The organism is Pseudomonas beijingensis (assembly GCF_030687295.1).
GTDB lineage: Bacteria > Pseudomonadota > Gammaproteobacteria > Pseudomonadales > Pseudomonadaceae > Aquipseudomonas > Aquipseudomonas beijingensis.
This window is the reverse complement of sequence record NZ_CP117425.1, coordinates 5,602,068-6,063,440: the sequence shown is the minus strand read 5'-3', so window position 1 is coordinate 6,063,440 and position 461,373 is coordinate 5,602,068. Positions and strand designations below refer to the sequence as shown.

Annotated in this window: 384 protein-coding genes, 7 tRNA genes, 3 rRNA genes, 28 pseudogenes and 1 riboswitch (2 of these 423 running past the window's edge); of the genes and pseudogenes, 235 read left to right on the top strand and 187 right to left on the bottom strand. The window is 60.8% G+C overall.

Annotation, left to right across the window (positions count from 1 at the left end; all coding sequences use genetic code 11):
* Both PSH84_RS26995 and PSH84_RS26990 read right to left on the bottom strand, forming a co-directional pair.
* On the bottom strand, nucleotides 1–546 hold the beginning of the coding sequence (locus tag PSH84_RS26995; RefSeq protein WP_122567428.1) for a GTPase/DUF3482 domain-containing protein. The gene continues 828 nt to the left of window position 1, outside the view; only the first 546 of its 1,374 coding nucleotides appear in the window; its start codon is at nucleotides 544–546; its stop codon lies beyond the left edge, outside the window.
* Nucleotides 539–1,910: pseudogene (locus PSH84_RS26990) on the bottom strand (DUF2868 domain-containing protein). Before PSH84_RS26990 ends, PSH84_RS26995 begins: the two are co-directional and overlap by 8 nt.
* 86 nt (nucleotides 1,911–1,996) lie before the next feature.
* Between PSH84_RS26990 and PSH84_RS26985 the strand changes: the two are divergent.
* The gene (locus PSH84_RS26985; RefSeq protein WP_305468766.1) at nucleotides 1,997–2,509 is read left to right on the top strand and encodes a dihydrofolate reductase; all 513 of its coding nucleotides are present in this window, start codon (nucleotides 1,997–1,999) and stop codon (nucleotides 2,507–2,509) included.
* A gap of 118 nt (nucleotides 2,510–2,627) precedes the next feature.
* On the opposite strand, the gene PSH84_RS26980 is transcribed toward PSH84_RS26985, so the two are convergent.
* Nucleotides 2,628–4,019 (bottom strand): L-cystine transporter, encoded by a 1,392-nt coding sequence (locus PSH84_RS26980; protein WP_305468765.1) that lies wholly within the window; start codon nucleotides 4,017–4,019, stop codon nucleotides 2,628–2,630.
* A 242-nt stretch (nucleotides 4,020–4,261) separates the two neighbouring features.
* Here PSH84_RS26980 and PSH84_RS26975 point away from each other — a divergent pair, with 242 nt between their 5' ends.
* On the top strand, nucleotides 4,262–5,317 hold the full coding sequence (locus PSH84_RS26975) for an HAD family hydrolase (RefSeq protein WP_305468764.1): 1,056 nt from the start codon (nucleotides 4,262–4,264) through the stop codon (nucleotides 5,315–5,317).
* 238 nt (nucleotides 5,318–5,555) lie between these two features.
* Here the strand turns inward: PSH84_RS26975 and ilvD are convergent, their stop codons facing one another.
* From ilvD to PSH84_RS26955, 4 genes are all read right to left on the bottom strand, one after another.
* Nucleotides 5,556–7,397 (bottom strand): dihydroxy-acid dehydratase, encoded by a 1,842-nt coding sequence (ilvD, locus tag PSH84_RS26970; protein WP_122567423.1) that lies wholly within the window; start codon nucleotides 7,395–7,397, stop codon nucleotides 5,556–5,558.
* A gap of 268 nt (nucleotides 7,398–7,665) precedes the next feature.
* The gene (locus tag PSH84_RS26965) at nucleotides 7,666–8,871 is read right to left on the bottom strand and encodes an MFS transporter (RefSeq protein WP_305468763.1); all 1,206 of its coding nucleotides are present in this window, start codon (nucleotides 8,869–8,871) and stop codon (nucleotides 7,666–7,668) included.
* Between the two features lie 208 nt (nucleotides 8,872–9,079).
* Entirely contained in the window at nucleotides 9,080–10,276 is a 1,197-nt protein-coding gene (locus PSH84_RS26960; RefSeq protein ID WP_003206543.1) for a class I SAM-dependent rRNA methyltransferase, read from the bottom strand.
* 288 nt (nucleotides 10,277–10,564) lie between these two features.
* On the bottom strand, nucleotides 10,565–11,104 hold the full coding sequence (locus PSH84_RS26955) for a type 1 glutamine amidotransferase domain-containing protein (protein WP_305468762.1): 540 nt from the start codon (nucleotides 11,102–11,104) through the stop codon (nucleotides 10,565–10,567).
* A 233-nt stretch (nucleotides 11,105–11,337) separates the two neighbouring features.
* Between PSH84_RS26955 and PSH84_RS26950 the strand changes: the two genes are divergently transcribed.
* The 3 genes and pseudogenes from PSH84_RS26950 (at nucleotide 11,338) to PSH84_RS26940 (ending at nucleotide 13,373) form a co-directional block, all read left to right on the top strand.
* Nucleotides 11,338–12,153 (top strand): HDOD domain-containing protein, encoded by an 816-nt coding sequence (locus PSH84_RS26950; RefSeq protein WP_305483200.1) that lies wholly within the window; start codon nucleotides 11,338–11,340, stop codon nucleotides 12,151–12,153.
* 30 nt (nucleotides 12,154–12,183) lie between these two features.
* Nucleotides 12,184–12,998, top strand: a pseudogene (gene mutM, locus PSH84_RS26945) (bifunctional DNA-formamidopyrimidine glycosylase/DNA-(apurinic or apyrimidinic site) lyase).
* Nucleotides 12,999–13,052: 54 nt separating this feature from the next.
* Entirely contained in the window at nucleotides 13,053–13,373 is a 321-nt protein-coding gene (locus PSH84_RS26940) for a multidrug transporter (RefSeq protein WP_122567418.1), read from the top strand.
* A gap of 147 nt (nucleotides 13,374–13,520) precedes the next feature.
* Here the strand turns inward: PSH84_RS26940 and PSH84_RS26935 are convergent, their stop codons facing one another.
* From PSH84_RS26935 to PSH84_RS26915, 5 genes are all read right to left on the bottom strand, one after another.
* Nucleotides 13,521–13,772 carry a YfhL family 4Fe-4S dicluster ferredoxin gene (locus tag PSH84_RS26935; RefSeq protein WP_003206534.1) on the bottom strand — a complete coding sequence of 84 codons (252 nt, stop codon included), beginning with the start codon at nucleotides 13,770–13,772 and terminating at the stop codon, nucleotides 13,521–13,523.
* A gap of 133 nt (nucleotides 13,773–13,905) precedes the next feature.
* On the bottom strand, nucleotides 13,906–14,385 hold the full coding sequence (gene coaD, locus PSH84_RS26930; RefSeq protein ID WP_003177462.1) for a pantetheine-phosphate adenylyltransferase: 480 nt from the start codon (nucleotides 14,383–14,385) through the stop codon (nucleotides 13,906–13,908).
* A gap of 330 nt (nucleotides 14,386–14,715) precedes the next feature.
* Nucleotides 14,716–16,311: a GMC family oxidoreductase gene (locus PSH84_RS26925; protein WP_305468761.1), complete on the bottom strand. Its 1,596-nt coding sequence runs from the start codon at nucleotides 16,309–16,311 to the stop codon at nucleotides 14,716–14,718.
* Nucleotides 16,312–16,461: 150 nt separating this feature from the next.
* Nucleotides 16,462–17,007: a twin-arginine translocation pathway signal protein gene (locus tag PSH84_RS26920; RefSeq protein ID WP_122567416.1), complete on the bottom strand. Its 546-nt coding sequence runs from the start codon at nucleotides 17,005–17,007 to the stop codon at nucleotides 16,462–16,464.
* Between the two features lie 27 nt (nucleotides 17,008–17,034).
* On the bottom strand, nucleotides 17,035–18,465 hold the full coding sequence (locus PSH84_RS26915) for a coniferyl aldehyde dehydrogenase (protein WP_305468760.1): 1,431 nt from the start codon (nucleotides 18,463–18,465) through the stop codon (nucleotides 17,035–17,037).
* Nucleotides 18,466–18,613: 148 nt separating this feature from the next.
* Between PSH84_RS26915 and PSH84_RS26910 the strand changes: the two genes are divergently transcribed.
* Complete coding sequence (locus PSH84_RS26910) at nucleotides 18,614–19,285, top strand: TetR/AcrR family transcriptional regulator (protein WP_122567414.1); 672 nt, start codon at nucleotides 18,614–18,616, stop codon at nucleotides 19,283–19,285.
* 32 nt (nucleotides 19,286–19,317) lie between these two features.
* Nucleotides 19,318–20,172 carry a sulfurtransferase gene (locus PSH84_RS26905; RefSeq protein ID WP_305468759.1) on the top strand — a complete coding sequence of 285 codons (855 nt, stop codon included), beginning with the start codon at nucleotides 19,318–19,320 and terminating at the stop codon, nucleotides 20,170–20,172.
* 268 nt (nucleotides 20,173–20,440) lie between these two features.
* On the opposite strand, the gene PSH84_RS26900 is transcribed toward PSH84_RS26905, so the two are convergent.
* The 4 genes from PSH84_RS26900 to PSH84_RS26885 are packed head-to-tail and all read right to left on the bottom strand — an operon-like array spanning nucleotide 20,441 to nucleotide 24,920.
* On the bottom strand, nucleotides 20,441–21,439 hold the full coding sequence (locus tag PSH84_RS26900) for a hydrolase (RefSeq protein ID WP_122567813.1): 999 nt from the start codon (nucleotides 21,437–21,439) through the stop codon (nucleotides 20,441–20,443).
* 31 nt (nucleotides 21,440–21,470) lie between these two features.
* Entirely contained in the window at nucleotides 21,471–22,082 is a 612-nt protein-coding gene (gene rsmD, locus PSH84_RS26895; protein ID WP_122567412.1) for a 16S rRNA (guanine(966)-N(2))-methyltransferase RsmD, read from the bottom strand.
* Complete coding sequence (locus tag PSH84_RS26890) at nucleotides 22,082–23,572, bottom strand: M16 family metallopeptidase (RefSeq protein ID WP_305468758.1); 1,491 nt, start codon at nucleotides 23,570–23,572, stop codon at nucleotides 22,082–22,084. The genes rsmD and PSH84_RS26890 overlap by 1 nt, the downstream gene beginning before the upstream one ends.
* Nucleotides 23,565–24,920, bottom strand: a complete 1,356-nt coding sequence (locus PSH84_RS26885; protein ID WP_122567410.1) for a M16 family metallopeptidase — start codon at nucleotides 24,918–24,920, stop codon at nucleotides 23,565–23,567. The genes PSH84_RS26890 and PSH84_RS26885 overlap by 8 nt, the downstream gene beginning before the upstream one ends.
* Before the next feature lie 344 nt (nucleotides 24,921–25,264).
* Here PSH84_RS26885 and ftsY point away from each other — a divergent pair, with 344 nt between their 5' ends.
* The 4 genes from ftsY to rpoH all read left to right on the top strand — a co-directional run bounded on the left by ftsY (nucleotide 25,265) and on the right by rpoH (nucleotide 29,349).
* On the top strand, nucleotides 25,265–26,695 hold the full coding sequence (gene ftsY, locus PSH84_RS26880; protein WP_305468757.1) for a signal recognition particle-docking protein FtsY: 1,431 nt from the start codon (nucleotides 25,265–25,267) through the stop codon (nucleotides 26,693–26,695).
* On the top strand, nucleotides 26,692–27,363 hold the full coding sequence (ftsE, locus tag PSH84_RS26875; RefSeq protein WP_003177474.1) for a cell division ATP-binding protein FtsE: 672 nt from the start codon (nucleotides 26,692–26,694) through the stop codon (nucleotides 27,361–27,363). The genes ftsY and ftsE overlap by 4 nt, the downstream gene beginning before the upstream one ends.
* Nucleotides 27,360–28,382, top strand: a complete 1,023-nt coding sequence (gene ftsX / locus PSH84_RS26870) for a permease-like cell division protein FtsX (RefSeq protein ID WP_122567408.1) — start codon at nucleotides 27,360–27,362, stop codon at nucleotides 28,380–28,382. Before ftsE ends, ftsX begins: the two co-directional genes overlap by 4 nt.
* Nucleotides 28,383–28,494: 112 nt before the next feature.
* On the top strand, nucleotides 28,495–29,349 hold the full coding sequence (gene rpoH / locus PSH84_RS26865) for an RNA polymerase sigma factor RpoH (RefSeq protein ID WP_003177476.1): 855 nt from the start codon (nucleotides 28,495–28,497) through the stop codon (nucleotides 29,347–29,349).
* Nucleotides 29,350–29,548: 199 nt separating this feature from the next.
* Here rpoH and mtgA read toward each other — a convergent pair whose 3' ends face one another.
* Nucleotides 29,549–30,271: a monofunctional biosynthetic peptidoglycan transglycosylase gene (mtgA, locus tag PSH84_RS26860; RefSeq protein ID WP_122567407.1), complete on the bottom strand. Its 723-nt coding sequence runs from the start codon at nucleotides 30,269–30,271 to the stop codon at nucleotides 29,549–29,551.
* A 72-nt stretch (nucleotides 30,272–30,343) separates the two neighbouring features.
* On the opposite strand from mtgA, the pseudogene PSH84_RS26855 reads away from it, so the two are divergent.
* The 4 genes and pseudogenes from PSH84_RS26855 (at nucleotide 30,344) to trmB (ending at nucleotide 32,594) form a co-directional block, all read left to right on the top strand.
* Nucleotides 30,344–30,716, top strand: a pseudogene (locus PSH84_RS26855) (DUF423 domain-containing protein).
* 90 nt (nucleotides 30,717–30,806) lie between these two features.
* A pseudogene (gene thiS / locus PSH84_RS26850) lies at nucleotides 30,807–31,008 on the top strand (sulfur carrier protein ThiS).
* A gap of 54 nt (nucleotides 31,009–31,062) precedes the next feature.
* Entirely contained in the window at nucleotides 31,063–31,857 is a 795-nt protein-coding gene (locus tag PSH84_RS26845; protein WP_060740195.1) for a thiazole synthase, read from the top strand.
* A 9-nt stretch (nucleotides 31,858–31,866) separates the two neighbouring features.
* Nucleotides 31,867–32,594, top strand: a pseudogene (gene trmB / locus PSH84_RS26840) (tRNA (guanosine(46)-N7)-methyltransferase TrmB).
* 144 nt (nucleotides 32,595–32,738) lie between these two features.
* Here trmB and PSH84_RS26835 read toward each other — a convergent pair.
* The 9 genes from PSH84_RS26835 to PSH84_RS26795 all read right to left on the bottom strand — a co-directional run bounded on the left by PSH84_RS26835 (nucleotide 32,739) and on the right by PSH84_RS26795 (nucleotide 39,456).
* On the bottom strand, nucleotides 32,739–33,062 hold the full coding sequence (locus PSH84_RS26835) for a DUF3392 domain-containing protein (protein ID WP_014340681.1): 324 nt from the start codon (nucleotides 33,060–33,062) through the stop codon (nucleotides 32,739–32,741).
* Nucleotides 33,063–33,080: 18 nt separating this feature from the next.
* Nucleotides 33,081–34,280, bottom strand: a complete 1,200-nt coding sequence (gene hemW, locus PSH84_RS26830; RefSeq protein WP_305468755.1) for a radical SAM family heme chaperone HemW — start codon at nucleotides 34,278–34,280, stop codon at nucleotides 33,081–33,083.
* The gene (gene rdgB / locus PSH84_RS26825) at nucleotides 34,277–34,873 is read right to left on the bottom strand and encodes an RdgB/HAM1 family non-canonical purine NTP pyrophosphatase (protein ID WP_122567404.1); all 597 of its coding nucleotides are present in this window, start codon (nucleotides 34,871–34,873) and stop codon (nucleotides 34,277–34,279) included. The genes hemW and rdgB overlap by 4 nt, the downstream gene beginning before the upstream one ends.
* Nucleotides 34,870–35,304, bottom strand: a complete 435-nt coding sequence (locus tag PSH84_RS26820; RefSeq protein WP_305468754.1) for a DUF4426 domain-containing protein — start codon at nucleotides 35,302–35,304, stop codon at nucleotides 34,870–34,872. The genes rdgB and PSH84_RS26820 overlap by 4 nt, the downstream gene beginning before the upstream one ends.
* 26 nt (nucleotides 35,305–35,330) lie before the next feature.
* On the bottom strand, nucleotides 35,331–35,951 hold the full coding sequence (gene metW, locus PSH84_RS26815; RefSeq protein WP_305468753.1) for a methionine biosynthesis protein MetW: 621 nt from the start codon (nucleotides 35,949–35,951) through the stop codon (nucleotides 35,331–35,333).
* 7 nt (nucleotides 35,952–35,958) lie between these two features.
* Nucleotides 35,959–37,098 carry a homoserine O-succinyltransferase MetX gene (gene metX / locus PSH84_RS26810; protein WP_095962437.1) on the bottom strand — a complete coding sequence of 380 codons (1,140 nt, stop codon included), beginning with the start codon at nucleotides 37,096–37,098 and terminating at the stop codon, nucleotides 35,959–35,961.
* 216 nt (nucleotides 37,099–37,314) lie between these two features.
* A complete protein-coding gene (locus PSH84_RS26805) occupies nucleotides 37,315–37,905 on the bottom strand; it encodes a YggT family protein (protein WP_305482034.1) in 591 nt (196 codons plus the stop codon).
* A gap of 10 nt (nucleotides 37,906–37,915) precedes the next feature.
* The gene (proC, locus tag PSH84_RS26800) at nucleotides 37,916–38,734 is read right to left on the bottom strand and encodes a pyrroline-5-carboxylate reductase (protein ID WP_122567399.1); all 819 of its coding nucleotides are present in this window, start codon (nucleotides 38,732–38,734) and stop codon (nucleotides 37,916–37,918) included.
* 35 nt (nucleotides 38,735–38,769) lie between these two features.
* Nucleotides 38,770–39,456 carry a YggS family pyridoxal phosphate-dependent enzyme gene (locus PSH84_RS26795; RefSeq protein ID WP_122567398.1) on the bottom strand — a complete coding sequence of 229 codons (687 nt, stop codon included), beginning with the start codon at nucleotides 39,454–39,456 and terminating at the stop codon, nucleotides 38,770–38,772.
* A 53-nt stretch (nucleotides 39,457–39,509) separates the two neighbouring features.
* On the opposite strand from PSH84_RS26795, the pseudogene PSH84_RS26790 reads away from it, so the two are divergent.
* A pseudogene (locus tag PSH84_RS26790) lies at nucleotides 39,510–40,545 on the top strand (type IV pilus twitching motility protein PilT).
* A 150-nt stretch (nucleotides 40,546–40,695) separates the two neighbouring features.
* Here the strand turns inward: PSH84_RS26790 and PSH84_RS26785 are convergent.
* A complete protein-coding gene (locus PSH84_RS26785) occupies nucleotides 40,696–41,307 on the bottom strand; it encodes a C40 family peptidase (protein WP_122567396.1) in 612 nt (203 codons plus the stop codon).
* A 250-nt stretch (nucleotides 41,308–41,557) separates the two neighbouring features.
* On the opposite strand from PSH84_RS26785, the gene PSH84_RS26780 reads away from it, so the two are divergent.
* Nucleotides 41,558–41,986, top strand: coding sequence for an NINE protein (locus tag PSH84_RS26780; protein ID WP_305468752.1), 429 nt, complete (start codon nucleotides 41,558–41,560; stop codon nucleotides 41,984–41,986).
* A 124-nt stretch (nucleotides 41,987–42,110) separates the two neighbouring features.
* On the opposite strand, the pseudogene PSH84_RS26775 reads toward PSH84_RS26780, so the two are convergent.
* From PSH84_RS26775 to gshB, 7 genes and pseudogenes are all read right to left on the bottom strand, one after another.
* Nucleotides 42,111–43,380: pseudogene (locus PSH84_RS26775) on the bottom strand (dihydroorotase).
* Nucleotides 43,377–44,381: an aspartate carbamoyltransferase catalytic subunit gene (locus PSH84_RS26770; protein WP_003177495.1), complete on the bottom strand. Its 1,005-nt coding sequence runs from the start codon at nucleotides 44,379–44,381 to the stop codon at nucleotides 43,377–43,379. The pseudogene PSH84_RS26775 and the gene PSH84_RS26770 overlap by 4 nt, the downstream one beginning before the upstream one ends.
* Before the next feature lie 24 nt (nucleotides 44,382–44,405).
* The gene (gene pyrR / locus PSH84_RS26765) at nucleotides 44,406–44,912 is read right to left on the bottom strand and encodes a bifunctional pyr operon transcriptional regulator/uracil phosphoribosyltransferase PyrR (protein ID WP_305468751.1); all 507 of its coding nucleotides are present in this window, start codon (nucleotides 44,910–44,912) and stop codon (nucleotides 44,406–44,408) included.
* Nucleotides 44,913–44,997: 85 nt separating this feature from the next.
* Complete coding sequence (gene ruvX / locus PSH84_RS26760; RefSeq protein ID WP_039590497.1) at nucleotides 44,998–45,435, bottom strand: Holliday junction resolvase RuvX; 438 nt, start codon at nucleotides 45,433–45,435, stop codon at nucleotides 44,998–45,000.
* Entirely contained in the window at nucleotides 45,435–46,004 is a 570-nt protein-coding gene (locus tag PSH84_RS26755; protein WP_018609528.1) for a YqgE/AlgH family protein, read from the bottom strand. The genes ruvX and PSH84_RS26755 overlap by 1 nt, the downstream gene beginning before the upstream one ends.
* 214 nt (nucleotides 46,005–46,218) lie before the next feature.
* Nucleotides 46,219–47,115, bottom strand: coding sequence for an energy transducer TonB (locus PSH84_RS26750; protein WP_122567390.1), 897 nt, complete (start codon nucleotides 47,113–47,115; stop codon nucleotides 46,219–46,221).
* A gap of 76 nt (nucleotides 47,116–47,191) precedes the next feature.
* On the bottom strand, nucleotides 47,192–48,145 hold the full coding sequence (gene gshB / locus PSH84_RS26745; RefSeq protein WP_053188919.1) for a glutathione synthase: 954 nt from the start codon (nucleotides 48,143–48,145) through the stop codon (nucleotides 47,192–47,194).
* A gap of 224 nt (nucleotides 48,146–48,369) precedes the next feature.
* On the opposite strand from gshB, the gene pilG reads away from it, so the two are divergent.
* The 16 genes and pseudogenes from pilG (at nucleotide 48,370) to madM (ending at nucleotide 67,335) form a co-directional block, all read left to right on the top strand.
* Nucleotides 48,370–48,798 carry a twitching motility response regulator PilG gene (gene pilG, locus PSH84_RS26740; protein WP_122567389.1) on the top strand — a complete coding sequence of 143 codons (429 nt, stop codon included), beginning with the start codon at nucleotides 48,370–48,372 and terminating at the stop codon, nucleotides 48,796–48,798.
* 45 nt (nucleotides 48,799–48,843) lie between these two features.
* Nucleotides 48,844–49,209 carry a twitching motility response regulator PilH gene (gene pilH / locus PSH84_RS26735; protein WP_003206465.1) on the top strand — a complete coding sequence of 122 codons (366 nt, stop codon included), beginning with the start codon at nucleotides 48,844–48,846 and terminating at the stop codon, nucleotides 49,207–49,209.
* 10 nt (nucleotides 49,210–49,219) lie between these two features.
* Entirely contained in the window at nucleotides 49,220–49,759 is a 540-nt protein-coding gene (locus tag PSH84_RS26730) for a chemotaxis protein CheW (RefSeq protein ID WP_122567388.1), read from the top strand.
* A 205-nt stretch (nucleotides 49,760–49,964) separates the two neighbouring features.
* Nucleotides 49,965–52,026 (top strand): annotated as a pseudogene (locus PSH84_RS26725) (methyl-accepting chemotaxis protein).
* A gap of 186 nt (nucleotides 52,027–52,212) precedes the next feature.
* A pseudogene (locus PSH84_RS26720) lies at nucleotides 52,213–58,156 on the top strand (Hpt domain-containing protein).
* Nucleotides 58,149–58,619: a chemotaxis protein CheW gene (locus PSH84_RS26715; RefSeq protein WP_305468749.1), complete on the top strand. Its 471-nt coding sequence runs from the start codon at nucleotides 58,149–58,151 to the stop codon at nucleotides 58,617–58,619. The pseudogene PSH84_RS26720 and the gene PSH84_RS26715 overlap by 8 nt, the downstream one beginning before the upstream one ends.
* Nucleotides 58,620–59,006: 387 nt before the next feature.
* Nucleotides 59,007–59,636: a nucleotidyltransferase domain-containing protein gene (locus PSH84_RS26710; protein ID WP_305468748.1), complete on the top strand. Its 630-nt coding sequence runs from the start codon at nucleotides 59,007–59,009 to the stop codon at nucleotides 59,634–59,636.
* Between the two features lie 439 nt (nucleotides 59,637–60,075).
* A complete protein-coding gene (gene mdcA / locus PSH84_RS26705) occupies nucleotides 60,076–61,746 on the top strand; it encodes a malonate decarboxylase subunit alpha (RefSeq protein ID WP_122567382.1) in 1,671 nt (556 codons plus the stop codon).
* The gene (locus PSH84_RS26700; protein ID WP_305482033.1) at nucleotides 61,747–62,628 is read left to right on the top strand and encodes a triphosphoribosyl-dephospho-CoA synthase; all 882 of its coding nucleotides are present in this window, start codon (nucleotides 61,747–61,749) and stop codon (nucleotides 62,626–62,628) included. It begins immediately after the preceding gene.
* Nucleotides 62,628–62,927 carry a malonate decarboxylase subunit delta gene (locus PSH84_RS26695; protein ID WP_003206454.1) on the top strand — a complete coding sequence of 100 codons (300 nt, stop codon included), beginning with the start codon at nucleotides 62,628–62,630 and terminating at the stop codon, nucleotides 62,925–62,927. The genes PSH84_RS26700 and PSH84_RS26695 overlap by 1 nt, the downstream gene beginning before the upstream one ends.
* On the top strand, nucleotides 62,920–63,771 hold the full coding sequence (locus tag PSH84_RS26690) for a biotin-independent malonate decarboxylase subunit beta (RefSeq protein WP_305468746.1): 852 nt from the start codon (nucleotides 62,920–62,922) through the stop codon (nucleotides 63,769–63,771). The genes PSH84_RS26695 and PSH84_RS26690 overlap by 8 nt, the downstream gene beginning before the upstream one ends.
* Nucleotides 63,768–64,571 (top strand): biotin-independent malonate decarboxylase subunit gamma, encoded by an 804-nt coding sequence (mdcE, locus tag PSH84_RS26685; protein ID WP_305468745.1) that lies wholly within the window; start codon nucleotides 63,768–63,770, stop codon nucleotides 64,569–64,571. The genes PSH84_RS26690 and mdcE overlap by 4 nt, the downstream gene beginning before the upstream one ends.
* Nucleotides 64,565–65,188: a malonate decarboxylase holo-ACP synthase gene (locus PSH84_RS26680; RefSeq protein WP_305482032.1), complete on the top strand. Its 624-nt coding sequence runs from the start codon at nucleotides 64,565–64,567 to the stop codon at nucleotides 65,186–65,188. Before mdcE ends, PSH84_RS26680 begins: the two co-directional genes overlap by 7 nt.
* A complete protein-coding gene (mdcH, locus tag PSH84_RS26675) occupies nucleotides 65,185–66,105 on the top strand; it encodes a malonate decarboxylase subunit epsilon (RefSeq protein WP_305482031.1) in 921 nt (306 codons plus the stop codon). Before PSH84_RS26680 ends, mdcH begins: the two co-directional genes overlap by 4 nt.
* 67 nt (nucleotides 66,106–66,172) lie before the next feature.
* Nucleotides 66,173–66,565: a malonate transporter subunit MadL gene (gene madL / locus PSH84_RS26670; RefSeq protein ID WP_122567376.1), complete on the top strand. Its 393-nt coding sequence runs from the start codon at nucleotides 66,173–66,175 to the stop codon at nucleotides 66,563–66,565.
* A 5-nt stretch (nucleotides 66,566–66,570) separates the two neighbouring features.
* Nucleotides 66,571–67,335 (top strand): malonate transporter subunit MadM, encoded by a 765-nt coding sequence (gene madM, locus PSH84_RS26665; protein WP_122567811.1) that lies wholly within the window; start codon nucleotides 66,571–66,573, stop codon nucleotides 67,333–67,335.
* Nucleotides 67,336–67,447: 112 nt separating this feature from the next.
* Here madM and PSH84_RS26660 read toward each other — a convergent pair whose 3' ends face one another.
* Nucleotides 67,448–68,362, bottom strand: a complete 915-nt coding sequence (locus PSH84_RS26660) for a LysR family transcriptional regulator (RefSeq protein WP_122567375.1) — start codon at nucleotides 68,360–68,362, stop codon at nucleotides 67,448–67,450.
* Nucleotides 68,363–68,635: 273 nt separating this feature from the next.
* Between PSH84_RS26660 and trhA the strand changes: the two genes are divergently transcribed.
* Nucleotides 68,636–69,253 (top strand): PAQR family membrane homeostasis protein TrhA, encoded by a 618-nt coding sequence (gene trhA, locus PSH84_RS26655; protein ID WP_305482030.1) that lies wholly within the window; start codon nucleotides 68,636–68,638, stop codon nucleotides 69,251–69,253.
* 136 nt (nucleotides 69,254–69,389) lie between these two features.
* On the opposite strand, the gene PSH84_RS26650 is transcribed toward trhA, so the two are convergent.
* Complete coding sequence (locus tag PSH84_RS26650; RefSeq protein ID WP_122567373.1) at nucleotides 69,390–70,109, bottom strand: 16S rRNA (uracil(1498)-N(3))-methyltransferase; 720 nt, start codon at nucleotides 70,107–70,109, stop codon at nucleotides 69,390–69,392.
* A gap of 130 nt (nucleotides 70,110–70,239) precedes the next feature.
* On the bottom strand, nucleotides 70,240–71,646 hold the full coding sequence (locus tag PSH84_RS26645) for an adenosylmethionine--8-amino-7-oxononanoate transaminase (protein ID WP_305482029.1): 1,407 nt from the start codon (nucleotides 71,644–71,646) through the stop codon (nucleotides 70,240–70,242).
* Between the two features lie 246 nt (nucleotides 71,647–71,892).
* On the opposite strand from PSH84_RS26645, the gene PSH84_RS26640 reads away from it, so the two are divergent.
* The 3 genes from PSH84_RS26640 to PSH84_RS26630 all read left to right on the top strand — a co-directional run bounded on the left by PSH84_RS26640 (nucleotide 71,893) and on the right by PSH84_RS26630 (nucleotide 75,119).
* A complete protein-coding gene (locus tag PSH84_RS26640; RefSeq protein WP_305482028.1) occupies nucleotides 71,893–73,650 on the top strand; it encodes a flavin monoamine oxidase family protein in 1,758 nt (585 codons plus the stop codon).
* A 288-nt stretch (nucleotides 73,651–73,938) separates the two neighbouring features.
* Complete coding sequence (locus PSH84_RS26635) at nucleotides 73,939–74,490, top strand: cytochrome b (RefSeq protein ID WP_060740229.1); 552 nt, start codon at nucleotides 73,939–73,941, stop codon at nucleotides 74,488–74,490.
* Nucleotides 74,491–74,522: 32 nt separating this feature from the next.
* The gene (locus tag PSH84_RS26630) at nucleotides 74,523–75,119 is read left to right on the top strand and encodes a YceI family protein (RefSeq protein WP_025215936.1); all 597 of its coding nucleotides are present in this window, start codon (nucleotides 74,523–74,525) and stop codon (nucleotides 75,117–75,119) included.
* Nucleotides 75,120–75,371: 252 nt separating this feature from the next.
* Here PSH84_RS26630 and rhlE2 read toward each other — a convergent pair whose 3' ends face one another.
* The 4 genes and pseudogenes from rhlE2 to ahcY form a co-directional block, all read right to left on the bottom strand.
* Nucleotides 75,372–77,240: an RNA helicase RhlE2 gene (rhlE2, locus tag PSH84_RS26625; RefSeq protein ID WP_092204931.1), complete on the bottom strand. Its 1,869-nt coding sequence runs from the start codon at nucleotides 77,238–77,240 to the stop codon at nucleotides 75,372–75,374.
* 234 nt (nucleotides 77,241–77,474) lie between these two features.
* A pseudogene (locus PSH84_RS26620) lies at nucleotides 77,475–78,282 on the bottom strand (substrate-binding periplasmic protein); the annotation flags it as partial.
* Nucleotides 78,283–78,475: 193 nt separating this feature from the next.
* Nucleotides 78,476–79,321, bottom strand: coding sequence for a methylenetetrahydrofolate reductase [NAD(P)H] (gene metF, locus PSH84_RS26615; RefSeq protein WP_305482024.1), 846 nt, complete (start codon nucleotides 79,319–79,321; stop codon nucleotides 78,476–78,478).
* 180 nt (nucleotides 79,322–79,501) lie between these two features.
* Entirely contained in the window at nucleotides 79,502–80,911 is a 1,410-nt protein-coding gene (gene ahcY / locus PSH84_RS26610; protein WP_122566560.1) for an adenosylhomocysteinase, read from the bottom strand.
* A 23-nt stretch (nucleotides 80,912–80,934) separates the two neighbouring features.
* Nucleotides 80,935–81,041, bottom strand: a riboswitch (S-adenosyl-L-homocysteine riboswitch).
* Nucleotides 81,042–81,232: 191 nt separating this feature from the next.
* On the opposite strand from ahcY, the gene PSH84_RS26605 reads away from it, so the two are divergent.
* Together PSH84_RS26605 and PSH84_RS26600 are read left to right on the top strand one after the other, a co-directional pair.
* A complete protein-coding gene (locus PSH84_RS26605) occupies nucleotides 81,233–81,634 on the top strand; it encodes an acyl-CoA thioesterase (protein WP_305482023.1) in 402 nt (133 codons plus the stop codon).
* Between the two features lie 250 nt (nucleotides 81,635–81,884).
* Nucleotides 81,885–82,769, top strand: a pseudogene (locus PSH84_RS26600) (formate/nitrite transporter family protein).
* A gap of 55 nt (nucleotides 82,770–82,824) precedes the next feature.
* Here PSH84_RS26600 and PSH84_RS26595 read toward each other — a convergent pair.
* Nucleotides 82,825–83,985, bottom strand: a complete 1,161-nt coding sequence (locus PSH84_RS26595; protein ID WP_305482021.1) for an MFS transporter — start codon at nucleotides 83,983–83,985, stop codon at nucleotides 82,825–82,827.
* 209 nt (nucleotides 83,986–84,194) lie between these two features.
* On the opposite strand from PSH84_RS26595, the gene PSH84_RS26590 reads away from it, so the two are divergent.
* Both PSH84_RS26590 and PSH84_RS26585 read left to right on the top strand, forming a co-directional pair.
* Nucleotides 84,195–85,028, top strand: coding sequence for an EamA family transporter (locus PSH84_RS26590; RefSeq protein WP_305482020.1), 834 nt, complete (start codon nucleotides 84,195–84,197; stop codon nucleotides 85,026–85,028).
* Between the two features lie 52 nt (nucleotides 85,029–85,080).
* Nucleotides 85,081–85,464, top strand: a complete 384-nt coding sequence (locus tag PSH84_RS26585) for an MAPEG family protein (protein ID WP_122566564.1) — start codon at nucleotides 85,081–85,083, stop codon at nucleotides 85,462–85,464.
* A gap of 153 nt (nucleotides 85,465–85,617) precedes the next feature.
* On the opposite strand, the gene mltA is transcribed toward PSH84_RS26585, so the two are convergent.
* On the bottom strand, nucleotides 85,618–86,805 hold the full coding sequence (mltA, locus tag PSH84_RS26580; protein WP_305482019.1) for a murein transglycosylase A: 1,188 nt from the start codon (nucleotides 86,803–86,805) through the stop codon (nucleotides 85,618–85,620).
* Nucleotides 86,806–86,930: 125 nt separating this feature from the next.
* Between mltA and PSH84_RS26575 the strand changes: the two genes are divergently transcribed.
* Nucleotides 86,931–87,380, top strand: a complete 450-nt coding sequence (locus PSH84_RS26575; RefSeq protein ID WP_122566566.1) for a c-type cytochrome — start codon at nucleotides 86,931–86,933, stop codon at nucleotides 87,378–87,380.
* 54 nt (nucleotides 87,381–87,434) lie between these two features.
* On the opposite strand, the gene PSH84_RS26570 is transcribed toward PSH84_RS26575, so the two are convergent.
* Nucleotides 87,435–87,830: a DUF1090 domain-containing protein gene (locus PSH84_RS26570; protein ID WP_122566567.1), complete on the bottom strand. Its 396-nt coding sequence runs from the start codon at nucleotides 87,828–87,830 to the stop codon at nucleotides 87,435–87,437.
* Between the two features lie 92 nt (nucleotides 87,831–87,922).
* Nucleotides 87,923–89,596, bottom strand: coding sequence for an NAD-dependent DNA ligase LigB (gene ligB / locus PSH84_RS26565; protein WP_122566568.1), 1,674 nt, complete (start codon nucleotides 89,594–89,596; stop codon nucleotides 87,923–87,925).
* 206 nt (nucleotides 89,597–89,802) lie between these two features.
* On the opposite strand from ligB, the gene PSH84_RS26560 reads away from it, so the two are divergent.
* A complete protein-coding gene (locus PSH84_RS26560) occupies nucleotides 89,803–90,423 on the top strand; it encodes a LysE family translocator (RefSeq protein WP_305482018.1) in 621 nt (206 codons plus the stop codon).
* Between the two features lie 210 nt (nucleotides 90,424–90,633).
* Here PSH84_RS26560 and metK read toward each other — a convergent pair whose 3' ends face one another.
* Both metK and PSH84_RS26550 read right to left on the bottom strand, forming a co-directional pair.
* Nucleotides 90,634–91,824 (bottom strand): methionine adenosyltransferase, encoded by a 1,191-nt coding sequence (gene metK / locus PSH84_RS26555; protein WP_003177547.1) that lies wholly within the window; start codon nucleotides 91,822–91,824, stop codon nucleotides 90,634–90,636.
* Between the two features lie 19 nt (nucleotides 91,825–91,843).
* Entirely contained in the window at nucleotides 91,844–92,839 is a 996-nt protein-coding gene (locus PSH84_RS26550) for an ArsR/SmtB family transcription factor (protein ID WP_305482017.1), read from the bottom strand.
* Between the two features lie 309 nt (nucleotides 92,840–93,148).
* Between PSH84_RS26550 and tkt the strand changes: the two genes are divergently transcribed.
* From tkt to fba, 6 genes and pseudogenes are all read left to right on the top strand, one after another.
* The gene (gene tkt, locus PSH84_RS26545; RefSeq protein WP_305468736.1) at nucleotides 93,149–95,146 is read left to right on the top strand and encodes a transketolase; all 1,998 of its coding nucleotides are present in this window, start codon (nucleotides 93,149–93,151) and stop codon (nucleotides 95,144–95,146) included.
* A 149-nt stretch (nucleotides 95,147–95,295) separates the two neighbouring features.
* The gene (gene epd / locus PSH84_RS26540) at nucleotides 95,296–96,351 is read left to right on the top strand and encodes an erythrose-4-phosphate dehydrogenase (protein WP_122566572.1); all 1,056 of its coding nucleotides are present in this window, start codon (nucleotides 95,296–95,298) and stop codon (nucleotides 96,349–96,351) included.
* Nucleotides 96,352–96,375: 24 nt separating this feature from the next.
* Nucleotides 96,376–97,541, top strand: a pseudogene (locus PSH84_RS26535) (phosphoglycerate kinase).
* A 31-nt stretch (nucleotides 97,542–97,572) separates the two neighbouring features.
* The gene (locus PSH84_RS26530; RefSeq protein ID WP_122566574.1) at nucleotides 97,573–97,797 is read left to right on the top strand and encodes a hypothetical protein; all 225 of its coding nucleotides are present in this window, start codon (nucleotides 97,573–97,575) and stop codon (nucleotides 97,795–97,797) included.
* A 56-nt stretch (nucleotides 97,798–97,853) separates the two neighbouring features.
* The gene (locus PSH84_RS26525) at nucleotides 97,854–98,189 is read left to right on the top strand and encodes an MliC family protein (protein WP_305482016.1); all 336 of its coding nucleotides are present in this window, start codon (nucleotides 97,854–97,856) and stop codon (nucleotides 98,187–98,189) included.
* A gap of 273 nt (nucleotides 98,190–98,462) precedes the next feature.
* Nucleotides 98,463–99,527 (top strand): class II fructose-bisphosphate aldolase, encoded by a 1,065-nt coding sequence (gene fba / locus PSH84_RS26520; RefSeq protein ID WP_003177554.1) that lies wholly within the window; start codon nucleotides 98,463–98,465, stop codon nucleotides 99,525–99,527.
* A gap of 352 nt (nucleotides 99,528–99,879) precedes the next feature.
* On the opposite strand, the gene PSH84_RS26515 is transcribed toward fba, so the two are convergent.
* The 5 genes from PSH84_RS26515 to PSH84_RS26495 all read right to left on the bottom strand — a co-directional run bounded on the left by PSH84_RS26515 (nucleotide 99,880) and on the right by PSH84_RS26495 (nucleotide 103,614).
* Nucleotides 99,880–100,053 carry a type II toxin-antitoxin system RelE/ParE family toxin gene (locus PSH84_RS26515; RefSeq protein ID WP_305482015.1) on the bottom strand — a complete coding sequence of 58 codons (174 nt, stop codon included), beginning with the start codon at nucleotides 100,051–100,053 and terminating at the stop codon, nucleotides 99,880–99,882.
* Nucleotides 100,054–100,332 carry a ribbon-helix-helix domain-containing protein gene (locus PSH84_RS26510; RefSeq protein WP_305468735.1) on the bottom strand — a complete coding sequence of 93 codons (279 nt, stop codon included), beginning with the start codon at nucleotides 100,330–100,332 and terminating at the stop codon, nucleotides 100,054–100,056.
* 894 nt (nucleotides 100,333–101,226) lie between these two features.
* A complete protein-coding gene (locus PSH84_RS26505; protein WP_122566580.1) occupies nucleotides 101,227–101,511 on the bottom strand; it encodes a fructose-bisphosphate aldolase in 285 nt (94 codons plus the stop codon).
* A gap of 459 nt (nucleotides 101,512–101,970) precedes the next feature.
* Nucleotides 101,971–102,639 carry a polysaccharide lyase family 7 protein gene (locus tag PSH84_RS26500; protein ID WP_122566581.1) on the bottom strand — a complete coding sequence of 223 codons (669 nt, stop codon included), beginning with the start codon at nucleotides 102,637–102,639 and terminating at the stop codon, nucleotides 101,971–101,973.
* 306 nt (nucleotides 102,640–102,945) lie between these two features.
* The gene (locus tag PSH84_RS26495) at nucleotides 102,946–103,614 is read right to left on the bottom strand and encodes a polysaccharide lyase family 7 protein (protein ID WP_122566582.1); all 669 of its coding nucleotides are present in this window, start codon (nucleotides 103,612–103,614) and stop codon (nucleotides 102,946–102,948) included.
* Nucleotides 103,615–103,935: 321 nt separating this feature from the next.
* On the opposite strand from PSH84_RS26495, the gene PSH84_RS26490 reads away from it, so the two are divergent.
* From PSH84_RS26490 to PSH84_RS26480, 3 genes are read left to right on the top strand one after another with little or no spacing between them, the layout of a single operon-like run.
* Complete coding sequence (locus PSH84_RS26490; RefSeq protein WP_305468734.1) at nucleotides 103,936–106,059, top strand: putative bifunctional diguanylate cyclase/phosphodiesterase; 2,124 nt, start codon at nucleotides 103,936–103,938, stop codon at nucleotides 106,057–106,059.
* 42 nt (nucleotides 106,060–106,101) lie between these two features.
* The gene (locus PSH84_RS26485) at nucleotides 106,102–106,605 is read left to right on the top strand and encodes a M48 metallopeptidase family protein (RefSeq protein WP_305482013.1); all 504 of its coding nucleotides are present in this window, start codon (nucleotides 106,102–106,104) and stop codon (nucleotides 106,603–106,605) included.
* 4 nt (nucleotides 106,606–106,609) lie between these two features.
* Nucleotides 106,610–106,906: a winged helix-turn-helix domain-containing protein gene (locus PSH84_RS26480; RefSeq protein WP_122566585.1), complete on the top strand. Its 297-nt coding sequence runs from the start codon at nucleotides 106,610–106,612 to the stop codon at nucleotides 106,904–106,906.
* A gap of 105 nt (nucleotides 106,907–107,011) precedes the next feature.
* Here PSH84_RS26480 and PSH84_RS26475 read toward each other — a convergent pair whose 3' ends face one another.
* On the bottom strand, nucleotides 107,012–107,464 hold the full coding sequence (locus PSH84_RS26475) for a GNAT family N-acetyltransferase (protein ID WP_122566586.1): 453 nt from the start codon (nucleotides 107,462–107,464) through the stop codon (nucleotides 107,012–107,014).
* A gap of 260 nt (nucleotides 107,465–107,724) precedes the next feature.
* Here PSH84_RS26475 and PSH84_RS26470 point away from each other — a divergent pair, with 260 nt between their 5' ends.
* The gene (locus tag PSH84_RS26470; RefSeq protein WP_122566587.1) at nucleotides 107,725–108,462 is read left to right on the top strand and encodes a substrate-binding periplasmic protein; all 738 of its coding nucleotides are present in this window, start codon (nucleotides 107,725–107,727) and stop codon (nucleotides 108,460–108,462) included.
* Between the two features lie 134 nt (nucleotides 108,463–108,596).
* Here PSH84_RS26470 and yccS read toward each other — a convergent pair whose 3' ends face one another.
* The 9 genes and pseudogenes from yccS to betI form a co-directional block, all read right to left on the bottom strand.
* Nucleotides 108,597–110,780, bottom strand: coding sequence for a YccS family putative transporter (yccS, locus tag PSH84_RS26465; protein WP_305482012.1), 2,184 nt, complete (start codon nucleotides 110,778–110,780; stop codon nucleotides 108,597–108,599).
* Nucleotides 110,781–110,973: 193 nt separating this feature from the next.
* Nucleotides 110,974–112,153, bottom strand: a pseudogene (locus PSH84_RS26460) (BaiN/RdsA family NAD(P)/FAD-dependent oxidoreductase).
* A gap of 185 nt (nucleotides 112,154–112,338) precedes the next feature.
* A pseudogene (dbpA, locus tag PSH84_RS26455) lies at nucleotides 112,339–113,702 on the bottom strand (ATP-dependent RNA helicase DbpA).
* Nucleotides 113,703–113,953: 251 nt separating this feature from the next.
* Nucleotides 113,954–115,381, bottom strand: coding sequence for a multidrug transporter subunit MdtD (mdtD, locus tag PSH84_RS26450; protein ID WP_305482011.1), 1,428 nt, complete (start codon nucleotides 115,379–115,381; stop codon nucleotides 113,954–113,956).
* Nucleotides 115,382–115,582: 201 nt separating this feature from the next.
* Nucleotides 115,583–116,920: a TldD/PmbA family protein gene (locus PSH84_RS26445; protein ID WP_305482009.1), complete on the bottom strand. Its 1,338-nt coding sequence runs from the start codon at nucleotides 116,918–116,920 to the stop codon at nucleotides 115,583–115,585.
* Nucleotides 116,920–118,362 carry a TldD/PmbA family protein gene (locus PSH84_RS26440; protein ID WP_305482007.1) on the bottom strand — a complete coding sequence of 481 codons (1,443 nt, stop codon included), beginning with the start codon at nucleotides 118,360–118,362 and terminating at the stop codon, nucleotides 116,920–116,922. The genes PSH84_RS26445 and PSH84_RS26440 overlap by 1 nt, the downstream gene beginning before the upstream one ends.
* 367 nt (nucleotides 118,363–118,729) lie before the next feature.
* Complete coding sequence (gene betA / locus PSH84_RS26435; RefSeq protein ID WP_305468730.1) at nucleotides 118,730–120,433, bottom strand: choline dehydrogenase; 1,704 nt, start codon at nucleotides 120,431–120,433, stop codon at nucleotides 118,730–118,732.
* Between the two features lie 201 nt (nucleotides 120,434–120,634).
* Complete coding sequence (gene betB / locus PSH84_RS26430) at nucleotides 120,635–122,107, bottom strand: betaine-aldehyde dehydrogenase (protein WP_305482006.1); 1,473 nt, start codon at nucleotides 122,105–122,107, stop codon at nucleotides 120,635–120,637.
* A 79-nt stretch (nucleotides 122,108–122,186) separates the two neighbouring features.
* A complete protein-coding gene (gene betI, locus PSH84_RS26425; RefSeq protein WP_122566596.1) occupies nucleotides 122,187–122,807 on the bottom strand; it encodes a transcriptional regulator BetI in 621 nt (206 codons plus the stop codon).
* Between the two features lie 365 nt (nucleotides 122,808–123,172).
* Between betI and PSH84_RS26420 the strand changes: the two genes are divergently transcribed.
* Nucleotides 123,173–124,708 (top strand): BCCT family transporter, encoded by a 1,536-nt coding sequence (locus PSH84_RS26420; RefSeq protein ID WP_305483199.1) that lies wholly within the window; start codon nucleotides 123,173–123,175, stop codon nucleotides 124,706–124,708.
* A gap of 249 nt (nucleotides 124,709–124,957) precedes the next feature.
* Here the strand turns inward: PSH84_RS26420 and choV are convergent, their stop codons facing one another.
* The 3 genes from choV to PSH84_RS26405 form a co-directional block, all read right to left on the bottom strand.
* Nucleotides 124,958–126,136 carry a choline ABC transporter ATP-binding protein gene (gene choV / locus PSH84_RS26415; RefSeq protein ID WP_122566597.1) on the bottom strand — a complete coding sequence of 393 codons (1,179 nt, stop codon included), beginning with the start codon at nucleotides 126,134–126,136 and terminating at the stop codon, nucleotides 124,958–124,960.
* The gene (choW, locus tag PSH84_RS26410) at nucleotides 126,133–126,978 is read right to left on the bottom strand and encodes a choline ABC transporter permease subunit (RefSeq protein WP_014340605.1); all 846 of its coding nucleotides are present in this window, start codon (nucleotides 126,976–126,978) and stop codon (nucleotides 126,133–126,135) included. Before choW ends, choV begins: the two co-directional genes overlap by 4 nt.
* Before the next feature lie 71 nt (nucleotides 126,979–127,049).
* Entirely contained in the window at nucleotides 127,050–127,997 is a 948-nt protein-coding gene (locus tag PSH84_RS26405; RefSeq protein ID WP_122566598.1) for a choline ABC transporter substrate-binding protein, read from the bottom strand.
* Nucleotides 127,998–128,422: 425 nt separating this feature from the next.
* On the opposite strand from PSH84_RS26405, the gene PSH84_RS26400 reads away from it, so the two are divergent.
* The gene (locus PSH84_RS26400; protein ID WP_122566599.1) at nucleotides 128,423–129,799 is read left to right on the top strand and encodes an L-serine ammonia-lyase; all 1,377 of its coding nucleotides are present in this window, start codon (nucleotides 128,423–128,425) and stop codon (nucleotides 129,797–129,799) included.
* Between the two features lie 574 nt (nucleotides 129,800–130,373).
* Nucleotides 130,374–131,477 (top strand): choline metabolism transcriptional regulator GbdR, encoded by a 1,104-nt coding sequence (gbdR, locus tag PSH84_RS26395; protein WP_060740272.1) that lies wholly within the window; start codon nucleotides 130,374–130,376, stop codon nucleotides 131,475–131,477.
* 144 nt (nucleotides 131,478–131,621) lie between these two features.
* Here the strand turns inward: gbdR and PSH84_RS26390 are convergent, their stop codons facing one another.
* The 7 genes from PSH84_RS26390 to PSH84_RS26360 form a co-directional block, all read right to left on the bottom strand.
* Entirely contained in the window at nucleotides 131,622–131,786 is a 165-nt protein-coding gene (locus PSH84_RS26390) for a hypothetical protein (protein WP_305483205.1), read from the bottom strand.
* A gap of 215 nt (nucleotides 131,787–132,001) precedes the next feature.
* The gene (locus tag PSH84_RS26385) at nucleotides 132,002–132,265 is read right to left on the bottom strand and encodes a hypothetical protein (protein ID WP_122566600.1); all 264 of its coding nucleotides are present in this window, start codon (nucleotides 132,263–132,265) and stop codon (nucleotides 132,002–132,004) included.
* A gap of 382 nt (nucleotides 132,266–132,647) precedes the next feature.
* Entirely contained in the window at nucleotides 132,648–133,811 is a 1,164-nt protein-coding gene (locus PSH84_RS26380; RefSeq protein WP_122566601.1) for a gamma-butyrobetaine dioxygenase, read from the bottom strand.
* 19 nt (nucleotides 133,812–133,830) lie between these two features.
* On the bottom strand, nucleotides 133,831–134,307 hold the full coding sequence (locus tag PSH84_RS26375) for a thioesterase family protein (RefSeq protein ID WP_122566602.1): 477 nt from the start codon (nucleotides 134,305–134,307) through the stop codon (nucleotides 133,831–133,833).
* 167 nt (nucleotides 134,308–134,474) lie between these two features.
* Nucleotides 134,475–135,440 carry an L-carnitine dehydrogenase gene (locus PSH84_RS26370; protein ID WP_305482005.1) on the bottom strand — a complete coding sequence of 322 codons (966 nt, stop codon included), beginning with the start codon at nucleotides 135,438–135,440 and terminating at the stop codon, nucleotides 134,475–134,477.
* Nucleotides 135,441–135,599: 159 nt separating this feature from the next.
* Nucleotides 135,600–136,487, bottom strand: a complete 888-nt coding sequence (gene cdhC / locus PSH84_RS26365; RefSeq protein WP_305482004.1) for a 3-dehydrocarnitine:acetyl-CoA trimethylamine transferase CdhC — start codon at nucleotides 136,485–136,487, stop codon at nucleotides 135,600–135,602.
* A gap of 71 nt (nucleotides 136,488–136,558) precedes the next feature.
* The gene (locus PSH84_RS26360) at nucleotides 136,559–137,503 is read right to left on the bottom strand and encodes a choline ABC transporter substrate-binding protein (protein ID WP_122566604.1); all 945 of its coding nucleotides are present in this window, start codon (nucleotides 137,501–137,503) and stop codon (nucleotides 136,559–136,561) included.
* Nucleotides 137,504–137,723: 220 nt separating this feature from the next.
* Between PSH84_RS26360 and PSH84_RS26355 the strand changes: the two genes are divergently transcribed.
* The 3 genes from PSH84_RS26355 (at nucleotide 137,724) to PSH84_RS26345 (ending at nucleotide 141,327) form a co-directional block, all read left to right on the top strand.
* Nucleotides 137,724–138,671: a GlxA family transcriptional regulator gene (locus tag PSH84_RS26355; RefSeq protein WP_122566605.1), complete on the top strand. Its 948-nt coding sequence runs from the start codon at nucleotides 137,724–137,726 to the stop codon at nucleotides 138,669–138,671.
* Nucleotides 138,672–138,854: 183 nt separating this feature from the next.
* The gene (locus PSH84_RS26350) at nucleotides 138,855–140,024 is read left to right on the top strand and encodes an alginate lyase family protein (protein ID WP_305482003.1); all 1,170 of its coding nucleotides are present in this window, start codon (nucleotides 138,855–138,857) and stop codon (nucleotides 140,022–140,024) included.
* A gap of 118 nt (nucleotides 140,025–140,142) precedes the next feature.
* Nucleotides 140,143–141,327, top strand: a complete 1,185-nt coding sequence (locus PSH84_RS26345; protein ID WP_122566607.1) for an ATP-binding protein — start codon at nucleotides 140,143–140,145, stop codon at nucleotides 141,325–141,327.
* Nucleotides 141,328–141,496: 169 nt separating this feature from the next.
* On the opposite strand, the gene PSH84_RS26340 is transcribed toward PSH84_RS26345, so the two are convergent.
* The 3 genes and pseudogenes from PSH84_RS26340 to PSH84_RS26330 all read right to left on the bottom strand — a co-directional run bounded on the left by PSH84_RS26340 (nucleotide 141,497) and on the right by PSH84_RS26330 (nucleotide 142,588).
* Nucleotides 141,497–141,913 (bottom strand): DUF3010 family protein, encoded by a 417-nt coding sequence (locus tag PSH84_RS26340; protein ID WP_122566608.1) that lies wholly within the window; start codon nucleotides 141,911–141,913, stop codon nucleotides 141,497–141,499.
* A 32-nt stretch (nucleotides 141,914–141,945) separates the two neighbouring features.
* A pseudogene (locus tag PSH84_RS26335) lies at nucleotides 141,946–142,174 on the bottom strand (helix-turn-helix domain-containing protein); the annotation flags it as partial.
* A gap of 12 nt (nucleotides 142,175–142,186) precedes the next feature.
* Nucleotides 142,187–142,588, bottom strand: a complete 402-nt coding sequence (locus PSH84_RS26330) for a lysozyme inhibitor LprI family protein (protein ID WP_305471284.1) — start codon at nucleotides 142,586–142,588, stop codon at nucleotides 142,187–142,189.
* Between the two features lie 235 nt (nucleotides 142,589–142,823).
* On the opposite strand from PSH84_RS26330, the gene PSH84_RS26325 reads away from it, so the two are divergent.
* The 10 genes and pseudogenes from PSH84_RS26325 (at nucleotide 142,824) to PSH84_RS26280 (ending at nucleotide 159,282) form a co-directional block, all read left to right on the top strand.
* Nucleotides 142,824–143,801: a dipeptidase gene (locus PSH84_RS26325; protein WP_005792153.1), complete on the top strand. Its 978-nt coding sequence runs from the start codon at nucleotides 142,824–142,826 to the stop codon at nucleotides 143,799–143,801.
* Between the two features lie 79 nt (nucleotides 143,802–143,880).
* Complete coding sequence (locus tag PSH84_RS26320; protein WP_092146299.1) at nucleotides 143,881–144,411, top strand: 4-vinyl reductase; 531 nt, start codon at nucleotides 143,881–143,883, stop codon at nucleotides 144,409–144,411.
* A gap of 15 nt (nucleotides 144,412–144,426) precedes the next feature.
* Entirely contained in the window at nucleotides 144,427–146,487 is a 2,061-nt protein-coding gene (gene dgcA / locus PSH84_RS26315; RefSeq protein ID WP_305468722.1) for a dimethylglycine demethylation protein DgcA, read from the top strand.
* Nucleotides 146,488–146,650: 163 nt separating this feature from the next.
* Nucleotides 146,651–148,600, top strand: coding sequence for a dimethylglycine demethylation protein DgcB (gene dgcB / locus PSH84_RS26310; protein ID WP_305468721.1), 1,950 nt, complete (start codon nucleotides 146,651–146,653; stop codon nucleotides 148,598–148,600).
* The gene (gene etfA, locus PSH84_RS26305) at nucleotides 148,600–149,820 is read left to right on the top strand and encodes an electron transfer flavoprotein subunit alpha (RefSeq protein ID WP_305468720.1); all 1,221 of its coding nucleotides are present in this window, start codon (nucleotides 148,600–148,602) and stop codon (nucleotides 149,818–149,820) included. The genes dgcB and etfA overlap by 1 nt, the downstream gene beginning before the upstream one ends.
* 15 nt (nucleotides 149,821–149,835) lie before the next feature.
* Nucleotides 149,836–150,605: pseudogene (etfB, locus tag PSH84_RS26300) on the top strand (electron transfer flavoprotein subunit beta).
* Between the two features lie 197 nt (nucleotides 150,606–150,802).
* A complete protein-coding gene (locus PSH84_RS26295) occupies nucleotides 150,803–151,369 on the top strand; it encodes a GNAT family N-acetyltransferase (RefSeq protein ID WP_305482002.1) in 567 nt (188 codons plus the stop codon).
* Between the two features lie 1,154 nt (nucleotides 151,370–152,523).
* Entirely contained in the window at nucleotides 152,524–155,976 is a 3,453-nt protein-coding gene (locus PSH84_RS26290; RefSeq protein ID WP_305482001.1) for a GMC oxidoreductase, read from the top strand.
* A 165-nt stretch (nucleotides 155,977–156,141) separates the two neighbouring features.
* Nucleotides 156,142–158,010: a c-type cytochrome gene (locus PSH84_RS26285; RefSeq protein WP_305482000.1), complete on the top strand. Its 1,869-nt coding sequence runs from the start codon at nucleotides 156,142–156,144 to the stop codon at nucleotides 158,008–158,010.
* 27 nt (nucleotides 158,011–158,037) lie between these two features.
* Nucleotides 158,038–159,282, top strand: coding sequence for a metallophosphoesterase (locus tag PSH84_RS26280; RefSeq protein WP_122566618.1), 1,245 nt, complete (start codon nucleotides 158,038–158,040; stop codon nucleotides 159,280–159,282).
* A gap of 103 nt (nucleotides 159,283–159,385) precedes the next feature.
* Here PSH84_RS26280 and gbca read toward each other — a convergent pair whose 3' ends face one another.
* Entirely contained in the window at nucleotides 159,386–160,678 is a 1,293-nt protein-coding gene (gene gbca / locus PSH84_RS26275) for a glycine betaine monooxygenase oxygenase subunit (protein WP_122566619.1), read from the bottom strand.
* A 284-nt stretch (nucleotides 160,679–160,962) separates the two neighbouring features.
* On the opposite strand from gbca, the gene gbcB reads away from it, so the two are divergent.
* Nucleotides 160,963–162,063 (top strand): glycine betaine monooxygenase reductase subunit, encoded by a 1,101-nt coding sequence (gene gbcB / locus PSH84_RS26270; protein ID WP_122566620.1) that lies wholly within the window; start codon nucleotides 160,963–160,965, stop codon nucleotides 162,061–162,063.
* A gap of 219 nt (nucleotides 162,064–162,282) precedes the next feature.
* Here the strand turns inward: gbcB and PSH84_RS26265 are convergent, their stop codons facing one another.
* Nucleotides 162,283–163,323: a threonine aldolase family protein gene (locus PSH84_RS26265; RefSeq protein WP_305481999.1), complete on the bottom strand. Its 1,041-nt coding sequence runs from the start codon at nucleotides 163,321–163,323 to the stop codon at nucleotides 162,283–162,285.
* Between the two features lie 275 nt (nucleotides 163,324–163,598).
* Between PSH84_RS26265 and PSH84_RS26260 the strand changes: the two genes are divergently transcribed.
* The 8 genes from PSH84_RS26260 (at nucleotide 163,599) to fdhA (ending at nucleotide 173,707) form a co-directional block, all read left to right on the top strand.
* Nucleotides 163,599–164,303 carry a TraX family protein gene (locus PSH84_RS26260; protein ID WP_305481998.1) on the top strand — a complete coding sequence of 235 codons (705 nt, stop codon included), beginning with the start codon at nucleotides 163,599–163,601 and terminating at the stop codon, nucleotides 164,301–164,303.
* 316 nt (nucleotides 164,304–164,619) lie between these two features.
* Nucleotides 164,620–165,873 (top strand): serine hydroxymethyltransferase, encoded by a 1,254-nt coding sequence (glyA, locus tag PSH84_RS26255; RefSeq protein WP_003206308.1) that lies wholly within the window; start codon nucleotides 164,620–164,622, stop codon nucleotides 165,871–165,873.
* A gap of 21 nt (nucleotides 165,874–165,894) precedes the next feature.
* Nucleotides 165,895–167,145, top strand: a complete 1,251-nt coding sequence (locus PSH84_RS26250) for a sarcosine oxidase subunit beta (protein ID WP_003177603.1) — start codon at nucleotides 165,895–165,897, stop codon at nucleotides 167,143–167,145.
* A gap of 14 nt (nucleotides 167,146–167,159) precedes the next feature.
* Nucleotides 167,160–167,489: a sarcosine oxidase subunit delta gene (locus PSH84_RS26245; protein ID WP_122566624.1), complete on the top strand. Its 330-nt coding sequence runs from the start codon at nucleotides 167,160–167,162 to the stop codon at nucleotides 167,487–167,489.
* The gene (locus PSH84_RS26240) at nucleotides 167,486–170,503 is read left to right on the top strand and encodes a sarcosine oxidase subunit alpha (protein WP_305468716.1); all 3,018 of its coding nucleotides are present in this window, start codon (nucleotides 167,486–167,488) and stop codon (nucleotides 170,501–170,503) included. The genes PSH84_RS26245 and PSH84_RS26240 overlap by 4 nt, the downstream gene beginning before the upstream one ends.
* Before the next feature lie 160 nt (nucleotides 170,504–170,663).
* Nucleotides 170,664–171,296 carry a sarcosine oxidase subunit gamma gene (locus PSH84_RS26235; protein WP_122566626.1) on the top strand — a complete coding sequence of 211 codons (633 nt, stop codon included), beginning with the start codon at nucleotides 170,664–170,666 and terminating at the stop codon, nucleotides 171,294–171,296.
* Nucleotides 171,297–171,478: 182 nt separating this feature from the next.
* Nucleotides 171,479–172,336, top strand: coding sequence for a formyltetrahydrofolate deformylase (gene purU / locus PSH84_RS26230; protein WP_060740301.1), 858 nt, complete (start codon nucleotides 171,479–171,481; stop codon nucleotides 172,334–172,336).
* 171 nt (nucleotides 172,337–172,507) lie between these two features.
* A complete protein-coding gene (gene fdhA / locus PSH84_RS26225; protein ID WP_122566627.1) occupies nucleotides 172,508–173,707 on the top strand; it encodes a formaldehyde dehydrogenase, glutathione-independent in 1,200 nt (399 codons plus the stop codon).
* A 98-nt stretch (nucleotides 173,708–173,805) separates the two neighbouring features.
* Here fdhA and PSH84_RS26220 read toward each other — a convergent pair whose 3' ends face one another.
* The 6 genes from PSH84_RS26220 to PSH84_RS26195 form a co-directional block, all read right to left on the bottom strand.
* Nucleotides 173,806–174,834 (bottom strand): RHS repeat-associated core domain-containing protein, encoded by a 1,029-nt coding sequence (locus PSH84_RS26220; protein ID WP_305481997.1) that lies wholly within the window; start codon nucleotides 174,832–174,834, stop codon nucleotides 173,806–173,808.
* Nucleotides 174,835–174,955: 121 nt separating this feature from the next.
* Nucleotides 174,956–175,966 (bottom strand): RHS repeat-associated core domain-containing protein, encoded by a 1,011-nt coding sequence (locus tag PSH84_RS26215; RefSeq protein ID WP_305481996.1) that lies wholly within the window; start codon nucleotides 175,964–175,966, stop codon nucleotides 174,956–174,958.
* A 28-nt stretch (nucleotides 175,967–175,994) separates the two neighbouring features.
* Complete coding sequence (locus PSH84_RS26210) at nucleotides 175,995–176,207, bottom strand: cold-shock protein (protein ID WP_122566629.1); 213 nt, start codon at nucleotides 176,205–176,207, stop codon at nucleotides 175,995–175,997.
* A 191-nt stretch (nucleotides 176,208–176,398) separates the two neighbouring features.
* A complete protein-coding gene (locus tag PSH84_RS26205) occupies nucleotides 176,399–176,671 on the bottom strand; it encodes a hypothetical protein (protein ID WP_305481995.1) in 273 nt (90 codons plus the stop codon).
* Between the two features lie 306 nt (nucleotides 176,672–176,977).
* On the bottom strand, nucleotides 176,978–177,553 hold the full coding sequence (locus tag PSH84_RS26200; protein WP_305468713.1) for a hypothetical protein: 576 nt from the start codon (nucleotides 177,551–177,553) through the stop codon (nucleotides 176,978–176,980).
* A 106-nt stretch (nucleotides 177,554–177,659) separates the two neighbouring features.
* Nucleotides 177,660–178,079, bottom strand: a complete 420-nt coding sequence (locus PSH84_RS26195) for a DUF3757 domain-containing protein (protein ID WP_305468712.1) — start codon at nucleotides 178,077–178,079, stop codon at nucleotides 177,660–177,662.
* A 300-nt stretch (nucleotides 178,080–178,379) separates the two neighbouring features.
* On the opposite strand from PSH84_RS26195, the gene PSH84_RS26190 reads away from it, so the two are divergent.
* Nucleotides 178,380–178,955, top strand: a complete 576-nt coding sequence (locus PSH84_RS26190; RefSeq protein WP_305468711.1) for a DUF2780 domain-containing protein — start codon at nucleotides 178,380–178,382, stop codon at nucleotides 178,953–178,955.
* Nucleotides 178,956–178,990: 35 nt separating this feature from the next.
* Here PSH84_RS26190 and PSH84_RS26185 read toward each other — a convergent pair whose 3' ends face one another.
* The 4 genes from PSH84_RS26185 to yihG form a co-directional block, all read right to left on the bottom strand.
* On the bottom strand, nucleotides 178,991–179,386 hold the full coding sequence (locus tag PSH84_RS26185) for a DUF3757 domain-containing protein (protein ID WP_305468710.1): 396 nt from the start codon (nucleotides 179,384–179,386) through the stop codon (nucleotides 178,991–178,993).
* A gap of 247 nt (nucleotides 179,387–179,633) precedes the next feature.
* Nucleotides 179,634–180,623 (bottom strand): RHS repeat-associated core domain-containing protein, encoded by a 990-nt coding sequence (locus tag PSH84_RS26180; RefSeq protein ID WP_305468709.1) that lies wholly within the window; start codon nucleotides 180,621–180,623, stop codon nucleotides 179,634–179,636.
* A 150-nt stretch (nucleotides 180,624–180,773) separates the two neighbouring features.
* Nucleotides 180,774–181,784 carry an RHS repeat-associated core domain-containing protein gene (locus PSH84_RS26175; RefSeq protein WP_305468708.1) on the bottom strand — a complete coding sequence of 337 codons (1,011 nt, stop codon included), beginning with the start codon at nucleotides 181,782–181,784 and terminating at the stop codon, nucleotides 180,774–180,776.
* 79 nt (nucleotides 181,785–181,863) lie between these two features.
* Nucleotides 181,864–182,757: a 1-acylglycerol-3-phosphate O-acyltransferase, YihG family gene (yihG, locus tag PSH84_RS26170; RefSeq protein WP_305468707.1), complete on the bottom strand. Its 894-nt coding sequence runs from the start codon at nucleotides 182,755–182,757 to the stop codon at nucleotides 181,864–181,866.
* Between the two features lie 356 nt (nucleotides 182,758–183,113).
* On the opposite strand from yihG, the gene rloA2 reads away from it, so the two are divergent.
* A complete protein-coding gene (rloA2, locus tag PSH84_RS26165) occupies nucleotides 183,114–183,620 on the top strand; it encodes a retropepsin-like aspartic peptidase RloA2 (protein ID WP_122566636.1) in 507 nt (168 codons plus the stop codon).
* 129 nt (nucleotides 183,621–183,749) lie between these two features.
* On the opposite strand, the gene PSH84_RS26160 is transcribed toward rloA2, so the two are convergent.
* Complete coding sequence (locus PSH84_RS26160) at nucleotides 183,750–184,823, bottom strand: RHS repeat-associated core domain-containing protein (RefSeq protein ID WP_305468706.1); 1,074 nt, start codon at nucleotides 184,821–184,823, stop codon at nucleotides 183,750–183,752.
* A gap of 179 nt (nucleotides 184,824–185,002) precedes the next feature.
* Between PSH84_RS26160 and creB the strand changes: the two genes are divergently transcribed.
* From creB to creD, 3 genes are all read left to right on the top strand, one after another.
* Nucleotides 185,003–185,683 carry a two-component system response regulator CreB gene (gene creB / locus PSH84_RS26155; RefSeq protein ID WP_305468705.1) on the top strand — a complete coding sequence of 227 codons (681 nt, stop codon included), beginning with the start codon at nucleotides 185,003–185,005 and terminating at the stop codon, nucleotides 185,681–185,683.
* Nucleotides 185,683–187,101: a two-component system sensor histidine kinase CreC gene (creC, locus tag PSH84_RS26150; RefSeq protein WP_122566639.1), complete on the top strand. Its 1,419-nt coding sequence runs from the start codon at nucleotides 185,683–185,685 to the stop codon at nucleotides 187,099–187,101. The genes creB and creC overlap by 1 nt, the downstream gene beginning before the upstream one ends.
* A gap of 226 nt (nucleotides 187,102–187,327) precedes the next feature.
* On the top strand, nucleotides 187,328–188,701 hold the full coding sequence (gene creD, locus PSH84_RS26145) for a cell envelope integrity protein CreD (protein ID WP_122566640.1): 1,374 nt from the start codon (nucleotides 187,328–187,330) through the stop codon (nucleotides 188,699–188,701).
* A gap of 261 nt (nucleotides 188,702–188,962) precedes the next feature.
* Here the strand turns inward: creD and PSH84_RS26140 are convergent, their stop codons facing one another.
* The 8 genes from PSH84_RS26140 to PSH84_RS26105 all read right to left on the bottom strand — a co-directional run bounded on the left by PSH84_RS26140 (nucleotide 188,963) and on the right by PSH84_RS26105 (nucleotide 198,377).
* The gene (locus tag PSH84_RS26140; protein WP_305468704.1) at nucleotides 188,963–189,592 is read right to left on the bottom strand and encodes a glutathione S-transferase family protein; all 630 of its coding nucleotides are present in this window, start codon (nucleotides 189,590–189,592) and stop codon (nucleotides 188,963–188,965) included.
* 196 nt (nucleotides 189,593–189,788) lie between these two features.
* A complete protein-coding gene (locus PSH84_RS26135; RefSeq protein ID WP_305468703.1) occupies nucleotides 189,789–189,968 on the bottom strand; it encodes a hypothetical protein in 180 nt (59 codons plus the stop codon).
* Nucleotides 189,965–191,095, bottom strand: coding sequence for a PepSY-associated TM helix domain-containing protein (locus tag PSH84_RS26130; RefSeq protein WP_305468702.1), 1,131 nt, complete (start codon nucleotides 191,093–191,095; stop codon nucleotides 189,965–189,967). Before PSH84_RS26130 ends, PSH84_RS26135 begins: the two co-directional genes overlap by 4 nt.
* A gap of 217 nt (nucleotides 191,096–191,312) precedes the next feature.
* On the bottom strand, nucleotides 191,313–193,751 hold the full coding sequence (locus PSH84_RS26125; RefSeq protein ID WP_305468701.1) for a TonB-dependent siderophore receptor: 2,439 nt from the start codon (nucleotides 193,749–193,751) through the stop codon (nucleotides 191,313–191,315).
* Between the two features lie 229 nt (nucleotides 193,752–193,980).
* On the bottom strand, nucleotides 193,981–194,955 hold the full coding sequence (locus PSH84_RS26120) for a FecR family protein (protein ID WP_305468700.1): 975 nt from the start codon (nucleotides 194,953–194,955) through the stop codon (nucleotides 193,981–193,983).
* Entirely contained in the window at nucleotides 194,952–195,470 is a 519-nt protein-coding gene (locus tag PSH84_RS26115) for an RNA polymerase sigma factor (RefSeq protein WP_305468699.1), read from the bottom strand. Before PSH84_RS26115 ends, PSH84_RS26120 begins: the two co-directional genes overlap by 4 nt.
* A gap of 262 nt (nucleotides 195,471–195,732) precedes the next feature.
* Complete coding sequence (locus tag PSH84_RS26110) at nucleotides 195,733–196,440, bottom strand: 3'-5' exonuclease (protein ID WP_305468698.1); 708 nt, start codon at nucleotides 196,438–196,440, stop codon at nucleotides 195,733–195,735.
* Nucleotides 196,437–198,377, bottom strand: coding sequence for a putative nucleotidyltransferase substrate binding domain-containing protein (locus tag PSH84_RS26105; protein WP_122566649.1), 1,941 nt, complete (start codon nucleotides 198,375–198,377; stop codon nucleotides 196,437–196,439). Before PSH84_RS26105 ends, PSH84_RS26110 begins: the two co-directional genes overlap by 4 nt.
* Before the next feature lie 251 nt (nucleotides 198,378–198,628).
* Between PSH84_RS26105 and PSH84_RS26100 the strand changes: the two genes are divergently transcribed.
* Complete coding sequence (locus tag PSH84_RS26100; RefSeq protein ID WP_122566650.1) at nucleotides 198,629–199,075, top strand: response regulator; 447 nt, start codon at nucleotides 198,629–198,631, stop codon at nucleotides 199,073–199,075.
* A gap of 250 nt (nucleotides 199,076–199,325) precedes the next feature.
* Nucleotides 199,326–200,548 (top strand): IS3 family transposase gene (locus tag PSH84_RS26095; protein WP_122568800.1). Its coding sequence is split into 2 segments (ribosomal slippage): nucleotides 199,326–199,677 and nucleotides 199,677–200,548, totalling 1,224 coding nucleotides; the frame shifts between segments, so codons are not numbered across the junction.
* A 52-nt stretch (nucleotides 200,549–200,600) separates the two neighbouring features.
* Here PSH84_RS26095 and PSH84_RS26090 read toward each other — a convergent pair.
* A complete protein-coding gene (locus PSH84_RS26090; protein ID WP_305481994.1) occupies nucleotides 200,601–202,778 on the bottom strand; it encodes a malate synthase G in 2,178 nt (725 codons plus the stop codon).
* Between the two features lie 549 nt (nucleotides 202,779–203,327).
* Between PSH84_RS26090 and PSH84_RS26085 the strand changes: the two genes are divergently transcribed.
* On the top strand, nucleotides 203,328–203,846 hold the full coding sequence (locus tag PSH84_RS26085) for a glycine cleavage system transcriptional repressor (protein ID WP_305481993.1): 519 nt from the start codon (nucleotides 203,328–203,330) through the stop codon (nucleotides 203,844–203,846).
* Nucleotides 203,847–204,063: 217 nt separating this feature from the next.
* Here PSH84_RS26085 and rarD read toward each other — a convergent pair whose 3' ends face one another.
* The 5 genes from rarD to PSH84_RS26060 all read right to left on the bottom strand — a co-directional run bounded on the left by rarD (nucleotide 204,064) and on the right by PSH84_RS26060 (nucleotide 209,842).
* Nucleotides 204,064–204,951 carry an EamA family transporter RarD gene (rarD, locus tag PSH84_RS26080; protein WP_122566653.1) on the bottom strand — a complete coding sequence of 296 codons (888 nt, stop codon included), beginning with the start codon at nucleotides 204,949–204,951 and terminating at the stop codon, nucleotides 204,064–204,066.
* Nucleotides 204,952–205,169: 218 nt separating this feature from the next.
* Nucleotides 205,170–206,144 carry a serine/threonine protein kinase gene (locus PSH84_RS26075; RefSeq protein ID WP_122566654.1) on the bottom strand — a complete coding sequence of 325 codons (975 nt, stop codon included), beginning with the start codon at nucleotides 206,142–206,144 and terminating at the stop codon, nucleotides 205,170–205,172.
* A gap of 172 nt (nucleotides 206,145–206,316) precedes the next feature.
* A complete protein-coding gene (locus PSH84_RS26070) occupies nucleotides 206,317–208,212 on the bottom strand; it encodes a PhoX family protein (RefSeq protein WP_163006762.1) in 1,896 nt (631 codons plus the stop codon).
* Between the two features lie 67 nt (nucleotides 208,213–208,279).
* Nucleotides 208,280–209,044, bottom strand: a complete 765-nt coding sequence (locus PSH84_RS26065) for a TOBE domain-containing protein (RefSeq protein WP_305481991.1) — start codon at nucleotides 209,042–209,044, stop codon at nucleotides 208,280–208,282.
* A gap of 57 nt (nucleotides 209,045–209,101) precedes the next feature.
* Entirely contained in the window at nucleotides 209,102–209,842 is a 741-nt protein-coding gene (locus PSH84_RS26060) for a ComF family protein (protein WP_305481990.1), read from the bottom strand.
* 90 nt (nucleotides 209,843–209,932) lie between these two features.
* Between PSH84_RS26060 and bioB the strand changes: the two genes are divergently transcribed.
* The 11 genes from bioB to PSH84_RS26005 all read left to right on the top strand — a co-directional run bounded on the left by bioB (nucleotide 209,933) and on the right by PSH84_RS26005 (nucleotide 223,147).
* A complete protein-coding gene (gene bioB / locus PSH84_RS26055) occupies nucleotides 209,933–210,988 on the top strand; it encodes a biotin synthase BioB (RefSeq protein ID WP_014340550.1) in 1,056 nt (351 codons plus the stop codon).
* 179 nt (nucleotides 210,989–211,167) lie between these two features.
* Entirely contained in the window at nucleotides 211,168–212,346 is a 1,179-nt protein-coding gene (gene bioF, locus PSH84_RS26050; RefSeq protein WP_305481988.1) for an 8-amino-7-oxononanoate synthase, read from the top strand.
* Nucleotides 212,339–213,070, top strand: a complete 732-nt coding sequence (locus PSH84_RS26045) for an alpha/beta fold hydrolase (RefSeq protein ID WP_122566659.1) — start codon at nucleotides 212,339–212,341, stop codon at nucleotides 213,068–213,070. The genes bioF and PSH84_RS26045 overlap by 8 nt, the downstream gene beginning before the upstream one ends.
* Nucleotides 213,063–213,875 carry a malonyl-ACP O-methyltransferase BioC gene (bioC, locus tag PSH84_RS26040; RefSeq protein ID WP_305481987.1) on the top strand — a complete coding sequence of 271 codons (813 nt, stop codon included), beginning with the start codon at nucleotides 213,063–213,065 and terminating at the stop codon, nucleotides 213,873–213,875. Before PSH84_RS26045 ends, bioC begins: the two co-directional genes overlap by 8 nt.
* Complete coding sequence (gene bioD / locus PSH84_RS26035; protein WP_305481986.1) at nucleotides 213,872–214,552, top strand: dethiobiotin synthase; 681 nt, start codon at nucleotides 213,872–213,874, stop codon at nucleotides 214,550–214,552. The genes bioC and bioD overlap by 4 nt, the downstream gene beginning before the upstream one ends.
* Nucleotides 214,553–214,671: 119 nt before the next feature.
* The gene (locus PSH84_RS26030) at nucleotides 214,672–214,968 is read left to right on the top strand and encodes a pyrroloquinoline quinone biosynthesis protein PqqE (RefSeq protein ID WP_122566662.1); all 297 of its coding nucleotides are present in this window, start codon (nucleotides 214,672–214,674) and stop codon (nucleotides 214,966–214,968) included.
* Nucleotides 214,969–215,245: 277 nt separating this feature from the next.
* Nucleotides 215,246–217,051 (top strand): phenylacyl-CoA dehydrogenase, encoded by a 1,806-nt coding sequence (locus PSH84_RS26025; protein ID WP_305468691.1) that lies wholly within the window; start codon nucleotides 215,246–215,248, stop codon nucleotides 217,049–217,051.
* A gap of 376 nt (nucleotides 217,052–217,427) precedes the next feature.
* On the top strand, nucleotides 217,428–218,717 hold the full coding sequence (locus PSH84_RS26020) for a GGDEF domain-containing protein (protein ID WP_060740334.1): 1,290 nt from the start codon (nucleotides 217,428–217,430) through the stop codon (nucleotides 218,715–218,717).
* 91 nt (nucleotides 218,718–218,808) lie between these two features.
* Complete coding sequence (locus tag PSH84_RS26015; RefSeq protein ID WP_305481984.1) at nucleotides 218,809–220,605, top strand: acyl-CoA dehydrogenase C-terminal domain-containing protein; 1,797 nt, start codon at nucleotides 218,809–218,811, stop codon at nucleotides 220,603–220,605.
* 259 nt (nucleotides 220,606–220,864) lie between these two features.
* Nucleotides 220,865–222,643 carry an acyl-CoA dehydrogenase C-terminal domain-containing protein gene (locus tag PSH84_RS26010; protein WP_122566664.1) on the top strand — a complete coding sequence of 593 codons (1,779 nt, stop codon included), beginning with the start codon at nucleotides 220,865–220,867 and terminating at the stop codon, nucleotides 222,641–222,643.
* A gap of 345 nt (nucleotides 222,644–222,988) precedes the next feature.
* Complete coding sequence (locus PSH84_RS26005; protein WP_038436734.1) at nucleotides 222,989–223,147, top strand: YqaE/Pmp3 family membrane protein; 159 nt, start codon at nucleotides 222,989–222,991, stop codon at nucleotides 223,145–223,147.
* Nucleotides 223,148–223,274: 127 nt separating this feature from the next.
* Here the strand turns inward: PSH84_RS26005 and PSH84_RS26000 are convergent, their stop codons facing one another.
* The 16 genes and pseudogenes from PSH84_RS26000 to rpsU all read right to left on the bottom strand — a co-directional run bounded on the left by PSH84_RS26000 (nucleotide 223,275) and on the right by rpsU (nucleotide 245,498).
* Nucleotides 223,275–225,104 (bottom strand): alpha/beta hydrolase family protein, encoded by a 1,830-nt coding sequence (locus PSH84_RS26000; protein ID WP_305468688.1) that lies wholly within the window; start codon nucleotides 225,102–225,104, stop codon nucleotides 223,275–223,277.
* Nucleotides 225,070–226,239, bottom strand: coding sequence for a pyrroloquinoline quinone biosynthesis protein PqqE (gene pqqE, locus PSH84_RS25995; RefSeq protein WP_305468687.1), 1,170 nt, complete (start codon nucleotides 226,237–226,239; stop codon nucleotides 225,070–225,072). Before pqqE ends, PSH84_RS26000 begins: the two co-directional genes overlap by 35 nt.
* Nucleotides 226,211–226,486: a pyrroloquinoline quinone biosynthesis peptide chaperone PqqD gene (pqqD, locus tag PSH84_RS25990; protein ID WP_122566667.1), complete on the bottom strand. Its 276-nt coding sequence runs from the start codon at nucleotides 226,484–226,486 to the stop codon at nucleotides 226,211–226,213. The genes pqqE and pqqD overlap by 29 nt, the downstream gene beginning before the upstream one ends.
* Nucleotides 226,483–227,235, bottom strand: a complete 753-nt coding sequence (pqqC, locus tag PSH84_RS25985; protein ID WP_305468686.1) for a pyrroloquinoline-quinone synthase PqqC — start codon at nucleotides 227,233–227,235, stop codon at nucleotides 226,483–226,485. The genes pqqD and pqqC overlap by 4 nt, the downstream gene beginning before the upstream one ends.
* A gap of 212 nt (nucleotides 227,236–227,447) precedes the next feature.
* A complete protein-coding gene (pqqB, locus tag PSH84_RS25980) occupies nucleotides 227,448–228,359 on the bottom strand; it encodes a pyrroloquinoline quinone biosynthesis protein PqqB (protein ID WP_122566669.1) in 912 nt (303 codons plus the stop codon).
* Nucleotides 228,360–228,440: 81 nt separating this feature from the next.
* Complete coding sequence (pqqA, locus tag PSH84_RS25975; RefSeq protein ID WP_003177660.1) at nucleotides 228,441–228,515, bottom strand: pyrroloquinoline quinone precursor peptide PqqA; 75 nt, start codon at nucleotides 228,513–228,515, stop codon at nucleotides 228,441–228,443.
* A gap of 170 nt (nucleotides 228,516–228,685) precedes the next feature.
* Nucleotides 228,686–231,119, bottom strand: a pseudogene (pqqF, locus tag PSH84_RS25970) (pyrroloquinoline quinone biosynthesis protein PqqF).
* A 62-nt stretch (nucleotides 231,120–231,181) separates the two neighbouring features.
* Nucleotides 231,182–231,976, bottom strand: coding sequence for a carbon-nitrogen hydrolase family protein (locus tag PSH84_RS25965; protein WP_122566671.1), 795 nt, complete (start codon nucleotides 231,974–231,976; stop codon nucleotides 231,182–231,184).
* A gap of 12 nt (nucleotides 231,977–231,988) precedes the next feature.
* Entirely contained in the window at nucleotides 231,989–233,671 is a 1,683-nt protein-coding gene (locus tag PSH84_RS25960; RefSeq protein WP_305481983.1) for a flavin monoamine oxidase family protein, read from the bottom strand.
* Nucleotides 233,672–233,944: 273 nt separating this feature from the next.
* Nucleotides 233,945–234,406 carry an Lrp/AsnC family transcriptional regulator gene (locus PSH84_RS25955; RefSeq protein WP_053125954.1) on the bottom strand — a complete coding sequence of 154 codons (462 nt, stop codon included), beginning with the start codon at nucleotides 234,404–234,406 and terminating at the stop codon, nucleotides 233,945–233,947.
* Between the two features lie 36 nt (nucleotides 234,407–234,442).
* The gene (locus PSH84_RS25950) at nucleotides 234,443–236,893 is read right to left on the bottom strand and encodes a hypothetical protein (RefSeq protein WP_439800570.1); all 2,451 of its coding nucleotides are present in this window, start codon (nucleotides 236,891–236,893) and stop codon (nucleotides 234,443–234,445) included.
* A gap of 72 nt (nucleotides 236,894–236,965) precedes the next feature.
* Nucleotides 236,966–237,042, bottom strand: a tRNA-Ile gene (locus PSH84_RS25945).
* Between the two features lie 15 nt (nucleotides 237,043–237,057).
* Nucleotides 237,058–240,803 (bottom strand): annotated as a pseudogene (locus PSH84_RS25940) (EAL domain-containing protein).
* Between the two features lie 126 nt (nucleotides 240,804–240,929).
* Entirely contained in the window at nucleotides 240,930–242,777 is a 1,848-nt protein-coding gene (rpoD, locus tag PSH84_RS25935) for an RNA polymerase sigma factor RpoD (RefSeq protein WP_122566674.1), read from the bottom strand.
* A 67-nt stretch (nucleotides 242,778–242,844) separates the two neighbouring features.
* Nucleotides 242,845–244,803 (bottom strand): DNA primase, encoded by a 1,959-nt coding sequence (dnaG, locus tag PSH84_RS25930; RefSeq protein ID WP_018607333.1) that lies wholly within the window; start codon nucleotides 244,801–244,803, stop codon nucleotides 242,845–242,847.
* 479 nt (nucleotides 244,804–245,282) lie between these two features.
* Nucleotides 245,283–245,498, bottom strand: a complete 216-nt coding sequence (gene rpsU, locus PSH84_RS25925) for a 30S ribosomal protein S21 (protein ID WP_002551877.1) — start codon at nucleotides 245,496–245,498, stop codon at nucleotides 245,283–245,285.
* A 199-nt stretch (nucleotides 245,499–245,697) separates the two neighbouring features.
* Between rpsU and tsaD the strand changes: the two genes are divergently transcribed.
* Nucleotides 245,698–246,723: a tRNA (adenosine(37)-N6)-threonylcarbamoyltransferase complex transferase subunit TsaD gene (gene tsaD / locus PSH84_RS25920; RefSeq protein ID WP_305468674.1), complete on the top strand. Its 1,026-nt coding sequence runs from the start codon at nucleotides 245,698–245,700 to the stop codon at nucleotides 246,721–246,723.
* 8 nt (nucleotides 246,724–246,731) lie between these two features.
* Here the strand turns inward: tsaD and plsY are convergent, their stop codons facing one another.
* Nucleotides 246,732–247,301: a glycerol-3-phosphate 1-O-acyltransferase PlsY gene (plsY, locus tag PSH84_RS25915; protein ID WP_003206189.1), complete on the bottom strand. Its 570-nt coding sequence runs from the start codon at nucleotides 247,299–247,301 to the stop codon at nucleotides 246,732–246,734.
* 74 nt (nucleotides 247,302–247,375) lie between these two features.
* On the opposite strand from plsY, the gene folB reads away from it, so the two are divergent.
* Together folB and folK are read left to right on the top strand one after the other, a co-directional pair.
* Nucleotides 247,376–247,729 carry a dihydroneopterin aldolase gene (gene folB / locus PSH84_RS25910; RefSeq protein WP_305468673.1) on the top strand — a complete coding sequence of 118 codons (354 nt, stop codon included), beginning with the start codon at nucleotides 247,376–247,378 and terminating at the stop codon, nucleotides 247,727–247,729.
* Nucleotides 247,720–248,238, top strand: coding sequence for a 2-amino-4-hydroxy-6-hydroxymethyldihydropteridine diphosphokinase (gene folK, locus PSH84_RS25905; protein WP_122566677.1), 519 nt, complete (start codon nucleotides 247,720–247,722; stop codon nucleotides 248,236–248,238). Before folB ends, folK begins: the two co-directional genes overlap by 10 nt.
* Nucleotides 248,239–248,390: 152 nt before the next feature.
* On the opposite strand, the gene PSH84_RS25900 is transcribed toward folK, so the two are convergent.
* The 11 genes and pseudogenes from PSH84_RS25900 to PSH84_RS25850 form a co-directional block, all read right to left on the bottom strand.
* Nucleotides 248,391–249,617, bottom strand: a complete 1,227-nt coding sequence (locus PSH84_RS25900; protein ID WP_305468672.1) for a multifunctional CCA addition/repair protein — start codon at nucleotides 249,615–249,617, stop codon at nucleotides 248,391–248,393.
* 63 nt (nucleotides 249,618–249,680) lie between these two features.
* Nucleotides 249,681–251,246 carry a SpoVR family protein gene (locus PSH84_RS25895; RefSeq protein WP_122566679.1) on the bottom strand — a complete coding sequence of 522 codons (1,566 nt, stop codon included), beginning with the start codon at nucleotides 251,244–251,246 and terminating at the stop codon, nucleotides 249,681–249,683.
* On the bottom strand, nucleotides 251,243–252,514 hold the full coding sequence (locus PSH84_RS25890) for a YeaH/YhbH family protein (protein WP_122566680.1): 1,272 nt from the start codon (nucleotides 252,512–252,514) through the stop codon (nucleotides 251,243–251,245). The genes PSH84_RS25895 and PSH84_RS25890 overlap by 4 nt, the downstream gene beginning before the upstream one ends.
* Before the next feature lie 113 nt (nucleotides 252,515–252,627).
* The gene (locus tag PSH84_RS25885; RefSeq protein ID WP_018607229.1) at nucleotides 252,628–254,550 is read right to left on the bottom strand and encodes a PrkA family serine protein kinase; all 1,923 of its coding nucleotides are present in this window, start codon (nucleotides 254,548–254,550) and stop codon (nucleotides 252,628–252,630) included.
* A gap of 299 nt (nucleotides 254,551–254,849) precedes the next feature.
* Nucleotides 254,850–255,179, bottom strand: coding sequence for a thiosulfate sulfurtransferase GlpE (glpE, locus tag PSH84_RS25880; RefSeq protein ID WP_122566681.1), 330 nt, complete (start codon nucleotides 255,177–255,179; stop codon nucleotides 254,850–254,852).
* Nucleotides 255,180–255,211: 32 nt separating this feature from the next.
* Nucleotides 255,212–256,089: pseudogene (locus PSH84_RS25875) on the bottom strand (symmetrical bis(5'-nucleosyl)-tetraphosphatase).
* Nucleotides 256,089–256,469: a Co2+/Mg2+ efflux facilitator ApaG/CorD gene (apaG, locus tag PSH84_RS25870; protein WP_122566683.1), complete on the bottom strand. Its 381-nt coding sequence runs from the start codon at nucleotides 256,467–256,469 to the stop codon at nucleotides 256,089–256,091. The pseudogene PSH84_RS25875 and the gene apaG overlap by 1 nt, the downstream one beginning before the upstream one ends.
* Nucleotides 256,470–256,585: 116 nt before the next feature.
* Complete coding sequence (rsmA, locus tag PSH84_RS25865; protein ID WP_122566684.1) at nucleotides 256,586–257,404, bottom strand: 16S rRNA (adenine(1518)-N(6)/adenine(1519)-N(6))-dimethyltransferase RsmA; 819 nt, start codon at nucleotides 257,402–257,404, stop codon at nucleotides 256,586–256,588.
* On the bottom strand, nucleotides 257,401–258,390 hold the full coding sequence (pdxA, locus tag PSH84_RS25860; RefSeq protein ID WP_122566685.1) for a 4-hydroxythreonine-4-phosphate dehydrogenase PdxA: 990 nt from the start codon (nucleotides 258,388–258,390) through the stop codon (nucleotides 257,401–257,403). The genes rsmA and pdxA overlap by 4 nt, the downstream gene beginning before the upstream one ends.
* A complete protein-coding gene (surA, locus tag PSH84_RS25855) occupies nucleotides 258,387–259,703 on the bottom strand; it encodes a peptidylprolyl isomerase SurA (protein ID WP_156334343.1) in 1,317 nt (438 codons plus the stop codon). The genes pdxA and surA overlap by 4 nt, the downstream gene beginning before the upstream one ends.
* Complete coding sequence (locus PSH84_RS25850) at nucleotides 259,684–262,482, bottom strand: LPS-assembly protein LptD (RefSeq protein ID WP_305468670.1); 2,799 nt, start codon at nucleotides 262,480–262,482, stop codon at nucleotides 259,684–259,686. The genes surA and PSH84_RS25850 overlap by 20 nt, the downstream gene beginning before the upstream one ends.
* A gap of 130 nt (nucleotides 262,483–262,612) precedes the next feature.
* Between PSH84_RS25850 and PSH84_RS25845 the strand changes: the two genes are divergently transcribed.
* Genes PSH84_RS25845 through PSH84_RS25835 form a run of 3 tightly spaced genes read left to right on the top strand, consistent with a single transcriptional unit; the run spans nucleotide 262,613 to nucleotide 265,075 of the window.
* Entirely contained in the window at nucleotides 262,613–263,638 is a 1,026-nt protein-coding gene (locus PSH84_RS25845; protein WP_305468669.1) for an aminoglycoside phosphotransferase family protein, read from the top strand.
* Nucleotides 263,635–264,306 (top strand): N-acetylmuramate alpha-1-phosphate uridylyltransferase MurU, encoded by a 672-nt coding sequence (gene murU / locus PSH84_RS25840; RefSeq protein ID WP_122566688.1) that lies wholly within the window; start codon nucleotides 263,635–263,637, stop codon nucleotides 264,304–264,306. Before PSH84_RS25845 ends, murU begins: the two co-directional genes overlap by 4 nt.
* 1 nt (nucleotide 264,307) lies before the next feature.
* Entirely contained in the window at nucleotides 264,308–265,075 is a 768-nt protein-coding gene (locus PSH84_RS25835) for a TerB family tellurite resistance protein (RefSeq protein WP_122566689.1), read from the top strand.
* 78 nt (nucleotides 265,076–265,153) lie between these two features.
* Here the strand turns inward: PSH84_RS25835 and PSH84_RS25830 are convergent, their stop codons facing one another.
* Nucleotides 265,154–266,146, bottom strand: a complete 993-nt coding sequence (locus PSH84_RS25830; RefSeq protein ID WP_305468668.1) for an alpha/beta hydrolase family protein — start codon at nucleotides 266,144–266,146, stop codon at nucleotides 265,154–265,156.
* A gap of 74 nt (nucleotides 266,147–266,220) precedes the next feature.
* Between PSH84_RS25830 and PSH84_RS25825 the strand changes: the two genes are divergently transcribed.
* The 10 genes from PSH84_RS25825 to trpE all read left to right on the top strand — a co-directional run bounded on the left by PSH84_RS25825 (nucleotide 266,221) and on the right by trpE (nucleotide 278,687).
* A complete protein-coding gene (locus tag PSH84_RS25825) occupies nucleotides 266,221–268,617 on the top strand; it encodes a PAS domain-containing sensor histidine kinase (protein ID WP_122566691.1) in 2,397 nt (798 codons plus the stop codon).
* A gap of 206 nt (nucleotides 268,618–268,823) precedes the next feature.
* Nucleotides 268,824–269,453: a response regulator gene (locus PSH84_RS25820; protein WP_122566692.1), complete on the top strand. Its 630-nt coding sequence runs from the start codon at nucleotides 268,824–268,826 to the stop codon at nucleotides 269,451–269,453.
* A 256-nt stretch (nucleotides 269,454–269,709) separates the two neighbouring features.
* Entirely contained in the window at nucleotides 269,710–270,834 is a 1,125-nt protein-coding gene (locus tag PSH84_RS25815; RefSeq protein ID WP_305481981.1) for an ABC transporter ATP-binding protein, read from the top strand.
* Between the two features lie 49 nt (nucleotides 270,835–270,883).
* Entirely contained in the window at nucleotides 270,884–271,927 is a 1,044-nt protein-coding gene (locus PSH84_RS25810; protein ID WP_122566694.1) for an ABC transporter substrate-binding protein, read from the top strand.
* Between the two features lie 202 nt (nucleotides 271,928–272,129).
* Nucleotides 272,130–273,377, top strand: a complete 1,248-nt coding sequence (locus PSH84_RS25805; RefSeq protein WP_122566695.1) for an ABC transporter permease — start codon at nucleotides 272,130–272,132, stop codon at nucleotides 273,375–273,377.
* 13 nt (nucleotides 273,378–273,390) lie between these two features.
* Nucleotides 273,391–274,215, top strand: a complete 825-nt coding sequence (locus PSH84_RS25800) for an ABC transporter permease (RefSeq protein ID WP_122566696.1) — start codon at nucleotides 273,391–273,393, stop codon at nucleotides 274,213–274,215.
* 203 nt (nucleotides 274,216–274,418) lie between these two features.
* Nucleotides 274,419–275,567: an iron-containing alcohol dehydrogenase gene (locus tag PSH84_RS25795; RefSeq protein WP_122566697.1), complete on the top strand. Its 1,149-nt coding sequence runs from the start codon at nucleotides 274,419–274,421 to the stop codon at nucleotides 275,565–275,567.
* Nucleotides 275,568–275,645: 78 nt separating this feature from the next.
* The gene (rpe, locus tag PSH84_RS25790) at nucleotides 275,646–276,320 is read left to right on the top strand and encodes a ribulose-phosphate 3-epimerase (RefSeq protein WP_122566698.1); all 675 of its coding nucleotides are present in this window, start codon (nucleotides 275,646–275,648) and stop codon (nucleotides 276,318–276,320) included.
* Nucleotides 276,317–277,135: a phosphoglycolate phosphatase gene (locus tag PSH84_RS25785; RefSeq protein ID WP_122566699.1), complete on the top strand. Its 819-nt coding sequence runs from the start codon at nucleotides 276,317–276,319 to the stop codon at nucleotides 277,133–277,135. Before rpe ends, PSH84_RS25785 begins: the two co-directional genes overlap by 4 nt.
* Before the next feature lie 70 nt (nucleotides 277,136–277,205).
* Nucleotides 277,206–278,687, top strand: coding sequence for an anthranilate synthase component I (gene trpE / locus PSH84_RS25780; protein WP_305468667.1), 1,482 nt, complete (start codon nucleotides 277,206–277,208; stop codon nucleotides 278,685–278,687).
* Nucleotides 278,688–278,862: 175 nt separating this feature from the next.
* On the opposite strand, the gene estP is transcribed toward trpE, so the two are convergent.
* On the bottom strand, nucleotides 278,863–280,770 hold the full coding sequence (gene estP / locus PSH84_RS25775; protein ID WP_305468666.1) for an esterase EstP: 1,908 nt from the start codon (nucleotides 280,768–280,770) through the stop codon (nucleotides 278,863–278,865).
* Between the two features lie 410 nt (nucleotides 280,771–281,180).
* Between estP and PSH84_RS25770 the strand changes: the two genes are divergently transcribed.
* Genes PSH84_RS25770 through PSH84_RS25755 form a run of 4 tightly spaced genes read left to right on the top strand, consistent with a single transcriptional unit; the run spans nucleotide 281,181 to nucleotide 284,371 of the window.
* The gene (locus PSH84_RS25770) at nucleotides 281,181–281,774 is read left to right on the top strand and encodes an aminodeoxychorismate/anthranilate synthase component II (RefSeq protein ID WP_018928869.1); all 594 of its coding nucleotides are present in this window, start codon (nucleotides 281,181–281,183) and stop codon (nucleotides 281,772–281,774) included.
* A gap of 9 nt (nucleotides 281,775–281,783) precedes the next feature.
* Nucleotides 281,784–282,833, top strand: coding sequence for an anthranilate phosphoribosyltransferase (gene trpD / locus PSH84_RS25765; RefSeq protein ID WP_122566702.1), 1,050 nt, complete (start codon nucleotides 281,784–281,786; stop codon nucleotides 282,831–282,833).
* Nucleotides 282,830–283,666 (top strand): indole-3-glycerol phosphate synthase TrpC, encoded by an 837-nt coding sequence (trpC, locus tag PSH84_RS25760; protein WP_122566703.1) that lies wholly within the window; start codon nucleotides 282,830–282,832, stop codon nucleotides 283,664–283,666. The genes trpD and trpC overlap by 4 nt, the downstream gene beginning before the upstream one ends.
* A gap of 3 nt (nucleotides 283,667–283,669) precedes the next feature.
* Nucleotides 283,670–284,371, top strand: coding sequence for a lipoate--protein ligase family protein (locus tag PSH84_RS25755; protein ID WP_122566704.1), 702 nt, complete (start codon nucleotides 283,670–283,672; stop codon nucleotides 284,369–284,371).
* Here PSH84_RS25755 and crp read toward each other — a convergent pair.
* Nucleotides 284,368–285,012, bottom strand: a complete 645-nt coding sequence (crp, locus tag PSH84_RS25750) for a cAMP-activated global transcriptional regulator CRP (RefSeq protein WP_122566705.1) — start codon at nucleotides 285,010–285,012, stop codon at nucleotides 284,368–284,370. The two genes, PSH84_RS25755 and crp, sit on opposite strands and share 4 nt — an antisense overlap.
* Before the next feature lie 233 nt (nucleotides 285,013–285,245).
* Between crp and PSH84_RS25745 the strand changes: the two genes are divergently transcribed.
* Nucleotides 285,246–285,668, top strand: a complete 423-nt coding sequence (locus PSH84_RS25745; RefSeq protein WP_305468665.1) for an OsmC family protein — start codon at nucleotides 285,246–285,248, stop codon at nucleotides 285,666–285,668.
* Between the two features lie 124 nt (nucleotides 285,669–285,792).
* Here PSH84_RS25745 and coq7 read toward each other — a convergent pair whose 3' ends face one another.
* The 6 genes from coq7 to hemJ all read right to left on the bottom strand — a co-directional run bounded on the left by coq7 (nucleotide 285,793) and on the right by hemJ (nucleotide 290,239).
* Nucleotides 285,793–286,440 carry a 2-polyprenyl-3-methyl-6-methoxy-1,4-benzoquinone monooxygenase gene (gene coq7, locus PSH84_RS25740; protein WP_060740380.1) on the bottom strand — a complete coding sequence of 216 codons (648 nt, stop codon included), beginning with the start codon at nucleotides 286,438–286,440 and terminating at the stop codon, nucleotides 285,793–285,795.
* Between the two features lie 75 nt (nucleotides 286,441–286,515).
* Nucleotides 286,516–286,854 carry a histidine triad nucleotide-binding protein gene (locus PSH84_RS25735; RefSeq protein ID WP_003206124.1) on the bottom strand — a complete coding sequence of 113 codons (339 nt, stop codon included), beginning with the start codon at nucleotides 286,852–286,854 and terminating at the stop codon, nucleotides 286,516–286,518.
* Between the two features lie 82 nt (nucleotides 286,855–286,936).
* Nucleotides 286,937–287,725: an SDR family NAD(P)-dependent oxidoreductase gene (locus PSH84_RS25730; RefSeq protein ID WP_122566706.1), complete on the bottom strand. Its 789-nt coding sequence runs from the start codon at nucleotides 287,723–287,725 to the stop codon at nucleotides 286,937–286,939.
* 62 nt (nucleotides 287,726–287,787) lie between these two features.
* The gene (locus PSH84_RS25725) at nucleotides 287,788–288,753 is read right to left on the bottom strand and encodes a DUF805 domain-containing protein (RefSeq protein WP_122566707.1); all 966 of its coding nucleotides are present in this window, start codon (nucleotides 288,751–288,753) and stop codon (nucleotides 287,788–287,790) included.
* Nucleotides 288,754–288,803: 50 nt separating this feature from the next.
* Entirely contained in the window at nucleotides 288,804–289,772 is a 969-nt protein-coding gene (locus PSH84_RS25720; RefSeq protein ID WP_305468664.1) for an NAD(P)H-dependent flavin oxidoreductase, read from the bottom strand.
* A gap of 35 nt (nucleotides 289,773–289,807) precedes the next feature.
* The gene (gene hemJ, locus PSH84_RS25715; RefSeq protein ID WP_122566709.1) at nucleotides 289,808–290,239 is read right to left on the bottom strand and encodes a protoporphyrinogen oxidase HemJ; all 432 of its coding nucleotides are present in this window, start codon (nucleotides 290,237–290,239) and stop codon (nucleotides 289,808–289,810) included.
* A 134-nt stretch (nucleotides 290,240–290,373) separates the two neighbouring features.
* Here hemJ and argC point away from each other — a divergent pair, with 134 nt between their 5' ends.
* Nucleotides 290,374–291,408 (top strand): N-acetyl-gamma-glutamyl-phosphate reductase, encoded by a 1,035-nt coding sequence (gene argC / locus PSH84_RS25710; protein WP_305468663.1) that lies wholly within the window; start codon nucleotides 290,374–290,376, stop codon nucleotides 291,406–291,408.
* Nucleotides 291,409–291,513: 105 nt separating this feature from the next.
* Nucleotides 291,514–291,864 (top strand): iron-sulfur cluster insertion protein ErpA, encoded by a 351-nt coding sequence (gene erpA / locus PSH84_RS25705; protein WP_003206114.1) that lies wholly within the window; start codon nucleotides 291,514–291,516, stop codon nucleotides 291,862–291,864.
* Nucleotides 291,865–291,930: 66 nt separating this feature from the next.
* Here the strand turns inward: erpA and PSH84_RS25700 are convergent, their stop codons facing one another.
* Entirely contained in the window at nucleotides 291,931–293,022 is a 1,092-nt protein-coding gene (locus PSH84_RS25700; protein ID WP_122566711.1) for an anhydro-N-acetylmuramic acid kinase, read from the bottom strand.
* Between the two features lie 3 nt (nucleotides 293,023–293,025).
* Nucleotides 293,026–294,444 (bottom strand): peptidoglycan DD-metalloendopeptidase family protein, encoded by a 1,419-nt coding sequence (locus PSH84_RS25695; protein ID WP_305483198.1) that lies wholly within the window; start codon nucleotides 294,442–294,444, stop codon nucleotides 293,026–293,028.
* Nucleotides 294,445–294,656: 212 nt separating this feature from the next.
* Here PSH84_RS25695 and tyrS point away from each other — a divergent pair.
* From tyrS to bfr, 56 genes and pseudogenes are all read left to right on the top strand, one after another.
* Nucleotides 294,657–295,857, top strand: a pseudogene (tyrS, locus tag PSH84_RS25690) (tyrosine--tRNA ligase).
* Between the two features lie 549 nt (nucleotides 295,858–296,406).
* Nucleotides 296,407–297,941, top strand: a 16S ribosomal RNA gene (locus PSH84_RS25685).
* Between the two features lie 81 nt (nucleotides 297,942–298,022).
* A tRNA-Ile gene (locus PSH84_RS25680) sits at nucleotides 298,023–298,099 on the top strand.
* Nucleotides 298,100–298,129: 30 nt separating this feature from the next.
* Nucleotides 298,130–298,205 (top strand) — tRNA-Ala (locus PSH84_RS25675).
* Between the two features lie 241 nt (nucleotides 298,206–298,446).
* Nucleotides 298,447–301,332: ribosomal RNA gene (locus tag PSH84_RS25670) — 23S ribosomal RNA — on the top strand.
* Nucleotides 301,333–301,500: 168 nt separating this feature from the next.
* Nucleotides 301,501–301,616 (top strand): 5S ribosomal RNA (gene rrf, locus PSH84_RS25665).
* The 16S, 23S and 5S rRNA genes sit together here with 2 tRNA genes alongside, the layout of an rRNA operon.
* Nucleotides 301,617–301,749: 133 nt before the next feature.
* A complete protein-coding gene (gene birA / locus PSH84_RS25660) occupies nucleotides 301,750–302,706 on the top strand; it encodes a bifunctional biotin--[acetyl-CoA-carboxylase] ligase/biotin operon repressor BirA (protein ID WP_305468661.1) in 957 nt (318 codons plus the stop codon).
* Nucleotides 302,696–303,445: a pantothenate kinase gene (locus PSH84_RS25655; RefSeq protein WP_305468660.1), complete on the top strand. Its 750-nt coding sequence runs from the start codon at nucleotides 302,696–302,698 to the stop codon at nucleotides 303,443–303,445. The genes birA and PSH84_RS25655 overlap by 11 nt, the downstream gene beginning before the upstream one ends.
* Nucleotides 303,446–303,452: 7 nt before the next feature.
* Nucleotides 303,453–303,908: a hypothetical protein gene (locus tag PSH84_RS25650; RefSeq protein WP_305468659.1), complete on the top strand. Its 456-nt coding sequence runs from the start codon at nucleotides 303,453–303,455 to the stop codon at nucleotides 303,906–303,908.
* A gap of 142 nt (nucleotides 303,909–304,050) precedes the next feature.
* Nucleotides 304,051–304,135, top strand: a tRNA-Tyr gene (locus tag PSH84_RS25645).
* Nucleotides 304,136–304,159: 24 nt separating this feature from the next.
* Nucleotides 304,160–304,233, top strand: a tRNA-Gly gene (locus PSH84_RS25640).
* Nucleotides 304,234–304,259: 26 nt separating this feature from the next.
* Nucleotides 304,260–304,335, top strand: a tRNA-Thr gene (locus PSH84_RS25635).
* A gap of 84 nt (nucleotides 304,336–304,419) precedes the next feature.
* Nucleotides 304,420–305,613, top strand: coding sequence for an elongation factor Tu (gene tuf / locus PSH84_RS25630; RefSeq protein WP_003186103.1), 1,194 nt, complete (start codon nucleotides 304,420–304,422; stop codon nucleotides 305,611–305,613).
* 53 nt (nucleotides 305,614–305,666) lie between these two features.
* Nucleotides 305,667–305,742, top strand: a tRNA-Trp gene (locus PSH84_RS25625).
* 45 nt (nucleotides 305,743–305,787) lie between these two features.
* Entirely contained in the window at nucleotides 305,788–306,156 is a 369-nt protein-coding gene (secE, locus tag PSH84_RS25620; RefSeq protein ID WP_003206102.1) for a preprotein translocase subunit SecE, read from the top strand.
* Nucleotides 306,157–306,165: 9 nt separating this feature from the next.
* A complete protein-coding gene (gene nusG / locus PSH84_RS25615) occupies nucleotides 306,166–306,699 on the top strand; it encodes a transcription termination/antitermination protein NusG (protein ID WP_003186097.1) in 534 nt (177 codons plus the stop codon).
* Between the two features lie 117 nt (nucleotides 306,700–306,816).
* Entirely contained in the window at nucleotides 306,817–307,248 is a 432-nt protein-coding gene (gene rplK / locus PSH84_RS25610) for a 50S ribosomal protein L11 (protein WP_003176435.1), read from the top strand.
* The gene (gene rplA, locus PSH84_RS25605) at nucleotides 307,248–307,943 is read left to right on the top strand and encodes a 50S ribosomal protein L1 (RefSeq protein ID WP_003186095.1); all 696 of its coding nucleotides are present in this window, start codon (nucleotides 307,248–307,250) and stop codon (nucleotides 307,941–307,943) included. Before rplK ends, rplA begins: the two co-directional genes overlap by 1 nt.
* 198 nt (nucleotides 307,944–308,141) lie before the next feature.
* Nucleotides 308,142–308,642 (top strand): 50S ribosomal protein L10, encoded by a 501-nt coding sequence (rplJ, locus tag PSH84_RS25600; RefSeq protein ID WP_122566146.1) that lies wholly within the window; start codon nucleotides 308,142–308,144, stop codon nucleotides 308,640–308,642.
* Nucleotides 308,643–308,721: 79 nt separating this feature from the next.
* Nucleotides 308,722–309,088 (top strand): annotated as a pseudogene (rplL, locus tag PSH84_RS25595) (50S ribosomal protein L7/L12).
* Nucleotides 309,089–309,308: 220 nt separating this feature from the next.
* On the top strand, nucleotides 309,309–313,382 hold the full coding sequence (rpoB, locus tag PSH84_RS25590) for a DNA-directed RNA polymerase subunit beta (RefSeq protein WP_053125867.1): 4,074 nt from the start codon (nucleotides 309,309–309,311) through the stop codon (nucleotides 313,380–313,382).
* A gap of 64 nt (nucleotides 313,383–313,446) precedes the next feature.
* Nucleotides 313,447–317,647, top strand: a pseudogene (gene rpoC / locus PSH84_RS25585) (DNA-directed RNA polymerase subunit beta').
* A 216-nt stretch (nucleotides 317,648–317,863) separates the two neighbouring features.
* The gene (gene rpsL, locus PSH84_RS25580; RefSeq protein WP_003186084.1) at nucleotides 317,864–318,235 is read left to right on the top strand and encodes a 30S ribosomal protein S12; all 372 of its coding nucleotides are present in this window, start codon (nucleotides 317,864–317,866) and stop codon (nucleotides 318,233–318,235) included.
* Nucleotides 318,236–318,337: 102 nt separating this feature from the next.
* Nucleotides 318,338–318,808 carry a 30S ribosomal protein S7 gene (gene rpsG, locus PSH84_RS25575; protein ID WP_003186074.1) on the top strand — a complete coding sequence of 157 codons (471 nt, stop codon included), beginning with the start codon at nucleotides 318,338–318,340 and terminating at the stop codon, nucleotides 318,806–318,808.
* A 30-nt stretch (nucleotides 318,809–318,838) separates the two neighbouring features.
* Nucleotides 318,839–320,944 carry an elongation factor G gene (gene fusA, locus PSH84_RS25570; protein ID WP_014340475.1) on the top strand — a complete coding sequence of 702 codons (2,106 nt, stop codon included), beginning with the start codon at nucleotides 318,839–318,841 and terminating at the stop codon, nucleotides 320,942–320,944.
* Nucleotides 320,945–320,974: 30 nt separating this feature from the next.
* On the top strand, nucleotides 320,975–322,168 hold the full coding sequence (gene tuf / locus PSH84_RS25565) for an elongation factor Tu (protein ID WP_003186071.1): 1,194 nt from the start codon (nucleotides 320,975–320,977) through the stop codon (nucleotides 322,166–322,168).
* A 156-nt stretch (nucleotides 322,169–322,324) separates the two neighbouring features.
* Nucleotides 322,325–322,636: a 30S ribosomal protein S10 gene (gene rpsJ, locus PSH84_RS25560; RefSeq protein WP_003186070.1), complete on the top strand. Its 312-nt coding sequence runs from the start codon at nucleotides 322,325–322,327 to the stop codon at nucleotides 322,634–322,636.
* A gap of 80 nt (nucleotides 322,637–322,716) precedes the next feature.
* Complete coding sequence (gene rplC, locus PSH84_RS25555) at nucleotides 322,717–323,352, top strand: 50S ribosomal protein L3 (RefSeq protein WP_003186059.1); 636 nt, start codon at nucleotides 322,717–322,719, stop codon at nucleotides 323,350–323,352.
* 12 nt (nucleotides 323,353–323,364) lie between these two features.
* On the top strand, nucleotides 323,365–323,967 hold the full coding sequence (gene rplD, locus PSH84_RS25550) for a 50S ribosomal protein L4 (RefSeq protein WP_003186057.1): 603 nt from the start codon (nucleotides 323,365–323,367) through the stop codon (nucleotides 323,965–323,967).
* Nucleotides 323,964–324,263: a 50S ribosomal protein L23 gene (rplW, locus tag PSH84_RS25545; protein WP_002555488.1), complete on the top strand. Its 300-nt coding sequence runs from the start codon at nucleotides 323,964–323,966 to the stop codon at nucleotides 324,261–324,263. Before rplD ends, rplW begins: the two co-directional genes overlap by 4 nt.
* A 14-nt stretch (nucleotides 324,264–324,277) precedes the next feature.
* Complete coding sequence (gene rplB, locus PSH84_RS25540) at nucleotides 324,278–325,102, top strand: 50S ribosomal protein L2 (protein ID WP_003186055.1); 825 nt, start codon at nucleotides 324,278–324,280, stop codon at nucleotides 325,100–325,102.
* A 16-nt stretch (nucleotides 325,103–325,118) separates the two neighbouring features.
* Nucleotides 325,119–325,394, top strand: coding sequence for a 30S ribosomal protein S19 (rpsS, locus tag PSH84_RS25535; protein ID WP_002555486.1), 276 nt, complete (start codon nucleotides 325,119–325,121; stop codon nucleotides 325,392–325,394).
* Between the two features lie 11 nt (nucleotides 325,395–325,405).
* Complete coding sequence (rplV, locus tag PSH84_RS25530; RefSeq protein WP_003103908.1) at nucleotides 325,406–325,738, top strand: 50S ribosomal protein L22; 333 nt, start codon at nucleotides 325,406–325,408, stop codon at nucleotides 325,736–325,738.
* 13 nt (nucleotides 325,739–325,751) lie between these two features.
* Nucleotides 325,752–326,438, top strand: a complete 687-nt coding sequence (gene rpsC, locus PSH84_RS25525; RefSeq protein WP_003176422.1) for a 30S ribosomal protein S3 — start codon at nucleotides 325,752–325,754, stop codon at nucleotides 326,436–326,438.
* 12 nt (nucleotides 326,439–326,450) lie between these two features.
* Entirely contained in the window at nucleotides 326,451–326,864 is a 414-nt protein-coding gene (gene rplP, locus PSH84_RS25520) for a 50S ribosomal protein L16 (RefSeq protein ID WP_003186052.1), read from the top strand.
* Nucleotides 326,864–327,055, top strand: coding sequence for a 50S ribosomal protein L29 (gene rpmC / locus PSH84_RS25515; protein WP_002555481.1), 192 nt, complete (start codon nucleotides 326,864–326,866; stop codon nucleotides 327,053–327,055). The genes rplP and rpmC overlap by 1 nt, the downstream gene beginning before the upstream one ends.
* 2 nt (nucleotides 327,056–327,057) lie before the next feature.
* Nucleotides 327,058–327,324, top strand: a complete 267-nt coding sequence (gene rpsQ / locus PSH84_RS25510; RefSeq protein WP_003194644.1) for a 30S ribosomal protein S17 — start codon at nucleotides 327,058–327,060, stop codon at nucleotides 327,322–327,324.
* A gap of 23 nt (nucleotides 327,325–327,347) precedes the next feature.
* Nucleotides 327,348–327,716: a 50S ribosomal protein L14 gene (gene rplN, locus PSH84_RS25505; protein ID WP_002555479.1), complete on the top strand. Its 369-nt coding sequence runs from the start codon at nucleotides 327,348–327,350 to the stop codon at nucleotides 327,714–327,716.
* 11 nt (nucleotides 327,717–327,727) lie between these two features.
* The gene (gene rplX / locus PSH84_RS25500; RefSeq protein ID WP_003186046.1) at nucleotides 327,728–328,042 is read left to right on the top strand and encodes a 50S ribosomal protein L24; all 315 of its coding nucleotides are present in this window, start codon (nucleotides 327,728–327,730) and stop codon (nucleotides 328,040–328,042) included.
* 20 nt (nucleotides 328,043–328,062) lie between these two features.
* Complete coding sequence (gene rplE / locus PSH84_RS25495; protein WP_003186044.1) at nucleotides 328,063–328,602, top strand: 50S ribosomal protein L5; 540 nt, start codon at nucleotides 328,063–328,065, stop codon at nucleotides 328,600–328,602.
* 13 nt (nucleotides 328,603–328,615) lie between these two features.
* Entirely contained in the window at nucleotides 328,616–328,921 is a 306-nt protein-coding gene (gene rpsN / locus PSH84_RS25490; RefSeq protein WP_003186042.1) for a 30S ribosomal protein S14, read from the top strand.
* Between the two features lie 210 nt (nucleotides 328,922–329,131).
* Nucleotides 329,132–329,524, top strand: coding sequence for a 30S ribosomal protein S8 (gene rpsH / locus PSH84_RS25485; RefSeq protein WP_003186040.1), 393 nt, complete (start codon nucleotides 329,132–329,134; stop codon nucleotides 329,522–329,524).
* 12 nt (nucleotides 329,525–329,536) lie between these two features.
* Entirely contained in the window at nucleotides 329,537–330,070 is a 534-nt protein-coding gene (gene rplF, locus PSH84_RS25480; protein WP_003186039.1) for a 50S ribosomal protein L6, read from the top strand.
* Nucleotides 330,071–330,080: 10 nt separating this feature from the next.
* The gene (gene rplR, locus PSH84_RS25475) at nucleotides 330,081–330,431 is read left to right on the top strand and encodes a 50S ribosomal protein L18 (RefSeq protein ID WP_003186037.1); all 351 of its coding nucleotides are present in this window, start codon (nucleotides 330,081–330,083) and stop codon (nucleotides 330,429–330,431) included.
* 3 nt (nucleotides 330,432–330,434) lie between these two features.
* A complete protein-coding gene (gene rpsE / locus PSH84_RS25470; protein WP_003186035.1) occupies nucleotides 330,435–330,935 on the top strand; it encodes a 30S ribosomal protein S5 in 501 nt (166 codons plus the stop codon).
* Between the two features lie 2 nt (nucleotides 330,936–330,937).
* Nucleotides 330,938–331,114: a 50S ribosomal protein L30 gene (gene rpmD, locus PSH84_RS25465; RefSeq protein WP_003186033.1), complete on the top strand. Its 177-nt coding sequence runs from the start codon at nucleotides 330,938–330,940 to the stop codon at nucleotides 331,112–331,114.
* A gap of 3 nt (nucleotides 331,115–331,117) precedes the next feature.
* The gene (gene rplO / locus PSH84_RS25460; RefSeq protein ID WP_305468658.1) at nucleotides 331,118–331,555 is read left to right on the top strand and encodes a 50S ribosomal protein L15; all 438 of its coding nucleotides are present in this window, start codon (nucleotides 331,118–331,120) and stop codon (nucleotides 331,553–331,555) included.
* Nucleotides 331,556–332,884: a preprotein translocase subunit SecY gene (gene secY, locus PSH84_RS25455; protein WP_305481979.1), complete on the top strand. Its 1,329-nt coding sequence runs from the start codon at nucleotides 331,556–331,558 to the stop codon at nucleotides 332,882–332,884.
* 30 nt (nucleotides 332,885–332,914) lie between these two features.
* Nucleotides 332,915–333,031, top strand: a complete 117-nt coding sequence (gene rpmJ, locus PSH84_RS25450) for a 50S ribosomal protein L36 (protein WP_002555468.1) — start codon at nucleotides 332,915–332,917, stop codon at nucleotides 333,029–333,031.
* A gap of 130 nt (nucleotides 333,032–333,161) precedes the next feature.
* On the top strand, nucleotides 333,162–333,518 hold the full coding sequence (gene rpsM, locus PSH84_RS25445; RefSeq protein ID WP_003186020.1) for a 30S ribosomal protein S13: 357 nt from the start codon (nucleotides 333,162–333,164) through the stop codon (nucleotides 333,516–333,518).
* A gap of 30 nt (nucleotides 333,519–333,548) precedes the next feature.
* Complete coding sequence (gene rpsK / locus PSH84_RS25440; RefSeq protein WP_002555466.1) at nucleotides 333,549–333,938, top strand: 30S ribosomal protein S11; 390 nt, start codon at nucleotides 333,549–333,551, stop codon at nucleotides 333,936–333,938.
* An 18-nt stretch (nucleotides 333,939–333,956) separates the two neighbouring features.
* Nucleotides 333,957–334,577 carry a 30S ribosomal protein S4 gene (rpsD, locus tag PSH84_RS25435; RefSeq protein WP_003176404.1) on the top strand — a complete coding sequence of 207 codons (621 nt, stop codon included), beginning with the start codon at nucleotides 333,957–333,959 and terminating at the stop codon, nucleotides 334,575–334,577.
* A 22-nt stretch (nucleotides 334,578–334,599) separates the two neighbouring features.
* Nucleotides 334,600–335,601, top strand: a complete 1,002-nt coding sequence (locus PSH84_RS25430; RefSeq protein ID WP_003186012.1) for a DNA-directed RNA polymerase subunit alpha — start codon at nucleotides 334,600–334,602, stop codon at nucleotides 335,599–335,601.
* Between the two features lie 42 nt (nucleotides 335,602–335,643).
* A complete protein-coding gene (gene rplQ, locus PSH84_RS25425; RefSeq protein ID WP_003186009.1) occupies nucleotides 335,644–336,030 on the top strand; it encodes a 50S ribosomal protein L17 in 387 nt (128 codons plus the stop codon).
* Nucleotides 336,031–336,253: 223 nt separating this feature from the next.
* A pseudogene (locus PSH84_RS25420) lies at nucleotides 336,254–337,703 on the top strand (catalase).
* 158 nt (nucleotides 337,704–337,861) lie between these two features.
* On the top strand, nucleotides 337,862–338,326 hold the full coding sequence (gene bfr / locus PSH84_RS25415; protein ID WP_014340470.1) for a bacterioferritin: 465 nt from the start codon (nucleotides 337,862–337,864) through the stop codon (nucleotides 338,324–338,326).
* Between the two features lie 161 nt (nucleotides 338,327–338,487).
* On the opposite strand, the pseudogene uvrA reads toward bfr, so the two are convergent.
* A pseudogene (gene uvrA, locus PSH84_RS25410) lies at nucleotides 338,488–341,323 on the bottom strand (excinuclease ABC subunit UvrA).
* Nucleotides 341,324–341,502: 179 nt separating this feature from the next.
* On the opposite strand from uvrA, the gene PSH84_RS25405 reads away from it, so the two are divergent.
* Complete coding sequence (locus tag PSH84_RS25405) at nucleotides 341,503–342,900, top strand: MFS transporter (protein ID WP_122566149.1); 1,398 nt, start codon at nucleotides 341,503–341,505, stop codon at nucleotides 342,898–342,900.
* A gap of 9 nt (nucleotides 342,901–342,909) precedes the next feature.
* Nucleotides 342,910–343,437, top strand: a complete 528-nt coding sequence (locus PSH84_RS25400) for a single-stranded DNA-binding protein (protein WP_305481978.1) — start codon at nucleotides 342,910–342,912, stop codon at nucleotides 343,435–343,437.
* Nucleotides 343,438–343,637: 200 nt separating this feature from the next.
* Here the strand turns inward: PSH84_RS25400 and PSH84_RS25395 are convergent, their stop codons facing one another.
* The gene (locus tag PSH84_RS25395) at nucleotides 343,638–344,705 is read right to left on the bottom strand and encodes a LacI family DNA-binding transcriptional regulator (RefSeq protein ID WP_305481977.1); all 1,068 of its coding nucleotides are present in this window, start codon (nucleotides 344,703–344,705) and stop codon (nucleotides 343,638–343,640) included.
* A gap of 209 nt (nucleotides 344,706–344,914) precedes the next feature.
* Here PSH84_RS25395 and PSH84_RS25390 point away from each other — a divergent pair, with 209 nt between their 5' ends.
* The gene (locus PSH84_RS25390; protein ID WP_122566152.1) at nucleotides 344,915–346,231 is read left to right on the top strand and encodes an MFS transporter; all 1,317 of its coding nucleotides are present in this window, start codon (nucleotides 344,915–344,917) and stop codon (nucleotides 346,229–346,231) included.
* A complete protein-coding gene (locus PSH84_RS25385; RefSeq protein WP_305481976.1) occupies nucleotides 346,228–348,612 on the top strand; it encodes a glycoside hydrolase family 31 protein in 2,385 nt (794 codons plus the stop codon). The genes PSH84_RS25390 and PSH84_RS25385 overlap by 4 nt, the downstream gene beginning before the upstream one ends.
* Nucleotides 348,613–348,718: 106 nt before the next feature.
* On the opposite strand, the gene PSH84_RS25380 is transcribed toward PSH84_RS25385, so the two are convergent.
* Both PSH84_RS25380 and PSH84_RS25375 read right to left on the bottom strand, forming a co-directional pair.
* A complete protein-coding gene (locus PSH84_RS25380) occupies nucleotides 348,719–349,342 on the bottom strand; it encodes a hypothetical protein (RefSeq protein WP_305481975.1) in 624 nt (207 codons plus the stop codon).
* 149 nt (nucleotides 349,343–349,491) lie between these two features.
* Nucleotides 349,492–350,046, bottom strand: coding sequence for a cysteine hydrolase family protein (locus PSH84_RS25375; RefSeq protein ID WP_122566155.1), 555 nt, complete (start codon nucleotides 350,044–350,046; stop codon nucleotides 349,492–349,494).
* A gap of 98 nt (nucleotides 350,047–350,144) precedes the next feature.
* Between PSH84_RS25375 and PSH84_RS25370 the strand changes: the two genes are divergently transcribed.
* The 3 genes from PSH84_RS25370 to PSH84_RS25360 all read left to right on the top strand — a co-directional run bounded on the left by PSH84_RS25370 (nucleotide 350,145) and on the right by PSH84_RS25360 (nucleotide 353,318).
* Nucleotides 350,145–351,143: a GlxA family transcriptional regulator gene (locus tag PSH84_RS25370; protein WP_122566156.1), complete on the top strand. Its 999-nt coding sequence runs from the start codon at nucleotides 350,145–350,147 to the stop codon at nucleotides 351,141–351,143.
* 323 nt (nucleotides 351,144–351,466) lie between these two features.
* A complete protein-coding gene (locus PSH84_RS25365; protein ID WP_305481973.1) occupies nucleotides 351,467–352,570 on the top strand; it encodes a DUF3182 family protein in 1,104 nt (367 codons plus the stop codon).
* Entirely contained in the window at nucleotides 352,560–353,318 is a 759-nt protein-coding gene (locus PSH84_RS25360; protein WP_122566158.1) for an alpha/beta hydrolase family protein, read from the top strand. Before PSH84_RS25365 ends, PSH84_RS25360 begins: the two co-directional genes overlap by 11 nt.
* A gap of 136 nt (nucleotides 353,319–353,454) precedes the next feature.
* Here PSH84_RS25360 and PSH84_RS25355 read toward each other — a convergent pair whose 3' ends face one another.
* The 4 genes from PSH84_RS25355 to PSH84_RS25340 are packed head-to-tail and all read right to left on the bottom strand — an operon-like array spanning nucleotide 353,455 to nucleotide 357,470.
* Nucleotides 353,455–354,456, bottom strand: a complete 1,002-nt coding sequence (locus PSH84_RS25355) for a lysylphosphatidylglycerol synthase domain-containing protein (protein WP_122566159.1) — start codon at nucleotides 354,454–354,456, stop codon at nucleotides 353,455–353,457.
* Nucleotides 354,443–355,741 carry a cardiolipin synthase ClsB gene (clsB, locus tag PSH84_RS25350; RefSeq protein ID WP_122566160.1) on the bottom strand — a complete coding sequence of 433 codons (1,299 nt, stop codon included), beginning with the start codon at nucleotides 355,739–355,741 and terminating at the stop codon, nucleotides 354,443–354,445. Before clsB ends, PSH84_RS25355 begins: the two co-directional genes overlap by 14 nt.
* A complete protein-coding gene (locus PSH84_RS25345) occupies nucleotides 355,738–356,547 on the bottom strand; it encodes an endonuclease/exonuclease/phosphatase family protein (protein WP_305481972.1) in 810 nt (269 codons plus the stop codon). Before PSH84_RS25345 ends, clsB begins: the two co-directional genes overlap by 4 nt.
* Complete coding sequence (locus tag PSH84_RS25340; protein WP_305481971.1) at nucleotides 356,544–357,470, bottom strand: DUF72 domain-containing protein; 927 nt, start codon at nucleotides 357,468–357,470, stop codon at nucleotides 356,544–356,546. The genes PSH84_RS25345 and PSH84_RS25340 overlap by 4 nt, the downstream gene beginning before the upstream one ends.
* A gap of 295 nt (nucleotides 357,471–357,765) precedes the next feature.
* Between PSH84_RS25340 and PSH84_RS25335 the strand changes: the two genes are divergently transcribed.
* Complete coding sequence (locus PSH84_RS25335; RefSeq protein WP_305481970.1) at nucleotides 357,766–359,853, top strand: mechanosensitive ion channel family protein; 2,088 nt, start codon at nucleotides 357,766–357,768, stop codon at nucleotides 359,851–359,853.
* Between the two features lie 126 nt (nucleotides 359,854–359,979).
* Here PSH84_RS25335 and PSH84_RS25330 read toward each other — a convergent pair whose 3' ends face one another.
* Nucleotides 359,980–364,293, bottom strand: coding sequence for a DEAD/DEAH box helicase (locus PSH84_RS25330; protein WP_305481969.1), 4,314 nt, complete (start codon nucleotides 364,291–364,293; stop codon nucleotides 359,980–359,982).
* A gap of 292 nt (nucleotides 364,294–364,585) precedes the next feature.
* On the opposite strand from PSH84_RS25330, the gene PSH84_RS25325 reads away from it, so the two are divergent.
* Together PSH84_RS25325 and pgnE are read left to right on the top strand one after the other, a co-directional pair.
* Nucleotides 364,586–365,470, top strand: a complete 885-nt coding sequence (locus PSH84_RS25325; RefSeq protein ID WP_122566165.1) for a sugar nucleotide-binding protein — start codon at nucleotides 364,586–364,588, stop codon at nucleotides 365,468–365,470.
* The gene (gene pgnE, locus PSH84_RS25320; protein WP_305481968.1) at nucleotides 365,463–366,392 is read left to right on the top strand and encodes a UDP-N-acetylglucosamine epimerase PgnE; all 930 of its coding nucleotides are present in this window, start codon (nucleotides 365,463–365,465) and stop codon (nucleotides 366,390–366,392) included. Before PSH84_RS25325 ends, pgnE begins: the two co-directional genes overlap by 8 nt.
* Nucleotides 366,393–366,528: 136 nt before the next feature.
* Here pgnE and PSH84_RS25315 read toward each other — a convergent pair whose 3' ends face one another.
* The 5 genes from PSH84_RS25315 to PSH84_RS25295 form a co-directional block, all read right to left on the bottom strand.
* Entirely contained in the window at nucleotides 366,529–367,227 is a 699-nt protein-coding gene (locus PSH84_RS25315; RefSeq protein WP_122566167.1) for an OmpW/AlkL family protein, read from the bottom strand.
* Between the two features lie 257 nt (nucleotides 367,228–367,484).
* Entirely contained in the window at nucleotides 367,485–368,003 is a 519-nt protein-coding gene (locus tag PSH84_RS25310) for a DUF3299 domain-containing protein (RefSeq protein ID WP_305468648.1), read from the bottom strand.
* 11 nt (nucleotides 368,004–368,014) lie between these two features.
* Entirely contained in the window at nucleotides 368,015–369,280 is a 1,266-nt protein-coding gene (locus tag PSH84_RS25305) for an ABC transporter permease (protein WP_053125828.1), read from the bottom strand.
* Nucleotide 369,281: 1 nt separating this feature from the next.
* Entirely contained in the window at nucleotides 369,282–369,992 is a 711-nt protein-coding gene (locus PSH84_RS25300) for an ABC transporter ATP-binding protein (protein WP_122566169.1), read from the bottom strand.
* A gap of 156 nt (nucleotides 369,993–370,148) precedes the next feature.
* Nucleotides 370,149–370,724, bottom strand: coding sequence for a DUF2796 domain-containing protein (locus PSH84_RS25295; protein WP_122566170.1), 576 nt, complete (start codon nucleotides 370,722–370,724; stop codon nucleotides 370,149–370,151).
* A gap of 120 nt (nucleotides 370,725–370,844) precedes the next feature.
* On the opposite strand from PSH84_RS25295, the gene PSH84_RS25290 reads away from it, so the two are divergent.
* A complete protein-coding gene (locus PSH84_RS25290) occupies nucleotides 370,845–371,207 on the top strand; it encodes a hypothetical protein (RefSeq protein WP_305481967.1) in 363 nt (120 codons plus the stop codon).
* 101 nt (nucleotides 371,208–371,308) lie between these two features.
* Here PSH84_RS25290 and trxA read toward each other — a convergent pair whose 3' ends face one another.
* The 3 genes from trxA to PSH84_RS25275 form a co-directional block, all read right to left on the bottom strand.
* Nucleotides 371,309–372,181 carry a thioredoxin gene (trxA, locus tag PSH84_RS25285; RefSeq protein WP_122566172.1) on the bottom strand — a complete coding sequence of 291 codons (873 nt, stop codon included), beginning with the start codon at nucleotides 372,179–372,181 and terminating at the stop codon, nucleotides 371,309–371,311.
* 201 nt (nucleotides 372,182–372,382) lie between these two features.
* Nucleotides 372,383–373,036: a class I SAM-dependent methyltransferase gene (locus tag PSH84_RS25280; RefSeq protein ID WP_305468647.1), complete on the bottom strand. Its 654-nt coding sequence runs from the start codon at nucleotides 373,034–373,036 to the stop codon at nucleotides 372,383–372,385.
* Complete coding sequence (locus PSH84_RS25275; RefSeq protein ID WP_305468646.1) at nucleotides 373,033–373,497, bottom strand: YbaY family lipoprotein; 465 nt, start codon at nucleotides 373,495–373,497, stop codon at nucleotides 373,033–373,035. Before PSH84_RS25275 ends, PSH84_RS25280 begins: the two co-directional genes overlap by 4 nt.
* Before the next feature lie 127 nt (nucleotides 373,498–373,624).
* Between PSH84_RS25275 and nrdR the strand changes: the two genes are divergently transcribed.
* The 12 genes from nrdR to PSH84_RS25215 all read left to right on the top strand — a co-directional run bounded on the left by nrdR (nucleotide 373,625) and on the right by PSH84_RS25215 (nucleotide 382,478).
* Entirely contained in the window at nucleotides 373,625–374,089 is a 465-nt protein-coding gene (gene nrdR, locus PSH84_RS25270) for a transcriptional regulator NrdR (protein ID WP_163006734.1), read from the top strand.
* A complete protein-coding gene (ribD, locus tag PSH84_RS25265; RefSeq protein ID WP_305481966.1) occupies nucleotides 374,086–375,219 on the top strand; it encodes a bifunctional diaminohydroxyphosphoribosylaminopyrimidine deaminase/5-amino-6-(5-phosphoribosylamino)uracil reductase RibD in 1,134 nt (377 codons plus the stop codon). Before nrdR ends, ribD begins: the two co-directional genes overlap by 4 nt.
* A 46-nt stretch (nucleotides 375,220–375,265) precedes the next feature.
* Nucleotides 375,266–375,940, top strand: coding sequence for a riboflavin synthase (locus tag PSH84_RS25260; RefSeq protein ID WP_122566175.1), 675 nt, complete (start codon nucleotides 375,266–375,268; stop codon nucleotides 375,938–375,940).
* A gap of 16 nt (nucleotides 375,941–375,956) precedes the next feature.
* On the top strand, nucleotides 375,957–377,048 hold the full coding sequence (gene ribBA, locus PSH84_RS25255; RefSeq protein ID WP_122566176.1) for a bifunctional 3,4-dihydroxy-2-butanone-4-phosphate synthase/GTP cyclohydrolase II: 1,092 nt from the start codon (nucleotides 375,957–375,959) through the stop codon (nucleotides 377,046–377,048).
* A gap of 274 nt (nucleotides 377,049–377,322) precedes the next feature.
* Nucleotides 377,323–377,799 carry a 6,7-dimethyl-8-ribityllumazine synthase gene (gene ribH / locus PSH84_RS25250; protein WP_003206025.1) on the top strand — a complete coding sequence of 159 codons (477 nt, stop codon included), beginning with the start codon at nucleotides 377,323–377,325 and terminating at the stop codon, nucleotides 377,797–377,799.
* Complete coding sequence (gene nusB, locus PSH84_RS25245) at nucleotides 377,796–378,296, top strand: transcription antitermination factor NusB (RefSeq protein WP_047229742.1); 501 nt, start codon at nucleotides 377,796–377,798, stop codon at nucleotides 378,294–378,296. Before ribH ends, nusB begins: the two co-directional genes overlap by 4 nt.
* A gap of 18 nt (nucleotides 378,297–378,314) precedes the next feature.
* Entirely contained in the window at nucleotides 378,315–379,280 is a 966-nt protein-coding gene (gene thiL / locus PSH84_RS25240; protein WP_305481965.1) for a thiamine-phosphate kinase, read from the top strand.
* A complete protein-coding gene (locus PSH84_RS25235) occupies nucleotides 379,277–379,780 on the top strand; it encodes a phosphatidylglycerophosphatase A family protein (protein ID WP_122566178.1) in 504 nt (167 codons plus the stop codon). The genes thiL and PSH84_RS25235 overlap by 4 nt, the downstream gene beginning before the upstream one ends.
* Before the next feature lie 11 nt (nucleotides 379,781–379,791).
* Nucleotides 379,792–380,550: a substrate-binding periplasmic protein gene (locus PSH84_RS25230; protein WP_305481964.1), complete on the top strand. Its 759-nt coding sequence runs from the start codon at nucleotides 379,792–379,794 to the stop codon at nucleotides 380,548–380,550.
* A 109-nt stretch (nucleotides 380,551–380,659) separates the two neighbouring features.
* On the top strand, nucleotides 380,660–381,277 hold the full coding sequence (gene ribA, locus PSH84_RS25225; protein ID WP_014340439.1) for a GTP cyclohydrolase II: 618 nt from the start codon (nucleotides 380,660–380,662) through the stop codon (nucleotides 381,275–381,277).
* Complete coding sequence (locus PSH84_RS25220; protein ID WP_305468642.1) at nucleotides 381,274–381,693, top strand: MFS transporter; 420 nt, start codon at nucleotides 381,274–381,276, stop codon at nucleotides 381,691–381,693. The genes ribA and PSH84_RS25220 overlap by 4 nt, the downstream gene beginning before the upstream one ends.
* A complete protein-coding gene (locus PSH84_RS25215; protein ID WP_439800543.1) occupies nucleotides 381,693–382,478 on the top strand; it encodes a cobalamin-binding protein in 786 nt (261 codons plus the stop codon). The genes PSH84_RS25220 and PSH84_RS25215 overlap by 1 nt, the downstream gene beginning before the upstream one ends.
* Nucleotides 382,479–382,586: 108 nt before the next feature.
* Here PSH84_RS25215 and PSH84_RS25210 read toward each other — a convergent pair whose 3' ends face one another.
* The 5 genes from PSH84_RS25210 to PSH84_RS25190 all read right to left on the bottom strand — a co-directional run bounded on the left by PSH84_RS25210 (nucleotide 382,587) and on the right by PSH84_RS25190 (nucleotide 389,133).
* Nucleotides 382,587–384,467 carry a TonB-dependent receptor domain-containing protein gene (locus PSH84_RS25210; protein ID WP_305481963.1) on the bottom strand — a complete coding sequence of 627 codons (1,881 nt, stop codon included), beginning with the start codon at nucleotides 384,465–384,467 and terminating at the stop codon, nucleotides 382,587–382,589.
* A 144-nt stretch (nucleotides 384,468–384,611) separates the two neighbouring features.
* On the bottom strand, nucleotides 384,612–386,510 hold the full coding sequence (gene dxs, locus PSH84_RS25205; RefSeq protein WP_305481962.1) for a 1-deoxy-D-xylulose-5-phosphate synthase: 1,899 nt from the start codon (nucleotides 386,508–386,510) through the stop codon (nucleotides 384,612–384,614).
* 114 nt (nucleotides 386,511–386,624) lie between these two features.
* Complete coding sequence (ispA, locus tag PSH84_RS25200; RefSeq protein ID WP_122566184.1) at nucleotides 386,625–387,512, bottom strand: (2E,6E)-farnesyl diphosphate synthase; 888 nt, start codon at nucleotides 387,510–387,512, stop codon at nucleotides 386,625–386,627.
* Complete coding sequence (locus PSH84_RS25195) at nucleotides 387,509–387,751, bottom strand: exodeoxyribonuclease VII small subunit (protein ID WP_003185917.1); 243 nt, start codon at nucleotides 387,749–387,751, stop codon at nucleotides 387,509–387,511. Before PSH84_RS25195 ends, ispA begins: the two co-directional genes overlap by 4 nt.
* A 245-nt stretch (nucleotides 387,752–387,996) precedes the next feature.
* Nucleotides 387,997–389,133 carry a Fic family protein gene (locus PSH84_RS25190; RefSeq protein ID WP_305468638.1) on the bottom strand — a complete coding sequence of 379 codons (1,137 nt, stop codon included), beginning with the start codon at nucleotides 389,131–389,133 and terminating at the stop codon, nucleotides 387,997–387,999.
* Between the two features lie 269 nt (nucleotides 389,134–389,402).
* Between PSH84_RS25190 and PSH84_RS25185 the strand changes: the two genes are divergently transcribed.
* The 13 genes and pseudogenes from PSH84_RS25185 (at nucleotide 389,403) to PSH84_RS25125 (ending at nucleotide 405,798) form a co-directional block, all read left to right on the top strand.
* Nucleotides 389,403–390,191, top strand: a complete 789-nt coding sequence (locus tag PSH84_RS25185) for a YfaP family protein (RefSeq protein ID WP_305481961.1) — start codon at nucleotides 389,403–389,405, stop codon at nucleotides 390,189–390,191.
* 35 nt (nucleotides 390,192–390,226) lie between these two features.
* Nucleotides 390,227–391,936, top strand: coding sequence for a DUF2138 domain-containing protein (locus PSH84_RS25180; protein ID WP_122566185.1), 1,710 nt, complete (start codon nucleotides 390,227–390,229; stop codon nucleotides 391,934–391,936).
* Entirely contained in the window at nucleotides 391,921–392,580 is a 660-nt protein-coding gene (locus PSH84_RS25175; RefSeq protein ID WP_122566186.1) for a DUF1175 domain-containing protein, read from the top strand. Before PSH84_RS25180 ends, PSH84_RS25175 begins: the two co-directional genes overlap by 16 nt.
* A pseudogene (locus PSH84_RS25170) lies at nucleotides 392,577–397,146 on the top strand (alpha-2-macroglobulin family protein). The gene PSH84_RS25175 and the pseudogene PSH84_RS25170 overlap by 4 nt, the downstream one beginning before the upstream one ends.
* A 1-nt stretch (nucleotide 397,147) precedes the next feature.
* On the top strand, nucleotides 397,148–398,767 hold the full coding sequence (locus PSH84_RS25165) for a DUF2300 domain-containing protein (RefSeq protein ID WP_305481960.1): 1,620 nt from the start codon (nucleotides 397,148–397,150) through the stop codon (nucleotides 398,765–398,767).
* 3 nt (nucleotides 398,768–398,770) lie between these two features.
* Entirely contained in the window at nucleotides 398,771–399,604 is an 834-nt protein-coding gene (locus PSH84_RS25160) for a YfaP family protein (RefSeq protein ID WP_305468636.1), read from the top strand.
* Nucleotides 399,605–400,141: 537 nt separating this feature from the next.
* Nucleotides 400,142–400,723 (top strand): YjfI family protein, encoded by a 582-nt coding sequence (locus tag PSH84_RS25155; protein ID WP_003205989.1) that lies wholly within the window; start codon nucleotides 400,142–400,144, stop codon nucleotides 400,721–400,723.
* 22 nt (nucleotides 400,724–400,745) lie between these two features.
* Nucleotides 400,746–401,444: a PspA/IM30 family protein gene (locus tag PSH84_RS25150; protein WP_122566190.1), complete on the top strand. Its 699-nt coding sequence runs from the start codon at nucleotides 400,746–400,748 to the stop codon at nucleotides 401,442–401,444.
* Nucleotides 401,445–401,779: 335 nt separating this feature from the next.
* Nucleotides 401,780–402,814, top strand: a complete 1,035-nt coding sequence (locus tag PSH84_RS25145) for an ion channel (RefSeq protein WP_305481959.1) — start codon at nucleotides 401,780–401,782, stop codon at nucleotides 402,812–402,814.
* A complete protein-coding gene (locus PSH84_RS25140) occupies nucleotides 402,801–403,463 on the top strand; it encodes a DUF2491 family protein (RefSeq protein ID WP_122566192.1) in 663 nt (220 codons plus the stop codon). Before PSH84_RS25145 ends, PSH84_RS25140 begins: the two co-directional genes overlap by 14 nt.
* A 15-nt stretch (nucleotides 403,464–403,478) precedes the next feature.
* Entirely contained in the window at nucleotides 403,479–403,907 is a 429-nt protein-coding gene (locus PSH84_RS25135) for a DUF350 domain-containing protein (protein ID WP_014340424.1), read from the top strand.
* 19 nt (nucleotides 403,908–403,926) lie between these two features.
* Nucleotides 403,927–404,628 (top strand): DUF1190 domain-containing protein, encoded by a 702-nt coding sequence (locus PSH84_RS25130; protein ID WP_122566193.1) that lies wholly within the window; start codon nucleotides 403,927–403,929, stop codon nucleotides 404,626–404,628.
* Between the two features lie 12 nt (nucleotides 404,629–404,640).
* Nucleotides 404,641–405,798 (top strand): glutathionylspermidine synthase family protein, encoded by a 1,158-nt coding sequence (locus PSH84_RS25125; RefSeq protein ID WP_305468634.1) that lies wholly within the window; start codon nucleotides 404,641–404,643, stop codon nucleotides 405,796–405,798.
* Nucleotides 405,799–406,018: 220 nt separating this feature from the next.
* On the opposite strand, the gene PSH84_RS25120 is transcribed toward PSH84_RS25125, so the two are convergent.
* From PSH84_RS25120 to PSH84_RS25095, 6 genes are all read right to left on the bottom strand, one after another.
* Nucleotides 406,019–406,951, bottom strand: a complete 933-nt coding sequence (locus PSH84_RS25120; protein ID WP_122566195.1) for a phosphatidate cytidylyltransferase — start codon at nucleotides 406,949–406,951, stop codon at nucleotides 406,019–406,021.
* Between the two features lies 1 nt (nucleotide 406,952).
* On the bottom strand, nucleotides 406,953–407,573 hold the full coding sequence (locus PSH84_RS25115) for a lysophospholipid acyltransferase family protein (RefSeq protein WP_122566196.1): 621 nt from the start codon (nucleotides 407,571–407,573) through the stop codon (nucleotides 406,953–406,955).
* Between the two features lie 95 nt (nucleotides 407,574–407,668).
* A complete protein-coding gene (locus PSH84_RS25110) occupies nucleotides 407,669–408,124 on the bottom strand; it encodes a hypothetical protein (RefSeq protein WP_122566197.1) in 456 nt (151 codons plus the stop codon).
* A complete protein-coding gene (locus PSH84_RS25105) occupies nucleotides 408,114–409,457 on the bottom strand; it encodes a phosphatase PAP2/dual specificity phosphatase family protein (protein WP_305481958.1) in 1,344 nt (447 codons plus the stop codon). The genes PSH84_RS25110 and PSH84_RS25105 overlap by 11 nt, the downstream gene beginning before the upstream one ends.
* A complete protein-coding gene (locus PSH84_RS25100) occupies nucleotides 409,457–411,214 on the bottom strand; it encodes a bifunctional alpha/beta hydrolase/class I SAM-dependent methyltransferase (protein WP_305468632.1) in 1,758 nt (585 codons plus the stop codon). The genes PSH84_RS25105 and PSH84_RS25100 overlap by 1 nt, the downstream gene beginning before the upstream one ends.
* Before the next feature lie 11 nt (nucleotides 411,215–411,225).
* The gene (locus PSH84_RS25095) at nucleotides 411,226–411,849 is read right to left on the bottom strand and encodes a CDP-alcohol phosphatidyltransferase family protein (protein ID WP_122566200.1); all 624 of its coding nucleotides are present in this window, start codon (nucleotides 411,847–411,849) and stop codon (nucleotides 411,226–411,228) included.
* 474 nt (nucleotides 411,850–412,323) lie between these two features.
* Here PSH84_RS25095 and PSH84_RS25090 point away from each other — a divergent pair, with 474 nt between their 5' ends.
* The 15 genes and pseudogenes from PSH84_RS25090 to PSH84_RS25025 all read left to right on the top strand — a co-directional run.
* Nucleotides 412,324–413,577, top strand: coding sequence for a cystathionine gamma-synthase family protein (locus PSH84_RS25090; protein WP_305468631.1), 1,254 nt, complete (start codon nucleotides 412,324–412,326; stop codon nucleotides 413,575–413,577).
* A 135-nt stretch (nucleotides 413,578–413,712) separates the two neighbouring features.
* The gene (locus PSH84_RS25085; protein ID WP_305468630.1) at nucleotides 413,713–415,143 is read left to right on the top strand and encodes an amino acid permease; all 1,431 of its coding nucleotides are present in this window, start codon (nucleotides 413,713–413,715) and stop codon (nucleotides 415,141–415,143) included.
* A 58-nt stretch (nucleotides 415,144–415,201) separates the two neighbouring features.
* Nucleotides 415,202–416,086, top strand: a complete 885-nt coding sequence (locus PSH84_RS25080; RefSeq protein ID WP_305481957.1) for a LysR substrate-binding domain-containing protein — start codon at nucleotides 415,202–415,204, stop codon at nucleotides 416,084–416,086.
* Nucleotides 416,087–416,117: 31 nt separating this feature from the next.
* Nucleotides 416,118–417,482 (top strand): threonine synthase, encoded by a 1,365-nt coding sequence (gene thrC, locus PSH84_RS25075; protein WP_305468628.1) that lies wholly within the window; start codon nucleotides 416,118–416,120, stop codon nucleotides 417,480–417,482.
* Nucleotides 417,483–417,493: 11 nt separating this feature from the next.
* Nucleotides 417,494–417,931, top strand: coding sequence for an Lrp/AsnC family transcriptional regulator (locus PSH84_RS25070; protein WP_305468627.1), 438 nt, complete (start codon nucleotides 417,494–417,496; stop codon nucleotides 417,929–417,931).
* Nucleotides 417,932–419,340: 1,409 nt separating this feature from the next.
* Nucleotides 419,341–420,399 (top strand): homoserine dehydrogenase, encoded by a 1,059-nt coding sequence (locus PSH84_RS25065; protein WP_122565011.1) that lies wholly within the window; start codon nucleotides 419,341–419,343, stop codon nucleotides 420,397–420,399.
* Complete coding sequence (locus tag PSH84_RS25060; RefSeq protein WP_305468626.1) at nucleotides 420,396–421,808, top strand: aldehyde dehydrogenase family protein; 1,413 nt, start codon at nucleotides 420,396–420,398, stop codon at nucleotides 421,806–421,808. Before PSH84_RS25065 ends, PSH84_RS25060 begins: the two co-directional genes overlap by 4 nt.
* A gap of 226 nt (nucleotides 421,809–422,034) precedes the next feature.
* Nucleotides 422,035–423,027, top strand: a complete 993-nt coding sequence (locus PSH84_RS25055; protein WP_305468625.1) for a hypothetical protein — start codon at nucleotides 422,035–422,037, stop codon at nucleotides 423,025–423,027.
* A 621-nt stretch (nucleotides 423,028–423,648) separates the two neighbouring features.
* On the top strand, nucleotides 423,649–424,923 hold the full coding sequence (locus PSH84_RS25050) for a glycoside hydrolase family 68 protein (protein WP_305468624.1): 1,275 nt from the start codon (nucleotides 423,649–423,651) through the stop codon (nucleotides 424,921–424,923).
* A 595-nt stretch (nucleotides 424,924–425,518) separates the two neighbouring features.
* Nucleotides 425,519–425,878 carry a DUF6124 family protein gene (locus PSH84_RS25045; RefSeq protein WP_095963463.1) on the top strand — a complete coding sequence of 120 codons (360 nt, stop codon included), beginning with the start codon at nucleotides 425,519–425,521 and terminating at the stop codon, nucleotides 425,876–425,878.
* Between the two features lie 381 nt (nucleotides 425,879–426,259).
* Nucleotides 426,260–427,273 carry a restriction endonuclease gene (locus PSH84_RS25040; RefSeq protein ID WP_439800542.1) on the top strand — a complete coding sequence of 338 codons (1,014 nt, stop codon included), beginning with the start codon at nucleotides 426,260–426,262 and terminating at the stop codon, nucleotides 427,271–427,273.
* 202 nt (nucleotides 427,274–427,475) lie between these two features.
* Nucleotides 427,476–428,048 (top strand): hypothetical protein, encoded by a 573-nt coding sequence (locus tag PSH84_RS25035; RefSeq protein ID WP_134925985.1) that lies wholly within the window; start codon nucleotides 427,476–427,478, stop codon nucleotides 428,046–428,048.
* 417 nt (nucleotides 428,049–428,465) lie between these two features.
* A complete protein-coding gene (locus PSH84_RS29140) occupies nucleotides 428,466–428,753 on the top strand; it encodes a DUF6124 family protein (protein ID WP_432421837.1) in 288 nt (95 codons plus the stop codon).
* 163 nt (nucleotides 428,754–428,916) lie between these two features.
* The gene (locus PSH84_RS25030; protein WP_305481956.1) at nucleotides 428,917–433,812 is read left to right on the top strand and encodes a DEAD/DEAH box helicase; all 4,896 of its coding nucleotides are present in this window, start codon (nucleotides 428,917–428,919) and stop codon (nucleotides 433,810–433,812) included.
* Between the two features lie 509 nt (nucleotides 433,813–434,321).
* Nucleotides 434,322–434,519: pseudogene (locus PSH84_RS25025) on the top strand (transposase domain-containing protein); the annotation flags it as partial.
* Nucleotides 434,520–434,593: 74 nt separating this feature from the next.
* Here PSH84_RS25025 and PSH84_RS25020 read toward each other — a convergent pair.
* The 13 genes from PSH84_RS25020 to exaC all read right to left on the bottom strand — a co-directional run bounded on the left by PSH84_RS25020 (nucleotide 434,594) and on the right by exaC (nucleotide 448,396).
* On the bottom strand, nucleotides 434,594–435,679 hold the full coding sequence (locus PSH84_RS25020; protein WP_305468623.1) for an HNH endonuclease: 1,086 nt from the start codon (nucleotides 435,677–435,679) through the stop codon (nucleotides 434,594–434,596).
* A complete protein-coding gene (locus PSH84_RS25015) occupies nucleotides 435,663–436,394 on the bottom strand; it encodes an OmpA family protein (protein ID WP_134925983.1) in 732 nt (243 codons plus the stop codon). Before PSH84_RS25015 ends, PSH84_RS25020 begins: the two co-directional genes overlap by 17 nt.
* Nucleotides 436,394–437,986, bottom strand: a complete 1,593-nt coding sequence (locus PSH84_RS25010) for a hypothetical protein (protein WP_245150875.1) — start codon at nucleotides 437,984–437,986, stop codon at nucleotides 436,394–436,396. The genes PSH84_RS25015 and PSH84_RS25010 overlap by 1 nt, the downstream gene beginning before the upstream one ends.
* A 66-nt stretch (nucleotides 437,987–438,052) precedes the next feature.
* Entirely contained in the window at nucleotides 438,053–438,265 is a 213-nt protein-coding gene (locus PSH84_RS28835) for a hypothetical protein (RefSeq protein ID WP_348529659.1), read from the bottom strand.
* Between the two features lie 690 nt (nucleotides 438,266–438,955).
* On the bottom strand, nucleotides 438,956–439,687 hold the full coding sequence (locus PSH84_RS25000) for a LexA family transcriptional regulator (protein ID WP_305468622.1): 732 nt from the start codon (nucleotides 439,685–439,687) through the stop codon (nucleotides 438,956–438,958).
* A gap of 195 nt (nucleotides 439,688–439,882) precedes the next feature.
* Nucleotides 439,883–440,410, bottom strand: coding sequence for an inorganic diphosphatase (gene ppa / locus PSH84_RS24995; protein ID WP_003205933.1), 528 nt, complete (start codon nucleotides 440,408–440,410; stop codon nucleotides 439,883–439,885).
* Nucleotides 440,411–440,521: 111 nt separating this feature from the next.
* Nucleotides 440,522–441,334: a M90 family metallopeptidase gene (locus PSH84_RS24990; RefSeq protein WP_305481955.1), complete on the bottom strand. Its 813-nt coding sequence runs from the start codon at nucleotides 441,332–441,334 to the stop codon at nucleotides 440,522–440,524.
* Between the two features lie 5 nt (nucleotides 441,335–441,339).
* Complete coding sequence (locus PSH84_RS24985; protein WP_305481954.1) at nucleotides 441,340–441,996, bottom strand: DedA family protein; 657 nt, start codon at nucleotides 441,994–441,996, stop codon at nucleotides 441,340–441,342.
* Between the two features lie 336 nt (nucleotides 441,997–442,332).
* A complete protein-coding gene (locus PSH84_RS24980) occupies nucleotides 442,333–442,794 on the bottom strand; it encodes a GNAT family N-acetyltransferase (protein ID WP_060740460.1) in 462 nt (153 codons plus the stop codon).
* Nucleotides 442,795–442,901: 107 nt separating this feature from the next.
* Complete coding sequence (eutC, locus tag PSH84_RS24975; protein ID WP_305468619.1) at nucleotides 442,902–443,726, bottom strand: ethanolamine ammonia-lyase subunit EutC; 825 nt, start codon at nucleotides 443,724–443,726, stop codon at nucleotides 442,902–442,904.
* An 11-nt stretch (nucleotides 443,727–443,737) separates the two neighbouring features.
* On the bottom strand, nucleotides 443,738–445,132 hold the full coding sequence (locus PSH84_RS24970; protein ID WP_305468618.1) for an ethanolamine ammonia-lyase subunit EutB: 1,395 nt from the start codon (nucleotides 445,130–445,132) through the stop codon (nucleotides 443,738–443,740).
* A gap of 57 nt (nucleotides 445,133–445,189) precedes the next feature.
* Nucleotides 445,190–446,638, bottom strand: a complete 1,449-nt coding sequence (gene eat / locus PSH84_RS24965) for an ethanolamine permease (RefSeq protein ID WP_305468617.1) — start codon at nucleotides 446,636–446,638, stop codon at nucleotides 445,190–445,192.
* Between the two features lie 237 nt (nucleotides 446,639–446,875).
* Entirely contained in the window at nucleotides 446,876–448,396 is a 1,521-nt protein-coding gene (exaC, locus tag PSH84_RS24960; RefSeq protein WP_305468616.1) for an acetaldehyde dehydrogenase ExaC, read from the bottom strand.
* 451 nt (nucleotides 448,397–448,847) lie between these two features.
* Between exaC and PSH84_RS24955 the strand changes: the two genes are divergently transcribed.
* From PSH84_RS24955 to PSH84_RS24940, 4 genes and pseudogenes are all read left to right on the top strand, one after another.
* Nucleotides 448,848–450,752 carry a sigma-54-dependent Fis family transcriptional regulator gene (locus PSH84_RS24955; protein WP_305481953.1) on the top strand — a complete coding sequence of 635 codons (1,905 nt, stop codon included), beginning with the start codon at nucleotides 448,848–448,850 and terminating at the stop codon, nucleotides 450,750–450,752.
* 346 nt (nucleotides 450,753–451,098) lie between these two features.
* A pseudogene (mpl, locus tag PSH84_RS24950) lies at nucleotides 451,099–452,449 on the top strand (UDP-N-acetylmuramate:L-alanyl-gamma-D-glutamyl-meso-diaminopimelate ligase).
* Nucleotides 452,446–453,079 (top strand): annotated as a pseudogene (ubiX, locus tag PSH84_RS24945) (flavin prenyltransferase UbiX). The pseudogenes mpl and ubiX overlap by 4 nt, the downstream one beginning before the upstream one ends.
* Entirely contained in the window at nucleotides 453,072–453,356 is a 285-nt protein-coding gene (locus PSH84_RS24940; protein ID WP_305468614.1) for a YceK/YidQ family lipoprotein, read from the top strand. The pseudogene ubiX and the gene PSH84_RS24940 overlap by 8 nt, the downstream one beginning before the upstream one ends.
* A 296-nt stretch (nucleotides 453,357–453,652) precedes the next feature.
* Here the strand turns inward: PSH84_RS24940 and PSH84_RS24935 are convergent, their stop codons facing one another.
* The 3 genes from PSH84_RS24935 to PSH84_RS24925 form a co-directional block, all read right to left on the bottom strand.
* Nucleotides 453,653–454,294: an oxidoreductase gene (locus PSH84_RS24935; protein WP_122565034.1), complete on the bottom strand. Its 642-nt coding sequence runs from the start codon at nucleotides 454,292–454,294 to the stop codon at nucleotides 453,653–453,655.
* Between the two features lie 27 nt (nucleotides 454,295–454,321).
* On the bottom strand, nucleotides 454,322–456,040 hold the full coding sequence (locus tag PSH84_RS24930) for a C13 family peptidase (RefSeq protein WP_305468613.1): 1,719 nt from the start codon (nucleotides 456,038–456,040) through the stop codon (nucleotides 454,322–454,324).
* A 102-nt stretch (nucleotides 456,041–456,142) separates the two neighbouring features.
* A complete protein-coding gene (locus PSH84_RS24925; RefSeq protein WP_122565036.1) occupies nucleotides 456,143–456,598 on the bottom strand; it encodes a MaoC family dehydratase in 456 nt (151 codons plus the stop codon).
* Between the two features lie 349 nt (nucleotides 456,599–456,947).
* Here PSH84_RS24925 and PSH84_RS24920 point away from each other — a divergent pair, with 349 nt between their 5' ends.
* Genes PSH84_RS24920 through PSH84_RS24910 form a run of 3 tightly spaced genes read left to right on the top strand, consistent with a single transcriptional unit; the run spans nucleotide 456,948 to nucleotide 458,627 of the window.
* Complete coding sequence (locus PSH84_RS24920) at nucleotides 456,948–457,313, top strand: CidA/LrgA family protein (RefSeq protein WP_053125681.1); 366 nt, start codon at nucleotides 456,948–456,950, stop codon at nucleotides 457,311–457,313.
* Nucleotides 457,310–458,026, top strand: a complete 717-nt coding sequence (locus PSH84_RS24915; RefSeq protein WP_092444060.1) for an LrgB family protein — start codon at nucleotides 457,310–457,312, stop codon at nucleotides 458,024–458,026. Before PSH84_RS24920 ends, PSH84_RS24915 begins: the two co-directional genes overlap by 4 nt.
* A gap of 10 nt (nucleotides 458,027–458,036) precedes the next feature.
* Nucleotides 458,037–458,627 (top strand): LON peptidase substrate-binding domain-containing protein, encoded by a 591-nt coding sequence (locus PSH84_RS24910; protein WP_122565037.1) that lies wholly within the window; start codon nucleotides 458,037–458,039, stop codon nucleotides 458,625–458,627.
* A 197-nt stretch (nucleotides 458,628–458,824) separates the two neighbouring features.
* On the opposite strand, the gene PSH84_RS24905 is transcribed toward PSH84_RS24910, so the two are convergent.
* Together PSH84_RS24905 and PSH84_RS24900 are read right to left on the bottom strand one after the other, a co-directional pair.
* Nucleotides 458,825–460,141, bottom strand: coding sequence for a bifunctional DedA family/phosphatase PAP2 family protein (locus PSH84_RS24905; protein ID WP_122565038.1), 1,317 nt, complete (start codon nucleotides 460,139–460,141; stop codon nucleotides 458,825–458,827).
* A 331-nt stretch (nucleotides 460,142–460,472) separates the two neighbouring features.
* Nucleotides 460,473–461,150 (bottom strand): DNA-3-methyladenine glycosylase, encoded by a 678-nt coding sequence (locus tag PSH84_RS24900; RefSeq protein WP_053125673.1) that lies wholly within the window; start codon nucleotides 461,148–461,150, stop codon nucleotides 460,473–460,475.
* 196 nt (nucleotides 461,151–461,346) lie between these two features.
* Between PSH84_RS24900 and PSH84_RS24895 the strand changes: the two genes are divergently transcribed.
* Nucleotides 461,347–461,373 carry the 5' end (the start) of a glutamate-5-semialdehyde dehydrogenase gene (locus tag PSH84_RS24895; protein WP_122565040.1) on the top strand. It continues 1,245 nt past the right edge of the window, so the window shows 27 of its 1,272 coding nt (coding positions 1–27); it begins with the start codon at nucleotides 461,347–461,349; the stop codon falls past the right edge of the window.

Here is a 461,373-nt window from a genome sequence, read left to right as displayed (position 1 = left end):
AAACCGCACCAGGGCGTGCAACCCCAATCGCGCCAGGGCTTCGCGCCAGTCGGGCTCGCGATGGTGGGCGCTGCTGACGAAATTCAACACCGGCAGCAGCGGTTTGCCGCAACTGGCGAGGACTTCCAATTCATCGCGGTACTTGGCCAGCACCGGCTCCCGGGCATCGATCACATACAGCCCGGCGTCGCTGGCGAGCAGTTGCCGCAGCACCTTGGCTTCCTGTTCGAAGCGTTGCCGTGCCTCGCTGCCCTCGAGGAAGCGGGCCAGGCGCGCCGGGCCGTCGAGGCGTTCGCCAGGGCGCTCCAGGCGCTCGAGGTAATCGAGCAGGGCGATGGCGTCTTCCAGGCCCGGCGTATCGTACAGTTCCAGCAGCGCTTCGCCGTCCACCGACAGGCGCGCACCCTCGACATGCCGGGTGGTGCTCGGGCGGTGGGACACTTCGCCGAAGCCGACGTCGCGGGTCAAGGTTCGCAACAGCGAGGTCTTGCCCACGTTGGTGTGGCCGACCACGGCCAACTTCAGCGGTTTCAGGGGCTCAGTCATGGCCGGTCTCCAGCCAGTTCAAGGGCATGCAGTCGGCGAAGGGCAGTTGCAACTGCTGCAGCGCGTTGTGCCAGTCGCTCAGGCGCTCGGCATCCAGCGCTTCGCCGGGCGGCGCTTGCAACAGCCAGACGCGGGTAGCGCTGGCGCTGCGGGCCAGCTCGGCGATCAGCGCCAGGCTGCCACGGTCCGGTGATCGGCGGGGGTCGCAGGCTATCGCCAGCCGCGCCGGGGGAAAGCGCGACAGTTGTTCGAGGAGTTTGTGACGCGACTCGCGGCTGTCGAGGATGCCAGCACTTTTCACGGTTTCGGGCAGTTTGGGCGGCCAGGGCCGATCGTCCAGTTCGATCGCCACCAGCAGCGCGCCGTCGCTGTCCATTGCACTGACGGCGCTTTCAATGGGATGCAATTGTGCGGGGGGTGCGGCGTCGTTGACGCCCAGGCGTTCGCTGCTGGGCATCAGTCGTTCGCGCAGTTGAGCGTAGCCCGGCAGGTTCAAGTCCAGACGCAGCGTGGTCCGGGCCACGTTGCCAGCGCCACAGGCACAGCAGCGCCAGGCACAGGCGCGGCACCACGCCATAGACCAGCAGCACGCCCACCAGCCAGGCGGCCCAGGCCTGGCGGGCGCTCTCGATGTTCAGGGCGCCGTCGCCGCTGGCGCGGATCATCTCCTCGGTCGGCACGCTGAAACCCAACAGGGCGGGCAGTGCACCAAGCGCCTGGGTCATGGCGACGAAGGTCTGGCCGCCGAGAATCGTGGTTTCCCAGACGAAGCCGTAGCGCCGGGTCGCCATCAGCATCAGGACAATGACCAGCGCGCTGAGCATCGCCAGCAGCCACAAACCGTTGACCAACGCGCCGAGGACCCAGCGATTGAGCTTGTGCCGTTGCAACAACAGCAGCAGGGCCGGTGCCAGTTGGGCGGCCTTGGCATCGCGGGCGAGTTTTTCGCTGAGCCACAGCCACAGGCGTCCCAGTGCGGCACCTTGCTCACCGGCAAAGATCAGGCCCAGGGCCCAAGAGATGAGCAGGATCAGGTTCAACCCCAACAGACTGCCCAAGGCCCAGAACACATTGACCGGTGTTTGCCCGTCGCCGAGGGCGGCAAAGCCCAGCCCAGCGCCGCTGATGACGGCGAGCAGCGCCAACGTTACCAGCGCCAGGCGTGCCCCTTGCAGCCAATGGCGCAGGGCTTGGGTGAGGCCATCGCGTTCGGCCAGCCAGCGAGCGCGGTGGCCGATGCGGGTGGAGAGATCGCCGCCTGCCGCACGGGCCAGGCGATTGGCTTCCTGGTCTTCGAGCGGGCCGGCATGCTCTTCACGCAGGCGGATCGTCTCGGTCAACCAGAGGTTCTGCAGTTCTGTCACGGGGGCTTCCGTTGCTCGAATGAGGGTTGAGCATAACCGCTGTGATGCCTGTCGGGGTACGCCGGGCCTCTGGTATCCTCGCGACCATGAACAAAACTCTCCCCCTAAGCCTGATCGCAGCCCTCGGTGAAAACCGTGTGATCGGCGTCGACAACAGCATGCCCTGGCACCTGCCGGGGGATTTCAAATACTTCAAGGCCACCACCTTGGGCAAGCCGATCATCATGGGGCGCAAGACCTGGGATTCCCTCGGTCGACCGCTGCCGGGGCGCTTGAACATCGTGGTCAGCCGTCAGCCGGACTTGGTGCTGGACGGCGCGGAAGTGTTTTCCACCCTGGAAGCCGCGGTGGCGCGGGCCCAGGCGTGGGCTCTGGAGCAGGGCGTCGACGAGCTGATGTTGATCGGCGGCGCCCAACTGTACGCCCAGGCCTTGGAGCAGGCGGATCGACTGTACCTGACCCGCGTGGCGCTGAGTCCGGAAGGGGACGCGTGGTTTCCAGAATTCGATTCGAGCCAGTGGAAGCTGGTGTCGAACCAGCCGAACCCGGCTGAAGGGGACAAGCCGGCCTACAGCTTTGAGGTGTGGGAAAAACTGTAAGCCCTGTGGGAGCTATGCCTGTGGGAGCAAGGCTTGCCCGCGATCCGGGCGCCTCGATCCATGGAAGACCGCGTCGCTTTCATCGCGGGCAAGCCTTGCTCCCACAGGTATCAGGCAATCAAGCGTGCACCAACTCCCCATGCTCGTCGGCATCGAGCAACGCCTTGTCGGTCTGCTGCATCACCTGGCTGGTAATCGCCCCGGCGGTGATCGAGCCGCTGACGTTCAACGCCGTACGCCCCATGTCGATCAGCGGCTCGACGGAAATCAGCAAGGCAACCAGCGCGACCGGCAAGCCCATGGCCGGCAGCACGATCAGCGCGGCGAACGTCGCGCCGCCACCGACCCCGGCCACTCCGGCCGAACTCAACGTAACGATCGCCACCAGCGTTGCGATCCAGACCGGATCAAGCGGGCTGATGCCCACGGTCGGCGCGACCATCACCGCCAGCATGGCCGGATAAAGACCGGCGCAACCGTTCTGGCCGATGGTGGCGCCGAACGAGGCGCTGAAGCTGGCAATCGCCCGTGGAATGCCGAGACGACTGGTCTGGGCTTCGATGCTCAACGGGATGGTGGCGGCGCTGGAGCGGCTGGTGAAGGCGAAGGTCAGCACCGGCCAGATCTTGCGGAAGAAGCGCAACGGGTTAATCCCCGCAGCGGACACCAACAGGCCGTGGACCACGAACATCAGGCCCAGCCCGAGGTACGACACCACGACAAAACTGCCGAGCTTGATGATGTCCTGGAGGTTGGAGCCGGCCACCACCTTGGTCATCAGCGCCAGCACACCGTACGGCGTCAGCTTCATCACCAGGCGCACCAGGCGCGTCACCCAGCTTTGCAGGGTGTCGATGGCGTTGATCACTTTCTGGCCTTTTTCCGCGTCATCCTTGAGCAACTGCAACGCCGCGACCCCGAGGAGCGCGGCGAAGATCACCACGCTGATGATCGACGTCGGCTTGGCCCGCGCCAGGTCGGCAAAGGGGTTCTGCGGAATGAACGAAAGCAGCAATTGCGGGATGTTCAGGTCCGCGACCTTGCCGGCGTAGTCGCTCTGGATCACTTGCAGGCGCGCCAGTTCCTGGGTGCCGGCCACCAGGCCTTCGGCGGTGAGGCCGAACAGGTTGGTCAGGCCGATGCCGATCAGCGCGGCGATGGCGGTGGTGAACAGCAGCGTGCCAATGGTCAGGAAGCTGATCTTGCCCAGGGACGAGGCGTTATGCAGGCGAGCCACGGCGCTGAGGATCGAGGCGAAGACCAGCGGGATCACGATCATTTGCAGCAACTGCACGTAGCCGTTGCCCACCAGGTCGAACCAGCCGATGGAGGCCTTGAGCACCGGGTTGCCGGCGCCATAAATCGTGTGCAGGGCGATGCCGAACACCACGCCCAGCACCAGTGCCAGTAGCACCTTCTTGGCCAGGCTCCAGGTGCGGTGACGGGTTTGCGCCAGGCCATACAGCAAGGCGAGGAACACCAGCAGGTTGAGGATCAGCGGCAGATTCATCAAAAGAGACTCCGATAAGACGTGCCAGTCGCCCGAAGCTGCGACTGTGAGTCGGGAAGCCTAACAGCCTGATAACTAATGAATTAATACTAAAAACGCATGTAGATTGTCGTTTATGGAATAAGGACTTGGCGTTTGCGGGTATGCCGCTGGCGTTATCAGAACGCAAGCAGTCGCGGCTGGGCGAGGACTGTCATACGCATTTGTTAGCGTCGAGTTCTTTGAACCTGGGAGAAATGCCGATGAAGCTCGCACCTCGTTTTCTCGCTGTCGCCTTGAGTCTTGGTCTTGCCGGCCAGGTGCTCGCCACCGAGCTCAAGCACTGGCCGGCGGAACAGGCCAAGGCCCTGGACGCGATGATCGCGGCCAACGCCAACAAGGGTAACTACGCGGTATTCGACATGGACAACACCAGTTACCGCTACGACCTTGAGGAATCGTTGCTGCCGTTCATGGAGAACAAGGGCCTCATCACTCGGGAAAGCCTGGACCCGTCCTTGAAGCTGATGCCGTTCAAGGACACGGCCGACCACAAGGAAAGCCTGTTCAGTTATTACTATCGCCTGTGCGAAGTGGATGACATGGTCTGTTATCCGTGGGTGGCCCAGGTGTTTTCTGGCTTTACGCTCAAGGAGCTCAAGGGCTATGTCGATGAGCTGATGGCGTCCGGCAAGCCGGTGCCGACTACCTATTACGATGGTGACAAGGTGGTCCAGTACAACGTCAACCCGCCGAAAATCTTCACCGGCCAGGCCGAGCTGTACAACAAGCTGATGGAAAACGGCATCGAGGTCTATGTCATGACCGCCGCTTCCGAAGAGCTGGTACGCATGGTCGCCTCGGACCCGAAATACGGCTACAACCTCAAGCCGCAGAACGTGATCGGCGTGACCACGCTGCTCAAGGACCGCAAGACCGGCGAGCTGACCACCGCCCGTAAGCAGATCACCGCGGGTAAATATGACGAGAAGGCCAACCTTGGCCTGGAGTACACACCTTATCTGTGGACCCCGGCGACCTGGATGGCCGGCAAGCACGCGGCGATCCTGACGTACATCGACGAATGGAAAAAACCGGTGCTGGTGGCGGGTGACACACCGAGCAGTGACGGCTACATGCTGTTCCACGATGTGGACGTGGCCAAGGGCGGTATTCACCTGTGGGTCAACCGCAAGGACAAATACATGAACCAGATCAACGGCATGATGGCCAAGCACGCCGCGGCCCAGGCCAAGGAAGGTCTGCCGGTGACGGCGGACAAGAACTGGGTGATCGTCAAGCCCGAAGACATTCAATAAGACCCACGACCTTCTGTGGGAGCGAGCTTGCTCGCGATAGCGATGGTTCAGTAACGCCTTTGCTGGCTGACACACCGCCATCGCGAGCAAGCTCGCTCCCACAGGAGTACCAGGGACTTGAAAATAGGTGAACCCGTGGCTAGGGAGCTTGCTCCCTCGCCACAAAGGATCACTGGGTTTCATGGCATCAAAAAAAGCCCCGCACTTGGCGGGGCATTTTTATTGCGGCTAACGACGCTTACAGGCCGTCAAGCATCGCCTTGTTACGCACCGCGCCCTTGTCGGCGCTGGTGGCGAGCAGGGCGTAGGCCTTGAGGGCCGTGGTGACTTTGCGCGGACGCACTTCCACCGGTTTCCAGCCCTTGTTGTCCTGTTCGATGCGGCGCCCGGCCAGTTCTTCGTCGCTGATCAACAGGTTGATCGAGCGGTTCGGAATGTCGATCAGGACCTTGTCGCCATCGCGCACCAGGCCGATGGCACCGCCAGCCGCCGCTTCCGGCGAAGCGTGGCCGATGGACAGGCCCGAGGTGCCGCCGGAGAACCGACCATCGGTCAGCAAGGCGCAGGCTTTGCCCAGGCCTTTGGACTTCAGGTAGGACGTCGGGTAGAGCATTTCCTGCATGCCCGGGCCGCCTTTCGGACCTTCGTAGCGAATGATCACGATGTCGCCGGCCTTCACTTCGTCAGCGAGGATGCCGCGCACGGCGCTGTCCTGGCTTTCGAAAATCTTCGCGTTGCCTTCGAACACGTGGATCGACTCGTCGACGCCGGCGGTCTTCACCACGCAGCCATCCAGGGCGATGTTGCCGTACAGCACGGCCAGGCCGCCTTCCTTGGAATACGCGTGCTCGACGCTGCGGATGCAGCCGTTTTCACGGTCGTCGTCCAGGGTTTCCCAACGGGTCGACTGGCTGAACGCGGTTTGCGTCGGGATACCTGCCGGACCGGCCTTGAAGAAGTGATGCACGGCCTCGTCGGTGGTCTGGGTGATGTCCCACTTGGCAATGCCTTCGGCCATGGTCTTGCTGTGCACGGTCGGCAGGTCGGTGTGCAACAGGCCGCCACGGGCCAGGGAGCCGAGGATGCTGAAGATCCCGCCGGCACGGTGCACGTCTTCCATGTGGTACTTCTGGATGTTCGGCGCGACCTTGCACAGTTGCGGCACATGACGGGACAGGCGGTCGATGTCGCGCAGGTCGAAATCGATCTCGGCTTCCTGGGCCGCCGCCAGCAAGTGCAGGATGGTGTTGGTGGAACCGCCCATGGCGATGTCCAGGGTCATGGCGTTTTCGAACGCCTTGAAGTTGGCGATGTTGCGCGGCAACACCGACTCGTCGTTCTCGCCGTAGTAGCGCTTGCACAGCTCGACGATGGTCCGGCCGGCTTGCAGGAACAACTGCTCGCGGTCGCTGTGGGTGGCAAGGGTCGAACCGTTGCCCGGCAGGGCCAGGCCCAGGGCTTCGGTCAGGCAGTTCATCGAGTTGGCGGTGAACATGCCGGAGCACGAACCGCAGGTCGGGCAGGCGCTGCGCTCGTACTCGGCAACCTTCTCGTCAGAAGCGCTGGAGTCGGCGGCGATCACCATGGCATCGACCAGGTCGAGGCCGTGGCTGGCGAGCTTGGTCTTGCCGGCTTCCATCGGGCCGCCGGAGACGAAGATCACCGGGATGTTCAGGCGCAGGGCGGCCATGAGCATGCCCGGGGTGATCTTGTCGCAGTTGGAAATGCACACGATGGCGTCGGCGCAGTGGGCGTTGACCATGTATTCGACGGAGTCGGCGATGATCTCGCGGCTCGGCAGCGAATAAAGCATGCCGTCGTGGCCCATGGCGATGCCGTCGTCCACGGCGATGGTGTTGAATTCCTTGGCCACGCCGCCGGCGCGTTCGATTTCCCGGGCAACCAGTTGACCGAGGTCCTTGAGGTGGACGTGGCCCGGTACGAACTGGGTGAAGGAGTTGGCAATGGCGATGATCGGCTTCTTGAAGTCGTCATCCTTCATCCCCGTGGCGCGCCACAAGGCACGGGCGCCGGCCATGTTGCGGCCATGGGTGGATGTTTTCGAGCGGTAATCAGGCATGGAGCACTCCGGGCGGCTAATCAGGTACTTATCAGGTATCAATGGGGAAGTGAGCTTCTGTCGACGTCTGGAGCACCCGGGTTTGGCCGTGTGTCCGGAAGTGGCCGATGACTTTGCAGGATCGCTGCGCGCCTCGGCATGAGCTCATAAACCCGCCGGGGATGAATGGCGATGAATGCCACGATTCTACACCGCTGGCGCCAGGATGAAATGACGCAAAGCGCTGATCGCACGCCAATGTCGTGCGCGGGATGACGACTGGCAGGGTTCAGCCGGCCAACAGCCCCCTGTTACGCTGCCGGAGCAGGGCATTGAGTGCCAGCCCCAGCAGGCTAAGCAGGACCAGGCAGAGGGCCAGGGTCAGCTGTAAGTCCAGCGGGGTAAGGCTGATCACGGCACTGGTCAGCCCGCCGACAATAAAGATCAGTACGCTACCGGCCGAAGCGGACGTACCGGCCTGCGCCGGAAATAGCGTCATGGCTTGGTTGTTGGCTGCCGCCCGGGCAATGGTCGTTCCGGCGGTGCACACGATCATGGGCACTAACAGAGTGGTGACTGACAAGCCCAGGTGATTGGCGAGCCCCAGCATCAGGAGACCTGCGGCGAGGATCAGGCCCAGCCCCGTGATGATTTGCGCCTGTGGGTCGATTCGATTGCTCAGCACGGACGCCACCGCGCCCCCACCGATATAGGCCAGCCCATAGCCCAGCAGTACCAGCGAAAAAGCCTCGGGTGATAAGTGCAACTGGTCGATCAGCACCAGGGGGGAAATGACGATGAACGAAAAATGGCAGGAAAAAGCCAGCGCCGAGGTTAACCAATAAGCGATGAAACTGAAGTCACCGAAGACCTTTCGATAGGATGCGATGATATTGAAACGCCTGGATTGACTGCCGGACGGGGAGCGTTCAAGCAAATGACAGGCGCTTGCGAATACGCCAATTGCCAGGGCAATGAACACCAGGAAGCTGCCGCGCCAGCCCATCCAGCTTTGCAGCCCGGTGCCAGCCAGAGGCGAAACGGAAATGAAAATCCCCCCGCAGGTGACCAGCAAGACTCGCAATCGCTGCTGTTCTTGTCCGGTGAACAGGTCTTGGATCAGCGCTTGGGACAGCACGAAACAACCGCACCCCAAGGCCTGGACGACACGGAAGAAGAGAAAGGACCAGTAACTGTCGGCGAGTACGCAACCTGTTGCTCCAACCGCTGAAACGGCGATCCCGATCAACAGCAGGTTTTTTCGTCCCATAACGTCGGAAAGCGGACCGATCAGCAGTTGCGAAAGGGCGATGCCCACCGCGAACAGGCTGACGGACAGGGCAATGTCCGGCGATGGACGTTCAAAATACTCGGACAGGGCGGGGAACGAGGGCAGCACGACATCGATTGGAAAGACGCCGAGCAATGTCAGCGTCAACAACAAGCCGACGGTGGCCGGTTTGCGGGCAGCCAGGCGGTTTTGCGGATCAGTCATGAGGCGTTCCAAGACGTACCTGAGGGGGCACTTTCAATCCTAATGCGTCATGTCCGCCAGTCACGGGGAGATTGAGTAGGACGGTTCTGGTAATTTCGTGGGGTGGCTCCTACAGACTTATTCAGACGCGCAAAAAAAATCGCAGCCAAGGCTGCGATCAGGTTGTCAGTCGGGGGGCTCAGCGCTACGGCACCGGCCCCGCTCGGCCTTAGCTGTTGGGCAACAACCGGCAGGTGATGCTCTTGATGTAGCGGGTTTCGGCAATGGCCGGGTGTACCGGATGGTCTGGCCCCTGGCCGCCGCGTTCGAGCAGTTGGATGTTGCGGTCCAGATGACGGGCGCTGGTCAGCAGGATGTTTTGCAGGTCGTCTTCGGGCAGGTGCATCGAGCACGACGCGCTGACCAGGATGCCGTCCTTGCTGAGCAGGCGCATGGCTTGCTCGTTGAGGCGGCGATAGGCGCCTTCGCCGTTCTTCAGGTCTTTCTTGCGCTTGATGAAGGCCGGTGGGTCGGCCACGATCACGTCGAAACGTTCTTCGCTGGCCTTGAGCTCCTTCAAGGCCTCGAACACGTCGCCTTCGATGCAGGTCAGCTTCTCGGCGAAGCCGTTCAACGCGGCGTTGCGCTCGACACCGTCGAGGGCGAAGGCCGAGGCGTCGACGCAGAACACTTCACTGGCGCCGAACGCCGCGGCTTGTACGCCCCAGCCGCCAATGTAGCTGAACAGGTCCAGTACGCGCTTGCCCTTGGCGTACGGGGCCAGGCGTGCGCGGTTCATGCGGTGATCGTAGAACCAGCCGGTTTTCTGGCCTTCCATGACTGGCGCTTCGAACTTCACGCCGTTCTCTTCCAGGGCCACCCATTCCGGCACCAGGCCGAACACGGTCTCGACGTAGCGGTTCAGGCCTTCGGCGTCACGGGCCGCGGAGTCGTTCTTGAACAGGATGCCGCTGGGCTTGAGCACCTGGGTCAGGGCGGCGATCACGTCGTCCTTGTGGGCTTCCATGGTGGCCGAAGCGATCTGCACCACCAGGATGTCGCCGAAGCGGTCGACCACCAGGCCTGGCAACAGGTCGGAGTCGCCGTAGACCAGGCGATAGAACGGCTTGTCGAACAGCCGCTCGCGCAGGGACAACGCCACGTTGAGGCGATGCACCAGCAGTGACTTGTCCAGCGGCAGCTTCACGTCGCGGGACAGCAGGCGGGCGCAGATCAGGTTGTTGGGGCTCATCGCGACGATGCCCAGCGGCTTGCCGCCGGCGGCTTCGAGGATGGCCTGGTCGCCGGCCTTGAAGCCGTGCAGGGGCGTGGCGGCCACATCGATTTCGTTGCTGTAGACCCACAGGTGGCCGGCGCGCAGGCGACGGTCGGCGTTGGCTTTGAGGCGCAGGCTAGGCAGGGACATGACGTCGCTCCGGAAAAAAGAGCGGGAGTATACCGTGTTGAAGTGTACGGCGGGTTTGAAGGGCGATGAAACGTGGAGGCGTGCCCTGTCGGCAATCCGACACGGAACCTGTGGCGAGGGGATTTATCCCCGCTGGGCTGCGAAGCAGCCCTAAAATCCGGGAGCGCGATGCATTGGCCTGACCGAGCCAGCTATTTGGGGACCGCTTCGCGCTCCAGCGGGGATAAATCCCCTCGCCACAGGTACATCGTGTTCCCGGCTCGACAGTTTGGCAGTGGCCTCAAGTTATCAAGCGGACAACGCGCTGATCAACTCGCGGTTGAACGCCGGGATGTCATCGGGTTGGCGGCTGCTGATCAACGTGCCGTCCTTGACCACTTCCTTATCGACCCAGTTCGCGCCGGCGTTGACCAGGTCATCCTTGAGGGTCTTGTAGCTGGTCATGGTCTTGCCCTTGACCAGCCCGCTCGACGCCAGCAACCAGCCGCCATGGCAAATCACCGCAATGGGCTTGCCCGCCGCCTCGAAGCCCTTGACCAGTTTCTGGGCGTCGGGGTCGATGCGGATGGTGTCGGAGTTCTGCACGCCACCGGGCAGCACCACGGCGTCGTACTGCTCGACATTGGCGGCCTTGAAGGTCAGGTCGATCGGGAAGTCGTCGGCCGGCTGATCATGGTTCCAGCCTTTGACCTGGCCTTCGCGGGCCGAAATGATGTCCACCTTGACGCCGGCCTGTTCCAGCGCCTGCTGGGGGCCGGTCAGTTCGGCTTGTTCAAAACCGTCGGTCACCAGGATGGCGACACGTTTGTTGTTCAGGGAGCCTGGCATGAAAAAATCTCCTCAAGCTGAGTGGCTGGGTTGCCGATTCAAGCCTGTAGGCAGGCTTGGCTGTCGGCCCTGTAAAGTCCGAAGCCGATGCCTGGATGAAAGTTCCGCCGATCTACCCGGCGGTATATCGGATCCATCTTTCAGGGTTAGAATCCCCGCCTGACCCAGAGTGTGTACTCATGTCCAAAGAACTTTCCGCCGAACAGATCCAACAGTCCCTGCAAGGGATCAGTGTGCCGCCCCAGCCGCAGATCATGGTGGATCTGCAGATGGAGCAGTACATGCCCGACCCGGACCTGGAGACCATCGCCAAGTTGATCTCCCAGGACCCGGGTCTCTCGGGGGCCTTGCTCAAGATCGTCAACTCGCCGTATTACGGCCTGCGCAACAAGATCACCTCGATCCAGCGCGCGGTGAACCTGCTGGGCAGCCGTTCGATCATCAACCTGATCAATGCGCAGTCGATCAAGGGCGAGCTGCACGACGACGCCATCGTGACCCTGAACCGCTTCTGGGATACGGCCCAGGACGTGGCGATGACCTGCCTGACCCTGGCCAAGCGTGTCGGCCTGGAGAACGGTGACGAAGCCTATGCCTTGGGGTTGTTCCACGATTGCGGCGTGCCGTTGATGCTCAAGCAGTTCCCCAACTACATGAGCGTGCTGGAAGAGGCCTACGCCAATGCCAGCGCCGAGTGCCGGTTGGTGGACACCGAGAACCGCGTGTTCAACACCAACCATGCGGTGGTCGGCTACTACACCTCCAAATCCTGGCGCCTGCCGGATCACGTCAGCCAGGCCATCGCCAACCACCACAACGCCCTGGCGGTGTTCAGCGACGACTCTTCACGCAACAACAGCCAGTTGAAAAACCTGCTGGCGATCCTGAAGATGTCCGAGAACATCTGTGCGTCCCACCGGGTGCTCGGCAATCAGGCCGAAGACCATGAGTGGGATAGCGTCGGCAGCCTGGTGCTCGACTACATCGGTTTGTCGGAATACGACTTCCAGACCCAGAAACAGGAAATTCGCGACCTCGCCTCTCGTTGAGTGCGCGGCGTCGCCTGACGCGAGAACCCCATGCCAGAACTGCCGGAAGTCGAAACCACCCGTCGCGGTATCGCGCCCCACCTTGAAGGCCAGCGGGTCAGTCGCGTGGTGGTCCGCGACCGCCGCCTGCGCTGGCCAATCCCGGAAGATCTCGACGTGCGGCTCTCGGGCCAGCGCATCGTGCAGGTGGAGCGGCGGGCCAAGTACCTGTTGATCAATGCCGAGGTCGGCACGTTGATCAGCCATCTGGGTATGTCCGGCAACCTGCGCCTGGTGGAGGTTGGCATGCCGGCCCTCAAGCACGAGCACGTGGACATCGAGCTGGAGTCCGGCCTGGCCTTGCGCTACACCGACCCTCGGCGTTTCGGCGCGATGCTCTGGAGCCTCGACCCACTCAATCACGAGTTGCTGATTCGCCTCGGCCCCGAGCCGTTGACCGATCTGTTCGATGGCGAACGGTTGTTCCAGCTTTCGCCGGGGGCGCTCCATGGCGGTCAAGCCGTTCATCATGGACAACGCGGTGGTGGTGGGCGTGGGCAATATCTACGCAACCGAGGCGCTGTTCGCCGCCGGGATCGACCCGCGCCGGGCCGCGGGGGGCATTTCCCGGGCGCGTTACCTGAAGCTGGCGATCGAGATCAAGCGCATCCTCGCCCATGCCATCGAGCGCGGCGGCACCACGTTGCGGGATTTCATCGGTGGGGACGGCCAGCCCCGGCTATTTCCAGCAGGAGCTGTTCGTCTACGGCCGGGGCGGGGAGTTGTGCAAGGTCTGTGGCACGGGGCTGCGGGAAATCCGCCTGGGCCAGCGCGCGAGTGTCTGGTGTCCACGCTGCCAGAGCTGATGCGTCCGACGGTCTATAGTCAGTAGTCAACTGCTTTAGCCGAAGGATCGCCCGATGAAACCTCTTCGACCTGTCGTTCTAGCGCTGCTGCTGAGTATCGGTTTGCCTGCCCTGGCAAGCAGCGGCAGCGGCGACCCGCGCTACACCATCCAGAATCCGCCGGCTTTTGCCATGATCGGTGATCTGCTGATCGCTCGCCCACTGCTGCTCGCCGCCACGGTGATCGGGGCTGGGGCGTTCGTGGTGTCGTTGCCCTTTACCGCGCTGGGTGGCGGGGTCGGTGATGCGGGGAAGGCGTTGGTGGTGGACCCGGCGAAGGCCACGTTCGTGCGGTGCCTGGGGTGTGTGGGGGAGGGGTTTGAGCGGCAGGAGTGACAGTTGGTTTTGGGGTGTGGCTGATGGCCTCATCGCGAGCAAGCTCGCTCCCACAGGGATCTGCTGTGTCTACACCATTGGGGGCTGAAGCAAATCCCTTGTGGGAGCGAGCTTGCTCGCGATGGGGCCAGCAGGGCCGCCCAAAATTCAAGCCTTGCCAGTGATCTTGCGATATTTCGCCATCAACTGCTCTTCCGTCTCCGGATGAGCCTCGTCCAGCGGGATGCAATCGACCGGGCAAACCTGCTGGCACTGGGGTTCGTCGTAATGGCCGACGCACTGGGTGCACAGGTTCGGGTCGATGACGTAGATCTCCTCGCCTTGGGAAATGGCCTCGTTCGGGCATTCGGGTTCGCAGACGTCGCAATTGATGCAGTCGTCGGTGATGATCAGGGACATGCAGGCTCCTGCCGGGGCGTTTGGCCCGGGCATCTGAAAACGTATGGGCGCAATTGTGCCGCATTGGCGAGCGCAGTGCACGCGGGCGCGATGGACTGCGTAGCGCTGCGAGGTGGCTCGCAGCGCCAGCCGGTTATTTCTTGAAGCGCAGGGTCAGCGCATCGGCCACGGCCGGGTGGACGAACTTGGTGATATCACCGCCCAACGCCGCGATTTCCCGTACCAGGGTCGAGGAAATGAAGGAGTAGCGCTCCGACGGCGTCAAGAACAGGCTCTCGACGTCCGGTGCCAGTTGGCGGTTCATGTTGGCCAGTTGGAACTCGTACTCGAAGTCCGAGACCGCACGCAGGCCGCGCAGGAACACATTGGCGTTCTTTTCCTTGGCAAAGTGGGCCAAAAGCGTCGAGAAACCGACCACTTCCACGTTGGGCAGGTGTTTGGTGACCTCGCGGGCCAGTTCCACACGTTGCTCCAGCGGGAACAGCGGGTTCTTCTTCGGGCTGGCGGCGACGGCAATGATCACATGGTCGAACAGGCGCGCGGCGCGTTCGACCAGATCGCCATGGCCCTTGGTAATAGGGTCGAAGGTACCTGGGTACAACACTCGGTTCATCGCGTCGTCCTGGCGGGAGTCCGTTGGGGAGTCGGATGGTATCGCAGCCTTCTCGGTCGGCCAAGTCGGCTGTTGGATAAGAAAGCACTATAGACGCTGCGAATAGTCCAGATATCCATGCAATGTTGCGCACCTAAGTAAGCAGATGAATCTGTGGCGAGGGGATTTATCCCCGCTGGGCTGCGAAGCGGCCCTGAACCCAGCCACTGCAGTGTGCCAGGCTGGTTGCATTCAGCCTTTTTGGGGCCGCTGCGCAGCCCAGCGGGGATAAATCCCCTCGCCACAATGATTCAAACCATCCTTTAATTTAAGTGAATAGCCTTGGGATATTCATGGCGTTTTCAGGCGTTCGGCCAGGGCCGTCGCCAATTGTGCGGTCAGCCCATACACCGATAATTGCGGGTTGGCGCCGATGCTGGTGGGGAACAGCGAGCCGTCATGGATCGACAGGTTGCCCAATTGGTGATGGCGGCCCAGGCTGTCGGTGACGGCGGTTTTCGGGTCCTCACCCATGGCGCAGCCACCCATCACGTGGGCACTGCCCAGGCGCGTGCGGTACAAGGCCAGGTCGAGCCCGTCGATCAGCGTGCGGGCTTCGGCCAGGGTCTTCACGTAGCGGGCGTCGTTGTGCAGGGGCATCACTGCCTTGGCGCCGCCGGCAAACTGGATCTCGGCCATGCTGTGGAAGGCCCGGCGCAAGCCGTCCCAGGTATACGGCGAAACGGGGTAGTCGAGCACGGGCGTGCCGTCGCTGCGTAACTCGACGCGACCGCCGGGGCTGTCTGGGTGAAAACCGTCGCGCAACAGCGCGAGCATGGCGTGGGTGTGGGGCAGTCGGGACATGTGCAAGGCGTTCTCGGGGCCGAACCCACCCAATAACGTGGTCGCGAGGGCCGGGTGCAAGGGTGGGACTTCGAGCTTGTAGGACATCTTGCCGGTGATCCCGTCCTGCCATTGGAAGTGATCCGAATAAATCGATTGCGGCGCACCGTAGAACGGGTTGATGACCTCGTCGAATTGCCCTGCGGACATGTTCACCAAGTGCAGGAAAGTGCGCTTGCCCAAGCGTTCGTGCGGGTCTGGCGCCGCGGAGCGCAACAGCAGGCCCGGGCTGTTGATGCCGCCGCCCGCCAGCACGTAGTGCCGCGCCTTGATGGTGATACGCCGCCCGGTCGGCACCACGCAACGCTCGTCCATGGCCTGGCACTCGATGCCTACGACGGCATCGTTTTTGATCGTCAGGCGCTCGGCCCGCGCCAGGTAAAGCAGCGCGCCACCCTTGTCCAACGTGGCCGGGATGGTGGTGACCAGCATCGACTGCTTGGCGTTGGTCGGGCAGCCCATGCCGCAATAACCCAGGTTCCAGCAGCCGCGGACGTTGCGCGGGATGACGTGCCAGGCGTAGCCCAATTGTTCACAGCCTTTGCGGATCACGTCATTGTTGGCGTTGGGCGGGACGAACCACGGCGCCACGCCCAGGCGTTGTTCCATCTGCGTAAACCAAGGCGCCATCTCGACGCGGCCGTGGCCCTTGACGTTGTGCTCGGCGGCCCAGTGGTCGAGGGTCTGGTCGGGGGGGCGGAAGCTGGAGGTCCAATTGATCAGCGTCGTGCCACCGACCGCCCGGCCCTGGAGAATGGTGATGGCGCCGTCCTTGCTCATGCGCCCGAGGCCTTCCTGGTACAGGCTGCTGTAGGCCTGGTCTTCGAGCAGCTTGAAGTCATGGCTGGTCTTAAGCGGCCCTTCCTCGATCAGCAACACGCGGTAGCCGGCAGCACTGAGAATTTCCGCCGTGGTGCCGCCACCGGCACCGCTGCCGACGATGGCCACGTCGGCTTCCAGGGTCAGATCTTCGGTCAGCTGCGCGCCGTTGTAGGTGGTCCAGCCACGAGCGAGGCCTTCGCGGAAGGGATCGGGTAGGGGCATGTTCAGGGCTCTCTTATTGTTATGAGATTGCGATAGGCCCTTTGTGGGAGCGAGCTTGCTCGCGATAGCGGTGTGTCAGTCAATCGATAGGTGGCTGATGCGACGCTATCGCGAGCAAGCTCGCTCCCACAGGGGGTCGGGGTCTGGCTTTCAGACCGTTGGCGGTCCTGGATACCCGCAATGCGCCCAGGCTTCGGATTGGGTGTACCAGGCCATCATCACCAATTGCAGCAACGAACTGTGGCCTTGTCGCAGCAGGTCCAGCGAACTGTTTTCCCACCGGTCGAGGAACTGGCGGATGTCATCGGCACTGGCATTTTCCCACGCCCCCCAAACCCCGGTCAGGGGGCCACGGGTCACGCCCAGCGTAAGCACATCGAACAGCTGATGCGTGAGCTTGAGCATGGCGGGGGACAAGTGGGCCAGGCTTCTGTCCAGGCTGCCCAGGGTCGCGTCAATGGCGGCAGGGAGCTGCCCGATGGCCATTGCACCGTCCAGCATCACGGGGATGACGGCGCGTAAAAACGCCAGGTCGCTGTCGCGCAGTGCCGCCAGGCCGTTGGCCGGTTGGCTAGGCGAGCAACCGCTCAGGCTGGCGCCCAGCCCGACGGTGGCCAGGAAGGCGCTGGCGCCGAGGCTGAATTTCAGCAGGCCGCGCCGTGACAGCGCGGGGGTATCAGTGAGGCTGGGGTTCATTGTTGTGATTACCCGGCAAGAGACGCGTCAGCGGACAAACAGCTTCTGGATCAGCTTCTGCAAGGGCTTGCCGTAGGGCGGATAAATCAGCTTCGCCGCGTTGAATCGCTGTTTGGTCAGCACGCCCTTGGCCTTGCTGAAGGTCAGGAAACCCTCATGCCCATGGTAATGCCCCATTCCCGAGGGCCCGATGCCGCCGAACGGCATGTCATCCTGGGCGACGTGCAACAGCGTGTCGTTCAGGCAGACGCCGCCGGAATGGGTTTCGTGGAGCACACGATGCTGTTCGGCCTTGTTGTAGCCGAAGTAGTAGAGCGCCAGCGGGCGGGGGCGCTGATTGATGTAGGCAAACGCCTGGTCCAGATTGTCATAAGGAACGATGGGCAGCAGCGGGCCGAAGATCTCGTCCTGCATGACGGTCATCTCATCGTTGACGTTGAGCAGCAGACTATGGGCCATGCGGCGGCCCTGGCCTTGTTCGAACAGCTCGATCAGCAACGCGCCCTTGCCGGTGGCGTCGCTGATGTAGCCGTTGAGCCGCGCCAGTTGTCGTTCGTTGATGATGGCGGTGTAGTCCGGGTTGTTCGCCAGGGTCGGATAAAACCCGCGGACCGCCTCGCGATACGCCTCGACGAACTCGCCGACGCGGTTCTGCGGCACCAGCACGTAGTCCGGGGCGACACAGGTTTGCCCGGCATTCAGGGTTTTGCCGAAGGCAATGCGTTCGGCGGCGTCCTTGATGGGGACATCGACCGACACGATGGCCGGCGATTTCCCACCCAGCTCCAGGGTGACCGGGGTCAGGTTTTCGGCAGCGGCGCGCATGACATGTTTGCCAATGCTGGTGGCACCGGTGAACAACAGGTGATCGAAGGGCAGCTTGGAAAACGCCATGCCCACCTCTGCCTCGCCGAGCACCACGCACACCAGGTCTTGGGGGAAGACACGGGCCAGCAATTGCTTGAGCAGCAAGCCGGTCGCCGGTGTCGATTCGCTGAGCTTGAGCATCACCCGGTTGCCGGCCGCCAATGCCCCGACCAGTGGCCCGATGGCCAGGAATAGCGGGTAGTTCCACGGCACGATGACCCCGACGACGCCCAACGGCTGATAGATCACCTTGGCTGAGGCCGGTTGAAAGGCCATGCCTACCTTGCGTCGGGAGGGTTTCATCCAGCCTTGGAGATGGCGGCTGGCGTAATGGATGCCGTGCAGGCTCGGCATCAGTTCGGCCAACAGGGTTTCGTCGGCGCTGCGGTGGCTGAAATCCTGGCTGATGGCGTCGATCAAGGCTTGTCGTTCGTTGCTCAATACCTCGCGCAGTGCCTTGAGCCATTGTCGGCGCTGTTCGGCCGGTGGCATCGGGTGGGCAGCGTAGGCCTGGCGCTGGGCATCGAAGAGCGACCGCAGCTCCTCCAGTTGTTGTTGAGACTCGTGCAGGTAGGCAACGTCGGCAGGCATCGTCAGGCACCGGATATTATTAGAATGGGTGTTTTCTAGAGCTTATACTCTAGAAAGTCAATGACATCCGCAACGGCTGTGGGTTTTTCCTGTGACCGATAGGTCGTAAGATGCCGATCAATGCCTTCGTCGAATTAAAGCCCAAACCATGGCCCCACGAATGAAAACCAGCGAGCGCATCGTGCAAAACAGCCTCGAGCTGTTCAACCAACAGGGTGAGCGCAGCGTCAGCACCAATCACATCGCCGCCCACATGGACATGTCCCCGGGCAATCTCTATTACCACTTCCCCAACAAGCAGGCGATCATCGCCGTGCTGTTCAGTGAATACGAGAATCTGGTGGACAGCTTCCTGCGTCCGCCCCAGGGCCGGGCGGCCACGGTGGATGACAAGCGCTTCTACCTGCAGGAACTGTTGGCGGCCATGTGGCGTTACCGCTTCCTGCACCGGGACCTGGAGCATCTGCTCGACAGCGATCCGGACCTTGCGGCCCGCTATCGGCGGTTTTCCCAGCGCTGCCTGATCCACGGCACCGCGATCTACGAGGGCTTTGTTGCCGCCGGCATCCTGAAGATGGACCGGGTGCAGATCGAGTCCCTGACCCTCAACGCCTGGATCATCCTCACGTCCTGGGTGCGGTTTCTGTGCACCACGCGGGAAAATTTCAGCCACCTGAGTGAGCAGGCCATCAAGCGCGGCGTCTATCAGGTGCTGGTGCTGGAAGCCGGTTTCGTGACCGACCAGGCCCGCGAGGCGGTGGATGCGCTGTTCAATGAATATTACGTCCCACTGGCCCAGACCCTGGAGGAAGGGCAGTAGGACCGACCCCGACTCAGCCACAGGAGCTCACCATGCCCATCGCGCAACTCATCAGCCCCCAAGCCCTCGAACAGCGGCGATCACAGCCCGGGCTGGTCATCCTCGATTGCCGTTTTGCCCTGGAAGATCCGGATTACGGCCAACGCAGCTATGCCGAGGGCCACATTGCCGGGGCGTCGTTCGCGGACCTTGAGCGCGACCTGAGCGGGCCGGTGACCAAAGGCGTGACCGGGCGTCATCCGCTGCCGGAGCCCGAGGCCTTGATCGCGCGTCTCAAGGCTTGGGGGCTGGATAACGACAGCGACGTCGTGCTGTATGACGACGGCCCCGGCGCCTATGCCGCCCGGGCCTGGTGGCTGCTGGCCTGGCTGGGCAAGCGCGATGGTGTGTACATCCTCGACGGTGGGCTCAAGGCCTGGCACGCCGCCGGCTTGCCCTTGAGCCTGGATCCGCCGCAGAACAGCCTCGGGACTTTCACGGGGGCGCCGGATGCGAGCCTGCTGATCAATGCGCAAGCGCTGCAACAACGTCTCGGTGAATCGGCCATGACCCTGCTGGATGCCCGGGCGCTGCCGCGTTTCAAGGGCGAAATCGAGCCGATCGACCCAGTGGCCGGGCATATCCCGGGCGCCCAGTGCGCAGCGTTTACCGACAACCTGGGCGCCGATGGACGCTTCTTGCCGGCTGATCAGCTCAAGCAGCGCTTCGCCGAAAAACTGGGCGAACGTTCGCCCACCGAACTGGTGGCGTACTGCGGCTCCGGTGTGACGGCGTGCCACAACCTTTTTGCCTTGTGCCTGGCAGGGTATCCCTTGGGGCGGCTGTACGCCGGCTCGTGGAGTGAATGGATCAATGATCCCCAGCGGGGCGTGGCGAAGGGCGAATAACGCTCACCCCTCCAAGTCTCTGTGGGAGCGAGCTTGCTCGCGATGGCGGTGTGTCAGACAACTTCAATGTCGCTGCCCCACCGCTATCGCGAGCAAGCTCGCTCCCACAGGGGATTCTTAGTGAGCATCCACTCCGCGAACACCCCGGAAAAAACTGTGGGAGCGAGCTTGCTCGCGATGGCGGTGGGTCAGTCAACCTCAATGTCGCTGTCCCACCGCTATCGCGAGCAGGCTCGCTCCCACAGTGATTTTTGTTGTCTGCGAATCGTCAGCCGCGCCCCAGGCTGGCCAGCCAATCAGGGATCCGCCGCTCCAGGTAATACCCCGGGCGCCGCAGGGTTCCGTCGACAAAACCCACATGCCCGCCCCGGGCATGCAGTTCAAGTTGGGTCGAGGCGGATAACTCGCCGGGTTCGGGCAGGCTGTGGGGAAATACAAAAGGATCGTCGGCGGCCTGGATGACCAGGGTCGGCGTGCTGATGCCCGCCATGAAATAGCGGCTGGAGGCGCGGCGGTAGTAGTCCGCCGCGTCGGAGAACCCGTGCAGCGGCGCCGTCACCCGGCCGTCAAAGTCCCAGAAGGTGCGCATGTTCTCCAGCGGGCCAAGCGCCGACAGGGTCGCCAGGCCTTCGTGGCGTCCGTCGTGCTGGAACCGGCGTTGCTTGTTGCGCACATAGGTCACCAGCTGTCGCATGAAGTGCGCCTGGTAGAACTTGGAAAATCCCTGGCCGATGCGATCGGCGCACTGGTCGAGGCGAAACGGTACCGAGACCGCCACCGCGCCTTGCAACTGGCTGTCGCGGCCGGCTTCCCCCAAGTGCTTGAGCAACACATTGCCGCCCAGTGAATAACCCACCGCAAACAGCGGCGCCAAGGGCCGTCGGGCACGCAAGTGGGCAATGGCGGCGGCCAGGTCTTCGCTGACGCCCGAGTGATAGCTGCGGGGTAGCAGGTTCGGCTCGCCCGAGCATCCGCGCCAGTTCAAGGCCGCGCTGGCCCAGCCCTGGCGACCGAGTGCCTGCTGCAACCCGGCCACGTAAGGCGAGTTGGAAGAGCCGGTCAGCCCGTGCAACACCAACACCAGCGGCGCCTCGGCGCTGTGTGGGCCGTGCCAGTCGAGGTCGAGGAAATCACCGTCTTCCAGCCACAGGCGCTCGCGTTGGCGCTCGATGTGGGTGGTCTGGCGCCATAACGGGCCCCATAAGGTCTGCAGGTGCGGGTTGCCAAGGCCCGGAGCAGGGACGAAACGTTCAGATGCGGCGGACATCATTATTATTCTCGATGCACGGGGCAGCCGTTCAGCCCATGTCCTTTGTCAGACGCTGCCACAACGCGTAATACACCCGTCCTGATTTCTGCTCGCGGTGCAAGCGCCAGTTGCCCGGCAAGCCCAGGGTGGACGGGGCGGTCTCGCTTTCAGTGTAGACCCAGGCATCCTCGGCCAGCCACTGACGTTCCTCGAGCAAGGCGCAGACGGTCGGCAACAGGTTCTGGTTGAAAGGCGGGTCGAGGAACACCAGGTCGAAAGGCGTCGCCGGTTGGCTGTCCAGGTAGCGCAGTGCGTCGGCGGTTTGCACCTGACCGACGGTGCAACGCAGGGTGCCCAGGTGTTCCTTCAGGCTGGAGACCGCCAGGTTGCTGGCGTCCAGCGCCTGGCCCATGGCGGCGCCACGGGACAGGGCCTCGAGAAACAGCGCGCCGCTGCCGGCGAACGGGTCGAGCACCCGGGCGCCTGCCACGTAGGGCGCGAGCCAGTTGAACAGGGTTTCCCGCACGCGGTCAGGGGTGGGGCGCAACCCTGGGGCATCCGGGAAGCTCAGGCGCCGGCTGCGCCATTCGCCGCCGATGATGCGCAACTGGTTCACACCGTTGTGCACGGGTTTCTTGCTGGAATTCGATGGGCGGGCCATTAGTGCTCCGGAACCCCGAGCGGCTGCTCGGCAGGTTTGTCAGTAGGGGGCGGCAACGGCTTTTGCGGCACGCTCGGGCCGGCGGTGACGATGACCATTTTATCGGTACTCAGGTGTTTGTTCAGCGCGGCCTTGACCTGCTCGACCGTCAGTTCCTGGGATTGGCGCATGAAGTCTTCCAGGTAGCTGAGCGGCAAGTCATAGAAGCCCATGGCGCCGAGCTGGCCGACGATGTCGGCATTGCTGGCGGTGGACAGCGGGAAACTGCCGGCCAACTCACGCTTGGCGTCATCGAGTTCTTTCTGGGTCGGACCGTTCTTGAGGTAGTCGGCGAACACGTCCTGCACCAGTTTCAAGGTGCCCTCGCTCATCTCGGCACGGGTTTGCAGGTTGATCATGAACGGGCCGCGGGCCTGCATCGCCGTGAAGCCGGAGTACACGCCGTAGGTCAGGCCGCGTTTTTCGCGAACTTCAGTCATCAGTCGCGTGCCGAAGCCACCGCCGCCGAGGATCTGGTTGCCCAGGGACACCGCGGCATAGTCCGGATCGTCGCGGTCGATGCCCAGTTGCGCGAGCATCAGGTTGGTCTGCTTGGACGGGAACTCGATGTGCCCGATGCTCGCTTTCGGTTCTACCGGTGGCGGGGTTTTCGCCAGGGCCGGGCCCTTGGGCAGGGCGGCGGACACCTGGTTGGCAATCGTTTCGGCTTCGGCGCGGGACAAATCCCCCACCAGCGCAATCACTGCGTTGCCGGCAGCGTAGGCCTTGGCGTGGAAAGCGCGGGCCTGGGCCAGAGTGATCGGTGGGATGCTGTCGGCGGTGCCGTCGCTGGAGTGGGCATAAGGATGCTCGCCGTACAGGCGCTTCATCAGTTCCAGGCCCGCCAGTTTGCCGGGGTTCTGTTTCTGGTACTCGAAACCGGCCAGCATCTGGTTCTTGATCCGGGCGAAGGAGTCGGCGGGGAAGGTCGGTTTGCCGACGACTTCGGCGAACAGCTTCAAGGCCGGTTCACGCTTGTCGGCTGCGCTGAGACTGCGCAGGGACGCTACGGCCATGTCCCGGTAGGCACCGTTGCCGAAGTCCGCGCCGAGGCTTTCGAAACCTTGGGCGATGGCGCCGACGTCCTTGCCGGCCACGCCTTCGTTGAGCATGGCGTTGGTCAGCAGGGCGAGGCCGGGGGCGTCGCCGTCCTGGCTGCTGCCGGCGGCGAAGGTCAGGCGCAGGTCGAACATCGGCAATTCCCGGGCTTCGACGAACAGCACCTTGGCGCCGTCAGCGGTTTTCCAGGTTTGTACGTCGAGCTGGCGCCGGCTGGGCGCCTTGTCGTCCAGTTCGGCCAACGATTGCAGCTTATTGCCGGACTTGGCCTTGTCCAATGCCTGGCTGGCGTCGGAGTTGCTCGACGGCGACAGGTAAAAGGCCAGGGCGCAGGCCAAGGCGAGCAAAACCAGGCCGATCAGCACCAGGCGCGATGATTTGCGCTCATTCATGAGCTTTCTCCTCGGGCAGGACGTGCGCAACGCTCAGGCGCGAGCGGGTGAAATACAGCTGGGCTGCCTTCTGGATGTCTTGCGGGGTCACGCTTTGCAGTTCAGCGAGCTCTGTGTCCATCAGCTTCCAGGACAAGCCGACGGTTTCCAGCTGGCCGATGGCGGTGGCCTGGCTGGTGATCGAGTCGCGCTCATACACCAGGCCGGCGATGACCTGGGCGCGCACGCGTTCCAGTTCGTCGGCGGTCGGGGCAGTGGTTTTCAACTGCTCAAGCAAGCGCCACAAACCTGCTTCGGCCTGGGCGAGGGTTTTGTTTTTCTGCGTGTTGGGTGTCGCCGACAAGGTGAACAGCGTGTCGCCGCGGGTGAAGGCGTCGTAGTTCGACGAGCCGCCGGACACCAACTCCTCGCCGCGCTCCAGTTGGGTTGGGATCCGGCCGCTGTAGCCGCCGTCCAGCAGGGCTGAGATCAGCCGCAGCGCGTTGACCGACGTCTTGTCCGTCGCGGTGGCGATGCTCGGCACGTTGAAGGCCAGCATCACGCTGGGCAGTTGGGTCTGCACATGCAGGGTGATCTGGCGCTCGCCGGGTTCGGCCAGCTCCAGGGGGATTTTCGCCACCGGCACCGCGCGCCGGGCAATCGGGCCGAAATAGCGCTGGGCCAGGGACTTGACCTCGTCCGGTGTCACGTCGCCGACCACCACCAGGGTCGCGTTGTTCGGGGTGTACCAGGACTCGTACCAGTGGCGCAGTTCCTCGACGGTCATCCGGTCCAGGTCGGCCATCCAGCCAATGGTCGGCGTGTGGTAGCCGCTGGCCGGGTAAGCCATGGCCTTGAAGCGCTCGTAGGCCTTGGACATGGGCTTGTCGTCGGTGCGCATGCGGCGCTCTTCCTTGATCACCTCGATCTCGCGGCTGAACTCCTCCGGCGGCAGGCGCAGGCTGGCCATGCGGTCGGCTTCCAGCTCGAAGGCCACGCCCAGGCGGTCGCGGGCCAGCACCTGGTAGTAGGCGGTGAAATCGTCGCTGGTGAAGGCGTTCTCTTCGGCACCGAGGTCGCGCAGGATCAGCGACGCTTCGCCGGGGCCGACTTTTTCACTGCCCTTGAACATCATGTGCTCAAGGGCGTGGGACAAACCGGTCTGGCCTGGCGTCTCGTAGCTGGAACCCACCTTGTACCAGACCTGGGAGACCACCACCGGCGCACGATGGTCTTCGCGCACGACGACCTTCAGGCCGTTGTCGAGGGTGAATTCATGGGTGGGTTGTGGGTCGGCAGCCAAGGCTGAAAGAGGCAGACAAACTGTGCTGAGCAGCAGGCCTGCGGCGCGGCGGGCAAGAGCATTCATTCGTGTTTAAACCTGTTGGGTTGCCTGCTAGGTCTTAGCCTCAGCAGGCGAGGAGGTGCTAGGATACTGATCCGTTTTACTGGCGGCCACGCCTATCGGGCCTTTTATCGGCCCGGGGTTGTCTGGGTTCTCCGGAGAAACGCTGGGTTTGCTCGTTGATCCCGGCGTTTTCGCCGATGATGCCGTACCAGTCCTTCGAAAAAATCGACTTTGAGGCGTCCTGGGGACGCTTCGACAAAATGTTGCGCGTGAACAAGCTGGATGAAACGCAGTCTGTTCAGCATTGAATATTTATCACCGAGGCGCCCTCGTGGCGCGTCGCTACCGTGAGATAGCCGTCCTCCATGTTTGGTTCCAACGACGACAAGAAGACCCCAGCTGCGGCTGGCGAGAAAAAAGGCCTGTTCGGATGGCTGCGCAAGAAGCCGCAGGAAACCGTCGTCGAACAGCCACAAGCGCTGCCTGAGCCCGCCGCCGAAGCGGTGGAAGAGGACGCCGCGCCAATCATCCTGCCGATTGCCGAACCGATCCTGCAACCGGTCGCCCCTGAGCCTGTGGCCGAACAGCCGCTGACCCCGCCCGTCGAATCCACTCCCTGGCTGACCCTGCCGGTTGCAGAAGAGCCGGTGGCGCTGGTCGAAGACGAGCAAGCCGCGCATATCACCCCACCGATTCCGGCCGCGACACAACCTGTCGTGGTACAGGGTGTGGCGCCGATTGCCGAGGCCTCGACGGTTGTCATTGCACCTGTCGCTTCGCAGTCCGCCCCTGAACCTGAACCAGAACCCGCTCCGGTTGAAGCTTTGGTCCCAGTCGAGCCGGCCCGCACGGCTGAAGAGAACAAAGTCGGCTTCTTCGCCCGTCTCAAGCAGGGCCTGTCCAAGACCAGCGCCAGCATCGGCGAAGGCATGGCCAGCCTGTTCCTGGGCAAGAAAGTCATCGATGACGAATTGCTGGAAGACATCGAGACCCGCCTGCTCACCGCCGATGTCGGTGTCGAGGCGACCTCGGTGATCATCCAGAGCCTGACCCAAAAGGTTGCTCGCAAGCAACTGACCGACGCCGACGCGTTGTACAAATCCCTGCAAGGCGAGTTGACCAACATGCTCAAGCCGGTGGAACAACCACTGGTGATCACCTCGCAGAACAAACCATTCGTGATTCTGGTGGTGGGCGTCAACGGCGCCGGCAAGACCACCACCATCGGCAAGCTGGCCAAGAAGCTGCAACTCGAAGGCAAGAAAGTCATGCTGGCTGCCGGCGACACCTTCCGCGCCGCCGCGGTCGAACAGCTGCAAGTGTGGGGCGAGCGCAACAAGATCCCGGTGATCGCCCAGCACACCGGCGCCGACTCCGCTTCGGTGATCTTCGACGCGGTGCAGGCGGCCAAGGCCCGTGGCATCGATGTGCTGATCGCCGACACGGCCGGTCGTCTGCACACCAAAGACAACCTGATGGAAGAATTGAAGAAGGTACGCCGGGTGATCGGCAAGCTCGACGCCGATGCGCCTCACGAAGTGCTGCTGGTGCTGGACGCCGGTACCGGCCAGAACGCCATTAACCAGGCCAAGCAATTCAACCAGACCGTCGAACTGACCGGGCTGGCTCTGACCAAGCTCGACGGCACCGCCAAGGGCGGGGTGATTTTCGCCCTGGCCAAGCAGTTCGGCCTGCCCATTCGCTACATCGGCGTGGGCGAAGGCATTGACGATTTGCGCACCTTTGAAGCCGAGCCCTTTGTCCAGGCACTGTTTGCCGAACGGGAGCACTCATGATTCGTTTCGAACAGGTCGGTAAACGCTATCCGAACGGTCACGTCGGCTTGCATGAGCTGAGCTTTCGGGTCCGTCGGGGCGAGTTTCTGTTTGTCACCGGCCATTCCGGCGCCGGTAAAAGTACCTTGCTGCGCCTGCTGCTGGCGATGGAGCGGCCTTCCACTGGCAAACTGCTGCTGGCCGGCCAGGACCTGAGCACCATCAGCAATGCCCAGATCCCCTACCTGCGGCGGCAGATCGGTGTAGTGTTCCAGAATCACCAGTTGCTGTTCGACCGCACGGTGTTCAACAACGTGGCGTTGCCGTTGCAGATCCTTGGCCTGTCCAAGGCCGAGATCATCAAGCGGGTGGACTCGGCCCTGGAGCGCGTGGCCCTGTCGGACAAGACCGACCTGTATCCGGGCGACCTGTCCACCGGCCAGCAACAGCGCGTCGGCATCGCCCGCGCCATCGTCCATCGCCCGGCCTTGCTGCTGGCGGACGAACCCACTGGTAACCTCGACCCGCGCCTGGCGGCGGAAATCATGGGCGTGTTCGAAGACATCAACCGTCTGGGCACCAGCGTGCTGATCGCCAGTCACGACCTGGCGTTGATCGCGCGCATGCGTCACCGCATGCTCACGTTGCAGCGCGGACGCCTGATTGGTGACGGGGAGGCCGGCGTATGAGTGCTACTCGCAGCCCGAAAGTGGCCGAACGCGTGGCCCCGAAGGCCTCCGATCCGCAGCCGCAAAAGAAAAAACGCGACGATGACGACGGCCCGGACTTCGCCACGCTGCTGCGCGCCTGGATCGAAAGCCATCGCGCCAGCCTGCTGGACAGCCTGCGGCGCCTGGGCAAGCAACCCATCGGCAGCTTCTTTACCTGCATGGTGATGGCGGTTGCCTTGAGCCTGCCTATGGGCCTGTCATTATTGCTGAATAATGTGGAGCGCCTGGGCGGCTCCTGGCAGCGCGCGGCGCAGATTTCCCTGTACCTGCAGATGGACGCCAGCCCCGGCGAAGGCCAAGCGTTGCGTGAGCAGATCAAGGCCATGCCGGGCGTGGCCGAAGCCGAGTACATCGGCCGCGAGCAGGCGCTGGAAGAGTTCCAGCAACAGTCCGGCCTGGGCGACGCCCTCAAGGAGCTGCCGGAGAACCCGCTGCCGGGCGTGGTGCTGGTGACGCCGAACGAGGTCGACAAGCCCGCCCTTGAAGCATTAAGACAAAGACTTTCCGAGTTGCCGAAGGTACAACAGGCGCAACTTGATCTAGTCTGGGTCGAGCGTCTTGCGGCGATCCTCAAGCTCGGCGACCGGTTTGTCTTCGGTCTGACGGTGCTGCTGGTTTCTGCATTACTTTTGGTGATAGGCAATACCATTCGTCTTCATATTGAAAACCGCCGCACCGAGATAGAAGTGATTAAACTCGTCGGCGGTACGGACAGTTATGTACGCAGGCCCTTCCTTTATATGGGGGCGCTGTATGGCTTCGGTGCCGGGATTCTGTCCTGGGGCGTATTGGCGTTTGGCCTGGACTGGCTGAACGATGCGGTAGTGGGGCTGGCCGGTTTGTACGGCAGTGATTTTTCGCTGGCCGGAGTGCCAGTCGCCGACGGTCTGTCGCTCTTGCTTGGCGCGGTGCTGTTGGGTTATATCGGTGCATGGATTGCGGTCGCACGCCACTTGCGTGAGCTTGCGCCAAAATAGGGTTTTTTGCGCGTATTGACCTTTCGGTTTTTGTGGGAACTTGTCTTAGGGTTCCCGGTCAATTTTCGCAGTGCTGAACTGCACGAGTTATGTGAGTCGGAGGTTTTTTCGTATGACCACTTCTTTGCAACCTGCTTATGCTCTGGTCCCGGGTGCGAACCTGGAGGCCTATGTGCACACGGTGAACAGCATTCCATTGCTGACGCCCGAGCAGGAGCGTGAACTGGCCGAGAGTCTCTATTATGAGCAGGATCTTGAGGCGGCTCGGCAGATGGTGCTCGCCCACCTGCGTTTTGTCGTACATATCGCCCGCAGCTATTCCGGCTACGGGCTGGCCCAGGCCGACCTGATCCAGGAAGGCAACGTCGGCCTGATGAAAGCGGTCAAGCGTTTCAACCCGGAAATGGGCGTGCGCCTGGTGTCGTTTGCGGTGCACTGGATCAAGGCGGAAATCCACGAGTTCATCCTGCGCAACTGGCGCATCGTGAAAGTCGCGACCACCAAGGCCCAGCGCAAGCTGTTCTTCAACCTGCGCAGCCAGAAGAAGCGTCTGGCCTGGCTGAACAACGAAGAAGTCCATCGCGTGGCTGAAAGCCTGGGTGTAGAGCCTCGGGAAGTGCGCGAGATGGAAAGCCGCCTGACGGGCCATGACATGGCCTTCGACCCGGCTGCCGAAGCGGACGACGACAGCGCTTTCCAATCGCCGGCCAACTACCTGGAAGACCACCGGTACGACCCGGCGCGTCAACTGGAAGACGCCGACTGGAGCGACAACTCCAACACCAACCTGCACGAAGCCTTGGAAGTGCTGGACGAACGCAGCCGCGACATCCTCTACCAGCGCTGGCTGGCCGAGGAAAAGGCCACGCTGCACGACCTCGCGCAGAAGTACAACGTGTCGGCAGAGCGGATTCGCCAACTTGAGAAGAGCGCGATGAACAAGCTCAAGGTGTCGATTGCGGCTTGACCTGCGATAGCGGCAACAAAAAACGCCCCGATCAGTGATGATCGGGGCGTTTTTGTGTGCGCTCAATCTCGGATTCGCCGCAGACCCCCTGTGGGAGCGAGCTTGCTCGCGATGGCGGCTTATCATTCAATATCGATGCTGCCTGACCCTCCGCCATCGCGAGCAAGCTCGCTCCCACAGTTGAATGTCGGTGTTTGGTCTACTGCGCCCAAGGCGCCCGCCGCGCATGATCGAGCCCCAGCAAATAACTGTCGCCTCCCAACTGGCTCATCTGCTGGCGAATCCAGCCCGCCCGCCGTAGCACGTAGGGGCTCGGCCGGCTGGCGCTCCATTTGCGCGGGTTGGGTAATACCGCCGCCAGCAGGCTGGCCTGTTGCCGGGACAAGGCGTCGGCGCTGGTGCGGAAATGATGCCGTGCCGCCGCTTCCGCCCCGAACACACCGTCATCCCACTCGACGCTGTTGAGGTACACCTCAAGGATCCGCTGCTTGGGCCAGAACACTTCGATCAGCGCGGTGAACCAGGCCTCCAGCCCTTTGCGCAGCCAGCTGCGGCCCGACCACAGGAACAGGTTTTTGGACACTTGCTGGCTGAGAGTGCTGGCGCCGCGAATCGAACCGCCACGGCCATTGTGGGCGAAGGCGGCCTGGATCGCGCCGATGTCGAAGCCCCAGTGCTCGGGGAATTTCTGGTCTTCGCCAGCGATCACTGCGACTTTGAGGCTGTCGGAGATCTGGTCCCAAGGCTGCCAGGTGCGTTGCAGGTCGATCGGTTCACCGCCGAACCAGGATTCAACCTTGCGCTCGATCATCAACGCCGTGAACGGCGGCGGCACCACGCGAAACAGCAGCACCAGCACAACGCTGCCGACGGCGAACCAGAGCAGGGCTTTAAGGAATCGTCGAAACAATGTACGCAGCATAGAGATGGCTTGGCCGAACCCGTCGAGCGGGCCATTATACAGACCCTGTCCACCGAGTCTGCTGGTGTTCCCATGTTGCGTAGCTTTCTGATGCTGGCGGCTTTCTTCGGTTTCACGGGCGTGGCGCTGGGTGCATTCGCCGCCCATGGCCTGAAAAACCGCCTGAGCGCCGATTACCTGGCGATTTTCCACACCGGCGTCACCTACCAACTGGTGCACACCCTGGCGTTGCTGGGCGTTGCGCTGCTGGCCACGCACATTCCCGGGCGCATCGTCACTTGGGCCGGAATTTCCTTTGTCATCGGCATCCTGTTGTTCTCCGGCAGCCTGTACCTGCTGACGCTCACGGGCATCAGCAAGCTGGGCATCATCACTCCGTTGGGTGGCGTGGCGTTCCTGATCGGCCTGGTTGTGCCTGGGGCTTGCCGCCTGGCGGCTGGGCTGACCTGCCGGTCCATTTCATGACGAATGGCTTGGGTCACCCAGACTGATCGGGCTAGAATGCCAGCCCCTAAAAATGATGACGGCATCCGGCATGCGCATTCAGTTGAACGGCGAACCCCCTTGAACTGCCCGACGGTGAAACCGTTGCGGCCCTGCTGACCCGTCTGGAACTTACCGGACGCCGCGTCGCGGTGGAGCTCAATCTGGATATCGTCCCGCGCAGCCAGCACGCCGAAACCACGTTGAACGATGGCGACAGCGTCGAAGTGGTCCACGCCATCGGCGGTGGCTAGTCGCCTCGGTTTCGCAGCATTTCGCAAGAACCTCACCCCAACAGAGGATTTCCCATGAGCATCGTTCGTAGCGACAAGCCCTTCGTCCTGGCCGGTCGTACCTACCAGTCGCGCTTGCTGGTAGGTACCGGCAAATACCGCGACATGGAAGAAACCCGCCTGGCCATCGAGGCCTCGGGCGCCGAGATCGTGACCGTCGCCGTGCGCCGGACCAACATCGGCCAGAACCCGGGCGAACCGAACCTGCTGGATATCCTGCCGCCGGATCGCTACACCATCCTGCCGAACACTGCCGGCTGCTTCGACGCCATCGAGGCCGTGCGCACCTGCCGCCTGGCCCGTGAGCTGCTCGACGGCCACAATCTGGTGAAGCTGGAAGTACTGGCGGACCAGAAAACCCTGTTCCCCAACGTGATCGAAACCCTCAAGGCCGCCGAAACCCTGGTCAAGGAAGGTTTCGACGTGATGGTCTACACCAGCGATGACCCGATCATCGCCCGTCAATTGGCGGAAATCGGCTGCATCGCGGTCATGCCGCTGGCCGGCCTGATCGGCACTGGCCTGGGGATCTGCAACCCGTACAACCTGCAGATCATCCTGGAAGAAGCCAAGATCCCGGTGTTGGTGGATGCCGGTGTCGGTACCGCCTCCGACGCCACCATCGCCATGGAGCTGGGTTGCGAAGCGGTGCTGATGAACTCTGCCATCGCCCATGCGCAGCAGCCGGTCCTGATGGCCGAAGCCATGAAGCACGCCATCGTCGCCGGTCGCCTGGCGTACCTGGCCGGCCGCATGCCGAAAAAACTTTACGCCAGCGCCTCCTCGCCGCTGGATGGTCTGATCAAGTAAGAGCCATTGATGACTGAATCGAACGACACGCCGGTCCTGCCGGAAGACGGCGAAGAGCGCCAGCACCGCCGCATCAAGAGTTTCGTGATGCGCGCCGGGCGCATGACTGAAGGCCAGCAGCGCGGCCTGGAGCAGGGCGCGCCTTTATTCGTCCTGCCCCTGGCCGACGCACCGGTGGATTTTGACCAGGTCTTCGGCCGCTCGGCTCCGCGCTCGCTGGAAATCGGCTTCGGTATGGGCCACTCGTTGCTGGAAATGGCCGCCGCTGCGCCGGAGCAGGATTTCATCGGCGTGGAAGTCCACCGTCCCGGCGTCGGTGCGTTGCTCAACGGCGTGCTGACTCAAGGGCTGACCAACCTGCGGGTCTACGATTGCGACGCCATCGAAGTGCTCAACCGCTGCGTGGCCGACAACAGTCTTGACCGGTTGATGCTGTTTTTCCCGGATCCTTGGCACAAAAGCCGGCACCACAAGCGCCGTATCGTCCAGGCATCGTTCGCTGAACTGGTGCGCAGTAAATTGAAGGTCGGCGGTGTGCTGCACATGGCCACCGACTGGGAACCCTACGCCGAGTACATGCTGGAAGTGATGAACGTCGCCCCGGGTTATCGCAACCTGGCCGAAGACGGCAAGTGCGTGCCACGACCGCCGCCGAACGGCCGATCACCAAGTTCGAGCGCCGTGGCGAACGGCTTGGGCATGGGGTTTGGGATTTGAAGTTCGAGAAGGTGGCTTAAACACCGAAGCCCCTGCTGAAACGGGATCCCCTGTGGGAGCGAGCTTGCTCGCGATGGCGGCATGACAGTCAACATTGATGTTGGATGTTATGGCCTCATCGCGAGCAAGCTCGCTCCCACAGTTGTTTTGTGATGGCTGTCGGATCAGCGCCGATCCGCCACCACGCCAATCAACACCAGCACCACCAACAACACCGGCGCCAGGCTGTAGTTGTTGAACTGGCTCAAGCCCCTGACGATCCACGGCGTGGCATAGATCAGCGCGGCGCCGCTGCCGATCATGCACAGCAGGGCGATCAACGGGACGCGCAAGGCGCCGGCGATGCTGCCCAGGCGTTGTTCGACCCAGCCCTTGATGTCGGCACCAAACAGCACCAGCAGGCAGCCTACCAATGCCAGGGAGATTTCCGACAGGTTGCTGCGGCTCCAGCGGGATACGGTGGCCAGCAGGTCGAGTACCAGATCCATTCGATTTCCTTGTGTTGATCAGCTCAGAAATGTCTGTAGCAAGTCATTGAGAAACAACTGTCCGCGCTCGGTGGCCGCCAGACGTGTCGGTTCGACCTGCAACAACCCGCTTTGTTCGGCCTCGCGCCGGCCTTTGGCCAGGCTTTGCAGGGGCAGCCCGGTGCGTTCCGGGTACAGCCGCGCTTCCACGCCCGCAGTCAGGCGCAGCGCGTTCATCAGGAACTCGAACGGCAGTTCTTCATTGGCCAGGGTTTTCTCGCCTGCCTGGAAGCTTTTGGCCGGGTTGAGATAGTCCTTGGGCAGGCGGGTCTTCCAGGTGCGCACGATGCGCCCGTCCGGATGGCTGAGCTTGCCGTGGGCGCCGGCGCCGATGCCAATAAAGTCGCCGAAGCTCCAGTAATTGAGGTTATGTCGCGCCGCCCGATCGGGCTGGGCGTAGGCCGAGACTTCGTATTGAGCGTAGCCGTGTTCGGCCAGCAAGGCTTGCCCGGCTTCCTGGATGTCCCACAGCGTGTCGTCTTCGGGCAAGGTCGGCGGCTGGTTCCAGAACACCGTGTTCGGCTCCAACGTCAACTGGTACCAGGACAGGTGGGTCGGTTTCAAGGCGATGGCTTGGCGCAGGTCGCTCAAGGCGTCGTCGAGGGACTGATCGGGCAGCCCATGCATCAGGTCCAGGTTGAAGTTGTCGAACCCGGCTTGTCGGGCCATGCCAGCGGCGCGCACCGCCTCGTCACCGTTATGGATCCGGCCCAGGGCTTCGAGCTTGGCCTGCTGGAAGCTCTGGATGCCAATGGACAGGCGATTGATGCCCAAGGCCCGGTAAGCGACGAATTTTTCTTGTTCAAACGTGCCGGGGTTGGCTTCCAGGGTGATTTCAATGTTCTGGGCGAACGGTATCCGTGCCTCGACACCTTTGAGCAACCGCCCCAGGGCCTGGGCACTGAACAGGCTTGGAGTGCCGCCACCGAAAAAGATCGAGCTCAACGGGCGACCGTAAACCGCGTGCAAATCCTGGTCGAGGTCGGCCAGCAGGGCGTCGACGTATTCCTCTTCCGGCAGTTGCGGGCTGGCGGTGTGGGAGTTGAAGTCGCAATACGGGCATTTGCGCACGCACCACGGGATGTGGACGTACAACGCCAGGGGCGGCAGCACCGGCAGTGGCGCCCGAGGCGTTTGTACACCGCCATGGATCAGCGGTGCGGGAGCGTCGTCGATCATTGCAGGCCCAGGCGTTGACGCAGCAGGGCCATGGCGCGGGCGCGGTGGCTCAGTTGGTTCTTTTCCACCGGCCCCAGCTCGGCGCTGGAGCAATCGCGCTCCGGCACCCAGAACAACGGGTCATAGCCAAAACCGTGCTCGCCGCTGGCTTCGGTGAGAATGCGCCCGGGCCACAGGCCTTCGCAGAGGATCGGCAACGGATCGTCGGCGTGGCGCACCAGGGCCAGCACGCACACGAACTGCGCGCCACGCTCGGCTTCGGGCACATCCTTGAGGGCGTCGAGCAGCTTGGCGTTGTTCGCCGCGTCACCTTTGCCATCAGCGTAACGGGCCGAGTAAATGCCCGGTGCGCCGCCGAGGAAGTCCACGGCCAGCCCGGAATCGTCGGCCAGCGCCGGCAGGCCCGAGATGCGCGCGGCATTACGGGCCTTGAGGATGGCGTTCTCGACGAACGACAGGCCGGTCTCTTCCGGTTCCACCTGGCTGAATTCGCCAATCGAGCGCAACTGCACCGACCCGCCGAGCATGGCCTGCAGTTCCTTGAGTTTGCCGGCGTTGTGGCTGGCCAATACGAGTTGGGTAAGGTTGATCATTGGCCCGGGAACAGTTCCTGGTTGAAGTTGAGGGTGTTGATCTTGTCGCCGGTTTGCACCTCGATTTCGAAGGTCCGGACTTCCTGTTGTTCCACCGGGTACTGGGCGATGTAGTAGATCGCGCCTTGCTCAATCACTTGCTTGAATTTCAGCGGGACGGAGCTGCTGGTGAGATCCTTGACCGAGCCGCTGACTTGAGCCATCAGAGGCTTGCCGCCCTTGATCACCGAAACATTGATCACGCCTTGATTCTTGCCGCGAGTCAGCTCGGCTGCCTTGGCAATGTCCGGCGTCAGGAAGGTGGAATTGAAGGTGTTGTAATGCACGGTGATATCACCGAATTTTTCCATCCGCTCGGCCTTGATGACATCGGCGGCCAAGGCGCCAACGCTCAGGCAAGCGGTGATGAGAAACAACGCTAGACGTTTCATGTCGTGCTCCTGGTAAGGCCGGGGGCTCACACCGCGACCTGATGATCGGCAAGGCCTGGGCTGCTGACCCGATAGATGCCTATTTCACCTAACAGATTAGGCCATAGCTTGCTGGCCCACCCGTGGCGGTGCTGCTGGTCCACGGCCAGGCGATCGATGACTTTGGCTTCACGTTCGCGGCACAGCGCTTCGAAATCCTCGAAGGTACAGAAGTGGATGTTCGGCGTGTTGTACCAGGTGTAGGGCAGGAAATCCGAGACCGGCATGCGGCCCTTGCTCGCCAGGTACCAGCGGCAGCGCCAGTGGCCGAAGTTGGGGAAGGTGATGATGCACTGGCGCCCGACCCGCAGCATTTCGTCGAGGATCTTGTCCGGGTAGTGCACCGCTTGCAGGGCCTGGGTCATGACCACGATGTCGAAGCTGTTGCTGGCGAAGTTGCCCAGGCCCTTGTCCAGGTCCTGCTCGATCACGTTGATGCCCTTGGCCACGCATTCGGCGATGTTGTCCGGGTCGTTTTCCAGGCCGTAGCCGGTGACTTGCTTGTTGTCTCGCAGCCAGGTCAGCAGTTCGCCGTTGCCGCAGCCCAGGTCGAGCACGCGGCTGCCGGCGGGGATCCATTCCTGGATGATGTCCAGATCGGCTCTCATGGCGTCCTCACAGCGTTATACGGTTCATGTAGTTGCCGAACGCCTGCAGGTAGCGCGGGATCGGGATCAAAAAGGCGTCGTGGCCCTGGGGCGCGTCGATTTCCAGGTAGCAGACGTCCTTGCGCGCGGCCATCAGCGCGTCCACCAGCTCCCGCGAGCGCGCCGGGGAGAAGCGCCAGTCGGTGGTGAACGACATCACACAGAATTTGGCGGTGGCATTGGCGAAGGTTTTCGCCAGGTTATCGTCGAAGTTCGCCGCCGGATCGAAGTAGTCCAGCGCCTTGGTCATCAACAGGTAGGTGTTGGCGTCGAAACGCCCGGAGAACTCTTCACCCTGATAGCGCAGGTAGCTCTCGACCTGGAACTCGACGCTGTGGAAGTCGTAGTTGAGCTTTTCGCTCTTGAGGCCACGGCCGAATTTCTCGCCCATGGAGTCGTCGGACAGGTAGGTGATGTGCCCGACCATCCGCGCCAGCATCAACCCGCGCTTGGGGATCACGCCGTGTTCCTGGAACGAACCGCCGTGGAATTCCGGGTCGGTGAGGATCGCTTGGCGCGCCACTTCGTTGAAGGCGATGTTCTGCGCCGACAGCTTGGGGGCCGAGGCGATTGCCAGGCAATGACGCACGCGGTCCGGGTAGGTGATGGTCCATTGCAGGGCTTGCATGCCGCCCAGGCTGCCGCCGATCACGGCGGCCCACTGGCCGATACCGAGGCGGTCGGCCAGGCGCGCCTGGCTGTGGACCCAGTCTTCCACGGTCAGCACCGGGAAATCGGCGCCGAAGGGCTTGCCGGTGTCCGGGTTGAGGCTGCTGGGGCCGGTGGAACCGTTGCAGCCGCCCAGGTTGTTCAGGCTGACCACGAAGAACTTGCTGGTGTCGATGGGCTTGCCCGGGCCGATGCAACTGTCCCACCAGCCGGGCTTGCGGTCGTCGACGCTGTGGTAGCCGGCGGCGTGGTGATGCCCCGACAAGGCGTGGCAGATCAGCACGGCATTGCTCGCCGTGGCATTGAGGGTGCCGTAGGTTTCGTAGATCAGGTCATAGGCTGGCAACGAACGGCCGCAGGCCAGGGCCAGGGGCTCGCTGAAATGCGCCGTTTGCGGCGTCACCAGACCAACGGAATCGGGGGGAAAGGCAGCTGGCATCGACCCTGCTCGCGTTGAAATGAGGCGTAAGTCTAAAGACCGCTGTGGCGGGCGGCAAGCAAAGGGCGGCGCTGATTGTCCGCCCGGCGCAAACCCCGTGGGAGCAAGGCTTGCCCGCGATGAGGACGATGCGGTCTTCCAGGGACCGAGGTGCCTGTTTCGCGAGCAAGCTTTGCTCCCACATAGATCGGTGCTGACCGATCAGGAGGGTGTGGATCAGATCAGCAGCCGCAGGATCTCCGGCATCATGGTCATCGCCGCCAGGTTGTTGATCACCAGCATATCGATCAGCTTGAACACCATGAACGCCAGGATCGGCGAGATATCCAGGCCGCCGAGGTTCGGCACGATGCGGCGGAACGGCGCCAGGGCCGGCTCGCAGATCTGGTTCACCAGCTCTGCACCCGGGTTATGGCTACCCGGCGCGACCCACGAAAGGATCACGCTGATGATCAGGGCGAAGAAGAAAATCTTCAGGAACAGCGCGGTCACGCCAATGATCGACCAGATCAGCAATTGCAGCGGGTTGCCGGTGGTGCCGTAGGTCAGCAGCAGGGTCAGGGCCATCAGCGCCAGTTGCACGAGGATCGCCAGGACCAGCGACGACATGTCCAGGCCGAACAGGCTCGGGATGATCCGGCGCAGCGGCTTGAGCAGCGGCTGGGTAGCCTTGACGATGAACTGGCAGAGCGGGTTGTAGAAGTTGGCACGTACCAGTTGCAGCACGAAGCGCAGCAGCACGATCAGCAGGTACAGGCTGCCGAGGGTTTGCAGCACGTAGACCGCTGCAGTGTTCAATCCAATCATGAATGGCTCCTTATTGGCCCAGTTGTTCGGCCATTTCGGCCGAGCGGTGCGCGGCGGCGCCGAGTGCTTTTTCCACCAGAGCTTCGAAGCCCCCGGCCTGGAACGATTTGATGGCCGCTTCGGTGGTGCCGGCCGGCGAGGTCACGCGGCGACGCAACTCGGCCGCATCGACGTCGCTGGACACCGCCATGTGCGCGGCGCCGAGGGCGGTCTGCAAGGTCAACTGGGCGGCGGTTTCCCGGGTCAGGCCAAGCTTTTCGCCAGCGGCGGTCATGGCTTCGATCAGCAGGAAGAAGTACGCCGGGCCCGAGCCGGAGACGGCGGTGACCGCGTCCAGTTGCTGTTCGGTGTCCAGCCACAGGGCCAGGCCGACGGCGGACAGCAGCGTTTCGGCCTGCTGGCGTTGTGCGGTGGACACTTGGGCCGTGGCGAACAGGCCGCTGACGCCCTGGCGCAGCAGCGCCGGAGTGTTGGGCATGCAACGTACGATCGGCTGCTCGCCGAGCCAGTTGTTCATGCTGGCGCAGGTGATGCCAGCGGCAATCGACACCACCAGTTGATGGGGTTTGAGGCTCGGACGCAGGGCCTCGCAGACGCTTTTCATCGCTTGCGGCTTGACCGCCAGCACGATGACGTCGGCGCCGTCGATGGCCTGGGCGTTGTCGGCAAAGGTTTCGATGCCGTGTTCGGCACTCACTCGGTTGCGGGTCTCTTCACCCGGATCGCTGGCGCGGATCAGCGAAGCGTCCAGGCCCTTGGCCCGCAGGCCGCCGATCAGGCTGGCGGCCATGTTGCCGGCGCCGATGAAGGCAATACGCGTGTTGCTCATGACAGGTCCTTATAAAGAGATGAGTCGGCCATGGTTCAGGATTGACCGTAGTCGCGGGCGCCAAACAGGGCAGTACCGATGCGCACCCAGGTGGCGCCCTGGGCAATGGCCGACTCGAGGTCGTGGCTCATGCCCATGGAAAGCGTGTCCAGCGGCAGTGCCAGGCTGGCTTGCAGGCGTTGAACGGCGGCAAAGGCGGCATCCTGCGCGGCACGCTCTTCGGTGGGTTCGGGAATCGCCATCAGCCCACGCAGCTTCAAGCGTGGCAAAGCGCTGATGGCGCTGGCCAGGGCGGGCAGGTCCGCCGGGGTGCAGCCGGATTTGCTGGCCTCACCACTGACGTTGACCTGGATACAGATGTTCAGCGGCGGCAACTCGGCCGGGCGCTGCTCGGACAGGCGCTGTGCAATTTTCAAGCGATCCACGGAATGCACCCAGTCGAAGTGTTCGGCGATAGCGCGCGTCTTGTTCGATTGAATGGGGCCGATGAAGTGCCAGATCAAGGGCAGGTCGGTCAATTCGACCTGTTTGCCCAGGGCCTCTTGCAGGTAGTTCTCGCCGAAGTCCCGCAGGCCGGTGGCATAAGCCTCACGCAGGGCCTGGGCGGGCTTGGTCTTGCTCACGGCCAGCAGTTGGACGCTGCCTTCGGCACGCCGGGCGGCCTGCTCCGCAGCGCGGATGCGCGAACTAACCTGAGCGATGTTGTCTGCTATCGTGGACATAAAGAAGCGCCAGCGGTGAGGTTCGCGGCATTCTACTGGAATTGAGGAGCGCTATGGATATCACTGAGTTACTGGCGTTCAGCGCCAAGCAGGGGGCGTCGGACCTGCATCTGTCCGCCGGCCTGCCGCCGATGATCCGCGTGGATGGCGATGTGCGGCGGATCAACCTGCCGGCGCTGGACCACAAGCAGGTCCATGAGCTGATCTACGACATCATGAACGACCGGCAACGGGTGGATTACGAAAAGTTTCTGGAGACCGACTTTTCCTTCGACGTGCCGGGCGTAGCGCGATTCCGGGTCAACGCCTTCAATCAGAATCGCGGCGCGGGGGCGGTGTTCCGGACCATTCCGTCGAAAGTCCTGACCATGGAAGACCTGGGGATGGGCGAGGTGTTTCGCAAAGTGACCGAGTCGCCGCGCGGGCTCGTGCTGGTGACCGGGCCGACCGGTTCGGGCAAGTCCACCACCCTGGCGGCCATGATCGACCACCTCAACAGCCACAAGCACCATCACATCCTCACCATCGAAGACCCTATCGAATTCGTTCACGAACCGCGCAAATGCCTGATCAACCAGCGCGAGGTGCACCGCGACACCCAAGGTTTCTCCACGGCCCTGCGTTCAGCCCTGCGGGAGGACCCGGACGTGATCCTGGTGGGCGAGATGCGCGACCTGGAGACCATCCGCCTGGCGCTGACCGCCGCCGAAACCGGGCATCTGGTATTCGGCACCTTGCACACCACATCGGCGGCCAAGACCATCGACCGGGTGGTGGACGTGTTCCCCCGGCGACGAGAAATCCATGGTTCGCTCGATGTTGTCGGAGTCGTTGCAGGCGGTGATTTCCCAGACGCTGATCAAGAAGATCGGCGGCGGCCGGATCGCGGCGCATGAAATCATGCTGGGGACCTCGGCCATCCGTAACCTGATCCGTGAAGACAAGGTGGCGCAGATGTACTCGTCGATCCAGACCGGCGGCTCGCTGGGGATGCAGACGCTGGATATGTGTTTGAAGGACTTGGTGAACAAAGGGTTGATCAGTCGCGAACATGCCCGGGAGCGGGCGCGTACGCCGGATAACTTCTAGGGAGTTTGCAGCGTTTTTGCGGGTCCCATCGCGAGCAAGCTCGCTCCCACATTTGGTCCGAGGTGTTCACAAATTATGTGACCACTGAAGATCAAATGTGGGAGCGAGCTTGCTCGCGATGGGGCAGTCAGCCGCGACACAAATACCAGATCAGCGCTGAACCACGCGCAGTGCACCCGGTTCTTTCGGCAGAACTCGCTTGGCGACCACGTAATGAGTGTTCCAGTACGGCTTGTTCAGCGTGTCGATGGTCACCGACTTGCCGCGGCGCGGGGCGTGGATGAAGCGGTCGTTGCCCAGGTAGATGGCCACGTGGTTGACCCGGCGGCTCTTGAGCTTGAAGAAGATCAGGTCGCCAGGCTTGAGGTCCTTGCGCTCGACTTTCTCGCCATGGCCGGCGGCCATCGCGTTGGACGTGCGCGGCAGGTCGAACGTGGCGTCGTTGAACGCGTATTTCACCAAACCACTGCAATCGAAACCTTTACTTGGGCTGCTGCCGCCCCAACGATAGGGTGTGCCGAGTACATTCACGGCGCGGCTCAGGACATTGCTGGTCGTCTTGGTCGCCATGGGTGGCACCAGTCGGCTGCGGGCGGTGCTCACGCGCTGGACGCTTTGCTTGTTCTTGCTCGAAGGAGCAGAAACATGGGATTTCGGGGTATAGCCGTTGACGTTGGGAAGACGTTGCTCACGATTGGTGGCGTGGGCGGCCAGGGGCAATAATAGGCAGATGGTTAGCCATGTCTTGAAAAATGGACGCATTAGGCAGGGCTCTTAAAGGTTAGCGCGCAACTTTATAACAGCTTTTTTTGCGATTCCGAGGCCGTTTGTCGATTCGAAACCTGGCGCCAACCCCCCATAATTGCGACAAGTTGACCCGATTGTCCGACAGAAGCCAGACACCACGGGGGTTTCCTTGGTTCAAAGTCGCTCAGGACCGCTTGTCGGCGAGACACAAAAAAGTCACAAAAAGTCCGAACAAATTTTTCTATCGAGGCAAAAGAGGCCATTCATGAACAGCTATCAGCAGGACGCAATCCGCGATACCCACAGCAAAGTCATTGGCTACCTGCTGTGGATTTTCGGTTTCACCGGCGCTCACCGCTTCTATTACGGCAAGCCGGTCACGGGTACGATCTGGTTCTTCACCTTCGGCCTGATGGGCATAGGTTGGCTGATCGACCTGTTCCTGATCCCGGCCATGGATCGCGAAGCGGACCTGCGTTTTACCCCAGGGCCGATCGAGTACAGCGTGGCGTGGATTCTGCTGACGTTTCTCGGGGTGTTGGGCGTACACCGGATGTATCAGGGCAAATGGCTCAGCGGGATTATCTACCTGCTGACCGGCGGGGTGTTTTTCCTTGGGGTGCTGTATGACTTCTGGACGCTGAACGATCAGGTCTCGATTGGGAATGCGCAGAAACGTGGGGCGTTCCAGTAAGACCGAGTCGCCTGCATCGCGAGCAAGCTCGCTCCCACACTGGATCGAGGTGTTCACAGATCATGTGGTTCACCGAAGATCCCCCTGTGGGAGCGAGCTTGCTCGCGATAGGAGCGGCGCGGTATCAGGCCTGGTGAGTAATCCGCCCATCCATCAAGGTGTAGCGCACCACCCCCGGCAGGCTGTGGCCGAGGAACGGGCAGTTGTCGCCCTTGGAACGCCAAGCTTCACCGGCCACGGTGGACGCGGCTGGGTCGAACAGCACGAGATCCGCTGCCGCGCCAACCGCCAGTCCCCGCCGGCAATTGCAGCGCCTGGGCCGGGCCGGCGCTCAGGCGCGCCAGCAAGGTCGGCAGGTCCAGCAAGCCATCCTCCACCAGCGTCAGGGCCAGCGGCAGCAGCAGTTCGACGCTGCTGATGCCAGGCTCGGTGGCGCCGAACGGGGCCAGCTTGGCATCGCGTTCGTGGGGTTGGTGATGGCTGGAGATGGCCGAGATCACCCCGGACTTCACTGCCTCGCGCAAGCCGTCGCGGTCGGCGCGGGTGCGCAGCGGCGGCTGGACGTGGTAGACGCTGTTGAAGTCGATCAGCGCTTCGTCGGTCAGGATCAACTGGTACAGCGCCACATCGGCGGTCACCGGCAAGCCACGAGCCTGGGCCTGGGCGATCAGCGCCGCGCCGCGGGCACTGGTCAGTTGGCTGAAGTGGGCGCGCACGCCGCTTTGTTCCACCAACAGCAGGTCCCGGGCCAGGGCCACGGTCTCGGCGGTTTCCGGAATGCCCGGCAGGCCGAGGAAACTGGCGGTCGGGCCTTCGTGGGCCAGGCCACCTTCGGCCAGGTCGTGGTCCTGGGAGTTGAAGATCACTGTCAGGCCGAAGGTCGCCGCGTACTCCAGGGCGCGGCACAGGGTACGGGTGTTGCGGAAACTGTTCAGGCCGTTGCCGAACGCCACACAACCGGCGTCACGCAGGGCGATGAGCTCGGCCAATTGCTCGCCGTCGAGGCCTTTGCTCAGTGCGCCAATCGGGAAGACCTTGGTGTTGCCGGCTTCGCGGGCGCGGTCGAGGATCAGTTCGGCCACGGCCGAGGTGTCCAGCACCGGTTTGGTCTGCGGCGGGCAGCACAGGCTGGTCACGCCACCGGCAGCGGCGGCCCGGGTTTCGCTGACGATACTGCCTTTGCGGCTGTAGCCCGGTTCGCGCAGGGCGACGTTCAGGTCTACCAGGCCGGGAGCGGCCACCAGGCCTTGGGCGTCGAGGATGTCGACCGCGACAAAACCCGTCGGTGCCGCGCCAAGGGCGACGATCTTGCAGGCATCGATATGAATGTCGGTCACTTGATCCAGGCCACTGGCTGGATCGATCACGCGTGCGCCGAGAATGCTGAGCTTCACTGGGCGTTCTCCTGGTCGAATTGGCGCTGGGCCGTTTGCCCGCTCATGGCCATGGACAGTACGGCCATGCGGATGGCGATGCCGTAGGTCACCTGGTTGAGGATCACCGAGTGCGGCCCGTCGGCCACCGCCGACTCGATCTCCACGCCGCGGTTGATCGGCCCCGGGTGCATGACGATGGCATCCGGCTTGGCCCCGGCCAGGCGCGCCGTGGTCAGGCCGAACAGGCGGTAGAACTCGCCTTCGCTGGGCAGCAGGCCGCCGGTCATGCGCTCGCGTTGCAGGCGCAGCATGATCACCACGTCGACATCCTTGAGGCCTTCGGTCATGTCGGTGTAGACCTTCACGCCGTATTGCTCGACGCCGATGGGCAGCAGGGTTTTCGGCGCGATCACGCGGATGTCCGGGCAGCCAAGGGTCTTGAGGGCCAGCATGTTCGAGCGGGCCACCCGCGAGTGCAGGATGTCGCCGACGATGGCCACCGACAGGTTCTCGAAGCTGCCCTTGTGCCGACGGATGGTCAGCATGTCGAGCATGCCCTGGGTCGGGTGGGCGTGACGGCCGTCGCCGCCGTTGATGATCGCCACTTGCGGGCACACGTGCTCGGCAATGAAGTGCGCAGCGCCGGAGTCGCCGTGACGCACGACGAACATGTCGGCGGCCATGGCTTCGAGGTTGCGCAGGGTGTCGAGCAGGGTTTCGCCCTTGCTCGCCGAGGACGTGGACACGTTGAGGGTGATCACGTCCGCCGACAGGCGCTGGGCCGCCAGTTCGAAGGTGGTGCGGGTGCGGGTGGAGTTTTCGAAGAACACGTTGCACACGGTCTTGCCGCGCAGCAACGGGACTTTCTTCACCGCCCGGGCGCCGACTTCGAGGAACGAGTCGGCAGTGTCGAGGATTTCCGTCAGCAGCTCGCGGCGCAGGCCGTCGAGGGACAGGAAGTGCCGCAGCTGGCCCTGATCGTTGAGCTGCAGCGGGCGCTTGGTTTCGAGAGGCGTCATCGCGATGGACTCTTACAAGGGCAGTTAAAGGGCAAGGTCTTGCAGTTCGAGTTGCAGCGGCGACGGCCCGGAGAGCTTGACCCGCTCATGGGCGGCCAGCGTCAGCGTCGCACCGACCACGTTCGGCCGGATCGGCAGCTCGGCGGCGTCCAGGTCCAGCAGGCATACCAGTGTCACGCTGGCTGGGCGGCCGTAGTCGAACAGTTCGTTCATGGCGGCGCGGATGGTCCGGCCGCTCATCAGCACGTCGTCGATCAGCACCAGGTGCTGGCCTTCGATCTCGAACGGCAGCGCCGAGGGGCGTACTTGCGGGTGCAGGCCGTTCTGGCTGAAGTCGTCGCGGTAGAAGGACACATCCAGGGTGCCCAAGGGCGATTGGCTGCCCAGTTCATCGAGCAAGGCCTGGGCGACCCAGACGCCACCGGTGCGAATGCCGATGTAGCGCGGTTCGCTGATGCCGCGTTGTTCCAGGTGTGCCGTGAGACGAATCGCCATCTGGCTGATCAGTTCGGCAGGATTGGGCAGGCTCATGCTGGCTCCTTCAGGTTCCCGGGCCGGTGGTGAGTGGCGCGGCTTATCGCTAAAAGAAAGCGCCTTGGCGGCGCTTTGTAAAAAATCAGGTTTCAAACAGGGCGGTGTTGGCGTCGAGCCAGCCTTGCAGGAGCAGGGCGGCCGCAATGGCGTCCACCGGATTGTCGCGGTAACTACCTTTCTGCCCGCCGCGCACCAGGCGCTCGCCCTTGGCCTCGAAGGTGGTCAGGCGCTCGTCATGGGTATAGAAGGGCAGGTTGTAGCGGCCATTGAGCCGGCGGGCGAACTTTTCGGCGCGCAGGCACATGTCACTGGGTGTGCCGTCCATGTTCAGCGGCAGGCCGACCACCACGGCATCGGGTTTCCACTCCTTGATCAGCGCTTCGACCTGGTTCCAGTCCGGAACGCCATTCTGCGCCTTCAAGGTGCACAACTCGCGGGCCTGGCCGGTAATGACCTGGCCGACCGCTACGCCGATCTGTTTGGTGCCGTAATCGAAGCCCAGCAGCAAGCGCAGGGCCATCAGGCGTGTCCTGCCTGGCTGGTGAGCAGGCTGAGGTTGACCCCCAACCGGCTGGCCGCCGCTTCCAGGCGCAGTTCGCTGCTGGTGTTGAACAGGATGTCGGCGTCGAACGGGCAAGTCAGCCAAGCGTTGTCGGCCAGCTCGGCTTCCAGTTGCCCGGGTTCCCAGCCGGCATAGCCGAGGGCAATCAGGCTTTTTTCCGGGCCGACGCCGTCGGCGATGGCGAACAGCACGTCCTGGGAGGTGGACAGCGACACGCCGTCCAGGTCCACCGTGGCCTGGTATTTGGGACCCGACGGATGGAGCACGAAACCGCGGTCGGTCTGCACCGGGCCGCCGATGAAAATCGGCACATGCTGGCACAAAAGTGGCGGTTCTACGTCGGGGCGCAACTGCTCAAGAATGTCCGCCAGGTTCAGCTCCTGCGGGCGATTGATCACCAGCCCCATGGCCCCATTGGCCGTGTGCTCGACGATGTAGGTCAAGGTATGGGCAAAGTTCGGATCGGCCATGTGCGGCATGGCGATCAGGAAGTGATGCTTGAGGTAGGTGGGGCTGACGTTTTTCATAGGCGCTAGTGTGGCGGCGCAGGGCCGAACTGACAAGCTGGGGATGTGCAGGAAATGCCTCGATCTGGAAGGCGACACCGATCAAATGTGGGCTGTGTGGGAGCAAAGCTTGCTCGCGATCCAGGCGCTACGGTCCTCAAGAGACCGCGGCGTTTTCATCGCGGGCAAGCCTTGCTCCCACAAAGCCCGCTCCCACAAGGGGATTGGCGGTGGGTCAGTTACTGGACAGGCGATCGCCCCGGGCGAACTTCCAGGTGCGGATGATTTCCAGCCGGTCGATGTCCGACAGGTCCCCGGTAAACGGTGCGAACGGTGCCGCCAGGCGCACGATCCGCTGGGCGGCCTGGTCCAGCAGCGGCTGGCCGGAGGATTCCAGTACCAGCACTTCATACAACGAGCCGTCACGGTTGATCGAGACCATTAGCCGCAGGTTGCCGTAGATCTGCTTGCGTCGCGCTTCGTCGGGGTAGTTGAGGTTGCCGATGCGCTCGACCTTCTTGCGCCACTCGTCCTTGTACCAGGCCCCCTTGTCGCGCATGGTCGAGGCGGCGCTCAGGCGGTGGATGCGCGGGCGCTTGGCGTAGAGCTGTTGCTCCTGGGCCAGTTCGGCTTCCAGGCTGGCGATGTCGCTGGACAACTGGGAACTGTCGAAAGTCGGTGCCGGGGCCTTGGGCTTGGGGTCGGGCTTGACCTCTTCCTTGACCGGGGCTTTTTTCGGCTTCGGCGCCACGGTGGTCACGGCCGCCTTGGGTGCCGTCTCCTGCACTTCGGGCTTGGCCGCTGGCGGCGGGGTGACTTTCTGCACCGTGTTGTCCTGGAATGGCGCGATCTCGGTGGTCTTGGGAATCGCCTTTTTTTCCAGGGTGCCGCTGCCTTGCTGGTTTTCCTGGGCGAGGAAATCGGCCTTCTTGGGCTTGGTCTCGCTCTTGAAGGTGGCCAGGGTAATTTCCAGGGTCTGGCTGATCTGCTTGGGCTCGACCGTGGCAAACCCGACGCCCAGCAGCAAGGCCAGGTGGATCAGCGCCGCCAGGAACAGGGTAAAACCGAGGCGATCAGCCGGGCGCACGCCACGATGGGCGAGCTCTAGGGGCAGATCGGACGGAAGTGTCATGACAAGGAAACCAACATCGCGTTTTTTTCAGGCCGGGCATGATAACGCAATGTGGGTTTCCTTCAGCAGATCTGGATCAACGAGCCTTGAGCTTCTGATCGATGGCATCCATCAGCATGCCGCCGATGTCCGTGCCAAAGGCGTTGTCGATCTCGCGAATGCACGTCGGGCTGGTGACGTTGATTTCCGTCAGGTGCTCGCCGATCACGTCCAGGCCCACGAACAGCAGGCCTTTCTCGCGCAGGGTCGGGCCGACCTGGGCGGCGATCCAGCGGTCCTTCTCGGTCAACGGCCGCGCCTCGCCACGTCCGCCGGCCGCCAGGTTGCCCCGGGTTTCGCCAGCGGCCGGGATACGCGCCAGGCAATAGTCCACCGGTTCGCCGTCGATCATCAGGATGCGCTTGTCGCCATCGACGATGGCCGGCAGGTAGCCCTGGATCATGATCTGCTGCTGGCCGTGCAAGGTCAGGGTTTCCAGGATCACCGACAGGTTCGGGTGGCCAGCTGTGTGCCGGAAGATCGAGGAGCCGCCCATGCCGTCCAGAGGCTTGAGGATCACGTCGCCGTGATGGTCGGCAAATTCGCGCAATACGTCCGGGCGACGGCTGACGATGGTCGGCGGCGTGCACTGCGGGAACAGCGTGGCGAACAGCTTTTCGTTGCAGTCGCGCAGGCTCTGGGGCTTGTTGACCACCAGCACGCCGGCGTTTTCCGCTTGTTCCAGCAGGTAGGTGGAATACACGAACTCCATGTCGAACGGCGGATCCTTGCGCATCAGGATCACGTCCAGGTCGCTGAGCAGTGCGTCGCTTTCGTCGCCCAGCTCGAACCACTTCTCAGGGTTGGCGAAGACCTTCAGCGGCTTCATCCGCGCCCGTGCCTGGCCTTCGGCCTGGTAGAGGTCGCGCTGCTCCATGTAGAACAGCTCCCAGCCGCGCTTCTGAGCGGCCAGCAGCATGGCCAGCGAGCTATCCTTTTTATAGGAAATGCTGGCGATAGGGTCCATGACAATGCCGACGCGTACGCTCATGGCTTGGTTCCTCGAAAAGTGATGGGCACATAATGGCGTGAAAAAGTGGCGTCAGAGTGGCGCCCGGAAGTTTGGCGGTCAAGGAAAAACCACCGCGCCGAGCGGCCGATAGATCGGCGATGGAGACTGTGCTAAAAAGGCTGCCATGTGACGTGCGGGCCTTGAACATCAAGGGTTTGCGCTGTCGATCACACTTACGCGTTAAAAATCGGTTCGCAGTGGCAATGGCAGAGCATCTCACGCAGCAACCCAGCGCCTTGAAGGTCATGGTCATCGACGACTCGAAGACCATCCGCCGCACCGCCGAAACCTTGCTGCGCAACGTGGGCTGCGAGGTGATCACGGCCATCGACGGTTTCGATGCCCTGGCCAAGATCGCCGATCATCATCCGGGCATCATCTTCGTCGACATCATGATGCCGCGCCTCGATGGCTACCAGACCTGTGCCCTGATCAAGAACAACAGCGCGTTCAAGGCCACGCCGGTGATCATGCTGTCGTCCCGGGATGGGTTGTTCGACAAGGCCAAGGGGCGCATCGTCGGTTCCGATCAGTTTTTGACCAAGCCGTTCAGCAAGGAAGAACTGCTGGGAGCGATACAGGCCCATGTCCCGGGCTTTGCCGCTGTCCAGCCGCACCAGGCACATCAATGACACTCGGCCAACGGGCCTGGGGTCGACAAGAAAATGGGGAACACCATGGCACGAGTTCTGATCGTCGATGATTCGCCGACTGAAATGTACAAACTGACCGGCATGCTGGAAAAGCATGGTCATCAGGTCCTGAAGGCCGAGAATGGCGCCGATGGCGTGGCCCTGGCCCGCCAGGAAAAACCCGACGCGGTGCTGATGGACATCGTCATGCCCGGCCTCAACGGTTTCCAGGCCACGCGCCAGTTGACCAAGGACCCGGACACCGGTCATATCCCGGTGATCATCATCACCACCAAGGATCAGGACACCGACAAGGTCTGGGGTACGCGCCAGGGGGCGAAGGACTACCTGACCAAGCCGGTGGACGAAGAAACCCTGATCGCGACCTTGAACAAAGTACTGGCGGGTTGACGGCGCGGCCATGAGCCAATCCCTGACGGCCTTCGAGCTGCTGCTGCAGATCGACCGGCGTTGCCGGCTGCTGGGGGCGGACCTGCCTTCCCAGCCGACCCACCGCGTTGGCTGGAGCGGCATCGGTTTTCGCCTGGGCGAGCACTGGTACGTGGCGCCGATGGGCGAAGTCAGCGAAGTGCTGCACGAGCCACGTCACACGCATTTGCCCGGGGTCAAGCCGTGGGTGCGTGGCGTGGCTAACCTGCGCGGGCGCTTGTTGCCGTTGATGGATTTGTGCGGGTTCTTCGGCCATGAGCTGTCCACCGTGCGCAAGCAGCGGCGGGTGCTGGTGGTGGACCACGACGAGGTGTTCGCCGGGTTGCTGGTGGACGAGGTCCTCGGGCTGCAGCACTTTGCCCAGGACAGCCTGGAACCGCTCCTGGTGGACGATCTCGACGGTCCGGAGGCGGCCTTCGTCCAGGGCCGGTTCGGCGGCGAGCGCGAGTGGCAGGTGTTCAGCCCGTTTGCCCTGGCGCGGTCGCCGGGGTTCATGGATGTGGCGATTTAACAAGAGACAGCGCAGGCCCCTTGTGGGAGCGAGCCTGTGGGAGCAAAGCTTGCTCGCGATGGTGGCGCCTCGGTTGACGAAAAACTGTGTCGCTCTCATCGCGGGCAAGCCTTGCTCCCACAGAGCCACACTGATTGAGCAGGCTGCACAACACTACAGTTAGTTAATAGCAGTGAGTTGGACTGGGCAGCACAGGCGAGAACCGATGATCAAAGCAAAAACAGGCAAGCCACTGGAAGCGTCGCGCAGTCGTTCGCAGATCATCGTGCTGTTCGTCGCACTGATCGTCTTTCATCATGCTGCTGTTCGCCAACTTCGCTTACCTCAACACCCAATCCACCTACGACAAACAGTACATCGGCCATGCCGGTGAGCTGCGGGTGCTGTCCCAGCGCATCGCCAAGAACGCCACCGAGGCCGCTGCCGGCAAGCCCGCGGCGTTCAAGCTGCTGAGCGACGCGCGTAATGACTTCGCCCAGCGCTGGGGTTACCTGAAGCAGGGCGACCCGGTGACCGGCCTGCCGCCTGCGCCCGCCACCCTGCGCCCGCAGATGCGCGCCGTGCAGCTGGATTGGGAGCGCCTGCTCAAGAACACCGATGCCATCCTCTCCAGCGAGCAGACCGTGCTGTCACTGCACCAGGTGGCGGCGACCCTGGCCGAAACCGTGCCGCAGTTGCAGGTCGAGTACGAAAAAGTCGTCGAAATCCTGCTGCAACGTGGCGCGCCGGCCACCCAAGTGGCCATGGCCCAGCGCCAGTCGCTGCTGGCCGAACGGATTCTCGGCGCGGTGAATACCGTGCTGGCGGGGGACGAAAACGCCAGTCAGGCCGCCGACACCTTCGGTCGCGACGCGGCGCGTTTTGGCCAGGTGCTCAATGGCATGTTGCAAGGTGACCCGGCCCTGAAGATCTCCCAGGTCCAGGATCGCGATGCCCGGGCGCGGCTGAGCGAAATCAGCGAGCTGTTCGAGTTTGTCTCGGGCTCGGTGGATGAAATCCTCGAGACCTCCCCGGAGCTGTTCAAGGTCCGCGAATCGGCGGGCAACATCTTCAACCTGTCACAGACCCTGCTCGACGAGGCTTCGCACCTGGCCACGGCCTTCGAAAACCTCGCCGGCGGGCGTTCCGTCAATACCATCGGCGGTTATGTGCTGGGGCTGATGGCGCTGATGTCGATCATCCTGATCGGGCTGGTAATGGTCCGTGAGACCAACCGCCAGTTGCACGAAACCGCGGAAAAGAACGAGCGCAACCAGAACGCGATCATGCGGCTGCTGGATGAAATCGAGGACCTGGCCGACGGCGACCTGACCGTCACGGCCTCGGTCACCGAGGATTTCACCGGCACCATCGCCGATTCCATCAACTACTCGGTGGACCAGCTGCGCGATCTGGTGGCGACCATCAACCTCACCGCCGGCCAGGTCGCCGCCGCCGTGCAGGAAACCCAGGCCACGGCGATGCACCTGGCCCAGGCGTCCGAGCACCAGGCCCAGCAAATTTCCGAAGCTTCGACTTCAATTAATGAAATGGCCCAGTCCATCGACCAGGTCTCGGCCAATGCCGCCGAATCGTCGGCGGTGGCCGAGCGCTCGGTGGAGATTGCCAACAAGGGCAACGAGGTGGTGCACAACACCATTCATGGCATGGACAACATTCGCGAACAGATCCAGGACACCGCCAAGCGCATCAAGCGCCTGGGTGAGTCATCCCAGGAAATTGGCGACATTGTCAGCCTGATCGACGACATCGCCGACCAGACCAACATCCTCGCCCTCAACGCCGCCATCCAGGCGTCCATGGCCGGGGATGCCGGGCGCGGGTTCGCGGTGGTGGCCGATGAAGTGCAGCGCCTGGCCGAGCGTTCTTCGGCGGCGACCCGGCAAATCGAGACCCTGGTGCGGGCGATCCAGGCCGACACCAACGAAGCGGTGATTTCCATGGAGCAGACCACCACCGAAGTGGTGCGCGGTGCGCGGCTGGCCCAGGATGCCGGCGTCGCCCTGGAAGAGATCGAAGGCGTGTCCAAGACCCTGGCGGCGCTGATCCAGAGCATCTCCAACGCGGCGCAGCAGCAGACCACCTCGGCGGGGCAGATTTCCTTGACCATGAACGTGATCCAGCAGATCACCACGCAGACTTCGTCGGGCTCCACCGCCACGGCTGAAAGCATCGGCAACCTGGCGAAAATGGCCAGTCAGCTGCGCCGTTCGGTGTCGGGGTTTACCTTGCCGGCGAAGCCTTCGGTCGAGGAGGACAAAGCGTGACCAACCGGATCCATCCGTTGGAAAAGGCTTTTTGTGGCGAGGAGGTTTCTGTGGGAGCAAGGCTTGCCCGCGATGAAGATAACGCGGTACTTCGGGAACCGAGGTGTTTGCATCGCGAGCAAGCTTTGCTCCCACAGATCAATCCCTTTCCTGCAGGCGTGTTGTGTTCTCCTGATTGGAGTGGTTATGGGTGATCGGCACGACTACGTGGCCCTGGAATGGGTCAAGGGCGAGATTGCCGAAACGCTGAAGCAGGCGCATCTGGCCCTCAACCGCCTGGTGGACGATCCCCAGGCGTCGGATGCCCTCGGGCAATGCCTGGCCTGCATTCACCAGGTCCACGGCGGCCTGCAGATGGTCGAGTTTTACGGTGCGGCGTTGCTGGCCGAGGAGATGGAGCAGCTGTGCGCCGCCCTGCAGGACAACCGCGTCACCCATCGCGACGAAGCCATCAGCCTGTTGAGCCAGGCCCTGGGGCAGTTGCCGATCTACCTGGATCGCATACAAGGCGCCCGCCGCGATTTGCCGCTGGTGGTACTGCCCCTGATCAACGACCTGCGCAGTGCCCGGGGCGAGAGCCTGTTGTCGGAAACCAGCCTGTTCAGTCCCGAGTTGCCCGATATTGCGCCGCTGGGCAATGAGGCCTTGCGGCGCCTCGAACCCGCCGACCTGCCAAACACCTTGCGCAAATGGCGCCAGACCCTGCAAATGGCCCTGGTGGGCCTGCTGCGCGAACAGGATGACGCGACCCACCTCGGTTACCTGGCCAAGGTTTTCCAGCGCTTGGAAACGTTATGCGCCGGGGCACCGCTCAATGCGTTATGGCAGGTGGCGTCGGCGCTGGTCGAAGGCATGCGTGACGGGCGCATCGCCAACAGCCCGGCGCTGCGCAGCCTGTTCAAGGAAGCCGACAAGGAACTCAAGCGCCTGCTGGACCAAGGCATGCCCGGCATCAATCAACCGGCACCGCCCCACCTGCTCAAGAGCTTGTTGTTCTATATTGCCAAGGCCGAACACCCCAGCGGGCAGATGCAGATCATGAAAGAACGCTACTCACTGGACGACGCGCTGCCCGACAGCGCCATGGTCGACGAAGAACGCGCGCGCCTGGCCGGGCCCGACCGCGATGCCATGCGCTCGGTGCTTGCCGCGCTGTGCGAGGAGTTGGTACGGGTCAAGGAGCGCCTGGACCTGTTCGTGCGCAGCGATCGCCAGCACGCCTCGGAGCTGGACAGCCTGCTGGCGCCGCTGCGGCAGATTGCCGACACCCTGGCGGTGCTGGGCTTCGGCCAGCCGCGCAAGGTCATCATCGATCAACTGGCGGTGGTCCTGAGTCTCGCCCAGGGCCAGCGCGAGCCGGACGACGCGACCCTCATGGACGTTGCTGGGGCCTTGCTCTACGTCGAGGCGACCCTGGCCGGCATGGTCGGCACCGTCGAGCCCGAGAGCCGTGAAGACACGCACCTGCCCACCACCGACCTGACCCAGATCCACCAGATCGTCATCAAGGAAGCCCACACCTGCCTGCAACAGGCCAAGGACATGATCGTCGACTACATCGACGCGGACTGGAACAGCGAGCAACTGCAACCCTTGCCGGCGCTGCTGACCCAGGTGCGCGGGGCACTGGCGATGATCCCCCTGAGCCGTGCCGCCAGCCTGGTGGAGGCCTGCAACGCGTTCATCCGTGACCATCTGCTGCTGGAGAAGGCGCAGCCGGGTTGGGAAGAACTCGACCACCTGGCCGACGTGATCACTGGCCTCGAATACTACCTGGAGCGCCTGAGCGAAGACCCGGAAACCCCTGGCGAGCCGTTGCTCGATGGAGTCGAGCGGAGCCTGGCCGCGCTCGGTTATTTCCCTGACGAAGCACGGGTACCGGTGCTCGATGATGTGTTGAGCGCCAACGAAGCCCAGGTCATGCAGGACTTGCAGGAACTGGATGACCCGCAGACGGTGCAGTCCTTGGCCCAGGTGCTGGCCAGCCCGGTCTCGGCGGTCAATCCGCCGGCCAAGAGCACCCCGGGCAGCCTGTTGCCGCCACCACTGGACGAGAGCCCGGTGGACGACGAGTTGCGCGAGGTCTTCCTCGAGGAAACCGCCGAGGTGCTCGACGTCCTGCGTGAATACTTGCCGCGCTGGAGTGCGCATCCCGACGACCACGGTGCCCTGAGCGAACTGCGCCGGGCCTTCCACACCCTCAAGGGCAGTGGTCGGATGGTCCGGGCGCTGGTGCTGGGTGAACTGGCCTGGGCCGTGGAAAACCTGCTCAACCGGGTACTGGAGCGCAGCGTCGAGCCGCAGGCGTCGGTCCGTCAGTTGATCGAAGACACGGTGCAGTTGTTGCCGGCCCTGGTGGCCGAATTCGCCGCCAATCGGCAGCGCCAACGCGACGACGTCGACCGCCTGGCCGCCCGCGCCCATGCCCTGGCCAAGGGCGGCGATGCAGACGATGAAGACGATGAGCAGGACGTGGCTGCGCTCGATCCGCTGCTGTTGAAGATCTTCGACAACGAAGCCCAGGGCCACCTGACCAGCCTCAATCGTTTTCTCGACCAGGCGGCCGACCATCTGCCGTTGCAGGCCAGCGATGAATTGCAGCGAGCCTTGCACACCCTCAAGGGCAGCGCGTCCATGGCCGGAGTACTGCCCATCGCCGAGCTGGCCGGCGCGATGGATGAACTGGCCCGGGAATACCGGGCGCACCTGATCGCCCTCGACCTGGATGAGGTGGAATTGCTCCTGGAGGCGGACGGACTGCTGCGCCGCGGCCTGCGCCAGTTGCACAGCGAGCCGCTGGCGCCGATCCCCGGCGCCGAGGATCTGATCCAGCGTGCCCAGGCTCTGTTGGCCGAGCGTCTGCACGCCGCCAACAGTGCGCCGGACAAAGCACTGCGAACCAAGCGCGATCCACAACTGATCAACAACTTCCTCGCCCAGGGCATGGACATCCTGCTGGACGCCGAAAGCCTCTTGCAGCGATGGCAGCAGCACCCCGGTGAAGGCCAGGAACTGAGTGCGCTGCTGGATGAACTGACCACCCTCGGCGAAGGCGCGCACCTGGCCGACCTGCACCCGGTGGACGAACTCTGCGAAGCCTTGCTGGACCTCTATGGCGCGGTGGAAGAAAGCAGCCTGGCGGTTAGCGATGAATTTTTCCAGCAGGCTCAGCTCGCCCATGAAGCGCTGATCGACATGCTCGATGAGCTGGCGGCCGGGCAACATGTGCGTCCGCAGCCCGAGCGGGTAGCGGCCCTGCGTCGCCTGCTCCAGGAGAGCCTCGACCCGTCGGCCACCGGCCTGATCCGCAGCGACGGCAGCCGCACCCTGAGCATCCGCGAACTGAGCCACGCGACGGCGGAAATGGAACGTGACGCGTCCGCCGAGACCTCGATGGAAGAAGATGACCTCGCGTCGATTTTCCTCGAAGAGGCCCAGGACATCCTCGAAAGCGCCGCCCAGGCCCTGCAGCGCTGGTTGGCCGATCCGGACAACGGTGCGCCGCTGTCCTCGCTGCAACGTGACTTGCACACCCTCAAGGGCGGCGCGCGGATGGCCGACATCCGCCCGGTGAGCGACCTGGCCCAGGAGCTGGAAAACCTTTACGAGGGGCTGGTGGATCGGCGCTACAGCTACAGCGAGGAGCTGGCGCAACTGCTCGGCAGCAGCCACGAACGCCTGGACCTGTTGCTCGGGCAGTTGCAACAGGGCCAGCCGTTGGGCGATCCCGTTGCGCTGATCGACTCCATCCGCAGGTTCCGCCAGGACAAGCCGAACGCCATCGAGACGAGCGCCGCGACCCGAGCCGACGGTGCCGGCCATGATCCCGAGTTGCTGGAAATCTTCCTGGGAAGAAGGTTTCGACATCCTCGACAGTTCAGGCGCGGCGCTGCTGCGCTGGCAGGAAGAACCGTCCAATCGCCAGGCCGTGGAAACCCTGCTGCGGGATTTGCACACCCTCAAGGGTGGCGCGCGGATGGTGGAAATCGTCCCCATCGGCGATCTGGCCCACGAGCTGGAAAACCTCTATGAAGGCCTGTCGGCGGGCCTGCTCCAGCCGACCCCGGCGCTGTTCGCCTTGCTGCAAAGCAGCCATGACCGACTGGCGCAGATGCTCGACGCGGTGCGCGCCGGCCATTCGTGCCCGCTGGCTGATCGGCTGATCGCGCAGATCCAGGCGGTGAATCATCCCCAGGAAAGTGCTGCACCACAGGCTGTCCCGACACCGGAGCCGATCACTGCGCCCATCGCCAGTCAGCCAGCGGCGCCCCCCGCCAGACAAGACCCCGGCGCAGCGGGCGACGGTGCGGACATGGTCAAGGTCTCGGCCGAACTGCTCGACGACCTGGTGAACCTGGCGGGCGAAACGTCGATTTTCCGTGGGCGCATCGAACAGCAGGTCAACGACGCACGCGTGGCCCTGGGCGAAATGGAAACCACCATCGAGCGCATGCGCGACCAGTTGCGGCGCCTGGATACCGAAACCCAGGGGCGAATTCTCAGCCGCCAGCAGGTGGAGGCCGAGCGCCTGGGCTACGAAGAGTTCGACCCGCTGGAGATGGACCGGCATTCCCAGTTGCAGCAGTTGTCCCGGGCGCTGTTCGAGTCCGCCTCGGACTTGCTCGAACTCAAGGAGACCCTGGATCGCAGCAATCACGATGCCGAGGTCCTGCTGCAACAGCAGGGGCGGATCAACACCGAACTCCAGGAAGGCCTGATGCGCACGCGCATGGTGCCGTTCGAGCGCATGCTGCCGCGGCTCAAGCGCATCGTCCGGCAAGTGGCGCAAGAGCTGGGCAAGGACGTGGAGTTCGTGGTCGGCAATGCCGACGGCGAGATGGACCGTAACGTCCTGGAGCGCATGGCCGCGCCCCTGGAACACATGCTGCGCAACGCCGTCGACCACGGCCTGGAACCGGCCGACGTGCGCATCGCCGCCGGCAAGCCGGCGCGAGGGCGCATCAGCCTCGACCTGTCCCGGGAAGGTGGCGACATCATTTTCGACATCCGTGACGACGGTGCCGGCGTGCCGCTGGAGGCGGTGCGGAGCAAGGCGATCAAGCGTGGCCTGCTGGCGCCGGACAGTGACATCAGCGACCGCGACGTGCTGCAGTTCATCCTGCAGCCGGGATTTTCCACTGCGGAAAAACTCACCCAGATCTCCGGGCGTGGCGTCGGCATGGACGTGGTCCACGAAGAGGTGCGGCAGTTGGGCGGCAGCATGATCATCGATTCCACGCCGGGGCAGGGCGTGCATTTCCGCATCCGCCTGCCGTTTACCGTGGCGGTGAACCGGGCGTTGATGGTGCATTGTCACGAAGATCAGTACGCGATCCCGCTGAACGCCATCGAAAGCATTGTCCGGGTGTTGCCCGCCGAGCTGGATGGCTATTACCAACTCGATCCGCCGACCTACACCTACGCCGGGCAACGCTATGAGCTGTGCTACCTGGGCGAGCTGTTGAAAACCGGCGCACGGCCGAAGTTGCTGGGCCAGAGCCAACCGTTACCGGTGCTGCTGGTGCAGTGCAACGAGCGGCACGTGGCTGTGCAGGTGGACGCTATCGCCGGAACCCGGGAGATCGTGGTCAAGAGCCTGGGGCCGCAATTCTCGGCGGTGCAGGGCTTGTCCGGGGCGACGATCCTGGGGGACGGCCGGGTGGTGTTGATTCTCGACCTGCTGGCGCCGATCCGCGCCTTGCCCCACCAGGTCCCGCGCCGCCAAGTGCCGGCTGAAGGCGAGGGCGAACCGCAACGGCCACTGCTGGTGCTGGTGGTGGATGACTCGGTGACGGTGCGCAAGGTCACCAGCCGCCTGCTGGAGCGCCATGGCATGCACGTCCTGACCGCCAAGGACGGCGTGGATGCCATGGCGCTGCTGGCCGAACACGCGCCGGACCTGATGCTGCTGGACATCGAGATGCCGCGCATGGACGGCTTCGAAGTGGCCACGCAAGTGCGCAACGACCCACGCCTGGCGCACCTGCCGATCATCATGATCACCTCCCGCACCGGCCAGAAACACCGCGATCGCGCCATGGCCATCGGCGTCAACGACTACCTGGGCAAGCCGTACCAGGAATCGGTGCTGCTCGACAGCATCGCCTACTGGAGCAAAAACCATGCATGAACATCGCGCCAGCCACCTCACCGGGTTGCTGCTGCCCCTGGCCGACCGGCATCTGATCCTGCCCAACGTGGCGGTGGCCGAACTGATCGACTACCAAAGCAGCGCCTTCGATCTGGACACGCCGCCGTGGTTCCTGGGCTGGGTGAGCTGGCGCGAACGGCAGATCCCGCTACTGAGCTTCGAGTCGGCCTGCGGCCAGAAAACCGTGATGGGCGAGCGCGTGCGCATCGTCGTGCTCAATGCCCTGGGCGGGCGGCCGGAGTTACGCTTCATCGCCCTGCTGGTGCAAGGCATCCCGCGCTCCTGCAAGCTCGACAGCCAGTTGAGCTACGTCGACGTGCCGCTGTGCGGGTTGGAGCAGGCGGCGGTACAGGTGGGTGAACATGTGGCGAAAGTGCCGGATCTGCTGGCGTTGGAGGAGTTGGTGGTGGCGGCGGGGTTGGTTCAGCACCACAAACCCTGAACCATGCACATCTCCACTGTGGGAGCGAGCTTGCTCGCGATGGCGGCTTGACAGCCGGCCTGGCTCTTGCGGGCGGTGTACACCCATCAGACCTGTTTGGGCTGGACCTGTTTGAGCAAGACCTGTGGGAGCAAAGCTTGCTCGCGAAGGCGGCGGCACATTCAGCATTGATGCAAGCAGACCCGTCGCTATCGCGAGCAAGCTCGCTCCCACATTGATTTATGTCGATTACTGGAATTCAGGCATGCCGCCGATTTAGCGACATATTAATTAATAGGTCCCATAAAGGGTCTGATCAGTCCCTTTATGGGACTTATTTATGCTCAAAGCTTGATAGGTCCCAAAAAGGGACCTATCGTTCCCTTTTTGGGACTCTTGGTATCCTCCATGAATCACCTCTCTCTCAGTAATGCTCTTTTCACTGCCACCCAGAAACGGGTCTTGGGTTTGTTGTTCGGTAAGCCGGATCAAAGCTTCTATACCAACGAAATTGCCCGCTGGGCTCAAGTCGGTAAGGGCAGCCTCATGCGGGAGTTAGAGCGCCTGCAATGCTCAGGTGTGCTCACCATGACGCGTCAGGGCAATCAAACCCATTACCAGGCCAATCCACATTGCCCGATTTACAGTGAACTGTTGGGCATTGTGCAAAAAACCAGCGGTATCGCCGAACCGTTGCGTCAGGCGTTGGAACCTTTTTCAGAACAGCTGAGTTGGGCGTTCGTCTATGGCTCCATTGCTAAAGGCCAGGCAAACGCATCCAGTGACATAGATCTCATGCTGATCGGTGAAGGCCTGCACTACAGTGAAGTCATGGAGCGGCTCATGCCCTTGGAAGAGCAGTTGGGTCGCCCGCTTAACCCGACTCTCTACACGCCCCAGGACTGGGCTGTGAAATTTGCCGCTGGCAACAGTTTCGTAGTGCGTGTAGCGAAGCAGGACAAGATCAATTTGCTGGGTGAAGACCCTTTGGAAACCAAGGATGGGCAAGCAAGAAAACCTGGAGAATCTGTTACGTAGCGGCGGCCTGAAAGCCGAGCCATCGGATCGTCAGGAATGCGAGGGCTTGATGCCGCCACCAATCGAAAGGTAACCATCAATCTGATGGGAGCGGGCTTGCTCGCGAAAGCGGAGTGTCAGCCACCTCAATGTCGACTGATACACCGTTTCGCGAGCAAGCCCGCTCCCACAAGGTAAGCATTTCAACCTGATAAATCGGCTCGATCGTACCCGCGTGGATACGATCAGGGGTGGGAGCTTGCTCGCGATGGCGACAGAACAGTCAGCATTGATGTGGCCTGACCCACCGCTATCGCGAGCAAGCTCGCTCCCACATTTTTGATTTGTGTTCATCGTGAACCATTACGCCAACCGTAACGATCCGCCGCGGAGCTTGATTGATGCCCTCGGCCCAACACTCCTAATGTGACCCCCACGACAGCGAACCCGTGGAGTGGTCATGACAACAACAATATCCCCCGACTCGCGCTGGACGCGGCGGCGCAGCGAGAAGCAGCGGCGGCTCGGGCTGGTGAAGGGGCTGGCCGACGGTGTGGTGTTGCCCACCGACAAGATCGTTGCGGCGCTGGAGGCGTTGATCCTGCCCGGCGACCGTGTGGTGTTGGAGGGCAATAACCAGAAGCAGGCGGATTTCCTCTCGCGCTCCCTGGCCAAGGCCGACCCGGGCAAGCTGCATGACTTGCACATGATCATGCCCAGCGTCGGTCGTTCCGAGCACCTGGACCTGTTCGAACGCGGCATCGCCCGCAAGCTCGATTTCTCCTTCGCCGGCACCCAGAGCCTGCGCATCAGCCAGTTGCTGGAAGACGGCCTGCTGGAAATTGGCGCGATCCATACTTACATCGAGCTCTATGCCCGGCTGGTGGTGGACCTGATTCCAAATGTGGTGCTCTCGGCCGGTTTCATGGCCGACCGCGCCGGCAATATCTACACCGGCCCCAGTACCGAAGACACACCGGCGCTGATCGAGCCGGCGGCTTTCAGTGACGGCATCGTCATCGTCCAGGTCAACCAGTTGGTGGACGACGTCAGCGACCTGCCGCGTGTCGACATTCCCGCGTCCTGGGTCGATTTCGTGGTGGTGGCCGACAAGCCGTTCTACATCGAGCCGCTGTTCACCCGTGACCCACGCCACATCAAGCCTGTGCATGTGCTGATGGCGATGATGGCGATCCGTGGGATCTACGAAAAACACAACGTCCAATCCCTCAATCACGGCATCGGTTTCAACACAGCCGCCATCGAATTGATCTTGCCGACCTACGGCGAATCCCTGGGCCTGAAGGGCAAGATCTGCCGCAACTGGACCCTCAATCCGCACCCGACCCTGATCCCCGCCATCGAAAGCGGCTGGGTCGAAAGCGTGCATTGCTTCGGCACCGAGTTGGGCATGGAAAACTACATCGCCGCCCGCCCCGACGTGTTCTTCACCGGCCACGACGGCTCGCTGCGCTCCAACCGCATGGTCTGCCAACTGGCCGGGCAGTACGCGGTGGACCTGTTCATCGGCGCCACGCTGCAAGTGGACGGCGACGGCCATTCCTCCACCGTCACCCGGGGCCGCTTGGCCGGCTTCGGCGGTGCGCCGAACATGGGCCACGACCCCCGCGGTCGTCGTCACGGCACGCCAGCCTGGCTCGACATGCGCCACGGCGATGGCGAGGCGCCGTTGCTCGAACGGGGCAAGAAGCTGGTGGTGCAGATGGTCGAGACGTTCCAGGAGGGCGGCAAACCGACCTTCGTCGAGACCCTCGACGCTGTGGACGTGGCGAAGAAAGCTGGCATGCCCCTGGCGCCGATCATGATCTACGGCGACGACGTCACCCACCTGCTGACCGAAGAGGGCATCGCCTACCTGTACAAGGCTCGCTCCCTGGAAGAACGGCAGGCGATGATCGCCGCCGTGGCCGGGGTCACCACCATCGGTTTGCGCCATGATCCGAAAGACACCGCGCGCATGCGCCGCGAAGGGCTGATCGCCTTGCCCGAAGACCTCGGCATCCGTCGCACCGACGCCACCCGCGAATTGCTCGCGGCCAAGAGCGTGGCCGATTTGGTGGAATGGTCCGGTGGCCTCTACAACCCGCCCGCCAAGTTCAGGAGCTGGTAAATGCACGCCTTCAACCTGCAACCGAAAAAACTGTCCTTGGCCGAGCACCTGGCGGACATGGCGGTGGATGCGCTGATCGACGAAGCCGACCTGTCACCTAAACCGGCTTTGGTGGACCGTCGTGGCAATGGCGCCCACACCGACCTGCACCTGGGCCTGATGCACGCCTCGGCGCTGTCGCTGTGGCCGGCGTTCAAGGAAATGGCTGAGGCCGCCCTTGAATGCGGCGAAATCGGCCTGCCGTTACGCGAAGCCCTCGGGCGCATCGGCCGTGAGGGGGAAGCGGCGATGCTCACGACCACCGACGGCGTGAATACCCATCGCGGGGCGATCTGGGCCTTGGGCTTGCTCGTGGCGGCGACGGCGCTGGAGCCTGAATCCAACGTCGCCAGTGCCGTCACGCTACGTGCCGCCCGTCTGGCCTTACTCAACGACCGCTACGCGCCGCAACCCCTGAGCCACGGCGCCCAGGTCGCCCAGCGCTACGGCGTGCGCGGTGCCCGGGAAGAAGCGCAACTGGCGTTCCCGGCGGTGACGGGCCTGGGCCTGCCGCAGCTCAAGCGCAGTCGTGCCGTGCGGCGGGGGCGGGGCGAGCAGAACGCCCGGCTCGATGCCTTGCTGGCGATCATGACCACCCTGGCCGACACCTGCGTGCTCTACCGCGCCGGCGAGCCGGGTTTGCAGGCCATGCAACAGGGCGCCAGAGCGGTGCTTGATGCCGGTGGCAGTGCGAGCCTGGGCGGTCGTCGTCAGTTGCACGCGCTGGACCAACAACTGATTGCCTTGAACGCCTCGCCCGGTGGCGCTGCCGATCTGCTCGCCGCCTGCCTGTTTCTCGACCGTATCGAACGCGGCGATGGCCTCTTCCCTGGAGTGTGCTGATGGAAACCTTATCCTTTGAATTCCCCGCCGGGCAGCCGCCACGGGGCCGGGCGCTGGTGGGCTGCGTCGGCTCGGGCGACCTGGAAGTGCTGATTGAACCGGGTCTGGCGGGCAAGCTGACCATCCAGGTGCAGACCTCGGTCAATGGCAGCGAGCAACGCTGGCAACATCTGTTCGCCCGCATGTTCGACGGCCAGACGCCACCGGCCCTGTCCATCGACATCCATGATTTCGGCGCCACCCCTGGCGTGGTGCGTTTGCGCCTGGAACAGGGCTTCGAGGAGATCGGCCATGACTGACAGCGCAGCGTTGCTCAACAAGCACAGCTTCGTCGAACTCGGTGCCCGACAACGGGCCAAGGCCTTGCTCGATGACGGCACGTTCCGTGAGTTGCTCGACCCGTTCCAGCGGATCATGTCGCCGTGGCTCTTGCGCCAAGGCGTGGTGCCGCAAAGTGACGACGGCGTGGTGATCGCCAAGGGCACGCTCGAGGGCCTGCCCGTGGTGATCGCCGCTATCGAAGGTGCGTTCCAGGGCGGCAGCCTCGGCGAAGTCGGCGGGGCGAAGATTGCCGGTGCGTTGGAGCTGGCGGCCGAAGACAACCGCAAAGGCATTGCGACCCGCGCTGTGCTGCTGCTGGAAACCGGCGGCGTACGGTTGCAGGAGGCCAACCTCGGGCTCGCGGCGATTGCCGAGATCCATTCGGCGATTGTCGATTTGCGCCAGTACCAGCCGGTAGTTGGCGTGGTCGCCGGCAGCGTCGGTTGCTTTGGCGGCATGTCCATTGCCGCTGGGCTGTGCAGTTATCTGCTGGTGACGCGGGAAGCGCGGCTGGGCCTGAACGGTCCACAAGTGATCGAGCAGGAAGCCGGCCTCGACGAATACGACTCCCGCGACCGCCCGTTCATCTGGAGTCTGACCGGCGGCGAGCAGCGGTTCGCCACAGGATTGGTGGACCGTTATGCGGCCGACGATGTGACGCAGATCCGCCAACAGGTCAGCCAGTTGCTGCACCTGGGCGTGCCCGCGCAACACCGCAGCGGCCAGGCCGAGTTGTTCCTGCAGCGCCTGGCCCGCTTGGACACTGCCGTGCAAATCGAACCGGTAGCGGTTCGTCAGCTGTATCAGGGAGAGCGCCCATGAATGCGTATTCATTGAGAGGTTTGCGCTGGTTCGAGGCCTTGAGTGGCGGTGCCAGCGCGGTGCAAGGCTTGCCGGCTTCGTTGAAAGTTGCCGACGTCAGACTGGGCGAGCAAACCGTACGCCTGCTCGCGGTGGTGGCTGATCCCGACAACCGCTTCCCGCGGGCACGCAACGGCGAAGTCGGCTTGCTGGAAGGCTGGGGCCTGGCCAAGGCGGTGGATGAGGCGATTGACGCCGACCGTGATGCGGTCAACAAGCGTGCGCTGATCGCCATTGTCGATGTGCCGAGCCAGGCCTATGGCCGGCGCGAAGAAGCCCTGGGCATTCATCAGGCCTTGGCCGGTGCGGCGGACAGCTACGCCCGCGCCCGATTGGCCGGGCATCCGGTGATTGGCTTGCTGGTGGGCAAGGCGATGTCGGGGGCGTTCCTGGCCCACGGCTACCAGGCCAACCGGTTGATTGCCCTGCGCGATCCGGGCGTGATGGTCCACGCCATGGGCAAGGCTTCGGCGGCGCGGGTGACCTTGCGCAGTGTTGAAGAGCTTGAGGCGTTGGCCGCCAGTGTGCCGCCGATGGCCTATGACATCGACAGTTTTGCCAGCCTGGGTCTGTTGTGGGAAACCTTGTCGGTGGAACAGATCGAGCAGCCGTTGGCGGAGGATCTGGAGCGGGTGACGGCGTGTCTGCTCCAGGCGATTGAAGATGTAGAGGCGGGGGCGCGGGATCTGAGTGGACGTCTGGGTGCGTACAACCGCATCGCGTCGAGCCGGGTTCGCCAACTGCTGAGAGAGCAGTGGTGAGTACGTTTCTGGCCCATGATCTGCTGTGGGGGATGACCCCGCAACAGTTGCCAGCGGATGCGCCGGCATGGGTGGTCGAGTCGATCACCGCCGGTCAACCGGTGGTGGTTCGGCGAGCGCTGATGACGCCGGATCGAATCGCGGTCGGCGTGCGCGGGCGCTTGCGCGAGCAGCGTTATGCAACGTCGATGGCGATCACGGCGATTGCCCGTCGTGTCAGGCCGGAAGACCTTTGTCACGTTGCCTCGACTCGCGACTTGCCAGCCCTGCAAGCGCTGTCCCAACTGCGCCCGCTGCTCGACGCCAGCGGCTGGACCTGGGGCGTCAGCGGTAGTGCCGGGTTCGAGCTCGCCACGGGGATCGAGGCGCTGCATGAGCGCAGTGACCTGGACCTGATCCTGCGCACGCCGCACTGTCTGGATCGGCTCCAGGCCAGGAAGTTGCTGACGCTACTGGATGCCTCGGTATGCGCTGTGGACATGCAATTGCAAACCCCTTGCGGCGCCGTGGCCCTGCGCGAATGGGCGGGTTCGTCCCGTCGGGTCTTGCTCAAGGATGACGTTCAGGCCCGGCTGGTGAGCGATCCTTGGCAACCTTCAGTGGGGCAGGTCGCGTGAGCAGCCTCTTCGTCTTTCCCGGCCAGGGTGCGCAGCGAGTGGGCATGCTCCATGGGTTGGCGCCGCGGATCCTGGACGAGGCGGGGGATGTGCTCGGTGAAGACGTCCTGCGACTGGACAGCGCCGAGGCGTTGCAATCGACCCGTGCGGTGCAACTGTGCCTGCTGATCGCCGGCGTGGCGGCGGCCCGCCGATTGCTGGAACAGGCCCCAGCGCCGGACTATGTGGCGGGGCTGTCCATCGGTGCGTATCCGGCGGCGGTCGTTGCCGGGGCGCTGGGCTTCGAGGATGCGCTGCGGCTGGTCAGCCTGCGCGGCGAGTTGATGCAACAGGCGTATCCGCAAGGCTACGGCATGACCGCGATCATCGGCCTGGACCTGGCGGCAGTGGAAGCGTTGCTGGCGCAGGTGCACAGCGACCGCACACCGGTCTACCTGGCCAACATCAATGCGGATAATCAGGTGGTTATCGCGGGCAGCGACGAGGCCATGAGCAGCGTTGCCAAACAGGCGCGAAGCCTGGGTGCGGGCAAGGCTTGTCGACTGGCGGTGAGCGTGCCGTCCCATTGCCCGTTGCTGGAGACCCCGGCGCAAGCATTGGCCCAAGCGTTTGCCGATGTGTCATTGAAAGTACCGGCCTTGGGTTATCTCAGCGGCAGCCGTGCCCGGCCGGTGATCAAGACTGAGGCCCTGCGCGACGACCTGGCCTTCAACATGTGCCGCGTCGTCGATTGGCGCGGCACGGTGCAAAGCGCCTACGAGCGCGGCGTGCGGTTGCAGATCGAACTGCCGCCCGGTGCGGTATTGACCGGGCTGGCGCGCCGGGTATTCGAGCAGGGCACGGTCATGGCTTTCGACGGCGCCCGGCTCGATACCTTGCAGGCGCTGTTGCGTGAGGAGGGAAGCCGCCAACCCTAGACCACCGACTCAAGCTGGCGAAGCACAAAAACAACAACTTCGACGATGCATTTTGAGGATTAAAACAATGATTATTTACGGTGTGGCGTTTCTGGCCTTTTGTACCCTGGCGGGTATTTTTATCGGCGAGCTGCTAGGCAAATTGATCGGCGTGCCGGCTAACGTCGGCGGCGTCGGCATTGCGATGCTGCTGTTGATCGGCCTGGGCAGTTACCTGAGCAAACGCGGCTTGTTCAAGGGCAAATCCGAGGCCGGCGTAGAGTTCTGGAGCGCGATCTACATCCCCATCGTGGTGGCGATGGCGGCGCAGCAAAATGTCTACGGTGCGCTCAAGGGCGGGCCGATGGCGATCCTGGCCGGGACCCTGGCGGTGGTGATTGCCTTTGCGTTGGTGCCGGTGCTGGTACGCATTGGCAACAAAGATCCTCAGGCCGATGTTTCCGTCAAGACGGTCGGGTGATTGCCATGTACGAATCCATGATGAAAGTCATCACCGGCTACGGCCTGATCAGCGGTTTTGCCATTGTCGGCATCACCATGTGGGTGTCCTACTGGATCAGCGACACGTTCACCAAAGGCCGCCTGCATGGTTCGGCCATCGCCATTCTGCTGGGGCTGGTGCTCTCCTACATCGGTGGGGCGATGACCGGCGGGCAGAAGGGCGTGGTGGACATCCCGCTGCTGTCCGGGATTGGTTTGCTGGGCGGTGCCATGCTGCGGGACTTCGCCATCGTCGCCACGGCGTTCGGCGTGAGTGTCGAGGAACTCAAACGCGCCGGCTTCGTCGGGGTGCTGGCGTTGTTCGTCGGCGTCGCTACGTCGTTCATTGCCGGCGTGGGCGTGGCGATGGCCTTCGGTTACACCGATGCGGTAAGCCTGACCACCATTGGCGCCGGGGCGGTGACCTACATCGTCGGGCCGGTGACCGGGGCGGCGATCGGGGCCAGTTCCGAGGTGATGGCCCTGTCCATTGCCGCCGGGTTGATCAAGGCGATCCTGGTGATGGTGGCGACGCCGTTCGTGGCGCCGTTGATTGGCCTCAATAACCCACGTAGCGCGGTGATTTTCGGTGGTTTGATGGGCACCTCCAGCGGCGTGGCCGGTGGGTTGGCGGCCACCGATCCGAAGCTGGTGCCGTATGGTTGCCTGACGGCGGCGTTTTATACAGCGCTGGGGTGCTTGTTGGGGCCTTCGTTGCTGTTTCTGATCATGCGGGGGTTGCTGGGGTAGGGCTTTCAATCCTCATTGAAAGTATTGGCGCCATCGCGAGCAAGCTCGTTCCCACAGTTGACCGCGTGTCCCTGTGGGAGCGAGCTTGCTCGCGATGGGGGATAACTGGGTTTCAAGCCTGGCGATTGGCATACATCCGGCACTCGGCCAACAGCGCCAGCAGGTTCGGATCCCGCTCCTTGGCCTTGAGGAACACCACGCCGATGTGCTGCTGCAGCCGGTACTTTTCCTGCAACGGGATCAGCTTCACCCGGTTTTCATACACCGCCGCAATCCGGCCCGGCAGCAAGGCATAACCCACCCCGGAGCTGACCATGCTCAGCAGGGTGAAGATGTCGTTGACCTGCATCGCCACCTTCGGCTCGAACCCCGCCTGCTTGAACACCCGGACGCCGTCCTGGTGCGTGGCGAAGCCCTGGGTCAGGGTGATGAACGTCTCGTCGCGGACTTCGGCCAGGTCGACTTCGCAGCGCTGGGCAAAGGGTGAGTCGGCTGGCGTGGCGAGGAAAATGTCATCGCAAAACAGCTCGATATGCTCGCAGTCCGGGTCGTTGACGCTGTCGTCCAGGGACACCAGGATCGCATCGACTTCCATGTTCTTGAGCTTGTACAGCAGGTCGATGTTGGAGCCCATGATCAGGTCGATATTGAGTTCGCTACGGCGGATCTTCAGGCCCATGATCAACTGCGGCACGGTCTTGACCGTCAGCGAATACAGCGAGCCGAGCTTGAAGCGCTCGGCGGAGAAACCGGCGGCTTCGCGGGTCAGGCGCACGCTATCGACCACGTCCTGGATCAGCTTCTGCGCACGCTCCTCCAGCACGTAAGCGCTTTCCAGCGGCGTGAGGTTGCGGCCTTCGTGCTTGAACAACGGGCAGCGCAGGGCGCTTTCCAGCGAGTGAATGGCCCGGTGCACACTGACGTTGCTGGTCTGCAACTCGGCCGCCGCCCGCGCCAGGTTGCCGGTGCGCATGAAGGCCAGGAACACCTCGAGTTTTTTCAGGGTCAATTCTTCGTCGATCAGCATGGGGCGGACTCTTATTCGTATGACCTGATTGTGCCCCAATAGGTCTTTGTGGCGAGGGGATTTATCCCCGCTGGGCTGCGAAGCGGCCCCAATACACCTAAATGCGTTCAGCCTGACACGCCGAGGTGACAAGATTTGGGGCTGCTGCGCAGCCCAGCGGGGATAAATCCCCTCGCCACAAGGTATGTCTCCAGGTTTGAAAAGCAAACCATTGCACTTTCAATCGCCAGGCCTGAGCCTTGGCACCTGTTTCTAAATGTGAGGTGGTATTGGATGTATCACGGGGAACGACTCAACGCCTGGACGCACCTGGTGGGGGCGGTGGCGGCGTTTATCGGCGCGGTGTGGTTGCTGGTAATCGCCGGGATGGCGGGCGATCCGTGGAAGATCGTCAGCGTGGCGATCTACGGGTTCACCTTGTTGGCGCTGTACAGCGCTTCGACGGTCTATCACAGCGTGCGCGGGCGCAAAAAAGAAATCATGCAGAAGGTCGATCACTTTTCGATCTACCTGTTGATCGCGGGCAGCTATACCCCGTTCTGCCTGGTGACCCTGCGCGGGCCTTGGGGCTGGACGTTGTTCGGGATCGTCTGGGGACTGGCGGTGATTGGTATCTTGCAGGAAATCAAGCCGCGTTCCGAAGCGCGGATCCTGTCGATCGTGATCTATGCGGTGATGGGCTGGATCGTGCTGGTGGCGGTCAAGCCCCTGCTCGCGGCCTTGGGCAGCACCGGGTTCGCCTGGCTGGCCTCGGGCGGCGTGTTGTACACCGTCGGCATTATCTTCTTCGCCCTCGACCACCGGTTGCGCCACGCCCATGGTATCTGGCACTTGTTTGTCATGGCCGGCAGTCTGTTGCACTTCGTGGCGATTCTGTTCTATGTGCTCTGACGCCTGAACACCGTTGATCCATTGTGGGAGCGAGCTTGCTCGCGATTGCGGTGCATCAGCTTGCATCCATGCTGAATGTTGAACCGCAATCGCGAGCAAGCTCGCTCCCACATTGATCTTCAGTGGGCGCAGGAAACTAGAAATCCCCCCACAACTGCTGCGCCACCGCCAACGCCACCACCGGCGCGGTTTCGGTGCGCAGCACACGGGGGCCGAGGCGGGCGGCGTGGTAGCCGGCGGTTTTGGCCTGCTCGACCTCGGCCTCCGACAACCCACCTTCGGGGCCGATCAGGAACGCCAGGGTCGACGGCCTGGCATGGCTGACCAGCGGCTCGGCCACCGGATGCAGCACCAGCTTCAGTTCGGCCTCGGCCTGCTTCAACCAATCGGCCAGCAGCAGCGGCGGGTGGATCACCGGCACGGTGGAGCGCCCGCACTGTTCGCAGGCGCTGATCGCCACCTGGCGCCAGTGCAGCAGGCGTTTGTCGGCGCGTTCGTCCTTGAGGCGTACTTCGCAGCGTTCGCTGAAAATCGGTGTGATCTCGCTGACCCCCAGCTCCGTGGCTTTCTGGATCGCCCAATCCATGCGCTCGCCCCGGGACAGGCCCTGGCCGAGGTGAATGCGCAGCGGCGATTCAGATTGGCCGGCGAACTGCTCGTCCAGTTGTACCCGCACGCGCTTCTTGCCGACTTCGGCCAAGGTGCCGCGAAACTCTTGGCCGGAACCGTCGAACACCTGCACCGCATCGCCCTCGGCCATGCGCAGCACCCGGCCGATGTAATGGGCCTGGGCTTCAGGCAGTTCATGGTCGCCGAGGCCCAGGGGGGCGTCGATGAAGAAGCGGGACAGTCTCATGTGGAGTCTCTGCAAGAAAAAATGATCGTGGTTGAAGCTCGCGGCCTCATCGCGGGCAAGCCTTGCTCCCACAGTGGGCTCGCACTTCTCTGTGGGAGCAAGGCTTGCCCGCGATGGCGGTCGCCCAGGCTCAGCCCGGGTCGCGATAGCCCGGGTGAAAGTCCTTCGGCACCGACACGCTGACCTTGTCCCGAGTGGCGATGTCGATGCCTTCGCTGGCCACTTCTGCGAGGAAATCGATCTGCTCAGGGGTGATGACATACGGCGGCAGGAAATACACCACGCTGCCCAGCGGCCGCAACAATGCACCGCGCTCCAGGGCATGCTGGAATACCGCCAGGCCACGCCGTTCCTGCCACGGGTACGCGGTTTTGCTGGCCTTGTCCTTGACCATTTCAATGGCCAGCACCATGCCGGTCTGGCGCACTTCGGCGACGTTCGGGTGATCGGCCAGGTGCGCGGTGGCGCTCGCCATGCGCTGGGCCAAGGCCAGGTTGCTGTCGATGACGTTGTCTTCTTCGAAGATATCCAGCGTCGCCAGGGCCGCCGCGCAGGCCAGCGGGTTGCCGGTGTAGCTGTGGGAATGCAGGAAGGCGCGCAGGGTCGGGTAGTCGTCGTAGAACGCGCTGTAGACCTCGTCGGTGGTCACGCACGCCGCCAGCGGCAGGTAGCCGCCGGTCAGGGCCTTGGACAGGCAGAGAAAGTCCGGGGTGATGCCGGCCTGCTCACAGGCGAACATTGTCCCGGTGCGGCCGAAGCCAACGGCAATTTCATCGTGGATCAGGTGCACGCCATAGCGGTCGCAGGCTTCGCGCAATAATTTCAGGTACACCGGGTGGTACATGCGCATGCCGCCAGCGCCCTGGATCAGCGGCTCGACGATCACCGCCGCCACTGTGTCGTGGTGCTCGGCGAGGGTCTGCTCCATAGCGGCGAACATATTGCGCGAATGTTCTTCCCAGCCCATGCCTTCGGGGCGGTGGTAGCAGTCGGGGCTCGGCACCTTGATCGTGTCCAGCAACAGCGCCTTGTAGGTTTCAGTGAACAACGGCACATCGCCCACCGACATCGCTGCGATGGTTTCGCCGTGGTAACTGTTGCTCAGGGTGACGAAGCGCTTCTTGTCCGGCCGGCCGCGATTGATCCAGTAATGGAAGCTCATCTTCATCGCCACTTCGATGCAGGACGAGCCGTTATCGGCGTAGAAGCATCGAGTCAGGCCCTCGGGCGTCATCTTCACCAGGCGCTCGGACAGTTCGATCACCGGTTGATGGCTGAAGCCGGCGAGAATCACATGCTCCAATTGATCGACCTGGTCCTTGATGCGCTGGTTGATGCGCGGATTGGCGTGGCCGAACACATTGACCCACCAGGAACTGACGGCATCGAGGTAGCGCTTGCCTTCGAAATCTTCCAGCCACACGCCTTCACCGCGCTTGATGGGGATCAGCGGTAGCTGTTCGTGGTCTTTCATCTGGGTGCAGGGATGCCACAGCACCGCGAGGTCGCGTTGCATCCACTGGTTATTCAGGCCCATTTACAGTCTCCTCGAGGCGGCTCGCGGCGGGCGCGGGCAAAACAATCGCGCAAGCCTATGCAATGGCGGCCCTGGGGACAACCCATTGTGTCATTGGCGCTACTTTGAGTGAGGCGATAGACGTCGCTGGCGGCGTTATGATGGCTGTCGTATTCTTCGCCGTTCCCTGAGCATACTTGCTCGAAAAACCGCGAGCCGCCTGGCTCGAAAGCTGAAATTTCCTACGTTTAATCCGGAGTTCGTTGAATGTCTGCTGGTTGGCTGCGCGCCTGTGCGCTGGTAATGATAGGGCTGTTCAGCGTTTCGGCGCTGGCCAAGGACAAACAACCGACGGCCATCGTCATCGGCGGCGGCCTGGCGGGGCTCACCGCGGCCTATGAGTTGCAGAACAAAGGCTGGGCCGTGACGCTGCTGGAAGCCAAGCCGAGCCTGGGCGGTCGCTCGGGCATGGCCACCAGCGAATGGATCGGCAACGAGAAGACTCAGCCGGTGCTGAACAAGTACGTCTCCACCTTCAAGCTGAGCACCACGCCGGCTCCGGAATTCGTGCGCACCCCCAGCTACCTGATCGACGGCACCTACTTTACCGCCGCCGACCTGGCGACCAAGCAGCCGGCCACCGCCGAAGCCCTCAAGCGCTACGAAACCACCCTGGATGATCTGGCGCGCTCCATCGAAGACCCGCAAAACCCGGCGGCCAACAACACGTTGCACGCGTTGGACCAGATCACCGTGTCCAACTGGCTCGATCGCCTGCAACTGCCGGCCACGGCGCGTCAGTTGGTGAACCAGGAAATCCGTACCCGTTATGACGAACCTTCGCGCCTGTCGCTGCTGTATTTCGCCCAGCAGAACCGCGTTTATCGCGGCGTGTCCGACCGCGACCTGCGGGCCTCGCGCCTGCTCGGCGGCAGTCCGGTGCTGGCCCAGGCGTTCGTCAAACAACTGAAGACCATCAAGACCAACTCGCCGGTGTCGGCCATCTCCCAGGACAAGGACGGCGTGACCGTGAAGGTCGGCAGCGTTGGCTACCAGGCTGACTATGTGGTGCTGGCGGTGCCGTTGCGGGCGCTGAACAAGATCCAGCTGACCCCAGCCCTGGATGCCCAGCATCAAGGCGCGATCAAGGGTACCAACTACGGCTGGCGCGACCAGATCATGCTCAAGTTCAAGACCCCGGTCTGGGACAGCAAGGCGCGCATGTCGGGCGAGATCTACAGCAACACCGGCCTGGGCATGATGTGGATCGAGCCGGCCATGAAGGGCGGCGCCAACGTGGTCATCAACCTGTCCGGCGACAACGCCCGGGTGATGCAAGCCTTCGGCGACAAGCAGATGGTCGATCAGGTGCTGATCCGCCTGCACGCGTTTTATCCACAGGCCCGTGGCGCGTTCACCGGCTATGAGATCCGCCGCTACAGTACCGACCCATCCATGGGCGGCGCGTACCTGGCCTTTGGCCCGGGCCAGATCAGCAAGTACTGGCGCCTGTGGGAAAAGCCATTGCAACGCGTAGCCTTTGCCGGCGAGCACACCGACACCTTGTATCCGGGCACTCTGGAAGGTGCGTTGCGCAGCGGCCAGCGGGCAGCCAGCCAGGTTGAAGACCTGGCGGCCGGCAAGTCGTTTGAACCGGCCAAGGTGGCTCCGGCGGCCACAGCGGCAGCGGCCGGTGCGGTGGCCGCGAAGAAGGGCAACTTCTTCAGCAACCTGTTTGGCGGTTCGGATGACGACAAGAAGCCGGAGCCGGTGAAGGCGCCAGAGCCGGTAGCACCTGCTCCCGTGCCGGCCCCCGCCCCAGCGCCGGCCCCGGTGGAGCCTCCCGCGCCAGCCCCGGCGAAGGTTGAGCCGGCCAAGAAAGCCGCGACCAAACCAGCGCCGAAAAAACCAGCCGCCAAGGCCCCGGCTAAAAAAGCGCCGGTGAAGAAAGCTACGCCGGCGAAGAAACCGGCGGCCAAGCCGGCAGCGACAACGCCGACAGCGACTGAGACCAAGGCTCAGTAAGGCTCGGTGACAGAAAAAAGCGCGGCATGTCAGCCGCGCTTTTTTTTGCTTGAGCCACTATCGCGGGCAAGCTCGCTCCCACAGGGATTGCGCTCGGCCAGTGTGGGAGCGAGCTTGCTCGCGATGAGGCCCGTCCTGATATCACGCATTGTATTGGCTTTAATCTTTCCTTAACCCACCCCCTCCAGACTCAAGATCGTATTTCTCGATATTTCAAAGCGAAATTTTCCGCTTTAAATCGATAGATAACTCGCTAGTCTTGATCGCAGTTTTTACAGGATATGAGCAATGCAGCTTCGCAACTCTTCTTCTCGCTATGGCTGGGTCAGTATCGCTGTGCACTGGGGCGTTGCGCTGGTGGTGTACGGGCTGTTCGCCCTGGGCCTGTGGATGGTCGGCCTGGATTACTACAGCACCTGGCGCAAAGATGCGCCGGACCTGCACAAGAGCATTGGCCTGGTGCTGCTGGCGGTCATGTTGCTGCGGGTGATCTGGCGGTTTGTCAGCCCGCCACCACCGACCCTGCCAACCTATGGCCGCCTGACCCGCGTCGGCGCCAAGCTTGGCCATAGCGCACTGTATCTCGGGTTGTTCGCCGTGATGATTGCCGGTTACCTGATTTCCACCGCAGACGGTGTCGGGATTCCGGTGTTTGGCCTGTTTGAAGTACCCGCGCTGGTGTCCGGACTGCCCGATCAGGCAGACGTCGCCGGTGAGATTCACTTCTACCTGGCATGGGCGCTGGTGATTTTTTCCGGCCTTCATGCGTTGGCAGCATTGAAACACCACTTTATCGACCGTGACGCGACCCTCAAGCGAATGCTGGGGCGCCAAGCCTGATGTTCAACCTCGACTCCAAAGGAATAGAAAGCATGTTGAAAAAGACGCTCGCCGCCCTGGCAATTGGTTCTGCCCTGCTGTCGGCCGGTCAGGCCATGGCTGCCGACTACGTCGTCGACAAGGAAGGCCAGCACGCCTTCGTCGACTTCAAGATCAGCCACCTGGGCTATAGCTACATCACCGGTACCTTCAAGGACATCGACGGCAAGTTCAGCTTCGACGCCGCCAAGCCTGAAGCCAGCAAGATCGAGTTCAACGTGAATACCGCCAGTGTGTTCACCAATCACGCCGAGCGCGACAAGCACATCGCCAGCGCTGATTTCCTGAACGCCAGCAAATTCGGCAAGGCCACCTTCGTTTCCACCAGCGTCAAATCCACCGGCAAAAACGCCGATGGCAAGGAAACCGCCGATGTGACCGGTGACCTGACCCTGCTGGGCGTGACCAAGCCGGTTGTGGTCAAGGCCACCTTCCTGGGTGAAGGCAAGGATCCATGGGGCGGCTACCGTGCGGGCTTCGAAGGCACCACCAGCATCAAGCGTTCGGACTTCGGCAAGCAGAAAGACCTGGGTCCAACCTCCGATGCGGTCGAACTGTACGTCTCGTTTGAAGGTGTCAAAGCGAAGTAACCTTCGCGCCTGACAAAAAGCGCCCCTGGTCTTGCGATCAGGGGCGTTTTTTATTGCCACATGAAAATCGAATAAACAGCGCAGGACTTCTGTGGGAGCGGGCTTGCTCGCGAATGCGGTGGGTCAGTCGATAAAATATTGCCTGATAGAACGCATTCGCGAGCAAGCCCGCTCCCACATTTGGAATTGTGTAGGACCAAAAAAATGCCCCAGGTCGCGAGACCTGGGGCTTTTTTTACGGCTTGGAAAAACTCAGCGATTGCGCGTCAGCAATGCCGGTTTTTCGCCCCGTGGGCGGCTTGGCAGTTGATCCAGCTGCTCAGGCGTCGGGAAGCGATCGGCTTTCGATTCCTTGTGCATGATCTTCGGCTGGTTGCTGCGCGGGTTCTGCACGGCGGGTTCCTGGCGAGGCTGGTCGTCACGGGCCGGACGGCGCGGGCGGGTGTCGTCGCGACGGGCCTGGCCGTCACGCGGGGCGCCGTTGCGTGGGCCGCTGCGCTTGGCCGGCGGGGTGCCGGTGGACGAGCCGTTGCTGTTGCGCGGACCGTTCTGGCGGCCTTGTGGCTGGCCACTGCGCGGAGCGCCTGCACCGGCGCCCTGTGCCGGGGCACCTGGGCGACGACCGCGGCCCTGGGCCGGTTTCTGCTGCGGCACGTAGTCGACGCGGTTACCGAAGTTGTCTACGTCGTCGTCCAGGAACTCGTCTGGAGCACGATCGGCTGCGGCGCGCGGGGCCGGGCGCTGCTGCTCACGGGCCGGGGTGCCTTCGCGGGGCTTCTGCTCGCGGGCAGGGCGTTCGCCGCGGCCATTGCTGTTGCTGGCCGATTTTTCCTTGCCCTTGTCCTTGCCTTTGTCTTTGCGACCGCCGCCACCACCACCGCCGTTCGGGCCGTCACCGCGTGGGCCACGGGCATTGCGCGGATTGCGCACATCCGGACGTTCGCGTACTTCAGGCTTCTCGGCCTCGATGGTGCTGGCATCGAAGCCCATCAGGTCGCCGTCGGCAATTTTCTGCTTGGTCATGCGCTCGATGCTTTTGAGCAGCTTTTCTTCGTCCGGCGCGACCAGCGAGATCGCTTCGCCCGAACGACCGGCCCGGCCGGTACGGCCGATACGGTGAACGTAATCTTCATCAACGTTCGGCAACTCGAAGTTGACCACGTGGGGCAACTGGTCGATGTCCAGGCCACGGGCGGCGATGTCGGTGGCCACGAGGATGCGCACTTCGCCGGCCTTGAAATCGGCCAGGGCCTTGGTACGGGCGTTCTGGCTCTTGTTGCCGTGGATCGCCACGGCTGGCAGGCCATGCTTGTCCAAGTACTCGGCCAGGCGATTGGCGCCGTGCTTGGTACGGGTGAACACCAGGACCTGTTCCCAGGCGCCAGCGGTGATCAGGTGCGCCAGCAAGGCACGCTTGTGGCTGGCCGCCAGGCGGAACACACGCTGTTCGATACGCTCGACCGTGGTGTTCGGCGGCGTGACTTCGATGCGCTCCGGGTTGTGCAGCAGCTTGCCGGCCAGGTCGGTGATGTCCTTGGAGAACGTCGCCGAAAACAGCAGGTTCTGGCGCTTGGCGGGCAGGCGGGCGAGAACTTTCTTCACGTCATGGACGAAGCCCATGTCGAGCATGCGGTCGGCTTCGTCCAGCACGAGGATTTCAACGTGGGACAAGTCGACGCTGCCCTGGCCGGCCAGGTCAAGCAAGCGACCGGGGCAGGCCACCAGTACATCGACGCCACGGGACATGGCCTGGACCTGGGGGTTCATGCCGACGCCGCCAAAAATGCAGGCGCTGACGAACTTCAGGTCGCGAGCGTAGACCTTGAAGCTCTCGTGTACCTGGGCCGCCAGTTCGCGGGTAGGGGTCAGGACCAGTACGCGCGGTTGGCGCGGGCCATGACGCTGGGATTTGTCTGGGTGACCGTTGGGAAACAACCGCTCCAGAATCGGAAGGGCGAAACCGCCGGTTTTACCAGTACCTGTCTGCGCCGCGACCATCAGGTCGCGACCTTGCAACACGGCGGGAATGGCCCGCTGTTGCACCGGGGTAGGCTGGGTATAGCCGGCGGCTTCGATGGCGCCGACTAAAGCCTCGGAGAGACCGAGGGAAGCAAAGGACATGAGTAATCCTGTTTTAGTGAGGGCCTGGCCCAATGGGATAGTCTTGCCGGGCGCGAATGACGCTCAACCAAAAGACGTCATCCCGTCCGGTCCTGCCGGGCCTCGAGGGCGGGTCCGGACAAGGCTCGCGCGGGCTGTAGGCTGCGCTGTAGCGGTGTCGGGATGCCTTTTGCAAGACCGGGCGTCCGGGCGTGAGCCTGGCGGGAAGGCCGGAGTATAACAGAGCAAACGCCCCGCGCCGCTTTCCTGCTGCTCAACGGTTTATTTCAGCGCTGGCCCGGCTGGGCGAGGAGGCCTTGGTCATCGGACCTGCGCCGTAGCGGGCGCTCAGTTCTGCATAGGCCGGTTCGCGCTTGAAACGCTTGAGTTCGGCACTGAAGCGTTGCACCAGCAAATCCATCCCGGCATTGCGCCGCACCGCCAGGTATTGGCTTTGACGGCTTATCACCGTCGGGTTTTCGGTAATCTGGTCGCCCAACTGCATATGTTCGAGCACATGCCGGCCGACCCTGCGGTCGGTGATGAGCAGGTCGATCCGACCCAGTTGCAACTTACCGAAATTGGCTTCGTGGGTGGGCGCCGTTTCCCGTTTGAACAGGGTCGATTCACTGAAGGCCTGGCTGTACAGGTAACCGGGCGAGGTGCCGACGGTCAGGCCGCCCAGGTCGTCGAGCGTGCGAAAAGGATGGGGGCGGGCGTTGGCGTAGAACATCACGAATTCCACGTCCGACAGCGGTTCGCTGGGGTAAAGCAACAGGGCATCGCGCTCATCGCTGTGGAAAATGTCCAGCGCACCGTCCGCCAAGCCCTGTTCCAGCATCGCCAGGCAACGCTTCCAGGGCAGGAACTGCCATTCCACGTCGATGCCCAGGCGCTTGAACACAATGGCCGTGGTTTCGTAGTCCAGGCCGAGCATTTTGCCGTTCTCTTCGTAGACATAAGGTGCCCAGGGTTCGGTGACAATGCGCAACTTCTCGGCCTGGGCGGTCACGCTCAGGCACAAGAGAAGAAGGGCGGTTAGCAACTGGACAATGGCGGGCATGGGCCTGAGGTTACGACGAGAGCTCATCAAATAGCTAGAGCGCTCTGGCCTGCGCCTTGATTGCCTTTTGTGCTCATGGATGGCCTCGCGGTGTTCACCCGATGCAAACGCATTTGCTTAAGGCAGGCGCCCACCGAATGAAAAAAGGCCTTGGTTTTCGCCAAGGCCTCTTTTTACCACTGCGTTAAGTCAATCAACGCGGCAGCTTGAGGTTTTTCCATACCGCGAGGCTGGGCTCGGCCTGGTTAAGGGTATAGAAATGCAGCCCCGGTGCACCGCCTTGCAGCAACCGCTCACACATTTGTGTGATGACTTCCTCGCCGAAGCTTTGGATGCTCGCGGAGTCATCGCCATAGGCTTCCAGTTGCTTGCGGATCCAGCGTGGGATTTCTGCACCGCATGCGTCGGAGAAGCGCGCCAGCTTGCTGTAGTTGGTGATCGGCATGATGCCCGGCACGACAGGAATGTCGACGCCCAGCTTGCGGATACGTTCGACGAAGTAGAAATAACTGTCGGCGTTGAAGAAGTACTGGGTAATCGCGCTGCTGGCGCCAGCGTTGGCCTTGCGCACGAAATTGCGCAGATCGTCTTCGAAGTTGCGTGCTTGCGGGTGCATTTCCGGATACGCCGCCACTTCGATGTGGAAGTGTTCGCCGGTTTCTTCACGAATGAAGCTCACCAGTTCGTTGGCGTGGCGCAGCTCACCGCTGGCCATGCCCATGCCCGAGGGCAGGTCGCCACGCAGGGCAACGATGCGCTTGATGCCAGCGGCCTTGTATTGGGACAGCAGGCTGCGCAGGTCGTCCTTGCTGTCGCCGACGCAGGACAGGTGCGGCGCGGCCGGGATTTTGACTTCGCTTTCGAGCTGCAACACGGTGTTCAGGGTGCGGTCACGGGTAGAACCGCCGGCGCCATAGGTGCAGGAGAAGAAGTCGGGGTTGTAGCTGGCCAACTGGCGGGCAGTGGCGATCAGTTTTTCATGCCCAGCATCGGTCTTCGTCGGGAAGAACTCGAAGCTGTAGCGACGGTCTTGGGACATGGTCGTATCCTTGGAAACTCGTAAGCCGGAGAGGCCTGCATATCCCTTGTGGGAGCGGGTTTATGTGGGAGCGAGCTTGCTCGCGATTGGCATCGCCTCGGTCCGATAGCTGGACCGAGGTGTCTGCATCGCGAGCAAGCTTTGCTCCCACAGGCCCGCTTCCAAAGGGAAGGGCGCCGATCAGTAGCGGTAAGCGTGCGGCTTGAACGGGCCTTCGACGGTGACGCCGATGTAGTCAGCCTGTTGCTTGGTCAGTTGGGTGACCACGCCGCCGAAACCGCGAACCATTTCCAGGGCCACTTCTTCGTCGAGTTTCTTGGGCAGTACTTCCACGGTCAGGCGCTCGGCTTTCTGGGCCGGCGACAGGTCGGCGTACTTCTGGCCGAACAGGAAGATCTGGGCCAGGACCTGGTTGGCGAACGAACCGTCCATGATGCGGCTTGGGTGACCGGTGGCGTTGCCCAGGTTGACCAGGCGACCTTCGGCCAGCAGGATCAGGTAGTCGTCGTTCTGTGGGTCGAAGCTGCCAGTGCCGGTGCGGTGAACCTTGTGCACCTGTGGCTTCACTTCTTCCCATGCCCAGTTCTTGCGCATGAAAGCAGTGTCGATTTCATTGTCGAAGTGACCGATGTTGCAGACAACGGCGCGCTTCTTCAGGGCCTTGAGCATGTTGGCATCGCAGACGTTGACGTTGCCGGTGGTGGTCACGATCAGGTCGATCTTGCCCAGCAGGGCCTTGTCGATGCTGGCTTCGGTGCCGTCGTTGATCCCGTCGATGAACGGCGAAACCAGCTCGAAACCGTCCATGCAAGCCTGCATGGCACAAATCGGATCGACTTCGGAAACCTTGACGATCATGCCTTCCTGACGCAGGGACTGGGACGAACCCTTGCCCACGTCACCGTAGCCGATCACCAGCGCTTGCTTGCCCGACAACAGGTGGTCGGTGCCGCGCTTGATGGCGTCGTTGAGGCTGTGACGGCAGCCGTACTTGTTGTCGTTCTTGCTCTTGGTCACCGAGTCGTTGACGTTGATGGCCGGGATTTTCAGCTCGCCCTTGGCCAGCATGTCCAGCAGGCGGTGTACGCCGGTGGTGGTTTCTTCGGTCACGCCGTGGACCTTGTCCAGCACGGCCGGGTATTTCTTGTGCAGCAGCTCGGTCAGGTCACCGCCGTCGTCGAGGATCATGTTGGTGTCCCATGGCTGGCCATCCTTGAGGATGGTCTGCTCCAGGCACCACTCGTACTCTTGTTCGGTCTCGCCTTTCCAGGCGAAAACCGGGATGCCGGCAGCGGCGATGGCGGCAGCGGCCTGGTCCTGGGTCGAGAAGATGTTGCAGGACGACCAGCGGACTTCGGCGCCCAGGGCAACCAGGGTTTCGATCAGCACGGCGGTCTGGATGGTCATGTGGATGCAGCCGAGGATTTTTGCGCCCTTCAATGGCTGTTCGCCAGAGTACTTGCGACGCAGGCCCATCAAGGCTGGCATTTCGGATTCGGCGATGATGATTTCGCGACGGCCCCAGGCAGCCAGGGACATGTCGGCGACTTTGTAGTCGGTAAAAGCGGCAGGCGTGATAACAGCGCTCATGAAGAGCCTCCATTCGTAATGTATGCGAATGGGCGCCGTTGTGCGTTTAGTGTCCGTGCGGGCAGGCCCGTACAAACAACGCCCCATCCGAGCCTGACAGGTCGAGCCTGCTGCAGCGCCCCTCGGACAGGTGGCGGGAACGGTCCAAAGGGTGGACCGGTAAAGCGGTGGCGATTATAACGGGCTAATCGGATCTTCCAAAAGGGTTTCTGTCGGGCAAATCGAAATTGCCGATGACAGTTATAGGGGCAGCGACATAGAGCCTGTCCGCCCGGTCTGCCATGATGCTGCAATCCATTGGCCAGACGCTCAGGAGTGATCATGAATTTCCACACCCGCAAATGGGTCAAGCCCGAAGACCTCAACCCCAACGGCACGCTGTTCGGCGGCAGCCTGTTGCGCTGGATCGACGAAGAAGCGGCGATCTACGCCATCGTCCAGCTTGGCAACCAGCGCGTGGTCACCAAGTACATCTCGGAAATCAATTTCGTCAGCGCTTCGCGCCAGGGCGACATCATCGAGCTGGGCATTACCGCCACCGAGTTTGGCCGCACCTCCATCACCCTGACCTGCGAGGTGCGCAACAAAATCACCCGCAAAAGCATCTTGACCGTGGAGAAGATGGTCTTCGTCAACCTTGGCGAAGACGGCCTGCCCGCGCCTCATGGGCGGACCGAGATCACCTACGTCAAGGATCAGTTCAAGGACGATGTCGTCGCGTGAGATCGGCGGCGCGCTCATCGCGAGCAAGCTCGCTCCTACAGGGGTTCTGGGCCGGTCACAGGATAAGCGTCCACCACCAATCCCCTGTGGGAGCGAGCTTGCTCGCGATGACGATTGCGCATCCAGCATCGATGCAAACTGACCCACCGCTATCGCGAGCAAGCTCGCGCCCACATTTGAGTGGGGTCCCACTGAACAGCTCCGAACGCCGCGTGTCGTAGGTACATCACGCCACCGGTTCAGGAGCTGTATGGACACCCACGAAGAAGGCAAGACCCCTGATCTTTCGGCGCAGGAACAGCACGAAGTCGACCGTAACCAGCCACCGCGGGCCGCAGTGCTGCATGAAATCATCCGCACCCAGGGCAACCAGGAACTGGAGCGCAGTATCGCCGCGCTCTGGTGGTCGGCCCTGGCGGCGGGGTTGACCATGGGCCTGTCGCTGATGGCGATGGGCTTGCTCAGCTCCCGGCTGCCGGATCACGAGGGCTTCAAGGTGATCGCCAGTTTCGGTTACTGCGCCGGCTTTCTCGCGGTGATCCTGGCCCGCCAGCAACTGTTCACCGAAAACACCCTGACCGCCGTGCTGCCGATCATGAGCAAACCCACGCTGGGCAACTTCGGTCGGTTGCTACGGCTTTGGGGGGTGTGGTGTTGGTGGGCAACCTGTGTGGCACCTTGCTGGTGGCCTACGTGATGTTGCACCTGCCGATTTTCGACCCGCGCACCGACCAGGCTTTCCTGGAGATCGGCCGCAAGGTCATGGAGAACGACACCGGCCAGATGTTCGCCAAAGGCATCATTTCCCGGCTGGATGATCGCCACCATGGTCTGGATGATCCCCTCCATGGAAAGCGCCAAGATGTGGATCATCATTCTGATCACCTACCTCATGGCGCTTGGGGATTTCACCCACATCGTCGTCGGCTCGGCCGAAGTGTCCTACCTGGTGTTTGCCGGCCAGTTGTCCTGGGAGGATTTCTGGATGGTCTTCGCCGGGCCGACATTGGCAGGCAACATCGTCGGCGGGAGTTTTATCTTCGCTTTGATCAGCCATGCGCAGATCCGCAGTGAAGTTGGCCTGCCCAAAGACAAACCCTCAGCTACGACAGCGCGGCGCAACGACTCGGAGTAGGCACAAACCTGATGTCAGGCGCCCCGTTCACGGGCAGGGCCGACGTCCCAGGCCCTCAAACAACGACTGCTGCCAAGCGTCGTTGGCGATGAATAAAGAACAAGGCGGTCAATACCGTGAGGCCGCCGACCGCTGCTCCGGTCCACGGTAGATCCGCCAGGTCGGCACCACTGGCCACCACCAATCCACCCATCCAGGCCCCGGCCGCGTTGCCCAGATTGAATGCGCTCTGGTTGAGCGTGGAGCCGAGGTTCGGTGCTTCATGGGCCTGGTCGATGATCAGCAGTTGCAGGATTGGGCACAGGGCGAAGGCGAAGATGCCCCACAGCACCAGGGTGATCGCCGCCGGGATCACCGACCGGCTGGTCTGGCTGAACGCGGCCAGCACCAGCACCACGGCCAAGGCCATGCCCACCAGCGCAGGCAGCAGGCGCCGGTCCGCCAGGCGCCCGCCGAGGAAACTGCCCGCCGTCAGACCGACGCCGAACAGCAGCAACATGACGGTGATGCCGTGGGGGCTGACACCGGTGATGTCCTGCAGGATCGGCGCGATGTAGGTGAACACGCTGAACAAACTGGTGGAGGCCAGCACGCTCATGCCCAGGGCGAGCAATACGTTGACCTTGCCCAGGACCTTGAACTCGCTGGCCAGGTTGGCTTTGTCCATGGGGATTTCCTTGGGCAGCCAGACCCATTGGGCGATGGCGGCGATCACGCCGATGATCGAGACCGCCCAGAAGGTCGAGCGCCAGCCGGCGTATTGACCCAGGGCCGTGCCCAACGGGACGCCCAGCACGTTCGCCAGGGTCAGGCCGGTGAACATCATGGCAATCGCCTGGGCTCGTTTGTTTGGCGCCACCAACCCGGCTGCCACCACCGAACCAATGCCAAAGAACGCTCCGTGGCACAGTGCGGTGATGACCCGGGCGGCCATCAGCGTGGTGTAGTTCGGCGCCAGGGCGCAGAGCACATTGCCAAGAATGAACATCAAGGTCATGCCCAATAGCGTGGCCTTGCGCGGCATGTTGGCGGTGCCGATCGCCAGGATCGGCGCGCCGAACACCACGCCCAGGGCGTAGCCGGTGATCAGCAGCCCGGCCTGGGGAATGCTCACGGCCAGGTCCCGGGCGACATCGGGCAACAGGCCCATGATGACGAATTCAGTCGTGCCGATGCCAAAAGCGGCAACGGCCAAAGCAAGCAAGGCGAGTGGCATGCGCAAGGTCTCTGTCTGTAGTCTTGACGCCCGGATCAGGCATACGCATGCCGGCGCCCCGGTTCGAGTGAACGGGACAACAGCGAAATTATTGGAATTGGCTTTATGCGCAACTGAGTGCGGCGTGATCGGCTTGCAGTATAAACGATAGCGAATCAATTCATGAGTCCCGCTGATCGTAGGAGCGGGAGCCAGACAAGGAGCGTGCCGTGCTTGCGACGGCTTTGGTGTTGGTAGCGGCGCTGTTGCATGCGGCGTGGAATACGCTGATCAAGTTCAGCGGCGAACGTTTGCTGGTGGTGGCGTGCATGGACAGTGTCGCCTTGCTGGTCGTCGCATTGGCCCTGGGTTTCGTGGCATGGCCGCCGTTGGAAATCTGGCCGTGGATCCTGGCGTCGGCGGCGTTCGAGCTGTTGTACCGCTATTTGCTGATCCAGGCTTATCGGGTCGGTGACCTGGGGTTGGTCTATCCACTGATGCGTGGCCTGTCGCCGCTGGTGGTGCTGGCCCTGACGTTTGTTTTCGCCGGTGAAGCGCTGACGACCCAGCAGGTCATCGGTATTTTGCTGATCCCGTTCGGCATGCTTTGCCTGTTGTGGCAGGGCGGTGGCGGTGACCGGCTGCCCTGGTCGATGTTGCCGGTGGTGGCGTTGATCGGCCTGTGCATCGGTTGCTACACCTTTATCGACGGCCACGCCCTGCGGCGTTGGTCCCAGCCGCTGGACTACCTGGTCTGGGTCACGCTGCTCAGTGCCTGGCCGTTCCCATTGCTGGCGCTGGTGAGCAAACGGCCGGCGTTCATGCGATTCTGGCGCGAACAATGGCGGCTGGGGTTGGCGGTCGGATTCTGCGTATTGTTCAGCTACGCTCTGGTGCTGTGGGCCATGCAACTGGGCTCGATTGCCGAAGCGGCGGCGCTGCGGGAGATCAGCGTGATCCTGGTGGTGCTGTTCGGCATGCGTTACTTGAAAGAACCTTTCGGTTTGCCGCGGCTCTTAGCCTGCGGGCTGGTGTTGGTTGGCATGCTGGTGATGAAGTTCTGACCGATATGGCTGACGTTCGATTTTCTATAAAACTCAAAAAAGGAAGTGCGGTATGACGGTTGCCCTGTGGTGTGTATTGATTGCTTTTCTCCTGCCTTACTTGTGTATCGGGATCGCCAAGGCCGGTGGGAAATACCGGTTGCAGGATAACCACGACCCCCGGGATTTTCTCGACTCGCTCGAAGGCGCTCCCCGACGTGCCTTCGCCGCGCAACTGAACAGTTTTGAAATCAGCCCGTTCTTTGCCGCCGCCGTGATCGTCGCGCACCTGGCCGGCAATGCCGAGCTGGTGACTATCAACGTGTTGGCGGTGCTGTTCATCACCAGCCGTCTGCTCTACATCATTTGTTATCTGGCGGACTGGGCGATTCTGCGTTCGCTGGTGTGGTTCGTGGGGGTGGGGTTGGTCTTGAGTTTCTTTTTCGTTTCGGTCTGAGCCTGGTTCCTGAGTCCCGGTGTCTGTGCTGGCCCCATCGTGAGCAAGCTCGCTCCCACAGTTGATCTCAGTGAATACATATTTCGTGTACACACCCGATCCAATGTGGGAGCGAGCTTGCTCGCGATGAGGCCGGGACAATCACCCCATCCCTCAAGGATTGGCGGTCACCGCGTTCGCCACCTGCGGCACCGACGGCAGCGCCATGCCCTTGGGCCAGAGCATCCAGATTTGTCCCTGTTGCTTCATGTCCCCGGCCAACTGTCCGGCGGCTTCGCCGGTGCCCCAGAACAGGTCCGCCCGCACTTCGCCGGTAATTGCACCGCCAGTGTCCTGGGCGGCGACGGGCCGGTTCAAGGTGCTGCCATCGGGGCGAGTGGTGGATAGCCACAACAGGCTGCCCAGCGGAATCACCTTGCGGTCCACCGCCACGCTGTAGCCGGCGGTCAGCGGTACATTCAACGAGCCTCGCGGGCCTTCGTTGCTGTCGGGGTTGCGGTTGAAGAAGACGTAGCTGGGGTTGCTGCCGAGCAATTCGGGAATGCGGTTCGGGTTGGCCTTGGCCCAGGCACTGATGGTGCCCATGGTCACGTCTTCTTTTTTCAGTTCGCCTTGTTCGACCAGCCAGCGTCCGATGGGGCGGTAAGGATGGCCGTTCTGGTCGGCATAGCCGATGCGCAGTTGGCGGCCATCAGCCAGTTGAATGCGTCCCGAACCCTGGATTTGCAGGAATTGCAGGTTCATGGGGTCGGTCAGCCAGGCAATGACCGGTGCCTTTACGCCATTGGTTTCGATGGTGGCCGCATCGTCGTACGGCTTGAGCACGCGACCTTCGAGGCGGCCGCGCAGGCGTTTGCCCTTGAGCTCAGGGTAGAGGCTGTCCAGCGACACGATGATCATGTCCTCCGGTACGCCGTACACCGGGATATTCGCTGTGGCGGTCTGGGTGAGGCTGCCGGGGTAGACCGGCTCGTAATAGCCGGTAATCAGGCCGTTGGGGCTGTTGTCCCCCGAGCGCAGGCCATACACGTCCAGGTTCTGTTTCAGGAAGTTGCGTACAGCCACGGCGGTTTGTGGCACTTTGGCCGCTGTTGCACAGGTCGGGCCCCAGGTCGCATCGGCCTTGAGCCGGGTGCATGCGCTGCGCCAGGAACCGAAACCGGCCAGCAGGTCTGCATCGGACACCGCAGGCAGCGCCTCCCAGGGTGCGCTGACATAGGTGGCGAGGGCGTGGGTCTGCGGTTCCTCGACCTTTTCGCCGCGATTACAACCGGCCAACAGGGCGATCAGCGGTAGGGTCAATGCCAGGCCTTTGTGCCAGGGCTTGATGCGGCTGTTCATGAAGATTTCCTTTGCAGCCATTCGAGCGCTGTCAGGCGCTCGAACAACCCGTATTGTTGATAGGGGCATTGGTCTTTACCGATGACCCGAGGATACTAACCGCCGTTCCCTGCCCCGAGGCCAAGATGTTTGTAAAACGATTTTCCATGGCCGTGCTGGCCTGCCTGATGTTGTCCGCCTGTGGCGGCGTCGATCCCAATTCTCCCCTGGGCCAGCGCAAGGCGATCTTCAAGCAGATGCTCAAGACCAACGAAGAACTGGGTGGCATGTTGCGCGGCCGCGTGCCGTTTGACGGCGCACGTTTCGCCGAGGGCGCGGCGCAACTGGACCAATTGTCCCATGAACCGTGGAAGCACTTTCCACAAGTACGCGAGCAAGACCACACCAGCGCCCGGGATGAGGTCTGGCAAAAACAGGCGCGCTTCCAGGAGCTGGCCCGCAGCCTTGAAGCCGCCACCGGTGAATTGCTGATCGTCAGCAAGATCCAGCCCTACAGGGCCAGCAACCTGGGGCCGGCGGTGCAGAAGGTCGAAGATGCGTGCAGTGCCTGTCATAAAGAATTTCGGGATTATTGATTTTGAAGCAGCTGCAAGCTGCAAGTGTGGAGCTTTGAACTTGCAGCTAGAAACCTATTTATCCAACTCATCCACCGCTTCCTGCAGCTCCTTGCGAGAGGCCGCCAGCTTGTCCTTGCGTTTGTTGATCCGCTCGGCGTCGCCTTTCTTCATGGCCTTTTCCAGGTCGGCCTGACGCCGGCTGACCTCGTGCTTGGCATCGAGCACCTTGTTTTCACGCTCCTTGCGCAAGGACGCATCGGTGCAATGGGTGGTGACTTCACTCAATGCGGTTTCCAGGCCTGCCTGCTGGTCCTGGTTGCCACGGGACTTGGCCAGTTCGATCTGGTTGATGATGCCCTGGCGCTTGGCCGCGCAGCCGGTGAGCTCCGGGGTCTGCTCGTCCGCCATCAAAGGGGCGGCCATGGCGCTGCACAAGAGCATCAGGGCAGCGGGGGACAGGAAATTCATAGCAACTCCGTAAAAAAATCGCGAGCGGTCGGTAACAGATGCGCTGTTGGAACGCATCTTCGCCCCTTGGGTTCAACTACACGGGCCCCGGATTAAAAACCGTCGATCCCGGCGGTGCGTAATTCGTCACTCAAGGCCAGTACCTGCGGGTCGCGAAAAAAGGCGCTCAATTGCGCCGCGCGTCCCGGTCCGATGCCGGCTTCGGCTTGCCATTGTTCGGTACTGCGTTCAGCCAGCCCTTGCCACGGCCCTTCCAGCCGGGCCTCACCGATGGGCGGCAGGCCCAAGGCCTTGAGCCATTGCCCGAAAGGGCGTTGCCGGGCGCTGTCGAGGCTGGCGAGCAGGCGCGCGCTACTGCGTTCGCCGAAGCCGTCAATGTTAGCAAGCTCGGCGGCATCGAGGGTCAACCAATCCAACAATCCGTGGAGCCGACCGGCAGCCAGGAGTTTTTCCCAGGTGCCGGGGCCGACATGGGGCAGGGCGAGCCCGTGCTTGCCGCTGAGCCAGTTCAGGCGTGCGAGGAATTGGCTTTCACAGCCCGGCGTCGCTTGCCAGCAACTCAAGAAGTGATGATCGCTCGCTGCGGGGGCATTGACCTCCTGGCGCTCAAGGCTGCGCAGCACCACCTCGTCGAGTCGCGGAATGGTCAGCCCGGCCAGGCTGATGGCGACCCGATCGCCGGGACGGATGTCCATCGCCTCCCAGCGCTTGAGTGAACTGACGCTCACCCGGCGAATCCACCGGTCGTCGAGCAGGGTTGGTTCAAGTTCCAACACCGGGGTGATGCGCCCGGTACGCCCGACCTTGAAGCGCACCTTGCGTACTTCGGCCAGGGCCTTGGCATATGGGTATTTCCAGGCCACGCTCCAGAACGGCGCCTTGGCTTGCCAACGGTCGGCGGATGGACGGCGGCTCTGGCGCAGGACGATCCCGTCACTGGCGAAGGGCAGCGGCGTGCGATACCAGTGGTCGCGCCACCGCTCGGCATCGCTCAGCGCCCGGACAGGCTGGTTGTAGTCGCGGGTGTCGGCGAAACCCAGCGCGCTCAGCGCGACCATCCGCTCGGGCAGGGTGCTGGGCCCTTCAGGCCAGTCCCAGACAAACAGGCCGATGGATGACGCCTCCTGCGCCGTCAAATTGCTACGCGCCATCAAGCCCGCCACGGTTGCGCGGGCGTTCAGACTGCCGCGGCTGGCTTGGACATGGCCGTCCAGGCGCCAGTACAGCTCGCCCTGAACGACCAGGTCCACGGGCTGGCGCAGTCGCTGTGCGATGGCGTCGATCTTGTGCGCATTGGCGGTCCAGTCATGCCCCAGGACGCCATCGCCGCGGCTGATTGCTTGATGCAAGCGGCCCTTGCGGTAAACCAGGGAGACCGCCACGCCATCGACTTTCGGCTGCGCCCAGACGTCCTCTCGACCGAGCAGCCAGGCCCCCGCGGCGTCGACGTCCTTGAGTTTTTCCAGGCCGGTATGGACGACGGGGTGCGTCACCTTTCCGCCCGCCGAGCGCAGGGGATCGTCGGGCGCCGCAAGATTGAAGCAACTGCGCCATAGGCTCAGCTGTGTGCGGAATTGATCATAAAGCTCATCGGCCACCAGCGACTGGCCGAGGCGGTGGTAACGGTCATCCCAGGTGTCGATTTGCTGTTGCAGCGCGGCGATCTCGGCCCGGGCCCGTTCAGCGGGCCAGTCGGGGCAGGGCGCGGCGACCGCGGGGAGGGCAATGAAGACGAGGCAGGCGAGGGCATACAGGATCGGTGGCATCGAGGCATCCTTGCTCGGTTGAGTCCCTGAAGGCTAGTCAGCGTCCCAGCTGTTGCGAGGGCCGGAGCGTTACCGGGTTTTGCGGCGCCTGATGGCAAACTCGCGGCGGTACAGTCCCGCGCGATTTAGCCGCGCAACTGTCCCTTGAACCGAGCAATGACCGGTGCAGAATGAGCCTTCGATCCACCTCTGCCTGGAGCGCCCGAATGGACCTGCCGACACTCGCTGTTTTCATTCCGGCCTGCTTTGCGCTGAACATGGCGCCGGGGCCGAACAACCTGCTCTCCATCAGTAACGCCTCGCGTTATGGCTTCGTCCGGGCGTGCAGCGGCGGCATCGGTCGGTTGCTGGCGTTTGCGATCATGATCGCCCTGGCCGCGGTGGGGCTCACCGCCGTGCTGCACACCTCGGAGCTGCTGTTCCTGGGGATCAAGCTCGTCGGTGCCGGGTACCTGTTCTATTTGGCCGTGCAGTTGTGGCGGGCCCAGCCCGAGGCCGACAGCGAGGCCGGACGCGTATCGATGAGCCGGGCCGGCCTGGCGCGCCAGGAGTTCCTGGTGGCTATTGGTAATCCGAAGGCGATTTTGTTGTTCACTGCGTTCCTGCCGCAATTCGTCGACCGTACAGGCACCGTCACCCAACAGTTCGCCGTGCTGGGCGGCTTGTTCCTGGCGCTGGAATGCATCGCCATCGGCTTGTATTGCTACATGGGGATTTATGCGCGGCGGCTGTTCGCGCGGCCCAGTGGTAAGCGTTTGTTCAACCGGATGTGTGCGGGGTTGCTGGCCAGTGCGGCTTCGTTTTTGCTGGTGGCACGGCGATCTTGAGCTTCGGCTAGGGAATTTTGTGGGAGCAAGGCTTGCCCGCGATGCAGGCGCCTCGTCACCACAGGGACCGAGTTGTCCTCATCGCGGGCAAGCCTTGCTCCCACAGATAAATGCCATCGTCACAAGGCCCCGGTATGAGAGTAGTCAAGCACCAGGCATGAAAAAGCCCCTGGCGACCAAGTCGCCAGGGGCTTTTTTTACACGCAGGTCTTACAGGCCGGCAGCAGCACGCAGGGCGTCGGCGCGGTCGGTTTTTTCCCAGGTGAAGGTGGTGAAGGTATCGTCACCCACGGTCTTGGTCTGCGGCGTGCGACCGAAGTGACCATAGGCGGCGGTGTCCTGGTACATCGGGTGCAGCAGGTCAAGCATGGTGGTGATGGCGTACGGACGCAGGTCGAACACTTCGCGGACCAGGTTGATGATCTTGTCATCGCCGATCTTGCCGGTGCCGAAGGTGTTCAGCGAGATCGATGTAGGCTGGGCCACGCCAATAGCGTAGGACACCTGGATCTCGCAACGCTCGGCCAGGCCGGCGGCCACGATGTTCTTGGCGACATAACGACCGGCATAGGCGGCCGAACGGTCCACCTTGGAAGGGTCCTTGCCGGAGAACGCGCCACCGCCGTGACGGGCCATGCCGCCGTAGCTGTCGACGATGATCTTGCGACCGGTCAGGCCGCAATCGCCCACCGGGCCGCCGATGATGAACTGGCCGGTCGGGTTGATGTGGAACTGGGTGTCCTTGGACAGCAACTCGGCAGGCAGCACATGCTTGACGATCAGCTCCATCACGCCTTCGCGCAGGTCTTTGTAGGACACATCAGGATTGTGCTGGGTCGACAGGACGACGGCGTCGATGCCGACCACCTTGCCGCCTTCGTAACGGCAGGTCACCTGGGACTTGGCGTCCGGGCGCAGCCAAGGCAACAGGCCGGATTTACGGGCCTCGGCCTGGCGTTGAACCAACTGGTGCGAGAAGGTGATCGGGGCCGGCATCAGCACGTCGGTCTCGTTGCTGGCGTAGCCGAACATCAGGCCCTGGTCGCCGGCGCCCTGGTCTTCAGGCTTGGCCCGGTCAACGCCCTGGTTGATGTCGGGGGACTGCTTGCCGATGATGTTCATCACGCCGCAGGTCGCGCCGTCAAAGCCGACGTCGGAGCTGTTGTAGCCAATGCCCAGGATGACGTCGCGAACGATCTGTTCCAGGTCGACCCAGGCCGACGTGGTGACTTCGCCGGCGATGATCGCCACGCCCGTTTTCACCAGAGTCTCGCACGCCACGCGGGCGAACTTGTCTTCAGCAATGATGGCGTCCAGCACCGCATCAGAAATCTGGTCGGCGATTTTGTCCGGATGCCCTTCAGACACGGACTCGGAGGTGAAAAGGGAGTATTCGCTCATCTCGATGTTTTCCTACAAGTTACCGTTGGTGAGTGTCGCCAGTGGGTCGCTGAAAGTGGCGAACCTGGATCTGGAAACCATTACGTAAGCCTACATAGAGGCTTTCCCCGGGCACGAGGCCCGCTGCGGTGGCCCAGCGGGCCAGGTCGTCTTGTTCAAAGCCTAGCCAGAGATCGCCGCAGGCTTCCCTGGCCCAGCTCTGGTTGTGGCTGCATAACTCGGTCACCAGCAGGCTGCCGCCCGGTTGCAGCAGGCCGGCCATGTGCTTGAGCGCCTCGGCCGGCGCGGCGAAATGATGCAGCACCATGTTCAATACTACGCAGTCGGCCTGCAGGCTCATGCCATCCAGCGCATCGGCCAGTTGCAGGTGCACGTTAGTCAGGGCCTCGCGTTCACAGACCTGGCGCGCCAGTTCGAGCATGGCCGGGCTGTTGTCCAGCGCCGTCACCTGGCTGAAGCGTCGCGCCAGCTCCGGCAGAAAAGCACCGTCGCCGGGGCCGACTTCGATTGCCGTGGCCGTGGGTTCGAAGCCCAATTTGTCGAGTAGCGCCACGACGCTCTCACGGTATTGCGGCAAGCCGGCGATCAAGTCTTGCTGGGCACGAAACTTCTCGGCGACCCGTGCGAAGAAGTCCTGGCTGGCGGCGGCCCGTTGCCCGTGGACCTGGGCGATGCGCGCCTGCACATCCGTCGGCAGGTTCAACGCGTCCACTTCGTCCAGCAGTGCCGCGTGCAGCTTGCCGCCCAGCAGCTCGGTGTGGGGCAGGGCGCGGCGATAGAAAATGGCGTTGCCTTCCCGGCGGGTCGCCACCAGGTCGGCCTGGGCCAGGACCTTGAGGTGGTGGCTCATGCCGGACTGACCGATGCCGAAGATCTGCGCCAGCTCCAGCACACCGAACGAATCGTTAGCCAGGGCGCGCAATACATTGAGCCGCAACGGGTCGCCGCCGGCCTTGCAAAGGGCCGCCAGCTCATCGCAGTCGTCATGGCGAATGGAGGGCGCGGGTAGGTTCATCGTGGGGCAGTCTGTTTCACTAGTGGGTAGTCCGTTTCAGTGAGGCAGTCTAGTGAGGGGTTTGGATCATCGCAAGTTCAATATCAAAAAGTTTTGATATTGGTTGATAAATGGCACTTCCCAGACCGTGCTTGACTCTACAAGCCATCAGCGGAAAGGTTTCACCTGGCGAATGCGACTTTATCCACCGGAAAAACGCTCCAGGATGACTATCTGTCATTGCCCCGGGGCGGGTGGGTGAGGGAAAATGCTCGCCTTTTTCAGTTCCGTTTTATTCATTCTCGATTCAATACCCGCAGGAGAACAGCGATGCCCAGCCGTCGTGAGCGTGCCAATGCCATTCGTGCCCTCAGCATGGATGCCGTGCAGAAAGCCAACAGCGGCCATCCCGGTGCCCCCATGGGTATGGCGGATATCGCCGAGGTGCTTTGGCGCGACTACCTCAAGCACAGCCCGAGCAACCCATCGTTCGCCGACCGTGACCGCTTCGTGTTGTCCAACGGCCATGGCTCGATGTTGATCTATTCGCTGCTGCACCTGACCGGCTACGACCTGTCGATCGATGACTTGAAGAACTTCCGCCAACTGCACAGCCGCACCCCGGGCCACCCGGAATACGGCTACACCCCAGGCGTGGAAACCACCACCGGCCCGTTGGGCCAAGGCCTGGCCAACGCCGTGGGCTTCGCCCTGGCGGAAAAAGTCCTGGCGGCGCAATTCAACCGCCCAGGCCATAATGTCGTCGACCACCACACCTACGTGTTCCTGGGTGATGGCTGCATGATGGAAGGCATTTCCCATGAGGTCGCTTCCCTGGCCGGCACCCTGGGCCTGGACAAGCTGATCGCTTTCTACGACGACAATGGCATCTCCATCGACGGCGAAGTCGAAGGCTGGTTCACCGACGACACCCCCAAGCGTTTCGAGGCCTACAACTGGCTGGTGATCCGCAACGTCGACGGTCACGACCCGGAAGAGATCAAGACCGCCATCGAGACCGCGCGCAAAAGCGCCCAGCCGACCCTGATCTGCTGCAAGACCACCATCGGCTTCGGCTCGCCGAACAAGCAAGGCAAGGAAGACTGCCACGGCGCGCCACTGGGTGCCGAGGAAATCGCCCTGACCCGTGCCGCGCTGAAGTGGAACCATGGCCCGTTCGAAATCCCGGCCGACATCTATGCCGAATGGGACGCCAAGGAAAAGGGCCGTGCGCTCGAAGCCGAGTGGGACCAGCGTTTCGCCGCCTATTCCGCCGAATTCCCTGAGCTGGCAAACGAACTGGTGCGTCGCCTCAGCGGCGAGCTGCCGGCCGACTTCGCCGAAAAAGCCTCGGCGTACATCGCTGAAGTCGCCGCCAAGGGTGAAACCATCGCCAGCCGCAAGGCCAGCCAGAACACGCTGAACGCCTTCGGCCCATTGCTGCCGGAGTTGCTGGGCGGTTCGGCCGACCTGGCCGGTTCCAACCTGACCCTGTGGAAAGGCTGCAAAGGCGTCAGCGCCGAAGACGCCAGCGGCAACTACATGTACTACGGCGTTCGCGAGTTCGGCATGAGCGCGATCATGAACGGCGTCGCGCTGCACGGCGGCCTGGTGCCTTACGGCGCTACTTTCCTGATGTTCATGGAATACGCCCGCAACGCCGTGCGCATGTCGGCGCTGATGAAAAAACGCATCCTGTATGTGTTCACCCACGACTCCATCGGCCTGGGCGAAGACGGCCCGACTCACCAGCCGATCGAGCAACTGGCGAGCCTGCGTTGCACACCGAACCTGGACACCTGGCGCCCGTGCGATGCCGTGGAGTCGGCCGTGGCTTGGAAATACGCGATCGAGCGTAACGACGGCCCATCGGCGCTGATCTTCTCCCGCCAGAACCTGCAGCACCAGAACCGCGATGCCGACCAGATCGGCGACATCGCCCGCGGCGGCTACGTGCTCAAGGATTGCATCGGCGAGCCAGAGCTGATCCTGATCGCCACCGGTTCCGAAGTCGGCCTGGCCGTCCAGGCCTACGACAAGCTGACCGAGCAAGGCCGCAACGTACGCGTAGTGTCCATGCCGTGCACCAGCGTGTTCGATGCCCAGGACGCTGGCTACAAGCAGGCGGTACTGCCGCTGCAAGTCAGCGCACGGATCGCCATCGAGGCTGCTCACGCCGATTACTGGTACAAGTACGTGGGCCTGGAAGGCCGCGTGATCGGCATGACCACCTACGGCGAATCGGCACCTGCGCCGGCGTTGTTCGAGGAGTTCGGCTTTACCCTGGACAACATCCTGGGTCAGGCTGAAGAGTTGCTGGAAGACTGATCCGAAGTCGCGTCGTCCGGGCTGACGCCATCGCGAGCAAGCTCGCTCCCACAAGGATCTCTACCGACCCTGTGGGAGCGAGCTTGCTCGCGATGGCGATGGCTCAGGCAACGCTGCCCTGATGGATTCACCCTGGTCAGAGAACCCCCATGCCCCAACCGCGTCCCTACAAAGTTGCACTCAACGGCTACGGCCGGATAGGTCGTTGCGTCTTGCGTGCGTTGTTCGAGCGAGGGGCCAAGGCCGGTTTCGAAATCGTGGCCATCAACGATCTGGCCGACATGGCCAGCATCGAATACCTGACACGCTTTGACTCCACCCACGGCCGGTTCCCCGGCGAAGTGCGGGTCGAGGGCGATTGTCTGCATATCAATGGCGACTGCGTGAAGGTCCTGCGCAGCGCCACCCCCGAGGGCATCGATTGGGCGTCCCTGGATGTCGATCTGGTACTCGAGTGTTCCGGTGCTTACCACACCCGCGAAGACGGTCAGCGTTTCCTCGATGCTGGCGCACCACGGGTGCTGTTCTCCCAACCGATGGCCAGCGAAGCGGATGTCGACGCCACCATCGTCTATGGCGTGAACCAGGATTGCCTGACCGGCGACGAATTGCTGGTGTCCAACGCGTCTTGCACCACCAACTGCGGCGTGCCGCTGTTGCGCCTGCTGGATCAGGCCATTGGCCTGGAATACGTGTCGATCACCACCATCCACTCAGCGATGAACGACCAGCCGGTGATCGACGCCTACCACCATGAGGACCTGCGCCGCACCCGTTCGGCGTTCCAATCGGTGATTCCGGTGTCCACTGGTCTGGCGCGCGGCATTGAACGGCTGCTGCCGGAACTTGCCGGGCGAATTCAGGCCAAAGCCGTGCGGGTGCCGACGGTCAACGTGTCCTGCCTCGACATCACGATGCAGACCGTGAGCGATACCGACGCCACCGAAGTCAACCGGATCCTGCGCGAAGCCGCCACCAGCGGCCCGCTCAAAGGCCTCCTGGCCTACACCGAGTTGCCTCACGCCAGTTGTGATTTTAATCATGACCCCCATTCGGCCATTGTCGATGCCAGCCAGACCCGGGTTTCCGGGCCGCGGCTCGTGAACATCCTGGCCTGGTTCGACAACGAATGGGGGTTTGCCAACCGAATGCTGGACGTTGCCGAGCATTACCTGCAAACCGCTTCTAAAAAACCTGCTCTCTAAACAGTTACCCAGGAATTGCGACCCATGACCGTGTTGAAGATGTCCGACCTCGATCTGCAAGGTAAGCGCGTACTGATCCGCGAAGACCTCAACGTCCCCGTCAAGGACGGTGTTGTCACCAGCGACGCGCGTATCCTGGCTTCGCTGCCGACCATCAAGCTGGCCTTGGAAAAAGGCGCGGCCGTGATGGTCTGTTCCCACCTGGGCCGTCCGACCGAAGGCGAGTTCTCGGCGGAAAACAGCCTCAAGCCTGTGGCCGACTACCTGAGCAAGGCCTTGGGTCGTGACGTGCCATTGGTGGCTGACTACCTGGGCGGCGTCGATGTAAAGGCCGGCGACGTCGTGCTGTTCGAAAACGTACGCTTCAACAAGGGCGAGAAAAAGAACGCCGACGAACTGGCCCAGCAATACGCCGCCCTGTGCGACGTATTCGTCATGGATGCCTTCGGCACCGCTCACCGCGCCGAGGGTTCGACCCATGGCGTGGCGAAGTTTGCCAAAGTCGCCGCCGCAGGCCCCCGTTGCTGGCTGCCGAGCTGGACGCGCTGGGCAAGGCCCTGGGCTCTCCGGCCCAGCCGATGGCCGCCATCGTGGCCGGCTCCAAGGTCTCCACCAAGCTCGACGTGCTCAACAGCCTGAGCCAGGTCTGCAACCAACTGATTGTCGGTGGCGGCATCGCCAACACCTTCCTCGCCGCCGCCGGTCACCCGGTTGGTAAATCCCTGTATGAGCCGGACCTGCTGGATACCGCCCGGGAAATCGCCGCCAAGGTCAGCGTGCCGTTGCCGGTGGACGTGGTCGTGGCCAAGGAATTCGCCGAAAGCGCGACGGCCACCGTCAAGCTGGTGGCCGACGTGGCCGAGGATGACATGATCCTCGACATCGGCCCGCAAACCGCAGCCAACTTCGCCGAACTGCTGAAATCCTCCCAGACGATCCTGTGGAACGGCCCGGTCGGCGTGTTCGAGTTCGACCAGTTCGGCAACGGCACCAAGGTGCTGGCCCAGGCCATCGCCGAAAGCAACGCGTTCTCTATTGCTGGCGGTGGCGACACCCTGGCGGCCATCGACAAATATGGCGTGGCCGAACAGATCTCCTACATTTCCACCGGTGGCGGCGCGTTCCTCGAATTCGTCGAAGGCAAAGTGCTGCCCGCCGTGGAAGTCCTGGAAAGCCGGGCCAAGGCCTGAGGTTGCGTTGACCAGGCAAAGGAGTGTTCTGATGGTCAAGACGTTCACGTTGCTGCTGGCGGCGACGATGCTGGTGGCCTGCTCAAGCAGCCCGGAGGCCCCGGCCCCGCAAACCGGCACGCCGACGCCCGAAGAAGGCTGTTACCAGGCCGACTGGCAGGCCGAGACCAACCCGGTGTTGAACAAGCGTTCCGGACCGGACGGCCTGGACAAATACGAGACGCAAACCCCGGCCAAGGAACATGGTTGTCCTTGACGGGTCTGACTCTTAACTCATGGCGGACGGCGTGTGCCGGCCGTCGAGGAACACGGATGAAAGGCTTGATCGCCGTTGTGGCGTTGGCATTGCTGGCCGGTTGTTCGCAACTGGGTTTTTTGCAGTCGTCCGAGCCCGTTGCAGAGGGCTGGACGAGCTGGACCTGTGACAGCGAGGCCAAAGTGCTCTGGCGTTACGCCGATGCTGCCCGCAAGGGAGTCGATGTACGCCTGGGCGGCGCGGATAAGGTGTATCGCCTCACGCTTGAACCGGGTGTCGAAGGTTCGCTGTACAGCGATGACATGCTGGCATTTCACGTCAAAGGTGAGGAAGGCCTAGTGTACTGGGTCGCCACCAATGACTTGATTGGGCGGGGTTGCAAGGCGCAGTAATACGATTGAACTGATCCACAGTGATCCAAATGTGAAAGCAGATCCAATGTGGGAGCGAGCTTGCTCGCGATAGCGGTGTATCAGGCGACAGTGATGTTGAATGTGCTGGCCTCATCGCGAGCAAGCTCGCTCCCACAGGGATCGCATCAGTATTTGGTTTAGCGACACCGAACACGCAGGCCGGGGTCACCCCCGATCCGCAATGACTTGAATAGCCGCCGCCGCTCCGGCAGGCTGGCACGATTAACGACCCTCGACCGGGAGAGAGACACAATGGCACTTATCAGCATGCGTCAGATGCTGGACCACGCAGCCGAGTTCGGCTACGGCGTTCCAGCCTTTAACGTCAACAACCTTGAGCAGATGCGCGCCATCATGGAAGCCGCTGACAAGACTGACTCTCCGGTGATCGTCCAGGCTTCGGCTGGTGCCCGCAAATACGCCGGCGCGCCATTCCTGCGTCACCTGATCCTGGCGGCGATCGAAGAATTCCCGCACATCCCGGTGTGCATGCACCAGGACCACGGCACCAGCCCTGACGTCTGCCAGCGCTCCATCCAACTGGGCTTCAGCTCGGTGATGATGGACGGTTCCCTCGGCGAAGACGGCAAGACCCCGACCGACTACGAGTACAACGTACGCGTCACCCAACAGACCGTCGCCATGGCCCACGCCTGCGGCGTGTCGGTGGAAGGTGAGTTGGGTTGCCTGGGTTCGCTGGAAACCGGTATGGCTGGTGAAGAAGATGGCATCGGCGCCGAAGGCGTGCTGGACCACAGCCAGATGCTGACCGACCCGGAAGAAGCCGCGGATTTCGTCAAGAAGACCCAGGTCGACGCCCTGGCCATCGCCATCGGCACCAGCCACGGCGCCTACAAGTTCACCAAGCCGCCTACCGGTGACGTGCTGGCCATCGACCGTATCAAGGAAATCCACAAGCGCATTCCCAACACTCACTTGGTGATGCACGGTTCTTCTTCGGTGCCGCAGGAATGGCTGGCGATCATCAACCAGTACGGTGGCGACATCAAGGAAACCTACGGCGTGCCGGTTGAGGAGATCGTCGAAGGTATCAAGTACGGTGTGCGCAAGGTCAACATCGATACCGATTTGCGTCTCGCTTCTACCGGTGCCATGCGTCGGTTGATGGCGACCAATCCTAGCGAGTTTGATCCGCGTAAGTTCTTTGGCGCGACCGTGACGGCGATGCGTGATGTGTGTATTGCGCGTTATGAGGCCTTTGGTACGGCGGGGAATGCTTCGAAGATCAAGCCGATTTCTTTGGAAGCGATGTATCAGCGTTATCTGAAAGGTGAGTTGAACGCTAAGGTTAACTAAGGCTTCAACGTTGTAAGAAAACCCGCAGTGATGCGGGTTTTTTTATGTGTGGGATTTGTGTGTATATCCGTTTTTTGGGTAACGGCTACTTATGGTTCCACCCTTACGGCGGGTCACTTTCGAAAAGCCCGGAAGCCGGCCCAGTCGAAAGCAACCAAAGCGCTCCTGCCCCACCACTCGGTGCCGAGCCTAGGCTCGGCATGCCCGAACGAAGGCATTGCTCCGTGGGCCCACTGCGCAATACCTGCGTTCGGCCATCGTGGTTAATGGGGCGCGAAAATCTACGTCCACCGCGAGGCGGCCTTATAGCCGACCTGGCTCTTGGTGGGGGTCTCGCTCCCACATTGGATTTTCAGCAGCCACAAAATGCATATACGCCACAGAACATCTGTAGATCTTTACAGTAGGTCACGATGGCGTCGGTATACCGATGGGCAATTTCCGGCGAAGCCTCTGTGGCAATGTAACGATAGAGCGCAGCTAACTGCTCAAGGGCTTGCGGTGCAAACTCGACGGTATGGGCCATTTACGATTTTACGGTGGCGTTCTGGTGTCCTGCAGCCAATCGAGAGCGCACCTCATCAACGCTTAGCGTGCGCGAGGGGTCAGCTTTCAAGGCATCGTAAGCTGGGGCTACTTGACCTACGAGCCAGTTTTCCAAAGCACGATCACGAGCCAGCAGCGCCCGAAGGCCATCACGAATGACTTCACTTTCAGTGGCGTACTCGCCAGCAGCCACCTTGGCTTTCACTACGTCAGCCATCTGGTTAGGCAGCGTGATGCTGAACTGTTGAGTGCTGCGCATGATGAGCCTCCTGAATAAGATAGGATTTAATCCTATTCTGATCAAAAGAATATGCACATGACCTCCTGTCATCCTCGATGACTTTACAGGCGGATTAGGGGTGAGCTTGCTCGCGATTACGGTGGTTCAGTTGATGAAGATGTTGAATGTATTGGCCTCTTCGCGAGCAAGCCCGCTCCCACATTGGCCCCAGCGGTGTATATGAATTTTGTGTGTGCTGAAGATCCAGTGTGGGAGCTTGCTCGCGAAGGCAGTGTCATAGTCGATGAAGATGTCGAATGTGCTGTCGTCATCGCGAGCAAGCTTTGCTCCCACAGATCTGGTGGGTGTACGAGCAGGAGAGTCAGGTCGGCTGTCAGGCCGCCTCGCGAGCAAGCTTTGCTCCCACAGATCTGGTGGGTGTACGAGCAGGAGAGTCAGGTCGGCTGTCAGGCCGCCTCGCGAGCAAGCTTTGCTCCCACAGATCTGATGGGTGTACGAGCAGGAGAGCCAGGTCGGCTGTCAGGCCGCCTCGTGGTGGACGTTGATCTCGGGCGCCCCGTTAACCACGCTGGCCGAACGCAGGCATTGTGGAGTGGGCATCCCGGCATGGATGCCGGGATAGCCGCGCTGGGCCATGGATGGCCCTTCGCGGCGGGCCCACGGAGCAATGCCGGAGTGAGGGCATGCCGAGCCTAGGCGAGGCACCGAGTGGTGGGGCAGGAGCGTTTTGGTTACTTTTGCGCTCTTCAAAAGTGACCCGCCGTAAGGGCGGAACCTAAGTAGCCGTTACCAAAGAAATGGATATACACACAGATCCTGATAGCGCTGTGTCAGTCGCCATCCATGCTGCTGACCCAGCGCTATCGCGAGCAAGCTCGCTCCCACAGGGGATCATCTCCCGCCGGGAGGGCTTTATTGGTCTTCGAGGCCGCGTTGTTCGATGACGCCGAACACGTCGGTGACATCCTGGACCAGGATCCGAGCAACATTGGTGAGGGTGTTGAAGTCGCTGGCGGCCGAATCGCGCAACGTGGCGCAGGCCATGAGGGTCAGGTAATCGAGGGTAGCGTGCAGGCGTTCGCTGGCGCAGGCATGGAGTTCGGTCAGTGGGGCGGTGCGGTCGATGAACAGGATGGGTTGTGTGGTGGCGATCGGGGTGAGTGGAGTGAAGCGGCTGAGCAATTGTTCGGCTTTCATGACAAACCTCTAACTCAAGAAAAGTATTTGCCACCGTTTGCTGCGAAACAAATTGGGTGGCAGCCATGTGCGGGTTCGCAGACCGAGGAGTTAGAGAAACCCGGCAGACCCGAAGATCTCCCACACACAGCCGCCATAAAAAGCCGAACGTAGGCAGGATTCGCCTATGTCGATTTTTGACGGTCGTGATTCTAACTCACCAGGGCTGCGAAACCCTTGCCCACTGACCAACGCCAGCAGACCCACCGAACTATAGAGGAGATTTTCGAAGCCAAAATCGACCTGTAGGACGCACCGGGCCCTTGTGGCGAGGGAGCTTGCTCCCGCTCGGGGGCGCAGCCGCCGTAAAACCGGGGCATGCGGTGGGTCTGGCGGAAAGGGGGCTGCTTCGCAGCCCAGCGGGGATAAATCCCCTCGCCACAAGAGGGGATTTCCTACGAGATTTTCGGAAGTGAAATTTCAGGTGTTGTGATCGATATCCAGCACACTGAACGTCACTTTTCCGCCCTCGCTGGTATAGCCGGTGTTGTCCTGCACGTAGACCCCGGCCTTGAAGTACAACGGCTTGACCCGCCAAGTAGAGCTGATGGTGGTGTACCAGCTACGACCCGCTGCAGTAATGCCCAGGTCGCCGGTACGATCAAGGTGGAGCCGGTAACTGAAGGCTTGATTAAGTTTTACACCGGTGGCGACGGTGATGACCCGGCCTTCGTCGTCATTGGGGCGCATGCGCACTTTGGCGACGATGTCCCCGGTGCTGGTGGCATCCTTGTATTGGTATTCCAGCTTCACCATGGGTTTGCTGCTGTCCTTGGCATGGATCTGACCAATCACGATCTTGCCACTGCTGGGCACCTGGTTGACGACCAGTTTCGCACGCAATTGGTTGTCGGCATCGGGGTACAGCCAGTTGCGCAGGGTGCCGTCTTTGTAGGTCTCACGCAATTCGCTGCGGGGGTAGATCGCATTTTCAGTCTTGCTGCCGGTAACCGGTGACCAGAAGTACACCGTGCTGCCTTCAGAATTGAAATATTTATCCCTGAACCCATCCACCAGTCGAGGTGTTTCGATGGTCTTCGGCGGGCTGCCCTCGGGAATGCTCAGGTTCCAGGTTGCAAGATCGACCATGTTCGGATCCTTTCTGAGAAGAAGAAATGATTTACGCCACAGCCGGAGGCTCTAAGACGCGGTTTTGCTGAGGCCAGGAGGGGGCGCGGGCGAGCAATTGGCACGGTCGTCCGGCGGAGGGTTGGCGTCAGCAGTCCGTCAGAGTAGGGATTGTCGATTTTGTGCCGCAGATAATTGACCGTTAGTCGGGAGTGTCAAAATTTCTTTGAACGATGGCTTTTTGACGTTGCCCTTCGATGTTGCTCGCAAAGGCGCGAGTCGGCTACGAGCAGGCAGCGATCCATGCTGCTGCGCGAGGGGGAAGGCTTAGAGGTTGTGATCGATGTCCAGAAGGCTGAACGTCACTTTTCCACCTTCGGTGGCGTAGCCGGTATTGTCCTGCACGTAGACTCCGGCCTTGAAATACAGCGGCTTGGTGCTCCAGGTGCTGCTGACGGTGCTGCTCCATTGGTATCCGGCACCGTTGATGGTCAGCAGACCTGCGCGGTTGAGGTGGATCAGGTAAGAAAACGGCTGGTTGAGTTTGATGCCCGTGGCGATGGTGATCACCTGACCCGTTGCGTCGTCGGGGCGCATGCGCACCTTGGCGACGATGTTGCCGGTGGAACTGTAGGTCTTGTACTGGTATTCCAGCTTCACCATGGGGCTGGTGCTGTCCTTGGCGTGGATCTGGCCAATCACCAGCTTGCCGGTGCTGGGCACTTGGCCGACGGTCAAGGTGGCGGCCAGCTTGTTATCCGCCGCGGGGTAAAGCCAATTACGCAACGTACCGTCGCCGTTGGTTTCGCGCAGTTCGCTGCGTGGGTAAATGGCGTTGGCCGTCGTGGCGCCTGTCACGGGAGCCCAGAAAAACACGGTGCCGGTTTCAGAGTTGAAATATTGGTTCTTGAAGCCTTGAACCAATTGTGAGGTTTGAATGGTTGCCGGTGGGGCGCCTTCGGGAATGCTCAAGTTCCAAGTTGCGAGATCGATCATGTCCAAGTCCTGCGTGTCGAGATGTAAAGGTGTACGCCGTAGCGGGAGGCTTTAAACCGCCCTTTTGAAGCGTTTCGGAACGCTGGACTGGGCTTTTTTTGTTGACCGTTCGGCGGATGTTTGACGTCAATTGTTCGTCGATGGTGTCATTGCAGTTTCTGTGCCTGAGCAGGGTGACCGTTAGTCGGCTATTTCGGGCTTTGTCTGGATGATGGCGTGATGACACCTACTGCTTTTCAAAATCCCGGTCTAGAGTGAGGGGACAGTATTTGTCCGCTTTGCTACGTAAAAACGGACGTGGCGCCCGATAAGAGAAGCAGCATGGAATGCGCGCAACCAACGCCCGGCGAAGGCAGCTCTGTCCTTTTGATTGTTGATGATTACCCTGAAAACCTGCTCAGCATGCGGGCCTTGTTGCAGCGCCAGGATTGGCAGGTCATGACGGCGTCCTCGGGGGTCGAGGCGCTTAATCTGCTGCTCGAACACGACATCGACCTGGTTCTGCTGGATGTGCAGATGCCCGACATGGACGGTTTCGAAGTGGCGCGCCTGATGCGCGGCAGCCAGCGCACGCGGCTCACGCCGATCATTTTCCTGACCGCCAACGAGCAATCCCAGGACGCGGTCATCAAGGGCTACGCCAGTGGCGCCGTGGATTACCTGTTCAAGCCCTTCGATCCGCAAATCCTCAAGCCCAAGGTCCAGGCGTTGCTCGAGCACCAGCGCAATCGCCGGGCCTTGCAGCGCCTGAGCCAGGATCTCGAAGCGGCCAGGGCCTTCAATGCCTCGGTGCTGGACAACGCCGCCGAAGGCATCCTGGTGGTGGATGAGAACGGCTGTATCCGCTTCGCCAACCCGTCCACCTGCCGCTTGCTCAATGCCACCGCCGAGCAGTTGCAGGACATGCCATTCCTGGATTTCCTGCAGAAACCGCACATCCCCGAGTGGGTCGATTCCGATATCCACAATGCCTATCGGCGGGGTGAAACCTGGCGATTGCATGACGCGGTGCTGCGCACGGCGCCCGGCCAGCAGGTGTCGGTGGCCTTGTCCTGTGCGCCGCTGCCCTCGGAACAGAAGGCGATGGTGGTGACACTCCAGGACATGTCCGTAGTTCGCCACTTGCACCAGCAGCTCGAATACCAGGCCGTCACGGACCCGCTGACCGGCTTGCTCAACCGCCGGGGCTTCTACCAGACTGCGGAAAACCTGTTGATGCGCAGCGAGCGGCTGGAAAGCAACTGGGTGCTGCTGTACCTGGACCTCGACGGCTTCAAGCGGGTCAATGACTCGCTGGGGCACGACGCCGGGGACCGGGTCTTGCGCTGGGTGTCGGAGCAGTTGAAGGCGTGCCTGCGCCCCTTCGACATCCTGGCGCGACTGGGCGGTGACGAGTTCACGGCTCTACTGGACTTGGAGTTTCCCGAGCAGGCGGCCAAGATCGCGGAGAAACTCATCGAGCGCGTCGCGATCTGCCAGCAGATCGAAGGCATGGACGTGGCGCTTGGCGCCAGCATCGGCATCGCGACGTACCCGGACTGTGGCGCCAACCTCGATGGCTTGCTACGGGCGTCCGATATCGCCATGTACGAAGCCAAGCGTGCCGGTCGCCAGCAATACCGTTTTTACGACCACGAAATGAACGGTCGAGCCCGTTCACGGCTGATGCTGGAAGAGAGCGTGCGCTCGGCCATCGAGAACCGCGATTTCAATATGGTCTACCAGCCGCAGGTGAACATCGTCGATGGGCGAATCCGCGGGTTCGAGGCGCTGTTGCGCTGGCAGCACCCGAGTGTCGGCGACGTGCCGCCGGGCCTGTTCCTGCCGTTGCTGGAAGAGGCGCGATTGATCAGCCGGCTGGGCAGCTGGATTTATCATCGCAGCGCGGCCCAGCGCAAAGTCTGGGAGCGGTTGTTCGCTGACGACCTGGTGTTGGGGGTAAGCCTGAGCAGCACTCAATTCGGCATGCCGAACCTGGTGACCGAGTTGCGCCAGGTCCTGGAGCGCCACGCCTTGAAGCCGCGACAGTTGGAGGTCGAGGTGACCGAGGATGCGCTGATGCGCAATCCCGATGAAACCCAAAAGCAATTGCGCCTGCTGCGCCAGCTCGGGGTGCGCGTGGCATTGGATGACTTCGGTTCGGGGCCTTGTTCGCTGACGCATCTGCGCGATCTTGAACTCGATACCCTCAAGCTCGATCGGCACTTGATCGCCCGCTTGCCGGGGTCGCCCAGGGATGCCGCGTTGGCCGCATCGGTCATCGACCTGTGTACGCAGTTGGGCTTGCGGGTAATCGCCGAAGGGGTGGAAACCCGCGAGCAGTATCAGTGGCTACAGACCCATGGCTGTGAGTTCGTGCAGGGGTTCCTGGTGGCGCGACCGTTGATGGCCGAAGACACCAATGCCTTCGCCAAGCCCTTCGACTGGAGCGCGGTGCTGGCCTGAATTCGCTACACTGGCGGCCTCTTGTGACTGTGCTGCCCTTTGATGACCGCGCTCAAATACCTCCAGGCCTACCCCGCCGCCCTGCAAGCCCAAGTTCAGCAATTGATCGCCCAGGACCGCCTGGGCGATTACCTGCAGCAGCGCTACCCGGGTCGGCATCCGATCCAGAGCGACAAGGCCCTGTACGGTTATGCGCTGGACCTCAAGCAGCAATACCTGCGTAACGCGCCGGCCATCGACAAGGTGTTGTTCGACAGTCGCCTGGACCTGACCCACCGCGCCCTCGGCCTGCACACCGCGGTGTCGCGGGTGCAGGGCGGCAAGCTCAAGGCCAAGAAGGAAATCCGCATCGCGGCGCTGTTCAAGGACGCGGCGCCCGAGTTCCTGAAGATGATCGTGGTGCACGAGTTGGCGCACTTCAAGGAGTCGGACCACAACAAGGCCTTCTACCAGCTCTGCGAACACATGCTGCCGGGCTATCACCAACTGGAATTCGACCTGCGGGTGTACCTGATCTGGCGGGACCTGCAACCTCACAAGGACTGACTGAATGGACGTGAGCAAGACCAAGACCAGTTTCTACCGTCGCCTGTACGTGGCTTACCTGATCGACAGCGGCCTGGCCAGCAACGTCCCTGCGCTCACCGAAGCCACCGGCATGCCCCGGCGCACGGCCCAGGACACCATCGCCGCGCTGGCTGACCTGGATATCACATGTGAGTTCGAGCAAGAGGACGGCGCGCGCAACCATGCCGGGCGCTATCGGATTCGCGATTGGGGGGCGATCGATCGGGGGTGGATCGAGGGGAATTTGCAGCGGATCAAGGCGGTGCTTGAGTATCCCTGACCTGTCGGTGTCTGGGCTGGCCCTATCGCGAGCAAGCTCGCTCCCACAGTCGATCGTTGTTCACCGCAGACCCCTGTGGGAGCGAGCTTGCTCGCGATGGCGACCTCAGGGCCGATGCATGCCAATGTGCGGAATCCCATCCTCCATGTATTCCACCCCCACCACTTCAAACCCGTACCGCCCGTAGTACCCCTGCAGATGCGCCTGGGCCGACAATGAGATCGACGTGCCAGGCCAATGTTTCTCGGCCTGCTTGAGCGCTTGTTCCATCAGCGTGTGGCCCAACCCCTGGCCGCGTGCCTGAGGGGCGATGACCACGCGCCCGATCACCACGTCACTGTTTTGCGAGTGCGGGTCGAGCAAGCGCAGGTAGGCCACCAGGTGGTTGTCGTGCCAGGCCATCAGGTGACAGGTGTCGCCCTCCAGGTCCAGCCCGTCAACGTCCGGGTAGGCGCAGTTCTGCTCGACGACGAATACCTCTGCGCGCAATTTGAGGATGGCATACAGCTGTTCCTTGCTCAGGTCGCTGTGATGTTTGCAGACCCACTCGATATCCATTTTTTGAATTTCCTGAAGAACCTGATGCCGATAGTAAGCGTGCTTGGCCCGGAAGTCTCTTGCTCACGCGACCGGAAAATCTGTGACAAAGGCCAAAATGCCATCATTCCTTTGTCGCGGTGCTGTCGTCTTTGTGTAATCTTCGTGACAGCCCTGCGCAGCGGTTCCAATGAGCTAATGTTAGGACCGGGTGTCTGAGGACGCCTGTTGAGTTTCGGCTAAAAACAAACCGGGCTTTGAACCCGTCAAGGACGTTTGGCATGCCGCGATTGCATCGAGCTCTTGCATTGATCGGGTTGCTGTTGCTGAGCTACGAGGCTTGCGCACAGAAGTTGCGCCTGGTCGCCGATGCCTGGCCGCCCTTTACCGATTCCACCTTGATCAATGGCGGCCTGGCGACCGATATCGTCAGCACCGCCCTGGCGCGGGCCGGCTATGCCACGGACTTCGAACAGGTGCCCTGGGCCCGGGCGATGCTGGGTATCGGCGAGGGCCGCTATGACGTGCTGGTCAACGCCTGGTACAGCGAGGAACGGACCCATATAGGCCGGTTCTCAGCCGAATACCTGCTCAACCGCGTGCGTTTCATCAAGCGCAAGGACGAGGCGATCCAATTTGATAGCCTGCAACAGCTGCGTGCTTATCCCATCGCCGTCGTGCGCGGTTATGCCTATGCCAAGGACTTCGATGAAGACCCGAAAATGCAGAAAGTCCCGGTGCATAACTTCGCCATGGCGGTGCGCATGCTGGCTGCCGACCGTGTGAAGCTGACCCTGGAAGACGAGTTCGTCGCTCGCTATTACCTGGCCCGGGAATCGCCCAAGGTGCGCAGCGCCGTGGAGTTCCTGCCCAAGCCCTTGAGTGAAAACAGCCTGCATATCCTGGTCAGCCTGAAGAACCCGGAGCATGAGCAGATTGTGGCCGGGTTTGATCGGGAGATTGCGGCGATGAAGGCGGATGGCAGTTATGCGCGGTTATTGAAGGCGCATGGGATGTAGGGGGCCTGGACTGGCCCTATCGCGAGCAAGCTCGCTCCCACAGGGGCCTGCTGTGACACAAAGTCTGCGTACACCAACAATCCACTGTGGGAGCGAGCTTGCTCGCGATGAGGCCCATCCAAACACCACAGTCCTCAAGCCTCGCTGGTGTCCTTGATCAGATGCGCCGCCAAGGTCCGCAATGGCCCTAGCTGCCGACAGATCAACCCCAGTTGCGTCTGTACCAAACGCTGCCCCTCGTCGATCTCATCCGGCATCTGCTCAAGCTCGCTGGCCAGGGCTTCCTCTTCGTCGCTCTGGATTGCAATCGGTTGTTTGCTCGCCAGGCCCCGGGCGATTTCGTCGATGCTCGCGGCCAGTTTCACCCCGGCACCGTCGATCAATTGTTCGCGTATTTCCGCCGGCAGTTCGGTGCCCCGGTGGGCGCCCAGGCCTGAGAGGTAACTGAGCAAGGTGTGGGACAGCACCAGGAAGCGGAACCCCACATCGGCTTCTTTGCGGAAATGTCCCGGCTCCATCAGCATGTTCGCCAGTGTGGTGGACAGCGCGGCATCGGCGTTGTGGGCGTTGCGTCGGGCCAGGCGGTAGGCCAGGTCGTCGCTTTTACCGGCTGCGTATTGCTGCATGATCTGGCGCAGGTAAATGCTGTTGCAGGTCAGCGTGTTGGCCAGCACTTTGTTCAGTCGCCGACCTTGCCAGTCGGGCAGGAACAGGAAGACCGCCAGCCCGGCGATCAGGCTGCCGAGCAAGGTATCGAACAGCCGCGGCAGCAGCAGCCCATAGCCGTCGCCCACCTGGTTGAAGCAGAACAGCACCATGATGGTGATCGCCGCCGTCGCCAGGGTGTAGCGAGTGGTGCGGTTGGTAAAGAACACTACCCCGGCGGCAATGGCAAAGCACGATTGCACCAGCGGATTGGGGAACAGGTCGAACAGCGCCCAGGCCACTGTCAGGCCAATGGCGGTGCCGATGATCCGCTGGCCGAGCTTGCGCCGGGTGGCACCGTAGTTGGGTTGGCAGACGAACAGCGTGGTGAGGATGATCCAATAGCCCTGGGACGGGTGAATCATGTGCACCACGGCGTAGCCCACGCTCAGGGCCAGGGGCAAGCGCAAGGCATGCCGGAACAGCAGCGAGGTGGGTGTGAGCTGGGTGCGCAAACGCAGCCAGACGTCCTTGAGGTTGCGCGGCGAGCGGTCCAGCAGGCTGCTGTCGGTGGCGTCGGCCAGGGCGTCGGGGTTGCTCGCGTCGCTGAGCAGGCGGTCCATGGTGCCCAGGTTCACCGACAGGGCGCGCAACGAACGCAGCAAGCCGCGCCAGGCGGGGTTGCTCTGGATGCGCAGGTGTTCGAGGGACGCGTGCAGGTCGTCGAGGGCCTCGGCGAAGGTGTGGTCGTAGACGAACGGCTGACGCAGCTGGATCGACTCGGCCAACGCTTGGCAGGCCTTGCCTTGCTGGCGCAACAGGCGCTGGCAGCGGAACAGCACGTCGCTGTGGAAAAATGCCTCGGCCAGGGCGTTGTAGGGGTAGTGAGACGAGCTGGCGCGTTCGTGGATGTCCTGGGCCAGGAAGTACAGCTTCAGGTAGCGGCTGACTTTCGACCCGGGTCGGCCATTGCCGACGCGGTGCAGGATGATTTCCTTCGCGCTGTTGAGCGCGGCGACCACCCGGCCGTTTTGCTGGGCCAGTTCCAGGCGACGGGCTTCGACGTCCAGTTGGCGGATCGGCTCCAGGAGCGACGATTTGAGCTTGAGGTAGCGCCCCAGTTCGCGAAACAGCCGCGCCAGGCTTTGTTGCACAGGTTGGTTGGAAAACAATGCCTGCCACACCACCGACAGCAAGCCGTACCACGCGGCACCGACGACCAGTAGCAGGGGTTCATGCCAGAAGTCGTTGACCGCGCCGCCGCGCTGGTCCACGCCGATCATGGTGTAGACCGAAAGAATCAGCGTGCCCGAGGCGATTGCGCCATAGCGCTCACCCAGGGCGCCAAGCATGGTCAGGCCAAAGGCGGCCAGGGCCAGGGCGATGATAAACAGGACGGGGTAGGGGAACAGCAATTCCACCGACAGCGCCGCGACGGTGAAACACACCAGGGTCACGGCCAGCGCGTTGAGACGGCCTTGCCAACTGTCATCGGTCTCGGCCAGGGCGCTGGCGATGATGCCCAGGAACAAGGGGATCAGCAGTGCCATTTCATCCAGGTACCAGCACAGCCCCATGCTGCCGGTCAGGGCGATGAAGACCCGCACGCTATAACTGAACTTATCCAACGCCCAAAGGCGACGCAAAGACTGGCTAAACGAGTTCGCTGACATGAAGTGCACGGGCCTGACGGGCAATGACGCTAAATTGAGGCAGTAATGACGCTGACGCAATGGCGGCGATCACATCTGACAGCAAAAAGTGTTCCTTCACGTGTGAATGCGATTCAGAAAACACCATAGCCCACTGTGGGAGCGAGCAAGCTCGCTCCCACAGGATTATTGTCCACACTCGAATTGTGTTGGCTCAGACGTATTGCGCCGCCGCATAGCCCGAAGCCCAGGCCCACTGGAAGTTGAACCCGCCCAGGTGCCCGGTGACGTCCAGCACTTCGCCGATGAAATACAGGCCAGGGCTTTTCAATGATTCCATGGTCTTGGACGAGACTTCCCGGGTGTCGACGCCGCCGAGGGTGACTTCGGCGGTGCGGTAGCCTTCGGTGCCAGCGGGGACGACGTTCCAGCTCGCCAGTTTCTCGGCGATGTCCGCCAGCTCCGCGTGGGTGTACTGCTTCATGGGTTTGGAGACGAACCAGGTGTCGGCCAGCAGGTTGGCCATCTTCTTGGTGAACAACTCGCCCAGCAGAGTCTTGAGTTCGCTGTTGGGGCGTTCGGCCTGTTGCTGCTGCAGCCATTGCGGCACGTCGTGGTCAGGCAACAGGTTGATCTGCACCGTGTCCCCCGGTTCCCAGAACGAGGAAATCTGCAGGATCGCCGGACCGCTCAGGCCGCGATGGGTGAACAGGATGTTCTCGCGAAAACTCTGGTCGTTGCAGCTCACCAGGCAATCGACCGAGGTGCCCGACAGTTCGGTGCACAGGGCCTTGAGCTGATCGGTGATGGTGAACGGCACCAGCCCGGCGCGGGTCGGCAGCAGCGCATGGCCAAACTGTTTCGCCACCTGATAACCGAAGCCGGTCGCCCCCAGGGTCGGGATCGACAGCCCGCCGGTGGCGATCACCAGGGACTGGCAGACGGTGGCGCCGAGGGTGGTTTGCAGCAGGTAGCCGCCGTCGGTTTTTTCGATCTGCGTGATCGACGTGTCCAGGTGCAGGCTGACGCCGGCCTGGTCGCATTCATCCAACAGCAGGCCGAGGATGTCGCTGGACTTGTTATCGCAGAACAACTGGCCGAGCTTTTTCTCGTGATAGGGCACGCCGTGCTTGGCCACCAGCGCAATGAAATCCCACTGGGGTATAGCGGGCCAGGGCCGATTTGCAGAAGTGCGGGTTCTGCGAGAGGAAATTGCTCGGTTCGGTGTACATGTTGGTGAAATTGCAACGCCCACCGCCGGACATGAGGATTTTCTTGCCGGCCTTGTTGGCGTGGTCCAGCAGCATCACCTGCCGCCCGCGCGCGGCCGCGGTCAGCGCACACATCAACCCTGCGGCGCCAGCGCCAATGATCACGACTTCGGTAGAGCGCAAAACGGTGTCCTCTCACAAATTCTAATTTCACCGAAAACCACTGTGGGAGCGGGCTTTGTGGGAGCAAAGCTTGCTCGCGATCCAGGCGCTGCGGTCCTCAAGAGACCGCGGCGTTTTCATCGCGGGCAAGCCTTGCTCCCACACAGCTCGCTCCCACAGTTTGATCTGTTTGTCAGGCGATTGGATTACAGGATCCGCACCCGCAACGAGCGGCCCTTGATCTTGCCATCGTTCAGGCGTTGCAGGGCCTGTTTGGCGATGCCGCGTTCCACGGCCACGTAGGCCTGGAAATCGAAGATCGCGATCTTGCCGACCTGGGCGCCGGGGATGCCGGCTTCGCCGGTCAGGGCGCCGAGGATGTCGCCGGGGCGCACCTTGTCCTTGCGCCCGGCGCCGATGCACAGGGTGCTCATGGCCGGTAGCAGCGGGCCGCCGCCCTGGGACTTGAGGTTGTCCAGTTGGTCCCAGCTCAGTGGCGACTTCTGCAGTTGCTCGATGGCCTGGGCGCGGTGGGCTTCGGACGGCGCCACCAGGCTGATGGCGATGCCTTTCTCACCAGCGCGACCGGTGCGGCCGACGCGGTGGATGTGGATTTCCGAGTCCCGGGCCAGTTCGACATTGATCACCATGTCCAGGGCGTCGATGTCCAGGCCACGGGCCGCGACGTCGGTGGCCACCAGCACCGAGGTGCTGCGGTTGGCGAACATCGCCAGTACCTGATCGCGGTCGCGCTGTTCCAGGTCGCCGTGCAGGCCGACGGCCGAGATGCCTTTGGACGTCAGGTGATCGACGGTTTCCTGGACCTGCTGCTTGGTGAAGCAGAACGCCACGCAGGAGGCCGGGCGGAAATGCGCCAGCACCTTGACCACCGCGTCCATGCGCTCCTCGGGGGAGATCTCGTAGAAGCGCTGCTCGATCTGTGCGTCGGAGTGAAACGCCTCGGCTTTCACTTGCTGGGGGTTGCGCATGAACTTGGACGACAGTTGCTTGATCCCCACCGGGTAGGTGGCGGAGAACAGCAGCGTCTGGCGGCGCGTCGGGATGTCGAGATGGCGTCGGAGCCCATCGCGCGGTCGGCTTCGTCGAGGATCAGCGTGTTGAGGCCGTCGAGCACCAGCGAACCCTTGCGCAGGTGCTGCTGGATGCGCCCCGGCGTGCCGACGATGATGTGGGCGCCGTGTTCGAGGGAAGCGATCTGCGGGCCGAAGGACACGCCGCCGCACAGGGTCAGGACCTTGATGTTGTCTTCGGCGCGGGCCAGGCGACGGATTTCCTTGGCGACCTGGTCGGCCAGCTCGCGGGTCGGGCACATCACCAGTGCCTGGCAGCCGAAGAAGCGCGGGTTGATCGGGTTCAGCAGGCCAATGCCGAAGGCGGCGGTTTTGCCGCTGCCGGTCTTGGCCTGGGCGATCAGGTCCATGCCCTTGAGGATCACCGGCAAGCTTTGCGCCTGGATCGGCGTCATTTGGGCATAACCGAGTGATTCGAGGTTAGCCAGCATGGCGGCGGACAGCGGCAAAGTATTAAAAGCGGTGGCAATGGTGGTCACGGGACTGGCCTGCAAAACAAAATGTCGCGCAGTGTAGCAGCCTCGTGCCACTTTCTTCGAAAGTTCTGGACGAGCTGTGGGGGCAGGGCCTGCCCTGGGGGGGCGGGCAATTCCAGAAACGTTGGGAGCTCTGGAGCTGTGGGAGCAAAGCTTGCTCGCGATGCAGGCGGCGCATTTCCACCAGGAAAACCGAGTCGCCTGTATCGCGGGCAAGCCTTGCTCCCACAAAAATCTGCACACCACGAAGCGACCTAGTGCTCGATATGCTCATCCGGCCGCTTGACCCGCCGCCCATCCTGCTTCGACAACTGGGAAAAAATCGTCGCCGCCAGCATCGCCATGACTCCCACCGTCACGAACGTCAGTTGGAACGCCCCCAGCACCGTCTCGACCCCATCGTTGCCAACCTGGGCCGTGAAGCCGCCGAGCAGGGCGCCGGCGCAGGCCACACCGAGGCTCAGGGACAGTTGCGCGACCACCGACAACAGGCTGTTGCCGCTGCTGGCGCTGGCGTCGTCCAGGTCGATCAGGGTCACGGTGTTCATCGCGGTGAATTGCAGCGAGTTGATCGCCCCCAGCACTGCCAGTTGCGCCAGCAGCAGCCAGTACGGCGTCTGTTCGCTGACCAGGCCCATGCTCGCCAGCATCACGCCCAGGGCCAGGGTGTTGCCGGTCAACACGGTGCGGTAGCCAAAGCGCTCGATCAATGGCCGGGCCACGGACTTGGCGACCATGGCCGCCGCCGCCAGGGGCAGCATGCTCATGCCGGCCTGGGAGGGCGAGTAACCCAGGGCCACTTGCAGCAGCAACGGCACCAGAAACGGCAGGGCGCCGCTGCCCAGGCGGGCGAACAGGTTACCGAGGATGCCCACGGCGAAGGTCCGGGTCTTGAACAGCGACGGTGCGAACAGCGGGTTCTCGATATGCCCGGCTCGCAGCCAATAAGCCGCCAGGCAGGCCATGCCGCCGAACAGCAGCAACATCACCCGTAAGTGTGGCAGGTGCAGTTCACCGAGGCCTTCCATGGCAATGGTGATCAACACCATTGCCGCGCCGAACAGCAAAAAGCCCAGGCCATCGAACCGCGTGCGCTCGCTGCCGCGCAGGTCGGGGATGAACTTCCATACCGCATAACAGCCAATCACGCCCACCGGCAGATTGATCAGGAAGATCCAGTGCCAGGTCAGGTACTCCACCATCCAGCCGCCCATGGTCGGGCCGATCAGCGGGCCGAGCAGGCCGGGAATGGTGATGAAGCCCATGATCCGCACCAGTTCCGAACGCGGGTAGGCCCGCAGTACCACCAGCCTGCCGACCGGTATCATCAGCGCACCGCCCAGGCCCTGGATCACCCGCGCACCGATCAGCATGCCCAACGAATGGGACAAGGCGCACAGCAGCGAGCCGAAGCTGAACAGCAGGATCGCCCCAAAGAAAATCTTCTTGGTGCCGAAGCGGTCGGCGATCCAGCCCGAGGCCGGGATCAGCAGCGCCACGGTGAGCATGTAGGCAATGATCACGCCCTGCATGCGCAACGGGTTCTCCGCCAGGTCACTGGCCATGGCGGGCAGGGCGGTGTTGAGGATGGTCCCGTCAAGGGACTGCATGAAGAAGGCAATCGCCACCACCCATGGAAGCCAGCGGGCGGTGACGGCGTCGAGCGGGGCGCGGTTGGGCATGGGACCTCTTGTATGACACGTTGATCAAGTGCGAACGCCGTTGTGGCGAGGGGATTTATCCCCGCTGGGCTGCGAAGCAGCCCCAGAGCGATTACCTCGCTGAGTCAGGCTGAACTCAGTCATCCTTTGGGGTTGCTTCGCAACCCAACGGGGATAAATCCCCTCGCCACAAGTAATCTCCTTCACAGGCTTGCGTTAGGGCTACAGGGTCAAGGTCAACCGCTTGACCAGCGCCCCCGGCAGCAACATCGAGGCCGTGGCCCGCCGGCTGTAGGTGCTGCCCGAGAGCAGAAGTTCCCGCTCCCGGGTCAGGCTTTCGAGTTGCGAGCCGAGCAGGCTGTAGACGCTGTCGTCGAAACGCATGGTACTGACCGGCGCGACGATCTGGCCATTCTCGACCCAGAACGTGGCGAAGCGGGTCATGCCGGTCAGGCGCGCCGCCGGTTGGTCCGAGTAGTTCAGGTACCAGAGGTTGCTGATGTACAGCCCGGTGCCCAGTGCTTCGAGGATGTACTTCTGCTCCAACTGCCCGCCCTGCATGTCCAGCGCCGTGGGGTATTCGTAGCTGCTGGCGCCATTGGCCGCGAGGCCGTATTCGGCGGCGCTGCGGGAGTTGATCAATTGCGCATTGGCCGTGCCTTTGGTGATCAGCCCCAGGTCATCGCGGGGATAACCTTCGTCGGAAAAGGCCGGGCTCAAGGAACCGCTGACCTGCTCGCTCAGCCACACGTTGGGGCTGAAGTGGGCTTCGCCGGCGTAGAACTTCTGCAACGGGCTCTGTTTGCTGGCAATGGCCTGGGCTGAAAACCCGCCCCAACTGAGCATGTCGATGATCTCTTCCAGGGCGGCCGGTGCCAGGTAGGCGCGGTATTCGCCGGGTGGCAACGTGCGCAGCGGGCGGCCGAGAAATTCCAGTTGCTCGCGGGCCTGTTCGAAGCGCTGGGCAAACCCGTCACTGCTCCATTCATGCCCGGCGTAGCGGGCTTTCACCGCTTGGCCATTCTCATGGAACAGGCTGAAATCGAAGTTGAAGCTGTTGGCCTGATGCCAGCCGAACGCGCCCGAAGAACTGGCGAAACCTCGGCTGATGGGCCCGGCAGCGTAGAAGCCCACCAGGTCGAGGCCTTCGGCGGCGCGGGTGATTTCCGCCACGGCCTGTTCGGTGTCCGGCAGCGGATGGTCCTGCACGTTGTGGCTCTGCCAGTGTTCGGGGTTGAGTAGCAGGTAAGGATCGGCGGGCAGCAGCGGCAAGGTTTCGCGCAACTGCTGCAGGCCTTCGGCCAGACGTTGCAGGTCGGTCTCGGGGTCGCCGGACAAGGTGATCTGCAGATCGGCGTGGCGGCCGTCGTCGATCAGTTTGAAAGTGACGTTGGCCTGTTGCACCTGTCCGGCCTGGCGGACCTTGCCGTGGTTGAAACGCACGAAGGCCGAGGACTCGGCGGCGTAGCCGAGGGTGAACTGTTCAGACTCACGAAGGGCATCGCGCAGCCAGTCGACCAACACCTTGAACGCCCCGGCCTGATTATTGACAGTGCTCATCAGGCATCTCCCCCAAACACATCAACGTTGCTGAACACACAAGCCGGCGAGGCATGGCCGACGCGGATGACCTGGTTCGGTTCGCCCTTGCCGCAGTTCGGCGTGCCCAAAACCTGGAGGGTACTGGCATCGCCCACGGCGCGCAGACTCTTCCAGAACTGCGCGGAAATGCCCCGGTAGTTGGGGTTCTTCACCACGCCCTTGAGCTCGCCGTTCTCGATCAATTGGCCCCACTCGCAGCCGAACTGGAATTTGTTGCGGGCGTCATCGATGGACCAGGAGCGGTTGGTGCGCATCAGCACACCGTGCTCGATGCCCTGGATCAGTTGTTCCAGGGACTGGTCACCGGGTTCGATGTTCAGGTTCGCCATGCGGTCGATGGGCGGGCGGTTCCAGCCGCAGGCGCGGCTGTTGGCGACACCGTCAAGGCCTGCGCGGAACTGCGACAGCGCCCCGCCCAGTGGACGCAGCAACAGACCTTCGCGAATCAGGAACTGTTTGCTGGCGGCGCTGCCGTCGTCGTCATGGCTGTAGCTCGCCAGCTCTTCGGGAATGTCCGGGTCGAAGGTCACGTTCAACAGGCTGGAGCCATATTGCAGGTGGCCGAAATCGTTGGCCTTGACGAAGCTGGTGCCGGCGTAATTGCGCTCGTCCCCGAGGATGCGGTCCAGTTCCAGCGGATGGCCGATGGACTCATGGATCTGCAGCATCATCTGGTCGGGCATCAGCAGCAGGTCGCGGGGGCCTTGCGGCGTGTTCGGCGCCATCAGCAACTGCAAGGCCTGGTCGGCGATTTTTTTCCCGGCACCGATCAGGCCACAGCGGCTGATCACGTCGAAGCCGCCTTGCTGGCCGAAATTTTCCCGGCCCAGGGTGCGGGTCTGGCTGTCGTTACCGTCGAAGGCGGTGACTTCCAGGGCCGGGTAGATGAAGCGTTGGGCCTGGCGCAGTTCAGCGCCGGCACTGTTGAGGTAGATCTGCTCGACCTGGGTCAGGCCAATGCTGGCCTGCCAGTTCACCAGGCGCTCGTCCTGAGGCACCGCGGCCGATTCGTCGCCGAGCAATTGGTAGCAATCGCTCAGGGGCGGGAAGGCCTGGTCGAAATGCGGCGAGAAGTAATCGGCGCGGTCGCTGGACACGGCTTGTTCGCGCAGGTCGAGCAGGGCATGGGGCTTGAGCAGGCGAGCGTGTTGCTCGGCGCGTTCCAGTGCCGCTTGCAGGCCGGCCTGGGACAGGTCGTTGGTGGCGGCATACGCTTCGACCCCGTTGACCCGCGCGGTGAGCATCGCACCTTCGTCACGGTTCAGGCTGGGCGGTTCGGCGACGTTTTTGCGCACCGACAAATGCTGGCCGGATTCGCGCACGTAACGCAGGGAAAAGAATTCAGCGTCCGTGCGCAAGGCAGCAAAACGCTCCTTGAGCCGGGGGTAAAAGTCGAACATGAAACCTCCTTGTCTGAGTGGCGATGCAGCGAGGTGCGGCGTGTCGACGCGGTGGCTCTAGAGTAGGCCTGGGGCGGGGGAGGGATCAAGGTGGGAAGGAATCAAGGCGTGTCAGGTTGGACGCCATCGCGAGCAAGCTCGCTCCCACAGTGGAACTTTGGTGGGCACAAAGTTTGTGTCCACCACCAATCCCTTGTGGGAGCGGGCTTGCTCGCGATGGCGGTGTGGCAGTCAGCGAAGAAGTTGGATGTGCAGGCCTCATCGCGAGCAAGCTCGCTCCCACATTGGATCTTTGGTGGGCACAAAGTTTGTGTCCACCACCAATCCCCTGTGGGAGCGAGCTTGCTCGCGATGGCGGTGTGGCGCCTTACTGGGCTGTAGGCCCCACTTCACGCAACGGCTTGCCGCGCACTGGCGCGTCGCCGGCCACGTAGTACGGTGCGGTGCTGCGTGGCAGGGGCTTGCGGCCGCGGATCTTGTCGGCGATTTTCTCGGCGATCATGATCGTCGGCGCGTTCAGGTTGCCGGTGGTGATGATCGGCATGATCGAGGCATCCACCACGCGCAGCCCTTGCATGCCATGCACGCGGCCTTCGCCGTCTACCACGGCCATGTCGTCGGTGCCCATCTTGCACGAGCAGGACGGGTGGAACGCGGTTTCGGCGTGCTCGCGGATGAACTGGTCCAACTGCTCGTCCGTTTGCACGTCGATGCCTGGGCTGATCTCACGACCACGGAACGGATCGAGCGCCGGCTGCTGCATGATCTCGCGGGTCAGGCGGATGCCGTCGCGAAATTCCTGCCAGTCCTGCTCGGTGGCCATGTAGTTGAACAGGATGCTCGGGTGCTGGCGCGGGTCCTTGGACTTGGCCTGGATCCGCCCACGGCTCGGCGAACGCATAGAGCCCATGTGCGCCTGGAAACCGTGTTCCTTCACGCCGTTGCTGCCGTTGTAGTTAATCGCCACCGGCAAAAAGTGGTACTGGATGTTCGGCCAATCGAAATCCGGACGGGTACGGATGAAACCGCCGGCCTCGAACTGGTTGCTGGCGCCGATGCCGGTGCCGTTGAACAGCCATTCGGCACCGATGGCCGGCTGGTTGTACCAGAGCAACGACGGGTACAGCGAGACCGGTTGGGTGCAGGCGTATTGCAGGTACAGCTCGAGGTGATCCTGCAGGTTTTCGCCGACGCCCGGCAGGTCGTGGACCACCGGGATGTCGAGGCTTTCCAGCAGCTTGGCCGGGCCGACGCCGGAGCGCTGCAGGATCTGTGGCGAGGCGATGGCGCCGGAACACAGCAGCACTTCCTTGCGCGCCCGGGCTTCGACACGCTCTTCAGCGGCGCCCACTAGATAACGCACGCCGACCGCGCGTTTGCCTTCGAAGATGATCTTGTCGGTCAGGGCGTGAGTGACGATGGTCAGGGTCGAGCGCTTCTTGGCGACGTCCAGGTAACCGCGCGCGGTGCTGGCGCGACGGCCGTTGGGCGTGACAGTCCGGTCCATCGGGCCGAAACCTTCCTGCTGGTAGCCGTTGAGGTCTTCGGTACGCGGGTAACCGGCCTGCACGCCGGCCTCGACCATGGCGTGGAACAACGGGTTGTTGCCCGCCTTGGGCGTGGTCACGCTGACCGGGCCGTCACCGCCGTGGTAGTCGTTCGGGCCGATGTCCCGGGTTTCGGCTTTACGGAAATACGGCAGGCAATCCAGGTAGGTCCAGTCTTCCAGACCCGGCAGCTTGGCCCAGTTGTCATAATCCAGGGCGTTGCCGCGGATGTAGCACATGCCATTGATCAGCGAAGAACCGCCCAGGCCCTTGCCGCGACCGCATTCCATGCGGCGGCCGTTCATGTGCGGCTCCGGATCGGTCTCGTAGGCCCAGTTGTAGCGCCGGCCTTGCAGCGGGAACGCCAGGGCGGCGGGCATTTGCGTGCGAAAGTCCAGGCGATAGTCCGGGCCGCCGGCTTCGAGCAGCAGGACGGTGACGCCTTCGTCTTCGGTCAGGCGAGTGGCCAGGGTGTTACCGGCCGAGCCGGCACCGATGATGATGTAATCGAATTCTTGGGACATGAAATGCACCCTCTTGTTGAATTGGGTTCAGGTCTCGGTCGCCTGTGGCGAGGGGATTTATCCCCGTCCGACTGCGCAGCAGTCGTAAATCAGCGACTGGGTTTGTCTGAAGAATGAGGGGCCTTGAGAGGGGCCGCTACGCAGCCCCACGGGGATAAATCCCCTCGCCACAACAGCGTTCACTCAAGGCCTCATGTCAGATCAGAACACCGACGTGTAATCGCCCAACTCGACCTGTACCGATTTGATGCGGGTGAAGTTGTTCAGCGAACTGATCCCGTTCTCACGGCCCACGCCCGATTGCTTGTAGCCGCCAACCGGCATTTCAGCCGCCGATTCACCCCAGGCGTTGATCCAGCAGATGCCGGCTTCGAGCTGGTGGATTACGCGGTGGGCGCGGTTCAGGTCGCGGGTCACGACGCCGGCGGCCAGGCCGAAGTCGGTGTCGTTGGCGCGGCGGATCACTTCTTCTTCCGTTTCGTAGGTGAGGAGGCTCATCACCGGGCCGAAGATTTCTTCACGCACGATGGTCATCTCATCGGTGCAATCGGTGAACACGGTCGGGGCGACGAACGCGCCCTTGGCGAATTCGCCGTCGGTCAGGCGACTACCACCGCACAACAGGCGCGCGCCTTCGGCTTTGCCTTTCTCGATGTAGCCCAGCACGCTTTCCATGTGGGCGAAGCTCACCAATGGACCGAAATTGGTGTTTTCGTCCTCTGGGTTGCCGACGCGGATGCGCGCCACGCGTTCGGCGATCTTGGCTTCGAAGGCGGCCTTGAGGTGGCTCGGCACGAACACGCGGGTGCCGTTGGTGCAAACCTGGCCGGAGCTGTAGAAGTTGGCCATCATCGCGGTGTCAGCGGCGCGATCCAGGTCGGCGTCGTCGAAAATGATCAGCGGCGACTTGCCGCCCAGCTCCATGGTCACGTCCTTGAGCGAAGAGCTCGAGGCGCTGGCCATGACTTTCTTGCCGGTGTCGGTGCCGCCGGTGAAGGAGATTTTTTCGATGCGCGGGTGCTCGGTCAGCCAGGTGCCGACTTCACGGCCGCTGCCGGTCAATACGTTGAACACACCCGCTGGAACGCCGGCCTCGGTGTAGATCTCGGCCAGTTTCAGGGTGGTCAGCGAGGTGACTTCGCTCGGCTTGAAGATCATCGCGTTACCGGCGGCCAGGGCCGGTGCGGATTTCCACAGGGCGATCTGGATCGGGTAGTTCCACGCGCCGATACCGGCCACCACGCCCAGGGGCTCGCGACGGGTGTAGACGAATGACGTGGTGCGCAACGGAACCTGCTCGCCTTCGATGGCGGGCACCAGGCCGGCATAGTATTCCAGCACGTCGGCGCCGGTGACGATGTCGACGTATTTGGTTTCGGAATAGGCTTTGCCAGTGTCGAGGGTTTCCAGGGCGGCCAGTTCATCGTTGCGCTCGCGCAGGATATCCACGGCGCGGCGCAGGATGCGCGAACGCTGCATGGCGGTCATGGCGGCCCAGACTTTCTGGCCCTTTTCGGCGCTGACCACGGCGCGCTCCACGTCCTCGAACGTGGCGCGCTGCACCAGGGCGAGTACTTCACCGTTGGCCGGGTTGATGGCTTCGAAAGTGGCGTCGCCGCTGGCATCGCTGTACGCGCCATCGATGTAGAGTTTTTGCAGTTCGAAACGGGCCATAAAGTCCTCGCAAGTGCATGAGTGGTTGGCTGCCCACCGAGCGTGTCGTTTACAGCTGACTACGCGCTGCGGTGGGGGTTCAGGAGTCGAGCGGTTCTGTGTGCTCTGGCGCCCCTGCTTTGGCCAGTTGGAAATCCATGTATTCATAAGCGATCTGGTGCGCCTGGGCGGTGTCGAACGCGTCTCCCGACAGCGCTCCGCGCAGCCACAAACCGTCAATCAACGCGGCCAGGCCCCGTGCCGCGCTGCGTGCCTGATCAACGGGCAACACGCGGCGGAACTGGCAGCACAAGTTGGAATACAGACGGTGATCGTTGATCCGCTGCAACCTGTGCAAAGACGGGTGGTGCATGCTGGTGGCCCAGAAGGCCAGCCAGGTTTTCATTGCCGGGCCATTGACCTGGCTGGCGTCGAAGTTGCCTTCGATGATCACCTTGAGGTGAGCCCGGGGGCTTGCATCCTCCAGCGCTTGGCGGCGCGCGGTGACGTTCTCGCTCAGGACGCTCATCAGGTACTGGGCCGTGGCCGCGATCAGGCCGTTCTTGTCCTGAAAGTAGTGACTGATGATGCCGTTGGAGACACCGGCCAAACGAGCGATCAGCGCAATGCTGGCATCCCCCATGCCAACCTGATCGACCGCTTGCAACGTGGCTTCGATCAATTGTTGGCGGCGGATGGGTTGCATACCGACCTTGGGCATCTAGCACATCTCCTTAGGCCCGCAGGCGGACGAGTGCAGTCCGTCATGGCGAGGGCCAGTCTATTTTGTTTTGATTGAACGTTCAATCAACAAAGAATAAGCTCTGCGACAATTCGTCGCGATTTGCCGAAATTTCCTACGCGTAAATGGCGCAGAAGCGAGACATCAAGGACCCAAGACCCACGCATTAAGGGGACAAGGGCTTTAAGGGTGTCTTTATAACACCCGCCGGTCGGCTGCCCACTGACCGATTGGTCGGGTACCGCGTTGCCTTGTCCTTCTCTCGCACTGCCTGGAGCATCCGTGCAATGAGTTCTGCCTTTCTAATAAAGACCCCACCGCAAAAGGTGACGGTCAACGGTTGGGTGTTCTACACCTCCACCGCGTTGATTCTGCTGCTGACAGCCATCCTGATTGTCGCCCCGCAGGAGGCCGGCCGATTGCTCGGCATCGCCCAGGCGTGGTTGTCCCGCAGCTTTGGCTGGTACTACATGGTCGTGATCGCGGCTTATCTGGTGTTTGTGGTCGGCCTGGCGTTTTCCTCCTATGGCAAGCTCAAACTGGGCAGCAAGGATGACACCCCGGACTTCAGCTACGGCGCCTGGGCCGGGATGCTGTTTTCCTCTGGCATTGGCATTTCCTTGCTGTACTTCGGCGCCTCCGAGCCGCTGGACCATTATTTCAACCCGCCCGAAGGCGTGGCCGGCAGCCAAATGGCCGCGCGCCAGGCCGTGCAGCTGACGTTCTTGCACTGGGGGCTGCACGGCTGGGCGATCTACGCCTTGGTGGGCCTGGCCGTGGCGTATTTCGCCTACCGGCACAACCAGCCGCTGGCGCTGCGTTCGGCGTTGTATCCGCTGGTGGGCGAGCGCTGGGTCAAGGGTGCGGCCGGTCACGCGGTGGACGGTTTCGGCATGTTCGTGACGTTGTTGGGGCTGGTGACCAACCTGGGGATCGGCTCGTTGCAAGTCGCCTCCGGACTGGAAAATCTGTTCGGCATGGAACACAGCAACACCAACCTGCTGATCGTGATCATCGTGATGAGCACCGTGGCGACCATCGCTGCGGTGTCCGGCGTGGAGAACGGCATCCGCCGCTTGTCGAACCTGAACATCGTGCTGTTCAGCGGCCTGCTGATTTTCGTCTTGCTGTTCGGTCCGACCCTGCACTTGCTCAATGGCTTCGTGCAGAACATCGGCGATTACCTCAACGGTGTGATTCTCAAGACGTTTGACCTGTACGTGTATGTCGACGACAGCGCCAAGTCTGATCGTTGGCTGGGCCTGTGGACCTTGTTCTACTGGGCCTGGTGGATTTCCTGGGCCCCTTTCGTCGGCATGTTCATCGCACGTATTTCCCGTGGCCGCACCGTGCGCGAGCTGGTGGCGGGTGTGCTGTTGATTCCCTTGGGCTTTACGTTGGCCTGGCTGTCGATTTTCGGTAACTCGGCCCTGGACCTGGTGATGAACCAGGGGGCGGTGGAACTGGGCAAGACGGCGCTGACGCAGCCGTCCATGTCGATCTACCAGTTGCTGGAGTATTACCCGGCGTCGAAGGTCGTGATCGGCGTGTCGATCTTCGTCGGTTTCGTGTTGTTCCTGACCCCGGCCGACTCCGGCGCGGTGATGATGGCCAACCTTTCGTGCAAGGGCGGTAGCGTCGATGAAGATGCACCACACTGGTTGCGGATCTTCTGGTCGGTGGCGATCACGCTGGTGACCATCGGCCTGCTGTTCGCCGGTAACTTCGAAGCCATGCAAACCATGGTCGTGCTGGCCGGATTACCGTTCTCGGTGGTGCTGGTGTTCTTCATGTTCGGGCTGCACAAGGCCATGCGCCAGGATGTGCAGGCCGAGCAGGAGCGGGCGGAGTTGGCGGCGCTGGGGCGGGTCTTTAGCTGACCCATTCCATGGTTGTAAACACTGTTGTGGCGAGGGGATTTAGCGAAACGTCGCACCGCCCCGCTGGGCTGCGAAGCAGCCCCAAAACCGGACACCGCGGTGCAACAGGTGAACCCAGTCAGCCGGCTTACGACTGCTGCGCAGCCGAGCGGGGATAAATCCCCTCGCCACAGGAGTCCGCGTTCAGCTTGAGTACCTGCACAAACAAAAACGCCGCGATCATCTCGCGGCGTTTTTGTGTGCGTGGGCTCAGCCCAGGTTCTTGCCGAGCAGTGCGTGGTACAGCTCGCTGTCGCCCAGGATCCCGACGACTTTCTGGTTATCGTGGAGCACCAGTTTGTTGCCGGTCTGGTAGCGGATCTGCAGGGCGTCGCGCATGCCGATGTTGGAGTCCACCAGGGTTGGACGCCGGCCCAGGTCTTCCACTGCCTGGCCCGGTGCCCAGTTTTGCAGGTCCAGGGCCGCGCCGTTCTGCCGGGCGCCCTTGATGGTGTTGCCTTCGGCCAGGTCGAGCCAGGAGTCGCCGCCCGGATCCAGGCAGACCGAACCGTTGATGCGCTTGCAGTTGTCCAGGGTGCGCATCAGGCTGCGGCCGCACAGGACGTTGAGCGGATTGGTATGGGCGACGAAGGTGCGCACATAGTCGTCCGCCGGGTTCAGCACGATTTCTTCCGGTTTGCTGTACTGGATGATCCGGCCATCCTTCATGATCGCGATACGGCTGCCCAGCTTCAGGGCTTCGTCGAGGTCGTGGCTGACGAACACGATGGTCTTGCTCAGCTTGCGCTGCAGTTCCAGCAGTTCGTCTTGCAGGCCTTGGCGGATCAACGGGTCGAGGGCCGAGAACGGTTCGTCCATCAGCAGGATGTCGGCGTCCATTGCCAGGGCGCGGGCCAGGCCGACCCGTTGCTGCATGCCGCCGGACAATTCGTCGGGCTTCTTGTTGCGCCACTGGGTCAGGCCCACCAGCTCAAGCTTCTCATCCACCAGCTTGCGCCGTTCCTTTTCCGGGCGGCCCTGCATTTCCAGGCCGAAGCTGATGTTCTCGCGCACCGTCAGCCAAGGCATCAGGGCGAATTTCTGGAACACCATGGCGATACGCTTGGTGCGCATCATCTTCAGTTCTGCGGGGGTGCAGGACGCAATGTCGATCTGCCGGCCTTCGTGCTCGACGAACAGCTTGCCGCGGCTGACGGTGTTCAAGCCGTTGATGCAGCGCAGCAGGCTGGATTTGCCGGAGCCGGAAAGGCCCATCAAGACACAGATTTCGCCTTTCTCGATATCCAGGCTGGCTTTTTCCACGCCGACGATTTGCCCGGTTTTCTTCAGGATTTCGTTGCGGGTCATGCCCTGGTCGAGCAGTTTGAGGGCCTCGCGAGGGTCCCTGGCGAAGATCACGTCAACGTCTTCAAAGCGAATTATGCTCATGCGTCACCCCCTACTTTGGCGTCGGGTTGTTTGCAGATTCGGTCGAGCATGATCGCCAACAGGACGATCGCCAGGCCGGCTTCGAAGCCCAGGGCGATATCGGCGGTGTTCAGTGCGTTGACCACGGGTTTGCCCAGGCCGTCGGCACCCACCAGCGCGGCAATCACCACCATCGACAACGACAGCATGATGCACTGGGTGATACCGGCCGCGATGCTCGGCATCGCATGGGGCAGTTCAATGCGCGACAGGAGTTGGCGACGGGAGCAGCCAAAGGCTTTGCCGGCGTCCATCAGTTCGTCCGGTACGTCGCGGATGCCCAGGTAGGTCAGGCGGATCGGCGCGGCAATCGCGAACACCACCGTGGAGATCAGACCCGGGACCACACCCAGACCGAAAAGGGTCAGGGTAGGAATGAGGTAGACGAAGGTCGGTACGGTCTGCATCAGATCGAGCACCGGACGCATCATGGTGTAGAACATCGGCTTGTGCGCGGCAACAATGCCTAGCGGCACGCCGATCAGCACACAGACCAGGGTCGCGAACAGCACCTGGGCGAGGGTTTCCATGGTCTCTTGCCAGTAACCCAGGTTGAGAATCAGCAGGAAGGACGCGATGACGAATACGGTCAGGCCCCATTTGCGCTGGATAAAGTGCGCCAATAGCGCGATGAGGCCGATCAGGGCCAGGGGGTTGAACCAGGTCAGCGCAAACGTCACGCCGTGAATCATCGTTTCCAGGAACAGCGCGATTGCGTCGAAGGTGTTGGCGCCGTTTTGCGTCAACCATTCGACAAAGCCCGCGATGTACTGGCCCAAGGGTATTTTCTGATCAATAAGCATGGTAGTGAACGTCCGCATGCAAGGGAATAAACAGCCCGGACGAGCGAACTCGCCCGGCATAACATAGGCAGTTATTGCGCAAGTTTGGCTTTCACGGCTTCCAGGCCAGGTTTACCGTCAATGGTGGTCACGCCAGCGAGCCAGGTATCGAGTACCTGTGGGTTTTTCTTCAGCCAGGCCTTGGCGGCGGCCTCAGGTTTCATCTTGTCGTCGAGCACGTTGCCCATCAGCGTGCTTTCCATGTCGACGGTGAACTCCAGGTTTTTCAACAGTTGCCCAACGTTGCTGCATTCCTGGCTGTAGCCCTTGCGGGTGTTGGTCGCCACGGTAGCGGCACCGAAATCGGGGCCGAAGAAGTCATCGCCGCCGGTCAGGTACTGAATCTTGAAGCGGGTGTTCATCGGATGTGGCGCCCAGCCGAGGAACACCACGTCGGTGCCACGCTTGGCGGCGCGATCGACCTGCGAGAGCATGCCCGCTTCACTCGACTCGACGACTTTGAAGCCTGCGTCCTTCAGGCCGAAGGCGTTCTTTTCGATCATGCTCTGGATCAGGCGGTTGCCGTCGTTACCCGGTTCGATGCCGTAGATCTTGCCGTCCAGCTCTTTCTTGAATTTGGGGATGTCGGCGAAGTCATGCAGGCCCTTGTCATACAAGGCCTGGGGCACGGCGAGGGTGTATTTGGCGCCCGTGAGGTTGGTGCGCACGGTTTCCACGGTGCCCGCTTCACGGTAGGCCTTGATGTCGTTTTCCATGGTCGGCATCCAGTTGCCGAGGAATACATCCATGTTCTTGCCATCGGCCAGGGACTTGTAGGTCACCGGCACGGAAATCATGGTGGTCTTGGTCTTGTAGCCCAGCGCGTCCAGCACCACGCTGGTGGTCGCCGTGGTCACGGTAATGTCGGTCCAGCCGACATCGGAGAAGTTGACGGTACTGCACTTTTCGGGTTCTGCAGCGTTGGCCAGCATCGGAAGACTCAGCATGGCGGCCAACAACAACGGCTTGGAACCTTTCATGGGTGGACTCCTGGTTTTTTATTGGCGTTGTCCGGTCAGGACAACCGCGCTTAATTGGATGTTGCGGTTGGTGGCGCGTGGGCACTCTCTGACACGCGGCCTTGCAAACGAGCCGTAACTGATCATGTACCAGTGCAAATCTGACGCCTACAGGGTGGGTCGTATCCAGTACAGGGATGGTCGCATCCAGTGTCGGTGACGTCGTTTACAGATTTTTTCCGCCCCCGACGGGCCTCTGACACGTAGAAAAACGCCGTAAAACCGGGGTCGGGGACCCGCGGCGTTGATGGGCATGATTGCGTCGGTGTCAGACGTCGGGCGCCAAGGCAAAAACCGGATGATGCGGCCATCCCGGCGTTGAGCGTAGCAGCTCCGTCACCGGACGCTCCTGCGCCCGGATGTGCCTGTTCTGGAGGTTATCGGCAATGGCAATCAGCGTTTTCGACTTGTTCAAAATCGGTATCGGCCCGTCCAGTTCCCACACCGTGGGCCCCATGCGTGCCGCGGCGCTGTTCGTTGAAGCACTGAAGGCAAAGGCCCTGCTCCATGATGTGCGTCGGGTCGAGGTGCAGTTGTTCGGTTCATTGTCGGCCACCGGCATCGGCCATGGCAGCGACAACGCCGTGATCATGGGCCTGATGGGGGAGTGGCCGGACGCAATCGACCCGTCGCAGATCGGCCCGCGCATCGAGCTGCTGCGTGAAACCCAGACCCTGCTGCTCGACGGTCGCCTGCCCGTGCCGTTCATCTGGTCCCGGGACATGCGCCTGATCGACGAGAACCTGCCATTCCACCCCAATGCGATGACACTGGTAGCCGAGGGTGCCGACGGTGAGCTGCACCGTGACACTTATTACTCGGTTGGCGGTGGCTTTGTCGTTGATGAGGCCCAGGCCTCCAGCGGCGTGGTGGATCTGGACAGCACTGAGCTGCCTTACGATTTCTCCAGCGCCGAAGAATTGCTTGAGTTGTGCCGTACCCACAACTTGCGGGTGGCCGAATTGATGCTGGCCAACGAAAAGGTCTGGCGTTCCGAAGAAGAGATCCGCAGTGGCCTGATGAAGCTGTGGCGGGCCATGCAGGATTGCGTCGAGCAGGGCCTCAAGCACGAAGGCATCCTGCCGGGCGGCTTGAATGTGCGTCGGCGGGCGGCCAAGTTGCACCGCAGCCTGCAGGAGCTGAACAAGCCCAATGTCATCGGCTCGACCCTCAGCGCCATGGAGTGGGTCAACCTGTTTGCCCTGGCGGTCAACGAGGAGAACGCGGCCGGTGGGCGCATGGTCACGGCGCCGACCAACGGTGCGGCGGGGATCATCCCGGCGGTGCTGCACTACTTCATGAAATTCAGCGAAGCGGTCACCGACGCCAACGTCGTGGATTATTTCCTCGGTGCGGCGGCCGTCGGGATCCTGTGCAAAAAGAACGCATCGATCTCCGGCGCCGAAGTCGGTTGCCAAGGCGAGGTGGGATCGGCCTGCGCCATGGCGGCGGCAGGCCTGGCGGAAATCCTCGGGGCCACGCCAGAGCAACTGTGCAACGCCGCGGAAATCGGCCTGGAACACAACCTCGGCCTGACCTGCGACCCAGTGGGCGGCCTGGTGCAGGTGCCGTGCATCGAGCGCAATGCGATCGCCGCGGTCAAGGCCATCAACGCCGCCCAAATGGCCTTGCGCGGGGATGGCCAGCATTTCATCTCTCTGGACCGGGTGATCCGTACCATGCGTGATACCGGTGCCGACATGCATGACAAATATAAAGAGACATCCCGCGGTGGTTTGGCGGTCAGTGCGGTGGAGTGCTGAAATCGCGTTCGCACAACCCGTTGTGACAAGAGGGACTCTGTGGGAGCAAGGCTTGCCCGCGATGGCGGCAGTAGACTCAACATGGATGTCGACAGACATACTGTCATCGCGAGCAAGCTTTGCTCCCACACAGATTCCCTTTATCCACGAGATCGAAAATCGCTCGTAAAATGAACACCCATCCACAAATGCGCCACCTTTTGGCGCGTCGCAAACAGACAAGCCCCCCGTTGTCGAGCCAGCCGCTGAATCGCGCTCGACCGTCCGTCACCCGCACCTGTGGTGCTACTCCTTGCGCAAGCCGCGCAGCCCAGTTCCCACAAGTGCTACCGAACTGCTCACAGCCTTCTGTGATCCGTACCTGCCGCCACTGATGGCACCTAAAACCTGCACTCGATGCACGCCTTATATAGACAGGCCGCGATGTCGTTTTCAGGATTTATTGAACACACATTCAATTTTAGGCATGGCAATTGCTCTATCCCGATAAAGCCCTGTCTCGCGCAAGAGAACGTGGCAATAACAAGAGCCTCCGCCTGAGGCCATCACCCGCTTTGTGTGAGGAGATACCGCGATGACGACGTCCAACTCCGGGGCCCAACCCCAGAACCGTGCGCCTCAATCCATCGGCTTTTTGCTGCTGGACAATTTCACGCTGATTTCCCTGGCGTCCGCGGTAGAACCGCTACGCATGGCCAACCAACTATCCGGTCGCGAGCTGTATCGCTGGACCACCCTTACGGTCGATGGCGGCCAGGTCTGGGCCAGCGACGGTTTGCAGATCACCCCCGACGCCTCCATGCACAAGGCGCCGCCCCTGGACACCGTCATCGTTTGTGGCGGCATCGGCATCCAGCGCACCGTGACCCGTGAACACGTGTCGTGGCTGCAGAGCCAGGCCCGCCAGTCCCGTCGCCTCGGCGCGGTCTGCACCGGCAGTTGGGCCCTGGCCTGCGCCGGCCTGCTGGACGGTTTCGATTGCAGTGTGCACTGGGAATGCCTGGCGGCGATGCAGGAAGCTTTCCCGCGGGTATCGATGAGCACCCGCCTGTTCACCCTCGACCGCAACCGCTTCACCAGCTCCGGTGGCACCGCGCCGCTGGACATGATGCTGCACCTGATCAGTCGTGATCACGGTCGTGAGCTGTCGGCGGCGATCTCTGAAATGTTTGTCTACGAGCGTATCCGCAACGAGCAGGATCACCAGCGTGTGCCGCTCAAGCACATGCTTGGCACCAACCAGCCGAAGTTGCAGGAAATCGTCGCGCTGATGGAAGCCAACCTCGAAGAGCCGATCGACCTGGACGAACTGGCGGTGTACGTCGCCGTGTCCCGGCGCCAGCTGGAGCGGTTGTTCCAGAAATACCTGCACTGCTCACCGTCGCGCTATTACCTCAAGCTGCGGCTGATTCGTGCGCGGCAACTGCTCAAGCAGACGCCGATGTCGATCATCGAAGTGGCGTCGGTGTGCGGCTTTGTCTCTACCCCGCACTTCTCCAAGTGCTACCGCGAATACTTCGGCATACCGCCAAGGGACGAACGCGTCGGCTCCAACACCACACAACAGGTGGCAATGATGCCGCTGCCGCAGGCGCTGGTGTTGTCGCCATTGTCCGGGCCGCTGTCGGCGCTGAGTCAGGCGCGTAATGAGTCGACGTTTGCCAGTGTGAGGCTCTAAGACCTCAGCGCCTTCATCGCGAGCAAGCTCGCTCCCACAGTTGGATTGGGGGGTGGCCAGAGAGAGGTCGGCTGTAAGGCCGTCTTCGCGAGCAAGCCCGCTCCCACAGGGGAAACGCGGTCTCACCAAGAACCAGGTCGGCTATCAGGCCGCCTCGTGGTGGACGTTGATCTCGGGCGCCCCGTTAACCTCGCTGGCTGAATGAAGGTATTGCGCAGTGGGCACCTCGGCATGGATGCCGAGGTAGCCGCGCTGGGCCATGGATGGCCCTTCGCGGCGGCTCACGGAGCAATGCCTTCGTTCAGGCATGCCGAGCCTAAGCGAGGCACCGAGTGGTGGGGCAAAGCGCTTTTGCTTACTTTTGGCTGGTCCGGCTCCCGGCTTTTCCAAAAGTGAGCCGCCGTAAGGGCGGAACCCTAAGCGGCCGTTACGCAAAAAATGGATATGTACTCAGTCAACAAAACCCTGGCCGGCTGCGAGGCCGTCATCGCGAGCAAGCTCGCTCCCACAGGTTTTATCAGCCGCTAGCCGCTATGGGTCTGGTGGTATTGCGTCAACGCCGGCAACAACTGCTTGTCGAACGCCTCGCGCACGGCCGGCAGGACGGTGGCGCCGCTGGTGTACATGTCCTTGACCATCTTGCGCAATTCATTGGCGCGGGCCGTATCCAGCCCCCGCACGGCATATTCGCAGGCCTGCTCGGCAGTGGCACCGCTGGGTATCTGCAACCCCAGGGCCTTGAGGTGGCCCAGCAGGTCTTCCTGGTCGATCAAATCGGCGTGCATCATGACGCTTTTCCTTGTTCAGGGATTGGGGTCGTGTCTCGATTCTGGTAGCCACCCGAAGCGGCGGCAAGGGCAAATGGTCGCAATGTCATGAATGACTATGGAGGCGTCGTTTTCGGCTAACTTGCCCAGACCTGGACTGGGCACACTGGCCCCAAGCTGAATCACGATGGTTTGGTCACCCTCGCGCAACAGCTCCTCCAGTAACGCTCCTGCCCCGATCCTGTCACGGCTTGATCGGGGATTTTTTTGCCTGTGAAAATCAGGACGTGATGGGGTGTTTGACAGGGCGCTATCGCGAGCAAGCTCGCTCCCACAGGGGGGCTGTGGCGTTCACAGAACTCAATGTGGGAGCGAGCTTGCTCGCGATGAACGATGACGCGGTCTACCTCTGCAACACCAGAATCCGCGACAACAACTCATCTCGATCCACATAGCACCCCTGGAAATGCCGGGCTCCGGAGGCCGGGTCGAAGGCGTTGCGGGCGTGGAGGGTGCGGCGATTGTCGAAGCACCAGAGCTGGCCGGGTTCGAGGCGCTGCACCAGGCGAAAGTGTGGCTCGCGGGTCAGGGCGATGAAGCGGCGGTAGGCACGGTAAAGCCTGGGCATCTGCTCGACCGAGGTGTCGAACGGCCCTCGCAGGAAGTTCGCCATGCGGATTTCCGAAACCTGCCCGAGGGCATCCAGGGCGATGATCGGCGCCAGGCAGCGGTAGTCGCTGCGGCGGTCCTTGTTGCGAAATTCCACCGGGATCTGGCAAAGGGCGTCGAAGGCCTCGGGGTCTTCTTGGCGCAACGCCTCGGCAATGGCAAAACCGTCGACAAAAATGCTCTCGCCACCGTCAGCGTCATTCACCAGGCAATGCAAGAACTGCAGCCCCGGCTGCAACTCCCGGGTCGGCAGGTCGGTGTGCAGTGGCAGGTTGAAAGCGGTGTAGGCGTTGCTGTCGGCATCGGCCTTGGACTGCACGTTGAACAGCACGCCGAAGTTGCTCTCGCGGATGAAGGAAATGCGCTGGGCAATGCGTTTCAGCGAACCGGGTTCGGTGGGCACGCCACGCACTTGGGTCAGGCCGATGTCGCGCACCGCCAGCAACCAGTGCAGCAACGCATCGGCATCGTCCATCAGCGCCGGGTAATCGAACACCGGCAGTGGCAGGTCGTGCCGCCACAGCTGGCACCGCGGCTTGTTCGCCAGGCGCTCGGCCCGGGATTGATCGTCGTAGGCGTGGGCGCGCAACCAGCCCGGGTCGAAACGGCTCTGGTGGCCGTCCTGCCAGTCCACGCAGAGACAGCCTTCGGTGTCGAGACGGACCGCCCTGGGTGACATCCCTTCCGGGACGTCGACGATTTCCAGCACCTGCTCGCGGGTGACGCTGTAGACGCATTGGGCGCACGGGCAGTTGTCCCGCAGCCATGGGTGATGAAAAGGGCTGGTCCGGCCATCGGCCCACGTCACTTGCACCTGGTCGGCCAAGGGGGTTGCGGCGGTCAACGCGAAGATCAGGGGATAACGGCGGAAGTCGGCAAAAGCGGCGGCGGTGTTCATGCGATCTCCTGTTCAAGGCTTATCGGGCGGGGGGCAGGGCGATGACCCGGCCGATGTACGCCGGGGGCGGCAGGTCGGATTGCTCGTCGAGCAGGGCGTCGAGCCGGGCCAGGGTCTGCTGCGTGAAGGGCGCCGAGCGCGGACCGGCGAGGTCGACGTGCAGCAGCATCTGCTCATTGCCGGCCAACTCTTTATCACCACCAACCAGGTGCAGGCTGTGGTAGAGATGCAGGCGTTTGGCGTCGTGGCCGATGATCTGCGTGTGCACTTGCACCTCGGCCCCAAGCTTCACTTCGTGCAGGTAATTGAGGTGAAGTTCGAGGGTGAACAGCGAGTGGCCGCTGGCTTCGCGGTTCTGGCTGTCCAGGCCGAGCCGGTCCATCAGCGCGTCGGTGGCGTAGCTGAAGATCAGCAGGTAGAAGGCATCGCGCAGATGGCCGTTGTAATCGACCCATTCGGGGAGGATGGGGGTTTGGTAGGTGGTGAGGGTGGGCATGGTCCTGGTTCCGACAGTTGTGGTGACTGGGCTGGCGCTATCGCGAGCAAGCTCGCTCCCACAGGGGATCTTCTGAGTGAAATAAAATAGTGTTCACACCGCGAAATCCCTGTGGGAGCGAGCTTGCTCGCGATGGGGCCAGACCTGCTGGCCCAAAAAGCCCAGGATTACTCGCTGAAGGCCATGCCATGTTTGGCTTTGGTGGCCTTCACCGCCTCCAGCACTGCCAGCAGGCAATCATCACGATAGCGCTCCAGGGCCGAAATGCTGTGGTTGCCCAATTGCTCGCTCGTGCCATCCACCACATCGTCGATCAGCTTCTCGGTCAGTTCCGGCGCTGGCAGGTAGGTCCACGGCAGTTGCAGTGCCGGGCCGAACTGGGCCATGAAGTGCCGCATGCCGGCATCGCCGCCGGCCAGGGTGTAGGTCAGGAACGTGCCCATGAACGACCAGCGCAGGCCGGCGCCAAAACGGATGGCATCGTCGATTTCCCCAGTGGTAGCGACACCGTCGTTGACCAGATGCAGGGCCTCGCGCCACAGCGCTTCGAGCAGGCGGTCGGCGATGAAGCCGGGCACTTCCTTGCGCACGTGCAACGGCCGCATGCCGAGGGATTCATACACCTGCATCGCCGCTTGCACGGCTTCGGGCGCGGTGTTTTTGCCACCGACCACTTCCACCAGCGGCAATAGATAGACGGGGTTGAACGGGTGCCCGACCACGCACCGTTCCGGGTGGGTGGAGTTTTCATAGAACTCGCTTGGCAGCAGCCCCGAGGTACTCGATCCGATCAGTGCATCTGGCTTGGCGGCGGCGCTGATCTGGGCGTGCAGTTCGAGCTTGAGTTCCAGCCGCTCGGGGGCGCTTTCCTGGATGAAGTCGGCGTCGCGCACGCATTCTTCGATGGTGGCGACAAAGCGCAGGCGATCCTGCGAGGCGCCAGGGGCCAGGCCTTGTTTCTCCAGGGCGCCCCAGGCGTTGGCGACGCGTTTGCGCAGCGCGGCTTCAGCGCCGGGGGCCGGGTCCCAGGCGACAACGTCGAGGCCATGGGCCAAGGCCCGGCTGACCCAGCCGCTGCCGATCACGCCGCTGCCCAGGGCGGCAAAGGTCTTGATGTCGGTGATGAAGCTCATGGTGATTTTCCTGAAGAAATAGTTCGGTGATTCCCTGTGGGAGCAAGGCTTGCCCGCGATGGCGGCAGTAGATTCAACAGGGATGTCGACTGACATACCGTCATCGCGGGCAAGCCTTGCTCCCACAGGTTGTGTCCCTAGGGGGAGATAAGTGTTTGGTCAGCCGCGCTGAGTCAGACCCATTTTCTTGCGCCCCTCAGCGGGCGTGAGCACTCGCGCCCCAAGGCGACTGAGGATTTCGCCAGCCCGCTCCACCAATTGGCCGTTGGTGGCGAGCACGCCTTTGTCCAGCCAGAGGTTGTCTTCCAGCCCGACCCGCACGTTGCCCCCCAGCAGCACTGCCTGGGCGGCCATCGGCATTTGCATGCGGCCGATGCCGAAGCCGGCCCACACTGCATCGGCCGGCAGGTTGTCGACCATGGCCTTCATAGTGGTGGTGTCGGCCGGTGCCCCCCACGGGATGCCCAGACAGAGCTGGAACAGCGGGTTGTCCAGCAGGCCTTCCTTGATCAGTTGCTTGGCGAACCACAGGTGGCCGGTGTCGAAGATCTCCAACTCGGCCTTGACCCCCAGTTCAGTGATGCGCTTGGCGCCGGCCCGCAGTTGCGCCGGGGTGGAGACGTAAATGGTGTCGCCGTCGCCAAAGTTCAGGGTGCCGCAATCCAGGGTGCAGATTTCCGGCAACAGCTCCTCGACATGGGCCAGGCGAGTCAGCGGGCCCACCAGGTCGGTGTTGGGGCCGAACTCCATCGGGTTTTCGCCAGCGCCGATCTCCAGGTCGCCGCCCATACCGGCGGTGAGGTTGACGATGATGTCGACGTCCGCCTCACGGATGCGCTCCATCACTTCGCGGTACAGCGCCACATCGCGGCTGAACTTGCCGGTCTGCGGATCGCGAACGTGGCAGTGGACCACCGTGGCCCCGGCCTTCGCCGCCTCGACGGCAGCGGCGGCGATCTGTTTCGGGGTGACCGGCACGTGCGGGCTCTTGGCGGTCGTGTCGCCAGCACCGGTGAGTGCGCAGGTGATGATGACGTCGTGGTTCATGGTGCGGATTCCTTCAGGCGTGGTAAGTCACTGCGCAGCCCTTTGGCGCTGCGCAGATGGATAACGGTGGGTCAGTTACTGGTGAGTTTCAGGTTGTCGGCGGCCGGCTTGCCGTCGAAGGTGGTCACGCCTTCGAGCCAGCGCTGCTTGTCTTGCGGGTGATCCTTGAGCCATTGCCGGGCCGATTCGAGGGGATCCTTGTGATCGAGCAACGGCTGCATCATCCGGCTCTCGTCTTCGGCGGTGAAGGTCAGGTTGCTCAGCAAGCGACCGACGTTCGGGCATTGCTCGGCGTAGTTTGGCGCAGTGACGGTCCACACGGTGGCCATGCCTTCGTTCGGACCGAGGGCGTCTTCGCTGCCGGTGAGGTAGGTCATTTGCACGTTGACGTTCATCGGATGCGGCGCCCAGCCGAAGAACACCACGGCTTCCTTGCGTCGTACGGCGCGGTCCACGGCGGCGAGCATGCCGGCTTCGCTGGATTCCACCAGTTGGAATTTGCCCAGGCCGAACTGGTTCTTGGCGATCATCGCCTTGATCTGGGTGTTGGCGCCGGAACCGGGTTCGATGCCGTAGATCTTGCCGCCCAACTCTTTTTCGAATTTGGCGATGTCGGCGAAGGTTTTCAGGCCCTTGTCGGCCAGGTAGGTCGGTACGGCCAGAGTGGCGCGGGCGTCCTTGAGGCTGGGCTGCTCCAGCACCTTGACCTGCTTGGCCTCGACGAATGGGGTGATGGTCTGGGTCATCAACGGGTTCCAGTAGCCGAGGAACAAGTCCAGGCGCTGGTCGCGGATGCCGGCGAAGATGATTTGCTGGGAGGCGCTGGTCTGCTTGGTCTTGTAGCCGAGACCGTCGAGCATCACTTGGGTCAGGGCGCTGGTGGCGATGACGTCGGTCCAGTTCACCACGCCCAGGCGTACGTTCTGGCATGCGGCGGGCTCGCCCGCCATGACCGCGCCATTCAGGAAAACGGTACCGCTGAGTGCAAGGACGCAGGAGCTGATCAGTCGTTTCATGTCGGGTTCCTCGGCAGCTTATTGTTATGGGTTCCGGCATCTGCGTGCCGGTGATGCCAAGTTACGCAGCCCCACGCCTGGCAAAACGCACAGCGGCGACGTGCTCTTGCACTGCGGCGACCTAGTGTCCTGTTTCACGAATAGGGGCCTGCAGCGCTTGAACAGCCCTTGCAACTGGCGTATCAAGATCCGCACGCTACCCGCCAATCGAGTGCGCTCCATGTCCCAGGATTTCTACTTCTTGTTGATGCCGGGCTTTTCAGCCATCGGCTTCATTTCGGCCATCGAGCCGTTGCGGGTGGCCAATCGTTTTCGCGGCGAGCTGTATCGCTGGCATGTGCTGAGTATCGATGGCGGGGCGGTGCTGGCGAGCAACGGCATGTCGGTCAACGCCGATGCCGCGCTGGAGCCCTTGAAGAAAGGCGCGACCCTTTGGGTGGTGGCGGGGTTCGAGCCGCTGAAATTCGCCACCCCGGCACTGGAGCGCTGGCTGCATCGGTTGGACAGCGAAGGCGTGATCCTGGGCGGCATCGACACCGGCAGCGTGGTCCTGGCCGAGTCGGGGCTGCTGGAAGGGCATCGCGTGACCTTGCATTGGGAAGCGATCGAGGCGTTCAAGGAGTCTTATCCACAGCTTGGCGTGACCCAGGAACTGTTCGAAATCGACCGGCGCCGCATCACGTGTGCGGGCGGCACCGCGTCCATCGACCTGATGCTCGATCTGATCGGCCAGGCCCACGGTTCGGAACTGGCGATCCAGGTCAGCGAACAGTTCGTGCTCGGCCGCATCCGCCCGCGCAAAGACCACCAGCGCATGGAAATCGCCAATCGCTATGGCGTTCGCAACAAGAAGCTGGTGCACGTCATCGGCGAGATGGAAACCCACAGCGAACCGCCCCTGAGCACCTTGGCGTTGGCCGAGTCGATCAACGTCACCCGCCGCCAGCTCGAACGCCTGTTCCGCCTGCACCTGAACGACACCCCGAGCAACTTCTACCTGCGCCTGCGCCTGGAAAAGGCCCGGCAGCTGCTGCGCCAGACCGACATGAGCGTGCTGGAGGTGAGCATCGCCTGCGGCTTTGAGTCACCGTCGTACTTTACCCGCAGCTATCGGACACGGTTCGCGCGCTGCCCGCGGGAGGATCGGCGACAGGTGGCGAGAAATTAAACGCTTCAATGGCGAGCGCATCGAAAACAATTAAAAACATCTTGATTTAGATTGTTTGTGGCGGCTGCTGTGATTTTTTTAAAGACTGTCCTTCGTTAGTTTCGGCGGGCAACGCGTTGTCCGCCAATCCAATAATGCTTGTTGTCGTCGGGTGCTGAATAAGCGTCAGGCGAGGTGCTGTGCGTGAGAAAAAGTGTCTGGCTTTTTTGGTTGTTGCTATTTATGAGTCGCGCGGCACAGGGGGAAATTGCCCACCCGGGTATCTTGGTGGACTTCAAACAATTACGGTACATCAAGGAAAATATTTACCGTGAACCTTGGAAAAGTGCTTATGAGAGAGCTTTGCAGGACCCGTTGGCCGATAAAGCCTACGAGCCCACTCCTTGGGCGACTGTGGAGTGCGGTTCGTATTCAAATCCTGATAATGGTTGTTCGGATGAAATTAGAGACGCACGAGCGGCCTACACACAGGCGTTATTGTGGCGGTTGAGCGGTGACCCTCGATATGCCGAAAACGTACGAAAAATCCTTAACGCATGGGCCGAGACGCTGACGGGGGGACACACTAACAGTAATGGTCCCTTGCAGGCTGCCTGGGGGGCAGAGTTGTTTACTCGGGCTGCTGAGATTGTCAAATATTCCTATGACGGATGGCCCCAACCGGAAAAAGACAAGGTTACTCGGCTGTTTGCGAGGCAATATTATCCTGATGTGCTACGTGCTTTTTCTGGCGGTTATGTTTGCTATAACAAAAATTGGCATGCAAGCGCCATTGAAGCGATGTTCAATATTGCTGTATTCAATAAAAATCAAATATGGCTTGATGACGCTGTTGCGAAGTGGCGTAGCCTCGTTCCGTCCTATATCTATCTTTCCTCAGATGGCGCGCGTCCGAAAGACGCTCCGTGGTGCCCGCGAAGCAACGCGCAAATCAATGCGCACTGGAGCAACCCTGAAACCTACGTAGAAGGTTTGACGCAAGAAAGTTGTCGGGATTTTGAGCATGCGGCTTATGGTTTGGCGGCAATAATCAATGTTGCGCAGAGCGCTCGTTTACAGGGGCTTGATTTGTATCAGGATCAAATCAGTCAGGCCGCGTTACGTATCCCTAAGGCGATGGAATTGCACAGTGCCTATCAAAACGGTGACCAGGCAAAATTATGCAAGGCCTATGATGGATACAAGAACGATACGGTCGGTACGTTCGAGATAGGCTTCAATCACTACGCGCTGCGCGAAGGCCTTTCCCTGCCGCAGACGTCGCTTTTCCTGCAAAAGCACCGCCCCGTCAAAGGCAAATTTCATTACCTTTGGGAGACCCTGACTCATGGGTCCACGGGACTCATCCCCTAAGAAACAGTCGTATTTGGTTGAGAGGTTCCGGACGGGCGGAGCGGGTTTGACAGGCATTTATAGTCAATTATACTCGCGACTATAAATTATACCTGTTGCCATAATTGAGTATAAAACCATGTCCAAGCACCCCGGTTTTGTTTTCCGGCGCCCCGATCTGGCCCGCAATATTGTCGACGGGCTGGTCGGCGGCGGGATCCAGGATTACACCTCCGGCCTGTTCCTGGCCGCGCCAAGGCGTACCGGAAAAAGTACCTTCCTGCGCGAAGACTTGATTCCCGAATGTGAAGCCCGTGGCTGGCTCGCTGTCTACGTCGATCTCTGGGCCAACAAGGAGAAGGACCCAGCCGACCTGATCGCCTCGGCTATCGCCGGTGCCCTGGTGCCTTATGAAAAGGGCATCCGCAAGCTTGCCAAGTCCATGGGTATCGACAAACTCAGTTTCTTGCGCACGTTGTCCTGGGATTTCAGCCTGCCGCAACTGCCCGAAGGCGCGACGCTGACCCAGGCGCTGGAGTTGCTGCACAGTGCTGCCGGTAAAACCGTGGTGTTGGTAATCGACGAGGCCCAGCATGCGTTGACCACCGAGGCCGGCGTCAATGCGATGTTCGGCCTCAAGGCCGCTCGCGATCAGCTCAACCAGGGGCGTGAGGGTGATACCAGCGGCCTGCGGCTGGTGTTCACCGGCTCCAATCGCGACAAGCTCGCGCACTTGGTACTCAGCCGTAACCAACCCTTCTACGGGTCCAGCATCACGCCGTTCCCTTTATTGGGCAAAGCCTTCACCCAGGCCTACACCGTCCATTTGAACGCACACCTGGCCCAGACCAACCAGTTCAACGCCGATGACCTCGACCAGGCCTTTGAGCTGGTAGGGCGTCGTCCCGAGATGTTGCGCAGCGTCATCGGCGAAATTGCGCTGGAACTGGGTGAGGCGAGTCATTTGGGTGAATTGCTGCGCAATAGCGCCGAAATGCTCCGCGCTGGCGTCTGGACCGAGTTCGAGAGTGCCTGGAACGCCCTGACGGTGCCGCAACGCGCCGTGCTGCAGGTCATGGCCGAGCGCTCGCAAAACAACGAGCCCTTCGCGCCTTTCACCGATTCCACGCTGGAGGCGGTGGGCAAGGCGCTGAAGAGCATGGGCAGCGAAGTCGTGCCCGGTACCCAGACCATCCAATCGTGCATCGACGCGCTGCGTGACAAGGAGTTGGTGTGGAAGTCCAATCGCGGCGGTTATGCGCTGGAGGACAAGGCGTTTGCCGATTGGTTGAAGGGGTATCGCCAGCAGCAGAATCGGTCCTGACCCGATTAGCGGTCGAGCATAGTGACCTGTGGCGAGAGGGGGGTTGTGGGAGCAAAGCTTGCTCGCGAAACAGTCGACTCGTTTTCTGAAGGACCGCATCGCCTCCATCGCGAGCAAGCTTTGCTCCCACAAAAAACTCTCCACAGGTGCTTGTTCGGCTGATAGAGGTCTATTTCTTCATCAGTGCCGAACACGCCGCTTTATAAGCCTCATGCTGATACTTGTTCAGCGTCGCCGGCAGGGCGAAGTCATGTTTCTTGCTCTGCGCATTGAGGGTCTGCGGCGACAGCAGCGTTACCTCACAGCCTTCCAGCAACTGGAAAACCCCTTCGATCTTGAACGTGGTCGGCCCACCGGCGAACTCGCCTTTCTTGCTGCGTTTCTTGATGGCGATGCGTTCGATGCCGTTGTCCGCCACGAACGCCCGCACCTGGGCGGCGAACGCCTTGACGTTGGCGGCGTCGTCATCGTCGTCCAAGGCGATTTTCTTGGTGTTCAGCGCGACGTGGCTCAGCGCCTGTTGATCCAGCGAGGCAACGGCGATGATCGCTTCGCTGCCTTTGATTTCGATACCGCAAGTTTTCATGTGAAGCCCTTTGCTCGATGGTGACGTGCAGCTTACAGCTCCAACTGGTCAGCCCGGATACCAAAGGCCGCGGCAATTTTTTCGCGGGTGGCTCGGCGAGGCCTGGTGACCGACTCTTGCTGGGCAAACGCCGGCTGAGAAAATACCCAGGCGCCTGGCGACTTTATCTTGAGTCAGGTTCAAGTGTTCGCGCCAGGCACGAATGGGCGTGGCACCGTCGACGATACGGCTGACGACTTCATGGGGAATCAAGTTGTTATCCATAGGGTGGGGTTACTCCTGCCCAATCGACTCCAAAAACTCTGACCGATCATCGCTCACCTGGGCCATGCAGTCGTTTTCGGCGATTTTGTAGGCTTCGCTGCCGGGTTTGGCCGGGAAGGCGGCGATGGCGCAGTCGGCGTCGCGCTGTTTTTGCCACAGTTGTTGGGCGGCCTTGACCTTGGCAGTGATGTCGTTGAACTGGGCCTTGTCGCTGGCGTAGCGGGTTTGCAGGCGCTCGAAGAGGCTCTGCAGGTTTTCGCCCAGCAATTGTTCGGCGGCGGTTTTGCCATAGGCCGAGCAGGCCAGGGTCTGGACGTCGTTTTCGACTTCGTCGCAGGGGTTGGGCTCGGTGTCTTCGGTTGCGTGTGCCAGGGTGCTGATCAGTGCCAAAGCCAGGAAGATTGATTTCATCGCGTTGCCGCTCAAGTCCAGTGAAAACCAGTGATGCGGCGGATTCTGGCGCAAGCGTCGGGTAAAGAACAGACGGGCAGGGTGGGCCTGTCGTAGCCCATTGTCGTGGATTGACGCTTTCGGCAATTCCCCTGTCGTTTTTGCACCGGGTCGCAACGGCCCTCAGGCATATGCTGGCCCCAAAGCGCCGGCACACGATTCGGCGCATGAATCGCTGATAAAAGGGGACTGCCTGATGAGCCCAGCCGAATTGCACGCCGACAGCATCGTTATCGACGGGCTGATCATTGCCAAGTGGAACCGCGACCTGTTCGAAGACATGCGCAAGGGCGGCCTGACCGCAGCCAACTGCACCGTGTCGGTGTGGGAAGGTTTCCAGGCCACCATCAACAACATTGTTGCCAGCCAGACGCTGATCCGCGAGAACAGCGACCTGGTGATCCCGGTGAAAACCACCGCCGACATCCGTCGCGCCAAGGAGCAGGGCAAGACCGGCATCATCTTCGGCTTCCAGAACGCCCACGCCTTCGAAGACCAGCTCGGCTACGTCGAGATCTTCAAGCAGCTGGGCGTGGGTGTGGTGCAGATGTGCTACAACACCCAGAACCTGGTCGGTACCGGTTGCTACGAGCGTGACGGCGGCCTGTCGGGCTTCGGTCGCGAGATCGTCGCCGAGATGAACCGTGTCGGCATCATGTGCGACCTGTCCCACGTCGGTTCCAAGACTTCCGAAGAAGTCATCCTCGAATCGAAGAAACCGGTGTGCTATTCCCACTGCCTGCCGTCCGGCCTGAAAGAGCACCCGCGCAACAAATCCGATGAAGAGCTGAAGTTCATTGCCGACCACGGTGGTTTCGTCGGCGTGACCATGTTCGCGCCGTTCCTGGCCAAGGGCATCGATTCGACCATCGACGACTACGCCGAAGCCATCGAATACACCATGAACATCGTCGGTGAGGACGCCATCGGCATCGGTACCGACTTCACCCAGGGCCACGGCCAGGATTTCTTCGAGATGCTGACCCACGACAAGGGCTACGCCCGTCGTCTGACCAGCTTCGGCAAGATCATCAACCCCCTGGGCATCCGCACCGTGGGCGAGTTCCCGAACCTCACCGAGACGCTGCTCAAGCGCGGCCATCCTGAGCGGGTGGTGCGCAAGATCATGGGCGAGAACTGGGTCAACGTGCTGAAAGACGTCTGGGGCGAATAACCGCCGCCGCATCGCTAATCCTCTACCTGCGGCCCTCTGCGCCGCAGGCAATACCACGAATTTCCGGAGTCAAGTTTTCATGGCCAAAATCGCCCCGCAACTGCCTATCGAAGTCGACAGCGAAACCGGTATCTGGACGTCCGACGCCCTGCCAATGCTGTACGTACCGCGTCACTTCTTCGTCAACAACCACATGGGCATCGAAGAAGTGCTGGGCGCCGACGCCTACGCCGAGATTCTCTACAAGGCCGGCTACAAATCCGCCTGGCACTGGTGTGAAAAAGAAGCCGAATGCCATGGCCTGGAAGGCGTCGCGGTGTTCGAGCACTACATGAAGCGCCTGTCCCAGCGTGGCTGGGGCCTGTTCAAGATCCAGGACATCGACCTGGACAAAGGCACCGCCAGCGTCAAGCTCGAACACTCGGCATTTGTCTATGTGTACGGCAAGGTCGGACGCAAGGTCGACTACATGTTCACTGGCTGGTTCGCCGGTGCCATGGACCAGATCCTCGCCGCTCGCGGCAGCAAGATCCGCACCGTGGCCGAGCAGGTCTACGGCGGTTCCGAAGAAGGCCACGACGACGGCCTGTTCATCGTCAAGCCGTTGTAAGTCGAGGATCGCACCATGGCTTTTGAAGCAATGTTCCAGCCGATCCAGATCGGCAAGCTGACCATCCGCAACCGCGTGCTCAGCACCGCGCACGCCGAGGTCTACGCCACCGACGGCGGCATGACCACCGACCGGTACGTGAAGTATTACGAAGAGAAGGCCAAGGGCGGCATCGGCCTGGCGATCTGCGGTGGCTCGTCGGTGGTTGCCATCGACAGCCCGCAGGAATGGTGGAGCTCGGTGAACCTGTCCACCGACCGCATCATCCCGCATTTCCAGAACCTGGCCGACGCCATGCACAAGCATGGCGCCAAGATCATGATCCAGATTACCCACATGGGCCGTCGCTCGCGCTGGGACGGTTTCAACTGGCCGACCCTGATGTCGCCGTCCGGCGTGCGTGAGCCGGTGCACCGTGCGACCTGCAAGACCATCGAACCGGAAGAAATCTGGCGGGTGATCGGCAACTACGCCCAGGCGGCACGGCGTGCGAAGGCCGGTGGCCTGGACGGCGTCGAGCTGTCCGCCGTGCACCAACACATGATCGACCAGTTCTGGAGCCCGCGGGTCAACAAGCGTACCGACGAATGGGGCGGCAGCTTCGAAGGCCGCATGAAATTCGGCCTGGAAGTGTTGAAGGCCGTGCGCGCCGAAGTGGGCGACGATTTCTGCGTGGGCATGCGCCTGTGCGGCGACGAGTTCCACCCGGACGGCTTGTCCCACGAGGACATGAAGCAGATCGCCAAGTATTACGACGACACCGGCATGCTGGATTTCATCGGCGTGGTGGGCTCGGGTTGCGACACCCACAACACCCTGGCCAACGTCATCCCGAACATGAGCTATCCACCGGAGCCGTTCCTGCACTTGGCCGCCGGTATCAAGGAAGTGGTCAAGGTCCCGGTGCTGCACGCGCAGAACATCAAGGACCCGAACCAGGCCACGCGGATCCTGGAGGGCGGTTACGTCGACATGGTCGGCATGACCCGCGCCCACATCGCGGACCCGCACCTGATCGCCAAGATCAAGATGGGCCAGATCGACCAGATCAAGCAATGCGTCGGCGCCAACTACTGCATCGACCGCCAGTACCAAGGCCTGGACGTGCTGTGCATCCAGAACGCCGCGACGTCCCGTGAATACATGGGCGTGCCGCACATCATCGAGAAGTCCACCGGGCCGAAACGCAAAGTGGTCGTCGTTGGTGCCGGCCCGGCCGGGATGGAAGCGGCACGTGTGGCCGCCGAACGTGGCCACGATGTGACCCTGTTCGAGAAGAAGGAATTCATTGGCGGGCAGATCACCACCGCCTCGAAAGCTCCGCAACGGGACCAGATCGCCGGTATCACCCGCTGGTTCCAGCTGGAGCTGGCGCGGCTGAAAGTCGATCTGCGCCTGGGCGTGGCGGCAGACGCGGCGACCATTATGGACCTGCGTCCGGACGTGGTTGTGCTGGCCGTCGGTGGGCATCCGAACGTGGAGCAGAACGAGCACTGGGGCGCCGCCGAAGGGCTGGTGGTCAGCAGCTGGGACGTGCTCGACGGCAAGGTTGCGCCGGGCAAGAACGTGTTGGTCTACGACACCATTTGTGAGTTCACCGGCATGTCGGTGGCCGACTTCCTCGCCGACAAAGGCAGCCAGGTCGAGATCGTCACCGACGACATCAAGCCGGGCGTGGCCATTGGCGGGACGTCGTTCCCCACCTACTACCGCAGCATGTACCCCAAGGAAGTGATCATGACCGGGGACATGATGCTGGAGAAGGTCTACCGCGAAGGCGACAAGTTGGTGGCGGTGTTGGAGAACGAATACACCGGTGCCAAGGAAGAACGCGTGGTGGACCAGGTGGTGGTGGAAAACGGCGTGCGGCCGGACGAAGAAATCTACTACGCGCTCAAGGAAGGTTCGCGCAACAAGGGTCAGATCGACGTTGAAGCCCTGTTCGCGATCAAGCCCCAGCCATGCCTGGAGCAGAGCAGCGAGGGCTACCTGCTGTTCCGCATCGGCGACTGCGTGGCCCAGCGTAATACCCACGCGGCCATCTACGACGCCCTGCGGTTGTGCAAGGATTTCTAACGGCTTGCACATGATCCTGTGGGAGCGAGCTTGCTCGCGAAAGCGGTGGGTCAGTCAATGTAAATGGGACTGACAGAATGCAATCGCGAGCAAGCTCGCTCCCACAGGTACCGAGTAAGGCATCTCGACCTGCAAGACCCTGAGGTCTTTGGGAGCAACACCTATGTTGAACACCCTTCTTCCAATCCTGCTGTTCGCTGCCCTGGGCCTTGCGGTCCTCGGCGCCTTGCGGCGGGTGAACATGTGGCGCCGGGGACGACCGGCCAAGGTCGACCTGATCGGCGGTCTCTTTGCCATGCCCAAGCGCTACATGGTGGATTTGCACCACGTGGTGGCGCGGGACAAATACATTGCCAACACCCACGTGGCCACGGCCGGTGGTGCGGTGGCGTCGGTGGTGCTGGCGATCCTGGTCCACGGGTTTGGCCTGCATAACCGCTTCCTCGGCTATGCGTTGCTGTTGATGTCGGCCGTGATGTTCGTCGGTGCGATCTTCGTCTACCTGCGTCGGCGCAATCCGCCCGCCCGGTTGTCCAAGGGCCCGTGGATGCGCCTGCCGAAAAGCCTGCTGGCCTTCTCGGCATCGTTCTTCCTGGTGACCTTGCCGGTGGCGGGCATCCTGCCGGAGAACTTCGGCGGTTGGCTGGTGGCGGCGGTCCTGGGTGTCGGTGTGTTGTGGGGCGTGTCGGAATTGTTCTTCGGCATGACCTGGGGCGGGCCGATGAAGCACGCCTTCGCCGGTGCCCTGCACTTGGCCTGGCACCGCCGTGCCGAGCGCTTTGGTGGCGGCCGTTCCACTGGCCTCAAGCCGCTGGACCTGAACGATCCCGCCGCGCCGCTGGGTGTGGAGAAACCCAAGGACTTCACCTGGAACCAACTGCTGGGCTTCGATGCCTGCGTGCAGTGCGGCAAGTGCGAAGCGGCCTGCCCGGCGTTCGCTGCCGGCCAGCCGTTAAACCCGAAAAAACTCATCCAGGACATGGTCGTCGGCCTGGCCGGCGGCACCGATGCGAAATTCGCCGGCAGCCCGTATCCGGGTAAACCGGTGGGCGAACACGGCGGCAACCCGCACCAGCCGATCGTCAACGGCCTGGTGGACGCCGAGACCTTGTGGTCCTGCACCACCTGCCGGGCGTGCGTCGAGGAATGCCCGATGATGATCGAGCACGTCGATGCCATCGTCGACATGCGCCGCCACCTGACCCTGGAAAAAGGCGCGACGCCGAACAAGGGCGCCGAGGTCTTGGAAAACCTCATCGCCACCGACAACCCTGGCGGCTTCGCCCCGGGTGGGCGGATGAACTGGGCGGCGGACCTGAACCTCAATCTGCTCAGCGAGAAGAAATCCACCGACGTGCTGTTCTGGGTCGGCGACGGTGCCTTCGACATGCGCAACCAGCGCACCTTGCGCGCCTTCGTCAAAGTGCTCAAGGCGGCGAAGATCGACTTTGCCGTGCTCGGCCTCGAAGAACGCGACAGCGGCGACGTGGCCCGGCGCCTGGGTGACGAAGCGACCTTCCAACTGCTGGCCAAACGCAACATCCAGACCCTGGCCAAATACAGCTTCAACCGCATCGTCACCTGTGACCCCCACAGCTTCCACGTGCTGAAAAACGAATACGGCGCCTTCGATGGCAACTACCTGGTGCAGCACCACAGCACCTACATGGCAGAGATCATCGACGCCGGTGCGCTGAACCTCGGCCAGCACAAGGGCGACAGCGTGACCTATCACGACCCGTGCTACCTGGGCCGCTACAACGGCGAATACGAGGCACCGCGCCAGGTGCTGCGTGCCCTGGGTATCGAGGTCAAGGAGATGCAGCGTTCCGGTTTCCGTTCGCGTTGCTGCGGCGGTGGCGGTGGTGCGCCGATCACTGACATTCCAGGCAAGCAGCGGATCCCCGACATGCGCATGGAAGACATCCGCGAAACCGGCGCCGAGTTGGTGGCCGTGGGTTGCCCACAGTGCACCGCGATGCTCGAAGGCGTGGTCGAACCGCGGCCGATGATCAAGGACATTGCCGAACTGGTGGCCGATGCGCTGCTGGAAGACGCGGCCCCGAGCAAGCCCGTGACCCCAGCCAAACGTGAACCCGCGGAGGTGCATTAATGAGCGACATCATCCGCCGCGACCCTCGCGCCGAGTGGATCGCCCGCAACCGTCTGCACCCGCTGCACGCGGCCATGCAACCGGTACAGCACAGCTGGATGGGGCCCAACGGCATCATCCGCAAGAACGTCCATGGCATCGGCTTCATTGGCCCCAACGGCATCAAACGGATTGATCGCAGCGGTGCCCAGCAGGGTGGCGCGAGCAAACGCACCGCTGCCGTTGAAGTGCAATTGCCGCTGCATCAAGTGCCGCAACCGGCGTTCCATATCTGCGTCGTTCCGGACATGGTCGGTGGCCGCCTCAGCAGCCACGACCGCGACCTGCTGGGCCTGGCCCATCAGTTGGCCGGCAGCGACGGCGCGGTGCTGGCCGTGGTGTTCGGCGAGCACAAGGAAAGTGCCTTCGCCACGGCGGGCGTCGACCGCTTGCTGGTGCTTGAGGGCGAGGCATTCAGCGGTTATGCACCGGAACAACGGGTGCAGGGCCTGCGGGCTGTGGATAACCAGTTCAACCCACGCCATTGGCTACTGCCCGACAGCCGCACCGGTGGCGGCGAACTGGGCCGACGCTTTGCCGCAGCCCTGGGCGAACGCCCAGCCACGCGGGTCTGGCAGGTCAAAGGCGAGGAGTGCATCGGCCGCGCCGGTGCGGGCCTGCAAGACTTGGCCCGACCGCTGGCGCGCTTGATCCTGGCGGCGGCCGAATGCGCCGAACCGGTCAGCGAAACCCGCCACGAAGCCTTGCCGGTGGAGTTATCCACAAGCGTGGCCCGCAGCTTGTCGCGTATCGAAGATCTTGGCGCGGTGGCGGTGGACCCGGGCGCGATCCCGATGGCCGAGGCCGAATTCATTTTCTCCGGCGGCAACGGGGTCAAGGACTGGGCGCTGTTCCACCAGACTGCCGCGGCCCTGGGCGCCACCGAAGGCGCTTCGCGGGTGGCGGTGGACGACGGCTTCATGGCCCGCGATCGCCAGGTCGGTGCGTCCGGCACCTGGGTCACGGCGCGGGTCTACGTGGCCGTGGGGATTTCCGGGGCGATCCAGCACCTGCAAGGCATTGGCGCTTGCGACAAGGTGGTGGCGATCAACCTCGACCCGGGCTGCGACATGATCAAACGGGCGGACCTGTCGGTGATCGGTGACAGCGCGGCGATTCTCCAGGCCTTGATCGCGGCGGTAGAGGCTTACCGCAACGAAGCCAAGCGCGATGCGGCTTAAGCTAAGGATTCAATCATGAGTACTCAAGTGATCAGCCTGGTGTCCATCGGCGCTCACCCCACCTCCGGTCGGCCCCGCCGTGCCGAACAGGACGCCCGGGCCGTGGAACTGGGCCTGCAACTGGCCGGCAACGACCTGCAAGTGCTGCACGCCGGCGACGTGGCCGAACCGGCGCTGCGCGCCTACCTGGGCATGGGCCTGGACGAACTCCACGTCCTGGAAAATCCCGACGGGGCCGATGCCCTGCCAGCCCTGACCGATTACCTGCGGGACGCTGGCGCCCAAGTGGTGCTCACCGGCAGCCAGGCGGAAACCGGTGAAGGTTCGGGCATGCTGCCCTTTTTGCTGGCGGAAAACCTCGGTTGGCCGTTGGTGGTGGGGTTGGCCCAGGTCGAGTCCATCGACAACGGCGTGGCCCTGGTGCTGCAAGCCTTGCCCCGCGGCCAACGGCGCCGTCTCAAAGTGCGCCTGCCGTTCCTGGCCACTGTGGATAACGCTGCGCCAAAACCTCGGCAAAGCGCCTACGGCCCGGCTCGGCGCGGGGCGCTGCATGCCGAGGAAGTCGAAGTGATCGACGACACCTTGCTGGCGGTGGCGACCCTGCAAACCGGCCAAGCCACGCCAAGCGCCTGAAAGTGATCAAGGCCAAGAGCGGCGCTGACCGCATGAAAGCCGCCACGGCCAAGGCCAGCGGCGGAGGCGGGCAAGTGCTCAAGGGCGTGAGCCCGGAGGCGGGCGCCGAGGCGATCCTCAAGTTGTTGGTGGAGGAAGGGGTGGTTCGCTGAGCCCGGACTCACCGCATGACCCCTTGGGAGCAAGCTTTGCTCCCACAAGGCTAGCTCCTGAGGAGATGCGTGTTACCCACAATCCCTGTGGGCCTCTCTGTGGATAACCTGTTCGACACTCGTCGCACACGGCGCCAACCGGGTCGTCCAGGCCTGCGCTTAAAAAACGACCGCTGTCAGCCAATTGGAGCCCATCAATGGAAGTTGAATTTCGCCCGGCCTTGCCCACGGATGCACGGGAGATCGCCCGTCTGTTCCGGATTTCCTCAGAGGGTGCGTCGGATTACATCTGGAGCCAATTGGCAGAGCCAGGGCAGGACCTTCTGGAAGTGGGGGCCGCTCGTTATGCCCGAGAGAATGTCGATTTTTCCTACCAGAACTGTTTTGTCGCCCAGGTCGATGGCCGTGTCGTCGGCATGATGCACTGTTATGTGACCCGTGAGGATCCGCTGGCGGCGCCGGTGACCGATCCGGTCCTGGCGCCCTACGCCGACATGGAAGTGCCCGACACCCTCTATATCTCAAGCCTGGCCCTGCATGAAGGCTGGCGTAACAAGGGGCTCGGCGTGCGCTTTCTCGAGCTGGCGCAACAGCGTGCCGATCAGCCGGCGCTCAATGGCTTGAGCCTAATCGATTACGCCGCGAATACCGGCGCCCGGCGTTTTTATGAACGCCATGGCTTTGGCATCGTCAAAACCTGTCGGGTTGTCCCGCATCCACTGATTCGGGTGACGGGGGAGGCGTACCTCATGCATCGGCCTTGATCGCCATGGCGGCTTCACCAGAAACCCTGTGGGAGCGAGCTTGCTCGCGATAGCGGTCTGTCAGTTAACGATGAAGGCGACTGCCAGTCCCTCATCGCGAGCAAGCTCGCTCCCACAGGGGATTGGTGGAGCCCCTGGGGCTCCTGCCAAGCCCAGTCATTGTGGGAGGTTCGGTTTACCCACAATCCCTGTGCGCGCCTCTGTGGATAACCTGTTCGCCCCTCGCTGCACCCCATGCAAACCAGGCGCTCCAGGCCTTCGATCAAAAAGTAGCCAGTCTAAGTTACGGTTTTTATTGGCTTTTGTTTGTGAGTAACGACCCCTTCCAGCTGAAACTTGCCCCCAATCTCTGTTGGCGCTTCTGTGGATAAGATGTTCGCTCAACGCTGTAAGCCAGACGGGCCGGGGCGTTTAGAGGATTGATCATTAAATGATCGAATGATCGGTTTTCCCCGAAAAATCCCACCAAAACCCCGATTTACCAGCCGTTGCGACAGTTTTCCACAGAATCGTCAAAATTACCCCCAAACCCTGTTGGCGCTTCTGTGGATAAGGTGTTCGCTCACCGCCACAGCCCAGGAATTTCGGGGCTTACAGAGATATGGTCAAAAAACAACCAATAAGCCAGGAAAACCGCGGTTGTCCATAAGTCACGGTTTTTATTCACTTTGCCGTAGAAAAATGCCCAACCTACGCACACTTGTCCCCATTTGCTGTGGGTGGTCATGTGGATAACTTGTTCGCCAAACGCTGCAAGCCACGGCCGGCATAGCGCAAATCGCGATAGATCAAATTTCATACAGTTCTAAGGAACCACCTTGACGCAGGTCTGTCGGCTGTCTTCACTTCCATGGCACAAGGACATTGCCACTTTATCCACATCAGGTTCAGGGAGAACACATGATGGATAGCCAGCCCCCCCGCACGCACCCGCTTCCCCCACTGACCTGCGTCCCGGCACCGCCCACTTCGCTGCACAAACGCATCCATCGTCGCGCCGCCAATCAGCGTGCGCGTCTATAGCATCCGGTTTTTCCCCCTGTAGCACCGCTGACTGCCGCTGGCCCCTGCATGGGACAGTAGCCAGGCGTTCGTGCGCCTATCGATTTGCAGGCAACCGCAGAGTTGCCCCTTCTGCCTGAGAGGACTTGAACATGACACGGATCTCAACCCCCATCAGTGATATCCAGGAACACTACGACGTGATCGTCATCGGTTCCGGCTACGGTGGCGGCATTGCTGCCTCGCGCCTGTCCCGGGCCGGACGCAAGGTGTGCCTGCTGGAGCGTGGCCGGGAAATGCAGCCCGGCGAATACCCCAACACCCTGCTGGCGGCCACCGAAGAACTGCAAGTCCATGATCCCGACGGTCACATTGGTTCGCGCACCGGCCTGTTCGACCTGCACGTCAACGCCCAGCAGAACGTGGTGGTCGGTTGTGGCCTGGGCGGTACGTCGCTGATCAATGCCAACGTTGCGCTGGAGCCTGAGCCTGGCGTGTTCGAGGACCTGCGTTGGCCGCAGGCGGTACGGGACCACCAGGACACGTTGCTCAAGGACGGCTACGCCCGGGCCCGGGAGATGCTCAAGCCCAACCCCTATCCGGCGTCGGAGCCGAACCTGCCCAAGCTCGACGCCCATAAGAAGTCAGCCGATTACCTCAAGCAAGGCGCGCATTTCTACAAGCCGCCGATCAACGTGACCTTCGACAAGTTGCCCAACAACCCCAACCACGTCGGCGTCGAACAGTTGCCCTGCAACGGCTGCGGCGATTGCGTCTCGGGCTGTAACAACAAGGCCAAGAACACCACGCTGATGAACTACCTGCCGGATGCCTGGAACCACGGCGCGGAGATTTTCTGCCAGGCCGAGGTGCGGCACCTGGAGCGCGACGGCGACGGCTGGATCGTGCACTTCCAATACCTGGACAGCGGCCGCGAGCTGTTCTCGGCGCCCACGTTGTTCGTGCGGGCCGATATCGTGGTGGTGTCCGCCGGCACCCTGGGCTCCACCGAAATCATGTTGCGCTCGCGGGCCAAGGGCTTGTCCATGTCCAACCAGTTGGGCGAGCACATGAGCGGCAATGGCGACATCCTCGGCTTCGGCCACAACTGCGACCAGGTCATCAACGGCATCGGCTTTGGTGCCCATTCGGCCAAGGAGCTGGAACCGGTGGGGCCGTGCATCACCTCGATCATCGACATGCGCACCGAAGGCGACTGGCGCAGCCGCATGGTCATCGAGGAAGGTTCGATTCCCGGCGCCCTCGGCCAGGCCATGGTGCCGAGCATGGCGGCGTTTGCCGAAATGATCGGCGTGCCCACCGATACCGGCTTCGGTGCCAGCCTCAAGTACAAGGGCCGCGAAGCCGAGAGCTTCCTGCGCGGGCCGTATCACGGCGCGCTGCACAACATGCAGACCTACCTGATCATGAGCCATGACAACGCCAAGGGCCGCATGCTGCTCGACAACAAGGACCAGCTGCGCATCGACTGGCCTGGCGTCGGCGAACAGGAGAACGTCACCCTCGGCAACGAGCGGCTGCACCAGAGCACCAAGGCCCTGGGCGGGATCTGGGTCGAGAACCCGATCTGGACCAAGCTGCTCAAGCACAGCATCGTCTCGGTTCATCCCCTGGGCGGTTGCGTGATGGGCGAAGACGCGACGCAAGGGGTGGTCAACCACAAGGGGCAGGTGTTCAGCGGCGCCAGCGGCACCGATGTCTACCCGGGCCTGTACGTGACCGACGGTGCGGTGATCCCCACGTCCCTGGCGGTCAATCCGCTGCTGACCATTTCGGCGGTGAGCGAGCGCAACATGGGGCTGCTGGCGGCCGACCGTGGCTGGATCATCGACTACACGCTGCCCTCGGCCCCGCGCAAAGCGGTGGCGCCGCCGACCCTCGGCGTGCAGTTCACCGAAACCATGAAGGGCTACTTCTCCACGGCCTTCACCCAGGCCCAGGGCACCGATCTGAGCCTGTACGAAGCGGCGGCCAAGCGGGGCAAGGCCGACAACTCGCCCATCGAATTCACCCTGACCATCACCGCCGCCGACCTTAACCGCCTGATCAAGGAGCCGGAGCACGCCGCGACCCTGGTGGGCACCCTCGATGCACCGCTGCTCTCGCCGCAGCCGCTGGTCGCCAGCAATGGGGTGTTCAACCTGTTCGAGCAATACCAGGAGCAGGTCGGCGTGCGGCACATGAACTACGACATGAAGCTGACCGCCGAAGACGGCAGTGACTATTACTTCAGTGCCTTCAAGACCGTGCCCGAGGACAACGGCGTGCTGAACGTCTGGCACGACACCAGCACCCTGTACGTCACGCTCTATCGCGGGCCGGACAAGACCGGCGCGGTGATCGGCTCCGGGGTGATGCACATCCTGCCGGCCGATTTCGCCAAGCAGATGACCACCATGAAAGTGCTCAACGCCCGCAACGAGCGTGAGCGCGTGGAGGCATTGGCGCGGTTCGGAAAATTCTTTGCCGGGATCCTGTGGGAGAGCTACGGCGGTGTCTTCGCCGGCGATGTCTATTTCAACCCGGACGCGCCGCCCCGACTGAAACGGCCGCTGGATGCACCGGCGCCGGTGGTGCATTTCTTCCCGACCGACGACAACGTCGAGCTGCGCCTGACCCGTTACCAGGCCGGTACCAAAGGCCCGGTGATGTTGGTCCATGGCCTGGGCGTGGGCTCGAACATTTTCTCCACCGACACCATCCACACCAACCTGCTGGAATACCTCTGCAAGCACGAATACGACGTCTGGCTGCTGGATTTGCGCGTGAGCATTCTGCTGCCGGCCAGCAAGAACGAATGGAACGGCGACCAGGTGGCCCAGTACGATTTCAAGGCCGCCATCGAGCAGATCCAACAGGCGACCCTGGCCCGTGACGTGCAATGCGTGGTGCATTGCTATGGCGCGACGACCTTCTTCATGTCGATGCTGGCGGGCTTGCAAGGGGTGCGCTCGGTGGTCTGCTCGCAGATCGCCGCCGACACGGTGGTTGCCACCGCCACCGGGCTGAAGGCCGGTTTGCACTTGCCGGGGATGCTCGATGCTATCGGCATCAAGTCCCTCACGGCCTACGCCGACACCAAGGAAAGCTGGTTCAACAAACTTTACGATAAGGCCCTCAACGGCTATGCCCGGATCGAGGCCCAGGGCTATTGCACCAACCCGGTCTGCCATCGCATCACGTTCATGTACGCCTCGCTGTATCGCCACGACACCCTCAACGAAACCCTGCACGACAACCTGCATGAGTTGTTCGGCGAGTCGAACATCCAGACCTTCGAGCACCTGGCGCTGATCGTGCGCAAGGGGCACCTGGTGGACTTCAAGGGCAACGACGTCTACATGCCGCATTTCGATCGGTTGAAGTTGCCGATCTGCTTCATCAGCGGCGCCGACAACCAGTGCTACCTGCCGCAAAGCACCCTCAAGACCTACGAGCGACTGTGCGAGATGCACGGCCCGCAGTTGTTCAGCCGCCACGAAGTGCCGGGGTACGGCCACATCGACTGCATGTTCGGCAAGGACGCGGTGGTGAATGTGTATCCGATCATCCTTGAGCACTTGGAGAAGACCGCGCTCGGTTGACGCAAGACCGAGTCGCCTGCATCGCGAGCAAGCTCGCTCCCACAGGGGGCTATGTGCCGCTGAATTCGTGCACGCCACACATCCAGTGTGGGAGCGAGCTTGCTCGCGATGGCGATCACCAGAGCGCTGCATCTCGTGAGTCGGGAATAAGGAAAAAGGATGCCCATGAATACTTACATCCGCTGGTTCCAACGCATCATCTGGGTCGGGATTGTCATGAACATGTTCTTCGCGATCCCGGCGCTGTTCGCGCCGGCATTGCTGACGTCCATGATCGGCCTGCCCCCCGTATTGTCCGATCCCTGGCTGGAGAACGCCGGCATGTTGCTGGTGGGGATCAGCCTGTTCTACATGCCTTCGGGGTTCAACGCGCCGCGTTTCGTGGTGCATTCGTGGTTGTGCGTGCTGTCGCGGCTGGTGGCGGTGGTGTTCTGGATCTACTTGATCAACACCAACAACCAGGGCCAATTATTCAAACCGATGTTGATGGGCGACCTGAGCATGTTCCTGATCCTGGGCGTGCTGCTGTACCTGGGCAGCCCGGTGGACAATCGTCCGCTGGCCTTGCTTTGCGCCGGTTGGCGGGAATGGCGCGCCGGCTGGGCGCTGCGCTGGCAGAGCCACGGGTTCAAGGTCGGCATGTTGGTGGTGGTATTGCTGCTGGGTTTCATCGGCTACCAGACCTGGTACCAGATGATCCGAGAGGTGCCGCAACCGGACTTCGCCTCCGACGAAGACCATTACAAATACGCCGCCATCGGCCTGGGCATCGAGGCGCGGATTCCCTACTACCTGTTCGCCGTGCTGCCGCAGATGTGCCCGGAAAAACTGCCCAAGCCGGGCGGCTACGAAGTGTTCGGGTTCCTCTATGAAAACGGCAACGACCTGCCTATCGGCATGGCCAAGCGGCACCTCGGTTACCCCACCGTCGAGCCCAACTGCGCCCTGTGCCACACCGGCTCCTACCGGGCCAATGCCACTGACGTCGCGGTGCCGGTCGCTTCCGCGCCGGCCAATACCCTGCAACTGCAGGCCTTCCAATGGTTCGCCTACGAATGTGCCAGCGACCCGAAATTCACCCCCGATGCGGTGATGGCGGCGATCAATGGCAAGTTTCAGCTGGGCTTTTTCGAGAAACTGTACAACCGTTACCTGATCATCCCGATGGCCAAGAGTGCGCTGCTCAAGCAGAAGCAGGCCTACGCTTGGCAGAAGCTGCGTCCGGCCCAGGGGCCAGGGCGGACCGACACCTTCAACCCGACCAAAATGGTGGTGTTCGGCTTCCCGGATGACTCCACCATCGGCACCGTGGATCTGCCACAGGTCTGGAACCAGAAACCCCGCGAGTCCATGTACCTGCATTGGGATGGCAATAACAACAAGATCCACGAGCGTAATTACGCAGCGGCCATGGCCGTGGGCGCGACGCCGGAATCGGTGCTGCCACCGAGTTTCAACCGGGTGACCAACTGGCTGTTGGGCCACAAGGCCCCGGCCTGGCCGTTCGCCCTGGACCAAGGGAAAGTCGCCCAAGGCAAACCGATCTGGGAGAAAAACTGCGCTGGCTGCCATGATTTCGGCCGCAGCGACACCGGACAGGTCACCACCAACATCGACCAGTTGGGCACCGATCCCCATCGCCTGAACTCCTTCACCACCGGCCTGGTGGCGGCGTTCCACGGCTTCAAGAAACCGCCGTTCGACTTTGGCGCTTACCGCAAGACCCAGAGCTACAGCAACACCCCCACCGATGGCATCTGGTTGCGGGCGCCGTACCTGCACAACGGTTCGGTGCCGACCCTGTGGGATTTGCTGCAAGCGCCGGAACAGCGGCCGCAGGTGTTCTACACCGGCTCCGACATCTACGACCAGGAGAAGGTCGGCTTTATCACCAGCGGCGCGCAAATGAAGGCGTCGGCGGATTTCAAATACGACACCCGCCTGGAAGGCAACCACAACGGCGGCCACCTGTATGGCACGCAGCTGTCGGACGTCGACAAACGGGCCCTGATCGAATTCATGAAGACCCTGTAGCCCAGGGCACAACGAAGGAGCGTTCACATGTCATTACTGCACCATTGGGAACATGAGTTCGACAAGGTCAAGGTCCGCCTGCACGGGTTGGTCACGCGTCTGGAAATGTCCTGGAAAAAACTCGTCAACGACCTGGAACCCGAGGAGTTCCAGGCCATCGTCAAGCTGCTGCAGCGAGGCCACGACCAGGCCCGGCACGTCATCGAACATGGCGACCTGCCGGACGACGAACCGGCCGTGCCCTGGGAGTTGTCCCACGGCTTGTCGATCCTCAAGATCGGCAATGCCACGCCCTTGCCGCAAAGCGAGGACGAACTGCCGACCCGGGTGCTCAAGGACGGCACCTTGCTCGGCTGTCGCAAATGGGAACTGCTGGACCTGCTGTGGAGCGAGGCGTTGCTCAAGTGGATCGAGAACCTGCGCCATCACGCGCCGTTCGCCACCAACCCGGCGCTGGTGAAAATGGACAGCGACGTGGTGCTGGCCATCGCTGGCGACTGGGGCACCGGGCCGTTCGACAGCCACGCGCCGGCGGTGGCGGTGGCCAACCAGATGCAATTGGCCCTGGCCGATTTCACCATCCACCTGGGCGATGTGTATTACGCCGGCACCCATTCCCAGGAAGACGTCGACATGGTCGGCTGGCCCCAAGGCAAGCACGGCTCGTTCACCCTCAATTCCAACCACGAGATGTACAGCGGGGCCCACGGCTATTTCAAGGAACTGTCCAAGCGTTTCCCGGTGCAGCAAGGCACCAGCTACTTTGCCTTGTACAACGACGACTGGCTGGTGGTCGGCCTGGACAGCGCCTACGCCTCGGATGCGATGAACCTGTACATGGACGGTACCCTCAACACCCAGCAGATCGAGTGGATGAAAACCCTGCCCAAGCGCAAGAAACTGATGGTGCTCAGTCATCACCAGGGCTTCGATATTTCCGGGCACAACAAGACTGCGCTTTACCAACCGGTGTGCGATGCCCTGGGGCGCGAGCCGGATTACTGGTATTGGGGGCATTTGCACAACGGCATCTGCTACGCGCCCCAAGGCGGGTTGCACGCGCGCTGTGCCGGACATGGAGCGATCCCTTACGGCACCACCAGCGAGCTGAACGGGCATGCCCGGGTGCTGTGGTCGGAGACTCAGTTGGCGGGGGACGAGGCGTATCCGCAGCGGGTGTTGAACGGGTATGTGAAGGTGCGGCTGAAGGGGGAGGAGATTGTCGAGACGTTTTATGGGGAGGATGGTTCGGTGCGGTGGTCTTCACAGTAATCGGGTGAACGGGAGACCGCTATCGCGAGCAAGCTCGCTCCCACAGGTTTTGTGAACGACACAGAACCCCTGTGGGAGCGAGCTTGCTCGCGATGCTTTTGACTTAGCCCTGGACCGGAACGCCCTTGAGGTACGGCGCAGGTTCCGCCCCCAGGTTGTTGAGCATGCGCTCGCTGTACCAATCCACGAAGTTCACCACGCCGAACTCATAGGTCTTGGAGTATGGGCCAGGCTGGTAGGCGGTGGAGTTGATGCCGCGCTGGTTCTCTTCGGCCAGGCGACGGTCCTGGTCGTTGGTGGCGTCCCAGACTTCCCGCATGCGCGCCACGTCGTAGTCCACGCCTTCGACCGCGTCCTTGTGCACCAGCCACTTGGTGGTGACCATGGTTTCCTGGGCGCTGATTGGCCACACGGTGAACACGATGATGTGGTCGCCCATGCAGTGGTTCCACGAGTGCGGCAGGTGCAGGATGCGCATCGAGCCCAGGTCCGGGTTCTTGATGCGACCCATCAGCTTGGCGCAGCCTTGCTTGCCGTCCATGGTCATCGACACGGTGCCCTTGAGCAGCGGCATGCGCACGATACGGTTACGCAGGCCGAAGCTGGCGTGGGCGTAAGGGATCTTCTCGGCGTCCCAGGCGGCGGCAGAAGCGGCCACGTGGTCCTTGAAGGCCTGGTCGGCCCGCGGGTCGGTGACGTCGTCCCATTCCAGCAGGGTCTTGAGCAATTCAGGGTGCGAGGCGTTGCAGTGGTAGCATTCGCGGTTGTTTTCCAGCACCAGTTTCCAGTTGGCTTTTTCCATCAAGGTGGTTTGCACCGCCACCTTGGTGTTCTCCATGTCGTACGGTTCCATGTAATGGTTCAGCGTCGACAGGAAGTCATCGATGGCCGGCGGGTTTTCGGCCAGGCTGATGAAAATGTAGCCGCCAGCGGTCTTTACGTTCACAGGCTTGAGGCCGTACTGCTTCATGTCGAAGTCGGCGCCCATCTCGGTGCCGGCGAACAGCAGGCGACCGTCCAGTTCGTAGGTCCACTGGTGGTAATGGCAGACCAGTTTGGCGACTTTGCCCTTTTCACTGGTGCACAGCCGCGAGCCACGGTGACGGCAGACGTTGTGGAAAGCGTGGACCACGCCGTCGGCGCCGCGAATCACGATGATCGGGTTCTTGCCGACTTGCAGGGTCAGGTAGTTGCCCTTGGCCGGGATTTCGCAAGTCATGCCGGCGATCAACCATTCTTTCTGGAAGATTTCCTGCATGTCGATATCGAACAGGCGCTCATCGCTGTAGAACGGTTGTGGCAGCGAAAAGGTGCGCTCGCGCTCTTGCAGCATTTGCGCGGTGGCCTTGCGTGCGGGTTCCAGCGGATCGCCCAGGCTCAGGGTAGTGGTGTCCATCGTTTTATCCTCGTGGCCCTCTAAGCGGAGCCGGTGAAAATGACTAATCGGTTGTGCTACGCAAGGCAGAAAACTTTGTTTATCTGTTGGGGCGAGTGTGGGGCCGCGCAGGGGCCGAACCTTATCCATGGGCGACATGGCCCAATCTGTTCCCGACGCGCAAGCCCCGGTAGTTAAGGGCTGGTCGCGATAAGTATGTGAATGTCGCAGATAGGTAAATGGTCACCCAGGCGCCTGCGCACAATCGCCATCATGAAGGCCGACAGTCGGCCGTGGAGATCAGCATGTCCAATAACTTCCTGAACCCGGTCACCACCCAGACCTGGGCCAATGGCCGACATATCGTACGTTGCGTCAAAGTCATCCAGGAAACCTGGGATGTGCGCACCTTCTGCTTCATGGCCGACCAGCCGATCATGTTCTTTTTCAAGCCGGGGCAATTCGTCACCCTGGAGCTGGAAATCGAAGGCCAGCCGATCATGCGCTCCTACACCATCTCCAGCTCGCCGTCGGTGCCCTACAGTTTCTCGGTAACCATCAAGCGCGTGCCGGGGGGCAAGGTGTCCAACTGGTTGCATGACACCCTGCACGAAGGTCAGGAGCTGGCGGTGCACGGGCCGGTGGGGTTGTTCAACGCCATCGACTTCTCCAGCCCCAAGGTGCTCTACCTCAGCGGCGGCGTCGGCATTACCCCGGTGATGTCCATGGCGCGCTGGTACTACGACACCAACGCCAATGTCGACATGACCTTCATCCACAGCGCCCGCTCGCCCAAGGACATCATCTATCACCGCGAGCTGGAGCACATGGCGTCGCGGATCGACAACTTCAGTTTGCACCTGATCTGCGAAAAGCACGGTCTTGGCGAACCCTGGGCTGGTTATCGCGGCTACCTGAACCACAAGATGCTCGAGCTGATGGCGCCGGATTTCCTGGAGCGCGAGGTGTTCTGCTGCGGCCCGACGCCGTACATGAACGCGGTCAAGCGTCTGCTGGAAACCGCTGGCTTCGACATGAAGCGTTATCACGAGGAATCCTTCGGCGCCACGCCACCGGAAGCCCGCGCCGACGCCGTGGAACAGGCCGAACAGGCGGCCGACGCGCCGGAAGTCGATGCTGCGGACCTGCACTTGGTGGAATTCACCTCTTCGGGCAAGAGCATCCGCGTGGGGCCGGGCGAAACCGTACACGCCGCAGCCGCCAAGCTCGGCATGATGATCCCCAAGGCCTGCGGCATGGGTATCTGCGGCACTTGCAAGGTGCTGAAGCTGGGCGGGGAAGTGGAGATGGAGCACAACGGCGGGATCACTGAAGACGACGAGGCCGAGGGTTACATCCTGTCGTGCTGCAGCGTGCCGAAGGGGGATGTGCGGATCGATTTCTGACCTGCCCATCCGCGTAGCGGTGAGCACCTCCTGTGAGATCAAGACCTGTGGGAGCCTGTGGGAGCAAGCTGTGGGAGCAAAGCTTGCTCGCGATGCAGACGACGCGGTCCATGGGAGACCGCGTCGCTTTCATCGCGGGCAAGCCTTGCTCCCACAGGCTTTGCTCCCACAGTGAGCCCCTTTCACCACGGGGGCATGACAGGCCGGGGGACGGCTTTCCTAACCCGCCATCACTTCCCGAACATCCGCCGCCAATTCCCGCACTCGCGCCTCTTGCGTATCCCACGAGCACATGAAGCGTGCGCCGCCCTTGCCGATGAAGGTGTAGAAGCGCCAGCCCTTGGCGGTCAGCGCGGCGATGGCCGGTTCCGACAGTTGCAGGAACACGCCGTTGGCCTGGACCGGGAACATCAGTTCCACGCCAGGAATGTCGCTGACCAACTCTGCCAGCAATTGCGCGCAGTGGTTGGCGTGGCGGGCGTGCTTGAGCCAGGCGTCGTTCTGCAACAAGCCGACCCAGGGCGCGGACAGGAAACGCATTTTCGACGCCAGTTGCCCGGCCTGTTTGCAGCGGTAGTCGAAGTCTACGGCCAGGTCATGGTTGAAGAACAAAATCGCTTCGCCCACCGCCATGCCGTTTTTCGTACCGCCAAAGCACAACACGTCCACACCGGCCTTCCAGGTCAGGTCGGCCGGTGAGCAGCCGAGGAAGGCGCAGGCGTTGGAAAAGCGTGCGCCGTCCATGTGCAGGTTCAGCCCCAGTTCCTTGCAGGTGGCGCTGATGGCGCGGATTTCATCCGGGGTGTAGACGCTGCCGACTTCCGTGGCCTGGGTCAGGGTCACGACCCGAGGCTTGGGGTAGTGGATGTCCTGACGCTTGAGGGCGATCTCACGGATCGACTCGGGGGTCAGCTTGCCGTTTTCGGTGCGTGCCACCAGCAGCTTGGAACCGTTGGAGAAGAACTCCGGTGCGCCGCATTCGTCGGTTTCGACGTGGGCGGTTTCCGAGCAGATCACGCTGTGGTAACTCTGGCACAGCGAGGACAGGGCCAGGGAGTTGGCCGCAGTACCGTTGAACGCGAAGAACACTTCGCAGTCGGTTTCGAACAAGGCCCGGAAATCGTCCGCCGCGCGGTGGGTCCACTCGTCGTCGCCGTAGGCGCGTTGGTGACCCTGGTTGGCTTCTTCCATGGCCGCCCAGGCTTCGGGGCAAATGCCGGAATAGTTGTCGCTGGCAAACTGTTGACTCTTGTCGGTCATGGCCTTGCTCCTTGAATAGAGAGTCCTGGGTAAAGAGATCCCTGGCGGAATGCCCGGGTGGGGCGTTCCCTGGTTCGGCGTGTTTGGGTCCACAGCGCCGTGGTCGATCATGGTTCGGCGTGCTTGAGTCCGTCGCGCCGTGGTCGATCATGGCTCGGCGTGCTTGAGTCCGTCGCACCGTGGTCGATACTGGTGCGCACTTTACCCAAGATTAGCGGGGGAACACACCGGATGTTTCTGTCAGAAAATCACAAAGTCATCGGGCCGCTGCACGCATGAGTCGGCGCGACGGTGCCCTGGACCTGCTCAAATGGCTGGCATTGTTGTCGATGGTGCTCGATCACCTGCGATATGTCGGTTTTTCCGTCGATTGGCTGTACGTGCCGGGACGCCTGGCATTCCCGTGGTTCTGCCTGGCGATGGCGGCGAACCTGGCGCGCGACGGTGCCAGCACCGCTCCATGGCGTTACCTGGGCTGGTTGTTGTTATTCAGCGCCGTCAGCGAAATCCCCTACCGCTTGTTCATTCCTGGCCCTTCCACGCTGAACGTCATGCCGACGCTGGTGCTTGGGCTGGTTGTGGCGCGCTGTTGGCAGACGCCCACCTTAGAGGCGCGATGCCTGGCGGTGACGGCGTTGCTGCTGGCGGCGCTGTTTTCGTCGCAGCTGATGTTCGGTTTCTTTGGTGTGTTGCTGCCGTTGGCGATGTTGCTGGTATTCAAGCGTCCTTTGTATATGGCCTTGTTGCCGGGGCTGGTCTGCGTGGCGGCCAATCAATGGCGGGTGTTGTATGGCGCGGCGTGGCTGGGGGATGGGGTGGCGCTTTGGGGGTTGGTGGCCTGCCTGATCGCGCCATGGCTTGGGTGGGTGCTTTTGCGACACGCGGGTCGTTTTCATCCACCGGCGATGCGGCGTTGGGCCTATGGCCTCTATCCCGCGCATTTCCTGGCCTTGCTCGCGGTTCGCCAGATCGCCGCATAGCCCTGTGGGAGCAGCCTTTTGGGAGCAATGCCAGTGGGAACAATGCCTGTGGGAGCAAGGCTTGCCCGCGATGAAAGCGACGCGGTCTTCCATGGACCGAGGCGCCTGGATCGCGAGCAAGCTTTGCTCCCACAGTGCTATCGCGCAGCCCTTGCTCCCCGACTCTTTGAGCGCATGTCGTAAACGCACCTTTGCGTGGCGTCCATAGGCATTTGACATGCCTGCGCCAGCCATACCATCGCATCCAAAGGGCACGACCGAATGGTCCGTGCCTCACCGAGACGAAAGGCGCACTGCCGCCGCTGGGAGAGACGCGATGTTCAGCAAACAAGATCAAATTCAAGGCTACGATGATGCGCTGCTGGCGGCGATGAACGCCGAAGAGCAACGCCAGGAAGATCACATCGAGCTGATCGCGTCGGAGAACTACACCAGCAAGCGCGTGATGGAGGCCCAGGGCAGCGGCCTGACCAACAAGTACGCCGAAGGTTATCCAGGCAAGCGCTACTACGGTGGCTGCGAGCACGTCGACAAAGTCGAAGCCCTGGCCATCGAGCGCGCCAAGCAGTTGTTCGGTGCCGATTACGCCAACGTCCAGCCGCACTCCGGCTCTTCGGCCAACAGCGCCGTGTACCTGGCCCTGCTGCAGGCCGGCGACACCATCCTGGGCATGAGCCTGGCCCACGGCGGTCACCTGACCCACGGTGCCAAAGTGTCGTCCTCGGGCAAGCTCTACAACGCGGTGCAATACGGCATCGACACCACCACCGGCCTGATCGACTACGACGAAGTCGAGCGCCTGGCGGTCGAGCACAAGCCGAAAATGATCGTCGCCGGTTTCTCCGCTTACTCCAAGACCCTGGATTTCCCACGTTTCCGCCAGATCGCCGACAAGGTCGGTGCCCTGCTGTTCGTCGACATGGCCCACGTGGCTGGCCTGGTTGCCGCCGGTCTGTACCCGAACCCGCTGCCGTACGCCGACGTGGTCACCACCACCACCCACAAGACCCTGCGCGGTCCCCGTGGCGGCCTGATCCTGGCCAAGGCCAACGAAGAAATCGAGAAGAAGCTCAACGCCGCGGTATTCCCGGGTGCCCAGGGCGGCCCGCTGATGCATGTGATCGCCGGCAAGGCGGTGTGCTTCAAGGAAGCGGCGGAGCCTGGCTTCAAGGCTTATCAGCAGCAAGTGATCGATAACGCCCAGGCCATGGCTGGCGTGTTCATCAAGCGCGGCTACGATGTAGTGTCCGGTGGCACCGATAACCACCTGTTCCTGGTCAGCCTGATCCGTCAGGGCCTGACCGGCAAGGATGCCGATGCTGCCCTGGGCCGCGCCCACATCACCGTCAACAAGAACGCCGTGCCGAACGACCCGCAATCGCCATTCGTGACTTCGGGCCTGCGCATCGGTACTCCGGCGGTGACCACCCGTGGCTTCAAGGTTACCCAGTGCGTCACGCTGGCCGGCTGGATCTGCGACATTCTCGATAACCTCGGCGATGCCGATGTCGAGGCCAATGTCGCCCAGCAAGTGGCGGCCCTGTGCGCGGACTTCCCGGTTTATCGCTGAGTCGGTTTTGGAGTAATGACTATGCAACGCTATTCGGGCTTCGGCCTCTTCAAACACTCACTCAGCCATCACGAAAACTGGCAGCGGATGTGGCGCACGCCGACCCCGAAAAAGGTCTACGACGTGGTCATCGTCGGCGGTGGCGGGCATGGTCTGGCGACCGCCTACTACCTGGCCAAGGAACACGGCATCACCAACGTGGCGGTGGTCGAGAAGGGCTGGTTGGGCGGCGGTAACACCGCGCGCAACACCACCATCGTGCGCTCCAACTACTTGTGGGACGAATCGGCCCACCTGTACGAACACGCGATGAAACTCTGGGAAGGCCTGTCCCAGGACCTGAACTACAACGTGATGTTCTCCCAGCGTGGCGTCTACAACCTGTGCCACACCCTGCAGGACATCCGTGATTCCGAGCGTCGCGTCAGTGCCAACCGCCTCAACGGCGTGGACGGCGAGCTGCTCAACGCCAAGCAAGTGGCCGACGAGATCCCGTACCTGGATTGCTCGAAAAACACCCGCTACCCGGTGATGGGCGCCACCGTCCAGCGTCGCGGCGGCGTGGCCCGTCACGATGCCGTGGCTTGGGGCTTTGCCCGGGCGGCGGACGCCTTGGGCGTGGACCTGATCCAGCAGACCGAAGTGATCGGTTTCCGCAAGGAAAACGGCGTGTGCATCGGCGTGGAAACCAATAAAGGCTTCATCGGCGCCAAGCGCGTCGGCGTGGTGACTGCCGGTAACTCCGGGCACATGGCCAAGCTCGCGGGCTTCCGCCTGCCGATCGAATCCCACCCGCTGCAAGCGTTGGTGTCCGAGCCGATCAAGCCGATCATCGACAGCGTGATCATGTCCAACGCCGTACACGGCTACATCAGCCAGTCCGACAAGGGCGACCTGGTGATCGGTGCCGGTATCGACGGCTACAACGGCTACGGCCAGCGTGGCTCGTACCCGGTGATCGAACACACGGTCCAGGCCATCGTCGAGATGTTCCCGGTGTTGTCCCGCGTACGCATGAACCGCCAGTGGGGCGGCATCGTCGACACCACGCCGGACGCCTGCCCGATCATCTCCAAGACCCCGGTGCCGAACATGTTCTTCAACTGCGGTTGGGGCACCGGCGGCTTCAAGGCCACCCCGGGCTCGGGCAACGTCTTCGCTGCCAGCCTGGCCAAGGGTGAAATGCACCCACTGGCCGCGCCGTTTTCCATCGACCGTTTCCACAACGGCGCACTGATCGACGAACACGGCGCTGCTGCCGTCGCCCACTAACAGGAGAAATCCCTATGTTGCACATCTTCTGTCCTCACTGCGGCGAACTGCGCTCCGAAGAGGAATTCCATGCATCCGGCCAGGCGCACATCCCGCGCCCGCTGGATCCGAACGCCTGCACCGACGCAGAGTGGGGCGACTACATGTTCTTCCGTGACAACCCACGCGGGTTGCACCATGAACTGTGGGACCACGTCGCCGGTTGCCGTCAGTATTTCAACGTGACCCGTGACACCGTGACCTACGAGATTCTCGAAACCTACAAGATCGGCCAAAAGCCGCAGTTCACCGACAAGGCTGACAGTCCGAAAGCGGCTGCACAGGCTCTGGGAGAGAAGGTATGAGCCAGATCAATCGCCTGTCCAACGGCGGACGGATCGACCGCAACAAAGCGCTGAGTTTCACCTTCAACGGCCAGACCTACAAAGGCTTCGAGGGCGATTCCCTGGCCGCTGCGCTGTTGGCCAACGGTGTCGACATCATCGGCCGCAGCTTCAAGTATTCGCGGCCGCGCGGCATCTTCGCCGCCGGTGCCGAAGAGCCGAACGCGGTGCTGCAGATCGGTGCCACCGAAGCCACGCAAATCCCTAACGTGCGTGCCACGCAACAGGCGCTGTACCAAGGCCTGGTCGCCACCAGCACCAACGGCTGGCCGAACGTCAACAACGACATGATGGGGATTCTCGGCAAGGTCGGCGGCAAGCTGATGCCGCCGGGCTTCTACTACAAAACCTTCATGTACCCGCAATCGTTCTGGATGACCTACGAGAAGTACATCCGCAAGGCCGCAGGGCTGGGTCGCTCGCCGACCGAGAACGATCCGGACACCTACGACTACATGAACCGTCACTGCGACGTGCTGATCGTCGGTGCTGGCCCTGCAGGCCTGGCCGCCGCGTTGGCCGCCGCTCGCAGTGGTGCGCGCGTCATCCTGGCCGATGAGCAGGAAGAGTTCGGCGGCAGCCTGCTCGACTCCCGCGAAAGCCTGGACGGCAAGCCGGCGACCGAATGGGTGGCCGCTGTTGTCGCTGAACTCAAGTCGATGCCGGACGTGGTACTGCTTCCACGCGCCACGGTGAACGGTTACCACGACCATAACTTCCTGACCATCCACGAGCGCCTCACCGATCACCTCGGCGACCGCGCACCGATCGGCCAGGTTCGCCAGCGCATCAACCGCGTTCGCGCCAAGCGCGTGGTGCTGGCGACCGGTGCCTGCGAGCGTCCACTGGTCTATGGCAACAACGACGTGCCGGGCAACATGCTGGCCGGCGCGGTGTCCACCTACGTGCGTCGCTACGGCGTGGCACCGGGCAAGAAACTGGTGCTGAGCACCAACAACGACCACGCCTATCGTGTGGCTCTGGACTGGTTCGACGCCGGCCTGCAAGTGGTGGCCGTGGCCGATGCCCGCAGCAATCCGCGTGGTGCGCTGGTGGAAGAAGCCCGCGCCAAGGGCATCCGCATCCTCACCGGCAGCGCCGTGGTCGAAGCCCGTGGCAGCAAGCGCGTCACCGGGGCACGTGTTGCCGCGATCGACGTTCGCGCCCACAAAGTCACTAGCCCTGGCGAGTGGCTGGACTGCGACTTGGTGGCCAGCTCCGGCGGCTACAGCCCGGTGGTCCACCTGGCTTCGCACCTGGGCGGCAAGCCGATCTGGCGTGAAGACATCCTCGGTTTCGTACCGGGCGAAGCACCGCAAAAGCGTGTGTGCGTTGGCGGTGTGAACGGCGTCTACAGTCTCGGCGACAGCTTGGCCGACGGTTTTGAAGGCGGCGTGCGCGCGGCCAGCGAAGCCGGCTTCAAAACGGTGGAGGGCGTGTTGCCCAAAGCCCTGAGCCGTCACGAAGAACCAACCCTGGCGCTGTTCCAGGTGCCTCACGAAAAATCTACTGCACGGGCGCCGAAGCAATTCGTCGACCTGCAGAACGACGTCACTGCCGCCGCCATCGAACTCGCTACCCGCGAAGGCTTCGAGTCGGTGGAACACGTCAAGCGCTACACCGCACTGGGCTTCGGTACCGACCAGGGCAAACTGGGCAACGTCAACGGCCTGGCCATCGCGGCCCGTTCGCTGAACGTGAGCATCCCGCAGATGGGCACCACCATGTTCCGTCCGAACTACACGCCGGTGACTTTCGGTGCGGTGGCTGGCCGGCACTGTGGGCACATCTTCGAACCGGTGCGCTTCACCGCGCTGCATGCATGGCATGTGAAAAACGGTGCCGAGTTCGAAGACGTCGGCCAGTGGAAGCGTCCTTGGTACTTCCCGAAGAACGGCGAAGACATGCATGCCGCGGTCAAGCGCGAATGCAAGGCCGTGCGTGACAGCGTTGGCCTGCTCGATGCCTCGACCCTGGGCAAGATCGACATCCAGGGCCCGGATGCCCGCGAGTTCCTCAACCGCGTGTACACCAACGCCTGGACCAAGCTCGACGTGGGCAAGGCCCGCTACGGCCTGATGTGCAAGGAAGACGGCATGGTCTTCGACGACGGCGTAACGGCCTGTCTGGCGGACAACCACTTCCTGATGACCACCACCACGGGCGGCGCGGCACGCGTGCTGCAATGGCTGGAAATCTATCACCAGACCGAATGGCCGGACCTGAAGGTGTACTTCACCTCGGTCACCGACCACTGGGCAACCATGACCCTGTCGGGTCCCAACAGCCGCAAGCTGTTGAGCGATGTCACCGACATCGACCTGGACAAGGACGCGTTCCCGTTCATGACCTGGAAGGAAGGCCTGGTGGGCGGCGTGCCGGCGCGGGTGTTCCGGATCTCGTTTACCGGTGAACTGTCGTACGAAATCAACGTGCAGGCCGACTACGCCATGGGCGTGCTCGAGCAGATCGCCGAGGCCGGGAAGAAGTACAACCTGACCCCGTATGGCACCGAGACCATGCACGTATTGCGGGCCGAGAAGGGCTTCATCATTGTCGGTCAGGACACGGACAGCTCGATGACGCCGGATGACTTGAACATGGGCTGGTGCGTCGGCCGGACCAAACCGTTCTCGTGGATCGGCTGGCGTGGCATGAATCGCGAAGATTGCGTGCGTGAAGACCGCAAGCAACTGGTGGGCCTCAAGCCGATCGACCCGAATGTCTGGCTGCCGGAAGGTGCGCAACTGGTGTTCAACACCAAGCAGGCGATCCCGATGACCATGGTCGGTCACGTGACCTCCAGCTACGCCCACAACTCCTTGGGTTATTCATTTGCCATGGGTGTGGTCAAGGGCGGCCTCAAGCGGATGGGCGAGCGAGTGTTTGCGCCATTGGCCGACGGCAGCGTGATCGAGGCAGAGATTGTTTCTTCGGTGTTCTTCGATCCGAAGGGGGATCGGCAGAACATTTAAACCTTAAGCCCTGTGGTGGGGGCATGTGGGAGCAAAGCTTGCTCGCGATGCAGGCGACACGGTAACCATCAGACCGCGTCATCGTTCATCGCGGGCAAGCCATGCTCCCACAGCCCCACGCATCGGCAGGTCAAAGCAGAATTCAAGACAGGTGCTCCATATGACCGCAGTCAACGTGTACCAACAACGCCCAACCACCGGGGCCAAGGCCGAGTCGTCGCTGCACCATGCCGACCTCGCCAGCCTGGTGGGCAAGGGTCGCAAGAACGCCGGCGTGACCGTGCGCGAGAAAAAACTCCTGGGTCACCTGACTATTCGTGGCGACGGCCACGACCCGGCGTTCGCCGCCGGCGTGCACAAGGCCCTGGGCCTGGAATTGCCAGGCGCCCTGGCCGTCATCGTCAAGGGTGAAACCAGCCTGCAATGGCTCGGCCCGGATGAGTGGCTGCTGGTGGTGCCCACTGGCGAAGAGTTCGCCGCCGAGCAGAAACTGCGTGACGCCCTCGGCGACCTGCACATCCAGATCGTCAACGTCAGCGGCGGCCAGCAGATCCTCGAGCTGTCCGGCCCGAACGTGCGCGACGTGCTGATGAAATCCACCAGCTACGATGTACACCCAAGCAACTTCCCGGTGGGCAAGGCCGTGGGTACGGTGTTCGCCAAGTCGCAACTGGTGATCCGCCACACCGGCGAAGACACCTGGGAACTGGTGATCCGCCGCAGCTTCTCCGATTACTGGTGGCTGTGGTTGCAGGATGCCGCGGCGGAGTATGGGTTGAGCGTGCAGGCCTGAAGCACTGCAATCTTTGTGGGAGCAAAACTGTGGGAGCAAAGCTTGCTCGCGATACAGGCGCTTGAGTTCCAGATAGACCGCGTTGTTTTTATCGCGAGCAAGCTTTGCTCCCACAGATAAATCCTCCGCCACAGGTTCTGTGTGTGGCGGGGGGTTATCCATAACGAACAGGAGTCACCGCAATGAGCCGCGCCCCAGACACATGGATCTTGACTGCCGACTGCCCCAGCGTGCTCGGCACGGTGGACGCGGTGACCCGCTTTCTGTTCGAGCAGGGCTGCTATGTCACCGAGCACCATTCCTTCGACGACCGGCTCTCGGCGCGTTTCTTCATTCGCGTGGAGTTTCGCCAGCCCGACGGTTTTGACGAGCAGGCCTTTCGCGCCGGCCTGGCCGAGCGTGCGCAAGCCTTCGGCATGGTCTTCGAACTGACGCCGCCCAACTACCGGCCCAAAGTGGTGATCATGGTCTCCAAGGCCGATCACTGCCTCAACGATTTGCTCTACCGCCAGCGCATCGGCCAGTTGTCCATGGACGTGGTAGCCGTGGTCTCCAACCATCCCGACCTCAAGCCGCTGGCCGACTGGCACCAGATTCCCTACTACCATTTCCCCCTGGACCCGAACGACAAGCCGGCCCAGGAGCGACAGGTGTGGCAGGTGATCGAAGACACCGGTGCCGAGCTGGTGATCCTTGCCCGCTACATGCAAGTGCTGTCGCCGGAGTTGTGCCGCAAGCTCGACGGCAAGGCGATCAACATCCATCACTCGCTGCTGCCGGGCTTCAAGGGCGCCAAGCCGTATCACCAGGCCTACAACAAAGGCGTGAAACTGGTGGGCGCCACGGCGCACTACATCAACAACGACCTGGACGAGGGCCCGATCATCGCCCAGGGCGTGGAAGTGGTGGACCACAGCCACTATCCCGAAGACCTGATCGCCAAGGGCCGGGACATCGAAGGGCTGACCCTGGCCAGGGCCGTGGGGTATCACATCGAAAGAAGGGTGTTCTTGAACGCCAATCGCACGGTCGTTCTTTAGAACGACATCGCGAGCAAGCTCGCTCCCACAGGGAGTACGCGATCAACTGTGGGAGCGAGCTTGCTCGCGATGAGGCCCTTCAGACAACAAAGACACAAGCACTACCCGAGCAATCAACGCGCTGCCTGCCTGGGCAACGCAGTTCCACAAAAACAACAGCGAGGTGAAAGCATGTCTGGTAATCGTGGTGTCGTGTATCTCGGCAACGGCAAGGTCGAAGTACAGAAAATCGACTATCCAAAAATGCAGGACCCGCGCGGCAGGAAGATTGAGCACGGTGTCATCCTGCGCGTGGTCTCCACCAACATCTGCGGCTCCGACCAGCACATGGTCCGCGGTCGTACCACTGCCCAGACCGGCCTGGTCCTGGGGCACGAGATCACCGGTGAAGTGATCGAAAAGGGCAGCGACGTCGAGAACTTGAAAATCGGTGACCTGGTGTCGGTGCCGTTCAACGTCGCTTGCGGGCGCTGCCGTTCCTGCAAGGAGCAACACACTGGCGTCTGCCTGACCGTCAACCCGGCCCGTGCCGGCGGTGCCTACGGTTATGTGGACATGGGCGACTGGACCGGCGGCCAAGCTGAATACGTGCTGGTGCCATACGCCGACTTCAACCTGCTGAAACTGCCGGACCGCGACAAGGCCATGGAGAAAATCCGCGACCTGACCTGCCTGTCCGACATTCTGCCGACCGGCTACCACGGCGCCGTCACCGCCGGTGTTGGCCCTGGCAGCACGGTCTACATCGCTGGTGCCGGCCCGGTTGGCCTGGCGGCCGCCGCTTCCGCGCGCCTGTTGGGCGCGGCGGTGGTGATCATCGGCGACGTCAACCCGGTTCGCCTGGCTCACGCCAAGGCCCAGGGTTTCGAAATTGCCGACCTCTCCACCGACACCCCGTTGCACGAACAGATCGCCGCGCTGCTGGGCGAGCCTGAAGTCGACTGTGCCGTCGATGCGGTAGGCTTCGAAGCCCGCGGCCATGGCCATGACGGCGTCAAGCACGAAGCCCCGGCCACCGTGCTCAACTCGTTGATGGGCGTGGTCCGCGTCGCCGGCAAGATCGGCATCCCCGGCCTCTACGTCACCGAAGACCCGGGCGCCGTCGATGCGGCGGCCAAAATGGGCAGCCTGAGCATCCGCTTCGGCCTGGGCTGGGCCAAATCCCACAGCTTCCACACCGGCCAGACCCCGGTGATGAAGTACAACCGCCAACTGATGCAGGCGATCATGTGGGACCGCATCAACATTGCTGAAATCGTTGGCGTGCAGGTGATCAGCCTGGATGACGCGCCGAAGGGTTATGGCGAGTTCGATGCGGGCGTGCCGAAGAAGTTTGTGATTGATCCGCATAAGTTGTTCAGTGCGGCGTAAGGTTGGAAGCAAGACGGGAGAAGGGCGACAGTGATGTCGCCCTTTTTATTTTCATGATGAATGGAGCTTTTCAATCGCCGCTTTTCGATTGGCCTTGGTTAGGGGGGCGACGGCTCTGCGTCCCTGATAATTTCACCGCGTGTTTGTCCTGAATACCAAAATTTCGACTGTGTATAGGTGGGTGGCGGTGCGGGAGTCGGGGGTAGCAGCCCCTCAATTCTTTGCCGATACCTCTCCAAGTCGTCACGATACTTGTTTCGGTTGTGCTGTATGTCTTCCAGAAGTTTAGAAAATCCAGTGCGTCTATTACGAGGTACTCGCCCCAACTTAATGATGTGGGCTGCTTGTATCTCTTGTTTAATAATATTGGTGCTGTCGTTGATAAGAGACCGCTCGAGCTGCCAGATGTCTGCATCGATAATGTCTGAAGTCAAAGGCCGTTTCGGTGAAAATTGCACCATAGGCTGTTTGATAAAATCCCCAGGCACTTTCTTGAACGAAATACGCAATTTGACGCCGTGAACCATAAAAATATCTTTAGGTGTCCTGATTCCTACCCAATTAACAAGTCCTTTGAAGGGGCTGGTAATAATATTGAAATGCCCCGTTGGATCGCTCTTATTAATGGGGTCGCCCTGGCCATACGCGTAAGGATTCAACCCACCTTTTCCAAATGGGCTCATCGAATCCGGACTATTGAACCGCATCAGCGTTGGGTTAAACGCCCGATAACCATTCCCCAATAAATAGTGCCCGGTCACCGGGTCCGGCCGTTCGCCGTTGAAGCCGAGCAGGCTGAGCAAGCCGCTTTGCGCAGCGTGATGACCGTAGGGGGTGTAGGCGAGGGGATGAGGTTGCGTGGCATCGAGCGCATGCAATACCGAGCGTTGCGGATCGGTGCCCAGCAAGGTGGTTTCGACGACGCCATCCTGGCGCTGTTGTTGGGCCAGGAGCTGGTCGTCCTGCTGGAAAATCGATCGTTGTACCGAGCCCTGGATTTCGCTGGTCAGACGCTCCTTCAGGTAGAAGCGCTGGGTGCGGGCCTGGGCCGATGGCGTGGAATCGGCCAGGCGATCCAGTGGGTCGTAGCGGTAACGGCAGAGCAAGGTTTCATCTGTGGAGGACATGGGCTTTGCTCTGTGAGAAATACAGATAGCACTATCATGTTCAGGCAGAAGGCCGGTTGTCTAGCTAGCAGAAGTGTTAGGTGCGGCTGCGTGGCCTATCTCCAACGATAGACCTAATTACTTATCGGCTTGGGTCTCTTATTGAGCTGGCATCTTGCGAAATTTTGTGATGCACATTGGCATTGGCATTGGCATTGGCATTGTTTTGAATGGAGGCGGTGGACGAGTGCTTTTTATATGTTGCACTTGGTTGAACAGGTGGTTTTTTTTTCTGCGATATTCCCCCAATATTTAAAAGGTTTTCTTTTATCTTCGGCCACAGCGGGCCGGCTTTTCGCGCGGTGCGTAGGGCGATGACACCGCGGGCAGCGGCTCCTCCCACTAACGCAGCCGTGCCTGCGGCCGAAACATAGGCTCCGATCGGCCTGCCTGCCAGCTGCATGATTGCTCCGACAGCACTAGCTATGGACCCAGACAGACTGATACGGGTAGCCACCAGCGCAATTCCCGTCACTTTAGGCCCTAGAATCATCCCCGCAGGAACAATGCTGTGCAGTGCAATAGTTAAACCGCGTTGTACGGCAGTCAATATTGATATGGCGAACTCGCCCGTTGGGTCTGCGTGGTTAATAGGGTCTCCCAAAGCATAGGCGTAAGCGTTTACTCCACCTTTATTAAATGGGCTGCGCCTGTCCGGGCTATTGAACCGCATCAACACCGGATTGAACGCTCGATAACCATTGCCCAACAAATAATGCCTGGTCACTGGGTCCGGTCGTTCGCCGTTGAAGCCGAGCAGGCTGAGCAAGTCGTTTTCCGCAGAGCGGTGGCCGTAGGGGGTGTAAGCGAGAGGATGAGGCTGTGTGGCATCGAGCGCATGCAATACCGAGCGTTGCAGGTCAGTGGTGAGCAAGGTGGTTTCGACAGCATCATTCTGGCGCTGCTGTTGCGCCAGGAGTTGCTCGTCCTGCTGGAAAATCGATCGTTGTACCGAACCCTGGATTTCGCTGATCAGGCGCTCCTTCAGATAGAAACGCTGGGTGCGGGCCTCGGCCGATGGTGTGCAATCGGCCAAGCGATCCAGTGGGTCGTAATGGTAGCGGCAGAGCAGCGTTTTGCGGTTCGCCGACATGGGGTCGTTCTCTGGAATGGAAGTCGCTTTATTCCGGCGTCACTCTCGTGGCCTGCATGCCTTTGTCGCTCTTCTCGATTTCAAAGAAGACCGTTTGCTTCTGTTTCAATGTTCTATAACCCTCGCCGGCTATCGCCGAGTAATGAACGAACAAGTCCTCGCCTCCTTTGCCGCAGGTAATGAAGCCATAGCCCTTTGCATCGTTAAACCATTTAACGGTTCCTTTGATTCGGTCGTTCATTTTTATTATTCCTGTTTGCCCGAATGATGAAAGGCACAGGGACTGTGGTTTGCCCATAGCCTTGTTTTTTCGTTGTCACGGCTGCAGCTTAGGGACCGTATGAACAGCTGCCTACTGTCAACGTTGACAGTAGGCAAGACCGAGAGGGAATAAGGGCTTGCGCGTTGATAGTCGGATGACTGCCGCCGCGGTCAGGCCATGGCGTGTGCCTGCAAGCGTCGGCCAATCACATCCAGCACATCGCAGCCGTCGCGCAACGGAATCGCCAGGAGCAGGGCGAAGTCGTGGAGGACGACGGCGTCGGAACTGAGCTCTTCGCGAAAAGCGATGTTTTCCAATAGTTGGGTCACGGCACTGATGCGGTAGGCAGCGGTTTCGTGGAGGACGTCGAGGGGGGCCTGGGTGTCGATGAGCAGGGCGGCGGGGGAGCAGTCGACGTCGGTGAGGGGCATGTATCGGTTCATGGCTAGAGCCTTTATTGATTAATAAAATTTGGACTTCAGGCCGTAGTGTTTCGAGTCGCCAAACCCGAGTCGCCATGTGGACGACGGGACGAACTATAGGCATCGCCGATTGGCTGGAGCAAGGCTCGCTGTTGCGAGGGATTTCCCAAGTAGTTGTAAGATTTTTAGTCGTGAGTATTCACGTATGTACACCGCCCCATTGTGGCGAGGGAGCTTGCTCCCGCTCGAGTGCGAAGCGCTCGCCGTTGGTATCCGAGAAGCGGGGGCCGCTTCGCAGCCCAGCGGGAGCAAGCTCCCTCGCCACGGTTACTGCCGGGCCGTTGCGGTCTCGACCCGTTCGCAGAATTCAGGGTAGAACCCTTTGGCGCTAGGGCCTTGGCAATAGGTTTGCGCCTGGGCCAGGGCGTCGGCGCTGAAACTCAGGCTGCGAGGCATGCCGGCAAAGGTTTCGTAGCCGCCTTGTTGGGTCTTGATGGCGTCAAACCCCCGCATGTCGTAGACCAGTTCCACGTCATCATCGGCAAGGATCCGCGCCTTGACCGTCACTTGCGTGTACTGCTTGCCCCCTGGCGCACCATTGAGCGCCGCCAGGCCGTGGCCGACAACCCGCAGCATATGCGGAACCCAGGGCTCGCAGTCATCCGCGCAAGTGCCAGGACGGTAGCGCACGGTCAGCGTGTGTTGGTCGCCGGTCACCTCGGTCAGGGTCGGGTCGGAGCGCTTGATGCGGTGCTCGATGGTCATCCAGGTCTTTTGTTCTTCGCTGGTGCCATCGGCCAGTTCTGGATTCAGCGGGCCGCGCTGGCATTCGTTGACGCCCAGGACGATGAGCATGCCGGTCAGGATGACCGCGAGGGTGGCGCCGCCGATTTTTACGTTCATGGACACACTCTGCTGGAGGAAACCGCACTGTACGGTAAATGGTGCAGGCGATGGCAGAGTGCTTAGAGTGGTTGTACTGGAACAGTGACGCGGTTGCCATTACCGATCAATAAATCAAGTTGAAATAGTCGCCGTCCATCAACCTGCACATTCGGGTATCCGCGCTTTCGCAGCGATTGCTCACCCACTTTGAAAAGGCCGGTTCCAGGATTTGTTGCTCTTCCAACTTCAGATTGATTGCCCCGTACCTGCACGTGATGGTCGCTCGGGTGGCCGCATGCTCGTCGTCATCTCTATGGATAACGTACTCGGCCCCTTCGAATTGCAACGATACCGGGTCGACCACGTCCACCAGGCTTTCGCTTTCCCATTCGTGCTCGTCCTGTACATCGACGAAGAAAATATCTTCCACCGATTCGATGTTTCTATGGATGTCAGTGACGGCGGGGCAGGTTATTTCACCGGCATGGACGGGGCCGATAATCAGCAAAAGCAAGATCGCGCCTCCAGCCAGTATTTTTTTCATGTGCCAGGCTCCAGGGCTCAGTTCGACGATTCACGGCTTGGTCGGGCGGGCTACTGTCTATGTTGGCAATCATTTATGTCAATTTAGAACTGTATAGGGATATTTGGTAACTTTTGGCTATATAAAAAGTGCAGGTTTCGTTAAATTCAGACGCTTCTGACGGCCTATGAAGAATTTTCTGTAATGGCTATCGGCCACCCATGTAATACGTTTAGGAACAATCATCGTCCGTACCAGTCCAACGCACGCTTTACGCCGCTCTTTATGGGCGGCTTTTTCATGCTCAAGAGGATGTCCCGGATGAAGGTTTCACGAGGTTTTGCACTGTCTTGGTTGTTGATACTGGCCGCCAGCCCGGCCTTCGCGCAGTTCAGCCTCAGCGATGCCGCCAATGTGGTGTCGGCCATGCAGGGCAGCTCGGGTGAGGAAGAGGGCGCCGTAGCCGCCGCGCCGAAAGCGGCCGGGTTGCTCAACACCCTGGGATCGGAACTCAAGATCACGCCGGAACAAGCCATCGGCGGCGCCGGTGCGATGCTGGGGCTGGCGAAGAATCGGCTCAGCGAGCCGCAGTTTTCCGAGTTGAGCAAGAGTGTGCCGGGCCTGGATCAGATCGCCGGAAACAGCGCCATCGGCGGGCTCAATGGCCTGGGCGGTTTGCTCGGTGGCGGGTCGGACAAAAATGCCTTGCTCGACGGCCTGCTGGGTAACGTCAAGGACACCGGTGACCTGAACAATGCCTTCAGCGCGCTGGGCATGGACAGCGGCATGATCGGCCAGTTTGCCCCGATTATTCTGCAGTACCTTGGTCAACAGGGGGTTGCCGGTTCGTTGTTGCAGAACCTGGGCGGTATTTGGGGGAGCGGCGCGGGGGTGTGATGAGGGTGGCGACATCTAAAATCCGCCACGGGGTATCAGAATTTCAAGCTGAAGTAGTCGGTGTTCATCCGTCTACATGTGTTGGTGTCCCGGCTGGCGCAACGGTTGGCCGCTGAGGGCAAAGACGTCGGCTGATAATCCAGCGTGAGATTGTTCTCGCCGTAATTGCAAGTGATGGTCACTCTCCTCTGTGTCAATTCATCTTCGTCGGGTTCATGGATCGCGAACTCGGCGTCGTTGAGTTGCTGTACCGCTGGGTTGGCCTCCTGTTCCAGGTCCTGACCCTGCCATTGGCGGTCATCCTGGATTTCTACTGTTTCAGTGGTGCCATGGATCTGTATCGCAGCCGGACAAGTGACTTCTCCGGCATGAACATGGCCGATGATCAGCAGGCACATTCCAGCGCCGCCGTCAGTTATAAAGTTTCGCATTGGGTTGTCTCCACAATGTGTCCCGGCGACATGTTTGCGGCTGTGGCTGGCGAGGGATACTGTCAGAGTTGACAGTTTTTTATGTTGATTTGGAATTAAAATTTGCTGTTTTTACTCGTGGCGGTTGCTAAATGAGTTCGGCAAGCTTGGGCAAAATAATCTGGGCTGATCAGGCCCCGTTTTGCACCAAAAGTTAGAAAATCAGATTAAATGGGCTTGCTGATCTCTTGGTCGAGACTCGTTAACGTTATTTCCTGACGCGTCCTGTTGGTGAGTCTTGCCCTGATTGTTCGCTAACAGCAGATCGGAAAAGTAAGCCGGTTTCACCATAGGCATAGTCAATATCTAATTGGTTTATTGCAAGTGGAGAGTGTGGGAATTCACGGTGATATACCCAGGCGGCAGTACTGAAATCTCTGTGTAATTCTTGGATTCTCCATTCAAGTTTGTTGACTTCGGCTTGGAAGTGTTGCTGGTTGTTTGCGAGTAGCTGGTGTTGTGACTCTATTGTCTTCTGCTGCTGTTCGATGATGTTTTTTTGTGAATCGATTATTTGCATTAATTCATCTTGCTGCGCAGCGGTGTGGGGTGCGGATTTCTGAAGTGGGATTGGATTTAGACTTTCCCTTAATGTGCTTACCTCTGGCTCCTTTCCTAGAATGAGTTTTATGTTTTGTCGTATCCATTGCCATCTCAACCCCGGCACATGCCCGGTCCGGTCCTCCCTGTTTGTAGGGTCTCCCCAGCAATACGCATACGCATTCAACCCACCCTTTCCAAACGGACTCCAACTGTCCGGGCTGTTAAACCGCATCAACACCGGATTGAACCCGCGATACCCATTCCCCAACAAATAATGCCCGGTCACCGGATCCGGCCGTTCGCCGTTAAACCCAAGCAAACTGAGCAAGCCGTTTCCCGCTGGGCAATGGCCATAGGGTGTATAGGCGAGGGGATGAAGCCGGTTCGCATCGAGTACATTCAACACCGAGCGCTGCTGATCGGTCGCCAACAGGGTCGTATCGACCTTCGCATTCTCGCGCCGAAGTTGCGCCAATAACTGGTCGTCATGCTGGAAAACGCTTCGCTGCACGGCACCCTGTATCTCCGTCGCCAATCGGCTCTTGCAGTAAAACCGCTGAATTCCAGCTTCAGCAGAAGGCGCACAATCGACCAGACGATCCAGCGGGTCGTAGCGGTAGCGGCACAACACGGTTTCACGAGGGGCAAAAGGCATGCTCCGAACTCCATGCAAGATTCAAAAAACCGGACCTCCAGCATCGGAGGTTTTTCAGCGGTTGCTCACTATCGAAACTGCTAATGTTTGGGGGGCAAGCATCAAAGACTATCGGCCGAGCTTCGATCTTTGTCATCCTCCGACTGGTTTTTATCCCTCGCGTATAAATTCCTGTACATCGGTGATATCAGAGAATTTTATTTTTGTCGCCCGAGGCGGACTAAAGTCCTTGATTTTGTTTTGATTGTGAAATTTGCGGGCGACATTGAAGTATTGTTTTTTTAAAGGTCGTCTCATTTCTGAGTTTTCTATTGTCTTTGCTATTATTTGTGATTCTGTTAGTTGAGGGTTGGTAGAGCTAGCGGGGATGTATGAGGGGTCAATACGAATTCTTTTTTGACGGAGGCTCTCTAGCTCGCCAGGCAGTGTGAGTAGCTCTTCGGGTCTCCCATCCTTTGGAGTCGTTATTTGTAGGTTTTTTATAGTGTTGTCTTGGGCTTGAATGAGTGACGAGTTTAACGAGTGTGAGCTTGGTTGGGTCGCGATAACTGTTGGTGTTTGAATCGTGGTTTTGTGGGCTTTTGGAACTCTATTGAATAGTCTCCTAAAGTATTTCCCGATCCTCCAAACATGCCCTGATGGATCCACGCGGTTTCTCGGGTCCCCTGCGCAATAGCCATACGCATTCACCCCCCCTTCCCCAAACGGACTCCAACTATCCGGGCTGTTAAACCGCATCAACACCGGATTAAACCCCCGATACCCAATTCCCAACAAATAATGCTCCGTCACCCGATCCGGCCGTTCGCCGTTAAACCCAAGCAAACTGAGCAAGCCGTTTCCCGGTGGACGATGGCCATAAGGTGTATAGGCGAGGGGATGGAGCCGGTTCGCATCGAGTACATTCAACACCGACCGCTGCTGATCGGTCGCCAACAGGGTCGTATCGACCTTCGCATTCTCGCGCCGAAGTTGCGCCAATAACTGGTCGTCATGCTGGAAAATACTACGCTGCACCGCGCCCTGTATCTCCGTGGCCAATCGGCTCTTGCAGTAAAAGCGCTGAATACCGGACTCAGCAGAAGGCGCACTATGGACCAGGCGATCCAGCGGGTCGTAGCGGTAATGGCACAATACGGTTTCGCCAGAAGTGGAAGGCATGCTCTGTGCTCCGTGCAAGGTCCAAAAACCGAGCCTCTAGCATCGGAGCTTTCTCAGCCGCTGCCTACTATCAGAACTGTTAGGTTCCAATCCCTTCGTTGCGCAACTCAGCGATGCGCCGGTCCTTTTCAGTCCAGAGCTTATTAACCCAGTCCTGCACGTGCTGGCGAAACACCGGGTCGTTTTCGTAGTCGCCCTGCCACAACGCCGGGTCCAGTTCGCGGGTCTGGATGTCGATGATGACCCGCGGCACCGCGCCGCTGATCAAGTCCCAGAACCCGGGAATGCGCGCTTGCGGATAGACCACGGTCACGTCCAGTACCGCGTCCAGTTGCTCGCCCATGGCCGCCAGCACGAACGCCACGCCACCGGCCTTGGGCTTGAGCAGGTGGGTGAAGGGCGATCGCTGTTGTTGGCTTTTGGTGGCGGTGAAGCGGGTGCCTTCGAGGTAGTTGACCACGGTGACCGGTTGGCGCTTGAACAGCTCGCAGGCGGCCTTGGTGATTTCCAGGTCTTTGCCGGCCAGTTCCGGATTTTTCGCCAGGAACGCCTTGGTGTAGCGTTTCATGAAGGGGTAATCCAGTGCCCACCAGGCCAGCCCCAGGAACGGCACCCAGATCAGTTCCTTCTTGAGGAAGAACTTGAAGAACGGCGTGCGCCGGTTGAGGGTCTGGACGAGGGCGGGGATGTCCACCCAGGATTGGTGATTGCTGATCACCAGGTAAGACGTATCGCTGCGCAGCTCTGCGCCGCCGCGGATGTCCCAGTGGGTGGGGATGCACAGGGCAAAGATCAGCTTGTCGATCTCGGCCCAGGTCTCGGCGATCCACATCACCGCCCACGAGGCATAGTCGCGAAAGCGCCCGGGCAGGACCAGTTTGAGCAGGGCGAACACCATCAGCGGCCCGAACAGCACCAGGGTGTTGAGCAACAGCAGCAGGGTGACGAAACAGCCGGTGAGCAGGCGGCGCATAGATGACTCTTGCAAACGGGTGGGCGGGCCATGATAAGCAAGCTTCAGGTGGTAGGCCAAATCCGTGTGGACGAAAGTTTCACTTGGGCTTGGCTAAACTGGGCTGGCTTTTTGTGGCGAGGGGATTTATCCCCGTTGGGTTGCGAAGCAACCCCCAAAACAGTCAACTCGAATAGCCAGGTGTACCGCGATGTCAGGCTCTCAGGGGGCGCTTCGCACCCCAGCGGGGATGAATCCCCTCGCCACAGAGGTAGCGCTTGGCTGGAGTTTCTCTTGACCATTGCTATCGAAATCAACCGAACGAATTCATCAGCCACGGTCTAAAACCCCACTCCCACAATGGAAGCCCTAACTCCATGAAGTCAGTCCTCGCCCTGCTTTCCCTGATAGCCCTTCCAGTGCTGGCCGCCGAGCCGACCCTGTACGGGCGCTATGAGTACATCGCGCTGCCGGAAATCGGCGGTCAAGTGCTCAAGGCCAAGATGGACACCGGCGCCCTGACCGCCTCGCTGTCAGCCAAGGACATCGAGACCTTTACCCGTGACGGCGATGATTGGGTGCGCTTCCGCCTGGCGACCAAGGATGCGGACAACAAGGTCTACGAACACAAGATCGCCCGCATCAGCAAGATCAAGACCCGTTCCGAAGAGGATGAGGACGACGACGAAAAAATCGCCCCCACCAAGCGCCCGGTGGTCGATCTGGAGCTGTGCCTGGGTAATGTCAAGCGCACCGTTGAGGTCAACCTGACCGACCGCAGCAGTTTCAATTACCCGCTGTTAATCGGTGCCAAGGCATTGCGTGAGTTCGGCGCGGCGGTGAACCCGGCGCGGCGGTTTACGGCGGATAAGCCGGACTGCTGATGGTCGGAGATAACCATGGAGTAGTCCAGAATGCCGATCAAGACCCCTAAAAAGTATGAGACGATTTCCGAGGTGTAAGCGGCTTGGGTATTGTTGTAGTGATGCTTAGTGAGTTGAAATGCGCGGGCGTTATTGGCGAATTTTTTGAAATAAGTCGATTCCGGTAAACCTTCTTATATATTCGGCTCGAGTCTGTCGTATGTGTCGAACTGTCTCGATGTGTTGGAATTCTAGTGGTGCAGTTGAATTTAGGTAGTTGTATTTCTTTACCGCGCTTACGCTGTTTAGGTTCGTAAAGTGAGATATGGTTATGTCAAAGTGGGATGTGTCGAGGAGTGGCTTTCCGTCGATTAGAACGCGATATTCTAGGTAGGGGTTTGGGTATTCTTCAAAGTGATACCCCCGCTTCGCCATTTCATAGCCTCTCAGACTTTCTGTTAGATCGGTAATGTCGTCGGTGACGGTGTAGGCGTTTTGGTTTTGTAGTGCTCTTTCGTTCTCTTTTATCAAGGTTGTTGTGTCCTTTATTTTTTTGCGCCTTTGGACATGTCGTGCTCTATTTTTTAATTGTTTGATGGTGAGTGCTTCAGGTCTTAAGATTCCTTTCGGGAGCGAATATTTTTGTCCTGTTGGATTTTTAAAGAAAATGCTCATGAATGGTTTAATTGAAATATGGCCCGAAGGATCCGTCCCGTTAACTGGATCTCCTGCGCAATAGCTATAAGCATTTAACCCGCCTTCCCCAAACGGACTCAGACTGTCCGGACTGTTAAACCGCATCAACACCGGACTGAACCCCCGATACCCATTCCCCAATAAATAATGCCCGGTCACCGGATCCGACCGCTCGCCATTAAATCCAAGCAAACTGAGCAAGCCATTTCCCGCCGGGCGATGGCCGTAGGGTGTATAGGCAAGGGGGTGAGGCCGGTTCGCATCGAGTACATTCAAGGCCGACCGCTGCTGATCGGTCGCCAGCAGGGAAGTATCAACCCCTACACCCTCGCGCCGAAGTTGCGCCAGCAACTGATCGTCGTGCTGGAAAACGCTACGCTGCACCGCGCCCTGTACCTCGGTAGCCAATCGGCTTTTGCAGTAAAAACGCTGAATCCTGGCCTGCTCAAAAGGCGCGCAATCGACCAGACGATCCAGCGGGTCATAGCGGTAGTGGCACAGCACGGTTTCGCGAGGGAAGTCCGGCATCGACTGAGCTCCGTCTGAAGTCCAAAAAACCGACCTCTAGCATCAGCCGTTTTCCAGCGCTTGCCTACTATCAGAACTGTTAGGCATGACCGCCAACCGCTGACAAACTCGACTGCCGATTGACTCCCCCCAAGCCTTGCGGCACCGTTCCGGCAACTTTACTGCCGGGCTCGCAAGCCATGCCTCATATCCTGATTGTCGAAGACGAAGCCGCCATCGCCGATACGCTGGTGTTTGCCCTGCAAGGGGAGGGGTTTGACACCACCTGGTTGAGCCTTGGCGCGGCCGCCCTTGAGCACCAGAAACGCACCCCGGCGGACCTGATCATTCTCGATGTGGGCCTGCCGGATATCAGCGGATTCGAGACTTGTAAAAATCTCAGACGTTTCAGCGACGTTCCGGTCATCTTTCTGACAGCCCGGGATGGCGAGATCGACCGGATCGTGGGCCTGGAGATCGGTGCCGACGATTACGTGGTCAAGCCCTTCAGCCCCCGCGAGGTGGCGGCCAGGGTCCGGGCGATCCTCAAGCGCGTGGCGCCGCGTCCGGCGGCGGAGTCGAGCACGGCGCTGTTTCAGGTCGATGCCGACCGTGTGCAGATCAACTATCGCGGCACACCGCTGAACCTCACCCGCCACGAATTCCGTCTGCTCAATTGTCTGCTGGAGCAACCCGAGCGGGTCTTCAGCCGTGAGCAATTGCTCGATGCCCTGGGCGTTTCCAGCGATGCCGGCTACGAGCGCAGCATCGACAGCCACATCAAGAGCGTGCGCGCCAAGTTGCGCCTGGTCCGGGCCGAGGCGGAGCCGATCCAGACACATCGGGGCCTGGGCTACAGCTACAGCCCGGGGCACAGCTGATGTCGCTGGGGATCCGGATTTTCCTGGTGTATGTGTTGTTTATCGCCTTGACCGGTTATTTCGTGCTCAACACGGTCATGGAGGAAATCCGCCCCGGCGTGCGCCAGTCCACCGAAGAAACCCTGGTGGACACCGCCAACCTGATGGCCGAGATCCTGCGGGACGATTTCAAGGCCGGCACCCTCAACCAGAATCGCTGGCCACAGCTGCTCAGAGCCTACGGCGAGCGCCAGCCGGCGGCGACGATCTGGGGCCTGCCGAAGAACCAGGTCAGCCATCGCATCTACGTCACCGACGCCAAGGGCATGGTGGTGCTCGACTCCAGTGGCGTGGCGGTGGGGCAGGATTATTCGCGCTGGAACGACGTCTACCTGACCCTGCGCGGCCACTACGGCGCCCGTTCGAGCCGCAGCGATCCTGACGATCCTGCGTCTTCGGTGATGCACGTCGGCGCGCCGATCCGCGACAACGGCCGGATCATCGGCGTTGTTACCGTCGCCAAGCCCAACAGTTCCTTGCAGCCTTATGTCGATCGCACCGAGCGGCGGCTGCTGCTCTATGGCGCCGGCTTGGTCGCCCTGGGCTTGTTGCTGGGCGGCTTGCTGTCGTGGTGGCTCAGCGCGGCACTGCGGCGCTTGACGATCTATGCCCAAGCGGTCAGCCAGGGGCGTCGGGTGGAAGTGCCGCATTATCGTGGCGGCGAGTTCGAGCAACTGGCCGGCGCCGTGGAGCACATGCGCACCCAGCTCGAAGGCAAGGCGTACGTCGAGCGTTACGTGCACACGCTCACCCACGAACTCAAAAGCCCGTTGGCGGCGATTCGCGGCGCCGCCGAACTGCTGCAAAGCGACATGCCCGCCGCCCAGCACCAGCGTTTTGTCAGCAACATCGACAACGAAAGTGCGCGCATGCAGCAGTTGATCGAACGCTTGCTCAACCTGGCCCAGGTCGAGCAGCGCCAGGGGCTGGAGGAAGAAGTCGCGGTGCCGTTGGCAGCGTTGATGGCTGAGTTGCTGGAAGCACGCGGCGGCTGGATCGAAAGTCGCCAGTTGACGGTTGAACAGCACATCGCTGCCGACCTGACGCTGACGGGTGAGCCGTTCCTGTTGCGCCAGGCCTTGGGCAATTTGCTGGAGAACGCCCTGGACTTCACCCCCGTCAACGGCCTGCTACGGGTCAGCGCCGAGCGCCGTGGGAACCGCGTCGAGATCCGCCTGTTCAATCAGGCCGCGCCGATTCCCGACTACGCGCTGCCGCGCCTGAGCGAACGCTTCTACTCCCTGCCGCGCCCGGACAGCGGCCGCAAGAGCACCGGCCTGGGGCTCAACTTCGTGGAGGAGGTGGTGCAGTTGCATGGGGGGCAGTTCAGTATTGGCAATGTCGAGGGTGGGGTGGAGGTGGTTTTGCGGTTGCCCTGAAACCGCATTTACTATCTGATTCAGCACCATCCTTTGTGGGAGCGAGCTTGCTCGCGATAGCGGGGTGTCAGTCAGCATAACTGGCACTGACCCACCGCTATCGCGAGCAAGCTCGCTCCCACAGAGGTGCCTGGTTCTGCTTCTCCACACAATCTCCACATTCCCCCCATAAACGCCTCACACAGCCACCCCAGACTCTCCCTCATTCGAACAGGGAGAGCCCCACATGAACCGCAGTCTCGCCATTAAACTGGGCATGATCGCCCTCTTGATTCTCTTGCTGATGATCCCGCTGTTGATGATCAACGGCCTCATCGACGAGCGCCAGGAATTGCGCGACGGTGTGCTGCAGGACATCGCCCGCAGCTCCAGCTACAACCAGCAACTGATCGGACCGATGATCGTGGTGCCGTTTCGCAAGAGCGTGAAGGTCTGGAACACCAACGAGAAGACCGGCGTGCGTTTCCTGGAAACCGTCGAGCGCACGGGCGAGTTGTATTTCTTGCCGGAGCAATTCGAGCTCGACGGCCAGGTCCGCACCGAGACCCGTGCCCGGGGCATCTACGAAGCGCGGATGTTCCACGCCGATAACCGCATTGATGGCCGCTTTAAGGTGCCTGAGCGCTACGGTGTCGCCGCCAAGGACTTTGCCGACTACCGCTTCGACGAACCGTACCTGAGCGTCGGCATCAGCGATATTCGTGGCATCGAGAATGCGCTGACCCTGACGCTGAACCAGCAGACCGTCGACTTCCTGCCCGGCTCGCGACTCGGCTGGCTCGGGCAGGGCGTGCATGTACCGCTGCCGATGATCACCGCCCAGGGTGGCCCTGAGCTGACCTTCGGTTTTGATCTGCGGCTGCAAGGCACGGGCGAGTTCCAGATTCTGCCGGTGGGCAAATCCACCAAGGTGCACCTGTCGGCGGACTGGCCGCACCCGAGCTTCATCGGCAACTACCTGCCCAGCAATCGTGAGATCAATGAGCAGGGTTTCAGTGCTGACTGGCAGACCTCGTTTTTCTCCACCAACCTGCTGGAGACGTTGCAAGCCTGCGAGCCGAGCGATGGTTGCGAAGCGTTCCGCAGCCGAGCCTTCGGGGTGAGCTTCATCGACCCGGTGGACCAGTACCTCAAGAGCGACCGGGCGATCAAATATGCGCTGCTGTTCATCGCCCTGACGTTCGCCGGCTTCTTTCTCTTCGAAGTGCTCAAGAGCCTGGCGGTGCACCCGGTCCAGTACGCCTTGGTGGGTGTGGCGCTGGCGTTCTTCTACCTGCTGCTGTTGTCGTTGTCGGAGCACATCGGCTTCACCCTGGCGTACCTGGTATCGGCCAGTGCCTGTGTCGTGCTGATCGGGTTTTATGTCTGCCATGTGCTGCGTAGCGTGAGCCACGGCCTGGGGTTCTCGGCGGGGCTGGCGGGTTTGTACGGTTTGCTCTACGGCCTGTTGAGCGCTGAGGACTATGCGCTGCTGATGGGCTCGCTGTTGCTGTTTGGTTTGCTGGGCGTGTTCATGGTGCTGACCCGCAAGCTGGATTGGTATGGGGTTGGGGCGAAGCCGGCGGCTGCGATGAACTTCGAGTTGGGAGAGGTGAAATGAGCCGGTCGTTGGGGTTGCGTGAAGATCAGCGCGAGGGGGAAAAGTTGGTGGCGCTGATTGCTGGGTTGTTTCCTCTGGATCCGGTGCGCTGCCATCGCGGGCAAGCCTTGCTCCCACAGGTTGAGTGGGTCCATGTGGGAGTTAACCTACTCCCACAGGTTGAGTGGGTCCATGTGGGAGTTAACCTACTCCCACGGATTGAGCGAGGTCTATGTGGGAGCAAGGCTTGCCCGCGATAAGGCCGGCTCGGCTAACGCAGAGCTAGATCCTGGGCACCGTCTCAAGCATCGAAGGCCGCAAGCTCACCTCGGCAAACCACGCCGCCAATTGCGGGTTGGCCTCGCGCCATTCCAGATCGGGATGGCGCAGGTCCAGGTAGCCGAGGGCGCAGGCCACGCTGATGGAGGCCACGTCGAAATGGCAGGCCAGTTCGGCAATCGCGTCGGCTTCGAGCAGGCCCAGGGCACGGCGAATCTTGTCCCGTTGCGCATCGAGCCACTCGTCCCAGTGTTTTTCCACAGGACGTAGCGCGGTTTCGTAGCGGATCATCACCGCCGCATCCATGATCCCGTCGGCCAGGGAGGCCAGGGTCAGGCGTCGCCAGCGGGACGCGCCGTCCCGGGGGATCAGCGGGTTGCCGACGTGCTGGTGGTCGAAGTAGTCGAGGATGACGCGGCTGTCATGGATCACCGTCCCGTTGGCCAGGCGCAGGGCCGGGATCTTGCTCAACGGGTTGTCGTGGATCAGCGCCCGGTCCGGCTTGACCGGGGTGAGCTGGCTGAGCTGCAACGCCACGCGGTCTTGCTGGCCGGTTTCGTGCAGCAGCACCAGGACCTTGCGCACGAAGGGTGAGGCGGGGTTGTGGAACAGCGTCATGGTGGGGGTGGGCATGCGGGTATCCTCGATGAACGGCCAGGGGCTTAGCCTAGACAGTTCCAAGGCGACTGGCGAGGGGCCGATTGGCCTGTGGCGTCCAATGTGGGAGCGAGCTTGCTCGCGATAGCGGTGAATCAGCTTGCATTGAAGTTGACTGACGCTCCGCTATCGCGAGCAAGCTCGCTCCCACAGGTTTCGTGCCACGTTGAAATCATCCCCGTTTGAATAAGCCCCAAGCCCCCAGTACCGTCGGTATCCCCAGCCCAACCCAGCTCACCGCATCCCAGCCTCCATCACCGAGCAATGCGCTGAACAACCCCGCCGCGCTAAGCGCACCGATCATCAGGGGAATACCAAACACTTTCCAGAAACTCGACTGCCGAGGCCTCACGAGGCGACCTCCGCGCCGACGGTTGCGCGCTTGGCCGCTTTACGCCGCACCAGCCACAGGTAGACGCCGCTGCCGAGGACAATGATGGTCAGCACATCGAGGGTCGCCCAGAAGATCTGCATCGGCCGGCCACCGTAGTCGCCGAAGTGCAATGGCAGGGACAGGCTCATCATGTCCATGTACCACGGTCGTTCGGCGACGGCGGTGACGTCCAGGGTGGTGGCATCGATCAGCACCGGCGTGAGCAGGTGCGAGGTCAGATGGGTGTCACCCTTCATGAAGACGCTGTAGTGGTGCTCGCTGGAAAACAGCGTGCCGGGGAAGGCGATGAAACTCGGCTCCATGCCCGGCGCGACGCCTTTGGCGATGTCCAGCAACCGGGTGGCCGGCGCCAGTTGGGTCAGTGGCGGGGCGTTGCGGTAGGGTTCGACCATGGCGCTGAGGCTGTCGTTGCGCCACGCGGCGATGAGCAGGTCGGCGCATGCCGCGATGACGCCGGTGACGCCCACGGTCAGCGCCCAGACCAGCGTGACCACGCCGATCAGGTTGTGCAGGTCGAGCCAGCGCAGGCGCGTGGATTTGTCCCGGCGCACCGTGGCGAACTTCAAGCGGCGCATGAACGGCAGGTACAGGACCACCCCGGAGACGATGGCAATCACGAACAGCAACCCCATGAACGCCAACAGCAACTTGCCCGGCAGCCCGGCGAACATGTCCACGTGCAGGCGCAGCATGACCATCATGAAACCTCCGTTGGCCGAGGGCATTTCCAGGGCCTCGCCGGTACGCCCGTCGAGCATGAAGGTGTGGGAGGCGTTGGGTTCGGTCCCTGGTGTTGGCGCCATGATGGTGATGACGCCGTTGGGCTCGTCATCGTCCCAGCCAAAATACTGGACCACTTCTCCCGGGCGATGGGCCTTGGCTTTTTCCACCAGTTGCGCAAGGTCCAGCGGTGGCGTGCCGGCCGGCATTTCCCGAAGCTCGGGGGCGTCGCCCAGCAGGTGTTCGATTTCATGGTGGAAGATCAATGGCAGCCCGGTGATCGCCAGCATCAGCAGGAACACCGTGCAGATCAGGCTGGTCCAGGTGTGGACGAAAGACCAGCGGCGAATGGTTTTGCTTTTCATGAGCGATCCGAATGCAAGAGGGCACGATCTCTGAGACCCGTCAGTCACGCTGCGAAACCTGTGGGAGCGAGCTTGCTCGCGAAAGCGGTGTGCCAGACAACATCAATGTCGACTGTTACGCCGTCTTCGCGAGCAAGCTCGCTCCCACAGGGATTTCATTTGTCTGACGGATCCCAGTTACAGGCGCCCTCAAAAGGTTTACGCAAATGCTAACCGTTTACCATTTGTAATTCACGCTGGCGACGACGTTGCGTTGGTCGCCGTAGTAGCAGTAGAAACCGTCGCAGGTGGACAGGTAGTCCTTGTTGAATAGGTTCTTCGCGTCCACCGCCACCGAGACACCTTTGAGCGAACGGTTCAAACGGCCCAGGTCGTAATGGGCCGAAGCGTCGTACACGGTGTAGGAGCCAACATGGCCCCAGTCGGTGTTGGTGGTGTTGCCATAGGTGTCGCCGACGTAACGCACACCGGCGCCGACCCCGAAGCCGTCCAGCGGGCCGTGGTGCCAGGTGTAGTCGGCCCAGGCGGTGGCCTGGTTGCGCGGTACCTGGCCCATGCGCTTGCCTTTTTCCGCCGAGCCGCCCTTGGTGATTTCGCTGTCGTTGTAGGTGTAGGAACCGATGAGCTTGAGGTTGTCGGTCACATCGCCCGAGGCTTCCAGTTCCAGGCCGCGCACCTGGACTTCACCCACCTGGCGGGTGACGTTGTTTTCGGTCACGGAGTTGTTTTTCTGGGTCAGGTCGAACACCGCGGCGGTCAGCAGGGTCTTGGTGCCAGGCGGTTGATACTTGATACCGGCTTCGTACTGTTCGCCTTCTGTCGGCTTGAACGCTTCGGTGCTGCTGACGGTTGAACCTGCTGCCGCCTGGAACGACTGGGCGAAGGAAATGTAGGGCGTCACACCGTTATCGAAGACGTAGCTCAACGCCGCGTTGCCGCTGAATTTCTTGTCGCGTTGGGTGTTGGTGACGTTGTTCAGGTTGTGGAACTCGGTGCCGGTGTGAATCCAGTCCTCACGACCGCCGAGGGTCAGGCGCCAGTTGTCCAGGGCGATCTGGTCCTGGACGTAAAGGCCGGTCTGGTGGGTCTTCTGGTTATAGTCGTACATGGTGAAGTACTGGACGTTGGAGAAATCCTGTCCGTAGATCGGGTTGTGGATGTTGCTGGTCGGCACGCCAGTTGAACCCCAATCCCAGCGCGAATTGCTGTTGGAGCGCTGGTGATCCAGGCCCAGCAGCAGGGTGTGGCTTAGGGCGCCGGTCTGGAAGTCGGCCTGGAAGTTGTTGTCCACGGCGAACTGGCTGATGTCTTCGTTGATGACGCTGGCGCTGCGCTTGACGTTACCGTCGGCGTCCACGGATTGGTCCGGGCCCGCAGGAAAAAACGCTCCGCCAGCGGAGATACCCTGGGTTTCCAGGTCGCTCTTGGTGTAGCGCAGGTTCTGGCGGAACTGCCAGGTGTCGTTCAGGCGGTGTTCGAACGCATAGCCGAGGGCGTAGTAGGTCCGGTCGTAGAATTCCCAATCCGGGTCGCCGAGGTTCTTGTGGTGGGAGATCTTGCCCGCCGGCGAGGACAGCTTGGTGCCTTGCAGCGGCAGGAATTGCCCGGTGATGCCGGTGTCGTCGCGGGTGTACTGGGACAGGAAGGTCAGGCGCGTGTCGTCGTTGATGTTCCAGGTCAGGCTCGGCGCGAGGTTGTAGCGCTTGTCCGGGATGTGATCGACCTGGGCATTGCTGTCGCGCACGGTGCCGCTGACCCGGTAGAGGAGCTGGCCTTCGTCATCGACTTTGCCGGTGCTGTCGAAGTTGATCTGCTTGTGTTCGTAGCTGCCAGCCTGCAGCTCGACTTCATGGCTGCTTTCGGCCTGCGGGCGGCGGCTGACCATGTCCAGCATGCCGCCGGGTGGCGTCTGGCCGTAGACCGACGAGGCCGGGCCGCGCAGCACGGCGATGCGTTCAAGGTTCCAGGGCTCGATTTTCGGCGTGATGTAGTTGCCCTTGGGCAGCGGCAGGCCATCGAGGAATTGGGTTGGTATGAAACCGCGAACCAGCAGCCAGTCGTTGCGCGAGTCCGAGCCGTAGCCGCTGCTCTGTACGCCGGCGGTGTAGCGCAGGGCGTCATTGAGGTTGAGGACAGAACGGTCCTCCATCTGTTGGCGGGTAACCACGGAGACGGAGCGCGGCAGTTCGACGATCGGCGTGTCGGTCTTGGTGCCGGCGGCGGTGCGGGTGGCGACGTAGCCCTCGGTCGGGCCCCAGGCGGTTTCACTGAGACCGGCACCGATCACGCTGGTTTCCGGCAAGGCCATGACGCCTTCCGGCACGGCCACCAGGCTATAGGTACCGGCGCTGCTTTGTTCCAGTTGCAGGCCGGTGCCGCGCAAGGCCGCGCGCAATGCGCCGGTGGCGTCGAACTGGCCCTGGACCGGGGCCGAGGTCTTGCCGGCGGCCAGGGACGGATTCAGGCTCAGCGCGAGACCGGCCTGGCTGGCGATCTGGTTCAGGGTGCTGGCCAGGGGCGCGGCGGGCAGGTTGTAAGTGCGCACGCTCGTGGCTTGTTCGGCGGCCAGCAGCGGGGCGCTGGTCAACGGGACGGCGAAGGCAATGGCGACGGCCAACAGGCTGGGGCGCAACAGGGTGTCTAGCGGGCGGGACATACGGCGGCTCCTGAATGGAAATATTTCTCAATTGCCTGGGTGCCGGATGAAAGTCGAAAAGTGATAGGGCTGGATGAAAATAATTTAGATTCGTTTTGCAGCGGGGCTTTGTGGTGGGGCGAATGGCCTCATCGCGAGCAAGCTCGCTCCCACATTGACCGGGTCGCCCACGAGTCATCCTGTGGGAGCGAGCTTGCTCGCGATGAGGCCATCACTGACACAAAACCATTCAGGGCTTGGCTTCAACCCGTGGCCCCACCACCACCCACCACCGTGTGTGATGCTCGACCTGCACCGGCAAGGTCGGCAGCAGGGCGGCCAGGGCCAGGTCGGTGTCGTGCAGCGGGAAGCTGCCGGTGATGCGCAGATCGGCCACTTGTGGCTCGACGCCGAGGTAGCCGCGCCGGTAACGCCCCAATTCATGGACCAGGTCTTCGAGGCGAGCGTTGTCCACCACCAGCATGCCGCGGGTCCAGGCATCGGCGCCGGGGCTCAGGGCAACAGTCGGCCCGAGGCCGTCGCGGCGCATCAGCACTTGTTGGCCTTCGCGCAGAATCTGTTCGATGTCCGTGGCCTGGGGATGCGCCGCCACGGCGGATTTCAACACGCTCAGGCGCGTGCCTTCGTCTTCACGCTTGACCAGGAAGCGTGTGCCCAACGCGCGCAGGCGGCCTTCGCGGGTCTCGACGATGAACGGACGTGGGTCGTCGTGGCCGGTTTCTACCAGGATCTCGCCTTCCTGCAGGACGATGCGGCGCTGCTTATCATCGAAACGCACGTCCAGCGCACTGTGGGTGTTGAGGTTGATCAGCGTGCCGTCGGCCAAGTGCAGGGTGCGTTGCTCGCCTGTCGCGGTGCGCTGATCGGCCAGCCAGTAATCCAGCGGCAGGTAACGATCCCCGGCAAACAACGCCAGACCGATGACCGCGACAACACTGGCCAGGCCACTACCCATCTTGCGTATACGCCGGCGAATGCTCACCCGCGATTGCAGCAACGCCGCCCGCGCCGGCCCGTTGGCCACGCTGAAGCGCTGGTCGAGCATGCCCAATTGCCGCCAGGCCCGGGCGTGTTCTTCATCGGCGGCATGCCAGCGGGCGAACGCTTCACGCTCCTGGGCGCTGCTCGCGTCCAAAGACAACTGCCAGGCAATGGCGGCATCCAGCACGCTGGCCGAGACCGGTTTGGCATGGGCCTGGCTCATGTCGGCTCACCGTACAGGGCGATGTAGCACTGCCGGATGCCTTGGGCCAGGTACTGCCGTACCCGCGGCACCGAAACCCCCAGGCGCTTGGCGATCTCGGCGTGGCCGAGGCCGTCGAGGCGGTTATAGAGAAAGGCTGCGCGGGCCTTGCTCGACAGTTTGCCGAGCAGGCGATCGATGGCCTTGAGGTCTTCCAGGATGATTTGCTGTTCTTCCACCGAGGGTTGCTCGGCTTCGGGGATCAGCATCAGTTCGGTGAGGTAAGCCTGCTCCAAGGCCGCGCGACGGAAATAATCGAACAGCAGGCCCTTGGCGATGGCCACCAGAAACGCCCGGGGTTCGCGGGGCGCCTTCAGTTCCTCGCGACCCAGCAAGCGCACGAAGGTGTCCTGGCTCAGGTCCTCGGCCCGGTGCGCGCACGCCACGTTGCGTCGCAGCCATGCCAATAGCCAAGCGCGATGGTCACGGTACAACGCACCAACCAAATCACTATGAGGACTGGGGACTGACGACACGGAGCATCACCGAAGTTTTAAGTAACGAGAATTGTTCGCGATTGTGGCAGAGGCGGGGGCGGGAAAGCAATTGGCGCTGGTCGGGACCTGATCTGTGGGTCCAGATAAGTCTGTGGGCCCAAATAGATCTGTGGGCTCAAAAAGATCTGTGGGAGCAAGGCTTGCCCGCGATGCAGGCGACTCGGTCAGTCTGTCAATCCCAGGCGATACCATCGCGGGCAAGCCTTGCTCCCACAGGTAAACCACCTTCGGAGCAGAGGATTTAGAGCGAAGGCGCCTGCTGCCGTCGTTTCCAGTGGCTCAGGCGTTGTTGCAGGTCCAGCGGGCTGTGGATCTGTTGCTGGCGGGCGCGGCTGAACAGGATCAGCGCCAGTTCCGCCGTGGCCAGGGCGTCGGCGCTGGCGTTGTGACGGTCGAAGACTTGCAGCTTGAACCAGTCGATCCACTCATCCAGGCCCGCCTTGCGCAGATGAGCCTGGGGGCAAAGCATCGGGGCCAGGTCCGCCACGTCGAGGAACGGATGCTGCAGGCGATGACCCAGGTAGTCTTTCAAGGCGCGACCGAGCATGTGGGAATCGAACGGCGCGTGAAAGGCCAGCAGCGGGCTGTCGCCCACGAACTCCATGAACGCCAGCAGCGCCTCGGCCGGGTCGCTGCCGGCGGCGATGGCACTGGGCGCCAGACCATGGATCAACACACTGGGCCCGAGCTTTTGCTGATCGCACTGCAAGGTCCGTTCGAATTGCTGGCTGAAGTCGATGGCGCCGTCTTCGATGACCACCGCGCCGATGGACAGCACCTGGTCCTTGTTCAGGTTCAACCCGGTGGTTTCCAGGTCCAGGACGACCCAGCGTTGTTCCCGCAGGTTGCCTTCACCCAAGGCTGAAGCCGCCGGCAAGCGTTCCAGGCGCTTTTGCATTTCTTCGGGCACCATTGGCTGGGCTGGGCGCAACCAGGAAAAAATGCTCACAACTGATACCTCAACGTCAGGCTGCTTTGCAGGCGTTGGGCCTGGCGCAGGGATTCGCGCAGGATGCGTCGGTCCAGATGGTTGAGGCTGTCGGGGTCGACGCGGTTGGAATAGGGCAGGTTCTCGCGGGTTTGCAATTGGTGTTGCTGCATGCGGGTCTGTTGGATGAAGTGATAGGCCTCTTCATAGGCTGCGCCATCGAGCGGTTCGATCACTTCCTTGACGACCAGTTGCCGCAAGCGTTCCAAGGTGTTGTTGGCTTCGATGCCATTGGCCAATGCCAGTAGGCGGGCGCCGTCGACGAAGGGCGTCAGGCCCTGCACTTTCAGGTCCAGGGTCGCCTTTTCGCCATTCTTGCGGCTCAGCACGAAATCCCTGAAGCGTCCCACGGGCGGGCGATGACGCAGTGCGTTCTCGGCCAGCATGCGCTGGAACAGGCGATTGTCGGCCACTTGTCCGAGGATCTGCTGGCGCAACTGCTCGCACCCTTGCTCATCGCCCCAGACCACCCGCAGGTCAAAATAAATGCTCGAGGCCAGCAGGTTTTCCGGCGTCGCTTCGCGAATGAATGACGCGAAGCGCCGGGCCCATTCGGCGCGGGACAGGCACAGCTCGGGGTTGCCGGCCATGATGTTGCCCTTGCACAAGGTGAACCCGCACTGGGCCAGGCTCTGGTTGATCTGTTGGGCGATGGGCAGCAGCAGGCCGCGGATCTGCGCGGCATGGGCGGCATCCCGGGCCTCGAACAAAATGCCATTGTCCTGGTCGGTGTGCAGGGTTTGTTCGCGCCGGCCTTCACTGCCGAAACACAGCCAACTGAACGGCACGCCCGGGTCGCCCTTGTCGGCCAGGGTCAGCTCGATGACGCGGCACACAGTGTGGTCGTTGAGCAGGGTGATGATGTGGGTGATCTGGGTTGACGACGCGCCGTGGGCCAGCATGCGCTCCACCAGTTGACCGATCTCGCCGCGCAGGGCCACGAGGTTTTCCACCCGGGGGGCGTTGCGGATGGTCCGGGCCAGGTGCACCAGGTCGACGCGCTGCAAGGAAAACAGATCGCGCTCCGAAACCACGCCACACAGACGCTGGTCCTTGACCAGGCAGACGTGGGCGATGTGGCGCTCGGTCATGGCGATGGCTGCGTCGAAGGCGCTGTGGTCCGGCGAGAGGAAAAACGGTGCCTGGGTCATGTGTCCTACGATGGCCTGGGAAAAATCCCCGGAACCATCGGCCACCACATGCCGCAGATCGCGCAAGGTGAAAATGCCCACCGGTGCTTTCTGCTCATTCACCACCACGATGCTGCCGACCTGTTGCTCGTGCATCAGCTTCACGGCTTCGCGCAGCGGTGTGTCCGGGCTGCAACTGACCGGGTGGCGCATCGCCAACTCGCCCAGCCGCGTGTTGAGGGAGTACTGGGTGCCCAGGGTTTGCGCGGATTTCTGCTGGACCTGCTGGTTGACCTGGTCGAGCAGACTGCTGACCCCGCGCAGAGCGAAATCGCGAAACGGGGCGGACAGGGCGAACAGCTTGATGAAGGCCTGCTTGTTCAGTTGCAGGCAGAACGTATCTTCGCCGGCCCGGTGCTCGGTGCGCGTGGCCCGCTCGCCCAGTAGCGCGGCAAGGGGGAAACATTCGCCGGTGGTGATCTCGAAGGTGGTCTCGGTGCCACCCTTGGCCGAATGCGGACGTTCGCCCACCACCCGGCCCTGCTTGACGATGAAGAAGTGTTCCACCGGGCCGTCAGCCGGCTTGATGATGGTGTCGCCCGGGGCGTAGAAACGCAGCAGGCATTGCTCCACCAGATAGGCCAGGTGGGCGTTTTCCATTTGGTTGAACGGGGGAAAACGCTGGAGAAACTGCAGCGTCCCCTGGATGTTTTGCAACACCGCGGTTTTCCCTGCCTGGATGAAGGCGTCCGCTTTTTTCATAACCATTACGCAGTCTTATTCGAATTGTTGTGGTCGGATCTGTTCACCATGGTCGGCCCCTCAGCGCGGGGTGCCCATTGGACGTAAGTCTAGGTCGCTGCACAGGGGCGGACTTACGGAAAAGTCTTACGCCAAGCGTCAGAAAAATCTTCATTGAATGTTCTTGGAAAAAAATCCGACGAAGTGCACATTGAAGCGCCGCAGAACGATGTCTGACCACTGTGCCAGAGGATCGATTTAAAAAAGTAGAGAGCACCATGCCCGACCACGATATTTTGAGTGACGATGAGCGCGAGGCGCTGAGTGCCGTCATGTTGGAACCTGACCTGCCGCCGCAGCGCGTCTTGATCGTTGATGACGACAGGGACGCTCGTGAGCTGTTGTCGGAGATCCTGGCATTGGACGGGATTCACTGCATGACCGCCGCCAGTGGCGAAACGGCACTCAAGATGCTGGAAACCAAGCCATCGATCGGTCTGCTGATCACCGACTTGCGCATGGGCAATGTCGATGGCCTGGAACTGGTCCGCCTGGTGCGCGAGTCTCCGCGGGCGGCGCTGCCGATCATCATCGTGTCAGGCGATGCCGACGTGAAGGACGCCATCGAAGCCATGCACTTGAGCGTGGTGGACTTTTTGCTCAAGCCGATCGATACCGACAAGCTGTTGGGGTTGGTCAAGCATGAGTTGGGGATGGATCTCTAGCCCATCGTCTGTGGGAACAAGGCTTGCCCGCGATGCAGGCGCCTCGGTTCACCAAGGACCGCGCCGCCTTCATCGCGGGCAAGCCTTGCTCCCACAGATAAATCCCCCCGCCACAATGACTCAAACATCAGCCAGGGTTTGATGATTTTGCAATGAAAAAAGCCCTGATCTTTCGATCAGGGCTTTTTTGTGCCGCGTGTCTCGTCCTGAATAAGGTTTACACCTTCTGACCTATCCTCAGGAGGAACCAATGGATTCAGGAAGAAGGCGTAGTCAGCGTGATTACACGCTGGGCTTTAAATTGGCGGTTGTCGATCAGGTTGAAAAGGGCGAACTGAGTTATAAAGAGGCTCAACGGCGTTATGGAATTCAGGGCCGGTCGACTGTGTTGGTATGGTTACGCAAGCATGGGCGGCAGGACTGGAGCCAAGGCGCCTCCATTCGTGCCCAGAGGAACCGACCGATGGCCGAGCCAAATTTGCCGCTGACACCAGAGCAGCGAATCAAGGAGCTGGAAGAAAAGCTGGCCCTTGCCAACCAGAAAGCCCAATTTTTTGAAGCTGTCGTTGACGTGCTGAAAAACGATTACGGTGTTTCTGTCGTAAAAAAGCGATCCGGCAAGTCCTCAGCCAAGGGCAAATCGAAGGCCTGAGTGTCACCAGGGCTTGCCAGTTTCTGGGCATCTCACGGCAGGCGTATTACAAGCGCAATCGAGCTTACGACGCGCAAGCTAGCCATGCGCAAAAGGTGCTGGGGTTTGTGCTGGAGGCACGCCTTGAAATGCCTCGGTTGGGCACCCGTAAGCTGCATGGGCTAATGCAAGCCGAACCTGAACTAACGCAAACGGTAGGCCGAGATCGATTGTTCGATATTCTGCGAGACCATCGACAACTGGTCCCACGCAAACGCGCTTATCACAAGACTACCGACAGTCATCATCGCTTCCGTCGACATCCGAATCGGCTCAAGCCCGGCCCTGACCAAGTCACTGCCACCGGCCCGGAACAGGTGTGGGTGGCGGATATAACCTATTTACCGACCGAGCAAAGCGTCGCTTACGTAAGTCTGGTCACTGATGCGTTCTCGCGCAAAATAGTCGGCCATCATGTGCATGAAAGCCTGCATACCGAGTCAGTCATCCGGGCGATGACGAAAGCTCTTCGACACCGAAGAACCAATCAGCCACTGGTACATCACTCCGATCGGGGCTCGCAATACTGCTCTGATCTCTACCAAAAGCTGCACGCCAAGCATGGCGTCAGGTGTTCGATGACGGATGGCTACGACTGCTACCAGAATGCCCTAGCGGAACGAGTGAATGGGATTCTGAAAACAGAATTTCTTTTACACCGTCCCAAAGACCTCGCCCAAGCCAAGCGCATGGTTGAGGAATCGATAGAAATCTATAACCGTAAGCGACCTCATTTGGCCCTGAAATACAAAACGCCCGATGCGGTGCATCGGGCGTTTTGAGACTGAAACAGGTGTAAACCTATTTCAGGACTAGACAGCGTCTACCGCTCAATCACAACCCATTGGCTGCCTTGAACTCGCGACGACGACGGTGCAGCACCGGCTCGGTGTAGCCGTTAGGCTGTTTGGTGCCTTCGATCACCAGCTCGACCGCCGCCTGGAAGGCAATGTTGTTGTCGAAGTCGGGCGCCAGCGGCCGGTACAACGGGTCGCTGGCGTTCTGACGGTCGACCACCGGCGCCATGCGCTTGAGGCTTTCCATCACCTGGTCTTGCGTGACGATGCCATGGCGCAGCCAGTTGGCGATGTGCTGGCTGGAGATACGCAACGTCGCACGGTCTTCCATCAGGCCGATGTCGTTGATGTCCGGCACCTTGGAGCAGCCCACGCCCTGGTCGATCCAGCGCACCACGTAGCCAAGGATGCCTTGGGCATTGTTGTCCAGTTCGTTCTTGATCTGCTCCGGCGTCCAGCTCGGGTTGACGGCCAGCGGGATGGTCAGGATGTCGTCCACCGAAGCGCGGGCGCGCTTGGCCAGTTCGGCCTGGCGGGCGAACACGTCGACCTTGTGGTAATGCAGCGCGTGCAGCGCAGCAGCGGTCGGCGAGGGAATCCACGCGGTGTTGGCGCCGGCCAGCGGATGAGCGATTTTCTGTTCGAGCATCGCCGCCATCAGATCGGGCATGGCCCACATGCCTTTGCCGATTTGCGCGCGACCTTGCAGGCCGGCGCTCAAGCCGATGTCGACGTTCCAGTTTTCATAGGCGCCGATCCACTTCTCGGCTTTCATGTCGGCCTTGCGCACCATCGGGCCGGCTTCCATGGAGGTGTGGATTTCATCGCCGGTACGGTCGAGGAAGCCGGTATTGATGAACACCACGCGCTCGCTGGCGGCCTGGATGCAGGCCTTGAGGTTGACCGTGGTACGGCGCTCCTCGTCCATGATCCCGACCTTGAGGGTGTTGCGGGGCAGGTTCAGCACGTCTTCGACGCGACCGAACAGCTCGTTGGTGAACGCGGCTTCTTCCGGGCCGTGCATCTTCGGCTTGACGATGTACACCGAGCCGGTGCGGCTGTTGCGGCGCGAAGTATTGCCGTTGAGGCTGTGGATCGCCGCGAGGCTGGTGATCAGGCCGTCGAGGATACCTTCCGGTACCTCGTTGCCGTGCTTGTCCAGGATCGCGTCGATGGTCATCAGGTGACCGACATTACGCACGAACAGCAGCGAACGACCGTGCAGGGTCACGCCCGAGCCGTCGACGGCGGTGTAGACACGGTCAGGGTTCATGGTCCGGGTAAACGTCTGGCCACCCTTGGCGACTTCTTCCGACAGGTCACCTTTCATCAGGCCGAGCCAGTTGCGGTAGATCACAACCTTGTCATCGGCATCGACGGCGGCGACCGAGTCTTCGCAGTCCATGATGGTGGTCAGCGCCGCTTCCATCAGGATGTCTTTGACGCCGGCGGCATCGGTCTGGCCGACGGGGGTGCTGGCATCGATCTGGATTTCGAAGTGCAGGCCGTTGTGTTTCAGCAGCACGGCGGTCGGCGCCGAGGCATCGCCCTGCAAGCCGATCAACTGGGCATCGTCACGCAGGCCGCTGTTGCTGCCGCCTTTGAGGGCGACCACCAGTTTGCCGTCGACGATTTTATACGCGGTGGAATCGACATGGGAGCCGGCCGCCAGGGGCGCGGCTTCGTCGAGGAAGGCGCGGGCGAAGGCGATGACCTTGTCGCCGCGTACCTTGTTGTAGCCTTTGCCTTTTTCCGCGCCATCGGCTTCGCTGATGGCATCGGTGCCGTACAGCGCGTCGTACAGCGAACCCCAGCGGGCGTTCGAGGCGTTGAGGGCGAAGCGGGCGTTCATCACCGGCACGACCAGCTGCGGGCCGGCCATGCGGGCGATTTCGTCATCGACGTTTTGAGTCGTGGCCTGGAAATCCGCGGCTTCTGGCAGCAGGTAGCCAATGTCTTGCAGGAAGGCTTTGTAAGCCACGGCGTCGTGGGCCTGGCCGGCACGGGCCTGGTGCCAGGCATCGATCCGCGCCTGGAAATCATCGCGTTTGGCGAGTAGGGCTTGGTTCTTCGGGGCCAGGTCATGAATGACCTTGTCGGCACCGGCCCAGAACGCGTCGGCGGTGAGGCCGGTTCCGGGAATGGCTTCGTTATTCACGAAGTCGAACAGGACTTTGGCGACCTGCAGGCCACCGACTTGAACGTGTTCAGTCATTGCTTGCCTCACTCTGCTCAGCTATTTCGCTTTTCAGCTCTTCGATTTTGACAATGAAGCCTCGGGACATTTAAACCACAAACCCCGGAACCAGTACATGCCATCGCTGGCGGCTGGGTATTCAAGCCTTGCTGACGGGGCTTTTCAGGGATGCGACTGGCCTTAAGCAGACATCGGTACAACAGGGGTGTCGCGATTATGTAGTGCGCGCTGCGGCATACTACATGATCAATTGCGGTTGTGAAAATTAGACTAATTGCGTCGTTCCGCGACCGACTAAAGTGTTACGGTCACGTCGGGGCACGGGATGTTCTCAAAAAACAGATGGATTGTTCCAGATAAATCTTAAGGTTTGTACACGATATCTCTGATGTCATCCTGTGGGAGCAAAGCTTGCTCGCGATACAGGCACCTTGGTTTCAGAAGAGTCGAGTTGATTTCATCGCGAGCAAGCTTTGCTGCCACAGGGGGAGGTATAAATCTCCAGGCCACCGTCTGCTCGCAGATCAGCTGCCTATACTGTCCGTTCCACAACAAGAGGACTGCGCCATGGACCACCTCGTCATCACTGTTTTCGCCCCGGACAAGCCCGGGCAGGTCGAGCGCATCGCCGATTGCATCGCCGCCCATGGCGGTAACTGGTTGGAAAGCCGCATGTCGCGCCTGGCCGGGCAGTTTGCCGGGATCCTGCGAATCAGCGCCCCGGCCGAGACTCATGAAGAACTGATCGAAGCCTTGCAGGGGCTGTCGACCCATGGCATCCGTGTGTTGATCGCTGAAAGCGCCGTTGAGGAGTCCCGCACTTGGAAACCCATCACCATGGAACTGGTGGGCAACGATCGTCCCGGCATCGTGCGGGACATCACCCGCTTGTTGAGCGAACAGGGCGTCAATGTCGAGCGTCTGGTGACCCATGTCCGGCCGGCACCCATGAGCAGCGAGCTGCTGTTTCATGCCGAGGCGATCCTGGGCGTGCCCTTGACCCTGTCGCTGGAAACCTTGCAGGAGCGCCTGGAAACCTTGGCCGATGAATTGATGGTGGAGCTCAAGCTCAGCGACGAAGCGTAATGAAGGTTATCCAAGAAAAAACTGCGCCTGCCTGTGGATAACCTGTAGAGACCCGGCTCCAGCCCACGCCCGCCGGGGCTCAGCGGTCAATGATCAAAAAATCACCAGTTTTCAAGGGGTTGTGCACAAACGGCGGGGATCACGCTGTGGATAACCTTGGGAAGGATAAACGCAGGCCACGCCAGACGTGGCCTGTAGAGGTTTGTGTGTTTTTTGATCAGCTGCGCCGGCGCATGCTGATCACCGCATCGACGCTGTACACCGCCAGCCCGGCCCAGATAAACAGGAACGCCACCAGTGTGCTGGACGACAGGTGCTCACCGAACAGCAGCACGGCGAGCAGCAGCACCAGCGTCGGCGCGATGTACTGGAGAAAACCGATGGTAGTGTAGGGCAAATGCCGTGTTGCGGCGTTGAAGCACACCAACGGAACCAGCGTCACGGGACCCGCCGCCACCAGCCACCAGGCTTCGGAGGTGGTCCAGAAAGCGGCCTGGGCACTGGTGGCCGTGGGGTTGAACAGCAACCAGGCGATGGCGATCGGCACCAGCATCCAGGTTTCCACCACCAGCCCCGGCAATGCCTTGACCGGCGCTTGTTTGCGGATCAGCCCATAGAAACCGAAGGTCAACGCCAGCACCAGCGACACCCACGGCAGGCTGCCCACTTGCCAGACTTGCTGCGCCACGCCGACCGCCGCCAACCCCACCGCCAGCCATTGCATGCGGCGCAGGCGTTCGCCGAGGAGCACCATGCCCAGCAACACGTTCACCAGCGGGTTGATGTAGTAACCCAGGCTGGCTTCGAGCATGCGCTCGTTGTTCACCGCCCAGACGTAGGTCAGCCAGTTGGCCGCGATCAGTGTCCCGCTCAGGGCGAGGATCGCCAGGCGCTGTGGATTGTCTCGCAATTCGCGCCACCAGCCCGGATGTTTCCAGACCAACAGCAGCGCCGCGCCGAACAGCGCCGACCACAGCACCCGGTGGATGATGATTTCCACGGACGGCACGCTGGCGATGGCCTTGAAGTAGATCGGGAACAGACCCCAGATGATGTAGGCGCTCAGGCCCAGGATATACCCGCGACGCGGGTTGGCGGCTTGCATGCAGAATCCTTGCTTAGGCAGCTAACAAAGGGATGATTGTAAGGAGATTTGTCAGGTTGTGCTGTGAACCTTGTGAACGTTTCAGCGCAAATCCCTCGTGGGAGCGAGCTTGCTCGCGATGGCGATCGAACATTCGACACCTCTGTCGACTGACACACCGCTATCGCGAGCAAGCTCGCTCCCACAGGGATTTCAGTGATTGCTGGAACCCAGTCGGGTCAGAACAGCTTCAACGGCTCTTCATTGAGTGCCGCCAGTTGCTCGCGCAACGCCAGCACCTGGTCGCCCCAGTAGCGTTCGCTGCCGAACCACGGGAAGCTGCGGGGGAAGGCCGGGTCGTCCCAGCGCCGCGCCAGCCAGGCGCTGTAGTGCATCAGGCGCAGGGCGCGCAGCGGTTCGATCAGCGCCAGTTCACGCGGGTCGAAATCATGAAACTCCTGATAACCGTCCATCAACTCCGATAACTGCCCCAAACATTCCTGGCGATCGCCGGCGAGCATCATCCACAAATCCTGCACTGCCGGGCCCATGCGGCAGTCGTCCAGGTCGACGATGTGGAACACCTCGTCGCGGCACATCATATTGCCCGGGTGGCAATCGCCGTGCATGCGGATGTTCTGGTGGGGCGTGGCGGCGTAGACCTCTTCGACGCGCTTGAGCAGGTCCCGGGCGACCGACTCGTAGGCCGGTAGCAGGCCGCGGGGAACAAAGCCGCTTGCCAATACGGTGGCCAGCGAATCATGGCCGAAGTTTTTCACACCCAAGGCTTCACGATGCTCGAACGGCCGGGTCGCCCCGAGCGCGTGCAGGCGCCCGAGCAATTGTCCCAGGCGATAGAGTTGGTCGAGATTGCCCGGCTCCGGTGCCCGGCCACCGCGACGAGGAAACAGGGTGAAACGAAACCCGGCGTGTTCGTGCAGGCTGGCACCGTTGTGGATCAGCGGCGCCACCACGGGCACTTCGTACTCGGCCAGTTCGAAGGTAAAGCTGTGCTCTTCCAGGATCGCTTCGTTGGTCCAGCGCTGGGGGCGGTAGAACTTGGCGATCAGCGGCTCGGAATCTTCGATGCCGACCTGATAGACGCGGTTCTCGTAGCTGTTGAGGGCCAACACGCGGGCATCGCTGAGAAAGCCGATGCTTTCAACGGCATCGAGCACCAGGTCGGGCGTGAGGGTTTCAAACGGATGGGACATGCTGACTCCTGCGCAGCGGCAGGGCTGCCGCGTCCGGCCCAGCATGGTAGCGCAGACAGAGGCAGATAGGTGGTGGCTGTGCTGAAGCTATCGCGAGCAAGCTCGCTCCCACAGGGTCTTCGGTTGTACCGCCGATCCCTGTGGGAGCGAGCTTGCTCGCGATGAGGCCCTATCAGGCGCCGATGACCCCGCCATCTTCCCGGGTAATTACCATCACCGATGAGCGCGGCTTGCCGTTGGGCAGGTGCTCAGGGAACGTCGAGCCGCCGCTGGGATGCTGGATCCCGACGAACATCGTCTTGTAGTCCGGCGCGAAACTGATCCCGGTCACTTCGCAGCCTACCGGCCCGACCAGGAAGCGGCGGATTTCACCGCTGTTGGGGTCGGCGCAGAGCATCTGGTTATTGCCCATGCCAGCGAAGTCCCCGGCGTTGCTCGAATCGCCGTCGGTCTGGATCCACAACCGTCCACCCTTGTCGAAGCCCAGGCCATCGGGGCTGTTGAACATGTTCTGGGCGTTGATGTTGGACGAGCCGGCTTTCGGCGTGCCGGCGTGTACCGCCGGGTTGCCGGCGACCACGAACAGATCCCAGGAGAAGGTCTTGGAGGCGTGATCGTCGCGGTCGGTGCGCCAGCGCAGGATCTGTCCGTAGACGTTCTTGGCCCGAGGGTTTGGCCCGTCCACCGGTTGGCCAGCATCGCCGCGCTTGGAGTTGTTGGTCAGGGTGCAATAGACCTGGCCGTCCTTGGGGCTGACCACGATCCACTCCGGACGGTCCATGCGCGTGGCGCCAACGGCACTGGCGGCCAGGCGCGCATGGATCAGCACTTCGGCCTGGTCAGCGAAACCGCTGCTGGCGTCGATGCCATTCTTGCCGTGGGTCAGCTCGATCCACTGGCCCTTGCCTTTGGGGTGGTCCGGGTTGCCGTCGCCGGCATCGAAGCGCGCCACATACAAGGTGCCGTGGTCCAGCAGGTTGCGGTTGGCTTTGGCATTGCGATGGTTGATGCGCTCGCGGCTGACGAACTTGTAGATGAATTCGCCGCGCTCGTCATCGCCCATGTACACCACGGCACGACCGTCATTGGTTTGGGCCAGGGCGGCGTTTTCGTGTTTGAAGCGGCCCAGGGCAGTGCGTTTCACCGGCGTGGATTCTGGATCGAACGGATCGATTTCCACCACCCAGCCATGGCGATTGAGTTCGTTGGGGTTCTTCGCCAGGTCAAAACGCGGGTCGTGCAGGTGCCAGTTGATTTCACTGCTGGTAACGGTGGCGCCATAGCGTTTTTGTGCCGCGTCGAACTGCAGGTCCGTCTTGCTGCTGCCGAAGCAGTCAGTGAAGTTTTCTTCGCAGGTCAGGTAAGTGCCCCACGGCGTCATGCCGTTGGCGCAGTTCTGGAAAGTCCCCAGCACTTTCTTGCCGCTCTTGTCGGCGCTGGTTTTCAGCAGGTCGTGGCCGGCTGCCGGACCACGCAGGCGAATCGGCGTGTTGCCGTGGATCCGGCGGTTGTAGCGCGATTCCTGGACGAACTGCCACTGGCCGCGACGACGCTGGATCTCGATCACCGACACACCTTCGGCGGCTTGGGCCTTGCGCACGTCTTCGGCCGACTGCGGCTGGCCGCCGTGAGGGAACAGGTATTGGTAGTTGGTGTACTCGTTGTTGATCGCCATCAGCGCGCGGTTCTTGTCGCCGGGGAATTCGAACAGGCTCATGCCGTCGGTGTTGTCGCCAAACTGCTCTTCCTGAGCACGGGCTGTTCCATTGCCACTGGGGTCGAACGCCGGTGCATTTTTGCGCAGTGGCTGGCCCCAACTGATCAGCACCGAGGCTTTGTAGCCCGGCGGCAGGGTAATGGTGTCGGCCGTGGCGGCGGCAATGCTCTTAAAGCCCAGCAGCCGGCTGTTGCCTTCGCTCACGGCGGCGGCCAGCACGCTGCGGCTCAGCAGGTTGCCGCCCAGGAACATCGCCGCGCCGCACAGGGCGCCGGCGCTGATGAAACTGCGCCGGCTCAGGCCGACGATCTTTTCCAGGTCGGTGGATTGGTTTTCTTCTAATAGGCTCATCATCAGGCTCCCTGCTGGTTTTGGCAGTCACCTTAAAGCGGGTCGATGAAGCTATTGTTGCAGCGCGCTACAGCGGTGTGCCGAGCAGCACATTTGTCGCACAAAACGTCACTTGCACCGGTGAGTCGACGGCCAGGTTCTGCGCTTGCAACTGAAGCGGGTCGGCCAGGGCGCATAGCGTCTGGCCGTTGGGCAGGCCGATGCGCACTTCGCTGGGGCCGTCCTGGGCGGCGTCGATTTGCTCGATCATGCCGCGCAGTGTGTTGGTCCCCGGTTTTTCCGCGTGTTCGACTGGGTGTAATTCCAGCCAGCCGGCCTTGATCAGCGCCACCACGTCGGTGCCGACACCCAGCTCCAGGCGCAGCGTGCTGTCGTGGGTGATCTGCGCTTCGATGACCAGGCCCCGGGGCAACTCCAGGCGTACCCGGTCGTTGTGGCCCTGGGCCTCGATGGCCAAGACCTTGCCATGCAATTGATTGCGGGCGCTGGTGCGCAGCATCAGGCGACTGAGCAGGCCCAGGTCGCCGGCGTCTTCGCTGGCTTCCAGCAGTTGCGCCTGCAGTGCTTGCAGGCGCTGATACAGGCGCAGCACGCGTTGCCCTTCCTGCGACAGCTTGGCGCCGCCACCACCCTTGCCGCCGACGCTGCGTTCCACCAACGGTTGGTCCGCGAGATTGTTCAATTCATCGATGGCATCCCACGCTGCCTTATAGCTCAGGCCCGCGCTCTTGGCAGCGCGGGTGATTGAGCCCTGTTCGGCGATGTGCTGCAACAGGGCGATGCGTTGGGGGCGCCGAACGATGTGCTGAGTCAGGAGCGTGGGCAATGACATGACGGGAGCTGCGTGCAAAGGTCGATGAGCGGACGTTGGCGCCTTGGACGTGGCACGTCAAGCCGGCTCACCGGGTTTCGGTGTGCGGGCCAGGCAGTAGACATCGACCCGTGCCGCGCCGGCATCGAGTAGCAGGGCGGCCAGTGCCTGGGCGGTGGCGCCGGTGGTGAGCACATCGTCGACCAATGCCAGGTGACGGTTGCGTAACGCTGCCTGGGGCCCGAGGGCAAAGGCTTGGCGCAGATTATGTCGGCGGGCCTTGGCGTCGAGGGCCTGTTGGGCGGGGGTGTCGTGGGTGCGTCGCAGCAGGTTTTCTTCGCAAGGGATCGCCAGCGGCCCACTGAGCCAGCGGGCCAGCAGCGCCGCCTGGTTGAAACCGCGCTGGCGCAAGCGCCGGGTCGCCAGTGGCACCGGTACCAGGGCGTCGGGCCGTTCCAGCCCTTCGTCGAAGTGATGTTGCAGCGATTGCGCCAGCAGTTCGCCCAGCAGCCGACCCAGGGGCCATTTCGCCTGATGCTTGAAGCGGGTGATCAGGCTGTCCACCGGGAAGTCATAAACCCAGGGCGCCAGGACCCGCTCGAAGGCCGGCGGCCGCGAGACACATTGGCCGCAACGCAATCCGGCCATGGGCAGTGGCAGGGCGCAAATGCTGCATTGATCACCGAGCCAGGGCAGCTCGCTTTCGCAGGGGGTGCAGATAGGCTGCGGCGTATCGGTGCTTTCGCCGCACAGCAGACAGGGTTGTTTATTTTTTAACCAGATGTAAACCGGTCCTTTGTATCGTGGTTGACAGCGCATGACTCTTCCTTAAATATGCCGAACATCCGTGTCGCGCCTGTGGGTATTCCATACCCCAGACGCCAGCCAAGCATAATCAAGGAAATGCCCATGAGCGCCAGCACCACTGCCAACCTGCGTCATGACTGGTCTTTGGCCGAAGTCAAAGCACTCTTTGTCCAGCCATTCAATGACCTGTTGTTCCAGGCGCAGACCGTGCACCGCGCGCACTTCGACGCCAACCGCGTCCAGGTTTCCACGTTGCTGTCGATCAAGACCGGCGCTTGCCCGGAAGATTGCAAATATTGTCCGCAGTCCGGTCACTACAACACCGGCCTGGATAAAGAGAAATTGCTCGAAGTGCAGAAGGTCCTCGAAGAGGCTGCGCGGGCCAAGGCCATCGGTTCGACCCGTTTCTGCATGGGCGCGGCCTGGAAGCATCCGTCGGCCAAGGACATGCCGTATGTGCTGGAAATGGTCAAAGGCGTGAAGGCCATGGGCCTTGAAACCTGCATGACCCTGGGCCGCCTCGACCAGGAACAGACCGAAGCACTGGCCCAGGCCGGCCTGGACTACTACAACCACAACCTCGATACCTCGCCGGAGTTCTACGGCAGCATCATCACCACCCGTACCTACAGCGAGCGCTTGCAAACCCTGGCCTATGTACGGGATTCGGGGATGAAAATCTGCTCCGGCGGCATCCTGGGCATGGGCGAGTCCCTGGACGACCGCGCCAACCTGCTGATCCAGCTGGCGAACCTGCCGGAGCACCCGGAATCGGTGCCGATCAACATGCTGGTCAAAGTCGCCGGCACGCCGCTGGAGAATGCCGAAGACATCGATCCGTTCGATTTCATCCGCATGCTCGCCGTGGCCCGGATCATGATGCCCCAGTCCCATGTGCGCCTGTCCGCTGGCCGTGAAGCGATGAACGAGCAGATGCAAGCCTTGGCATTTTTTGCCGGCGCCAACTCGATTTTCTACGGCGACAAGCTGTTGACCACCGCCAACCCGCAAGCCGACAAGGACATGCAATTGTTCGCACGCCTGGGCATCCAGCCTGAAGCCCGTGAAGAACATGCCGACGAAGTGCACCAGGCGGCGATTGAACAGGCGCTGGTGGAGCAGAAGAGCAGCGAGCAGTTCTATAACGCCGCTGTTTGAGTTGACGCAAAACCCAGTGTGGGAGCGGGCTTTGTGGGAGCCAAGCTTGCTCGCGATGAACGATAACGCGGTCTTGCCATAGACCGTGGAGCCCTCATCGCGAGCAAGCTCGGCTCCCACAAAAGCCCTCCCACAGGGATCTCACCCGTCTTAAATAAGTGGTTCGCCCCGAGGCCTGCATGCCCTTCGATCTCGCCGCACGCCTGGCTGCCCGTCGTGCCGACAACCTCTACCGCCAGCGCCCGCTGCTCGAAAGCCCCCAGGGCCCGGAAGTGGTGGTGGACGGCCAGCCGCTGCTGGCGTTCTGCAACAACGATTACCTGGGCCTGGCCAGTCACCCGCAAGTGATCGAGGCCTGGCGCGCCGGCGCGGCGCGTTGGGGTGTCGGGGGTGGCGCTTCCCATTTGGTGATCGGCCACAGCGGTCCGCATCACGCGCTGGAAGAGGCCTTGGCCGACTTGACGGGGCGTGCGCGGGCGTTGCTGTTCACCACCGGCTACATGGCCAACCTCGGCGCGGTCACCGCGCTGGTGGGGCAGGGCGACACGGTGCTGGAGGACCGCCTCAATCATGCTTCGCTGCTCGACGCCGGGCTGTTGTCCGGCGCGCGTTTCAACCGATACCTGCACAACGATGCCCAGAGCCTGGCCAGCCGCCTGGAGAAAGCCACTGGTAATACCCTGGTGGTCACCGACGGCGTGTTCAGCATGGACGGCGACATTGCCGACCTGCCGGCCCTGGCCCGCGAAGCCAAGGCCAAGGGCGCCTGGCTGATGGTCGACGATGCCCACGGTTTCGGCCCGCTAGGGGCCAACGGCGGCGGTATCGTCGAGCATTTCGGCTTGAGCCAGGAGGACGTGCCGGTATTGGTGGGCACCTTGGGCAAAGCCTTCGGCACTGCCGGGGCCTTTGTCGCGGGTAGCGAGGAACTGATCGAAAGCCTGATCCAGTTCGCTCGCCCCTACATCTACACCACCAGCCAACCGCCGGCCCTGGCCTGCGCGACGCTCAAGAGCCTTGAACTGCTGCGCAGCGAGCATTGGCGGCGCGAGCACTTGCAGGTGCTGATCCGCCAGTTCCGCCAGGGCGCCGAGCAGATCGGTCTGCAATTGATGGACAGCTTCACACCGATCCAGCCGATCCTGATTGGCGATGCGGGGCGGGCCATGCGCTTGTCGCAGATGTTGCGCGAGCGCGGGCTGATGGTCACGGCGATCCGCCCTCCCACCGTACCGGCTGGCAGCGCTCGTTTGCGCGTGACCCTGACCGCCGCCCACAGCGAGGCCCAGGTGCAGCTATTGTTGAACGCACTGGCTGAGTGTTTTGCCCTGTTGGGACCGGAGCCAAGCCATGCGTGATCGATTGATTTTGCTGCCCGGCTGGGGCTTGGGCGTTTCACCGCTGGAACCGCTGGCGGCGGCCTTGCAAGGGCTCGACGAGCACCTGCGCGTGGAAATCGAACCGTTGCCGGCATTGCTATCGAGCGATCCCGATGAATGGCTCGAAGAATTGGACGCTACCGTGCCCCAGGATGCCTGGCTGGGCGGTTGGTCCCTGGGTGGCATGCTGGCCTCGGCGCTGGCGGCGCGTCGGGGTGAGCGCTGCTGCGGCCTGCTGACCTTGGCGAGCAATCCGTCCTTTGTCGCCCACGAGCAATGGCCGAGCGCGATGGTCGGTGAAACCTTCGATGGCTTTCTTGCCGGGTGCGCTGCCGACCCACGCCAGACCCTCAAGCGTTTCAGTTTGCTGTGTGCCCAAGGCTGTAATGATCCGCGCGGGTTGTCGCGGTTGTTGTTGGCCGGGGCTCCGAGCACTCCGCCCGAAATATTGATGGCCGGGCTCGAACTGCTGGCGCAATTGGACACCCGCGCCGCATTGCAGCGCTTCCGTGGCCCGCAACTGCATCTGTTTGCCGGGCTCGACGCCCTGGTGCCGGCCGAGGCCGCGGGTGATTTGCTGGTCTTGCTGCCGGATGTCGAAATCGGTCTGATCGAACAGGCCGGCCACGGATTTCTTCTGGAGGACCCCCACGGTGTCGCGGGCGCGATCCAGGCTTTTTTGCATGAGTCCGGTGATGACTGATTTGTCTCTTCCCAAATTGCCCGGCGCCTTGCCTGACAAGCGCCAGGTCGCGGCTTCGTTTTCCCGTGCAGCGACCAGTTACGACAGCGTGGCCGAACTGCAACGCGACGTCGGCCAGCAATTGCTAGGCCGCTTGCCGTCCTCATTCATGCCGCAACGTTGGTTGGACCTGGGCTGCGGCACCGGTTATTTCACTCGGGCGCTGGGCGCGCGTTTCGGTGAGACAAACGGATTGGCGTTGGATATCGCCGAAGGCATGCTCAACCATGCGCGTCCCCAGGGTGGCGCCGCGTATTTTGTCGCCGGTGATGCTGAGCGGCTGCCTTTGCAGGCGGCGAGCTGCGACCTGGTGTTCTCTAGCCTGGCGGTGCAATGGTGTGCGGATTTTGCCGCGGTGCTGAGCGAGGCCCTTCGCGTGTTGAAACCGGGTGGGGTGTTGGCCTTTACCAGTCTATGCGTGGGCACTTTGTACGAATTACGCGACAGTTGGCGTCAGGTGGATGGCTTGGTGCACGTCAACCGTTTTCGTGGGTTCGAAACGTATCAGCATCTTTGCGCGGCCAGCGGGCTGAATGTCATCAGTCTTGAAAATTGTCCCCATGTGTTGCATTACCCCGACGTGCGTAGCCTGACCCATGAATTGAAAGCTTTGGGTGCCCATAATCTGAACCCTGGTCGCCCTGGCGGCTTGACGGGCAGGGCACGGATCCTCGCGCTGGTTGAAGCCTATGAGCAGTTTCGTCAGGCCAAGGGGCTGCCGGCGACTTACCAAGTGGTCTACGCCGTTTTGGAGAAACCGCTATGAGCCAGGCCTATTTTATTACCGGCACTGACACTGATGTAGGCAAGACCACCGTCGCGGCAGGCCTGCTGCACGCGGCGCGACAGGCTGGCATGAGCACGGCTGCGGGAAAACCCGTGGCCTCTGGCTGCGACGTGACGCCCAAGGGCCTGCGCAACGCCGATGCCTTGGCACTGCTGGCCGAATGCTCTGTGCCGTTGACTTATGCACAGGTCAATCCAGTGGCGTTCGAACCGGCAATCGCGCCGCACTTGGCCGCCCGGGAGGCCGGCGTTGCCTTGACGGTGCAGTCGCTGCTGGGCCCGATGCGTGAAGTGCTGGCGCTGCGCGCCGATTTCAGCTTGATCGAAGGCGCGGGCGGTTGGCGCGTGCCGCTGTCCGGCCAGGACAATCTTTCCGACCTGGCGATCGCGCTGGGCTTGCCGGTGATCCTGGTGGTGGGCGTGCGCCTGGGCTGCATCAGCCACGCGTTGTTGACCGCCGAGGCGATCGCCCGTGATGGCTTGCAGCTTGCCGGTTGGGTCGCGAACATCATCGACCCGGCCACCTCGCGCCTGGAAGAAAACCTCGCGACTTTGGCCGAGCGACTTCCGGCGCCCTGCCTGGGCCGGGTGGCGCGGATCCAGAGCGTGACGGCCGAAGCCGTGGCCGAACACCTGCAACTGGATCTGCTGGACTGAGACCCCGCCAAGGTTTTGCCTATGACGCGGCACTGTGCCATTAGTGTTTTTGTCGGGCCTTTTCCCGGGGCTTCTGATTCAATGGCCCCTGTCGACCCTTCAAGAAGACGAGCTCTGCCATGGAAATCTCAGGAAACACCGCGTTCTATGCCGGTCTGAGCACGATTCAGACAGGGCAGAACCGCGTCGATCAGGCCTCCAGCCAGATCGCCAACAACACAATCGAGCGTTCGGTCACCAGCCAGTCGTCCGAAGTCCAGGTTGATCGCCTGCGTTCGGTGGATCGTAGCCAGCAGTCGGATCTGGCCAGCAACATGGTCGAAATGGCCCAAGGCAAGTTTCAGGTGCAGTTGGGTGTGAGCGTCGCCAAGGCATCCGACGAAATGCTCGGTACGTTGATCGATACCTTTGCCTGATCCTGTTTTTTCAGATTGACCAAAACGCCGCGATTATTCGCGGCGTTCTTGTCTCTAACGTCTTATTGCTCAACTAATCTTTTCCTACGCACACCGCGGATTCTTCAGCGCGATAGATTTCCTGTGTCCGACATTTTTCTCCGGCTGATGACGAACGGCAAAAGATCGGCGCTTGACAAGATTTGGGCGTAAACGTATGTTTCAAACAACTGTTTGACCGCTACAACAAATCCACGCGGTCGTTCATTCCCGGTTACATCAGCAGAGGTTTATCGCTATGCCTGACTACAAGGCCCCCTTGCGTGATATTCGCTTCGTTCGTGACGAACTGCTTGGCTACGAAGCGCATTATCAGAGCCTTCCGGCTTGCCAGGACGCAACTCCGGACATGGTTGACGCCATTCTCGAAGAAGGCGCTAAGTTTTGTGAGCAGGTGCTGGCTCCGCTGAACCGTGTGGGCGACATCGAAGGTTGCACCTGGAGCGAGTCCGGCGTGAAAACCCCGACCGGTTTCAAGGAAGCCTACAAGCAATTCGTCGAAGGCGGCTGGCCAAGCCTGGCCCACGATGTCGAGCATGGCGGTCAAGGCTTGCCGGAGTCCCTGGGCCTGGCGGTCAGCGAGATGGTCGGTGAAGCCAACTGGTCGTGGGGCATGTACCCGGGCCTGTCCCATGGCGCCATGAACACGATTTCCGAGCACGGCACGCCTGAGCAGCAAGAGGCCTACCTGACCAAGCTGGTTTCCGGCGAATGGACCGGCACCATGTGCCTGACCGAACCGCACTGTGGCACCGACCTGGGCATGCTGCGCACCAAGGCCGAGCCTCAGGCCGACGGTTCCTACAAGGTGTCCGGTACGAAGATCTTCATTTCGGCCGGCGAACACGACATGGCCGACAACATCGTCCACATCGTGCTGGCACGCCTGCCGGACGCACCGGCTGGCACCAAGGGCATTTCGCTGTTCATCGTTCCAAAATTCCTGCCTAACGCCGACGGCTCCATCGGCCAGCGCAACGCGGTGAGCTGTGGTTCCCTGGAACACAAGATGGGCATCCACGGCAATGCCACTTGCGTGATGAACTTCGACGCGGCCACCGGTTACCTGATCGGCCCGGCGAACAAAGGCCTGAACTGCATGTTCACCTTCATGAACACCGCACGCCTGGGCACCGCGCTGCAAGGCCTGGCCCACGCCGAGATCGGCTTCCAGGGCGGCCTGAAATATGCCCGTGATCGCCTGCAAATGCGTTCCCTGACTGGCCCGAAGGCGCCAGACAAGGCCGCCGACCCGATCATCGTGCACCCTGACGTGCGTCGCATGCTGCTGACCATGAAGGCCTTCGCCGAAGGTAACCGGGCGATGGTGTACTTCACCGCCAAGCAGGTCGACATCGTCAAGTACGGCGTGGACGAAGAAGAGAAGAAAAAGGCCGATGCGCTGCTGGCGTTCATGACGCCGATCGCCAAGGCTTTCATGACCGAAGTCGGTTTCGAATCGGCCAACCACGGCGTACAGATCTACGGCGGCCACGGCTTCATCGCCGAGTGGGGCATGGAGCAGAACGTTCGCGACAGCCGCATCTCGATGCTGTACGAAGGCACCACTGGCATTCAGGCCCTCGACCTGCTGGGCCGTAAAGTGCTGATGACCCAGGGCGAGGCGCTCAAGGGCTTCACCAAGATCGTCCACAAGTTCTGCCAGGGCAACGAAGGCAACGAAGCGGTCAAGGAGTTCGTTGAACCCCTGGCTGCGCTGAACAAGGAATGGGGTGAGCTGACCATGAAGGTCGGCATGGCGGCCATGAAAGATCGCGAAGAAGTCGGCGCGGCATCGGTGGACTACCTGATGTACTCCGGTTATGCCTGCCTGGCCTATTTCTGGGCCGACATGGCGCGCCTGGCGGCGGAAAAACTCGCCGCCGGCTCCACCGAAGAAGCCTTCTACACCGCCAAGCTGCAGACCGCGCGCTTCTACTTCCAGCGCATCCTGCCGCGGACCCGTACCCACGTAGCAACCATGCTGTCGGGCGCCAACAACCTGATGGACATGAAAGAGGAAGATTTCGCGCTGGGCTACTAAGCCTTACGCGGCTCTTCACAAGCCGCTGCTTCTTCGGGAGCAGCGGCTTTTTCATGTCTGCCGTAGATCCCACATTGGAATGTTCATAGCCACTAAATCTGTATCCGCCGCAGTTCCTTGTGGGAGCGAGCTTGCTCGCGATGGCGGTGTGTCAGCCCGTGGATGTGGTGACTGAACAACGCTATCGCGAGCAAGCTCGCTCCCACACTGACCAACTGTGATCCTGAAACAATATTCATCCAACCCAACCCTAAGAAAACTGTCCCCTCTGCCGTTACAGCGATGGCAGTGTGACATCTGTCACATCTCGCGTGCCTTACTGCTCCAGTTACAGGCACAATGCCATCTTTTATCAGCCGGGTCGGAGCTTTACCCTTTGCCGCGTTCTTCCGCTGTACGTCTGAGCCATTTCCTACCGTCATTGCTGCTGTTGGTGGCGGGGCTTGCGGCTGCCTACGTCAAGGACCTCAACGTTTTCTTCACCTCGCTGTTCAACGTTCTCCCCACGCTGGTGTTGTTACTGGGCGGAGCGTATTGCGCGGTCTACCGACGTCAACGTGAACTGTTTCTGATGGTCACGGTGTACATCGCCTACTTCCTCCTGGACACCCAGACCGACTTCTATCGCGATAACGGCAAGGTGCGCGAAGACGCAGCGGTGGTATTCCATCTCGTCTGCCTGTTGCTGCCGCTGTTGTTCGGGCTGTTCGCGGCGTGGCAGGAGCGCACCCACCTGTTCCAGGACATGGTGGCGCGGTTCGCGGTGTTGCTGGTCTTTGGCAGTGTGGCGCTGGCCCTGGAGCAGAGTTTCCCCCAGGCCTTGCTGTTGTGGCTCTCGGAGATCCGCTGGCCGGCGTTGCACGGTGCCTGGATGAGCCTGATCCAATTGTCCTACCCGATGTTCGCCGCCGCATTCCTGCTGCTGGCCTGGCAATATTGGCGCAATCCCCGGCCACTGCACGCGGCGCAACTGGTGGGTTTGCTCGGTTTGTTCTGGATGCTGCCGAAGACCTTCATCCTGCCGTTCACCCTGAACATCATGTGCAGCCAGGTGATGCTGATGATCGCTGCGGCGGTCGCCCACGAAGCCTATCAAATGGCCTTCCGTGACGAACTCACCGGTCTGCCGGGCCGTCGGGCACTGAACGAACGCATGCAGCGCCTGGGGCGCAACTATGTGTTGGCGATGAGCGATGTGGACCATTTCAAGAAATTCAACGACACCCATGGCCATGACGTGGGTGATCAGGTATTGCGCCTGGTCGCCAGCAAATTGTCGAAGATCGGCGGTGGCGGTAGGGCATATCGCTACGGCGGTGAGGAATTTGCCCTGGTGTTCGCCGGCAAGACCATCGACGAGTGCATGCCCCATCTGGAAGTCATCCGCCAGTCCATCGAGACGTACGCCATCCAGCTGCGCAATCCCGACAGCCGTCCCCAGGACGATCAGCAAGGCCGCCAGCGTCGCTCCGGCGCGGGTGCGTCCAGCGTATCGGTGACGGTCAGCATCGGCGTCGCGGAACGCCTTGAGCAGCGCACTCCCGAAGAAGTGCTCAAATCCGCCGATCAGGCGCTGTACAACGCCAAGGGCGCGGGGCGTAACTGTGTGGTTGCCTTCGGCCAGAACCGCCGCGGCGCGGTGCGCATGGAAGCCGCCGCGGGTTGAGTGATGACGGCGCATTCAGCGTCTGGACTGTGATTGTGGGCCAGGGTGGCCGGCAGTAGGTTGAAACGATCTGCTACCGGAGAAAACCACCATGCCCGAGTACAAAGCCCCCCTGCGCGACATGCGCTTTCTGATTGATCACGTCTTCGATTTCCATGGCCGTTATGCCGAACTGGGCGCCAGCGATGCCAGCCCGGACATGGTCAGCGCGATCCTCGAGGAAGGCGCCAGGTTCTGTGAGAACGTGCTGGCGCCGCTCAATCGTTCCGGTGACGAAGAGGGCTGCCATTTCGACAACGGCATAGTCACTACGCCTACAGGCTTCAAGCAGGCTTTCGCACAGTACGTGGAAGGCGGCTGGCATGGCTTGGCGGCGGACCCGGCGTATGGTGGCCAAGGCTTGCCCAGCTCCCTGGGCCTGGTCATCAGCGAGATGATCGGTTCCAGCAACACGTCCTGGGGCATGTACCCGGGCCTGACTCACGGCGCCATGTCGGCGATTCACGCCCACGGCACGGCGGAACAGAAACAGACCTACCTGAGCAAACTCACCGCCGGCCAGTGGACCGGCACCATGTGCCTGACCGAAGCCCATTGCGGCACCGACCTGGGCATCATCAAGACCCGCGCCGTGCCCCAGGCCGACGGCAGCTACGCGATTTCCGGCAGCAAGATTTTCATTTCCGCCGGCGAACACGACATGAGCGATAACATCATCCACTTGGTGCTGGCCAAGCTGCCGGACGCCCCCGCCGGGACCAAAGGCATCTCGTTGTTCATTGTGCCCAAGTTCCTGCCCGACGCCACGGGTGAGGCCGGGCCACGCAATGGCGTTTCCTGCGGCTCGATCGAACACAAGATGGGCATCAAGGCCTCGGCCACCTGCGTCCTGAATTTCGATGGGGCCAGGGGGTTCCTGATCGGCGAGCCGAACAAGGGCCTCAATTGCATGTTCACCATGATGAACCACGCTAGGCTCGGCACCGGTATGCAGGGTTTGTGCCTGGGGGAAGCGAGCTTCCAGGGGGCGATCAAATACGCCAACGACCGGTTGCAGATGCGCGCGCTGACCGGCCCCAAGGCACCGGAAAAAGCCGCCGACCCGATCATCGTCCATCCCGATGTGCGCCGAATGTTGCTGACCATGAAGGCCTTCAACGAAGGCAACCGGGCACTGACGTATTTCACCGCGCAACTGCTCGATACCGCGCACCTGAGCCCGGACGCAACCGCCCGGCAGGAGGCTGAGGACCTGCTGGCGTTTCTCACTCCGATCTGCAAGGCCTTCATGACCGACACCGGGCTGGAGGTGACCAACCACGGCATGCAAGTGTTCGGCGGCCATGGCTTCATTCGCGAGTGGGGCATGGAGCAGTTGGTGCGCGACTGCCGCATTGCGCCGATCTATGAAGGGACCAACGGCATTCAGGCCTTGGATCTTTTGGGGCGCAAGGTGCTGGGTAGTCAGGGCAAGTTGTTGCGTGGCTTCACCAAAATCGTCCATAAATTTTGCGCTGCCAACGCTGGGCATCCGCAGCTCAAGGATTTCGTCGAGCAACTCGACGGGCTCAACCAGCAATGGGGCGAACTGACCACCCGGGTCGGCATGGCCGCCATGAAGAATCCGGATGAAGTGGGTGCCGCCTCGGTGGACTATCTGATGTACAGCGGCTACATCATCCTGGCCTACCTGTGGTTGCGCATGGCCTTGGTGGCCCAGGCGCAGCTCGACAGTGGCACTGCAGATGGCGATTTTTGCCGGGCCAAATTGGCGACGTGCGAGTTTTACTTCAAGCGTCTGCTGCCGCGTACCGCCGCCCATCGGGCTGCTATCGAGGCGGGGAGCGATTGTCTGATGAAGCTGCCGGCGGAGTTGTTTGCACTCTGACTGATCCGTGGTGAGGGAGCTTGCTCCCGCTGGGCTGCGCAGCAGCCCCTCTTTGTGAGCGCTGCGTACTGGAGCGCCAGCCCGGTCAAGCGGAAGCAAGCTCCCTCGCCACGATAAATATTCAAGCCTTTGTGATGACTAAAAATAACAAAACAGTCATGGGTTGACCCTATGTGTCGCAAAAGTTGTTGAGGTACACTCAGGTCATTGCGAAAACCGTTTCTTACGAACCAATTGTTTAGATCTTGCGAGGTTTGCCATGGCTGACTACAAAGCGCCCCTGCGCGATATGCGCTTCGTCCTCAATGAAGTGTTCGAGGTCGCGAAACTCTGGGCTCAACTGCCGGCGCTGGCCGACACCGTAGACGCTGAAACGGTCGAAGCGATCCTCGAGGAAGCCGGCAAGGTCACCAGCAAAAGCATCGCCCCCCTCAGCCGCGCCGCTGATGAAGAAGGCTGCCACTGGGCCGACGGCGCCGTCACCACGCCAGCAGGTTTCCCACAGGCCTACAAGACTTACGCTGAAGGTGGTTGGGTCGGTGTCGGCGGTGATCCGGTGTACGGCGGCATGGGCATGCCCAAGGCCGTTTCGGCCCAGGTCGAGGAGATGGTCAACTCCGCCAGCCTGTCCTTCGGTCTGTACCCGATGCTGACCGCTGGCGCTTGCCTGTCGATCAACGCCCATGCCAGTGAAGAACTGAAGGCGGCGTACCTGCCGAACATGTACGCCGGCCTCTGGGCCGGTTCCATGTGCCTGACCGAGCCTCACGCCGGTACGGACCTGGGGATCATCCGCACCAAGGCCGAACCCCAGGCCGACGGCTCCTACAAGGTCAGTGGCACGAAGATTTTCATCACCGGTGGCGAGCACGACCTCACCGAGAACATCATTCACCTGGTACTGGCGAAGCTGCCGGACGCGCCGGCAGGCCCCAAGGGTATCTCGCTGTTCCTGGTGCCCAAGTTCATGGTCAATGCCGACGGCAGCCTGGGCGCGCGCAACGCGGCCAACTGCGGGTCGATCGAACACAAGATGGGCATCCAGGCGTCCGCCACCTGCGTGATGAACTTCGACGAAGCCGTGGGTTACCTGGTGGGGGAGCCGAACAAAGGCCTGGCGGCGATGTTCACCATGATGAACTACGAGCGTCTGGGGGTTGGTATCCAGGGCCTGGCCTCTGGCGAGCGTTCCTACCAGAACGCCGTCGAATATGCCCGTGACCGCCTGCAAAGCCGTTCGCCCACTGGTGCGCAGAACAAGGACAAGGTCGCTGACCCGATCATCGTCCACCCCGACGTGCGCCGGATGCTGCTGACCATGAAGGCCTCGAACGAGGGTGGCCGGGCCTTTTCCACCTACGTGGCGATGCAACTGGACACCGCCAAGTTCAGCGAAGACCCGGTCACCCGCAAACGCGCCGAAGACTTGGTGGCGTTGCTGACCCCAGTGGCCAAGGCTTTTCTGACCGACCTGGGCCTGGAAACCACCGTCCATGGCCAACAGGTGTTCGGCGGCCATGGTTACATTCGTGAATGGGGCCAGGAGCAACTGGTGCGTGACGTGCGCATCACCCAGATCTACGAAGGCACCAACGGTATCCAGGCGCTGGACCTGGTAGGGCGCAAGATCGTCGGCAGCGGCGGCGCGTTCTACCGGTTGTTCGCCGATGAAATCCGCCATTTCACTGCCACCGCGAGCAGCGACCTGGAGGAATTCGTCAAGCCGTTGAACAGCGCGGTCGACACGCTGGACGAATTGACCGACTGGCTGCTGGACCGGGCGAAGAACAACCCGAATGAAATCGGCGCGGCGTCGGTGGAGTACCTCCAGGCGTTCGGCTACACCGCGTACGCCTACATGTGGGCGCTGATGGCCCGGGCGGCCTTGGGCAAGGAAAGCCAGGATGATTTCTACGCAAGCAAACTGGGTACGGCGCGGTTCTATTTTGCCCGCCTGCTGCCGCGTATTCATTCCTTGAGCGCATCGGTCAAGGCGGGCAGCGAGTCGCTGTTCCTGCTGGAAGCCAGCCAGTTCTGAAATGATGACGATGTGTAAGCATTTGCTTACACATCGTGCTGGCGTTTTCCCTCTATCGGCAGATTGGATCCAGGGCTAATCTAGCTTCCAAGGACGTAGCGCAGGACGCGCAAAGGCAACAACACGGACACGTAGGATTCTGCCAGGACGGCGGAGTGAAATGGATGTCAGGGAAACAGTCTGCAAAGCCCCGCTTCGGCGGGGTTTTCTTTTGTCTGCGTTTTTTTTCGTGAGTGGATTTGGCCGTTCGGCCGCCAGCCTGATTGTTTTTCACTGAACCCTGACGAGCGGTCGTGGGTCAATGAGCTATATGGCAACGTAGCCATCGCCAATCAGGAGTCATCCATGGATATCATTCGAATCATCATCGCCATTCTGCTGCCGCCGTTGGGGGTATTCCTGCAAGTCGGTTTCGGCGGGGCGTTCTGGCTGAATATCCTGCTGACGCTGTTGGGTTACATCCCGGGCATCGTGCATGCGGTGTATATCATCGCCAAGCGCTGAATTCATCGGTCATGAAATCCTCCTGTGGGAGCGAGCTTGCTCGCGATAGCAATAGTCCAGTCAACATGTCCATAGACTGACACACCGCTATCGCGAGCAAGCGCGCTCCCACAGTTTGCTTGGCTTCCTATAGATCGCCGTCCATCACCTTGCGATAAAACAACCACTCATGCTCCAAAGCATGCGCCTGGTTCGCAGCCTTGCGAAAACCGTGGCGCTCATCCGGATAGTAGTGCGCCTCGACCGCAACGCCGTTGGCCTGTAAGGCACTGACCATGTCGCGGGTTTGCTGCGGTACCACCACGGCGTCCAGCTCACCCTGGAAAAAGATCACCGGCACGCGGATGTTCCCGGCGTGCAGCAGCGGGGTACGGGCGCGGTAGCGTTCAACGTCCTGCTGCGGGTCGCCGATCAGCCAGTCCAGATAATCACCTTCGAACTTGTGCGTGGCCCGGCCGAGGGCGACGGGGTCGCTCACGCCATAGAGGCTGGCGCCGGCCCGGAATACCTCATGGAACGCCAAGGCGCAGAGGGTCGTGTAGCCACCGGCACTGCCACCGCGGATGAACGCATGACGGCCGTCGATCAGGCCTTGTTCATCCAGGTAGGCGACCACCGCACAGGCATCCTCGACATCCACCACGCCCCAGTTCAAATGCAACGCCTGCCGATAGGCCCGGCCATAGCCGCTGCTGCCGCGGTAATTGAGATCGGCAACGGCAAAGCCGCGCTGGGTCCAATACTGGATACGCGGATCGAACAGGGGATAACAGGCTGAGGTGGGGCCGCCATGAATGAACACCACCAATGGCGGTTTCGAGGGTGCATTCATGGCCGGGTAAAAGAACCCGTGGGCCTCACCTGACCCGGAGGGATAGCGCAGGGTCCGAGGACGGCTGATCTGTTCGTCGGGCAATGGCGCGACGCCGCCGGCCAGCACCGCCACTTCATGACTCTGCCGCTCGATGGCAATGACTGCCGCTGGGCGGGTCGGCGAGGCGGCAACGGCGTAGATGAACCGCTCATCCAGCGCCAGGCTGCGAAAGCGGCTATAGGTGCCGGTGAAGTCCTCACCGGCCTGGTCATCGCGACACAGGCCCAGACGCCCGAAACCCGCTTCGGTCCAACTCGCCAGGTAGGTGCGTTCATCCAGCGGCAGCCAGGTACAGCCTCCCAGTTGCCATGGCGCCGGGGCGTGATCGGCTTCGGCGGCGGGCAGTGGTTCCAGGCCTTGAGCCGACTCCCTCCAGGGCTGCCAATAACCACCGCGATCAGTCAGGCAATAAAGGCGACTGGCCGTGTCGAAGCGCGGTTGCTGGATGGACTCTTCTTCACCGTTGCCCGCGACACAGCGCGGCTCTCCCCAGCCCGAAGCATTGCGCTCGGCCAACATCAACCGCGTTGCTGTCCAGGGTTGATGCGGGCGGCTCCACTCAATCCAGGCGAGCCGCTGACCGTCCGGGCTCAGGGTCGGCGAGGCGTAGAAATCGGCGCCTTCGGCCAGCAGATGTCGTTGATGATCCGCCAACCCGATCGACACCAGGCGATGCTGGTTGGCTTGTTCTTCCACCGCCAGTACCTGGCCGTCGGCGAAACCAAGATCCCCGTAGCGGCACTCACCGGAGGTCAGCGCCACGGGGTGTTCGTCGTTCAGGGATTGGTGATACAGCTGCTGGTCGGCCTCATTGACGAACAGCACACCGTCGTGGCTCAGGCAGAATGATCCACCGCCGTATTCATAGACCCGGCTGCGCGCGCTGAACCCGTCCGGCGTCAGGCAGCGGGGCATGGCATCTTGCCAATGCCAGAGCCGACAGGCACCGTCCGCGGGGCGGTATTCATTCCAGAACAAGCCCTGGGGCCCGACCTGCAGTTCGGCGAAGTCGGTGCCGGCGGCAACCGCCTGGGCGGCGCTGAAAGGCTCAGCCTTTAGCGATGAGGCGTGAGTTTCGTTCATTGCGAAAGGCCAACTGTTCAATGGTTTGCGTGGCGTGTTCGGCGTCTTCACGCGCCTTGAGAATCACCCCGTGGTGCTCGGATTTGCTGCACACCGGGTCGGCATTACTGGCGTCCCCCGTGAGCATGAACGCCTGGCAGCGACAGCCGCCGAAGTCCTTTTCCTTTTCATCGCAGGAGCGGCACGGTTCGGGCATCCAGTCATAACCGCGGAAACGGTTGAAGCCGAACGAGTCGTACCAGATATGCTGCATGCTGTGGTCGCGCACATTGGGAAACTGCACCGGCAATTGTCGGGCACCGTGACAGGGCAATGCCGTGCCGTCCGGTGTGACGGTGAGGAAAATGCTGCCCCAGCCGTTCATGCAGCCCTTGGGGCGTTCTTCATAGTAGTCCGGCGTGACAAAGATCAACTTGCACGGATTACCTTCAGCTTCCAGCTTGGCACGGTATTCATTGGTGATGCGCTCGGCACGCACCAATTGTTCCCGGGTGGGCAGCAGGCCGACACGGTTGAGCTGCGCCCAGCCGTAGAACTGGCAGGTGGCGAGTTCGACGAAGTCGGCTTCCAGGGCGATGCACAACTCGATGATGCGGTCGATCTTGTCGATGTTGTGCCGATGGGTCACGAAGTTCAGCACCATCGGATAGCCGTGGGCCTTCACCGCCCGGGCCATTTCCAGTTTCTGCGCGAAGGCTTTCTTCGAGCCGGCCAAGAGGTTGTTCACCTGCTCGTCGCTGGCCTGGAAACTGATCTGGATATGGTCCAGGCCGGCCTTTTTGAAATCGCTGATTTTCTGTTCGGTCAAGCCGATGCCGGAGGTGATCAGGTTGGTATAGAAACCCAGCCTGCGCGCCTCGGCAATCAACTCGGCCAGGTCCTGGCGCACCAACGGCTCGCCACCGGAAAAACCCAACTGCGCGGCGCCCATCTCCCGGGCTTCGCGAAACACCTTGAACCACTGCTCGGTGCTCAGCTCCTTGCCCTGCTCGGCGAAGTCCAGCGGGTTGGAGCAGTACGGGCATTGCAATGGGCAGCGATAGGTCAGTTCGGCCAGCAGCCACAGCGGCAGGCCGACTTCCGGCTTGGGCGGCAGGCCGGTAGTGTCAGGCAAGTTCGATCCAGTGCTGTGCACGGGCGACCTCCATGAATTGCTCGATGTCATCACCGAGTTCAGGCACGTCGGGAAACTGCTTGGCCAACGCGTCGATGATCGCCGCGACATCCCGCTCACCGTCGATCAGGCCACCGATCAGTGCAGCGCTGTCGTTCAACTTGATCATGCCTTCAGGATAGAGCAGCACGTGGCCTTTCTGGGCCGGTTCGTACTGGAAGCGATAGCCGGGGCGCCAGCGCGGGGTTTGGCTGCGGTCGAAACTCATAAGGTAATTCCTTTGTGCCAAACCCGTTGGTCGGTCACGGTGTGATAGGGCGGGCGGTTCAATTCGTAGGCCATGGTCATGGCGTCGAGCATGCTCCAGAGGATGTCCAGCTTGAACTGAAGAATCTCCAACATGCGTTCCTGCCCTGCGCGGGTGGTGTAGTGCTGCAAGGTGATCGCCAAGCCATGCTCCACGTCACGCCGGGCCTGGCCCAGGCGGGTGCGGAAGTATTCATAGCCGGCCGGGTCGATCCATGGGTAATGCTGGGGCCAACTATCCAGGCGCGACTGGTGGATTTGCGGGGCGAACAGTTCGGTCAGCGAGCTGCTGGCGGCTTCCTGCCAGCAGGCCCGGCGGGCGAAGTTGACGTAGGCATCCACCGCAAAACGAACCCCTGGCAGCACCAATTCCTGAGAGCGCAGTTGATCGGGATCCAGGCCCACCGCTTGGCCCAGCCGTAGCCAGGCTTCGATGCCACCGTCTTCGCCGGGTGCGCCGTCATGGTCGAGCAGGCGCTGGATCCACTCGCGACGGATTTCCCGGTCCGGGCAGTTGGCCAGGATCGCGGCGTCCTTGAGCGGGATGTTCACTTGATAGTAGAAACGATTCGCGACCCAGCCCTGGATCTGCTCGCGAGTGGCACGGCCTTCATACATCGCCACGTGGTAGGGGTGATGGATGTGGTAATACGCGCCTTTGGCACGCAGGGCCGCTTCGAACTCGGCGGGGGACAGGGGGGTGTCAGTCATTTCGGTCTCCAGGGAATGCCTGTGGGTTCTGTGGCGTCAGGGTTGGCCTCATCGCGAGCAAGCTCGCTCCCACACGGGTTTTGCTGTGAATCAGGTAGCCAGTACGACTCGGACTACTGTGGGAGCGAGCTTGCTCGCGATAGCGTCCGGTCAGCCAGCATCAATGGCGGCTGAGATCCCACAACCCCGCTCCCACAATCGTCCCGCCTTTCCTACAACTCAATACTCATTCCGTCGTAAGACACTTCAATCTTTCGGCGTACAAGTTCAGCCCGCTCGGGTGAGTCTTCGTCGAGGATCGGGTTGGTGTTGTTGATATGAATAAGGATCTTGCGCGGCAAGGGCAGTTGCTCCAGCACTTCGATCATTCCGCCGGGACCGTTCTGTGCCAGATGACCCATTTCCCGACCGGTGCGCGTGCCGACGCCACGGCGCTGCATTTCATCGTCGTCCCACATCGTGCCGTCCACCAACAGGCAATCGCTGTCGGCCATGATCTCCAGCAACGCCCCGTCAACCTGGCCCAGGCCCGGGGCGTAGAACAGCTTGCCGCCCGTGCGCAGGTCTTCGATGATCAGGCCAATGTTGTCGCCCGGGTGCGGATCGAAGCGGTGCGGTGAATAGGGCGGTGCGGCGCTGCGCAATGGCAACGGGGTGAACCGCAGGTTCGGGCAGGCCGGGATGATGAAACTCTGGTCGAGCTCGATGCGGTTCCAGCTCAACCCGCCGTTCCAGTGGGTCAGCATGTTGAACAGCGGGAAACCGGTACTCAGGTCTTCATGGACCATGTCGGTGCACCAGACTTGGTGGGGGCAACCCTCACGCAGGCTGAGCAGGCCGGTGGTGTGGTCGATCTGGCTGTCCATCAGGATGATCGCGCCAATTCCGGTGTCGCGCAGGGCTCGGCCAGGCTGCATTGGGGCAAAGCCCTGGAGCTGGGCACGAATGTCCGGGGAGGCGTTGCACAGCACCCAGTTCACGCCGTCATCGGACAGGGCGATGGACGACTGGGTACGCGCCTGGGCCCGCAGGCTGCCGTTGCGAAAACCTGCGCAGTTGGCGCAGTTGCAGTTCCACTGGGGGAAACCGCCGCCGGCGGCGGAACCTAGAATCTGGACAAACATGGCTGCTCCATCTGCAAACCGAAATAAAAAACGCCCCGGCTGACCGAGGCGTAGTGCTGCGTGCTTAACCGCCCGCGGCAATCAGCGGCTGGCGAAGTACATAGTGACTTCGAAACCGATACGCAGGTCGATATATGCGGGTTTGGACCAGGACATGGGAATACTCCTTTGGTTGGGGGACTTTGGTTCGATGGAACGGGTGAGATCTATACATATAGTCCACCTCCGTTCGGAGATGTTCAGATGCTTAGGCGCCTATGTTACTAAATCTGACAAATTCGTTCGCCGCGATTCTCGAAGAAAGCTCATTACAGCGGCTGCAATGATCACTGCGCCCCTTGCCAGTGTTCTGGCGGGCAGGTGCCGTTGCTCAGGCAATGCCATCCCCCTTGCGCATCGATTAAACCCTGGGCGGCAGTCTCGAGCTGGGCGCGATCCAGGCACAGGATGGCAGCGGACAGTTGCTCAAGATAATCCGACGGGCGGCCGACCAGCTTGCCTTGCCAGAGCAGTTCGGCGGCCTGGGCGAAGGGCAGGGCGGTGCTTTGGAGCTGGGCGGCGAGCGCCTGCTGCTGGCCGCTCAGGGAGGAATCATCGAACTGCTGGATCAGCGCCGGTAACCCAGCCAGGAATTGCTCGATGTGGGCGATCAACTGCACCGCCGAGAAGCTGGGCGACTGGACGCCGAACAGCAACCCGGTTTGCCCGTCGACCTGCTTCAAGCCGCTGAACACCGCATAACCCAACTGCAACTCGACGCGCAGGCGCTGGTAGAACGGCGTCTGGCACAGCTGCGCCAGCAACCGCCAGGCGGCTTCGTCTGCCAGCGCCAGGGTGGCCGTCGGGCAAAACAGCAACACGGCCGATTCTTCACCGTGGGTCTGGCGCCTATGCCAGATGCGTTGCCTACGCGACGCCGTCGCAAGGCTGACGTCCACGCCGGCAATACCCGGTACACGGGCCAGCGCTGGGCCAAGCGCCCCTTGGGTGGCGGCCGACAGACCGATGGACAGCCCGTCCCAGCGGGCCGTTGTCCACACGTTCTGGTCGCTGTCGGGCAATGGCAACACTGACGATTGCCGGCAATGATTCGGCAGCGCCTTCAACAGCTGTCGAATCGGCATCGACGGGGGGGCGTCACCGGTCCGGGCCATTGACAGCGGTTGGGCAAGCTTCGCCAGAACGTGTTCAAGCACCAGTGGCACCGGCGTCTGCAAACCGACCAATTTCAACAGCCATTGATGAGCGGACGCTTCGAAACTGACGTCCACGCCGGCCTGGCCTGCATCTTCACGCACATCCTGCAGCTGCCGGTCGAGCCTGGATTGAACGTCGAGCGGTGCCTGGGTCGTCAGTTGCCAGCGCAGGTACACCGCGCCTTCACGACCGTTGTCTGGCAGCGCCTGGCTGAACTGCATGGGCGAGCGTTCCCGCCGGCCCCGGGAGCGATCCTGGGCGAAGGTGCGCAAGCCGCGGTGGGCGCTGGTCTGGCCGCGTATCAGCCCGGCGCGAGGCGCTTCGCTGGGTGTTTGCAGGAACGGATTGGGCGCGGGCAATTGCCAGGGTTCCACGGCGTTCTCGACGGGGTGCAGTTGCCTGAGGATTTCCCTGAGCCGAACGAGGTCATTTGCCAGCAGCGGCGCGTCACGTCCTTCACCGTCCCAGCGGGCCAACTGCAAGGCCGATCCTGTCTCCTGTCGACGCTGCAACAGCGCGGTGAATTCCTGGCGCAACGGTGCCCAGTCATCCTGGGCGGCAAAGAAGCCTAACCAGTCGTGCAGCAACGGCTCGATTTGCACCGCCGCCTGCGCGTTGCCGTGCTTGCATTCGATGTGCAGCAGCGCCTGGTCGGCAAACTCATACAATGCGGTGGCCTTGAGGCTGTCCGCCAGGCCACGCTGACGCAACGTGGCAAGCAGGCCACCCGGTTTGCTGGAGTTCAGCCACGTGCAGAGAAAGTCCAGGGCTTGGGGCGAGGCGGCGGGCAACGCTTCGAAGGCGAACAGCAAATCGAGACAACCTTCGCGGACCTGTTGATAACTTGTCTGGGACGACGCCATCAGCTTAGGCGGCGAGAGTCTGGCAACCACTTCACCGGTCGGTACATGGCTGCCGAACTGTTCCGCCAGCGCTTTCAAGGTCTCGATGCTTTGCGGGCCGGCCAGGCTCAGGATCATCTGGCCGCTTTGGTAGAAACGGCGATAGAAGTCGTGCAATGCCGTTTGGAATTCTGCGTGCTCCACCGCGAGACTGTCGCGATTGCCGGCATGAAAGCCCCGCAGCGGGTGGGACGCTGACACGCCGTCGTACAAGGCAAGCTGTCGCTGGGCGGCTGCATCCTGGGACCAGGCGATGAACTCTGCGTGCAGCACTTCCCGTTCGCGCAATTGATCAGCTTCATCCAGGCGTGGCTGAGCGAGCATGTCCCACAGCCGTTGCAACCCGTCGGCGAAGGTTGCGGGAGGGAGCTCGAAGAAAAAATCCGTGGTGCGTTCACTGGTGCGTGCATTGACCTGACCGCCGTGCCGCTGCACGTAGGCCATCAGGTTTTCCCCGGCGGGAAACCGTTCGGTGCCGAGGAAGAGTAGATGTTCGAGCAAGTGCGCCATGCCCGGCCAAGCCAGAGGTGCATCATGGCTGCCAGCGGCGACGCGCAGTACCGCGGCGCTGCGCTTGAGACCCGGGACATGACGCAAGGGTCACCCGCAAGCCGTTGACCAGGGTTTCAGTGTGGGGGCGGAGGGAATCGGGGACCGGCATGGGCGCTTCCAAAACAAGGATGCGCCCATGCTAGCGGATCAGGGCCCTTTCTCAATCCTCAATCAGTGTTTGTGCAGGTCGTCGTAAAGCTCGGGGCGGCGATCATGCAGGTAGTTGTAGGCCGCGCGGGAGTCGTCCAGCAGTTGTCGATCCAGTTCACCGACGATCAAGGCCTCGTCCAGCCCCGCAAGCGCCGGGCGACCGCCGTTCGGTGCGGCGATGCTGCTTTGGCCGCAATACTGCAATTCACCTTCGTGGCCGCAGTAGTTGGCGTACGCCACGAAACACTGGTTCTCGATGGCCCGGGCACGCACGGTGACGTCGGCGATGAATTCGTAGGGCTGCATGTTGGCGGTTGGCACCAGGATCAGCTCGGCACCGGCCAGGGCCAGGCGTCGGGCGTTTTCCGGGAATTCCAGGTCGTAGCAGATCAAGAGGCCGAGTTTCCAGCCGTTGAGCTCGACGATGGGCAGCGCGGCGTCGCCGGCGCTGAACATGGCGTGATCGAGGTCGCCGAACAGGTGGCTCTTGCGGTAGTTGGCCAGGCGCTCGCCCTGGGCGTCGATCAGTTGCACGGCGTTGTAGATCTGCCCATCTTCGCTGCGTTCAGGGTAGCCATAGACAATCGCCAGGCCGGCCGCCTTGGCAATGCGGGCGATCTGTTGCGCCCACTCGCCGTTGTAGACCTCGGCCAGTACATTCACCGCATCGACACCGATGTTGTAGCCGGTCATGAACATCTCCGGCAGCACCAGCACATCGGCGCCCCTGGCTTCCAGCGCCACCTGATGCAGGCGTTGCAGGTTGCCGGCCGGATCCAGTGGCAGCGGTGGGCATTGGTAGAGGGCTACGCGCATCGAAAACTCCTTTTATTCGGGCAGGGCGATCGGACCGATCTCGTGGAACACATCACCTGGACCCGGGTTCTCGGCGTGAGTTTCACCGCCGAAGTGCTTCATGATTCCCCACACGGCATTGAGTGAGGTCTGTACCGCGCCTTCGACCCAGGCGGGTGTCCATGAGACGTCATCGCCGGCGATAAAGATCCCGCGTTGTTCGGCCGGCATGTCGTCCTGCATGAAATGCGCGTACATGCGCTGGTTGTAGCGATAGTGGCCGGGCAGGGCGCCTTTGAATGCACCGAGGAAATGCGGGTCGGCTTCCCAGGACACGGTGATCGGATCACCGATGATCCGGGCGGCGATGTCCACCTTGGGGTAGATCTTCTTCAGGGCATCGAGGGCCAGCTTCACGCGTTTTTCCACCGGATGCGGAAGCATTTTCAGCGCATCGCTCATCCAGGAATACGACAGGCAAATCACCCCTGGCTTGTCGTCGCCGTTATCGAACAGGTAGGTGCCACGAGTGAGACGGTCGGTCAGGGTCATGCTCATCAGGTCGCGACCGGTTTGCGGGTCCTTGTCCTTCCAGAACGGCCGGTCGACCATCACGAAGGTCTTCGACGATTGCATGTAGCGGGTGCGGTCCAGGGCCATCCACATTTTTTGCGAGAACAGCGCTTCTTCACATTCGATCTGGGTGGTCAGCAGCCAGCTCTGGCACGTGACCAGCACAGCGGCGTACTCGCGGGTGTTTTCCCAAACGTCCGTCACGCTGAAACGGCCATCGGCCGCACGGGCAATACGCTTCACGCCGCTGCGTGGGGCGCCCAGGTGCAGCGAGTTCAGGCTGGTCCCTTCGGGCCAGTGCGCACAGCGTTCCGGCACGTGGTTCCAGATGCCGTGGGGCACCTGCTCGACGCCGCCGACCACCAGATGCTGGTGGTCGTCGCAGTTGGTCATCACGACGCGGAAGATTTCCAGCATCGAATTGGGGAAATCCGAATCCCAGCCACCCGTGCCGAAACCGACCTGGCCGAACACTTCGCGGTGCTGGAACGAGAGCTTGGCGAACGCCTTGGAGGTGGCGACGAAGTCGTAGAAGGTGCGGTCATCCCAGAGCGGCACCAAGGTGTTCCACAGTTCCTTGAGGCGTGGCACGTCGCGGTCGCGGATTGCCTGTTGGATGTCGCCGAAGCGCGAACCATCCTCCAGCGCATCGGCCCAGGCGTCGGCGACTTCCTGGAACAGCGCAGGAAGGTCCGCCAATTTCTGTGCGTAATAGGTCTGGCCTTCCAGATCGATGACCGTGCTGCCGGACGCCGGGGTCAGCGGGTTGGGGAACGGTTTGGTCTCCAGGCCCAGCTTGTCGACGTAGTGGTAGAACGCGGTGGACGACACCGGAAAACGCATACCGCCCAATTCGGCAATCACCCCTTCGGCGCCGTTGAACGCCTGTGAGCGCAGGCGCCCACCCATCTTCGATGCTTCGTAGACCACGGGCTTGAGCCCCAGCTTCATCAGCTCGTACGCCGCCACCAGACCGGCGATCCCGGCACCGACAATCGCCACTTCCGTACCGTGGTTGTGGGCGGGAATACTGCCCAGGCCAGCCGGGTGCTCGATCCAGTCGTCAAAAGCGAAAGGAAAGTCCGGCCCGAAAATGGTGATGGGCTTCTTACCGTCTGCTGGGTGGCGATTGTGCTTGTTCATGGCGGACCTTGCTGGGCGACTCGACGCGGTGTTCGCGTCTGAGTATAGGAAAGATGCCAGCCATTCTAGGGAGGGTGGAACACGTTAATAAGACACAATATGTCGTCGTTTTGAGCGGCTTGCAGTCACTTTGACGTTTTGATGAGTCGTAATGACGAAGCAGGTTCTCTGTGGGAGCGAGCTTGCTCGCGATAGCGGTCTGTCAGTCATGAAGATGTGGCTGAATCAACGCCATCGCGAGCAAGCTCGCTCCCACAAGGTAAGTCACAGGCCCTAGACCGGCTGGCCCCGATCGATCTTGCTGCTGAGGATGATCGAGGTGGTGGTCTTCTCCACTCCGTCCACGCTGCCGATCTGGTCCAGCAACTGATCCAGTTGCTCCGGTGATTCCGTGCGCAACCAGGCGACGTAGTCGAACTCACCGCTGACCGCGCACAGCTGCTGGACCTGGGCCATGGCGCTCAAGCGTCGCAGCACGTCCTTGCCCGAGCGCGGTTGGACCTTGATGCCGACGTAAGCCTGCAAACCGCCGTCAATCACCCGTTGGCCCAGGCGCACGCCATATCCGGTAATCACCTTGGTCTTTTCCAGGCGCGCCAGCCGCGAGGTCACGGTCGTGCGGGCGATGCCCAGTTGCCGGGCGAGCATAGCGACGCTTTCCCGGGCGTTGATTTGCAGCGCCGCGATCAGTTGCCGGTCGATTTCGTCGAGGACGGGAGGGCGGGTGTCAGTCAAAGGGGGGCTCCGGCGCAGGCATCGATGGCGAGCATGTTACAGGCTCCCGCGCTCGAAATAGCGGATGGCGGGTAACGCCAGTGCTCGCCACGCAAAGGCGAGGTCCGCCTGGGACGACCTGAGCCAGATACCTTCCTGGCAAATCAGTTGTTCAGCGGGCAATTGCAATAGAACGTCCAGCAAGACCGACTGCACCGAGCCTTGATCCTCGCTGCTTTCGGTTTCCCAATCGTGCTCGAAACACCGTATCTGCACGTGTTCTTCGTCGAAGCTTTCGAACTGAGGCCGATTGCCCAACCATTGCGGATGTATCCGCAGCGTATGCGCCTGGACATCGAGGAGCAGCAATTGCCAGCCCCGGTAGCTTCCACACTGTTCTGCCACATCGGTTGCCATACAGGTCAGCGCCAGATAGCGGCTGTTGGGTGACCAGACCATCGAGGGTGCCAGATCAACCAATGCGCAACCCGAGGCCGTTAGCAGGTGCCCGCCGAGACGGGGCGTACCGGCACGTACCCAGCTGTCGGCGTATTCCGTCTCGCTGCCGAACAGCCAGGCGGCATCCTGATCATTCGGTGCAGGTTGGATGAAATCACCCTCGGCGGTGGCCGCTTGCGGGCGATCCACCAGGCGCCAAGGCTCGACGGTGCTGAGCTGTGACGCTGTCGGTTGCAACTGCACCGTGTTGTAGAACAGTCGGGATTGTTCGTTTGGACGAAAAAAGGACGAGTCGCTGCCAACCTCCGGCGCGGCGACGTTGAATCGCTGCATCGGGCTGCTTTCCCTATTGTTATCCAGCCGACCTTGAACGACCGCCAGGCTCAGCCGACCATCGCGAAAATCGAGTATTCGCTCTACCCACATCGCAGGTCCTTCCAGCAAGCGTTGCTCCTGCAAGTCTGCTACCACCGCGTGGGTTGTAACGGTCGTTGAACCGTCGAAGGGTAGCAGCGCCAGGTAGCGCCCACATTCGGAGACCCGATGATCCAGCAACCAGGTTCCAGGCACGGACCAGTCGCCGATCCTGCAGCGATAGCCACCCAGGCCTTCGCGATTGTCACCGAGCCATGTCAGGACAGCGCGCACGTCGCCCTGCAACGGTTGCGTCTCGATGCAGGAATCGCCTCGCCGGCCCTTGCTGTCCAGCGGCATCACAATCGCCATGCGGGTCAGCGTGAACTCACCGACCTGCACGCGCCCCTGGGCGTCATGACCGGTCTGGGTTTCGGTATCGCCATGGATACTGTCCAGGCGATAGCCATAAAGGCCGGATCCTGGGCGCGGATAATCGAGGTACGCGCCGATACGCACATGGTCGGCGTCGAGGCCCAGCAGTTCATGCCAGTAGAAGGACGGTTCCGCGGCGCTCTTTACCCAGGGCGAGGGCAGGGCGCGCCAGCCGGTGTCGAGCCGCCACAACCAATACTGGTCGCCCTCCGCTTGACCGCCTTGTTCCTGGGCCAGGCACACCAGAGCGCGTTGATCGGTGCTCCATATCAGCGGTGCGTCTGTCGCCATCAGCAGATCGGACGGTTGCCCGTTGACGCTGACGGTATAGCGCGGCGAAAGCAGGGGATCCAATGGCTGGGCCAAGTCACGAAAGGTAGAGGGCAATGAGATATTACCCAGCAGGCACTGCTGGCCATCAGTGGAGCGCCGTTCAAAGGTCTGCTCAGGATGCCAGTCGGCTTCAAGCCACAGGTCGGCGACAGGCACCAGAGGGGTGACGCTAGCCGTTTGCAGCAGCTCATCGAGTCGGGTTTCGCGAATGCTGTTATCCACCAGCGGGCTATGGCGTCCGCTCAACCGGTCGAGGTCAAAAGCGTCCAACTCCCAGAGTTCGCTGTCGGCGCAGCGGTACAACAGGCGTTGCTGACGGTCGAGGACCACCAGTCCCCATGCCTGTCGGGACGGCACCGGTGCAGCAAAGTAGCGCCCGTCGCTGGAGAACACTGCCGAGGAACCAATGCCTTGCAGGAGCACACCGTCGGGAAACAGATAGTCGCAATACGTCGGGCCGCCCATGGCGATCTCGCCGTGGTTGAAGACCCGGATCGGTTCGCCTTCAGGGGTCAACAGCGGCTCGTTTCCACCCCAGGCACTCGGCCCTTTGCTGGAAACGGGCGCCAACCCAAGGCGCCGTTCCCAGCGACTGACGCAGGCGAGCCCGACGATGATGCCGAAGATCGCCACCAGGATGCCCCACCACTCGGGCAACGCCCGGCCCAGGCTGAAGCCCAGGCCGAACACGGCGCCGACCGTCAATCGCGCAACGCCTCGGCCCATCTCCAAAAAGCCCAGGCGAGCGGCCAGGCCCATCAGCAGCCCGAGGCACACCACCGCCAGCAAAGCCAAAGGGGGCGGCAGTATGGTGACGAAAAAGGCCGGCACCAGGAGGATGCCGAGTTGCCAGAACAGTTCAAGAAACAGTCGGGGGAGGCTGGTGGTGGCGATGATGGGCGTCTCGGTGAGGGAGGGGGCGTTTATCGTAATGGAGTGAAAGATGCTAGCGGGAGGACGCTGTATACGCAAAAGCCGCGCAATGCGCGGCTTTCAAGATGGTGGGCCCACACGGACTCGAACCGTGGACCAAAGGATTATGAGTCCTCTGCTCTAACCAACTGAGCTATAGGCCCTCAGTAGGTCGCGGATTATAGCGACGGTTTCTCGGCTGTGCTATCCGAAAAATCCGATACGGTCACACGAAGAAACGTTGCGGCAAACTCGTCGGCGCACAGGGGCAGGCTGACGATGTAGCCCTGGATCTGTTCGCAACCTTCTTCGGTCAGGAATTGCTGCTGGGCCAGGGTTTCGACACCCTCGGCGATGATGGTGAATTGCATGCTGCGACCCAGGGCGATGATTGCCCGCACGATGGCCGCGTCGTGGGGGTCGTCGGGCAGGCCACGGACGAAGGACTGGTCGATCTTGAGGATGTCCAGCGGCAGGCGCTTGAGGTAACTCAGGGAGGAGTAGCCCGTGCCGAAGTCGTCGATGGCCAGTTGCACGCCGAGGTTCTTCAGTTGGTGCAGCACCGTCAGGGCCTCTTCGGCCTGGCTCATGATGAAGTTCTCGGTAATCTCCAGTTGCAATAAGTCGGGCTGGAGCTGGTGCTCGCGCAGCAGTTGCTCGATTCGCCCCAGCAAGTTGGGTTGGCGCAGTTGGGCGCCGGCCAGGTTGACCGACAGTGGGCCTAGGCTTTCGTAAGTGCTGTTCCATTCGCACAGTTGCCGGCAGGCGCGCTCCAGTACCCAGTCGCCAATTTGCAGGATCATGCCGTTTTCTTCCGCCAACGGGATGAAGTGTTCGGGCGGGACATCGCCAAATGTCGGGTGATACCAGCGAATCAGCGCCTCGGCGCCCACCAGTCGGTTGTCGACGAGGCTGATTTTCGGTTGGAAGGACAGTGACAGCTCGTTGCGTTCAATCGCGCGGCGCAGTTCGTGCTCCAAGGCCACGCGCTCGCTGGCCTGGGCGGTGAGGTCGCGGGTGTATTTCTCCACCCGATTGCGGCCCTTGGCCTTGGAGCGGTACATCGCCGCGTCGGCATTCTTGACCAGCGTGGCGACGTCGCAGCCATCCTGCGGGTAGAGGCTGGTGCCGATGCTGGCGCTGATGAAGAACTCGTGCTCGCCGGCCTGGAAAGGTGCGGTAAAGCAGTTCAACAGTTTCTGGGCGATGTGCTCGGCATCGCTGGGCTGCTGCAGGCCCGGCAGCAGGATAATGAATTCGTCGCCGCCCAGGCGCGCCACGGTGTCGATGTCGCGCAACTGCTCGCGCAAGCGCACGGCGATGCCCTTGAGCAGCAGGTCGCCGACCGGGTGTCCGAGGCTGTCATTGATGTGCTTGAAGCGGTCCAGGTCCAAGAACAGCACGGCACCCTGGCTACCGTTTTCCTGCTGGCTGTTAAGAGCCGCCAGCAAGCGGCTTTCGAACAGCGTGCGATTGGGCAGGCCCGTCAGCGGGTCGTGGTGAGCCTGGTAATCGAGCCGGGCCTGGGCGTGCTTGAGACTGGAGATGTCGGCGAAGACCGCGACGAAATGGGTGATTTGTCGGTCCCGATTGCGTACCGCGCTGATGGTCAGCCAACTGGGGTACAGCTCGCCGTTCTTGCGCCGGTTGGAGATCTCTCCCTGCCAGTGCCCCTCCGCGGTCAACTGGTGCCACATTGCCGCGTAAAACGCGCTGTCATGCAGGCCGGAAGCCAACAGCCGGGGTGTGTGGCCCAAGGCTTCGGTTTCGCTGTAGCCGGTGATTTCAGTGAAGGCTCGGTTCACGGCACTGATATGTTGTTGGGTATCGGTGATCAGCACGCCCTCGGCAGTGCTCTCAAACACGGTGGCGGCCTGTTGCAGTTTTTCCTGCATCATGTGGCGTTCGGTAATGTCCCGGGCGATGGTCAGCATGTAGTCTTCGTTGCCGATGGGCAGTGGGCGGCTGGACACTTCGCAGAGCCGTATCTGCCCGTCGTTGCGACGGATATGGCAGCTGAAATCCCTGACGAAGCCGTCCCGTTTCAGCAGGTCGAGCATCTGCTTGCGCTCGTTGAGATTGACCCAAATGCCCAGGTCCAGGGTGGAGCGGTCCACCGACAGGGCGCTGTTGAAGCCGGTAATGCGGCTGAACCCTTCGTTGACTTCAATCAGCAAACCGTCGCTTTGCCGGGACAGCAGCAGGCCATCGGGCGAGGCGTGGAACGCCTTGGCGAACTTCTCTTCGGACGTCTGCAATTGCTGCTGGGTTTCCTTGAGCTGGCTGATGTCTCGTACCACCACGACCAGGGCTGGCGTTGTGTCGAGGTCAAAGGGCTCAGCGGAGATCAGCCCGGTGAACACCTGGCCGTTGTTTCGGCGAAAGGGCATTTCCAGGTTGCGAATACTGCCGGCCTGCAAACGCTGCAACAGGCTCGGCCCCACGCCTTGGATGCCCCAGATATTCAGTTCGGTTGCGTTGCGCCCCACCACTTCTGCGGCACTCAGGCCGATCTGCTCTTCGAAGGCCTTGTTGACCTCCAGCAGGCAACCGTCCAACAGCCGTGCAATCACCAGGATGTCCGGACACTGGCGGAACACCGAGGCAAATTTCTGCTCCGAAAGACGCAGTGCTTCCTCGGTGCGCTTGGCTTCACTGATATCGATCATCAATCCGCGCATCAGCGGTTCGTGTCCGTGCTCGATCAGGCTGACGATGTCGCGCACCCACAGGCAGCGACCATCGGCCGTGATTACCCGGTAATCAATGCAGTGGTCGCGACCCGCCAGCACTTCATGATCGCAGTAGGTCTGGGCGCGGATCAGGTCGGCCGGATGAATGATGTTGCGCCAGAAGCCGGGGACCAGCCAATGGGAGAGGGGATAGCCCAAGAGGTCTTCGGCGTGAGGCGACACGTAGCTGTAGGTGAAATCGCTGACCCTTGCTTCCCAGGCAATGGCCGACAGGCTCTCCACCAACCCGCGGTAATGGTATTCGCTGCTACGAAGCTCCTGCTCAAGCTCGACCCGCCGGGCGATTTCCGAGCTGAGTCGGCGATTGATGCGAATCACCACCGCCAATATGCCGACCAGGAGCAGCAGCGCAGGCAGGCCGTAAAACAGTAAGTCTGACCAGAGCTGGCGATAGTCGTGCACATTGCCGATCCACTTCTGCTGGATCTCGGCGACCTCGGCCGGGCTCATGTCTGCCAGGACTTTGTCCAGGATGCCCACCAATACCTTGTTTGTCGCGAGGAACGGCCATTGCCAATTGATAGCGATAGGGCGTTTCCCCGCTGACATAGAGACCTTCGAGCTTGAGCTGGCGCAGGCTCCAGACACTGGAAGCCAGATCGCCCACTACCGCGTCCACTTCATCGGTTGCCAGCGCTTGCAGGGCTGAACTGACGTTGGGCAGCGCCACGAGGTTCAGGTCGGGATGATGGTTGCGCAGCAATTCATGGGGGGCATAGTTCTCCACTACGGCGATTTTCAGCCCGTATAGCTCCTTGAGGCTGTGGGGCTGGGCGCCACCGCGATGGGCCAGGATGACAATGGGGAAATCCAGGTAGGGGCGGGTAAATGCCAGGTAATTCTGGCGTTCCGGGGTGGACATGATGCCCGGCAATAGGTCGATCTTGCCCTGTACGACCTGCTCGAGCACGGCAGTCCAGCTGGCCGGGCTCGATGGGCGTGAGCCTGACAGCCAAGCGTTCACGGATGATCTCGATGTAATCGGCGGCCAGGCCCTGATAGCGGCCTTGATCGTCGCGAAACTCAAACGGCGGCCATGAGGCGTCGATACCCAGGCGCAGGTCGGGGTGGTCCTTGAGCCAGCGGAGCTCCTCATCGGTGAGCGTCAACGCGCCAGCTGTTGCGGTCCAGGTGATCAATGACAGCAAAAGCGCGGCCGTCAGTCTGGGCATCACTGTCTCGTCATGGCTTGGGAGGATGATTCGAGTGTAGACGGGCAACAGGGGGGTGAGGAGCGTAACGAAGGGGATTTTATCTGTGCATAACAAAACCCCCGGCAGGGCCGGGGGTTTTGAAGGTCACTCGTCGAGGAAGGAGCGCAGATGCTCGCTTCGCGTCGGGTGGCGCAGTTTGCGCAACGCCTTGGCTTCGATCTGGCGAATCCGTTCACGGGTCACATCGAACTGCTTACCGACTTCCTCGAGGGTATGGTCGGTATTCATGTCGATGCCGAAGCGCATGCGCAGTACCTTGGCTTCACGGGCAGTGAGGCCGGAGAGTACTTCGCGAGTCGCTTCCTTGAGACTCTCGACCGTGGCGACATCGATCGGAGACTGCATGGTGGAGTCTTCGATGAAGTCACCCAGATGGGAGTCTTCGTCATCGCCGATCGGGGTTTCCATGGAGATCGGCTCTTTGGCGATCTTCAATACCTTGCGGATCTTGTCCTCAGGCATTTCCATGCGTTCGCCCAGCTCTTCCGGCGTCGGTTCGCGACCCATTTCCTGCAGCATCTGCCGGGAAATGCGGTTGAGCTTGTTGATCGTCTCGATCATGTGCACCGGAATACGGATGGTGCGGGCCTGGTCGGCGATCGAGCGAGTGATCGCCTGACGGATCCACCAGGTGGCATAAGTCGAGAACTTGTAGCCGCGACGGTATTCGAACTTGTCCACCGCCTTCATCAGGCCGATGTTGCCTTCCTGGATCAGGTCGAGGAATTGCAGGCCGCGGTTGGTGTACTTCTTGGCGATGGAGATCACCAGACGCAAGTTCGCTTCGACCATCTCTTTCTTCGCGCGACGGGCCTTGGCCTCGCCGATCGACATGCGACGGTTGATGTCCTTGATCTCGGCGATGCTCAGGCCAGTCTCGGCCTCCAGCGCACTGAGTTTCTGCTGGCAACGAATGATGTCCGGCTGCAAGCGGGCAATGGCTTCGGCGTATTTGCTCTTGCCCTTGGCCAATGCATCGGTCCAGCTTTCGTCGACTTCGTTGCCTGGGAACTGGCGCAGGAAATCAGCACGTGGCATGCGGGCGTCACGCACGCAAAGCTGCATGATCGCGCGCTCTTGCTGACGCAAGCGATCCAGGGCACTGCGAACACGCTCGACCAGGCCTTCGAATTGCTTCGGCACCAGTTTGATCGGCATGAACAGCTCGGCCAGTGCCAACAGCTCAGCAATCGCCTGCTTGTTGTTGCGGCCGTGCTTTTTCAGCGCCTTGCGGGTGATTTCCATCTGGTCGGACACAGCGCCGAAACGCTGTGCGGCGATGACCGGATCCGGACCACTTTCGGCTTCTTCCTCGTCGTCGCTCGCTTCGGCGTCGTCGTCATCGGTGTCGTCGTCGGCCTTGACGGCTTTCGCGTCGATCGGCGGCGGCACTTCGGCGGCAGGCGGCGCAATGCCGTCGTCCGGGTCGATATAGCCGCTCAGGACGTCGGACAGGCGGCCACCTTCGGTGGTGACGCGGGTGTACTCCGAGAGAATATGGTCAACCGTGCCAGGGAAGTGCGCGATTGCGCCCATCACTTCACGGATGCCTTCTTCAATACGCTTGGCGATTTCGATTTCGCCTTCACGTGTGAGGAGCTCTACCGTACCCATTTCACGCATGTACATGCGCACGGGGTCCGTGGTGCGACCAATGTCGGTCTCGACCGCTGCCAACGCTGCGGCCGCTTCTTCAGCGGCCGCCTCGTCGGTATCGGCGTCGGCCAGCATAAGGGCATCCTTATCTGGAGCAACCTCGAATACGTTGATCCCCATGTCGTTGATCATGCGGATGATGTCTTCCACCTGTTCCGGATCTGAAATATCCTCCGGCAGGTGGTCGTTGACCTCCGCGTAAGTCAGGTAGCCCTGCTCACGACCCAATAGGATCAACTCTTTGATACGAGACTGCTGTTGCGCTTTTCCGGACATAACACCCTATCCACTGAAGGTCTTGGCGGGCAAAAAACAAGCCGAGGATTATACCTGAGCTGTGACCTCACGCGCCAGTTGAGGTCGGGTTTGATGCGCAAACATTGCGGCTGAGTAAGTCGCGCAATTGGTTTTTCTCTTCGCTGGTCAACTCGCTCTGGCGAGCTTTTCGCAGAAGTTGTTCCAGGTTTCGCTCGCGTTGGCGGGCGGACAAGCTAGTAATGGTGTCGAAAAACTGTTGTTCAAGGTTGTCTCCCTCAATCAGCCATTCCTTCTCGGCCAGGGCCTTCAAAAGGCGTCCCTGCTCGGTCCCGTGCCACCGTGCGATCAACTGGAAAGAGTTTAGCTTGGGGTTCTTCTGCACGGCTTCAAGGAGTGCCACCAGCAATTGCGTATTGCTGTGGTCCTCGGCGGCGAAGTGCCCTGCGTCCTCGACTTTCTCCGCCAGTTGCGGGTGGTGCAGCAAGGTGCGCAAGGCGGCCAGTGTTGGTGGTTCGACGGCGGCCGGCACGCGCGGGGCACGTGGCTGGTCGCGATCGCCGCGCTTGCCGTTCTTGTCCCAGGGTTTCTTGTCCCATTTCTTGCCGCCGCTGCCAGGTTTTTTTGGCGTCCATTCCTGCTGCGGGGCGTAATCCTGCTGGGGTTGATGATAGTCGGCGAAATCCGGCATCGCGTCGTAATCGATGCCTGGGTCATATGCCGGCGGCGCCTCCTGGGGGGCGCTGTGCACCAGTTGGTTGACCGCTTCGCTGTTGAGACCGGTGATCTCGGTCAGGCGCTGGCGCATGAGTGTGCGCAGATTGGCGCCGGGCACCTTGTCGATCAGCGGCGCCGCGAGGGTGGCCATGTGGGCCTTGCCTTCGAGGGAGCGCGGATCGGCTTCTTCGGTCAACTGCTGGAAAAAATAGTCGGCCAGCGGTTGTGCGTGCTGGTTGATCCGCGCACGGAATGCGTCGGTGCCTTCGGAGCGTACCAGGGTGTCCGGGTCCTCGCCCTCGGGCAGGAACAGGAAGCGCGCCCGGCGTCCGTCCTGCAGGCACGGCAAGGTAGCCTCCAGTGCGCGCCAGGCGGCATTGCGGCCGGCCTGGTCGCCGTCGAAGCAGAACAGCACGTTGGGCACGACGCGAAACAGGCGCTTCATGTGCTCTTCGCTGGTGGCCGTGCCCAGGGTCGCGACGGCATTACGCAGGCCTTGCTGGGCCAGGGCGATCACGTCCATGTAGCCCTCGACGACGATGATTTCGTCGAGATTGCGGTTGTTCTTGCGCGCTTCGTACAGGCCGTAGAGTTCCTGGCCCTTATGGAACACCGGGGTTTCCGGGGAGTTCAGGTATTTCGGCTTGTCATCGCCCAGCACCCGGCCACCAAAGGCGATGATCCGTCCGCGTGTGTCGCGGATCGGAAACATGACCCGGTCGCGGAAGCGGTCGTAGCGCTTGCCGGTTTCGGCATTTTCGATCAGCAGGCCGGCGTCGATCATGGCGCGCTGTTGCAGTGTGTCGCTGCTTAGATGCTTGTACAGGTTGTCCCAGCCGGGCGGAGCGAATCCGAGCCCGAAGTCCCGGGCGATTTCGCCCGTCAGGCCGCGGCCCTTGAGATAATCCACCGCGGCCTTGCGTGCTGGGTGGCTTTTGAGAGCCTGGCGATAAAAGTCGGCCGCCGCCGTCAATAGTGGGTAAAGCGGCGAATCGGTCGGTTGGCGTGGTTTGTGCGGTCGACCGCTTTCTTCGCGGGGTATTTCCATGCCCGCGGCTTTGGCCAATTCTTCGACAGCCTGGGGAAAGTCCAGGTTGTCGTGGTCCATGATGAAGCCGAGGGCATTGCCGCCCGCGCCGCAACCGAAGCAATAGTAGAACTGCTTGTCGGGGCTGACGCTGAAAGAGGGCGTTTTCTCTTTGTGAAACGGGCAGCAGGCCGTGTAGTTCTTGCCTGCTTTTTTCATTTGCAGGCGAGAGCTGACCACGTCGACGATGTCGGTGCGGTTCAGGAGGTCGTCAATAAAGCTCTGGGGAATCAGCCCGGCCATGGCGTTCTCATCATCACTGCGCGAAATATGGACCCGAAGTCGGCAGGCGTAACCGGGTCTGGGTTTGAGGCACGCTGAATCGGTGGCTCGACCGGGTCGTCTGCATCATCGCTGTCGGGAAGTGTATCTGCCGATTATCCACTGACGTTAATCACTATCAGTATTCGACTGTTTGAATGTGTTGCGCTGAGTCCGGTAACGGCCGGTCAGGCCTCGGATAGCTCATGAAGCGGGCACGCAAGCAGGTGCCTTGGGCTGATCGTCGTTAGAGGAATCAGGGTGTGCTCGTCGGTAGCCTTGGAAGGCTCGTCAGGAAAGACGTGCACCGCTGGCAAAAGAGCCAGGTCTGACGCGGTGAAGCGGGTTGTCTTGGTCGCGTCTGCGGCTTCGACGGTGAAGCATCAAGCGTTATTCCGCAAATGCCATAAGCCCGGCTTGAGGGCCGGGCTTGGCAGAAGCTTGCTACGGACGTCTGTGTATTAGTACAGACGTACGGCGCGGCGCTGCTCGCGCTGAACTTTCTTGGCGTGACGCTTAACAGCGGCTGCTGCCTTGCGCTTACGCTCAGAAGTCGGCTTCTCGTAGAATTCGCGGCTACGAACTTCAGCCAGAACACCGGCTTTTTCGCAGGAGCGCTTGAAACGACGCAGAGCTACGTCGAAGGGTTCGTTCTCTTTTACTTTGACGGCTGGCATCCAGAGCTACCTTCATTCATTACCGGGGTCAACATCCTCGCGGCAAAAGAGCACTTGAAGACGTCGGTTTTTAAGGGTTGCGGATGTTAACCCCTCAACGCTCGGAATGCAAAGCCTCTGATCGAAAACCGCTGGTCGGGGCACAACGCGGCGACTATTATGCGCGCCTTCGAATTCAGCCTCTACAAGGCGCAAACCCATGCTAGTACTGGGATTAGAAACCTCCTGCGACGAAACCGGTGTCGCACTTTACGACAGCGAACGCGGGCTGCTGGCCGATGCGCTGTTCAGCCAGATCGACCTGCACCGCGCCTACGGCGGGGTGGTGCCCGAGCTTGCCTCCCGCGATCACGTCAAGCGCATGCTGCCCTTGATCCGCCAGGTCCTGGCCGAAGCCGGCTGCGTGCCGACCGAGATCGATGGCATCGCCTACACCGCCGGCCCGGGCCTGGTGGGGGCGTTGCTGGTGGGCGCTTCCTGTGCCCAGGCGCTGGCCTTTGCCTGGGGGATTCCGGCCCTGGGCGTGCACCACATGGAAGGCCACTTGCTGGCGCCGATGCTGGAGTCGCAACCGCCAGAATTCCCGTTCGTCGCTTTGTTGGTCTCGGGCGGCCATACGCAGCTCATCCGGGTTGATGGAATCGGCCAATACGAACTGCTGGGCGAAACCCTCGACGATGCCGCCGGCGAAGCGTTCGACAAAACTGCCAAAATGATGGGCCTCAATTATCCCGGTGGGCCGGAAATCTCCCGGCTGGCCACACAAGGGGTCGATGGACGCTTCGTGTTCCCGCGGCCGATGTGCGACCGTCCTGGCCTGGATTTCAGTTTCAGCGGGCTGAAGACGTTCGCCTTGAACACCTGGCAACAGCGTGTCAGCGCCGGGGACGACAGTGAGCAAGCCCGTTGCGACATCTCGCTGGCGTTCCAGCAGGCCGTGGTGGAGACTTTGACCATCAAGTGCAAGCGTGCCCTGAAGCAGGCCGGGCTCAAGCGCCTGGTGATCGCCGGAGGCGTGAGTGCGAACAAGGCCTTGCGGACATCGCTGGAGAAAATGCTCGGTGACATGAAGGGCGACGTTTACTACGCGCGGCCGGAGTTCTGCACAGATAACGGCGCGATGATTGCCTTTGCCGGCTGCCAGCGTTTGCAGGCTGGCCAGCAGGAAAGCCTGGCAATCAGCGTGCAGGCGCGTTGGCCCATGGAGCAGTTGCCCCCCTTGTGAAACGGCATTTAAAAATGCCGTTCGCGCCCGGCGAACAGGTCGCGTAGATTGCCCCGGTGGCGCCAGACGATCAGTGCAACCAGCGCGGTCATGGGCAGCAAGGCCGCCGGCTCCTGCCAGGCCAGCAACGGCAGGGTCAGCGGCGTGGCGATCAGCGCGGCCAGGGAGCTGGTGCGGGTCAGGTAGAACGTCAGCAGCCAGGCGCAGACAGCCAGCAGGGCGGCGGGCGGGTATAGGCCCAGCAGCATGCCGGCGGCGGTGGCGACACCTTTGCCGCCACGAAAGCGAAAGTACAGCGGGAATAGATGGCCGATGACGGCACAGACGCCGATCCAGGCCTGTTGCTGCAACGAAAGCCCTGCAAGGCTGGCGATCAATACCGGGACAAGGCCTTTGCAGAGGTCGCCCAGCAGGGTCAGGATGGCAAGTTTGCGTCCGGCCAGGCGCAGCATGTTGGTGGCGCCGGCATTGCCTGAGCCACTCATTCGCGGATCCGGGCGACCGGTCAGGCGGCTGAGCAAAATGGCGAAGGACAGCGAGCCGAGCAGGTAGGCGAGAATCGCCAGTAACCAAAACATGCTAACTATTCCGGGCGAGGACGCCCTGATTCTAACGGGGCATCGCGCCCTTGTCGTGCTGCGGAGAAGAGTGCTTGGACAGAGTGTTTATCGAGGGCCTGGAAGTCGACACGGTAATCGGTGCCTACGACTGGGAGCGAGGCATCCGACAGTGCCTGCGGCTTGACCTGAGCTTTGCCTGGGATAACCGCCCGGCCGCCGCGGGCGACGACCTGACCCTGGCACTCGACTACGCCAGCGTTTCGTCGCGCATCCAGGTGTTTGCCGAGCAGGCGCAGTTCCAGTTGGTCGAAACCTTCGCCGAGCGGCTGGCCCAGGCGCTCATGGACGAGTTCAAGATCACCTGGCTGCGTCTGAAAGTGACCAAGCCTGGCGCCGTGTCGGCAGCCAGCGGTGTTGGCGTGGAGATCGAGCGCGGATGTCGCTGACTCAGGTTTTTCTCGGGCTCGGCAGCAATATCGAGCGCGAAACCCATTTGTGCGCCGGTCTTGAGGCCTTGGCCGGTTTCCTCGTGGACATACGCTGTTCGGCGGTGTTCGAGAGCCAGCCGGTGGGGATCAAGAGCGGACCATTCTTCAATTTCGTCGTATCGGCCTTCACCGACTTGCCGCTGATGGAGCTGGACCGTCGCCTCAAGTTCATCGAGGCGGACAACGGTCGTTACGCGCCGGACCGCAAGGGGTTGCCGCTGGATATCGACGTGTTGTTGTATGGCGAACAGGTCGGCAACTTCGATGGGCTGATCCTGCCGCGCGCGGAAATCCTCAAGAACGCCTTCGTCCTGTGGCCTTTGTCGTTGATCGCACCGGATCGGATTCATCCGGGTGTGGGCAAAAGCTTTGCCACGTTGTGGGAAGAAGCGCAGATCGACCAGGTACTGGCGCCGGTGGCTTTCGAATGGCGAGGTCAGCCGTTGACGCCGTCGAATCTGTTGTGAGGCGGCTGCCGTCATCGCGAGCAAGCTCGCTCCCACATTAGAATTTCAGCGGGCGCATATCTTGTGTTCAGCCGAGGTCCACTGTGGGAGCGAGCTTGCTCGCGATGACGGCGGTACATCCGGCACAAATGCAAGTTGACCCAAAACCCCCGTCAGCTAGCCGCCTCCTTGTAGGCCTTCAACACCCTTAGGCGCTCGCGCTTGATCGCCTCGCCCAGCTCCGGCCCCTTGAAGCCCTTTTCCAGCAAAGGCTGCACCGCCACCCCCCGAGCTGCCTCTGCCGCCCCCCGCAAATAATCAGCCTGTGGATAACTTCGCTGCTCCAGCCCCTTGCGCCCCCGCGCATCCATCTCGCATGCCGCAATGAATTCCTCGAAGCGCTGGGGGCGACGGTACACATCAAAACTTTGTAGCAGCTCAAGCAGCGTAGACGCCTTCAGTTCAAGGGCGCGATGGCCATGGGTGTGGTACTGGCCAACCAATAACGCCAGTTCCTGACAGTCGCGCGGTGCTTTGAAGCGTTCGTTGACAGCTTTGATCAGCTTCAATCCCGTGTGCTCATGGGCGATGTGTCGCGGCCATTCGTGTTGAGGCGTCAGACCTTTACCCAGGTCATGGAGCAGGCAGGCCCAGCGGACCGTTAACGGTTGTTGGTGCAGTGCTGCTTGCGCCAGCACGCTCAGGGTATGGATGCCGGTATCGATTTCCGGGTGATGGGCTTCAGGCTGCGGCACGCCGAACAGCGCATCGACCTCGGGCATCAAGACCTTGAGGGCCGTGCAGTCGCGCAAGACCTGGATAAATACCTGTGGTTGTTTTTCCATGAGGGCGCGGGAAATTTCTTTCCAACTGCGCTCAGCCGTCAACGCCTCCAGTTCGCCGGACTCGCTGAGCTGGCGCATCAGTTCGAGGGTTTCGTCCGCCACCTTGAAACCCAGCGGCGCATAACGCGCGGCAAAGCGGGCAACCCGCAAAACTCTGAGCGGATCTTCGGCGAAAGCGGGAGAAACGTGACGCAGTATCCGGGCTTCCAGATCGCGCTGGCCGTGGTACGGATCGGTCAGGTTGCCATGGTCATCTTCTGCCATGGCGTTGATGGTCAAGTCCCGGCGAACCAGGTCCTCCTCCAAGGTCACTTCAGGACTGGCATGGAACACGAAGCCGCCATAGCCGCGGCCACTTTTGCGCTCAGTGCGGGCGAGGGCGTACTCCTCGCCAGTCCTCGGCTCGAGGAATACCGGAAAATCGGCCCCCACGGGGCGAAAACCCTTGGCGAGCATTTCCTCGGCGGTGGCCCCCACCACGACCCGATCGACGTCAGTGACGGGAATGCCCAGCAGGCGATCGCGAACGGCGCCGCCAACTTTATAGATCTGCATAAAAAACCTCCGTTGGTCCGACAGGATAACCTTTGCGTCAGACGTCCGGAGGCGAAAACGGGATCAAAGATGAATGACGGCCAGGTCCAGGCGGCCATAGTCGCCTTCGGCTTGTTCGCTTCTGGGGGGCACGTGATGGGTTTTCATCACTTGGTCGCCTTGCAGGGTTTCCAGGTGGATGTCGAAACCCCAGAGCCGATGCAGGTGCTTGAGCACTTCATCGGTGGAGTCACCCAATGGTTTGCGGTTGTGCGCCTGGTGCCGCAGGGTCAGCGAGCGGTCTCCGCGGCGATCGATGCTGTAGATCTGCACATTAGGCTCGCGATTACCCAGGTTGTACTGCGCCGCCAGGGTTTCGCGGATGATGCGGTAGCCGCTCTCATCGTGAATGGCGGGTACCACCAGGTCATCTTTCTGGTCGTCATCGAGGATGCTGAACAGTTTCAGATCGCGAATCACCTTGGGCGAAAGGTACTGCAGGATGAAGCTTTCATCCTTGAAACTGCTCATGGCGAATTTAATGGCGGACAGCCAGTCCGAACCGGCAATTTCCGGGAACCAGTGACGATCTTCCTCGGTAGGGTTTTCGCACATGCGTCGGATGTCGCGATACATGGCGAAACCCAGTGCGTAGGGGTTGATACCGCTGTAATACGGGCTGTCGAAGCCAGGTTGGAATACCACGCTGGTGTGGGACGTCAGGAACTCCATCATGAAGCCGTCGGTGACCAGGCCTTCGTCGTACAGGTCGTTCATTAGCGTGTAGTGCCAGAACGTGGCCCAGCCTTCGTTCATCACCTGGGTTTGGCGCTGTGGATAGAAATACTGGGCGATCTTGCGCACGATGCGCACGATTTCCCGCTGCCAGGGCTCCAGCAATGGTGCATGTTTTTCAATGAAATAGAGAATGTTCTCCTGGGGCTCGGCAGGGAAGCGGGCATTGTCTTTTTCGTTGTATTTGTCCGCACCTTTGGGAATGGTGCGCCACAGATCGTTGATCTGTTTTTGCAGGTGCTCTTCGCGGTCCTTCTGGCGCCGACGTTCTTCTTCGGCGGAAATCGGATACGGTCGTTTGTAGCGGTCCACGCCGTAGTTCATCAGGGCGTGGCAGGAGTCCAGCAGGTCTTCCACCGCGTCGATACCGTGGCGCTCCTCGCATTGCATGATGTACTGCTTGGCGAACACCAGGTAATCGATGATCGAACTGGCATCGGTCCACGTGCGGAACAAGTAGTTGCCTTTGAAGAAGCTGTTGTGCCCGTAGCAGGCATGCGCCACCACCAGGGCCTGCATGCAGATGGTGTTTTCTTCCATCAAGTAGGCGATGCAGGGGTCGGAGTTGATCACGATCTCATAGGCCAGCCCCATCTGGCCGCGGCTGTAGGATTTCTCGGTGCTGAGGAAGTGCTTGCCGTAGGACCAGTGGTGATAGCCCAGCGGCATGCCGACCGACGCGTACGCGTCCATCATTTGCTCGGCGGTGATGACCTCGATCTGGTTGGGGTAGGTGTCGAGGGCATAACGGTCCGCGATACGGCTGATTTCGCGGTCGTAGGCCTTGATCAGCTCGAACGTCCATTCGGAGCCGGTGGAAATGGGCTGGCGTTTCTGCTCTTTTTTGGCGGTCATGTCACTAACCTGCGCTGGAAGAGTTCACGGAAGACCGGGTAGATATCCCCGGCCGAGACCAGTTGCTGTTGGGCAAACGTGTCGGAAAAAGCTTCGGCAATCCGTTCGTATTCGTACCACAGGGCTTGGTGTTCCCGTGGGGTAATTTCCACATAGGTGTAGTACTGGACGAACGGCATGATCTGGTTGATCAGGATGTCACGGCAGATCGGTGAGTCGTCGTTCCAGTTATCTCCGTCCGACGCCTGGGCCGCATAGATGTTCCATTCGTTGGCGGGGTAGCGTTCGGCCATGATTTCCTGCATCAGCTTCAACGCGCTGGAAACGATGGTGCCACCGGTTTCCCTGGAGTAGAAGAACTCCTCTTCGTCCACTTCTCGGGCGCTGGTGTGGTGGCGAATGAAGACCACATCGATCTTGTCGTAGTTTCGTTTCAGGAACAGGTACAACAGGATGAAAAAACGCTTGGCGATGTCCTTGGTGGCCTGGGTCATGGAGCCGGACACGTCCATCAGGCAGAACATCACCGCCTTGGAACTGGGGTTTGGCTGTTTCACCAGCAGGTTGTACTTGAGGTCGAACGTGTCGAGGAACGGGACGCGGTGGATGCGTGCGCTGAGTTTCTCTATTTCCGCTTCAAGGTCTTGAATGTCGCCAAAATTGTCGGGTTCTTCGCATTTCAGGCGAGCCAGCTCTTCCTTGGCTTCGCGCAGTTTGGCCCGGCTGCTGCCCGACAGCGCGATGCGCCGGGCGTGGGCCGAACGAAGGGTACGGATAATGTTGATGCGTGAAGGATTGCCTTCATTGCTGATACCGGCACGCACGGTCTTGAAGGTATCGGTACCAGTCAGGTTGCGCTTGACCAGGTTCGGCAGTTCCAGATCTTCGAACATGAACTCCAGAAATTCTTCCTGGGTGATCTGGAAGACGAACTCATCCATACCTTCGCCGGAATTGCCTGCCTTGCCAGGGCCCTTGCCGCCACCTCCACCCTGAGGCCGGGGGATGTGCTCGCCACTGGTGAACTCCTTGTTGCCAGGGTGCACGACGGTCTGTTTGCCGCCGCGACCATGGTGAAGCACCGGCTCGTCGATGTCGCGGCCGGGGATGCTGATCTGTTCGCCGTGTTCCATATCGGTAATGGAGCGCCGGCTGACCGCCTCTTCGACGGCCTTCTTGATGTGGTCACGGTAACGCCGCAGGAACCGCTGGCGGTTCACCGTGCTCTTGTTCTTGCCGTTAAGGCGTCGGTCGATCACATAGCTCATAGGCCCCTCCGGGGGAGCTTCAAGTCGTAAGCCTCAAGCCGTAAGGGGCGTGGCGTCGAACCTTGGGCCCGACGCCGTTCCCTTGCAGTTTGTAGCTAGAAGCTTGCCGCTGCTTATTGCGATTTCCGGACCCGCAGGTACCACTCGGAAAGCAGTCGTACCTGTTTGTCGGTGTAGCCACGTTCGACCATGCGTGTGACGAAGTCGTTGTGTTTTTGCTGGTCCTCCTTGCTGGCCTTGGCGTTGAAGCTGATGACGGGTAGCAGGTCTTCGGTGTTGGAGAACATTTTCTTCTCGATGACCACCCGCAGCTTTTCATAGCTGAGCCAGGTTGGGTTCTTGCCGTTGTTGTTGGCCCGGGCGCGCAGCACGAAGTTGACGATTTCGTTGCGGAAATCTTTCGGATTGCTGATGCCCGCCGGTTTTTCGATTTTTTCCAGCTCCTCGTTGAGGGCCACGCGATTGAGTATCTCGCCGGTTTCCGGGTCACGGTATTCCTGGTCCTGGATCCAGAAGTCTGCGTACAGCACGTAGCGATCGAAGATGTTCTGGCCGTATTCGCTGTAGGACTCCAGGTACGCCGTCTGGATTTCCTTGCCGATGAACTCGATGTAGCGCGGCGCCAGGTATTCCTTGAGGAAACGCAGGTAGCGTTCGCGGGTTTCGGCCTGGAATTGTTCCTGTTCGATCTGCTGTTCCAACACATACAGCAGGTGTACGGGGTTGGCCGCGATCTCGTGGGGGTCGAAGTTGAAGACCTTGGACAGGATCTTGAACGCGAAGCGTGTGGACAGCCCATTCATCCCTTCGTCGACCCCCGCGTTGTCGCGGTATTCCTGGATCGACTTGGCCTTTGGATCGGTGTCCTTTAGGTTTTCACCGTCGTACACACGCATCTTCGAATAGATGTTGGAGTTTTCCGGCTCCTTGAGACGCGACAGCACCGTGAACTGGGCCAGCATCTTCAGGGTGTCGGGGGCGCAATGAGCCTTGGACAGCGAACTGTTGAACAGCAGCTTGTCGTAGATCTTCACCTCGTCGGTCACGCGCAGGCAGTACGGCACCTTGACGATATAGATCCGGTCGATGAAGGCTTCGTTGTTCTTGTTGTTGCGGAAGGTATGCCATTCCGACTCGTTGGAGTGAGCCAGCAGGATGCCGGTGAACGGAATGGCCCCCAGGCCCTCGGTGCTGTTGTAGTTGCCTTCCTGGGTGGCGGTCAGCAGCGGGTGGAGCACCTTGATGGGCGCCTTGAACATTTCGACGAATTCCATCAGGCCCTGGTTGGCCCGGCACAGTGCACCCGAATAGCTGTAGGCGTCGGCGTCGTTCTGTGGGAATTCTTCCAATTTGCGAATATCGACCTTGCCCACCAGGGCCGAAATATCCTGGTTGTTTTCGTCCCCCGGTTCGGTCTTGGCCACCGCGATCTGGTTGAGGATCGACGGGTAGAGCTTGACCACCCGGAACTGGCTGATGTCACCGCCAAACTCGGCCAGGCGCTTGGTCGCCCATGGCGACATGATGGTACTGAGGTAGCGGCGTGGAATGCCGAAGTCTTCCTCGAGGATCGCGCCGTCTTCGGTGGCGTTGAACAGCCCCAGGGGCGATTCGAACACCGGCGAGCCCTTGATGGCATAGAAGGGCACTTTTTCGATCAGTTGTTTGAGTTTTTCGGCCAGGGACGATTTACCGCCACCCACGGGGCCGAGCAGATAGAGGATTTGTTTCTTCTCTTCCAGGCCTTGGGCGGCGTGGCGGAAATAGGACACGATCTGGTCGATGCATTCTTCCATCCCGTGGAAGTCCTCAAAGGCCGGATAGCGGCGAATCACCTTATTGGAGAATATCCGCGAAAGCCTCGAGTTGGCCGAGGTATCCAGCAGCTCCGGTTCTCCGATGGCCAGCAACAGACGTTCCGCAGCCGACACATAGGCACTGCGGTCCTGCTTGCAGAGTTCGAGGTATTCCTGCAGCGAGTATTCCTCTTGCCGCGTGGACTCGAAACGTTGCTGGAAGTGGCTAAAAATGCTCATGACGTCACCTCGCTCGATACGTGGAGCCGGTGTCGGATCAATCAGTCGATGCTGGACAGCCGCTGGGAATCCAGTTGCCGTTTACCCCCCAGAATGCTTTCAAGAATGCAGGCTCCTGAAAGCTGACTCCCGATGACCCGCGCGCCGGTGTACCGGCTCTCCCCTGTTTTGGATGGCCTGAGGCTAAGGATAGTTCGGAATCACGGAGGTAAAGGTGGAATACGTAATTAGTTGTGGCAGACCGTTCGTCTGCCAGCGTCCAAACCCACGGTTCACGCGGGCTTGGGCGACATAAAAAATTATTCCTGATTGCCTTGAGCTATTTCTGCAGGATAAGTCGTGCGCCATAGCTCAAAACCGCCGTCCAGGCTGTAGACGTCGCTGAAGCCTTGGCTGATCAGATAGGCGGCTGCGCTCTGGCTGGAGTTGCCGTGATAGCAGACCACGACGGTTGGCGCATCGAGGTCGGCGGCACGGATGAAGTCGGCGATGGAATGGTTATCCAGATGCTGGGCGCCACTGATATGCGAAGCCGCGAACGTGGCTGGGTCGCGAACGTCGACGACGACCGCGCCTTGCTCGCGCAGGGCCTGGGCCTGTTCCGGGGGGATGCGTTTGAATTCGGTCATGAGGGACTCCTGTAGCTTGAGCGCAACACCGGTCAAACGGCGGTGCCGGTCGGCAATGGTGCAGTGGTCGGGTGATGGATTGTGGCGTGGCCCTGTTCGTCGCAATCGCAACGCAGCTGCTCGCCCGTGTCGACGTTCATCAGCGTCATGGCGCTGCCCCACACGCAGCCGGTATCGAGGGCAAATACGCCGGGTTCGTCGGATTGACCTCCCAATGCCGCCCAGTGCCCGAAAATGATCTTCAGGTGACGGGTCTTGCGCTCGCTGTGCTTGAACCAGGGGGCATAGCCAGGTGGTGCGGTCTCGATGCCTTCCTTGCCCTTGAGATCGAGCTTGCCGTCGCGGGTGCAGAAGCGCATGCGCGTGAAATAATTGGTGATGACGCGAAGGCGGGCGCTGCCGGTGAGGTCGTTGTCCCACTTGACCGGCTCGTTGCCGTACATGCCATCCAGGTAAGGGGCGAACAGATTGTCGTCGCGCAATGCCTGTTCCACCCTCGGCGGCGCACTTGAGCGCCTTGCGCAGGGACCACTGGGGCGGGATGCCAGCATGGACCAGCGCGAGGTTGCGTTGCTCGTCGTAATGCATGAGCTTTTGCTGGCGCAGCCACTCCAGCAGTTCAATGCAATCGGGGGCGGCGAGTATTTCGCTCAAGGTATCGGATTTTTTCAGGCGCTCGATGTTCTGCCAGGCGGCCAACAGGTGCAGGTCGTGGTTGCCGAGCACACACACCAGCGACTGGCGGATGCTGTAGAGAAAGCGCAGCGTCTCAAGGGACTGCGGACCCCGGTTGACCAAGTCACCCACCAGCCACAACGTATCTTTTTTGCGGATCGAAGGCGACGCGTTCCAGCAGGCATTTGAGCGGGTCGAGGCAGCCTTGCAGGTCGCCGACCGCATAGGTGGCCATTAGTGCAGGGCTCCGGGCACGGCCAGGCGAAAGGGCTTGATGACGGCATCGAAGCGTGTGCCATCCTCGGCCAGCATCTGGTAGGTACCCTGCATGGTGCCGACCTTGGTGGTCATCACCGTCCCGCTGCTGTAGCTGTGGCTTGCGCCGGCGTCGATCAACGGCTGCTGGCCAACCACGCCTTCACCGCGCACTTCTTCGACATGACCGTCGCCGTCGGTGATGACCCAGTGCCGCGACAGCAGCCTGGCCGGCAACGAGCCGTTGTTGCGCACGGTAATACTGTAGGCGAAGGCGAAGCGGTCATGCTCGGGTTGCGACTGTTCTGCCAGAAAACGGGTGGTGACGCTGACGTCGACCTGGTAACGAGGATCAGACATGCAAATAAGGCCTTAAAAACGAAGCGGGACGCGGGCGCGACTCAGGAGATCAGTCTAGGCCAAGTATCGGGTAGTAGACCAGACTGGCGTACTGCCCGATAGCGCTCGTCACCCGTTCAGTTGGCGTCGGCTTGCGGAGCGGCCTGTTCGCTGAGCTTGTCGGCCAGGCGTACGAACGCCGCCAGGTCCAACTGCTCGGGGCGCAGGCTGCCGTCGACGCCGGCGGCTTCGATTTCGGCGCTGCTGAGCAACAGTTTCAAGGTGTTGCGCAAGGTTTTACGGCGCTGGTTGAACGCTTCGCGCACCACCCGCTCCAGCAGGCGATGATCTTTGGCCGGGTGTGGCAGGACAGCATGGGGCACCAGGCGGACGATGGCCGAATCGACTTTTGGCGGCGGGTTGAATGCACCCGGACCGACGTTGAACAGGTGTTCGACCCGGCAATGGTACTGGACCATGATCGACAGGCGACCCCAGTCGCCACCGCCAGGGCCGGCGGCGAGGCGCTCGACCACTTCTTTCTGCAGCATGAAGTGCATGTCGCGGATCAGACCGGCATTGCTCAACAGATGGAAGATCAACGGCGTGGAAATGTTGTACGGCAGGTTGCCCACCACCCGCAGGCTGTTCGGCTCGGCGTTCAGGCTATTGAAGTCGAACTTCAGCGCGTCGCCCTGGTGCAGGCTGAAGTTGCTCTTGCCGGCGAACTGTTGGTTAAGAATCGGGACCAGGTCTTTGTCCAGTTCCACGACGTCCAGTTGCGCGCCGCTGTCGAGCAGGCCCTCGGTCAGGGCGCCCTGGCCCGGCCCGATTTCCAGCAGGCGGTCGTCGGGCTTGGCCCGGATGGAGCGCAGGATGCGATCGATCACGCCGGCGTCATGCAGGAAGTTCTGGCCGAAGCGCTTGCGCGCGCGGTGTTGGTATTGCTCGGTCATAAATGGGTCTCGGCCATCTGGTAGGCGGTTTCCAGCGCGACTTGCAGGCTGCCCGTATCGATCTTGCCGCTGCCGGCCAGGTCCAGGGCGGTGCCATGGTCCACGGAGGTACGGATGATCGGCAGGCCTAACGTCACGTTGACGGCCGCACCGAAGCCTTTGTACTTCAGCACGGGCAGGCCCTGGTCGTGGTACATCGCCAGCACCGCATCGCAGTGCTCCAGATATTTGGGGGTAAACAGAGTGTCGGCAGGCAGCGGGCCACGCAGGTCCATGCCCTCGCTGCGCAAGCGCTCCAAGGTGGGTTCGATGATGTCGATTTCTTCACGGCCCAGGTGTCCGCCTTCGCCGGCATGGGGGTTGAGCCCGCAGACCAGGATGCGTGGCCGGGCGATGCCGAATTTTTCCTGGAGGTCGGCGTGCAGGATGCGCGTGACCCGTTCCAGGCGTTCCGGGGTAATGGCGTCGGCGATGTCCCGCAAGGGCAGGTGGGTGGTCACCAGGGCCACACGCAGGCCACGGGTGGCGAGCATCATCACCACTTGCGCGGTGTTGGTCAGCTCAGCCAGGAATTCGGTGTGCCCGGAAAAGGCAATCCCGGACTCGTTGATCACGCCCTTGTGCACCGGAGCGGTGATCATGGCGGCGAACGCTCCGTCCAGGCAGCCTTGGCCAGCGCGGGTCAGGGTTTGCAGGACGAACGCGGCGTTGGCCTGATCCAACTGCCCGGTGACGACCGGGGCGCCCAACGGCGTATCCCAGACATACAGGCTGTTGGCGGGCGCCGGAGCATCCGGCCAGGCCTGGGGTGACACCGGCAGCAGGTCAACAACCACCCCCAGTTGCGCGGCCCGCTCAAGGAGCAGCTCGCGACTGGTGATAGCTATCAGGGGATGTGGCTGGGGTTGCGAGGCGAGCAGCAGGCACAGGTCGGGACCGATGCCGGCTGGTTCGCCGGGTGTCAGCGCGAAACGCTTGGGTTTCACTGCGCTGCCTGGTCTGCACCAGGAAGTTTGATTTCAACGTAGGCTTCGTCGCGAATCTGACGCAGCCAGGTTTGCAGCTCTTCGTCGTATTTGCGGTTACGCAATACGGTCATCGCCTGCTGTTCGCGCGCCTGGGTGGTGCTGTCGGTGGCGCGGCGGCCAAGGACTTCCAGCACGTGCCAGCCATAAGGGCTCTTGAACGGCTTGGACAGCTGGCCTTGCGGCGTGTCGGCCATGACCTGGCGGAACTCGGGAACCAGCGCATTCGGGTCAACCCAGTTCAGGTCGCCACCGTTGAGGGCCGACCCCGGGTCTTCCGAGAAGCTCTTCGCCAGTTCGGCGAAGTCTTCGCCCGCTTCGATGCGGTCGTAGAGTTTCTCGGCCAGGCGCTTGGTCTCGGCTTCGCTGCGAATCTCGCTTGGCTTGATCAGGATGTGGCGAACATGTACTTCGTCACGGACCTGGGTTCCGCCACCGCGTTTTTCCAGCACTTTCAGGATGATGAAGCCGCCTGGCGTGCGTGCTGGCTGGGTGATGTCGCCCACGGCCATGGCGCTCAGTTCACGGTCGAACGGAGGTGGCAGTTGAGCGGGCTTGCGCCAGCCCATGTCGCCGCCTTCCAGGGCGTTGTCGCTGCCCGACTTGGCTATAGCCATCTGGCCGAAATCAGCGCCTTGCTTGAGCTGCTGGTAGACATCCATTGCCTGGCGATAAGCGCTCTGGATGGCTTCGGAGTTGGCGCTTTCCGGGGTAGGAATCAGGATGTTCGCCAGGTGCAGCTCTTCGGAAAGCTGCATCTTGCCCAGGTCGGACGCAAGGAAGTTCTTCACTTCCTGCTCCGACACCTGGATGCGTTCGGCGACACGGCGCTGGCGCACACGGCTGATGACCATTTCGCGGCGGATCTGATCGCGGGCGTCCTCGTAGGAGAGGCCGTCGCGAGCCAGGGCGGCGCGGAACTGGTCGATGCTCATGTTGTTGCGCTGGGCAATGGTGCCCACGGCCTGGTTCAGTTCTTCATCGGTGATGCGAATGCCGGAACGTTCGCCAATCTGCAATTGCAGGTTTTCGACGATCAGGCGCTCGAGCACTTGTTGGTCCAGCACGCCCGGAGGCGGCAGGCCACCGCCGCGCTTGGCGATGGTTTGCTGCACTTCATGGACGCGTTGGTCCAGCTGGCTCTGCATGACCACGTCGTTGTCGACGATGGCCACCACTTTATCGATGGACTGTACCGCGGCGTTGGCCGCGGTACCCAGGAACAGCGCGCCCAGCATCAGCGGGCGCAGACAATCAGAAAGCTTGATCTTCACGTTCACGATAACCTTGGATGCCTTTGTCGAGGAAGCTCTCTACCTTGGCGCCGGTCAGGCCGCCGAGTCCCTTCAGAACAATTTGGAGGAAGACGCCGTGGTCGCCTTTTTCGTTTTCCGGGGCGGCCTGACTGAACTCTTCATAGTCGACCCAGTAACGGTTGATCAGGCGCAGTTTCCAGCAGCAGTTGTCGTATTCGAAACCACCGAAGGCTTCCAGGGTACGGTTGCGGTTGTAGTCATACTGCCAACGGCTGATGACGTTCCACTGCGGCACGATCGGCCAGATGACCGAGAAGTCGTGCTGCTTGATCTTGTAGTAGTCTTTCACGTAGCCAGGTGTGCCTGGTGTGCCGTAGTCGCCGCCGCCCACTTGCCACTGACCGGTAGCCTCGTCGTAGCGGACTTGGTCGTTGCGATAGCGGTAGCCAGCGTTGATGACCTTGTTCGGGTTGTCTTCCGGCTGATAATGGAACATCGCGCTACCCGAGCGAGGACTGCGGGTGTCTGGGTCCCAGTTGTAGGTGGCGGTGGTGCGCCAGTCGCGATTCCAGCGGTATTCGTATTCCAAGGCATACGGGGAAACGTCCGACTTGGCGTCCTCGCGTGTCTTGAAATCGATGCCTGGCAACTGCACTTCGCGATCCTTGAAGTACAGGGCTTGGCCGACGCTGACGCGTTGGCGTTCGAAGCCGTTTTCTTCGATCCAGCGGCTGGTTACGCCCAAGGACAGTTTGTTTTCGTCGCCGACACGGTCGGAACCGGTAAAGCGGTTGTCCCGGAACAGCGAGGAATAGCTGAAAGTCGATTCGCTGGTATCGAAGACCGGAATGTCGCTCTGATCCTTCTCTGGTACATAGAGGTAGAACAGGCGTGGTTCCAGGGTCTGGCGATAGTTGGTGCCGAACCACTGGGTGTCGCGGTCGAAATACAGGCCACTGTCAATGCTGGCGATCGGAACGCCACGGCTTTGGCTGCTGCTGTAGGTGCCGCGCAGACGATCGGCCTCGGCGCTCTGCGAAGCAACCTGCGATTTACCTCTGCTGTCCAGATCCAAATCATATTGGGTGTACTGGTATTTCAGAGACGGCTTGATGTAGCCATAGGTCGCTTCCATCGGCAGGCTCATGACCGGTGCCAAATTCAGGCGATTGCCATTAGCCCGCGCAAGGCCGCGGATGTTGTTATCCAGCCACGGTGTTGTATCACCTTCTTCGTTGCTGTAAAGGCCATTCCTCAAGTCCCGATCAAACCGAACCAATTCCGTCTTGTAAGCGAAATCCAGGCCGTAGGGATGCTGAGGTAGTGCGCCATCAAAGGTTATTTGAGGCAGACGGTTATAAGGCGTGATCTTCGAAATCGTCGCCATCTGATAAGCCTGGGCATTCAAGCGGGCAACATAATTATCACCCCGATAGCTGATGGCCCCTTGCTGGTTTACATAATCCCTGGACTCGACGCCGATCTGATCGGTCTCCAGATCCTGGAAGTAGTAAGGATCGCTGATCTTGGTGTAATCGACTTCCGTCAGCACGCGCGAATCGAGCCCGCCCTTGTGCTGCCAGTTGTACATATAGCGGGTCTTGCTGTAGTCGGACTGCTTGGCGCGCTCGTCTTCTTCATCATTAAGGTAAGCCGCACCGAACTGACCTTCGCTGGACTTGGTCAGGTAGCGGAACTCGCCTTCCATCAACAGGCCACGCTTGCTCATGTAGCGCGGGTACAACGTGGCGTCGTAGTTCGGTGCCAGGTTGAAGTAGTACGGGGTGACCAGCAGGAAGCCGGTATCGGTGCCGCTGCCGATGGTCGGCGGCAGGAAGCCGGACTGGCGACGGTCGTCGATCGGGAAATAGATATAAGGCGTGTACAGGACTGGAATGTCCTTGACCCGCAGCGTCACGTTGGTCGCGGTGCCGAAGCCGGTAGCCGGGTTCAGGGTGATGTTGTTGCCCTTGAGCGTCCAGGCGTTGCTGCCCGGCTCGCACGTGGTGTACGTACCGTCCTTGAGACGGATGATCGCGTTCTCGGCGCGCTTGGCGTACAGCGCGTTACCGCGGATGCGCGACTTGTGCATCACGTATTCGGCGTTGTCGACCTTGGCTTCGCCGGTGTCCAGTTGTACATCGGCGTGGTCGCCGACGATCAGCGTACCGTTGTCGCGAACCCGCACGTTGCCGCTCAGCTCGCCACGGTTCTCGGCCTGGTACAGGCTGGCCTCGTCGGCCTCGACCTGCATGCTGCCCTGGCGCATGACCACGTCACCGGCCAGGGTCGCCACCTGTTCTTCCTGCTGATAGCGTGACGCCTTGGCGCCGAGGAAGGTGGGGGCGTCGCTCTTGGCGGTCTTGTCATTCATGCCAGGACGCGTCGGCTCGATATAGGCACCGGCGCAGTACGGACCGGTTTCAGCCAGTTGCGCCGGGGTGAGGTTCTCTCGTGGAACCCAATCCAGGTGGCTGTAGTCTGCACTGCGCGACTTCAGACCTCGGCCCTTGGCTTCGGTAACGAGCATCGGCTTTTCGCCGGCGACCTCGCCCGAGCTGCTGTCGGCCGCAGCCGCGCCGCTATCGGAAACCGCGCTGCCGTCATGCACGGGACGCGGCGGTAACGCGGCGGCCGGTGTCTTGGGCGCACAGTCCCAGGCACCCGAAGCGGAGACGGAGCAGTCATACTGCTGCGCCGCGACGACGAATGAAGAGGCCAGGGGTTGCAGGGCCAGCAGACTGCCGGTGACCAGCAACGGAAATTTTTTACGAAACGCGGGGGATTTCAATGCCATCTTATTAGTCCGGGCTTCCTGCGTGCCATCTGCCCGCGGTGTGGGCCGCACGCCTCTCGATGGTCTGAAAAAGATGCTGGATAATAAAGCATGACCCGCTTGACGGCTAGCGCCGTCGGAGACCCTTGCAATGCCCGACCAAGATGTACGCTTGCAACACCTGAAACTTTGGCTCGATGAACAACTGCCGATCCTTTTCACTCAACAGGGCTGGGGCGCCGTACCCCCGGCCACGTTGACCGCCGCCAGCAGTGACGCGAGTTTCCGGCGGTACTTCCGCTGGGAAGGCGAGGGCCGCAGTTTGATCGTGATGGATGCGCCACCGCCCCAGGAAAACTGCAAACCCTTCGTGGATATTGCTTTTTTGCTGGCGAAATCCGGCATCAACGTGCCGAAAATTTATGCCGAAGACCTCGATCGCGGCTTTCTTTTGCTCAATGACCTGGGCAATCAGACCTATCTGGATGTGATCGACGGCGAAAATGCCGACGATTTATTCGCTGATGCCCTGCAAGCCTTGTTGGCTTTCCAGCAACTGCCGATGGTCGCGCCGTTGCCGAGCTACGACGTCGCGTTGCTGCGTAGGGAGCTGGAATTGTTTCCCGAGTGGTACGTCAAGCGCGAGCTGGGCATCGAGTTCGATTCGGCCCAGCAGCAACTCTGGCAACAGGCCAGCGAGCTGTTGATCGACAGTGCCCTGGCCCAGCCCAAAGTGCTGGTGCACCGCGACTACATGCCGCGCAACCTGATGCTCAGCGTCCCGAACCCCGGTGTGCTGGACTTCCAGGATGCGGTCTATGGCCCGGTCACCTATGACGTGACCTGCCTGTTCAAGGATGCTTTCCTCAGTTGGCCCGAAGCGCGTGTGCGTGGCTGGCTGGAGACTTACTGGCAACAGGCCGGCGTCCTCGGCATTCCCGTCCAGCCGGATCTCGAGGATTTCCTGCGGGCCAGCGATTTGATGGGCGTGCAGCGTCACCTCAAGGTCATCGGGATCTTCGCGCGCATCTGCCACCGTGATGGCAAGCCACGTTACCTAGGCGATGTGCCGCGCTTCTTTGCTTATATAGAAGCGGTCATTGCCCGGCGTCCTGAACTGGCGCCGCTCGAAGAGCTGCTTGGCAGCTTGCGCCAATCGGCCGGAGCAACGGCATGAAGGCGATGATCCTGGCGGCGGGCAAGGGCGAGCGCATGCGCCCCTTGACCCTGACCACGCCAAAGCCGTTGATTCGCGTGGGTGGCGTCCCCTTGATCGAGTACCACTTGCGGGCGCTCGCCAAGGCCGGGTTCTCGGAGATCGTGATCAATCACGCCTGGCTCGGCCAGCAGATCGAAGATCACCTGGGGGACGGTTCAGGTTTTGGCGTGAGCATTCGGTTTTCGCCCGAAGGCGAGCCGCTGGAGACCGGCGGTGGGATTTTCCGGGCTTTGCCGCTGCTGGGCGATGACGCGTTTGTGGTGGTGAACGGCGATATCTGGACCGACTACGATTTCAGCGCCTTGCGCAGGCCGCTAGAAGGGCTGGCACACCTGGTGCTCGTCGATAATCCAGAGCATCACCCGGACGGCGATTTCATCCTGGCCGACGGAAAGGTTCACGATGGGCAAACGCCTGCCGACAACCTGACCTATAGCGGCATCGCCGTCCTGCACCCGCGGTTGTTCGACGGTTGCACAGGCGGTGCCTTCAAGCTCGCACCGCTGTTGCGCACGGCCATGGCTGAGGGGCGCGTCAGTGGCGAGCACCTGAAAGGGCATTGGGTCGATGTCGGTACCCATGAACGGTTGGCGCAGGTCGAAACCTTGATAGAAGCGAGCGGTTGATATGTGGTGGCCAGGGACTCTGATTGGAGCCGGGGCGGGCTTTGCCATAGCCAGCATTCCGGGGGCCATGCTTGGTGCGTTGTTGGGACAGGCGTTAGACCGGCGCCTGAACCTGCAGGGCTGGGCACAAATACGTGAGCGGCTGGGCGGCCGCCCGGCGTTGCGCAACGATGAGTTGTTGTTTGTATTGCTCGGACGCCTGGCCAAATGCGATGGGCGTGTGGTCGACGGCCACATCCAGCAGGCTCGCCAGGAGATGCGGGCGCTGGACCTGAGCGAATCTGCGCAGCGCCGGGCGATCGCGGCGTTCAACCGTGGCAAGTCCGGAAACGATCGCTTGCGCGGTTACATGCGCCGCCTGGCCGTCCAGCCCCATGCGGCTGAAGGGGTGCTGCGCGCCTGTTGGCGGATGGTCTGGGCCGATGGGCGTGCCGGTGTCAGTGAGCGGGAGCTGGTGGCCCAATGGGGCCGCTGGTTGGGCTGGACGCCGCAACAGGTCCAGGCGCTGGCGGCCGATTACGAACCGCAGAAACTGTCGCGGCCCAACGCCGGCGTGACCTATCAGGAAGCCCTGCGCTTGCTGGGGGTTTCGGCCACCAGCGAACCGTCGCAGATCAAGCGCGCTTACCGGCGGCTACTCAGTCGGCATCACCCGGACAAGATTGCCGGCAGCGGCGCGACACCGTTGCAGGTGCGTGAGGCCACCGATAAAACCCGGGAGTTGCATAACGCCTATCGACTGATTCGGGAACGGCGGGATTTTCGGTAGCGCTGCGGGGAGCATTTGTGGCGAGGGGATAAATCCCCTCGCCACATTCTGCCTCCGGTCTGATGTCTGTAGTGCCCCTTACTCCCCCGGCTTCTGCGGATTCAACCAACCCCGAACCCGCCGAAACAGCTGTTCCTGCTCCGCCGACGGGTTCGGCAGGGCCTTGAGGGACACTTGGCTGAAGGTCGAACCTTTCAAGCGCTTGCTCCCCTGCAAGCGCTCCAGCGCCGCGTTGCGATCCAGCGGTTTGTCCATGTAGAAGATATCGGCGGTCGCCAGCTTCAAGGTTGGGGTCAGTTCGGCCAGGCCGGGGTTGGCAGTGACCGGCGTCTGCGCAGCCACCATCACGAAGCGTTCGACTTGCGAGGGCTGCTTTTCACTCAAGTAACGCGCGGCCCAATAGGCGCCGGTGCCATGGCCCAGCAGCACGATGCGGCGTGCGCTTTGCTGTTCGGCGTAGGCCAGCGCCGCATCGATACGGGCGAAGATGCGCTCGGCGTCGGCCTTGGCGTGCTCTTCATCGTTTGGCGCAACGACCGGATCCACCGCATCGGCTTCGCCGCCTGCGACCTGTTCGATCGGCGCCGAAGTGGTGGCGTCCGGTGCCGCGGCAGCGGTGTCGGCCGGTTTGGTCTCGGGCGGTGCTTCCACTACGCGTGGTGCAATGACGTCGCTTTGCAGGTCCGGCAGGGTGATACTCAGGCTGCTCCATTCGACATCGGGCAACTTTTTGCGCAATGGGCCGACGACTTGAGGCCAGTCAGCTGTTTCACCGGCCCCGGGGATTATGATGACCGCGCCCCTGGGTTCACTGGTATTGGCCGGTTTCCACAGCGCCAGGAAGGTGTCGCTGCCGGTCTGCAACTGCTGCTGTTCCTGGGGCGGGATTTTTCGTCCAAGTGCAGCCGCTTCTTCCTGGCTACGCTCGAGCAAAGGCTGGCGCTCGACGGTTTTTTCTTGGGCAGGTTGCTCGGCGGCGGGGGCCGTTTCGCTGGCCTGGACAGAAAAGGCACTTGGCAGGATCAGCGACAGGCACAATGCTGGCAACGCCAGGCGATAAACAGAGGGCATCGGATATTCCATGACCAGAAGTATTTCCGGCAGCCTAATGGGTTGGTCAGTATTTGTCAGTGCATGAGACTTCGATGATGCGTTTTTGCTGCCTGTGGGTTATCGGCTGTTTATGGCTTCCCTTGATGGCGTGGGCCGCGCCCGCGCCGTCGGCGCCTGGGGTGCAATTGAATGCAGGGCAGCGCCAATGGCTGGTGCAACATCCGCAATGGCGGGTCGGCCTGGTCTTGCAGGCGCCCTATGCGCAATACGACCGGCGTTTACAGCGGTTGTCCGGTACCAACGTCGAGTTGATGCAGTGGCTGGGCAAGGCCTTGAACGTCGAGCTGACCTGGCGCAATTTCCAGGACGTGGCGCAACTGGAAGCCGCGGTGCGTGCTGGCGAGGTGGACGTCGCTCCGGGCCTGACCCAATCCCCGGGCGGGCTCAAGCTCTGGCAGTTTTCCGATCCCTACATGCGCGTGCCGCAATTGATCGTCGGTGCGCAGAAAGGGGCTGAGGGGGTGGAGTTGGAAAAACTCGACGCCCAGGCCCGTGTCGCGGTGCGCATGCCCAGCGCCACGGCTGATTACCTGCGCAGCAACTACCCGACGCTGAACCTGCAAGGCGTGCCGATGGAGCGTGAGGCCCTGCAATTGCTGCTGACCCAGCAGGCCCGATACGCGGTGGTCGACGAAGCGCAGTTGGGGCGGTTGATGGTCGAGCCCGAATTCGCCGAGCTGGCGGTGGTGGGCGACATTGGTCTGCCGCAGTTGCTACGGGTGGCCACACGCCGGGACTGGCCGGAGCTGGCAGAAATCATCGACAGCGGTTTGCAGGCGATCCCGGCCAAGGAGCTGGAGCAGTTGCACAGCCGTTGGCTCAAGCCCAAATACCCACGCCTGACCGAAACCCCGGGTTTCTGGCAGAACCTGACCCTGTTGATCCTGGCCCTGCTGCTCAGCAGTGTCGCCATCGTGTTCTGGCAGCGCCGCCAGCAACGTGGCCTGGAGCGCCGTCTGCGTGCCGCGAGGGAAGACATCGCCCAGCGTGCTGCCAGCGAAGAAGCCTTGCGCCTGACGCAGTTTTCCATCGACCAAAGCACCGTCGGCATTCTGTGGGTCAATTGGGACAGCCACGTGCGCTACGCCAACCGAGCGGCCGAAACCATGCTTGGCTACGCTTCGGGCGCCATCATCGACCGGCCCTTGATCGACTTCGAGCCGGGCTTGCACATGGACCGCTGGTTGAACCTGTGGAAGCGCGCCCGGGCCAGTGAAGAGGGGCCGCAGAGCTTCGAAACCGAGTGCGTGCGAGCCGACGGCAGCATCCTGCCGGCCGACGTGTCCCTGAGCTTCCTGCGTTTTCGTGACGCCGAATACCTGGTGGTCTACCTCAATGATGTGACCGAGCGCCGACGTGCGCTGGCGGCGTTGCGCGAAAGCGAGGCGCGGCTGCAAGGCATCGCCGCCAATGTGCCGGGCCTGGTCTTTCGCCTGGAGCGGGCGCCGGTGACCGGCCAGATCGACTTTGCCTACATCAGCGAAGGCAGCGAAAGCCTGGTGGGTTATTCCCCTGCAACCCTGGCCCGCAGCGACACCGGGCTACGCAGCCTGGTGCACCCGGAGGACAAGGCCGATTATCACCGCACCCAGGACCAGGCGCTGGACACCGACAGCGATTGGTCATGGCAGGGCCGCATCCTGACCCGCGAAGGCCAGGAACGATGGGCCGAGATCAAGGCGATCACCCGTCGTCTCGAGGATGGCGCCTATGTCTGGGACGGTATCGTCTGGGACATCACCGACAGCAAGCGCATCGAGCTGGAACTGGCCCGTTCCCGGGAGCAGCTGCGCGAATTGTCGGCGCACCTGGAAAGCGTGCGGGAAGAGGAAAAAGCCCGTATTGCCCGGGAAGTCCACGACGAGCTGGGCCAGATGCTGACGGTGTTGAAGCTTGAAACTTCCATGTGTGAATTGGCCTACGCGCAACTCGACCCGGGCCTGCATGAGCGGCTTAACAGCATGAAGCGTTTGATTGCCCAGTTGTTCCAACTGGTGCGGGACGTGGCGACGGCGTTGCGCCCGCCGATCCTGGATGCCGGTATCGCCTCAGCCATCGAATGGCAGGCCCGGCGCTTCGAGGCGCGTACGCAGATTCCTTGCCTGGTGCAGGTGCCGGACAATCTGCCGCCCTTGAGCGATGCCAAGGCCATCGGCCTGTTTCGGATTCTCCAGGAGGCGCTGACCAACGTGATGCGCCATGCCCAGGCGCATACCGTGGAGTTGACGCTGGCTCAACAAGGCGCTGATTTATGTCTGACGGTCAGCGACGACGGTGTAGGATTTATTGCCGATACCAGCCGGCCGACGTCCTTTGGTCTGGTCGGCATGCGTGAGCGGGTGCTGATCATGGGCGGTCAATTGACCCTGGACAGTGAACCGGGGGAGGGGACGACCTTGTCGGTGCGGGTGCCGTTGCATGAGGTCTGATGGTCTTGGGTCGCCTGGGCTGGCCCTATCGCGAGCAAGCTCGCTCCCACATGGTTGCGGGGTGGATTCAACACCTGTGTTCAATCACCCATCCAATGTGGGAGCGAGCTTGCTCGCGATAGCGATGGATCTGTTGGCAAGGATGTAGAGCGTAAAGTAGCCATTGCGAACACGTTTGCGATGAGCCCCTGAATCTGGAGAGCAATGTGATCCGTGTACTGGTAGCCGAAGACCACACCATCGTCCGGGAAGGCATCAAACAGTTGATCGGCCTGGCCAAGGATCTGGTGGTGGTGGGAGAGGCGAGCAATGGCGAACAATTGCTCGAAACCCTGCGTCATGTGCCCTGCGAAGTGGTGCTGCTGGACATTTCCATGCCCGGTGTCAACGGGCTGGAGGCGATCCCACGGATCCGGGCGCTGAACAATCCACCGGCCATCCTGGTGCTGTCGATGCATGACGAGGCGCAAATGGCCGCCCGTGCATTGAAAGTAGGGGCCGCTGGCTACGCGACCAAGGACAGCGACCCGGCCCTGCTGCTCATGGCGATTCGCAAGGTCGCGGCCGGCGGGCGCTACATCGACCCGGACCTGGCCGACCGTATGGTCTTCGAAGTCGGCCTGACCGACGCGCGTCCGCTGCACTCGCTGCTGTCCGAGCGCGAGTTCTCAGTCTTCGAACGCCTGGCCCAGGGCGCCAACGTCAACGACATCGCCCAGCAACTGGCCCTGAGCAGCAAGACCATCAGCACCCACAAGGCGCGGCTGATGCAAAAGCTCAACATCACCTCATTGGCGGAGTTGGTGAAATATGCGATGGAGCACAAGTTGCTCTGAACTTCACCATTCCCCCTGGGTTTTGTGTTGGCATATCCATTTGCGACACACCCCAACAGCGCTTTTTGCCCCTGCTTGCAGCTTGCCGCTTAAAACTCGCCGCTGCATTTACCCAATCCCGCCATCCTTGTAGGGCAATCCCTACCCCGACTCTTCCATCCGGCTGAGGCGATTCTCTCCTGCGTCCCGATTTGCGCGGACCCCAGGCTCCACTAGGCTTGATTCACAAGCAGTCATCAAAACAAAAGGTGCGGGTATGAGCCAGGTCGATTCAAGCGCGGGGGCCAGCGATGTGCTGGTCAGCTTTCGTGGTGTGCAGAAGAGCTACGACGGCGAGAACCTGATCGTCAAAGACCTTAACCTGGACATTCGCAAAGGCGAATTCCTGACCCTGCTCGGGCCTTCAGGCTCCGGCAAGACCACCAGCCTGATGATGCTCGCCGGGTTTGAAACCCCAACCGCCGGCGAGATTCTGCTGGCCGGGCGCTCGATCAACAATGTGCCACCACACAAGCGCGACATCGGCATGGTGTTCCAGAACTACGCCTTGTTCCCCCATATTACTGTCGCCGAGAACCTCGCTTTCCCGTTGACCGTGCGAGGCCTGAACAAGAGCGACGTCAGCGATCGGGTCAAGCGCGTCCTGAGCATGGTCCAGCTGGACAGCTTCGCCCAACGCTACCCGGCGCAATTGTCCGGCGGCCAGCAACAACGGGTGGCCCTGGCCCGGGCGCTGGTGTTCGAGCCGCAGCTGGTGCTGATGGATGAACCTCTTGGTGCGCTGGACAAGCAATTGCGCGAACACATGCAGATGGAAATCAAGCACCTGCATCAGCGCCTTGGCGTGACCGTGGTCTACGTGACCCACGACCAGGGCGAAGCCTTGACCATGTCCGACCGCGTGGCGGTATTCCACCAGGGCGAAATCCAGCAGATCGCCCCACCGCGCACCCTGTATGAAGAGCCGAAAAATACCTTCGTCGCCAACTTCATCGGCGAAAACAACCGTCTCAACGGTCGCCTGCACAGCCACACTGGCGATCGTTGCCTGGTGGAGCTGGCGCGCGGCGAGAAAGTCGAGGCCCTGGCGGTGAACGTCGGCCAGCCCGGCGAGCCGGTGACCCTGTCGATCCGTCCGGAACGGGTGAGCCTCAACGGCGTCAGCGAACACTGTGTCAACCGCTTCTCAGGGAGGGTGGCGGAATTCATCTATCTGGGCGACCACGTCCGGGTTCGCTTGGAAGTCTGCGGCAAGAACGACTTCTTCGTGAAACAGCCGATTGCCGAGCTCGATCCCGCGCTCGCCGTCGGGGACGTGGTTCCGCTTGGCTGGCAAGTCGAGCATGTGCGTGCGCTCGATCCCCTTTTAGAGGCGAATTGATCGCCCCCTGCTGTACCAACACCAACCCTGCACGTGGAGAGAACAATAAATGTTGAGATCCCTGAAGTTCACAGCCCTGACACTGGGCATGATGGGTACGGCAAGCGCGATGGCGGCGGGCCCGGACCTGACCGTGGTGTCTTTCGGCGGGGCGAACAAGGCGGCTCAGGTCAAAGCCTTCTACGCACCGTGGGAAGCGGCCGGCAACGGCAAGATCGTGGCTGGCGAGTACAACGGCGAAATGGCCAAGGTCAAGGCCATGGTCGATACCAAGAGCGTTTCCTGGGACCTGGTGGAAGTCGAGTCCCCGGAATTGTCCCGTGGCTGTGACGAGGACATGTTTGAGCAACTCGATCCGGCCCTGTTCGGCAAGGCCGAGGATTACGTCAAGGGTGCCATTCAGCCTTGCGGCGTAGGTTTCTTCGTATGGTCGACCGTGCTGGCCTACAACGCCGACAAACTCAAGACCGCGCCGACCAGTTGGGCGGACTTCTGGGACACCAAGCAATTCCCGGGCAAGCGCGGCCTGCGTAAAGGTGCCAAGTACACCCTGGAATTCGCCTTGATGGCCGACGGCGTAGCGCCGAAAGACGTCTACAAGGTGCTGGCTGGCAAAGATGGCCAGGATCGTGCGTTCAAGAAGCTCGACGAGCTCAAGCCAAACATCCAGTGGTGGGAAGCCGGCGCCCAGCCGCCGCAATACCTGGCTTCCGGTGACGTGGTCATGAGCTCGGCCTACAACGGCCGGATCGCTGCGGTACAGAAAGAAAGCAACCTGAAAGTGGTGTGGAACGGCGGCATCTACGACTTCGACGCCTGGGCCATCCCGCGCGGCCTGGACAAGACCCGTGCCGAAGCGGCGAAGAAATTCATCGCCTTCTCGGTGGCACCGCAGCAGCAGAAAACCTACTCGGAAAACATCGCCTACGGCCCGGCCAATACCCAGGCTGTGCCGTTGCTGGCCAAGGATGTCCTGAAAGACATGCCGACCACCCCGGAAAACATCGCCAACCAGGTGCAGATCGACGTCAGCTTCTGGGCTGACAACGGTGAGCAACTGGAGCAGCGTTTCAACTCCTGGGCGGCCAAGTAACTCGACGGTCTGAAACCGGATGAGATCCATGTGGGAGCGAGCTTGCTCGCGATAGCGGTCTGTCAGGCACCTCAGTATTGAGTGTGCCGCAGCCATCGCGAGCCAGCTCGCTCCCACAGGTTCCTGCATCAACTCGGGTGTTTCAAAAGAACAGAGGCGGTCCGCCGCCCCTGTAACGATAAAAAGATTTGCGGAGTTCGCCATGGCCATCGCCGTTCCACTGAACGCGGGCACCAGCCCCACCCTTAAGCAGCGGCTCAAGCGTGCCGAGCGGGTCAACCGCTGGAAGGCCCAGGCCTTGATCGCGCCGCTGGTGCTGTTTCTGTTGCTGGTGTTTCTGGTGCCGATCGTGGCGCTGCTGTTCAAAAGCGTCAGCAACCCGGAAGTGGTGGGCGCCATGCCCCGCACCGTCGCTGCCGTCGCGGCCTGGGACGGACGCGGTTTGCCGGGCGAGCCGGTGTACAAGGCTGCCAGTGAAGACCTGGCCGAAGCCCGCAAGAATCAGACCCTGGGCGACTTGTCCAAGCGCTTGAACATGGAACTGGCCGGCTATCGCAGCCTGCTGACCAAGACTGCTCGGGCGTTGCCGTTTGCCACCGAGCCGGCTTCCTATAAAGAAGCCATGGAAAACCTCGATGAGCGTTGGGGCGACCCGGCGTATTGGCAGGTGATTCGCCGCAACACCAGTGACGTCACCCCGTATTACCTGCTGGCGGCCGTCGATCACCGCATCGATGACCTCGGCGAACTGGCCCCGGCCACCCCCGACCAGGCGATTTACCTGGATATTTTCACCCGTACGTTCTGGATGGGCCTGGTGATCACCGCGATCTGCCTGGTGTTGGCCTATCCGCTGGCCTACCTGCTGGCGAACCTGCCGTCGCGCCAAAGCAACCTGTTGATGATCCTGGTGTTGCTACCGTTCTGGACCTCGATTCTGGTGCGAGTCGCCGCGTGGATCGTGCTGCTGCAGTCGGGCGGCCTGATCAACAGTGGCCTGATGGCCATGGGCGTCATCGATAAGCCCCTGGAACTGGTATTCAACCGCACCGGTGTCTATATCTCCATGGTCCATATCCTGCTGCCGTTCATGATCCTGCCGATCTACAGCGTGATGAAAGGTATCTCGCCCACCTACATGCGAGCGGCGATTTCCCTGGGCTGCCATCCGTTCGCCAGTTTCTGGCGGGTGTACTTCCCGCAGACCTATGCCGGTGTCGGCGCCGGTTGCCTGCTGGTGTTCATCCTTGCCATCGGCTACTACATCACGCCGGCGCTGCTGGGCAGCCCGAACGACCAGATGGTCAGCTACTTCGTCGCGTTCTACACCAACACCAGCATCAACTGGGGCATGGCCACGGCGCTCGGCGGGCTGCTGTTGCTGGCGACCATCGTGCTTTATCTGATTTACAGCTGGCTGGTGGGCGCCAGTCGCCTGCGCCTGAGCTAAGGGGAGATCGAAAATGGTGAGTCCTTACATGTCCCCCATCGAACGGGTGTGGTTCTACAGTCTGCGCATACTCTGCGGGTTGATCCTGTTGTTCCTGATCCTGCCGGTGCTGGTGATCATTCCACTGTCGTTCAACTCCGGCAGCTTCCTGGTGTACCCGCTGCAAGGCTTCTCGCTGCAGTGGTACCACGATTTCTTCGCCTCGGCGGAATGGATGCGGGCGTTGAAGAACAGCATTATCGTGGCCCCGGCGGCGACCTTGCTGGCGATGATCTTTGGCACGCTGGCGGCCATTGGCCTGACTCGCGGTGACTTCCCAGGCAAGGCGCTGGTGATGGCCTTGGTGATTTCACCCATGGTGGTGCCGGTGGTGATCATCGGCGTTGCCAGCTACCTGTTCTTCGCACCGCTGGGGATGGGCAACAGTTTCTTCTCGCTGATCGTGGTCCATGCCGTGTTGGGTGTGCCGTTCGTCATCATCACGGTGTCGGCGACCTTGCAGGGGTTCAATCACAACCTGGTTCGCGCCGCCGCCAGCCTCGGGGCTTCGCCACTGACGGCATTTCGTCGGGTGACCCTGCCGTTGATAGCCCCAGGCGTGATCTCCGGCGCCCTGTTCGCCTTCGCGACGTCGTTCGATGAAGTGGTGGTGACCCTGTTCCTGGCCGGCCCTGAGCAGGCCACGTTGCCACGGCAGATGTTCAGCGGTATCCGCGAAAACCTCAGCCCCACCATCGCGGCGGCGGCGACCTTGCTGATTGCTTTCTCGGTGATTCTGCTGCTGACCCTGGAGTGGTTGCGTGGGCGTAGCGAGAAGCTGCGTACTGCCCAGGTCTGAGGCCCAACGCAAAACCAATGTGGGAGCGGGCTTGCTCGCGAAAGCGGTGTGTCAGTCGACATTTATATTGAATGTTCCGCCGCATTCGCGAGCAAGCCCGCTCCCACAATGGATTTGCGGTGTATTCATGGGCTGAATGGAAGACAACCTTAAATACCGAGCTATCCTTGTGCCAGCCCATACTCGAATAAGAGGCCGCGCACATGAGTCTTTCCTCATTCAAGATCGCCCATAAACTGATCACGGGTGCCGCTGCCATCGAGCAACTGGCCGCCGAGTTGACGCGACTGGATGTCGACAATCCGCTGATCGTGACCGACGCGGCGCTGGTCAAGTCCGGCACCGTGGAGCTGGCCCTGCAACACCTGGGCGGACGCGACTACGAGATTTTCGACCGGGTCATGCCGGACCCGGAAATCGCCATTGTCGAGGACTGCATGCAAGCCTACCGCGACGGCGGTCACGATGGCCTGATCGGCCTGGGCGGCGGCAGTGCCATCGACATCGCCAAGTGCGTGGGCGTCTATGCCGGGTACCACGGCGAGCTGCAGGATATGTTCGGCGTCGACCAGGTGCCGCGCAAAGGCCCGCCCATGATTGCCATCCCCACCACGGCCGGTACCGGTTCGGAAGTCACCAACGTGGCGATCCTCTCCGACAAGGCCGCGCAACTGAAAAAAGGCATCGTCAGCGATTTTCTGTTGCCGGACGTGGCGTTGGTCAGCCCACAGATGACCCTCACTTGCCCGCGCAGCGTCACGGCTGCCAGCGGCGTCGATGCGCTGGTGCATGCGATCGAGGCCTACCTGTCGCTGAATGCTTCGCCGATCACCGATGCCCTGGCCATCGGCGCAATCAAACTGATCACCCGCGCCTTGCCCAAGGCCTATGCCAACCCCGCGCACCTGCAAGCCCGTGAGGACATGGCCACGGCCAGCCTGATGGCCGGCATGGCATTCGGCAATGCCGGGGTCGGGGCGGTGCATGCGCTGGCCTATCCATTGGGCGGGCGCTTTCACGTGTCCCATGGCGTCGCCAACGCCTTGTTGCTGCCGTATGTCATGACGTGGAACAAAATGGCCTGCGTCGAGCGCATGCGCGACATCGCTGAAGCCATGGGCCTCAAGACCGCTCACCTGAGTGATCTGGAAGCGGCCGACGAAGCCGTGGAGGCCATGGTCGCGCTGTGTGCCGCCGTGGAAATTCCCAAGGGCTTGAGCGGCCTGGGCGTGACCGAGGACGTGATTCCCTCGATGGCGCTGGAAGCGGCGGGGATCGAGCGTCTGATGCGCAACAATCCGCGCCAACTGAGCGCCGCCGATATCGAGAAGATCTACCGCGCGGCGTATTGATCGACGGTCACGGTGGGCGCGCCAAATCTGGAGGTATACAATGCGCGCCATCGTGATTTCGCTCAAAACAGGTGCGTCATGCAGCCCTTCGCTATTGCTCCGTCGATTCTCTCCGCCGACTTCGCCCGCCTGGGCGAGGAAGTGGACAACGTTCTGGCCGCCGGGGCCGACATCGTGCACTTCGATGTCATGGACAACCACTACGTACCCAACCTGACCATCGGCCCGATGGTCTGCGCAGCGCTGCGCAAGTACGGCGTCACCGCGCCGATCGATGCGCACCTGATGGTCAGCCCGGTGGACCGCATCGTTGGTGACTTCATCGAGGCCGGTGCCACCTATATCACCTTTCACCCTGAAGCCACGCTGCACGTCGACCGCTCCCTGCAGTTGATCCGCGAGGGCGGTTGCAAGGCCGGCCTGGTGTTCAACCCGGCCACGCCCCTGGACGTGCTCAAGTACGTGATGGACAAGGTCGACATGATCCTGCTGATGAGCGTCAACCCTGGCTTCGGCGGGCAGAAGTTCATCCCGGGTACGCTCGACAAGCTGCGCGAAGCCCGTGCGCTGATCGATGCCTCGGGCCGTGATATCCGCCTGGAAATCGACGGTGGCGTGAACGTGAACAATATCCGTGAAATCGCCGCGGCCGGCGCCGATACGTTCGTCGCGGGTTCGGCGATCTTCAACGCACCGAACTACGAAGAGGTGATTGCAAAAATGCGCGCCGAACTGGCCCTGGCGCGCCCATGAGCGGCTTCGAGCAGCTGTTCCCCGGCAGCTTGCCGCGTCTGGTGATGTTCGACCTCGATGGCACATTGGTCGATTCGGTCCCGGACCTCGCGGCGGCCGTGGACAGTATGCTGCTCCAGCTCGGACGCCCGCCCGCCGGCATCGACTCGGTGCGCCACTGGGTGGGTAACGGTGCGCCGATGTTGGTGCGCCGGGCCCTGGCCAATGATATCGACGCCCAAGGGGTCGATGATGCCGAGGCCGAGCGGGCGCTGGGGTTGTTCAATGAAGCCTACGAAGGCGATCACCCACTGACAGTGGTCTACCCCGGCGTGCGGTCCACCCTCAAGTGGCTGAAACAGCAGGGCGTGGAAATGGCCCTGATCACCAACAAACCGGAACGCTTCGTCGCACCGCTGCTGGACCAGATGAAAATCGGCCGTTATTTCCGCTGGATCATCGGCGGCGATACCTTGCCGCAGAAAAAACCTGACCCGGCCGCGCTGTTCTTCGTGATGAAAATGGCCAACATCCCGGCCTCCCAATCCTTGTTCGTCGGCGACTCGCGCAGTGATGTGCTGGCGGCCAAGGCGGCAGGGGTCAAATGCGTAGCGCTGAGTTACGGCTACAACCACGGCCGGCCCATAGCCGAAGAGTTTCCGACGCTGGTGATCGACGATTTGCGTCTGTTAATTCCCGGTTGCCTGGACCCGGCGGCTGAGATAACGTTGCCCGACGCTGTTCAATCCTCTTCTGGAAACGCCATCGTGGTGGTCACTCGCAAACTCTGGATGAAAGTCATGAAGGCCCTGGCCCGCTGGCGTTGGCGCGCCTGACGTGATCCTGGCCGGTTATCCGGCGCGTTTGCATACCTGACTGTCAGCTCCTCTTGCCACGAGGCACCCCATGATCCGCGAAGAATTCCTGCGTCTAGCCGCTGCCGGCTACAACCGCATCCCCCTTGCCTGCGAAACCCTGGCCGACTTCGACACGCCGCTGTCGATCTACCTCAAGCTGGCCGACCAGCCCAACTCCTACCTGCTCGAATCGGTGCAGGGCGGGGAAAAGTGGGGCCGTTACTCCATCATCGGCCTGCCGTGCCGTACGGTGCTACGGGTCCATGACCATCGCATCAGCGTGACCCACGACGGTGTCGAAATCGAAAGCCACGAGGTCGAAGACCCGCTGGCGTTCGTTGAAACCTTCAAGGCCCGCTACAACGTGCCGACCATCCCCGGCCTGCCGCGCTTCAATGGTGGCCTGGTGGGGTATTTCGGCTACGACTGCGTGCGCTACGTGGAAAAGCGTCTGGGCGCTTGTCCAAACCCCGATCCGCTGGGCGTGCCGGACATATTGCTGATGGTCTCCGACGCCGTCGTGGTCTTCGATAATCTCGCTGGCAAGATGCACGCCATCGTTCTGGTCGACCCTTCCCGGGAAGATGCCTACGAGCAAGGTCAGAAAAGCCTGCAGACGCTGTTGGAAAAACTCCGTCAGCCGATCACGCCGCGTCCCGGCCTGGATTTCAGCAAGCAGTCGGCGGCCGACCCGGTGTTTCGTTCCAGTTTCACCCAGGACGATTACGAACGGGCCGTCGATACCATCAAGGAATACATCCTCGCCGGCGACTGCATGCAGGTGGTGCCATCGCAACGGATGTCCATCGACTTCAAGGCCGCGCCCATCGATCTCTATCGGGCGCTGCGCTGCTTCAACCCGACCCCCTACATGTACTTCTTCAACTTCGGCGACTTCCATGTCGTGGGCAGTTCGCCGGAAGTATTGGTGCGGGTCGAGGACAACCTGATCACCGTGCGACCGATCGCCGGCACTCGCCCCCGTGGCGCCACGGAGGAGGCTGACCGGGCGCTGGAAGAGGACCTGCTGTCGGACGACAAGGAAATCGCCGAGCACCTGATGCTGATCGACCTGGGGCGCAATGACACCGGGCGGGTCTCGGAAATCGGTTCGGTGAAACTCACCGAGAAGATGGTCATCGAGCGCTATTCCAACGTGATGCACATCGTTTCCAACGTTACCGGCCAGTTGAAGGCCGGGCTGACCGCGATGGATGCCTTGCGGGCGATCCTGCCAGCGGGCACCTTGTCCGGCGCGCCGAAAATCCGGGCGATGGAGATCATCGATGAACTGGAGCCGGTCAAGCGCGGGGTGTACGGCGGGGCCGTGGGTTATTTCGCCTGGAACGGCAACATGGACACCGCGATTGCCATTCGCACCGCGGTCATCAAGAACGGTGAACTGCACGTGCAGGCCGGCGGCGGTATCGTCGCCGACTCGGTGCCGGCATTGGAATGGGAAGAAACCCTGAACAAACGCCGGGCGATGTTCCGCGCCGTGGCGCTGGCCGAGCAGACCTCCAGCGACTGAAGGCCTGCAGCAAACAACTGTGGCGAGGGAGCAAGCTCCCTCGCCACAGTTCCTTCACGCAACTCGATCAAAATGTGGGAGCGAGCTTGCTCGCGATGAGGGCGTCCTATTCAATCCATCGGTCGACTGACACCCCGCTATCGCGAGCAAGCTCGCTCCCACAGGCTCTCCTCGATCAGAAGTCCAGGCTGACCCCCAGGCTCACCCCTTGCTGGGTCATGTCATCATCCTTGCGCAACGTATAGCCGCCCCGCAGCGCCAGGTCCTTGGTCAACTTGTGGCTGACCCCCAGGCTCAGGCGGTTCAGGTGGCTCTGTGGCGTATAGCCTTCCAGCGTGAAGTCATTGGCCGGCAGGCTGTTGAGGGCGATGTTGACCTTTTGCGTGTCGTCTTCGTACTCGCGTTCGTGGGCATATTCGCCAAACACCTGGGTCTGCCGGGTGATGTTGTATTTGCCCTGCAAGCCAATGCCCAGGCGTTTCGAGTCGCGGGTCTGGTCATCGAAGGTCAGGGCCGTGGAGCGGTTGCTCTTTTCCGAGTAGCCATCGACTTCCACCTTCGCATAATCAGCGCTGACAAACGGCGAGAGATGCCATTCGCTGCCCGGCTGGGCGATGTCGTAGCCCAGCCGCGTGCTGAATGCCCAGAGATGGCCGTCCGTGTCGCCTTTCTCCTGCGCTTCGTTGACGCCCAGGTCGAACTTGCGCTCCAGGTTGTCATAATCCAGCTTGCCGCCGGTCAGCGCCGCATCGGCCCACCAGCGGTTTTGCTGGAACTGGGCGAAGGCGGTGGCCAGGTAGCTGTTGAGCTTGTACTGCGAATCGTTATGGCCTGCCTCCATGTCCTGGCGGTAGAGACCGGCGGCGACACCTACGCGCCAAGCCTCGTTGAGGCGATAGCTGCCGCCGACGTTGAGGCTGTAGCCGCTGCCGTCGGCGCTGGCGCCGCTGCCCTGGCTGTCCATGTCCAGATGCTGGCCGCCACCGGCGACGATGGCTCGCCACTGGCCGACCGCCTGCCAGTCCTCCCAGTCCGATTGCCACTGGCTGCGCAACTCATCCTGGTGAGCCCGCAGGGTCGAGTGGGCCATTTCCGGCAGCAGCGTCAGCTCCCAGGGCGCCGCGAGCAGGGAAAAGGCGTAGTCGGCGATCAGTTTTTGCCCGGTTTCGGTTGGATGGACCGCGTCGTTGTAGATCAGCTTGGTGGGATCAGGCGTGGCACTGTTGATGCCATAGGTGGCGTTTTCCGTGCAGCCGTTGCCGCTGAAGCAGGTCGCGGTGAGATTCTCGCCGGTGGCGAGGCCGAATCTTGCTGGATCGGCGAAGCTTTCCTTCAGCAAAAGAGGAATGTTCAGTGGAATGATTTCGGCGTCGATGCCTTGCAGGCGCGTGATCAGTTGTTGGTTGAACTGATTGCCCAATTGCGAAAAGGTGTCCTGCAAGGGGCCGCCGTTGAGGGCCGGGGTCAGGCCCAGGTCGGGCAACAGCCAGACCATCACATAGCGGGCACCGGCCGTTTGCAGTACCTGGACGCTGTCGGCCAGGCGGTCCGCGGCGGCGTTCGCCTGTGCGGTGTTCAATACCCGGCCTTGAAGGAAGTCGTTACCGCCACCGGAAAGGTAATACAGCGCATTCGGATCGGCGCGCAGGCCATTGGATTGCAGGTAGCCGGGACGGCTGCGCTCGCCGGTATCGGACACACCGGTAATCGATTCGAGGATCTGGTCGGTACGATAACCGCCCACCGCCCAGTTATTGCCGTCTGCCAGCCCTTCGTTGGCGCGGACCGCCGAAGTGGAGGCAGCGGTCTCGTCGGCGGAATAGCCCAGGCGCCCACCGAGCAGTTGGGTGGAGTTGGCCGAATAGGCTTCACCGCTGCCGTCCGCATAGATCGGACCGGTCCGGTTGGTATAGCGCGCGGTCGAGCCGGGCGGGCCGTTCGGGTCGGCGAGTTGGCCAGCGTCGTTGAGGCTGTCGCCGAACACGATGAATTTGGAGTACGGGTTGGGGGCGGCGCTCGCCTGGGCGCAGGCCATTGCCAGTAAGCAACCGGCAATCGGTACGAACAGCGTCTTCTTTATCATGGCAAAGTCCGTTTTTATCTTATTGTTGTTAGAAAACGAAACGACAGTACCAAAAACTTTCGGCGTTTTGCCATCTATCCGGAACGTCGCGATTGTTTCAAAGCCCTTCGAGAACGGTCATATTGCGTGCTCCGCCCAGCTAAGCTACTGTGCCGGAACGTATGAACGAGACTTCCCCTGTGTCGATTGTCAGCAAACTTCTGGATCAAATGATCAAGGCACACGCCCGTTGGCGTTGGCGCGCCTGAACAATCTCCGCCGGCCTCGCCGGACCTGTACCGATTTGCCTTCTTCACCCGCTGTAGAACCGCTTCGCCGGGGCATCAATCGCCTCGCCAAGCGCAGCAGCGTGCGGGTCACTCTCTGAAGGCTGTGTTTAAAGTCAGTGAATTCAATAGGTTGCTTACGCCATGTTGCTGATGATCGATAACTACGACTCTTTTACCTACAACGTTGTGCAATACCTTGGCGAGCTGGGCTCCGAGGTCAAGGTCGTGCGCAACGACGAACTGACCATCGCCGAAATCGAAGCCCTCAAGCCTGAGCGCATCGTGGTTTCCCCCGGCCCGTGCACGCCGACCGAAGCGGGCATTTCCATCGAGGCCATCAAATATTTCGCCGGCAAGCTGCCGATCCTGGGCGTCTGCCTGGGACATCAGTCGATCGGCCAGGCGTTCGGTGGTGATGTGGTACGCGCCCGACAAGTCATGCACGGTAAGACTAGCCCGGTATTCCACGAGGACAAGGGCGTGTTCGAGGGACTCAATCGTCCGCTTACCGTCACCCGCTACCACTCCTTGATCGTCAAGCGCGAAACGCTGCCTGACTGCCTGGAGCTGACGGCCTGGACCCAGCTTGAAGACGGCTCGGTGGATGAAATCATGGGGCTGCGCCACAAGACATTGAATATCGAGGGTGTGCAATTTCATCCCGAGTCTATTCTCACCGAGCAGGGCCACGAGCTGTTCGCCAACTTCCTCAAACAAACCGGCGGCACGCGCTAAGGACTTTTCATGGATATCAAGACAGCCCTGAGCCGTATCGTCGGCCATCTCGACCTGAGCACCGACGAGATGCGTGACGTGATGCGCGAAATCATGACCGGCCAATGCACGGATGCGCAGATCGGCGCGTTCATGATGGCCATGCGCATGAAGAGCGAGAGCATCGATGAAATCGTCGGCGCCGTTTCGGTGATGCGCGAACTGGCGGACAAGGTCGAACTCAAGACGCTGGACGGTGTGGTCGATGTGGTCGGCACCGGTGGTGACGGCGCCAATATCTTCAACGTTTCCACTGCCTCGTCGTTTGTGGTCGCGGCGGCCGGTTGCACCGTTGCCAAGCACGGCAACCGCGCAGTCTCGGGCAAGAGCGGCAGTGCCGACCTGCTGGAGGCGGCCGGCATCTACCTGAACCTGACGCCGATTCAAGTCGCGCGCTGTATCGACAATGTCGGCATTGGTTTCATGTTTGCCCAGACCCATCACAGTGCCATGAAACACGCTGCCGCGCCGCGCCGTGACCTGGGCCTGCGTACGCTGTTCAACATGCTCGGCCCGCTTACGAATCCGGCCGGTGTGAAGCATCAGGTGGTTGGGGTGTTCAGCCTGGCGTTGTGCCGGCCGTTGGCAGAAGTTCTGCAACGCCTGGGCAGCAAGCACGTGCTGGTGGTCCATTCTAAAGATGGCCTGGATGAATTCAGCCTGGCGGCGCCCACATTCGTGGCCGAACTAAAAAATGATCAGATCAGCGAGTATTGGGTCGAACCTGAAGACCTCGGCATGAAGAGCCAGAGCTTGCACGGCCTGGCGGTCGATGGCCCGGCCCAGTCGCTGGAGTTGATTCGCGATGCCTTGGGTCGCCGCAAGACCGAGAACGGCCAGAAAGCCGCTGAGATGATCGTGCTCAATGCCGGCGCTGCGTTATACGCCGCCGACCACGCCAGCAGCCTCAAGCAAGGCGTGGAACTGGCCCATGATGCACTGCACACTGGCCTGGCCAGGGAAAAACTCGAAGAGTTGGGTGCATTTACCGCCGTATTCAAAGTGGAGAACGAAGGATGAGCGTGCCAACGGTTCTGGAAAAAATTCTGGCTCGCAAGGCCCAGGAAGTGGCAGAGCGCAGTGCTCGCGTCAGTCTGGCCGAGCTGGAAAACCTGGCGCGTTCAGCGGATGCGCCGCGCGGTTTTGCCCAGGCTCTGATCGATCAGGCCAAGAAAAAACAGCCGGCGGTGATTGCCGAAATCAAGAAGGCCTCTCCCAGTAAGGGCGTGATCCGTGAGCACTTCGTTCCAGCCGACATCGCACGCAGCTACGAGAAAGGCGGTGCGACCTGCCTCTCGGTGCTGACTGACGTCGACTTTTTCCAAGGCGCCGACGACTACCTGAAGCAGGCGCGGGCGGCGTGCAAGTTGCCGGTGATCCGCAAGGATTTCATGATCGACCCGTATCAGATCGTCGAGGCTCGGGCGCTGGGCGCCGATTGCGTGCTGTTGATCGTTTCCGCCCTGGATGACGTGAAAATGGCCGAGTTGGCGGCCGTGGCCAAGAGTGTCGGGCTGGATGTCCTGGTGGAAGTCCACGATGGCGACGAGTTGGAGCGAGCCTTGAAAACCCTCGATACCAAACTGGTCGGCGTGAACAACCGCAACCTGCACACGTTCGAAGTCAGCCTGGAAACCACCCTGGACCTGTTGCCGCGCATTCCGCGCGATCGCCTGGTCATCACTGAAAGCGGCATCCTCAACCGGGCCGATGTCGAGCTGATGGAAGTCAGCGATGTGTACTCGTTCCTGGTGGGCGAGGCATTCATGCGAGCCGAGAACCCGGGTGCGGAATTGCAGCGACTGTTCTTTCCTGAACGAGGCCTGCCGGTGAGCGGCTCGACGCTGGACTGATCCATGTCGCCAGTGATTTCCCTCACCGTCGAAGCTGGCCTGCAAGCCGAACAGGACCTGTTGGCCAGCATCTGCGCGGGCGACGCCGAGTTCAGCCTGCTGTTCTGGCAACCCAATGATCGCGCGCTGGTCATGCCGCGGCGCTTGAGTCGCCTGCCAGGGTTCGAACACGCCTGTGAAGTATCGGCCTCCCACGGCTGGCCAGTCCTGCTGCGCGAAACCGGCGGTGAGCCGGTGCCGCAGTCGGCCGCCACCGTCAATATCGCCCTGGTCTACGCCCCACCACGCAGCGAAGGCGACCACGGCCGCATCGAAACCGGGTATCGCCGGTTGTGCGACCCCATCTGCCAGTTGTTGGATGAATTGGGCGGGGTGGCTTCGCTGGGAGAAGTGGAAGGGGCCTTTTGCGACGGGCGCTTCAACGTCAACCTCGACGGCCGGAAAATGGTCGGCACCGCTCAGCGCTGGCGCCAGAGCAAGGGTGGCCAACGTCCGGTGGGTCTGGTCCATGGTGCGCTGTTGCTGGAGAACGAGCGCGAGTCCATGGTCGCGGCGGTCAATCGCTTCAATGAAGCCTGTGGCCTGGAGCAGCGAGTGCGGGCCGAAAGCCACATTGCCTTGTACGAAAAATTCCCGGCGCCTCACGCGGTGGCGCGACTCGAGGCGCTGTACCGGGAACGGCTGACCCAGCTGCTGGGGGCTTAACGCGTTCCGAACACCACCATGGTCTTGCCTTTGACGCTGACCAGGTTGCGCTCTTCCAGGTCCTTGAGTACGCGACCGACCATTTCACGCGAGCAACCGACAATCCGGCCAATCTCCTGGCGGGTCACCTTGATCTGCATGCCGTCCGGGTGGGTCATGGCATCGGGCTGCTTGCACAATTCCAGCAGGCAACGTGCGACACGTCCGGTAACGTCGAAAAATGCCAAATCACCGACCTTGCGGGTGGTATTGCGCAGGCGCTGTGCGATTTGTCCGCTGAGGACGTAAAGAATGTCCGGGTCTTGCAGGGACAGTTCTCGGAATTTGGTGTAGCTGATTTCCGCAACTTCACATTCAATCTTGGTTCGCACCCAGGCACTGCGCTCCTGCTCCTTGCCCGCCTGTTCGAACAACCCCAACTCGCCGAAGAAATCTCCGGAGTTGAGGTAGGCGATGATCATTTCTCGACCGTCATCATCTTCTATCAGGATAGTGACCGAGCCCTTGATGATGAAAAACAGCGTGTCGGAACGTTCTCCTGCGCAAATGATGTTGTGTTTGGCTGGATAGCGGCGACGCTGACAATGCATCAAGAGTTTGTCGAGATTCTTGATCTTGAACGTGGGAGTAATGGCAACCATGGTTGTATCCCGAAAGACTGCGCGGTGTAGTGGTTTGATTTTTATGGAGGCGAATGGCTATCGATAAAAGCTGGCCATACGCCAGCGAGTTGGCGCCAGCTTAACAGAGGCGTCCTTAATAGATTCGAGAATTTACCTACAGACTGACAGGACGAGCTTCCTAAGACGGAGAGCAGTCAGGGCGAGGTGCTGTGCTAAGCTGGCGACCCTTTTTTAACAGTGGAGTCTTGGCGATGAAGGCACGCATCCAATGGGCTGGCGAAGCCATGTTCCTCGGTGAGTCAGGCAGTGGTCATGTGGTCGTCATGGACGGCCCGCCAGAAGCCGGTGGTCGGAACCTGGGTGTTCGGCCGATGGAAATGCTCCTGCTGGGCGTAGGCGGTTGCAGCAATTTCGACGTGGTCAGCATCCTCAAGAAATCCCGCCAGGCCGTCGAAAGCTGCGAAGTCTTCCTGGAAGCGGAGCGTGCCACCGAAGATCCAAAGGTATTTACCAAGATCCACATGCACTTTGTGGTGAAGGGGCGAGCCTTGAAGGAAGCCCAGGTCAAGCGGGCCATCGAACTGTCCGCCGAGAAATACTGCTCGGCTTCGATCATGCTCGGTGCCGCCGGAGTCGAAATCACCCACGATTATGAAATCATCGAATTGGGTTGAGTCGATCTCAATGGCGAAACCCGCAATTCGCCGCATTGAAATCCTGAGCTAAAGAAAAAAGGCGACTCCCACTGGAAGTCGCCTTTTCTATTTGCGTGGAATGAGGATGGCTATCCAACCACCGTCAAATCCTATAAGTGCTCTTGGTCATGACCTTGGCCAGCAGGCTCATGCCGAACTTCACCGGGGCCGGAAAACGGAAGCCGCCGGCATCAAGCGCACTCTCGGCATGGTGTTCTTCATCTACGCGCATCTGCTCGAGGATCGCCCGGGACTTTTCATCCTCGGCCGGCAGTTGCTCCAGGTGTTCATTCAAGTGCTTGCACACTTGATGCTCGGTCGCGGCAACGAAGCCGAGGCTGACTTTATCGCTGATCAGGCCGGCGACGGCGCCGATCCCGAATGACATTCCGTAGAACAGCGGGTTCAGGACGCTGGTGTGGCTGCCCAGCTGGCGAATGCGTTGTTCACACCAGACCAGGTGATCGATTTCTTCCTCGGCGGCGTGCTCCATTGCCTCACGCACCTGGGGCAGCTTTGCTGTCAGCGCCTGGCCCTGATACAGCGCCTGGGCACAGACTTCGCCGGTGTGGTTGATACGCATCAATCCGGCGACATGGCGGGTTTGCTCGTCACTCAGTTGCGCGTCCGGTTGCACGATAGCCGGTGATGGGCGGTACGGCTGGCCACTGAAGGGCAGCAGGGTGCGCATCGCGGTATCGGCTTGCAGCAACAGACGGTCAATCGGCGAGTAGTGACGTTGGGTAGTCATGCTTACCTCCGGGAAAAATCACAGCGGCCAGTTTTACCCAATCGGCCGCCGAAGATTTGCGTTGGGTCAGGGGTATCAGCCCGGTGGCCAGTTCATCTGGCGCTGACCCAGCACATGCATATGAATGTGATAGACCGTCTGCCCGCCCAGTTCATTGCAATTCATCACCACGCGAAAACCTTCTTCACAGCCCAATTCCAGCGCCAGGCGCTGGGCAGTGAAAAGAATGTGCCCGGCCAGGCCCTTGTCTTCTTCGGCGAGGTCATTGAGCGTGCGGATCGGTTTTTTCGGGATGACCAGAAAATGCACGGGTGCCTGCGGGGCGATGTCGTGGAAGGCCAGTACCTGGTCATCCTCGTAAATGATCTTTGCCGGGATTTCCCGGTTGATGATCTTGGTAAACAGAGTATCCACAGCTGCTTTCTCCGTTGGGTTTGTCGAGGTCCAATATCATGAAGGCTCCGGTTGAGGCGCCTGGTTGTTCAACGTGAAGGGATCAGCGCGGGCAATAAGCCTTGTTGATCACGCCGGCGATGGTCCGGACCAGCCATCGCGATCCCAATCGCGGCAGTGCGGCCAGCCAGCGATTGCGGCGTCCGGGAATGATGATGGCGCGGTTCTTGTCCAGTGCGCGCACGGCGTACAGGGCAACTTCCTCCGGGCTCATCAGCAACTTGCTGTCGATGAGTTTCTGTTCGTCCATTTGTGCCTTGGAGAAAAAGCCGGTCCGGGTCGGACCAGGGCAAAGCACCGAGACCTTGATCGCGCATTTCTTCAATTCAACTCGCAAGGCTTCGGAGAAGTGCAGTACATAGGCCTTGCTGGCGTAGTAAGTACTCATCCAGGGACCAGGCTGGAATGCTGCGATCGAGGCAACGTTGAGGATCTGGCCGCCGCCGAGCAGCGCCATGCTATTACCGATGGCGTGACAAAGCCGTGTCAGGGCGAGGATGTTGACTTCGATCAGGTCCTGCTCGGTCATCCAGTCCTGGCCCAGGAACGGCCCGCTGGTGCCGATGCCAGCACAATTGACCAGCAGATCGATCTGCCGCTCGCCTTCCTCCAGTTCCAGCAGGAAGCCGGAAAGCCTCAGCGGTTCGCCCAGGTCACAAGCCCGGAACAATACCTCCACGCCAAACCGCTGAGTCAGTTCGATTGCAATACTTTCCAGCCGATCACGCTGTCGAGCCACCAGTATCAGGTTACGGCCGCGCCGGGCCAGCGCTTCGGCCATGGCCAGGCCGATACCGCTGGAAGCGCCAGTGATCAGTGCGTAACGGGTCATGCAGTTCTCCATCGCAACAGCCCGCCGCCAAATGACTGGGCTGTCACCGGCATGAAGCGCGCTTATTGTTCCTCTTCTGCTTCATAGTCTACAGAAGGCGGAGCGGGCTCGGCTGCCTCAGCGGCGGGCTCTTCAGCGGTTTCGTTGCTGGACTCGCTGCTTTCGTAGCTGCTCAGGCTGCTGCTGTCGTAGTCTTCCTGAAGGGCTCCGAAGATGCCTGCAAACGTGGCCACGAAAATCAAGACGATCATTACCAGCCAGAGCGAGGCCAACAACTTGACCGCCGTGGTATTGCGCGGTGGTGGCGGGCCATACTGGTTTGCGCCGGTATTGCCTGGAGCGATGATGAGGATGAACGGGAAGATGCTGCCCACGAAGGGAACCAGGTTAATCAGCCACAACCACCCCGACCAGCCGAGATCATGCAGGCGCTGGACGTTGAACTGGATACTCACGAAGGCAAAGGCAAGCACGACGACGGCGGCGAGCAGGCCGCCGACGATGAGTCCCGCGATCGAGTCGGAGGCCAGCAACCAGGCCGTGGCTAGCCAGAAGCCCACGCCGACCAAAGGCAGTATGGCCAGGGTCAATACCATGGTCCAGGCGAGGTAGCGCAGACGCCCGATACGTCCGTCGAAGCTGAAGGGTTTGAGCGTGCTGTACTCGGCAAGCGCTTCACCGACTTCGGCGCGGGGAGGCGCGTAGGGCGAGGCTGGCTCGACGATCGAATCGGGATGGCGTCCGCTCGGTTGCCGTGGCGCGTCCTGTACTTCGCCAAGGCTCAGTTGGACGACGGGTTCGGCTTCGATCCTGGCATCGATTCCGCTCTTGTTGAGGGCTTCCAGGTACTGCTGCGCCTCGTTCTGGGACAGGTTGCTTTTAAGGGACACCTTGCGACCGGTGAACAGTCGTTCAATGGCGGCGACGTCGCTCTTGAACAGCTCGGCGAGGTTGAGTTTGGCGGTGGTGGTATCGACGCCCGGCATCAGGCCGCCGTCGAATACGATGTTGAAACGGGTTTCGCTCATGCCCGGCATCCTTGTCTCTGAAAGTTAGGTAGTTGTTTGTTCGGGCTGGTTCAGCGGGGCCATTGCCCGCCAAGCTGCGCCGCCCGGGCTTGTGCCTGACGGTATTCTTCATCCAGGCGCGCCACCAACTGATCGACGCTGGGCAAATCATCGATTTCACCCACACCCTGGCCTGCGGACCATACGGTTTTCCAGGCCTTGGCTTCGTCGTTCAGCGGTTTGAGTTTCGAGCCAAAATCCACCTCGCCTTTGTTCTGCAGGGCGGCGAGATCGAAACCGGCGTTCTCCAGGCTCTGGCGCATGAAACTCGCCGGCACCCCGGATACCGCAGGAGTATGCACGATGTCTGCGGCTCTGGATGTGAGCAACATCTCTTTATAAGCGTCAGGTGCGTGGCTTTCGCTTGTACCGATAAAACGCGTCCCGAAGTAGGCCAGATCCGCGCCGAGCAATTGTGCGGCCAGAATCTGATGGCCGTGGTTCAGGCATCCCGCAAGTAGCACGGTCTTATCGAAAAACTGCCGGATCTCGGCAATCAGGGAAAACGGGCTCCAGGTCCCGGCGTGTCCGCCTGCGCCGGCGGCTACGGCGATCAGGCCATCGACACCGGCTTCGGCGGCTTTCTCGGCATGCCGTCGGGTCGTCACGTCATGGAACACCAGGCCGCCGTAACCGTGCACCGCGTCCACCAGCTCTTTCACCGCACCCAGGCTGGTGATGACAATCGGCACCTTGTGTTCGATGCAGATGGCCAGGTCGGCCTGAAGTCGCGGATTGCTGTGATGAACAATCAGGTTTACCGCGTAGGGCGCCGGATTTTCCAGGGTCGCCAGGCCTGCTTCGATTTCTTCCAGCCAGGCCTTGAAGCCGCTGCTTTCGCGCTGGTTCAACGCCGGAAAGCTGCCGACAATGCCATTGCGGCAGCAGGCCAGCACCAGTTGTGGATTGGAAATCAGGAACATGGGCGCCGCCACGACGGGCAGGCGCAAGCGCTGTTCAAGCAGAGCGGGCAACGACATTGGAAGTACCCCGGATAATGGATGCTGATTGGAGATTAGAACGGTCGGACTACGACCAGAATTACGATAGCCAGCAATATCAGAACCGGCACTTCATTGAACCAGCGATAAAAGACATGGCTGCGGGTGTTTTCGCCACGGGCGAAGCGCTTCACCTGGGCACCGCACATGTGGTGGTAACCGATCAGCAGCACGACCAGGGTCAACTTGGCGTGCATCCAGCCTCCCTGGGTGAAGTAGGCGCCGGCGTTGAGGCTGAGCAGCCAGATGCCGAATACCAGGGTGGCAATCATCGCCGGGCCCATGATGCCGCGGTACAGCTTGCGCTCCATGACGCTGAAACGTTCTTTGCTGACGTTGTCTTCGCTTTGGGCGTGATAGACAAACAGGCGAGGCAGGTAAAACAGGCCGGCGAACCAGCAGACCATGCTGACAATGTGAAGTGCTTTGAGCCACAGATAGAGCATTTTAGTTATTCCCAGGTTCACGGTAGCTCCGATAGTAGAGGTTAGAGCGGCCACACGTCACCTTGACGGTTGTCGCCGCGCCCTGCGGCCCCTATCATCGACGGCTTTCCAGTGGGTTCGTTGAGGGCAGGTTTATGGTCAAGGTCGGTATCGTCGGCGGCACGGGTTACACCGGTGTCGAACTGCTGCGTCTGCTGGCACAGCATCCGCAGGCTGAGGTGGTGGTCATCACCTCCCGATCCGAGGCCGGCCTGGCCGTCGCCGACATGTATCCGAACCTGCGAGGCCACTACGACGGCTTGGCGTTCAGCGTTCCGGACGTCAAGACCCTCGGCGCCTGCGATGTGGTGTTCTTCGCCACGCCCCATGGTGTCGCCCACGCCCTGGCCGGTGAACTGCTGGCCGCCGGGACCAAGGTTATCGACCTGTCGGCGGACTTCCGCCTGCAGGACGCCGATGAGTGGGCCAAATGGTATGGCCAGCCCCACGGTGCGCCTGAACTGCTCGAGGAGGCGGTCTACGGCTTGCCGGAAGTCAATCGCGAGAAAATCAAGCAGGCACGACTGATCGCCGTGCCGGGTTGCTATCCGACGGCGACGCAGTTGGGGTTCTTGCCGCTGCTTGAAGCCGGTCTTGCAGATGCTTCGCGCCTGATTGCCGACTGCAAATCCGGCGTCAGCGGTGCCGGGCGTGGCGCCAGTGTCGGCTCGCTGTATTCCGAGACGTCGGAAAGCATGAAGGCGTACGCGGTCAAAGGGCATCGCCACCTGCCGGAAATTCGCCAGGGGTTGCGCCGGGCTGCGGGCAAGGACGTTGGCCTGACCTTCGTGCCGCACCTGACCCCGATGATTCGCGGGATCCATTCCACCCTGTATGCAACCGTCGTCGATCGTTCGGTGGACCTGCAGGCATTGTTTGAAAAGCGTTACGCCAACGAACCGTTCGTCGACGTAATGCCCGCTGGCAGCCATCCGGAAACCCGTAGTGTGCGCGGTGCGAACGTTTGCCGGATCGCCGTGCATCGTCCGCAGGACGGTGATCTGGTAGTGGTATTGTCGGTCATCGATAACCTGGTCAAGGGCGCGTCCGGCCAGGCCGTGCAGAACCTGAACATCCTGTTCGGGCTGGATGAGCACCTGGGGCTGTCCCATGCGGGGATGTTGCCTTAAAGCAGTTTGCCGCTGCTCTGCAAATAGTTGACCGATTTTCTAGGAGAAGCGGATAATGCCCGCCATCACGCATTATGGCGGCGTAAGCGCCGGGAGATATTCAGCATGAGCGTCGAAACCTTCACCCCCACGGCTTTGCAATTCACCCACGGTGCTGCGCACAAGGTGAAGAGCCTGGTCGATGAAGAGGGCAATGATCGTTTGAAGCTGCGCGTATTTGTGACGGGCGGCGGTTGTTCCGGTTTCCAGTACGGCTTCACTTTCGATGAGGAAGTGGCCGACGATGACACCATCGTCGAGCGCGAAGGGGTCAGCCTGGTGGTCGATCCGATGAGCTTCCAGTACCTGGCAGGTGCCGAGGTGGATTATCAGGAAGGTCTGGAAGGGTCGCGTTTTGTGATCAAGAACCCCAACGCCACCACGACCTGTGGGTGCGGTTCTTCGTTCTCGATCTGAGTGCTTCAATAAAAATGCCGCAGAGCCTTATGGCCCTGCGGCATTTTTTTGTCCGCAACTTTGATCTCAGGCTGGATAGATGGCGCCGAGTATGCGCAGGCCACGGGCGCCCGTGACACTTGGACGATTGCCTGGAATGCCTTCAAGGCAGCAATGGGCGAGCCAGGCGAAAGCCATGGCTTCGACCCAATCCGGGTCCACGCCATACACCGTCGTACTGCTGACTTTGGTATCCGGCAGTAACTCAGCCAGGCGTTTCATGAGCGTCTGGTTGTGTGCACCGCCGCCGCAGACCAGCAACTCCTGGGTATTCGACTGGGCATGCTGCAGTGATTCGACGATGGTCAGGGCGGTCAGTTCGAGCAACGTCGCCTGCACGTCCTCCGGGGCGAAGGCTGGCAACTGCGACAAGTGCTGGCTCAGCCAAGGCAGGTTGAATACCTCGCGGCCGGTACTTTTCGGACCTTTGGTGACGAAGAAGGGGTCGCTGAGCAGCGTCTTTAGCAGAACTGGTTCGACTTTTCCGCTGGCGGCCCATTGGCCGTCGCGATCGAAATGCTCGCCTCGTTGTTGATGGATCCAGGCATCGAGCAATACGTTGCCTGGGCCACAGTCGAAACCGGCTACAGGTTTTGCGGGTTCTATCAGACTGAGATTGCTGAAGCCGCCGACATTCAGCACGGCACGATGACCGGCTCGTTCTTCGAACAGTGCTTCGTGAAACGCCGGTACCAGTGGAGCGCCTTGTCCGCCAGCGGCGACATCGCGGCTGCGGAAATCGCTGACGACGGCGATGCCGGTCAATTCGCTCAACAGGGCCGGATTGCCGATTTGCACGGTAAACCCACGGGCCGGTTCATGGCGAATGGTCTGGCCGTGGCTGCCAATCGCCGTGATGTTTTCAGGCTTGAGTCTTTGTTCGTTGAGTAGGGTATGGATACCCTCTGCGGCCAGCTTTACCCAGCTTTGCTGGGCAATGGCGGAGCGGGCGATCTCATCGGGCCCACTGCTGCACAATCCGAGCAATTCGGCGCGCAGAACGGCGGGCATGGGGATGTAGTGCGTGGCGATCAATTTGATCGCCGGGACCAGTTCAATCAGTGCGATATCCAAGCCATCCAGGCTGGTCCCGGACATCACACCGATATAGAGCGCCATGGCTTAGCGCTTGCTCGAGGCCAGCATGGTGGCTTTCTCTTGATCCATGCGGGCCATCAAGGGCTGGCTTTGAGCCAGGAAGCGCGCGCGCTCGCCCTTGGCGATCGGATCGGCCATCGGCAATTTCTGGCCAAGCGGATCGACGTGGACGCCGTTGACCTGGAACTCATAATGCAAGTGCGGGCCGGTGGACAGGCCGGTGGTACCGATGTATCCGATCACCTGGCCTTGCTTGACGGTGCCACCAGTCTTCACGCCCTTGGCGAAGCCCTGCATGTGGCCGTATAGCGTGCGGTAGGTATTGCCGTGCTGGATGATCACGGTATTGCCATAGCCACCGCGGCGTCCTGCCAGCAACACCTTGCCGTCGCCCGCAGCCTTGATTGGTGTACCGCGAGGGGCGGCGTAGTCGACGCCTTTATGCGCGCGAATCTTGTTCAGAATCGGATGCTTTCGGCCGGCGGAGAACTTCGAACTGATGCGAGCGAAATCAACCGGTGTACGGATGAAGGCCTTGCGCATGCTGTTGCCGTCGGCGGTGTAGTAGCTGCTGTTGCCCTGCTTGTTGGTGTAGCGCACCGCGGTGTACGTCTTGCCGCGGTTGGTGAAGCGCGCGGAGAGAATCGGGCCGTTACCGACGCTCTTTCCATTGACCACTTTTTGCTCATAGATGATGTCGAACTCGTCGCCCTGGCGAATGTCCTGGGCGAAGTCGATGTCGTAGCCGAAGACGCTGGCCATGTCCATGGTCAGGCTATGGGAAAGGCCGGCACGAGCGGCCGACTGGGACAATGAACTGTTGATGACGCCATGAACGTAGGCCGAGCGAACGGTAGGCTTGGCGGTGACGCGGTTGAATACATAACCCTTGTCATTTTTGGTCAGGGTGATGCTTTCCAGGTCGCTCAGCTTGGTGTGCAGATTGGTCAGCTGTCCATCTGGATTGAGTTCGAATTCGAGTTTCTGGCCACGTTGCAGTTGAGCGAATTGCTTGGCTTGCTTGTCGCTGGCCAGGATTTCGTGGACCGATGTCGAGGGCAGGCCAACCTTTTCGAAGAGGGTGGAAAGCGTATCGCCCTTGGCAACAATCACTTCGCGATGGTCCGGTCCTTTCTTTTCTTCCGCGACAGGCGCTTCTACCTGGGCGGTAGCCTTTGCAGTGTCTTGCGGGCTGTTTTCAATCTGTGCAAAAGGAGAGGCGGCCGGTTCGTTTGTGGCTTGAACGGCTTCGGCGGCGTCTTGTCCTTGTGTCAGTTGTTCAGCAGGACTTTCCAGTTCAAGGCTCAGAGTCGTTTTTTTGGCTTCAACATCGCTGGAGGGAAACACCAGCAGCGCCAGGCTTAGGAGGGCTGCGATGCCACTTGCGGCAAGCAGGTGGGTCTTTGGGTAAAGCGGCGGCGCTTTAGACGGTTCTGGGGTCATAAGTAATTTTGACTTTTGAAAAGATGAATTGGAAAAGATGAATGACATGATGAAGATGAAATAACTGTATAAAATATAACCAAAACCCCTGCGAAGCAAGCCCACGAACGCTCTGTTCTGTGGATTGGCGTCCGTGCGCCGGGCATGCCTTGTATTTGGTGTGCGATCTTGTATGGTTGGGGCCCTTTGAATCTGAGCCTTACGGGTCTGTTATGAAGTCGGTTGAAGAGCAGCTAGCGCTGATCAAGCGTGGTGCGGAAGAATTGTTGGTTGAGTCCGAGCTGATCGAAAAGCTCAAGCGCGGGCAGCCGCTGCGTATCAAGGCCGGCTTCGATCCGACGGCGCCCGATCTGCACCTGGGTCATACCGTGCTTATTAATAAGATGCGCCAGTTCCAGGATCTGGGGCATCAGATCATCTTCCTTATAGGGGACTTCACCGGCATGATCGGTGATCCGAGCGGCAAGAGTGCTACGCGCCCGCCGCTGACCCGTGAACAGGTTCTCGATAACGCCGAGACCTACAAGACTCAGGTTTTCAAGATTCTTGATCCGGCCAAGACCGAGGTGGCGTTCAACTCCACCTGGATGGATCAGATGGGGCCGGCGGATTTCATTCGCCTGACGTCTCAATACACCGTGGCGCGCATGCTCGAACGCGATGATTTCGACAAGCGCTATACAACCAACCAGCCAATCGCCATCCATGAGTTCCTCTATCCGCTTGTGCAGGGTTATGACTCGGTCGCGTTGCGCGCGGACGTTGAGCTGGGCGGCACCGATCAGAAGTTCAACCTGTTGATGGGGCGTGAGTTGCAGCGTGGTTATGGTCAGGAGGCGCAGTGCATCCTGACCATGCCATTGCTGGAAGGTCTGGATGGTGTGAAGAAGATGTCCAAGTCCTTGGGCAACTACGTGGGCATCCAGGAAGCGCCGGGGGTCATGTACAGCAAGCTGGTCTCCATTCCTGACGTGTTGATGTGGCGTTACTTCGAACTGTTGAGCTTCCGCTCCATGGATGAGATCAATGCGTTCCGTGCTGATGTAGAGGCCGGGGCCAATCCGCGGGACATCAAGATCAAGCTGGCTGAAGAGATCGTTGCGCGTTTCCATGGCGAGGAAGCTGCGGCCAATGCTCATCGCGCGGCGGGTAATCGTATGAAGGATGGCGAGCTGCCGGATGATCTGCCAGAGATCGAATTGACTGCTGCCGAGAATATGCCGATTGCGGCAGTCCTTAATAAAGCAGGTCTGGTCAAGAATGCGGCAGTGGCGCGAGACCTTCTGGGTTCGGGGTGGTGTGCGTATAGATGGTGAGGTTGTGGATCGCACCTATATATATGAGCTGGGTTCTACTCACGTATGCCAGGCTGGCAAGAAGGCTTTCGCACGTATTACGTTGAAAACCGAATAAAGCTGAAAATAGGTGTTGACGGCAGATTCTGGACGTCTATAATTCGCCCCACTTCCGGCGCAGTCGAAACGGAAAACTCCTTGAGATTCAATGAGTTAAGTAAGTTTCGAAGGGGTTTGGCTTCAGTTCATCGAAGCCTGGAAGGAGCAGATAGGGCAGTGTTATTTGGCTCCATCGGCGGTTCGATCTTCTCGGTCGAAAGCGGTGAAAAAGAGGTGTTGACAGCAGCGAGTAACGCTGTAGAATTCGCCTCCCGCTAACGAGAGATCGGAAGCGCAAGTGGTTGAAGTTGATAAGGAAACTTTGAAAACTTCTAAAAATAACCGCTTGACAGATGCACGGGGCGCTGTAGAATGCGCGCCTCGGTTGAGGCGAAAGGCTCAGCCAACCGCTCTTTAACAACTGAATCAAGCAATTCGTGTGGGTGCTTGTGGAGTCAGACTGCTAGTCAACAGATTATCAGCATCACAAGTACTCCGCGAGAAATCAAAGATGTAACCAACGATTGCTGAGCCAAGTTTAGGGTTTTCTCAAAACCCAAAGATGTTTGAACTGAAGAGTTTGATCATGGCTCAGATTGAACGCTGGCGGCAGGCCTAACACATGCAAGTCGAGCGGTAGAGAGGTGCTTGCACCTCTTGAGAGCGGCGGACGGGTGAGTAATGCCTAGGAATCTGCCTGGTAGTGGGGGATAACGCTCGGAAACGGACGCTAATACCGCATACGTCCTACGGGAGAAAGCAGGGGACCTTCGGGCCTTGCGCTATCAGATGAGCCTAGGTCGGATTAGCTAGTTGGTGGGGTAATGGCTCACCAAGGCGACGATCCGTAACTGGTCTGAGAGGATGATCAGTCACACTGGAACTGAGACACGGTCCAGACTCCTACGGGAGGCAGCAGTGGGGAATATTGGACAATGGGCGAAAGCCTGATCCAGCCATGCCGCGTGTGTGAAGAAGGTCTTCGGATTGTAAAGCACTTTAAGTTGGGAGGAAGGGCATTAACCTAATACGTTAGTGTTTTGACGTTACCGACAGAATAAGCACCGGCTAACTCTGTGCCAGCAGCCGCGGTAATACAGAGGGTGCAAGCGTTAATCGGAATTACTGGGCGTAAAGCGCGCGTAGGTGGTTCGTTAAGTTGGATGTGAAAGCCCCGGGCTCAACCTGGGAACTGCATTCAAAACTGTCGAGCTAGAGTATGGTAGAGGGTGGTGGAATTTCCTGTGTAGCGGTGAAATGCGTAGATATAGGAAGGAACACCAGTGGCGAAGGCGACCACCTGGACTGATACTGACACTGAGGTGCGAAAGCGTGGGGAGCAAACAGGATTAGATACCCTGGTAGTCCACGCCGTAAACGATGTCAACTAGCCGTTGGGAGCCTTGAGCTCTTAGTGGCGCAGCTAACGCATTAAGTTGACCGCCTGGGGAGTACGGCCGCAAGGTTAAAACTCAAATGAATTGACGGGGGCCCGCACAAGCGGTGGAGCATGTGGTTTAATTCGAAGCAACGCGAAGAACCTTACCAGGCCTTGACATCCAATGAACTTTCCAGAGATGGATTGGTGCCTTCGGGAACATTGAGACAGGTGCTGCATGGCTGTCGTCAGCTCGTGTCGTGAGATGTTGGGTTAAGTCCCGTAACGAGCGCAACCCTTGTCCTTAGTTACCAGCACGTAATGGTGGGCACTCTAAGGAGACTGCCGGTGACAAACCGGAGGAAGGTGGGGATGACGTCAAGTCATCATGGCCCTTACGGCCTGGGCTACACACGTGCTACAATGGTCGGTACAGAGGGTTGCCAAGCCGCGAGGTGGAGCTAATCCCACAAAACCGATCGTAGTCCGGATCGCAGTCTGCAACTCGACTGCGTGAAGTCGGAATCGCTAGTAATCGCGAATCAGAATGTCGCGGTGAATACGTTCCCGGGCCTTGTACACACCGCCCGTCACACCATGGGAGTGGGTTGCACCAGAAGTATAGTCTAACCTTCGGGGGGACGGTTACCACGGTGTGATTCATGACTGGGGTGAAGTCGTAACAAGGTAGCCGTAGGGGAACCTGCGGCTGGATCACCTCCTTAATCGACGACCGCAGCTGCTTCATGAGCTCCCACACGAATTGCTTGATTCATTGAAGAAGACGAAAGAAGCAGCCCGAAATTGGGTCTGTAGCTCAGTTGGTTAGAGCGCACCCCTGATAAGGGTGAGGTCGGCAGTTCGAATCTGCCCAGACCCACCAATTTTGTGTGGGAAACGCCTGTAGAAATACGGGGCCATAGCTCAGCTGGGAGAGCGCCTGCCTTGCACGCAGGAGGTCAGCGGTTCGATCCCGCTTGGCTCCACCATAAACTGCTTCTGAAAGCTTAGAAATGAGCATTCCATCCAGGTGATGGTGAATGTTGATTTCTAGTCTTTTGATTAGATCGTTCTTTAAAAATTTGGGTATGTGATAGAAAGATAGACTGAACGTTACTTTCACTGGTAACGGATCAGGCTAAGGTAAAATTTGTGAGTTGCTCTTAGAGCAAGATCGAATTTTCGGCGAATGTCGTCTTCACAGTATAACCAGATTGCTTGGGGTTATATGGTCAAGTGAAGAAGCGCATACGGTGGATGCCTTGGCAGTCAGAGGCGATGAAAGACGTGGTAGCCTGCGAAAAGCTTCGGGGAGTCGGCAAACAGACTTTGATCCGGAGATGTCTGAATGGGGGAACCCAGCCATCATAAGATGGTTATCTTGTACTGAATACATAGGTGCAAGAGGCGAACCAGGGGAACTGAAACATCTAAGTACCCTGAGGAAAAGAAATCAACCGAGATTCCCTTAGTAGTGGCGAGCGAACGGGGACTAGCCCTTAAGCTTCTTTGATTTTAGCGGAACGCTCTGGAAAGTGCGGCCATAGTGGGTGATAGCCCTGTACGCGAAAGGATCTTAGAAGTGAAATCGAGTAGGACGGAGCACGAGAAACTTTGTCTGAATATGGGGGGACCATCCTCCAAGGCTAAATACTACTGACTGACCGATAGTGAACTAGTACCGTGAGGGAAAGGCGAAAAGAACCCCGGAGAGGGGAGTGAAATAGATCCTGAAACCGTATGCGTACAAGCAGTGGGAGCCCACTTTGTTGGGTGACTGCGTACCTTTTGTATAATGGGTCAGCGACTTATTTTCAGTGGCGAGCTTAACCGAATAGGGGAGGCGTAGCGAAAGCGAGTCTTAATAGGGCGTCTAGTCGCTGGGAATAGACCCGAAACCGGGCGATCTATCCATGGGCAGGTTGAAGGTTGGGTAACACTAACTGGAGGACCGAACCGACTACCGTTGAAAAGTTAGCGGATGACCTGTGGATCGGAGTGAAAGGCTAATCAAGCTCGGAGATAGCTGGTTCTCCTCGAAAGCTATTTAGGTAGCGCCTCATGTATCACTGTAGGGGGTAGAGCACTGTTTCGGCTAGGGGGTCATCCCGACTTACCAAACCGATGCAAACTCCGAATACCTACAAGTGCCGAGCATGGGAGACACACGGCGGGTGCTAACGTCCGTCGTGAAAAGGGAAACAACCCAGACCGTCAGCTAAGGTCCCAAAGTTATGGTTAAGTGGGAAACGATGTGGGAAGGCTTAGACAGCTAGGAGGTTGGCTTAGAAGCAGCCACCCTTTAAAGAAAGCGTAATAGCTCACTAGTCGAGTCGGCCTGCGCGGAAGATGTAACGGGGCTCAAACCATACACCGAAGCTACGGGTATCACGCAAGTGATGCGGTAGAGGAGCGTTCTGTAAGCCTGTGAAGGTGAGTTGAGAAGCTTGCTGGAGGTATCAGAAGTGCGAATGCTGACATGAGTAACGACAATGGGTGTGAAAAACACCCACGCCGAAAGACCAAGGTTTCCTGCGCAACGTTAATCGACGCAGGGTTAGTCGGTCCCTAAGGCGAGGCTGAAAAGCGTAGTCGATGGAAAACAGGTTAATATTCCTGTACTTCTGGTTATTGCGATGGAGGGACGGAGAAGGCTAGGCCAGCTTGGCGTTGGTTGTCCAAGTTTAAGGTGGTAGGCTAGATCTTAGGTAAATCCGGGATTCTAAGGCCGAGAGCTGATGACGAGTTACCCTTTGGGTGACGAAGTGGTTGATGCCATGCTTCCAAGAAAAGCTTCTAAGCTTCAGGTAACCAGGAACCGTACCCCAAACCGACACAGGTGGTTGGGTAGAGAATACCAAGGCGCTTGAGAGAACTCGGGTGAAGGAACTAGGCAAAATGGCACCGTAACTTCGGGAGAAGGTGCGCCGGTGAGGGTGAAGCACTTGCTGCGTAAGCCCACGCCGGTCGAAGATACCAGGCCGCTGCGACTGTTTATTAAAAACACAGCACTCTGCAAACACGAAAGTGGACGTATAGGGTGTGACGCCTGCCCGGTGCCGGAAGGTTAATTGATGGGGTTAGCTAACGCGAAGCTCTTGATCGAAGCCCCGGTAAACGGCGGCCGTAACTATAACGGTCCTAAGGTAGCGAAATTCCTTGTCGGGTAAGTTCCGACCTGCACGAATGGCGTAACGATGGCGGCGCTGTCTCCACCCGAGACTCAGTGAAATTGAAATCGCTGTGAAGATGCAGTGTATCCGCGGCTAGACGGAAAGACCCCGTGAACCTTTACTATAGCTTTGCACTGGACTTTGAATTTGCTTGTGTAGGATAGGTGGGAGGCTTTGAAGCGTGGACGCCAGTTCGCGTGGAGCCATCCTTGAAATACCACCCTGGCAACTTTGAGGTTCTAACTCAGGTCCGTTATCCGGATCGAGGACAGTGTATGGTGGGTAGTTTGACTGGGGCGGTCTCCTCCTAAAGAGTAACGGAGGAGTACGAAGGTGCGCTCAGACCGGTCGGAAATCGGTCGTAGAGTATAAAGGCAAAAGCGCGCTTGACTGCGAGACAGACACGTCGAGCAGGTACGAAAGTAGGTCTTAGTGATCCGGTGGTTCTGTATGGAAGGGCCATCGCTCAACGGATAAAAGGTACTCCGGGGATAACAGGCTGATACCGCCCAAGAGTTCATATCGACGGCGGTGTTTGGCACCTCGATGTCGGCTCATCACATCCTGGGGCTGAAGCCGGTCCCAAGGGTATGGCTGTTCGCCATTTAAAGTGGTACGCGAGCTGGGTTTAGAACGTCTGAGACAGTTCGGTCCCTATCTGCCGTGGACGTTTGAGATTTGAGAGGGGCTGCTCCTAGTACGAGAGGACCGGAGTGGACGAACCTCTGGTGTTCCGGTTTCACGCCAGTGGCATTGCCGGGTAGCTATGTCGGGAAAGATAACCGCTGAAAGCCTAAGCGGGAAACTTGCCTCAAGATGAGATCTCACTGGGACCTTGAGTCCCCTGAAGGGCCGTCGAAGACTACGACGTTGATAGGCAGGGTGTGTAAGCGCTGTGAGGCGTTGAGCTAACCTGTACTAATTGCCCGTGAGGCTTGACCATATAACACCCAAGCAATTTGTAACTCCAAGCCCAAAGGCAAAGAGACCAGATTGCGGTGTGTGAAGACGAAACGAACCGAAAGTTCGAGATACTCAAAAACAGCACACAAACTATCGCATACCCATTCGCTGGCACGTGACCGCAAGGCACGCACCGGCTACCGAATTTCTTGACGACCATAGAGCATTGGAACCACCTGATCCCATCCCGAACTCAGCAGTGAAACGATGCATCGCCGATGGTAGTGTGGGGTTTCCCCATGTGAGAGTAGGTCATCGTCAAGATTAAATTCCGAAACCCCTATCTGCTGACGCAGGTAGGGGTTTTGTTTTGCCCGCAGGAAAGTCATTTTGTGTTTCTATGCAACTGTCTTGTGCATGGCTATCATGCGGGCCTCATTATCAGGGCGCAGTCCGCATGCTCACGTTGCTAAAACTTCTGAAGGATGGCCGCTTTCATTCGGGGCAGGCGCTGGGTGTCGCATTGGGCATCAGTCGTAGTGCTGTGTGGAAGCAGTTGCAGCATTTGGAGGCGGATTTAGGATTGTCTGTACATAAAGTTCGAGGCAGGGGGTATCAGTTGGCTAAGCGCCTGTTGCTTTTGGATGCGGCAGAAATCTGCGCAAAAGGCCTTCATGAATGCCCTATCCATATATTTGACTCCATCGATTCCACTAACGCCGAGGCGCTGCGTTTCATCGAGCGTGGGGGGGCTGCGCCGTTCCTGGTCTTGGCTGAGCGACAGATAGCGGGTCGCGGTCGCCGTGGTCGTAAGTGGGTCAGTCCGTTTGCTGAAAACCTCTATCACAGCTTGGTGTTACGCATTGATGGCGGCATGCGGCAGATCGAAGGCCTTAGCCTGGTTGTCGGGCTTGCTGTCATGCATGTCTTGCGCGACATGGGCATCGCAGGGGCAGGGTTGAAATGGCCCAATGATGTCCTGGTGGGTGAGAAGAAGATTGCCGGCATTCTGCTCGAATTGGTGGGAGATCCTGCAGACGTTTGCCATGTCGTCCTGGGTGTAGGGATTAATGTAAACATGCAAGCGACTGATGAGGTCGATCAGCAATGGACGTCCATGTGTCTTGAGGCGGGCAGGGATTTCGATCGAAATGAGCTGGTGGCGCTATTGAGTGTGAAGCTACAACAATATCTGGAGCTTCATCATGCATCGGGGTTTGCTGCGATCCAGTCGGAATGGGAGCAATACCATCTTTGGCAGGGCCGAGCGGTGTCTCTAATTGCCGGTGTTAATAAAATTGACGGCATCGTGCTGGGCATTGATCACCAGGGTGCGCTGCGTTTGAAGGTAGATGGTGTGGAAAAAAACTTTAGCGGTGGTGAGCTCAGTTTGAGGTTGCGTGATGATTCTTGAGCTCGACTGCGGCAACAGCTTCATCAAATGGCGCGTGCTTCGCCCTGACGGAATAACACCGGTCGAGGGTGGCGTAGTCAGCTCTGACGACGATCTGCTGGCGAGTCTGAATGATGCAGGGAAATTCCAGCTCAAGAAGTGTCGTCTTGTTAGCGTGAGGACCTTGGCGGAGACGGACTCATTGGTTGCTTCGCTGGTTGATGTGTTCGGGGTGTCGGTGGTTCGTGCTGTGCCTGCCCGGGAAATGGCGGGTGTGAGAAACGGCTACGAGGATTACGAGCGGTTAGGTCTCGATCGATGGCTGGCCCTGCTTGGCGGTTTTCATCTCGCTTCAGGGGCGTGCCTGGTCCTTGATTTTGGTACTGCTGTTACGGCTGATTTCGTGGCGGCGAATGGGGAGCATCTCGGAGGATTCATTTGTCCTGGTATGCCGCTGATGCGCAATCAATTGCGTACCCACACGCGAAAAATTCGCTATGACGATATAGCGGCCGAGCGAGCCCACGAGAGCCTCGCTCCAGGTCGTGCGACTGTCGAGGCGGTCGAGCGCGGTTGCATGCTGATGCTCAGGGGATTTGTCCTGACTCAGCTTGAATTGGCGCAGCAATATTGGGGAAAGGATTTCGTGGTGTTTCTTACAGGGGGGGATGCCAATCTGGTTTCTGGGGTTGTTCCAGACGCCAGGGTGGTGCCTGACCTGGTTTTTGTTGGCTTGGCGATGGCCTGTCCTTTGTCTTGAGGTTTCTATGCGGTGGCTGTTTCTGTTGTTGCTGGTTTTGAATGTCTTCTACTACATCTGGCATCAGCAGGAGGCTCCGCTTCGCGCCAAGGATGTTACGCCGCTGAGTTTGTATCGCGGTTCGCAGCAGGATATTCATCTCTTGAGCGAAACGGCGGACGCCCTTGTCAGGCGTGATTCAGCCAGGCCCGGTGAGACGCCCAAAACCTGTGTCTACCTGGGTGGTTTTGCCCGTCCGGAGCTGGCCAGGCAGTTGGAGCAGCGTTTGGCAGCTTCGAGTGTCCTTGGTCGTTTCGTGGCGTCGGGTTCACAGAATGCCCCTGAGGGGGGAGGGTTCTGGATTCAGGTTTCCCAAGAAAGTGCGGCAAAGGTGAATGAAACGCTGCTTCAAAACCTTTCTAAAGAATTCAATGAGTTAAAACATAAAATAATGCCATGCGAGGGGGTTGCACCCGCAGGGTAGTTTGCATAGAATGGCGCCCGCTTCGCAGCGAAGACCTTTCCAGGTAAGCGATACGAAGCGACGTCAACGCAGCTAACCTCAGGTTTTTAATGAGAAAATGCTTGACAGAAGGCTGGCATGATATAGAATGCCGGCTCGCTTAGGAGGGGTTCCCGAGCGGCCAAAGGGATCAGACTGTAAATCTGACGTCTACGACTTCGAAGGTTCGAATCCTTCCCCCTCCACCATTTTTAGCGTGAGCTGCAAGCTCCGCGGGTATAGTTTAGTGGTAGAACCTCAGCCTTCCAAGCTGATGATGCGGGTTCGATTCCCGCTACCCGCTCCAAGTTTGCAGGTTGTGCAAAGTGTTTTGCTCTTGTAGCTCAGTTGGTAGAGCACACCCTTGGTAAGGGTGAGGTCAGCGGTTCAAATCCGCTCAAGAGCTCCATATAACAAGGCAGATATGCAAATATCTGCCTTTGTTTTAATGGCTTGTGTGACTCGCTAAATTCTTCTCCTAGGGGTGATTTCGATGGCTAAGGAAAAGTTCGAACGTAATAAGCCGCACGTCAACGTTGGTACTATTGGTCACGTTGACCACGGTAAAACCACGCTGACCGCAGCTCTGACCCGCGTCTGCTCCGAAGTTTTCGGTTCGGCCAAGGTTGACTTCGACAAGATCGACAGTGCCCCGGAAGAGAAAGCTCGCGGTATCACCATCAACACCGCTCACGTTGAATACGATTCGGCCGTGCGTCACTACGCACACGTTGACTGCCCAGGTCACGCCGACTACGTAAAAAACATGATTACCGGTGCTGCCCAGATGGATGGCGCGATCCTGGTTTGCTCGGCCGCTGATGGTCCGATGCCGCAAACCCGTGAGCACATCCTGCTGTCCCGTCAGGTAGGCGTTCCGTACATCGTTGTCTTCCTGAACAAGGCTGACATGGTTGACGATGCTGAGCTGCTGGAACTGGTTGAGATGGAAGTGCGCGATCTGCTGAGCACTTACGACTTCCCAGGTGATGACACTCCAATCATCATCGGTTCGGCTCTGATGGCTCTGAACGGCCAAGATGACAACGAGATGGGCACCACTGCTGTCAAGAAGCTGGTGGAGACTCTGGATAGCTACATCCCAGAGCCAGAGCGCGCTATCGACAAGCCGTTCCTGATGCCAATCGAAGACGTGTTCTCGATCTCTGGTCGCGGTACTGTTGTGACTGGTCGTGTTGAGCGTGGCATTGTCCGTATCCAGGAAGAAGTTGAGATCGTTGGTCTGCGCGATACTCAGAAAACTACCTGTACTGGTGTTGAGATGTTCCGCAAGCTGCTCGACGAAGGTCGTGCTGGCGAGAACTGCGGGGTGCTGCTGCGTGGTACCAAGCGTGACGATGTTGAGCGTGGCCAGGTTCTCGTCAAGCCAGGCACCGTCAAGCCGCACACCAAGTTCACAGCGGAAGTTTACGTTCTGAGCAAGGAAGAAGGCGGTCGTCATACTCCGTTCTTCAAAGGCTATCGTCCACAGTTCTACTTCCGTACAACTGACGTGACTGGTAACTGCGAGCTGCCAGAAGGCGTTGAAATGGTAATGCCTGGTGACAACATTCAGATGACTGTTACCCTGATCAAGACCATTGCGATGGAAGACGGTCTGCGTTTCGCTATCCGTGAAGGCGGTCGTACCGTCGGCGCTGGTGTCGTAGCTAAAGTCATCGAGTAAATAGTTGTAATGTCTTTTTCGGGCCGGCATAATGGTCGGCCTGATTTTGTTTTAGGTCAGTAGCTCAATTGGCAGAGCGACGGTCTCCAAAACCGTAGGTTGGGGGTTCGATTCCCTCCTGACCTGCCAGATTCACTTGGTGTGTCTGGCTTTCTTTTCACAGGATCTTCATAGATGACTCCTAAAGCTGAAGCTCAAGGCTCTCGCTTCGATCTGCTCAAGTGGCTAGTGGTAGTCGCTTTGGTGGTTATTGGCGTTGTTGGCAATCAGTATTATTCTGCTTCGCCGATCCTGTACCGCGTACTTGCATTGCTCGCCATTGCTGCTGTAGCTGCCTTTGTAGGCCTGCAGACAGCCAAGGGCAAGTCTTTCTTTGTACTCGCTAAGGAAGCTCGCACCGAGATTCGTAAAGTCGTATGGCCGACTCGCCAAGAAACCACGCAGACCACGTTGATCGTTGTGGCTGTTGTTCTGGTAATGGCGTTGCTGTTGTGGGGGCTTGATTCCCTGCTCGGCTGGCTTGTTTCCTTGATTGTTGGCTAAGGGTGTCCCGTGGCTAAGCGTTGGTACGTTGTGCATGCTTACTCGGGTTACGAGAAGCATGTCATGCGCTCGCTGGTAGAGCGCGTAAAGCTGGCTGGCATGGAAGATGGCTTTGGCGAGATTCTGGTCCCCACTGAAGAAGTGGTTGAGATGCGTAATGGCCAGAAGCGCAAAAGTGAACGTAAGTTCTTTCCGGGCTACGTGCTGGTACAGATGGACATGAACGAAGGGACTTGGCACTTGGTCAAGGATACCCCTCGGGTGATGGGTTTCATTGGCGGTACTGCCGATAAGCCTGCGCCGATCACGGATAAAGAGGCGGAAGCGATTCTGCGTCGAGTCGCTGATGGTAGCGACAAGCCGAAGCCGAAGACTTTGTTTGAGCCGGGTGAGGTTGTACGTGTCACCGACGGTCCATTCGCTGATTTCAATGGCACGGTTGAAGAAGTTAACTACGAAAAGAGCCGGATCCAAGTGGCAGTGCTCATTTTCGGTCGCTCTACTCCGGTAGAGCTAGAGTTCAGTCAGGTCGAAAAGGTCTGATTGAGCAGGCATCCCAACCCCGCAGCCCAAGGCTGTGGGGTTTTGTCGTCACTGGGATAAACGCGCAAGTAACCGGGGAGCCTTTCGAGGCGTTCGAACCCGTAATTGGAGTGCCTCATGGCCAAGAAAATTACCGCTTACATCAAGCTGCAAGTGAAGGCCGCTCAGGCTAACCCAAGCCCACCTGTTGGTCCTGCACTGGGTCAGCACGGCGTGAACATCATGGAATTCTGTAAGGCCTTCAACGCCCGTACTCAGGGTCTTGAGCCAGGTCTGCCGACTCCAGTGATCATCACTGTCTACAGCGACCGTAGCTTCACCTTCGAAACAAAAAGCACCCCAGCTTCGGTTCTGCTGAAGAAGGCTGCAGGTTTGACCAGCGGTTCCGCTCGTCCAAACACCGTTAAGGTTGGCACCGTTACCCGTGCACAGCTGGAAGAAATCGCGAAAACCAAAAACGCGGATCTGACTGCAGCTGATATGGATGCAGCCGTGCGTACTATCGCCGGTTCTGCTCGTAGCATGGGCCTTAACGTGGAGGGTGTGTAATGGCTAAGCTGACCAAGCGTCAAAAGGCTATCGCCGGCAAAATCGAAGCAGGCAAGGCCTACAACTTTGTAGACGCCGCCGCTCTGCTGGCTGAGCTGTCGACTGTCAAGTTCAGCGAGTCGTTCGACGTTGCTGTAAACCTGGGCGTTGACCCACGTAAATCCGACCAGGTCGTTCGTAGCGCTACCGTGCTGCCACACGGCACTGGCAAGACCGTTCGTGTAGCTGTCTTCACCCAGGGCCCAGCAGCTGAAGCTGCTCTGGCTGCTGGTGCTGACCGCGTAGGCATGGACGATCTGGCTGCTGAAATGAAGGGCGGCGACCTGAACTATGACGTAGTGATCGCATCCCCGGATGCCATGCGCGTTGTGGGTCAGTTGGGTCAGATCCTCGGTCCACGTGGTCTGATGCCTAACCCTAAAGTCGGCACCGTAACGCCAGACGTAGCCACTGCGGTCAAAAACGCCAAGGCTGGTCAGGTTCGTTATCGCACCGACAAAAACGGCATCATCCACACTTCCGTTGGCAAGATCGGCTTCGACGCCGTCAAGCTGAAGGAAAACGTTGAGGCCCTGATCGCTGATCTGAAGCGTATCAAGCCAGCTTCTTCGAAAGGTATCTACGTCAAGCGCGTTACCCTGAGCACCACTATGGGCCCAGGTCTGGTCATCGATCAGAGCTCGCTCGACGCGTAAGACTCAGGTTGGCGCGAGCAATCGCGCCAATCAAAAAATTGGGGTCCCTGCCTGGCGGGGGCTGTCCAAGACCGTAGGCGACGCAAGTCTTAAACCACAAGCCTACGCAGATGGTGCTCCCGGTTCCTTACCGAATCAGACACCAAAACGACATTCGGTTTCGATCGGATGAAACGGTAACAAGCAGGAGTTAAACCCGTGGCAATTAATCTCGAAGACAAGAAGGCCATCGTCGCTGAAGTCAACGAGGCTGCCAAAGTCGCTCTGTCCGCTGTCGTGGCTGATGCCCGTGGCGTAACAGTAGGCGCAATGACCGGACTCCGTAAAGAGGCCCGTGAAGCTGGCGTTTACGTACGTGTCGTACGTAACACCCTGCTCAAGCGCGCTGTTGCTGGCACTGAATACAGTGTTCTCAACGACGTGTTCACCGGCCCGACCCTGATCGCGTTTTCCAAAGATCATCCAGGCGCTGCTGCCCGTTTGTTCAAGGAGTTCGCCAAGGGTCAGGACAAGTTCGAGATCAAGGCAGCTGCGTTCGAGGGCAAGTTCCTCGCAGCTAATCAGATCGATGTACTGGCAACACTGCCGACCCGCAACGAAGCCATTTCGCAGCTGATGAGCGTGATTCAAGGCGCCACCAGCAAGCTGGCTCGTACTCTGGCTGCAGTTCGCGAGCAAAAAGAAGCTGCCGCAGCCTAAGGCTGAGCACTTTCTTTCGCGCTTTTTTGTTTATTTCGATGGCCGCGTAGGCCGTCCCCCCAATTCAGGAAATACAGTAATGTCTATCTCCCAAGACGATATCCTCAACGCCGTAGCTGAAATGTCGGTTCTGCAGGTTGTTGAGCTGATCAAAGCTTTCGAAGAAAAATTCGGCGTTTCCGCTGCTGCTGCTTCCGCTGGTCCAGCTGCTGCTGCCGCTGTTGTTGAAGAGCAAACCGAATTCAACGTCATGCTGACCGAAGCTGGCGAGAAGAAAGTAAACGTGATCAAGGCAGTACGTGAACTGACCGGTCTGGGCCTGAAAGAAGCCAAGGCTGTAGTTGACGGCGCTCCTGCCATGGTTCTGGAAGCTGTTGCCAAAGACGCAGCTGACAAAGCCCAAAGCAGTTCTGGAAGAAGCAGGCGCTAAAGTCGAGCTGAAGTAAGCATCGACTTTGCGTCTCCAGCCCGAGCGTTAAGCGACAGGCTGATGGCTGGTGGCTCTTGCCACCGGCCTTTTTCCGTTATTGGCAGCCGACTGGGTCGGTGCTGATCGCGAGCTGTAACCACCCGATGTGGTGGCGCAAACCATGGGGTTTGCACGATTTTCTGGCTGCTCCCGTCGGGAGGGGCCAAACAAGCAGGTGACCAAGCTGGGGAACGCTGATGGCTTACTCATATACTGAGAAAAAACGTATCCGCAAGGACTTTAGCAAGTTGCCGGACGTCATGGATGTGCCGTACCTCCTGGCCATCCAGCTGGATTCGTATCGTGAATTCTTGCAAGCGGGAGCGACTAAAGATCAGTTCCGCGACGTGGGCCTGCATGCGGCCTTCAAATCCGTTTTCCCGATCATCAGCTACTCCGGCAATGCTGCGCTGGAGTACGTCGGTTATCGCCTGGGCGAACCGGCATTTGATGTCAAAGAATGCGTATTGCGCGGTGTGACTTACGCCGTACCTTTGCGGGTAAAAGTGCGCCTGATCATTTTTGACAAAGAATCGTCGAACAAAGCGATCAAGGACATCAAAGAGCAAGAAGTCTACATGGGTGAAATCCCCCTGATGACTGAAAACGGTACCTTCGTAATCAACGGTACCGAGCGTGTAATCGTTTCCCAGCTGCACCGTTCTCCGGGCGTGTTCTTCGACCACGACCGTGGCAAGACGCACAGCTCCGGCAAACTGCTTTACTCCGCGCGCATCATTCCTTACCGCGGTTCGTGGTTGGACTTCGAGTTCGACCCGAAAGACTGCGTATTCGTGCGTATCGACCGTCGTCGCAAGCTGCCTGCATCGGTACTGCTGCGCGCGCTCGGCTATACCACCGAAGAAGTGCTGGACGCGTTCTACACCACCAACGTCTTCCACGTGCAAGGTGAAAACCTCAGCCTGGAACTGGTGCCTCAGCGCCTGCGTGGTGAAATCGCTGTCCTCGATATCCAGGATGACAAAGGCAAGGTTATTGTCGAGCAAGGTCGTCGTATCACCGCTCGCCACATCAACCAGCTGGAAAAAGCCGGGATCAAAGAGCTGCAGGTGCCTCTGGACTACGTCCTGGGCCGCACCACGGCCAAGGTCATCGTGCATCCGGCCACCGGCGAGATCCTGGCAGAGTGCAACACCGAGCTGAACACCGAGATCCTGGCAAAAATCGCCAAGGCCCAGGTCGTTCGCATCGAGACGCTGTACACCAACGACATCGACTGCGGTCCGTTCATCTCCGACACGCTGAAGATCGACTCCACCGGCAACCAACTGGAAGCCTTGGTCGAGATCTATCGCATGATGCGTCCTGGCGAGCCGCCAACCAAGGATGCAGCCGAGACCCTGTTCAACAACCTGTTCTTCAGCCCTGAGCGCTATGACCTGTCTGCGGTCGGTCGGATGAAGTTCAACCGTCGTATCGGTCGTACCGAGATCGAAGGTTCGGGCGTGCTGAACAAGGATGACATCGTTGCGGTCCTCAAGACCCTGGTCGACATCCGTAACGGCAAAGGCATCGTCGATGACATCGACCACCTGGGTAACCGTCGTGTTCGCTGTGTAGGCGAGATGGCCGAGAACCAGTTCCGTGTTGGCCTGGTGCGCGTAGAGCGTGCGGTCAAGGAACGTCTGTCGATGGCTGAAAGCGAAGGCCTGATGCCGCAAGACTTGATCAACGCCAAGCCAGTGGCTGCGGCGGTGAAGGAGTTCTTCGGTTCGAGCCAGCTGTCCCAGTTCATGGACCAGAACAACCCGCTGTCCGAGATCACCCACAAGCGTCGTGTTTCCGCACTCGGCCCGGGCGGTCTGACCCGTGAGCGCGCAGGCTTCGAAGTTCGTGACGTACACCCGACTCACTACGGTCGTGTCTGCCCGATCGAAACGCCGGAAGGTCCGAACATCGGTCTGATCAACTCCCTGGCCGCCTATGCGCGCACCAACCAGTATGGCTTCCTCGAGAGCCCGTACCGTGTGGTGAAAGACGCCTTGGTCACCGACGAGATCGTGTTCCTGTCCGCCATCGAAGAAGCTGATCACGTGATCGCTCAGGCTTCGGCCACGATGAACGACAAGAAAGTCCTGATCGACGAGCTGGTAGCTGTTCGTCACTTGAACGAGTTCACCGTCAAGGCGCCGGAAGACGTCACCTTGATGGACGTATCGCCGAAGCAGGTAGTTTCGGTTGCAGCGTCGCTGATCCCGTTCCTCGAGCACGACGACGCCAACCGTGCGTTGATGGGTTCGAACATGCAGCGTCAAGCTGTACCCACCCTGCGTGCCGACAAGCCGCTGGTCGGTACCGGCATGGAGCGTAACGTAGCCCGTGACTCCGGCGTTTGCGTCGTGGCTCGTCGTGGCGGCGTGATCGACTCCGTCGACGCCAGCCGTATCGTGGTTCGTGTTGCCGATGACGAAGTTGAAACTGGCGAAGCCGGTGTCGACATCTACAACCTGACCAAATACACCCGCTCCAACCAGAACACCTGCATCAACCAGCGTCCGCTGGTGAGCAAGGGTGATCGGGTTCAGCGCAGCGACATCATGGCCGACGGTCCGTCCACCGATATGGGTGAGCTGGCACTGGGTCAGAACATGCGCATCGCGTTCATGGCATGGAACGGCTTCAACTTCGAAGACTCCATCTGCCTGTCCGAGCGTGTGGTTCAGGAAGATCGCTTCACCACGATCCACATTCAGGAACTGACCTGTGTGGCCCGTGACACCAAGCTTGGCCCAGAGGAAATCACTGCGGACATCCCGAACGTGGGTGAAGCCGCACTGAACAAGCTGGACGAAGCCGGTATCGTTTACGTAGGTGCTGAAGTAGGCGCAGGCGACATCCTGGTCGGCAAGGTCACTCCGAAAGGCGAGACCCAGCTGACTCCGGAAGAAAAACTGCTGCGTGCCATCTTCGGTGAAAAAGCCAGCGACGTTAAAGACACCTCCCTGCGTGTGCCTACCGGCACCAAGGGTACCGTCATCGACGTACAGGTCTTCACCCGTGACGGCGTTGAGCGTGATGCTCGTGCACTGTCCATCGAGAAGACTCAACTCGACGAGATCCGCAAGGACCTGAACGAAGAGTTCCGTATCGTTGAAGGCGCAACTTTCGAGCGTCTGCGCTCCGCTCTGGTCGGCCACAAGGCCGAAGGCGGCGCCGGCCTGAAGAAAGGTCAGGAAATCACCGACGAAGTTCTCGACGGTCTTGAGCATGGCCAGTGGTTCAAACTGCGCATGGCTGAAGATGCTCTGAACGAGCAACTCGAGAAGGCCCAGGCCTATATCGTTGATCGCCGCCGTCTGCTGGACGACAAGTTCGAAGACAAGAAGCGCAAACTGCAGCAGGGCGATGACCTGGCTCCGGGCGTGCTGAAAATCGTCAAGGTTTACCTGGCAATCCGTCGTCGCATCCAGCCGGGCGACAAGATGGCCGGTCGTCACGGTAACAAGGGTGTGGTCTCCGTGATCATGCCGGTTGAAGACATGCCGCACGATGCCAACGGCACCCCGGTCGATGTGGTCCTCAACCCGTTGGGCGTACCTTCGCGTATGAACGTTGGTCAGATCCTTGAAACCCACCTGGGCCTCGCGGCCAAGGGCTTGGGCGAGAAGATCAACCGTATGATCGAAGAGCAGCGCAAGGTCGCTGACCTGCGTAAGTTCCTGCACGAGATCTACAACGAGATCGGCGGCCGCAACGAAGAGCTGGACACCTTCTCCGACCAGGAAATCCTGGATCTGGCGAAGAACCTGCGCGGCGGCGTTCCAATGGCTACTCCGGTGTTCGACGGTGCCAAGGAAAGCGAAATCAAGGCCATGCTGAAACTGGCAGACCTGCCGGAGAGCGGCCAGATGCAGCTGTTCGACGGCCGTACCGGCAACAAGTTCGAGCGCCCGGTTACCGTTGGCTACATGTACATGCTGAAGCTGAACCACTTGGTAGACGACAAGATGCACGCTCGTTCTACCGGTTCTTACAGCCTGGTTACCCAGCAGCCGCTGGGTGGTAAGGCGCAGTTCGGTGGTCAGCGTTTCGGGGAGATGGAGGTCTGGGCACTGGAAGCGTACGGTGCTGCATACACTCTGCAAGAAATGCTCACAGTGAAGTCGGACGATGTGAACGGCCGGACCAAGATGTACAAAAACATCGTGGACGGCGATCACCGTATGGAGCCGGGCATGCCCGAGTCTTTCAACGTGTTGATCAAGGAAATTCGTTCCCTCGGCATCGATATCGATCTGGAAACCGAATAACACGTGACGCGAATCGAGAGCGGGGCTGTTTTGCCCGCTCTCTGCTCCGCCAGGAGGAAAGGCCTTGAAAGACCTACTGAATTTGCTGAAAAACCAGGGTCAAGTCGAAGAGTTCGACGCCATCCGTATTGGATTGGCCTCGCCTGAGATGATCCGTTCGTGGTCGTTCGGTGAAGTTAAAAAGCCGGAAACCATTAACTACCGTACGTTCAAACCTGAGCGTGACGGCCTGTTCTGCGCCAAGATCTTTGGCCCGGTGAAGGACTACGAGTGCCTGTGCGGTAAGTACAAGCGCTTGAAGCACCGTGGTGTGATCTGCGAGAAGTGCGGCGTTGAAGTCGCGCTGGCAAAAGTTCGTCGTGAGCGCATGGCGCACATCGAACTGGCCTCGCCAGTTGCCCACATCTGGTTCCTGAAATCGCTGCCGTCCCGTATCGGCCTGCTGATGGACATGACCCTGCGTGATATCGAGCGTGTTCTCTACTTTGAGAGCTACGTCGTTATCGACCCAGGCATGACCACCCTTGAAAAAGGTCAGTTGCTCAACGACGAGCAGTACTTCGAAGCGCTGGAAGAGTTCGGCGACGATTTCGATGCCCGCATGGGTGCCGAAGCTGTCCGCGAACTGCTGCACGCTATCGACCTGGAGCACGAGATTGGCCGCCTGCGCGAAGAAATTCCGCAAACCAACTCCGAAACCAAGATCAAGAAGCTGTCCAAGCGTCTGAAGTTGATGGAAGCCTTCCAGGGTTCCGGCAACCTGCCAGAGTGGATGGTGCTGACCGTTCTGCCGGTACTGCCGCCAGACCTGCGTCCACTGGTTCCGCTCGATGGCGGTCGCTTCGCGACTTCCGACCTCAACGATCTGTATCGTCGAGTGATCAACCGTAACAACCGCTTGAAGCGCCTGCTCGATCTGTCCGCTCCGGACATCATCGTGCGCAACGAAAAGCGTATGTTGCAGGAAGCCGTCGATGCGCTGCTCGACAACGGTCGTCGTGGCCGCGCTATCACAGGTTCCAACAAGCGTCCTCTGAAATCCCTGGCTGACATGATCAAGGGTAAGCAGGGTCGTTTCCGTCAGAACTTGCTCGGTAAGCGTGTTGACTACTCCGGTCGTTCGGTAATTACCGTAGGCCCGACCCTGCGTCTGCACCAGTGCGGTCTGCCTAAGAAAATGGCTCTGGAGCTGTTCAAGCCGTTCATTTTCGGCAAGCTGGAAATGCGTGGTCTGGCGACCACCATCAAAGCCGCCAAGAAGATGGTCGAGCGCGAGCTGCCAGAGGTCTGGGACGTTCTCGCTGAAGTGATTCGCGAACACCCGGTTCTGCTCAACCGTGCACCGACCCTTCACCGTCTGGGTATCCAGGCGTTTGAACCGGTATTGATCGAAGGTAAGGCTATCCAGCTGCACCCGCTGGTCTGTGCTGCGTACAACGCCGACTTCGACGGCGACCAAATGGCCGTGCACGTACCGCTGACGCTGGAAGCCCAGCTCGAAGCGCGTGCGTTGATGATGTCGACCAACAACATCCTGTCGCCAGCCAACGGTGAGCCAATCATCGTTCCGTCGCAGGACGTTGTATTGGGTCTGTACTACATGACGCGTGAAGCGATCAACGCCAAGGGCGAAGGTCGTGTGTTCGCGGATCTGCAGGAAGTTGACCGTGTGTTCCGTGCCGGTGAAGCCGCACTGCACGCCAAGGTCAAGGTGCGGATCAACGAAACCGTGAACGATCGTGATGGCGGCAGCGTGACCAACACTCGTATCGTCGACACCACCGTCGGCCGTGCGTTGTTGTTCCAGGTTGTGCCAAAAGGTCTGTCCTTCGACGTCGTCAACCTGCCGATGAAGAAAAAGGCGATCTCCAAGCTGATCAACCAGTGCTACCGCGTGGTTGGTCTGAAAGAGACCGTGATCTTCGCTGACCAGTTGATGTACACCGGTTTTGCCTATTCGACCATTTCCGGCGTTTCCATCGGTGTTAACGACTTCGTTATCCCGGACGAAAAAGCTCGCATCATCGGTGCTGCTACCGAAGAAGTGAAAGAGATCGAAAGCCAGTACGCCTCCGGCCTGGTAACCCAGGGCGAGAAGTACAACAAGGTAATCGACCTCTGGTCCAAGGCGAACGACGAAGTATCCAAGGCGATGATGGCCAACCTCTCGAAAGAGAAAGTCATCGATCGTCATGGCAACGAAGTCGACCAAGAGTCCTTCAACTCGATGTACATGATGGCCGACTCGGGCGCACGGGGTTCTGGCTGCGCAGATCCGTCAGCTCGCCGGTATGCGTGGCCTGATGGCCAAGCCGGACGGCTCCATCATCGAGACCCCGATCACCGCGAACTTCCGTGAAGGTTTGAGCGTACTTCAGTACTTCATCTCCACTCACGGTGCTCGTAAGGGTCTTGCGGATACCGCGTTGAAAACGGCGAACTCCGGTTACCTGACTCGTCGTCTGGTAGACGTTGCCCAGGATCTGGTCGTGACCGAGATCGATTGCGGCACCGAACACGGCCTGGTAATGACTCCGCACATTGAAGGCGGTGACGTTGTAGAGCCGCTGGGTGAGCGCGTATTGGGTCGTGTCATCGCCCGTGACGTATTCAAGCCGGGTACCGAGGACGTGATCGTTCCTGCTGGCACCCTGGTTGACGAGAAGTGGGTCGAGTTCATCGAACTCAACAGCATCGACGAAGTGATCGTACGTTCGCCGATCAGTTGCGAAACCCGCTATGGCATCTGCGCCAAGTGCTACGGTCGCGACCTGGCTCGTGGTCACCAGGTGAACATCGGTGAAGCGGTCGGCGTTATCGCTGCCCAGTCCATCGGTGAACCGGGTACCCAGCTGACGATGCGTACGTTCCACATCGGTGGTGCGGCAAGCCGGACCTCTGCAGCTGACAGCGTTCAGGTGAAAAATGGCGGTACTGTCCGTCTGCACAACCTCAAGCACGTAGAGCGCGTGGACGGCCACCTGGTGGCAGTGTCGCGTTCCGGTGAGCTGGCCATCGCTGACGACTTCGGTCGCGAGCGCGAGCGCTATAAGCTGCCTTACGGTGCTGTGATTTCGGTCAAGGAAGGTGACAAGGTCGACGCTGGTGCCATCGTGGCCAAGTGGGACCCGCACACTCACCCAATCGTTACCGAAATGAAAGGTACCGTGACCTACGTGGGCATGGAAGAAGGCATCACGATCAAGCGTCAGACTGACGAATTGACCGGTATGACCAACATTGAAGTACTCGACGCAAAAGATCGTCCAGCTGCCGGCAAGGACATCCGTCCGGCCGTGAAGATGGTCGACGACAACGGCAAGGATCTGTTGCTGCCAGGCACTGACGTAATCGCTCAGTACTTCCTGCCAGCCAACGCCCTGGTCGGTGTTGCGGACGGTGCGCGGATCGCGATCGGTGATGTTATCGCCCGTATCCCGCAGGAAACTTCGAAAACTCGCGACATCACCGGTGGTCTGCCGCGTGTTGCCGACTTGTTCGAAGCCCGTCGTCCGAAAGAAGCCTCGATTCTGGCTGAAGTCAGCGGCACCATCGCGTTCGGTAAAGAGACCAAGGGCAAGCGCCGCCTGGTCATTACACCGAACGACGGTAGCGATCCGTACGAAGAGCTGATTCCAAAGTGGCGTCACCTGAACGTCTTCGAAGGCGAACAGGTAAACCGCGGCGAAGTGATCTCGGACGGCCCGAGCGATCCACACGACATCCTGCGTCTGCTGGGTGTGAGTGCGCTGGCCAAGTACATCGTGAACGAGATCCAGGACGTTTACCGTCTGCAAGGCGTGAAGATCAACGACAAGCACATCGAGACCATCCTGCGTCAGATGCTGCGTAAGGTCGAGATCGCTGAATCCGGCGACTCGAGTTTCATCAAGGGCGACCAGATGGAACTGACTCACGTACTGGTGGAAAACGAGCGCCTGGCGACCGAAGACAAGTTTGTCTCCAAGTTCACTCGCGTGCTGCTGGGTATCACCAAGGCGTCGTTGTCCACCGAATCGTTCATCTCGGCGGCTTCCTTCCAGGAAACCACTCGCGTACTGACCGAAGCGGCGGTAACCGGCAAGCGCGATTACCTGCGTGGCCTGAAAGAAAACGTGGTCGTGGGTCGTCTGATCCCGGCCGGTACCGGTTTGGCCTATCACAGCGAACGCAAGCGTCGCCGTGATGCCGACAAGCCGTTGCGCGTAAGCGCCAGTGAAGTGGAAGCTGCACTGACCGAAGCACTGAACTCGAGTGGTAACTGAGTTCTGCGGTAATTGAGTGCCTGGCCCTGGTCGCCCCGTTCTGCGGATCGAGACAAATTGTCGAGATCCGGCGAGCGGGGAGGTCGGGGCCTTGCCTTGACTGGGGACAAGATCCTCTTTAGACTCTTGATCCCCTAAATTTGGCGGGAATTCGTTCCTGCCATTTTGCTTTTCTTGTAAGACAATAGCGTCGCAAGACAACAGTGGAGCTAGTAGATGGCAACTATCAACCAGCTGGTACGTCAGCCGCGTAAGCGTATCGTCGAGAAATCCGACGTGCCTGCGCTGCAGAACTGCCCGCAACGTCGTGGCGTATGCACCCGTGTGTATACCACCACGCCGAAAAAACCTAACTCGGCACTGCGTAAAGTATGCCGTGTGCGTCTGACCAACGGTTTCGAGGTTTCCTCGTACATCGGCGGTGAAGGCCACAACCTGCAAGAACACAGCGTGGTACTGATCCGCGGCGGTCGTGTAAAAGACTTGCCAGGTGTTCGTTACCACACCGTTCGCGGCTCTTTGGATACTTCCGGCGTTAAAGGTCGTAACCAAGGTCGTTCGAAGTACGGTACCAAGCGTCCGAAATAATCGGCCGTTTAGCAGTTTTTAATTTTATTGAGTCGATAAGAGTAAGGTCGGGCACGCATCTGCTGTCCCGGGCTAACCTGAAGACCGTTTGAGGGCTTATCAATGCCAAGACGTCGCGTAGCAGCCAAACGTGAGATTCTGGACGATCCGAAATACGGAAGCCAGATTCTCGCCAAGTTCATGAACCACGTAATGGAAAGCGGCAAGAAAGCCGTTGCCGAGCGTATCGTTTATGGCGCACTGGACAAAGTTAAGGAACGCAAGAACAGCGATCCCCTGGAAATCTTCGAGAAAGCTCTCGACGCCATCGCTCCGCTGGTCGAAGTGAAGTCGCGCCGTGTAGGCGGTGCTACTTACCAGGTTCCGGTCGAAGTTCGTCCGTCCCGTCGTAACGCCCTGGCAATGCGCTGGCTGGTAGACTTCGCCCGCAAGCGCGGCGAGAAGTCCATGGCTCTGCGTTTGGCTGGTGAACTGTTGGACGCTGCTGAAGGTAAAGGTGCTGCAGTTAAGAAGCGTGAAGACGTGCACCGTATGGCTGAGGCCAACAAGGCTTTCTCGCACTACCGCTTCTAATTTTAGCGTCACTCAATTTGCGAGGGCTTTATGGCTCGTACTACACCGATTAACCGCTACCGTAACATCGGTATCGTTGCTCACGTGGATGCTGGTAAAACCACCACCACCGAGCGCGTCCTTTTTTACACTGGCAAAAGTCACAAGATGGGCGAGGTGCATGATGGCGCCGCGACCACCGACTGGATGGTGCAGGAGCAGGAGCGTGGTATTACCATTACTTCTGCTGCCATTACCGCTTTCTGGAAGGGTTCCGAGAAGCAGTACAAGGACGAGCACCGCTTCAACGTCATCGATACCCCGGGCCACGTTGACTTCACCATTGAAGTAGAACGTTCCCTGCGCGTACTCGACGGTGCCGTGGTTGTATTCTGCGGTACCTCGGGTGTTGAGCCTCAGTCGGAAACCGTATGGCGTCAGGCCAACAAATACGGCGTTCCACGTCTTGTTTATGTGAACAAGATGGACCGTGCTGGTGCCAACTTCCTGCGCGTGATCGGTCAGATCAAGCAGCGTCTGGGTCACACTCCGGTGCCGATCCAGTTGGCTATCGGTTCCGAAGACAACTTCCAGGGTCAGATCGATCTGATCAACATGCAAGCTGTCTACTGGAACGATGCTGACAAAGGCATGGTCCCTGTTCGCAAGGACATTCCTGCAGAGTTGCTGGAAGAAGCCGAGAAGTGGCGCGGCAACATGGTTGAGGCTGCGGCCGAAGCCAATGAAGAGCTGATGAACAAGTACCTCGAAGGTGAAGAGCTCACCAACGAGGAGATCAAGGCTGCTCTGCGTCAGCGTACCATCGCTGGCGAGATCGTCCTGGCTGTTTGTGGTTCTTCCTTCAAGAACAAGGGTGTTCCCCTGGTTCTCGACGCCGTTATCGACTTCCTGCCTGCGCCAACCGACATTCCTGCCATCAAGGGTACTGACCCGGATGACGAGTCTGTCGAGCTGGAGCGTCATGCAGACGACAACGAGCCGTTCTCGGCTCTGGCGTTCAAGATCGCTACCGACCCATTCGTGGGTACCTTGACCTTTGTCCGTGTTTACTCGGGCGTGTTGAACTCCGGCGACGGCGTGATCAACTCTGTAAAAGGCAAGAAAGAGCGCGTGGGTCGTATGGTGCAAATGCACGCAAACGCTCGCGAAGAGATCAAGGAAGTACGCGCTGGTGACATCGCGGCCTTGATCGGCATGAAGGACGTCACCACTGGTGAGACTTTGTGCAACGGCGACAAGCCAATCATCCTGGTTCGCATGGACTTCCCGGAGCCGGTTATTTCGGTTGCCGTTGAGCCTAAGACCAAGGACGACCAGGAAAAAATGGGTATCGCTCTGGGCAAGCTTGCTCAGGAAGACCCGTCTTTCCGTGTCAAGACTGATGAAGAGACTGGTCAAACGATCATCTCCGGCATGGGCGAGTTGCACCTGGACATCCTGGTTGACCGGATGCGCCGTGAGTTCAACGTCGAAGCCAACATCGGTAAGCCTCAGGTTTCCTATCGTGAGCGCATCACGAAGAACTGTGAAATCGAAGGCAAGTTCGTTCGTCAATCCGGTGGTCGTGGCCAGTTCGGTCACTGCTGGATCCGTTTTGCACCTGCTGACGAAGGTCAGGAAGGTCTGCAATTCGTGAACGAAGTCGTAGGTGGTGTGGTTCCTAAGGAATACATCCCGGCGATCCAGAAGGGTATCGAAGAGCAGATGAAGAACGGCGTTGTTGCCGGCTATCCGCTGATCGGCCTGAAGGCAACAGTGTTCGATGGTTCTTACCACGACGTCGACTCCAACGAGATGGCGTTCAAGGTGGCTGCTTCCATGGCAACCAAGCAACTGGCCCAGAAGGGCGGTGGTGAGTTGCTCGAGCCGATCATGGCAGTAGAAGTCGTTACGCCTGAAGACTACATGGGTGATGTCATGGGCGACCTTAACCGTCGTCGTGGCATGATTCTGGGTATGGAAGATACGGTTTCCGGCAAGGTTATTCGTGCCGAGGTTCCGTTGGGTGAAATGTTCGGTTACGCGACCGACGTTCGTTCCATGTCTCAGGGTCGCGCAAGCTACTCTATGGAATTCAAAAAATACAATACAGCTCCGTCGCATATCGTCGAGACTGTTACCAAAAAGCAAGGCTGATTCAGCCCTTTAGGCAAGGAGTTAATTGTCGTGGCTAAAGAAAAATTTGATCGTTCCCTACCGCACGTCAACGTTGGCACCATTGGTCACGTTGACCACGGTAAAACCACTCTGACTGCTGCTCTGACTCGCGTCTGCTCCGAAGTTTTCGGTTCGGCCGTTGTTGCTTTCGACAAAATCGACAGCGCTCCGGAAGAAAAGGCTCGTGGTATTACCATCAACACCGCGCACGTTGAGTACAACTCTTCGATTCGTCACTACGCTCACGTTGACTGCCCAGGTCACGCTGACTACGTGAAGAACATGATCACTGGTGCTGCCCAGATGGACGGCGCTATCCTGGTTTGCTCGGCCGCTGATGGTCCGATGCCACAAACCCGTGAGCACATCCTGCTGTCCCGTCAGGTAGGCGTTCCGTACATCGTTGTCTTCCTGAACAAGGCTGACATGGTTGACGACGCTGAGCTGCTGGAACTGGTTGAGATGGAAGTGCGCGATCTGCTGAGCACTTACGACTTCCCAGGTGATGACACTCCAATCATCATCGGTTCGGCTCTGATGGCTCTGAACGGCCAAGACGACAACGAAATGGGTACCACCGCTGTCAAGCGTCTGGTAGAAACTCTGGACAGCTACATCCCAGAACCAGTTCGTGTTATCGACAAGCCGTTCCTGATGCCAATCGAAGACGTGTTCTCGATCTCCGGTCGCGGTACTGTTGTGACTGGTCGTATCGAGCGCGGTATCGTCAAGGTTCAGGATCCACTGGAAATCGTAGGTCTGCGTGACACCACCGTCACCACCTGCACCGGTGTTGAAATGTTCCGTAAACTGCTCGACGAAGGTCGTGCTGGCGAGAACTGCGGCGTTCTGCTGCGCGGTACCAAGCGTGACGACGTTGAGCGTGGCCAGGTTCTGGTCAAGCCAGGTTCGGTCAAGCCGCACACCAAGTTCGAAGCTGAAGTGTACGTTCTGAGCAAAGAAGAAGGCGGTCGTCACACTCCGTTCTTCAAAGGCTACCGTCCACAGTTCTACTTCCGGACCACTGACGTGACCGGTAACTGCGAACTGCCGGAAGGCGTTGAAATGGTAATGCCAGGCGACAACATCAAAATGGTTGTCACCCTGATCAAGACCATTGCAATGGAAGACGGTCTGCGCTTCGCTATCCGTGAAGGCGGTCGTACCGTCGGCGCTGGCGTCGTAGCCAAAATCATCGAGTAAGCTCTTTTTGAGTCAGCTTCGATGAGCTGAAAAAGCCCCCGCCCAGCGGGGGCTTTTTTATTGGGTTGACACCTATATGGGGCGTCTATAGAATTGCGCCTCCTTTTAACGGGCGTATTGCGCTCGGTGGGAATAGCAGCCGGAGTCTGAAATCCAATGCAAAATCAGCAAATCCGTATCAGGTTGAAGGCTTTTGACCATCGCCTGATCGACCAATCCACCCAGGAAATCGTGGAAACCGCGAAACGTACTGGTGCTCAAGTGCGTGGTCCAATTCCACTGCCTACCCGTAAAGAGCGGTTCACCGTTCTGGTCTCCCCGCACGTCAACAAAGACGCGCGTGACCAGTACGAGATCCGTACTCATAAGCGCGTTCTGGACATCGTCCAGCCAACGGATAAAACCGTTGATGCACTTATGAAGCTCGATCTTGCGGCCGGTGTGGAAGTGCAGATCAGCCTCGGCTAAGACTCGGTCTTAGTCGTGTAACGCTCTGAAATGGGCGGCCATAGCGGGTGAAAGCCCCGTACACTCATGAGGTTTACAACATGACTATTGGTGTAGTCGGTCGTAAATGCGGTATGACCCGTATTTTCACCGAAGAAGGTGTCTCCATTCCGGTCACGGTCATTGAGATCGAGCCGAATCGCGTCACCCAGTTCAAAACTGAAGAGACCGATGGCTATCGTGCAGTGCAAGTCACTGTCGGCGAGCGTCGTGCTTCGCGTGTAACAGCAGCTCAGGCTGGCCACTTCGCCAAGGCGAACGTTGCCGCTGGTCGTACCGTAATGGAATTCCGTCTTGAAGAAGGCGAGTACCAGGCCGGCGATCTGATCAACGCTGAAATCTTCGCCGCTGGCCAACTGGTTGATGTAACCGGTCAGTCCAAGGGTAAAGGCTTCCAAGGTACGATCAAGCGTTGGAACTTCCGCGGGCAAGATAACACCCACGGTAACTCCGTATCCCACCGCGTTCCAGGCTCTATCGGCCAGTGCCAGACTCCTGGTCGTGTATTCAAGGGCAAAAAAATGTCCGGTCATATGGGCGCTGAGCGCGTGACCGTGCAGTCCCTCGAAGTAGTGCGCGTGGACGCTGAACGCAATCTGTTGTTGGTCAAGGGCGCTGTTCCTGGCGCTACTGGCGGCAACTTGGTTGTACGTCCAGCAGCCAAGGCTCGCGGTTAAGGGGAAGCTGACATGCAATTAAATGTAAATGACGCTCAAGCGATCGAAGTTTCCGAACTGACATTTGGCGGCGAATTCAACGAGACGCTGGTTCACCAAGCAGTCGTGGCCTACATGGCCGGCGGCCGTCAAGGTAGCAAGCAGCAAAAGACCCGTTCCGACGTTTCCGGTGGCGGCAAGCGCCCATGGCGTCAGAAAGGTACTGGCCGTGCTCGTGCCGGTACTATCCGTAGCCCAATCTGGCGTGGCGGCGGTACCACTTTCGCAGCTCGTCCTCAGGATCACTCCCAGAAGCTGAACAAGAAGATGTACCGCGCAGCAATGCGTTCCATCCTTGCTGAGCTGGTGCGTACTGATCGTCTGGTCGTGGTTCAGGACTTCGCTGTTGAAGCACCGAAAACCAAAGATCTGCTGAACAAGCTGAACGGCATGGGCCTGACTGACGTCCTGATCGTGTCTGACGCTGTTGATCAGAACCTGTACCTGGCTGCTCGCAACCTGCCACACGTCGACGTTCGTGACGTGCAGGGTTCCGATCCGGTCAGTCTGATCGCATACGACAAGGTGTTGATCACCGTGTCGGCCGTGAAGAAATTCGAGGAGCTGCTGGGATGAACCAGGAACGCGTATTTAAAGTTCTGCTTGGCCCGCACGTTTCCGAGAAGGCTACGGTTCTGGCAGACAAGAAAGGCCAGTTCGTTTTCAAGGTTGCGACCGACGCAACCAAGCTGGAAATCAAGAAGGCCGTCGAAAGCCTGTTCAGCGTGAAAGTAGAGCGCGTGACTACCCTGAACGTTCTGGGTAAAAGCAAGCGCACTGCTCGCGGTCTGGGCAAGCGTAATGACTGGAAGAAGGCAGTTATCTCCCTTCAGCCAGGCCAAGATCTCGATTTCAGCAGCAGTGCTGAGTAAGGAAGGGGTGCATCATGGCAATCGTTAAATGCAAACCGACTTCCCCTGGCCGCCGTTTTGTGGTCAAGGTGGTCAACCAGGAGCTGCATAAAGGCGCTCCTCACGCACCGCTGCTCGAGAAAAAATCGAAGTCTGGTGGTCGTAACAACAATGGCCGTATTACCACTCGTCACATCGGTGGTGGTCATAAGCAGCATTATCGTCTGGTCGACTTCCGTCGCAACGACAAGGATGGCATCGCTGCCACCGTCGAGCGTATCGAATACGATCCAAACCGTACTGCTCACATCGCTCTGCTGCTGTACGCAGATGGCGAGCGTCGCTACATCATCGCGCCTAAAGGCGTGAGTGCTGGCGACCAGCTGATCGCAGGTGCCCTGGCACCGATCAAGCCGGGCAACGCTCTGCAACTGCGTAACATTCCAGTTGGTAGCACCGTACACGGCATCGAATTGAAGCCAGGTAAAGGCGCACAGATCGCTCGTTCCGCTGGTGCTTCGGCTCAGCTGATCGCTCGTGAAGGTGTCTACGTGACCCTGCGTCTGCGTTCTGGTGAGATGCGTAAGGTACTGGCTGAATGCCGTGCGACCCTGGGCGAAGTCTCGAACTCCGAGCACAGCCTGCGTTCGTTGGGTAAAGCTGGTGCCAAGCGCTGGCGTGGCGTTCGCCCAACCGTTCGTGGTGTTGCCATGAACCCGGTTGACCACCCACATGGTGGTGGTGAAGGTCGTACCTCTGGTGGTCGTCATCCGGTATCGCCATGGGGCTTCCCGACTAAGGGCGCGAAGACTCGTGGTAATAAGCGTACCGACAAAATGATCGTCCGTCGTCGCAAGTAAATAGAGGGATACGACAGTGCCACGTTCTCTGAAAAAAGGTCCTTTTATTGATCTTCACCTACTGAAGAAGATCGAAGTGGCGGCGGAAAAGAACGATCGCAAACCAGTTAAGACCTGGTCGCGTCGTTCGATGATCCTGCCACAAATGGTCGGTCTGACCATCGCAGTACACAACGGTCGTCAACACGTCCCAGTTCTCGTGAACGAAGACATGGTCGGCCACAAACTGGGCGAGTTCGCCGGTACCCGCACTTATCGCGGGCACGTGGCAGACAAGAAAGCCAAGCGTTAAGGGGTTAGGAAATGGAAGTAGCCGCTAAGTTGTCGGGCGCTCGAATCTCCGCCCAGAAAGCCCGCTTGGTCGCCGACCAGATCCGCGGGAAGAAGGTGGGCGAAGCGCTCAACCTGTTGGCTTTCAGCAGTAAGAAAGCCGCCGAGATCATGAAGAAAGTGCTGGAGTCGGCCGTAGCCAACGCCGAGCATAACGAAGGCGCAGACGTTGATGACCTGAAGGTCAGCACCGTTTTCGTCAACGAAGGGCGTTCGCTGAAGCGCATCATGCCACGTGCCAAAGGCCGTGCTGATCGCATCGTCAAGCGGTCTTGCCATATCACTGTCAAGGTTGCTGACAAGTAACGGAGTCGAAGAGATGGGTCAGAAAGTACATCCCATTGGCATTCGCCTGGGAATCGTCAAGGAGCACACCTCCGTCTGGTACGCAGACGGTCGGACTTATGCGGACTACTTGTTCGCTGATCTGAAGGTGCGTGAGTATCTCCAAGACAAACTAAAAAGCGCGTCCGTAAGCCGTATCGATATCCATCGTCCGGCGCAGACTGCACGTATCACCATCCACACCGCTCGTCCAGGTATCGTTATCGGGAAGAAAGGTGAAGATGTTGAGAAACTGCGTCAGGACCTGACCAAGCAAATGGGTGTGCCTGTGCACATCAATATCGAAGAGATCCGCAAGCCGGAGCTCGACGGTATGCTGGTTGCGCAGAGCGTAGCTCAGCAGCTGGAGCGTCGCGTAATGTTCCGTCGCGCTATGAAGCGCGCTGTACAGAACGCCATGCGCATTGGTGCCAAAGGCATCAAAATCCAAGTGAGCGGTCGTCTCGGCGGTGCTGAAATCGCACGTACTGAATGGTATCGCGAAGGTCGTGTGCCACTGCACACCCTGCGTGCCGACATCGACTATGCCAACTACGAAGCTCACACCACTTACGGTGTGATCGGTGTAAAGGTTTGGATCTTCAAAGGCGAAGTAATTGGTGGTCGCCAAGAAGAACTGAAACCACAAGCACCAGCGCCTCGTAAAAAAGCTGCTAAGTAAGGGGTACGCCAAATGTTGCAACCAAAGCGTACGAAGTTCCGCAAGCAGATGACCGGCCACAACCGTGGCCTGGCATTGCGCGGTAGCAAAGTCAGCTTCGGCGAGTTCGCGCTGAAGTCTGTTGCTCGTGGTCGTCTCACCGCTCGTCAGATCGAGTCAGCGCGTCGTGCTCTGACCCGTCACGTAAAACGTGGCGGCAAGATCTGGATCCGTGTATTCCCGGACAAGCCTGTCACCAAGAAGCCACTCGAAGTTCGGATGGGTAAAGGTAAGGGTAACGTGGAGTACTGGGTTGCCCAGATTCAGCCAGGCAAAGTCCTGTATGAAATCGAGGGTGTTTCTGAAGAGCTGGCGCGTGAGGCTTTCGCCCTGGCTGCTGCAAAGCTGCCGCTCGCCACCTCCTTTGTTAAACGGACGGTGATGTGATGAAAGCGAATGAACTTCGTGAAAAATCAGCACAGCAGCTGAACGAGCAACTGCTCGGCCTGCTGCGCGACCAGTTCAATCTGCGTATGCAGAAAGCAACTGGCCAGTTGGGGCAGTCTCATCTGCTCTCGCAAGTTAAGCGTGACATCGCTCGCGTGAAAACTGTGCTCAACCAGCAGGCAGGTAAGTAATCATGGCTGAAGCCGAAAAAACTGTCCGTACGCTGACTGGCCGTGTTGTCAGCGACAAGATGGACAAAACCATCACCGTTCTGATCGAGCGTCGCGTTAAGCACCCGATCTACGGTAAATACGTTAAGCGTTCGACTAAGCTGCACGCGCACGACGAAACCAATCAGTGCCACATCGGCGACAAAGTCACTATTCGTGAAACTCGTCCGATGGCCAAGACCAAGTCTTGGGCGCTGGTTGATGTTCTCGAACGCGCTGTGGAAGTCTAAGGGCTAGGGGTCGGAGAAATTATATGATTCAGACTCAATCCATGCTCGATGTGGCCGATAACAGCGGCGCTCGCCGTGTTATGTGCATCAAGGTGCTGGGTGGCTCCCATCGTCGTTACGCTGGTATCGGTGACATCATCAAAGTTACCGTCAAGGAAGCAATTCCTCGCGGTAAGGTGAAAAAAGGCCAAGTGATGACTGCTGTTGTAGTCCGCACCCGCCATGGCGTTCGTCGTGCTGACGGCTCCATCATCCGCTTTGATGGCAACGCTGCTGTTCTGTTGAACAACAAGCAAGAGCCGATCGGCACCCGTATCTTTGGGCCAGTGACCCGTGAACTTCGTACTGAGAAGTTCATGAAGATCGTCTCGCTCGCCCCAGAAGTGCTGTAAGGAGATCCGACATGCAAAAGATTCGTCGTGACGACGAGATCATCGTGATCGCCGGCAAAGACAAAGGTAAGCGCGGTAAGGTGCTGAAGGTTCTTGCTGACAACCGTCTGGTTGTTGGTGGTCTGAACCTGGTCAAGCGTCATACCAAGCCTAACCCGATGTCGGGCGTACAGGGCGGTATCGTCGAGAAAGAAGCGCCACTGCACGCTTCCAACGTCGCCATCTTCAACGGCGAAACCAACAAGGCTGACCGCGTTGGTTTCAAAGTAGAAGACGGTAAGAAAATTCGTGTCTTCAAGTCGACCCAAAAAGCGGTTGATGCTTGAACACTGCTAGGTAGAAGACCATGGCACGACTAAAAGAGATTTACCGGAAGGAAATCGCACCGAAACTTAAGGAAGAACTTAAGCTTTCGAACGTGATGGAAGTTCCGCGCGTTACCAAAATCACCCTGAACATGGGTCTGGGCGAAGCGATCGGTGACAAAAAAGTCATCGAGCACGCTGTTGCTGACCTGGAAAAGATCACCGGTCAGAAAGTCGTCGTGACTTACGCTCGGAAATCCATCGCTGGCTTTAAAGTCCGTGAAGGTTGGCCGATCGGCGTCAAAGTGACCCTGCGCCGTGAGCGTATGTACGAGTTCCTGGATCGTCTGCTGTCGATCTCCCTGCCTCGGGTTCGCGACTTCCGCGGCCTGAATGCCAAGTCCTTCGATGGTCGTGGCAACTACAGCATGGGCGTTAAAGAGCAGATCATTTTCCCGGAAATCGATTACGACAAGATCGACGCTCTCCGCGGTCTGGACATTACCCTGACCACCACTGCTCGGACGGATGACGAAGGTCGCGCACTGCTGCGCGCTTTCAAATTCCCGTTCCGCAACTGATTGGAGTAGGAAAATGGCCAAGAAGAGCATGAAGAACCGTGAGCTGAAGCGTCAGCTCACCGTTGCCAAGTACGCCACCAAGCGTGCAGCGCTGAAAGCTATCATCGTTGATCTGAACGCAAGTCCAGAAGCGCGTTGGGAAGCTACCGTAGCCCTGCAGAAGCAGCCACGTGACGCAAGCGCCTCGCGCATGCGTAACCGCTGCCGCCTGACTGGTCGTCCGCACGGCGTGTACCGCAAGTTCGGCCTTGGCCGTAACATGCTGCGTCAAGCTGCAATGCGTGGTGACGTTCCAGGTCTGGTTAAAGCCAGCTGGTAAGCACTGTCAAAGTCGCGACGTGCGGGATTGCAAGATCCTGACCGTCGGTGACCTTGAACTTGAATCAAGCCCCTATTGGGGCTTGATTCATTTGTGGGGTGTGTCTAGAATACCCGGCTCGCCTGAGCCCGTGTTTTTGTTGCACGGATGCGCTCGGCGACACGTACTAGCCGAAAGGCTAATTTTTTGTGTATTAGGAGCGTCTAGCCCATGAGTATGCAGGACCCGTTAGCGGACATGCTAACTCGTATCCGTAATGCCCAGATGGCTGAAAAGTCCGTCGTAAGCATGCCATCTTCTACGTTGAAGGTAGCTGTTGCCAAAGTCCTGAAGGACGAAGGTTACATTGCGGGTTATCAGATCAGCAGCGAAATCAAGCCTCTGCTGTCCATCGAGCTGAAGTACTTCGAAGGCCGTCCGGTCATCGAGGAAGTGAAGCGCGTTAGCCGTCCAGGCCTGCGTCAGTACAAGTCCGTCGATGATCTGCCAAAAGTTCGTGGCGGTCTCGGTGTGTCTATCGTCTCCACCAACAAAGGTGTGATGACGGATCGTGCTGCGCGCGCTGCCGGTGTCGGCGGCGAAGTTCTTTGCACTGTGTTCTAAGGGGGGATAAGCATGTCACGCGTCGCTAAGAACCCCGTTAAGCTGCCAGCCGGTGTCGAAGTCAAATTCGCAGGCCAACAGCTTTCGGTGAAGGGTGCCAAGGGCACTCTGCAACTGAACATCCATTCGTCCGTTGAGATCGTTGAAGAAGCTGGTGAGCTGCGTTTCGCTGCTCGCAATGGCGATCAACAGACTCGCGCAATGGCTGGTACCACTCGTGCGTTGGTAAACAACATGGTCCAAGGCGTAAGCCAAGGCTTCGAGCGCAAGCTCCAGCTGGTCGGTGTTGGTTATAAAGCGCAAGCAAAAGGCACAGTGCTGAACCTGGCTCTTGGCTTCTCGCACCCAGTGGATTATGAACTGCCGGAAGGCATCACCGCTGAGACTCCTAGCCAGACCGATATCCTGATCAAGGGCATCGACAAGCAGCTGGTAGGTCAAGTGGCCGCCGAGATCCGCGACTTCCGTCCACCAGAGCCGTACAAAGGCAAAGGTGTGCGCTACGCGGACGAAGTCGTCCGTCGTAAAGAAGCCAAGAAGAAGTAGGGCATAGCAAATGACCGACAAAAAAGTTACTCGACTGCGTCGCGCTCGCAAAGCACGCCTGAAAATGCACGAACTCGAAGTCGTGCGTCTCTGCGTGTTCCGCTCGTCGCAGCACATCTACGCCCAGGTCATTTCGGCCGACGGCAACAAAGTCCTGGCAAGTGCCTCGACTTTGGATAAAGAACTGCGTGATGGCGCCACTGGCAACATCGACGCGGCCACTAAGGTTGGCCAGCTGGTCGCTACGCGTGCTAAAGCCGCTGGCGTCTCGCAGGTGGCTTTCGACCGCTCTGGCTTCAAGTACCACGGCCGCGTCAAGGCGCTGGCTGATGCTGCTCGTGAAGCTGGGCTGGAGTTCTAAGTTATGTCAAATAACGACCAAAAGCGCGACGAAGGCTACATCGAGAAGCTGGTTCAAGTTAACCGCGTAGCCAAAACCGTTAAAGGCGGCCGTATCTTCACTTTCACTGCGTTGACCGTAGTGGGTGATGGTAAAGGCCGTGTTGGCTTCGGCCGTGGCAAGTCGCGTGAAGTGCCTGCTGCGATCCAGAAGGCAATGGAAGCTGCTCGCCGCAACATGATCCAGGTTGATCTGAACGGCACCACTCTGCAGTACGCAATGAAGTCCGCCCATGGCGCTTCGAAGGTGTACATGCAGCCTGCTTCTGAAGGTACCGGTATCATCGCTGGCGGCGCTATGCGTGCTGTCCTCGAAGTTGCTGGCGTTCAGAACGTTCTGGCCAAGTGCTATGGCTCGACTAACCCAGTAAACGTGGTTCACGCCACTTTCAAGGGTTTGAAAGCAATGCAGTCTCCTGAATCCATTGCCGCCAAGCGTGGCAAAAGCGTCAAGGAGATCTTCTGATCATGGCTACCGTAAAAGTTACGCTGATCAAAAGCATGACCGGCCGCATCCCTAACCACAAACTGTGCGTTAAGGGTCTGGGTCTGCGTCGCATCGGTCACACTGTAGAAGTCCTGGATACTCCCGAAAATCGCGGGATGATCAACAAGGCTTACTACATGCTGCGTGTCGAGGGTTAATCGATGAAACTCAATGATCTGAGTCCAGCGCCGGGTTCCCGTCGCGAAAAGCATCGTCCGGGCCGTGGTATCGGTAGTGGTTTGGGCAAGACCGGTGGCCGTGGCCACAAAGGTCAGACCTCCCGCTCCGGTGGCACCATTGCTCCAGGCTTTGAAGGCGGTCAACAGCCGCTGCATCGTCGCCTGCCGAAGTTCGGTTTCGTTTCCCTGAAAGCCATGGACCGCGCAGAAGTGCGTCTGTCCGAGCTGGCCAAAGTGGACGGCGACATCGTCACCGTGCAGTCCCTGAAGGATGCCAACGTGATCAACCAGAGCGTTCAGCGTGTGAAAATCATGCTGTCGGGCGAAGTTGCTCGTGCTGTCACCATCGGAAAGGGAATCGGCGCCACCAAAGGTGCGCGTGCGGCTATCGAAGCAGCTGGCGGCAAGTTCGAGGAATAAATGGCTAAGCAAGGTGCTCTCTCTGCGCTCGGCAAAGGCGGTATGTCTGAACTCTGGGCTCGTCTGCGTTTTCTGTTCCTGGCGATTATCGTCTACCGAATAGGCGCACACATCCCGGTTCCAGGTATCAACCCGGACCGACTCGCGGACCTGTTTCGACAGAATGAGGGGACCATTCTTAGCTTGTTCAACATGTTTTCCGGCGGCGCGCTGGAGCGGATGAGCATCTTTGCACTGGGGATCATGCCGTACATTTCGGCATCGATCATCATGCAATTGATGTCCGCTGTCAGCCCGCAGCTGGAGCAGTTGAAGAAGGAAGGTGAAGCTGGCCGTCGCAAGATCAGCCAGTACACCCGCTACCTCACTGTCGTCCTCGCTCTTGTTCAAGCTGTTGGCATGTCCATCGGCTTGGCGGGGCAGGGCGTAGCGTTCACTGGTGACTTTGGCTTCCATTTCGTCGCGGTAACCACTTTTGTGGCGGGTGCGATGTTCATGATGTGGCTGGGTGAGCAGATTACTGAGCGTGGTGTTGGCAACGGTATCTCGATGTTGATCTTCGCAGGTATCGTCGCCGGTCTTCCGAGAGCGATCGGGCAGTCTTTCGAGTCTGCGCGTCAGGGTGATATCAACATCTTTGCCCTGGTTGCCATCGGTTTGCTGGCAGTAGCGATTATCGGTTTCGTGGTGTTCATTGAGCGTGGCCAGCGTCGTATTGCTGTTCACTACGCCAAGCGTCAGCAGGGCCGCAAGGTATTTGCTGCGCAGACCAGCCACTTGCCGTTGAAAGTGAACATGGCCGGCGTTATCCCGGCTATTTTCGCGAGCAGCATCTTGCTGTTCCCGGCTTCGTTGGGTGCCTGGTTCGGCCAGTCTGAAGGTATGGGCTGGTTGCAGGACATCTCGCAGTCGATCGCTCCTGGTCAGCCGTTGAATATTCTGCTGTTTAGTGCAGGGATTATTTTCTTCTGCTTCTTCTATACGGCGTTGATGTTCAATCCGAAAGACGTAGCGGAAAACCTGAAGAAGTCCGGTGCCTTTATTCCGGGCATCCGTCCAGGTGAGCAGTCGGCGCGCTACATTGATGGCGTTCTGACTCGTTTGACCTTGTTCGGTGCTCTTTACATGACGGCCGTCTGCTTGCTTCCCCCGTTCCTGGTGGTTGCGGCAAACGTACCGTTCTACCTTGGCGGGACCTCGTTGCTGATCGTGGTCGTGGTTGTGATGGACTTCATGTCCCAAGTACAATCGCACCTCGTTTCGCACCAGTACGAATCCCTGATGAAGAAAGCCAACCTGAAGGGCTACGGCAGCGGCATGTTGCGCTGAGTAGCGTCCATAAGGTTCGAGGAGTTGGTGATGAAAGTTCGTGCATCGGTGAAAAAGCTGTGCCGTAACTGCAAGATTATTCGCCGCGAAGGTGTTGTTCGGGTAATTTGCAGCGCGGAACCGCGTCACAAACAGCGCCAAGGCTGAGTGTGATTGTGCTTTAAGCCCGGCAGCTAGTGCGCTGCCGGGTTGATTATTTGTTATTACAGCGATATTATCTCGCGCCCTATTTCTTGGCTTCCGGGGCGTAGGTAGCTGTCAATTGGAGTCCCACTGAATGGCCCGTATTGCAGGCGTCAACATTCCAGATAACAAGCATACTGTTATCTCGCTGACCTACATCTATGGTGTTGGTCGCACTACTGCACAGAAAATTTGTGCAGTGACTGGGGTCAACCCAGCGGCAAAGATCAAAGATCTGAGCGACGAGCAGATTGAACAGCTGCGTGGCGAAGTGGCGAAGTTCACCACTGAAGGTGACCTGCGTCGCGAAATCAACATGAAAATCAAGCGCTTGATGGACCTCGGTTGCTATCGCGGTCTGCGTCATCGTCGTGGTCTGCCAGTACGCGGTCAGCGTACCAAGACCAACGCGCGTACCCGTAAAGGTCCGCGTAAGCCGATCCGCAAGTAATCGCCCCAGCGAATCGACAGGAATTTAATCATGGCAAAACCTGCTGCTCGTCCTCGTAAAAAAGTTAAAAAGACAGTGGTTGATGGCATCGCCCACATCCATGCTTCTTTTAACAACACCATCGTGACCATTACCGACCGTCAAGGTAACGCTCTTTCCTGGGCTACCTCCGGTGGTTCGGGTTTCCGCGGTTCCCGCAAGTCCACCCCGTTCGCTGCTCAAGTAGCTGCTGAGCGTGCTGGTCAAGCTGCGCTGGAATATGGCCTGAAAAACCTCGACGTCAACGTCAAAGGTCCAGGTCCAGGTCGTGAATCCGCAGTCCGCGCTTTGAACGGCTGTGGCTACAAGATCGCCAGCATCACCGACGTGACGCCAATCCCGCACAACGGGTGCCGTCCGCCGAAGAAGCGCCGCGTGTAATCCAGGAGATTGTAAAGAATGGCTCGTTACATTGGTCCAAAATGCAAACTCGCTCGTCGCGAAGGCACCGATCTTTTTCTGAAGAGCGGCGTGCGCGCGATCGAATCGAAGTGCAACATTGAAGCAGCACCTGGTATCCACGGCCAACGCCGCGGTCGCCAGTCCGATTACGGCACCCAACTGCGTGAAAAGCAGAAGGTCCGTCGTATCTACGGCGTTCTCGAGCGTCAATTCAGCGGCTACTACAAAGAAGCTGCTGGCAAGAAAGGCGCAACCGGCGAAAACCTGTTGCAACTGCTCGAATGCCGTCTGGACAACGTTGTATACCGTATGGGTTTCGGTTCTACTCGTGCCGAATCCCGTCAGCTGGTATCGCACAAGTCGATCAGCGTTAACGGTCAGACCGTAAACGTTCCGTCCTACCAGGTTCGTGCTGGTGACGTGGTTGCTGTTCGCGAGAAAGCAAAGAACCAACTTCGCATTGTCCAAGCTCTCGATCTGTGTGCCCAACGTGGCCGCGTAGAATGGGTAGAAGTAGACACTGAGAAGAAGTCGGGCGTTTTCAAGAACGTTCCTGCTCGCAGTGATCTGTCCGCCGACATCAACGAAAGCCTGATTGTCGAGCTCTACTCCAAGTAAGGGCTAGAAAATAGGTGCATCCATGCAGATTTCGGTAAATGAGTTCCTGACACCCCGCCATATTGATGTGCAGGTTGTCAGTCCAACCCGCGCCAAGATCACTCTCGAGCCTCTCGAGCGTGGTTTCGGCCACACCCTGGGCAACGCGCTGCGCCGCATCCTGTTGTCCTCAATGCCCGGCTGTGCAGTAGTCGAGGCCGAGATTGACGGTGTGCTCCACGAGTACAGCGCCATCGAAGGTGTACAGGAAGACGTAATTGAAATCCTGTTGAACCTGAAAGGTCTGGCTATCAAGCTGCACGGTCGTGACGAAGTTACGCTGACCTTGTCGAAGAAGGGTTCGGGGGTGGTTACCGCTGCCGATATTCAGCTGGATCATGATGTCGAGATCGTTAACCCCGATCACGTAATCGCTAACCTGGCGTCTAACGGCGCCCTGAACATGAAGCTCACCGTAGCTCGTGGTCGTGGTTATGAACCGGCAGACTCGCGTCAGAGCGATGAAGACGAAAGCCGCAGCATCGGTCGCTTGCAGCTTGACTCTTCGTTCAGCCCAGTTCGCCGTATCGCATACGTGGTGGAAAACGCCCGTGTCGAACAGCGTACCAACCTGGACAAGCTGGTTATTGATCTGGAAACCAACGGTACCCTGGATCCTGAAGAGGCTATCCGCCGTGCTGCAACCATTCTGCAACAGCAGTTGGCTGCGTTCGTCGACCTCAAGGGTGACAGTGAGCCAGTGGTTGTCGAGCAGGAAGACGAGATCGATCCGATCCTGCTTCGCCCGGTTGACGATCTGGAACTGACTGTACGTTCGGCTAACTGCCTTAAGGCGGAAAACATCTACTACATCGGCGACCTGATTCAGCGTACCGAAGTAGAGCTGTTGAAGACTCCGAACCTTGGCAAGAAATCCTTGACTGAAATCAAGGACGTTCTGGCCTCCCGCGGTCTGTCCCTCGGCATGCGCCTCGACAACTGGCCGCCTGCAAGTCTTAAGAAGGACGACAAGGCGACTGCCTGATCGTCGTAATCACCGAACGTTGTGTTTGGTAAGGAATGAACCATGCGTCATCGTAAAAGTGGTCGTCACCTGAGCCGCACCAGCTCGCACCGCAAGGCCATGTTCCAAAACATGGCGGTGTCGCTGTTCGAGCACGAGCTGATCAAAACTACACTGCCGAAAGCCAAAGAACTGCGTCGCGTTGCTGAGCCGCTGATCACTCTGGCCAAGACAGATAGCCTGGCTAACCGCCGTCTGGCTTTCGACCGTACTCGTTCGAAAGCTATCGTTGGTAAGCTCTTCAACGACCTGGGCAAGCGTTACGCTACCCGTGAGGGTGGCTACCTGCGCATCCTCAAGTGCGGTTTCCGCGCTGGCGACAACGCGCCTATGGCGTACGTCGAGTTGGTTGATCGTGCTACCAGCGGTGAAGCTGTATCCGCTGAGTAAGTCGGCAACAAACAAAAAACCGGGCCTTGTGCCCGGTTTTTTGTTGCCTGCTGAAAAGTACTTAGGCCGTTTCGCCTGGCTCGGCTATCGGCAAGTCTTCATCATTAGATAATGACTATCGATGTCCATGATTTAATGAATTTGGATACTGTCATTAACATGATCGATACTCCTTTCCAGCCGATTAGCCGGCAGTTTGAAGACCGACCTAGGAAGATTGCGCATGAGCCAGATCAAAACGCTTACGACCGCCAGCGGCGCTCCAGTCGCCGATAACCAGAACTCTCGTTCCGCCGGCCCGCGCGGCCCGCTGCTGCTCGACGATTTTCACCTGATCGAAAAGCTTGCTCACTTCAACCGCGAGAACATCCCCGAGCGTCGCGTGCACGCCAAAGGGTCGGGGGCCTACGGCACCTTTACCGTCACCCAGGACATCACCCAATACACCAGCGCCAAGTTGTTCGAGTCGGTCGGCAAGCAGACACCGACCTTCCTGCGGTTTTCCACCGTGGGTGGCGAGCGTGGTTCGGCCGACACTGAACGCGATCCACGCGGTTTTGCCCTGAAGTTCTACACCGAGGAAGGTAACTGGGACATCGTCGGCAACAACACGCCGGTTTTCTTCATCCGCGATCCGTTGAAATTTCCAGACTTCATCCATACCCAGAAGCGTCTGCCGCAAAGCAACCTGAAAAGTGCCCAGGCGATGTGGGATTTTCTGGTCGTATTCGCCTGAGGCGCTGCACCAAGTCACCATTCTGTTCTCTGATCGTGGCATTCCAGATGGCTATCGCCACATGCACGGCTTTGGCAGCCACACCTACAGCCTGATCAACGCACAGGGTGAGCGGCATTGGGTGAAGTGGCACTACAAGACCCTGCAAGGCATCAAGAACCTCGCGCCGGCAGAAGCGGCACGTCTGGCGGGTACCGACCCGGATTACGCCCAGCGTGACTTGTTCGAGGCCATCGAGCGCGGTGACTTCCCGAAATGGCGCGTCTGCATCCAGATCATGAGCGAAGCCCAGGCTGCGGCTCATTACGAGAATCCGTTCGACGTGACCAAGACTTGGTCGCAGAAAGAGTTTCCGTTGATCGAAGTGGGTGTGCTCGAGCTCAACCGCAACCCGTTGAACTACTTCGCTGAAGTCGAGCAGGCGGCGTTTGGCCCGAGCAACATGGTGCCAGGGGTTGGCCTCTCACCGGATCGCATGCTGCAGGGGCGCGTCTTCGCCTACGCCGATGCGCACCGCTACCGTGTGGGCACCAATCACCAGCAATTGCCGGTGAATGCGCCACGTAGCCCGGTTAACACTTACCAGCGCGACGGCGCCATGGCGTTTGGCAGCAATGGCGGGGCGGCACCGAACTACGAGCCTAATAGCTATGTGGAAGCGCCGAAGCAGGCCCCGCGTTATGCGGAGCCGGCACTGGCCCTCAGTGGCGCGGCGGACCGTTACGACCATCGCGAAGACACCGACTACTACAGCCACGCCGGTGCGTTGTTCCGCTTGATGAGCGATGAGCAGAAAGCCCTGCTGATCAACAACATCGCAGGGGCGATGAGCGGTGTGTCGGCGGATGTGGTTGACCGTCAATTGCAGCATTTCTTCAAGGCAGATGTCGCCTACGGAGAAGGCATCGCAAAAGCCTTGGGCGTAGCGCTTAACTAAGTCTAAACGAGAAGCAGAACCGCCCTCATTAGGGCGGTTTTTGCGTTATTTAGCTTGGTTTTCTCGGATTTTCTTCGCTTTTATTGCGTTGAGGCCGTGACCTTGCGGTCAGCTTGGTTCAAACTACAACCTTTAAAAGCTTGTGGAGATGTAGGGCGATGCAAGGTCACCCAGACGTAATCGATTACCTCAACACGTTGCTGACCGGCGAGCTGGCAGCCCGTGATCAATATTTCATCCATTCGCGGATGTACGAGGATTGGGGTTTTACCGAGCTCTACGAACGTATCAACCACGAGATGGAAGAAGAGACCCAGCACGCCGATGCACTGATGCGCCGGATCCTGATGCTCGAAGGCACGCCACGCATGCGCGCCGATGACCTGGATGTCGGGACCACCGTGCCCGATATGTTGGCCGCTGACCTGCGCTTGGAATACAAAGTTCGCGCCGCGCTGTGCAAAGGCATTGAGCTCTGCGAGCAGCACAACGACTACGTGACCCGCGAGATTTTGCGGATCCAGCTCAACGACACCGAAGAAGACCACACCTACTGGCTGGAGAAGCAGTTGGGTCTGATCAAGCTGATCGGGTTGGAGAACTACCTGCAATCGCAGTTCTGACGCACTCATTGTGGGAGCGAGCTTGCTCGCGATAGCGGTGGGTCAGTCAGCAGAAATGTGGCTGACATACTGATCGCGAGCAAGCTCGCTCCCACAGGGAAACAAACAAAAAGCCCCTGCCATCGATGAGATGACAGGGGCTTTTTCGTGCTCGGGTGGAATCAGTCCCGATCACGCTCCAGCAGCGGCTTGAGGTAGTAACCGGTGTAGGACTGCTTCATCTCGGCCACTTGTTCCGGCGTACCCACGGCAATGATCTGGCCACCCTTGGAACCGCCTTCCGGCCCCAGGTCTACCAACCAGTCCGCGGTCTTGATCACGTCCAGGTTATGTTCGATCACCACCACGGTGTTGCCGTGGTCGCGAAGGCGATGCAGCACGTCGAGCAATTGCTGGATATCGGCGAAGTGCAGGCCGGTGGTCGGCTCGTCGAGGATATACAGGGTCTTGCCGGTGTCGCGCTTGGACAGCTCGCGCGGACAGCTTGACCCGCTGGGCTTCACCACCGGACAGCGTGGTTGCCGACTGCCCCAGCTTGATGTACGACAGGCCGACATCCATCAGCGTCTGGAGCTTGCGCGCCAGGGCCGGCACCGCGTCGAAGAACGCCCGGGCCTCTTCGATGGTCATCTCGAGGGTTTCATGGATGTTCTTGCCCTTGTATTTGATCTCCAGGGTTTCGCGGTTGTAGCGCTTGCTCTTGCACACATCGCACGGCACGTAGATGTCGGGCAGGAAGTGCATTTCCACCTTGATCAGGCCGTCGCCCTGGCAAGCCTCGCAGCGCCCACCCTTGACGTTGAACGAGAAACGCCCCGGGCCATAACCCCGTGAACGCGACTCCGGCACGCCGGCGAACAACTCGCGGATCGGTGTGAACAGCCCGGTATAGGTCGCCGGGTTGGAGCGCGGTGTACGGCCAATCGGGCTTTGGTCGATGTCGACCACCTTGTCCAGGTGCTCCAGGCCCTTGATGCTGTCGTGAGCGGCGGCTTCCAGGGTGGTGGCGCCGTTCAGGGCCGTGGCGCTGAGGGGGAACAGGGTGTTGTTGATCAGCGTCGACTTGCCGGAGCCGGATACACCGGTAACGCAGGTCAGCAGGCCGATGGGGATTTCCAGGTCGACGTTGCGCAGGTTGTTGCCGCGAGCGCCCTTGAGGGTCAGCGACAGCTTTTTGTTGCGCGGCGTACGCTTGGCCGGGACCTTGATCTTGACCCGGCCCGACAAGTATTTGCCCGTTAGCGAGTCGGGGTGCGCCATGACTTCGGCGGCCGTGCCCTGAGCAACGATATGCCCGCCATGCACGCCCGCGCCGGGACCGATATCCACCACGTAGTCGGCCAGGCGGATGGCATCCTCGTCGTGCTCGACCACGATCACCGTGTTGCCGATGTCCCGCAGGTGTTTCAGGGTCCCGAGCAGGCGATCGTTATCCCGCTGGTGCAAGCCGATGGACGGCTCGTCGAGGATGTACATCACCCCCACCAGACCGGCGCCGATCTGGCTGGCGAGGCGGATACGCTGGGCCTCGCCGCCGGACAAGGTATCTGCGCTGCGATCGAGGGTCAGGTAGTCCAGGCCGACGTTCACCAGGAACTGCAGGCGCTCGCGGATTTCCTTGAGAATCTTGTCGGCGATTTCGCCACGCCGACCGGTGAGCTTCAAGCCGCCGAAGTAATCGGTGGCGTCGCCAATCGGCAGGTTGGTCACCGCCGGCAGCGTCTTCTCGCCGACCCACACATGCCGCGCTTCGCGACGTAGTCGGGTGCCACGGCAATCGGGGCAGGGCTGGGTGCTGAGGAACTTGGCCAGTTCTTCGCGCACGCTGGCCGACTCGGTCTCGCGGTAGCGTCGCTCCAGGTTCGGCACGATGCCTTCGAACGGGTGGGAGCGCTTGACGATATCGCCACGGTCGTTGAGGTATTTGAAGTCGACGTTCTGCGAGCCGCTGCCGTGCAGGATGAATTTCTGCTGGTCGGCGGGCAACTCGTTGAATGGCTTGTCCAGGCTGAACTTGTAATGAGCCGCCAGCGAACCGAGCATCTGGAAGTAATAGACGTTACGCCTGTCCCAGCCACGAATCGCCCCTTCGGCCAGGGTCAGCTCGCCATTGACCAACCGCTTGGTGTCAAAGAACTGCTTGACCCCCAAGCCGTCGCAGGTCGGGCAGGCGCCGGCCGGGTTGTTGAAGGAGAACAGCTTGGGTTCCAGCTCGCTGATGGCATGGCCGCAGATCGGGCAAGCGAAGCGTGCGGAGAAAATAATCTCTTCGCCGGGCTCGTCGTCCATCGGGGCGACCAGGGCGATGCCATCGGCCAGTTTCAGCGCGGTCTCGAAGGATTCTGCCAGCCGCTGTTGCAAGTCGGCGCGGACCTTGAAGCGGTCGACCACGACATCGATCGAATGCTTCTTCTGTTTATCCAGCTTCGGCAGTTCGTCCAGCTCGCACAGCTTGCCGTTGACCCGGGCCCGCACGAAGCCCTGGGCGCGCAGTTCTTCGAAGACCATCAGGTGTTCGCCCTTGCGCTCGCGAATCACCGGCGCCAGCAGCATCAGCTTGCTGCCTTCGGGCAGGGCCAGCACCAGGTCGACCATCTGGCTGACGGTCTGGGCTTCCAGGGGAATGTCGTGGTCGGGGCAGCGGGGGATACCCACCCGTGCATACAGCAGGCGCAGGTAGTCGTAGATCTCGGTGATGGTGCCGACCGTCGACCGGGGGTTATGGGAGGTCGACTTCTGTTCGATGGAAATGGCCGGCGACAGGCCTTCGATGGTGTCGACGTCGGGTTTTTCCATCATCGACAGGAACTGCCGGGCGTAGGCCGACAGCGACTCGACATAGCGTCGCTGGCCTTCGGCGTACAACGTGTCGAAGGCCAGGGATGATTTGCCGGATCCGGACAGGCCGGTGATGACGATCAGCTTGTCCCGTGGCAGGGTCAGGTCGATGTTCTTCAGGTTGTGGGTACGGGCCCCACGAATCAGGATCTTGTCCAAAGTGGCCTCGCTCGGCGGGCGTCGAAAACGTAGGAGTATACGGGCAAATACTGGATGGATGCACACTATTGCAGGCGCGATTGCAGCCATACATGAAGACTGCGCGGCAAACGGTCGCCATATACCCTCTCAATCGATGGGACTGGTAGAATCGCCGCCGGTTCACATGAGGTTTTTCCATGCAAGATCCCCACAGCGAACGCATGAGTCGTGGTGAGACACGCGCAGCAAGCGGTCTGGCCCTGGTGTTCGCCTTCCGTATGCTGGGCATGTTCATGGTGTTGCCGGTGCTGGCGACCTATGGCATGGACCTGGCGGGCGCGACCCCGGCCCTCATCGGCTTGGCGATTGGCGCTTACGGCCTGACCCAGGCGATTTTCCAAATTCCGTTCGGGGTCATTTCCGACCGCATCGGCCGGCGTCCGGTGATCTACCTGGGGTTGATCGTCTTCGCCCTCGGCAGCGTGCTGGCGGCCAATGCCGACTCGATTTGGGGTGTGATCGCCGGACGCATCCTACAGGGCGCCGGGGCTATTTCCGCGGCCGTCATGGCGCTGCTGTCAGACTTGACCCGCGAACAGCATCGGACCAAGGCCATGGCCATGATCGGCATGACCATCGGTCTGTCGTTCGCCGTGGCCATGGTGGTCGGTCCCTTGCTGACCCGGGCCTTTGGCTTGTCCGGCCTGTTCCTGGCGACCGGTGCCATGGCGCTTGTGGGGATCCTGATCGTGGCGTTCATGGTGCCGCACGCCACCGGGCCGTTGCAGCACCGGGAATCCGGGGTGGCGCGCCAGGCATTGATCCCGACGCTCAAGCACCCGGACCTGTTGCGCCTGGACTTGGGTATTTTCGTGCTCCACGCCATGCTGATGTCCAGCTTCGTGGCCTTGCCGCTGGCCTTGGTCGAGAAGGCCGGCCTGCCCAAGGAACAGCACTGGTGGGTCTATTTGACCGCGCTGCTGATTTCGTTCTTCGCCATGATTCCTTTCATTATCTATGGCGAGAAACGACGCAAAATGAAACGAGTTTTGCTCGGCGCCGTCGTGACGCTGATGCTCACTGAGCTATTCTTCTGGCAGTTCGGCGATAGCCTGCGGGCCCTGGTGATCGGCACGGTGGTGTTCTTCACCGCGTTCAATCTGCTGGAAGCATCGCTGCCATCGCTGATCAGCAAGGTTTCGCCGGCGGGCGGCAAGGGCACGGCGATGGGGGTCTACTCCACCAGCCAGTTCCTGGGCTCGGCGTTGGGCGGGATCCTCGGCGGCTGGCTGTTCCAGCATGGCGGTTTGTCGGTTGTGTTCCTGGGATGTGCCGCGCTGGCTGCACTTTGGTTAGCCTTTGCTGTTACCATGCGCGAACCTCCCTATGTGACGAGCCTGCGCTTGCCCTTATCGCCCGAGGCGATTCGTGAGGCTGGCCTGACCGAGCGTCTGAAGGCCGTCGTTGGAGTAACCGATGCAGTGGTGGTCGCCGACGAAGCGGCCGTTTATATCAAACTGGACACCGAATTATTGGATCGCGCGACGCTCGAGCGCCTGGTGAACAACCCGGCCCCGACCACGTGCGAAGCCTAGGAGAACGTTATGGCCCGTGGGGTTAACAAAGTCATATTGGTCGGTACTTGCGGCCAGGATCCCGAAGTTCGCTACCTGCCGAACGGCAACGCCGTGACCAACCTGAGTCTGGCGACCAGCGAGCAGTGGACCGACAAGCAGACCGGCCAGAAGGTCGAGAAGACCGAATGGCACCGCGTGTCGATGTTCGGCAAGGTGGCCGAGATTGCCGGCGAATACCTGCGCAAGGGTTCGCAGGTGTACATCGAAGGCAAGCTGCAGACCCGCGAGTGGGAAAAAGACGGCATCAAGCGCTACACCACCGAAATCGTGGTCGACATGCAAGGCACCATGCAATTGCTGGGTGGCCGTCCTCAGGGCGACCAGCAGCAAGGTGGCAACAACTACCAGCAGTCGGCCCCGCGTCAGCAGGCTCCTCGTCCGCAGCAGTCGGCCCCACAGCCACAGCCACAGCGCGAGCGCCCGGCGGCTCCACAGCAGGCCGCGCCGCAGCCGGCTCCGGATTTTGACAGCTTCGACGACGATATCCCGTTCTGATCTGCATAAGATCCAGTGGTAACGGCGCATGAGGCGTTTTAGTCGATGAGGCACCTCACTCGCTGATACTTTAAAGTTCGATAAAAGCCCTCTTCGCTGCAAAGCCAGGAGGGTTTTTTTCGCCCTGTATAAAGCCGAGATATCGCGAGATGGACCCAGGTGATGAGCAGCGCGGATTAACGGACTATGCCGCGAATTGATTAGTCATAAATAATCTTCTGATAGACCGGCGTTTGCTTGGCGCTGTGCTTGATGCGTCGTACTGAGCTGCCGGTGATGAGTTGCCCGCCGAGAAGAAGATTGCCACGAGGAGATCGCGGTTCGAAAAGCTGTTGTCTCAATACCCTTATCGCTTCTGCGCCTAACTCATCGCGGGGCACGTGAAGCGTGGTGAGCGGTATATCGTTGATGTCCGCCAGGTTGAACCCGTCCATGCTCATCACTGAAACATCGTGAGGAACCCTCAAGCCGGCATTCTGGAGCGCTTTAACTGCCCCGGCTGCCATAAAGTCACCCCCGGCCAGGATGGCAGTTGGTCGGTCGTCAGGTGCGCAGTTTTCGATGAAGGCCGCTATCCGCGCTTCAGATTCAGCACTGCCGAAACCCTCGCAAACCATTAGGTGTCTTGCTTCGACAAATTCGAGATTCTGCTCCTTCCATGCATCACGAATTCCACGTATCCGCAGGTCCATCGTGTACCGCCTGAGGCACTGGAGGGTCAGTACATTTCGGTGCCCCATCTGAAACAGATAATTTATCGAATAATGACCGATTAAAAAGTGGTCGGGCGATATCGAGGGCAGGCGCATGCTGCGATCAATGCAGTTGATCAGCACCGTCGGCTTGCTGAGGTCGGCGGCAAGTTGGTGTATGTGCGGATCATCAATACCAATCAGGATCGCCGCACCCGTGTCCTTCTGGTTCATCTTTTCCAAAAACAGTAATGCGTCGCTATCGACCTCTTCAAGCTCGCAGTAGCGGACTCGAACATCATGTTGCGCGACCGCCTGCGTGATGCCCTGGATCACTTTGTAGTAGAAGATATCAGAGCGTACGTTGAAGGCCCGCGAGGGCGCGAAGATGGTCAGCCCGTTGAGCAGGAAACGACCGTTGGCGAGGCTTTCCATTACGCCCTGCTGACGAGCCGCCGCTAAGACTTTTTCTCTCGTGGCCGGGCGTGTATTTGATTTGCCAGCAAGCACCCGCGACACCGTTGCGATGGACAGGCCAGTCTGTGCCGCGATTTCAGCAATGTGTAATTTCCCCACCGCGGCTTATCCATTGAGACAATTTATGTAAAAACTTTCATAGCAGAAAAAGGCCCACAATCCTAGCGTTCTTGGGTTTCTGCCAAGCTGCGGTAGAGAAGAATGTAAATTTATACACGCTTGCTTCTGTACGAATCATGAGCAGGTGCCATAGCGTCAAGCCTCAAATAAAAACAAAACGCCGGAAAATCCGGTGACAGGCGAACTTGATGACTATCGATATCGAACGCAATGCTCGACTTTCGGCCAAGCTAAAATTCATCCCGCATCTGCGTTGGTGGATGCTTTCCCTGTTTTTGCTCGGCGTCACTGTCAACTATATAACCCGCAACTCATTAGGCATCTTGGCCCCGGAACTGAAAACCACGTTCAGCATGTCGACTGAACAATACTCGTGGGTGGTCGCCTCTTTCCAACTGGCTTATACGGTTTTCCAACCCATCTGCGGGTGGTTGATCGATGCGATCGGGCTCAAGCTCGGCTTCGTGATATGCGCCGTCGTATGGTCAGTGATGTGCCTTCTTCATGCTGGGGCTGCGAGTTGGGTGCATCTGGCGATTCTGCGTTTTTTTATGGGCGCTTCGGAGGCTGCGGCGACACCCGCCAATGCCAAGGCGATAGGGGACTGGTTTCCAAAAAAAGAACGACCTATCGCCGCGGGCTGGGCGGGGGTTGGCTTTTCTTTGGGGGCGATGCTCGCCCCTCCCATCATCTATCTGGCTCATGTATCGCTGGGCTGGCAGGGCGCATTTCTAATCTCCGGGGGGATCGGACTGGTATGGGCTGCCGTCTGGGGATGGCTCTACCACGCCCCCAATATCCACCCGCGCTTGTCGCCCAATGAGTTGAAGCACATCCAACAAGACGGCGAAAAAATCGGCCAGCAGATGCCGTTCTTTAAAGCGTTGAAAAAGATTGGCCGGGACAAGCGATTTTACGGTATCGCGCTTCCCGCCTTCATGGCAGAACCAGCATGGGCCGTCATGAGTTTTTGGGTGCCGCTGTATCTGGCCAACGAAAGAGGAATGGACCTTAAGCAAATCGTACTGTTTGCCTGGGTTCCGTTTCTGGCGGCGGATCTGGGCAGTATCGCCAGCGGTTATCTATCACGCGCTTACCATCGTTTTTTCAAATGCACCCGGGTGAACTCGATCGTCGCCAGTTCAATCACCGGCGCCTTCCTGATGTTTTCGTTAGCCGTGATGACACAGGTGCAAGACCCTTATGTTGCGATTGCGCTTATTTCAGTCGGCGGTTTTGGCCACCAGATTATTTCCTGCATGTTAAGTGCACTGGTCGTCGAAACGTTCGATCGGGATGAGTTGGCGACTGTGAACGGAATGCGAGGCTCATGCGCGTGGATTGCCAGCTTTATTTTCTCGCTGATCATCGGTGTCAGCGTGGACAAAATAGGATTCAACCCATTGTTCATTGCAATGGGGCTCTTTGATTTTATAGGTGCGTTTTTCATGATTTTGTTTATCGCAGACAGAGCGTCCAAACCTAAAGCGGTGCGTGCACAATGAAGTCACTTAAAGTCTGGACGTTACAGGCCCAGGAAAAAGGCTACATCGAGCTGCTGGTTGAGGGCCGGCATCTATTTCGAATCTATATCCTTGAAGACGGTTTGGCGCGTGTTCTGCTTATGCGTGCAGGCGCGTTGGCACTGGATCGGACCTGGAGCATTGCGCCCCGGGAGGACGTCGCCTGGCAGGGCCGGGCCCGCGAGTCGGTAGCGGATTTCTCTTTGCCCGCGTACCGGGTCGAAACGCTTCAGGACCGGTTGGTGCTCACCACCCAAAAACTACGCATCACTGTGCATCAGCCGCTGTGGTTACAGTGGGAATACCATGATGGCCAGGCCTGGAGGCCGTTGGTCTCGGATCGGCCCACCGGTGCCTATTCGCTTGACGCTCATGGTGAAGGCCTGGAGCATTACCAGCTTCGCGCGCCTGAACATCGCTACTACGGGCTCGGCGAAAAAACCGGCGATCTGAACCGCACCGGCAGACGTTTTGAAATGCGTAACCTGGACGCAATGGGATATGACGCTGCGAGCACCGACCCGCTGTACAAGCATATTCCCTTTGTCATCACGCACCAGGAACACGCCAGCTTCGGGATGTTTTATGACAACCTGAACACCAGCCTGTTTGATCTGGGTAACGAGCTGGATAACTATCACCGGCCCTATCGTCGGTACAAAGCGGAGGCCGGCGACCTCGATTACTGGGTACTTGCAGGCCCGCGCATACTGGATGTGACGAAGGCTTTCGTCCGTCTGACCGGACGCACCTTGTTTCTGCCTAAATGGAGCCTGGGCTACAGCGGCTCAACCATGCATTACACCGACGCTGAAAATGCCCAGGAACAGTTGCTGGAGTTTCTTGATCTGTGCCGTCAGCACGATATTCCTTGTGACTCTTTTCAACTGTCATCCGGGTACACCTCCATTGGCGAAAAGCGCTATGTGTTCAACTGGAACCATGAAAAAGTCCCGGACCCCAAGGCGCTGGCCCAGGCCTACCGAGAGGCCGGCGTCAGACTGATTGCCAACATAAAGCCTTGTCTGCTGCAGGACCACCCGCGCTACGCCGAGGTGGCCAAGCAAAAGATGTTCATTACCGACTCTGAACACGACAGGCCAGAGCGGTCGGTCTTCTGGGACGATGAGGGCTCTCATCTGGACTTCACCAACCCGGACGCTGTCAGTTGGTGGCAGTCAAATGTCACGTCACAGCTTTTGGAACTGGGCATTGAATCTACATGGAACGATAACAATGAATTCGAAGTGTGGGACGGCGAGGCGCGCTGCCAAGGCTTTGGGCGCGAGATAGCAATCAAACATATCCGGCCCGTCATGGCATTGCTGATGATGAGAGCGTCTTTAGAGGCCCAACAGCGCTTCTGCCCGTCAGAGCGGCCCTACCTCATCTCACGCTCAGGTTGCGCTGGCATGCAGCGCTATGTTCAGACCTGGAGCGGTGATAACCGAACCAACTGGAAAACTCTTCGCTACAACACCCGCATGGGCCTGGGCATGAGCCTGTCGGGGTTGTACAACGTGGGGCACGACGTGGGTGGGTTCTCCGGTAATAAACCGGATCCCGAGCTGTTTGTCCGTTGGGTCCAGAATGGTGTGATGCACCCGCGCTTCACCATTCACTCCTGGAACGACGATGGCACCGTCAATGAGCCATGGATGCATCCAACGGTCACCGATGCGGTCCGTGACGCTATTGGCCTCAGATATAGGTTGATGCCTTATTTCTATACCTTGCTGTGGCAAGCCAGTCACGAAGATGAGCCCATTTTGCGACCTACGTTTCTTGACCACGAGCACGACCTTCAAACGTTCAAGGAAAACGACGAGTTCCTTCTGGGTCGAGACGTTCTCGTCGCCAGCGTTGTAGAGGAGGGCGCACGCGAGCGCGAGGTGTGGCTACCCCTGAACACGACCGGATGGTGCGACTGGCACACCGGTGACTGGTACGAAGGCGGCCAGTACGTTTCGCTGGATGCGCCTTTGGAACGTTTGCCATTGTTAGTGCGAGGGGGCGCTGCGATAGCGACCGGTGAGTGCCACAAGCTTAACGATCCCTCGCTTGATCGACGTCGCGAGCTGGTGATTTTTCCTGCACCTTCAGGCACCTCCAGCGGCGTGTTATTTGAAGATGACGGCATCAGTCATGGCTGGAAAAACGGCAATAGCCTGGAGATCAGATGGACCATTGAATATGGTCTGGACTTCATTGATTTGAAGATCTCTAAAACGGGGGATTTTTGTCCGGCGTGGGAGCAGCTCGAGGTGTCCTTGAAGGGAGCGGACGCGAGAACCCTGCGAATCAACGGCCATAGCGGCTGGGCTTTAAAATTGGCCGACATTGCGGAGCATGAACTTCATTGATCACCTGAGAAATCTTTGCCCTCCCAGTTCGGGAGGGCAAATCCAAGGGGCATCGGAGGCTTTCATATCTCCTAGGAACCGTGCATACGAGTTTCCCTGCCTCAGCTCACAAATCCAGATCCAATACCTCCTGCATCCTCTCGCCAATCGACCGTCTCAACCACTCGGCATGGAACGCCATGTCCCGCACCGTTACATCCCCAAACCGCAGTGCGATCGGTTTGCCATTGGCTCCGGCGAAGCACACCTCAAAGTGACAAACGTTGGCGGAAGCGGTCGTTATGTAAGGCCGGATGGAATGGATGTCACTGTACGGCACGCATTCTTCGGTGGTTGGTCGGGCAGGGCGGCGTTGGGTGAAGGTCAGGCGTTGCTGGCGCTCATCAAAGCAGAAGCCAAGCACTTCAGGCCCGGAGGCGAGCCAGTTGAGCATGCAGACGGCGACGAATGCGCTGATGAACATGAGGACTAAAAACAGGGGATCTTCGATCACGCTTGTGTGAATGGGCGACAGGCCTTGTCCGACATGAAACAGCTCCATCGATAGCACGGCGAGTCCGTAGACCGGCAATGCCAGCAACACCACCACGGCATACAGCATGGTACCCAGGTATCCCGGCCTGGATGCTTCGCTTGAGCAATCCCACGTAGATGGGTGCCGTGGCGCCGATGCCGCAGTGTCGGTCAGGAAGGGAGATTCAACCAGGCGCAGCGGGCGTTTGCGTTTCATGCGGCTGGCTCTTGGGAAAAATACCCGGCCATTCTTATCGTGATTGCCCAGCGACGACTAGTAGCGTCAGTCATCGCAAGCAAATAAAAACCGCGCTTTGGTACTCGAAGCGCGGTTCCCTTTGCCGGCCATTGGGGTGGGATTGCACCTCAGCGGCTGGTCGTCAGAAATTGCTCGGTGCTCACCACACTCGCGTAGGCAAACCCCAGCGACGCCATGAACGCCGCGTGCACCTGGGCGGCCGGTACAACGACGCCGTTGAATTCCAGATCGAGGGTGGCGCAGGCATCGTGGATCACCGTAACGCCGTAGCCCAGGTCCGCCGCTGCCCGCACCACGCCATCGACGCACATGTGGCTCATGCTGCCGACCACCACCAGTTGCTCGATGCCGTGCTGGGTGAGGAGGGCTTGCAGTTCGGTTTCGCGAAACGCATTGACGAAGTGCTTGAGGACCACCGGTTCGTCGGCGCGGTTGAGCACTTTGGGGTGCAATTGTGCGCCTTCGGAGCCTGGGGAGAAGAAGGGCGCGTCGTCGGAGGTGAATTCGTGGCGGATGTGCACCACGCTGTTGCCAGCCTGGCGAAAGGCTTCGATCAACCGTACGGCGTTATCAGCGGCGGCGTCGGCACCGACCAGTGGCCATTTTCCCTGGGGGAAGTAGTCGTTCTGGATATCGACTACGATGAGCGCTTGCTTGGACATGAGGGCTTCCTTGATCAGGTGGGGTAGGGCGCCAGTATTGGCGTTTACCGCCGGGTCGAGGATTGGCCGCAACGACAATAAGCGAGGGAAAACTGACAATGGCGCAACAAAGGGCAGTCGCCGAGCTTGGGGTGCTCATCTACCCCGGCGCGCAAATGGCGGCGGTGCATGGCTTGACCGATCTGTTCGCCGTGGCCCAGCGGATCGCGGCCGAGCACGCCAGTGCACCATTGCCACGGTTGCGGGTCAGTCACTGGCAGACCGACAACGGCGAGACGCCGCGGCGGGTGTTCGACAGCGAAACCGGCCCGGCGGGCCCGTTGGTGGCGTTGCTGATTCCGCCGTCCCTCGCCGGTTTCGACGACGACCTGGCCTCGCCAACGCTGATGGATTGGTTGCGTGCGCAGCATGCGGGCGGCACCGTGCTGGGCGGTGTGTGTGTCGGCTCGATCCTGTTGGCTGAAAGCGGCCTGCTCGATGGGCGCAGCGCCACCACCCATTGGACCTCCGCCAAGGATTTCGCCGCCCGTTACCCGAAGATCAAGCTCAACGCCGACAAACCCATCGTTGACGACGGCGACCTGATCACCACCGCCGGGCTGATGGCCTGGTCGGAACTGGGGCTGCGCCTGGTAGACCGCCTGCTCGGGCCCAGCATTGCCACGCGCACCGCGCAATTCCTGGTGATCGAGCACAGCGACAGCGCGAGCCAGTGCGGCAGTAACTTCGCGCCCATCCTTGGCCATGGCGACGGGGCGATTCTCAAGGTCCAGCATTGGTTGCAAAGCAACGGTGCGGTGGAGGTTTCCCTCGGCGCGATGGCCGAAAGGGCCGGGCTGGAAGAGCGCACCTTCCTGCGCCGGTTCCGTGCCGCCACCGGGCTCAAGCCCACCGAGTACTGCCAGCACCTGCGGGTTGGCAAGGCCCGGGAAATGCTGGAGTTCACCAATGGCACCATCGACCACATTGCCTGGACCGTTGGCTACCAGGACCCCAGTGCCTTTCGCGCGACGTTCAGGAAAATCACCGGGTTGGCGCCGAGTGATTATCGGGCGAGGTTTGGGGTGAGTCCGCCGGGTTCTTCAAAGCAGCAGTGACTCCTTTGTGGCGAGGGGATTTATGTGGGAGCAAGGCTTGCCCGCGATGAAGGCGCTGCGGTCTTTCAGAAATCGAGGCGCCTGTTCGCGGGCAAGCCTTGCTCCCACATAAATCCCCCTCGCCACAGAGGGCTGCGTATGTAGCCCGCCATCGTGCAATTTGCCAGATGCCGGCCGTATGTCGTGCAGAATGAAACAGGCTCGGTGCTATCAACTGCTCACAATCCGCCCGCTTGGCTGACCATCATCGCCCTTCACCTCGTTGGCCTGATCTCTGCACCTCCCTTGTCCAAAGCCATCGAGCGCAGGAAAAAGGGCACCGCATGACATCAGTCAATCGCAACAAACGGGTCGTGGCCTATTCGGTCAATCCACAAGCGCCGCGCCATGAGGTCGAGACCAACCGTGCACTGGCCCAGTGGCTGGCACAGATCCTGGGATGGGCGTACGGCGACAGTCATGACCCCCAGTCCGGTCACGATCTTTATCTGTTGCCCACGCAAACCCTGATCGGCACAGAAGCCTTGATGCGCCTGGGGGTGAAGGGGCCGGAGGATGTGTGGGGTGGCTATGTCGAGCATGATTTTATCTGCACCAAGGCGATTACCCACGGTCTGTTGAATAAGGATGCCGAGGCCCCCAAAGGCTGGTCGCCGCTGTTTGCCAAGCTCACCCGAGGCGCAGTGCTCGATGGCGTAACGGTGTTTTCGCTCAAGGACGCCCGCCCGGCCGCCGAACATTTGCTCTACACCGGGCCGATCCGCATCAAGCCGATCCATGCCTGTGCCGGACGCGGCCAACGGCTGATCAAGAGCCTGGCGCAATTCGATGAAATCGTCGCCGCGCCTGACGCCCAGGCGTTGTTTGGTGAAGGGGTGGTGTTGGAACAGCACCTCAACGAGGTCAAGACCCAGAGCGTTGGCCAGAGCTTCATCAACGGCCAGGTCCTGAGCTATTGCGGCGTGCAACACCTGACCCATGACAGCCAAGGGGTAGAAGTGTACGGCGGGTCGGACCTGCTGGTGGTGCAGGGCGGCTATATCGAGTTGCTCAGGCTTGAACTGCCCGACGATGTGCGCGAAGCGGTGCGGTTGGCGCAAGTGTTCGATGACGCCGCCAACCAGGCCTACCCGAGCTTTTTCGCGTCGCGGCGCAATTACGACATCGCCCAGGGACTGGATGCCGCTGGCCAGCCCCGTGGCGGTGTGCTGGAACAGTCGTGGCGCATGGGCGGGGCCAGCAGCGCCGAACTGGCGGCATTGCAGGTGTTCGTCGAAACGCCTGAAACCAGCGCGGTGCGAGTGTCCTCGGTGGAGACCTACCTCGACCAACCGCTGCCAGCGGGCGCCAGAGAGGTGTATCGCGGCGCGGCGGAAAATGGTGATTTCCTACTCAAATACGTAACGGTTCAATCCTATGACGGCTAGAAGCGAAACGATCCAGATTGCAATTGATGACGAGCATATGAATGGGACCTTCCTGAGTCCCAAATCGAAGGTACCAGGCGTGTTGTTCGTACACGGCTGGGGCGGCAGTCAAGAGCGGGACCTGGAACGGGCCAAAGGCATCGCCGGCCTCGGTTGCGTGTGCCTGACCTTCGACTTGCGCGGGCACACCGGCGGGGCGGGTATCCCGTTGTCGCGGGTCACCCGTGAGGACAATTTGCGGGATCTGTTGGCGGCATACGACCGCCTGCTCGCGCACCCAGCCTTGGATACCTCGGCGATTGCCGTGGTGGGTACCAGCTATGGCGGTTACCTGGCCTCGATCCTGACGTCGCTGCGCCCGGTGCGCTGGCTGGCCCTGCGGGTCCCGGCGCTGTACCGCGACGAGCAATGGCACACGCCCAAGCGCGACCTGGACAAGACTGACCTGCTGGATTACCGCAGTACCCTGGTGCACGCGGGCACCAATCGCGCCTTGCACGCGTGCTCGCAGTTCACCGGCGATGTGTTGCTGGTGGAATCGGAGACCGATACCTATGTGCCCCACGCCACGATCATGAGCTACCGGGCGGCGTGCCAGCAGACCCATTCGCTGACGCACCGGATCATCGACGGCGCCGACCATGCCTTGAGCGACCCCGTGTCACAACAGGCCTACACCTCGATCCTGGTGGACTGGATCACGGAAATGGTGGTGGGAGAGCGGTTGAGCATTATCCAGGCGCGGTGATCGTGGGGTGTCTGTGGGGGCCTCATCGCGAGCAAGCTCGCTCCCACAATGGACCTGTGTGAACTCAATATTTCGAACCCTGCACATCCCCTGTGGGAGCGAGCTTGCTCGCGATGGGGCCAGTCCAGGCAACCCATCACTTGAGCCCGGGCTTGACCCGCAACGCCTTGGCCTTCGCCTCTATCACCAGGTACATCACCACGGTAATCAGCAACGGCAGGATGAAATAGATCGCCCGGTAAGCGATCAGCCCCGCCAACAGGCTGCCCCGCGATACCTCATGTTGCAGCAGGGCAACGAACACCGCTTCCAACACCCCAAGCCCCGCCGGAATGTGGGTGATGACCCCGGCGATGCTGCTGATCAGCAATACCCCGAGTACCACCGGGTAATCCAGTTTGCTGGGCAGCAAGGTGAAGATCACCGCCGCCATCAACGACCAGTTCAGCGCACCCAACGCCAGTTGCAGCACCGCCATGCGCAGCGACGGCAGGTTGATTTCCATGCCGCGAATCGTCCAGGCCCGACGCTTGGAAAATCGACAGGCCACGAGATAACCAGCGCTCACCAGCAACAACAGCGCGCCGACACCTTGCAGCGCGTCGCTGCTGAGTTTCCAGCCCGGTGGCATGGTCACCAGGCCGCTGCTGAACACCACCCCGGCCAGGGTCATGTAGCCGAACCAGTTGGTGGCCAGGCTCAGGCCGAGGATCTTGGCGATGTTCCCGCTGCTGACCCCCAGCCGCGAATACAGCCGATAGCGCATGGCGATGCCACCGACCCAGGCGCTGAGGTTGAGGTTGAAGGCATAACTGATCACCCCCACCGGCAAGATCTGCCGCCAACCGAGTTTCTGACGGATGTAGGTGCGTCCGATCAGATCGAAGCAGGCATAGGTGATGAAGCTGGTGACGGTCAGTGCGGCGGCGATGATCAAGGTACGCACCTTGAAATCGGCCAGGGTGGCCAACACTTCGGACCAATCGATACGCCGGGCCAAGGCCGTGAACAGTACGATCAGCAGCAGGAAAAACGCCAGGGTCAGCGGTCTTTTCCAGCGGCTCCAGCGGGATTTGGGCTTGGCCTGTTCCGGCGCATGGGCATCTCTCGGCGCGGTGTGCGCTTCAGAGTGGTTCATGGGGTTCGCTCCGGACCGCCGTCGGCGGCGAAAAAGGTTTCAGACGCGGTTTATGGGCCGGCAGCCAGCCGGCCCAGGCCGGGAAATGGCGCAAAAAGTGGAACACCATGAAACCGATGGTCATGCGCCACAGCAGGCCCCGCGGCGCATGGTTTTCAGGCATGGCGGTGCAGTGTTCGCGACTCAGGTGGTCGAGGCGTTCGAACAGCTCGCGGTTGAACGTCCGGTCGCGGATCAGCACGTTGGCTTCCAGGTTCAGCGACAGGCTCAACGGGTCGAGGTTGCTCGAACCGACGGTGCTCCAGTCCTCATCCACCAGGGCCACTTTGCCGTGCAGCGGCCGCTCGCAATATTCATAGATTGTCACGCCAGCCTTGAGCAGATAGTCGTAGAGCATCCGCGCCGCGAGCTTGGCGATCATCATGTCCGGCTGCCCTTGCAGGATCAGCCGCACCTCCACGCCGCGCCGGGCGGCGTTGCGGATCTCGCGCAGTAATCGGTAGCCGGGGAAGAAATAGGCGTTGGCGATCACCACCCGCCGCTGGGCGCTGCGCAGCACTTGCAGGTAGACCTCTTCGATGTCGGTCTGATGCTCGTGGTTATCCCGGTAGACCAGGCGCACCTGGCCGTCATGGTCGCTGAACGCCAGCTCGTTGCGACGGCTGCGGCGGCGTTGCCACCAGTATTTGGCCCGGGCGGGGCGGCCGCTCTGCAACAGCGCGAAGTGATGGATATCCACCACTGCTGGGCCTTTGACTTCCACGGAATAATCCTGCTTGGCCTCGGGGCCGAAATCCCCCAGGTGGTCGGCGGAAAAATTGATCCCGCCGATGAACGCAATCACCCCGTCCACCACCACAATCTTGCGGTGCAGGCGGCGAAACCAGTTGGTGCGGATCCCCAAGTGCCGGGGCGCAGGGTCGAACATCTGCAAACGCACCCCGGCGTCGCTCAACGAGGCCAGGAAATCGGTGGTCAACTCACCGCAGCCGAAGCCATCGAGGCTGACGGTGATGCGCACGCCACGCTGGGCCGCTTCCACCAGCAGGTCCCGCAGTTCGTAGCCGACCTTGTCCTCGAACAGAATGAAGGTCTCAAGAAGGATTTCTGTCTCGGCCCGGCGAATGGCCTCGAAGACCCTGGGGAAATACTCCTCGCCATTTTCCAGCAGCGTGACGCGATTGTTGCCGTGCCAGCCGTATTCGATATCGGCCAGCGCCGGGTTGCGTTCGGTGGGCGTCGTGTCGACCTGTTCCACGGTCGCTTTGTCCATCGTCGCGCTCATAATTCGATCTCCACCGACAGCGGTGCGTGGTCGGAAAGGTGCGACCAGGGTCGTACGTTCAATACCTTGGGATGACGGGCCTTGAGGTTGCGCACGTAGATGCGGTCCAGGCGCAGGATCGGCAGGCGGGCCGGAAAACTGCGGGCCGGTTTGCCCCACTGTTCGGCGAACACTTCCCGCAGGCCGCAGGGCTCGAGCAGTTCACTGGCTTTGCCGCGCCAGTCGTTGAAGTCGCCAGCGACGATCACCGGTGCGTCGGGCGGCAATTCGCTCACGTGCTGGCAAAGCAGCTTGAGTTGCTCGACACGATGACCTTCGCGCAGCCCCAAGTGGACGCAGATGGCATGCACATCCTGTCCATCGCCCGGCAGGCGCAGCACGCTGTGGAGCATGCCGCGGTTTTCATGGCCGCTGATGGACACATCCAGGTTGTCGTGGCGGATGATCTGGAATTTCGACAACAGCGCATTGCCATGGTCGCCCGCCGGGTACACCGCGTTGCGACCATAGGCGAACTGTGGCCAGAGGGTGTCGGCGAGGAATTCGTATTGCGGCATGCTCGGCCAGTTGCTGTAGCGTTGGGGATGGTGCTCGTGGGTGCCGTGGACTTCCTGCAAAAACACCACATCGGCGGACACACTGCGCACCGCTTCGCGCAGTTCCGGTAGGATGAAGCGCCGGTTCAGAGCGGTGAAGCCCTTGTGGGTGTTGACGGTCAGCACGGTGAAACGGTTGACCCGGTCGAGGTCCCGGGGCCGTTGTTGGGTCGGCTCATGGGCCGCTTCGGTGTGTTCCGGACGGTTCATGGCAACACCCCTTCGGCCGGTCGTTCGCCGGGCGTGGTGGCCAGGTCCTTGTCCAGATGAAAGCGTTCCAGCAAGTGGCGTGCGTCGTAGGGCGCGCGGACTTTGATGTCGTTGTCGAAATAGCAGAACACTTCCCGGCTTTTGCGTGCCCGTGGTTTCTTGTCCGGGTCGATCAGGTGCGCGTCGCTCGGCTGCCTGCCGTGGCTCCAGGCCTCGATCCGGTCGCCCCAGCGCTTCAACGCCTCGTCGGTGTAGCCGCTGGCGTACAGTTCCTCGGCACCGTGCAGGCGCAGGTAGACAAAATCGCTGGTGACGTCTTCGCGATAGGGCCACTTGCCGGCGGTGTCGGCGATCACCAGGGCCACGTCGTAACGCTTGAGCAGCGTGATGAAATGCGGGTCGATAAAACTTTCATGACGGATTTCCACGGCGTGGCGCAGTGGGCGCTTTTTGTCAGTCGTGGTGCTGGCGTGGCCGTCCAGGCGCGGCTCGTGCTCGCGGGCCAGGGCGGCGGCGCCTTCGGTGTCGTGGGGCAATTGCTTGAGGAAGTCTTCGAACAGCTCGGGGTCGAATTTGAAGCTGGGCGGGAACTGCCAGAGGATCGCCCCCAGTTTCTCCTTGAGTTCCAGCACGCCCGAGGCGAAAAAGTTGGCCAAAGGCTTGCGGATATCCCGCAGGCGCTTGATGTGGGTAATGAAACGCGGGGCCTTGACGCTGAACACGAAGCCGGGCGGTGTCTCGGCATACCACTGGGCATACCGTTCGGGGCGTTGCAGGGCGTAGAACGATCCATTGATTTCGATACTGTTGACCGCTCGCGAGGCGAATTGCAATTCCCGTTTCTGGATCAGTCCCTTGGGGTAGAAATCCCCCCGCCAAGGTGTGTAGCGCCAGCCGGAAATGCCAATGTGGATCGCCGTCATGTATCCCTCCCGTGCCAATGACCTCGTACCGCCTGTGTCTTTTGATGACCGCCGCGCGTGCTGGAAAGTTTCGATGGAGTGCTCGGCGGTGGAGGGGCGTTCCCCGTTGTGTGGGAGCAAGGCTTGCCCTCGATGGGGGCGCCTCGATCTCTGAAAGACCGCAGCGCCTGCATCGCGGGCAAGCCTTGCTCCCACATAAATCCCTGCCACAGGGGGTGTATTGACCCTTCGAGCGAACTTGCCGGCCCGTTATTGATCAGTTCCTTACCGATCCCGTGTGAAGGAGCCTCGCGTTTTGTCTCGATTGAGCACTGTATTGCTGATGTTCCTGCTGGCCCTGTCCGGCACCAGCGCCTACGGGACCGCCGCCGTCCCTGGCACCGCCAAGCCCGATGAACCACCCGCCGAGCCCGCGCCGCTGGTGCAGGGCGGTTTATTGGGGGCCATCAGTTCGAGCATCGACGACGTCCAGGACAAACTCGAGCTCAACCAGAGCCTGGTGGATGCCTGGCGCCTGCGGGCGGACCGGGCGGCGGATGAGGTGGACCGGCTGGTAGACCAGACGTCCCGTTCGTCCTGGCGTGTGGCAGGGGATTTCCTGTTGCTCTCCGGCGTGTGGCTGGGAGCGTTTGCGCTGCTATGGGCCGGTGCGCGATTGCTGGTGCGACGTCTCGGTCGGCGTCGTTGGTTGCGTACCCGCCAGCGCGTACACGACCTGCTCGGTTATCTGCTGCCCTATACCTTGCCGGCGGTGGCCTGCCTGCCGCTGACCCTCTACGTCAGTCACTTTCTGCAAGTCTCGGTCGGTCGCGCCCTGGCGCTGTGCTTCGCCTACGCCACCAGCAGCGGCATTTTTTCCACCTCGGTGTTGCTGTGCGTGATCGTGATGTTCAACGCCGGCCACAAACGCCGAGCGGTGGCGATGATCCGGCGTTTCGCTCCCCGACCGTTGTTCATGATCGGCTTTCTCGCCGCCCTCAGCGATGCCCTCACCAGCCCGCAGATCGCCCGGCAACTGGGCGGCAACATCACCAGCAGCATCGCGGTGTTCACCGGGTTGTCGGCATCGATGATCTTTGGCTGGCTGGTGATCCACATGCGCCGCCCGGTGGCGCACCTGATCCGCAACCGCCCACTGGCCCAGCGCTTGAAACAGCCGGCCTTGCAGGAGTCGCTGCGGATCTTTTCCGGGCTCTGGTACTGGCCGATCCTGCTGATGGTGCTGGTGTCGGCGGTGAGCCTGATCGGTGTCGGCGAGGACAACCAGAAAGCCCTGCGCTGTGCGCTGTTCACCACCATCCTGCTGATCGCCACGGTGTTCCTCAGCACGGTGTTCCAACATGTCTTCAAGTCGCCCAAGGCCGAGGCCATCCAGCGCAACAGCGCCTACAAGGGGCGGCTGTTGAGCTTGTTGCACGCCTTGTTGCGGATCGTCATGGCGGTGGTATTCATTGAAGTCCTCGGACGGATTTGGGGCATTTCCCTGTTCGAGTTCGCCTCGCGCAATGCCATAGGCCGGGCGATCAGCGATTCCTTGAGCCGCATCGGCCTGATCTTCCTGGTGACCTGGCTCACGTGGGTGGTGCTCGACACGGCGATCCAGGAAGCCTTGAAGCCGCCGCTGAACAAGCGCGGGGCCCGCCAGCCCAGCACCCGGGTCAAGACCATCCTGCCGCTGTTGCGTAACGCGGCGAAAATCATCCTGGTGGTGATCTGCGCCATCACCACCATGGCCAACCTGGGTATCAACGTCGCGCCGTTGCTGGCCGGTGCCGGGGTGGTGGGGCTGGCGATCGGTTTCGGCTCGCAGCAACTGGTGCAGGACGTGATCACCGGGCTGTTCATCATCATCGAAGACACGCTGTCCATCGGCGATTGGGTGGTGCTCAGCTCGGGCCACGCCGGTACCGTCGAAGGCCTGACCATCCGCACCCTGCGCCTGCGCGACGGCAAGGGGTTCGTGCACTCGGTGCCGTTCGGCCAGATCAAGGCCGTGACCAACCAGTCCCGGCAATTCGCCTTTGCATTCTTCTCCGTACAGTTCACCTACGACACCGACGTGGACGAGGCCATCGAGTTGATTCGCGAAGCCGGGCGTTCGATCGCCGAAGACCCGTTCCTCAAGTTCAACCTGCAAGGGCCGCTGGATGTGTTCGGCGTGGACAAGATGGACCTCAATGGCGTGGTGCTCACGGCGCAGTTCCGCACCGTGTCGGGTGGGCAGTATGCGGTGAGCCGAGCGTTCAACCAGCAGTTGAAGAAGCTTGTGGATAACCACCCGGCGGTCCACTTTGCGCAGACTTATCCACAGCAGGTGGTGATGCCGCGGCGGTTGGGTGAAGAGCCGAAGGCGGGGGATGAGCTGCCTGATCAAGCTCAATGACTGCTGAGATTTTTGGTGGGGCTTATGGCCTCATCGCGAGCAAGCTCGCTCCCACAGTAGGTTTGTGGTGAATGAACAACCCCTGTGGGAGCGAGCTTGCTCGCGATGAGGCCCGCCTAGACACCCTCAACCTCTCTGAATGAGCTTGCTCTTAACTTCAGCCATCCCTTGAGCATCCAACTCCACCCACAGATGCTGCTTGCCGGCAATCTGCGCCGCCACCGGCACCCCATCCCGATACACCAGCCGATTACTCGCCAGCGCCGGCACTTTTGCCCCCGGCAGCAAGGTGCCGGCCAGGTTCAGTGGGTCGACCCCGCACACTGCCACCAGGCTGCCGTCGGTGGGGCGGCGGCGGGTTTCGCGCAGCAGCGGGATGGCTTCGGGCAGGGCGAATTGTTCGCCCGCCAGGCCGCTGACAAAACGCCCGCCGCGAATCTCGCCCCGCGCCTCCAGGCGATGAAATGTGCGCAATAGCTCGCGCCAACTCGGCAACCAATCCGCCTCCCGCTCCAGCAAACGCCAGAACACCACGCCGTAACGGCGCAGCAGGGTCATGGCGATGTGTTCCAGGGTTTCCGGCGCGGTGGGTGTGGGTCGATTGCCTTCCACGGGGGCGGGTTGGCTGCGGCGCAACAAGGCCCAGCGCCCGGCGTCGTCCATCCCGCCGACAAACGCGCCGCGCCCGCGTCGGCTGCTGCGGGCCTGGCGTTTGCTGGCCGGGGTGATCAGCGCGCGCAAGCCGGCAAAGCTGTCGGCATTCACCAACCCGGCGCCCACCAGTTCCTGCAAGGCGATTTCCAGTTCGCTACGCAGCAGATGGGCTTCGTGGGCCAGCTCGTCGAAAAACAGTGCGCCGTGTTCGCTGAGGGCCTGATGGACTTTTTGCGTCTTGGGCGACAGTTCATCCACGGCCGTTTGCCCGGCCAGACTGCTCCACAACGCCACCTGGTTGCGCGGCAGCAGCACCACCGGCGTACTGCGCAGGGCGCTGGCGGAAGGTTTCTGGCGCGCGCTCAGGCGCGTCCATACCCACTTGCCGCTGCGGCACAGCTCGTCGAGCCAATTGGGCGAATAGTCCTTGATCCGCCCGTGCAGCAGGTCGCTGTCCCAGGCTGACGCGGCGGCCGGGTAGCCCTCGAACTGGCCGAGGATCGACGGCAGCACGGCATTGCCCCGGCCTTGGGTCGACGACGACAGGTGCTGCCAGTCGAACAGAAACCGCATGAAGTCCTGCAACATCACCGGCTCGATTTCCCGGCGCAGGCGCTTGACCGTGTAGCGATGGATCCGCGCCAGCAAATGCCGCTCGCACCATTCCTCCTGCCCGGTACCCGGCGTGAAGCGCCCACGCAGCACGTAGCCTTGCTGTTCGAGTTGCGCCAGGGCCTGGGTGACCTGCGGCGTCGACAACCCCAGCGGGTAGGCGATGGCCTTCAATGGCAGCGGGCCAAAGGCACTGAGCCGGGCCCGAAGTATTTCCACCAACGCTTCGTCGCTGTCCCAGGCTTCATCGAAACCGGCCAGTGGGGCCAGCGCCGGTTGCCAGGGAGCCTGTGGATAAAGGGCTTGCAGACAGGTCAGGCGTTCCAGCGGCACCCACAGACCGCGCTCGGCGCTGATCTGCATATGGCTGGCGCGACCACTCGCGGCCAGGGCCTGCAACCAATCCAGCCATGATGCGTGGGCGCCGGCTTCGCTGTCGGCGATGCAGGCCAGGCTCATCAAGGCTTCGTGCATTTCATCGAGATTGGCCGGCGTCGGCCAGGCCTCATCCCGGACCGACTGGATGGCCTCAGCGTCCAGTGCGCCAAGGTCGTCGGTGGATTGTGGATCGCTCCAGCGCCGGTTGATCACCGCCTGGGTCCGCCGCTCTTCCAGCGGCGCGTCGTCGAGAAAGGTGTAGGGACGGGCGCTGAGAATTTCCGCTGCCAGGGGCGAGGGCGCCGGCAGGTCGCGGCTGATCAGGCGAATCTCGCCCGCTTCCATGCGTCGCAACAGCGTCAGCCAACCTTCGCTGTCCATGGCTTCGTGCAGGCAATCGTCGAGGGTCTGTTCCACCAGCGGGTGATCGGGGATCTCCCGCTCGCCGGCCAGGTTTTCCAGGCAGGCGATCTGGTCCGGGAACACGCTGGCGATCAGGTCTTCGCTTTTCATCCGCTGGATCTGCGGGGCGACTTTGCGCCCGCCGGTGTAGCGCGGCAAGGCCAGGGCCACGCCAGCGTTCCAGCGCCAGCGCACGCCGAACAGCGGCGCATCCAGCACCGCCTGGACCAGGATCTGTTCGGCGCTGTGACTGTTGAGGTAGCGCCAGACTTCATCCAGCTCGAAGCTGTGGCTGGTGGACAGCGAGAGCACGATGGCGTCTTCGCTGGCGGCGGCCTGCAATTCGAAGTTGAAGGTGCGGCAGAAGCGCTTGCGCAAGGCCAGGCCCCAGGCGCGGTTGATGCGGCTGCCGAACGGCGTATGGATGATCAGTTGGGTGCCGCCGGACTCGTCGAAAAACCGCTCCATCAACAGCGTGTCCTGGGACGGCAGGGCGCCGAAGGCCTGGCGCGCCGGGGCCAGGTAGTCGACCAGTTGTTCGGCGCTGGCGAGGTTCAGGCGCAAGGTGCCAGTCAGCCAGTCGAGGGCCGGTTGCAGGTTGCCCGGCGTGGCGCCGAGCAGCTGATCGAGCTGGGCTTGCAGGCGTGCCACGGCCCAAGACAATTCGTCGCTGCGCCCCGGGGCTTCGCCGAGCCAGAACGGGATGGTCGGCGGTTGGCCCTGGGCGTCTTCGACCCGCACGCGGCCGGTCTCGACGCGGATGATGCGGTAAGACGTATTGCCCAGTTGGAACACATCGCCGGCAATGCTCTCCACCGCGAAGTCTTCGTTGACGCTGCCGATGTTCAAGCCCTGGGGTTCGAGCAGCACGCTGTAGTCGGCGTTGTCCGGAATGGTGCCGCCGCTGGTCACTGCCGTCAGTTTGCTGCCCCGGCGCCCGCGCAGAGTCCGGGTCACGGCGTCGCGGTGCAGGTAGGCGCTGCGCACGCCCTGGCGACCGTTGAGGCCTTCGGCGAGCATCTGCAACAGCGCCTGGTAATGCCCTTCGTCCAGCGCCGCGTAGGGCGAGGCGCGACGGAAGGTTTCTAGCAGCGCTTGTTCCGGCCATTCCTGGCAACTGACTTCGGCGACGATCTGTTGGGCCAGCACATCCAGCGGCGCCTTGGGGATGTGCAGGATGTCGAGTTCGCCACGGCGTACGCAGTCGAGCAGGGCGGCGCATTCGATCAAGTCGTCGCGGGTGGTGGCGAACAGACGTCCCTTGGGCGTGCCGCCGACCTGGTGGCCAGAGCGTCCCACTCTTTGCAGGAATGCCGAGATCGAACGGGGTGAGGCAATCTGGCAGACCAGGTCGACATCGCCGATATCAATGCCCAGCTCCAGGGAGGCGGTGGCGATCAGCACCTGCAGTTCGCCGCGTTTGAGGCGTTGTTCGGCGTCGAGGCGAAACTCTTTCGCCAGGCTGCCGTGGTGGGCGGCCACGGCGTCCTTGCCCAGGCGCTCGCTCAAATGGCGGCTGAGGCGTTCGGCCAGGCGCCGCGTGTTGACGAACACCAGGGTGGTGCGATGTTCCCGGGCCAGCTCGGCGAGGCGGTTGTAGACCAGTTCCCACACGTCATTGGCCATCACCGCCGACAACGGCACCGGTGGCACCTCGATGTCCAGGTCCCGGGGGCGAGCGTGCCCGATGTCGACGATTTCACAACTGCGTCCTTCGCCGACGAGAAAGCGGGACACCGCTTCGATCGGCTTCTGCGTGGCGGACAGGCCGATGCGCATCAGCGGTTCGGCGCACAGGGCTTGCAGGCGCTCCAGGCTCAAGGCCAGGTGGCTGCCGCGCTTGCTGGCGGCGATGGCGTGGATTTCGTCGACGATCACCGTGCGGGTGCTGGCGAGCATCTGCCGGCCGGAATCGGAACCGAGCAGCACGTAGAGGGATTCGGGGGTGGTCACCAGGATGTGCGGCGCGGTCTTGCGCATCGCCGAGCGGTCTTTTTGCGGCGTGTCGCCAGTGCGCACGGCGGTGGTGATCGGCAAGGGCGGCAAGCCCATCTTTTGCAACTGCTCGGTGATGCCGGCCAGGGGATTCTGCAGGTTGATCTGGATGTCGTTGCTCAGGGCCTTGAGCGGCGAGACGTAGACCACCAGGGTCTGGTCCGGCAGGCCGCCCTGTTCCAGGCCGCGGTGCACCAGGTCATCGAGCACGGCGAGAAACGCGGTCAGGGTCTTGCCCGAACCGGTGGGCGCCGCCACCAGCACCGAGCGTCGCTGGCCGATCAGCGGCCACGCCCGGGCCTGGGCGGCGGTGACCGTCGGGAATGTCTGGCTGAACCAGGCGCGAACGGCGGGGTGAAAGCCTGCCATGGCGTGGTCGGCTGGGAGAGGCAGATTCATGGGGGAGTTATGCGGGTGACTTGAGGAAGATGCAAGTACCGTCCGGGATCTCTATTGCCTGTTCGGGCACCATCGCGAGCAAGCTCGCTCCCACAGAGAGCGCATGCACACTGGAGATCCCCTGTGGGAGCGAACTTGCTCGCGATAGCGGCCTCAAGGCGCACACAAATGCTGGATCTGCACTTTACGGATGACGGTTGCGCACTAAACCCGCAAAATGCAACGATTCCGACAACGCCTGCGGGCGTTATCGACCAAATTCTTGTGCCAATAAACTGGGCCTGCTGACTTTATGCGAATGCGCCTTATGTTACTGGGCGGCGGAAATGCCCTTGGGCAGGCGCTGATTCGCCTCGGTGCAGAAGAAGACATCGGTTTTCTTGCCCCCCGCCCGCCCGAAGACGGCTGGGATGCCGCGAGCCTGACGCAACTGCTCGACGACACCCGTCCGGACGCCTTGATCAACCTGGCGTACTACTTCGACTGGTTCCAGGCCGAGGCTGTCAGCGAGCAGCGCCTGGCCAGCCAGGAGCGCGCCGTCGAGCGCCTGGCCGGGCTGTGCCAGCATCACAACATCGTCTTGCTGCAACCGTCCAGCTATCGGGTATTCGACGGTTCCCGTGCCACGGCCTACAGCGAGAAGGACGAACCCGTGCCCTTGGGGGTGCGTGGCCAGGCGCTGTGGCGGATCGAACAAAGCGTGCGCGCCACCTGCCCGCAACATGTGCTGTTGCGTTTCGGCTGGCTGCTGGACGACAGCGCCGATGGCATCCTCGGCCGCTTCCTGGCTCGGGCCGAGCAGCCCGAAGAGCTGTTGCTGGCCGACGACCGCCGGGGTAATCCGACGCCCGTGGACGATGCCGCGCGGGTGATCATCTCGGTGCTCAAGCAACTCGATTGCGCGGCGCCGCTGTGGGGCACCTATCATTACGCCGGGCATGAGGCGACCACGCCGCTGGCGCTGGGCCAGGCGATCCTCACCGAAGCCCGCGCCCTGCATCCGCTGGCCATCGAGTCGCCCACGCCCCAGGCCCACGCCGCACGGCCGGACGCCGCGGAAGAGCCGCAGCACGCGGTGCTGGCTTGCAAGAAAATTCTGCACACTTTCGGGATCAAGCCCCGCGCCTGGCGCGCAGCACTCCCGGGCTTACTGGATAGGTTTTATCGCCATGGCTGAAGGCCCTGTTTTAATCACCGGCGGCGCGGGTTTCATTGGTTCGCACCTGACCGACGCCTTGCTCGCCAAGGGGCATGCGGTGCGCATCCTCGATGATTTGTCCACCGGCAAGCGCAGCAACCTGCCCCTGGACAACCCGGCGGTCGAACTGATCGAAGGCGACGTCGCCGATGCCGCCCTGGTGGCCCGGGCCGTGGCTGGTTGCAGCGCTGTGGCGCACCTGGCGGCGGTGGCTTCGGTGCAAGCCTCGGTGGACGACCCCGTGCGCACCCACCAGAGCAATTTCATCGGCACCCTGAATGTCTGCGAAGCCATGCGCCAGAGCGGGGTGAAACGGGTACTGTTCGCCTCCAGCGCGGCGGTCTACGGCAACAACGGCGAAGGTCAGTCCATCGACGAAGAAACCCCCAAGGCCCCGCTCACGCCCTATGCTTCGGACAAGCTGGCCAGCGAGTTCTACTTCGATTTCTATCGCCGCCAGCATGACCTGGAGCCGGTGGTGTTCCGTTTTTTCAACATCTACGGTCCGCGCCAGGATCCGTCCTCGCCATATTCCGGGGTCATCAGCATCTTCAGCGAACGGGCGCAGAAAGGCCTGCCGATCACCGTATTCGGCGACGGCGAGCAGACCCGGGACTTTGTCTATGTCGAAGATTTGGTGGACTTGCTGGTGCAGGCCATCGAGAAGCCCGAGGTGGAAGTGGGCGCGGTGAACGTCGGCTGGAACCAGGCCACGACCCTCAAGCAGATGCTCGAGGCCCTGGCCGCCGTGGTAGGCGACCTGCCGCCGATCAGCTACGGCCCGGCGCGCTCCGGCGACATCCGCCATTCCCGGGCCAACAACCATCGGTTGTTGCAGCGCTTCAGTTTTCCACAGCAAACACCGATGAGCGTGGGGCTGGCGCGGTTGTTGGGACGCTGAGTTTTCAGTCGCCACAAACCTGTGGGAGCGAGCTTGCTCGCGATAGCGGTAGGTCAGCCAACATCATTGCTGGCTGATCCACCGTCATCGCGAGCAAGCTCGCTCCCACAGGGATGTTCGTGCCTTTAAGTTCGGCTTAGAACTTGTAACCCAACCCCACCATGTAGATGAACGGATCCACATCGACATTCACCTTGGCCCGGGTACCGCCCGCCACGGCGTTATTGTCCACATAGGCGGTGGTGTCGATGTCGATGTAGCGGATCTGGCCGTTGATCATGATGTTGTCGGTCAGCATGTAGTCGGCACCGACTTGCCAGGCCATGCCCCAGCTGTTTTTCGCCCGGAAGTTACTGAAGCCATTGGCGCTGGCTTCGCTGCCGACGTGTTCGTCGTAGATCCAGGTGTAGTTGATGCCGGCGCCGACATAAGGCTGGAACGCCGACTTGGCATCGAGGGGGTAGTAGACCAGGCTCAGGGTCGGCGGCAGGTGCTTGAGGCTGCCGAGCTTGCCATTGGCCGCGCCGAGGGCGGTGCCTTTGATTTTCACGTCGTGCTCGAACGGCGAGGCCGCCAGCAGTTCGATACCCCAATTGTTGGTCAGCATGTAAGCGAAGTTCAGGCCCAGTTGCGTGTCGCTGCTCATGGTCGCCTTGCCACCCAGGTCGGCGCCGGCCAGCGGGCCACGGTCGACCTTGACGCTGGAACTGTCGGCTTCCGGGTTGACGGTGATGGCACCGGCGCGAACGATGATGTCGCCGGCCGTATGGGCCTGGGCGAGCGGGGCAGCGAGGGCGAGGGCAACGAGGGAAGCGCTGAGCAAGGACTTGTGCATGGGGGCTCCAGAGGGCATCGAAATGTGATGTCCTATGGTACGAAGCCGTCTAGCCCGGTCTTTTGACACAGCTCAATGAGTCAGGGGGTGTTTAATTGACTCAGCTCAATAAAAGCGTTGATGAGAACACTTGAGGGCCCCATCGCGAGCAAGCTCGCTCCCACAGTTGATCGAGTTTCTTCAGAAGGAATCCGGTCGACTGTGGGAGCGGGCTTGCTCGCGAAAGCTATTTCAAAGGCGATACATAACCACCGGCTTCACTCCGGCAGCTCATACACATAAATCTTCTCGGCCTCCATCTGATACCCGGCATCGGCCAGCTCACTGGTAGACGGCTTGACCTGCATCGGTCCTTCGACCCAATACGGTTGGTACAGCTCGTCGAGCTTGACCCCCACTTCGCTTTTCACATGCACGATCTGGTTCGACGGCGGTGGCGGCACGTGGATGCAGGCGCCGAAATACGGCACCAGCAAGAAGTCGGTGGTGCGGCCTTCCTCGCTGACTTCCAGCGGCACGATGTAGCCCGGCAAACGAATCTTCTGGCCGTCGAGTTCCTTGACCACTGGCGCATTGGGCAAGTCCTGCTTGGCCGCCGGCGCGGACTCGGCGGCCAGGGCGTCGCTCATCTTCGACAAGTCGTGCAGCGGCGTCATGTTCGGCACTTCCGGCGGTGCATCCGGCGGGATCATTTCCGACCAGGCCAGGTCCCTCGGCTCGGCCGCCCACAGCGGCAGGGCGACCATCATCAACAGCGCGAGCAGGGCGCGGGGCATCTTCAAAGTCCTCATAGACGGATCGACAGGCCGTCGGCCAACGATTGGCGATAGGCGCGCCAGGCCGGCACGCTGCCCATCAGCAGGGCGGCGACCAGGATGCCAGCCAGCAGCGTCCATTCATATTCGCTCGGCCAGCCCAGCGGCAAGTACAAGCCGTAGGCCGACTGCACGTAACCCTGGGCGGCGGCGATGCCGATGTACAGCAACGCCAGCCCGGCGGTGACCCCGGCCAGCGCCAGGGCAAAGGCTTCGAGCACCAGCAGCGTCGCAATATGCCACGGCCGCGCGCCCACCGAACGCAGGATCGCCATTTCCCGGCGACGCTCGTTGAGGCTGGTGAGAATCGCCGTGAGCATGCCGATCAACCCGGTCAGGACCACGAACAGCGAAATCACGAACAGGGCTTTTTCCGCTGTGCCCATTAAACTCCACAGTTCCTGTAGCGCTACGCCCGGCAAGATCGCCAGCAGCGGCTCACCACGAAACTCATTGATCTCGCGTTGCAAGGCAAAGGTCGAAATCTTGCTGTTGAGGCCGAGCATGAACGCGGTGATCGCCTGGGGCGTGAGGTCCATGTTGCGGGCCTGGTCGGCACTGATGCGCCCATTGCCCTGGGCTGGCACGCCGTTTTTCCAGTCAATGTGGATCGCCTCCATGCCGCCGAGGCTGATGTGCAGCGTGCGGTCCACCGGCGTGCCGGTGCGCTTGAGGATCCCGACCACGGTGAAGGGCTTGTCGTCATGCTTGACCAGGCTGATCGCCGCCACGCCGTGGGCCAGCACCAGTTTGTCTCCCAACTTGTAGTGCAGCGCCTCGGCGACTTCGGCACCGAGCACCACTTCGAACGGATCGGTGGCGAACGCCCGGCCATCGGCCAGTTCCAGGTGTTGCTGGCGGCCGTACTGGTAATGCTCGAAGTAGGCCTCGGTGGTGCCCATCACCCGATAACCGCGGTGGGAATCGCCAAGGGACATGGGGATCGCCCACTTCACTTTCGGGTTATTGGCGAACTGCTCGAAGCTGTCCCAGCGGATGTTGTTGGTGGCGTTGCCGATGCGAAACACCGAATACAGCAGCAGGTTCACCGAACCGGAGCGGGCGCCGACGATCAGGTCGGTGCCGCTGATGGTGCTGGCGAAACTCGCCCGCGCCTCGGTGCGCACCCGTTCCACCGCCAGCAGCAGGCACACCGACAGGGCGATGGCGAATGCGGTGAGGATCGCGGTGAAGCGGCGGTTCGCCAGGCTGGCCATGGCTAGACGGAACAAATACATCTCAGACCTCGAGTGGCGTGGCGGCGCGATTGAGATCGGCCAGCGAGAGGTGGCGGTCGAACAGCGGCGCCAGGCTCTGGTCGTGGCTGACGAACAACAGGCTCGACCCGGCCTCGCGGCATTCAGCGAACAACAGCCGCAGGAAGTTTTCCCGGGCGTCGTAATCCAGGGCCGAAGTCGGTTCGTCGGCGATCACCAGTTCCGGTTGGCCGATCAATGCCCGGGCGGCGGCGACCCGTTGTTGCTGGCCGATGGACAGCGAGTCGGCGCGACGCTCCAACAGGTTCGGATCGGTCAAGCCCAGGTGGGCCAGCAGCGTGGCGGCGGCTTGATCGACACTGCCATGTCGCTGGGTGGCCCGCTGCGCACGGAGCTTGGAAAAGTGGCAGGGCAGCTCGACGTTCTCCCGTACCGAGAGAAACGGCAACAGATTGAACTGCTGAAAGATGTAGCCGGTATGGTCCACGCGAAAGCGGTCGCGGCGGCCGGCGCCCAGTTCGCTGAGTTCTTGGCCGAGCAGGCGAATGCTGCCGCGATCCGCCGTTTGCACCCCGCCCAGCAGCCCCAGCAGTGTGGTCTTGCCGCTGCCGCTCGGGCCCTTGAGGAACAAGGTTTCACCCGCTTCCAGGCGAAACGCCGGGATATCCAGCAAAGGCGGATGTCCGGGCCAACTGAAGCCCAGGTCGGAGAGTTCGATGAGTGCTTGGGTCATGTTTGCGCTTCAAAGTGGAACCTGCGGGGGACCTGTGGGAGCTGAGCTTGCTCGCGATGAGGCCATCACATTCAACTTGGATGTTGACTGTAGGACCGCTATCGCGAGCAAGCTTTGCTCCCACCAGGCTCGCCCCTACATGGGTTTTGCGGTGAATCAGAATTTCAGGGTTGGCGCCTTGGCCGTCACTTCCCCGCCCTGCTGGCCGCTCGGGCCGATCAGTTGCACCAGGATTTTCTGGGTGGCCGGGAAGATCTTGAACAGTGGCGCCAGGTCCAGATGGGTCAAGGAGCCAGGCGCGACGCAACGGAATTGGTAGTGGGCGTGGATTTCGCTGTGTTCGTGGTGCTCGTCGCCATCATCATCGGCATGCTCTTCGTGGTCCGGTTCGTCGCCGAACAGCGGGCTTTCCAGTTCCTGCTGCTCCAGGGTGCACTTGGCATCGGCCAGATTGATCAGCGCCGCGGGCTTCTCCAACTTCGCCCGGACAGCGGCCACCTTGGCTTTGTCGGCGTCACTGGTAGCGGCGTGTTCGAAGCCCACGAGGTTCATCGCCGGACTTTCCAGTTCCAACTCCAGGATCTCGCCGTCTAGTGAGGCGTTGAGGCGGGCGACACCGTGTTCGTGGGCCCCAAGGCTGCTGTGCTCATGGTCATGATCGTGTTCGACCGCCGCTTGAGCGACAACCAATGGCAGCAGGGCGAACGGCAAAGCGAGAAGCAGACGACGCATGACGAGTCTCCGAAAAAGTTATGTAATCTTATAACGAAAGTGCGGAGAGTTTGACCGTCTGCTTGGCGTCGCGCAAGGGCCATGGGAGCATGGGTACATGAAATATTCAGGAGCACGGTGATGTTGCGGATACGCGGAACCGTCGGCGAATGGCCGGTGGACTTGACGATCGAAATGGATGAGGGCGACTGGGCGCAGCTCGGCGCGCAGCTCGGCGCGCAGCTGCAAGTGGCCAAATCCGAAGGCACGACGGCACCGGCGGCCAAACCGGTTAACCCGGACGATGCCCAATGGCAGATCGCCAAGGAACTGCTGCGCAAGGCCGGGCAACTGAGCGGCCCAGACTTGCTGGAACAGCTCGAAGGCCTGACCGGCAGCGCCTCGGCGGGCAAGCGCCTGTTGGTGCGCTTGCGCCATAGCCCGGATGTAAAAGTCATCAGTGGCGGCGACACACCGCTCTATAGCTGGCACGAAACCGCGTAGGAGCTGTCGAGCGAAGCGAGGCTGCGATCTTTACCCTGACGCTTGAATCTCAAGCGAAAGATCAAAAGATCGTAGCCTTCGGCAGCTCCTACGGGTAGACGTCAGTACAACGCCGCGAACAACTTGCGCCGATAGGTCGTCACCAGCGGATGGTCGTTGCCCAGCAGTTCGAAAACCTGCAACAAGGTCTTGTGGGGCAGGCCTTCGCTGTAGCTGCGGTTACGCACGAACAGCTTGAGCAGCGCGTCGAGGGCCGCTTCGTACTGCTGGCGCGCCAGTTGCTGGATCGCCAATTGGTACACCGCTTCATCGTCTTGCGGGTCTTTTGCCAAGCGCGCCTTGAGGTCGGCGGCGTCCGGCAGGTGCTTGGCCAGGCCGAGGAACTGGATCTGCGCCTTGGCGCCGGCGAGGGCGGCCTTGTGTTCGTCGCTTTTCACTGCGTCGAGCACGGTCTGCGCTTCATCCAGCTCGCCGCGCTCGGTCAGGCAGCGGGCATACAGGATCAGGGCCTTGGCGTTGGTGTTGTCTTCACCCAGCAATACCGTGAGCACGGCTTCGGCGTCGGCGAAACGACCGTCGTCGAACAGCGCCTGGGCCTGTTCGAACGGATCGGCCGCAGCCGGTGGCGGCATCTGCACATGGGGCTCGAGCATCGCCCGCACCGCCGATTCCGGCTGGGCACCGGCAAAGCCGTCAACGGGCTGGCCGTCCTTGAACAACACCACCGTCGGCAGGCTGCGAATGCCGAAGCGGGCGACAATGTCTTGCTCGATGTCGCAGTTGACCTTGGCCAGCAGCAATTCACCCTGATAGCTCTCGGCAATGGTTTGCAGCATTGGCATCAGTGCCTTGCACGGCGCACACCATTCGGCCCAGAAATCCACCAGCACCGGTTTGTGGAAAGAGTTGGCGATCACCGACTGGTCGAAATCAGCGGTGGTGGCGTCGAAGATGTAGGGCGTTTCCTGAGTCATGGGCAATCTCGTAGAGCGCTTGAATGGGGCAACTATACGGCTTGGTGGGGGTGGCTGAAAGCCGGGAGGCCGTGAGAGGTGTATTGATTGAAAAGGCCTCATCGCGAGCAAGCTCGCTCCCACAGAGGGCGGTGTCCTGCGCAAAATATGGGAACACCATGAAACCCTGTGGGAGCGAGCTTGCTCGCGATGCTCTTGAGGCTAACGCCGCGCGTGGTACAGGCTTACATGCCGAAACTCCTCCGGCTCAGCCAAGTCCGGCAACGTCATGGCTTCAAGCATTTCGATGCGCCGGTACAGCGGATGCTGGAAATCCCGCACCCGGGAATCGGCCACCAACGCCTCGCGACCACGGCTGAGAAACTGGTCGAGCAGCGGCAGGTTGGCCCGATCGTAGAGCACATCGGCGACCAGGATCAGGTCGAAACGATCAGCCTCGGCAAAAAAGTCCGTCGAATAACCCAGCTTCACGCCATTGAGCGCGGCATTGGCCTGGCACGCGGCAATCGCCAGTGGGTCGAGGTCGCAGGCCACCACTTCCAGCGCCCCGGCCTTGACCGCCGCGATGCCCGCCACGCCGGAGCCGGCGCCGAAATCCAGTACCCGCTTGCCTTCGACCCACTGTGGCTGTTCGGCCAGATGGCGGGCCATTGCCAGGCCGCTGGCCCAGCAGAAACTCCAATAGGGCGGCTCGTGGAGAATGCGCCGGGTTTCTTCCGGGCTGAAGGCGCGGTCCATGTTGTCGCCGTCGATCAGCCACAACTTCAAGTCGGTGCCGGGTAGCGGACAAACCACCAGGCGTGCGTCGCCCAGCAACTCACCCAATGCGCGTTGCAGGTCCTGCGGTGCACTCATGGCGCTTTGACGAATTGCAGGGTGCCCAATGCCTGGGTGGTCGGTTGGCTGATGCGTTGCTCCGGCAAGTGCAAGATCAACTGGCCGGACTGGCTGGCGCGGCCACGCAGTTCCACGCGGGCGCCGACCGGGAAGGCTTGCGGGTTGAAGCGCAAGCGGAAGGGCAGGGCCTGGTTGGTGCCGATCAGGCTGGAGCTGGCCAGCAGTTGCTGTGGACGGTCCTTGTCATCGATCACCAACAGCGCCAGTTCCACCTCAGCGCCGGCCGGTACGCCTTGTAGGGTGCCGCTCAACTCGCGCTGATGCGCCGGCAGCGGCCCCAGTTCGGTGGCTTGCCGGGCCTTTTCCTGGGCCTGTTTCGGCGCGGGGGCCGGGGCGGGAGCGGCGGGCTTGGGGGCATCGCTGCTGCACGCCATCAGCAGGCTGAAAAAACTGAGCAAAACGAGCGATCGTAGCGGCATGTGTGGCTCCAGCAAGGTGAATTCCATGGATCTGACGGTAAGCCCGTCTGTATACCGTAAACCCTATGGCTTGTCTTGCCAGTGGGATGCGCTACCATGGCCCTCCCTTTTTTTGTTGCCTGCCACCATGCACTGTCCCTTCTGCGGTGCCAACGACACCAAGGTCATCGACTCGCGACTGGTCGCCGAGGGCGAACAAGTCCGCCGCCGCCGCGAATGCCTGGCTTGCGGCGAACGTTTCACGACGTTCGAGACCGCTGAACTGGTGTTGCCGCGCCTGATCAAAACCGACGGCAGCCGCCAGCCGTTCGACGAAGAAAAACTGCGCGCCGGCATGCAGCGCGCCTTGGAAAAACGCCCGGTGAGCGTCGAGCGCCTGGAAGCGGCGCTGGTGCACATCAAGCACAAGCTGCGGGCGACCGGCGAGCGCGAGGTCAAATCCTTGGTGGTCGGTGAGCTGGTGATGGCCGAGCTGCAGAAGCTCGATGAAGTCGCCTACATCCGTTTCGCCTCGGTGTACCGGCGCTTCCAGGACCTGAACGAGTTCCGCGAAGAAATCGACCGCCTGGCCCGCGAACCGGTGAAACAATGACCGTCTCGGCGCAGCAGGCCGTCCTCGACGCCCACTACATGGCCCGCGCCCTGGAGTTGGCGCGGCGCGGTCACTACACCACCCACCCCAACCCCCGGGTCGGTTGCGTGATCGTGCGTGACGGGCAGATTGTCGGCGAAGGCTGGCACATCCGCACTGGCGAGCCCCATGCCGAAGTCCATGCCCTGCGCGCTGCCGGCGACAGCGCCCGGGGTGCCACGGCCTACGTGACCCTCGAACCTTGCAGCCATCACGGGCGTACCCCGCCGTGTGCCGATGCGTTGATCAACGCCGGCGTGGCGCGGGTGGTGGCGGCGATGCAGGACCCGAACCCGGAAGTCGCCGGTCGGGGGCTGCAACGGCTGGCCCAGGCTGGTATTGCCACTGAAAGCGGCGTGTTGGAAGGCGAGGCGCGCCAGCTCAATCAGGGCTTCCTCAAACGCATGGAGCACGGCCTGCCGTTCGTGCGGGTCAAGCTCGCCATGAGTCTGGATGGCCGCACCGCCATGGAAAGTGGCGAAAGCCAATGGATCACCGGCCCGGCCGCACGCTCGGCGGTGCAACGCCTGCGGGCCCAGGCCAGCGTGGTGCTGACCGGCGCCGACACGGTGCTGGCGGATAACGCCCGGCTGACCGTGCGCGCCGATGAGCTGGGGCTCGATGCCGAGCAGACCGCGTTGGTCATGAGCCGTCCGCCGCTGCGGGTGCTGGTGGACGGGCGCCTGCGGGTGCCGCTGGATGCGGCGTTTTTCAAGGCCGGCCCGGCGCTGGTCGCTACCTGCATGGCGGTAGAGGAACAATACGCCAACGGTCCCGAATGCATGATCGTGGCGGGCGATGACGGCCAGGTCAATCTGCATCGGCTGCTGGTGGAGCTGGCGGGGCGGGGCGTCAACGAGGTGCTGGTGGAGGCCGGTCCGCGCCTGGCGGGGGCATTTGCCCGGCAGGGTCTGGTGGACGAGTTCCAGATTTTCATCGCCGGCAAGTTTCTCGGATCTACGGCGCGACCGTTGCTGGACTGGCCGCTGGCGCAGATGAAAGACGCCCCAGCGCTGAGAATCACTGAAATCCGCGCCGTGGGCGATGACTGGCGAGTCATCGCCGTTCCCGTTCCACCGGCCAGCGTATAATTCCCGGCTTTCGCTCACGCGACGGCCTGTTCTCGAGGAGGACTCCATGTTTACCGGCATCATCGAATCCATCGGCAGCATCCGTGCACTCACCCCCAAGGGCGGCGATGTACGGGTCTACGTCGAAACCGGCAAGCTCGACCTGAGCGACGTCAAGTTGGGCGACAGCATCGCGGTAAACGGCGTCTGCCTGACCGCCGTTGAACTGCCGGGCAACGGCTTCCTGGCGGACGTCAGCCGCGAAACCCTCGACTGCACGGCCATGAACGACCTCAAGAGCGGCAGCCCGGTCAACCTGGAAAAAGCCCTGACCCCCACTACTCGCCTGGGCGGGCACCTGGTCAGTGGACATGTGGACGGCGTCGGTGAAGTGGTTTCGCGCACGGATAACGCCCGGGCCGTGGAGTTTCGCATCCGCGCCCCGAAGGAACTGGCCAAGTACATCGCCCATAAAGGCTCGATCACCGTCGATGGCACCAGTCTGACGGTCAACGCGGTGGATGGCGCCGAATTCCTGCTGACGATCATTCCCCACACGTTGAGCGAAACCATCATGGCTTCGTACCGGCCAGGTCGCCGGGTCAACCTGGAAGTCGACTTGCTGGCCCGTTACCTGGAGCGCCTGCTTTTGGGCGACAAGGCCGCAGAGTCTGGCTCCCCACAAAAGCCGGGTAACATCACTGAAAGTTTTCTGGCCGCCAACGGCTACCTCAAATCCTGACCCAAGGGGGTGCCGCGTGGCGCTCAATAGCATCGAAGAACTGGTCGAAGACATCCGCCAAGGCAAGATGGTCATCCTCATGGATGACGAAGACCGCGAGAACGAAGGCGACCTGATCATGGCCGCCGAGTGCTGCAAGGCCGAACACATCAACTTCATGGCCAAGCACGCCCGTGGGCTGATCTGCATGCCGATGACCCGCGAGCGCTGCGAGCTGCTGAAGTTGCCGCTGATGGCTCCGCGCAACGGCTCCGGTTTCGGCACCAAGTTCACCGTGTCCATCGAGGCTGCCGAGGGCGTGACCACCGGTATCTCCGCCGCTGACCGCGCGCGCACCGTGCAAGCCGCCGCGGCGAAAGACGCCAAGGCCGAAGACATTGTCAGCCCCGGCCATATCTTCCCGCTGATGGCCCAGGCCGGCGGCACCCTGGCCCGCGCCGGTCACACCGAAGCGGCCTGCGACCTGGCGCGCATGGCCGGTTTCGAACCCAGCGGCGTGATCTGTGAAGTGATGAACGACGACGGCACCATGTCCCGTCGCGCAGAACTGGAAAACTTCGCCGCCGAACACAACATCAAGATCGGCACCATTGCCGACCTGATTCACTACCGGATGATCCACGAACGTACCGTTCAGCGGATTGCCGAACAGCCGCTGGACAGCGAACTGGGCCAGTTCAACCTGGTGACCTACCGCGACTCGGTGGAAGGCGACGTGCACATGGCGCTGACCCTGGGCACCGTGTGCGCCGACGAACCGACCCTGGTGCGCGTGCACAACATGGACCCGCTGCGCGACCTGCTGATGGTCAAGCAACCCGGCCGCTGGAGCCTGCGGGCCGCCATGGCCGCTGTGGCCGAGGCCGGCAGCGGCGTGGTGTTGCTGCTCGGCCACCCGCTCGATGGCGACGTGCTGCTGGCGCACATCCGCGAAACCGCCGACCAGGCAGCGGTAAAAAAACCGACCACCTACAGCATCGTCGGTGCCGGTTCGCAGATCCTGCGTGACCTGGGCGTGCGCAAAATGCGCCTGATGAGCGCACCGATGAAATTTAATGCGATATCCGGTTTCGATCTGGAAGTTGTAGAATACGTGCCCTCCGAATAATGGCCCGGAGATTTCGGCATTGTTGTCCACTTAAGGCTGGTTAGATTCATCGTGGCGAGGGAGCTTGCTCCCGCTTGGGTGCGCAGCACCCACAATAGGGCCGCTGCGCAGCACCCACAATATGGGCCGCTTCGCAGCCCAGCGGGAGCAAGCTCCCTCGCCACAAAAGCTTGAAAATGAACAGCATGTTGGGATTTCCGAAGCTGTATTCGTGGCTAATATCACTGAAGGGGCGCGTATAGAACGCGCTCTGGCTCTTTAAGAGATCTGACGAATGACCCTGAAGACCATCGAAGGTACCTTCATCGCCCCCAAAGGCCGCTACGCTCTGGTAGTGGGCCGTTTCAACAGTTTCGTGGTCGAGAGCCTGGTTGGCGGTGCGGTCGATGCCCTGGTTCGCCATGGCGTGAGCGAAAGCGACATCACCATCATCCGCGCCCCTGGCGCCTTCGAAATTCCGCTGGTTGCGCAGAAAGTCGCTCAAAAGGGCGAATATGCGGCGATCATCGCCCTGGGCGCGGTCATTCGTGGCGGTACTCCGCACTTCGAATACGTGGCTGGCGAATGCACCAAGGGCCTGGCCCAGGTGTCCATGGAATTCGGCGTGCCGGTCGCTTTCGGCGTGCTGACCGTTGATTCCATCGAGCAAGCCATCGAACGTTCCGGCACCAAGGCCGGTAACAAAGGCGCCGAAGCTGCCCTGTCCGCCCTGGAAATGGTCAGCCTGCTGGCGCAGTTGGAGGCCAAGTGATTAGCGACGAAAGCGATCGTTTCAACCCGCGCGATCCAAAGCCTGCAGACGCCGGCAAGCCATCGAAAAGCGTCAAGCGTCGCGAAGCCCGTCAGCTCGCGACCCAGGCGCTGTATCAATGGCACATGGCCAAGCAATCGCTGAACGAGATCGAAGCGCAGTTTCGGGTCGATAACGATTTCAGTGATGTCGACGGGGCTTATTTCCGCGAGATCCTCCACGGCGTGCCGGCCCACAAGACCGAGATCGACATCGCCCTGGCCCCTTGCCTGGACCTGACCATCGAAGAGCTGGACCCGGTTGAACTGGCGGTGTTGCGCCTGTCCACCTGGGAACTGATGCAGCGCGTCGACGTCCCGTACCGTGTGGTGATCAACGAAGGGATCGAACTGGCAAAAGTCTTCGGTTCCACCGATGGCCACAAGTTCGTCAACGGCGTGCTCGACAAGCTGGCCCCACGTCTGCGTGAAGCTGAAGTGAAGGCGTTCAAGCGCTAGTCAGCGCTTGATATCCGCATGGGTGAGTTCGAGCTGATCCGTAATTACTTCGCCGCCGCGCCGTGCGCGCAGGGCGGCGAGGGCGTTGCACTGGGGATCGGCGACGACTGTGCCCTGCTGGCCGTTCCTCCGGGGGAACAGTTGGCGGTCTCCACCGACACGCTCGTGGCCGGTGTGCATTTTCCAGACCCGTGCGACCCGTTCCTGCTCGGCCAGCGCTCGCTGGCCGTGGCGGTCAGCGACCTGGCCGCCATGGGCGCCAAGCCTTTGGCCTTTACCCTTGCCCTGACCTTGCCGACGGTGACCGCCGATTGGCTGCAAGCCTATGCCTGCGGTTTGAACCAGATGGCCCAGGCCTGTGGCGTGGCGCTGGTGGGAGGGGACACCACCCGTGGGCCGCTGAGCCTGACCCTGACCGTGTTCGGCCATGTGCCGTCCGGCCAGGCCCTGACCCGCAGCGGCGCGCAACCCGGCGACCTGCTGTGTGTCGGCGGCGAGCTGGGCAATGCCGCCGGTGCCTTGCCGTTGGTGCTCGGCCAGCGTCGCGCCGAACCTGCGCTTGCCGAATCGCTGCTGGCTCATTATTGGTCGCCGCGACCCCAAGTCGCCTTGGGCCTGGCGTTGCGGGGCAAGGCCAGCGCGGCGATGGACATTTCCGATGGCCTGCTGGCTGATTGCGGGCATATCGCCTTGGCGTCCGGGGTGGCATTACAGGTTGAACGTGACCGACTGCCGCTGTCCAACGCTCTGGTAACGTTTTTTGGTCGTACGGAGGCCACGCAGGCCGCCCTGAGCGGCGGTGACGATTACGTGCTGTTGTTCGCCGTGCCACCGAGCCGATTGTCGGCGTTGCAGGCCGAAGGCTGGCCGATCCACGTGATCGGCAGCGTGCTGGCCGGGCAGGGCGTCACGCTGGTCGACAGCGGCGGGCACGACATCACCCCGCAAATACGGGGCTATCAACATTTTCGGGAGACACCGTGACAGATCATCCCAACCAGGTCCCGGCAGAGTTCGTTCCGCCTTCGGTCTGGCGCAATCCTTGGCATTTCCTGGCATTTGGCTTCGGTTCGGGCACTTTGCCGAAAGCACCGGGCACCTGGGGCTCGCTGGTTGCGCTACCCTTCATACCGTTGTGGCAGATGTTGCCGGACTGGGGCTACTGGTTGATGCTCGGCATCACCATGCTGTTTGGCTTCTGGCTGTGTGGCAAAGTGGCGGACGACCTGCGGGTGCACGATCATGAAGGCATCGTCTGGGACGAAATGGTCGGCATGTGGATCACCTTGTGGCTGGTACCGGAAGGTTGGTATTGGTTGCTGACGGGTTTTCTGGTGTTCCGTTTCTTCGATATCCTCAAGCCATGGCCGATCCGCTGGATCGACCGGCATGTGCACGGAGGTGTCGGAATCATGCTCGATGATGTATTGGCCGGGGTTTTCGCCTGGCTGGCAATGCAAGGATTGGTGTGGAGTTTCACCTGAAGGAGCCAGGCATGGGCGTAAGCCGCGCACTACTGCTGTTGCTGTGTTTAGGGGCCTGTGTGGGGGCAGGGGCGGCCGAGTCGGCGCCATTGCCCGATAAGGTCCGCGCGGCCAGCGAGGAGTGGGCCGATTACACCCAGGCCGATGGCCAGGGCATGGGCTGGGACATCTTGCGCGCGGTGTTCGAGCCTGAAGGCATCAAGCTGGAAATCCGCAGCGTGCCCTACACCCGCTCGATCGGGTTGGTGCAGCGCGGCGAGGTCGATGTGCAGGTCGGCGCCTATCGGGATGAGTCCGAAGGCGTGCTCTACCCGAAGTGGCACTACGACGTCGATCACATCTATGCCCTGGGGCTGGCCTCCAAACCGACGCCCACCCTGGCGACGATTGGCAGCTATCGGCTGGTATGGATGCGCGGGTACGAATACAACAACTACCTGCCCAACATCCGGCGTTTCAATGAGATCCACCGGTCGGTGGGGATCTTGCCGATGCTGATTCATGAGCGAGCGGATTTTTACATCGATGCGTCAATGGAAATCGAGGAAGTGCTGGCCAAGGCCGAGGATCCCAAGCAATTCAAGCTCTCGCCGCTGATCAACTTGCCGCTGTACCTGGGCTTCGCCAACAATGAAAACGGGCGTACGTTGCGTGCACTGTTCGACCGACGCATGGAAGTGCTGGTGAAGGGCGGTCAGTTGAAACCGATTTTCGAACACTGGAAGCAACCCTATCCCTTTGATGAGCACGGCAAGCCACCGAAGCCGTAATCAAACTTATCGATGATCATCAGCGATAATTCAGCCTAAGCGTCGGTCGGATCGTGCTGTTACAATGCCCGCCTCTGCGAATCTCCAGTACTAGATCAGGAGCACACCGGTGCCTGTCGTTTTTGTTGCCGCTTCCAAGCTGCCAACGCCCTTTGCGCAATTCACCATGCATGGTTTTCTCGATGAAGCCACCGGCCGCGAGCACGTCGTGTTGAGCCTGGGTGATTTCGCCGACGGTAGCCCGGTACTCGGCCGCCTGCATTCCGAATGCCTGACCGGCGACGCCCTGTTCAGCCAGCGCTGCGATTGCGGTTCGCAACTCGAGGCCGCGCTGCAGGCCATCGCTCGCGAAGGCCGTGGCGTGTTGCTGTACCTACGCCAAGAAGGCCGTGGCATTGGCCTGCTGAACAAGATCCGCGCCTATGAGCTGCAAGATGGCGGCGCCGATACCGTGGAAGCCAACGAACGCCTGGGCTTTGCCGCCGACCTGCGTGACTACAGCATCTGCCTGCCGATGCTGGAGCATCTGGGCGTGAAGTCGTTGCGCTTGATGACCAACAATCCACGCAAGGTCAAGGCGTTGACCGACATGGGCATCGTGGTGGCCGAGCGTGTGCCGCTGCACACCGGTCACAACCCCCACAACAAACTCTACCTGGCGACCAAGGCCAGCAAGCTCGACCACATGATGGGTAACGAGCACCAAGGCGAGGTTGACCGGGCGTGACGCGCGGTCAGGTCCGGCGGCGGCTGTCGGTCAGTTGGTGGAAATACCTGGCCCTGGCCTTGCTGCCACTGTTTGTGATCAATGCGGTGTTCGGCCAGGGCGAAGCGATTCTGCCGGTGCTGGCGATGCCGTTGTTCATTGCTGGCGTGGCATCGATGTTTGTCAGCCTGCGATTCTTCGGGCCGTATAAACAGGCCTTGATCGCCACCCAGAAAGCCCTCGACACCCCCGAAGAACCACAGGCCTGGATCGACCTGGCGGCCCGTCGCCGCGCCGCCTTCCTGGTGGCTGGGCTGCCGGCCTGGGTCGGCGCCCTGGCGGTGTTCGTGGGCCTGGAAGCGGTGCCGTTGATGCTGCTGGCGTTGTCGACCACCGTGTTGTTCTACCTGTACCGCATCCCGCGTCAACTCGGCTGATGAGCCGCTGGCTGGCGGTCTTGCTGCTGGCCGTCAGCGCCTCGACGATGGCGACCACGCGGGTGGTCAGTCTCGCACCGTCGCTGTCGGAGATCGTCGTTGAACTGGGTTCCGCCGACCTGTTGGTGGGTGTGCTGGATGGCGGTGATCGCCCGCCGGCGCTCAAGGACCTGCCCTCGGTAGGCCGTTACGGGCAACTGGACATGGAGCGCTTGCTCAGCCTCAAGCCCGATCTGCTCCTGCTCTGGCCTGGCAGCGTCGGCCCGGCCCAGCGCGAGCAACTCAACGGCCTGGGCATCCCCATCCATGTCGCCGAGCCCCGCAGCCTCGACCAACTCATTACCCAAATCGAAGCCATCGCCAACCAGCTCGGCCGCCCGGACCGGGGCATGCAACGAGCGGCGCAGTTGCGCGTGCGGCTTGAGGCGTTACGCCAGCGCTATCGACGGGACCCGCTGTTGCCGGTGTTCTACCAGGTCTGGGACCGGCCGCTGTACACCGTTGGTGGCGGGCAGATCATCAGCGATGCGCTGACGGTGTGCGGGGCGCGCAACGTTTTTGCCGACCTGAGCCTGCCGGCACCGCAGGTGAGTGTGGAAGCGGTGCTGCAACGCAACCCGCAAGTCATCCTGGCCACGGAACAAGCGCAGCTCGATGCCTGGAAAGCCTGGCCGGTGGCGCAGGGGCGGTTGTTGTTGGTCAATGACAAGGGCCTGGAGCGGCCCAGCGGGCAGATGATCGAGGCCACGGCACGGTTGTGCGAGTTGATTGCGCCAGACAGGTAGACCGCGGCGCGCCCTTCGCGAGCAAGCCCGCTCCCACAGTTGGAATGCGTACCCTGTGGGAGCGGGCTTGCTCGCGAAGAGGCCCGCTCAAACATCACAAATCCTGGATCAGAGCGCAGGTGTCCAAGTCACCCCAAACACCCACGCCCGCCCATCCTCCCGATACCCATACTGGCCGCCTTCATGGCTATACAGCGCCCGGCTGTAGCTCTTGTCCAACAGGTTATCCACCTTCATCTCCAGCTTCACCTCCCGGGTCAACGCCCAACTGCCACGCAACCCGAGCAAGGCATAGCCGCCCAGGGCATTGCGGTTGTCTTCATCGTCGTAGCTGCCGCTGACCGCTTGCCAGGTGGCGCCCAGGCCGAGGCGGTCGAATTGCCGGTCCAGGTCCAGGCTCAAGGTCCGTCGGGCGCGGCGGGCCAGGGTGTGGCCGCTGTCGCGATCGCGCGGGTCGATGATGGCCAGGGCCAGATTGCCCTGCCAGCCGAACACATCCTGCAGGTAGGCCATTTCAAAGCCGTTGTTCCGCGCCGAGGCGACGTTCTGCGGGCGCGAGTCGCGGCCAAAAATGATCGCGTCCTCCAGGTCGGTGCGGTACAGCGAGGTTTCCAGGCGGGCGCTGTCGCTCAGCTGGCTGCGCCATTGCAGTTCGTAGCTCTTGGCCGTCTCGGGTTTCAGGTCAGGGTTGCTGAAGTCCGGGTAGTACAGGTCGTTGAACGTCGGTGCGCGGAAGCTCTCGCTGTAGGTCAGCAACAGGTCGTTGTCCGGGTTGATCGGCACGGTGAGGGTGCCGCTCCAACTGTTCTGGCCGCCAAATTGCTGGTTCTGGTCGCGACGCAGGCCCAGTTCGGTGGAGAAGGTTTCGGCCTGGAAACGGTGCTGGATAAACGCGGCACGGTTCCAGCGACTGTCTTCATCGAACGGCGTGCTGCTGTTGACCCGGTCCTGATACCAGTCGCCGCCGACGATCAGGCTGTTGCGCTCGTCCAGCGTCACGTCGTTCTGCCAGGTCGCGGAGTCGCGGTAGGTGTTGAACACCTCACGGACGTCGCTGAGCTTGTCGAAGGTCTTTTCGCGGTTCTCGCTATGGCCCAGTTCCAGGCGGGATTTCCAAGTGTCGTTGATGCGCCCGTCTACATAGGTGCTGAAGCTGCTCACCGCAAACTCGCTGTAAGGTTGTTGGGGCAGGGATTCGAAGGTGCTCGGGTCGAAGCGGCCGAACGGGTTGTCGTATTCGCTTTTGCCGCGGTTATCCAGCAGGTTCAGGCCAATTTCCAAGTCGTCGCTGACGGCATGACTCAGGCTCAGGCTGAAGGACCGGTTGCGGTTGGCATCGTCGTCGCGGTCGCTGGCGTAGGACTCATGGGTTCGATTGGCCCCGGCGCTGTCGTCGAGGCTGGCGCCGAGGTTGAAGCGGGTCTGCTCGTCGCCGCCGGACAGGCCCAAGCTGCGCTCCCAGGTCTGGTGGCTGCCGACACCCACATGCAGGCGCGGTTGCAGGCCTTGCGTGTTGCCGCGCCGGGTGAAAATCTGGATCACCCCACCGACCGCGTCGGCACCGTAGATCACCGAGCGCGAGCCGCGCAGCACTTCCACCCGTTCGATCTGGTTGATGTTCAGGCGTTGCAGGTTGCTGTCGCCGGAGGTGGCGTTGCCGATGCGCTGGCCGTCCACCAGCACCAGGCTCTGGGCCGATTTGGTCCCACGAATGTAAATCCCCGGCAGACTGCCGCGCCCACCCAACGGCGCCACTTGCACCCCCGGCACACGGCTGAGCAAGTCCGTGACACTGGCCGGCTGCAAGCGGTCGATGTCGTCGCGGGTGAACACGGTGTTGGCGGCACTGCTGTCGTTGCGGGCCTCGACCTGGCGGTTGGCGCTGATCACGATGTCGGGCAGCTTCAAGGCCTGGTCGCGTTCGAAGGTGTCGGCCAGCAGGTCGGGGGTGGGGAGCAGGGAGAGGGTGAGGGCGAGGCGGAGTTTCATGGGGTTCCGGACATTTCTGGTCTGCACAAACCCTTGCGGGAGCGAGCTTGCTCGCGATGGCGGCAGATCAGTCAATTAATCCATTGGCTGATGCACCGCTATCGCGAGCAAGCTCGCTCCCACAGGGGCTTGTGTTGGCTGAACTTACAGGCCCAACAACTGCAACCGCAGCCGCACCGCCGCTTCGATCCCTGCCTCATCCAACCCGCATTCGGCCAGCATCTGCGCCGGCTTGGCGTGTTCGACGTAGCTGTCCGGCAGGCCCAGGTGCAGCACCGACTTGAGGATGTTCTCCCGGGCCAGGAACTCGCTGACCGCCGCGCCGGCGCCGCCCATGATGGCGTTTTCCTCGATGGTCACCAGTAGTTCGTGACTGCCGGCCATCTCGCGCACCAGGGCTTCGTCCAAGGGTTTGACGAAGCGCATGTCCACCACGCTGGCATCCAAGGTCTCGGCGACCTTTAAGGCCTCGGCCAGTTGCACGCCGAATACCAGCAGGGCGGTTTGCTTGCCCTGGCGGCGGATCACGCCCTTGCCGATCTCGATGGGTTCGAGGTCGGTCGAGAGGGTCGCATTCGGACCGGTGCCACGGGGGTAGCGCACCGCCGCCGGGCCATTGAACAGGTGACCGGTGGTGAGCATCTTGCGCAGTTCGTTTTCATCGCTCGGGGTCATCACCAGCATGCCGGGGATGCAACGCAGGAACGACAGGTCGAAGCTGCCGGCGTGGGTCGGGCCGTCTTCGCCCACCAGGCCGGCGCGGTCGATGGCGAACAGCACGTCGAGGTTCTGCACCGCCACGTCATGGATCAACTGGTCGTAGGCCCGTTGCAGGAAGGTCGAATAGATCGCCACCACCGGCTTGGCGCCTTCGCAGGCCATGCCGGCGGCGAGGGTCACGGCGTGCTGCTCGGCAATCGCCACGTCGAAGTAGCGCTGCGGGTAGCGTTCGCTGAACGCCACCAGGTCCGAGCCTTCCTTCATCGCCGGGGTGATGCCCACCAGGCGTGGGTCGGCGGCGGCCATGTCGCACAGCCATTGGCCAAAGACACCGGAATACTTCGGTCCACCGGCCTTTTTCGGCGCGGCCGCCGGAGCGTCCAGGGGTTCGAGCTTGGTGATGGCGTGGTAGCCGATCGGGTCGACTTCCGCCGGGGCGAAGCCTTTGCCTTTCTTGGTGACCACGTGCAGGAACTGCGGGCCCTTGAGGTCGCGCATGTTGCGCAGGGTGGCGATCAACGTGGGCAGGTCATGGCCGTCAATGGGGCCAATGTAGTTCCAGCCCAGTTCTTCGAACAGCGTGCCGGGGACCAACATGCCCTTGGCGTACTCTTCGGTGCGTCGGGCGATTTCCCAGGCGCCGGGCAGGCGCGACAACACCTTTTTGCTGCCTTCGCGCATGCTGGCGTAGGTGCGGCTGGAGAGGATCTTCGCCAGGTAGTTGGACAACCCACCGACATTGCGCGAGATCGACATGTCGTTGTCGTTGAGGATCACCAGCATGTTGGCGTTGACTTCCGGCGCGTGGTTCAGCGCTTCGAAGGCCATGCCGGCGGTTAGTGCGCCGTCGCCGATCACGGCAATGGCCTTGCGCTCGCTGTTTTGCAGACGGGCGGCAATGGCCATGCCCAGGGCGGCGCTGATGGAGGTGCTGGAGTGGCCGACGCCAAAGGTGTCGTATTCGCTCTCGGAGCGGCGCGGGAAGGCGGCGATGCCGTCCTTCTGGCGCAGCGTGCCCATGCGCGCGCGACGATCGGTGAGGATCTTGTGCGGGTAGGCCTGGTGCCCGACGTCCCACACCAGCCGGTCGTCCGGGGTGTCGAACACGTAATGCAGCGCGATCGTCAGCTCGATGACGCCCAGGCCCGCGCCGAAGTGCCCACCGGTCTGGCCGACCGTGTAGAGCAGTTCCAGGCGCAACTCATCGGCCAGGGTTTCCAGCTCGGCTTCACCCAGGCGACGCAGGCCGTCCGGCGTGTTGGCGCGGTCCAGCAGGGGCGTGGTCGGGCGTTTGCGGGGAATCTCTTGAAACGTCGTGGGCATCAGGCGAATCGTTATAGGTATAGAAAGAGGCGGCAGTTTACCTTATGCATCGCAAGCTGCCCACGCGTTGGCCGGAACTTGGCCGATACGCAGTCTAAAGAGGTTGACCCCTTATCAACTGCGGCGTTCGACGATATATCGCGCCAAGTCGCGCAACGGTTCGGCCGCCGCGTCAAAGGGTCGCAGCGCGGCCAGGGCCTGATCGCGCAACTCCAGGGCGTAGGCTTTCGCGGCGTCGAGCCCGAGCAGGGCCGGGTAGGTCGGCTTGTCCCGCGCGATATCGGCGCCCTGGCGTTTACCGAGGGTCTGGGTATCGCTTTCGACGTCGAGGATGTCGTCCTGCACCTGGAACGCCAGGCCGATGGCCCGGGCGTAGGTCTGCAAGGCTTGCAACTGGGCGGGCGTGGCCCGGCCGCTGGCCAGGGCGCCGAGTTTGACGCTGGCCTCGATCAAGGCGCCGGTCTTGTGCCGATGCATGTATTCCAGGGCGCTCTGGTCCAGTTTCAGGCCCACCGAACCGAGGTCGATGGCCTGGCCGCCGACCATTCCGGCGGGGCCGGCCGCCAGCGCCAGGGCGCTGACCATGTCCAGGCGGATCTGCGCCGGGCAATCGCTCAGGGCCGGGTCCAGCAGGGCGCTGAAGGCCAGGCTCTGCAGGCCGTCGCCAGCCAGGATCGCGCAGGCTTCGTCGAATTGCTTGTGGGTGGTGGGCTGGCCGCGACGCAGGTCATCATCGTCCATGGCCGGCAAGTCGTCGTGCACCAGCGAATACGCATGGATCAGCTCCACCGCACAGGCGGCGCCGTTGGCCTGTTCGGCCTGGCCGCCCAAGGCTTCGCACGCGGCGTAGGCCAACAGCGGCCGCACACGCTTGCCGCCGTTCATCACGCTGTAGCGCATGGCTTCGTACAGGCGCGCCAGTTCCGGGCTCGGCGCGCTGAACAAGGTATCCAGTGCAGCATTGACCCGGGCCTGGCTGCTGGCCTGATAGGCGCCGATCATTCAGGTTGTTCCGCGTCGAAAGGCTCTTCGGTCAGCTCACCGTCGCGCTCGAGCAGCAATTGCACCTTCTGCTCGGCCTGGGCCAGCGCCGCCTGGCAGTCGCGAGTCAAGCCGATACCCTGCTCGAAGGCGGTCAGCGAGTCTTCCAGCGACAATTCGCCGTTCTCCAACCGTTCGACCAGCGTTTGCAGGTCGGCCAGAGATTGTTCGAAATCCAGTGCAGCTTTTTTGCGGGCCATGGCGGCTATTCCGGTTGACTGTTAAACCGGCGCGACACTAGCAGACATGGGGTGTTCGGGCAAATCAGGGCGCCAGGCTACCCCCTATCAGCGAGGAGCCGAGAGTCTGTGGCGAGGGGATTTATCCCCGTTGGGTTGCGAAGCGACCCCAAAGCTGAGTACTCACTCCATCTGACACACCGAGGTGTTAGCTTTTAGGGCTGCTTCGCAACCCAGCGGGGATAAATCCCCTCGCCACAAAGATCTTATGCGTCTGGATAATTTATGCGGTACCGCGTGCTGCGCCCGCCGCCAGGCATCCGCTCCAGGCAGCCTTTCTCCAGCAGCTCCGTCAGATGCCGGGTGGCCGTCGCCTTGGAGACCTTGGCCACGGCTTGGTATTGAGCGGCGTTGATCCCCTGTTCGAACCCCTTTTCACCGCCATCGAGCAACCGATTCAGCACTTTGGTCTGTTCAGGCGTGAGTGCCGAAGCGCGATGGGCTTGCCAGAACCGCGTCTTACCCAACACGCTTTCGATCTGCGTCATCGCTTTGTGCAGGCTGCGCAACAGGGTCTGCAGGAACCAGATCAACCAGGCCGTGATATCAAGTGTGGCTTTCTGACTGCTTTCGAGGATTCGGTAATAGCCGGCGCGGTCTTCCAGGATACTCACCGACATGGCATAGAAACGGATCGCTTGGGCTTCGCCCTGGGCCAGTGCCAGGTCGGTCAGGGTACGAGTCAGGCGACCATTGCCATCGTCGAACGGATGCAGGGTGACAAACCAGAAGTGAGCAATACCGGCACGCAACAACGGATCGAGCTCGGCCTGATGACGGCTGGCCTCGAACCAGTCGACGAACGTTTGCAATTGCTGTTCAAGGCCCTGGCGAGGCGGCGCCTCGAAGTGAACGGTAGGTCGGTCCAGTCGACCTGAGACCACTTGCATCGGTTCGTCACCGCGCAACGCACCTACGCGGATCTGCCGATGGGCAAGGTGGCTCGTTTGATCAGGAAACAACCACTCGTGCCATTCCAGCAAGCGCTCGATGGTCAGGGGCTGGTTGAAGTGCCGGGTCGCGTCCAGCAACAGGTTCGCCAAGCCTTCGCTGCGTTGGCTGACCGGCGTGTCATTGCCTTGTTCGAGGCCCAGGCGCCGGGCCAGGGAAGAGCGCACCGAGCCGACATTCAATTGCTCTCCTTCAATAGCCGAGGAGGTCACGATGTTTTGCAGCAAGGCATCCAGTTCGTTCTGGGCGCTGAGCGAAGTCGTGACCGCGCCGGCCATGCCGAGCAATTGACCCTGGGTCTGCACGCATTCGCGAAGCAGCGGTGCCAATGTTTCAGCTTGCCAGTAAAAACCGGGCCAGTCGGGCTGTTGCCAGATCCAATGGAATGCCATGCGCCTATCCAAAGATGAATGAGCCGAATAATAACGCTATTCGGCTCATTTGGTGAGCCGAATAAATCCTCGATTCGGCTCACGCACCCTTCAGTACGTGATTTCCCACACAGAATCGCGCGTTCCCCGATTGTGGAAAATCCGCCGAATAGCTACTCTTCGCGCCATCTACGGCCCCCTTGCGACGGGGCCTTCAGACGAAACCCGAATAATGACAAGCAGCGCCGAGGAAGGGCGCCGGGTTGCGTTGTGCATGGCAGGAGGCATACGTGCGTTTTCTTTCTTTATTGATCGTGTTGCTTGGCGCGCCGTTGGCGTGGGCCGAGCCTTCGGCCGAGCTGTCGGAACCGGTCGGGGGCTGGCGCTACAGTGGCTTGCTCGATCGCACGGAAAACCCGCAGGTCGCCTATCCCACCCCGCCCATCGACCGGGGCGTGCAGCGCAACCGCACGATGATCGAGGGCCGGATCAAAGACATGGGTACGGCTCGCCAGCCCCATAGCCTGGCGGTCAACGGCAATCCACTGAATCTCTATACCGACGACGAGGGGCGTTTCGCCCGGCCGTATGCGTTCGGCGCCGGCTCCAACAGCGTCGAGGTGCGCAGCTCCGAAGGCCAGTCCCTCAAGCGCGTGCAATTCTATGAAGCCAACAACCTGCGCACCCCGGCGCAGATCCGCGTGGTGCTGGGCTGGGACGACCCCAAGGCCGAGCTCGACCTGCATATCGTCACCCCCGACGGCCAACATGCGTTCTTCGGCCGGCCGGCGCTGACCAACGGTGGAGGCCTCGACCCGGATGGCGTCGACGGCCCCGGCCCTGAAATGTTCACCATGACCGCGCCGATGCACGGCACCTACCTGGTCTACGTGAACTATTGGGGCAACTACGGCAGCGGCGGCTACAACTTTGATGAGAGCAGCAACCAGAACGAGGTGATCACCTCGCAGATCAACCTGGTGCTCAACGAAAACACCGTCGATGAAAAACGCGAGACCTTTGTCGTGCCCCTGCGCGCCATTGGCGATTTGTTGCTGGTCAAGACTTTCAACTACTAAGTATCCGCTCCACGGATGAACAGGCCCTTGTGAATATGAGCGACAACACTGCTTCCCCGACCACGCCGACACCTGTCGCCAAACCTGTGCGCCGCTGGCCGGCGATACTGATCGGGCTGTGCCTGGTCGCCGGTGTGGCCGCCGGGTTGGGTTGGTTCATGACCAAGCCCAAGGCGCCGCCCATGGAGTTGGCGTTGGACAAACTCGGCCTGAGCCGCCCCGACGGCTTGCTTGAGGCCCATTCCCTGAGCCAGTTGCCCAAGGATCTGTTGGCGGTGCCGTTCCTCAAGGCCACGCTAACCGAGGATTTCGTCTTCTATTACGAGGCCCACGCCGACCGCCTCGGGCTGATCGGCAGCCTGCGCCGGATCATCTACGAGCATGACCTCAAGCTGCAGGACAGCCTGATCGAAGCGCTTTTCGACCAGCCGGCCGATGTCGCGCTGTGGCGCGGTGCGGACGGTCGCCTCAAGGATTTCCTGTTGGTGATGGATCGCGGCGGCCTGGCGAAGATGCTGGAACCGCTGGCGAAAGTCGCACTGGATGACACCCAATTGAGCAAACTCGGCGACCTGAAGGTGGGCGGCGACGAAGTCGCGCTGTATCAGCTCAGCTATAACGCCAGCAAATCCCTGGTCTTCGCCTCCCACGGCGACAAACTGGTCGTGCTGTCCAACCCGACCAAGCTCTACGACAAAGGCAATGGCCCTACCGACGAACGTGGCATGGTCTCGACCCAAGCCCTTGAGGCGCTGCTGGCCGGGGAAAAGCTGTTCCCCGAAGCCTTCGGCCTGCCGCCCAAGGCGCCGGAGGTCAAGCAGCGCATCTCGGTCAACGCCAGCGTGCTCGCCATGGGCTACCAGCGTTTCATCCCGAACTTCGCCGGTTTGCGTTTCGACATGGACGACAAGGGCTGGCACAGCTTCCTGGCCATGGACGAGCTGGAAAACCAGCCGGACTTCGACTTCAAGCCGATCTGGCAAGCCATGCCCATGGGTGCCAGTGCCTGTGTAGCCTTGCCCCTGGCCGCCGAGCAACAGAAACCGTTGCTGGTCAGACTCGGCGCCGACGACAAAGCCGCCCAGGCCATGGTCGACCATGTGGCCGGCGCCGCAGGCCTGTGCTGGTACGCTGATTCGCGCCTGTACACGCCGCTGTTGGTGGCGAGCCTGAATGAAGACGACGGCAAACTCGACGCCGACCTGGGCAACCTGTTTGGTTCGATGGTCGGCGCCTATGAAAACAATGTCGCCGAACATGCCTTCCCGGTGGTCGAGAAACAACAAGGCTCGACCCACCAGTGGCTGCGGCAGGTCAGCTCCAATTTCGGTCCTTACCTGGCCAAGGAAGCGGAGCAGCCCGAAGCGATTACCGGCAAAGCGTTCCTGCGAGTCAGCCTGGCACGCCACGGTTCCACATTGCTGTTCTCCCTCGATGACAAATTGGTGGACAAGGCTCTCGGCACCCTCGACAAGCGCTTCCCGCCCATGGCCGACGTAGTGCCAAAGGACCTGCTCATGCCGGTCTACTTCGGTCCGGATTCCATGGCGCAACTGATGCAGCGCGAAACCCTCGACAGCTTGCCCCAGGACATGGAACCGGTGTTCTACAACGCCGCGCAAACCTACCTGATCCCGAAACTGCGCACCCTCGGCGGCTACGGCAAATACGCCCTGACCTTGCCTGAAGGCAGCGAGCCGGATGGCCATTGGCAGTGGCTGCCGCTGGAATGGAAAGCGCTGTGACAGCACTGATCCGCAACCCCGCGTTGACGCTGCTGCTGGCGTTGCTGCTCGGCGGGCCTGCGCTTGCCGTCGAGGCGCCGGCGCTGGACGTGCAGCAATCCCAGGTCTTTCGCGCCTGGTTCGTGCGCATCGCCCAGGAACAACTGACCAAAGGCCCGAGCCCGCGCTGGTACCAGCAGGACTGCGCCGGGCTGGTGCGTTTCGCCGCCAACGAAGCGCTCAAGGTCCACGATGAAAAATGGCTGCGCAGCAACGGCCTGTCCAATCGCTACCTGCCGCCGGAACTGCCGCTCAGCGATGGGCAACGGCGCCTCGCCCAGCAATGGCAGCAGGGCGGCGGCAAGGTCGGGCCCTACGTCAACGCCATCAAGCTGATCCAGTTCAACAGTCGCCTGGTGGGCCGCGATGTCGCCCAGGCCCGTCCTGGCGACCTGATGTTCTTCGATCAGGGCGACGACCAGCACCTGATGATCTGGATGGGCCGCTACATCGCCTATCACACCGGCACCACAACCCCTACCGACAACGGCATGCGCTCCGCAAGCCTGCAACAACTCATGAACTGGAAGGACACCCGATGGATACCCGACGCAGCCAACCCCAACTTCATCGGCGTCTATCGACTCAACTTTCTCTCCCAATGACCGGTGCCCGCATGCTGCGCTTGTGTTCAAAATTGCCCCTGCTGTTTGCCCTGTTGCTGGCACCTGTCGTGAATGCCGAAGACACGGTGGAGCCCAGCGGCTACACGCCGGTGTCCGGTGAAAGCTTTTTCCTGCTGGCCGACAGCAGCTTTGCCAGCGACGAGCAGGCCATGGTTCGCCTCGAAGCGCCGGGCCGCGACTACCGTCGGTTCCGCATGGAGCCCTACGGCGGCGCCGACATCCGCGTCTATCGCATCGACAAGCCGCTGGATTTCCTCAAGCGCCAGAAGAACCTGCACCGCGTCGTCAGCGACGGCCAGTTCAAGGGCGAAGGCCTGTCGAACACCCTCGCGTACCTGTGGGACAACTGGTACCGCAAGTCCCGTCGAGTGATGCAACGGGCGTTCTCCTACGAGTCCCGCCAGCAAGTCACCGAAGAAGTGCCGGAATTGAAGGTCGGCAACGCCCTGGTGGCGCCGACCCCGTACGACGCGCCGGCACAGTTCGCCTTGATCCCGGGTTTGCCGGTGGTCAGCCAGTTCCGTTATCCGCTGTGGCAGGCCAAGCCGATCCAGCCGCCGGCCGGCGTCAATCTGGCCGGCTCGTCCAGTGACTTCGTCAGCGTCGCGCCGGGCAACGTCTATGTGCCGCTGGGCCAGGTTGAAGCCAGGCCTGTACCTGGTGGAAGCGCTGATCGGCAAATACCGCGCAACCACCATGGTCTTCGTCTCCAACACCGTGGCCGTGAGCAAGATTGCCGGCGATGAATTGCTGGTCTGGGCCGCACGCAAGCATGAAGGGCGTTCGGTGCCCAAGGTCAACGTGCTGTGGACCGACGGCCTGGGCGTGATGAGCAGCGGTGCCACCGATGAAGACGGCCTGCTGCGCCTCAAGCACGTCAGCCCGGAGCGTTCGTTCGTCATCGGTGAAGACGAGGAGGGCGGGGTATTTGTCTCGGAAAACTTCTACTACGACAGCGAAATCTACGACACCAAGCTCTACGCCTTCACCGACCGGCCGCTGTACCGGCCGGGGGATTGGGTGTCGCTGAAAATCGTTGGCCGTGAGTTCAAGAACGCCCGTGACTCGGTGCAACCGACTGCCGCCGACGTCAATGTCAGCGTGCTGGACGCCACTGGCACCGCGCTGCAAACCCTGGCCCTGAAGCTGGATTCCAAGGCCGGCACCCAAGGCCGTTTCCAACTGCCGGAAAACGCCGTGGCCGGCGGCTATGAATTGCGCTTCAGCTACAAGGACCAGCTCTACAGCAGCGCCTTCCGCGTGGCCGAATACATCAAGCCGCACTTCGAGATCGCGCTGAACCTGGCCAAGCAGGACTACCGTACCGGCGAGCCGGTCAAGGGCAGCCTCGTGTTGCTCTACCCGGACGGCAAGCCGGTGGTGAATGCCAAGGTGAGCCTGAGCCTGCGCGCCCAGCAACTGTCGATGGTGGATAACGAGCTGCAATACCTGGGGCAATTCCCGGTGGAACTGACCAGCAGCGAAGTGACCACCGATGCCAAGGGTAACGCGATCCTCGACCTGCCGGCCGCCGACAAGCCGAGCCGCTACACCCTCACTGTGTTCGCCAGCGATGGCGCGGCGTATCGGGTCAAGACCACCAAGGAAATCCTCATCGACCGTGGCGCGGCGAATTTCCGCCTGAGCGCTCCCCAGCGGTTCAGCGCCGTTGGCCAGAAGGTGGCGTTCAGCTACGCCAACGAAGGCGGCAACGAACAAGCCAAGGCCGTGACGCCGGGCAGCTACGCCTGGGTGCGCCTGGAAGACCAGAGCACCGGCGAAGGCAAGCTGGCGGCCAAGGACAAGGGCTTCAGCCTGACCTTCGACCGCCCGGGCACCTACAACCTGACGCTCAAGGACGACCACGGCCGAGTCATCGGCGCCGCCGCCCATGCGGTGACCGGCGAAGGCATCAAGGCCGTGCCGGGCACGGTCGAGATCGTCTTTGACAAGCCTGAATACAAGACCGGTGACGAAGCGCTGGCGCTGATCACCTTCCCGGAACCGGTCAGCGATGCGCTGTTGTCGCTGGAGCGAGACAAGGTCGAGGCCACGGCGCTGCTGTCCAAGGGCGGCGACTGGCTGAAGATGGAAAAACTCAGCGACACCCAATACCGCGCGCGCATTGCCGTGAAGGATAGCTTTGCACCCAACCTGACCTTCTCGGTGCTGTACACCAAGGGCGGCCAGTACAGCTTCCAGAACGCCGGCATCAAGGTGGTCACGCCGCAGATCGATGTGGCCGTCGTCACCGACAAAGCCACTTACCGCCCCGGCGACACGGTGACCGTGGACCTGAGCACCCAGTTCGCCGGCAAGGCGATCCCGGCGCACCTGACGGTCAGTGTGGTGGACGAAATGGTCTACGCCCTGCAACCGGAAGTGGCGCCGACCATCGACCAGTTTTTCTATCACCCGCGTCGCAACAACGTGCGCACCAGTGCCAGCCTGTCGTTCATCAGTTACGACGTGGCGCTGCCAGGCAGCCCTGGCGCGCCGGGCAAGGCCAACCGCAGCGAGCGCGGGGTCAAGGTGCTCGAGCGGCCACGGCGTGAAGACGTCGACACCGCCGCCTGGCAACCGGAGCTGGTCACCGACGCCAATGGCAAGGCGCGCTTTACCTTCAAGATGCCCGACTCCCTGACCCGCTGGCGCATCACCGCCAAGGCCATTGCCGACGATGGCCAAGTGGGCCAGAAGAAGCAGTTCATCGCCTCGGAAAAACCGCTGTACCTGAAGTGGAGCGGCCCGACCCGTTTCCGCACCGGCGACAAGCCGCAGTTGGGTCTGTTCGCTTTCAGTCAGTCTGAAAAACCACTGAAGGCCGAACTGCTGATCCGTTACGCCGGCGCTGAACAGCGCGTGGCGGCGGAGCTGAAAAACGGCATCAACTACGTACCGCTGCCGACCATGGAACTGAGCAGTGGCGACTTGAGCGTGCAGTTGCAGTTGAACGGCGAAACCCAGGACGCTCTGGCCATGCACTTGAACGCCAGCGGCAACGGTTGGCAAGTCACCCAGAGCCAGCGTCTTGACGTGGCCAGCGGCGACACCCCGCTGACCCTGCCGGCCGACGCCAGCGATATTCGTCTGCGCCTGGATGACAGCCCGCAAGCGCTGTTCCGTTCGGCCCTCGACGACCTACTGAGCTACCCCTACGGTGGCGTCGAGCAGACCGCTAGCCGCCTGTTGCCGTTGAGCATCGCTTATCCGACCCTGGCGTCGAACCCGCAGATCCGCGACCGCTTACGGTTGATCATGCAAAACAGCCGCTTGCGCCTGGTGCAGATGGCCGGACCGTCGGCGAGCTTCACCTGGTGGGGTCAGGACGGTGAGCCGGATGCCTTCCTCACCGCCTATGCCTATTACGCCGACTGGCACGCCAGCAAGGCCCTGGACCTGAACCTGCCGCCGGAACACTGGCAGCGGGTGCTGGAGGTCTACGCCAAGCAGGCCGGTGATACGCCGCTGCTGCAACGTGCGTTGATCCTGTCGTTCGCCAAGCAGATGCAATTGCCGGTGAACACTTTGCTCAGCGGCCTGATGGATGACCTGGCGAAGGCCAGTGAAGACAGTACCGAGAGCGTGCTAGATGGCGGCGAAGACAGCCTGGTCATGTACGCGCCTGATTCGGCCCTTGGCCTGGCCAGCGCCCGTGTCCTGACCGCGTCCCTGGCGAAACAGGCCAAGGTACCGTTGCCGGCGGCCTTCAGCCGTCAAGCCGATGCGGCGCAACAGCAACTGGAACTCAGCCCGCAGCCGTTCGTTGAAGCCTTGTTGCTGTCGCTGCAAAACTTCGATCAGGCTCGCGCCACGGCCTTGCTGGAGCGCGTCCTGCCGCAGCAGTCCACCCTGGAACGGGCCCTGGCCCTGACCTGGTTGCAGCGCAGCATCGAACAGGCGGCGCCGGCCGTGGCCCTGGCGCCGGGCGAAGGCTGGGCCGCCAAGCAGGGCGCGACCGGTGAAACCTACTGGCAATGGCAGGGTGCGCAGCTTCCAACGACGCTGACGTTGACCGGTGCACAGGAGCGTCCACTGCAAGCGGCACTGAGCTTCCAGAGCCAGCAACCGCCAGTGGCGCCAATGGCGGTGTCGATCACCCGACGCCTGTCGCGTCTGGTGCCGGGCGACGAGGCCTTCACCTTCAAGCTCGAAGCCGTGGGCAACAAACCGTTGTCCAGCGACAGCCTCTACCTGGATGAAGTGATCATCAACAGCAAGGCCTCGACGCCACTGCGCTACGGCATGCTCGAAGTGCCGCTGCCGCCGGGCGCCGATGTGGAACGCACCACCTGGGGCATCCAGTTGCAGGGCAAGGCCGACAGCGAACCGACGTCCCTGGAAAAGGCCCGCTTCGAGCCCGGCCAGATGGCGTATGCGGTACCGGTGGACGCCCTCAGTGGCGAGCTGCGCCTGCGGCACTTGGTGCGCTTCTCCCAGAAGGGCCAGTTCACCTTGCCGCCGGTGCGCTTCACCCAGGTATACGCGCCGCAGAATCAGGCGCGGGAACAGAAACCGGCGCTTGGTCAGGTTACGGTCAACTGACATGCGTCAGCTGTGGGTTGGGTGGCTGTTGTGCTTGATCCCTGCGCTGGCAACGGCGCAGGACGAGCCGTTGCGCCTGGCCTTCGACGGCCAGTTGCTGCGGGTGAATCAAACGCAGGTGCTGGATCGCCAGCCGCTGCCTGCTTCCTTGCAGGCACCGTTGGGTAGCCTGTGGAAGCTGTTTGTCTACGCCTGGCTGGTGGACACCGACGCTCGCGAACCGGTCTATGAGTGCCGTGGCGAGTCGAAGGAAGAAGTCTATTGCTGCAACGCCGGGCAGAGCATCGGTCGCGACCAGGCGCTGGTGAAGTCCTGTGGCTTGTATTTCGAGCCGCAGCGGCTCGGGTTGTCGGCTTCGAACTGGCGCGATTACTGGCAGGCCCGCCAGGCGCCGGCCTGGTTGTTGGACCTGCCGACCTTGCAGCCCCAGACGCAGGTGCCGGTCGCGGAACTGCTCAAGGCCCTGGCCATGCTGCCGGCCCAGGACCAGGCTCGTCGGGTGCTGCTGGATGTGGTGCTCGGCGCGGCGGACGGGCGGCTGGTGGGCGAGTTGGGCAGTCGCCTGCGGGTCAAGACCTGGAGCTGGCTGGGTGACCAGGGGCCTTCCTCCCGGCAGGGCGGTTTCGCCGGTTGGCTGGCCGACGGCACGCCGGTGTGGGCCGGTGGACGCGGCACCAGCCAGCAGGTCCTGAAGGTCTACGGGGAAGGTTTGGCGACGGCATTGCCATCCCGCTGGCCAGCGGAAACCGGGCGTTGCGTGGAAGTCGGCCTGTTTGCCCGCTATCCGTTGCAACGGGTGATGACCGGTGACCGGCCGGCCACGCCGGGCCAACTGCGCGGTGATTACCGCGTCGAGTTCACCAACGGCAATCAACTGGACATCCACAGCGATGGCGAGCTGTTCCTGATGCCCGGCAAGCTGGTGGCGCGCCTGGACCGGGAGGAATACGTCGCCCGGGTCTTGCAGCGCGAAGCCAAGGCCGAACCTGCCGAAGCCGCCAAGGCCCTGGCCGTGGCGATCCGCACCTATCTGCTGCAAAACGCCCAACGCAACGGTGATTGCCTGAGCATTGACGACAGCAGCCATCGCCAGCGCGTCGCGCCCCGTCCGGCGGCACCGGAAACCCGCGCCATTGCCGCCTGGACCAGCGACCTGGTCCTGGCCGGCACCGATGTCACCTACCACTCCGACCAGCCCGGCCCGGACAAATTGTCCTGGGCGCAAGCGGTGGAGCAAGCCAACGCCGGCCACCGCTACGACGCCATCCTGCTGCACGCCTATCCGCGTGCCAGCCTCAGCCGCTGGGACAACCCGGTGGCCTCCTGCGAGGCGCTGCCCGCCGCCCAGGATTGGTTGCTCAAGCAGCGTCGGGGCTGGCGTGAGCGGTTGGAAAGTGAAGTGGGCTACAACGAAATCAGCGCTTTCGCCGTCTGCCGCGTCGCCTTCGGCCGGCCTTATGTCGACCGCGAGCGCCAGCGCATCTATGTGCGCGGCGTGCTGTCGCTGCAAGACCGTCTCGACCTGACGCATGAATATTTGCACCTGGCCTTCGAAGCTCACCCCAACGGCCAGGACGAAACCTATATCGAAGGGCTCGCCCGTCACCTTTTGCTGGAATAGACCATGACACTCCGTTATCCACAGGTCTTGCTGTTGCTCTGCGCCCTGACCGCGTTGCCATCGGCCATGGCCGCCGACTCCATCAAGCTCGACACCCCTATCGGCGGCTGGCGCAGCGGGGCGCCGGGCGGTGAAGGCGAAAGCTTCAGCCAGACCGTCAACTACCCGGCTTCGTCAGTCAACACGCCCCCGGGCCAGGCCAACACCGCCCGCATCACTGGGCAGATCAAAGGCGCGCCCAAGGGCAGCAACGCGCCGGGCCAGTTGATCGTCAACGGTGTGAGCCTGCCACTGAAGCTGGATGAGGAAGGTCGTTTCGACCGGCCGTTCTCGTTCCCCAACGGCAGCAACAGCGTGGAAGTGCGCAGCGCCGATGGCCAACAGCGCCACCGCACGCAATTTCTCAACACCAGCGGCGGCGCTACACCGGCCAAGCTGCGGGTGTTGCTGACTTGGGACAGCGACGGCACCGACCTGGACCTGCATCTGGTCACCCCCGATGGTGCGCACATCTGGTACGGCGACCGCGCCGTCGCCAACGGCGCCGCCCTCGACGTCGACGTCACCACCGGCTACGGCCCGGAAATCTTCGCCATGCCCGCGCCGATCAAAGGCCAGTACCTGGTGTATGTGAATTACTACGGCGGCGGTTACCGCAGTGAGGAGGACGGCGAAGAAGGTGAGGGCGGTGGAGAGCAGGCGCAACAAGCCCTGACCACTGCGCAGGTCACCGTGATCACGGAGGAAGGCACGCCGAACGAGAAAATGGAAACCTTCGTCGTGCCGATGCGGGCGGTGGGGGAGCTGACGTTGGTCAAGAGCTTTAGCTATCCGTAAGGCATCGTCGCAGCCACAACTGAATTTACAGCCTGTGGAGATCCCCTGTGGGAGCCGAGCTTGCTCGCGATGACGGTCTTGCATCCAACATCAATGCAAGCTGACCCACCGCCATCGCGAGCAAGCTCAGCTCCCACAGAGGATCTATGGTGGATGCCTGATCTGTGAACGCTCCCACATTGGATCTGTGGTGGACTGAGGATTTGTGACCACCCCAAAAAACCTGTGGGAGCGAGCTTGCTCGCGATGGCGTCGGTAAATCCAACCTCTCTGCAAACTGATGCACCGCTATCGCGAGCAAGCTCGCTCCCACAGGGGGGGATGTCGGCATTTGTGATAGAGAAAAATCTCACGCGTGAGCTATTGTGAGGTTTGGAAAGTACCTGTAGTGTTTCTCACGCGTGAGTTTTTCACAGTGGGGTCAGTACCATGCCAACCAGCGCTCCATCAGATCCGTCTGACGGGTCTGTGACCGATTCAGCGAGCCGCACGGGAGCGCGCGCCAAACCCGCCGCGAAAAAACCATCGAGCTTCTACATGAAGCAGATGCGCGCGGGCCTGAGTGCCGCCGGGTATGTGAAACACGAGACTTGGGTGCTTCCCGAAAACAGAAGCCTGCTCAAGCAAATGGAGAAACAGCTACGCCAACCGATTCTGGCTGGCTCATTCATGTCGGAGGATTACATGAGCGCAGGTAATAACTGGAACATCGATCGCCTCTACAGCGCCCTTCAGGCCCTGGACGAAGTGGTCGCGAACGACATCACCCTCTCCCTCGTCCAAGGCTCCGAATCCAGCATCAAGCTGGAAATGAATGACTTCGGTGGCTTGCCGATCTACATCGCTGTGGTCGGCGACCAGATCATCGTCGACACCGTCCTGGTGGATGTCGAGTCGATCAGCGACGTGGCGGCATTCAACGACGCCGTGTTGCGCAGCCGTGAAATGTTCCCGCTGTCGTCCATCGGCATCGAGACCATGCCCAACGGACAGGTCGTCTACAACATGTTCGGCGCGTTGAGCTCCGACTCCAGCCTGACCAACGTCGTCACCGAGGTCAAAACCCTCGTCGACAACGTCCAGCGCGCCAGCGAAGCGTTCGAACGCTTCTTCATCTAATTCGCCGAATAGGAACCATCCAATGACTCAGTCCATCTGGAGCAAGTTGTTCACCGCACTGCGTGGCGGTGCCAGCGAAGTCGGCGAATCGATCGTCGACCAACAGGCCCTGCGCATCCTCGATCAGGAAATCCGCGATGCCGACAGCGCGCTGGCCAATGCCAAGCGTGAGCTGGTCACCATCATGGCCAAGCACAAGCTGGCGACCGATCGTGTTGGCGAATACAACGCCAAGATCAAGGACCTGGAAGCCAAGGCCCTGGCCGCGATCCAGGCCAACCGCGAAGACCTGGCACTGGAAGTGGCCGAAGCCATTTCGACCCTGACCACCGAACTGGACGCCGAGCAAAAGCACGCGACCGAATTCGGCGGCTACGCGGACAACATGCGCAAGGACATCACCAAGGCTGAAAGCCGCATCAAGAGCCTGCGCCAGCAAGTGGACATGGCCAAGGCCCGCGAAAGCGTGCAGAAGGCCCAGGTCAGTGCCTCGATCGCCAGCGGCGGCGCCAATGGCAAGCTGGAAACCGCCGTCGGTACGCTCAACCGCCTGCAAGCCAAGCAACAGCAACGTGCTGCTGAACTGCAAGCCCAGGACGAACTGGCCGAGGCTTCGACCGGCTCCGACCTGGAACGCAAGCTGCGCGACGCCGGCATCACGCCGAACGAAGGCAGCGCCAATGCGATTCTGGAGCGCTTGAAGAAAAAATCGGCTGAGTGATCGGTTCGGCCTGATCAATCAAGGCAGGCCAAGCACAAAACCTGTGGCGAGGGGATTTATCCCCGCTGGGTTGCGAAGCAACCCTAAAATCTGACACCTCGGTGTGTCAGTTAGGTAGCGTTCGCTGCTTTGGGGCTGCTTCGCAACCCAGCGGGGATAAATCCCCTCGCCACAAGGACTGTGCCTGGCCGGCCTGCTCATCGGATTTATTGTCTCCAAGGTATTCTATCCAAGCGCCGCAACAGGTTTAATGCTGTCCGGCCACTACGCTCGAGCCCTCTGGCGCCAGAGTGATGATCCCGCCAGGAACCAAGCCCCACGGAGTCAGGGACGAAATGTCGATTTTCCTTTTGTTGCGCACGTACGCATCGTCCTTCTTCCATCGGTTCGGCTGGGCGGGCCTGGCCATTGCGTTGGGCGTGCACCTGGCCATAGCCTGGATCGGCCTGGTGCTGCTGGGCGAGCAACACCTCATTGCCGCCGCCACGTTTATCTACTTCTATCTCACCACCACGCTCACCGTCGGCTATGGCGATCTGTTGCCACAGACATCCGCCGGGCGAATTTTTGTGGCGACCTGGATCATGCTCGGGGGCATTGCCCTGTTGACGACGGTCATCGGCAAAACCACCAGCAGCGTCATCGATGTATGGAGAAAAGGCATGAAGGGCAAAGGCGATTTCACCGGCCAGGTCGGCCATACGGTGCTCATCGGTTGGGAGGGCGCCTCCAGCGAGCGGGTCATCGAACTGCTCCTGCAGGACGAAACCTCCAATGACAACCTGATCGTCATCTGCGATTGCGATCTTGAAGAAAACCCCATGCCCGGCAAGGCCTCGTTCATCAAAGGCGACAGCCTGTCCTCCGTCGCGCTGTTGCAGCGTGCCGGCGTACCGGGGGCCGAACGCGTGCTGGTGCGCACCCATTCCGACGACCTGACCCTGGCCACCGTGCTGGCGGTCAATCAACTGGGGCCTGCCGGGCACGTGGTCGCCCACTTCAATGACAGCGAAATCGCCGCCCTTGCCAGCGCCTATGCGCCGAGCCTGGAATGCACCTCCAGCATGGCCATCGAAATGTTGGTGCGGGCCTCCCAGGATCCAGGGTCGTCGGTGGTCATCAATGAGTTGCTCTGCGTCGGCGAAGGCGCCACGCAGTACCTGATGAAACTGCCCGAGGCGTTTGAAGCGACGTTCGGCGAGCTCTACACCCGGATGAAAGAGCAGCACAACGCTACGCTGATCGGCTACCGCGCCCAGGGCGCCCGACACCCAGCGATCAACCCGCCTGGCACCACGCGCGTTGTGGGCGGAGAACTCTTCTACATCGCCTCCACGCGTCTCAAGGAAATTTCCCATGGGGTGGTTTAAACAGTTGATGGGGCTTGAGGCCCCGAACGCGAACCCGACAGCCAGCCACGGCGCGCCCGTCACCGGGCCGCTGGGCTTGGCCTCCGGCAAGCAGGTCATGTTCGATGCCACGCTCAAGTTGTTGCTCGACGGCAATAGCAACGTGGTCATCCCGGGCTCCCAACAGATCTGGAGCCTGGGCATCGTTGACCTTGGGCAGTCGAACTGGCTGTCGCGCTGCTACATGAACGACGAAGACTACTGGCTGCAAGTGCACACCAGCGGCGACATCGCCGGGCAGGTCGAGTCGGTGATCCTGTTCAACTACCTCAGCTACGTCACGATCAACAGTGAAGCGGAATTGCGTCGCCTGGCCGGTCCCGAAAGCCTGATCGGCCTGCCGACCTACACCCATGACGGCGTCGAGTACACCCGCGAATGGGGCACCGAGGCGGGCCAGACGGAACTGGTGACGTTGAGCGAGCGCGTGAGTAATCCGGATGAGGCCTACAGTGTCGAGCACCGTTCGATGCTGTACGCCCGCGACACCGGCCTGACGGACCGCCGGGAGTTTTTGCTGTTCTCCGTCGAAGAAGACGCCGAAGGCACCGTCAGCCTGAGCACTTCGCTGGGTATTTCGCTGTACACCACTGACCTGAACACTCTTTGAATAAGGAAGAAGTCCATGCTTGAAGCGCTCTCCATTTCCCTGAACAAAGCCGCCGTGCTTGGCTTTGTCATGTACATCCTCGGCGCCGCCGTGCTGTTCGCGCTGTTCCAGTTCATCTACACCCGCGTCACGCCGCACAAGGAGTTCGAGCTGATTCGCTCGGGCAACGTGGCCGCGGCCATCGCCCTGGGCGGCGCTGTCATCGGTTTCGCCATTCCGGCCAGCAACGTGATTGCCTACTCGATCAGCATGCTGGACTTCGTCGTCTGGGCGGTGATCGCCGCTGTCGTTCAGTTGCTGGCGTTCCTGGTGACCAGCCTGGTGCTCAAGGGCGCTTCCGCACGCATTAAGAATGGTGAAATTGCCGCGGGTATCTACATCGCTGCCGTGGCCATCAGCGTCGGCATGTTGAACGCCGCGTGCATGACGCCTTCCACGAACTGATTGCGCCACGGAGATCCCGATGAAACGAAGCAAGTACGTCCAGCTTTCGCTGGCCGCGTCGGTCGCCCTGGCGATATCCGGCTGCGGGCCAACGGAAAAAACCTATAAGTTGCAGAAGAAGTACAACTTCCAGTCCGTCCAGCAATGTGTCGATGAAAAGCTGCCGGTGGACATTTGCGCCGACGCCTACATGAGCGCCATGAGCGAGCATCGTCGCATCGCGCCGACGTACGCCAGCCAGGCCGATTGCGATGCCGACTTCGTGCCCGATTGGTGCCAGCAGGACTCGGCTGGCCAGTTCATCCCCAAGCTGGGTGGCTTCGAGCTGAGCGCCGATGGCGAAGTCACGCAATCCCAGGTCGACGCCGCCCGGGCCCAGCTGCCGCCTTCGGAAGCGAACGTCGGTGGCTCAGGCTTCGGCAACCTGCTGACTGGCATGCTGATCGGCAACATGTTGAGCAGCAACCGCAACAGCTATTACTCCGAGCCGGTCTACCGTTACCGCGATGATCGCGGCAGCTTCGGGTCCTCGACGCTCAGCCAGCGGGTTTCCAGCGGCTCGACCTTTACCAGATCCAATCAGGCGCGCTACGGCAGCTACACCGACACCATCAAGAGCAGCAAGGCGATGGCCGTCGCTTCGTCCACGTCTCGCGGTGGTTTCGGCAGCAAGTCCAGTGCCCGCAGCGGTTGGGGCGGTTCGAGCAGCTCCGGCGGTTGAGGAACCAGCGCCATGAAGAAGATCCATTGCGCAGAACGTCCTGACTGGAAACAGACCGCCGAACAGCTCGGCTTTCTGTTCCACACCATCGACGACGAACCCTATTGGGACGAAAGCGCGTACTACCAGTTCACCCTCAAGCAGATCGAGGACGACCTGGAAGACCCGACCACCGAGATCCACGAGATGTGCATGGACCTCGTGGCTCGCGTGGTCCAGAGTGAAGAATTGCTGGAACGCCTGAGCATTCCCGCACCGTTCTTCGACCTGGTGCGCACTTCATGGCTGGAAGGCCACCCGCACCTGTATGGGCGCATGGATTTCTCCTACAACGGCACGGGCCCGGCCAAGCTGTTGGAACTCAACTACGACACGCCGACCAGCCTCTACGAGGCGGCGGCGTTCCAGTGGGGTTGGCTGGAGCAATGCATCGAGCGCGGCGTGCTGCCGGCCCATGCCGACCAGTTCAACAGCATCGACACCAAGCTGCACCAGGCCTTTGCCCAGTTGCAGCTCAAGGAGCCGTTCTATTTCGCCTCGATGAAAGGCTCGGTGGAGGACAAGGGCACCACGGACTACTTGCGCCTGATCGCGGAAAAAGTCGGCATCCAATCGCGGCACATCGATATCGAAGACATCGGCCTCAACAGTGACGGGCGTTTCGTGGATCTGGAGGAGCGCTGGATTCCGCACCTGTTCAAGCTGCACGCCTGGGAGTTCATCTTCCATGAGCCCTTCGGCGCCGCGATTGCCGAGTGCGATACGCAGTTTTTCGAGCCAGCCTGGAAGTCGATCATCTCCAACAAAGGCATCCTGCCGCTGCTGTGGGAATTCAACAAAGGCCACCCGAACCTGCTCGCGGCCCACTTGGATACCGACACGAGCAAAGCCGTGCCCAAGGGCTGGGTGCGCAAGCCGTTCTTTTCCCGGGAAGGCGCCAACATCGAGCTGCAGACCGCTGATGGCTTGATTGTAAAAGAAGACGGCCCCTACACCGACGCACCGTTCATCCTCCAGGAATTCGCCCCGCTGCCGAAGTTTGACGACAGCTACACCCTGATCGGCTCCTGGGTCATTGGCGATCAGGCGGCGGGCATTGGCGTGCGGGAAGACAACAGCTTGATCACCAAGGATTCGAGCCGGTTCTTGCCGCATCTGATCCTCGACTGATCGATTGCAGGCCGCTCCTGTGGCAGGGGATTTATCTGTGGCGAGGGGATAAATCCCCTCGCCACAGAAGCTGTGTGCCAATGGGCCAAATACTGAACCCCCCTGTGGGAGCGAGCTTGCTCGCGATGGCGGTGGATCAGCCAACATCGATGTCGACTGACCTGGCGCTATCGCGAGCAAGCTCGCTCCCACAGGTTCGGGTGTTTGCCGCAGACTTCCCTCAGGTCCACCAGTACCGCACCAAGTGGAAGAAGATCGGCGCGGCAAAGCAGACCGAGTCCAGTCGATCGAGCATGCCGCCGTGGCCTTCGATCATGTGGCCCCAATCCTTCACGCCGCGGTCGCGCTTGATCGCCGACATGACGATGCCGCCGGCAAAGCCCAGCAGGTTGATCAGCAAGGCAATGAGGAACGACTGCCAGGGATTGAACGGCGTGATCCACCACAGCGCGCCACCGATCAGCGAGGCCAGGAAAATGCCGCCGACAAAGCCCTCCACGGTTTTCGACGGCGACAGGTTCGGCGCGATCTTGTGTTTGCCGAACAGCTTGCCGCAGACGTACTGCAACACATCCGACAACTGCACCACGATCACCAGGTACGCGATCAACAACAGGTTGCGCCCTTCGAAACCGGCGATGTCCAGCGTCAGCAGGGCGGGCACGAAGGAGATGCAGAACACCGCGATCATCAAGCCCCACTGAACCTTCGAAGCGCGCTCGAGGAAGTGCGTGCTATCGCCGCCCAGGGACGCCAGGATCGGCAGCAGCAGGAACACATACACCGGGATGAAGATCGAAAACAGCCCGTACCAGTCGTAGTAGATCAACAGGTATTGCAGCGGCAGCGCCAGGTAGAACGCCGCCACCAGCGCCGGATAGTCACTGCGCCGGGTCGGGGTCAGGGTGAGGAATTCCCGCAGGGCATAGAACGACACCGCGTAGAACAGCAAGATGACCGCCGCGTTGCCGAGCCAGAACGCCACGCCGATCACCAGTACCATGATCCACCAGGCATTGATCCGCGCGTTGAGGTTATCGATAACCGAGTTCGGCGCGCCTTTGGTGCGCAGCTTGAGAATGAAACCAACCAGCGAAGCCAACACCAGAATGGCGCCGATCCCGCCAAACAACATCAGGGTATATCGATCCATGTCAGACGTGCTCCGGGGCCAGTGCCAGCAGCGCGGCGCGGCTGCGTTCGAGAAATTGCTCTTTGCTTTCACCTTCTTCGATGCACAACGGCGCGCCGAAACTGGTGGTGCATAACAGCGGCAGAGGCAAGACCCGACCTTTGGGCATGACGCGGTTTAGGTTGGCGATCCACACCGGGATCACCTCGACCTCGGGATGAGCCTTCATCAAGTGATAGATCCCGCTCTTGAACGGCAGCAGGCCTTCGTCGGGGTTGCGCGTGCCTTCGGGGAAGATGATCAGCGAGTCGCCGTTCTCCAGGGCTTCGAGCATGGGCTGCAAGGGGTTGTAGGAAGGATCCTTGCGCTCGCGGTCCACCAGCACGCCGTTGAACACCCGGTTGATGATGTAGCGACGCATCGGGCTGGTTTGCCAATAATCGGCCCCCGCCACCGGGCGGGTGAGCTTGCGCAGCGCTGGCGGCAGCGAGGCCCAGAGCAACACGAAGTCACCGTGGCTGCTGTGGTTGGCGAAGTAAATCCTTTGCACCGGCGTCGGCGCGCAACCGAGCCACAGGCTGCGAGCGCCCGTGACCATGCGGGCGGCGGAGGTGATGAGGTTGGCGACCACGGGTTCGAACATGAGGATTCCTTGTCCTGAGAAACATAAGCCTGACTGTGGCGAGGGAACACTTCCTTTGTGGCGAGGGGATAAATCCCCTCGCCACAAAAAACTATCTACAGACCTGACGCCAGCCAGGGACTGGCCAGGATGAAGCCCAGCACCAAGACCACTTGTACAGCCAATAATCGCGACTGCCGCCGCAGCAACAACAACGCGCCATGCCGGCGTTCGGTCCAGAGACGGCCGGCGCGTTCGGCGGGTTGCAGGCCCAGCGAGGTGAGGGCCTGATCCAAGGTATAGGTGCGTTCGGCCAGGGATTGGGTGCTGTCCGCCATGCGCTGGAACAGATCGGCGTCAAACGCCACGCGCAACGCCCAGTACTTTTCCAGCACACCGAGTACCAGTAGCGCCGCACTCAACAGCAGCAACCAAGGATCGATAACCCCCACCAGCCATTGCCCCAACCCCACCAGCGCCGCCAGCAGCGTCAGCCCGGTGGACAACTGGTCCAGCGAATGACCCCGGCGCAACAGGCTCGCCACGGTGTGCAGCTCCATATCAGTGATCATGGACATTCTCCCGGCTTCTGGATAAGGCCTCCAACGCCTGACGGTGCGCCCCGTGCAAAACAATCTGCGGGCGAACTCGCTGGATTTGCACGATCGCCGCATCAACGTTCGCCGCTCGGCCGCTGTGCAACAACCAGGCGACCACCGCCGTGGCGCTGCGCGAATAACCCAGGGCGCAGCAGACCAGCACCGGCCCGTGCTGGCGCAGGCTTTCGATGGCCTCTGCCGCTTTCAGGCATTGCTCGGTGGTCGGCGCCGTCAGGTCGAGCACCGGCAAGGCACGATAGGCGATGCCCGTGCTGTCTATGGACAGCTCCGCGCAGAGGTCGAGCACGCCGGTAAACGCACTGTCCTTCAACTCCATCGGCGTAGGGATTCGCCCCAGCCAGACATTATCCGCCACTTGGTCCGGCTGCGGATGCTTGCGCGTCCACCAGCGGGAATTGATCCACGCCGCCGCCAGGTACGGCGCCAGCAACCAGCGCACCGCCGGGCTCAAGCGACCATCGGCACGCTTCTGGAACCCGTCGGCACCGAACACCAGGTAATTCAGCGCCACCATGAGTACGGCGACCGCCGGCCAGATCAGCCAGAGCCACGCGCCGCCCAAGGCAAACGCCGGAATGAACAGCGCCGCCGCGCCCACGCCATAACGCAAGGCCAAGCGTCGACGGGCAGGATCGGCCGCCAGACGCGCACTCAGCAGCGGACTCGGCCGATCCAACGGCCACAACCAGACACACAACCAACCGGCCAACGCACCCGTGGGCAGGTCGATAAAGTGATGTTGATACGTGGTCAGCACCGACACGCCAATCAACGCGAACCAACCGTGCATCAGCCAACGCCAGAAGCCTTGCAGATGCCGCTGATAACACACCCACAGCACCACCAGCAGCGCGATGTGCAGCGATGGCGCCTGGTTGAACGGCTTGTCGAACCCCGCGAGCACGTCGAACAACCAACCGAACAGCCCATCCATTTCCGGCCGGGGGAAGGTGAAGCGCAGCGGCCAGAGCAGGAAGCAACTGACCGCAATCACCTGGGCCGTGAGCAGGCGCAAGGCATGGCGCTTGAGTTCGTCGCGGCTGGTGGGCAACAGCAAGGACAGGCCGTACAGCAAATCGATCGACCAGTACGGCACGATGGTCCAGGCCATGAACGGCATGTGGCTTTCCCAGGCGAACACCAGCGTGCCGACGTCGTCACGCTGGGAGGTGACCCAGGTGGCAAAACCGTAGGTGCTGAAGAACAGCGGCGCCAACAACAGCAGCCACAGCACTGCCGGTTTCAGCAGTGCGGGTTCGCGGGCCGGAGCGATGACGGCGCTCATTACTGCACTCGCTGCGCCAGCGAAACGCTGAAAATGCCCCATTCATCGACACGCAGGGTGATCTTGCGAAAGCCCGCCGCCTCGACCAATTGGTCCATCTCCGCCTGCGTGCGCCGACGCATCACCCAAGCCTGCCCGGCGCGGTGACTGGTGAGGGCACGGGCGATCAGTTCCAGTTGCGGGTGCCACGGCTGACCGGTGTAGACCAGGAAACCGCCAGGCTCCACGGCTTCGGCCAGGCCCGCGAGGGAGCCGCCGACCAGTTGGTTGTCGGCAAACAGTTCATACAGGCCGGACACCACGGCGAGGGTTGGTTTTGGTTCCAGCGCCGCCAGATCCTGGCGGTCGAAGGCATCACCTTTGACGAAGCGAGCGATATCGCCCAAGCCTTTTTCAACGATCAGCGCACTGCCGTCGCGCACGTTGATGTCGCTGTAGTCGCGCAGCAGGATCGACTCGGGCAACGGGCTGACGCCTTGCAGCGCTTCGAGAATGTAACGGCCATGGCCGGCGGCGATGTCGACGATGCGCACTTCGCGGTCTTGGGCGCGCAACTCGGCCATCGCCAGGCGCAGCAACTCTTCAACGTGCAACTTGCGTTGGCGAATGCCGCGCCAGCCGATGGAGTTCAGGTAGTTCTGGTCGATCATCTTGCCCAGCGCCGAGGTGCCGGTGGGGCGGTTGCGGTAGACGTAATCCAGGGTGCTGCCGGAGTCGAACCCGGTGTCGAAGCCCAGCTTCACCCCGGCCGACAACTTGCTGCCAAAGCGCATGCTGGCGCGGGTCATGCGCCAGTAAAGGTCACGCAACGAGTTGTGGGGCAGCGGCGTGGCCAGGGTTTCGGCTTCGGCGCAGGTCGCGCCCAGGCGATCGGCGTCCAGCAGGGAAGGGCGGTCCAGCGGACGGGCGAAGTTTTGCAGGATGAAGCGACGGGCACTGGCAACGGCTGGCGCACGGTTCTTCTCGCCGAGGGTGTCGTGGAAGAACCCCGGCAGAATGTGTTTTTCCTTGTGCAGGCTGCCCAGGCGTTCGAAGAACTGCTCCTGGGGTTTGCGGTGCACGACAAAGTCCGAGCCGGAGATCAACAACTGCGTCGGCACCTGGATCGCCTGGGCATCGGCCACCACGCGGTCGGCGGCTTCGTACAGGCCCAGCAGTACGTTCACCGAAATGGCCTTGGTGATCAGCGGATCGCTGTCGTAGGACGCCACGCGCTCCGGGTCATGGCTGAGGAATTTCGCCTTGACGTAGCTGTTGACGAAAAAATTGCCACGAAACTTGCGCATCAGCGCCAGGCCCGGACGAGCGAACGGCACGTAGAGCTTGACCTTGAACGCCGGCGACGCCAGCACCAGCGAACGAATGCGTGGCGCGTAGTCGTGGACCCAAGTGGACGCGATCACCGCGCCGACGCTTTGTGCGACCACAGCGATGTTCGCTTCGTCGATCTGATGCACAGCGCCGATGTGATCGCAGAAGGTCTGCACGTCCCGCGCACTGGTGGCGAAGCTCGGGCTGTCGCCCCGTTCGCCCGGCGACTGGCCATGGCCGCGGGCGTCCCAGGCAAAGAAGTCGAATCCGGGCAGGTCCAGTTCATCTACCAGGTGCGCGATGCGCCCGGAGTGCTCATGACCACGATGGAACAACAACACAGCCTGACGGGGTTCACCCGCTGCCGCGTCGACAGCCGGCCAGTGTTGGTAGAACAGTTCCACGCCATCGTGGGTGGTGAATGTCCGGTGTTGGGCTTCGCGCATTGCAAGTTCCTTTATGCTGAGGGAGCGTTTTCCTTCACCTGGCCCAGGCCATGACGGACCCGATTGACCAAGGTATAAACCAGCAGGGCGGCAACCACCGCCATCACACCATTTATCCAGAACGCCCCGAGCCAACCCAGGGCAATGCCGGTCGCCAACACGCCAAACACAAAGGCGCGGTCACTCTTGCCCATCGGCCCGTCGTAGCGCCGCGAAGCCCCCACCATCGGCCCCAGCACGCCTGCGTATTCGCTGAACAACGCCAACAGCGTGACCAACAACACGAGCAGAAGACTGGTATCGGCAAACAAGGCAAAAGGCAGGATCAAGGCAACGTCGGCGATGATATCGCATAGCTCATTGAGGTAGGCACCCAGATGCGATTGTTGACCAAACTCCCGCGCCAGCATGCCGTCCACGGCATTCAAGGCCATGCGCAGGAACATCCAGACCGGGACCAGCACGAAAATCCACGGATGGCTGGCGAACCAGGCAATGACCGCCCCCACCAATACCGAGACGACACCCGCGAGCAGGGTCACCTGGTTGGCGGTGACACCGTTGTTGTAGAGGCGTTGAACCATGGGGCGCAGCAGGTTTTGAAAGGCAGGCTTGAGTTGGTAGATGGAGGGCATCGGGGTGAGATCTCGGCCGGTTGCGGGGCTGGGCTTATACAGATGGAAGATTACGATAGGTTGAGGGGTTGCTGGCGGGTATTTCTTGAGAATGAGTGCGGGTAGGCATCTATTTGCGCATTTATCCGCGCAAGACACCCTGGGACATGTGAAAAAACACTAACCCTGTGGCGAGGGAGCTTGCTCCCTCGCCACTATCCCGACCTCACCAAAATTCCCCTGTGGGAGCGAGCTTGCTCGCGATAGCGGAGTGTCAGTCACCCTCAATGGCAGCTGACCCACCGTCATCGCGAGCAAGCTCGCTCCCACAGGGTTAATCGGTGGCTTAGATGTTCCAACCTCACCCCCAGCCATTAAAAAAACCACCCCTTTGGCACCGATAACATCGTTTCTCGGGCGCGAGGCTTTTCCCTATATTGGCCCTCAGATCCGGTGGATGGCTCAACGTCCACCCCCTCAGTGTGAGTAGCCTCAATGAACAATAAACCTGACAGCACAGGGCTTGATAATGCCGGCGCGGGAACCCGGGCGGTTTGGGGTGGGGAGCAAGTCAGGCACCCCTACAACGCCACGCAAACCCCCATCGTGGCCAGTGCCGCGTATGGTTACGACGACATCGACGTCTGGTACGACGTCGCCTTGGGCAAGGCCCCGGGCTTTATCTACAGCCGCATGAGCAACCCCACCGTCGAGACCCTCGAAGCCAAGATCCGCGAGTTGGAAATGGCCGAGTCCGCCGTGGCCTTCAGCAGTGGCATGGCGGCGATCAGCAGCGTGCTCTACACCTTCCTGGCCCACGGCGATCGGGTGGTGTCGACCAAGGACAGTTACGGCGGCACCAACAAGATCTTCGAAGAATTCCTGCCGCGCACCGGCGTAGCGGTGACCTTGTGCGAGACCTTCGATCACGACGACCTCGAGCGTGAAATCGCCAAGGGCTGCCAGGTGCTGTACCTGGAAACCCCCACCAACCCGACCCTGAAAATCCTCGACATCCCGCGCCTGGTGGCGGCGGCCAAGCGTGTCGGCGCCGTGGTGGTGGCGGATAACACTTTCGCCACGCCGCTGAACCAGAGCCCACTGGCCTTGGGGGTGGACGTGGTGATTCACAGCGCGACCAAGTTCCTCAGCGGCCATGGCGATGTGCTCGGTGGCCTGGTGTGCGGCAGCGAAGCCTTGATGGCCCAGGTGCGGCATTACCGGGAAATCAACGGCGCGAGCCTCGACCCGTTCTCGGCCTACCTGATCATCCGTGGCATGAAGACCCTGGCGCTGCGCATGCGCCAGCAACAACACAGCGCCCGGGCCCTGGCTGAATTCCTTTGCACCGAACCGCTGGTGGAGGCGGTGAATTATCCCGGCTTGGCCAGTCACCCGAACCACGCCGTGGCCTGCGCGCAGATGTCCGGCTTCGGCGCCATCGTCAGTTTTGTCCTGGTCGGCGGCATGGACACGGTCAAGCTGCTCCTGCCACGCCTGCGCTTCGCCCATTGCGCGGGCAATCTCGGTGCGGTGGAAACCATCTACGGCCCGGCCCGCACCACCAGCCATGTCGAGAACACCTTGGAAGAACGCCAGGCCCTGGGCATCTCCGAGGGCTTGGTGCGGGTTTCGGTGGGCATCGAAGACACGGACGATCTACTGGACGATTTGAAACAGGCCTTCGCCTTTGTCAAAAAATCCCTTGATCCGCAACTCAATGAAGTCCTCACCGAAACCGTAAGCTGAAGTGTGAATGTTGCTACTCCGCGACAAGGCTGTCAGCGGGGCGTTCATGAATAGGAATAATAATAAAAGCTCAGTGGCGCTTGTCGTACTTGCGCAGACGTAGACGCGCGCCCTGACATTTCATGAGAAACAACCATGTCCATAACAGAACAACAAACGAATACGCGGACCGGCTTCAAGCAGGAAATGCAGACACGCCATATCGTCATGTTGGCATTAGGCGGCGTCATTGGTACCGGGCTGTTTCTCACGTCCGGCTACACCGTCAACCAAGCCGGCCCCATGGGCGCGGTGATCGCCTACATCATCGGCGCGCTCATGGTCTACATGGTGATGATGTGCCTGGGCGAGCTGGCGGTGCAGATGCCAGAAACCGGCTCTTTCAGCACCTACGCCACGCGTTTTCTCGGGCCCGGCACCGGCTACACCGTGGCCTGGCTGTATTGGCTGACGTGGACGGTGGCCATCGGTTCCGAGTTCACCGCTGCCGGCATCCTCATGACCCGATGGTTTCCCGACACGCCGGTGTGGATCTGGAGCGCGCTGTTCGCCGGCGTGGTGTTCCTCACCAACGTGGTGTCGGTGCGTTTGTTCGCCGAGACCGAGTTCTGGCTGTCGTTGATCAAAGTGCTGACCGTGGTGGTGTTCCTGCTGATCGGCGGTGGCGCGATTCTCGGCCTGTTGAACATCGACCAGGCCCACAGCATCGGCTTGAGCAATTTCACCCGCGAGGGACTGTTTCCTACCGGCTTCATGCCCATTGCGATGACGTTGCTGGCGGTGTCCTTCGCGTTTTCCGGCACTGAACTGATCGGCATCGCCGCCGGCGAAACCAAGGACCCGCAACGCAATGTGCCGCGCGCGATCCGCACCACCGTGCTGCGCCTGGCAGTGTTTTTCGTCGGGACCATTTTTGTCCTGGCGACTTTGTTGCCCCGCGAGCAAGCCGGCCTGGTGGAGAGCCCGTTCGTCACGGTGTTCACCTACATCGGCATTCCGTACTCCGCCGACATCATGAACTTCGTGATCATCACCGCCCTGTTGTCGGCGGCCAACTCGGGGCTGTACGCCGCCTCGCGCATGCTCTGGACCCTCAGCGACCAAGGCCACCTGCCCAAGCAATTCTCGGCCCTGACCCGCATGGGCACGCCGCTCAACGCGATCATCGTCAGCATGGCCGGCGGCGCCGCCTCGTTGCTCAGCAGCGTGTTTGCCGCCGACACCATCTACCTGGCGCTGGTGTCGATTTCCGGCCTGGCCGTGGTGGTGGTGTGGATGAGCATCGCCGCGAGCCAGATCGCTTTCCGTCGTCACTACGTGGCCAACGGCGGCGACATTCGCAACCTCAAGTTCCGCGTTCGCGGTTATCCGTGGGTGCCGCTGGGGGCGCTGGTGTGCTGCAGCCTGGCGTGTGTCGGGATCGCCTTCGATCCGGAACAACGGGTGGCGCTGTACTTCGGCTTGCCCTTCATCGCCTGGTGTTACTTCGTGTATTACATTACCCGTAAAAGCCGCGAGCGACGCTTGTCGGTCGCCCTTGTGGCACAACCGTCCGACGCGTTCTAAGCCGCGTCGACGGGGCGGGCAAACGTGCCCGGTGCGTGGGGGTTAACGAGGTAAGACCATGAAGCAAAAAACGTTGCCCCCGTTGAACTGGCTGCGGGCGTTCGAAGTGTCGGCCCGCTGCCTGAACTTCACCCACGCTGCCGACGAATTGTTTTTGACCCAAGGTGCGGTCAGCCAGCAGATCCGCCAGTTGGAAAGCCACCTGGGGGTGGCGCTGTTCAAGCGCTTGCCCCGCGGCTTGGGCCTGACCGAGGAAGGCCAGGCGTACCTGCCGGTGGTGCAGGACGCGATCACGCGACTGGCGGTGGGCACCAACGAGATCTTTGGCCAGCACAAGCGCCGGCCAATCAAAGTGCGCGGCAGCCTGGCGTTTTTCGTGCACTGGCTGGCGCCGAAACTGGTGGATTTTCGCCAGGCCCATCCGCATGTCGACATCCGCTACACCAGCAATATCTGGGTCAAGGAACTGGACGGCGAAGACGACATGGAGATCCGTTGGGGCCACGGGCAATGGCCGGGCCTGGTGTCCCAGCGCCTGACTTGGGACACCTTGTTCCCGGTGTGCTCGCCGGCCTTGATGGCGACGCTGAAGGTGCCGGCGGACGTGGCCAAGCACCCGTTGCTGCATGTGTTGGGTTACGAAGAGGGCTGGGGTTACTGGCTGAAAATGGTCGGTGCCGACAGCGTCGATTCCTCGACCGGCATGCAATTCGACACGCTGGTCTGCACCTTGCGCATGGCCGAACTGGGGCAGGGCATCGCCCTGGCGCGGTCGTCGATGGTCAGTGACATGCTCGGCGATGGACGCCTGATCGAACCCTTCGCCCAGCGCATCGAAGCCAGCGAATCGTTTTACCTGGTGCGCAGTTCCGGAGCCGAACAGCACCCGGACGCGGCGCGGTTTTCCACCTGGCTGGTGGAGCAGGCACATCGTTTCAAATGAACCGTTTTCAGAAGAATATCCGGAGCTGACCATGCGCTATGTGAGTACCCGAAATTCAACCGTGCAGGTCGACTTCGAACGCGTCGTGCTGTCGGCCATCGCCGAGGACGGCGGGCTGTTCGTTCCCGTCGAACTGCCGCAATTCGAACCCCAGGACATCGCCAACTGGTCCACCTTGGCCTATGACGAACTGGCCTATCGAGTGATGCGTCCATTCGTGGGCGAGGCGATCCCCGAGGCTGACTTCAAACGTGTGCTCAAGGAAGCCGGCAGCCAGTTCAGCCATCGCTCCCTGGCGCCGTTGCATCAGGTGGATCGCAACGAGTGGGTCCTGGAATTGTTCCATGGGCCGACCCGTTCCTCGAAGGATTTTGCCGCGCAATTGCAGGCGCGGCTGGTGCAGTACTTCCTGCGTAAACGCGGGCGTCGCGCCGTGGTGATTGGCGTCACCAACGGCGACACCGGCCTGGCCGCCATCGAGGCCTTCAAGCACTGCGACGAGACCGACGTGGTGGTGATTTATCCCGAGACCGGCGTACCGCAAGACCAGCTTCAAGACCTGCAAGCGACGGCACATCCGCGGGTGCATCAAGTGGCCGTCGATGGCAGTTTCGATGAATGCCAGACCTTGGTCACTCAACTGTTCCGCCAGCACGAGGCGATCAGTTTCAACTCCAGCAACTGGGTCAGTGTCATGGCGCAGTTGGTGTTTTATTTTCACGCTGTTTTGCAGCTGGGCGGCGGCCAGCGGCCCATCGGCTTCAGCGTGCCGGCGGCGAGTTTTGCTGAAGTCTATGCCGGCTACATCGCGCAGAAGATGGGCTTGCCGATCACGCAGATGATTGTTGCGACCAACCAGAATGACGCGTTGCATCAGTTCTTTTTGAAGAACCACTACTCGCGATTGCGCGCCAGCAAGACCCTGTCGCCGGCCATGGATTTGTCGATTTTTTCCAACCTGGAGCGGTTTCTCTGGGAGCTCTACGGCCACGATGATCAAGCGGTCAGCGCGCTGATGCACACCTTCGAAACCCAAGGCGAAATGACCATCGCCAACGAGTTCTGGTTGCAGGCGCGGATGATCATCGACTCGTACGCGGTCAGTGATGAACAGACGCTGGAAGAAATCACCTCGCTGCATCGCGACACCGGTTATGTTATCGATCCACACACCGCCACCGGCGTGCTCGCGGCGCGCTTGTACCGGCGCAGTCTAGTGGCGCCGATGGTGACCTTGGGCGAGATCTCACCGGTCAAATCGGCGGTGCTGCTCGGTGAGCTTGGAATCAACATTACGGCACAACAGCGTTCGACTTCCGAGCATGGCCCGGCGCAGATTCATCGCATCCGGCCGGACGATCTCGGTGCTCTCCATCAACTGCTCGGCGCCCTATAACCGGATGCCCCATGAAGCGAATTCTCGACCCCCTCGACGAACGCATCATCGCCGAACTGCGCCTCAACGCCCGCGCCGCCCACGCCGAACTGGCGGCCAAGGTCAACCTCTCGCGCAACGCCGTGCGCCAACGCATCGAACGCCTCGAACGCGACGGCGCGATCCAGGGTTATACGGTGCGCACCGGGGAGGGTGCGCAAGCGTCGTCGAGCATCAACGCCGTGATCTTCGTCTACCGCTACGACCGCATGCGCGGTGCCGAGGTGTTGCAAGCGTTGCAGGCGATGCCGGAAGTGCTGCAGTGCGATGTGATGAGTGGCGAGTTTGATTTGATGTTGCGGGTCGGCGCGGCGAACCCGGAGCGGGTGCATAAGGTGTGGAAAGAGATCTCCGCGTTGCCCGGGGTGGAGAACACCGTGACGTCGTTTGTGTTGTCGTCGGTGGTCTAGGCACGCTATCCGTCCAAATAGAGACCCCTTGTGGAGAAGGAGCTTGTGTGGCGAGGGAGCTTGCTCCCGCTGGGCTGCGCAGCAGCCCCAACCAGGTTGACCTCAATCAACCTGACCCACCGCGCTGCATGATTTGGGGCCGCTGCGCAGCCCAACAGGAGCAAGCTCCCTCGCCACAAACGCGGCCGGCGGTGTGTCAGCCAAGCAGATGCATGCCTAACACCAATGGCCCAAACACTGAAAATACCTGTGGGAGCGAGCTTGCTCGCGATAGCGGTACACCAGCCACCATCGATGTGCCTGACCTGGCCCCATCGCGAGCAAGCTCGCTCCCACAGGGATCTGTGTCCGATCAGTGAGTCCCAGCATGCTGATGCTGTCCGCAGATGCCGCAGCCACTCCAAACCCGTGGCGAGGGAGCTTGCTCCCGCTGGGCTGCGCAGCAGCCCCAACCAGGTTGACCTCAATCAACCTGACCCACCGCGCTGCATGATTTGGGGCCGCTGCGCAGCCCAACGGGAGCAAGCTCCCTCGCCACAAAAGCGGCCGGCGGTGTGTCAGCCAAGCAGATGCATGCCCTAACACTGAAAAATCCTTGTGGGAGCGAGCTTGCTCGCGATAGCGGTACACCAGCCACCATCGATGTGCCTGACCTGGCCCCATCGCGAGCAAGCTCGCTCCCACAGGGATCTGTGTCCGATCAGTGAGTCCAGCATGCTGATGCTGTCCGCAGATGCCGCAGCCACTCCAAACCCGTGGCGAGGGAGCTTGCTCCCGCTGGGCTGCGCAGCAGCCCTAACCAGGTTGACCTCAATCAACCTGACCCACCGCGCTGCATGATTTGGGGCCGCTGCGCAGCCCAACGGGAGCAAGCTCCCTCGCCACAAAAGCGGCCGGCGGTGTGTCAGCCAAGCAGATGCATGCCCTAACACCAATGGCCCAAACACTGAAAAATACCTGTGGGAGCGAGCTTGCTCGCGATAGCGGTACACCAGCCACCATCGATGTGCCTGACCTGGCCCCATCGCGAGCAAGCTCGCTCCCACAGGGATCTGTGTCCGATCAGTGAGGCCCAGCATGCTGATGCTGTCCGCAGATGCCGCAGCCACTCCAAACCCGTGGCGAGGGAGCTTGCTCCCGCTGGGTTGCGCAGCAGCCCTAACCAGGTTGACCTCAATCAACCTGACCCACCGCGCTGGATGATTCCGGGTCTGCTTCGCAGCCCAGCGGGGATAAATCCCCTCGCCACAAAGCCACCCCCTATCAGCTTTTTTCCACACCTACCGCTTTGCCCGCCCCCTGGTCAAAACGCCCAAAAAATAGAGCAAATTGCCATATTTCACTGCCCAGCCCACCCCCCTAACCTAGATCCCAACAACCTCATCACCCGGATCAAGGACATAACAAAAATGACTGAATACAAACTCGCACTGGTCGGCTTTGGCGGTGTAAACCGGGCATTGGCTCAGCTCATCGCCGAGCGTAACGAAAGCTGGAAAACCGACCTCGGCTTCACCCTGAAAATCGTCGGTGTCACCGACCTGTTCCTCGGTTCGGTGATGGACCGCCACGGCCTCGACGCCGCCTCACTGGCCAAACTGCCCACCACCAAAGGCGCCATGGCCCAACTCCCCGGCGGCACCGTCGACGCCCTCAACGAAGCCGTGATCAAAGACTGCGGCGCCGACATCATCGCCGAAGCCACCTTCACCAACCCGGTGGACGGCGAGCCCGCCACCTCGTTCTGCCGCTGGGCCCTGGAGCGCGGCAAACACGTGGTCACCACCAACAAAGGCCCCATCGCCCTGCACGGCGCCGAACTCAAAGCCCTGGCCCAGCGCAACAACGTCGCCTTCGAATACGAAGGCTCAGTGATGAGCGGCACCCCGGTCATTCGCCTCGCCAAACAATCCCTGGCCGGCAGCTCGATCAGCGGTTTCGAAGGCATCCTCAACGGCACCTCCAACTTCGTCCTGACCTCCATGGAAGGCGGCCTCGGATTCGCCGAAGCCGTCAGCCAGGCCCAAGCCCTGGGCTACGCCGAAGCCGACCCAACGGCAGACGTCGAAGGCCACGACGTGCGCCTGAAAGTGGTGATCCTCGCCAACGAACTGCTCGACGCCAAACTCACGGTCAGCGACGTCACCTGCCGCGGCATCTCCGCCCTCAGCCTCGACGACATCGAAAAAGCCCGACAAAACGGCGCACGCTGGAAACTCATCGGCGCCGCCACCCGCAATTCCGATGGCTCCATCAGTGCCAGCGTCGAACCGCGCCTGCTGAATAACGACCACCCACTGGCCAGCATCAGCGGCGCCACCAACGCCGTATCGTTCACCAGCGAACTGCTCGGCGCCGTCACCGTTTCCGGTCCGGGCGCAGGCCGCATCGAAACCGCCTTCGCGCTGCTATCGGACATCATCCACATCCACCAATCGGCAACCCGCAAACAGGAGCACAACCTGTGAACGTATCGCGCTTGGCCCTGGCGGTCGTCGAACCGCACATCGAAGTCCTCAACCCGTTTGACGGCAGCATCGTCGGCACCGTCGCCGACGTGTGCGCCTCAGAAGTCCCACACCTGCTCGAGACCGGACGCAGCGGCGCTCGCGCCTGCGCCGCACTCCCGCGTCATCGCCGCGCAAGCATCCTCGAGCAAGCGGCACTGAACATCGAACGCGACGCCAAAGCCTTCGCCCGGCTGATCGTCGACGAAGCCGGCAAGACCCTCAAACAGGCGGAAAAAGAAGTCAAACGCTGCATCAACACCCTCAAGCTCTCCGCCGAAGAAGCCAAACGCAACGCCGGCGAAATCGTGCCGTTCGACGCCTACGAAGGCGCCGAATCGCGCCAAGGCTGGTTCACCCGCGAACCCCTGGGCCTGATCGTCGCCATCACCCCCTACAACGACCCGCTGAACCTGGTCGCCCACAAACTCGGCCCGGCCATCGCCGGCGGCAACGCGGTGATCCTCAAACCGTCCGAACTGGCACCGTTGTCGGCCCTAAAACTGGTCTCCTACCTGGTCGCCGCCGGCCTGCCTGAAACCGTGGTCACCGTCGCCACCGGCGGCGCCGAACTGGGCAAAGCCCTGGTCGCCGCCCGCGACGTACGAATGATCTCCTTCACCGGCGGCTTCGTCACCGGCGAACAAATCGCCCGCAGCGCCGGCCTGAAAAAACTCGCCATGGACCTCGGCGGCAACGCCCCGGTCATCGTCATGGCCGACTGCAACCTCGACGCCGCCGTCGACAGCTGCATCTCCGGCGCCTTCTGGGCCGCCGGGCAAAACTGCATCGGCACCCAACGCCTGCTCATCCACGCACCCATCTACGCCGCCTTCCGCGAACGCTTCGTCAACCAGGCCCAAGCCCTGGTGGTCGGCAACCCACTGCTCGCAGGCACCGACATCGGCCCAATGATCACCCAACAAGCCGCGCAACACGCCGAACAGGTGGTCAACGAAGCCCTGCAACAAGGCGCCACCTTACTCTGCGGCCACCGCCGCCAAGGCACCTGCTACGCCGCCACCGTCCTGGAAAACGTCGATCATTCCAGCCGACTCTGGCGCAATGAAGCCTTCGCCCCGGTGGTGGTGTTGCAGCCGTTCGAGACGTTTGATGAAGCTATCGCGTTGGCGAACGAACCTGAATACGCGCTTCACGCCGGGATTTTCACCAACGACCTCAACACCGCGATGAGCGCTGCGCGGCGAATTGAAGCGGGAGGCGTGATGATCAATGACTCGTCGGACTTCCGGTTTGATGCGATGCCGTTCGGTGGTTCCAAATACGGCAGTTTGGGCAGGGAAGGGGTGCGGTTTGCCTATGAGGAAATGACCCAGCCGAAGGTGGTGTGCCTGAATACGTTGGGTTGATGGGTCAGGTCGTTGGCATCGGGCAGGTTGGTCACCTACCCGATTTTTTTCGGCATCCAAAAGAGCCTCGATTCTTGCGCTTCACAAATATTTTTCAGGGGCTGTCGGCCAAATTGTCCAGGCTCATCTAAGCTGAATTTTCCTGGAATATGCGCCAAGTGCCTTCTCACACGAATGCGGCCAACCCGGCTTGCGGCACCGCTCAGCAGCCAGGCGGGAGGAAAGGATGCCGAACTTACTGGTGGTGGTTTGGGAATTCGATACACGCAGATTAAGAATCCCTGTCGAGAACAGTCTTCTCTGCATACAGCTTAGAATCGGGGCTTTGCTGTACATGGCGAGAACTGCCTTCGCCAAACATGTCGATCAACATAAGCTGAATTATTGCCTTGTCGTCGCCCCCGAGTATCTTTTCTCCAAGGAAATGCCTACCTCGTTTATTTCGGAGGAAGAAAAAGAAATCATCCGGGCAACATTGGCAGATATTTCAAACAGAAATCCATGGCTGATATTCGTCCCAGGCACGACGCTTTGGCTCAAGTCAATGCAGCGCCCAGACTCCAGGATGCGGAAAAGGGAAACCCAGCAGTTGAAATCGTGGGGGCAGGCCAGAAATATCAACAAGGCAAAATATGGTGTGGAAATGGATGCGGTCGTGAATGAAATCCCGGGGTGGGACCGCATGAACAAAGGGGTTTATGGCGATTATGCAACGGCTACGAAGGAGCGGATCGCAGAAGGTTCAAAAGCCGGCGACGGAATCGTTAGAAACACAGGTTTCATCATTTGGAATGGAAACGTTTTTTACCAGCATAAACGTTACCCCAATATCGGAAACGATGGGCTGGAAGAGCTGAATGACGCGCAGTTCTGGGAAAACAAGATATTCATGCCGGGCAGCTATCGGGAAACCCCAGCGGTCCATGGGCTGCAGATGGCTTTGGAAATATGCGCAGAACATTTCATTGGCGCGACGGTTTTGCATAAGAACAACGTCCTGGATTTCCATATCCTGGTCTCGGCCAGTATTGCTCTCGATGAAACTCGTGTAGGCGTAAAGCCTGGGGGGTACGTGGTTCATGCGGATTCAGAGGACAGTGCAGTTTACCGGCGCGAAGGCATGAACCTGGTTCAACTCCAAGCCATTGATGAAACCGAAATAGGCTTGTTGGGTGTTGAAGCCGGTCGCGCCAGGAGTTTTATTTGCGCGACTGCCTAGACCGAGCCTGACCCCGCCCGCCGAAAAATCTGCAGTGGATGTGAAAGCCAGAGCCGCGCTTGCCCGGGTATTGAGTGACTGAGCGTTCGCAGTCATCTCCATCAAAACAACTGACCACCGCCACAACAGACATTCCGCACCCCCCACTGTGGGAGCGAGCTCGCTCGCGATAGCGCTATACCAGCCAACATCAAAACCGCTGACTCACCCCCTCGCAAACTGCTCACGACGACCCGCTTCCCTTCATGCCGCCGACGGCGACGAATCTAAACCCCCGTGTGGCTCCCACCTTGCATTGGCCTATGCGCAAAACGCGCTGGCTCAGTTGACCGATCCCTCTATGCACTGCTTCCGCCCGTTGCCCCGTTACGCGCGCTTTTCACTGCGTAACGTTCACTGCACCGAGCGTGCAGCCAACGTCGCCGATCTCCCAAGGAACGAACTTCTGAAAACGTCCGAAGCTGAAACGTATCAGCTACGACAAAAAACCAAAATATGCACAAATGCATTTTTTGCTTGACCCGCATGCATGAGCCTCTATAAGGTGGCTTCACTGTATGCACATACAGTATTTCTAGATCGCTATTTATTTGAATCCATTCATGGACGAGGCAATAACCTATGAAAAACACCACTGAAAAATTCGGTGCAACCCCCCATCAACCCAGCCTCTGGACCCGCGCTGACGCGCTGAAAGTCCGGGCAGATGACCCCACCACCACTCAGCCGCTGGTCCGCGCGGATTTCCCGGTATTGAACAACGACGTGTTTATCTGGGACACCATGCCCCTGCGCGACTTGGACGGTAACGTGACGTCCGTCGATGGCTGGTCGGTGATCTTCACCCTGACGGCCGATCGTCATCCAAACGACCCGCAGTACCTCGACGAGGACGGTAACTACGACATCCTCCGCGATTGGAACGACCGTCACGGTCGGGCAAAGATGTACTACTGGTTCTCTCGTACCGGCAAGAACTGGGAATTCGGTGGCCGTGTCATGGCCGAAGGCGTTTCGCCGACCGCTCGCGAATGGGCCGGTACGCCGATCCTGTTGAACGACCGAGGTGAAGTGGACCTGTATTACACCGCCGTCACCCCGGGCGCGACCATCGTCAAGGTGCGCGGTCGGGTGGTGACCACTGAACACGGTGTCAGCATGGTCGGCTTCGAGAAGGTCAAGCCGCTGTTCGAGGCCGACGGCAACATGTACCAGACCGAAGCACAAAACGCGTTCTGGGGTTTCCGCGACCCATGGCCTTTCCGCGACCCGAAAGACGGCAAGCTGTACATGCTGTTCGAGGGTAACGTGGCCGGCGAGCGCGGCTCGCACAAAGTGGGAGAGGCAGAAATCGGCGACGTGCCGCCAGGTTATGAAGATGTCGGCAACTCGCGCTACCAGACCGCCTGTGTCGGCATCGCCGTGGCCCGCGACGCAGACGGTGACGACTGGGAAATGTTGCCGCCACTGCTGACCGCCGTCGGGGTAAACGACCAGACCGAGCGCCCGCATTTCGTGTTCCAGGATGGCAAGTACTACCTGTTCACGATCAGCCATACCTTCACCTACGCCGACGGCGTGACCGGGCCGGACGGGGTGTACGGTTTCGTCGCGGACTCGCTCTTCGGCCCTTACGTGCCGCTGAACGGTTCCGGCCTGGTGCTGGGCAACCCGTCCTCCCAGCCATTCCAGACCTACTCGCACTATGTAATGCCAAACGGCCTGGTGACCTCCTTCATCGACAGCGTACCGACCGACGAAACCGGCACGCAGATTCGTGTGGGTGGCACCGAGGCACCCACGGTGGGCATGAAAATCAAAGGGCAGCAGACGTTCGTGGTGGCCGAGTACGACTACGGTTACATCCCGCCGATGCTCGACGTCACCCTCAAGTAACAGCAACACCGGGGTTTCAGGTAGCGGGTTTGCGGTCGATGACAAAACCGTTGTGGATATGATCGAGATATCCCGCCTGATTCATTGCGATGTTGCTCGCAAGCCCCATTGAACAACGAGTCGTAACCCTCTTCGCGACTGGCTGCAAGGATGCAGCCGGTCGTGAATGCATTCCTCTGCAACGTATGTAGACAAGCTCCTCTGTGGGAGCGAGCTTGCTCGCGATAGCGGTGCATCAGCAACATTCCAGCCAGCTGTTTATCTTGACTCAATGAGATTAGCCACGACCGACATCGCCTTGCGCCATTGCCTACAACTACGCCAGAATCCGCCGGCTTGTGCGTCTTGGAGGGCGTCGGTAGTTTGAATCCTGTCACTGAGCATCAGTGATCGGGTTTAGTCGCCCGTCTCAACCTAAGGCGTACCAAGTCCCGTCGGACAGGCTGTGCTGTTCCTGTATTGATGGTGGCTGTGCGCAGGGCGCCCCCGGGCGCGCCGGGATTCTTAGGTTCACCGGTCGACTAACCTGCGCACAGCTGCCGCCCTCTCGTTTAGTCGCGAGGTGGCTGCAGCATCACTTAAGGAACCTAAGTCGATGGCAAAAATTACACCGAACCCTCCGACCACAGATGAGCATGTATCTCGCGCTCAGTCTGCTCGTAACAATAAGCTTGATGACGCTGCCAACCGGGCGTTGGATTACTACCTGAAGCCTACGCCGAAGGACGAAACGTCCGACAAACCCAACACCATCTTCCGCATCGCACCGGATGTTGATTCGGAATGTCTGCTGGCCAATCTCAGTGAAAACCTGGCTTCGGCGAATGCCATGATCAGTGATTTGGCGTTTGGTCTTGAGGGATCTCGACGGCATTTTGCGTTGGGGATTTTGCAGGTGATTGAGGTGAGTGAGCTGTTGGCGAATCGGGCTTTGGATATTGTTGAGGTGAGGTAGAAGGGCGAGGCACTCGCGCTTTGAAAGGAAAAAAGGTCTTGCTCAGCAAGGCCTTTTTTCGTGAGAGCTCGCGGCAATGGGCGTCAGGTATGGGAGCGCCGAGGGTTCGTCGCTCAATTTTGGCTGTGAATTTCATTTAATCGCTAATGTAGATCATGACCACAGCAGCGCCCTAGGCCGGTAACTATGCGGACTGGTCTATTAAATCGCTATTGTCGATGGCGCTTGCCGCAGTGTGCCTTGCTTTCATTTTGAATCGCCAGCCCATGTTATCTGAGCTGGGCATGTGCCCAGGAGTGTCTATGGCTGGCTTTCTGAAAGCTTTGATTCACACGGTGCTATCACCATTGCTACATTCACGTTCCGGATTCCGTGGAAAGGATGAGTACCAATATGCCAACGATGTGGATGGTTCGAGGTGATGGCGGTCGTCTCTATGACGACTTCAGGGATCGAAATCTGGCAGCCATCGGTTGGGCTCAGTTAGCACTTGCCGCAAAGCCTGGCGTTTCCCGAAAGGCCTTGATCCAAGCTTATAAGGAACTCCAGCCTGGTATTAAGGATGCTAGCGCCGTATCGGGTGCTTCTCAGGTGTTTCGTTTCGTTAACGAAATCAAAGAAGGCGATACGGTCGTCACTTACTCGCCTGCGAACCGGACCTACTTGGTAGGTCGCTTCACTGGCGCATGCCAGCTTCGTCCCGATCTGGCAGACGATGGGATGTCGTTGACCAGGCCTGTTGAGTGGTATCCGCATGAGGTTGATCGCGACAAGCTAAACAGCGTCAGCAGAAATAGCTTGGGGTCCACGCTAACCATATTTAACGTTGCGGAGGTTGCTCAGAAGGAATTGCTTGCCCTTGCTACCGGTAAAGACGTATCGGCATCGCCGAAGGACTTAATCGACGATCCCGAAGCTCTTGAAGATCCGCTGAAAGGTGTTCAGGAGATTGCTTTCGAGCGTATCAAGGACCAAATCAATAGCCTGGACTGGTCTGAAATGCAGGAGCTGGTTGCTGGCATCTTACGAGCGATGGGCTACAAAACGCTCGTCTCCCCGGCCGGTGCTGATCGTGGCAAAGACATCATTGCTTCGCCCGACGGCTTTGGATTTGAGCCGCCGCGCATTGTTGTTGAGGTTAAGCATCGAAATGTACGGATGGGGAGTAATGAGATCCGCAGCTTTCTTGGTGGGCGGCACAAGGAGGATCGAGGGCTGTATGTGAGCACTGGAGGCTTCACAAAGGAGGCGCTTTATGAGGGTGAGCGGGCTAACGTGCATCTGACAATGTGGACGCTGGATGAATTGGCTCGCACGTTGATGGCGCATTATCCAGCTACCGATCCAGAGACCAAGCGATTGGTGCCGTTGAGCTACTTTTACGTTCCTGCGTAGGGAGGTATTGCTCACCTGTCATGTCGCTAAAAAGCTATTTCGATAACTCGTTCCGTCCTTATATCGTCGCCAGCGACATGAGAACGGAGGGGACATACGGCGTTTCCATGATGGGTTGCGGTGATGGCCTACGTTGTTTTGCTCAACATTTTGCCCAGCAGGTCGTTAGCTTTATCAGTTCACCCTGATTAAGGAACTTGCCGTGTCCGAAAATGTTTACGCACCACCTTTAGCTCCACTGGAGACCGTCGTTCAGCCATCCGAATTCTATGTGGTGTCGCCAGCAAAGCTTTTGACACTGGCGACCCTGACGTTTGGCTTCTATTTCTATTACTGGTCATACAAAAACTGGAGCCTTTACAAGCAGTACAACCAGGCAGATATCTGGCCATGGGCGCGCGGCCTGCTGTGCATATTTTTCATTCACCAACTGTATCGCCAGGCGAGCGAGAAAATTCGCGGCAGCGGTCGCACATTTGAGTGGGATTACGAACAGTGGGCAACCGTATATGTCGTGCTGACGGTCGGTGCCAGCGTATTGAATTCAGTGGCGAAGCGCGTCGATAGCCTTGCATTTCTGGCCGGTTGGTTGCTGTTGGCGATTCCGCTGCGGGCCTATGTGGTGAGCCGAAGTCAACCGCTGATCAACTTCGCCGCCAATGATCCTCAAGCGTCGAGCAATTCGCGTTTCACCGTATGGAATTACCTCTTCATGGCGTCAGGCGTTTTGCTCTGGGCGCTGGCACTGTTAGGTGTCTGGGCCCTTTATCATTGAGCCGGATAGGGGGGGCGGAGACCCAGCCGAAGGTGGTTTGTTTGAACAAGTTAGGGTGAGGCGACGCGGTGTTTATTGAGGCGCGTGGGATTTGGGAGGGGCTGACGTCGTCTTGCGCCATTGCTTACAACTACGCCAGAATCCGCCGGCTTGTGCGCCTTGCGTCCCCTCGGTAGTTTGAGTCCGTCACTGCTCATCAGTGATCAGGTTTCGCAGCCCGGACTCTATAGGCGCACAACGTCACCTTCGAAAGCAGATCGCCCATGTCTGTGATTTCGTCAGAGGTGGCTGTGCGTGGGAGACCCTCGGGTCTGCCGGTCCCTAGAGTCCCGGTCTGCGAACCCGCGTACAGCTGCCACCCCAACTTCGTTTCGCAGCGAATGGTGGTAGCTCCAACAGACTCTAGGAGCTTTACCATTGCTAAAATTACACCGAGCCCGCCAGCTACCGACGAAACCGTGTCTCGCGTGCAGTCGGCTCATAACAAGAAGCATCGATGATGCAGCCAGCCGGGCTTTGGATTACTACCTGAAGCTTACGCCGAAGGACGAAACGTCTGACAAACCCTACACCATCTTCTGTTTCGCACCGGATATTGATTCGGAATGTCTGCTTGCCAACCTCAGTGAGACCCTGGCTTCGGCTAATGCCATGATCAGTGATTTGGCGTTTGGTCTGGTGATCTCGACATTTAGGGAGAGCTGACCCCAGAGAGGTAGGTATGCCAGGGAAATTGAGCACAACCCAATCCTTGGACATCTGGCCCTGCCTGCACTGTCTGAATCGCTCAAGCGTCGGCTGAATTGCTAGACTGGGCCGATTTGGCGCTCGCGATGCGCCTGACGTAGTACAAAAGGAATTTTTACCGATGTCTGCCCTCTCTGCGTTGCTCAACACCTACCGCTCCGCCTCCGTTACCGAACGCGAGAAAGGCACCTACTTCGAAGAGCTGATCTGCGCCTACCTGCGTAACGAAGCCACCTACAGTGATCTGTACGACAAGGTTTGGACATTCGCCAACTGGGCCAAGGAGCAGGGCCTCAGCGGTAAGGACTCGGGTATCGACTTGGTGGCACGAACCCAGGGCACCGGCGAGTACCACGCCATCCAGTGCAAGCTGTACGCCGAGGACTACAAAGTCCAGAAGAAGGACATAGACAGTTTCTTCACCGCCTCGGGCAAGGCGCCGTTCTCGCACCGCGTCATTGTTGCCACCACCAACAATTGGAGCGAGCACGCCGAGGATGCGCTGCAAGGCCAGCAGCCCCCTGTCAGTAAGATCGACCTACAAGCCTTGGAAGACAGCCAAATTGACTGGGCCAAGTATCAACCCAATCAGGCCGTCGCCCTCAAGGCCAAGAAGCAACTGCGCGAGCACCAGCAAACCGCGCTGAATGCCGTGGCCGTGGGCCTCAAGGACGCCGAACGCGGCAAGCTGATCATGGCTTGCGGCACCGGCAAGACCTTCACCAGCCTGAAAATTGCCGAGCAGCAGGCCGGCAAGGGCAAGCGCGTACTGTTCCTAGTACCCAGCCTGTCGCTACTCTCGCAGACCCTCACCGAATGGACGCAGGAAAGCGCAACCCCGCTCCACAGCTTTGCCGTCTGCTCCGACAGCGACGTAGGCAAGAAGCGCAAAGCAGAGGATGACGCCGTTCAGGTGTTCACCCACGAGTTACGCTACCCGGCCACCACTAAGGCAGATCGCCTCGCAGCGGAAATGCTCAAGCGCCATGATGCCGAGCACATGAGTGTGGTGTTCTCCACCTATCACTCCATCGACGTGATCAGCCGCGCCCAGGCTGATCATGGCCTTGCCGCTTTCGATCTGGTGATCTGCGACGAAGCCCACCGCACAACCGGCGCGACCTTCGACGATGATGACGAAAGCACCTTCGTTCGCATTCATGATGTCGACTACATCCGTGCCACCAAACGCCTGTACATGACCGCTACGCCGCGCATCTACGGCGACAACGCCAAGATCAAGGCCGAGTCTGGTGAAGTCACCCTGTGCTCGATGGATGACGAAGCGCTTTACGGCAAAGAGTTGTTCGTCATCAACTTCTCCGAGGCTGTTCAGCGCGGTCTGCTCACCGACTACAAGGTGCTGGTACTCACTGTTGAAGAGAGCGTTATCAGTCGTCGGCTTCAGGAACTGCTGAAGGACGAAGACAATCAACTCAAGGTGGACGACGCCGCCAAGATCGTCGGCTGCTGGAAGGCGCTGGCCAAACAAGGGCTAGCTGAAAATCTTGTGGGTGATGATCAGCCCATGAAGCGCGCTGTGGCCTTCTGCCAGGTCATCTCGCCTAACTACAAAGGAACCAAGCACAAGGTCAGCTCGATCAACATCGCCAGCATGTTCCAGTCGGTGGTTGAGGCTTACCAGGAGTCCGAAGAGATCGACGAGGGCTCGCGCATCATCTGTGAAGCAGCACACGTCGATGGCGGCATGAACGCCAGCCAGAAAGAAGCCAAGCTCAACTGGCTGAAAGAAGAACCACCCACCAACACATGCCGCATCCTTAGCAACGTGCGCTGCCTGTCTGAGGGCGTGGACGTACCGGCACTGGACGCGGTGCTTTTCCTCACTCCGCGCAACTCCCAAGTGGACGTGGTGCAATCCGTAGGCCGAGTGATGCGCAACGCACCAGGCAAGAAGCGTGGCTATGTGGTGTTGCCGGTGGTTATCCCAGCCAATACGGAACCCCATGTAGCCCTCAACGACAATCAGACCTACAAGGTCGTCTGGCAGGTGCTCCAGGCACTGCGCTCGCACGACGACAGCTTCGACGCCATGGTCAACAAGCTCGATCTGATCGGCTCTGACCCGCGCAAGATGGAAGTCATCGCCATCACCGACAAGGCCGAGAAAAAGACCAGGAAAGCTAGCGGCACCAGCAACGGCCAGGCAGGCAAAGGTCAGTACGGCATTGGTGAGAAACGCGCTAAGTACGACGTCGAAGGTCAGATGACCCAGCAGGCCGAATTGACCTACGAAGTGGGTGAAATCGAGAAGGCCATCTACGCCAAGATCGTCGACAAGTGCGGCAACCGCCACCACTGGGAAGACTGGGCCAACGACATCGCCAAGATCGCCCGCACCCATATCGACCGTATCCAGGGCATTTTGGAGAACCCTGTACACATCAGGGAGAGAGCGACTTTCGAGGCCTTCGCCGCTGAGCTGCGCGATGATCTCAACGACAGCATCAGCGATGGCGAGATCATCGAAATGCTCGCCCAGCATCTGGTAACCAAGCCAGTGTTCGATGCGCTGTTCGAGGAATACAGCTTCGCCAGCCACAACCCCATGTCCAAGGCCATGCAAGGCGTGCTGGACGCGCTCCATGAGCATCACCTGGCCAAGGAAGCCGACACACTGGAAAAGTTCTATGCCAGCGTTCGTCAACGCGCTGCCGGCATCGACAACGCCCAAGGCAAGCAGAAGATCATCGTCGAGCTGTACGACAAGTTCTTCCGCAACGCCTTCCCCAAGATGACGGAGCGCTTGGGCATCGTTTACACCCCGGTCGAGGTTGTGGACTTCATCCTCCACAGCGTCAACCACCTGCTGCAACAGGAGTTCGGCCAAACTCTAGGCAGTAAGGGCGTTCACATCATCGACCCTTTTACCGGCACAGGGACGTTCATCACACGCCTGATCCAGTCGGGTCTGATCAAGCCGGAAGAGTTGCCGCACAAATATAAGCATGAGATCCATGCCAACGAGCTGGTGCTGCTGGCCTACTACATTGCAGCCATCAATATCGAAGCTGCCTATCACGGCGAAGTGATCGACGAGTACACCCCATTTGAAGGTATCTGCCTGACCGATACTTTTCAGATGTATGAGAAGGACGATTTGGTAGATGCACTACTAGAGGACAACAGCGCCCGGCGTAGACGCCAGAAGGATTTGGATATTCGGGTGATTGTGGGTAATCCCCCCTATTCTATTGGGCAAGGTAGTGCAAATGACAACAACAACACGAATCTCGCTTACCCATCGCTCGATGCCTGCATCGCTTCTACTTACGCGGCACGCTCCTCAATGACGTCCGTGAAGAATATATATGACAGCTATATCCGTGCGATCCGCTGGGCCAGCGATCGTATTGGCGACGCGGGTGTGATCGGCTTTGTCACCAATGCTGGATACTTGGAATCAACGTCTTCCGACGGCATGCGCAAATGCTTGGCGGAGGAGTTCTCTAGCCTCTATGTGTTCCATCTGCGAGGCAATCAACGCACCAGCGGCGAAATCTCTCGGAAGGAAGGGGGCAAAATTTTCGGCAGTGGCAGCCGTACACCCATCGCCATCTCGCTTCTGGTCAAGAATCCCGAGGCGCAGACACATGGGCAGATTTATTTCCATGACATTGGCGACTATCTCAGCCGCGAAGAAAAGCTGGAGAAGATCGCAAACTACGTCAGCGTGGCCGGTATCGAACACTGGCAATCAATCACCCCGGATGAGCACGGTGACTGGCTCAAACAGCGCGACGATAGTTTCAGCCAGTTCATCTTGATGGGAGATAAGAAGGGCGATGCGCCCAAGCTATTTGACAGCTTTTCACTGGGTGTTGCGACCGGCCGAGACTCTTGGGCCTACAACACCAGCAAGCACAAGCTGGAAGTCAATATGAGCAGCATGATTGACTTCTACAATACCGAGGTGGAGCGCTTCAATGCGGCGCATCCGGGGATGGATACCAAAGCACGGCAGGCGAAAGTTGATGGTTTCATAGACACTAATCCGACCCGTATCAGCTGGACTCGCGCACTGAAACAGGATCTTGGCAGAGATCGCAGCTATGCCTTCGACGCCGACTGCATGGTGCCCGGTCTATATCGCCCCTTCACCAAGCAATGGCTGTACTTCAATCGTCGTTTCAACGAGATGGTCTACCAGATGCCGCGCATCTTCCCAGACGCCACATCTGAAAACAGAGCCATCATGGTTAAGGGAAATTGGCGGGGCGATGGCCAGATTGCTTATATGGTCGATAGCGTTACCTGCTTGCAGCCTGACGGCGGTGGTCAATGCTTCCCCCTCTACCTCTACGACGAAGCCGCTCAGGCTTGCGATGACGACCTTTTCGCTGAGCCGGTTGAGGGTGGCTTGCGCCGCCGTGAGGCTATCACGGACACAGGCCAGTCTCACTTCCACGCGGCCTACCCAGGTGAGCAGATCAGCAAGGAGGACCTGTTTTACTACGTCTACGGAATCCTCCATTCCTCGGACTACCGTGAGCGCTTTTCCGACAATTTGAGTAAAGAGCTGCCGCGCATCCCGGCTGTGAAAAAGGCTGCCGACTTCTGGGCCTTCAGCAAGGCAGGCCGCGCCTTGGCCGATCTCCACCTGAACTACGAAACCGTCGAACCCTATCCCCTGACCATCGAGGCCAGGGGCACGTTGAATGGCGCCGATTACCGGGTGGAAAAGATGAAGTTCGCTAAGAAAGGAGACAAAAGCACAGTCATCTACAACCACCGCATAACCCTCAAGGGGATCCCCGAGGCAGCTTGGGAATACGTGGTCAACGGCAAGCCAGCACTGGATTGGGTGATGGATCGCCAAGCGGTGCGTACCGACAAGGCCAGCGGCATTGTCAACGATGCTAACGATTGGGCAGTGGAAACTATGGGCAACCCCAAGTACCCACTGGAGCTGTTCCAGCGCGTGGTCACAGTGAGCGTGGAAACCCAGAAAATCGTCAAGGCGCTGCCCAGACTCGATATCGCTACAGATAACTAGTTGAGTCCGATAAAACGCTGAGCGCTCAGACAACTACTGCTCTGGTTGGGCCACTCTTTCCCAACCAAGGCAGGGCGCCTGCTGATTGCCAGCCCGGCACTCTCATGTTAAATAGTGTCCGTCCCAAGCGATCCCTATCGATCCGCAAAGGTCCGCCACGTCGCCCTGGTAACGACGTTAAAAACTTTCGCCTCGTTCGCATCCGCTGAACGGGCAGCATCAACTGCCATTGGTTGATTTGCGTATCTGGCCAACACTCCCAGCTCGTTCTGCCACTAGAAACCTTAGGGCCCTAGAACTTCTGTAGCCCACAACGATCTCCGACGCTACCGAACATTAATCTCGGAAACGCGTATATACCTATGCGTGCGGCAAATGCCCGTGCTCGCTATATAGCCAGCCGATATCCGCCTTGTAAGCGAACAACCAGCGCACCTTCCGAGCCCCCAAATTAAGGGCGATGGTATCCGTCTATTTTTAAGCGGACGCGATAGCTCTTAATTTGCGGGCTCGGACGGAAAAACTGGTTGTTTGCTGGGTCGTTACGCAGTGGCCAACGTGCAGCGGCGCTGATGAGTTTGATCCAATCGGCCAAGCTCAACGGGCATGATGTGTATGCCTATCTGAAGGACGTTCTTGCTCGTCTGCCGACGCAGCGGGCGAGTGAGATTGGGGAGTTGTTGCCGCATCGTTGGCAGCCGGCTTAATTGTGCAAGACAGGATGCCAGGACGCTTACGTTTTCTCACACTGAGACTAAAATCTAAACATCACAGGAACTGTTCAATAATTCTCAATAAATTCAACCGGGCTCAGCACGGTCCAACCCTCAATAGCAGGGTCGTCGGCAACATACATAGCTATACGACGCTCGGGCCAGGCAATCTCTACCTCCGCGATCACCTCCTCCTGGGCGTTCATGACTTCGTAACCAATCACCGGCACCCCAAAACCTTTGTGTCGACCGTGCATAAGCCCGCCATGCACTGCAAGATCGGCTAGTGCCATAGCCTGAGTCCAATCGTCAGCAACAATGCTCTGCTCGCGACGCAAACGATTAAGAATCTGCATGTTCTGAGTCGAGATAAACATGTGGTCATGCAACGGTTGTTTACGGTGACAGTCAATGCATAGGGGAAGGAGGTTTGCCGAGCTGTTGTCCTGCTTTACGCCGTTGACATGGTGAACGTGCAATAGATGACGTTGTTCTGTGAGATTCACAGCACACGCCTCGCAAGTGAATCCACAACGCCGACGTACATCAGCAGAAATTTCCGCCCAGTCCTTTGTGTAATCATTGCCGAGAGTACGCTGCGTCAAGCTGCGCGGCAGGTGGCGAAAGCTCGTACTGTAAGTTTCAAAGAACTTTCCAATTTCGAAACCATTCCAGATGGTCGAGTTTTTGCCTTCATGGCAATAATTCTGATAATTGAGCTTTTCCAAGCAGTTCTTACATACCAGCAGACGAGAGTCCAACTCCTCACGAACACCTCGGCTGTTCTTGCCGCTGATCGGGAAAATCCCGCTCAAATTATTAGTCACTACATAGCGCTCAAAGCGTCCTTTGCTGCGCATGTCGTTAAGCGTTTTGCAGTCTGCCACATGGAAACGCTTACCTTTATCTGGAGAAACCTGCACTACGTCAACTGGAGAAAATTGGTCAGGGATGTACAGCAATACCTGACGCCCATCGACACTCAGCAGCCCGTTGATGACATTCAAGTCGTCGAGTTGAACCTCGCGCCCCTCCAACAACGCAATATCGATAGGGTCAAGCTGTGCGGCCGCCGTCCAATCGAAATCAATCGTCTCCGTATCTAGCCGTTTGACCTGAGCCCACAGCTCGGAAAAATCAACGTTGATTTCCATCGAGCCTCTCAATGATCGTGCGGATCTGCAGCTCAGAGTTGGTGATCACTCGAAAGTTAACACGTCGTGAGCGGGCGGCATCCTCGGCGCTGTTACCTGCATCTACAAGGCGCCGTGAGGAGGAGTAGCCGACCGCCGCAAAGCTCGAACGCACCCATTCCCTATCTGCCCCGGATGTCAATTTCGATAGTACGTACTGCAACACCGAACGCGTCCGATCCTGTGATAGCGCCATGTTCGGAAAATAGGCTTCATCACCATGCCGTGTTCCCCAATCACTACTGGTATGCCCTTCGATACGAATCTCATCAATCGCCTCCCTATAGCGGGAAAGCACCGTCACATAACGCGGAAAGAAGTCCGAAAGCATTACCTGAAACTGTGTACTGAGCTCCGGCGAGCCTGAGCGAAACAGTACCTCGGGATTGTTGAAGATCACTTGCAGAGTGTTGCGATCTATCGATGCATTCCAACGTGGCAAGTCACTCTTAAACTCATTGTTCAGGTCGTTGTAGATTGCTACCTGCGTGTCCTTATAGGCGACCGCAATCTCTTTGATATTTTCTCGTTCGACTTGCACGTAGTACATATAGGCGACAGCGATGAACAAGAACATCATCATCAATCCGGACATCAGATCGGAAATGCCAATCCAGTGCTCGGCATCCTCCTTCTTCGAATGCCGACTGCGGAACAGATTGTCCAGAGTGCCCATTACGCACGCACCCTGCTTGCCAGTTCTGCATGATCATCAGCAATCCGGCGGGAGATAGTGGCTAGGGCCGATCCCATTTCCCTGAAGACTTTCTCCAACTCACGCCCGATGGCCTGATCCATAGCATTAAGCTGAGCCTGCAGAGATGCGTTCGCCCGTTCGGTAGCCTCCCTGACCTGAGCTTCCACTGATCCCATGGTGCGGTTCGCAGAACCTTGAATCAGTGACTCAGTCTGGCTGAGGTTGCCCTCTACGGTAGAGCGCAACGTATTCATCGCGGCGTCAACTGTCGATGTGAGGCTGTCCTGAATCTTCCCGGTCGCTTGCTTAAATACTTCCGTCAATGAGCTAGAGGCCTGCTCGACTGCCAGCCCCATTTGTTGCTCCAGTGACTTTGAATTATTCAGCATGATTTCTAGAGTGCCGCGCACAGAGGAGCCGAACTCCTGCGCCGCATCCTTCATGTTCTCGCTGATCTGTTCCGTCTGGCTGCTGATCACATGCGAGGCCTCAGTTAAGGCGGTATTGGTGAGGTCAACCGAGCGTCCAAACTCCATTGAGCCTTCATGCATGGTAGAGATGACGCCCTGCATACCATCCGAAAGAGACTTAGAGAGAGTATCCATATGCTGTTGCAGCTCTGGCACCGCGCTGGTGGCTTTATCGCGCATAGCAATGAAAACATCCAGATGCTGTTGCAGCTCCTGAATTTGGTGCTGATTGACCTGCAATACTGGTTCTAGCTTGCCGATAGCCGCTGGAATGCTCTGGCAGTGGTTATCAATTGAGCCAATGGATTGCTCGGACGTCGTCAACGAGCGACTGATCGCCTCATTAGCCGTTGCAGTACGTTCAAGCTCTCGCACAGCCGTTTCGATACGTGCCTCCAACACTTCTACATGCTGTTTGTACTGCTCCTGCCAGTCGACCATCTTGACGACAGCCTCGTTGAGCGCCTTGAAGTTGTCGCCGAACTGCTCCACCAGATGCTTATTAAAGTCCTGAATCACCTGTCGAAGTGCATTGATAACCGTCTCTGTGGCAGATTGCGCGAGCATCTCGCTAAAAAGGACCAATTGTTTAAAAAGTTTGTCCTGAAATTCGCGCTGTCCACGATCCAAGCCATTCCGAAAGTCGCCCATATCTGACCGCAACAACTTGAGTTGCCCCGCTACCGAGCCTTCCTCATTGCCAGCGAGCGAGTGGTTAAGAGCTTCTAACAATTTCTCCTGTCGGCTCATAACGCCGTAGATATGCTCAGGTGTAACCGAGTCAGGCTGCTCTGCCTTCTCCCGTGCGGGCTCAAACCACCAAGCATCCAAAGCCTTAAGCAAAATCGACAGTGTCATGCCGACCAGACTAGTGATAAAGGCGGTTTTCAGACCATCGAGAAGGTCCTCAATGCTGCTCTTAATGTCGTGTGAGTTGAAGTCTAGCAAACCGATCACGATACCGATAAAGGTACCCAGTATGCCCAGCGATACCAGTACCGCGGGCGCGTGCTCGACAAAAAAACCGTGCTTGCCGGTTTTGCCTTGAATGATTGCCATGGCAAAGATTGCCGCCATTACCCAGATGAACAACTCAGTCATCGTCCCCGCGGAGGCGGACCTCAGGGCACCCTCAAGGTATTGGCTTATCATTTGCAAACTCCAGAATCAGGCGCGGAAGAAAACCAGGGGAAGATGTAGCGCTCTCGAAAAAGTCCAGACTATGCGGTAGCCGGTTTTTCGGTTGGCGAGCGTGAAGGGGGTGGTGTAGTGAATGGTACGGTTAGCCCAATGCGATTTTAGTAGGCCGATCCGTAGCATCAACGGGATAAACCAGGGCAGCGTGCCCCGGGCCTGCGCAATTAGGCGGGTGATATCCATTTCCTGACCTTCAGTACTCCTGAGTTAACGAATATTACCGAAAATAATCATAAGTTGTTGGTGCTGATTGAAAACTGACGCTAGCACGCGACGAGTCTCGTGCCGGGTAGCTCTGCGCCTTGATGGTGGAAGTGATGCAGCGCCTTTGGTCGAGATAGGAGTACCCGCAGCCTTTTCCCTTTGAGCCTGCGAAGATAAAGATATTTTGCTGTGGCTAAGGCACCATCGTTAATGGCGAAAGACATTTACCGTCCCACATCAAGCTGCCCGGTGTGTGGCTGGATAAAGCGCTGGTTAAAAAGGCCTTATTTTACAAACGGTTCAGACATTAAAAAGCCGGCTTATGGCCGGCTTCTCGTTGACTGACTCAGTTCGTTTTTGACAAACCTCACCAGCCTTCAAAACGTACATCCGGCTCTTGCGGCCGGCTGTGGGACTTGGTCAGAAAGTGATCTGCCTTGTCGGTGCGAGGCGTGGGCTCGCAAATGTGGGGCGGAGGATACGCGGGTTTGCTTCAGAATCCCAGTGGTAAGTGGTGTGGAATCATTGGGTTATCGGTGATTCAGGGGGAAGGCAGGGGGCTGCTGCGCAGCCCAGCGGGAGCAAGCTCCCTCGCCACAAAAGCTTCTGCCACAGCTCCGGCTACAGCTCCTGCCACAATTCCCGCCACGATTTCTGGTCTTGGGTGGCTTAGTCGAACACCGGCGGTCTCCGTTTGTTGAGGGTTGACCACCAGAACACCCAGCCGATCACCCGGATGTGTTGCGCGTCGATCTGTTCGGCGCTGAAGACCTCGTCAGGATACGCAGCACAGTTATGACTACGCAGGCGTAGCCGATTACCGGGAATGCGGTGCAGGTATTTGATGCGCAGCATCCCATCATGCTCAAGCGCATAGATTTGACCATCAACGATTTGCGTCAGGCCGCGGTCGATGGCGAGGGTGGAGCCGTCTTCGATGCGTTCGGCCATGCTGTCGCCGACCATGGTGATGCAGATGGCGTCGCTGGGGTCGATTTCCAGGGATTCGAGGTGGCTGCGGGGCAGGCGGATGGATTGGTCGGGGATTTCGACGATGTGGGTTTTGGTTTCGCCGGGGGCGATGGGGACTTCCTTGTAGAAGGGCAGTTCGATGTCCGTGGGTTCCACCACGCTGTAGACGCCGTCGTTCTCGGCGGCTTCGTAGGTGGTGCCGGGGCCGAGGCCCAATGGGGTTTGCGGGCCTTCGCCGTGGGCGAGCCATTGCGGGCTGACGGTCAGCAGGCTGGCGATGGAGTGGATGCGCCCTGGCGGGATGCCACGGTTGAACCAGTTGTTCACGTGTTGGGATTTCACGCCGTATAACTTCGCGAAGTCGGCGGAACGGATGTTCGCTTCTTTTAGAAGGGCTCGGAAGCGGTCGCCACTGGAAAGTATTTTCATAAACGGAAAGTTTAGGGACGACTGTGTTTTCGGCAATAAACAAGTCGTGCAAATATATAAGACGATCTTTCCGTTTGCAGGATTTGAAAGGCGCGGGCTAAACGTGCTTAAACGGCGTTAATACAACTACGTATTAGCAATCATTAAGACATAAAAAAACCCCGGGGCAAACCGGGGTTCTTTATCAAGTTTGTATCAGCCTTTGTAGGCGGCAACCGACTTGGTGATGGCTTCGCGGGCGGCGTCTGCACCGGCCCAGCCTTCGATCTTGACCCACTTGCCTTTTTCAAGGTCTTTGTAGTTCGCGAAGAAGTGCTCGATCTGCTGGATCAGCAGTGGCGGCAGGTCGGTGTATTCCTTCACGTCGACGTACAGCTGCGACAGTTTGTCGTGTGGCACTGCGATGACTTTGGCATCGCCGCCGCCGTCGTCGGTCATGTTCAGGATGCCGACTGGACGGGCACGGATGACCGAGCCTGGGGCCACTGGGTAAGGGGTCACGACCAGCACGTCGAGGGGGTCGCCGTCGTCGGCCAGGGTGTTGGGGATGTAGCCGTAGTTGGCCGGGTAGAACATGGGGGTGGCCATGAAACGGTCAACGAACAGGCAGTCGCTGTCTTTGTCGATTTCGTATTTGATCGGGGCGTGGTTGGCCGGGATTTCGATCGCGACGTAGATGTCGTTCGGCAGGTCTTTGCCAGCCGGAATCTTGCTGTAGCTCATTGGGCGGTGCCCCCGTTAGTTGACCAAATGACTGGTCGGATTGACCAAAAAGTGGCGGCGATTATAGGCATATTCGGCCGCTGTTGCCACGTTACCAGGGTCTTAGAGACCTTAGTATGACGCCTGATAGACCGGATCTTCGGCTTGAAGTTGCCGCAGTCGGGCCAAAGGATCCTGGCGGTAGAACGCCTTGAGCTGTTCGTAGACCTTGGGATAGGCCTGGTGCAGCAGGTCCGGGGCGCTGAAGAAGTATTCGCTGGTGACGGCGAAGAATTCCGCCGGGTTTTCCGCGGCGTAGGGGTCAATGACGGTTTCTGCGTCGGGGTTCTGGTCCAGTTGGCGGTCGAGGTCGTCGAAGGCCTGTTGCATGGCGTCGGCCCAGTCTTTGACGCGCATGTCGGCGTGCAGCGGTGGCAGGCCGTTGGCGTCGCCGTTGAGCATGTCGAGTTTGTGCGCCAGTTCGTGGATCACCAGGTTGTAGCCGTCCCAGCCGCCGCTGGCCATCACGCCGTCCCAGGCCAGGATGATCGGGCCTTGGGGCCAGGCTTCGCCGCTGTGTTCGCCGTCCCATTCGTGCTCGATGCCGCTGGCGTCGCGGTAGCGTTGGGGGCTGAGGAAGTCGTCGGGGTAGAGGACGATTTCATGGAAGCCCTGGTACCAGTTCAAATCGCCAAGGTGCATCAGCGGCAATTGGGCCTGGGCGGCGAGCAGCAGGCGTTGTTCCTGGTGCAGTTCGACGCCGGGCAGGGCGGTGAGGTGTTTGTCGTGCAGGAACAGTACGCAGGCTTCCCGTAGCCACTGGTCCTCGGCGGCGCTGATGCCGTCGAGGAAGCTCAGTTGTTGGCGCACCCGCTGCCAGGTGTCCTCGGTGACGGGGTGTTTGGCGAGGGTGCGTTGGCGGCGCCAGTTGCTCAGGGACCACATGGCGATCAGCGCGGGTGGGCTTTGGAGGCGCGCTGGCTCATTTTGCTGCGCACCAGGCTGATGATCATCGGCAGCAGCGACAGCAGGATGATGCCGACGACCAGCAGCGACAGGTTCTGCTTGATGAAAGGCACGTTGCCGAAGAAGTAGCCGAGGGTCACCAGGCCGCCGACCCAGAGGACGGTGCCGAGGACGCTGAAGCCGAAGAAGCGCAGGTAGTTCATTTTGCCGACGCCGGCGACGAAGGGGGCGAAGGTGCGGATGATCGGCAGGAAGCGCGCCAGGGTCACGGTTTTGCCGCCGTGTTTGGCGTAGAAGTCGTGGGTTTGCTGCAGGTAGTCGCGGCGGAAGATCTTCGAGTTGGGGTTGCTGAAGAGTTTTTCGCCGGCGGTGCGGCCGATGAGGTAGTTGGTGCTGTCGCCGAGGATGGCCGCGAGCATCAGCAGGCCGGCCAGGAGGACGGGGTCCATGGCGCCGCCGGCGGCTACGGCGCCGGCGATGAACAGCAGGGAGTCGCCTGGGAGGAAGGGCATGACCACCAGGCCGGTTTCACAGAAGATCACCAGGAACAGGATGGCGTAGACCCAGGTGCCGTAGTTGGTCACCAGCATGTCGAGGTAGACGTCGAGATGCAGAATGAGGTCGAGGGGGTTGAAATCCATGCATAGCACCTGTGGTGGTGGCCCGACTCGGCAGGCTGGTGGGTCTGGCTTTGAGTATGGCTACAGAGTGTGTAGCTTTTTCTTACAAGCTGGGAAGAGCGGCATTATACGGTGGGGCGGGGGAAGTGCGGGGGGAGTTTGTAGCTGGGGATTTCGAGATGTTGTCTTGGGGTGAAACACCTGTGGGAGCAAAGCTTGCTCGCGATGCTGGCTATTCAGTCAACATTGATGGGCCTGACGGAGCGCTATCGCGAGCAAGCTTTGCTCCCACAGATCGATCTCCCATGGATATGTCTGTCACAGATATATCCATGGGCTGATTTCCCTCTGAACGGGTCAGATCCCTTCGCTGATCGGCAACACATAGTTCTTGAACTCGGTGTCTTCCTTGAAGCCAATCGACTCGTAGGTTTTCTGCGCGACTTCGTTGTTGCTGCTGGTGGAGACGCGCATGCGCACGGCGTTGGTTTCCTTGGCCATTTTTTTCGCGGTGCGGATCAGGTTGTCGGCCACCAGTTGGCGGCGGGCGTCTTCGGCGACGTAGATGTCGTTGAGGATCCATACGCGCTTGAGGGACAGGGAGGAGTAGCTCGGGTAGAGCTGGCAGAAGCCCAGCAGCCGGTTGTCATCGTCATCGGGCAGGGCCAGGTAGATCACCGATTCCTTGCGGCGCAGGCGTTTTTCGAGGAAGGCTCGCGACGAATCCGGGTAGGGCAGTGAGCCATAGAATTCCCGGTACTTGACGAACAATGGGGTCAGCAGGTCCAGGTGTTCCAGAGTTGCTTGGATAATCCGCATGGTAGGTCTCGTCTGCAAAGGTCGACAGATACTCAGACAACAATGTCGCGCTGCCGTGCTTTTGATGCTGCCTGAAAGCGGATCAAAAACGCAATCGGATAAACGGCTCAGTTTCGGGGCGGCGCCAGTAGGAAATTACCTTTCATATCGGCAGCGTTTTCCGACTCTAGAGTGTTTACCTGGGCTTCGTCCTTCAGATTGACCCCCGAAAGTTGCCGGCGACAGGCCTCGCGCATCAGGTAGATCAGGCGATGGGCCGCCATGCCGTAGCTCAAGCCTTCGAGGCGGACGTTGGAGATGCAGTTGCGATAGGCGTCGGTCAGGCCGACCTTGGGCGCGTAGGTGAAATACAGCCCGAGGCTGTCGGGGGAGCTGAGGCCGGGGCGTTCGCCGATCAGGATCACCGACATTTTTGCGCCGAGCCGCTGCGCTACTTCATCGGCCACCGCCACCCGGCCTTGTTCCACCAGGATCACGGGCGACACCGACCAGCCGTCAGCGGCGGTCTGTTCTTCCAGGCGCGCCAGGAACGGCAAGGTATGCCGATGCACCGCCAGCGCCGACAGACCGTCAGCCACCACGATAGCCAGGTCCACGCCGCCGGGATGGGCCGCCGCGTAGTCCTGCAGAGTTTGTGCGGAGGCCTCGTCGAGCCGCCGGCCCAAGTCCGGGCGCTGTAGATAGCTGTGGCGGTCGGCCGCCGCGCTGTGGAGCAGCAGGCTTTCACGGCCGCGTTCGGTTAACTGTGCGCGGATGCCCTGATGATCGAACGCCAGGTGCACCGCATCGCGGGCCTGGGCGTGGGCGTATTGGAAGTCCAGTTGCGCCTGGGTCGGCAGGCTGGTGCCGGTGCGGCCCAGGGCGATGCGCGCCGGGGTGAGGTTGCGCAGATTCAGCCAAGGGTTTTGTGGATCGACAGGTGATTTATCCATGGGCAGTGCTCTCATCCCAAATGCGCGAGGGCGTGACGAAACGCCGGTGGCAGGTTGTCGCCGAACCGCACCCGGCCATCGGCCTGGGTGAAGATGCCCATGTTCGCCAGCCAGGTTTCGAATTCCGGCGCGGGCTTGAGGCCCAGGGTCTGGCGGGCGTAGAGGGCGTCGTGGAACGAGGTGGTCTGATAGTTGAGCATGATGTCATCGGAGCCGGGGATGCCCATGATGAAGTTGATCCCGGCCACGCCGAGCAGGGTCAGCAGGGTGTCCATGTCGTCCTGGTCGGCTTCGGCGTGGTTGGTGTAGCAGATGTCGCAACCCATCGGCACGCCCAGCAACTTGCCACAGAAGTGGTCTTCGAGGCCGGCGCGGATGATCTGTTTGCCGTTGTACAGGTACTCCGGGCCGATGAATCCTACAACCGTGTTCACCAGGAACGGGTTGAAATGCCGCGCCACGGCGTAGGCCCGGGTTTCGCAGGTCTGTTGATCGACGCCGTGGTGGGCGTTGGCCGACAGCGCGCTGCCCTGGCCGGTTTCGAAATACATCAGGTTGTTGCCGAGGGTGCCGCGGTTCAGGCTCAGCCCCGCGTCGTAGCCTTCCTGCAAGACGTTGAGGTTGATGCCGAAACTGGCGTTGGCCGCTTCGGTGCCGGCGATGGACTGGAACACTAGGTCCAGGGGCACGCCGCGGTTCGCCGCTTCGATGGAGGTGGTGACGTGGGTCAGCACGCAGCCTTGGGTGGGGATGTCGTAACGCTGGATGATGGCGTCGAGCATTTCCAGCATGGCGCAGATCGACGCGGTGCTGTCGGTGGCCGGGTTGATGCCGATCATGGCGTCGCCGTTGCCGAAGAGCAGGCCGTCGAGGATGCTCGCGGCGATGCCGGCGGGTTCGTCGGTGGGGTGGTTAGGCTGCAGGCGGGTGGACAGGCGTCCGCGCAGGCCGAGGGTGCCGCGGAATTTGGTGACCACGCGGATTTTCTGCGCCACCAGCACCAAGTCCTGCACGCGCATGATCTTCGACACGGCGGCGACCATTTCCGGCGTCAGGCCGGGAGCCAGGGCCCGCAGGCTCTGTTCATCGGCGGCGTCGCTGAGCAGCCAGTCGCGAAAGCCGCCGACCGTGAGGTGGCTGACGACGGCAAAAGCCTGTTTATCGTGAGTGTCGACGATCAGCCGGGTGACTTCGTCGGCCTCGTAGGGAATCAGCACTTCTTGCAGGAAATGGCTGAGGGGCAGGTCGGCCAAAGCCATTTGCGCGGCTACGCGCTCGCCATCGTTGAGCGCGGCGATCTCGGCCAGGAAATCCCCGGAACGGGCCGGGCTGGCCTTGGCCATCAGGTCTTTGAGGTTGTCGAAGCGGTAGGTCTGGGCGCCGACCGTGTGTGCAAAACTGGCCATACAGGTTCTCCGTGACGGCGCCGCTGGGCGGCGCCGTGGTTTTCGGCACGTTACGGCTTAGTGCAAGGCTTCTTCGGCTTTTTGAATGGCCGCGAATTCCTCTTCGGGGGTGCCTGCGACCAAGTGATGCCGACTGTAGAAAGCAAAGTAAGCAATTAACACTCCATAGATGATCGCGGCGCCGATGACCACCCGTGGGTCCACCAAAAAGCCCGCCACCACGGCGATGCACGCCAGCACCAGGGCCACGCCTGAGGTGAAGATGCCGCCCGGTGTGCGGTATGGCCGGTCCATTTTGGGGCGACGGATGCGCAGGGTGATGTGCGCGGCCATCATCAGCACGTAGGAAATGGTCGCTCCGAACACTGCCACCAGAATCAGCAGGTCGCCTTGGCCGGTCAAGGACAAGCCGAAACCGATGATGCCGGGAATGACCAATGCCAGGACCGGTGCTTTGCTTTTATTGGTTTCCGAGAGCTTGCGTGGCAGGTAGCCGGCGCGGGACAAGGCAAAGATCTGCCGCGAGTAGGCGTAGATGATCGAGAAGAAACTGGCGATCAAACCGGCCAGACCGACGAGGTTGACGAAGTGGCCCATCCAGGTCGAGCCGCCGTAGGCTTTGGCCAGGGCTTCCACCAGCGGGTTGCCCGAGGCCATCAGCGCGTTGGAACCCGCGCCGCCCGGGCCGATCACCAGGATCAGCAGGGCGAAGGCCACCAGCACCAGCATGGCGCCGATCAGGCCGCGTGGCAGGTCGCGCTTGGGGTTCTTGGTTTCTTCAGCCGCCAGGGGCACGCCTTCCACGGCGAGGAAAAACCAGATCGCATAAGGGATGGCCGCCCAGACGCCGACGTAGCCGAAGGGCAGGAATGGGCTGGCGCCCGTGGCCGCGGTGACGGGGATGTCCAGCAGGTTGGCGACGTCGAAGTGCGGCACCATCGCCACCAGGAAAACCCCCAGCGCCAGGGCGGCGACGGCGGTGATGATGAACATCAGCTTGAGGGCTTCACCCACGCCGAAAATATGGATGGCGATGAAGACGATGTAGAACGCCAGGTAGATCATCCAGCCGCCAATGCCGAACAACGATTGGCAATACGCGCCGATGAACACGGCAATCGCCGCCGGGGCGATGGCGTACTCGATCAGGATCGCCGTGCCCGTGAGAAACCCGCCCCAAGGCCCGAATGCGCTGCGGGCAAAGCCGTAGCCGCCGCCTGCGGTGGGGATCATCGAGGACAGCTCGGCGAGGGAAAAACACATGCACAGGTACATCGCGGCCATCAGCAGCGTGGCCAGGAACATCCCGCCCCAGCCGCCTTGGGCCAGGCCGAAGTTCCAGCCGGCGTAGTCACCGGAAATGACATAGGCCACGCCCAGGCCCACCAGCAGGACCCAGCCTGCCGCGCCTTTTTTCAGTTCGCGTTGTTGGAAATATTCGGAGCCGACTTTTTCGAAGTCGACCGAGGACGTTGCCGGTTGCGGGTTTGCATGATCGCTTGGCATAAGGGTTTACCTGTTTTTATTGTTTTTTGGCCCTGTTGGAGCGGGGCTGCTCTTGGAACCGGTGTGTTGCATACAGCAGGGATGCAAGCTGGACCGCCGCCATCGCGAGCAAGCTCGCTCCCACAGTGGATCTGTTTCAACCCTGGAAACGAGTTATCCACAGATCCCTGTGGGAGCGAGCTTGCTCGCGATAGCCATCTAAAGGGCGAAGCAGGATGACCTGCCTCGCCCCAGGACTTAGAAGAACCCCAACGGATTGATGTCGTAGCTCACCAGCAGGTTCTTGGTCTGCTGATAATGATCGAGCATCATCTTGTGGGTCTCACGCCCAACGCCGGACTTCTTGTAGCCACCAAACGCGGCGTGCGCCGGGTACAGGTGGTAGCAGTTGGTCCAGACGCGACCGGCCTTGATCGCCCGGCCCATGCGGTAGGCGCGGTTGATGTCGCGGGTCCACAGGCCGGCGCCGAGGCCGAACTCGGTGTCGTTGGCGATCGCCAGGGCTTCGGCTTCGTCCTTGAAGGTGGTGATGCTCACCACTGGGCCGAAGATTTCTTCCTGGAACACGCGCATTTTGTTGGTGCCCTTGAGCAGGGTCGGCTGGATGTAATACCCGGTCGCCAGGTTGCCCTCGAGTTTTTCCACCTTGCCGCCGGTCAGCAGCTCGGCGCCTTCGCCCTTGGCGATTTCCAGGTACGAAAGAATCTTGTCGAATTGCTGCTCGGACGCCTGGGCGCCGACCATGGTGTCGGTGTCCAGCGGGTCGCCGCGTTTGATCTGCAGGACTTTGTTCATCACCACTTTCATGAACTCGTCGTAGATCGATTCCTGCACCAGGGCGCGGGAGGGGCAGGTGCAGACTTCGCCCTGGTTGAAGAACGCCAGCACCAGGCCTTCGGCGGCTTTCTCGATGAAGCTCGGCTCGGCCTGCATGATGTCTTCGAAGAAGATGTTCGGCGATTTGCCGCCCAGTTCCACGGTGGACGGGATGATGTTCTCGGCGGCGCATTTCATGATGTGCGAGCCGACTGGGGTGGAGCCGGTGAAGGCGATCTTGGCGATGCGCTTGCTGGTGGCGAGGGCTTCGCCGGCTTCTTTGCCGAAACCTTGCACCACGTTCAGCACGCCGGGCGGCAGCAGGTCGCCGATCAGTTCCATGAGCACGCAGATGCCCAGTGGGGTTTGTTCGGCCGGCTTGAGCACCACGCAGTTACCGGCGGCCAGGGCCGGGGCGAGTTTCCAGGCGGCCATCAGCAGCGGGAAGTTCCACGGGATGATCTGCCCGACCACGCCCAGCGGTTCATGGATGTGATAGGCCACGGTGTTGCCGTCGATCTCGGCGGCGCTACCTTCCTGGGCCCGCAGGCATCCGGCGAAGTAACGGAAGTGGTCGGCGGCCAGGGGAATGTCGGCGTTGAGGGTTTCGCGCACGGCCTTGCCGTTGTCCCAGGACTCGGTGATCGCCAGCACTTCGAGGTTGGCTTCGATGCGGTCGGCGATTTTCAGCAGGACCAGCGAACGGGCCTGGGCCGAGGTGGCGCCCCAGGCATCCGCGGCAGCGTGGGCGGCGTCCAGGGCTTTTTCGATGTCTTCGGCCGTGGAGCGCGGGAATTCGGCAATGGGCTGGCCATTGACCGGGGAGGTATTGGTGAAGTACTGACCTTTGACAGGCGCGACGAACTCGCCGCCGATGTAGTTACCGTATTTTGCCTTGAACGAAACGATAGCGCCTTCAGTACCGGGGTGAGCGTAACGCATGATGAGTTCTCCTTGGCTTTTGTGCTTATTGGGGAGCCGCGCAAATACGCGCTGGTACTTAAGCCTAGAGCAAAGGTCGGGCCATTGCCTTGCAGGGCCCGTAAATCAAGACTTTAGGAGGAGTGGGTCGGACAAACGGAAGGGCTGTGTGACGCTTGTGATACAGCGGGTGTGACAGTTTGTGCCAGATGCGAGACAGTCTGTGACTGACAGGTCGCGCCAGCATTGCAAAGGGGGTTGGGCTGGAGGATGCTGGACATTCAGCACAGCTCCTGCGGCAACAAAGGTCTGTGGGGGCAAGGTCTGTGGGAGCAAGGCTTGCCCGCGATAGCCTCGACGTGGTTCAACTGACCTGCGCGTCATCGTTCATCGCGGGCAAGCCTTGCTCCCACAGGGGCCAGGTTCGACAGTTGCTCCAGCAGGCCGCAACCTTCGGGGAGAACAATAAGAAATGCACAGCAACCATTTGAGTCGCCATGCCCAGCAAGTCCTGACAGTCACCCAGGGCAAGGCCCATTTGCAGGGGCCTGGCAGCGATCCGTCGATTGCCCGTTCCTGGCTGCGCTGCCTCGAGGACTATCACCTCGACCCGGCCCAGAACCTGGCGCCGACGGTGCTTGAACATGGCCGGGTACTGGAAAGCCGCGAACGCCTGCAACAGGTGCTGCACATCGCCGGCACGGAAATGACCAGCCTCCATCAGCAACTCTCCGGCGCCGGCCACGCGGTGCTGCTGACCGACGCCCGGGGCGTGATCCTCAACTGCGTCACCGCCCCCAGCGAACGGAAGATTTTCGAACGGGCCGGGCTCTGGCTCGGCGCCGACTGGAGCGAAGCCTGCGAAGGCACCAACGGCATCGGCACCTGCCTGGTGGAACGCCAGGCCCTGACCATCCACCAGGAAGAACACTTTCGCGGCCGCCACACCGGCCTGACCTGCTCGGCCAGCCCGGTGTTCGACCCCCAGGGCGAATTGCTGGCGGTGCTCGACGTCTCCTCGGCCCGGCCGGACGTGTCGCGCCAGAGCCAGTTCCACACCATGGCCTTGGTCAACCTCTCGGCGAAGATGATCGAGAGCTGCTATTTCCTCCGTTGCTTCGACAATCAATGGTTGCTGCGCTTCCACTTGCAGGCCGAGTCCGTGGGGCTGTTCAGCGAAGGACTCATGGCGTTCGACGGTGAAGGACGGATCTGCGCGGTCAACCAGAGCGCGTTGAACCTGCTTGGACACATTCGTGGCGGCTTGCTCGGTCAGCGGGTCGAGGACTTTTTCGACTGTTCACTGGACGAGTTGCTGGGCCGCGCCAGTGCCCAAGCCAGCGCCAGTTGGCCGCTGCGCACCCGTGACGGCCGGCATTTGTTCGCCGTGTTGCGTGGGCAGCCGCGCAGCGTGCCGGTGCCGGTCGCGCCGCTGCTCAAGGCCATCGAGCCAGCCCGCCTGCCGGGCATCTGCCTGGGGGATGCGGCGTTGCAGGAGCATTTTCGCAAGGCGCTGCGGGTGTTCGAGCGTGATGTGCCGCTGCTGATCCACGGCGAAACCGGCTCCGGCAAAGAAGCCTTCGCCAAGGCTGTGCACCACGCCAGCCAGCGCGCCGGCAAGCACTTCGTCGCCCTCAACTGCGCGGCCATCCCGGAAAGCCTGATCGAGAGCGAGCTGTTCGGCTATCGCGGCGGCAGCTTCACCGGCGCGCGCAAGGAAGGCATGCGCGGCAAGCTGCAACAGGCCGACGGCGGCACGCTGTTCCTCGATGAAATCGGCGACATGCCCCTGGCTTTGCAGACCCGTTTGCTACGGGTGCTGGAGGATCGCCAAGTGGTGCCCATCGGCGGCGAGCCCGAGGCGGTGAACGTGCGCATCATCAGCGCCACCCACCGGCAGTTGCTCGACCGGGTACGGGATGGCAGTTTTCGCGAAGATCTGTACTACCGCCTCAACGGCTTGGAAATCCCGCTGCCGGCGTTGCGCGAGCGCAGTGACAAGTCGCAGTTGCTGGATTTCCTGTTGGCTGAAGAGAGCGGGGCCGAGACGGTGGCCATCGACGAACCGGCGCGCCGGGCGTTGCTGGGCTTCGACTGGCCGGGCAACGTGCGGCAACTGCGCAATGTGCTGCGGACCCTTGCTGCGTTGTGCGATGGCGGGCGGATTGGGTTGGAGGATTTGCCGGCGATGATTCGCCAGCGCCCGGTGGCGCTGGTTGAAACCGTGGCGGAACGGCCGCTGGAAGATGCCGAGCGCCTGGCGTTGCTCGATGCACTGGAGCGCCAGCGCTGGCACATGACCCACACCGCCGAACAACTGGGGATCAGCCGCAATACCCTTTACCGGAAGCTGCGCAAACACGCCATCGCCCGCTGAACCGCGGACAGCTGATTGCTGATTACTGATTGCTGATTACTGATTGCTGTTGTGGCGAGGGAGCTTGCTCCCGCTGGGGCGCGCAGCGGCCCTGTTTTTTGGGGGACTGCTGTGCAGTCCAGCGGGAGCAAGCTCCCTCGCCACAAAAGCCGGGTTGTACATTCACCTGTGGGAGCGGGCTTGCTCGCGAAGGCGGCTGCACATTCAACATCACCGCAAGCTGATCCACCGCTATCGCGGGCAAGCCTTGCTCCCACAGACGCCCGCCTGTGCATCGGGGTTTAAACACAAGGTGCGATTTCCCCCTCCCTACGCTAACCTGCGGCCATGTTTTACGAGGTCGACTATGCACATCCATATTCTCGGTATTTGCGGCACTTTCATGGGTTCAATGGCCGTTTTGGCCAAGGAGCTGGGCCATCACGTGACCGGTTCCGACGCCAACGTCTACCCGCCGATGAGCACTCAGCTGGAAGCCCAGGGCATCGAGCTGACCCAAGGCTATGACCCGGCGCAACTGGACCCGGCGCCGGACCTGGTGGTCATCGGCAACGCCATGTCCCGGGGCAACCCGGCGGTGGAGTACGTGCTCAACAAAGGCCTGCCGTACGTGTCGGGCCCGCAGTGGCTGGCCGATCACGTGTTGCAGGGCCGTTGGGTCCTGGCCGTGGCCGGCACCCACGGCAAGACCACCACCAGCAGCATGCTCGCCTGGGTCCTGGAACACGCCGGCATGAGTCCAGGCTTCCTGATCGGCGGCGTGCCGCAGAACTTCTCGGTGTCGGCGCGCCTGGGCGGCACGCCGTTCTTCGTCATCGAGGCCGACGAATACGACAGCGCGTTTTTCGATAAACGCTCGAAATTTGTCCACTACCGTCCACGCACGGCGATCCTCAACAATCTTGAGTTCGATCATGCCGACATCTTCCCCGATCTGTCGGCCATCGAGCGGCAGTTCCACCATTTGGTGCGCATCATTCCGAGCGAAGGCCTGGTGATTCACCCGACCACTGAACCGGCCTTGCAGCGCGTCATTGAAATGGGCTGCTGGACCCCGGTGCAAACCACCGGTGCGGGCGGTCAATGGCAGGTGAAGTTGCTCAAGGATGATGGTTCGGCGTTCGAAGTCATGTTCGAGGGCCAGTCCCAAGGCGTGGTCGAGTGGGACATGACCGGCCAGCACAACGTCGCCAACGCCCTGGCGACCCTGGCGGCAGCCCGGCATGTCGGCGTGGTGCCGTCCATGGGCATCGCCGCGTTGAGCGCGTTCAAGAGCGTGAAGCGGCGGATGGAGATAGTCGCCGAGGTCAACGGCATCACCATTTATGACGATTTCGCTCACCACCCAACGGCTATCGCCACCACCCTCGACGGTTTGCGCAAGCGCATCGGTGACGCGCCGCTGATCGCGATCATCGAGCCGCGCTCCAACTCCATGAAGCTCGGCGCCCACCGCGATGGCTTGCCGGAAAGCGTGGTCGATGCCGACCAGGTGATCTGGTACGCCCCGGCCAACCTGGGTTGGGACCTCGGCGCCACCGCCGCGCTGTGCACGGGTGCCGTCGATTGTCAGCGATTCCCTGGAAGGCATCATCGAGCGCGTGAAGAGCCAGGCCCAACCCGGCACTCACGTGGTGATCATGAGCAACGGCGGCTTCGGCGGCCTGCACGGCAAACTGGCCGAGGCGCTGAAATGAGCAATGGCCCTGAACGCATCACGCTGGCGATGACCGGTGCCTCCGGCGCCCAGTATGGCTTGCGCCTGCTCGATTGCCTGGTGCGCGAGGACCGTGAGGTGCACTTCCTCATCTCCAAGGCCGCGCAACTGGTGATGGCCACCGAGACCGACGTGACCCTGCCAGCCAAGACCCAGACGATGCAGGCTTTCCTCACCGAATACACCGGTGCGGCGGCGGGGCAGATTCGCGTGTATGGCAAGGAAGACTGGATGTCGCCGGTGGCCTCGGGCTCCGGCGCGCCGGCGGCCATGGTAGTGGTGCCGTGTTCCACCGGGACGCTGTCGGCGATTGCCACCGGGGCTTGCAACAACCTGATCGAACGGGCGGCGGACGTCACGCTCAAAGGAGCGCCGTCAACTGATCCTGGTGCCGCGGGAAGCGCCGTATTCGAGCATTCACCTGGAACACATGCTCAAACTGTCTAACCTGGGCGTGACCATCCTGCCGGCCTCGCCGGGGTTCTATCACCAGCCGCAGACCATCGACGACCTGATCGATTTTGTCGTCGCGCGGATCCTCAATCTGCTGAACATTCCCCAGGACATGTTGCCACGCTGGGGCGAGCACCATTTGAGCAGCGATGAATAAGCTGCTGATCGTGCTGCTGGCGCTGCACCTGACCGGTTGCGCCACCGCCCGCACCCTCGACGCCGCCAAGCCTGGCGCACCGGTGGTGTACGCCGGGACGCGCCTGGATCTTTACGCCCTCAATGGTGGTTGCTGTGCCCAGGACCGCTTTGGAGCCGAGGCGCCGAGTTACCCAGGGCTGGATCTGCCGGGCAGTGCGCTGCTGGATACTTTGTTGTTGCCGTTGTCGTTGTTCACGGCATTAGGCGTAGGGTTCCAAGCGACAGGCGGGTTGTAACAAACACCACAGTGCTTGATCTGCCCAGAACCCGTGGCGAGGGAGCTTGCTCCCTCTGGGCTGCAAAGCGGCCCCAAGCTTTTTGAGCTGATTCAAATCTGAGGGCGACTGCTGCGAAGTCGAGCGGGAGCAAGCTCCCTCGCCACAACAGCGGGGGGCATCCAGCATGGATGCAAGCTGATCCATCGCTATCGCGAGCAAGCTCGCTCCCACAGGGATTGCATTCCTTCTGAAGAAACTCGGTCAACTGTGGGAGCGAGCTTGCTCGCGATAGCGCCTGTCCAGGCGCCGCATGATTATTTGCCAAGCTTGCGCAACTCATCCGACTCCACCACCCGCACCCCATCCTGTTCTTCCAGCGCCAAACGCCACATGGCCCTGGCCAGTTGGCAGGCTTCGATGCCGTGGTACTTGCCCGGGATCAGCCTCGACAACGGCCCGGCCAGTTGCTCGGCCAGGCGTGGTTCGACGCGGTCGCCCAGCAGCAGGGAAGGGCGGCAGATGGTCAACTGCGGCCAGCCCTGAGCCTTGAGTGCCGCTTCCATTTCACCCTTGACCCGGTTGTAGAAGATCGATGACTTGGCGTCGGCCCCCAATGCACTGATCACCACCAAGTGCCGTGCCCCCAGCTCCCGGGCGCGCTTGGCAAACGCCACGACCAGGTCGAGGTCCACTGCGCGAAAGGCGGCTTCAGAGCCGGCTTTCTTGATGGTCGTGCCGAGGCAGCAAAAGGCGATGTCGACCTGGCCGCTGAGCTGTGGCAGCACCTGGACCGGTTCCCCAACCGGGTTTTCCAAGTGTGGATGCTCGGCCAGTGGCCGACGTGAAGGCGCTAGTACGCGGGTGATGGTCGGCTCATTGAGCAGCCGGTCCAGTAGATGTTCCCCGGTCAGGCCGGTAGCTCCGGCGAGCAAAACATGCTGAGGCGTCAAGTACATAGTGTTTCCCCCTTGATACGGTTCAGCTTAGTTGCTCTTTGTCGCCTCGTCGTTCAATGCCGCACTTTGCAATGCTTTACGCGCCTGCTGTTTGCGCAGCAGTTGCCAGTGAGAGAGGACCGTTCTGGGCGCCCACATCTGCGGTTCGGAGGCTTCGAAATTGTCTGCTTGTTCGCGTTCGGCCACGGTGGCCTTGGCCCGCTTGAAGGCCTTTTCCAAGTCGTCGGTCTGGTTCAATGCCTGGGCGAACAGCGCATCGCCGAAATAGGTGAAGTTGGCTTCCTCGGAGCAGCCGAAGGACACCCGGTCGGCGCGGGAGGCGGTCATGATCAGCGTGCGTTCATCCTTGAGCGCCGGGATGAAGCCGCCGGAATAGCAGGCCGAGATCACCACGATCTTGTCGCGGTTCTTCAGCGGCGCCAGGACCGCGGCCAGTTCATCGGCGGGCAGGTCGGCCAGTTCCATGCGCGGTTGGTCGAGCACCAGCTCATGCTCGCTGGTGCCGTGGCTGGTCAGGTAGATGAAAATCAGGTCTTCCGGGCCACTGCGTTCGGCCAGGGTGGCAGCGGCGCGGCGCAGGCTTTCGCGGCTGGCCATGGGCCGATCGCCGAGGTGATCGCGGTGGTTTACCAGGCGGATCTGGCCGAATGCGCCGAAACGGCTGGCGAGCATGTTGGCCACATAGTCGGATTCGCGCAGGAACACGCTTTGCTTGCCGTCGCCGCCCAGGGTCAGGGTGTACAGTTCCACCGCCGGGGTCGAGGCCGGGATATTGGCCAGGGCGTCCTCCAGCAGGCGGCCCTGGGCCAGCAGGCCGAGTTCGAGCACATCCGGCAACAACCTGCCGTCCGCGTCGCGCACCCGTTGGCCCTTGGCCCAGGTGCCGCTTTGCACCGTGCCATCGGTCAACACCAACGTGCCGCGCCCGTGGTAGCTGTCGCTTTCGAACTGGCCGATGTAGAAGCTGCCGTCGGGCAGGTTCAGGCGGCCCTCGCCAGTAAAGCGCCAGTCATTGAATTGGCCGAGGTAATGGCTGCCGTCGGCGCCGATCAATTCGCCCTTGCCGGTCAGCGCGCCATCCTTGAACTGGCCGATCCAGACGTCGCCGTCGGCATTTTCGTAGCGACCGCGACCGTTGAGCTGGTTGTTCCTGAAACCGCCGATGTAGACATCCCCCTCGGCGCTGTTGAAGGTGCCCTTGCCCTGCAGTTGCCCATCGACAAAATGCCCGGTGAACTGGTTGCCACTGGCGTCGAAGCGCTGGCCTTCACCGTTGGGCTTGCCGTTGACGAAGGGGCCCTGGTACTGGCTGCCGTCGTCGAGTTCCAGGCGTCCGAGGCCGGAATAGCGGTCGGCTTTGAACTCGCCCCGGTAGGTTGTGCCGTTTTCCTTGAGCGTCCCTTCACCGTCCCGGCGGCCCAGCTTGAAGCCGCCGGTGTAGCTGCTGGTCGGTGTGGTCAGGCTGCCCTGGCCGTGGAACAGGCCCTGATTGAACTGGCCACGATAGACCTCGCCATTGCTGCCATGCCATTCCCCGGTGCCGTGCCACTGGCCTTTGTCGAACTGCCCGGCGTACCAACTGCCGTTGGGGTAGTCGATGCGCCCTTGGCCTTGCAGCAGGCCATCCACCAGGTCGCCGCGATAGCGGCCGCCGTCGGGCAGGCGCGCGTCGGGAGGCAGCGGCGATTCGCCGTCGCCACAGGCGGCGAGCAACAGGGTCAGGGTCAGTGGGACGAGTAAGCGCATAACGGGATCCAGGTCATCAGGCCACGAGTATGCCGCAGCTATGCCCCCTAGACATAGAAAAGCGATGCGAAACTGCCTGGACGGTTTCGCATTTGCGCAGGTTTACACGAAGCAGAGCGACAGCGGCTCGGCGATGTAGGCCGGTTTTTCCGAGCCTTCGATTTCCAGGGTGGCGGTGGCCTTGAGCAGCCATTGGCCGGGTTTTTTCTCGGTGGCGTCCACCAGGTCGACCTTGAGCCGGACCTTGGAGTCGACTTTCACCGGTTGGATGAAGCGCACGCTGTCCAGCCCGTAGTTGACGACCATCTTCACGCCCTCGGGCAGGATCAGGATGTCTTCCATCAGCTTGGGCATCAGCGACAGCGACAGGAAACCGTGGGCGATGGTGCTGCCGAACGGGGTCTGCGCGGCCTTGACCGGATCGACGTGGATGAACTGAAAGTCGCCAGTGGCTTCGGCGAACAGGTTGATGCGCTCCTGATCGATGGTAAGCCATTCGGAACGTCCAAGTTCCTTGCCGACATAATCTTTGAGCGCTGCAACGGGGACGTAGGGCATTGAGACTCTCCTTGGGTTCATCGTTTTACTTTTTCTGGAACGGGGATTGGCGGCCCCGGAGAACCACTGTAGATCAACATGACGCGCCGAGCAGGTCATCGACCATGCTTTTTACGAATGCCGAACCATAGCGCGGGCATGCTTATAATGCCGGCGCATTCTTTGCAATTGCGTTCACTTAACGTGTGCGTTTGATTTCGTGGCGAGGGAGCTTGCTCCCGCTGGGCTGCGCAGCGGCCCCATTTTATGAGCGCTTCGCACTCAAGCGGGAGCGAGCTCCCTCGCCACACAATCACGCCGTGAATCGAATTGGCGCGTTCATTGGGTCTGTTGCTGGGGGAGAGAGCGGATGTTGCTACGGGGCCTGACCTGGCTGGTGCTGTTTCAATTGCTGGGCACTGCGATCAATCATTTGTTTTTGCCGGTGCTGCCAGGGCCGATCATTGGCCTGCTGTTGCTGCTGGGCTATCTGGTGGTGCGCGGCGAAGTCAGCGAGCCGCTGAACCTGGCCGCCGGCAGCCTGCTGCGTTACTTGCCTTTGCTGCTGGTGCCGCCTGCGGTGGGGGTGATGGTTTATGCCGGGGCGATTGCCGCCGATTTCTGGGCCATCGTTGGCGCGTTGACCTTGTCGCTGGTGCTGTCCGTGGCGCTGACGGGGGTGTTGATGCAGCGCCTGGCCCGCCGTCACGTCGCCGCCCCGGAGGACAGCCAATGATGCTCGACTGGCAGGGCGCTTGGACCTCGGTGATCCACCATCCGCTGTTCGGCATCGGCATTACCTTGGGCGCCTATCAACTGGTGCTGGCGGCATTCGAGAAGACCCGCTGGGTGTTCCTGCAACCGGTGCTGATGTCGATGGTGCTGTTGATCGGCGTGCTGGTCGGCTGCGGCATCGGCTATGCCGAGTACCGCAAGAGCACCGAGATCCTCAGCATTCTGCTGGGTCCGGCCACGGTCGCCCTGGCGGTGCCGCTGTATTTGAACCTGCGACGGATCCGGCAGTTGTTCTGGCCGATTTTTACTACGCTGGTGATAGCCGGGGTGTTTGCCACGGGCTCCGCAGTGTTGCTGGGCTGGGCTTTTGGGGCCGAGCACATGATCCTGATGACCATGGCGCCCAAGTCCGTGACTTCGCCGATCGCCATGCTGGTGGCCGAGCAGATCGGCGGCGTGGCGGCCATGGCGGCGGTGTTCGTGTTGATCACCGGTGTGCTTGGGGCGATCCTCGGCCCGAGCATTCTGACCCGGTTGGGTGTCCATAGCCCTGAGGCCCGGGGCATGGCCCTGGGGCTGGCGGCCCATGCGGTGGGCACGTCGGTGGCGTTGCAGGAAAGCGAAGAGTCGGGTGCCTTTGCGGCGCTGGCGATGAGTCTAATGGGCGTGGCCACGGCAGTGCTATTGCCGTTGGTGGTGTCGATGACCGTTTAAGGATCTGGTTATGAGCTTGCCGCTTTTCCCGTTGAACACCGTGCTGTTCCCCGGTTGCATCCTCGACTTGCAGATTTTCGAGGCGCGCTACCTCGACATGATCGGGCGCTGCATGAAAAAGGGCGAAGGCTTCGGGGTGGTGTGCATCCTCGATGGCGAGGAAGTCGGCATCGCGCCTGAAGGCTACGCGCGGGTCGGCTGTGAAGCGCGCATTACCGATTTTTCCCAGCAGGACAATGGTCTGCTGGGCATTCGCGTGCAGGGTGGGCGGCGCTTTATCGTCCATGACAGCAGCGTCCAGGCCGATCAACTGACGGTCGCCGAGGTCGAGTGGCTGGAAGAAGAGCCGGAGCAACCGCTGCAGGATGAAGACGCCGACCTGGTGGCGCTGCTCAAGGCCCTGGCCGAGCACCCGATGGTCGAGGCTCTGAACATGGGCACCGAAGCGACCGGCCAGCAATCGCTGGCCAATCAACTGGCTTACCTGCTGCCGTTCAATGAGCTGGACAAGATCGACCTGCTGCAACTCGACGACCCGCAACAGCGCCTGGATGCGATCCAGGCGTTGCTCGATGAGTTGCAAGGTGAGCTCTTCGCCTGACACCCCTCATATCCACCGAACAACACCGCCCCCCCTGTGGGAGCGAGCTTGCTCGCGATAGCGGTGGGTCAGCTTGCATCAATGTCGACTGTGCAGCCGTCATCGCGAGCAAGCTCGCTCCCACAGTGGTATTGGGTTGGCTGCGGGATTGGCGTGCGCCACAAATCTCCTGTGGGAGCGAGCTTGCTCGCGATTGCCTAATAGGCATACCGCAACATCGCATGGGGCAAATGCCGCAGGGCGAAGAAGCTGAACACCGCCACCAGCGCCGGCAGGACCAGCCACCAGACTTTCGGCGGCATGGCCGGCAGCGGGGTCTGGCGCTGGCTCAACCACAGGGCGGCCGCACAGATGCTGGCGGCGAGCATCGCCCCGGCGACGATGTCGCTGGGCCAGTGCGCGCCCAGGTAGACCCGCGACAGGGCAATGGCCAGTGCCGGCAGGCAGCCCAGCAGCAGCCAGGTCAGGCGCAGGCGTGGCGGTTGACCGCGGCCGGCCAGGACAGCGAGGGTCAGGAACAGCGCGAATGCCCCGGAGGAATGGCCGCTGGGCATGCTGTAGCTGGTCAGCGGGTCGGTGAGGATTTCCGGGCGCACACGGGCAAAGAAGTGTTTGCAGCCGGTATTGGCCAGGGCGGTGAACAGCATCGTGCCCCCGGCGAAGATTGCCTGGCGCCATTGCCGTGCCAACAGCAGCAACCCGGTCACCAGGCTGCACACAATCAACATGTAGCGGAATTCGCCGATCAGCGTAAAGGTCACGGCGATTTCATCCAGCGTCGGGCCGCGATGCTCTTGGACCAGGGCCATCAAGCCTTGGTCGAACGCCGTCAGGTAGCGAAAGCCGATGAACAGGCCGATCAGGATCACCAGGCCGATGCCGGCGATCAGTGCTGTGGCATGACGATGGCGCCGCAGGGTGCTGTTGACGCTCAGCCCGATCATCACCGCGATACTGCCGATGACCACGCCGGCCTGGGGCCAGAAACCTTCGGGCAGCGGCAGGCGAAACGCCGCCCCGGTGGCCCAGCCCGGCAACAGGTAGGCCACGGTCCAGCCCGACGCGGCCAACACGCTGACGGCGGCGAAGCGCGGGAACGGCATGTCGCACATCCCGGCCACCATCGGCAACATCGGCCGTAGCGGGCCGATGAAACGGCCCACCAGCAGGCTGGCGATGCCGTAGCGCTGGAAATAGCTTTCCGCGGCGCTCATCCATTCCGGGTGATGCCGCAGCCCCGGCAGGCGCCGGATGTTCTGGTGGAAATGCCGGCCGAGGAAGTACGACACCAGGTCCCCCAGCAAACCCCCGAGCAGGCCCAGCAGCAGCGTCTCGCCCAAGGACAATGCGCCGCTGCCGGCCAGCACCGCAATCGCAAACAGCAGCACCGTGCCCGGCACGATCAGACCGGCGATGGCCAGGCATTCCACGCAGGCGACGATGAACACCGCCACCGCCAGCCATTGCGGGTTGACGGTCAACCAACCGGTGATGCTATCGAGCCATGGGCCCATAAGAACAACTCCATTGAATAGTGATGGGCATGCACCGAATCCCCTGTGGGTTTCTGTTGTGAACACAAAACCTGTGGCCACTGAACATCAACTGTGGGAGCGAGCTTGCTCGCGATAGCTGTGTGTCAGTCAGCCCCCATTCTGCTGACCCGACGCCATCGCGAGCAAGCTCCCCACAGGTAATTCAGGGTGTAACAAAAGTTCGCATCCACTGAAGATCCATTGTGGGAGCGGGCTTGCTCGCGAATGCTGTGTGTCAGGTACATCAATATCAACTGACACGCCGCATTCGCGAGCAAGCTCGCTCCCACAAGGGGGATGCGGTGTTTCATCAGGAAAGCAAAAAGTAATCACGCCCTTCGACCTGCCCCCGCCGCAACGGATTACGGGTACACCACGGGGCATAGGCCGCATCGACAAAACGGTAGGGCAGGTGCTCGTCCCGTCCCAGGGGAATGCCCAGGCGAGTGGTCTGGATCGCATTGACCGTTGGCACGCCCACGTCTTCCACCAGCAAGCGCTCGGGGTCGAAGCGCTTGGCGTCCCAGTCCGGCACTTTCAGCCCCAAAGCTTTGCATAACAGGGTCTGGCCGGCACAGAGTTTTTGCGGTGTACGCGGTCGGCCTTGGGCGTCGGGGTTGTTCAATAACATCTGCGCCAGGCTCGCCGGCCCGGACAGGGCATCGACCCACGGGTACGCCGATTTGATCAGCACCGCATTGCCGGGGCCCTGGGCGCTGAAGTTCAGCGAATCGCCGCCCCGGGCGTAGTACATATAGATGTGCCCGCCATCCAGAAATAAAGCCTTACGTTTTTCCGTGTAGCCCAGGGAGGCGTGGCTGCCCTTTTCCGCGAAGTAATACGCCTCGGTCTCGATGATCCGCGCGCTGAGCCACAGGTCGCCGACCTTGTGGCGGATGACTTTGCCCAGCAGGTCTTTGGCAAGCACCTGGGCGTCGCGGTCGAAAAAGGCGTGGGGCAGGGCGTTGGGCGATGGCAAATCGGTCATGGCGATAGACGAAGTGAGGCCAAAGGAAGTGCGATGATAGCAATGCAAAGCTTAATCACCGCTGAACACCTGCTTCAACCGGCTGTTTACGCCTGTTTTGCTTCTCCGCCGGTCACCACTGCGAGTCCATGCTGTTAGTCGAGGGTTACGACAGCTATAATCTGCCGCTTTCCCCATCGCCAAGACCACACAGACCATGACTGAGTCCGTTCTTGACTACATG

Coding starts and splice junctions, on each gene's coding strand:
- PSH84_RS26985 (WP_305468766.1), top strand. CDS start 1,997: ATGAACAAAACTCTCCCCCTAAGCCTGATCGCAGCCCTCGGTGAAAAC.
- PSH84_RS26980 (WP_305468765.1), bottom strand. CDS start 4,019: ATGAATCTGCCGCTGATCCTCAACCTGCTGGTGTTCCTCGCCTTGCTG.
- PSH84_RS26975 (WP_305468764.1), top strand. CDS start 4,262: ATGAAGCTCGCACCTCGTTTTCTCGCTGTCGCCTTGAGTCTTGGTCTT.
- ilvD (WP_122567423.1), bottom strand. CDS start 7,397: ATGCCTGATTACCGCTCGAAAACATCCACCCATGGCCGCAACATGGCC.
- PSH84_RS26965 (WP_305468763.1), bottom strand. CDS start 8,871: ATGACTGATCCGCAAAACCGCCTGGCTGCCCGCAAACCGGCCACCGTC.
- PSH84_RS26960 (WP_003206543.1), bottom strand. CDS start 10,276: ATGTCCCTGCCTAGCCTGCGCCTCAAAGCCAACGCCGACCGTCGCCTG.
- PSH84_RS26955 (WP_305468762.1), bottom strand. CDS start 11,104: ATGCCAGGCTCCCTGAACAACAAACGTGTCGCCATCCTGGTGACCGAC.
- PSH84_RS26940 (WP_122567418.1), top strand. CDS start 13,053: ATGAAACCTCTTCGACCTGTCGTTCTAGCGCTGCTGCTGAGTATCGGT.
- PSH84_RS26935 (WP_003206534.1), bottom strand. CDS start 13,772: ATGTCCCTGATCATCACCGACGACTGCATCAATTGCGACGTCTGCGAA.
- coaD (WP_003177462.1), bottom strand. CDS start 14,385: ATGAACCGAGTGTTGTACCCAGGTACCTTCGACCCTATTACCAAGGGC.
- PSH84_RS26925 (WP_305468761.1), bottom strand. CDS start 16,311: ATGCCCCTACCCGATCCCTTCCGCGAAGGCCTCGCTCGTGGCTGGACC.
- PSH84_RS26920 (WP_122567416.1), bottom strand. CDS start 17,007: ATGAACCCCAGCCTCACTGATACCCCCGCGCTGTCACGGCGCGGCCTG.
- PSH84_RS26915 (WP_305468760.1), bottom strand. CDS start 18,465: ATGCCTGCCGACGTTGCCTACCTGCACGAGTCTCAACAACAACTGGAG.
- PSH84_RS26910 (WP_122567414.1), top strand. CDS start 18,614: ATGGCCCCACGAATGAAAACCAGCGAGCGCATCGTGCAAAACAGCCTC.
- PSH84_RS26905 (WP_305468759.1), top strand. CDS start 19,318: ATGCCCATCGCGCAACTCATCAGCCCCCAAGCCCTCGAACAGCGGCGA.
- PSH84_RS26900 (WP_122567813.1), bottom strand. CDS start 21,439: ATGTCCGCCGCATCTGAACGTTTCGTCCCTGCTCCGGGCCTTGGCAAC.
- rsmD (WP_122567412.1), bottom strand. CDS start 22,082: ATGGCCCGCCCATCGAATTCCAGCAAGAAACCCGTGCACAACGGTGTG.
- PSH84_RS26890 (WP_305468758.1), bottom strand. CDS start 23,572: ATGAATGAGCGCAAATCATCGCGCCTGGTGCTGATCGGCCTGGTTTTG.
- PSH84_RS26885 (WP_122567410.1), bottom strand. CDS start 24,920: ATGAATGCTCTTGCCCGCCGCGCCGCAGGCCTGCTGCTCAGCACAGTT.
- ftsY (WP_305468757.1), top strand. CDS start 25,265: ATGTTTGGTTCCAACGACGACAAGAAGACCCCAGCTGCGGCTGGCGAG.
- ftsE (WP_003177474.1), top strand. CDS start 26,692: ATGATTCGTTTCGAACAGGTCGGTAAACGCTATCCGAACGGTCACGTC.
- ftsX (WP_122567408.1), top strand. CDS start 27,360: ATGAGTGCTACTCGCAGCCCGAAAGTGGCCGAACGCGTGGCCCCGAAG.
- rpoH (WP_003177476.1), top strand. CDS start 28,495: ATGACCACTTCTTTGCAACCTGCTTATGCTCTGGTCCCGGGTGCGAAC.
- mtgA (WP_122567407.1), bottom strand. CDS start 30,271: ATGCTGCGTACATTGTTTCGACGATTCCTTAAAGCCCTGCTCTGGTTC.
- PSH84_RS26845 (WP_060740195.1), top strand. CDS start 31,063: ATGAGCATCGTTCGTAGCGACAAGCCCTTCGTCCTGGCCGGTCGTACC.
- PSH84_RS26835 (WP_014340681.1), bottom strand. CDS start 33,062: ATGGATCTGGTACTCGACCTGCTGGCCACCGTATCCCGCTGGAGCCGC.
- hemW (WP_305468755.1), bottom strand. CDS start 34,280: ATGATCGACGACGCTCCCGCACCGCTGATCCATGGCGGTGTACAAACG.
- rdgB (WP_122567404.1), bottom strand. CDS start 34,873: ATGATCAACCTTACCCAACTCGTATTGGCCAGCCACAACGCCGGCAAA.
- PSH84_RS26820 (WP_305468754.1), bottom strand. CDS start 35,304: ATGAAACGTCTAGCGTTGTTTCTCATCACCGCTTGCCTGAGCGTTGGC.
- metW (WP_305468753.1), bottom strand. CDS start 35,951: ATGAGAGCCGATCTGGACATCATCCAGGAATGGATCCCCGCCGGCAGC.
- metX (WP_095962437.1), bottom strand. CDS start 37,098: ATGCCAGCTGCCTTTCCCCCCGATTCCGTTGGTCTGGTGACGCCGCAA.
- PSH84_RS26805 (WP_305482034.1), bottom strand. CDS start 37,905: ATGATTGGATTGAACACTGCAGCGGTCTACGTGCTGCAAACCCTCGGC.
- proC (WP_122567399.1), bottom strand. CDS start 38,734: ATGAGCAACACGCGTATTGCCTTCATCGGCGCCGGCAACATGGCCGCC.
- PSH84_RS26795 (WP_122567398.1), bottom strand. CDS start 39,456: ATGTCCACGATAGCAGACAACATCGCTCAGGTTAGTTCGCGCATCCGC.
- PSH84_RS26785 (WP_122567396.1), bottom strand. CDS start 41,307: ATGCGTCCATTTTTCAAGACATGGCTAACCATCTGCCTATTATTGCCC.
- PSH84_RS26780 (WP_305468752.1), top strand. CDS start 41,558: ATGAACAGCTATCAGCAGGACGCAATCCGCGATACCCACAGCAAAGTC.
- PSH84_RS26770 (WP_003177495.1), bottom strand. CDS start 44,381: ATGACGCCTCTCGAAACCAAGCGCCCGCTGCAGCTCAACGATCAGGGC.
- pyrR (WP_305468751.1), bottom strand. CDS start 44,912: ATGAGCCTGCCCAATCCTGCCGAACTGATCAGCCAGATGGCGATTCGT.
- ruvX (WP_039590497.1), bottom strand. CDS start 45,435: ATGGCCCTGCGCTTGCTGCTGGGCTTCGATTACGGCACCAAACAGATC.
- PSH84_RS26755 (WP_018609528.1), bottom strand. CDS start 46,004: ATGAAAAACGTCAGCCCCACCTACCTCAAGCATCACTTCCTGATCGCC.
- PSH84_RS26750 (WP_122567390.1), bottom strand. CDS start 47,115: ATGACACTTCCGTCCGATCTGCCCCTAGAGCTCGCCCATCGTGGCGTG.
- gshB (WP_053188919.1), bottom strand. CDS start 48,145: ATGAGCGTACGCGTCGGCATTGTCATGGACCCTATCGCCAGCATTTCC.
- pilG (WP_122567389.1), top strand. CDS start 48,370: ATGGCAGAGCATCTCACGCAGCAACCCAGCGCCTTGAAGGTCATGGTC.
- pilH (WP_003206465.1), top strand. CDS start 48,844: ATGGCACGAGTTCTGATCGTCGATGATTCGCCGACTGAAATGTACAAA.
- PSH84_RS26730 (WP_122567388.1), top strand. CDS start 49,220: ATGAGCCAATCCCTGACGGCCTTCGAGCTGCTGCTGCAGATCGACCGG.
- PSH84_RS26715 (WP_305468749.1), top strand. CDS start 58,149: ATGCATGAACATCGCGCCAGCCACCTCACCGGGTTGCTGCTGCCCCTG.
- PSH84_RS26710 (WP_305468748.1), top strand. CDS start 59,007: ATGAATCACCTCTCTCTCAGTAATGCTCTTTTCACTGCCACCCAGAAA.
- mdcA (WP_122567382.1), top strand. CDS start 60,076: ATGACAACAACAATATCCCCCGACTCGCGCTGGACGCGGCGGCGCAGC.
- PSH84_RS26700 (WP_305482033.1), top strand. CDS start 61,747: ATGCACGCCTTCAACCTGCAACCGAAAAAACTGTCCTTGGCCGAGCAC.
- PSH84_RS26695 (WP_003206454.1), top strand. CDS start 62,628: ATGGAAACCTTATCCTTTGAATTCCCCGCCGGGCAGCCGCCACGGGGC.
- PSH84_RS26690 (WP_305468746.1), top strand. CDS start 62,920: ATGACTGACAGCGCAGCGTTGCTCAACAAGCACAGCTTCGTCGAACTC.
- mdcE (WP_305468745.1), top strand. CDS start 63,768: ATGAATGCGTATTCATTGAGAGGTTTGCGCTGGTTCGAGGCCTTGAGT.
- madL (WP_122567376.1), top strand. CDS start 66,173: ATGATTATTTACGGTGTGGCGTTTCTGGCCTTTTGTACCCTGGCGGGT.
- madM (WP_122567811.1), top strand. CDS start 66,571: ATGTACGAATCCATGATGAAAGTCATCACCGGCTACGGCCTGATCAGC.
- PSH84_RS26660 (WP_122567375.1), bottom strand. CDS start 68,362: ATGCTGATCGACGAAGAATTGACCCTGAAAAAACTCGAGGTGTTCCTG.
- trhA (WP_305482030.1), top strand. CDS start 68,636: ATGTATCACGGGGAACGACTCAACGCCTGGACGCACCTGGTGGGGGCG.
- PSH84_RS26650 (WP_122567373.1), bottom strand. CDS start 70,109: ATGAGACTGTCCCGCTTCTTCATCGACGCCCCCCTGGGCCTCGGCGAC.
- PSH84_RS26645 (WP_305482029.1), bottom strand. CDS start 71,646: ATGGGCCTGAATAACCAGTGGATGCAACGCGACCTCGCGGTGCTGTGG.
- PSH84_RS26640 (WP_305482028.1), top strand. CDS start 71,893: ATGTCTGCTGGTTGGCTGCGCGCCTGTGCGCTGGTAATGATAGGGCTG.
- PSH84_RS26635 (WP_060740229.1), top strand. CDS start 73,939: ATGCAGCTTCGCAACTCTTCTTCTCGCTATGGCTGGGTCAGTATCGCT.
- PSH84_RS26630 (WP_025215936.1), top strand. CDS start 74,523: ATGTTGAAAAAGACGCTCGCCGCCCTGGCAATTGGTTCTGCCCTGCTG.
- rhlE2 (WP_092204931.1), bottom strand. CDS start 77,240: ATGTCCTTTGCTTCCCTCGGTCTCTCCGAGGCTTTAGTCGGCGCCATC.
- metF (WP_305482024.1), bottom strand. CDS start 79,321: ATGTCCCAAGACCGTCGCTACAGCTTCGAGTTCTTCCCGACGAAGACC.
- ahcY (WP_122566560.1), bottom strand. CDS start 80,911: ATGAGCGCTGTTATCACGCCTGCCGCTTTTACCGACTACAAAGTCGCC.
- PSH84_RS26605 (WP_305482023.1), top strand. CDS start 81,233: ATGAATTTCCACACCCGCAAATGGGTCAAGCCCGAAGACCTCAACCCC.
- PSH84_RS26595 (WP_305482021.1), bottom strand. CDS start 83,985: ATGCCACTCGCCTTGCTTGCTTTGGCCGTTGCCGCTTTTGGCATCGGC.
- PSH84_RS26585 (WP_122566564.1), top strand. CDS start 85,081: ATGACGGTTGCCCTGTGGTGTGTATTGATTGCTTTTCTCCTGCCTTAC.
- mltA (WP_305482019.1), bottom strand. CDS start 86,805: ATGAACAGCCGCATCAAGCCCTGGCACAAAGGCCTGGCATTGACCCTA.
- PSH84_RS26575 (WP_122566566.1), top strand. CDS start 86,931: ATGTTTGTAAAACGATTTTCCATGGCCGTGCTGGCCTGCCTGATGTTG.
- PSH84_RS26570 (WP_122566567.1), bottom strand. CDS start 87,830: ATGAATTTCCTGTCCCCCGCTGCCCTGATGCTCTTGTGCAGCGCCATG.
- ligB (WP_122566568.1), bottom strand. CDS start 89,596: ATGCCACCGATCCTGTATGCCCTCGCCTGCCTCGTCTTCATTGCCCTC.
- PSH84_RS26560 (WP_305482018.1), top strand. CDS start 89,803: ATGGACCTGCCGACACTCGCTGTTTTCATTCCGGCCTGCTTTGCGCTG.
- metK (WP_003177547.1), bottom strand. CDS start 91,824: ATGAGCGAATACTCCCTTTTCACCTCCGAGTCCGTGTCTGAAGGGCAT.
- PSH84_RS26550 (WP_305482017.1), bottom strand. CDS start 92,839: ATGAACCTACCCGCGCCCTCCATTCGCCATGACGACTGCGATGAGCTG.
- tkt (WP_305468736.1), top strand. CDS start 93,149: ATGCCCAGCCGTCGTGAGCGTGCCAATGCCATTCGTGCCCTCAGCATG.
- epd (WP_122566572.1), top strand. CDS start 95,296: ATGCCCCAACCGCGTCCCTACAAAGTTGCACTCAACGGCTACGGCCGG.
- PSH84_RS26530 (WP_122566574.1), top strand. CDS start 97,573: ATGGTCAAGACGTTCACGTTGCTGCTGGCGGCGACGATGCTGGTGGCC.
- PSH84_RS26525 (WP_305482016.1), top strand. CDS start 97,854: ATGAAAGGCTTGATCGCCGTTGTGGCGTTGGCATTGCTGGCCGGTTGT.
- fba (WP_003177554.1), top strand. CDS start 98,463: ATGGCACTTATCAGCATGCGTCAGATGCTGGACCACGCAGCCGAGTTC.
- PSH84_RS26515 (WP_305482015.1), bottom strand. CDS start 100,053: ATGGCCCATACCGTCGAGTTTGCACCGCAAGCCCTTGAGCAGTTAGCT.
- PSH84_RS26510 (WP_305468735.1), bottom strand. CDS start 100,332: ATGCGCAGCACTCAACAGTTCAGCATCACGCTGCCTAACCAGATGGCT.
- PSH84_RS26505 (WP_122566580.1), bottom strand. CDS start 101,511: ATGAAAGCCGAACAATTGCTCAGCCGCTTCACTCCACTCACCCCGATC.
- PSH84_RS26500 (WP_122566581.1), bottom strand. CDS start 102,639: ATGGTCGATCTTGCAACCTGGAACCTGAGCATTCCCGAGGGCAGCCCG.
- PSH84_RS26495 (WP_122566582.1), bottom strand. CDS start 103,614: ATGATCGATCTCGCAACTTGGAACTTGAGCATTCCCGAAGGCGCCCCA.
- PSH84_RS26490 (WP_305468734.1), top strand. CDS start 103,936: ATGGAATGCGCGCAACCAACGCCCGGCGAAGGCAGCTCTGTCCTTTTG.
- PSH84_RS26485 (WP_305482013.1), top strand. CDS start 106,102: ATGACCGCGCTCAAATACCTCCAGGCCTACCCCGCCGCCCTGCAAGCC.
- PSH84_RS26480 (WP_122566585.1), top strand. CDS start 106,610: ATGGACGTGAGCAAGACCAAGACCAGTTTCTACCGTCGCCTGTACGTG.
- PSH84_RS26475 (WP_122566586.1), bottom strand. CDS start 107,464: ATGGATATCGAGTGGGTCTGCAAACATCACAGCGACCTGAGCAAGGAA.
- PSH84_RS26470 (WP_122566587.1), top strand. CDS start 107,725: ATGCCGCGATTGCATCGAGCTCTTGCATTGATCGGGTTGCTGTTGCTG.
- yccS (WP_305482012.1), bottom strand. CDS start 110,780: ATGTCAGCGAACTCGTTTAGCCAGTCTTTGCGTCGCCTTTGGGCGTTG.
- mdtD (WP_305482011.1), bottom strand. CDS start 115,381: ATGCCCAACCGCGCCCCGCTCGACGCCGTCACCGCCCGCTGGCTTCCA.
- PSH84_RS26445 (WP_305482009.1), bottom strand. CDS start 116,920: ATGAGCACTGTCAATAATCAGGCCGGGGCGTTCAAGGTGTTGGTCGAC.
- PSH84_RS26440 (WP_305482007.1), bottom strand. CDS start 118,362: ATGTTCGACTTTTACCCCCGGCTCAAGGAGCGTTTTGCTGCCTTGCGC.
- betA (WP_305468730.1), bottom strand. CDS start 120,433: ATGTCCCAAGAATTCGATTACATCATCATCGGTGCCGGCTCGGCCGGT.
- betB (WP_305482006.1), bottom strand. CDS start 122,107: ATGGCCCGTTTCGAACTGCAAAAACTCTACATCGATGGCGCGTACAGC.
- betI (WP_122566596.1), bottom strand. CDS start 122,807: ATGCCCAAGGTCGGTATGCAACCCATCCGCCGCCAACAATTGATCGAA.
- choV (WP_122566597.1), bottom strand. CDS start 126,136: ATGAGCATAATTCGCTTTGAAGACGTTGACGTGATCTTCGCCAGGGAC.
- choW (WP_014340605.1), bottom strand. CDS start 126,978: ATGCTTATTGATCAGAAAATACCCTTGGGCCAGTACATCGCGGGCTTT.
- PSH84_RS26405 (WP_122566598.1), bottom strand. CDS start 127,997: ATGAAAGGTTCCAAGCCGTTGTTGTTGGCCGCCATGCTGAGTCTTCCG.
- PSH84_RS26400 (WP_122566599.1), top strand. CDS start 128,423: ATGGCAATCAGCGTTTTCGACTTGTTCAAAATCGGTATCGGCCCGTCC.
- gbdR (WP_060740272.1), top strand. CDS start 130,374: ATGACGACGTCCAACTCCGGGGCCCAACCCCAGAACCGTGCGCCTCAA.
- PSH84_RS26390 (WP_305483205.1), bottom strand. CDS start 131,786: ATGCCTGAACGAAGGCATTGCTCCGTGAGCCGCCGCGAAGGGCCATCC.
- PSH84_RS26385 (WP_122566600.1), bottom strand. CDS start 132,265: ATGATGCACGCCGATTTGATCGACCAGGAAGACCTGCTGGGCCACCTC.
- PSH84_RS26380 (WP_122566601.1), bottom strand. CDS start 133,811: ATGAACACCGCCGCCGCTTTTGCCGACTTCCGCCGTTATCCCCTGATC.
- PSH84_RS26375 (WP_122566602.1), bottom strand. CDS start 134,307: ATGCCCACCCTCACCACCTACCAAACCCCCATCCTCCCCGAATGGGTC.
- PSH84_RS26370 (WP_305482005.1), bottom strand. CDS start 135,440: ATGAGCTTCATCACCGACATCAAGACCTTTGCCGCCCTGGGCAGCGGC.
- cdhC (WP_305482004.1), bottom strand. CDS start 136,487: ATGAACCACGACGTCATCATCACCTGCGCACTCACCGGTGCTGGCGAC.
- PSH84_RS26360 (WP_122566604.1), bottom strand. CDS start 137,503: ATGAAACGACTGATCAGCTCCTGCGTCCTTGCACTCAGCGGTACCGTT.
- PSH84_RS26355 (WP_122566605.1), top strand. CDS start 137,724: ATGTCCCAGGATTTCTACTTCTTGTTGATGCCGGGCTTTTCAGCCATC.
- PSH84_RS26345 (WP_122566607.1), top strand. CDS start 140,143: ATGTCCAAGCACCCCGGTTTTGTTTTCCGGCGCCCCGATCTGGCCCGC.
- PSH84_RS26340 (WP_122566608.1), bottom strand. CDS start 141,913: ATGAAAACTTGCGGTATCGAAATCAAAGGCAGCGAAGCGATCATCGCC.
- PSH84_RS26330 (WP_305471284.1), bottom strand. CDS start 142,588: ATGAAATCAATCTTCCTGGCTTTGGCACTGATCAGCACCCTGGCACAC.
- PSH84_RS26325 (WP_005792153.1), top strand. CDS start 142,824: ATGAGCCCAGCCGAATTGCACGCCGACAGCATCGTTATCGACGGGCTG.
- PSH84_RS26320 (WP_092146299.1), top strand. CDS start 143,881: ATGGCCAAAATCGCCCCGCAACTGCCTATCGAAGTCGACAGCGAAACC.
- dgcA (WP_305468722.1), top strand. CDS start 144,427: ATGGCTTTTGAAGCAATGTTCCAGCCGATCCAGATCGGCAAGCTGACC.
- dgcB (WP_305468721.1), top strand. CDS start 146,651: ATGTTGAACACCCTTCTTCCAATCCTGCTGTTCGCTGCCCTGGGCCTT.
- etfA (WP_305468720.1), top strand. CDS start 148,600: ATGAGCGACATCATCCGCCGCGACCCTCGCGCCGAGTGGATCGCCCGC.
- PSH84_RS26295 (WP_305482002.1), top strand. CDS start 150,803: ATGGAAGTTGAATTTCGCCCGGCCTTGCCCACGGATGCACGGGAGATC.
- PSH84_RS26290 (WP_305482001.1), top strand. CDS start 152,524: ATGACACGGATCTCAACCCCCATCAGTGATATCCAGGAACACTACGAC.
- PSH84_RS26285 (WP_305482000.1), top strand. CDS start 156,142: ATGAATACTTACATCCGCTGGTTCCAACGCATCATCTGGGTCGGGATT.
- PSH84_RS26280 (WP_122566618.1), top strand. CDS start 158,038: ATGTCATTACTGCACCATTGGGAACATGAGTTCGACAAGGTCAAGGTC.
- gbca (WP_122566619.1), bottom strand. CDS start 160,678: ATGGACACCACTACCCTGAGCCTGGGCGATCCGCTGGAACCCGCACGC.
- gbcB (WP_122566620.1), top strand. CDS start 160,963: ATGTCCAATAACTTCCTGAACCCGGTCACCACCCAGACCTGGGCCAAT.
- PSH84_RS26265 (WP_305481999.1), bottom strand. CDS start 163,323: ATGACCGACAAGAGTCAACAGTTTGCCAGCGACAACTATTCCGGCATT.
- PSH84_RS26260 (WP_305481998.1), top strand. CDS start 163,599: ATGAGTCGGCGCGACGGTGCCCTGGACCTGCTCAAATGGCTGGCATTG.
- glyA (WP_003206308.1), top strand. CDS start 164,620: ATGTTCAGCAAACAAGATCAAATTCAAGGCTACGATGATGCGCTGCTG.
- PSH84_RS26250 (WP_003177603.1), top strand. CDS start 165,895: ATGCAACGCTATTCGGGCTTCGGCCTCTTCAAACACTCACTCAGCCAT.
- PSH84_RS26245 (WP_122566624.1), top strand. CDS start 167,160: ATGTTGCACATCTTCTGTCCTCACTGCGGCGAACTGCGCTCCGAAGAG.
- PSH84_RS26240 (WP_305468716.1), top strand. CDS start 167,486: ATGAGCCAGATCAATCGCCTGTCCAACGGCGGACGGATCGACCGCAAC.
- PSH84_RS26235 (WP_122566626.1), top strand. CDS start 170,664: ATGACCGCAGTCAACGTGTACCAACAACGCCCAACCACCGGGGCCAAG.
- purU (WP_060740301.1), top strand. CDS start 171,479: ATGAGCCGCGCCCCAGACACATGGATCTTGACTGCCGACTGCCCCAGC.
- fdhA (WP_122566627.1), top strand. CDS start 172,508: ATGTCTGGTAATCGTGGTGTCGTGTATCTCGGCAACGGCAAGGTCGAA.
- PSH84_RS26220 (WP_305481997.1), bottom strand. CDS start 174,834: ATGTCCTCCACAGATGAAACCTTGCTCTGCCGTTACCGCTACGACCCA.
- PSH84_RS26215 (WP_305481996.1), bottom strand. CDS start 175,966: ATGTCGGCGAACCGCAAAACGCTGCTCTGCCGCTACCATTACGACCCA.
- PSH84_RS26210 (WP_122566629.1), bottom strand. CDS start 176,207: ATGAACGACCGAATCAAAGGAACCGTTAAATGGTTTAACGATGCAAAG.
- PSH84_RS26205 (WP_305481995.1), bottom strand. CDS start 176,671: ATGAACCGATACATGCCCCTCACCGACGTCGACTGCTCCCCCGCCGCC.
- PSH84_RS26200 (WP_305468713.1), bottom strand. CDS start 177,553: ATGAACGTAAAAATCGGCGGCGCCACCCTCGCGGTCATCCTGACCGGC.
- PSH84_RS26195 (WP_305468712.1), bottom strand. CDS start 178,079: ATGAAAAAAATACTGGCTGGAGGCGCGATCTTGCTTTTGCTGATTATC.
- PSH84_RS26190 (WP_305468711.1), top strand. CDS start 178,380: ATGAAGGTTTCACGAGGTTTTGCACTGTCTTGGTTGTTGATACTGGCC.
- PSH84_RS26185 (WP_305468710.1), bottom strand. CDS start 179,386: ATGCGAAACTTTATAACTGACGGCGGCGCTGGAATGTGCCTGCTGATC.
- PSH84_RS26180 (WP_305468709.1), bottom strand. CDS start 180,623: ATGCCTTTTGCCCCTCGTGAAACCGTGTTGTGCCGCTACCGCTACGAC.
- PSH84_RS26175 (WP_305468708.1), bottom strand. CDS start 181,784: ATGCCTTCCACTTCTGGCGAAACCGTATTGTGCCATTACCGCTACGAC.
- yihG (WP_305468707.1), bottom strand. CDS start 182,757: ATGCGCCGCCTGCTCACCGGCTGTTTCGTCACCCTGCTGCTGTTGCTC.
- rloA2 (WP_122566636.1), top strand. CDS start 183,114: ATGAAGTCAGTCCTCGCCCTGCTTTCCCTGATAGCCCTTCCAGTGCTG.
- PSH84_RS26160 (WP_305468706.1), bottom strand. CDS start 184,823: ATGCCGGACTTCCCTCGCGAAACCGTGCTGTGCCACTACCGCTATGAC.
- creB (WP_305468705.1), top strand. CDS start 185,003: ATGCCTCATATCCTGATTGTCGAAGACGAAGCCGCCATCGCCGATACG.
- creC (WP_122566639.1), top strand. CDS start 185,683: ATGTCGCTGGGGATCCGGATTTTCCTGGTGTATGTGTTGTTTATCGCC.
- creD (WP_122566640.1), top strand. CDS start 187,328: ATGAACCGCAGTCTCGCCATTAAACTGGGCATGATCGCCCTCTTGATT.
- PSH84_RS26140 (WP_305468704.1), bottom strand. CDS start 189,592: ATGCCCACCCCCACCATGACGCTGTTCCACAACCCCGCCTCACCCTTC.
- PSH84_RS26130 (WP_305468702.1), bottom strand. CDS start 191,095: ATGAAAAGCAAAACCATTCGCCGCTGGTCTTTCGTCCACACCTGGACC.
- PSH84_RS26125 (WP_305468701.1), bottom strand. CDS start 193,751: ATGTCCCGCCCGCTAGACACCCTGTTGCGCCCCAGCCTGTTGGCCGTC.
- PSH84_RS26120 (WP_305468700.1), bottom strand. CDS start 194,955: ATGAGCCAGGCCCATGCCAAACCGGTCTCGGCCAGCGTGCTGGATGCC.
- PSH84_RS26105 (WP_122566649.1), bottom strand. CDS start 198,377: ATGGTTATGAAAAAAGCGGACGCCTTCATCCAGGCAGGGAAAACCGCG.
- PSH84_RS26100 (WP_122566650.1), top strand. CDS start 198,629: ATGCCCGACCACGATATTTTGAGTGACGATGAGCGCGAGGCGCTGAGT.
- PSH84_RS26090 (WP_305481994.1), bottom strand. CDS start 202,778: ATGACTGAACACGTTCAAGTCGGTGGCCTGCAGGTCGCCAAAGTCCTG.
- PSH84_RS26085 (WP_305481993.1), top strand. CDS start 203,328: ATGGACCACCTCGTCATCACTGTTTTCGCCCCGGACAAGCCCGGGCAG.
- rarD (WP_122566653.1), bottom strand. CDS start 204,951: ATGCAAGCCGCCAACCCGCGTCGCGGGTATATCCTGGGCCTGAGCGCC.
- PSH84_RS26075 (WP_122566654.1), bottom strand. CDS start 206,144: ATGTCCCATCCGTTTGAAACCCTCACGCCCGACCTGGTGCTCGATGCC.
- PSH84_RS26070 (WP_163006762.1), bottom strand. CDS start 208,212: ATGAGCCTATTAGAAGAAAACCAATCCACCGACCTGGAAAAGATCGTC.
- PSH84_RS26065 (WP_305481991.1), bottom strand. CDS start 209,044: ATGTCATTGCCCACGCTCCTGACTCAGCACATCGTTCGGCGCCCCCAA.
- PSH84_RS26060 (WP_305481990.1), bottom strand. CDS start 209,842: ATGCGCTGTCAACCACGATACAAAGGACCGGTTTACATCTGGTTAAAA.
- bioB (WP_014340550.1), top strand. CDS start 209,933: ATGAGCGCCAGCACCACTGCCAACCTGCGTCATGACTGGTCTTTGGCC.
- bioF (WP_305481988.1), top strand. CDS start 211,168: ATGCCCTTCGATCTCGCCGCACGCCTGGCTGCCCGTCGTGCCGACAAC.
- PSH84_RS26045 (WP_122566659.1), top strand. CDS start 212,339: ATGCGTGATCGATTGATTTTGCTGCCCGGCTGGGGCTTGGGCGTTTCA.
- bioC (WP_305481987.1), top strand. CDS start 213,063: ATGACTGATTTGTCTCTTCCCAAATTGCCCGGCGCCTTGCCTGACAAG.
- bioD (WP_305481986.1), top strand. CDS start 213,872: ATGAGCCAGGCCTATTTTATTACCGGCACTGACACTGATGTAGGCAAG.
- PSH84_RS26030 (WP_122566662.1), top strand. CDS start 214,672: ATGGAAATCTCAGGAAACACCGCGTTCTATGCCGGTCTGAGCACGATT.
- PSH84_RS26025 (WP_305468691.1), top strand. CDS start 215,246: ATGCCTGACTACAAGGCCCCCTTGCGTGATATTCGCTTCGTTCGTGAC.
- PSH84_RS26015 (WP_305481984.1), top strand. CDS start 218,809: ATGCCCGAGTACAAAGCCCCCCTGCGCGACATGCGCTTTCTGATTGAT.
- PSH84_RS26010 (WP_122566664.1), top strand. CDS start 220,865: ATGGCTGACTACAAAGCGCCCCTGCGCGATATGCGCTTCGTCCTCAAT.
- PSH84_RS26005 (WP_038436734.1), top strand. CDS start 222,989: ATGGATATCATTCGAATCATCATCGCCATTCTGCTGCCGCCGTTGGGG.
- PSH84_RS26000 (WP_305468688.1), bottom strand. CDS start 225,104: ATGAACGAAACTCACGCCTCATCGCTAAAGGCTGAGCCTTTCAGCGCC.
- pqqD (WP_122566667.1), bottom strand. CDS start 226,486: ATGAGTTTCGACCGCAGCCAAACCCCGCGCTGGCGCCCCGGCTATCGC.
- pqqC (WP_305468686.1), bottom strand. CDS start 227,235: ATGACTGACACCCCCCTGTCCCCCGCCGAGTTCGAAGCGGCCCTGCGT.
- pqqB (WP_122566669.1), bottom strand. CDS start 228,359: ATGTTTGTCCAGATTCTAGGTTCCGCCGCCGGCGGCGGTTTCCCCCAG.
- PSH84_RS25965 (WP_122566671.1), bottom strand. CDS start 231,976: ATGCGCGTAGCCCTCTACCAATGCCCACCGCTGCCACTGGATCCGGCC.
- PSH84_RS25960 (WP_305481983.1), bottom strand. CDS start 233,671: ATGAACAAGCACAATCGCCACCCAGCAGACGGTAAGAAGCCCATCACC.
- rpoD (WP_122566674.1), bottom strand. CDS start 242,777: ATGTCCGGAAAAGCGCAACAGCAGTCTCGTATCAAAGAGTTGATCCTA.
- dnaG (WP_018607333.1), bottom strand. CDS start 244,803: ATGGCCGGGCTGATTCCCCAGAGCTTTATTGACGACCTCCTGAACCGC.
- rpsU (WP_002551877.1), bottom strand. CDS start 245,498: ATGCCAGCCGTCAAAGTAAAAGAGAACGAACCCTTCGACGTAGCTCTG.
- tsaD (WP_305468674.1), top strand. CDS start 245,698: ATGCTAGTACTGGGATTAGAAACCTCCTGCGACGAAACCGGTGTCGCA.
- plsY (WP_003206189.1), bottom strand. CDS start 247,301: ATGTTTTGGTTACTGGCGATTCTCGCCTACCTGCTCGGCTCGCTGTCC.
- folK (WP_122566677.1), top strand. CDS start 247,720: ATGTCGCTGACTCAGGTTTTTCTCGGGCTCGGCAGCAATATCGAGCGC.
- PSH84_RS25900 (WP_305468672.1), bottom strand. CDS start 249,617: ATGCAGATCTATAAAGTTGGCGGCGCCGTTCGCGATCGCCTGCTGGGC.
- PSH84_RS25895 (WP_122566679.1), bottom strand. CDS start 251,246: ATGACCGCCAAAAAAGAGCAGAAACGCCAGCCCATTTCCACCGGCTCC.
- PSH84_RS25890 (WP_122566680.1), bottom strand. CDS start 252,514: ATGAGCTATGTGATCGACCGACGCCTTAACGGCAAGAACAAGAGCACG.
- PSH84_RS25885 (WP_018607229.1), bottom strand. CDS start 254,550: ATGAGCATTTTTAGCCACTTCCAGCAACGTTTCGAGTCCACGCGGCAA.
- glpE (WP_122566681.1), bottom strand. CDS start 255,179: ATGACCGAATTCAAACGCATCCCCCCGGAACAGGCCCAGGCCCTGCGC.
- apaG (WP_122566683.1), bottom strand. CDS start 256,469: ATGTCTGATCCTCGTTACCAGGTCGACGTCAGCGTCACCACCCGTTTT.
- rsmA (WP_122566684.1), bottom strand. CDS start 257,404: ATGACCGAGCAATACCAACACCGCGCGCGCAAGCGCTTCGGCCAGAAC.
- PSH84_RS25850 (WP_305468670.1), bottom strand. CDS start 262,482: ATGGCATTGAAATCCCCCGCGTTTCGTAAAAAATTTCCGTTGCTGGTC.
- PSH84_RS25845 (WP_305468669.1), top strand. CDS start 262,613: ATGCCCGACCAAGATGTACGCTTGCAACACCTGAAACTTTGGCTCGAT.
- murU (WP_122566688.1), top strand. CDS start 263,635: ATGAAGGCGATGATCCTGGCGGCGGGCAAGGGCGAGCGCATGCGCCCC.
- PSH84_RS25835 (WP_122566689.1), top strand. CDS start 264,308: ATGTGGTGGCCAGGGACTCTGATTGGAGCCGGGGCGGGCTTTGCCATA.
- PSH84_RS25830 (WP_305468668.1), bottom strand. CDS start 266,146: ATGCCCTCTGTTTATCGCCTGGCGTTGCCAGCATTGTGCCTGTCGCTG.
- PSH84_RS25825 (WP_122566691.1), top strand. CDS start 266,221: ATGATGCGTTTTTGCTGCCTGTGGGTTATCGGCTGTTTATGGCTTCCC.
- PSH84_RS25815 (WP_305481981.1), top strand. CDS start 269,710: ATGAGCCAGGTCGATTCAAGCGCGGGGGCCAGCGATGTGCTGGTCAGC.
- PSH84_RS25810 (WP_122566694.1), top strand. CDS start 270,884: ATGTTGAGATCCCTGAAGTTCACAGCCCTGACACTGGGCATGATGGGT.
- PSH84_RS25805 (WP_122566695.1), top strand. CDS start 272,130: ATGGCCATCGCCGTTCCACTGAACGCGGGCACCAGCCCCACCCTTAAG.
- PSH84_RS25800 (WP_122566696.1), top strand. CDS start 273,391: ATGGTGAGTCCTTACATGTCCCCCATCGAACGGGTGTGGTTCTACAGT.
- PSH84_RS25795 (WP_122566697.1), top strand. CDS start 274,419: ATGAGTCTTTCCTCATTCAAGATCGCCCATAAACTGATCACGGGTGCC.
- rpe (WP_122566698.1), top strand. CDS start 275,646: ATGCAGCCCTTCGCTATTGCTCCGTCGATTCTCTCCGCCGACTTCGCC.
- PSH84_RS25785 (WP_122566699.1), top strand. CDS start 276,317: ATGAGCGGCTTCGAGCAGCTGTTCCCCGGCAGCTTGCCGCGTCTGGTG.
- trpE (WP_305468667.1), top strand. CDS start 277,206: ATGATCCGCGAAGAATTCCTGCGTCTAGCCGCTGCCGGCTACAACCGC.
- estP (WP_305468666.1), bottom strand. CDS start 280,770: ATGATAAAGAAGACGCTGTTCGTACCGATTGCCGGTTGCTTACTGGCA.
- PSH84_RS25770 (WP_018928869.1), top strand. CDS start 281,181: ATGTTGCTGATGATCGATAACTACGACTCTTTTACCTACAACGTTGTG.
- trpD (WP_122566702.1), top strand. CDS start 281,784: ATGGATATCAAGACAGCCCTGAGCCGTATCGTCGGCCATCTCGACCTG.
- trpC (WP_122566703.1), top strand. CDS start 282,830: ATGAGCGTGCCAACGGTTCTGGAAAAAATTCTGGCTCGCAAGGCCCAG.
- PSH84_RS25755 (WP_122566704.1), top strand. CDS start 283,670: ATGTCGCCAGTGATTTCCCTCACCGTCGAAGCTGGCCTGCAAGCCGAA.
- crp (WP_122566705.1), bottom strand. CDS start 285,012: ATGGTTGCCATTACTCCCACGTTCAAGATCAAGAATCTCGACAAACTC.
- PSH84_RS25745 (WP_305468665.1), top strand. CDS start 285,246: ATGAAGGCACGCATCCAATGGGCTGGCGAAGCCATGTTCCTCGGTGAG.
- coq7 (WP_060740380.1), bottom strand. CDS start 286,440: ATGACTACCCAACGTCACTACTCGCCGATTGACCGTCTGTTGCTGCAA.
- PSH84_RS25730 (WP_122566706.1), bottom strand. CDS start 287,725: ATGACCCGTTACGCACTGATCACTGGCGCTTCCAGCGGTATCGGCCTG.
- PSH84_RS25725 (WP_122566707.1), bottom strand. CDS start 288,753: ATGAGCGAAACCCGTTTCAACATCGTATTCGACGGCGGCCTGATGCCG.
- PSH84_RS25720 (WP_305468664.1), bottom strand. CDS start 289,772: ATGTCGTTGCCCGCTCTGCTTGAACAGCGCTTGCGCCTGCCCGTCGTG.
- hemJ (WP_122566709.1), bottom strand. CDS start 290,239: ATGCTCTATCTGTGGCTCAAAGCACTTCACATTGTCAGCATGGTCTGC.
- argC (WP_305468663.1), top strand. CDS start 290,374: ATGGTCAAGGTCGGTATCGTCGGCGGCACGGGTTACACCGGTGTCGAA.
- erpA (WP_003206114.1), top strand. CDS start 291,514: ATGAGCGTCGAAACCTTCACCCCCACGGCTTTGCAATTCACCCACGGT.
- PSH84_RS25700 (WP_122566711.1), bottom strand. CDS start 293,022: ATGGCGCTCTATATCGGTGTGATGTCCGGGACCAGCCTGGATGGCTTG.
- PSH84_RS25695 (WP_305483198.1), bottom strand. CDS start 294,444: ATGACCCCAGAACCGTCTAAAGCGCCGCCGCTTTACCCAAAGACCCAC.
- birA (WP_305468661.1), top strand. CDS start 301,750: ATGCTCACGTTGCTAAAACTTCTGAAGGATGGCCGCTTTCATTCGGGG.
- PSH84_RS25655 (WP_305468660.1), top strand. CDS start 302,696: ATGATTCTTGAGCTCGACTGCGGCAACAGCTTCATCAAATGGCGCGTG.
- PSH84_RS25650 (WP_305468659.1), top strand. CDS start 303,453: ATGCGGTGGCTGTTTCTGTTGTTGCTGGTTTTGAATGTCTTCTACTAC.
- tuf (WP_003186103.1), top strand. CDS start 304,420: ATGGCTAAGGAAAAGTTCGAACGTAATAAGCCGCACGTCAACGTTGGT.
- secE (WP_003206102.1), top strand. CDS start 305,788: ATGACTCCTAAAGCTGAAGCTCAAGGCTCTCGCTTCGATCTGCTCAAG.
- rplK (WP_003176435.1), top strand. CDS start 306,817: ATGGCCAAGAAAATTACCGCTTACATCAAGCTGCAAGTGAAGGCCGCT.
- rplA (WP_003186095.1), top strand. CDS start 307,248: ATGGCTAAGCTGACCAAGCGTCAAAAGGCTATCGCCGGCAAAATCGAA.
- rpoB (WP_053125867.1), top strand. CDS start 309,309: ATGGCTTACTCATATACTGAGAAAAAACGTATCCGCAAGGACTTTAGC.
- rpsL (WP_003186084.1), top strand. CDS start 317,864: ATGGCAACTATCAACCAGCTGGTACGTCAGCCGCGTAAGCGTATCGTC.
- rpsG (WP_003186074.1), top strand. CDS start 318,338: ATGCCAAGACGTCGCGTAGCAGCCAAACGTGAGATTCTGGACGATCCG.
- fusA (WP_014340475.1), top strand. CDS start 318,839: ATGGCTCGTACTACACCGATTAACCGCTACCGTAACATCGGTATCGTT.
- rpsJ (WP_003186070.1), top strand. CDS start 322,325: ATGCAAAATCAGCAAATCCGTATCAGGTTGAAGGCTTTTGACCATCGC.
- rplC (WP_003186059.1), top strand. CDS start 322,717: ATGACTATTGGTGTAGTCGGTCGTAAATGCGGTATGACCCGTATTTTC.
- rplD (WP_003186057.1), top strand. CDS start 323,365: ATGCAATTAAATGTAAATGACGCTCAAGCGATCGAAGTTTCCGAACTG.
- rplW (WP_002555488.1), top strand. CDS start 323,964: ATGAACCAGGAACGCGTATTTAAAGTTCTGCTTGGCCCGCACGTTTCC.
- rplB (WP_003186055.1), top strand. CDS start 324,278: ATGGCAATCGTTAAATGCAAACCGACTTCCCCTGGCCGCCGTTTTGTG.
- rplV (WP_003103908.1), top strand. CDS start 325,406: ATGGAAGTAGCCGCTAAGTTGTCGGGCGCTCGAATCTCCGCCCAGAAA.
- rpsC (WP_003176422.1), top strand. CDS start 325,752: ATGGGTCAGAAAGTACATCCCATTGGCATTCGCCTGGGAATCGTCAAG.
- rplP (WP_003186052.1), top strand. CDS start 326,451: ATGTTGCAACCAAAGCGTACGAAGTTCCGCAAGCAGATGACCGGCCAC.
- rpmC (WP_002555481.1), top strand. CDS start 326,864: ATGAAAGCGAATGAACTTCGTGAAAAATCAGCACAGCAGCTGAACGAG.
- rpsQ (WP_003194644.1), top strand. CDS start 327,058: ATGGCTGAAGCCGAAAAAACTGTCCGTACGCTGACTGGCCGTGTTGTC.
- rplN (WP_002555479.1), top strand. CDS start 327,348: ATGATTCAGACTCAATCCATGCTCGATGTGGCCGATAACAGCGGCGCT.
- rplX (WP_003186046.1), top strand. CDS start 327,728: ATGCAAAAGATTCGTCGTGACGACGAGATCATCGTGATCGCCGGCAAA.
- rplE (WP_003186044.1), top strand. CDS start 328,063: ATGGCACGACTAAAAGAGATTTACCGGAAGGAAATCGCACCGAAACTT.
- rpsN (WP_003186042.1), top strand. CDS start 328,616: ATGGCCAAGAAGAGCATGAAGAACCGTGAGCTGAAGCGTCAGCTCACC.
- rpsH (WP_003186040.1), top strand. CDS start 329,132: ATGAGTATGCAGGACCCGTTAGCGGACATGCTAACTCGTATCCGTAAT.
- rplF (WP_003186039.1), top strand. CDS start 329,537: ATGTCACGCGTCGCTAAGAACCCCGTTAAGCTGCCAGCCGGTGTCGAA.
- rplR (WP_003186037.1), top strand. CDS start 330,081: ATGACCGACAAAAAAGTTACTCGACTGCGTCGCGCTCGCAAAGCACGC.
- rpsE (WP_003186035.1), top strand. CDS start 330,435: ATGTCAAATAACGACCAAAAGCGCGACGAAGGCTACATCGAGAAGCTG.
- rpmD (WP_003186033.1), top strand. CDS start 330,938: ATGGCTACCGTAAAAGTTACGCTGATCAAAAGCATGACCGGCCGCATC.
- rplO (WP_305468658.1), top strand. CDS start 331,118: ATGAAACTCAATGATCTGAGTCCAGCGCCGGGTTCCCGTCGCGAAAAG.
- secY (WP_305481979.1), top strand. CDS start 331,556: ATGGCTAAGCAAGGTGCTCTCTCTGCGCTCGGCAAAGGCGGTATGTCT.
- rpmJ (WP_002555468.1), top strand. CDS start 332,915: ATGAAAGTTCGTGCATCGGTGAAAAAGCTGTGCCGTAACTGCAAGATT.
- rpsM (WP_003186020.1), top strand. CDS start 333,162: ATGGCCCGTATTGCAGGCGTCAACATTCCAGATAACAAGCATACTGTT.
- rpsK (WP_002555466.1), top strand. CDS start 333,549: ATGGCAAAACCTGCTGCTCGTCCTCGTAAAAAAGTTAAAAAGACAGTG.
- rpsD (WP_003176404.1), top strand. CDS start 333,957: ATGGCTCGTTACATTGGTCCAAAATGCAAACTCGCTCGTCGCGAAGGC.
- PSH84_RS25430 (WP_003186012.1), top strand. CDS start 334,600: ATGCAGATTTCGGTAAATGAGTTCCTGACACCCCGCCATATTGATGTG.
- rplQ (WP_003186009.1), top strand. CDS start 335,644: ATGCGTCATCGTAAAAGTGGTCGTCACCTGAGCCGCACCAGCTCGCAC.
- bfr (WP_014340470.1), top strand. CDS start 337,862: ATGCAAGGTCACCCAGACGTAATCGATTACCTCAACACGTTGCTGACC.
- PSH84_RS25405 (WP_122566149.1), top strand. CDS start 341,503: ATGCAAGATCCCCACAGCGAACGCATGAGTCGTGGTGAGACACGCGCA.
- PSH84_RS25400 (WP_305481978.1), top strand. CDS start 342,910: ATGGCCCGTGGGGTTAACAAAGTCATATTGGTCGGTACTTGCGGCCAG.
- PSH84_RS25390 (WP_122566152.1), top strand. CDS start 344,915: ATGACTATCGATATCGAACGCAATGCTCGACTTTCGGCCAAGCTAAAA.
- PSH84_RS25385 (WP_305481976.1), top strand. CDS start 346,228: ATGAAGTCACTTAAAGTCTGGACGTTACAGGCCCAGGAAAAAGGCTAC.
- PSH84_RS25380 (WP_305481975.1), bottom strand. CDS start 349,342: ATGAAACGCAAACGCCCGCTGCGCCTGGTTGAATCTCCCTTCCTGACC.
- PSH84_RS25375 (WP_122566155.1), bottom strand. CDS start 350,046: ATGTCCAAGCAAGCGCTCATCGTAGTCGATATCCAGAACGACTACTTC.
- PSH84_RS25370 (WP_122566156.1), top strand. CDS start 350,145: ATGGCGCAACAAAGGGCAGTCGCCGAGCTTGGGGTGCTCATCTACCCC.
- PSH84_RS25365 (WP_305481973.1), top strand. CDS start 351,467: ATGACATCAGTCAATCGCAACAAACGGGTCGTGGCCTATTCGGTCAAT.
- PSH84_RS25360 (WP_122566158.1), top strand. CDS start 352,560: ATGACGGCTAGAAGCGAAACGATCCAGATTGCAATTGATGACGAGCAT.
- PSH84_RS25355 (WP_122566159.1), bottom strand. CDS start 354,456: ATGAACCACTCTGAAGCGCACACCGCGCCGAGAGATGCCCATGCGCCG.
- clsB (WP_122566160.1), bottom strand. CDS start 355,741: ATGAGCGCGACGATGGACAAAGCGACCGTGGAACAGGTCGACACGACG.
- PSH84_RS25345 (WP_305481972.1), bottom strand. CDS start 356,547: ATGAACCGTCCGGAACACACCGAAGCGGCCCATGAGCCGACCCAACAA.
- PSH84_RS25340 (WP_305481971.1), bottom strand. CDS start 357,470: ATGACGGCGATCCACATTGGCATTTCCGGCTGGCGCTACACACCTTGG.
- PSH84_RS25330 (WP_305481969.1), bottom strand. CDS start 364,293: ATGAATCTGCCTCTCCCAGCCGACCACGCCATGGCAGGCTTTCACCCC.
- PSH84_RS25325 (WP_122566165.1), top strand. CDS start 364,586: ATGCGAATGCGCCTTATGTTACTGGGCGGCGGAAATGCCCTTGGGCAG.
- pgnE (WP_305481968.1), top strand. CDS start 365,463: ATGGCTGAAGGCCCTGTTTTAATCACCGGCGGCGCGGGTTTCATTGGT.
- PSH84_RS25315 (WP_122566167.1), bottom strand. CDS start 367,227: ATGCACAAGTCCTTGCTCAGCGCTTCCCTCGTTGCCCTCGCCCTCGCT.
- PSH84_RS25310 (WP_305468648.1), bottom strand. CDS start 368,003: ATGCCCCGCGCCCTGCTCGCGCTGTTGATGATGGTCGCCCTGCCGCTG.
- PSH84_RS25305 (WP_053125828.1), bottom strand. CDS start 369,280: ATGTATTTGTTCCGTCTAGCCATGGCCAGCCTGGCGAACCGCCGCTTC.
- PSH84_RS25300 (WP_122566169.1), bottom strand. CDS start 369,992: ATGACCCAAGCACTCATCGAACTCTCCGACCTGGGCTTCAGTTGGCCC.
- PSH84_RS25295 (WP_122566170.1), bottom strand. CDS start 370,724: ATGCGTCGTCTGCTTCTCGCTTTGCCGTTCGCCCTGCTGCCATTGGTT.
- PSH84_RS25290 (WP_305481967.1), top strand. CDS start 370,845: ATGTTGCGGATACGCGGAACCGTCGGCGAATGGCCGGTGGACTTGACG.
- trxA (WP_122566172.1), bottom strand. CDS start 372,181: ATGACTCAGGAAACGCCCTACATCTTCGACGCCACCACCGCTGATTTC.
- PSH84_RS25280 (WP_305468647.1), bottom strand. CDS start 373,036: ATGAGTGCACCGCAGGACCTGCAACGCGCATTGGGTGAGTTGCTGGGC.
- PSH84_RS25275 (WP_305468646.1), bottom strand. CDS start 373,497: ATGCCGCTACGATCGCTCGTTTTGCTCAGTTTTTTCAGCCTGCTGATG.
- nrdR (WP_163006734.1), top strand. CDS start 373,625: ATGCACTGTCCCTTCTGCGGTGCCAACGACACCAAGGTCATCGACTCG.
- ribD (WP_305481966.1), top strand. CDS start 374,086: ATGACCGTCTCGGCGCAGCAGGCCGTCCTCGACGCCCACTACATGGCC.
- PSH84_RS25260 (WP_122566175.1), top strand. CDS start 375,266: ATGTTTACCGGCATCATCGAATCCATCGGCAGCATCCGTGCACTCACC.
- ribH (WP_003206025.1), top strand. CDS start 377,323: ATGACCCTGAAGACCATCGAAGGTACCTTCATCGCCCCCAAAGGCCGC.
- thiL (WP_305481965.1), top strand. CDS start 378,315: ATGGGTGAGTTCGAGCTGATCCGTAATTACTTCGCCGCCGCGCCGTGC.
- PSH84_RS25230 (WP_305481964.1), top strand. CDS start 379,792: ATGGGCGTAAGCCGCGCACTACTGCTGTTGCTGTGTTTAGGGGCCTGT.
- PSH84_RS25215 (WP_439800543.1), top strand. CDS start 381,693: ATGAGCCGCTGGCTGGCGGTCTTGCTGCTGGCCGTCAGCGCCTCGACG.
- PSH84_RS25210 (WP_305481963.1), bottom strand. CDS start 384,467: ATGAAACTCCGCCTCGCCCTCACCCTCTCCCTGCTCCCCACCCCCGAC.
- dxs (WP_305481962.1), bottom strand. CDS start 386,510: ATGCCCACGACGTTTCAAGAGATTCCCCGCAAACGCCCGACCACGCCC.
- ispA (WP_122566184.1), bottom strand. CDS start 387,512: ATGATCGGCGCCTATCAGGCCAGCAGCCAGGCCCGGGTCAATGCTGCA.
- PSH84_RS25195 (WP_003185917.1), bottom strand. CDS start 387,751: ATGGCCCGCAAAAAAGCTGCACTGGATTTCGAACAATCTCTGGCCGAC.
- PSH84_RS25190 (WP_305468638.1), bottom strand. CDS start 389,133: ATGGCATTCCATTGGATCTGGCAACAGCCCGACTGGCCCGGTTTTTAC.
- PSH84_RS25180 (WP_122566185.1), top strand. CDS start 390,227: ATGAGCGACAACACTGCTTCCCCGACCACGCCGACACCTGTCGCCAAA.
- PSH84_RS25175 (WP_122566186.1), top strand. CDS start 391,921: ATGGAAAGCGCTGTGACAGCACTGATCCGCAACCCCGCGTTGACGCTG.
- PSH84_RS25165 (WP_305481960.1), top strand. CDS start 397,148: ATGCGTCAGCTGTGGGTTGGGTGGCTGTTGTGCTTGATCCCTGCGCTG.
- PSH84_RS25160 (WP_305468636.1), top strand. CDS start 398,771: ATGACACTCCGTTATCCACAGGTCTTGCTGTTGCTCTGCGCCCTGACC.
- PSH84_RS25155 (WP_003205989.1), top strand. CDS start 400,142: ATGAAGCAGATGCGCGCGGGCCTGAGTGCCGCCGGGTATGTGAAACAC.
- PSH84_RS25150 (WP_122566190.1), top strand. CDS start 400,746: ATGACTCAGTCCATCTGGAGCAAGTTGTTCACCGCACTGCGTGGCGGT.
- PSH84_RS25145 (WP_305481959.1), top strand. CDS start 401,780: ATGTCGATTTTCCTTTTGTTGCGCACGTACGCATCGTCCTTCTTCCAT.
- PSH84_RS25140 (WP_122566192.1), top strand. CDS start 402,801: ATGGGGTGGTTTAAACAGTTGATGGGGCTTGAGGCCCCGAACGCGAAC.
- PSH84_RS25135 (WP_014340424.1), top strand. CDS start 403,479: ATGCTTGAAGCGCTCTCCATTTCCCTGAACAAAGCCGCCGTGCTTGGC.
- PSH84_RS25130 (WP_122566193.1), top strand. CDS start 403,927: ATGAAACGAAGCAAGTACGTCCAGCTTTCGCTGGCCGCGTCGGTCGCC.
- PSH84_RS25125 (WP_305468634.1), top strand. CDS start 404,641: ATGAAGAAGATCCATTGCGCAGAACGTCCTGACTGGAAACAGACCGCC.
- PSH84_RS25120 (WP_122566195.1), bottom strand. CDS start 406,951: ATGGATCGATATACCCTGATGTTGTTTGGCGGGATCGGCGCCATTCTG.
- PSH84_RS25115 (WP_122566196.1), bottom strand. CDS start 407,573: ATGTTCGAACCCGTGGTCGCCAACCTCATCACCTCCGCCGCCCGCATG.
- PSH84_RS25110 (WP_122566197.1), bottom strand. CDS start 408,124: ATGATCACTGATATGGAGCTGCACACCGTGGCGAGCCTGTTGCGCCGG.
- PSH84_RS25105 (WP_305481958.1), bottom strand. CDS start 409,457: ATGAGCGCCGTCATCGCTCCGGCCCGCGAACCCGCACTGCTGAAACCG.
- PSH84_RS25100 (WP_305468632.1), bottom strand. CDS start 411,214: ATGCGCGAAGCCCAACACCGGACATTCACCACCCACGATGGCGTGGAA.
- PSH84_RS25095 (WP_122566200.1), bottom strand. CDS start 411,849: ATGCCCTCCATCTACCAACTCAAGCCTGCCTTTCAAAACCTGCTGCGC.
- PSH84_RS25090 (WP_305468631.1), top strand. CDS start 412,324: ATGAACAATAAACCTGACAGCACAGGGCTTGATAATGCCGGCGCGGGA.
- PSH84_RS25085 (WP_305468630.1), top strand. CDS start 413,713: ATGTCCATAACAGAACAACAAACGAATACGCGGACCGGCTTCAAGCAG.
- PSH84_RS25080 (WP_305481957.1), top strand. CDS start 415,202: ATGAAGCAAAAAACGTTGCCCCCGTTGAACTGGCTGCGGGCGTTCGAA.
- thrC (WP_305468628.1), top strand. CDS start 416,118: ATGCGCTATGTGAGTACCCGAAATTCAACCGTGCAGGTCGACTTCGAA.
- PSH84_RS25070 (WP_305468627.1), top strand. CDS start 417,494: ATGAAGCGAATTCTCGACCCCCTCGACGAACGCATCATCGCCGAACTG.
- PSH84_RS25065 (WP_122565011.1), top strand. CDS start 419,341: ATGACTGAATACAAACTCGCACTGGTCGGCTTTGGCGGTGTAAACCGG.
- PSH84_RS25055 (WP_305468625.1), top strand. CDS start 422,035: ATGCCGAACTTACTGGTGGTGGTTTGGGAATTCGATACACGCAGATTA.
- PSH84_RS25050 (WP_305468624.1), top strand. CDS start 423,649: ATGAAAAACACCACTGAAAAATTCGGTGCAACCCCCCATCAACCCAGC.
- PSH84_RS25045 (WP_095963463.1), top strand. CDS start 425,519: ATGGCAAAAATTACACCGAACCCTCCGACCACAGATGAGCATGTATCT.
- PSH84_RS25040 (WP_439800542.1), top strand. CDS start 426,260: ATGAGTACCAATATGCCAACGATGTGGATGGTTCGAGGTGATGGCGGT.
- PSH84_RS25030 (WP_305481956.1), top strand. CDS start 428,917: ATGTCTGCCCTCTCTGCGTTGCTCAACACCTACCGCTCCGCCTCCGTT.
- PSH84_RS25020 (WP_305468623.1), bottom strand. CDS start 435,679: ATGGAAATCAACGTTGATTTTTCCGAGCTGTGGGCTCAGGTCAAACGG.
- PSH84_RS25015 (WP_134925983.1), bottom strand. CDS start 436,394: ATGGGCACTCTGGACAATCTGTTCCGCAGTCGGCATTCGAAGAAGGAG.
- PSH84_RS25010 (WP_245150875.1), bottom strand. CDS start 437,986: ATGACTGAGTTGTTCATCTGGGTAATGGCGGCAATCTTTGCCATGGCA.
- PSH84_RS28835 (WP_348529659.1), bottom strand. CDS start 438,265: ATGGATATCACCCGCCTAATTGCGCAGGCCCGGGGCACGCTGCCCTGG.
- PSH84_RS25000 (WP_305468622.1), bottom strand. CDS start 439,687: ATGAAAATACTTTCCAGTGGCGACCGCTTCCGAGCCCTTCTAAAAGAA.
- ppa (WP_003205933.1), bottom strand. CDS start 440,410: ATGAGCTACAGCAAGATTCCGGCTGGCAAAGACCTGCCGAACGACATC.
- PSH84_RS24990 (WP_305481955.1), bottom strand. CDS start 441,334: ATGTGGTCCCTGAGCAACTGGCGCCGCCAACGCACCCTCGCCAAACAC.
- PSH84_RS24985 (WP_305481954.1), bottom strand. CDS start 441,996: ATGGATTTCAACCCCCTCGACCTCATTCTGCATCTCGACGTCTACCTC.
- PSH84_RS24980 (WP_060740460.1), bottom strand. CDS start 442,794: ATGCGGATTATCCAAGCAACTCTGGAACACCTGGACCTGCTGACCCCA.
- eutC (WP_305468619.1), bottom strand. CDS start 443,726: ATGGATAAATCACCTGTCGATCCACAAAACCCTTGGCTGAATCTGCGC.
- PSH84_RS24970 (WP_305468618.1), bottom strand. CDS start 445,132: ATGGCCAGTTTTGCACACACGGTCGGCGCCCAGACCTACCGCTTCGAC.
- eat (WP_305468617.1), bottom strand. CDS start 446,638: ATGCCAAGCGATCATGCAAACCCGCAACCGGCAACGTCCTCGGTCGAC.
- exaC (WP_305468616.1), bottom strand. CDS start 448,396: ATGCGTTACGCTCACCCCGGTACTGAAGGCGCTATCGTTTCGTTCAAG.
- PSH84_RS24955 (WP_305481953.1), top strand. CDS start 448,848: ATGCACAGCAACCATTTGAGTCGCCATGCCCAGCAAGTCCTGACAGTC.
- PSH84_RS24940 (WP_305468614.1), top strand. CDS start 453,072: ATGAATAAGCTGCTGATCGTGCTGCTGGCGCTGCACCTGACCGGTTGC.
- PSH84_RS24935 (WP_122565034.1), bottom strand. CDS start 454,294: ATGTACTTGACGCCTCAGCATGTTTTGCTCGCCGGAGCTACCGGCCTG.
- PSH84_RS24930 (WP_305468613.1), bottom strand. CDS start 456,040: ATGCGCTTACTCGTCCCACTGACCCTGACCCTGTTGCTCGCCGCCTGT.
- PSH84_RS24925 (WP_122565036.1), bottom strand. CDS start 456,598: ATGCCCTACGTCCCCGTTGCAGCGCTCAAAGATTATGTCGGCAAGGAA.
- PSH84_RS24920 (WP_053125681.1), top strand. CDS start 456,948: ATGTTGCTACGGGGCCTGACCTGGCTGGTGCTGTTTCAATTGCTGGGC.
- PSH84_RS24915 (WP_092444060.1), top strand. CDS start 457,310: ATGATGCTCGACTGGCAGGGCGCTTGGACCTCGGTGATCCACCATCCG.
- PSH84_RS24910 (WP_122565037.1), top strand. CDS start 458,037: ATGAGCTTGCCGCTTTTCCCGTTGAACACCGTGCTGTTCCCCGGTTGC.
- PSH84_RS24905 (WP_122565038.1), bottom strand. CDS start 460,141: ATGGGCCCATGGCTCGATAGCATCACCGGTTGGTTGACCGTCAACCCG.
- PSH84_RS24900 (WP_053125673.1), bottom strand. CDS start 461,150: ATGACCGATTTGCCATCGCCCAACGCCCTGCCCCACGCCTTTTTCGAC.